The organism is Phenylobacterium sp. VNQ135, assembly GCF_049445735.1.
Taxonomy (GTDB): domain Bacteria; phylum Pseudomonadota; class Alphaproteobacteria; order Caulobacterales; family Caulobacteraceae; genus Phenylobacterium.
Genome location: NZ_JBMSDS010000002.1, coordinates 706,068 through 1,090,980 on the forward strand (window position 1 = coordinate 706,068; position 384,913 = coordinate 1,090,980).

At 69.7% G+C, this 384,913-nt stretch carries 376 protein-coding genes, 2 tRNA genes, 1 other RNA gene and 2 pseudogenes (1 of these 381 running past the window's edge); 188 read left to right on the plus strand and 193 right to left on the minus strand.

Annotated features, from left to right (window positions below; all coding sequences use genetic code 11):
• Positions 1-266: the 3' portion of an FKBP-type peptidyl-prolyl cis-trans isomerase gene (locus ACO2Q0_RS09280; RefSeq protein WP_423351208.1), read on the plus strand. Its footprint begins 226 nt before the window's first position; only the last 266 of its 492 coding nucleotides appear in the window; its start codon lies beyond the left edge, outside the window; it ends in the stop codon at positions 264-266.
• A 33-nt stretch (positions 267-299) separates the two neighbouring features.
• Complete coding sequence (gene argE / locus ACO2Q0_RS09285) at positions 300-1,466, plus strand: acetylornithine deacetylase (RefSeq protein ID WP_423351209.1); 1,167 nt, start codon at positions 300-302, stop codon at positions 1,464-1,466.
• On the opposite strand, the gene ACO2Q0_RS09290 is transcribed toward argE, so the two are convergent.
• The gene (locus tag ACO2Q0_RS09290; RefSeq protein WP_423351210.1) at positions 1,441-2,469 is read right to left on the minus strand and encodes a glycosyltransferase family 2 protein; all 1,029 of its coding nucleotides are present in this window, start codon (positions 2,467-2,469) and stop codon (positions 1,441-1,443) included. The genes argE and ACO2Q0_RS09290 overlap by 26 nt on opposite strands.
• 33 nt (positions 2,470-2,502) lie before the next feature.
• On the opposite strand from ACO2Q0_RS09290, the gene rfbC reads away from it, so the two are divergent.
• Positions 2,503-3,057 carry a dTDP-4-dehydrorhamnose 3,5-epimerase gene (rfbC, locus tag ACO2Q0_RS09295; RefSeq protein WP_423351211.1) on the plus strand — a complete coding sequence of 185 codons (555 nt, stop codon included), beginning with the start codon at positions 2,503-2,505 and terminating at the stop codon, positions 3,055-3,057.
• On the opposite strand, the gene queG is transcribed toward rfbC, so the two are convergent.
• Positions 3,054-4,181, minus strand: a complete 1,128-nt coding sequence (gene queG, locus ACO2Q0_RS09300; protein ID WP_423351212.1) for a tRNA epoxyqueuosine(34) reductase QueG — start codon at positions 4,179-4,181, stop codon at positions 3,054-3,056. The genes rfbC and queG overlap by 4 nt on opposite strands.
• Positions 4,162-4,848: a glutathione S-transferase family protein gene (locus ACO2Q0_RS09305; protein WP_423351213.1), complete on the minus strand. Its 687-nt coding sequence runs from the start codon at positions 4,846-4,848 to the stop codon at positions 4,162-4,164. Before ACO2Q0_RS09305 ends, queG begins: the two co-directional genes overlap by 20 nt.
• 279 nt (positions 4,849-5,127) lie before the next feature.
• Between ACO2Q0_RS09305 and lpdA the strand changes: the two genes are divergently transcribed.
• The 3 genes from lpdA to ACO2Q0_RS09320 all read left to right on the plus strand — a co-directional run bounded on the left by lpdA (position 5,128) and on the right by ACO2Q0_RS09320 (position 7,306).
• On the plus strand, positions 5,128-6,534 hold the full coding sequence (gene lpdA / locus ACO2Q0_RS09310) for a dihydrolipoyl dehydrogenase (RefSeq protein ID WP_423351214.1): 1,407 nt from the start codon (positions 5,128-5,130) through the stop codon (positions 6,532-6,534).
• Positions 6,516-6,944 carry a GNAT family N-acetyltransferase gene (locus ACO2Q0_RS09315; RefSeq protein ID WP_423351215.1) on the plus strand — a complete coding sequence of 143 codons (429 nt, stop codon included), beginning with the start codon at positions 6,516-6,518 and terminating at the stop codon, positions 6,942-6,944. Before lpdA ends, ACO2Q0_RS09315 begins: the two co-directional genes overlap by 19 nt.
• Before the next feature lie 65 nt (positions 6,945-7,009).
• Positions 7,010-7,306 carry a hypothetical protein gene (locus ACO2Q0_RS09320; RefSeq protein WP_423351216.1) on the plus strand — a complete coding sequence of 99 codons (297 nt, stop codon included), beginning with the start codon at positions 7,010-7,012 and terminating at the stop codon, positions 7,304-7,306.
• Here ACO2Q0_RS09320 and ACO2Q0_RS09325 read toward each other — a convergent pair.
• The 3 genes from ACO2Q0_RS09325 to fsa are packed head-to-tail and all read right to left on the minus strand — an operon-like array spanning position 7,303 to position 9,561.
• Positions 7,303-8,229 (minus strand): tyrosine recombinase XerC, encoded by a 927-nt coding sequence (locus ACO2Q0_RS09325; RefSeq protein ID WP_423351217.1) that lies wholly within the window; start codon positions 8,227-8,229, stop codon positions 7,303-7,305. The two genes, ACO2Q0_RS09320 and ACO2Q0_RS09325, sit on opposite strands and share 4 nt — an antisense overlap.
• Positions 8,214-8,897, minus strand: a complete 684-nt coding sequence (locus tag ACO2Q0_RS09330) for a DUF484 family protein (protein ID WP_423351218.1) — start codon at positions 8,895-8,897, stop codon at positions 8,214-8,216. Before ACO2Q0_RS09330 ends, ACO2Q0_RS09325 begins: the two co-directional genes overlap by 16 nt.
• Before the next feature lie 10 nt (positions 8,898-8,907).
• Positions 8,908-9,561, minus strand: a complete 654-nt coding sequence (gene fsa, locus ACO2Q0_RS09335; protein WP_423351219.1) for a fructose-6-phosphate aldolase — start codon at positions 9,559-9,561, stop codon at positions 8,908-8,910.
• 62 nt (positions 9,562-9,623) lie between these two features.
• Between fsa and ACO2Q0_RS09340 the strand changes: the two genes are divergently transcribed.
• Positions 9,624-11,786: a primosomal protein N' gene (locus ACO2Q0_RS09340; RefSeq protein WP_423351220.1), complete on the plus strand. Its 2,163-nt coding sequence runs from the start codon at positions 9,624-9,626 to the stop codon at positions 11,784-11,786.
• Between the two features lie 10 nt (positions 11,787-11,796).
• Here ACO2Q0_RS09340 and ACO2Q0_RS09345 read toward each other — a convergent pair whose 3' ends face one another.
• On the minus strand, positions 11,797-12,594 hold the full coding sequence (locus ACO2Q0_RS09345) for a TerC family protein (protein WP_423351221.1): 798 nt from the start codon (positions 12,592-12,594) through the stop codon (positions 11,797-11,799).
• 500 nt (positions 12,595-13,094) lie between these two features.
• Between ACO2Q0_RS09345 and ACO2Q0_RS09350 the strand changes: the two genes are divergently transcribed.
• The 3 genes from ACO2Q0_RS09350 (at position 13,095) to ACO2Q0_RS09360 (ending at position 16,082) form a co-directional block, all read left to right on the plus strand.
• On the plus strand, positions 13,095-13,769 hold the full coding sequence (locus ACO2Q0_RS09350) for a CHAP domain-containing protein (RefSeq protein ID WP_423351222.1): 675 nt from the start codon (positions 13,095-13,097) through the stop codon (positions 13,767-13,769).
• Positions 13,770-13,847: 78 nt separating this feature from the next.
• The gene (locus ACO2Q0_RS09355; RefSeq protein ID WP_423351223.1) at positions 13,848-14,798 is read left to right on the plus strand and encodes a magnesium transporter CorA family protein; all 951 of its coding nucleotides are present in this window, start codon (positions 13,848-13,850) and stop codon (positions 14,796-14,798) included.
• Positions 14,799-14,846: 48 nt separating this feature from the next.
• A complete protein-coding gene (locus ACO2Q0_RS09360) occupies positions 14,847-16,082 on the plus strand; it encodes a pentapeptide repeat-containing protein (RefSeq protein ID WP_423351224.1) in 1,236 nt (411 codons plus the stop codon).
• 7 nt (positions 16,083-16,089) lie between these two features.
• Here ACO2Q0_RS09360 and ACO2Q0_RS09365 read toward each other — a convergent pair whose 3' ends face one another.
• Positions 16,090-16,536, minus strand: a complete 447-nt coding sequence (locus ACO2Q0_RS09365; protein WP_423351225.1) for a DUF488 family protein — start codon at positions 16,534-16,536, stop codon at positions 16,090-16,092.
• Positions 16,533-17,123: a TetR/AcrR family transcriptional regulator gene (locus ACO2Q0_RS09370; protein WP_423351226.1), complete on the minus strand. Its 591-nt coding sequence runs from the start codon at positions 17,121-17,123 to the stop codon at positions 16,533-16,535. Before ACO2Q0_RS09370 ends, ACO2Q0_RS09365 begins: the two co-directional genes overlap by 4 nt.
• 66 nt (positions 17,124-17,189) lie before the next feature.
• On the opposite strand from ACO2Q0_RS09370, the gene ACO2Q0_RS09375 reads away from it, so the two are divergent.
• Together ACO2Q0_RS09375 and ACO2Q0_RS09380 are read left to right on the plus strand one after the other, a co-directional pair.
• Positions 17,190-18,464: an MFS transporter gene (locus ACO2Q0_RS09375; protein WP_423351227.1), complete on the plus strand. Its 1,275-nt coding sequence runs from the start codon at positions 17,190-17,192 to the stop codon at positions 18,462-18,464.
• A gap of 47 nt (positions 18,465-18,511) precedes the next feature.
• A complete protein-coding gene (locus ACO2Q0_RS09380) occupies positions 18,512-19,390 on the plus strand; it encodes an alpha/beta fold hydrolase (RefSeq protein ID WP_423351228.1) in 879 nt (292 codons plus the stop codon).
• On the opposite strand, the gene ACO2Q0_RS09385 is transcribed toward ACO2Q0_RS09380, so the two are convergent.
• Together ACO2Q0_RS09385 and ACO2Q0_RS09390 are read right to left on the minus strand one after the other, a co-directional pair.
• Entirely contained in the window at positions 19,371-20,288 is a 918-nt protein-coding gene (locus ACO2Q0_RS09385) for a thioesterase family protein (protein WP_423351229.1), read from the minus strand. The two genes, ACO2Q0_RS09380 and ACO2Q0_RS09385, sit on opposite strands and share 20 nt — an antisense overlap.
• Before the next feature lie 57 nt (positions 20,289-20,345).
• Positions 20,346-20,603 (minus strand): hypothetical protein, encoded by a 258-nt coding sequence (locus ACO2Q0_RS09390; RefSeq protein ID WP_423351230.1) that lies wholly within the window; start codon positions 20,601-20,603, stop codon positions 20,346-20,348.
• Between the two features lie 122 nt (positions 20,604-20,725).
• Here ACO2Q0_RS09390 and ACO2Q0_RS09395 point away from each other — a divergent pair, with 122 nt between their 5' ends.
• The 6 genes from ACO2Q0_RS09395 (at position 20,726) to ACO2Q0_RS09420 (ending at position 24,408) form a co-directional block, all read left to right on the plus strand.
• Positions 20,726-21,547 (plus strand): cytochrome b/b6 domain-containing protein, encoded by an 822-nt coding sequence (locus tag ACO2Q0_RS09395; RefSeq protein WP_423351231.1) that lies wholly within the window; start codon positions 20,726-20,728, stop codon positions 21,545-21,547.
• Positions 21,544-22,308: a molybdopterin-binding protein gene (locus tag ACO2Q0_RS09400; RefSeq protein WP_423351232.1), complete on the plus strand. Its 765-nt coding sequence runs from the start codon at positions 21,544-21,546 to the stop codon at positions 22,306-22,308. The genes ACO2Q0_RS09395 and ACO2Q0_RS09400 overlap by 4 nt, the downstream gene beginning before the upstream one ends.
• Before the next feature lie 72 nt (positions 22,309-22,380).
• Positions 22,381-23,214, plus strand: coding sequence for a TIGR00266 family protein (locus ACO2Q0_RS09405; RefSeq protein WP_423351233.1), 834 nt, complete (start codon positions 22,381-22,383; stop codon positions 23,212-23,214).
• A gap of 9 nt (positions 23,215-23,223) precedes the next feature.
• Entirely contained in the window at positions 23,224-23,607 is a 384-nt protein-coding gene (locus ACO2Q0_RS09410) for a VOC family protein (RefSeq protein ID WP_423351234.1), read from the plus strand.
• 3 nt (positions 23,608-23,610) lie between these two features.
• On the plus strand, positions 23,611-24,033 hold the full coding sequence (locus tag ACO2Q0_RS09415) for a VOC family protein (protein WP_423351235.1): 423 nt from the start codon (positions 23,611-23,613) through the stop codon (positions 24,031-24,033).
• Positions 24,034-24,096: 63 nt separating this feature from the next.
• Entirely contained in the window at positions 24,097-24,408 is a 312-nt protein-coding gene (locus ACO2Q0_RS09420; protein ID WP_423351236.1) for an EthD family reductase, read from the plus strand.
• 39 nt (positions 24,409-24,447) lie between these two features.
• Here the strand turns inward: ACO2Q0_RS09420 and ACO2Q0_RS09425 are convergent, their stop codons facing one another.
• Both ACO2Q0_RS09425 and ACO2Q0_RS09430 read right to left on the minus strand, forming a co-directional pair.
• Positions 24,448-25,500, minus strand: coding sequence for a 1,9-bis(guanidino)-5-aza-nonane synthase (locus tag ACO2Q0_RS09425; protein ID WP_423351237.1), 1,053 nt, complete (start codon positions 25,498-25,500; stop codon positions 24,448-24,450).
• Positions 25,501-25,602: 102 nt separating this feature from the next.
• Complete coding sequence (locus ACO2Q0_RS09430; protein WP_423351238.1) at positions 25,603-26,874, minus strand: type III PLP-dependent enzyme; 1,272 nt, start codon at positions 26,872-26,874, stop codon at positions 25,603-25,605.
• Positions 26,875-27,302: 428 nt separating this feature from the next.
• Here ACO2Q0_RS09430 and phnC point away from each other — a divergent pair, with 428 nt between their 5' ends.
• The 3 genes from phnC to phnE are packed head-to-tail and all read left to right on the plus strand — an operon-like array spanning position 27,303 to position 29,909.
• Positions 27,303-28,094, plus strand: coding sequence for a phosphonate ABC transporter ATP-binding protein (gene phnC, locus ACO2Q0_RS09435; protein ID WP_423351239.1), 792 nt, complete (start codon positions 27,303-27,305; stop codon positions 28,092-28,094).
• Entirely contained in the window at positions 28,091-29,104 is a 1,014-nt protein-coding gene (gene phnD, locus ACO2Q0_RS09440; protein WP_423351240.1) for a phosphate/phosphite/phosphonate ABC transporter substrate-binding protein, read from the plus strand. Before phnC ends, phnD begins: the two co-directional genes overlap by 4 nt.
• A gap of 1 nt (position 29,105) precedes the next feature.
• The gene (gene phnE, locus ACO2Q0_RS09445) at positions 29,106-29,909 is read left to right on the plus strand and encodes a phosphonate ABC transporter, permease protein PhnE (RefSeq protein ID WP_423351241.1); all 804 of its coding nucleotides are present in this window, start codon (positions 29,106-29,108) and stop codon (positions 29,907-29,909) included.
• On the opposite strand, the gene ACO2Q0_RS09450 is transcribed toward phnE, so the two are convergent.
• Genes ACO2Q0_RS09450 through ACO2Q0_RS09460 form a run of 3 tightly spaced genes read right to left on the minus strand, consistent with a single transcriptional unit; the run spans position 29,910 to position 32,031 of the window.
• On the minus strand, positions 29,910-30,356 hold the full coding sequence (locus ACO2Q0_RS09450) for an NUDIX hydrolase (protein ID WP_423351242.1): 447 nt from the start codon (positions 30,354-30,356) through the stop codon (positions 29,910-29,912).
• A 1-nt stretch (position 30,357) separates the two neighbouring features.
• Positions 30,358-31,359: an inorganic phosphate transporter gene (locus ACO2Q0_RS09455; RefSeq protein ID WP_423351243.1), complete on the minus strand. Its 1,002-nt coding sequence runs from the start codon at positions 31,357-31,359 to the stop codon at positions 30,358-30,360.
• 27 nt (positions 31,360-31,386) lie between these two features.
• Positions 31,387-32,031: a DUF47 domain-containing protein gene (locus ACO2Q0_RS09460; protein WP_423351244.1), complete on the minus strand. Its 645-nt coding sequence runs from the start codon at positions 32,029-32,031 to the stop codon at positions 31,387-31,389.
• Positions 32,032-32,210: 179 nt separating this feature from the next.
• On the opposite strand from ACO2Q0_RS09460, the gene ACO2Q0_RS09465 reads away from it, so the two are divergent.
• The gene (locus tag ACO2Q0_RS09465; protein WP_423351245.1) at positions 32,211-33,422 is read left to right on the plus strand and encodes an OprO/OprP family phosphate-selective porin; all 1,212 of its coding nucleotides are present in this window, start codon (positions 32,211-32,213) and stop codon (positions 33,420-33,422) included.
• A gap of 1 nt (position 33,423) precedes the next feature.
• On the opposite strand, the gene ACO2Q0_RS09470 is transcribed toward ACO2Q0_RS09465, so the two are convergent.
• The 3 genes and pseudogenes from ACO2Q0_RS09470 to ACO2Q0_RS09480 all read right to left on the minus strand — a co-directional run bounded on the left by ACO2Q0_RS09470 (position 33,424) and on the right by ACO2Q0_RS09480 (position 35,700).
• Positions 33,424-34,521 (minus strand): glycosyltransferase family 4 protein, encoded by a 1,098-nt coding sequence (locus ACO2Q0_RS09470; RefSeq protein ID WP_423351593.1) that lies wholly within the window; start codon positions 34,519-34,521, stop codon positions 33,424-33,426.
• A gap of 126 nt (positions 34,522-34,647) precedes the next feature.
• Positions 34,648-34,830: pseudogene (locus tag ACO2Q0_RS09475) on the minus strand (TetR/AcrR family transcriptional regulator); the annotation flags it as partial.
• Positions 34,831-34,884: 54 nt separating this feature from the next.
• On the minus strand, positions 34,885-35,700 hold the full coding sequence (locus ACO2Q0_RS09480) for a UDP-2,3-diacylglucosamine diphosphatase (RefSeq protein ID WP_423351246.1): 816 nt from the start codon (positions 35,698-35,700) through the stop codon (positions 34,885-34,887).
• 158 nt (positions 35,701-35,858) lie between these two features.
• Here ACO2Q0_RS09480 and ACO2Q0_RS09485 point away from each other — a divergent pair, with 158 nt between their 5' ends.
• On the plus strand, positions 35,859-36,494 hold the full coding sequence (locus ACO2Q0_RS09485; RefSeq protein ID WP_423351247.1) for a TetR/AcrR family transcriptional regulator: 636 nt from the start codon (positions 35,859-35,861) through the stop codon (positions 36,492-36,494).
• A gap of 62 nt (positions 36,495-36,556) precedes the next feature.
• Here the strand turns inward: ACO2Q0_RS09485 and ACO2Q0_RS09490 are convergent, their stop codons facing one another.
• Complete coding sequence (locus ACO2Q0_RS09490; RefSeq protein ID WP_423351248.1) at positions 36,557-38,635, minus strand: redoxin family protein; 2,079 nt, start codon at positions 38,633-38,635, stop codon at positions 36,557-36,559.
• Between the two features lie 317 nt (positions 38,636-38,952).
• On the opposite strand from ACO2Q0_RS09490, the gene ACO2Q0_RS09495 reads away from it, so the two are divergent.
• Entirely contained in the window at positions 38,953-40,365 is a 1,413-nt protein-coding gene (locus tag ACO2Q0_RS09495; protein WP_423351249.1) for an amino acid permease, read from the plus strand.
• Between the two features lie 3 nt (positions 40,366-40,368).
• On the opposite strand, the gene rfbA is transcribed toward ACO2Q0_RS09495, so the two are convergent.
• From rfbA to rfbB, 3 genes are read right to left on the minus strand one after another with little or no spacing between them, the layout of a single operon-like run.
• Entirely contained in the window at positions 40,369-41,259 is an 891-nt protein-coding gene (rfbA, locus tag ACO2Q0_RS09500) for a glucose-1-phosphate thymidylyltransferase RfbA (protein WP_423351250.1), read from the minus strand.
• Positions 41,256-42,158 (minus strand): dTDP-4-dehydrorhamnose reductase, encoded by a 903-nt coding sequence (rfbD, locus tag ACO2Q0_RS09505; RefSeq protein WP_423351251.1) that lies wholly within the window; start codon positions 42,156-42,158, stop codon positions 41,256-41,258. The genes rfbA and rfbD overlap by 4 nt, the downstream gene beginning before the upstream one ends.
• Positions 42,155-43,204 (minus strand): dTDP-glucose 4,6-dehydratase, encoded by a 1,050-nt coding sequence (gene rfbB / locus ACO2Q0_RS09510; protein ID WP_423351252.1) that lies wholly within the window; start codon positions 43,202-43,204, stop codon positions 42,155-42,157. Before rfbB ends, rfbD begins: the two co-directional genes overlap by 4 nt.
• A 247-nt stretch (positions 43,205-43,451) precedes the next feature.
• On the opposite strand from rfbB, the gene ACO2Q0_RS09515 reads away from it, so the two are divergent.
• Positions 43,452-44,891, plus strand: a complete 1,440-nt coding sequence (locus ACO2Q0_RS09515; protein ID WP_423351253.1) for an MATE family efflux transporter — start codon at positions 43,452-43,454, stop codon at positions 44,889-44,891.
• A 7-nt stretch (positions 44,892-44,898) separates the two neighbouring features.
• Here the strand turns inward: ACO2Q0_RS09515 and ACO2Q0_RS09520 are convergent, their stop codons facing one another.
• On the minus strand, positions 44,899-46,125 hold the full coding sequence (locus tag ACO2Q0_RS09520; RefSeq protein WP_423351254.1) for a serine hydrolase domain-containing protein: 1,227 nt from the start codon (positions 46,123-46,125) through the stop codon (positions 44,899-44,901).
• A gap of 68 nt (positions 46,126-46,193) precedes the next feature.
• On the opposite strand from ACO2Q0_RS09520, the gene ACO2Q0_RS09525 reads away from it, so the two are divergent.
• The 4 genes from ACO2Q0_RS09525 to ACO2Q0_RS09540 all read left to right on the plus strand — a co-directional run bounded on the left by ACO2Q0_RS09525 (position 46,194) and on the right by ACO2Q0_RS09540 (position 50,827).
• Positions 46,194-46,961, plus strand: a complete 768-nt coding sequence (locus ACO2Q0_RS09525) for a crotonase/enoyl-CoA hydratase family protein (RefSeq protein ID WP_423351255.1) — start codon at positions 46,194-46,196, stop codon at positions 46,959-46,961.
• 100 nt (positions 46,962-47,061) lie between these two features.
• Complete coding sequence (locus ACO2Q0_RS09530) at positions 47,062-48,393, plus strand: acyl-CoA dehydrogenase family protein (RefSeq protein ID WP_423351256.1); 1,332 nt, start codon at positions 47,062-47,064, stop codon at positions 48,391-48,393.
• 16 nt (positions 48,394-48,409) lie between these two features.
• Positions 48,410-50,173, plus strand: a complete 1,764-nt coding sequence (locus tag ACO2Q0_RS09535) for a class I adenylate-forming enzyme family protein (RefSeq protein ID WP_423351257.1) — start codon at positions 48,410-48,412, stop codon at positions 50,171-50,173.
• Positions 50,174-50,251: 78 nt separating this feature from the next.
• Positions 50,252-50,827 (plus strand): NADPH-dependent FMN reductase, encoded by a 576-nt coding sequence (locus tag ACO2Q0_RS09540; protein ID WP_423351258.1) that lies wholly within the window; start codon positions 50,252-50,254, stop codon positions 50,825-50,827.
• On the opposite strand, the gene ACO2Q0_RS09545 is transcribed toward ACO2Q0_RS09540, so the two are convergent.
• Complete coding sequence (locus ACO2Q0_RS09545; RefSeq protein WP_423351259.1) at positions 50,824-51,522, minus strand: glutathione S-transferase N-terminal domain-containing protein; 699 nt, start codon at positions 51,520-51,522, stop codon at positions 50,824-50,826. The two genes, ACO2Q0_RS09540 and ACO2Q0_RS09545, sit on opposite strands and share 4 nt — an antisense overlap.
• A gap of 99 nt (positions 51,523-51,621) precedes the next feature.
• Here ACO2Q0_RS09545 and ACO2Q0_RS09550 point away from each other — a divergent pair, with 99 nt between their 5' ends.
• The 3 genes from ACO2Q0_RS09550 to ACO2Q0_RS09560 all read left to right on the plus strand — a co-directional run bounded on the left by ACO2Q0_RS09550 (position 51,622) and on the right by ACO2Q0_RS09560 (position 54,926).
• Positions 51,622-52,347: a DUF72 domain-containing protein gene (locus ACO2Q0_RS09550; RefSeq protein ID WP_423351260.1), complete on the plus strand. Its 726-nt coding sequence runs from the start codon at positions 51,622-51,624 to the stop codon at positions 52,345-52,347.
• Positions 52,348-52,477: 130 nt separating this feature from the next.
• Positions 52,478-54,151, plus strand: coding sequence for a M10 family metallopeptidase C-terminal domain-containing protein (locus ACO2Q0_RS09555; protein ID WP_423351261.1), 1,674 nt, complete (start codon positions 52,478-52,480; stop codon positions 54,149-54,151).
• A gap of 103 nt (positions 54,152-54,254) precedes the next feature.
• Positions 54,255-54,926: a DUF1013 domain-containing protein gene (locus ACO2Q0_RS09560; protein WP_423351262.1), complete on the plus strand. Its 672-nt coding sequence runs from the start codon at positions 54,255-54,257 to the stop codon at positions 54,924-54,926.
• A 39-nt stretch (positions 54,927-54,965) separates the two neighbouring features.
• On the opposite strand, the gene ACO2Q0_RS09565 is transcribed toward ACO2Q0_RS09560, so the two are convergent.
• Entirely contained in the window at positions 54,966-55,139 is a 174-nt protein-coding gene (locus tag ACO2Q0_RS09565) for a YdcH family protein (protein WP_423351263.1), read from the minus strand.
• A 130-nt stretch (positions 55,140-55,269) separates the two neighbouring features.
• Between ACO2Q0_RS09565 and ACO2Q0_RS09570 the strand changes: the two genes are divergently transcribed.
• Genes ACO2Q0_RS09570 through ACO2Q0_RS09580 form a run of 3 tightly spaced genes read left to right on the plus strand, consistent with a single transcriptional unit; the run spans position 55,270 to position 56,547 of the window.
• A complete protein-coding gene (locus tag ACO2Q0_RS09570) occupies positions 55,270-55,869 on the plus strand; it encodes a UbiX family flavin prenyltransferase (RefSeq protein ID WP_423351264.1) in 600 nt (199 codons plus the stop codon).
• A 3-nt stretch (positions 55,870-55,872) separates the two neighbouring features.
• Positions 55,873-56,316 (plus strand): TIGR02444 family protein, encoded by a 444-nt coding sequence (locus tag ACO2Q0_RS09575; protein ID WP_423351265.1) that lies wholly within the window; start codon positions 55,873-55,875, stop codon positions 56,314-56,316.
• 15 nt (positions 56,317-56,331) lie between these two features.
• The gene (locus ACO2Q0_RS09580) at positions 56,332-56,547 is read left to right on the plus strand and encodes a YdcH family protein (protein WP_423351266.1); all 216 of its coding nucleotides are present in this window, start codon (positions 56,332-56,334) and stop codon (positions 56,545-56,547) included.
• Here ACO2Q0_RS09580 and ACO2Q0_RS09585 read toward each other — a convergent pair.
• Complete coding sequence (locus tag ACO2Q0_RS09585; RefSeq protein ID WP_423351267.1) at positions 56,544-57,263, minus strand: GGDEF domain-containing protein; 720 nt, start codon at positions 57,261-57,263, stop codon at positions 56,544-56,546. The two genes, ACO2Q0_RS09580 and ACO2Q0_RS09585, sit on opposite strands and share 4 nt — an antisense overlap.
• Before the next feature lie 155 nt (positions 57,264-57,418).
• Between ACO2Q0_RS09585 and purE the strand changes: the two genes are divergently transcribed.
• The 4 genes from purE to ACO2Q0_RS09605 all read left to right on the plus strand — a co-directional run bounded on the left by purE (position 57,419) and on the right by ACO2Q0_RS09605 (position 59,653).
• Positions 57,419-57,910, plus strand: a complete 492-nt coding sequence (purE, locus tag ACO2Q0_RS09590) for a 5-(carboxyamino)imidazole ribonucleotide mutase (protein ID WP_423351268.1) — start codon at positions 57,419-57,421, stop codon at positions 57,908-57,910.
• Positions 57,911-57,918: 8 nt separating this feature from the next.
• A complete protein-coding gene (locus tag ACO2Q0_RS09595) occupies positions 57,919-59,001 on the plus strand; it encodes a 5-(carboxyamino)imidazole ribonucleotide synthase (RefSeq protein WP_423351269.1) in 1,083 nt (360 codons plus the stop codon).
• 62 nt (positions 59,002-59,063) lie between these two features.
• Positions 59,064-59,453, plus strand: a complete 390-nt coding sequence (locus ACO2Q0_RS09600) for a hypothetical protein (RefSeq protein WP_423351270.1) — start codon at positions 59,064-59,066, stop codon at positions 59,451-59,453.
• The gene (locus ACO2Q0_RS09605) at positions 59,450-59,653 is read left to right on the plus strand and encodes a helix-turn-helix transcriptional regulator (protein ID WP_423351271.1); all 204 of its coding nucleotides are present in this window, start codon (positions 59,450-59,452) and stop codon (positions 59,651-59,653) included. Before ACO2Q0_RS09600 ends, ACO2Q0_RS09605 begins: the two co-directional genes overlap by 4 nt.
• On the opposite strand, the gene ACO2Q0_RS09610 is transcribed toward ACO2Q0_RS09605, so the two are convergent.
• Positions 59,638-60,306 (minus strand): COQ9 family protein, encoded by a 669-nt coding sequence (locus ACO2Q0_RS09610; RefSeq protein ID WP_423351272.1) that lies wholly within the window; start codon positions 60,304-60,306, stop codon positions 59,638-59,640. The genes ACO2Q0_RS09605 and ACO2Q0_RS09610 overlap by 16 nt on opposite strands.
• Before the next feature lie 178 nt (positions 60,307-60,484).
• Here ACO2Q0_RS09610 and rpsU point away from each other — a divergent pair, with 178 nt between their 5' ends.
• Positions 60,485-60,718: a 30S ribosomal protein S21 gene (rpsU, locus tag ACO2Q0_RS09615; RefSeq protein WP_297696160.1), complete on the plus strand. Its 234-nt coding sequence runs from the start codon at positions 60,485-60,487 to the stop codon at positions 60,716-60,718.
• A gap of 188 nt (positions 60,719-60,906) precedes the next feature.
• A complete protein-coding gene (gene ftsH / locus ACO2Q0_RS09620) occupies positions 60,907-62,793 on the plus strand; it encodes an ATP-dependent zinc metalloprotease FtsH (RefSeq protein WP_423351273.1) in 1,887 nt (628 codons plus the stop codon).
• A gap of 41 nt (positions 62,794-62,834) precedes the next feature.
• On the opposite strand, the gene ACO2Q0_RS09625 is transcribed toward ftsH, so the two are convergent.
• Complete coding sequence (locus tag ACO2Q0_RS09625; protein WP_423351274.1) at positions 62,835-64,646, minus strand: PQQ-dependent sugar dehydrogenase; 1,812 nt, start codon at positions 64,644-64,646, stop codon at positions 62,835-62,837.
• A 43-nt stretch (positions 64,647-64,689) separates the two neighbouring features.
• Here ACO2Q0_RS09625 and folP point away from each other — a divergent pair, with 43 nt between their 5' ends.
• Positions 64,690-65,514 (plus strand): dihydropteroate synthase, encoded by an 825-nt coding sequence (folP, locus tag ACO2Q0_RS09630; RefSeq protein ID WP_423351275.1) that lies wholly within the window; start codon positions 64,690-64,692, stop codon positions 65,512-65,514.
• Here the strand turns inward: folP and ACO2Q0_RS09635 are convergent.
• Entirely contained in the window at positions 65,511-65,747 is a 237-nt protein-coding gene (locus ACO2Q0_RS09635) for a hypothetical protein (protein WP_423351276.1), read from the minus strand. The genes folP and ACO2Q0_RS09635 overlap by 4 nt on opposite strands.
• A gap of 66 nt (positions 65,748-65,813) precedes the next feature.
• Here ACO2Q0_RS09635 and thiD point away from each other — a divergent pair, with 66 nt between their 5' ends.
• Both thiD and ACO2Q0_RS09645 read left to right on the plus strand, forming a co-directional pair.
• Positions 65,814-66,614 (plus strand): bifunctional hydroxymethylpyrimidine kinase/phosphomethylpyrimidine kinase, encoded by an 801-nt coding sequence (gene thiD / locus ACO2Q0_RS09640; protein WP_423351277.1) that lies wholly within the window; start codon positions 65,814-65,816, stop codon positions 66,612-66,614.
• 47 nt (positions 66,615-66,661) lie between these two features.
• Positions 66,662-67,180 carry a nucleotidyltransferase family protein gene (locus ACO2Q0_RS09645; protein WP_423351594.1) on the plus strand — a complete coding sequence of 173 codons (519 nt, stop codon included), beginning with the start codon at positions 66,662-66,664 and terminating at the stop codon, positions 67,178-67,180.
• Here the strand turns inward: ACO2Q0_RS09645 and ACO2Q0_RS09650 are convergent.
• Positions 67,177-67,620 carry a GNAT family N-acetyltransferase gene (locus tag ACO2Q0_RS09650; protein ID WP_423351278.1) on the minus strand — a complete coding sequence of 148 codons (444 nt, stop codon included), beginning with the start codon at positions 67,618-67,620 and terminating at the stop codon, positions 67,177-67,179. The two genes, ACO2Q0_RS09645 and ACO2Q0_RS09650, sit on opposite strands and share 4 nt — an antisense overlap.
• 74 nt (positions 67,621-67,694) lie before the next feature.
• On the opposite strand from ACO2Q0_RS09650, the gene ACO2Q0_RS09655 reads away from it, so the two are divergent.
• Entirely contained in the window at positions 67,695-68,507 is an 813-nt protein-coding gene (locus ACO2Q0_RS09655) for a PhzF family phenazine biosynthesis protein (protein ID WP_423351279.1), read from the plus strand.
• A 65-nt stretch (positions 68,508-68,572) separates the two neighbouring features.
• Here the strand turns inward: ACO2Q0_RS09655 and ACO2Q0_RS09660 are convergent, their stop codons facing one another.
• Entirely contained in the window at positions 68,573-68,947 is a 375-nt protein-coding gene (locus ACO2Q0_RS09660; protein ID WP_423351280.1) for a hypothetical protein, read from the minus strand.
• 128 nt (positions 68,948-69,075) lie between these two features.
• Positions 69,076-69,414, minus strand: a complete 339-nt coding sequence (locus ACO2Q0_RS09665; protein WP_423351281.1) for a hypothetical protein — start codon at positions 69,412-69,414, stop codon at positions 69,076-69,078.
• Positions 69,415-69,638: 224 nt separating this feature from the next.
• Here ACO2Q0_RS09665 and ACO2Q0_RS09670 point away from each other — a divergent pair, with 224 nt between their 5' ends.
• The gene (locus tag ACO2Q0_RS09670; RefSeq protein WP_423351282.1) at positions 69,639-69,929 is read left to right on the plus strand and encodes a hypothetical protein; all 291 of its coding nucleotides are present in this window, start codon (positions 69,639-69,641) and stop codon (positions 69,927-69,929) included.
• Positions 69,930-70,123: 194 nt separating this feature from the next.
• On the opposite strand, the gene ACO2Q0_RS09675 is transcribed toward ACO2Q0_RS09670, so the two are convergent.
• Both ACO2Q0_RS09675 and ACO2Q0_RS09680 read right to left on the minus strand, forming a co-directional pair.
• Positions 70,124-72,622, minus strand: coding sequence for an ATP-binding protein (locus ACO2Q0_RS09675; protein ID WP_423351283.1), 2,499 nt, complete (start codon positions 72,620-72,622; stop codon positions 70,124-70,126).
• 156 nt (positions 72,623-72,778) lie between these two features.
• A complete protein-coding gene (locus ACO2Q0_RS09680; protein WP_423351284.1) occupies positions 72,779-74,716 on the minus strand; it encodes an ATP-binding protein in 1,938 nt (645 codons plus the stop codon).
• 207 nt (positions 74,717-74,923) lie between these two features.
• Here ACO2Q0_RS09680 and ACO2Q0_RS09685 point away from each other — a divergent pair, with 207 nt between their 5' ends.
• Both ACO2Q0_RS09685 and ACO2Q0_RS09690 read left to right on the plus strand, forming a co-directional pair.
• Positions 74,924-75,253, plus strand: a complete 330-nt coding sequence (locus tag ACO2Q0_RS09685; protein ID WP_423351285.1) for a hypothetical protein — start codon at positions 74,924-74,926, stop codon at positions 75,251-75,253.
• Positions 75,254-75,344: 91 nt separating this feature from the next.
• A complete protein-coding gene (locus ACO2Q0_RS09690; protein ID WP_423351286.1) occupies positions 75,345-75,764 on the plus strand; it encodes a hypothetical protein in 420 nt (139 codons plus the stop codon).
• Here ACO2Q0_RS09690 and ACO2Q0_RS09695 read toward each other — a convergent pair.
• Entirely contained in the window at positions 75,761-76,672 is a 912-nt protein-coding gene (locus tag ACO2Q0_RS09695) for a DMT family transporter (protein WP_423351287.1), read from the minus strand. The two genes, ACO2Q0_RS09690 and ACO2Q0_RS09695, sit on opposite strands and share 4 nt — an antisense overlap.
• Positions 76,673-76,892: 220 nt before the next feature.
• Between ACO2Q0_RS09695 and ACO2Q0_RS09700 the strand changes: the two genes are divergently transcribed.
• From ACO2Q0_RS09700 to ACO2Q0_RS09725, 6 genes are all read left to right on the plus strand, one after another.
• Positions 76,893-78,038 carry a phosphoserine transaminase gene (locus tag ACO2Q0_RS09700; protein WP_423351595.1) on the plus strand — a complete coding sequence of 382 codons (1,146 nt, stop codon included), beginning with the start codon at positions 76,893-76,895 and terminating at the stop codon, positions 78,036-78,038.
• A gap of 69 nt (positions 78,039-78,107) precedes the next feature.
• Positions 78,108-79,682, plus strand: coding sequence for a phosphoglycerate dehydrogenase (gene serA, locus ACO2Q0_RS09705; protein WP_423351288.1), 1,575 nt, complete (start codon positions 78,108-78,110; stop codon positions 79,680-79,682).
• Between the two features lie 62 nt (positions 79,683-79,744).
• Entirely contained in the window at positions 79,745-80,482 is a 738-nt protein-coding gene (locus ACO2Q0_RS09710) for a glutathione S-transferase family protein (protein ID WP_423351289.1), read from the plus strand.
• 138 nt (positions 80,483-80,620) lie between these two features.
• The gene (locus tag ACO2Q0_RS09715) at positions 80,621-81,409 is read left to right on the plus strand and encodes an ImuA family protein (RefSeq protein ID WP_423351290.1); all 789 of its coding nucleotides are present in this window, start codon (positions 80,621-80,623) and stop codon (positions 81,407-81,409) included.
• The gene (locus ACO2Q0_RS09720; RefSeq protein WP_423351291.1) at positions 81,324-82,877 is read left to right on the plus strand and encodes a DUF6504 family protein; all 1,554 of its coding nucleotides are present in this window, start codon (positions 81,324-81,326) and stop codon (positions 82,875-82,877) included. The genes ACO2Q0_RS09715 and ACO2Q0_RS09720 overlap by 86 nt, the downstream gene beginning before the upstream one ends.
• Complete coding sequence (locus ACO2Q0_RS09725; protein WP_423351292.1) at positions 82,850-86,062, plus strand: error-prone DNA polymerase; 3,213 nt, start codon at positions 82,850-82,852, stop codon at positions 86,060-86,062. The genes ACO2Q0_RS09720 and ACO2Q0_RS09725 overlap by 28 nt, the downstream gene beginning before the upstream one ends.
• A gap of 9 nt (positions 86,063-86,071) precedes the next feature.
• Here ACO2Q0_RS09725 and ACO2Q0_RS09730 read toward each other — a convergent pair whose 3' ends face one another.
• On the minus strand, positions 86,072-87,256 hold the full coding sequence (locus tag ACO2Q0_RS09730; RefSeq protein WP_423351293.1) for an aspartyl/asparaginyl beta-hydroxylase domain-containing protein: 1,185 nt from the start codon (positions 87,254-87,256) through the stop codon (positions 86,072-86,074).
• A 36-nt stretch (positions 87,257-87,292) separates the two neighbouring features.
• Positions 87,293-89,512: a TonB-dependent receptor domain-containing protein gene (locus tag ACO2Q0_RS09735; RefSeq protein ID WP_423351294.1), complete on the minus strand. Its 2,220-nt coding sequence runs from the start codon at positions 89,510-89,512 to the stop codon at positions 87,293-87,295.
• A gap of 123 nt (positions 89,513-89,635) precedes the next feature.
• Between ACO2Q0_RS09735 and ACO2Q0_RS09740 the strand changes: the two genes are divergently transcribed.
• The 4 genes from ACO2Q0_RS09740 to ACO2Q0_RS09755 all read left to right on the plus strand — a co-directional run bounded on the left by ACO2Q0_RS09740 (position 89,636) and on the right by ACO2Q0_RS09755 (position 94,407).
• A complete protein-coding gene (locus tag ACO2Q0_RS09740; RefSeq protein ID WP_423351295.1) occupies positions 89,636-91,135 on the plus strand; it encodes a carboxylesterase/lipase family protein in 1,500 nt (499 codons plus the stop codon).
• Between the two features lie 80 nt (positions 91,136-91,215).
• Positions 91,216-92,112, plus strand: coding sequence for a Ku protein (locus ACO2Q0_RS09745; protein ID WP_423351296.1), 897 nt, complete (start codon positions 91,216-91,218; stop codon positions 92,110-92,112).
• Between the two features lie 224 nt (positions 92,113-92,336).
• Positions 92,337-93,962, plus strand: a complete 1,626-nt coding sequence (locus tag ACO2Q0_RS09750) for a M10 family metallopeptidase C-terminal domain-containing protein (RefSeq protein WP_423351297.1) — start codon at positions 92,337-92,339, stop codon at positions 93,960-93,962.
• A gap of 106 nt (positions 93,963-94,068) precedes the next feature.
• Positions 94,069-94,407 carry a hypothetical protein gene (locus ACO2Q0_RS09755; protein ID WP_423351298.1) on the plus strand — a complete coding sequence of 113 codons (339 nt, stop codon included), beginning with the start codon at positions 94,069-94,071 and terminating at the stop codon, positions 94,405-94,407.
• Here the strand turns inward: ACO2Q0_RS09755 and ligD are convergent, their stop codons facing one another.
• From ligD to otsB, 3 genes are all read right to left on the minus strand, one after another.
• Positions 94,408-97,041 carry a DNA ligase D gene (gene ligD, locus ACO2Q0_RS09760; protein WP_423351299.1) on the minus strand — a complete coding sequence of 878 codons (2,634 nt, stop codon included), beginning with the start codon at positions 97,039-97,041 and terminating at the stop codon, positions 94,408-94,410. It lies immediately after the preceding gene.
• A 66-nt stretch (positions 97,042-97,107) separates the two neighbouring features.
• Positions 97,108-98,508: an alpha,alpha-trehalose-phosphate synthase (UDP-forming) gene (locus ACO2Q0_RS09765; RefSeq protein WP_423351596.1), complete on the minus strand. Its 1,401-nt coding sequence runs from the start codon at positions 98,506-98,508 to the stop codon at positions 97,108-97,110.
• Positions 98,505-99,254 (minus strand): trehalose-phosphatase, encoded by a 750-nt coding sequence (otsB, locus tag ACO2Q0_RS09770; protein WP_423351300.1) that lies wholly within the window; start codon positions 99,252-99,254, stop codon positions 98,505-98,507. The genes ACO2Q0_RS09765 and otsB overlap by 4 nt, the downstream gene beginning before the upstream one ends.
• A gap of 157 nt (positions 99,255-99,411) precedes the next feature.
• Here otsB and zwf point away from each other — a divergent pair, with 157 nt between their 5' ends.
• On the plus strand, positions 99,412-100,875 hold the full coding sequence (gene zwf, locus ACO2Q0_RS09775) for a glucose-6-phosphate dehydrogenase (RefSeq protein WP_423351301.1): 1,464 nt from the start codon (positions 99,412-99,414) through the stop codon (positions 100,873-100,875).
• On the opposite strand, the gene ACO2Q0_RS09780 is transcribed toward zwf, so the two are convergent.
• On the minus strand, positions 100,872-101,117 hold the full coding sequence (locus ACO2Q0_RS09780; RefSeq protein ID WP_423351302.1) for a hypothetical protein: 246 nt from the start codon (positions 101,115-101,117) through the stop codon (positions 100,872-100,874). The two genes, zwf and ACO2Q0_RS09780, sit on opposite strands and share 4 nt — an antisense overlap.
• 34 nt (positions 101,118-101,151) lie before the next feature.
• Positions 101,152-103,053: a glycoside hydrolase family 15 protein gene (locus ACO2Q0_RS09785; protein ID WP_423351303.1), complete on the minus strand. Its 1,902-nt coding sequence runs from the start codon at positions 103,051-103,053 to the stop codon at positions 101,152-101,154.
• A gap of 146 nt (positions 103,054-103,199) precedes the next feature.
• Here ACO2Q0_RS09785 and pyk point away from each other — a divergent pair, with 146 nt between their 5' ends.
• The 6 genes from pyk to ACO2Q0_RS09815 all read left to right on the plus strand — a co-directional run bounded on the left by pyk (position 103,200) and on the right by ACO2Q0_RS09815 (position 109,119).
• Entirely contained in the window at positions 103,200-104,612 is a 1,413-nt protein-coding gene (gene pyk / locus ACO2Q0_RS09790; protein ID WP_423351304.1) for a pyruvate kinase, read from the plus strand.
• A 51-nt stretch (positions 104,613-104,663) separates the two neighbouring features.
• Entirely contained in the window at positions 104,664-105,338 is a 675-nt protein-coding gene (gene pgl, locus ACO2Q0_RS09795; protein ID WP_423351305.1) for a 6-phosphogluconolactonase, read from the plus strand.
• 98 nt (positions 105,339-105,436) lie between these two features.
• Complete coding sequence (edd, locus tag ACO2Q0_RS09800) at positions 105,437-107,248, plus strand: phosphogluconate dehydratase (protein WP_423351306.1); 1,812 nt, start codon at positions 105,437-105,439, stop codon at positions 107,246-107,248.
• Positions 107,249-107,252: 4 nt separating this feature from the next.
• The gene (gene glk, locus ACO2Q0_RS09805) at positions 107,253-108,224 is read left to right on the plus strand and encodes a glucokinase (protein ID WP_423351307.1); all 972 of its coding nucleotides are present in this window, start codon (positions 107,253-107,255) and stop codon (positions 108,222-108,224) included.
• Positions 108,221-108,856: a bifunctional 4-hydroxy-2-oxoglutarate aldolase/2-dehydro-3-deoxy-phosphogluconate aldolase gene (eda, locus tag ACO2Q0_RS09810; protein ID WP_423351308.1), complete on the plus strand. Its 636-nt coding sequence runs from the start codon at positions 108,221-108,223 to the stop codon at positions 108,854-108,856. The genes glk and eda overlap by 4 nt, the downstream gene beginning before the upstream one ends.
• 2 nt (positions 108,857-108,858) lie before the next feature.
• Positions 108,859-109,119, plus strand: a complete 261-nt coding sequence (locus ACO2Q0_RS09815; RefSeq protein WP_423351309.1) for a hypothetical protein — start codon at positions 108,859-108,861, stop codon at positions 109,117-109,119.
• Here the strand turns inward: ACO2Q0_RS09815 and ACO2Q0_RS09820 are convergent.
• Complete coding sequence (locus ACO2Q0_RS09820; RefSeq protein WP_423351310.1) at positions 109,116-109,898, minus strand: enoyl-CoA hydratase/isomerase family protein; 783 nt, start codon at positions 109,896-109,898, stop codon at positions 109,116-109,118. The genes ACO2Q0_RS09815 and ACO2Q0_RS09820 overlap by 4 nt on opposite strands.
• Positions 109,895-111,061 (minus strand): acyl-CoA dehydrogenase family protein, encoded by a 1,167-nt coding sequence (locus tag ACO2Q0_RS09825; protein ID WP_423351311.1) that lies wholly within the window; start codon positions 111,059-111,061, stop codon positions 109,895-109,897. Before ACO2Q0_RS09825 ends, ACO2Q0_RS09820 begins: the two co-directional genes overlap by 4 nt.
• Positions 111,062-111,133: 72 nt before the next feature.
• Between ACO2Q0_RS09825 and ACO2Q0_RS09830 the strand changes: the two genes are divergently transcribed.
• The gene (locus tag ACO2Q0_RS09830; RefSeq protein WP_423351312.1) at positions 111,134-112,363 is read left to right on the plus strand and encodes a CaiB/BaiF CoA transferase family protein; all 1,230 of its coding nucleotides are present in this window, start codon (positions 111,134-111,136) and stop codon (positions 112,361-112,363) included.
• Between the two features lie 46 nt (positions 112,364-112,409).
• On the opposite strand, the gene ACO2Q0_RS09835 is transcribed toward ACO2Q0_RS09830, so the two are convergent.
• The 4 genes from ACO2Q0_RS09835 to ACO2Q0_RS09850 all read right to left on the minus strand — a co-directional run bounded on the left by ACO2Q0_RS09835 (position 112,410) and on the right by ACO2Q0_RS09850 (position 114,820).
• The gene (locus tag ACO2Q0_RS09835; protein WP_423351313.1) at positions 112,410-112,772 is read right to left on the minus strand and encodes a hypothetical protein; all 363 of its coding nucleotides are present in this window, start codon (positions 112,770-112,772) and stop codon (positions 112,410-112,412) included.
• A 206-nt stretch (positions 112,773-112,978) separates the two neighbouring features.
• On the minus strand, positions 112,979-113,380 hold the full coding sequence (locus tag ACO2Q0_RS09840) for a Zn-ribbon domain-containing OB-fold protein (protein WP_423351314.1): 402 nt from the start codon (positions 113,378-113,380) through the stop codon (positions 112,979-112,981).
• A gap of 3 nt (positions 113,381-113,383) precedes the next feature.
• Positions 113,384-114,580: a thiolase domain-containing protein gene (locus tag ACO2Q0_RS09845; protein ID WP_423351315.1), complete on the minus strand. Its 1,197-nt coding sequence runs from the start codon at positions 114,578-114,580 to the stop codon at positions 113,384-113,386.
• 150 nt (positions 114,581-114,730) lie between these two features.
• Positions 114,731-114,820 (minus strand) — tRNA-Ser (locus ACO2Q0_RS09850).
• Positions 114,821-115,216: 396 nt separating this feature from the next.
• Between ACO2Q0_RS09850 and ACO2Q0_RS09855 the strand changes: the two genes are divergently transcribed.
• Positions 115,217-115,513, plus strand: a complete 297-nt coding sequence (locus tag ACO2Q0_RS09855) for a glycine zipper 2TM domain-containing protein (RefSeq protein ID WP_423351316.1) — start codon at positions 115,217-115,219, stop codon at positions 115,511-115,513.
• 10 nt (positions 115,514-115,523) lie between these two features.
• On the opposite strand, the gene ACO2Q0_RS09860 is transcribed toward ACO2Q0_RS09855, so the two are convergent.
• From ACO2Q0_RS09860 to ACO2Q0_RS09880, 5 genes are all read right to left on the minus strand, one after another.
• Positions 115,524-117,137 (minus strand): peptide ABC transporter substrate-binding protein, encoded by a 1,614-nt coding sequence (locus ACO2Q0_RS09860; protein WP_423351317.1) that lies wholly within the window; start codon positions 117,135-117,137, stop codon positions 115,524-115,526.
• A gap of 42 nt (positions 117,138-117,179) precedes the next feature.
• A complete protein-coding gene (locus tag ACO2Q0_RS09865; protein WP_423351318.1) occupies positions 117,180-117,452 on the minus strand; it encodes an usg protein in 273 nt (90 codons plus the stop codon).
• A gap of 112 nt (positions 117,453-117,564) precedes the next feature.
• On the minus strand, positions 117,565-117,936 hold the full coding sequence (locus ACO2Q0_RS09870) for a hypothetical protein (RefSeq protein ID WP_423351319.1): 372 nt from the start codon (positions 117,934-117,936) through the stop codon (positions 117,565-117,567).
• A 5-nt stretch (positions 117,937-117,941) separates the two neighbouring features.
• Positions 117,942-119,201 carry a nicotinate phosphoribosyltransferase gene (gene pncB / locus ACO2Q0_RS09875; protein WP_423351320.1) on the minus strand — a complete coding sequence of 420 codons (1,260 nt, stop codon included), beginning with the start codon at positions 119,199-119,201 and terminating at the stop codon, positions 117,942-117,944.
• Positions 119,198-119,767 (minus strand): NUDIX domain-containing protein, encoded by a 570-nt coding sequence (locus ACO2Q0_RS09880; protein ID WP_423351321.1) that lies wholly within the window; start codon positions 119,765-119,767, stop codon positions 119,198-119,200. Before ACO2Q0_RS09880 ends, pncB begins: the two co-directional genes overlap by 4 nt.
• Positions 119,768-119,845: 78 nt before the next feature.
• Between ACO2Q0_RS09880 and ACO2Q0_RS09885 the strand changes: the two genes are divergently transcribed.
• Entirely contained in the window at positions 119,846-121,204 is a 1,359-nt protein-coding gene (locus tag ACO2Q0_RS09885) for an erythromycin esterase family protein (protein ID WP_423351322.1), read from the plus strand.
• 2 nt (positions 121,205-121,206) lie between these two features.
• Here ACO2Q0_RS09885 and ACO2Q0_RS09890 read toward each other — a convergent pair whose 3' ends face one another.
• Complete coding sequence (locus ACO2Q0_RS09890) at positions 121,207-121,632, minus strand: Dps family protein (RefSeq protein WP_423351323.1); 426 nt, start codon at positions 121,630-121,632, stop codon at positions 121,207-121,209.
• A gap of 28 nt (positions 121,633-121,660) precedes the next feature.
• Positions 121,661-121,885 (minus strand): DUF2061 domain-containing protein, encoded by a 225-nt coding sequence (locus ACO2Q0_RS09895; RefSeq protein ID WP_423351324.1) that lies wholly within the window; start codon positions 121,883-121,885, stop codon positions 121,661-121,663.
• 202 nt (positions 121,886-122,087) lie between these two features.
• Here ACO2Q0_RS09895 and ACO2Q0_RS09900 point away from each other — a divergent pair, with 202 nt between their 5' ends.
• The 3 genes from ACO2Q0_RS09900 (at position 122,088) to ACO2Q0_RS09910 (ending at position 123,839) form a co-directional block, all read left to right on the plus strand.
• The gene (locus ACO2Q0_RS09900) at positions 122,088-122,468 is read left to right on the plus strand and encodes a hypothetical protein (protein ID WP_423351325.1); all 381 of its coding nucleotides are present in this window, start codon (positions 122,088-122,090) and stop codon (positions 122,466-122,468) included.
• A 69-nt stretch (positions 122,469-122,537) separates the two neighbouring features.
• Complete coding sequence (locus ACO2Q0_RS09905) at positions 122,538-123,116, plus strand: alpha-ketoglutarate-dependent dioxygenase AlkB (protein ID WP_423351326.1); 579 nt, start codon at positions 122,538-122,540, stop codon at positions 123,114-123,116.
• 102 nt (positions 123,117-123,218) lie between these two features.
• Positions 123,219-123,839 carry a YceI family protein gene (locus ACO2Q0_RS09910; RefSeq protein ID WP_423351327.1) on the plus strand — a complete coding sequence of 207 codons (621 nt, stop codon included), beginning with the start codon at positions 123,219-123,221 and terminating at the stop codon, positions 123,837-123,839.
• 55 nt (positions 123,840-123,894) lie between these two features.
• Here the strand turns inward: ACO2Q0_RS09910 and ACO2Q0_RS09915 are convergent, their stop codons facing one another.
• Entirely contained in the window at positions 123,895-125,100 is a 1,206-nt protein-coding gene (locus tag ACO2Q0_RS09915) for an acetyl-CoA C-acyltransferase (RefSeq protein ID WP_423351328.1), read from the minus strand.
• A 223-nt stretch (positions 125,101-125,323) separates the two neighbouring features.
• Positions 125,324-127,399, minus strand: coding sequence for a 3-hydroxyacyl-CoA dehydrogenase NAD-binding domain-containing protein (locus ACO2Q0_RS09920; protein WP_423351329.1), 2,076 nt, complete (start codon positions 127,397-127,399; stop codon positions 125,324-125,326).
• A gap of 132 nt (positions 127,400-127,531) precedes the next feature.
• Here ACO2Q0_RS09920 and ACO2Q0_RS09925 point away from each other — a divergent pair, with 132 nt between their 5' ends.
• The 5 genes from ACO2Q0_RS09925 (at position 127,532) to ACO2Q0_RS09945 (ending at position 132,975) form a co-directional block, all read left to right on the plus strand.
• A complete protein-coding gene (locus ACO2Q0_RS09925; RefSeq protein WP_423351330.1) occupies positions 127,532-128,320 on the plus strand; it encodes an SDR family oxidoreductase in 789 nt (262 codons plus the stop codon).
• Positions 128,321-128,383: 63 nt separating this feature from the next.
• On the plus strand, positions 128,384-131,368 hold the full coding sequence (locus ACO2Q0_RS09930; RefSeq protein WP_423351331.1) for an intermembrane phospholipid transport protein YdbH family protein: 2,985 nt from the start codon (positions 128,384-128,386) through the stop codon (positions 131,366-131,368).
• A 39-nt stretch (positions 131,369-131,407) separates the two neighbouring features.
• Entirely contained in the window at positions 131,408-131,608 is a 201-nt protein-coding gene (locus ACO2Q0_RS09935; RefSeq protein WP_423351332.1) for a YnbE family lipoprotein, read from the plus strand.
• A 12-nt stretch (positions 131,609-131,620) separates the two neighbouring features.
• A complete protein-coding gene (locus ACO2Q0_RS09940; RefSeq protein WP_423351333.1) occupies positions 131,621-131,995 on the plus strand; it encodes a YdbL family protein in 375 nt (124 codons plus the stop codon).
• A 134-nt stretch (positions 131,996-132,129) separates the two neighbouring features.
• Positions 132,130-132,975 carry a DMT family transporter gene (locus ACO2Q0_RS09945; protein WP_423351334.1) on the plus strand — a complete coding sequence of 282 codons (846 nt, stop codon included), beginning with the start codon at positions 132,130-132,132 and terminating at the stop codon, positions 132,973-132,975.
• Between the two features lie 248 nt (positions 132,976-133,223).
• Here ACO2Q0_RS09945 and aceB read toward each other — a convergent pair whose 3' ends face one another.
• The 3 genes from aceB to ACO2Q0_RS09960 all read right to left on the minus strand — a co-directional run bounded on the left by aceB (position 133,224) and on the right by ACO2Q0_RS09960 (position 136,768).
• A complete protein-coding gene (aceB, locus tag ACO2Q0_RS09950) occupies positions 133,224-134,825 on the minus strand; it encodes a malate synthase A (protein ID WP_423351335.1) in 1,602 nt (533 codons plus the stop codon).
• A 93-nt stretch (positions 134,826-134,918) separates the two neighbouring features.
• The gene (locus ACO2Q0_RS09955; RefSeq protein ID WP_423351336.1) at positions 134,919-135,125 is read right to left on the minus strand and encodes a DUF4170 domain-containing protein; all 207 of its coding nucleotides are present in this window, start codon (positions 135,123-135,125) and stop codon (positions 134,919-134,921) included.
• A gap of 50 nt (positions 135,126-135,175) precedes the next feature.
• Positions 135,176-136,768, minus strand: a complete 1,593-nt coding sequence (locus tag ACO2Q0_RS09960) for an isocitrate lyase (RefSeq protein WP_423351337.1) — start codon at positions 136,766-136,768, stop codon at positions 135,176-135,178.
• Positions 136,769-136,926: 158 nt separating this feature from the next.
• On the opposite strand from ACO2Q0_RS09960, the gene ACO2Q0_RS09965 reads away from it, so the two are divergent.
• Together ACO2Q0_RS09965 and ACO2Q0_RS09970 are read left to right on the plus strand one after the other, a co-directional pair.
• A complete protein-coding gene (locus tag ACO2Q0_RS09965) occupies positions 136,927-138,366 on the plus strand; it encodes a helix-turn-helix domain-containing protein (RefSeq protein WP_423351338.1) in 1,440 nt (479 codons plus the stop codon).
• Between the two features lie 82 nt (positions 138,367-138,448).
• Positions 138,449-139,681, plus strand: a complete 1,233-nt coding sequence (locus ACO2Q0_RS09970) for a TetR/AcrR family transcriptional regulator (protein ID WP_423351339.1) — start codon at positions 138,449-138,451, stop codon at positions 139,679-139,681.
• On the opposite strand, the gene ACO2Q0_RS09975 is transcribed toward ACO2Q0_RS09970, so the two are convergent.
• Positions 139,678-140,016, minus strand: a complete 339-nt coding sequence (locus tag ACO2Q0_RS09975) for a low affinity iron permease family protein (protein WP_423351340.1) — start codon at positions 140,014-140,016, stop codon at positions 139,678-139,680. The two genes, ACO2Q0_RS09970 and ACO2Q0_RS09975, sit on opposite strands and share 4 nt — an antisense overlap.
• 47 nt (positions 140,017-140,063) lie before the next feature.
• Positions 140,064-141,041, minus strand: coding sequence for an NAD(P)H-quinone oxidoreductase (locus ACO2Q0_RS09980; protein WP_423351597.1), 978 nt, complete (start codon positions 141,039-141,041; stop codon positions 140,064-140,066).
• A 97-nt stretch (positions 141,042-141,138) separates the two neighbouring features.
• Between ACO2Q0_RS09980 and ACO2Q0_RS09985 the strand changes: the two genes are divergently transcribed.
• The gene (locus tag ACO2Q0_RS09985) at positions 141,139-141,342 is read left to right on the plus strand and encodes a DUF1192 family protein (protein WP_423351341.1); all 204 of its coding nucleotides are present in this window, start codon (positions 141,139-141,141) and stop codon (positions 141,340-141,342) included.
• A 114-nt stretch (positions 141,343-141,456) separates the two neighbouring features.
• Positions 141,457-141,969, plus strand: coding sequence for a DUF1465 family protein (locus ACO2Q0_RS09990; protein WP_423351342.1), 513 nt, complete (start codon positions 141,457-141,459; stop codon positions 141,967-141,969).
• On the opposite strand, the gene ACO2Q0_RS09995 is transcribed toward ACO2Q0_RS09990, so the two are convergent.
• From ACO2Q0_RS09995 to rpmE, 3 genes are all read right to left on the minus strand, one after another.
• The gene (locus ACO2Q0_RS09995; protein ID WP_423351343.1) at positions 141,966-142,337 is read right to left on the minus strand and encodes a DUF1801 domain-containing protein; all 372 of its coding nucleotides are present in this window, start codon (positions 142,335-142,337) and stop codon (positions 141,966-141,968) included. The genes ACO2Q0_RS09990 and ACO2Q0_RS09995 overlap by 4 nt on opposite strands.
• 74 nt (positions 142,338-142,411) lie before the next feature.
• Positions 142,412-142,930 carry a DUF1003 domain-containing protein gene (locus ACO2Q0_RS10000; protein WP_423351344.1) on the minus strand — a complete coding sequence of 173 codons (519 nt, stop codon included), beginning with the start codon at positions 142,928-142,930 and terminating at the stop codon, positions 142,412-142,414.
• A 154-nt stretch (positions 142,931-143,084) separates the two neighbouring features.
• Entirely contained in the window at positions 143,085-143,309 is a 225-nt protein-coding gene (rpmE, locus tag ACO2Q0_RS10005; protein ID WP_309093237.1) for a 50S ribosomal protein L31, read from the minus strand.
• 142 nt (positions 143,310-143,451) lie between these two features.
• Between rpmE and ACO2Q0_RS10010 the strand changes: the two genes are divergently transcribed.
• Positions 143,452-145,302, plus strand: coding sequence for an ABC transporter transmembrane domain-containing protein (locus ACO2Q0_RS10010; protein WP_423351345.1), 1,851 nt, complete (start codon positions 143,452-143,454; stop codon positions 145,300-145,302).
• Here ACO2Q0_RS10010 and ACO2Q0_RS10015 read toward each other — a convergent pair.
• The gene (locus tag ACO2Q0_RS10015) at positions 145,299-146,300 is read right to left on the minus strand and encodes a glycerophosphodiester phosphodiesterase (protein ID WP_423351346.1); all 1,002 of its coding nucleotides are present in this window, start codon (positions 146,298-146,300) and stop codon (positions 145,299-145,301) included. The two genes, ACO2Q0_RS10010 and ACO2Q0_RS10015, sit on opposite strands and share 4 nt — an antisense overlap.
• Positions 146,301-146,331: 31 nt before the next feature.
• Entirely contained in the window at positions 146,332-147,132 is an 801-nt protein-coding gene (locus ACO2Q0_RS10020) for an inositol monophosphatase family protein (protein WP_423351347.1), read from the minus strand.
• 60 nt (positions 147,133-147,192) lie between these two features.
• Between ACO2Q0_RS10020 and ACO2Q0_RS10025 the strand changes: the two genes are divergently transcribed.
• Positions 147,193-147,603, plus strand: a complete 411-nt coding sequence (locus ACO2Q0_RS10025; RefSeq protein WP_423351348.1) for a GFA family protein — start codon at positions 147,193-147,195, stop codon at positions 147,601-147,603.
• On the opposite strand, the gene thiE is transcribed toward ACO2Q0_RS10025, so the two are convergent.
• Positions 147,600-148,250 (minus strand): thiamine phosphate synthase, encoded by a 651-nt coding sequence (gene thiE, locus ACO2Q0_RS10030; protein ID WP_423351349.1) that lies wholly within the window; start codon positions 148,248-148,250, stop codon positions 147,600-147,602. The two genes, ACO2Q0_RS10025 and thiE, sit on opposite strands and share 4 nt — an antisense overlap.
• A gap of 144 nt (positions 148,251-148,394) precedes the next feature.
• On the opposite strand from thiE, the gene ACO2Q0_RS10035 reads away from it, so the two are divergent.
• The 3 genes from ACO2Q0_RS10035 (at position 148,395) to ACO2Q0_RS10045 (ending at position 150,942) form a co-directional block, all read left to right on the plus strand.
• Complete coding sequence (locus ACO2Q0_RS10035; RefSeq protein ID WP_423351350.1) at positions 148,395-148,580, plus strand: (2Fe-2S)-binding protein; 186 nt, start codon at positions 148,395-148,397, stop codon at positions 148,578-148,580.
• Between the two features lie 152 nt (positions 148,581-148,732).
• Entirely contained in the window at positions 148,733-149,218 is a 486-nt protein-coding gene (gene bfr / locus ACO2Q0_RS10040) for a bacterioferritin (RefSeq protein ID WP_423351598.1), read from the plus strand.
• 74 nt (positions 149,219-149,292) lie between these two features.
• Entirely contained in the window at positions 149,293-150,942 is a 1,650-nt protein-coding gene (locus tag ACO2Q0_RS10045; protein ID WP_423351351.1) for an MFS transporter, read from the plus strand.
• On the opposite strand, the gene ACO2Q0_RS10050 is transcribed toward ACO2Q0_RS10045, so the two are convergent.
• The 5 genes and pseudogenes from ACO2Q0_RS10050 to gap form a co-directional block, all read right to left on the minus strand.
• Complete coding sequence (locus ACO2Q0_RS10050; protein WP_423351352.1) at positions 150,905-151,186, minus strand: hypothetical protein; 282 nt, start codon at positions 151,184-151,186, stop codon at positions 150,905-150,907. The two genes, ACO2Q0_RS10045 and ACO2Q0_RS10050, sit on opposite strands and share 38 nt — an antisense overlap.
• An 81-nt stretch (positions 151,187-151,267) precedes the next feature.
• Positions 151,268-152,353: a class II fructose-bisphosphate aldolase gene (gene fba / locus ACO2Q0_RS10055; RefSeq protein WP_423351353.1), complete on the minus strand. Its 1,086-nt coding sequence runs from the start codon at positions 152,351-152,353 to the stop codon at positions 151,268-151,270.
• Positions 152,354-152,367: 14 nt separating this feature from the next.
• Entirely contained in the window at positions 152,368-153,570 is a 1,203-nt protein-coding gene (locus ACO2Q0_RS10060; RefSeq protein WP_423351354.1) for a phosphoglycerate kinase, read from the minus strand.
• Positions 153,567-153,684, minus strand: a pseudogene (locus ACO2Q0_RS10065) (hypothetical protein); the annotation flags it as partial. The pseudogene ACO2Q0_RS10065 and the gene ACO2Q0_RS10060, both read right to left, overlap by 4 nt.
• A 32-nt stretch (positions 153,685-153,716) precedes the next feature.
• On the minus strand, positions 153,717-154,727 hold the full coding sequence (gene gap, locus ACO2Q0_RS10070) for a type I glyceraldehyde-3-phosphate dehydrogenase (protein ID WP_423351355.1): 1,011 nt from the start codon (positions 154,725-154,727) through the stop codon (positions 153,717-153,719).
• Between the two features lie 216 nt (positions 154,728-154,943).
• Between gap and ACO2Q0_RS10075 the strand changes: the two genes are divergently transcribed.
• Positions 154,944-155,459, plus strand: coding sequence for a hypothetical protein (locus ACO2Q0_RS10075; RefSeq protein ID WP_423351356.1), 516 nt, complete (start codon positions 154,944-154,946; stop codon positions 155,457-155,459).
• A gap of 204 nt (positions 155,460-155,663) precedes the next feature.
• Here ACO2Q0_RS10075 and purT read toward each other — a convergent pair whose 3' ends face one another.
• On the minus strand, positions 155,664-156,860 hold the full coding sequence (purT, locus tag ACO2Q0_RS10080) for a formate-dependent phosphoribosylglycinamide formyltransferase (RefSeq protein ID WP_423351357.1): 1,197 nt from the start codon (positions 156,858-156,860) through the stop codon (positions 155,664-155,666).
• 3 nt (positions 156,861-156,863) lie between these two features.
• On the minus strand, positions 156,864-158,837 hold the full coding sequence (tkt, locus tag ACO2Q0_RS10085) for a transketolase (RefSeq protein ID WP_423351358.1): 1,974 nt from the start codon (positions 158,835-158,837) through the stop codon (positions 156,864-156,866).
• A 136-nt stretch (positions 158,838-158,973) separates the two neighbouring features.
• Here tkt and ACO2Q0_RS10090 point away from each other — a divergent pair, with 136 nt between their 5' ends.
• Together ACO2Q0_RS10090 and ACO2Q0_RS10095 are read left to right on the plus strand one after the other, a co-directional pair.
• The gene (locus tag ACO2Q0_RS10090) at positions 158,974-159,252 is read left to right on the plus strand and encodes a DUF4164 family protein (protein WP_423351359.1); all 279 of its coding nucleotides are present in this window, start codon (positions 158,974-158,976) and stop codon (positions 159,250-159,252) included.
• A 2-nt stretch (positions 159,253-159,254) separates the two neighbouring features.
• Positions 159,255-159,590 (plus strand): cell division protein ZapA, encoded by a 336-nt coding sequence (locus ACO2Q0_RS10095; protein WP_423351360.1) that lies wholly within the window; start codon positions 159,255-159,257, stop codon positions 159,588-159,590.
• On the opposite strand, the gene ACO2Q0_RS10100 is transcribed toward ACO2Q0_RS10095, so the two are convergent.
• Positions 159,587-160,612, minus strand: coding sequence for a fatty acid desaturase family protein (locus ACO2Q0_RS10100; RefSeq protein WP_423351361.1), 1,026 nt, complete (start codon positions 160,610-160,612; stop codon positions 159,587-159,589). The genes ACO2Q0_RS10095 and ACO2Q0_RS10100 overlap by 4 nt on opposite strands.
• Before the next feature lie 111 nt (positions 160,613-160,723).
• Here ACO2Q0_RS10100 and ssrS point away from each other — a divergent pair.
• From ssrS to ACO2Q0_RS10120, 4 genes are all read left to right on the plus strand, one after another.
• Positions 160,724-160,884: non-coding RNA, 6S RNA (ssrS, locus tag ACO2Q0_RS10105), on the plus strand.
• 24 nt (positions 160,885-160,908) lie between these two features.
• Positions 160,909-161,490, plus strand: a complete 582-nt coding sequence (locus tag ACO2Q0_RS10110) for a 5-formyltetrahydrofolate cyclo-ligase (protein ID WP_423351362.1) — start codon at positions 160,909-160,911, stop codon at positions 161,488-161,490.
• Positions 161,487-162,323, plus strand: coding sequence for a TIGR00282 family metallophosphoesterase (locus ACO2Q0_RS10115; RefSeq protein WP_423351363.1), 837 nt, complete (start codon positions 161,487-161,489; stop codon positions 162,321-162,323). Before ACO2Q0_RS10110 ends, ACO2Q0_RS10115 begins: the two co-directional genes overlap by 4 nt.
• Before the next feature lie 64 nt (positions 162,324-162,387).
• Positions 162,388-162,744, plus strand: a complete 357-nt coding sequence (locus ACO2Q0_RS10120; RefSeq protein ID WP_423351364.1) for a phage holin family protein — start codon at positions 162,388-162,390, stop codon at positions 162,742-162,744.
• On the opposite strand, the gene ACO2Q0_RS10125 is transcribed toward ACO2Q0_RS10120, so the two are convergent.
• Positions 162,741-163,550, minus strand: a complete 810-nt coding sequence (locus ACO2Q0_RS10125; RefSeq protein WP_423351365.1) for an enoyl-CoA hydratase/isomerase family protein — start codon at positions 163,548-163,550, stop codon at positions 162,741-162,743. The genes ACO2Q0_RS10120 and ACO2Q0_RS10125 overlap by 4 nt on opposite strands.
• Positions 163,551-163,626: 76 nt before the next feature.
• On the opposite strand from ACO2Q0_RS10125, the gene ACO2Q0_RS10130 reads away from it, so the two are divergent.
• The gene (locus ACO2Q0_RS10130) at positions 163,627-163,803 is read left to right on the plus strand and encodes a hypothetical protein (RefSeq protein WP_423351366.1); all 177 of its coding nucleotides are present in this window, start codon (positions 163,627-163,629) and stop codon (positions 163,801-163,803) included.
• Positions 163,804-163,866: 63 nt separating this feature from the next.
• Here ACO2Q0_RS10130 and groL read toward each other — a convergent pair whose 3' ends face one another.
• Together groL and groES are read right to left on the minus strand one after the other, a co-directional pair.
• Positions 163,867-165,510: a chaperonin GroEL gene (groL, locus tag ACO2Q0_RS10135; RefSeq protein WP_423351367.1), complete on the minus strand. Its 1,644-nt coding sequence runs from the start codon at positions 165,508-165,510 to the stop codon at positions 163,867-163,869.
• A 56-nt stretch (positions 165,511-165,566) separates the two neighbouring features.
• Positions 165,567-165,854 carry a co-chaperone GroES gene (gene groES / locus ACO2Q0_RS10140; protein ID WP_423351368.1) on the minus strand — a complete coding sequence of 96 codons (288 nt, stop codon included), beginning with the start codon at positions 165,852-165,854 and terminating at the stop codon, positions 165,567-165,569.
• Positions 165,855-166,082: 228 nt separating this feature from the next.
• On the opposite strand from groES, the gene ACO2Q0_RS10145 reads away from it, so the two are divergent.
• From ACO2Q0_RS10145 to ACO2Q0_RS10160, 4 genes are all read left to right on the plus strand, one after another.
• A complete protein-coding gene (locus ACO2Q0_RS10145; RefSeq protein ID WP_423351369.1) occupies positions 166,083-167,300 on the plus strand; it encodes a class I SAM-dependent methyltransferase in 1,218 nt (405 codons plus the stop codon).
• A gap of 215 nt (positions 167,301-167,515) precedes the next feature.
• Complete coding sequence (locus tag ACO2Q0_RS10150) at positions 167,516-168,841, plus strand: acyl-CoA dehydrogenase family protein (RefSeq protein ID WP_423351370.1); 1,326 nt, start codon at positions 167,516-167,518, stop codon at positions 168,839-168,841.
• 254 nt (positions 168,842-169,095) lie between these two features.
• Positions 169,096-169,851: a TSUP family transporter gene (locus tag ACO2Q0_RS10155; RefSeq protein WP_423351371.1), complete on the plus strand. Its 756-nt coding sequence runs from the start codon at positions 169,096-169,098 to the stop codon at positions 169,849-169,851.
• Positions 169,852-170,117: 266 nt separating this feature from the next.
• Positions 170,118-170,702, plus strand: coding sequence for a GNAT family N-acetyltransferase (locus tag ACO2Q0_RS10160; protein ID WP_423351372.1), 585 nt, complete (start codon positions 170,118-170,120; stop codon positions 170,700-170,702).
• On the opposite strand, the gene ACO2Q0_RS10165 is transcribed toward ACO2Q0_RS10160, so the two are convergent.
• Entirely contained in the window at positions 170,695-171,123 is a 429-nt protein-coding gene (locus tag ACO2Q0_RS10165) for a DUF6265 family protein (protein WP_423351373.1), read from the minus strand. The two genes, ACO2Q0_RS10160 and ACO2Q0_RS10165, sit on opposite strands and share 8 nt — an antisense overlap.
• Complete coding sequence (gene tadA / locus ACO2Q0_RS10170; protein ID WP_423351599.1) at positions 171,120-171,569, minus strand: tRNA adenosine(34) deaminase TadA; 450 nt, start codon at positions 171,567-171,569, stop codon at positions 171,120-171,122. The genes ACO2Q0_RS10165 and tadA overlap by 4 nt, the downstream gene beginning before the upstream one ends.
• A gap of 12 nt (positions 171,570-171,581) precedes the next feature.
• On the opposite strand from tadA, the gene ACO2Q0_RS10175 reads away from it, so the two are divergent.
• The 3 genes from ACO2Q0_RS10175 (at position 171,582) to ACO2Q0_RS10185 (ending at position 174,953) form a co-directional block, all read left to right on the plus strand.
• Positions 171,582-172,697: a pseudouridine synthase gene (locus ACO2Q0_RS10175; protein ID WP_423351374.1), complete on the plus strand. Its 1,116-nt coding sequence runs from the start codon at positions 171,582-171,584 to the stop codon at positions 172,695-172,697.
• Between the two features lie 5 nt (positions 172,698-172,702).
• A complete protein-coding gene (rsmD, locus tag ACO2Q0_RS10180; protein ID WP_423351375.1) occupies positions 172,703-173,272 on the plus strand; it encodes a 16S rRNA (guanine(966)-N(2))-methyltransferase RsmD in 570 nt (189 codons plus the stop codon).
• Between the two features lie 109 nt (positions 173,273-173,381).
• Entirely contained in the window at positions 173,382-174,953 is a 1,572-nt protein-coding gene (locus tag ACO2Q0_RS10185) for an ATP-binding protein (RefSeq protein WP_423351376.1), read from the plus strand.
• On the opposite strand, the gene ACO2Q0_RS10190 is transcribed toward ACO2Q0_RS10185, so the two are convergent.
• From ACO2Q0_RS10190 to mutL, 3 genes are read right to left on the minus strand one after another with little or no spacing between them, the layout of a single operon-like run.
• The gene (locus ACO2Q0_RS10190) at positions 174,950-175,351 is read right to left on the minus strand and encodes a VOC family protein (RefSeq protein WP_423351377.1); all 402 of its coding nucleotides are present in this window, start codon (positions 175,349-175,351) and stop codon (positions 174,950-174,952) included. The two genes, ACO2Q0_RS10185 and ACO2Q0_RS10190, sit on opposite strands and share 4 nt — an antisense overlap.
• 58 nt (positions 175,352-175,409) lie before the next feature.
• Complete coding sequence (locus tag ACO2Q0_RS10195; RefSeq protein ID WP_423351378.1) at positions 175,410-176,207, minus strand: class I SAM-dependent methyltransferase; 798 nt, start codon at positions 176,205-176,207, stop codon at positions 175,410-175,412.
• Positions 176,204-178,063, minus strand: coding sequence for a DNA mismatch repair endonuclease MutL (gene mutL / locus ACO2Q0_RS10200; RefSeq protein ID WP_423351379.1), 1,860 nt, complete (start codon positions 178,061-178,063; stop codon positions 176,204-176,206). Before mutL ends, ACO2Q0_RS10195 begins: the two co-directional genes overlap by 4 nt.
• 51 nt (positions 178,064-178,114) lie before the next feature.
• Between mutL and ACO2Q0_RS10205 the strand changes: the two genes are divergently transcribed.
• Positions 178,115-179,095 (plus strand): TraB/GumN family protein, encoded by a 981-nt coding sequence (locus ACO2Q0_RS10205; RefSeq protein ID WP_423351380.1) that lies wholly within the window; start codon positions 178,115-178,117, stop codon positions 179,093-179,095.
• A gap of 11 nt (positions 179,096-179,106) precedes the next feature.
• Here ACO2Q0_RS10205 and ACO2Q0_RS10210 read toward each other — a convergent pair whose 3' ends face one another.
• The 13 genes from ACO2Q0_RS10210 to ACO2Q0_RS10270 all read right to left on the minus strand — a co-directional run bounded on the left by ACO2Q0_RS10210 (position 179,107) and on the right by ACO2Q0_RS10270 (position 191,535).
• On the minus strand, positions 179,107-179,661 hold the full coding sequence (locus ACO2Q0_RS10210; RefSeq protein ID WP_423351381.1) for a DUF3035 domain-containing protein: 555 nt from the start codon (positions 179,659-179,661) through the stop codon (positions 179,107-179,109).
• 79 nt (positions 179,662-179,740) lie between these two features.
• Entirely contained in the window at positions 179,741-180,232 is a 492-nt protein-coding gene (gene lspA, locus ACO2Q0_RS10215) for a signal peptidase II (protein ID WP_423351382.1), read from the minus strand.
• A complete protein-coding gene (gene ileS / locus ACO2Q0_RS10220) occupies positions 180,229-183,111 on the minus strand; it encodes an isoleucine--tRNA ligase (RefSeq protein ID WP_423351383.1) in 2,883 nt (960 codons plus the stop codon). Before ileS ends, lspA begins: the two co-directional genes overlap by 4 nt.
• Before the next feature lie 148 nt (positions 183,112-183,259).
• Positions 183,260-184,204 (minus strand): bifunctional riboflavin kinase/FAD synthetase, encoded by a 945-nt coding sequence (locus ACO2Q0_RS10225; protein ID WP_423351384.1) that lies wholly within the window; start codon positions 184,202-184,204, stop codon positions 183,260-183,262.
• Positions 184,201-184,575: a MaoC family dehydratase gene (locus tag ACO2Q0_RS10230; protein ID WP_423351385.1), complete on the minus strand. Its 375-nt coding sequence runs from the start codon at positions 184,573-184,575 to the stop codon at positions 184,201-184,203. The genes ACO2Q0_RS10225 and ACO2Q0_RS10230 overlap by 4 nt, the downstream gene beginning before the upstream one ends.
• A 76-nt stretch (positions 184,576-184,651) precedes the next feature.
• Complete coding sequence (locus ACO2Q0_RS10235) at positions 184,652-185,515, minus strand: TIGR01459 family HAD-type hydrolase (protein WP_423351386.1); 864 nt, start codon at positions 185,513-185,515, stop codon at positions 184,652-184,654.
• A 45-nt stretch (positions 185,516-185,560) separates the two neighbouring features.
• Positions 185,561-186,826, minus strand: coding sequence for an EAL domain-containing protein (locus tag ACO2Q0_RS10240; RefSeq protein WP_423351387.1), 1,266 nt, complete (start codon positions 186,824-186,826; stop codon positions 185,561-185,563).
• A 79-nt stretch (positions 186,827-186,905) separates the two neighbouring features.
• Entirely contained in the window at positions 186,906-187,313 is a 408-nt protein-coding gene (locus tag ACO2Q0_RS10245; protein WP_423351388.1) for a DoxX family protein, read from the minus strand.
• A 74-nt stretch (positions 187,314-187,387) separates the two neighbouring features.
• Positions 187,388-187,810 carry a VOC family protein gene (locus ACO2Q0_RS10250; protein ID WP_423351389.1) on the minus strand — a complete coding sequence of 141 codons (423 nt, stop codon included), beginning with the start codon at positions 187,808-187,810 and terminating at the stop codon, positions 187,388-187,390.
• Positions 187,811-187,891: 81 nt separating this feature from the next.
• Complete coding sequence (locus ACO2Q0_RS10255) at positions 187,892-189,160, minus strand: RNA polymerase sigma factor (RefSeq protein WP_423351390.1); 1,269 nt, start codon at positions 189,158-189,160, stop codon at positions 187,892-187,894.
• 4 nt (positions 189,161-189,164) lie between these two features.
• Positions 189,165-189,557 (minus strand): YciI family protein, encoded by a 393-nt coding sequence (locus tag ACO2Q0_RS10260; RefSeq protein WP_423351600.1) that lies wholly within the window; start codon positions 189,555-189,557, stop codon positions 189,165-189,167.
• Between the two features lie 74 nt (positions 189,558-189,631).
• Positions 189,632-190,510 carry a 3-hydroxybutyryl-CoA dehydrogenase gene (locus tag ACO2Q0_RS10265; protein WP_423351391.1) on the minus strand — a complete coding sequence of 293 codons (879 nt, stop codon included), beginning with the start codon at positions 190,508-190,510 and terminating at the stop codon, positions 189,632-189,634.
• A 122-nt stretch (positions 190,511-190,632) separates the two neighbouring features.
• Positions 190,633-191,535, minus strand: coding sequence for a LysR substrate-binding domain-containing protein (locus tag ACO2Q0_RS10270; protein WP_423351392.1), 903 nt, complete (start codon positions 191,533-191,535; stop codon positions 190,633-190,635).
• Positions 191,536-191,659: 124 nt separating this feature from the next.
• On the opposite strand from ACO2Q0_RS10270, the gene ACO2Q0_RS10275 reads away from it, so the two are divergent.
• Positions 191,660-191,806, plus strand: a complete 147-nt coding sequence (locus ACO2Q0_RS10275) for a hypothetical protein (RefSeq protein ID WP_423351393.1) — start codon at positions 191,660-191,662, stop codon at positions 191,804-191,806.
• Between the two features lie 105 nt (positions 191,807-191,911).
• Here the strand turns inward: ACO2Q0_RS10275 and ACO2Q0_RS10280 are convergent, their stop codons facing one another.
• Together ACO2Q0_RS10280 and ACO2Q0_RS10285 are read right to left on the minus strand one after the other, a co-directional pair.
• Positions 191,912-192,856: an electron transfer flavoprotein subunit alpha/FixB family protein gene (locus tag ACO2Q0_RS10280; protein ID WP_423351394.1), complete on the minus strand. Its 945-nt coding sequence runs from the start codon at positions 192,854-192,856 to the stop codon at positions 191,912-191,914.
• Entirely contained in the window at positions 192,856-193,605 is a 750-nt protein-coding gene (locus ACO2Q0_RS10285; protein ID WP_423351395.1) for an electron transfer flavoprotein subunit beta/FixA family protein, read from the minus strand. Before ACO2Q0_RS10285 ends, ACO2Q0_RS10280 begins: the two co-directional genes overlap by 1 nt.
• A 169-nt stretch (positions 193,606-193,774) precedes the next feature.
• Between ACO2Q0_RS10285 and ACO2Q0_RS10290 the strand changes: the two genes are divergently transcribed.
• Positions 193,775-194,053 (plus strand): hypothetical protein, encoded by a 279-nt coding sequence (locus tag ACO2Q0_RS10290; RefSeq protein ID WP_423351396.1) that lies wholly within the window; start codon positions 193,775-193,777, stop codon positions 194,051-194,053.
• On the opposite strand, the gene ACO2Q0_RS10295 is transcribed toward ACO2Q0_RS10290, so the two are convergent.
• Both ACO2Q0_RS10295 and ACO2Q0_RS10300 read right to left on the minus strand, forming a co-directional pair.
• Complete coding sequence (locus ACO2Q0_RS10295; RefSeq protein ID WP_423351397.1) at positions 194,050-194,622, minus strand: cob(I)yrinic acid a,c-diamide adenosyltransferase; 573 nt, start codon at positions 194,620-194,622, stop codon at positions 194,050-194,052. The two genes, ACO2Q0_RS10290 and ACO2Q0_RS10295, sit on opposite strands and share 4 nt — an antisense overlap.
• 7 nt (positions 194,623-194,629) lie before the next feature.
• Positions 194,630-194,833 carry a twin transmembrane helix small protein gene (locus ACO2Q0_RS10300; protein ID WP_423351398.1) on the minus strand — a complete coding sequence of 68 codons (204 nt, stop codon included), beginning with the start codon at positions 194,831-194,833 and terminating at the stop codon, positions 194,630-194,632.
• Between the two features lie 323 nt (positions 194,834-195,156).
• Between ACO2Q0_RS10300 and ACO2Q0_RS10305 the strand changes: the two genes are divergently transcribed.
• Genes ACO2Q0_RS10305 through ACO2Q0_RS10315 form a run of 3 tightly spaced genes read left to right on the plus strand, consistent with a single transcriptional unit; the run spans position 195,157 to position 197,147 of the window.
• The gene (locus tag ACO2Q0_RS10305) at positions 195,157-195,807 is read left to right on the plus strand and encodes a TetR/AcrR family transcriptional regulator (RefSeq protein ID WP_423351399.1); all 651 of its coding nucleotides are present in this window, start codon (positions 195,157-195,159) and stop codon (positions 195,805-195,807) included.
• A 22-nt stretch (positions 195,808-195,829) separates the two neighbouring features.
• The gene (locus tag ACO2Q0_RS10310; RefSeq protein ID WP_423351400.1) at positions 195,830-196,465 is read left to right on the plus strand and encodes a TetR/AcrR family transcriptional regulator; all 636 of its coding nucleotides are present in this window, start codon (positions 195,830-195,832) and stop codon (positions 196,463-196,465) included.
• Positions 196,466-196,523: 58 nt separating this feature from the next.
• Positions 196,524-197,147: a glutathione S-transferase family protein gene (locus ACO2Q0_RS10315; protein ID WP_423351401.1), complete on the plus strand. Its 624-nt coding sequence runs from the start codon at positions 196,524-196,526 to the stop codon at positions 197,145-197,147.
• On the opposite strand, the gene ACO2Q0_RS10320 is transcribed toward ACO2Q0_RS10315, so the two are convergent.
• Complete coding sequence (locus tag ACO2Q0_RS10320; RefSeq protein WP_423351402.1) at positions 197,144-197,938, minus strand: alpha/beta fold hydrolase; 795 nt, start codon at positions 197,936-197,938, stop codon at positions 197,144-197,146. The genes ACO2Q0_RS10315 and ACO2Q0_RS10320 overlap by 4 nt on opposite strands.
• 57 nt (positions 197,939-197,995) lie before the next feature.
• On the minus strand, positions 197,996-198,916 hold the full coding sequence (locus ACO2Q0_RS10325) for a D-alanyl-D-alanine carboxypeptidase family protein (RefSeq protein WP_423351403.1): 921 nt from the start codon (positions 198,914-198,916) through the stop codon (positions 197,996-197,998).
• Positions 198,917-198,955: 39 nt separating this feature from the next.
• Here ACO2Q0_RS10325 and ACO2Q0_RS10330 point away from each other — a divergent pair, with 39 nt between their 5' ends.
• Complete coding sequence (locus tag ACO2Q0_RS10330) at positions 198,956-200,050, plus strand: L,D-transpeptidase family protein (RefSeq protein WP_423351404.1); 1,095 nt, start codon at positions 198,956-198,958, stop codon at positions 200,048-200,050.
• Between the two features lies 1 nt (position 200,051).
• Here the strand turns inward: ACO2Q0_RS10330 and ACO2Q0_RS10335 are convergent, their stop codons facing one another.
• The 4 genes from ACO2Q0_RS10335 to ACO2Q0_RS10350 all read right to left on the minus strand — a co-directional run bounded on the left by ACO2Q0_RS10335 (position 200,052) and on the right by ACO2Q0_RS10350 (position 204,947).
• The gene (locus ACO2Q0_RS10335; RefSeq protein WP_423351405.1) at positions 200,052-201,131 is read right to left on the minus strand and encodes a Rieske 2Fe-2S domain-containing protein; all 1,080 of its coding nucleotides are present in this window, start codon (positions 201,129-201,131) and stop codon (positions 200,052-200,054) included.
• 17 nt (positions 201,132-201,148) lie between these two features.
• Positions 201,149-202,744: an alpha-glucosidase gene (locus ACO2Q0_RS10340; protein WP_423351406.1), complete on the minus strand. Its 1,596-nt coding sequence runs from the start codon at positions 202,742-202,744 to the stop codon at positions 201,149-201,151.
• 6 nt (positions 202,745-202,750) lie between these two features.
• Positions 202,751-203,362 (minus strand): ATP-dependent Clp protease proteolytic subunit, encoded by a 612-nt coding sequence (locus tag ACO2Q0_RS10345; RefSeq protein WP_423351407.1) that lies wholly within the window; start codon positions 203,360-203,362, stop codon positions 202,751-202,753.
• A gap of 109 nt (positions 203,363-203,471) precedes the next feature.
• Positions 203,472-204,947, minus strand: a complete 1,476-nt coding sequence (locus ACO2Q0_RS10350) for a M20 family peptidase (RefSeq protein WP_423351408.1) — start codon at positions 204,945-204,947, stop codon at positions 203,472-203,474.
• Between the two features lie 74 nt (positions 204,948-205,021).
• Between ACO2Q0_RS10350 and ACO2Q0_RS10355 the strand changes: the two genes are divergently transcribed.
• On the plus strand, positions 205,022-205,768 hold the full coding sequence (locus ACO2Q0_RS10355; protein ID WP_423351409.1) for an extensin family protein: 747 nt from the start codon (positions 205,022-205,024) through the stop codon (positions 205,766-205,768).
• On the opposite strand, the gene ACO2Q0_RS10360 is transcribed toward ACO2Q0_RS10355, so the two are convergent.
• Positions 205,765-207,681, minus strand: a complete 1,917-nt coding sequence (locus tag ACO2Q0_RS10360) for a PQQ-binding-like beta-propeller repeat protein (protein ID WP_423351410.1) — start codon at positions 207,679-207,681, stop codon at positions 205,765-205,767. The genes ACO2Q0_RS10355 and ACO2Q0_RS10360 overlap by 4 nt on opposite strands.
• Before the next feature lie 194 nt (positions 207,682-207,875).
• Here ACO2Q0_RS10360 and ACO2Q0_RS10365 point away from each other — a divergent pair, with 194 nt between their 5' ends.
• Positions 207,876-208,631: an SDR family oxidoreductase gene (locus ACO2Q0_RS10365; protein WP_423351601.1), complete on the plus strand. Its 756-nt coding sequence runs from the start codon at positions 207,876-207,878 to the stop codon at positions 208,629-208,631.
• A 100-nt stretch (positions 208,632-208,731) separates the two neighbouring features.
• Positions 208,732-209,685: an SH3 domain-containing protein gene (locus ACO2Q0_RS10370; RefSeq protein ID WP_423351411.1), complete on the plus strand. Its 954-nt coding sequence runs from the start codon at positions 208,732-208,734 to the stop codon at positions 209,683-209,685.
• On the opposite strand, the gene ACO2Q0_RS10375 is transcribed toward ACO2Q0_RS10370, so the two are convergent.
• A complete protein-coding gene (locus ACO2Q0_RS10375) occupies positions 209,682-210,848 on the minus strand; it encodes an aminotransferase (protein WP_423351412.1) in 1,167 nt (388 codons plus the stop codon). The genes ACO2Q0_RS10370 and ACO2Q0_RS10375 overlap by 4 nt on opposite strands.
• A gap of 53 nt (positions 210,849-210,901) precedes the next feature.
• Between ACO2Q0_RS10375 and ACO2Q0_RS10380 the strand changes: the two genes are divergently transcribed.
• A complete protein-coding gene (locus ACO2Q0_RS10380) occupies positions 210,902-211,354 on the plus strand; it encodes a GNAT family N-acetyltransferase (RefSeq protein WP_423351413.1) in 453 nt (150 codons plus the stop codon).
• Between the two features lie 67 nt (positions 211,355-211,421).
• Positions 211,422-211,937 (plus strand): hypothetical protein, encoded by a 516-nt coding sequence (locus ACO2Q0_RS10385; RefSeq protein ID WP_423351414.1) that lies wholly within the window; start codon positions 211,422-211,424, stop codon positions 211,935-211,937.
• On the opposite strand, the gene trhA is transcribed toward ACO2Q0_RS10385, so the two are convergent.
• From trhA to ACO2Q0_RS10400, 3 genes are all read right to left on the minus strand, one after another.
• Positions 211,820-212,491, minus strand: coding sequence for a PAQR family membrane homeostasis protein TrhA (trhA, locus tag ACO2Q0_RS10390; RefSeq protein ID WP_423351415.1), 672 nt, complete (start codon positions 212,489-212,491; stop codon positions 211,820-211,822). The two genes, ACO2Q0_RS10385 and trhA, sit on opposite strands and share 118 nt — an antisense overlap.
• Before the next feature lie 99 nt (positions 212,492-212,590).
• Positions 212,591-214,423 (minus strand): translational GTPase TypA, encoded by a 1,833-nt coding sequence (typA, locus tag ACO2Q0_RS10395; protein WP_423351416.1) that lies wholly within the window; start codon positions 214,421-214,423, stop codon positions 212,591-212,593.
• A gap of 326 nt (positions 214,424-214,749) precedes the next feature.
• On the minus strand, positions 214,750-215,661 hold the full coding sequence (locus tag ACO2Q0_RS10400; protein WP_423351417.1) for an N-formylglutamate amidohydrolase: 912 nt from the start codon (positions 215,659-215,661) through the stop codon (positions 214,750-214,752).
• A 102-nt stretch (positions 215,662-215,763) separates the two neighbouring features.
• On the opposite strand from ACO2Q0_RS10400, the gene cpdR reads away from it, so the two are divergent.
• Positions 215,764-216,120, plus strand: a complete 357-nt coding sequence (gene cpdR / locus ACO2Q0_RS10405; protein WP_309087360.1) for a cell cycle two-component system response regulator CpdR — start codon at positions 215,764-215,766, stop codon at positions 216,118-216,120.
• A gap of 62 nt (positions 216,121-216,182) precedes the next feature.
• A tRNA-Val gene (locus ACO2Q0_RS10410) sits at positions 216,183-216,257 on the plus strand.
• Between the two features lie 55 nt (positions 216,258-216,312).
• Here ACO2Q0_RS10410 and ACO2Q0_RS10415 read toward each other — a convergent pair.
• Entirely contained in the window at positions 216,313-217,443 is a 1,131-nt protein-coding gene (locus ACO2Q0_RS10415; RefSeq protein ID WP_423351418.1) for a zinc-binding dehydrogenase, read from the minus strand.
• 221 nt (positions 217,444-217,664) lie between these two features.
• On the opposite strand from ACO2Q0_RS10415, the gene ACO2Q0_RS10420 reads away from it, so the two are divergent.
• On the plus strand, positions 217,665-220,118 hold the full coding sequence (locus tag ACO2Q0_RS10420) for a TonB-dependent receptor (protein WP_423351419.1): 2,454 nt from the start codon (positions 217,665-217,667) through the stop codon (positions 220,116-220,118).
• 63 nt (positions 220,119-220,181) lie between these two features.
• Here ACO2Q0_RS10420 and ACO2Q0_RS10425 read toward each other — a convergent pair whose 3' ends face one another.
• The 4 genes from ACO2Q0_RS10425 to motA all read right to left on the minus strand — a co-directional run bounded on the left by ACO2Q0_RS10425 (position 220,182) and on the right by motA (position 223,693).
• Positions 220,182-220,592 (minus strand): DUF6491 family protein, encoded by a 411-nt coding sequence (locus ACO2Q0_RS10425; RefSeq protein ID WP_423351420.1) that lies wholly within the window; start codon positions 220,590-220,592, stop codon positions 220,182-220,184.
• A 58-nt stretch (positions 220,593-220,650) separates the two neighbouring features.
• The gene (mnmD, locus tag ACO2Q0_RS10430) at positions 220,651-222,372 is read right to left on the minus strand and encodes a tRNA (5-methylaminomethyl-2-thiouridine)(34)-methyltransferase MnmD (protein WP_423351421.1); all 1,722 of its coding nucleotides are present in this window, start codon (positions 222,370-222,372) and stop codon (positions 220,651-220,653) included.
• Between the two features lie 77 nt (positions 222,373-222,449).
• Positions 222,450-222,731 carry a hypothetical protein gene (locus tag ACO2Q0_RS10435; protein ID WP_423351422.1) on the minus strand — a complete coding sequence of 94 codons (282 nt, stop codon included), beginning with the start codon at positions 222,729-222,731 and terminating at the stop codon, positions 222,450-222,452.
• Between the two features lie 92 nt (positions 222,732-222,823).
• Complete coding sequence (motA, locus tag ACO2Q0_RS10440) at positions 222,824-223,693, minus strand: flagellar motor stator protein MotA (RefSeq protein WP_423351423.1); 870 nt, start codon at positions 223,691-223,693, stop codon at positions 222,824-222,826.
• Between the two features lie 110 nt (positions 223,694-223,803).
• Here motA and ACO2Q0_RS10445 point away from each other — a divergent pair, with 110 nt between their 5' ends.
• On the plus strand, positions 223,804-225,117 hold the full coding sequence (locus ACO2Q0_RS10445; RefSeq protein ID WP_423351424.1) for an MFS transporter: 1,314 nt from the start codon (positions 223,804-223,806) through the stop codon (positions 225,115-225,117).
• On the opposite strand, the gene ACO2Q0_RS10450 is transcribed toward ACO2Q0_RS10445, so the two are convergent.
• Positions 225,114-226,400 carry a lytic murein transglycosylase gene (locus ACO2Q0_RS10450; protein WP_423351425.1) on the minus strand — a complete coding sequence of 429 codons (1,287 nt, stop codon included), beginning with the start codon at positions 226,398-226,400 and terminating at the stop codon, positions 225,114-225,116. The genes ACO2Q0_RS10445 and ACO2Q0_RS10450 overlap by 4 nt on opposite strands.
• A gap of 134 nt (positions 226,401-226,534) precedes the next feature.
• Here ACO2Q0_RS10450 and ykgO point away from each other — a divergent pair, with 134 nt between their 5' ends.
• Positions 226,535-226,660 (plus strand): type B 50S ribosomal protein L36, encoded by a 126-nt coding sequence (ykgO, locus tag ACO2Q0_RS10455; protein ID WP_111513452.1) that lies wholly within the window; start codon positions 226,535-226,537, stop codon positions 226,658-226,660.
• Positions 226,661-226,841: 181 nt separating this feature from the next.
• Here the strand turns inward: ykgO and ACO2Q0_RS10460 are convergent, their stop codons facing one another.
• A complete protein-coding gene (locus ACO2Q0_RS10460; RefSeq protein ID WP_423351426.1) occupies positions 226,842-227,675 on the minus strand; it encodes an EamA family transporter in 834 nt (277 codons plus the stop codon).
• A gap of 44 nt (positions 227,676-227,719) precedes the next feature.
• On the minus strand, positions 227,720-228,307 hold the full coding sequence (gene folE / locus ACO2Q0_RS10465; protein ID WP_423351427.1) for a GTP cyclohydrolase I FolE: 588 nt from the start codon (positions 228,305-228,307) through the stop codon (positions 227,720-227,722).
• A gap of 133 nt (positions 228,308-228,440) precedes the next feature.
• Here folE and ACO2Q0_RS10470 point away from each other — a divergent pair, with 133 nt between their 5' ends.
• Both ACO2Q0_RS10470 and ACO2Q0_RS10475 read left to right on the plus strand, forming a co-directional pair.
• Complete coding sequence (locus ACO2Q0_RS10470) at positions 228,441-228,710, plus strand: DUF2312 domain-containing protein (protein ID WP_423351428.1); 270 nt, start codon at positions 228,441-228,443, stop codon at positions 228,708-228,710.
• On the plus strand, positions 228,707-229,027 hold the full coding sequence (locus tag ACO2Q0_RS10475) for a hypothetical protein (RefSeq protein WP_423351429.1): 321 nt from the start codon (positions 228,707-228,709) through the stop codon (positions 229,025-229,027). The genes ACO2Q0_RS10470 and ACO2Q0_RS10475 overlap by 4 nt, the downstream gene beginning before the upstream one ends.
• Here ACO2Q0_RS10475 and ACO2Q0_RS10480 read toward each other — a convergent pair.
• Both ACO2Q0_RS10480 and ACO2Q0_RS10485 read right to left on the minus strand, forming a co-directional pair.
• Complete coding sequence (locus ACO2Q0_RS10480) at positions 229,024-230,490, minus strand: sigma-54-dependent transcriptional regulator (protein ID WP_423351430.1); 1,467 nt, start codon at positions 230,488-230,490, stop codon at positions 229,024-229,026. The two genes, ACO2Q0_RS10475 and ACO2Q0_RS10480, sit on opposite strands and share 4 nt — an antisense overlap.
• A gap of 125 nt (positions 230,491-230,615) precedes the next feature.
• Positions 230,616-231,227: a YczE/YyaS/YitT family protein gene (locus ACO2Q0_RS10485; protein ID WP_423351431.1), complete on the minus strand. Its 612-nt coding sequence runs from the start codon at positions 231,225-231,227 to the stop codon at positions 230,616-230,618.
• A gap of 63 nt (positions 231,228-231,290) precedes the next feature.
• On the opposite strand from ACO2Q0_RS10485, the gene ACO2Q0_RS10490 reads away from it, so the two are divergent.
• Positions 231,291-232,733 (plus strand): PLP-dependent aminotransferase family protein, encoded by a 1,443-nt coding sequence (locus ACO2Q0_RS10490; protein WP_423351432.1) that lies wholly within the window; start codon positions 231,291-231,293, stop codon positions 232,731-232,733.
• 102 nt (positions 232,734-232,835) lie between these two features.
• Positions 232,836-234,974, plus strand: coding sequence for a PQQ-dependent dehydrogenase, methanol/ethanol family (locus tag ACO2Q0_RS10495; RefSeq protein WP_423351433.1), 2,139 nt, complete (start codon positions 232,836-232,838; stop codon positions 234,972-234,974).
• Here the strand turns inward: ACO2Q0_RS10495 and rocD are convergent.
• Together rocD and ACO2Q0_RS10505 are read right to left on the minus strand one after the other, a co-directional pair.
• Entirely contained in the window at positions 234,971-236,194 is a 1,224-nt protein-coding gene (rocD, locus tag ACO2Q0_RS10500) for an ornithine--oxo-acid transaminase (RefSeq protein WP_423351434.1), read from the minus strand. The two genes, ACO2Q0_RS10495 and rocD, sit on opposite strands and share 4 nt — an antisense overlap.
• Before the next feature lie 11 nt (positions 236,195-236,205).
• Positions 236,206-237,078 carry a dimethylarginine dimethylaminohydrolase family protein gene (locus ACO2Q0_RS10505; protein ID WP_423351435.1) on the minus strand — a complete coding sequence of 291 codons (873 nt, stop codon included), beginning with the start codon at positions 237,076-237,078 and terminating at the stop codon, positions 236,206-236,208.
• A gap of 118 nt (positions 237,079-237,196) precedes the next feature.
• Between ACO2Q0_RS10505 and ACO2Q0_RS10510 the strand changes: the two genes are divergently transcribed.
• Positions 237,197-237,622 (plus strand): Lrp/AsnC family transcriptional regulator, encoded by a 426-nt coding sequence (locus ACO2Q0_RS10510; RefSeq protein WP_423351436.1) that lies wholly within the window; start codon positions 237,197-237,199, stop codon positions 237,620-237,622.
• Positions 237,623-237,638: 16 nt separating this feature from the next.
• Entirely contained in the window at positions 237,639-239,429 is a 1,791-nt protein-coding gene (locus ACO2Q0_RS10515; RefSeq protein WP_423351437.1) for a M3 family oligoendopeptidase, read from the plus strand.
• On the opposite strand, the gene ACO2Q0_RS10520 is transcribed toward ACO2Q0_RS10515, so the two are convergent.
• Entirely contained in the window at positions 239,426-240,139 is a 714-nt protein-coding gene (locus ACO2Q0_RS10520; RefSeq protein ID WP_423351438.1) for a winged helix-turn-helix transcriptional regulator, read from the minus strand. The genes ACO2Q0_RS10515 and ACO2Q0_RS10520 overlap by 4 nt on opposite strands.
• A gap of 117 nt (positions 240,140-240,256) precedes the next feature.
• Here ACO2Q0_RS10520 and ACO2Q0_RS10525 point away from each other — a divergent pair, with 117 nt between their 5' ends.
• The 7 genes from ACO2Q0_RS10525 to ACO2Q0_RS10555 all read left to right on the plus strand — a co-directional run bounded on the left by ACO2Q0_RS10525 (position 240,257) and on the right by ACO2Q0_RS10555 (position 246,422).
• Positions 240,257-241,396 carry an acyl-CoA dehydrogenase family protein gene (locus tag ACO2Q0_RS10525; protein WP_423351439.1) on the plus strand — a complete coding sequence of 380 codons (1,140 nt, stop codon included), beginning with the start codon at positions 240,257-240,259 and terminating at the stop codon, positions 241,394-241,396.
• Positions 241,397-241,513: 117 nt separating this feature from the next.
• Positions 241,514-241,909, plus strand: coding sequence for an energy transducer TonB (locus ACO2Q0_RS10530; RefSeq protein ID WP_423351440.1), 396 nt, complete (start codon positions 241,514-241,516; stop codon positions 241,907-241,909).
• 120 nt (positions 241,910-242,029) lie between these two features.
• Positions 242,030-243,067, plus strand: coding sequence for an alpha/beta fold hydrolase (locus tag ACO2Q0_RS10535; RefSeq protein WP_423351441.1), 1,038 nt, complete (start codon positions 242,030-242,032; stop codon positions 243,065-243,067).
• 75 nt (positions 243,068-243,142) lie between these two features.
• Positions 243,143-243,385 (plus strand): aa3-type cytochrome c oxidase subunit IV, encoded by a 243-nt coding sequence (locus ACO2Q0_RS10540; protein WP_423351442.1) that lies wholly within the window; start codon positions 243,143-243,145, stop codon positions 243,383-243,385.
• Positions 243,386-243,552: 167 nt separating this feature from the next.
• Positions 243,553-244,683, plus strand: coding sequence for a Re/Si-specific NAD(P)(+) transhydrogenase subunit alpha (locus ACO2Q0_RS10545; RefSeq protein ID WP_423351443.1), 1,131 nt, complete (start codon positions 243,553-243,555; stop codon positions 244,681-244,683).
• Between the two features lie 3 nt (positions 244,684-244,686).
• Entirely contained in the window at positions 244,687-245,010 is a 324-nt protein-coding gene (locus ACO2Q0_RS10550; RefSeq protein WP_423351444.1) for a proton-translocating transhydrogenase family protein, read from the plus strand.
• Positions 245,007-246,422, plus strand: coding sequence for an NAD(P)(+) transhydrogenase (Re/Si-specific) subunit beta (locus ACO2Q0_RS10555; RefSeq protein ID WP_423351445.1), 1,416 nt, complete (start codon positions 245,007-245,009; stop codon positions 246,420-246,422). Before ACO2Q0_RS10550 ends, ACO2Q0_RS10555 begins: the two co-directional genes overlap by 4 nt.
• Before the next feature lie 11 nt (positions 246,423-246,433).
• On the opposite strand, the gene ACO2Q0_RS10560 is transcribed toward ACO2Q0_RS10555, so the two are convergent.
• Together ACO2Q0_RS10560 and ACO2Q0_RS10565 are read right to left on the minus strand one after the other, a co-directional pair.
• Positions 246,434-247,777, minus strand: a complete 1,344-nt coding sequence (locus ACO2Q0_RS10560) for a calcium-binding protein (RefSeq protein WP_423351446.1) — start codon at positions 247,775-247,777, stop codon at positions 246,434-246,436.
• A gap of 29 nt (positions 247,778-247,806) precedes the next feature.
• Positions 247,807-248,133 carry a helix-turn-helix domain-containing protein gene (locus ACO2Q0_RS10565; protein WP_423351447.1) on the minus strand — a complete coding sequence of 109 codons (327 nt, stop codon included), beginning with the start codon at positions 248,131-248,133 and terminating at the stop codon, positions 247,807-247,809.
• A 136-nt stretch (positions 248,134-248,269) separates the two neighbouring features.
• On the opposite strand from ACO2Q0_RS10565, the gene ACO2Q0_RS10570 reads away from it, so the two are divergent.
• The 3 genes from ACO2Q0_RS10570 (at position 248,270) to ACO2Q0_RS10580 (ending at position 253,275) form a co-directional block, all read left to right on the plus strand.
• Positions 248,270-251,269 carry an autotransporter outer membrane beta-barrel domain-containing protein gene (locus tag ACO2Q0_RS10570; RefSeq protein WP_423351448.1) on the plus strand — a complete coding sequence of 1,000 codons (3,000 nt, stop codon included), beginning with the start codon at positions 248,270-248,272 and terminating at the stop codon, positions 251,267-251,269.
• Positions 251,270-251,500: 231 nt separating this feature from the next.
• Entirely contained in the window at positions 251,501-252,388 is an 888-nt protein-coding gene (locus ACO2Q0_RS10575) for a M23 family metallopeptidase (protein ID WP_423351449.1), read from the plus strand.
• Positions 252,389-252,426: 38 nt separating this feature from the next.
• Positions 252,427-253,275: an alpha/beta fold hydrolase gene (locus tag ACO2Q0_RS10580; protein ID WP_423351450.1), complete on the plus strand. Its 849-nt coding sequence runs from the start codon at positions 252,427-252,429 to the stop codon at positions 253,273-253,275.
• Here ACO2Q0_RS10580 and tilS read toward each other — a convergent pair.
• The 12 genes from tilS to ACO2Q0_RS10640 form a co-directional block, all read right to left on the minus strand.
• The gene (gene tilS, locus ACO2Q0_RS10585) at positions 253,256-254,539 is read right to left on the minus strand and encodes a tRNA lysidine(34) synthetase TilS (RefSeq protein ID WP_423351451.1); all 1,284 of its coding nucleotides are present in this window, start codon (positions 254,537-254,539) and stop codon (positions 253,256-253,258) included. The genes ACO2Q0_RS10580 and tilS overlap by 20 nt on opposite strands.
• Positions 254,527-255,375 carry a tol-pal system protein YbgF gene (gene ybgF / locus ACO2Q0_RS10590; protein ID WP_423351452.1) on the minus strand — a complete coding sequence of 283 codons (849 nt, stop codon included), beginning with the start codon at positions 255,373-255,375 and terminating at the stop codon, positions 254,527-254,529. Before ybgF ends, tilS begins: the two co-directional genes overlap by 13 nt.
• Before the next feature lie 10 nt (positions 255,376-255,385).
• On the minus strand, positions 255,386-255,946 hold the full coding sequence (pal, locus tag ACO2Q0_RS10595) for a peptidoglycan-associated lipoprotein Pal (protein WP_423351453.1): 561 nt from the start codon (positions 255,944-255,946) through the stop codon (positions 255,386-255,388).
• 70 nt (positions 255,947-256,016) lie between these two features.
• Positions 256,017-257,303, minus strand: coding sequence for a Tol-Pal system beta propeller repeat protein TolB (gene tolB, locus ACO2Q0_RS10600; protein WP_423351602.1), 1,287 nt, complete (start codon positions 257,301-257,303; stop codon positions 256,017-256,019).
• A gap of 23 nt (positions 257,304-257,326) precedes the next feature.
• Positions 257,327-258,151, minus strand: a complete 825-nt coding sequence (locus ACO2Q0_RS10605) for an energy transducer TonB (RefSeq protein WP_423351603.1) — start codon at positions 258,149-258,151, stop codon at positions 257,327-257,329.
• A gap of 5 nt (positions 258,152-258,156) precedes the next feature.
• The gene (locus tag ACO2Q0_RS10610) at positions 258,157-258,645 is read right to left on the minus strand and encodes an ExbD/TolR family protein (protein ID WP_423351454.1); all 489 of its coding nucleotides are present in this window, start codon (positions 258,643-258,645) and stop codon (positions 258,157-258,159) included.
• A gap of 2 nt (positions 258,646-258,647) precedes the next feature.
• Positions 258,648-259,349 carry a protein TolQ gene (gene tolQ / locus ACO2Q0_RS10615; RefSeq protein ID WP_423351455.1) on the minus strand — a complete coding sequence of 234 codons (702 nt, stop codon included), beginning with the start codon at positions 259,347-259,349 and terminating at the stop codon, positions 258,648-258,650.
• Positions 259,350-259,404: 55 nt separating this feature from the next.
• Positions 259,405-259,863 (minus strand): tol-pal system-associated acyl-CoA thioesterase, encoded by a 459-nt coding sequence (gene ybgC, locus ACO2Q0_RS10620; RefSeq protein WP_423351456.1) that lies wholly within the window; start codon positions 259,861-259,863, stop codon positions 259,405-259,407.
• Positions 259,860-260,885: a Holliday junction branch migration DNA helicase RuvB gene (gene ruvB / locus ACO2Q0_RS10625; RefSeq protein WP_423351457.1), complete on the minus strand. Its 1,026-nt coding sequence runs from the start codon at positions 260,883-260,885 to the stop codon at positions 259,860-259,862. The genes ybgC and ruvB overlap by 4 nt, the downstream gene beginning before the upstream one ends.
• The gene (gene ruvA, locus ACO2Q0_RS10630; RefSeq protein WP_423351458.1) at positions 260,882-261,496 is read right to left on the minus strand and encodes a Holliday junction branch migration protein RuvA; all 615 of its coding nucleotides are present in this window, start codon (positions 261,494-261,496) and stop codon (positions 260,882-260,884) included. The genes ruvB and ruvA overlap by 4 nt, the downstream gene beginning before the upstream one ends.
• Before the next feature lie 95 nt (positions 261,497-261,591).
• Positions 261,592-262,092: a crossover junction endodeoxyribonuclease RuvC gene (ruvC, locus tag ACO2Q0_RS10635; RefSeq protein ID WP_423351459.1), complete on the minus strand. Its 501-nt coding sequence runs from the start codon at positions 262,090-262,092 to the stop codon at positions 261,592-261,594.
• A gap of 51 nt (positions 262,093-262,143) precedes the next feature.
• Positions 262,144-262,905, minus strand: coding sequence for a site-2 protease family protein (locus tag ACO2Q0_RS10640; protein ID WP_423351460.1), 762 nt, complete (start codon positions 262,903-262,905; stop codon positions 262,144-262,146).
• 115 nt (positions 262,906-263,020) lie between these two features.
• On the opposite strand from ACO2Q0_RS10640, the gene ACO2Q0_RS10645 reads away from it, so the two are divergent.
• The gene (locus tag ACO2Q0_RS10645) at positions 263,021-263,668 is read left to right on the plus strand and encodes a hypothetical protein (RefSeq protein WP_423351461.1); all 648 of its coding nucleotides are present in this window, start codon (positions 263,021-263,023) and stop codon (positions 263,666-263,668) included.
• On the opposite strand, the gene ACO2Q0_RS10650 is transcribed toward ACO2Q0_RS10645, so the two are convergent.
• Positions 263,659-263,817 (minus strand): hypothetical protein, encoded by a 159-nt coding sequence (locus tag ACO2Q0_RS10650; RefSeq protein ID WP_423351462.1) that lies wholly within the window; start codon positions 263,815-263,817, stop codon positions 263,659-263,661. The genes ACO2Q0_RS10645 and ACO2Q0_RS10650 overlap by 10 nt on opposite strands.
• A complete protein-coding gene (locus ACO2Q0_RS10655) occupies positions 263,781-264,350 on the minus strand; it encodes a hypothetical protein (RefSeq protein WP_423351463.1) in 570 nt (189 codons plus the stop codon). Before ACO2Q0_RS10655 ends, ACO2Q0_RS10650 begins: the two co-directional genes overlap by 37 nt.
• A gap of 124 nt (positions 264,351-264,474) precedes the next feature.
• Between ACO2Q0_RS10655 and ACO2Q0_RS10660 the strand changes: the two genes are divergently transcribed.
• Together ACO2Q0_RS10660 and ACO2Q0_RS10665 are read left to right on the plus strand one after the other, a co-directional pair.
• Positions 264,475-265,194, plus strand: a complete 720-nt coding sequence (locus ACO2Q0_RS10660; protein WP_423351464.1) for a hypothetical protein — start codon at positions 264,475-264,477, stop codon at positions 265,192-265,194.
• Positions 265,191-265,943 carry a metallophosphoesterase family protein gene (locus ACO2Q0_RS10665; protein WP_423351465.1) on the plus strand — a complete coding sequence of 251 codons (753 nt, stop codon included), beginning with the start codon at positions 265,191-265,193 and terminating at the stop codon, positions 265,941-265,943. Before ACO2Q0_RS10660 ends, ACO2Q0_RS10665 begins: the two co-directional genes overlap by 4 nt.
• Here ACO2Q0_RS10665 and ACO2Q0_RS10670 read toward each other — a convergent pair.
• Complete coding sequence (locus ACO2Q0_RS10670) at positions 265,940-266,152, minus strand: hypothetical protein (protein ID WP_423351466.1); 213 nt, start codon at positions 266,150-266,152, stop codon at positions 265,940-265,942. The genes ACO2Q0_RS10665 and ACO2Q0_RS10670 overlap by 4 nt on opposite strands.
• A gap of 166 nt (positions 266,153-266,318) precedes the next feature.
• Here ACO2Q0_RS10670 and ACO2Q0_RS10675 point away from each other — a divergent pair, with 166 nt between their 5' ends.
• Positions 266,319-267,488 carry a hypothetical protein gene (locus ACO2Q0_RS10675; RefSeq protein ID WP_423351467.1) on the plus strand — a complete coding sequence of 390 codons (1,170 nt, stop codon included), beginning with the start codon at positions 266,319-266,321 and terminating at the stop codon, positions 267,486-267,488.
• Positions 267,489-267,492: 4 nt separating this feature from the next.
• On the opposite strand, the gene ACO2Q0_RS10680 is transcribed toward ACO2Q0_RS10675, so the two are convergent.
• The 4 genes from ACO2Q0_RS10680 to ACO2Q0_RS10695 form a co-directional block, all read right to left on the minus strand.
• Positions 267,493-268,044, minus strand: coding sequence for a hypothetical protein (locus ACO2Q0_RS10680; RefSeq protein WP_423351468.1), 552 nt, complete (start codon positions 268,042-268,044; stop codon positions 267,493-267,495).
• 7 nt (positions 268,045-268,051) lie between these two features.
• The gene (locus ACO2Q0_RS10685) at positions 268,052-268,672 is read right to left on the minus strand and encodes a peptidylprolyl isomerase (RefSeq protein WP_423351469.1); all 621 of its coding nucleotides are present in this window, start codon (positions 268,670-268,672) and stop codon (positions 268,052-268,054) included.
• Positions 268,673-268,681: 9 nt separating this feature from the next.
• The gene (locus tag ACO2Q0_RS10690) at positions 268,682-269,170 is read right to left on the minus strand and encodes a hypothetical protein (protein ID WP_423351470.1); all 489 of its coding nucleotides are present in this window, start codon (positions 269,168-269,170) and stop codon (positions 268,682-268,684) included.
• 71 nt (positions 269,171-269,241) lie between these two features.
• Positions 269,242-269,385, minus strand: a complete 144-nt coding sequence (locus tag ACO2Q0_RS10695; RefSeq protein ID WP_423351471.1) for a hypothetical protein — start codon at positions 269,383-269,385, stop codon at positions 269,242-269,244.
• Positions 269,386-269,494: 109 nt separating this feature from the next.
• Here ACO2Q0_RS10695 and ACO2Q0_RS10700 point away from each other — a divergent pair, with 109 nt between their 5' ends.
• The 5 genes from ACO2Q0_RS10700 (at position 269,495) to ACO2Q0_RS10720 (ending at position 270,976) form a co-directional block, all read left to right on the plus strand.
• On the plus strand, positions 269,495-269,770 hold the full coding sequence (locus tag ACO2Q0_RS10700; RefSeq protein ID WP_423351472.1) for a hypothetical protein: 276 nt from the start codon (positions 269,495-269,497) through the stop codon (positions 269,768-269,770).
• Positions 269,767-269,991 (plus strand): hypothetical protein, encoded by a 225-nt coding sequence (locus ACO2Q0_RS10705; RefSeq protein WP_423351473.1) that lies wholly within the window; start codon positions 269,767-269,769, stop codon positions 269,989-269,991. Before ACO2Q0_RS10700 ends, ACO2Q0_RS10705 begins: the two co-directional genes overlap by 4 nt.
• Before the next feature lie 69 nt (positions 269,992-270,060).
• Entirely contained in the window at positions 270,061-270,432 is a 372-nt protein-coding gene (locus ACO2Q0_RS10710) for a hypothetical protein (protein WP_423351474.1), read from the plus strand.
• The gene (locus ACO2Q0_RS10715; protein ID WP_423351475.1) at positions 270,432-270,704 is read left to right on the plus strand and encodes a DUF5985 family protein; all 273 of its coding nucleotides are present in this window, start codon (positions 270,432-270,434) and stop codon (positions 270,702-270,704) included. Before ACO2Q0_RS10710 ends, ACO2Q0_RS10715 begins: the two co-directional genes overlap by 1 nt.
• Positions 270,701-270,976, plus strand: a complete 276-nt coding sequence (locus ACO2Q0_RS10720; RefSeq protein WP_423351476.1) for a DUF5985 family protein — start codon at positions 270,701-270,703, stop codon at positions 270,974-270,976. The genes ACO2Q0_RS10715 and ACO2Q0_RS10720 overlap by 4 nt, the downstream gene beginning before the upstream one ends.
• A 5-nt stretch (positions 270,977-270,981) precedes the next feature.
• Here ACO2Q0_RS10720 and ACO2Q0_RS10725 read toward each other — a convergent pair whose 3' ends face one another.
• The 7 genes from ACO2Q0_RS10725 to ACO2Q0_RS10755 all read right to left on the minus strand — a co-directional run bounded on the left by ACO2Q0_RS10725 (position 270,982) and on the right by ACO2Q0_RS10755 (position 276,291).
• Positions 270,982-271,452 carry an SRPBCC family protein gene (locus ACO2Q0_RS10725; protein ID WP_423351477.1) on the minus strand — a complete coding sequence of 157 codons (471 nt, stop codon included), beginning with the start codon at positions 271,450-271,452 and terminating at the stop codon, positions 270,982-270,984.
• Between the two features lie 121 nt (positions 271,453-271,573).
• Complete coding sequence (locus ACO2Q0_RS10730; protein ID WP_423351604.1) at positions 271,574-272,614, minus strand: sensor histidine kinase; 1,041 nt, start codon at positions 272,612-272,614, stop codon at positions 271,574-271,576.
• Complete coding sequence (locus ACO2Q0_RS10735) at positions 272,611-273,048, minus strand: response regulator (RefSeq protein ID WP_423351478.1); 438 nt, start codon at positions 273,046-273,048, stop codon at positions 272,611-272,613. Before ACO2Q0_RS10735 ends, ACO2Q0_RS10730 begins: the two co-directional genes overlap by 4 nt.
• Complete coding sequence (locus ACO2Q0_RS10740; RefSeq protein WP_423351479.1) at positions 273,045-274,529, minus strand: sensor histidine kinase; 1,485 nt, start codon at positions 274,527-274,529, stop codon at positions 273,045-273,047. The genes ACO2Q0_RS10735 and ACO2Q0_RS10740 overlap by 4 nt, the downstream gene beginning before the upstream one ends.
• Before the next feature lie 49 nt (positions 274,530-274,578).
• A complete protein-coding gene (locus tag ACO2Q0_RS10745; RefSeq protein ID WP_423351480.1) occupies positions 274,579-275,280 on the minus strand; it encodes an MgtC/SapB family protein in 702 nt (233 codons plus the stop codon).
• A 61-nt stretch (positions 275,281-275,341) separates the two neighbouring features.
• Positions 275,342-275,545, minus strand: coding sequence for a hypothetical protein (locus tag ACO2Q0_RS10750; protein WP_423351481.1), 204 nt, complete (start codon positions 275,543-275,545; stop codon positions 275,342-275,344).
• On the minus strand, positions 275,545-276,291 hold the full coding sequence (locus tag ACO2Q0_RS10755) for a YebC/PmpR family DNA-binding transcriptional regulator (RefSeq protein ID WP_423351482.1): 747 nt from the start codon (positions 276,289-276,291) through the stop codon (positions 275,545-275,547). Before ACO2Q0_RS10755 ends, ACO2Q0_RS10750 begins: the two co-directional genes overlap by 1 nt.
• 135 nt (positions 276,292-276,426) lie before the next feature.
• Here ACO2Q0_RS10755 and ACO2Q0_RS10760 point away from each other — a divergent pair, with 135 nt between their 5' ends.
• On the plus strand, positions 276,427-276,654 hold the full coding sequence (locus ACO2Q0_RS10760; RefSeq protein WP_423351483.1) for a hypothetical protein: 228 nt from the start codon (positions 276,427-276,429) through the stop codon (positions 276,652-276,654).
• Here ACO2Q0_RS10760 and ACO2Q0_RS10765 read toward each other — a convergent pair.
• From ACO2Q0_RS10765 to ACO2Q0_RS10790, 6 genes are all read right to left on the minus strand, one after another.
• Entirely contained in the window at positions 276,651-277,595 is a 945-nt protein-coding gene (locus ACO2Q0_RS10765) for a hypothetical protein (RefSeq protein WP_423351484.1), read from the minus strand. The two genes, ACO2Q0_RS10760 and ACO2Q0_RS10765, sit on opposite strands and share 4 nt — an antisense overlap.
• Before the next feature lie 36 nt (positions 277,596-277,631).
• A complete protein-coding gene (locus tag ACO2Q0_RS10770) occupies positions 277,632-278,417 on the minus strand; it encodes an SDR family NAD(P)-dependent oxidoreductase (RefSeq protein WP_423351485.1) in 786 nt (261 codons plus the stop codon).
• 55 nt (positions 278,418-278,472) lie between these two features.
• Positions 278,473-279,633 (minus strand): DegT/DnrJ/EryC1/StrS family aminotransferase, encoded by a 1,161-nt coding sequence (locus tag ACO2Q0_RS10775; protein WP_423351486.1) that lies wholly within the window; start codon positions 279,631-279,633, stop codon positions 278,473-278,475.
• 63 nt (positions 279,634-279,696) lie between these two features.
• Entirely contained in the window at positions 279,697-280,998 is a 1,302-nt protein-coding gene (locus tag ACO2Q0_RS10780; protein WP_423351487.1) for an amidohydrolase family protein, read from the minus strand.
• 86 nt (positions 280,999-281,084) lie between these two features.
• Positions 281,085-282,668, minus strand: coding sequence for an AMP-binding protein (locus ACO2Q0_RS10785; RefSeq protein ID WP_423351488.1), 1,584 nt, complete (start codon positions 282,666-282,668; stop codon positions 281,085-281,087).
• 115 nt (positions 282,669-282,783) lie between these two features.
• The gene (locus ACO2Q0_RS10790) at positions 282,784-283,551 is read right to left on the minus strand and encodes a class I SAM-dependent methyltransferase (protein ID WP_423351489.1); all 768 of its coding nucleotides are present in this window, start codon (positions 283,549-283,551) and stop codon (positions 282,784-282,786) included.
• Positions 283,552-283,678: 127 nt separating this feature from the next.
• Here ACO2Q0_RS10790 and ACO2Q0_RS10795 point away from each other — a divergent pair, with 127 nt between their 5' ends.
• The 7 genes from ACO2Q0_RS10795 (at position 283,679) to ACO2Q0_RS10825 (ending at position 293,529) form a co-directional block, all read left to right on the plus strand.
• Positions 283,679-284,326: a LemA family protein gene (locus tag ACO2Q0_RS10795; protein ID WP_423351490.1), complete on the plus strand. Its 648-nt coding sequence runs from the start codon at positions 283,679-283,681 to the stop codon at positions 284,324-284,326.
• Entirely contained in the window at positions 284,323-285,141 is an 819-nt protein-coding gene (locus tag ACO2Q0_RS10800; RefSeq protein ID WP_423351491.1) for a TPM domain-containing protein, read from the plus strand. The genes ACO2Q0_RS10795 and ACO2Q0_RS10800 overlap by 4 nt, the downstream gene beginning before the upstream one ends.
• Before the next feature lies 1 nt (position 285,142).
• Positions 285,143-285,847: a TPM domain-containing protein gene (locus ACO2Q0_RS10805; protein ID WP_423351492.1), complete on the plus strand. Its 705-nt coding sequence runs from the start codon at positions 285,143-285,145 to the stop codon at positions 285,845-285,847.
• 136 nt (positions 285,848-285,983) lie between these two features.
• Entirely contained in the window at positions 285,984-287,369 is a 1,386-nt protein-coding gene (locus ACO2Q0_RS10810; RefSeq protein ID WP_423351493.1) for a sensor histidine kinase, read from the plus strand.
• A 107-nt stretch (positions 287,370-287,476) separates the two neighbouring features.
• The gene (locus ACO2Q0_RS10815) at positions 287,477-287,944 is read left to right on the plus strand and encodes a (2Fe-2S)-binding protein (protein ID WP_423351494.1); all 468 of its coding nucleotides are present in this window, start codon (positions 287,477-287,479) and stop codon (positions 287,942-287,944) included.
• A 3-nt stretch (positions 287,945-287,947) separates the two neighbouring features.
• A complete protein-coding gene (locus ACO2Q0_RS10820) occupies positions 287,948-290,161 on the plus strand; it encodes a molybdopterin cofactor-binding domain-containing protein (protein WP_423351495.1) in 2,214 nt (737 codons plus the stop codon).
• An 89-nt stretch (positions 290,162-290,250) separates the two neighbouring features.
• Positions 290,251-293,529 carry a carboxyl transferase domain-containing protein gene (locus ACO2Q0_RS10825; protein WP_423351496.1) on the plus strand — a complete coding sequence of 1,093 codons (3,279 nt, stop codon included), beginning with the start codon at positions 290,251-290,253 and terminating at the stop codon, positions 293,527-293,529.
• Between the two features lies 1 nt (position 293,530).
• Here ACO2Q0_RS10825 and ACO2Q0_RS10830 read toward each other — a convergent pair whose 3' ends face one another.
• The 4 genes from ACO2Q0_RS10830 to ACO2Q0_RS10845 form a co-directional block, all read right to left on the minus strand.
• Positions 293,531-294,880: a vWA domain-containing protein gene (locus tag ACO2Q0_RS10830; protein WP_423351497.1), complete on the minus strand. Its 1,350-nt coding sequence runs from the start codon at positions 294,878-294,880 to the stop codon at positions 293,531-293,533.
• Entirely contained in the window at positions 294,880-295,833 is a 954-nt protein-coding gene (locus tag ACO2Q0_RS10835) for an AAA family ATPase (protein WP_423351498.1), read from the minus strand. The genes ACO2Q0_RS10830 and ACO2Q0_RS10835 overlap by 1 nt, the downstream gene beginning before the upstream one ends.
• A gap of 87 nt (positions 295,834-295,920) precedes the next feature.
• Positions 295,921-297,456, minus strand: coding sequence for an aldehyde dehydrogenase family protein (locus tag ACO2Q0_RS10840; RefSeq protein WP_423351499.1), 1,536 nt, complete (start codon positions 297,454-297,456; stop codon positions 295,921-295,923).
• A gap of 4 nt (positions 297,457-297,460) precedes the next feature.
• Complete coding sequence (locus ACO2Q0_RS10845; RefSeq protein WP_423351500.1) at positions 297,461-298,570, minus strand: saccharopine dehydrogenase family protein; 1,110 nt, start codon at positions 298,568-298,570, stop codon at positions 297,461-297,463.
• 124 nt (positions 298,571-298,694) lie between these two features.
• On the opposite strand from ACO2Q0_RS10845, the gene ACO2Q0_RS10850 reads away from it, so the two are divergent.
• Positions 298,695-299,120, plus strand: a complete 426-nt coding sequence (locus ACO2Q0_RS10850) for an Lrp/AsnC family transcriptional regulator (RefSeq protein ID WP_423351501.1) — start codon at positions 298,695-298,697, stop codon at positions 299,118-299,120.
• Here the strand turns inward: ACO2Q0_RS10850 and ACO2Q0_RS10855 are convergent.
• From ACO2Q0_RS10855 to ACO2Q0_RS10865, 3 genes are read right to left on the minus strand one after another with little or no spacing between them, the layout of a single operon-like run.
• Entirely contained in the window at positions 299,117-300,025 is a 909-nt protein-coding gene (locus ACO2Q0_RS10855) for an NAD(P)/FAD-dependent oxidoreductase (RefSeq protein ID WP_423351502.1), read from the minus strand. The two genes, ACO2Q0_RS10850 and ACO2Q0_RS10855, sit on opposite strands and share 4 nt — an antisense overlap.
• Before the next feature lie 19 nt (positions 300,026-300,044).
• On the minus strand, positions 300,045-301,529 hold the full coding sequence (locus tag ACO2Q0_RS10860; RefSeq protein ID WP_423351503.1) for a CehA/McbA family metallohydrolase: 1,485 nt from the start codon (positions 301,527-301,529) through the stop codon (positions 300,045-300,047).
• 8 nt (positions 301,530-301,537) lie between these two features.
• The gene (locus ACO2Q0_RS10865; protein ID WP_423351504.1) at positions 301,538-304,036 is read right to left on the minus strand and encodes a TonB-dependent receptor; all 2,499 of its coding nucleotides are present in this window, start codon (positions 304,034-304,036) and stop codon (positions 301,538-301,540) included.
• A gap of 117 nt (positions 304,037-304,153) precedes the next feature.
• Between ACO2Q0_RS10865 and ACO2Q0_RS10870 the strand changes: the two genes are divergently transcribed.
• The gene (locus ACO2Q0_RS10870; protein WP_423351505.1) at positions 304,154-304,570 is read left to right on the plus strand and encodes a DUF1810 domain-containing protein; all 417 of its coding nucleotides are present in this window, start codon (positions 304,154-304,156) and stop codon (positions 304,568-304,570) included.
• Here ACO2Q0_RS10870 and ACO2Q0_RS10875 read toward each other — a convergent pair.
• The 3 genes from ACO2Q0_RS10875 to ACO2Q0_RS10885 are packed head-to-tail and all read right to left on the minus strand — an operon-like array spanning position 304,567 to position 307,273.
• On the minus strand, positions 304,567-304,950 hold the full coding sequence (locus ACO2Q0_RS10875; protein WP_423351506.1) for a hypothetical protein: 384 nt from the start codon (positions 304,948-304,950) through the stop codon (positions 304,567-304,569). The two genes, ACO2Q0_RS10870 and ACO2Q0_RS10875, sit on opposite strands and share 4 nt — an antisense overlap.
• The gene (locus ACO2Q0_RS10880) at positions 304,947-305,915 is read right to left on the minus strand and encodes a phosphotransferase family protein (RefSeq protein ID WP_423351507.1); all 969 of its coding nucleotides are present in this window, start codon (positions 305,913-305,915) and stop codon (positions 304,947-304,949) included. The genes ACO2Q0_RS10875 and ACO2Q0_RS10880 overlap by 4 nt, the downstream gene beginning before the upstream one ends.
• A 59-nt stretch (positions 305,916-305,974) precedes the next feature.
• A complete protein-coding gene (locus tag ACO2Q0_RS10885; protein WP_423351508.1) occupies positions 305,975-307,273 on the minus strand; it encodes a cytochrome P450 in 1,299 nt (432 codons plus the stop codon).
• Between the two features lie 139 nt (positions 307,274-307,412).
• On the opposite strand from ACO2Q0_RS10885, the gene ACO2Q0_RS10890 reads away from it, so the two are divergent.
• Positions 307,413-308,486: a hypothetical protein gene (locus ACO2Q0_RS10890; protein ID WP_423351509.1), complete on the plus strand. Its 1,074-nt coding sequence runs from the start codon at positions 307,413-307,415 to the stop codon at positions 308,484-308,486.
• Between the two features lie 3 nt (positions 308,487-308,489).
• Here the strand turns inward: ACO2Q0_RS10890 and ACO2Q0_RS10895 are convergent, their stop codons facing one another.
• Genes ACO2Q0_RS10895 through cpaB form a run of 6 tightly spaced genes read right to left on the minus strand, consistent with a single transcriptional unit; the run spans position 308,490 to position 315,242 of the window.
• Complete coding sequence (locus ACO2Q0_RS10895) at positions 308,490-309,434, minus strand: type II secretion system F family protein (RefSeq protein ID WP_423351510.1); 945 nt, start codon at positions 309,432-309,434, stop codon at positions 308,490-308,492.
• 4 nt (positions 309,435-309,438) lie between these two features.
• Positions 309,439-310,404: a type II secretion system F family protein gene (locus ACO2Q0_RS10900; protein ID WP_423351511.1), complete on the minus strand. Its 966-nt coding sequence runs from the start codon at positions 310,402-310,404 to the stop codon at positions 309,439-309,441.
• Between the two features lie 4 nt (positions 310,405-310,408).
• Positions 310,409-311,821 (minus strand): CpaF family protein, encoded by a 1,413-nt coding sequence (locus tag ACO2Q0_RS10905; RefSeq protein ID WP_423351512.1) that lies wholly within the window; start codon positions 311,819-311,821, stop codon positions 310,409-310,411.
• Positions 311,821-312,990, minus strand: coding sequence for an AAA family ATPase (locus tag ACO2Q0_RS10910; RefSeq protein ID WP_423351513.1), 1,170 nt, complete (start codon positions 312,988-312,990; stop codon positions 311,821-311,823). The genes ACO2Q0_RS10905 and ACO2Q0_RS10910 overlap by 1 nt, the downstream gene beginning before the upstream one ends.
• Positions 312,990-314,303, minus strand: coding sequence for a type II and III secretion system protein family protein (locus ACO2Q0_RS10915; RefSeq protein ID WP_423351514.1), 1,314 nt, complete (start codon positions 314,301-314,303; stop codon positions 312,990-312,992). The genes ACO2Q0_RS10910 and ACO2Q0_RS10915 overlap by 1 nt, the downstream gene beginning before the upstream one ends.
• 21 nt (positions 314,304-314,324) lie before the next feature.
• Positions 314,325-315,242: a Flp pilus assembly protein CpaB gene (cpaB, locus tag ACO2Q0_RS10920; protein ID WP_423351515.1), complete on the minus strand. Its 918-nt coding sequence runs from the start codon at positions 315,240-315,242 to the stop codon at positions 314,325-314,327.
• A gap of 174 nt (positions 315,243-315,416) precedes the next feature.
• On the opposite strand from cpaB, the gene ACO2Q0_RS10925 reads away from it, so the two are divergent.
• From ACO2Q0_RS10925 to ACO2Q0_RS10935, 3 genes are read left to right on the plus strand one after another with little or no spacing between them, the layout of a single operon-like run.
• Positions 315,417-316,352, plus strand: a complete 936-nt coding sequence (locus ACO2Q0_RS10925) for an aldo/keto reductase (protein ID WP_423351516.1) — start codon at positions 315,417-315,419, stop codon at positions 316,350-316,352.
• A 3-nt stretch (positions 316,353-316,355) separates the two neighbouring features.
• Positions 316,356-317,564: a CoA transferase gene (locus tag ACO2Q0_RS10930; RefSeq protein WP_423351517.1), complete on the plus strand. Its 1,209-nt coding sequence runs from the start codon at positions 316,356-316,358 to the stop codon at positions 317,562-317,564.
• Positions 317,565-317,621: 57 nt separating this feature from the next.
• The gene (locus ACO2Q0_RS10935) at positions 317,622-318,914 is read left to right on the plus strand and encodes an acetyl-CoA C-acyltransferase (protein ID WP_423351518.1); all 1,293 of its coding nucleotides are present in this window, start codon (positions 317,622-317,624) and stop codon (positions 318,912-318,914) included.
• On the opposite strand, the gene ACO2Q0_RS10940 is transcribed toward ACO2Q0_RS10935, so the two are convergent.
• Together ACO2Q0_RS10940 and ACO2Q0_RS10945 are read right to left on the minus strand one after the other, a co-directional pair.
• Positions 318,911-320,803 carry an acetyl/propionyl/methylcrotonyl-CoA carboxylase subunit alpha gene (locus ACO2Q0_RS10940; RefSeq protein ID WP_423351519.1) on the minus strand — a complete coding sequence of 631 codons (1,893 nt, stop codon included), beginning with the start codon at positions 320,801-320,803 and terminating at the stop codon, positions 318,911-318,913. The two genes, ACO2Q0_RS10935 and ACO2Q0_RS10940, sit on opposite strands and share 4 nt — an antisense overlap.
• Positions 320,804-320,805: 2 nt before the next feature.
• Positions 320,806-322,398, minus strand: a complete 1,593-nt coding sequence (locus ACO2Q0_RS10945) for a carboxyl transferase domain-containing protein (protein WP_423351520.1) — start codon at positions 322,396-322,398, stop codon at positions 320,806-320,808.
• 218 nt (positions 322,399-322,616) lie between these two features.
• Between ACO2Q0_RS10945 and ACO2Q0_RS10950 the strand changes: the two genes are divergently transcribed.
• The gene (locus ACO2Q0_RS10950) at positions 322,617-323,771 is read left to right on the plus strand and encodes an acyl-CoA dehydrogenase family protein (protein ID WP_423351521.1); all 1,155 of its coding nucleotides are present in this window, start codon (positions 322,617-322,619) and stop codon (positions 323,769-323,771) included.
• Positions 323,771-324,553 carry an enoyl-CoA hydratase/isomerase family protein gene (locus ACO2Q0_RS10955; protein WP_423351522.1) on the plus strand — a complete coding sequence of 261 codons (783 nt, stop codon included), beginning with the start codon at positions 323,771-323,773 and terminating at the stop codon, positions 324,551-324,553. The genes ACO2Q0_RS10950 and ACO2Q0_RS10955 overlap by 1 nt, the downstream gene beginning before the upstream one ends.
• Here the strand turns inward: ACO2Q0_RS10955 and ACO2Q0_RS10960 are convergent.
• Positions 324,550-325,146: a hypothetical protein gene (locus ACO2Q0_RS10960; protein ID WP_423351523.1), complete on the minus strand. Its 597-nt coding sequence runs from the start codon at positions 325,144-325,146 to the stop codon at positions 324,550-324,552. The two genes, ACO2Q0_RS10955 and ACO2Q0_RS10960, sit on opposite strands and share 4 nt — an antisense overlap.
• 96 nt (positions 325,147-325,242) lie before the next feature.
• Between ACO2Q0_RS10960 and ACO2Q0_RS10965 the strand changes: the two genes are divergently transcribed.
• The 3 genes from ACO2Q0_RS10965 to glcF are packed head-to-tail and all read left to right on the plus strand — an operon-like array spanning position 325,243 to position 329,146.
• A complete protein-coding gene (locus ACO2Q0_RS10965) occupies positions 325,243-326,730 on the plus strand; it encodes an FAD-linked oxidase C-terminal domain-containing protein (RefSeq protein WP_423351524.1) in 1,488 nt (495 codons plus the stop codon).
• Complete coding sequence (gene glcE, locus ACO2Q0_RS10970; protein WP_423351525.1) at positions 326,730-327,881, plus strand: glycolate oxidase subunit GlcE; 1,152 nt, start codon at positions 326,730-326,732, stop codon at positions 327,879-327,881. The genes ACO2Q0_RS10965 and glcE overlap by 1 nt, the downstream gene beginning before the upstream one ends.
• A complete protein-coding gene (gene glcF / locus ACO2Q0_RS10975; protein WP_423351526.1) occupies positions 327,878-329,146 on the plus strand; it encodes a glycolate oxidase subunit GlcF in 1,269 nt (422 codons plus the stop codon). Before glcE ends, glcF begins: the two co-directional genes overlap by 4 nt.
• Here the strand turns inward: glcF and ACO2Q0_RS10980 are convergent.
• Positions 329,143-329,277: a hypothetical protein gene (locus ACO2Q0_RS10980; RefSeq protein ID WP_423351527.1), complete on the minus strand. Its 135-nt coding sequence runs from the start codon at positions 329,275-329,277 to the stop codon at positions 329,143-329,145. The two genes, glcF and ACO2Q0_RS10980, sit on opposite strands and share 4 nt — an antisense overlap.
• Before the next feature lie 135 nt (positions 329,278-329,412).
• On the opposite strand from ACO2Q0_RS10980, the gene ACO2Q0_RS10985 reads away from it, so the two are divergent.
• Positions 329,413-330,225 carry a TIGR02587 family membrane protein gene (locus tag ACO2Q0_RS10985; RefSeq protein ID WP_423351528.1) on the plus strand — a complete coding sequence of 271 codons (813 nt, stop codon included), beginning with the start codon at positions 329,413-329,415 and terminating at the stop codon, positions 330,223-330,225.
• The gene (locus ACO2Q0_RS10990; RefSeq protein ID WP_423351529.1) at positions 330,225-330,650 is read left to right on the plus strand and encodes a hypothetical protein; all 426 of its coding nucleotides are present in this window, start codon (positions 330,225-330,227) and stop codon (positions 330,648-330,650) included. Before ACO2Q0_RS10985 ends, ACO2Q0_RS10990 begins: the two co-directional genes overlap by 1 nt.
• Before the next feature lie 8 nt (positions 330,651-330,658).
• Here ACO2Q0_RS10990 and ACO2Q0_RS10995 read toward each other — a convergent pair whose 3' ends face one another.
• The 4 genes from ACO2Q0_RS10995 to ACO2Q0_RS11010 all read right to left on the minus strand — a co-directional run bounded on the left by ACO2Q0_RS10995 (position 330,659) and on the right by ACO2Q0_RS11010 (position 335,206).
• Complete coding sequence (locus ACO2Q0_RS10995; RefSeq protein WP_423351530.1) at positions 330,659-331,732, minus strand: NADH:flavin oxidoreductase; 1,074 nt, start codon at positions 331,730-331,732, stop codon at positions 330,659-330,661.
• 102 nt (positions 331,733-331,834) lie between these two features.
• Positions 331,835-332,887, minus strand: a complete 1,053-nt coding sequence (locus ACO2Q0_RS11000; RefSeq protein WP_423351531.1) for an SO2930 family diheme c-type cytochrome — start codon at positions 332,885-332,887, stop codon at positions 331,835-331,837.
• 2 nt (positions 332,888-332,889) lie between these two features.
• Positions 332,890-334,098 (minus strand): parallel beta-helix domain-containing protein, encoded by a 1,209-nt coding sequence (locus tag ACO2Q0_RS11005; RefSeq protein ID WP_423351532.1) that lies wholly within the window; start codon positions 334,096-334,098, stop codon positions 332,890-332,892.
• Positions 334,099-334,180: 82 nt separating this feature from the next.
• On the minus strand, positions 334,181-335,206 hold the full coding sequence (locus ACO2Q0_RS11010; RefSeq protein ID WP_423351533.1) for an adenosine deaminase: 1,026 nt from the start codon (positions 335,204-335,206) through the stop codon (positions 334,181-334,183).
• 103 nt (positions 335,207-335,309) lie between these two features.
• On the opposite strand from ACO2Q0_RS11010, the gene ACO2Q0_RS11015 reads away from it, so the two are divergent.
• The 6 genes from ACO2Q0_RS11015 to ACO2Q0_RS11040 are packed head-to-tail and all read left to right on the plus strand — an operon-like array spanning position 335,310 to position 341,295.
• Positions 335,310-335,918, plus strand: a complete 609-nt coding sequence (locus ACO2Q0_RS11015; RefSeq protein WP_423351534.1) for a DUF4129 domain-containing protein — start codon at positions 335,310-335,312, stop codon at positions 335,916-335,918.
• Positions 335,915-337,135 carry a hypothetical protein gene (locus ACO2Q0_RS11020; protein ID WP_423351535.1) on the plus strand — a complete coding sequence of 407 codons (1,221 nt, stop codon included), beginning with the start codon at positions 335,915-335,917 and terminating at the stop codon, positions 337,133-337,135. The genes ACO2Q0_RS11015 and ACO2Q0_RS11020 overlap by 4 nt, the downstream gene beginning before the upstream one ends.
• Entirely contained in the window at positions 337,122-338,078 is a 957-nt protein-coding gene (locus tag ACO2Q0_RS11025; protein ID WP_423351536.1) for an AAA family ATPase, read from the plus strand. The genes ACO2Q0_RS11020 and ACO2Q0_RS11025 overlap by 14 nt, the downstream gene beginning before the upstream one ends.
• 6 nt (positions 338,079-338,084) lie before the next feature.
• Positions 338,085-339,398 carry a DUF58 domain-containing protein gene (locus ACO2Q0_RS11030; RefSeq protein WP_423351537.1) on the plus strand — a complete coding sequence of 438 codons (1,314 nt, stop codon included), beginning with the start codon at positions 338,085-338,087 and terminating at the stop codon, positions 339,396-339,398.
• Positions 339,398-340,393 carry a stage II sporulation protein M gene (locus ACO2Q0_RS11035; RefSeq protein ID WP_423351538.1) on the plus strand — a complete coding sequence of 332 codons (996 nt, stop codon included), beginning with the start codon at positions 339,398-339,400 and terminating at the stop codon, positions 340,391-340,393. Before ACO2Q0_RS11030 ends, ACO2Q0_RS11035 begins: the two co-directional genes overlap by 1 nt.
• Positions 340,390-341,295, plus strand: coding sequence for an RDD family protein (locus ACO2Q0_RS11040; RefSeq protein ID WP_423351539.1), 906 nt, complete (start codon positions 340,390-340,392; stop codon positions 341,293-341,295). The genes ACO2Q0_RS11035 and ACO2Q0_RS11040 overlap by 4 nt, the downstream gene beginning before the upstream one ends.
• Before the next feature lie 6 nt (positions 341,296-341,301).
• On the opposite strand, the gene ACO2Q0_RS11045 is transcribed toward ACO2Q0_RS11040, so the two are convergent.
• Complete coding sequence (locus ACO2Q0_RS11045) at positions 341,302-342,102, minus strand: hypothetical protein (protein ID WP_423351540.1); 801 nt, start codon at positions 342,100-342,102, stop codon at positions 341,302-341,304.
• 101 nt (positions 342,103-342,203) lie between these two features.
• Here ACO2Q0_RS11045 and ACO2Q0_RS11050 point away from each other — a divergent pair, with 101 nt between their 5' ends.
• The 4 genes from ACO2Q0_RS11050 (at position 342,204) to ACO2Q0_RS11065 (ending at position 348,553) form a co-directional block, all read left to right on the plus strand.
• Positions 342,204-343,229, plus strand: a complete 1,026-nt coding sequence (locus ACO2Q0_RS11050) for a mechanosensitive ion channel family protein (RefSeq protein WP_423351541.1) — start codon at positions 342,204-342,206, stop codon at positions 343,227-343,229.
• Positions 343,230-343,363: 134 nt separating this feature from the next.
• The gene (gene dgcA / locus ACO2Q0_RS11055) at positions 343,364-344,338 is read left to right on the plus strand and encodes an N-acetyl-D-Glu racemase DgcA (RefSeq protein ID WP_423351542.1); all 975 of its coding nucleotides are present in this window, start codon (positions 343,364-343,366) and stop codon (positions 344,336-344,338) included.
• Positions 344,339-344,395: 57 nt separating this feature from the next.
• Complete coding sequence (locus ACO2Q0_RS11060) at positions 344,396-346,213, plus strand: tetratricopeptide repeat-containing sulfotransferase family protein (RefSeq protein WP_423351543.1); 1,818 nt, start codon at positions 344,396-344,398, stop codon at positions 346,211-346,213.
• 30 nt (positions 346,214-346,243) lie between these two features.
• Complete coding sequence (locus ACO2Q0_RS11065; protein ID WP_423351544.1) at positions 346,244-348,553, plus strand: TonB-dependent receptor; 2,310 nt, start codon at positions 346,244-346,246, stop codon at positions 348,551-348,553.
• 72 nt (positions 348,554-348,625) lie between these two features.
• On the opposite strand, the gene ACO2Q0_RS11070 is transcribed toward ACO2Q0_RS11065, so the two are convergent.
• Entirely contained in the window at positions 348,626-350,038 is a 1,413-nt protein-coding gene (locus tag ACO2Q0_RS11070; RefSeq protein WP_423351545.1) for a helix-turn-helix domain-containing protein, read from the minus strand.
• A gap of 136 nt (positions 350,039-350,174) precedes the next feature.
• Here ACO2Q0_RS11070 and ACO2Q0_RS11075 point away from each other — a divergent pair, with 136 nt between their 5' ends.
• The 4 genes from ACO2Q0_RS11075 (at position 350,175) to ACO2Q0_RS11090 (ending at position 353,673) form a co-directional block, all read left to right on the plus strand.
• Positions 350,175-350,546: a MerR family transcriptional regulator gene (locus ACO2Q0_RS11075; RefSeq protein ID WP_423351546.1), complete on the plus strand. Its 372-nt coding sequence runs from the start codon at positions 350,175-350,177 to the stop codon at positions 350,544-350,546.
• Positions 350,547-350,618: 72 nt separating this feature from the next.
• Entirely contained in the window at positions 350,619-352,331 is a 1,713-nt protein-coding gene (locus ACO2Q0_RS11080) for a GMC family oxidoreductase (RefSeq protein WP_423351547.1), read from the plus strand.
• Positions 352,328-352,960 carry a gluconate 2-dehydrogenase subunit 3 family protein gene (locus ACO2Q0_RS11085; RefSeq protein WP_423351548.1) on the plus strand — a complete coding sequence of 211 codons (633 nt, stop codon included), beginning with the start codon at positions 352,328-352,330 and terminating at the stop codon, positions 352,958-352,960. The genes ACO2Q0_RS11080 and ACO2Q0_RS11085 overlap by 4 nt, the downstream gene beginning before the upstream one ends.
• 14 nt (positions 352,961-352,974) lie before the next feature.
• Positions 352,975-353,673: a 3-keto-disaccharide hydrolase gene (locus ACO2Q0_RS11090; RefSeq protein ID WP_423351549.1), complete on the plus strand. Its 699-nt coding sequence runs from the start codon at positions 352,975-352,977 to the stop codon at positions 353,671-353,673.
• A gap of 85 nt (positions 353,674-353,758) precedes the next feature.
• Here ACO2Q0_RS11090 and ACO2Q0_RS11095 read toward each other — a convergent pair whose 3' ends face one another.
• Both ACO2Q0_RS11095 and ACO2Q0_RS11100 read right to left on the minus strand, forming a co-directional pair.
• A complete protein-coding gene (locus ACO2Q0_RS11095) occupies positions 353,759-355,897 on the minus strand; it encodes a family 16 glycosylhydrolase (protein WP_423351550.1) in 2,139 nt (712 codons plus the stop codon).
• A gap of 386 nt (positions 355,898-356,283) precedes the next feature.
• On the minus strand, positions 356,284-357,288 hold the full coding sequence (locus tag ACO2Q0_RS11100; RefSeq protein WP_423351551.1) for a LacI family DNA-binding transcriptional regulator: 1,005 nt from the start codon (positions 357,286-357,288) through the stop codon (positions 356,284-356,286).
• An 88-nt stretch (positions 357,289-357,376) separates the two neighbouring features.
• Between ACO2Q0_RS11100 and ACO2Q0_RS11105 the strand changes: the two genes are divergently transcribed.
• From ACO2Q0_RS11105 to ACO2Q0_RS11135, 7 genes are read left to right on the plus strand one after another with little or no spacing between them, the layout of a single operon-like run.
• Positions 357,377-358,603 carry an MFS transporter gene (locus ACO2Q0_RS11105; RefSeq protein WP_423351552.1) on the plus strand — a complete coding sequence of 409 codons (1,227 nt, stop codon included), beginning with the start codon at positions 357,377-357,379 and terminating at the stop codon, positions 358,601-358,603.
• A gap of 19 nt (positions 358,604-358,622) precedes the next feature.
• On the plus strand, positions 358,623-359,564 hold the full coding sequence (locus tag ACO2Q0_RS11110; RefSeq protein WP_423351553.1) for a sugar phosphate isomerase/epimerase family protein: 942 nt from the start codon (positions 358,623-358,625) through the stop codon (positions 359,562-359,564).
• The gene (locus ACO2Q0_RS11115) at positions 359,561-360,688 is read left to right on the plus strand and encodes a Gfo/Idh/MocA family protein (RefSeq protein WP_423351554.1); all 1,128 of its coding nucleotides are present in this window, start codon (positions 359,561-359,563) and stop codon (positions 360,686-360,688) included. The genes ACO2Q0_RS11110 and ACO2Q0_RS11115 overlap by 4 nt, the downstream gene beginning before the upstream one ends.
• Positions 360,685-361,737 carry a sugar phosphate isomerase/epimerase family protein gene (locus ACO2Q0_RS11120; RefSeq protein WP_423351555.1) on the plus strand — a complete coding sequence of 351 codons (1,053 nt, stop codon included), beginning with the start codon at positions 360,685-360,687 and terminating at the stop codon, positions 361,735-361,737. The genes ACO2Q0_RS11115 and ACO2Q0_RS11120 overlap by 4 nt, the downstream gene beginning before the upstream one ends.
• A 26-nt stretch (positions 361,738-361,763) precedes the next feature.
• Positions 361,764-363,491: a GMC oxidoreductase gene (locus ACO2Q0_RS11125; RefSeq protein WP_423351556.1), complete on the plus strand. Its 1,728-nt coding sequence runs from the start codon at positions 361,764-361,766 to the stop codon at positions 363,489-363,491.
• Positions 363,491-364,060: a gluconate 2-dehydrogenase subunit 3 family protein gene (locus tag ACO2Q0_RS11130; protein WP_423351557.1), complete on the plus strand. Its 570-nt coding sequence runs from the start codon at positions 363,491-363,493 to the stop codon at positions 364,058-364,060. The genes ACO2Q0_RS11125 and ACO2Q0_RS11130 overlap by 1 nt, the downstream gene beginning before the upstream one ends.
• On the plus strand, positions 364,048-364,836 hold the full coding sequence (locus ACO2Q0_RS11135) for a 3-keto-disaccharide hydrolase (RefSeq protein WP_423351558.1): 789 nt from the start codon (positions 364,048-364,050) through the stop codon (positions 364,834-364,836). Before ACO2Q0_RS11130 ends, ACO2Q0_RS11135 begins: the two co-directional genes overlap by 13 nt.
• Here the strand turns inward: ACO2Q0_RS11135 and ACO2Q0_RS11140 are convergent.
• Positions 364,752-365,567, minus strand: coding sequence for a winged helix-turn-helix transcriptional regulator (locus ACO2Q0_RS11140; protein WP_423351559.1), 816 nt, complete (start codon positions 365,565-365,567; stop codon positions 364,752-364,754). The genes ACO2Q0_RS11135 and ACO2Q0_RS11140 overlap by 85 nt on opposite strands.
• Before the next feature lie 485 nt (positions 365,568-366,052).
• Between ACO2Q0_RS11140 and ACO2Q0_RS11145 the strand changes: the two genes are divergently transcribed.
• The 4 genes from ACO2Q0_RS11145 to ACO2Q0_RS11160 are packed head-to-tail and all read left to right on the plus strand — an operon-like array spanning position 366,053 to position 378,960.
• Complete coding sequence (locus tag ACO2Q0_RS11145; RefSeq protein WP_423351560.1) at positions 366,053-367,756, plus strand: hypothetical protein; 1,704 nt, start codon at positions 366,053-366,055, stop codon at positions 367,754-367,756.
• Positions 367,708-374,550, plus strand: coding sequence for an SdrD B-like domain-containing protein (locus tag ACO2Q0_RS11150; protein ID WP_423351561.1), 6,843 nt, complete (start codon positions 367,708-367,710; stop codon positions 374,548-374,550). The genes ACO2Q0_RS11145 and ACO2Q0_RS11150 overlap by 49 nt, the downstream gene beginning before the upstream one ends.
• Positions 374,547-378,404, plus strand: coding sequence for a hypothetical protein (locus tag ACO2Q0_RS11155; protein WP_423351562.1), 3,858 nt, complete (start codon positions 374,547-374,549; stop codon positions 378,402-378,404). The genes ACO2Q0_RS11150 and ACO2Q0_RS11155 overlap by 4 nt, the downstream gene beginning before the upstream one ends.
• A 31-nt stretch (positions 378,405-378,435) precedes the next feature.
• Entirely contained in the window at positions 378,436-378,960 is a 525-nt protein-coding gene (locus tag ACO2Q0_RS11160) for a hypothetical protein (protein ID WP_423351563.1), read from the plus strand.
• Here the strand turns inward: ACO2Q0_RS11160 and ACO2Q0_RS11165 are convergent.
• The 4 genes from ACO2Q0_RS11165 to ACO2Q0_RS11180 all read right to left on the minus strand — a co-directional run bounded on the left by ACO2Q0_RS11165 (position 378,944) and on the right by ACO2Q0_RS11180 (position 384,718).
• Positions 378,944-381,223, minus strand: a complete 2,280-nt coding sequence (locus ACO2Q0_RS11165; RefSeq protein ID WP_423351564.1) for a CHASE2 domain-containing protein — start codon at positions 381,221-381,223, stop codon at positions 378,944-378,946. The genes ACO2Q0_RS11160 and ACO2Q0_RS11165 overlap by 17 nt on opposite strands.
• A gap of 56 nt (positions 381,224-381,279) precedes the next feature.
• Positions 381,280-382,599 carry a FecR domain-containing protein gene (locus ACO2Q0_RS11170; RefSeq protein ID WP_423351565.1) on the minus strand — a complete coding sequence of 440 codons (1,320 nt, stop codon included), beginning with the start codon at positions 382,597-382,599 and terminating at the stop codon, positions 381,280-381,282.
• A complete protein-coding gene (locus ACO2Q0_RS11175) occupies positions 382,596-383,312 on the minus strand; it encodes a response regulator transcription factor (protein WP_423351566.1) in 717 nt (238 codons plus the stop codon). Before ACO2Q0_RS11175 ends, ACO2Q0_RS11170 begins: the two co-directional genes overlap by 4 nt.
• A gap of 437 nt (positions 383,313-383,749) precedes the next feature.
• Positions 383,750-384,718 (minus strand): hypothetical protein, encoded by a 969-nt coding sequence (locus ACO2Q0_RS11180; RefSeq protein ID WP_423351567.1) that lies wholly within the window; start codon positions 384,716-384,718, stop codon positions 383,750-383,752.
• Between the last annotated feature and the right edge of the window lie 195 nt (positions 384,719-384,913).

Sequence of the window (384,913 nt, forward strand, 5' to 3'; positions counted from 1 at the left end):
GCAAGCTGGTCGACGGCAAGGTGTTCGACAGCTCGTACGAACGCGGCCAGCCGGCGGCCATGCCGCTGCGGGGCCTGATCCCCGCCTGGCAGGAGGCGCTGGTTCAGATGCGTCCCGGCGACGAATGGATCCTCTACGTGCCGCCCGAGCAGGGCTATGGCGCGGAGGGCGCTGGCGGCGGTGAGATTCCGCCCAACGCCGCCCTGATCTTCCGCATCGAGCTGATCGACGTGCTGCCCGGCCCCGGCCGGGTCATGCAGGGGTAGCTATTTCCGGCGGCCAGGGTCTATGGCTGGGCGATGACGGCTGATCTCTATCCGTCCGCCAAGGACCTGCTGGCCACGCTGGTCGGCTTCGACACCACCTCGCGGGGATCGAACCTCGCCCTGATCGAGTGGGTCGAGGCCTATCTGGACAGCCTGGGCGTTCCACACCGGCGCGTGCCGAACGCCGACGGCTCCAAGTCGAACCTGCTGGCGACCATCGGCCCGGCCGACCCGGGCGGCGTCGTGCTGTCGGGCCACACCGACGTGGTGCCGGTCGACGGCCAGCCCTGGAGCACCGACCCCTGGACCGTGGTCGAGCGCGACGGCCGCCTCTACGGCCGCGGGACCTGCGACATGAAGGGGTTCCTGGCCCTGGCGCTCGCCGCCGCGCCCGAGCTGTCGAAGACCGCGCGCAGGCCTGTCCATCTGGCCTTCTCGTTCGACGAGGAGATCGGCTGCCTGGGCGCCCCGCTGATGATCGACGTGATCCGCCGCGAGCTGCCGCCGCCGGCGCTGGTCGTGGTGGGCGAGCCCACGGACATGGTCGCGGTGAACGGGCACAAGGGCATCGCGACCTTCAAGGTGACGGTCACCGGCCGGGAATCGCACTCCAGCCAGACCCAGCAAGGCGTCTCGGCGATCATGGCTGCGGCGCGGTTGATGAATTCGCTGACCGATCTTTCCGAGCGGCTGGAGCGCCAGGCCGATCCGGCTTCGCCGTTCACGCCCAGAGGTCCGACGCTGACCATCGGTCTGGTCGAGGGCGGCACCGCCCACAACATCATCGCCCGCCACTGCGAGTTCGTCTTCGACCTGCGCTGCCCGCCCGGCTTCTCCACGGACCAGGTGCTGAAGGACTTCCGCGCCGAGGTGGCCGCCATGGACGCGGCGCTGAAGGCCCGCGCGCCGGAGGCGGGCGTCGTCCTGGAGAAGCGGACCGACGTGCCGCCGTTCGCGCCCGAACCCGACGGCGCCGCTGAGGCCTTCGCGCGGCGCCTGGCCGGCGACAACGGTCCGCCGCGGGTGGTGGCCTTCGCCGCCGAGGCCGGCCAATTCCAGCAGGCGGGGTTCTCCACCGTGATCTGCGGCCCGGGCTCGATCGCCCAGGCCCATCAGCCGGACGAGTACGTCGAGGTCAGCCAGATGCAGCGCGGCGCCAGCTTCATGCGCCGGCTTATCGAGTGGGCGGCAGAGGCCTGACGACCGCCCGCCGGCCCGACAGGTCGCGGGGGTTCCAGGTCATCGCCCGAGCGATATCGAGCGCCGAGCTCCGCCGCGCCCGCTGCACGACCCGCCGCGCCCTCAGCACCGGTCCGAGCCCCGCCAGCGCCGCGCGGTAGGCCCTGAGCGTCACGCCCAGGTAGCGCCGGTTCGGCTTGCGCGTGGCGATGTAGGCGGCGCTGAGCAGGTGCGCCGGCAGCACGAGCGGCAGCAACAGCGCAGGCGTGTCCTTCACCAAAACCCAGAAGCGGTTGCGATAGCCGTGGAAGAGGGCGAACTCCGACTTCGAACCGCCCGACGACGCCGAGCCGACATGCCGGACGACGGCCGACGGGACCAGCGCCGTGGCCTCGCCGGCGAGCTGCAGCCGGTAGCCCAGGTCGACATCCTCGCAATAGCAGAAGAAGCTCTCGTCGAAGCCGCCCAGCTCCAGGAACAGCGCCCGGTCGATCAGCATCGCCGCGCCACAGGGGCTGAACACCTGGCCCTCCGGCGTATCGCCGGGATCGCGCTGCAGATAGCCTCCGCGGTACGGGATGCACGGCAGGCTCATCACGTCGCCCAGGCCGTCCAGCACGCCCGGATCCTCGTCCATCACCTGGCGCGAGGTGAAGCTCTTCACCTCGGGAAGGCGCTGGGCGGCGGCGATCAGTTCGGCCAGCCAATCGCGCTGGGGATAGGCGTCGGGATTAAGCAGGGCGAGCCAGCGGCCGCGCCCCTCGCGGGCGGCCTGATTGCAGGCGGCGGCAAAGCCCAGGTTCTCGGTGTTCTCGATGAGCCGGGCGCCAGGGACGATGCCGGCGGCGTCCTGCGCCTCCCGGTCGGGCGAGGCGTTGTCGATGAGCACCAGCTCGAAGTCCCGGAATGTCTGCGCCGCCAGGTGCTGCAGGCAGCGGGCCAGGGTCGCGCCGCTGCGATAGGCGACGACCGCGACCGTCACCTTGGGGCTTTGCGGCTTGTTTTCGCCTTGAGGCTGGGCCATGCGGGGGCCTGCTGGAACTCCCTGACAGACGACATGACCGCGATCTCGCCGCTAGCCCTGCCCGACGTCCTGCTTATCACGCCCAAGCGCTTCGGCGATGTCCGCGGATGGTTCTCGGAAACCTGGAGCCGCAAGGCGATGTCCGCGGCCGGCGTCGACACCGAGTTCGTGCAGGACAACCAGGCGCTCAACACGAAGAAGGGCACCCTGCGCGGCCTGCACTTCCAGAAGGCGCCCCACGCCCAGGGCAAGCTGGTGCGGGTGCTTCAGGGCGCGATCTTCGACGTGGCGGTCGACATCCGCCCGGGCTCGCCCACCTACGGCCAGTGGGCCGGCGCGACCCTGACGGCGGAGAAGGGCGAGCAGCTCTGGGTGCCGCGCGGCTTCGCCCACGGCTATGTCACCCTCGTGGACGACACCATGCTCTTCTACAAGGTGGACGGCCTCTATGCGCCGGAGACCGAGGGCGGCCTCATCTGGAACGATCCCGACCTGGGCATCGCCTGGCCCCTCGACGGCGAGCCCGTGCTCTCCGAGAAGGACCAGATCCTGCCGCGCCTGAAGGACCTCGGCGAAGTCGGGTTCTAGCTCGCCAGCCACTCCTCACGCACCTCGGCGTCGGGTTCGGCAGGCAGCCGGGCCGAACGAAGGGCTTCGAAGTCGGGCGGCGCCAGCAGTCGCGACAGGGCCCAGGCCGCCGCGCCGCGCACGACGGGCGCCGGATCGTCCAGCAGCCGCGCCGCCTCCTGCGCGAGCGCCCGGTCGCCCGAATTGCCGATGGCGTAGAGCACGTTGCGGACGAAACGGTCGCGGCCGATACGTTTCACCGGGCTCTTCGTGAAGAGCGCGCGGAAGGCGGCGTCGTCCAGGCGCACGAGCTCGGCGAGGGTGGGCGCCGTCAGCGCTTCGCGAGCGGCCAGTTTCTGTTCGCGAGCGCCTTGGGCGAACTTGTTCCAGGGGCAGACGGCGAGGCAGTCGTCGCAGCCGTAGATCCGATTGCCCAGCGCCTCACGAAATTCGCGCGGGATCGGCCCTTTCAGCTCGATGGTCAGGTATGAGATGCAGCGGCGCGCATCGAGCTGGAACGGCGCCGGGAAGGCGTTGGTGGGGCAGACCTCCAGGCAGGCCTGACAGGATCCGCAATGCACCGGCTCCGGCGCGTCGGGCCGCAGCTCCACCGTCGTCAGCACGGAGCCCAGGAAAAGCCAGGAGCCGAACTCCCGGCTGACGAGATTGGTGTGGCGGCCCTGCCAGCCGACGCCCGCGCGCTCGGCCAGGGGCTTCTCCAGCAAGGGCGCGGTGTCGACGAACACCTTCACCTCGCCGCCGAACCGCTGCTGCATCCAGCTCGCCAGCCGCTTCAGCTTCTTCTTGATCAGCTCGTGGTAGTCGTCGCCCTGGGCATAGACGCTGATGGCGGCCCGGCCCTTCTGCGCCAGCACAGCCAGGGGATCGTGCTCGGGGCCATAGTTGACGCCCAGAACCACGGCCGACCGGGCGTCGGCCCACATCGCCCGGGCATGGCGGCGCCGCTCGCGGGTCTCGGCCATCCAGCCCATCTCGCCGTGCCGCCCGGCGTCCACGTACTCGTAAAGCCTGGCCGCGGCGGGCCAGGCCTCGTCGATGTCGGTGAAGCGGCAGAGGTCGAAGCCGAGCGCGGCGGCCTCGGCGCGGATCAGGTCTTCGGGGCGGTCAGAAGTCGAGATCGTCATAATGCGGCGCGGGCGTCAGGCCCGGCCAGCGGTCCGTGAGCAACGGCCGGAAACACGGCCGGGATTTCAGCTTCATGTACCACGTCTTCACACCGGGGAAGTCCTTCCACGGCACATCGCCGAAGTAGTCGATCACCGACAGGTGGGCGGCGCCGGCGAAATCCGCCAGGGACAGGCGCTTGCCGGCCAACCACTCGCGCGTCTCGAGCAGGCTCTCGATGTAATGCAGGTGGACCTTCAGCCCGTCGCGGCCCTGGCGCAGGTTGGCGAGCTCCGGCGCGCCCAGCCCCAGCAGCCGCTTCTCCATCTTCTCGTGCAGGATGTAGCCGCCGGCTTCGAACTCGAACTTGCGGTCGAACCAGGAGAGCAGCCGCCGCGCCTCGGCGCGCTCGGCCGCCTCGCGGCCCAGCAGCGCGGGCTCGGGCGCGGTCTCTTCCAGGTGGTCCAGGATCGCCCGGCTCTCGCACAGGACGAGGGGCTCGCGGCCCTCGGTCGTCTCGACCATAACCGGCACCAGACCCGACGGATTGAGCTGGGTCAGCTCCTTCGGCCGCTCCCAATAGCGCACCGGCGCCTCAGCGAAGGGCAGCCGCTTCTCGCCCAGGGCCAGGCGCACCTGGCGCGAGGCGGGGTCGAGCGGAAAGTGGTGCAGGGTGCGGTCGACCATGGGCTCTGCGGCGGCGCCTCTTCCTCGCGCGAATCGGGTGTTCGCCTGAACTGCGCCCAACGGCCTTAAGGGGGCGTTTACTGCGTTTGATTTCCGGGGCGGCGCGGACACAATGTCCGTGAGCCGGAACCGCTCCCGGTCCGAGCTTCGGAACCCCATATATCCGGCAGGCCGCGCCTAGGCGCACGAAGGTGGGGTCTGGGTGGTTGACCTTGGGCGTTCGAGGCCTAGGGTGCCCGCCCATTTTCAAGGCCCACTTTCCGGGGACCAGAGCGGACCATGGCTGAGACCACCACCTACGACGTCGTGATCATCGGGGGCGGCCCGGGCGGCTACAACGCCGCGATCCGGGCGGGCCAACTGGGCCTGAAGGCGGCGTGTGTGGAAAGCCGGGCGACCCTGGGCGGCACCTGCCTGAACGTCGGCTGCATGCCGTCGAAGGCGCTGCTGCACGCCTCCGAGCTCTTCGCGGCCGCCGGCGGCGAATTCGCGACCCTGGGGATCGAGGTGAGCCCCAAGCTCAACCTGCCGCAGATGATGAAGCAGAAGGCCGACAGCGTCGGCCAGCTCACCAAGGGCATCGAGTTCCTGTTCAAGAAGAACAAGGCCGACTGGGTGAAGGGCTTCGGCCGCATCGCGGGCCCGGGCAAGGTCGAGGTGAAAGCCGAGGACGGTGCGGTCTCGACGCTGGAGGCGAAGCACATCGTCATCGCGACCGGCTCGGAGCCCTCGAAGCTGCCGGGCGTCGAAGTGGATCAGCAGCGGATCGTGGACTCCACGGGCGCTCTGTCGCTGCCGGAAGTGCCGAAGCATCTGATCGTCATCGGCGCGGGCATCATCGGTCTGGAGCTGGGCTCGGTGTGGCGCCGCCTCGGCGCCCAGGTCACGGTCGTCGAATATCTGGACCGGATCACCCCCGGCATGGACGCCGAGCTGGCCAAGACCTTCCAGCGCTCGCTGAGCAAGCAGGGCATGGAGTTCAAGCTAGGAGCCAAGGTCACCGGCGCCAAGGCCTCGAAGAAGGGCGTCGAGCTCAGTTTCGAACCGGTCGCCGGCGGGGCGGCCGAGACCATCGAGGGCGATTACGTGCTGCTGGCCATCGGCCGCCGGCCCTACACCGAAGGCCTGGGGCTGGAGACCGTCGGGATCACGCCGGACAAGCGCGGCTTCATCGAGACCGACCACTTCAAGACCAGCGCGGCGAACGTCTGGGCGATCGGCGACGTAACCCACGGCCCGATGCTCGCCCACAAGGCGGAGGAAGACGCGGTGGCGGTCATCGAGACCATCGCCCGCGGCTACGGCCACGTGGACTACAATCTGGTCCCCTCGGTGGTCTACACGAGCCCGGAAGTCGCCTGGGTCGGCAAGACTGAGGAGCAGCTGAAGGAAGAAGGGCGCGCCTACAAGGTCGGCAAGTTCCCCTTCAGCGCCAACAGCCGGGCGAAGATCAACCACGAGACCGAAGGCTTCGTGAAGGTGCTGGCCGACGCCGCCACCGACGAGATCCTGGGCGCGCACGCCATCGGTCCGTCGGTCTCGGAAATGATCGGCGAGTACTGCGTGGCGATGGCCTTCCGGGCGGCTTCGGAGGACGTGGCGCGCACCTGCCACCCACACCCGACCCGGTCCGAGGCGCTGCGTCAGGCCGCGATGGGCGTCGAAGGATGGACGATGCAGGCCTGATCGTCCGGCGCGCGCGGCCAGACGAGCTCGCCGCCTGCGCCGAGCTCTACGTCCGCGTGCTCCGCGAGACCTTCACCTGGACGCCGCCCGAGCGGCACCAGGCGGCCGATTTCCTGCGCGCAGCGCGCGTCGAGGAGGTCTATGTGGCGGCCGAGGGCGACCGGATCGTCGGTCTCGCCGCCTTCTACCGGCCGCAGAACTTCCTGCACTCGCTCTACGTGGACGACCGCGGTCGGGGCGTGGGCAAGGTCCTGCTGGACCACATCAGCGCGGTGGCCGACGGGCCCGTGTCGCTCAAGTGCCAGGCGGCCAATCTGAAGGCGCAGGACTTCTACCGGCGCGAGGGCTTCCACTGCACCGAGGCCGGCGCCGACAACGGCGTCGCCTGGCTGCGCTTCGTCCGTGGCTGAAACTTGATTTGCCGACGCGCAGTCGTGGTGGCAGCCTTCGCGACCTTGAGACGAAGGAGGCCAGAATGCTCGCACTTCTTGCCGCCGCGACCACCCTCGCCGCCGCACTGCCGGCGCCGCTGCCGGAGGTGCGGGTCTATCGGGGGCCGCACGCCCGGGCCGCGGCCGAAGCGGACATGCTGTGCAAGTCGCAGGGCACGATCCTGACATTCGCCGACCCGGCGCTGCTCTACCGCAACGACGGAAAGGCCAAGGTCCAGCGGCTAGCCGAGCTGCCGAAGGCCAATCACGAGAAAGCGGTCGCCAGATCGGTCGCCAACTGCGCCAATCCCCTCGTCGTGCAATACGGCGCCGGGCGCTAGGCCCGCGGGTGGGCGCTCGCGTAAGCGCTGAGCAGGGCCGCGGCGTCCACCTCGGTATAGCGCTGGGTCGTCGAGAGCGAGGCGTGCCCCAGCAGTTCCTGGATCGAGCGCAGGTCCGCGCCCGCGCCGAGCAGGTGCGTGGCGAACGAGTGACGCAGCGCATGGGGCGTCGCGCTCGCCGGGAGGCCTAGCCGGCCCCGGAGGTTCTGCACGGTCGCCTGCACATGGCGCGGAGTAAGCGGTCCGCCGCGCTTGGCCCGGAACAACGGCTCGTCGGGAGAAAGGGCAAAGGGCGCGGCCGCGAGGTACTCGTCCACCGCCTGCCGCACCGCCGGGAGCGCGGGCACTATGCGGGTCTTCGAGCCCTTCCCGACGATGCGCAGCTGTTCGGGGATTGGCGCGTCGCACCGCTTGAGCGACAGCGCCTCTGAAATCCGGAGCCCGCAGCCGTATAGCAGGGTCAGCACCGCCTGGTCGCGGGCGACTTCCCAGTCTTCGCGATCCGGATCGAGCGCCGGCTCGGCGATGAGGCCGATCGCCTGGTCTTCGGTGACCGGCCGGGGCGCCCCCGGTTTCGCGCGCGGGCCGCGGACCAGCGCGATGGCGGCGTTGGGGATCTCCAGCCGGCGGTCGAGGAAGCGGTGGAACGTTCGGATGGCCGACAGCGCCTGGCTCAGGGAGCGCGGCGACAGCGGCGTCTCGCCCGAGCGGAGATGCGCCAGCCAGGCGCGGACCTCGCCGGCGGTGATCCCGCCGAGGTCGCGGGCAGACAGGCTCTCGCCGCGGTGCTGCTCCAGGAAGACGATGTAGCGCTGGGCGGCGAAGCCGTAGGCCTCCAGCGTGCGCGGCGAGGCGCGACGCTCGTTCGCCAGGTGCTCGAGCCAAGCGGCCCGGGCCTGGCCGGCGCTCAGAGGAGCGGCCATCGCTCCGCCGTGCGCTCGACCACGCGCGCCAGGAAGGCGACCAGCTCGGATCCCATGTCTGAAGTGAAGCCCTCGGGATCGTGCGAGCCGAAGGCCAGGAGGCCTTGGCGAGACGGTTCCCACATGGCCATTCGGACCATGGCCATCGACCGGACTTCACCGCCGTCTTCGCCGAAGAGGCCGAGCGCCGTCGGCGCAAAGCCCATGCGGGCGAGCCGCTGCGGCCCATCGAGGATCATGTCCACCTGGCCTTCCACCAGATGCTTCCAGCCGGCGGGGGGATGGCCCTCGCTCTCGAGTGCAATGACGCCGGCCGCGAGCCCGAAGCGGGTGCGGGCGAGCTCGTCGACGCGGCGGGCGAGGTCGGAGTGGTTCCGGCTGTCCAGCAGGTCGACGACCGCGCCGTGGGTCTGCGCCTGGGCCGAGAAGTTGGCGCGCGCCGTCTCCTCCAGCAGCTGGCGCATCTCGGCCTCGCGCTGGTGGGCGGCATGCACGCGGGCCAGCGCCGCGGGGCCGAAGTCGACGACGTTGCCGACCGCCACCTTCAGGCCGAGCTCGGCCAGCAGACCGTCGTCCTCACGGATGAAATCGGGATTGTCGGCCAGGAAGCGCCGCACGGCGGACGGCTCCAGGGGCGCTCCGAACATGTCGCCCTGCGTGCCGTCCATGGTTAACCCCTCAGAGAATCGACTGACCCGTCTTGGCCCAGTCCGCGAGGAATTGTTGAAGCCCCTTTTCGGTTAACGGGTGCTTGAAGAGGGCCTGGAAGACGTCGGGCGGGATGGTCGCACAGTCGGCGCCGGCGAGCGCGGCCTCCGTCACGTGCTTGGGCGTGCGGATCGAGGCGGCCAGGATTTCGGTGTCGTAGTCGTAGTTGTCGTAGATCGCCCGGATCTCCGAGATCAGGTCCATGCCCTCGGCGCCGTGGTCATCCAGGCGGCCGATGAAGGGGCTGATGTAGGTCGCGCCCGCCTTGGCGGCGAGCAGGGCCTGAGCGGCCGAGAAGCACAGCGTGACGTTGGTCTGGATACCCTCGGCGCAGAACTCGGCGGTGGCGATCAGGCCCTCCCGGGTCAGCGGCACCTTCACCACCACGTTGGGCGCGACGCCGGCCAGCTTGCGGCCCTCGGCCAGCATGGTCTCAACGTCGACGGCGGCCACCTCGGCGCTGACCGGGCCCTCGACGACGCCGCAGATCTCGGCGATCACCTCCAGCATGTTGCGGCCGGACTTGGCGATGAGCGACGGGTTCGTCGTCACGCCGTCGACCAGGCCGGTCGAGGCCAGATCCTTGAGAAGGGCGACGTCGGTGGTGTCGAGGAAGAGCTGCATCAGGATACCTTGGACTTGTTCGGGCCGCTTGTAGCGGCCAAGAGGGGTTGAGCGAACCCCCGATGAGCCGCATCGCCTCCGTCCTGATCCCCATGCCGTTGCCGGAGGCCTTCGATTACGAAGAGCCGGAGGGCATGGACCTCGGCCTGGGCGACCAGGTGGCGGTGCCGTTGGGACCACGGCTGATCCGGGGCGTCGTCACCGCGCTGCGCGACGGGACCGGCGGCAACCGCCCGCTCAAGTCCGTGGCCGAGCGGCTGGACGAGCCGCGCCTCCCCTACGGAACCGTCGAGTTCGTGCAATGGGCGGCGCGCTATGCCGTCGATGTCCCCGGCGCGCCGCTGGCCATCGCGCTCCGCGGCGCCCGTGCGCCGAAGGCGAAACCCACGCGGGTCCTGGAGGCCACGGGCCTGGCGCCGGGGCGGTCGACGCCGGCGCGGGCCAGGGTGCTCGAGGCCGCGGCCGCGGGGCCGATGTCGGGCCCCGATCTCGCCCGCGCCGCGGGGGTGTCGGCGGGTGTGGTGAAGGGCCTGGTGGACGAGGGCTGCCTGGCCGAGCGGCTGGTGACGCCCGATACGGGCTTCCAGCCGCCGGACGCCAGCCGCAAGGGTTCGCATCTCAACCCGAGCCAGGCCGCCGCCGCCGCCGTCCTGGCGGAGATGGCGCGGGCCGGCAAGTTCGACGTGGCCCTGCTGGACGGCGTGACCGGCTCGGGCAAGACCGAGGTCTATCTGGAGGCCGCCGCGGCCGCGCTGGCGTCCGACCCCGACGCCCAGGTGCTGATCCTGCTGCCCGAGATCGCGCTGACCCAGGCGGTGATCGCAAGGGTGACCCAGCGCTTCGGGGCCCGACCCGGGGAGTGGCACTCCGACGTGGCCCCGCCGGCGCGGCGGCGTGTGTGGGAGGCGGTGGCGGCCGGCGACTGCCGCATCGTGGTCGGCGCCCGCTCGGCCCTGTTCCTGCCGTTCCGCAAGCTGGCCCTGATCGTCGTCGACGAGGAGCACGACAGCTCGTTCAAGCAGGAGGACGGCTTCATCTACCAGGCCCGCGACCTTGCCGTCGCCAGGGGCAAGATCGAGGGCGCGGCGGTGATCCTCGCCTCGGCGACGCCCTCGCTGGAGAGCCTGCGCAATGCCGAGGCCGGCCGCTATCGCTGGCTCCGGCTGTCCGCCCGGCACGGTGCGGCCCAGCTTCCGGACATCGCGCTGATCGATCTGCGCGAGACGCCGCCGGAGGCGGGACGCTGGCTGTCGCCGCCGCTGGTCGCCGCGATGCGCGAAACCTACGGGCGCGGCGAGCAGACGCTGCTGTTCCTGAACCGCCGGGGCTACGCGCCGCTGGTGTTGTGCAAGGCCTGCGGCGAGCGGATGACGGCGCCGGATACGGACTCCTGGCTGGTCGAGCATCGCTACTCCGGACGGCTCGTCTGCCACCTCACCGGCTTCTCCATGCCGAAGCCGGCGGCCTGCCCCCACTGCGGGGCCAAGGACAGCCTGGTCTCGATCGGCCCGGGCGTGGAACGCGTCGAGGAGGAGGCGAGGCATCTCTTTCCGGAAGCACGCATCGCCGTCTTCTCGTCCGACACCGTGTTCGACGCCCGCGAGGCCCGGCGGCTCGTGGAGAGCATGGCCGCAGGCGAGATCGACATCCTGGTCGCCACCCAGGCGGCGGCGAAGGGGCACAACTTCCCCAAGCTCACGCTGGTGGGCGTGGTCGACGCGGATCTCGGCCTGCGCGGCGGGGACCTGCGGGCGGCCGAGCGCACCTACCAGCTTCTGGCCCAGGCGACCGGCCGCGCGGGGCGTAAGGATCGACCGGGCCGCGCCCTGCTGCAGACCTATGCGCCGGACCATCCCGTCATGCAGGCCCTGCAGGCTCAGGATCGGGACGCCTTCGTCGAGGCCGAGATGGCCGAACGCGAACTCGCCGGACTGCCGCCGTTCGGGCGGCTGGCGGCGGTGATCGCCTCGGGCCCGGACGCCGCCCAGCTCGAAGCCTTCATGCAGACCATGGCTCAGGCCGCCCCGAACACGCCGGGCGTGGAAGTGTACGGTCCGGCCGACGCGCCGCTGGGCCTGGTGCGGGGCCGCAGGCGAAAGCGGTTCCTGGTCCGCGCGGACCGCGGGGTGGACCTTTCGGCCTACATGGCCGCGTGGCGAGCCCGCGTCAGGCCACCCGGGCAGATCCGAGTGGCCATCGACATCGATCCGTACAGCTTCCTCTGAGCGCGGGCGCTCAGTGCTTCGTCTCGCCGGGCGGAGCCTTCTTCGCGCCGGCCTTGCGGGCCAGCATGTTCAGGGCCTCCACGCCGGCTGAGAACGCCATGGCCGCGTAGATGTAGCCCTTGGGCACGTGGAAGCCGAAGCCGTCGGCGATCAGCACGGCGCCGATCATCAGCAGGAAGCCCAGCGCGAGCATCACCACGGTCGGGTTGTTGTTGATGAAGTTGGCCAGCGGATTGGCCGCCACCAGCATCAGGGCCACCGTGACGATCACGGCCGTGAACATGATCGGCAGGTGGTCGGTCATGCCGACGGCGGTCAGGATCGAGTCGATCGAGAACACCAGGTCCAGCAGCAGGATCTGGAAGATCGCCGAACCCATGTTCGTGACCACCTTGCCGCCCGTGTCCATCACGCCGTGGCCGTCGCCGGGCTCGACCTTCTCGTGGATCTCGGTGGTCGCCTTCCAGACCAGGAACAGGCCCCCGGCGATCAGGATGAGGTCGCGCCAGGAGAAGTTCAGCTCCCACATCGGCTGACCGTGGCTGTCGAGCGGTCCCTGCCACGGCAACGAGAAGACGGGCTGCACCAGGCCAACGATGAAGGCGAGGGTGGAGAGGAGGGCCAGACGCATCACCAGCGCCAGGGTGATGCCGATGCGCCGCGCCTTGGCGCGCTGGTGCTCTGGCAGCTTGTTCGAGAGGATGGAGATGAAGATCAGGTTGTCGATCCCCAGCACCACTTCCATCACGATGAGGGTGATGAGGGCGGCCCATGCGGCCGGGTCGCTCAGCAGAGCGGCGATGTCCATGAAGCTCTCCCAGTTTCCTGCCAAGCTAGATAGCGCATCGGCGGGCCGCGCCTAGCCCTGCTCATCGCGCGGGCAGGCATGATCGATTTTCTGTCGCCCGACGCCTTTCGGCACGCCTTGGTGAAGTGTCGGCCTCTTCCGCCGGACATTACCGAAAAGCAATGCGCTCGGGGCGACCGAGCTCTTGTTTCGCATTGTTTCAGATCGTCGAGCGATGAATAGCGTCGACAAAGCAAAGACGTCGGAGATGAACCGATCAATGTTCGACAGCTTAAATACGGAGCCGATATCCGATCTGTCGGCATAGCATGCTTAAATTCATGAATATGAATGGCGTGAGAACCCACCATGTCCGGAATGTGGCCGGATCAGCCATCCACCGCGCGCGAACATCCTGTGGATAAAGGCGCGGTGCGCGGCCTTGCACCCGCGTAAACCCTCTTTTCACTCAAGTGCGGATAGGGTTATCCCTTCGCCCAGCGTCGGGGAGTAACCGGAACATGGCTAAACGGACGAGGACCCTCGTGGGTTCCCTGGCCGCCGCGGCCTTCGTGGCCTTCGCGCCCGCCGGGGCTATCGCCGACACCTATTGGCAGTGCGTCCCGTTTGCGCGGCTGATCTCGGGCATCCAGATTTTCGGCGACGCGCGCACCTGGTGGCAGCAGGCGTCCGGCAAGTATGAGACCGGCTTCCAGCCGCGCGCGGGCGCGGTGCTGTGCTTCAAGCCGACCTCGCGAATGCGTCTGGGCCACGTGGCCGTGGTGAGCCAGGTGCTGACCGAGCGGGTCGTCCAGATCACCCACGCCAACTGGTCGCCGATCGAAGGCTCGCGCGGCAAGGTCGAGAAGGACGTCACCGTCGTCGACGTCTCGGCCGACGGCGACTGGAGCCAGGTCAAGGTCTGGTACGATCCGACGAAGGACCTGGGCGGATCGACCTATCCGACCCACGGCTTCATCTATCCCGACGCGACCGCCAGGGTCATGGCGGCGTCTGGCCTTTCGAAGGTGCAGAACGGCATGATCGCTGTCGCCCAGTCGGCGGCCAGCCAGATGGGCGCGGCCGTTCGTCCGGGCGCGGGCCCCATGGGCGTGCTGAGCCAGGCGGCCGACTCCACCGACAAGATCGCCGCCCTCATCGCGGCGGCGACCCGCGGCGACACGCCCGGAAACTGATCCTCCCGGCGGCTTGACCGTTTCACCGCAGCGCCCGCACAAGCGCCTTGCGGCGAAGCGGCGTTCGAAGGAGGCGGCATGCTGAAGGTGTTGCGGCGCGGCGCGCCCGCTTGCGAAGTGCATGTCCTCGACGCCGGCTGGCGGCCACCACCCGACACCGTGTGGATCGACCTCTGCCAGCCGACCCGCGAGGAAGAACTCGCGGTCGAGAGCGCCCTGGGGGTGGACCTGCCGACGCTGGAGGAGATGAAGGCGCTGGAGCCGTCCAGCCGGCTCTATCAGGAAGGCGGAGCCACCTTCATGACCGCCACCCTGCTGGCGAAGAGCACCGAGCTGATGCCCATCGGCACGCCGGTCACCTTCGTGCTGGGCAAGGGCGTTCTGGTCACCATCCGCTACCACACGCTGCGCGCGTTCGAGTTGTTCGGCGAGCATGCGCCGCAGAGCGCCGCCTCGCCGGTCGCCACATTCCTCGGCCTGCTGGACGCGATCGCCGAGCGGCTGAGCGAGATCCTCGGCGAGGCCGGTGCGCAGGTCGAGCTGGGCTCCAAGGCCATCTTCGAGCGGCCCCAGAGCGGCAACTTCCGTCCCCTGATGACCCAGCTCGCGCACGCCCAGTCCGTGACCTCCCTCACGCGCACCAGCCTGGTCAGCCTGGCCCGGCTGCTGAGCTTCGCCATGCTGGCCGGCGAGATCGCCGGCGACCCGGAATGCCGGACGCACCTCGAGTCGCTGCAGCGGGACGTCCAGTCGCTGACCGAGCAGGCCAGCTACCAGTCCAGCCACGTCTCCTTCCTGCTGGACGCGGCCCTGGGCCTGATCAACATCGAGCAGAACGGGATCATCAAGTTCTTCTCCGTCGTCGCCGTGGTGTTCCTGCCGCCCACGCTGGTGGCCTCGATCTATGGGATGAACTTCGATCACATGCCTGAACTGCACTGGCCGTTCGGCTACCCGTTCGCCGTCGTGATGATGGTGCTGTCGGCGGTGTTGCCGATCCTGTGGTTCAAGCGCCGCGGCTGGCTGTAACCGTCCCTTAGGGTTGTCGCGCAACCGTTCCTTAAGCGCGGGGTGAGCATGGTCCTCCCCGAAGGTCCCATGCCGAGCCAAGCGCAACAGCACCATCTGGCGATCGACGCCCAGACGCTGAAGGAGGCGCTGGAGGCGCACCAGCGCTACCTCGCCGGCCGGTCCGGCGGGCGGCGGTTTTCGCTGCCCTATGGCGACCTCTCCAACTGCTCCCTTGAGGGCGTCGACCTGCGCGACGCCGACCTCGCCGGCGCGAAGCTCGAAGGCGCGATGCTGGCGCGCGCGAACATGGCCCGCGCCATCCTGTTCGGCGCCGACCTGCGCGAGGTGGACCTGCGCGGCGCGAACCTCAAGCGGGCCGATCTTCGCGGCGCCTGCCTCCGCGGCGCCAACCTCGCCGGCGCCGAACTGGCCGGCTGCGACCTGCGCGAGGGCCGCATCGCCCTGCAGGACAAGCTCGACGGCTTCCGCATCCTTCGCCACGAGCACCGGCCGGGCGAGCTGAACTATGCGGTTCTCTCGGGCGCCAATCTGGCCGGCGCCCAGATGGCCGGCGCCCTGGCCATCGCCAGCGACTTCACCGACGCGAACCTTGCCGGCGCCGTGCTGGCGGGCGCGCGCCTCACCCGGGCGGTGCTGGACGGCGCCGACCTGTCGGGCGCCGACCTGGGCGGCGCGGATCTCACCGGCGCGTCGATGAAGCGGGCCGTCCTGGCCGGCGTCAATCTCGACCATGCGCGGCTGGACGACGTGGACCTGTCCGAGGTGCTGCGCGCGCCGCCGCCTATCGTGTATGTGGACGACCGCTCGCTGGACGAGGTCCTGGCCGACCACGAGGCCTACTGCGAGAGCGACGGCGCGCGAGGAACCGTGGTGCGGCTCGACCAGGTGGACTTCCGGCCGCTGAAGGCGCTGAAGCGCCGCAAGCTGACGGCGCTGGCGGCGCCGCACTCGATCTTCTTCGGCATGGATCTGGAAGGCGCACAGCTCCAGGGCGCGGACCTCACCGGCTGCGACTTCCGCGGCGCCAACCTGCGGGAGGCGGACCTGCGCGGCGCGAAGTTCACCGACGCGCAGCTCGTCCGCGCCGACCTCCGCGGCGCCAGGATGGGTCCGCTGATGATCGCGCCGGGCCGTTTCGTGCGCACCGACTTCACCCGCGCGGCGCTACGGGCCGTCGACCTGCGCGGCGCATCGGCCCACAAGGCGCGTTTCCTGGAAGCCGACCTGAAGGGCGCGCGCATGGCCGGCTGCGACCTCACCGGAGCGGAGATGGAGGTCTAGGGCGTCCTCAGGGCTTGAGGTCCTCGACCTCGAACTCCACCGCCTCGCACATCCGCTCGGCGACGATGCGCCGGTGGCACCCGCAGGCCTCGGCTTCGTAGCAGAGCAGGGCGGCCTTCCTGCCCGTGGCGATCTCCACCGCCTTAGCCAGCTCCAGCTGCGCCTGCGGCTCCTGCAGATGTTCTTCGAAGATCGCCCGCATCTCGGCTGTGCGGCCCTTGCGCGCGGCGTCTCGGCCAGGCTTGGGCGTGCCCAACGCCCGCAGGTGCACGTACTGGATGCCGGCGTCTTCCAGGCTCGACGACAGCAGTCCCTTGGAGAACCCCGCCCGCCGGGATGCGGCGATGGCGCGGACGTCGATCAGCACTTCGACGCCGGCCTGCTTCAGCGTCTCGATGACGGCGGCCTGCGGCGCGGCCTCGTAGCCGATGGTGGCGAGCGGCTTCCTGGTCATCGGCTCTCCGGAGCATCGGCGTCGAACAGGGCCTCGGCCGCGGCTCGCACCGCCGTCGCGGGGCCGCCGGGACCGAAGAGCTGGCTCGAGACGAAGACCCCCTCGATCAGCAACAGCAAAGCGTCGGCGAGTTCATCCGGTTTCCGCCCGCCGATCTCCCGCGTCATGGCGCGCAGCCGCTCGCGCAGTTCCTGCTTGTGCTCCACCGCCACCTGGCGGCCCGGATGCTCCGGGTCGGGATATTCGACGGCGGCGTTGGTGAGGCCGCATCCGCGGTAGCCTGCGATGTCGGCCCGGCAGGCGAGCGCATCCAGATAGGCCAGCACCTGCGCCCGGGGATCGCCCGGATGCGCCCGGGCGGCGGCGTCGAAATAGCTCCAGAAATGATCGCCCTGGTCGCGCAGGTAGGCGGCGATCAGCTGGTCCTTCGACTCGAAGCGTCGATAGAGGGTCGGCTTCGTGGCGCCGGCGCGGGAGACGATCTCGTCCACCCCGACCGCGCGCGTGCCTTCGCGGTAGAACAGCTCGCGGGCGGTGTCGAAGATCCGATCAGCGGCTCTGGAAGCGGTGTCAGACGATCTGCTCATGGTCCGGCTTGACGATGTTACCGATCGGTACGTACTTTCGAGCGTCGCAACGTACCGGTCAGTAACATGATAGCACTACGACGACCGTTCGGCCAGAACTACGCCTGGGTGGTTGTCGGGGTGACCTTCCTCGCGCTGCTCGCCGCCGCTGGCCTGCGCTCAGCGCCCGGCGTGTTGCTGACACCGCTGCACGAGGGCTTTGGCTGGGAGCGCGGTCAACTCTCCGTCGCCGCAGCGGTCGGCATCTTCCTCTATGGCCTCGTGGGCCCGTTCGCGGCGGCGCTGATGCAGACGCTGGGCGTGAAACGCACGCTGCTCGCTGGCCTCGCCCTGATGAGCGCCTCGACAGGGCTCAGCCTGTTCATGACCGAGCCCTGGCACTTCCTGCTGAGCTGGGGCGTGCTGTCCGGCTTCGGCTCGGGCGCGGTGGCGCTGGTGCTGGGGGCGGCCGTGGTCAATCGATGGTTCGCGACACGGCGAGGCCTGGTCATGGGGTTGCTGTCGGCGAGCACCGCCACGGGTTCGCTGATCTTCCTGCCGGGCATGGCGGCGCTGGCCCAGGCCGGCGGATGGCGCCCGGTGGTGATCGCCGTCTCCCTGGCGTCCGCCGCCCTGATCCCGATCGTCCTCTTCCTGATGCCGGAGAAGCCCGCCGACATCGGCCAGGCGCCCTATGGCGCGCGCGAAGCGCCGCCGGAGGCTCCACGCGGTCGCCCGGCCGACAGCATCAAGCTGGCGCTCTCGGTTCTCGCGCAGGCGGTGCGGACGCCCGCGTTCTGGCTGCTGTTCGCCACCTTCTGGGTCTGCGGCTTCACCACCAACGGCCTCGTCGGCACGCACCTGATCTCGTTCTGCGGCGACAAGGGCCTGGTGCTGGTCCAGGCGGGCATGCTGCTCGCGCTGATGGGCGTGTTCGACATGGTGGGCACCACGGCGTCCGGATGGCTCACCGACCGCTACGACCCGCGCAAGCTGCTGTTCGTCTACTACTCCCTGCGCGGCCTCTCGCTGATGGCCCTGCCGTTCCTGGAGTTCAACGCCGTCAGCCTGTCGATCTTCGCCGTGTTCTACGGGCTCGACTGGCTCGCCACGGTGCCGCCCACGGTGCGGCTGGCCAACGAGAATTTCGGCGAGAAGAACGCGCCGATCGTCTTCGGCTGGGTCGCCGTCGGCCACCAGACGGGCGCGGCCACCGCGGCGTTCCTGGGCGGCTTCCTCCGCGACCTCCAGGGCCGCTACCTGGAGGCTTTCGTGCTGGCCGGCGTCCTCGGCCTCGCCGCGGGCGCCGCAGCCCTGTGGATCGGACGCCGCGCGCCCGAGCCGCAACCGGCGCTGGCCTGACGCTGGGTGACGCTTTGCCCGCGGAACAGGTCGGCTATAGCTCGGTGATGGACGCCAAGGTCGAAAAGCAACCCCGCAAGCGCCGCTGCGCCCTGCCCGCACGGGGCGGGGAGATGGCCTATCTCGACTTCGGTCCGCCGGAACGGCCGGTCGACCTCGTCTTCTCCCATGCCAATGGCTTCAATGGCCTGACCTACCGGACCCTGCTGGCGCCGCTCGCGACCGAGCTGCGGATCCTCGCCGTCGACCTGCGGGGCCACGGCGCGAGCACGCTTCCCGCCGACCCGGCCACGCACGGCGGCTGGAACATGTTCCGCGACGACCTGCTGGCCTTCTTGGACGCGGCGACGGAAGCGCCGGTGGCGCTCGCGGGCCATTCGATGGGCGGAACCTCCAGCCTGCTCGCCGCCGCCCACGCGCCTGATCGTGTGCGGGCGCTGGGCCTGATCGATCCGGTGATCTTCGACGCCGCGCTACGCTCCAGCGGCACGGGGGAGTCGCCGCTGGTGCAGGGCGCCCTGCGGCGCCGCGCCGTGTTCGCGAGCAAGCGCGCGGCCTACGAGGCCTACCTCGGCCGCGGCGCCTTCAGGACCTGGCCGCCCGAGCAGCTCGCCGACTATGTGGAGGCCGGCTTCCGCGAGACGGAGACAGGCGAGGCGACCTTGACCTGCGCGCCGGCCTGGGAGGCGGCCAACTTCGCCACCCACAACTACGACCCCTTCGCCGCCTTCCGCGACAGCCGCTGTCCGATCCGGATCCTGCGGGCCGAGGCGGACTCCACCTGCCGGATCGAGGGTCACGAGGCCGAGATCGCCGCCACCGGCCGGATCGCAATCGAGACGGCGCCCGGGACCACCCACTTCCTCCCCATGGAGCGGCCGGACCTGGCCCGGGATCTGCTGGCCGCTACAGCGAAAGCCCTCTGACGGCGTTCGCCTCCACCCGGGCGAGCTCCTCGTCCGAGAGGGTGATGATCTTGCGGGTCTCGAGGTCGAACGAGACGGCGATCGCCTCGGCGGCGCCCCAGGCGCGCCCCGACGTGGGATCGACCAGCCAGTGCACCAGCCGACGGAAGCGGGCGTCGCCGCCCGCCGAGCCGGAGCGCAGCTCCACCCGGTCCCCCGCGCGCGGCCAGTCCAAGTGGATCAGCCGGTACTCCAGCGCCGCGCCGCCGATCTTGCGGTCGTCTCCGGCGCCCGGGCGCTTGCCTTCGAAGAAGTGCGGGATGCCGTCCGAGATGCGCGCCATCAACAGCTCGGTGCGCATCCGTCCGAAGGCGTCGCAGTCCACGGGGCGTATGGCGCCGAGCGCGGTGCGCTTCACGCCCAGTTCGTCGGCCCGGGCGAGGCTCGCCTGGCTCTCGACGGGGTCCAGGCCGATCGAACGGGGGGCGGCCGCTTCCGGCACGTCCATGCGCAGCGCCTCGAGCCGGGGGCGGACCCGGTCCGGCCACGGAAAGGGACGGCCGTCGTCGGCGGTGGCGTGCGACACCAGCGTCTGGAAGCTGGCGGCGAGCGCGCCGTCGGCATGGTGCAGCAGGAAGGCGAGCCGCGCGTCGTCCTCGCCGACCTCGATCACGCCGCCGGTCATGTGCAGCGCCGCGCCGGGCCGCGCCTCCTTCAGGAAGCGGATGTGCTGGTCCTTGACGATCAGGGTCGCGCCGGCGTCGGGCGCGAAGGCGCGTGGCATGCCGAGCTCGGCCGCCAGTCCGGCCAGCGCCTCGCTGGCCTTGGCGACGTAGAAGCCGACGTTCATGTGGCCCATGTGGTCGCATTCCCATGCGGCCACGCTGCCCCGCCAGACCTCCACGCCGTCCCTGCTCACGCGAACACTCCCCAAGCCCCTCAGGCGGGGAAGCTTAGGAAGCGTCGCGCGTCGCGGCTAGCGCTTGCCTTCGACCGGGTCGGCGCCGGGCCCCAGCCGCCCCTCGTTGGCGGACGGCGGCACGGCGGTGGTGTCGCCCGCGCCCTGGCGCGGCGCGGGATTGCCGCCCTCGAACGTGCGCGGCTCGCCTTCGACGGAGTCGTCCTGGCGGACGGCGGGATAGCGTTCGGGGCCGCCCTTGTTGTCGGCCGCGTCGAGCGGCTGGGCGGCGTTCTCGCGGCGGCCCTCGCTCTGGATGTTGTCGTCGCCGGGCATGGCGGTCTCCTCGATCTGGATGTCAGGGACCAAAGCGCCCGCGCTCGTCCGATGTTCCGGCGTCCGGGCGGGGTTCGCCGCCGTAACTCCGCTGTGGCAGGATGGGGCGGAAGGGAGAGTCGATGGCCAAGGGCAAGCCCATCCTGGTCCGGCGTCACGGGCCGGTCGTCCGCATCACGCACTGGCTCAACGTGCTGGCGGTCAGCCTGCTGCTGATGAGCGGCCTGCAGATCTTCAACGCCCACCCGGCGCTCTACTGGGGCCACAAGTCGACCTTCGCCGAGCCCTGGCTGTCGATCCGGATGGTCGAGACGGCGGAGGGCCCGCGTGGGATCACCACCATCGGCGACCGCTATGCCGACACCACGGGGGTCCTGGGCTGGACCGGCGTGGAGGGCGATCGCCGGAACCAGGCCTTCCCGGGCTGGTCGACCATCCCCAGCTGGCGCGACCTCGCCAGCGGACGGCGCTGGCACTTCTTCTTCGCCTGGCTGTTCGTGATCAACGGCCTCGTCTACCTGCTCGCGGCGGTATTCGGGGGGCATCTGCGCCGCGACCTGCTGCCGACGCGGGAGCAGCTGAAGATTCGCCACATCCTTCACGAGGTGGTCGCCCACGCCCGACTGCGCTTTCCCACGGGCGATGCGGCGAGGACCTACAACGTGCTGCAGAAAGGCTCCTACCTGGCCGTCGCCTTCGTCCTGCTGCCGCTGATGGTGGTGACGGGGCTCTGCATGTCGCCGGGCTTCAACGCCGCGCTTCCGGGGCTGATCGACCTCTTCGGCGGACGGCAGGGCGCACGCAGCGTCCACTTCCTCACGGCCGCCCTGGTGGTGCTGTTCGTCATCTTCCACGTGGCCATGGTCGTGGCCTCGGGGACCTGGAACAACATCCGCTCGATGATCACCGGCCGCTACGCCATCGACGTGGAGGAACGGCCATGAGCGCCAACCGCCGAACCTGGCTGCAGGCCGCGGGCGCGACGCTGGCCGGCCTCTGGCTCAGCGGCTGCGACCGCCTCACGCGCAGCACGAAATTCATGGGCTTCATCGGCAGCGCCGAGAACCTCAACCGGCAGGTCCAACGCGCGGTCGCCGACCGCACCGCGCTGGCGCGCGAATTCCCGGCCTCGATGATCTCGCCCGACTTCCGGGCGAACGGCACGCGCAGCCCCCAGGACGCCGAGTACGTGGCGATGCGGGACGCAGGCTTCGCCGACTACAGACTAGTCATCGATGGGCTGGTGGAGCGGCCGCTCGCGCTGTCCCTGGCCGAGTTGCGCGCCGAGCCCGCGCGCACCCAGATCACCCGCCACGACTGCGTGGAAGGCTGGTCTTCCATCGGCAAATGGACCGGCGCGAAGCTCGGCCCGCTGCTGGACAAGGCCGGGCTGAAGGCTGAAGCCCGCTACCTCGTCTTCCACTGCGCCGACAGTCTCGCGGCCGGGCCGGACGGCCGCTACTACGAGAGCATCGACCTGGTGGACGCCTACCATCCGCAGACGATCCTGGCCTACGAGATGAACGACGCCGCCTTGCCTGTCCCGCATGGCGCGCCCGTGCGTCTCCGGGTCGAGCGCCAGCTGGGCTACAAGCAGGCCAAGTATGTGATGCGGATTGAGGCGGTGGAGGGCTTCGCCCACCTGCACGGCGGCAAGGGCGGGTTCTGGGAGGACCGCGGCTACGAGTGGTACGCCGGGATCTAGGCCGGTTTCCCAAGCCCTCTTCCAGCCGTCGGCGGGCGCCGTAGATTGCCGGCGAACCAAAAGGAGCTCGCCATGACCTCAAGTCCCTGGACCCACCATCGCAGCGCCGGCGTGGCCGACGATGTGGACTTCGAGATCAAGGGCCAGGAGCTGCAGTTCGTCGAGATCGAGCTCGATCCCGGCGAAAGCGCCGTCGCCGAGGCCGGGGCCCTGGTGTGGAAGGACGCGACCGTCGACATGACCACCGTCTTCGGCGACGGCTCGGGCGGCCAGGGCGCGGGCTTCATGGGCAAGCTGCTCGGCGCGGGCAAGCGGCTGATCACCGGCGAGAGCCTCTTCACGACGGTCTTCACCCACCAGGGTCAGGGCAAGGCGCGGGTCGCCTTCGCCTCCCCGACGCCGGGCGCGATCCTGCCCCTGCATCTCGCCGACATCGGCGGCACGCTGATCTGCCAGAAGGACAGCTTCCTGGCCGCCGCCCGGGGGGTCTCCATCGGCGTCCAGTTCCAGCGCCGCGTGATGACCGGCCTGTTCGGCGGCGAAGGCTTCATCATGCAGCGCCTGGAAGGCGACGGCTGGGTCTTCGTGCAGATGGGCGGCACGGTGGTCGAGCGCGAGCTGGCGCCGGGCGAGCAGATCCACGTCGATACCGGCTGCCTCGCCGCCTATACGCCGACCGTCGACTTCGATCTCGTCATGGCCGGCGGGGTGAAGAGCGTGTTCTTCGGCGGCGAGGGGCTCTTCTTCGCGAGGCTCACCGGGCCGGGCAAGGTCTGGGTGCAGTCGCTGCCGTTCTCCAGGCTGGCGGGCCGCATGCTCGCAGCGGCCGGCGGCCAGGGCGGGCAGAACCGGGGCGAAGGCTCGATCCTCGGCGACCTCGGCGATCTCATCGGCGGGAACAGATAGGAGGCTCACATGCTCGGCAGTGAACGGCCGGTCGGCTTCATCGGCGCCGCGGACTACGCCGCGGCGCGTGCGTTCTACGAGGGCGTGCTCGGGCTCGAGTTCGTCCGACAGGACGACTACGCGCTGGTGGTCCGGGCGGACGGCGTGACAGTCCGCATCACCCGCCTGCCCGACGTGCAACCCTCGCAGCACACCGTGTTCGGCTGGGAGGTCGCCGACGTGCGCCGGACTGCGGCGTCGCTGGCCGAGCGCGGCGTCGTCTTTGAATGCTACGACTTCCTGGCGCCGGATCAGGGCGCGGACGGGGTGTGGACTGGACCTGGCGGCGCGCAGGTCGCCTGGTTCCGTGACCCGGACGGCAACCTGCTCTCCATCTCGACGAGCGGGTGCTGAGAATTGCGTCCGCGCGTCACCCTCATCACCCTGGGCGTCGACGACCTGGAAGCCGCCGTCGCCTTCTATCGCGACGGCCTGGGCTTCCCGACCGAGGGCATCGTGGGGGAGGAGCTGGAGAACGGCGCGGTGGCGTTCTTCGATCTGCAGGCGGGTCTGAAGCTGGCGCTCTGGCCCCGCACCTCGCTTGCGGCCGATTCCAGGGTGCAGGTCACGCCCCGCAGTCCGTCCGACTTCATGCTCGCGCACAATGTGCGGAGCGCAGCCGAGGTGGATGAGGTCCTGTCGACCGCCGCTGCGGCCGGCGCGCGCATCACCAAGCCCGGCGAGGCCACCAACTGGGGCGGTTACAGCGGGGTCTTCCAGGATCCCGACGGGCATCTGTGGGAAGTCGCCTACAACCCGCAGATCCTGCCGCAGGACTGAGGCTTTCCTTCCGGAGCGTCAGACGGGCTTAGCTCCGCCTCGCAAACGGGCGGAGGAAGCCAGATGATCGTCGTGAGCGTGATGTATCCCACCACCGAGGGCGGGAAGTTCGACATGGATTATTACAACGCCACCCACATTCCGCTGGTGAAGGAGGCGTTCGGCCCCACCGGCCTCATGTCCGTCCAGGTGTTGCAGGGGCTCCCCGGACCCGACGGCTCGAAGCCGCCCTACGTCGCCATCGCCAACCTGGTTTTCGAGAGCCCCGAAGCGCTGCAGAAGAGCATGGGCGGTCCACGCGCGGCCGAGGTCGTGGGTGACATCGCCAACTTCACGGACATCGCGCCCAGCCGGCAGCTCAGCCTGGCGAGCTGATCCGAAAAAAAGGCCCCGGATCTCTCCGGGGCCTTCGTCTTACTTCGTGAAGAGGTCGTTCCAGCGGCGGCGCTTGCGGGCCTTCCAGGCCCCCAGGTGCCAGGCGTTGGAGGCGATCAGCGGCACCACCGTGGTGGCTTCCGCGAACACCATCTGCTCCCAGGTCACGTCCACCTTGCCCCAGGAGCAGGCCTCCTTGAGCGTCGAGGACGAGCAGGCGCCGTCGCGCACGTCGGCCACCGTGATCTGGATGGCGTACTTGTGCATGTCGACCTCGTGGCCGAGGATCTCGGCGCAGACCACAGTGTCCTGCGCGAAGTTCTTCGGCACGCCGCCGCCCACCATGAAGAGGCCGGTCGCGCCCGCCTTCAGCTTGATGTCGGTCAGCTCGCGGAAGTCGGCGATGGCGTCGATCGTCATGTAGGGCTTGCCGGCCTTCATGCGCTCGACCTGGTGCTTCACCAGCCCGAAGCCCGCCGAGCTGTCGACGAACGCCGGGCAGAAGATCGGCACGCCTTCGCGGTACGCCACCTCGATCAGGCTGTCGGGCTTCTTGGCGTTGCCCGCCGCCAGCCACTTGCCCATCTCGTAGATGAACTCGCGGCTGGAGTAGGGGCGCGGCTCCAGCGACTCGGCGATCTCGTAGATCGTCGCGTCGCAGGCCTGCAGCTCTTCCTCGTCGATGTAGGTGTCGTAGATCCGGTCGATGTAGAGGTCGCGCAGGTCGCGGTCGTCGACGTTGGACTGGGCCTGGTAGTGCTTGAAGCCGAGGGCTTCGAAGAAGTCCATGTCCACGATCGAGGCGCCGGTCGCGACGATCGCATCGATCATCCCGTACTTCACCATGTCGCGGTAGATGTGCATGCAGCCGCCGGCCGAGGTGGAGCCGGCCAGCGTCAGCCAGGTCGAACAGTCCTGATCCTCGAGCGACATCTGCCAGATGTCGGCCGCACGCGCCGTGTCGCGGCTCGTGAAGCTCATCTTGCGCATGGAGTCGATGATCGGACGGGCGTCGTACTGGTCGATCGCCACGTGCTCGACGGTGTTGGCCAGAAGCTCGGCCTTGCGGTTCGAGTTCACGGGAGCGTTCATTCTCAAAGTTCCCTTTGGGTTTGATCGCCCGTCGTCAAAAGGAAAGGCGCGACCGGGACGGAGCGACCGGCCGCGCCTATAACACTTGAACCCTGCGGGTTGTTACCGCTTGCGGCCCTTCTTGCCGGCCGCGCCCTTCGGACGCGACAGGCGGACGACCTTGCGCTCCTCCTCCTGGCGCTCGCGCGGCAGGCGGATGGAACGGCCGGCCAGACCGAACATGGAGGCCATGGGCGCGTCGCCCACCTCGACGGTCTCGGCGTCGCCGAAGCCGTTGAAGCGGGTGTTCATCGCGATCCCGTAGGCGCCCAGCATGCCGATCTCGACGTAATCGCCCTCGCGGATGTCCTCGGGCAGCCAGAACGGACCGGGCATGTGATCGAGGCTGTCGCAGGTCGGGCCGTAGAAGCGGTAGGGCTTCAGCGGGCCTTCGACTTCCTGGGCCTCGTCGCCTTCGCCGCGGAACAGCTTCACCGGAAAGGGCCACTTCACGTGCGCCGCATCGAACAGCGAGCCGTAGCTGCCGTCGTTGAGGTACAGCGCGTCGCCCTTGCGGAGCTCCACCTTGGTCAGGATCGAGGTCGACTCGGCCACCAGGGCCCGGCCGGGCTCGCACCACAGCTCAGTGTCCTCGTGGACGTTCATCTCGGCGAAGCCGCGATGGATCGAGTCGGCGTAGTCGCTCATGTCCGGCGGGATCATCCCCGGATAGACCGACGGGAAGCCGCCGCCCACGTCCACCACGTCGACCATGACGCCCGCGCGCACGATGGCGCGGTTCGCCTGGGCCATCGCCGCCTGGTACGCGGTGGGACGCATGCATTGGCTGCCCACGTGGAAGCTGACGCCCATGCGGTCCTGGGTGGCGCGGCGCGCGGCCAGCAGGAGGCTCGGGGCCTCCCACATGTCGACGCCGAACTTACCCGACAGCGAGTAGGACGCGCCTTCCGCCGACACACCCAGGCGGACGATCAGCGACAGGTCGTCGGCGCCGCCCGTGGCATCGAGGATCTTCTGCAGCTCCTCATGGGTGTCGAGGGCGAAGGTCTTCACGCCGTGGTCGAAGTAGGCCTGGGCGATCGCGCGCCGGCTCTTCACCGGGTGCATGAACGCCATGCGCGAGCCCGGAGCGTGCCGCGACACCAGCTCGATCTCGGGGACCGAGGCCACATCGAACGAATTCACGCCGCTCTGCGCGAGGGTCTCGATGACCCACGGCGAAGGGTTCGCCTTCACTGCGTAAAAAACGTCGCCTTGAAAATTGTCCTGGAACCAGCGCGCCGCTACGGCCACCACGCCCGGTCGCACAAGGGCGACAGGACGCTCCGGGGACCGCTCGCGGACCAGGTCCAGGGGCGTATGGTACGTCTGCACCTCACGCAACCCCCAACGGATTGTTGAACCCAGACCGGCGTTAGCAGCGCTTTTTAGGACTTCGGGTCCGCCGGAAGCCGCGCAAATAGGGTCATCTGACCCCGATGTAAAGTGCGAAGGACGTGCGACGGGCGGTCGCTATACCGAACAACGATATTTAACCTTGGCCCTGTGGCGCGTCAGACCCAGTACAGTCGAAGGTAAAGCGGCGCGCCCTCTCGTCGCTACACGGCGCCGTCGCCGGCCGGCCTCCTGTTTCTGCTGGACTTTTGGGCCGCGAGTTCCTGGAAAGCCTCTGCGGCGACATCGCACGCGTTGCGCGCTAGACCGCGCCCCGGCGGCCATGCCATGAAGCGCCTCGCGAGCCCGCGCGGAACTTCAAGGTTCCCGCCCTCGCGACGACGCCACGGGGAAAGCGCCACCACCTGATGACCGAAGCCGCCGTTCTGTCGATACGGAACGCCTCCAAGACCTTCGGTCAGCGCCGTGCGCTCGACGGGGTTTCTCTGGACGTTCGCAAGGGCGAGATGATCGCGCTGATCGGGCCGTCGGGCTCGGGCAAGTCCACGCTGCTGCGCTCGATCAGCGCTCTCCAGACGCTCGATACGGGCGGCGTCATCACCGCCTTCGATTCCCCCGTGCAGGAAAACGGCCGCGTCGGCGGCGGCGTGCGCAAGGTCCGCACCCGCATCGGCATGATCTTCCAGCAGTTCAACCTGGTGGGCCGCCTCACGCTCTTCACCAACGTCGCGCTGGGCTCGCTGGGGCGCATCGGGGCCATCCAGGGCCTGTTCGGCTTGTGGCCTGCGGAAACCAAGCAGGCGGTGATGGCCGCGCTGCACCGCTTCGGCCTCGCCGACTACGCCGGTCAGCGCGCCAACACCCTCTCGGGCGGCCAGCAGCAGCGGGGCGCCATAGCCCGCGCCCTGGTGCAGAAGGCCAAGATCATCCTCGCCGACGAGCCGGTCGCTTCGCTCGACCCCGTCTCCGCCCGCCGGGTGATGGAGATCCTGCGCGAGCTGAACGCCAGCGACGGCCTGACCGTCATCGTCACCCTGCACCAGGTGGACTACGCCCTGCGCTACTGCGAGCGGGTGGTCGCCCTGAAGGCGGGCAAGGTGGTCTATGACGGCCCGCCCAGCGGCCTCGACAAGCCGCGCCTCATCGAAATCTACGGCCCCGAATTCGAGGACGTCTTCTGGGAAGGAGCGCCCCAATGATCCGCCGCACCCTCATCGGCGCCACGCTCGTAGCCGCCCTGGCCCTCGCCGGCTGTGGCGACAACAAGGACGCCGCCGCGCCCGCGGGCGGCACGCCCAAGGAGCTGACCTTCGCGATCCTGCCCGCTGAGGGCCAGGCGTCCATGGCGCCCCTGTGGCAGCCGCTGCTGGACGACATGTCGGCCCAGATCGGCGTGCCGGTGAAGCCGTTCTTCATCTCCAACTACACGGCCATGGTCGAGGCGATGCGCTTCAACCAGGTGCAGATGGGCTGGTTCTCGGCCGCCCCGGCGCTGCGCGCCACGGAGCGGGCCAACGGCGAGGTGCTGGGCCGCGTGGTCGATGCCGGCGGCGAGGCGACCTACAAGTCGGTCCTCATCGTGCGCAAGGGCAGCGGCATCACCCTGGACAAGGTCCTGCAGTGCGACCGCAGCCTGAACTTCGGCATCGGCGACGCCCAGTCCACCTCGGGCACGCTGGCTCCGATGGCCTACCTCTTCACGCCGCGGGGCGTCGACCCCGCCAAGTGCTTCAAGGCCGTCCGCTCGGCGAGCCATGAGGCCAACGTGCTCTCGGTCGGCACCGGCGTTCTGGACGTGGCCACGAACAACACCGTGGGCCTGCTGTTCAACCGGCGCCAGAAGCCCGAGATCGCCGACCGCATCGAGGTGATCTGGCAGTCGCCGCCGCTGCCCGAAAGCTCCATCGTCGTGCGCAAGGACCTGGATCCGGCGCTGAAGGAGAAGATCCGTCAGTTCTTCCTGACCTATGGCACGGGCGAGGACGCGGTCGGCGAGAAGCAGCGCAAGGTGCTGCAGGGCCTGGCCTACGGCGGCTTCCGCGCCGCCGACGACAGCTACCTCGACCCGGTGCGCGAGATGGAGGCCGCCGAGGGGCTGGCCGAAGCCCGCCGCTCGGGCGACCAGGGCCGTATCGCCAAGGCGCAGGCCGCCTTCGACAAGGTCACGGCCGCCGCCGCGCAGCGCCGCGCCACCTCGCCGGCTCCGTAAGATGACCGCAGCCTCTTCCGCGGTTCCGCCGCCGCCCACCCGCAGCCTCGTCCAGCGTGGTCCGGACCTCCTGGTCTGGGGCGCGGTGATCCTTCTGCTGCTGATCAGCTTCAAGCCGGTCGAGGTGGGCAACTTCACCCGCCTGTTCACCAACTCCGAGAACATGCGTCTCTACGGCGCCGACCTGCTGCGTCCCGACTTCACTGAGTGGCGCACCTACGTCGCCCAGATGTGGCTGACGATCCAGATCGCGCTGTGGGGCACGGCGTTGGCCGTTATCGTGGCGGTGCCGTTCGGCCTCGCCTGCTCGCGCAACATCTCGCCGGTGTGGCTGCAACAGCCGATGCGGCTGATGATGAACTTCCTGCGGTCGATCCCCGACCTCGTGTTGGGGACGCTGTTCCTGGTGGCGGTGGGCCTGGGGCCCTTCGCCGGGGTGATGGCCCTGGCCATCAATACCGGCGCGGTGCTCGCCAAGCTGTTCTCCGAGGCCGTCGAATCCATCGACAAGGGACCGGTCGAAGGCGTCCGGGCCACCGGCGCCGGCAAGCTGCACGAGATCATCTGGGGCGTGATCCCGCAGGTGGCGCCCCTGTGGACCAGCTATGCGCTGTACCGCTTCGAATCGAACTCGCGCTCGGCCACCGTGCTGGGCCTGATCGGCGCGGGCGGGATCGGCCGCCTGCTGTTCGACAGCATCAACGGCTTCGCCTACCACCAGCTCTCGGCGATCGTGATCGTGATCATCGTGGCCGTGTCGCTGATCGACCTGCTGTCGCAGGCGATGCGGAGCCGGCTGCTCTAGCTAGGGCGCGAAGCCGGCGAGGAGCTTCTTCAGCTCCTTCTCGTCGACCAGTCCGGCGGCCTCGGCGGGGGTCGCCCAACGGCGCTCGCGCTGGTGCTGCTCGGGCCAGGCGTCCTTCAGCTCGGCGACTTCCAGGGCGAACACCAGGACGCGGACGTGCTGCGTGCGGCCGCTGCGCAGGCGCTTGTCATAGTGATAGACGCCGATCGCCTTGCGGCTGGTGGGCCCGGCGACGCCGGCCTCCTCCATGGCCTCCTGGGCGGCCGAGGCGGGGGGCTTCAGCTTCTTGATCGGCCACCCCTTGGGGATGACCCACCGCTTCGTCTCCCGCGAGGTGATCAGCAGCACCTCGACGCCGGCCGGCGTCCGGCGCCACGGCAAGGCGGCGTACTGGGTCTTGGGCTCGCGGTCCGGCTCGGGTCTCAGGCGCTCGGCGGTCTTGTCCATGTCACCCGAACGTCCGGTCGAGGAGGCGAGCCAGGAAGTAGAACAGCGCACCGGTCAGGCCCGCCATCGGAATCGTAACGATCCAGGCCCAGACGATGTTCTTGGCCACGCCCCAGCGGACGGCGGACACGCGCCGCGCCGCGCCCACGCCGACGATCGCGCCGGTGATGGTGTGGGTGGTCGAGACCGGGATGCCCAGGTGGGTGAAGAAGAAGAGCGAGATCGCCCCGCCGGTCTCGGCGCAGAAGCCCTGCTGCGGCGTCAGCTTGGTGATCTTCGAGCCCATGGTGTGAACGATGCGCCAGCCGCCGAAGAGGGTGCCCAGGCCCAGGGCCGCCTGGCAGGTGATCACCACCCAGAAGGGCACATGGAATTCGCCGCCCAGATGTCCGTGCGAGTAGAGCAGCACGGCGATGATCCCCATGGTCTTCTGGGCGTCGTTGCCGCCGTGGCCCAGCGAGAACAGGGCGGCGGAGACGAACTGCAGCTTGCGGAAAACGGAGTCCGCAAGGGCGGGCGTCGCCTTCACGAAGGTCCATGAGGCGATCAGGACCAGCACCAGCGCGAGGCCGAAGCCCAGGGCCGGCGAGACGACGATGCCGGAGACGGTCTTCAGCACGCCGCCCCAGACGATGGGGTCGAGGCCCGCTTTGGCGATGCCGGCGCCCAGCAGCCCGCCGATGAGCGCGTGCGAGCTGGACGACGGGATGCCCAGCAGCCACGTCAGCACGTTCCAGAAGATCGCCCCGCCCAGCGCTCCGAAGATCACGGCGTCCGAGATGATCCCCGGCTGCAGGATGCCCTTGCCGATCGTGTTGGCCACATGCAGGCCGAAGAACAGGAAGGCGATGAAATTGAAGAAGGCGGCCCAGACGACCGCCCATCGCGCCGACAGCACGCGCGTGGAGACGATGGTCGCGATGGAATTGGCCGCATCGTGCAGGCCGTTCAGGAAGTCGAACGCCAGCGCGATCCCGATCAGCAGGATCAGGACAAGGCTCATGCCGCCGAAGTCCACGAGCGCGCGCCTCTAGAGGTGTTCGATCAGCACGCCGCTGATCCGGTTGGCCACGTCTTCGAGCCGGTCGACCACCTTCTCCAGGTGGTCGTAGATCTCGCCGCCGACGATGAAGGCCATGGCGTCCTGCCGGGCGGGGCCGCGGTAGAGCGCCTTCATGCCGTCGTCGTAGAGGTGGTCCGACTGCTCCTCCAGCCGCGTGATCTCCTCGGTGATGCCGTTGAGCCGCTGGGCGTTGGACTTCATCTGCCGGAGCAGGGGGACGGCCTCGGCCGTCAGGTCGGCGGTTCGCACGATGATGTCCCCGAGGCGGACCATGTCGGGCTCGAAGGCGCGCACCTCGAACAGCGTCACGGCCTTGGCGGTCTTGTGCATCTGGTCGACGGCGTCATCCATCGAACCGATCAGATTGCGGATGTCGCTTCGGTCGAAGGGGGTGATGAAGGTCCGCCGGACCGCCAGCATCACCTCGCGCGTGACCTCGTCGGCGGCTTCCTCGTGCCGGGCGATCTGGGCGCACAGCTCCGGCACCCGGTCGCCGCCGTCCAGCAGCTCGCGCAAGGCGCCGGCGCCGCCGCAGATGGTGCGCGCGTGGGCTTCGAACAGGTCGAAGAACCCGCCTTCCTTCGGCATGATGGCGTTGAACCAGCTGAGCATCCCTTGGCCCCTCGGATGCGGCGCCTTGGCGCCGTGTACGGACGGACGGCTCTACATCGCCCATGCGGGAGACGCCACCACCACTGTCACAAGAGCTTCATCGAACTGACGCGCTCCCGTCGTTGAATCTTGGTCTTAGCGTCGCATCTTCGCGCGGCACGCAGGGAGCCGAGACGCCTATGATCGCCAAGACCCCTTTGAAAGCCGGCTGCGCCGGTCTCGTGCTGGCCCTGGGCCTCGGCGCCGCCGCGTCGGCGCAGGACGCCTCCAAGACCTACAAGGGCGCGCCGGAGTTCCAGTTCGGCGAACTGAAGATCAAGCCCCGGGGCCGGATCTTCCTGGATCAGGTCTGGCAGGACGTCGACCGCGAGACAGGGGCTGACGAAGACCTCGAGGATGGCCGGGTGCGGATGGCCCGCGTCGGCGTGCAGGGGAGCTACGGCGACCACCTGTCGTTCGTCGTCGAAGGCGATTTCGGCCTGGAGCAGTCCAACTGGGAAGACGTCTACGTGGAGTACAGCCCCGCGAAGGGGGCAACCTTCACCGCGGGCCACTTCAAGACGGTCGGCCTCGAGAACATGACCTCGGACACCTACACGACCTTCATGGAGCGCGGGCCGTTCACCGACGTGCTGGGCGTGGGGCGCACGCTGAACCTGCAGGGGCGGCTGAACGGCAAGACCTGGACGGCCTCGGTCTTTGCGCTGGGCGACAACATCAACAACCCGAGCGTGCCCTCGGACCGCCCGACCGGCTCGCAGGAGCAGTACGGCTTCGGCGGCCGGGTCACCTATGCGCCGATCGTCTCCGGCGACACCCAGGCCCATCTGGGCGCCTGGGTGCGCCGGCGCGATCGGGCGGATCAGTCGAACTACAGCTACGGGGTGCGCAACAACACGAACTTCGGTTCGCGCTATCTGACGACGGGCGGCGTCGGCGTGCGCGACACCCAGGTCGGCCTCGAAGGCGCCCTGGTGCACAAGGCCTGGTCTGTGCAGGGCGAGTGGGCCAACGCGCACGTGGAGCGCATCGCGGACGCCGAGGACGACGTGCAGGTCTGGTATGTCTTCGCGAGCTGGTTTCCCACGGGGGAGTCCCGCCGCTACCAGGCCGATCAGGGCCAGTTCGGCCGCGTGAAGGTCAAGCGACCGGTGACCCAGGGCGGCGCCGGGGCGCTGGAGCTGGCGGTGCGCTACGACAGCGCCGACCTGACCGACGTCGGCACGCCCAACGCCGGCGAGTACTCCGGGTGGACCTTCGGAGCCAACTGGTACCTGCACCCCTACATGCGGGTGATGGCGAACTATTCCATCTCTCAGAACGAGCTACGGGCGCCGGTCTCCGACGTCGATGTGAAGACCTTCCAGCTCCGCGCCCAGTTCGACTGGTGATCTAGGCGATCTCGGGCCTACGGCGTCGGACGCGGGCAAGCCTGCGGAGACGGCGCCAGAACCGGGTCTTCTGCGGCTCGGGATAGGGCTGCAGGTTGCGGACGAAGTCCTCGGCGCACGCCCGCCACGAGAAGCCCTCGGCGAAGCGGCGCACGCCCTTGCGATCGAGCTTCAGCGCTTCGAGGCAGGCGTCCTTGAGGCCCTCGGTGGCGGAGGCTGCGAGCGCGCCCGCGCCCGAGCCCGGGATCAGGTCGATGGGACCCGGCGCGGGATAGGCGGCGACCGGGGTTCCCGAGGCCATCGCTTCCAGGATCACCAGCCCGAAGGTGTCGGTGAGAGATGGGAAGACGAAGACGTCGGCGCAGGCGTAGGCGCTGGCGAGGTCCTGGCCCGACTTGGGCCCGGTGAACACCGCCTTCGGGTATTTCGCCTTCAGTTCTTCGAGCTGGGGACCGGGCCCGACCACGACCTTGGTTCCCGGGAGGTCGAGGCTGAGGAAGGCCTCGATGTTCTTCTCCACGGCGACGCGGCCGACGTAGAGGAAGACCGGGCGAGCCAATCCCTCGAACACGTCCGGCTCATCCGCCTCGCGCGGCCGGAAGGTCTCGGTGTCCACGCCCCGCGACCAGGCCGAGATGTTGCGGAAGCCGTGCCGAGTGAGCTCGTCACGCATGGTGGGCGTCGCCACCATCAGCCGGCCCGACGGCTTGTGGAACCACTTCATGTACGCATAGCCGGCGGCCAGCGGCAGCGGCAGGCGGGCCGACACGTACTCGGGGAAGCGGGTGTGATAGCTGGTCGTGAACGGCAGCTTCCATTCCACGCAAATGCGCCGCGCCGCCAGGCCGATCGGCCCCTCGGTGGCGATGTGGATGGCCTCGGGCTCGAACGCCTTGAAGCGCTCCTGCACCGGCTCGTAGACCCCGATGGCGACCTTGATTTCGGCGTAGGTCGGCAGCGGGAAGGTCTTGAACATGCCCGGGTGGATCACCTCCACCGTGTGGCCCATTTCGCGCAGCTCCTGAACGACCCGGGTCAGGGTGCGGACCACGCCGTTGACCTGCGGCTCCCAGGCGTCGGTGGCGAGAAGGATCCGCATCGGCCGCTGGGCGTCGCGCGGCGCGGTGATCGCCTCGCGCAACCGCCGGTCCGACCGGTCGGGCTTGATCCGCTCGGCCTCGCCCATCGCCTGGGTCTGCATCCAGGCCCAGAAGGCGCCGAGCAGGGCTTCTTTGGTCGGGAAGTGGCGATAGACGGTGCGCTCGCCGACGCCGGCGTCGCGCGCGATCTCGGCGAAGCTCAGGTCTTCCAGCGAGCGGGTCTCGAGCTGGGCGCCCACGGCGCGAAGGATCTGCTCGCGCGTCTCCTCCCGCTGGCGGTCGCGCTGGCTGGCGGAGGGGGTCCTCATGGCAGGGCCACTGTCACGAGTTGCGGCGGCAAGTCAACGTGAGGTGGCGCAGCTTCAGGCGGCCAGCGGCTCGGGGGCCAGATCGGGCAGGGCGGCCCGCCGGTCGATCACGGACCAGGACCGCAGCTTGGCCCATTCCAGGATCTCCAGCCGGCCGTCGGGGTGCTCGACCAGGGCGGTGCAGCTCTCCACCCAGTCGCCGTCGTTGATGTAGGCGACGCCGTCGATGTCGCGCATCTCGGCCTTGTGGATGTGGCCGCAGATCACCCCGTCGACGCCGCGCCGGCGCGCTTCGGCCGCGACGGCCTGCTCGAAGTTCTCGATGAACTGCAGCGAACTCTTCACCCGCTGCTTCAGGAAGGCCGAGAAGCTCCAGTAGCCGAAGCCCAGTCGCCGGCGCACGCGGTTGGTCAGGGTGTTGGCCGCCAGGATGGTCCGGTAGGCCCAGTCGCCCACGAAGGCCAGCCAGCGGGCGTGCTGCACGATCCCGTCGAACTCGTCGCCGTGGGTGACCAGGAACCGGCGCCCATCCGCCGTCTCGTGGATCGCGTCCCTGGCCACCACCACGCCGCCGAAATGCACGCCGCAGAAGTCGCGGATCCGGTCGTCGTGGTTGCCGGGAACGTAGGTGACGGTGACGCCCTTGCGGGCCAGCCGCAGGAACTTCTGCACCACGTCATTGTGGCTCTGCGGCCAGTACCAGCCGCTCTTCATCTTCCAGCCGTCGACGATGTCGCCGACCAGGTAGAGGTGGTCGCACTCCATGTGGCGGATGAAGTCCAGCAACAGCTCGGCCTGACAGCCGCGGGTGCCCAGATGGATGTCGGACAGGAAGACTGTGCGGAAGCGACGGAGACCTGGATCGCTCAACTTGCGCCCCTTGCGGCCGTGGGTTCGCCTAGCCGCTAGGCTGATTGCGTGTCAGTCCCGTGAACCCCCTTGAAACTATGGCGCCGGTTTCCCTTGTGCTGGTAGGGGATACTCCAGAGAGCAGACCCCTCCCCCAGGTCGCCAGAACATTGGGTCCGATGGACGCCCGAACCTATCCCGCGAAGGCGACGCCGAAGTCGCAGCGGACGCGCGCGCGCATTCTCGACGCGGCGATGCGCCTCTTCGCCGAGATCGGCTATGCCGCGGCCACCAACGCCGTGATCGCCGACGCCGCGGGGCTGACGCGGGGCGCCATGCTCTACCATTTCGCGACGCGCGAGGAGCTGGTCGAGGCGGCCATCGCGCACATCGAGCTGAACCGCGCGCGCCTTCTGGAGCAGACGGCCGCCTCCCCGCCGCCCGGCGTCGACGCCGCCGAGCACGCCATCGACAGCTACTGGGCGCTGCTGCACGAGACGCCGTTCATCGCCTTCGCCGAACTGGAGGCGGCGGCCCGCACCGATCCCATGCTGGCCGATCGCCTGCTCACGGCGCAGAGCGCCTTCGACCATGCCCAGCTCGGCGGCGACCGGTTCGGGGCCATGGTGCAGGCCGGCGCCGACCCCCGCTTCCAGACCAGCCGCGACCTCGGTCGCTTCCTCCTGGAGGGCTTGGCCCGCGGCGCGATGACCTATGACCAGGACGCCCGCCGCGAGCGCCTGATCGCCGTGGTGAAGCGCGCCGTGCGCATGCTGAACCGCAAGGGCGACATCCACGACATCTGGATGGAGTAGGCGAAAGAGAAAGGGCCCCGCGGTCGCCCGCGAGGCCCTTGCCTTCATTCGCTGGCTTCAGCCTAGCGGCGGCCGCCGGGGCTCGCCGCCTGCTGTTGCTGCTCGGCCTGGCGCCGGCGCTGGAACAGCATCTGCTGCACCGCCGCCAGCTCGGTCTTCTCGATCGCGCCAGAGGAGTCGCGGTCGATCTGGCCGAAGAAGCCCGCCAGCTGCTTGCCGAACTGACCCTTCAGCTCCGCCTTCTGCAGCTTGCCGTCGAGGTTGTCGTCCAGCATGCCCATCATGCGGGTCTGGTTCATCAGTTCGTCGTAGTTGACCTGGTTCTTCGCGGTCTCGTCCGTCCAGCGGAAGCGAAGCGCGGTGTAGAACATCTCCTCGAAGGACTGGTCGCCCCAGACGACTTCCTTGGTCGCGTCGGGGTTGGCCGGGTTCCGCTTCGAGTTGTCGTACCAGTAATGGGCCACGAGCTTGGAGCCCGCCGGCACCTTCACCGGCTCGGCGAAGGTGTACTCGCGCTGCCAGTTGAAATCGTAGCGCGGCATGGACAGCAGCATCTTCTTCGAGCCGTCCGGATACTCGATCCAGAGGTCCGAGGCGTAGCCGCGGTAGTGGGCGTGCGGGAAGGCCGAATAGAGCAGCGCCTCCTTGGGGAACTCGACGTAGGCCGTTTCCTTGTGGCGCGCCTCGCCCGCCGGAATGACGATGGTGTTGTCGACCACCACCGTGCTCCGCATCATCAGATCGGGAAGCTCGTTGTCCTTGTAGAAGTAGAGCCCGATCTGGGACTTCTCGAGGTCTTCCTTGCCATAGGGCGTATAGTGGGCCTGGAAGGCCACGCCGCCGCCCGGGGGCAGGTAGGTGCCGACGTTGGTCGGCCAGAAGGTGGATTCAGCGCCCACCGCGTAGCCGCCGACGCCCGCGCCCCAGCGCGTCTCGTTGGCCTGCTCGCCCGGCTTCGGCATCTCCTTGATGTAGCCCGACAGATAGTGGTGCACGCCCTGGCGCGAACCGATCTTGTAGGTCGAGGCCTTGATCCACTTGCCTTCCGTCAGCGGGTTGGCCACCGCCGGTCGCTGGTACTCGACCACGCCCGAGGCGGGGATCTTGTAGGACGGGATGTCCAGGATGAGGTCCGGCTTGCCCAGCGGCCAGTCCGACACCGCCTGGCGCTGCTTGGCCAGCGGGTCGGGCCCGTCGCCGCGCGGCGCGCCGGCTTCGATCCAGTGCACCAGGGTCTTGATCTCGGCCTTCGTCAGGCTCTTGTCGTCCTTGAACTGCCCGACGTGCGGGTCGGCGTTCCAGGGCGGCATCCGGTCGGTGCGGATCACCTCGCGGATCATCGGCGAGAAGCCCTTCACCATCTCGTAGCTGGTCATCGAGAACGGCCCGATGGAGCCCGGCTGGTGGCAGCCGACGCACTTGGCCTCGAGGATCGGGGCCACGTCCTTGGCGTAGGAGATCTTCGTGTGCTGAGCCTTCTTCGCCCGCTCGGGGAAGTCGATCAGGCAGCCCGGCGATTGCTTGTTGGAGGCCAGGGCCGGACGGCCGGCGATGGTCGCGTCGATGGCGTCGGCGGTCCAGCTGTGCGTGGCCACGGCCTTCTGCACGCCGTAGTCGCGGCGGTCGTCCAGCGGACCGCGATAGACGACCTTCCAGGTCTTCGGGTCGACGACGAAGAACTCGCCGGTGCGGGTCACGCCGAGCTGTTCGCCCACCAGCTGGTTGGAGTCGAGCAGGACCGGCACGTCGAAATTGAACTCGGCGGCTTCCTTGGCCACCGCCTCGCGGCTGTCCTGCAGGGCCGAGTTCAGCATCAGGAACTCGACGCCCTGGCCCGCGTACTTGGCCTTCAGCTCGCGCACGGCCGGGGCCAGGCTGCGCGAGATCGGGCAGCCGTTGGCCTGGGTGATGATCACGATCGCCTTGGCGTCGGCCAGCCGGTACAGCTCGTGACCCATCAGGGTCTCGTCCGGCAGCATGAAGTTGTCGATCGTCGCCGGCGTCGCGGCCGAAGCGGTTTCCACCGCCGCCACATTCGCCGCATTCGTCAGCGCGCTCGCGGCCTGATCGTCAGTGGCGCAGCCATAGAGCATGCCTGCGCTGGCCAGCAGGCCCAGCACGGAAACGCGTGCTTTCGTCATCCCAATCTCCTCCCAAGGCCGTGGCCCCTTCCTGGGGCTTCGGTCCGGTCCCTGAATTCGCGGTACCCTAACCCAGCAGAACCACGTTGCACGAATATTTCTGAACAGCGTTTAGACACGATCCCTGAACGTTGATCAGGAGCGTTGCTTCTCGGTCACGATCCGTGCGCCGGCGGGGGTCTCCGGCAGGGGGCTGAAATCGACCGACGCCTCGGGACTCCGGCGCAAGATCCGTGCGCCGGAGTCGACGCATCGTGGCGAGGCTTGTCCAGTGCGAGCATGCTCGGCATGGTCCCGTTTCCACCGGGAGGGACCCCATGAGCTTCATCACGCGGCGCAAGCCGATCTCGGCCTCGCAGGTGCAGGAAGGCGGGCATGCGCTCCGCCGCACCTTGAGCTGGCCGCATCTCGTGGCGCTGGGCGTGGGCGCGATCGTCGGCACCGGCATCCTGACGCTCACGGGCGTTGGCGCGGGTCTCGCGGGCCCCGCGGTGATCCTCTCCTTCGTCATCGCCGGCGCGATCTGCGCCTGCGCGGCCCTCGCCTATGCCGAGATGGCCACGATGATGCCGGCGGCCGGCAGCGCCTATACCTATTCGTACACCGTGCTGGGCGAGCTCCTGGCCTGGATCGTCGGCTGGAGCCTGATCCTGGAATACACCGTGGTCTGCAGCGCGGTGTCGGTGGGCTGGAGCGCCTATGCCGTGGGCTTCCTCCAGAACCAGGCCGGCCTCGACCTTCCGCAGGCGCTGATCGCCGGACCGCACGCAGGCGGGCTCGTGAATCTGCCGGCCGTCTTCATCTCCCTGGCGGTCGCCGGCCTGCTGCTGGCGGGCACCCGCGAGAGCGCCAACGTGAACTTCGTGCTGGTGGTGCTGAAGCTGATCGCCCTGGCGGTGTTCGTGGTCATCGCCTTCATGGCGTTCAACGCCGGCAACTACGAACCCTTCATGCCGAACGGCTTCTGGCCGACCACCAACGCCGACGGCACGCGGGTCGGCGTCGCGGCGGCCGCGGCGATCATCTTCTTCGCCTTCTACGGCTTCGACGCGATCTCCACCGCGGCCGAAGAGGCGAAGAACCCGGGCCGGGACCTCACCATCGGCATCGTCGGCTCGATGGCCGCCTGCACGCTCATCTACATGGCGGTGGCCGGGGCGGCCCTGGGCGCGATGCCGGCCGCCGAACTGGCCAAGAGCGAGGAGCCGCTGGCGCTGGTGCTCCGCACCCTGGGCCAGCCTCTGGCCGCCGGCATGATGGCCGCCGCGGCCTTCGTGGCGCTGCCGACGGTGATCATGGCCTTCATGTTCGGCCAGAGCCGGATCTTCTTCGCCATGGCCCGCGACGGCCTGCTGCCCACCGGCCTCGCCAAGGTCAGCGGCCGCGGCGTGCCGGTGTTCGTCACCATCTTCACGGGCGTGGTGGCCGCCGCGATCGCCGGGGCCTTCCCGCTGGACGAGATCGCCGCCCTGGCGAACGCCGGGACCCTGCTGGCCTTCATCGCCACGGCGGCTTGCATGATGATCCTGCGTCGGCGGGCCCCGGAGGCCCAGCGTCCGTTCCGCACGCCGCTGTGGTGGCTGGTGGGCGCCCTGGCCATCGTGGGCTGCATCTGGCTGTTCACTAGCCTGCCGCTGACCACCATGCGCAACTTCCTGATCTGGAATGCGCTCGGGATCGTCGTCTACCTGGTTTACGGGCGAGCCAAGAGCCGCCTCGCCAAGGCCTGACGCCTACTCGGCGGGTTCGCCGGGAGGCTTCTCGGCGAGCTCGCGCAGGTACCGGCCGTATTCGCTCTTGGCCTGGAGGTCGGCGACCTTGATCAGCTCGTCGCGGCCGATCCAGCCCTGCTGATAGGCGATCTCCTCGAGACAGCCGATGCGCAGGCCCTGGCGCTGCTCGAAGGTGCGGATCAGCTCGCCGGCCTGGATCAGGCTGTCGTGGGTGCCTGCGTCCTCCCAGGCGAAGCCACGGCCCAGCAGTTCGACGTGCAGCTTGCCCTCTTCGAGGTAGACCTGGTTGAGGGCGGTGATCTCCAGCTCGCCGCGGGCCGAACGGGTCAGGGTCTTGGCGATCTCGCTGGCGCGGCCGTCGTAGAAGTAGAGGCCGGTCACGGCGTAGTTGGACTTGGGCTTCGCCGGCTTCTCCTCGATGGAGAGGGCCCGGCCGTCCGAGGTGAGCTCGACGACGCCGTATCGCTCCGGGTCGTGCACCGGATAGCCGAAGACCGTCGCGCCTTCGCTGCGCTCGCCGGCCCGGTTGAGCATCTGGCCGAAGTGCTGGCCGAAGAAGATGTTGTCGCCCAGGATCATCACGCTCGGCTCGCCGCCGACGAAGTCCTCGCCCAGCAGATAGGCCTCGGCCAGACCGCCCGGCGTCGGCTGCACCACATATTCGAACCGCACGCCGAACTGGGTCCCCTCGCCCAGCAGGCGCTTGAAGGCCGGCTGGTCCTCGGGCGTGGTGATGATCAGGATCTCGCGCACGCCGGCCAGCATCAGGACCGACAGCGGATAGTAGATCATCGGCTTGTCGTAGACCGGCAGCAGCTGCTTGGAGACCGCCAAGGTCAGCGGATGCAGGCGCGTGCCAGCGCCCCCCGCCAGGATGATGCCGCGCCTCATGCGGGGGTCGCCTCGGTTTGGGACTGCAGGTCCGCGACGATCTCGGCCAGCGCCGCGCGCCATGGACGGATCTGGACGCCGAACACGGCCTCGGTGCGCGTGGTGTCGAGCGTGCCCCGGAGAGGCCGCGTGGCCGGGGAGGGCCGCTCGGCGGTCTTCTGCGCCCCGACCTCAGGGGCGCCCGAGCCCAGGGCCAGGTCGAAGACGCCCTGCGCGAAGCCGCGCCAGGTCGTTTCGCCCGCGTTGGCGAAGTGGTGCAGGCCGAAGGCTGGATCGCCACACGGAGCCTCGGTCCACCGGCGCGCCTGCGAGAGCGTGAAGGCCGCCAGGTCGGCCGCGCTGGTCGGACGGCCGAACTGGTCGTCGACAACCTTCAGCGGCTGTCCTTCGTGGGCGAGCCTCAGCATGGTCTTCACGAAGTTCTTGCCGTGGGCCGAGACCACCCAGGAGGTGCGGATCACGACGGCGCGCGGGCAGGCGTCCAGCACCTTGCGCTCGCCTTCCAACTTGGTCTCGCCGTAGGCGTTCAGCGGGTTCGGGGCGTCCTCGACGCGGTAGGGCGCGCCCTTGGTCCCGTCGAACACATAGTCGGTCGAGAAGTGGACCAGCGCCGCGCCGGCCGAAGCGCAGGCGTGGGCGATGGCGCCGGGCGCTTCTGCGTTCACGCGTCTCGCCAGTACGCCCTCGGTCTCGGCGAGGTCCACAGCGGTATAGGCGGCCGCCAGGATCACCAGGTCGGGCCGGTGCTCGGCGACCCGGCGGGCGCAGGCCTCGGCATCGGCCAGATCGGCCTCGGCCCGCGACAGCGCCGTCACCTTCACCCCGTGCGCCTCGGCCTGGCGAAGGACCTCGCGGGCAAGCTGCCCGGTGGTCCCGAACATCAGGGCGCGGACGCTCACGCCTTCACCAGCCCCAGCCGCTCGGAATGGAAACCGCGCTGGCGGATGCGCTCGACCCAGTCGTAGTTCTCGACGTACCAGCGGACCGTCTCGGCCAGGCCCTGGTCCAGGGTCACCTTCGGCCTCCAGCCGAGCTCGCGCTCGACCTTCGAGGCGTCGATGGCGTAGCGGAAGTCGTGCGCCGGCCGATCGGTGACGAACTCGATCTTCTCGGCGTGGGCGGTGTTGCCGGGGGCGACCTTGTCCAGCTCCGCGCAGATCATCCGCACGACCTCGATGTTGCGGTGGTCGGCGTCGCCGCCGATCGCATAGGTCTCGTGCAGCCGGCCTGTCTTCAGCACCGTCAGCAGGGCGTCGGCGTGGTCGTCCACGTGCAGCCAGTCCCGCACCTGCCGGCCGTCGCCGTAGACCGGGATCGACTTGCCCTCCAGCGCCCGCGTGATCACCGTCGGGATCAGCTTCTCCGGGAATTGGTAGGGGCCGTAGTTGTTCGAGCAGTTGGTGATCACCACGGGCAGGCCGTAGGTCCGGCCCCAGGCGCGCACCAGATGGTCGGCGGCGGCCTTGGACGCCGAATAGGGGGAGGTGGGATCGTAGGGCGTCTCTTCGGTGAACTCGCCGTCCTCGCCCAGCGCCCCGAACACCTCGTCGGTCGAGACGTGGTGGAAGCGGAACGCCGACTTCGCGGGCTCCTCGAGCTTCGCCCAGTAGGCGCGGGCGACCTCCAGCAGCACTGCGGTGCCCATGACGTTCGTCTGCACGAAGTCGATCGGCCCTTCGACCGAGCGGTCCACATGGCTTTCAGCGGCCAGGTGCATCACCGCGTCGGGCCTGTGCCCGGCGAAGATCGCCTCGAGGCGGGCGCGGTCGCAGATGTCGGCCTGCTCGAACGCGTAACCCGGGTGGCCCTCGACCGAGGCGACGTTCTCCAGGTTGGCGGAATAGGTCAGCGCATCGAGGTTCACCACCTCGTGGCCGTCGTGGATAGCCCGGCGGATCACCGCCGACCCGATGAAGCCGGCTCCGCCGGTGATCAGGATCTTCATGCGGCCTTTCTGGTCGTTCGCTTTGCGGCGCCCCCGCCGCGAGTAGAACCGAGTTCACCCCTCGTCGGCCGTACTTACAGCGAAACGCCGGCCGCTCAACCCTGCAGGGTGCGCGCGGTCTTCCGTCGCAGCGCCCGGGGAGGTCGGCCGATTTCCGCAATATCGGTATGGATTCTTCGGACCAGCGGGCTTATGCGCCCGGGTCCAGACCTTGGGGGAGGCGGCGGTGCAGGGACGGACGGGAGCCATGGGCCGGCGCGGTCCGGACCTGACGGCGGGGCCCATCGGCAAGACGCTGATCCTTTTCGCCCTGCCGCTCCTGGGCTCCAACGTCCTGCAGTCCATCAACGGGTCGGCAAACGCCGTCTGGGTCAGCCACACCCTGGGCGAGTCGGCGCTCGCGGCGATCTCCAACGCGAACCAGATCTTCTTCCTCATGCTGGGGGCCATGTTCGGCCTGACCATGGCCGCGAACATCCTGATCGGCCAGGCGGTCGGCGCCCGCGACGAGGCGATGGCCAAGAAGGTGGTCGGCGCCTGCACCCTGTTCTTCGCCGTGGCGTCCAGCCTCGTGGGCCTGGCCGGCGTGCTGCTGACCCCGGCGATCCTCGACGCCATGGGCACGCCCGGGGAGGCTCGCGCCGAAGCCGTCGCCTACCTCAGCGTGATCTTCATCGCCCTGCCGCTCGTCTACTTCACCGCCTTCCTGATGATGGCCCAGCGGGGCACGGGCGACAGCCGCACGCCGTTCCTGTTCTCCATCGTGCTGGTCCTGCTGGACGTCGCGTTCAACCCGCTGCTGATCTTGGGCGTGGGGCCGCTGCCACGGCTCGGCATTGCCGGATCGGCCACCGCGACCCTGATCGCCCAGGCGGTGACGCTCTTGGCGCTGCTGACATACCTCTACCGGAGGAAGTCGATCCTGGTGCTGCGGCCGGGCGAGTTCCACCTGCTGCGCCCGGATCTCACCATCATCCGCACCCTGGTGTTCAAGGGACTGCCGATGGCCTTCCAGATGATGGTCATCAGCCTCGCCGCCGTCACCATGATGAGCCTGGTGAACGGCTTCGGCGCGCATACGGCGGCGGCCTACGGCGCGGCCGTGCAGATCTGGACCTATGTGCAGATGCCCGCCATGGCCCTGGGCGCGGCGGTCTCGACCATGTGCGCCCAGAACGTCGGCGCCGGCCGCATGGACCGGGTGGCCGAGGTTGCCCGCAAGGGGGTGATCTTCGCGGCCATCGGCACGACGGTGCTCGTCATCATCCTCGAGCTTGCCAAGCCGCTGGTGATGCACGCCTTCCTGCCGGCCGGCAGCGAGGCCCTGCCGATCGCCTCGCGGATCAACGCGATTGCGCTGTGGGGCTTCATCCCCTTCGGCGTCGCCTTCATCTTCAACGGCGTGGTGCGGGCCACCGGCGCAGTCTGGCCGCCGCTGCTGGCCATGATCATCGCGCTGTGGGTCGTGCGGGTGCCGTTCGCCACGGCGCTGCAGCCCAGCCTGGGCGCCGACGCGGTCTGGTGGAGCTTCCCGGTCGGCAGCATCGTGATGGTCACGCTCGCCGCCGGCTACTACCGCTGGGGCGGTTGGCGGAAGGCTCGCATGCTGCCCACCGCCGACAAGGTGGAAGGCGAGGCGGCCGACACCGGCCTAGCGCTGCCGATCGAGGAAGGCGAGACCGCCTGATCCTCGTCTACCGGGCGTTGCTCTCCATGAGCGCGGCGTAGGTGAGCGTCCTGAGCTCGCGCCGGATCGCATAGGTGGACGACGGGATGAGCTGGGTCATGAACACCGCCGTGACCTCCTCGACCGGATCGACCCAGAACGCCGTCGAGGCCATGCCGCCCCAGTAGAACTCGCCCTCCGAACAGGGGATCAGGGTCTTCGGCGGGTCGAACACGACGGCGAAGCCCAGGCCGAAGCCGATGCCGGCGTTGGTGCTCTCCGAGAACAGCGAGCGCGAAACCTGGGTGAGGTCGGCGCCGCCCGGAAGATGGTTCGAGGCCATCAGCCGGATGGTCTTCGGCGCAAGGATGCGCGCGCCGTCCAGCTCGCCGCCGTTCAGCAGCATGCGGGCGAAGCGCATGTAGTCGGCGGCCGTCGAGACCAGGCCGCCGCCGCCCGAGACCAGCTTGGGCGCGCCCAGGAACGGGCTGGTCGTGGGGTCGTCCTGCAGCCTCTTGCCGCCGCCGGGCAGCGCCTCGTAGCAGGCGGCGAAGCGGCTCCGCTGGTCCTCGCGGACGGAGAAGCCCGTGTCGACCATCTCCAGGGGATCGAAGATGCGTTCCTTCAGCGCGTCGGCCAGCGGCCGGCCGGTGAGCTTCTGCACCAGGTAGCCGACCACGTCTGTCGAGACCGAATAATTCCAGGCCTCCCCTGGGGAGAACTCCAGCGGCAGCTTGGCCAGCGCCTGGATCATGCCTTCAAGGTCGAGGTCGCCGAAGATCGCGTCGAGGTTCTGCTTGCGGTAGGCCGCATCGATGTTGGTGCGGTTCTGGAAGCCGTAGGTGAGGCCGGACGTGTGCCTGAGCAGGTCCACCACCTGCATCGGCCGCGCGGGCGTCGTCGTCATGTAGGGGCCCGCGCCGGCCTGGAACACGCCGAGGTTGGCCCACTCGGGGATGTGCCTGGCCACCGGATCGTCCAGGGCGACCGCGCCTTCCTCCACGAGCTGCATCAGCGCCACGCTCGTGACCGGCTTGGTCATGGAATAGATGCGGAAGACCGTGTCCTCGGCGAGGCTCACGCCGCGCTCGGGGTCCTGCTGGCCGAGCAAGCTCTGGTGGACGGTCTCTCCCTTCCGCTCCAGCAGGAACTGGGCGCAGGGCAGCCGGCCTGTGGCGATGTACTTCTCCTGCAGGAACCGGTCGATCCGGACGAGACGGTCGGGGCTGAACCCGAGGGACTTGGCCTTGCTCATGACCAGCCTTTTGCCCTTGCCTTCCCCGCGGTCGCAAGACCGACGATGAGGCCTCGGGAGGAGTCGCCATGCAGACCGTCAGTTTCGAACGCGACGGCAGGATCGCCGTCGTCACCATCGAGCGCCCGGAGCGTCGCAACGCGGTGGACGGCGCGACCGCCCGCCAGCTCTACGAAGCCTTCAAGGCCTTCGACGCGGACGAGGGGCTGGACGTCGCCGTGCTCACCGGCCGGGGCGGCTATTTCTGCGCCGGCGCGGATCTGAAGGGCGTCGCGGCCGGCGAGGGCAATCCGGTCGAGAAGGACGGCGACCTCGGGCCCATGGGCTGCACGCGGCTGAAGCTCGCCAAGCCGGTGATCGCCGCCATCGAGGGCCATGCTGTGGCCGGCGGCCTGGAAGTCGCGTGCTGGGCCGACCTGCGCGTCGCCGCCGAAGGGGCGGTGTTCGGCGTCTTCTGCCGCCGGTTCGGCGTGCCGCTGATCGACCTCGGCACGGTCCGCCTGCCGCGCCTCATCGGCCACTCCCGGGCCATGGACCTGATCCTCACCGGCCGGGCGGTGGATGCGAGGGAGGCGTTCGACATCGGCCTCTCGAACCGGCTCGCGCCGAAGGGCCAGGCGCTGGCGGCAGCCCTCGATCTCGCCCGCCAGATCTCGGCCTTCCCGCAGATGTGCCTGCGCGGCGACCGACTCTCGGCGATCGAGCAATGGTCGCTGGACTGGGACGCCGCCACCGCCAACGAGCTGACCCATGGCATGGCCGTGCTGCGCTCCGGTCAATCCCGCGAAGGGGCCAGCCGCTTCGCCGCCGGGGAGGGCCGCGGCGGCACGTTCTGAACGCCGTTGCGCATTGGCTTACGCCGTAGATAATGGCCCCGGGGATACCAATAATTCGAAACGCTGCCGTCAGGGGCAGCCCCCTGGGAGAGAGGCGCGGATGGCGTGGGATTTCGAAACTGATCCCGAGTTCCAGAAGAAGCTGGACTGGATCGAGGACTTCATGCGCGAGGAGGTGGAGCCGCTGTCCCACCTGGGCCTCGCCGCCTGGAGCTCCAAGGGCCGCGAGCTGTTCATCAAGCCGCTGCAGCGCCGCGTGAAGGACCAGGGCCTCTGGGCGTGCCATCTGGGACCTGAGCTCGGAGGCCAGGGGTTCGGCCAGCTCAAACTGGCGTTGATGAACGAGAAGCTGGGTCGCAACAGCCTCGCGCCCACCGTCTTCGGCTGCCAGGCGCCCGACACCGGCAACGCCGAGATCATCGCCCACTACGGCACCGAGGCGCAGAAGGAGCGCTGGCTGAAGCCGCTGCTCGAGGGCGACATCCGCTCGGCCTTCTCGATGAGCGAGCCGACCGGCGGTTCCGACCCGCTGACCTTCCGCACCACCGCGGTGCTGGACGGCGACGAGTGGGTGATCAACGGCGAGAAGTGGTTCTCCACCAACGCGAGCCGCTCCAAGCTGCTGGTGGTCTATGCCGTCACCGATCCCGACGCGAAGGACCCGTACCGGCGCACCTCGATCTTCCTCGTCCCAACCGACACGCCAGGCGTGGAGATCATCCGCAACGTGGCCGTCGGCGCGGGCGGCGAGATCGGCGGAGGCAATGAGGGCTACGTCCGCTACGACAATGTCCGCGTGCCGCACGACGCCCTGCTGGGCGAGCGGGGCGGGGCGTTCGTGATCACCCAGGTGCGGCTGGGCGGGGGCCGCGTCCACCATGCGATGCGCACCGTCGGCGCCTGCAGGCACGCGCTGGACCTGATGTGCCGCCGGGCGGTCTCGCGGATGACGCGCGACGGTCGCCTGGCCGATCTCCAGATGGTGCAGGAGCAGATCGCCGAGAGCTGGATCGCCGTGGAGAGCTTCCGCCTGCTGGTGCTGCGCACCGCCTGGCTGATCGACAGGCACAAGGACTACAACAAGGTCCGCAAGGACATCGCCGCCATCAAGGTGGCCATGCCCAAGGTCTACCATGACGTGGCCACGAAGGCGGCGCACCTGCACGGGGCGCTGGGCGTCTCGAACGAGATGCCCTTCATGCACATGGTCAATTCCAGCCTGGTGATGGGCATCGCCGACGGGCCCACCGAGGTCCACAAGGTGACGCTCGCCAAGCAGATCCTGAAGGACTACGCCCCGGAGAACGACCTCTTCCCGAGCTACCACATCCCGCGCCTGCGGGCGGAGGCCGAGAAGCGGTTCGCCAGCGAACTGGCGGAGATCCGGTCCCACTACGCCGAGCGCCGGCAGGTGCGCGCACCCGCCGAGTAGGAGTTAGAGTGACGGCATGAGCGACAAGACCTCCACGAGCCCCTGGCCCGTCATGAGCATCGCCGAGGCGCACGCCAGGCTGACGGGCCTCGGCGCGCCCTTCGAGATCGAGGAGGCGGTGATCCGCGGCGTGCGCACGCGGACGTGGAAGAACGCGCCGCCGACCCTGCGCGACATCTTCCTCAACGGCCAGCGGTTCAAGGACCGGGAGTTTCTTGTCTACGAGGACGACCGCGCCACCTATGACGCCTACGGCCGCGCCACGATCGCGCTGGCGCATCGGCTGATCGCCGACGGGGTGAAGAAGGGCGACCGCGTCGCCGTCATCATGCGCAACCTGCCCGAATGGCCGGTGGCGTTCTGGGCCGGCCAGCTCTGCGGCGCCATCGTGACGCCGCTGAACGCCTGGTGGACCGGGCCCGAGCTGGAGTACGGCCTGGCCGATTCCGGCGCCAAGGTCGCCATCGTCGACGACGAGCGCCTGGAGCGCGTCGCAGGCTTCCTGGAGAGCCTGCCCGACCTGAAGAAGGTCTATGTCGCCCGCCATCCGGGCGGAGCCCTGCCGCCGCGGACGGAGCGGCTGGAGGACGTGATCGGCAAGGTCAACGACTGGGGCAAGCTGCCGGAACAGGCGCTGCCGGACGTGCCGCTTTCGCCCGACGACGACGCCACCATCCTCTACACCTCGGGCACGACGGGGAAGCCGAAGGGCGCGCTCGGCACCCACCGCAACATGACGTCGAACGTCGGCGCGGGCGGCATCTCGGCGGCGCGGAACTTCCTGCGGGCGGGCGAGCCCCTGCCTGAGCTGGACGCCACCAAGCTGCCCCAGCGGGTGTCGCTGCTGGTGGTTCCGATGTTCCACGCCACCGGCCTGTCCTCGACCATGGGCCCGACCATGAATGCCGGCGGCAAGCTGGTGCTCATGCGCCGCTGGGACGCGGAACCCGCCATGCAGCTCATCGAGCGCGAGAAGGTGACCGCCACCGGCGGCGTGCCCACCATCGCGTGGCAGCTTATCGAGCATCCGGCGCGGGCCAACTACGACCTCTCGTCCCTGCTCAGCGTCACCTACGGCGGGGCGCCGTCGGCGCCCGAACTGGTGCGGAAGATCGCCGAGACCTTCCCAGGCTCCCAGCCCGGCAACGGCTGGGGCATGACCGAGACCACCGCAACCTTCACCTCCCACCTCGGCAAGGACTACGAGGCCCGTCCCGACAGCGCCGGGCCCGCAGCCCCGGTCGGCGAGATGGAGATCCGCGACCCGGCCGACGGCAGGAGCGTCCTCCCGCCGGGCGCGGTGGGCGAGCTCTGGGTGAAGGGGCCGCAGGTCGTGAAGGGCTACTGGAACAAGCCCGACGCCACGGCCGAGACCTTCGTCGATGGCTGGCTGCGCACGGGCGATCTCGCGCGGCTCGACGAGGAGGGCTTCCTGTTCATCATCGACCGGGCCAAGGACATGCTGATCCGCGGCGGCGAGAACATCTACTGCGTCGAGGTGGAGAACGTCCTCTACGAGCACCCCGAGGTGATGGACGCCGCGCTCATCGGCCTGCCGCACAAGACGCTGGGGGAAGAGCCCGCCGCGGTGGTCCACCTGCGGCCAGGCGGCACGGCCACGGAACAGGAGCTGAAGGATCTCGTCCGCTCCAGGCTCGCGGCCTTCAAGGTCCCGGTGAAGGTCGCCTTCTGGCCCGAGACCCTGCCGCGCAACGCCAACGGCAAGATCATGAAGGGCGAGCTGAAGCAGGCCTTCGCCGAGGCGAGCGAGGCCGCCTGATCCAGCCGGTTCAGTCGCAGGACTGGCGCGGGCCGCTCGGTCCGCCTAGACCTTCGGGATGACCATCCGGACGACAGAATGACCCGGCCGCTGATCGTAGGCCTCGGCGGGACGGTCCGGCCCGGCTCGTCCAGCGAGCGGGCGCTGGCGGCCAGCCTGCGGCGCTGCGAGGCGCTGGGCGCCGAGACGCGGCTGCTGGGCGGCGAGTTCATCTCGACCCTGCCGATCTTCGATCCGCGCCCCAGCGAGGTGACCGAAGCCCAGAAGGCCCTGGCCGAGCTGGTCGGCCGCGCCGACGGCGTGATCGTGGCCAGTCCCGGCTACCACGGCTCCATCTCGGGCGTGGTGAAGAACGCCCTGGACACCCTTGAGCTCACCCGCTCCGACGCCGCGCCCTACCTCTCCGGCAAGCCGGTCGGAACGATCATCACCGCCGACGGCTGGCAGGCGGCGGGAACCACGCTGAGCGCGCTTCGGGCCATCATTCATGCCCTGCGTGGCTGGCCTACGCCGTTCGGCGCCGCGCTGAACGCCACCACCGATCTCTTCGAAACGACCGGCGCCCCGAAGGACGCCAAGGACGCCTGGCAGCTCGACACCGTCGCCGAGCAGGTGATGGAGTTCGCGCGGATGCGCGCCGGGGCGCGCCCCTAGGCGGGGATCGTCAGCCCGCGCTGCACCGCGGGACGCGCAAGGCCGCGCTCAAGCCAGGCCGGCAAATTCCTGAGCGTGTCGAACGCGACCAGGTCGCGCGCCTCGTAGAAGCCGATCAGGTTGCGCACCCAGCCCAGCGTGGCGACGTCGGCGATGGTGTAGTCGTCGCCCATGATCCAGTCGCGGCCTTCCAGCCGGCCGTCGAGCACGCCGAGCAGCCGTTTGGACTCCTCGACGTAGCGCTGAAGCGGGCGCTTGTCCTCGTACTCGCGGCCCGCGAACTTGTTGAAGAAGCCCAGCTGGCCGAACATCGGGCCGATCCCGCCCATCTGGAACATCACCCACTGGATCGTCTCCCAGCGGGCCGCCGGGTCCGCCGGGATCAGCTTGCCCGTCTTGTCGGCCAGGTAGAGCAGGATGGCGCCCGACTCGAAGAGGCCGATCGGCTTCCCGCCCGGCCCGTCGGGATCGATGATCGCCGGGATCTTGCCGTTGGGGTTGAGCGACAGGAACTCGGGAGTCTTCTGCTCGTCCTTGCCGAAGTCGATCTTGTGCGGCTCGTAGGCCAGGCCAAGCTCCTCCAGCATGATCGAGACCTTCACGCCGTTCGGCGTCGGCAACGAATAGAGCTGGATCACGCCGGGGACCTTCGGGGCCCAGCGGCGGGTGATCGGGAAGGCGGACAGGTCGGCCATGGTCGCTCCATCGGATGAGCGCCGAAAGATGTGCATGGCCGACGAGCTGCACAATGAGCATCGGCTGAACCCAGGCCGTCCCGGCGCATTCCCAAGCGCATGGGCGAGCTCCGCATCGGCTGCTCGGGCTGGGTCTACAAGGACTGGACCGGCCCCTTTTATCCCGAAGGGACGAAGGACAAGGACCGTCTGGCCTACTACGTCACCCGGTTCGACACCGCCGAGATCAACGCCAGCTTCTATCGCCTGCCGTCCGAGGCGATGGTCGAAGGCTGGCGCGACCGGACGCCGGACGACTTCGTCTTCGCCTGGAAGGTCAGCCGCTTCATCACCCACAACAAGAAGCTGAAGGACTGCGACGACTCCGTAGACCTGGTCTTCGGCCGCATGGCGCCGCTCGGCGGAAAGCTGGGCCCGGCGCTCATACAGCTGCCGCCGATGCTGAAGCGAAACGACGACCGGCTGGCGGGTTTCCTGAAGCTCTTGCCGCCTGGCCGCGCCACCGTCGAGTTCCGCCACCCGTCCTGGTACGACCCGACCGTCTTCCGGATCCTTTCGGACTTCGACGCGGCGCTGTGCGTCTCGGATCATCATCACGCGCCGGCGCCCTGGGAGCTCACCGCGTCCTGGGCCTACGTCCGCGGCCACGGCCCCGGCGGCCGCTACTTCGGCCGCTACTCCGATGAAGAGCTGCAAGGCTGGGCCGAGCGCATCGCCGGCTGGCGGGCCCGGGGGCTCGACGTCTTTGCTTACTTCGACAACGACATCAAAAGCGCCGCCCCCCACGACGCGCTGACGCTGAAGGCCCTTACGGCCAAGCGCTGATCCGTCGCACCCGCCGTCCGGTGCATCGCCGAACGCCGATCACATATCGGGCTGCGCGCATTGGCGCGTTGTGATCGTTCGCCCGATCCCCTAATTTTTTGAAAGGGATGGGTTGGTTAGAGTGCGAGATATGCCGACCGAGACCTATCCTTTCGCCTTCAGCGCCGAGCCGGACTCCACCTTCGGTCCGCAGGCTTTCCTGAACGCCGATCAGCGTGGCGCAACCGCCGGCGGCAAGCCCAGCTACACCATAGACCGGGCGGCCAAGCAGCTCACCGGCTTCGACCCCGTCACAGGGAATCCGTACGGCGGCTGGGGAACGGTGGGCCAGGCGTTCACCGTCACCTACGCCTTTCGCGCCAGCGCGCCGCTCGACATGCCCGGCGACACCGAAGGCTTCTCGCGCTTCAACGCCGCCCAGATCGCCCAGGCCGAGCTCGGCCTGCAGGCCTGGTCGGACGTGGCCAACATCCGCTTCGTCCGGGTGGGTTCGGGCGTGGCCGGCGAGACCGCCTACTCGAACAACGCCGCCATCCTGTTCGGCAACTATTCGTCCGGTGAGGAAGGCTCTGCGGCGTTCGCCAACTTTCCGGGCAACACCAGCGCCAGCTCCACCTCGGGGGACGTCTGGGTCAACAACAGCATCGGCTACAACGCCAATCCGTCCGCGGACAATCGCGGCGCCCACGTGCTGGTGCACGAGATCGGCCACGCCATCGGCCTCGCGCACCCGGGCGAGTACGACGCCGACGCCGACACGACCTTCACCTATGCGCAGCACGCCGAGTACTATGAGGACTCGGGCCAGTACACGGTGATGAGCTACTTCAGCGAGGCCAACACCGGGGGCAATTTCATGGGCCGCTACTCGGCCGCGCCGCTGCTGGACGACATCGCCGCGGCCCAAGTCGAGTACGGGGCGAACATGACCACCCGGACCGGCGACACGGTCTATGGCTTCAATTCGACAGCCGGCCGTGACTGGTACGCGGCGACTTCCTCCTCGAGCCGCGTCGTGTTCGCGGTCTGGGACGCCGGCGGCGCCGACACCCTCGACTTCTCGGGCTACGCGCAGAACCAGGTCATCGACCTGCGGGAAGGCTTCTTCTCGAACGTCGGCGGGCTGACCGGCAACGTCGCGGTTGCCAAGGGGGCCGTGATCGAGAACGCCAAGGGCGGTCTCGGCGCCGACAAGATCAATGGCAACGCCGTGGCCAACGCCATGTTCGGCGGCGCGGGCGGCGACACGCTGGCCGGCGACGGCGGCGCCGACTACCTGCGCGGCGAGGACGGCGACGACTGCCTGATGGGCGGGGCCGGCTTCGACGACCTGCACGGCAACCTCGGCAACGACATCGTCATCGGCGGCGACACTGAAGACTGGGTCGTCGGCGGCCAGGGCAACGACCGTCTTTACGGCGACGAAGGCCACGACGTGGTGCTGGGCAATCTCGGGAACGACAGCCTCGAGGGCGGCGTCGGCAACGACGTAGTCCGCGGCGGCCAGGGCGACGACGTCCTGCTGGGCGGCGACGGCTGGGACTACATGGCCGGCGACCGCGGCTCCGACACCATCACCGGCGGCGCGGGCATGGACACCTTCCACACCTTCTCGGGCGCCGGCCTCGATCGGGTCACCGACTTCAACTACTGGGAAGGCGACCGGGTGAACGTGCTGGCGGGGACAAGCTACACCACCTACCAATCCGGCGCGGACACCATCGTCGACATGGGCGGCGGAGATCGGATGGTGCTGGCGGGCGTGCAGCTCGCGAGCCTGCCGTCGGGCTGGCTCTTTACCTGACGGCTCCGCACAAGACCGTTTTCAGCGGTCGCGTTCCGGCTTATATGACGAAACCTCACCGCCCGGCCGAAAGGCCGGGCGCCTTCGTTTCCGGAATGCCGAAATGACCCAGATCCTGATGCCCAAGGCGACCGCCGTCTGGCTGGTGGACAATACCTCGCTGACGTTCGACCAGATCGCCGACTTCTGCGGCCTGCACCCGCTCGAGGTGAAAGGGATCGCCGACGGCGAGGTGGCGCGCGACATCCGCGGCGCCGACCCGATCGCCAACGGCCAGCTCAGCCGCGACGAGCTCGACAAGGCCGAGAAGAACGACAAGTACCGCATGGTGGCCCAGAAGAGCCGCCACGCCGAGCTGCTGAAGCCGGTCAAGAAGGCGCCGCGCTACACGCCCGTGTCGCGCCGTCAGGATCGCCCGGACGCGATCGCCTGGTTCCTGCGCAACCACCCGGAAGTGCCGGACAGCCAGGTCGCCCGCCTGCTGGGCACCACCAAGGCCACCATCGACCAGGTGCGCAATCGCAGCCACTGGAACTCGGCGAACATCAAGCCCGTCGATCCCGTGACGCTGGGCCTGGCGACCCAGCTCGAGCTGGACGCCGTGGTCCGCAAGGCCGCGGACAAGCGCGCTAAGGAAGCCGCTCGCCGGGGCGAGATCGATCCTGACGGCCCGACGCTGCGTCCGGCGTCCGAAACCGGCGTCGTCGACGACGAAGACCACGCCGAAACCGAAGCGCCGGCGTTCGCCGACGACCTCGACGACGAGGAAGATTGATTGCGGAGTGATCCCTCCCCTCGGGGAGGGATCTGAACCTCAGTGCAGCTGATCGCTGAGGGTTTCGATCTGCTCCTTCAGCCTGAGCTTCTGTCGCTTGAGTTCCTTGAGCCTGAGCTCGTCGGCGTAAGGCCTGCGCATCTCGTCCTGAATGGCCTGTTCGAGAGACTGGTGGCGCGATCCGAGTTCACGGATCCGGGCATCTAACGCCATGGCTGGAGAGCCTCCTCGTTGGTGGACGGCAGACAAGTGAACACCCGCTTCCCGGCGCTGTCAGATCACATATGTTTGCAGCCGGCGGCCTGAAGCTGGGCCGCGCCTCAGGACGTTGGGGACCTTCCGCATGCCGAGTTCCGACCGGCTCATCGTGGGCATAACCGGCGCTTCGGGCGTCGCATACGGCCTGCGGGTGCTCGACGCCTGCCGCGAGCTGGGGGTCGAGAGCCATCTCGTGGTCAGCCGCTCGGCGGCGCTGACGCTCGCCGATGAGACTGGCCTCGCCGTTTCCGACCTCCAGGCCAGGGGCGACGTCGCTTACAAGGTCACGGACGTGGGCGCCGCCATCGCGTCCGGGTCGTTCCGCACCCTGGGCATGATCGTCGCGCCTTGCTCGGTGCGGACGATGAGCGAGATCGCCACCGGCGTGACCTCGTCCCTGCTCACCCGTGCCGCCGACGTAACGCTCAAGGAGCGGCGGCCTCTGGTGCTGATGGTGCGCGAGACGCCGCTGCACCTTGGCCACCTGCGCACCATGGTCCGGCTGGCCGAGATGGGCGCCGTCATCGCCCCGCCCATGCCGGCGTTCTACGCCAAGCCGCAAAGCCTCGCCGAGATGGTGGACCAGTCGGTCGGCCGCGCCCTCGACCTCTTCGGCCTGTCATGGAAGCCTGTCAGGCGCTGGGGCGAGGACGTGGGTCCGATCCGCGGCGCCGTCGAGGACTGAGGCATGGACATCTGGGACTGGGCGCTCGAGGCCTACGCGCAGCCGGGAGCGCCGGAAGCTTGCCTCTCGCTGCAGGACGAGCACGGGCAGAATACCCCGCTCCTCCTGTGGGCGGTCTGGGCGGAAGCGTCCGACCCGGGCCTGCTCGCGCGGGCCGCCGATTGCGCCCGGTCGTGGGACGAGGTCGCCGTCACACCGCTGCGCCGGATACGCCGCACGCTGAAGCCTAGCCATCCGCCGGTGGCCGACGCGGCCCGCGAGGCCTTGCGGGAAGAGGTCAAGGCGGCCGAACTGCGCGCCGAGCGCGTGCTGCTGGAAACCCTCGCCGGCCTCGGGCCATCAGGGGGCGGCGCCTCGACCCTGGAGGCTCTCGAAGGCGCCAGTCGCGCCTGGGGGCCGCCCGCCCCCCGCGAGGCTCTGGCTGTACTGGCCGCGGCGCTCGGGTAGGATCGTCCAACACCCATGATCGACTATTCGACCTTCACGGAAGACGCCCTGCTCGCCCGGCTGCGGGACCTGCAGCAGGACCACGCCGACTTCGATGCCGCGATCCACGCGCTGTCTGCGACGCCGATGCCCGACCTGCTGCTGATCGGCCGCCTGAAGCGGAAGAAGCTGGCGCTGAAGGACGAGATCTCCCGCGTCGAGAGCTATCTCACCCCCGACATCATCGCCTAGGGGGCGGCGCGCCGCGCGCGCTTCTGGGCGAACATCGCCGCGTCCGCTTCGGCCAGCAGCGCCTCGGGCTCCGCCTCGGCGCTGAGCTGGCGCACGCCATAGCTGATGTGCAGCGGCGCCGACCATTCGCCGAACGACAGGGGCTCGCCCTCGATCGCCCGGGCCAGGGCCGCGGCCTTGGTCTGGGCCGTGACATGGTCGGCCTGGACCAGGATGACGCCGAATTCGTCGCCGCCCAGGCGTCCCACCACGTCGCTTTCCCGCACATTGGCCATCAGGCGCTCGGCGACCGCCTGCAGGGCCGCATCGCCCGCGGCATGGCCGAAGCGGTCGTTCACCCGCTTGAAGCCGTCCAGATCGAAGAACACGAGGCTGGCGGGCGAGCCGTAGCGCTGCGCGAAGGTGCGGACGCGCGAGAGCTCCCGCACGAAGGCCCGGCGATTGAGGAGCGGGGTCAGCGCGTCGCGATCGGCCAGGCCCTCCACCTCGGAGAGGCGGGCCTTCAGCCGGCCGACCTCGCCGCGCAGGTCGTCGATCTCGCCGAGCAGCGTCTGCACCGCCGCGCGCACCGGCGGCGTGAGTTCGGCTTCCGTCAGCCCGAGGAACGCTGCGCTGTCCGCCTTGGCCGCCGGGGCAGGACCGCGCGCGCTCGCCTCTGCAAGCGCCCGGCGCCGGATCTGCGAGAACGGCTCGTTGCGCGCGCCCGTGATTTTCATGCCGTGATCTTCATCGAGCGGTCCGGGGATTCCTGCAGGAGAATCAACGCGTGGAAACCGACTTCGGCGAAAGTAGCCCTCCTCGGTTGCCCGCGCAAAGCCGGCGCCTATACTCCGCGCCCTTCCGGGGACGGCTAGCAGGACCTGAGCACGACATGAGCGCAACCGCCGCGCCCGTCGCCATCATCATGGGCAGCCGCTCGGACTGGCCCGTGCTGAAGCACGCCGCCGAGCTGCTGGAGACGCTCGGCGTCGCCTACGAAGCCAAGGTGGTTTCCGCCCACCGGACGCCGGACCGCATGTACGAGTTCGCCAAGGCCGCGAAGGGCCGCGGGGTCAAGGTGATCATCGCCGCCGCCGGCGGCGCCGCCCACCTGCCGGGCATGACCGCCTCCCTCACCGACCTGCCGGTGCTGGGCGTGCCCATCGAGTCCAAGACGCTGAAGGGCATGGATAGCCTGCTCTCCATCGTCCAGATGCCGGCGGGCATCCCCGTGGGCACGCTGGCGATCGGCGAGGCCGGCGCCAAGAACGCGGCCATCCTGGCCGCCAAGATCCTGGCCCTCTCCGACGCCGCGGTGGCGGAGCGGGTGGCCGACTTCACCGCGCGCCAGACCGAGAGCGTCGCCGAAACCGTCGAGGACTGAGCACTCCCATGGCTGCGTTTCCGCTCCCGCCGGGCTCCGTCATCGGCATCCTGGGCGGGGGACAGCTCGGCCGGATGCTGGCCCAGGCCGCCGCGCGCCTGGGCTTCGACGTCGCGATCCTGGACCCGGAGCCGGACGGGCCGGCCGCGCGCGTGGCGGCCCACAGCATCGTCGGAGCCTACGACGATCCCGACGCGCTGAAGGCCCTGGCCGACCTGGCCGACGTGATCACCTATGAGTTCGAGAACGTGCCGGCCGGGGCGGTCGAGCGCCTGCTCTCGATGGGCGTCGAGGTTGCGCCCGGCCTCCAGGCGCTGCAGGTCGCCCAGGATCGCGGCAACGAGAAGAGTTTCCTGAACGGTCACGGCGTGCCGACCGTCGGCTACACCGTCGCGATCGGCCCCGGAGAGGCGGTCGAAAGCGCGCGCCGGGTCGGCGTCCCCTGCCTGATGAAGACCATGCGCGAGGGCTATGACGGTAAGGGCCAGCGCTGGATCGAGCATCCGGACGAGGCCTTCCAGGCGTTCCAGGACCTTGGCGGCGTGCCCGTCATCCTGGAGGAGGCGGCCGACTTCGTGCGCGAGCTGTCGGTCATCGCCGCCCGCGGCCGCGGGGGCGAGATCGCCGTCTATCCGCTGGGCGAGAACCACCACGAGAAGGGCATCCTGCGCCGGACCCTCGCGCCCGCACAGGTTTCGCCCCAGCTGGCCGGCCAGGCCGAGCGGATCGCCATCCGCATCCTGGAGGGCCTGACGTACGTCGGCGTGATCGGCATCGAGCTGTTCGAGATGCGCGACGGCGGCCTGCTCGCCAACGAATTTGCGCCCCGGGTGCACAACACCGGCCACTGGACGCAGGACGGCTGCGAGGTCGACCAGTTCGAGCAGCATATCCGTGCTGTCGCCGGCTGGCCGCTCGGCCCCACCGCGCCCATCGCGCGCGTCGAGATGCTGAACCTGCTCGGCGACGAGGCCGAGGGCTGGAAGAGGTTCGCCGCCGAGCCAGAGACCCGCATACACCTCTACGGGAAGCACAAAGCCAAGCCCGGCCGCAAGATGGGCCACGTGAACAAGGTGAAGCCGCTGCGCTGAATGTCAGGTTGACCTGACATGGCGAAGATGTAAGGTGTTGCTGACATTCTCAGGAGGCCGGCATGTTCGACCGCACGCCCGAGGGCCGCTATCGTCTGCGCACTACGATGTTCTTCCTGGGCTACGGCAGCGTGAACGTCGCAGCCATGCTCGGCGCCTTCGACGACATCGCCCGGCCGGGAGCCTGGCTGCTGGCGCTTGCCGTCGCAGCTCCGGTGGCGGGTCAGATGTGGGCGGCGCTGGAACTCATGCGGCAGAGCGACGAGTACGTGCGCGCGCTCATGGCCAAACGCTTCATCATCGCGGCCGGCCTGGCCATGTCGCTCTTCAGCGCCTGGGGGTTCGCGGAGAGCTACGCACACGCAGCCCACCTGGAAGGTTGGCTGATCTATCCCCTGTTCTGGGCCTGCTATGGCTTCGCCTCCTGCACGGTGAAGACGAGCCGGGTGTGAAGAACCGTCTGCGCGAACTCAGGTCCGCCCGCGGCTGGACGCAGGCCGATCTCGGCGAGCGGCTGGGCGTCTCCCGCCAGGCAGTCATCGCCATCGAGAGCGACAAGCACGATCCTTCGCTGGCGCTGGCCTACAAGATCGCCGCGCTGTTCGGCGAGCCGGTCGAGGCGATCTTCGACAATCCCTATTCGGCCGGCTGACGCCCGTACCGCATCCGGCTCAGCGTTCCGGCCGCCTGGGTCAACCAGTCGCCGGGCTTGAAGCCGCCAGTGGCCTTCCACTTTTCGTAGGCCATGACGTTCTCGATGCGGCGGTCGACGAACTGCAGCGCCGCCTTGCGGCCGGAAGACAGGCGGATGGCGAAGGCGCCCGTGAGGATGCCGGCCAGGATCGCCCGTTTCGAGTAGTGGTTCTCGTCGGTGGCGACGTCGCCGGCCCAGCGCCACAGCACGTCGGCGCTCTCCCAGGCGAGCTTTCCCCCCAGATGCAGGTTCTGCGGCAGGCTGAGCCAGCCCAGCCACCGCCGCAGCGCCGGCTCGTCGGTGGAGGCGGCGTCCAGGCGCGCCTCACAGGCCCGCCGGATGCGCTCGCGGATCTTAAGGCTCGCCGGATCGACGTCGGCCAGCATGGCGAGGGCCCGCTGGTCGTGCCGTCGCGAGAGCAGGGCGGCCAGGTCCGCCGGACCGTTCGGCAGGAGAAGTTCGGTCTCGCCCTCGGTGAGGCCCAGGCGTTTGCCGGCGTGCTTCACCATCAGGCGCGTCCAGCCGTGCGCGGGGCTCAGCTTCAGCGCCTCGTCCAGCAGCTTCTGCTCGGTTGTCTCGGCCCAGCCCTGGGCGTCGGCGGCTTCGGTCATGCTCTTATCCTAGCCCCTTGCGAAAGCGTCGTCTCGGCGTGGACTCGGGCTTTCGCTTCTGCTATCCCGCCGCGCTCAAACCCGAAGGCCCAAAACCTTCGGGCGTAGTGTTTTTGTTTCGCTCGCCGCTCTTACCGGGCCGGGGCGGGCGGTTCGAGCGACAACAGGAGAGAGACCTCTGGTTCAGATTTTCGTCCGCGACAACAACGTCGACCAGGCCCTCAAGGCGCTGAAGAAGAAGATGCAGCGCGAGGGCTCGTTCCGCGAGATGAAGCGGCACGTGCACTATGAAAAGCCGTCCGAGAAGCGCGCCCGCCAGAAGGCGGAAGCCGTGCGCCGGGCGCGCAAGCTGGCCCGCAAGCGCGCTCAGCGCGAAGGCCTGATCGTGGCGCCGAAGAAGCCCAGCCGTTAAGGGCTTCGACGACCCGATCGATGTTTTGCAGAGGCCGCGCCGCCCGGGCGCGGCCTTTCGCATGTCTGGCCCCCCACAGCGAAGCTTTCCGCGGCGCACCGTCGCGTAATCCATGGCCTCGCTGGTGGAACACTGGTCGGACGCCTATCTTTAGGTCCTAAGAGAACCCTCGAAAGCGGTCCGAACGGATGAACCTGCGCAATTTCGTGATCTGGGGCGTCATCGTCGTCGTCCTGATCGGCCTCTACAGCATGATGACGGGCGGCGGCCGCGGCGCGACCGGCGCCGGCGAGCTCAGCTATTCCCAGACGCTGTCGAAGGTGAACAACGGCGAGGTCGCCAAGGCCATCATCCGAGGCGCGGCTGTCGAGATCACCGACAAGTCCGGCAAGACCTTCACGACCATCACGCCGGCCGACCAGGAAGACCTGGTGAAGCGGCTGGAGGCGCAGGGGGCCGACATCGCGGTGAAGCCCGCCGGCGGCTTCACCTTCATGAGCCTGCTGATCAATCTGCTGCCGATCCTGCTGCTGATCGGCGTGTGGATCTTCTTCATGCGCCAGATGCAGGGCGGCGCCCGCGGCGCCATGGGCTTCGGCAAGTCCAAGGCTCGGCTGCTGACCGAGAACAAGAACCGCGTCACTTTCGAGGACGTCGCCGGCGTCGACGAGGCCAAGGAAGAGCTGCAGGAGGTCGTCGACTTCCTGAAGGACCCCCAGAAGTTCCAGCGCCTGGGCGGCAAGATCCCCAAGGGCGCCCTGCTGATCGGTCCGCCGGGCACCGGTAAGACCCTGATCGCGCGCGCCGTCGCGGGCGAGGCGGGCGTGCCGTTCTTCACCATCTCGGGCTCGGACTTCGTGGAGATGTTCGTGGGCGTGGGCGCGAGCCGCGTGCGCGACATGTTCGAACAGGCGAAGAAGAACGCCCCCTGCATCATCTTCATCGACGAAATCGACGCCGTCGGCCGGCACCGCGGCGCGGGCCTCGGCGGCGGCAACGACGAGCGCGAGCAGACGCTGAACCAGCTGCTGGTCGAGATGGACGGCTTCGAGGCGAACGAGGGGATCATCCTGATCGCCGCCACCAACCGCCCCGACGTCCTGGACCCGGCCCTGCTGCGTCCCGGCCGCTTCGACCGCCAGGTCGTGGTGCCGAACCCCGACATCAACGGCCGCGAACGCATCCTGCGCGTCCACATGAAGAACGTGCCCCTGGCCGCCGACGTCGAGGTCAAGGTCATCGCCCGCGGCACGCCGGGCTTCTCGGGCGCCGACCTGGCCAACCTGGTCAACGAGGCCGCCCTGATGGCCGCCCGGAAGAACCGCCGCATGGTCACCATGCGCGACTTCGAGGACGCCAAGGACAAGGTCATGATGGGCGCCGAGCGCCGCTCCATGGTCATGACCGAGGACGAGAAGAAGCTGACCGCCTACCACGAAGGCGGCCACGCCCTGGTGGCGCTGAACGTCCCGGCCACCGACCCGGTGCACAAGGCCACCATCATCCCGCGCGGCCGCGCGCTCGGCATGGTCATGCAGCTGCCCGAGCGGGACAAGTTCTCGATGTCCTACGAGCAGATGACCTCGCGCCTGGCCATCCTGTTCGGCGGCCGCGTCGCCGAGGAGCTGATCTTCGGCAAGGACAAGATCACCTCGGGCGCTTCGTCCGACATCAGCCAGGCGACCAAACTCGCCCGCGCGATGGTCACCAAGTGGGGCTTCTCGGACAAGCTGGGCTCGGTGGAGTACGGCGAGAACCAGGAAGAAGTGTTCCTGGGCCACTCGGTCGCCCGCAACCAGAACGTCTCGGAAGAGACCGCCAAGATCATCGACGAAGAGGTCCGGCGGCTGGTGGAAGGCGGCGAGCAGGAAGCCCGGCGCATCCTCACCGAGAAGATGGACGAGCTGCACACGCTGGCGAAGGCGCTGCTCGAGTACGAAACCCTCACGGGCGAGGAGATCATCAACGCCCTGAAGGGCATCGCGCCCAAGCGGGACGACGCCGAGGCGAAGCGGCCGGCCGGTCCGGCGGTGGCGGTGCCCATCTCGCCCCGGCCCAGCGCGGAGCCGGCGTAAGGATCAAGGCGGCCCTTCCCGGGCCGCCTTTTTCTTGTGAGCTAACCCACGAAGATCCAGTCGCCGGTGAGGCTGGAGGCCTGCACGCCGACCAGCACCACCTGGGCGCCGCCGCTCACCGTCACGATCGTGTCCGCACCGGACTGGGCCACTGTGTAGGTGTTGCCGGGGTCCAGCCGGATGCGGTCGCCTTCGGCGCGGTTGAAGTCGGTCACCCTGTCGAGCCCGGCCTCGCCGAAGCTGTTGAAGATGTCCGCCCCCGCGCCGCCGGTGAGGGTGTCGCTCCCCCGGTCGCCCGAGAGGAAGTCGGCGCCGTCGCCGCCGCGCAGCACGTCGTCGGCCTGGCCCCCGCGCACGACGTCGTTTCCAGCGCCGCCCTCCGCGGTGTCGGCGCCGAGATTGCCCAGCACGACATCCGCGCCGTCGTCGCCGAACAGGCGGTCGCCTCCCTGGCCGCCGACCACCCAGTCGCCGTCCTGACCGCCGTGCACCGTGTCGTCGCCGAGATTGCCGTGCAGGTCGTCGAAGGCGAAGCCGCCGAAGATCAGGTCGTTCCCGTCCTCGCCGCGGATGAAGTCCGAGCCGTCGCCCGCGGTCGCCCCCGGCGTCAGGCGGTGGATGTCTCCGTCCAGCCCGATGGCGTAGAGCCGCCCGCGACCGTCCACCGCGAAGGAGGCGATCTGGTCCAGGTCGCCGCCGGTCACCGTGATCTGGTCGTTGCGGTTCAGGAAGTCCTGCGCCTGCCCACCCGCGCGCGCCACGGTCCACACATTGTTCGACAGGAAGTCGGCGAAGACATAGAGGCCCTGCAGCCCGCCCGGTCCGTCGTAGACATATCCTCCGGTCACCGCCCGACCGCCGAAGTCGGCGTTGCTGCGGTCGTAGTCGAGGAGCGGGGCGACGAAGCCCGAGCCGGGCGTCCCGTTGACGGCGACCGTGCCCTCCATGATCCGCCAGCCGAAGTTCAGGCCGCCCTGGCCCGCGGGGACGACGTCGATCTCCTCACGCTGGCCCTGGCCCACGTCGCCGATCCACAGGTTCCCGGCGGCGTCGAAGCTCGCCCGCCAGGGATTGCGCAGGCCGAGGGCCCAGACCTCGTCCGCGCCGTTCGTGGCGCCCGCGAACGGATTGCCGGCCGGGATCGTGTAGTTGCGGCTGGCGTCCGCGGGAAAGGCGTCGCCGTCGACATCGATGCGCAGAATCTTGCCGAGCAGGGAATTGACGTTCTGGGCGTTGTTCTGCGGGTCGTTGGCCGAGCCGCCATCCCCCGAGGCGATGTAGAGGAAGCCGTCCGGACCGAAGCCCATCCAGCCGCCGTTGTGGTTCTCGAAGGGCTGGTCGAACGTCAGGATCGTCCGCTGCGCAGCGGGATCGGCATGGTTCGCGTCGGCGCGGCGGTATTCGCGGATTTCCGTGTCGCCCGCCGCATTGGTCAGGTTCACGTAGAACAGGCCGTTGGTCGCGTAGTCCGGGTGGAAGGCCAGCCCCAGCAGGCCCTGTTCTCCGCCGGTCGCCAGCGAACCGTCGGGCAGGTCGAGGAAATGGTCGGCGTTCAGCTGCCCGGTGGCCACGTCCAGGATGCGGATGCGGCCGGTATGCTGCTCCACGACGAACAGCCGGTCGGGATCCCCGGGAGGCGAGGCGGCGAACAGCGGACCTGACAGCCCCGAGGCGACCCGCGTCGCGTCGATCAGGTCGGCGCCGGGCTCGGCGTCGGCGGACGAATGGCCGTACAGGGTGTCGTCGCCGGCGCCGCCGAACAGTCGGTCCGAACCGTCTCGTCCTGATAGCGTGTCAGCGCCGGAGGCGCCGTTCAGGGTGTCGCGGGCCGCGCCGCCAACGATGTCCGCCATGACCTCGTCCCTCCGCCCCCAATGCTGCTATCAACGGCGCCCGATGTCTTCCGATCCCGCCAAGCCAGCCGTCCGCGTGATGGGCGTCCTCAACATGACGCCCGACAGCTTTTCCGACGGCGGCGCTCTGGCCGGCGTGGAGGCCGGCCTCGCCCGCGCCCGGGCGATGGTCGCGGCCGGCGCCGACATCCTGGACGTGGGCGGCGAGTCCACGCGGCCCGGCGCAGCCCCGGTTCCGGCCGAGGCAGAGATCGCCCGCGTCGTCCCGCTGATCCAGGCGATCCGCGCTGGAAACCCCGTCCCCATCTCGATCGACACCATGAAGCCGGAGGTGGCTCGCGCCGCCGTCGCGGCCGGAGCCGCCATCTGGAACGACGTGGCCGCGCTCCGCGCCCCCGGCGCTCTCGAGGCCGCCGCCGAGCTCGGCTGCGAGGTCGTGCTGATGCACATGCAGGGCGAGCCCGGGAGCATGCAGCAGGAGCCGCGCTATGGCGACGTGGTGGCCGAGGTCGCCGATTTCCTGGCCGCCCGCGCCCAGGCGGCCATCGCCGCGGGAGTCGCCCGCGAGCGGATATGGCTCGATCCCGGCATCGGCTTCGGCAAGCACATGATCCGCCACAACCTGCCGCTGCTGGCCGGCCTGTCCCGCATCGTCGACCTGGGCTTCCCGGTGCTTCTTGGGGCCAGCCGCAAGAGCTTTATCGGCGCCCTGGACGAGGGCGCGCCGCCCGACGCCCGCCTGGGCGGCTCGATCGCCGCGGCGCTCGCCGGCGCGGCGGCGGGCGTCGCCGCCGTCCGCGTCCACGACGTCCGCGAGACGGTCCAGGCGCTCAGGGTATGGCAGGCGATCGCCGCCGCCGGGACTTAACTCGACGCCTGCCGCACCTGCGGATGCTCGCGCCATGCCGGCATGAGCGCCATGTCGGCCAGGGCGGCGCGTCGGGCGGCCTCGCGGGTCTCCCCGAACGCGCCCATGCGATAGCCGGTCATCCGCTCCAGCCGGGTGTCGAAGTCCTGCAACGCGCCCCTGGCGTCCATGCAATGGCCGCAGTAGCGGGCCCCCTCGACCGGCATGCCGCAGCTTTCACAGTTGGTCCCCATCGAAAATCTCCTGGCCGCCGAAATGGCGATGCATTCTGCCGCGCTGCGGGCTATCGGCTTTGATCCATGACAGTCCGCGGCCGAGTCCTCATCATCGCCGGGTCCGACTCCGGGGGCGGCGCCGGGATCCAGGCCGACATCAAGACCGTCACGGCGCTCGGCGGCTACGCGGCCACCGCGATCACCGCGGTAACGGTCCAGAACACCCTGGGCGTCAGCGGCGTGCATCCGGTTCCCCTCGACGTCGTCGAGGCGCAGGCGCGGGCCGTGCTGGACGACATCGGCGCCGACACCGTCAAGACAGGGATGCTGGGCGACGCCGCCACGGTCGGCCTTGTCGCGCGGCTGATCGCCGAGGCGGGGGTTCCGGCGGTCGTCGATCCGGTGATGGTGGCCAAGGGCGGCGCGGCCCTGCTCGCTGCGGACGCGGTCGCCGCCGTGCGTGAGCAGCTCGTCCCATGTGCGGCCCTGCTGACGCCCAACGCCCCCGAGGCCGAGGCGCTGACCGGCCTCGCGGTCGCCTCCACCGACGACCTCCGCCGCGCCGGCGAGGCGCTGCTCGCGCTGGGGGCCCGCGCCGTGCTGATGAAGGGCGGCCACGTGCCGGGCGAGCGCGTCGTCGACCTGCTGATGACGGGCGCCGGCGAGACCGCCTTCGAGACAGACCGGCTGGAGACCCGCCACACCCACGGCACAGGATGCACCCTGGCCTCGGCCTGCGCCGCCGGTCTCGCCCAGGGCCTGCCGCTCACCGACGCCGTGGCCCGGGCCTGGGCCTATGTGCAGGAAGCGATGCTGCGCGCGCCGGGGCTCGGCCAGGGCCACGGCCCGCTGGATCATGGCTGGCCGCTGCGGGGCCGGGCGTGAAGCATCGGGACGACCTGGAGGCGATCCTGCGCCGCTCCGCGCCGCTGATGCAGGTGATGCGGACGATCCGGGCTCTCGGCCTGCCGGACGGCATCGTCTTTTCGGGCGCCGTCTACCAGCGGGTCCTGAACCACCTGGGCGGTCGCGATCTCGACTATGGGATCAAGGACTATGACGTCGGCTACTTCGACGCGTCCGACATCTCGTACGAGGCCGAGGACCTGGTGATCAGGCAGGTAGCCGCGGCCTTCCAGCCGCCGCTGCGCGACATGGTCGAGGTCCGCAACCAGGCCCGCGTCCATGTGTGGTTCGAGGGCAAGTTCGGGGAACCCTATGCGCCGCTGACGTCGTCTGCCGAAGCGGCGGAACGCTTCGTCAGCCCGATGTTCGCGGTCGGTGCGCGGCTGGACGTGGACGACCGCATGGAGATCGTCGCGCCGTTCGGGCTGGAGGATCTCTTCGCCCGCATCCTGCGCCCCAATCCGAAGCGCCGCGAACGCAGCTTCGCCGGGATCGCCGCCAAGGCCAAGGCGCGTTGGCCCGAGATCGAGGTGTTGGACGCCTAGCGGCGATAGACGTCCGGATCGCGGATCTCCATCCAGCGGTCCACGCCCGTGAGCTCGGTGAAGCCGAACTGGCGATAGAGGCCGTGGGCGTCGGCGGTGGCGAGGTGCAGCCGCCGGAAGCCCTGAAGGTCGGGGTGGCCCTTGAGATAGCCCATCAGCCGCTTGCCCAGGCCGTAGCCGCGCCAGGCCTCGTCCACGAAGACGTCGCAGATCCACCCGAACGTCGCCCGGTCGGTGACCACCCGCGCCATGGCCGCCAGCTCGCCGGAGGCTCCGTAGGCGCCGACGACCAGGCTGTTGGCGCAGGCTCGCCGGAAGGTCTCGAGCGGAATGCCCTTGGCCCAGTAGCTCTGGCCGGCGATCCAGCCGTGTGCCCGCAAGAGGTCGAACCGCGTCGGGTCGTCGCTGAGCGTGAAGTCGCCGCCGCGGATCTCGTACATTGCTTGTCCCCGGAAAGCCGGCCCACTCGAACTGGCTCTTGCCGCTCCGAGCCGCTTGGCGGCAAGAGCCGGTCATGCGCCAGTGGACCGTCGACGCCTTCGCCGCCCAGCCCTTCCGGGGCAATCCCGCCTGCGTGGTCGAGCCGTTCGAGGGCTGGCCCGATGACGCCTGGATGCAGGCCCTGGCGGCCGAGAACAACCAGGCCGAAACCGCCTTCCTGCGCCGCATGGACGATCCGGCCAGGTTCGACCTGCGCTGGTTCACGCCGGCGGTCGAGGTGCCGCTGTGCGGCCACGCCACCCTGGCCGCCGCCCATGTGCTCTATTCGGAACTCGGGCTCGCCGCCGCAAGCGTCGCCTTCGACACGCGCTCGGGTCGGCTCGTCGTGGCGCGCCGGGGCGATGGCTACGAGATGGACTTTCCCAGCCAGCCGCCGACGCGGATCGAGCCGCCCGCAGGCCTGGCCGAGGCCTTGGGGGTGCGGCCGCGCGAGGTCTGGGTCTCCACCTATCTCGTGGCGGTGTTGGACGACGAGGCGACGGTGCGGGCGCTCCGCCCCGACATTCCGGCCCTCGCCAGCGTCGGCGCCGAAGCCAGCGGCGGCCCCGGCAACATCGGCGTCGCCGCGATGGCGGGGCCAGCCAAGCCCTATCAGGTGGTCAGCCGATTCTTCGGCCCCGGCTGCGGCATCCCTGAAGACCCCGCCACCGGTTCGTTGTACTGCATCCTGGCGCCGCTGTTCTCCGACAAGCTGGAGCGCGCCAGCCTGGCCTACCATCAGGCTTTTCCGGGCCGGGGCGGCGACCTGCAGTGCGAGGTTCGCGGCGATCGCGTGCTGATCCGCGGGCGCGCGGTGACGGTCCTCACGTCGCAGCTGCACGCATAGCGAAACGCCCCCGGATCGCTCCGGGGGCGTCGCCCACATTCCACTGGTGGGCCGGGAGGCCGGCCTTAGCGCCAGCGGTTGTTGTAGCTGTAGCGCGGGTAGTTGTTGGTCGCCGCCTCGATGCGGTTCACCGTGCTCGACAGGCGCTGGTATTCGTAGCGGCTGGCCTGGCCGGTTTCGACGCGCCAGGCGAGGGGCTGCACGGCGCGCAGCTCACGCTGCAGCTGGCGGGCCTGACCCCAGGGGATGCGGCCTTCCCGTGCGGCGTTGTTGATCCGCCATTCCAGGCTGTCGACGTACGAGGACGTCAGGTTGCCGCCGCGGTATTCCTCGTGTCGCTCGTAGTCACGCCAGGGTTGAGCTTGAGCGGCTCCAGCAGCAACGCCAGTCACGGCAAGGGTGGCGGCGGCGATGGCGGTGGTGAACTTCAGCTTAGTCATATCCATGATCCTCTGCTCTGGCGGTCCCTCGGCTTCGGAAGTCTTTTGATGGGCGCAGAAACCCGATCCGACGACCTGAGGTTCCGAAGAATGTTGGGGCTTGGACTTTGCCAAGCCCCGCGCGCCGGCTATCGGCGGCTGTACTGGTGGTCCCGCCGCTCGAAGCGGACCTGGGCCTCCAGGCGGTCGAACCGGCGATCGAGGTCCGCGCGCTCCCAGCTCGACAGGCCGTTCACCCGATAGCGGGCCTCCAGGCGGGCGAGCTGACGGAAGTCGTCGCGCAGCCGGTTGGCCTCGCGTCGGGTCAGATCGCCGTGACGGACGCCCTGATCGATGCGCCGCTCGAGGCGGTCCTGCCGGGCGTTGATGTTCTGCCAGCCGTCGTGGCGGTAGCTTTGCGCGGCGGCCGGAGCGGCGACGGCGGCGACCGACGCCAGGGCGGTGAGAGCGATCACTGTCTTCTTCATTTCGGTCCTCCAGAACCATCTTCGCGCCGCCGGAGCGGCTTCGATGGGTGCAGGAAACCACCCCCGGCCTGACCCCAACCTGAGCCCGGCAGTTGTGTGCGGTTCAGCTAGATGACCGGCCTGTCAGGCGGGCCGCGTCGGGGCTTCCATGCGCCTGGGAGTTGACGGCCGGCCCGCACGGGGGAAACCTCGAGGCGCCACGGAACGCGCAGTTGTGAGGCCGGATGAAGATCACCGAGGAGCAGGCGGCCACACAGGCGGTGAACCACGCCATCCTGGCCGCCCACCGGCTGGGAGAGCCCAGGGTGCTCCAACTCTCTTACGAGCAGTTCCGTGCGCTCAAGGTTTGTGGCCTGCCGGCCGACTGGAACGCGGGTCTGCCGATGACCTACCGGGGCCTCCGCCTGGCGCAGGCGGCGGACGGCGCCTGTGGGCGGGTGCTGGTCTGGGACCGCGCCCGGGAAAAGCAGATGGTGCAGCTCATCCGGCGGCTTCCCGAAGATCCGCCCGCCTGAGCGCATTCCTGCCGAAACGGCAGAACAGCTCTGCGGAAATGAACGGATGCGGCGGCGCTTAGGGGCGCCCACATGGGCGGAAGAGAGACGGAGCCCCTCATGAACATCCTGCCCGCCGCCTTGTCCCTGCTCAGCGCCGGCTTCGCCCTGGTCATGGCGATCCCGATCGTGGGACCCTACCTGCTCGCCACGTTCTAGGCCGCGACCACGCCGCCTTCGTGCGGCTGGGCGTCGACGCTTTCCAGCGCGGCCTGCAGCGCGGCGTAGAGATCGGCCACCTGCACCGGCTTGGCCACGAAGCCGTCCATGCCGGCGGCCTGGTAGCTCTGGACCTGGTGGGACATGGCGTTGGCGGTCAGGGCTATGATCGGCGTGCGCCGCCGGCCCGTGGCGGCCTCGCGGGCGCGGATTCGGGCGGTGGCCGTCACCCCGTCCATCTCCGGCATCTGCACGTCCATCAGGATCGCGTCCCAGTCGCCGGTCTCCCAGGCCTCCAGGGCGGCCTTGCCGTCCTCGACGATGTGCGGATCGACGCCGAGCTGGTGCAGCAGGGTCTTCAGCACGAGCTGGTTCACGGCGTTGTCCTCGGCGGCCAGGACCCGCAGCGACAGCCCCTCCGGCTCCGCATGCGCCGGCGGGGCCGGGGCGGGCGCGCTCTCGTCGCCCAGCCGCTCCAGCGGGATCCGCAGTGTGAACCGCGAACCCTCGCCCAGTTCGCTCGCCACGGCCATGTGACCGCCCATCAGCTGCGCCAGCTCGCGGCAGATGGCGAGGCCCAGCCCTGTCCCGCCGAACCGACGGGTGGTGGAGCTGTCGAGCTGGTCGAACTTGGAGAACAGCTTCGGCAGGGCGTCGGGCGCGATGCCGGGCCCGGTGTCCTGCACGGTCAGGGTCAGCGTCCCGTACTTGTGCTCGGCCGTGACCCGCACCTCGCCCGCCTCTGTGAACTTCAGCGCATTGGAGATCAGGTTGTAGAGCACCTGTCGGATCCGGCTCGGGTCGCCCCGGTAGCGCCCGGCGGCGGCGCGGGTGTCCAGAGCAAAGGACAGGCCCTTCTTGTTGGCGATGGCCGTGAAGGCGGAATAGGCGCCCCGCGCCAGTTCGCTGAGGTCGAAATCGACGATCTCGAGCTCCAGGCGGCCCGCCTCGATCTTCGAGAGGTCCAGGATGTCGTTCAGGATCGCCAGCAGGCTTTCCCCCGACTGCCGGATGATGCCCAGGCGCTCCTGCTGGCGACCGGTCAGGCTTTCGCTCGCCATCGCCTGGGCCATGCCCAGCACGCCGTTCAGCGGGGTGCGGATCTCGTGGCTCATGGTCGCCAGGAAGGCGCTCTTCGCCGCGTTGGCGGCCTCGGCCTGGGCCTGTGCCGCCCGCAAACGCCGCGTGGTCCTGATCTGCAGCGCAAACGCGACGCCGGCGCCGGCCACCAGCAGCAGGCCCAGAAGCATGACCCAGCGCTGCGCGCGAACGGCGCGCTCCCGGAGCATGGCCTCGTGCTTGGCGCTGGCAAGCTGGGTCTGCAGGGTCCCGGTGATCTGGCGCACGCCGCCATAGATGTCCTGCGCGTGGGCTGTCCGGCGTTGGCGCTCATAGGCGCGCAGCTTCTCGAACGCCTCGTCGGCGCGCCCCGACCCGGCCAGGATCTCGGCCTCCACCTCGGGCACCCGGACGAAGGCGGTGTCCTTGAACCGACCGGCCTGCCGGATGGCGATCAAGCTGTTCAGGTCCCGGCGCGCCTTGCCCACCTCCTTGGTCCGGGCGTAGGCGATGGCGCGCATGGGCAGGAGCCGGGGGGCCAGGAATTCCGCGCCGCGCAGATCCTCTCCGACAGGCGCCAGGCAGTTCAGGACCTCGCGGGGGCCGCCGAACGACTCTTCGTACAATCCGCAGAAGTAGGCGTCCCAGCCGTGGAGGCTGGGCAGGTCGGGACGCGCTGAGAGCGCATGGTGGACCTGCTTGAACTGCTGCGCGGCCTCCTGGTCGCCCAGGCGGATGGCCAGGACGCCTAGGTTGTAGACCGCGTCGAAGTCGGGCTTGGGGTAGGCTGGGTCGGCATAGTCGAACTGGGCCTTCTTGAAGGCGCGGGCGCTGCCGTCCAGGTCGTTGAGGCTCATCAGCGACAGGCCGATCGCCTCCCAGATGGTGGCGGCGGCGAAGCGGGCGTCGGGGTCGTTCCAGTCGATCAGGTCCTCGGCCTCGTACAGGCGCTTCAGGGCCTGGCCGGTCTCCTGGCGGTCGCGCAGCACCCGCGTCCAGATCGCCTGGGCATGGATGCGGGTGAACCAGTCCTTCTCGTCCCGCAGCCGGGCTTCGAGTTCGGTGACCGCAACGCCATCGCCCTGATCGATCCGCCGGGCCAACACGTTCAGCCGGGCCACGCGCTCGTAACGCTTGTCGCCAATGCGAGCGGCGTTCTCGGCGAGCAGGTCGTTGTAACGCTCGAACAGCTCCAGCTCGAGCTGGTTGCGATAGACGGTCGCCACATAGTTCAGCCGGCGCAGGCCCTCACGGTCGCGCCGCGCCGCCGCGCCGTCGCCGAAGCGGCGAAGCTCCTCGAAGCTGGTCGACAGCGCGCGACCCTCGATCGCCTTGGCCAGGCGAGCGGCGGTGACGCCCTCCGGCTGGGCATTGGCCCCGACGGGCGCGATCGCGGCGATGAACGCGCCGGCCAGCAGGCCCAGAAGACGACGCATGAATACCCCTGGAACTATGGGTCCCCCGACCCGATCCGATGATCAGACCCTCAAGCGTTACCGGACGCTTACCGAGGTGCGACTGTCCGCCGACACCAGGCGCTCGGGCGCGTGTTGCATAAGGTATAGGCCGTGGCGCCGCGCAGGCGGGCAGGTCTAGGCGGCAGCCGAACGCCGCCCCGAGGGCTGCGACGCCGCCGCGTCGTTCAGCGCGCCCGAGATGGCGTCGTACAGCTTGGCGATCTCGATCGGCTTGGCCACATGGGCGTCCATCCCGACCGCCAGGTATTCCTCAACCTGGTGGGTGAGGGCATTGGCCGTCAGCGCCACGATGGGCGTGCGGCGGCGCTTTTCCTTGGCCTCGAGGCTGCGGATCGTCTTGGCGGCCGTGATGCCGTCCATGACGGGCATCTGGATGTCCATCAGGATCAGGTCGTAGGCGCCGGTGCGCCAGGCTTCCACGGCTTCCTTGCCGTCGGGCACGATGTGCACGTCGATCCCGAGCGAACCCAGCACCGCCGCCAGAACCTGCTGGTTGGTCGGGTTGTCCTCCGCCGCCAGCAGCCGCAGGTCGCCGTCCTCATGGGCGGGCGCCGCGCCCGCGGCCTCGGGCGTCGCCGGCTCGCCCCGCCGCAGCGGGAGTTCGACGGTGAAGGTCGAGCCGTGCCCTTCGCGGCTCTGCACGTCGATCGAGCCGCCCATCATCTGTGTCAGCTCGCGGCAGATGGCGAGGCCCAGGCCCGTGCCGCCGAACCGGCGAGTGGCCGAGTTGTCGGCCTGGGTGAACTTCTCGAAGAGGCTGGGCAGCTTCTCGGGCGCGATACCCACGCCGGTGTCGCTGACGACGATGCGCAGCCCACCGGCCTCTGTCGCCTGGACGAGCGCGCGCACCTCGCCCTGGCTGGTGAACTTGACCGCGTTGGACAGCAGGTTGCCGATGATCTGGCGCAGGCGGTCGGCGTCGCCGCGCCACCAGCCGCGGGCCGCCTCGTCCACGTCGACCGAGTAGGCCAGTCCCTTGCCTTCGGCGACGACGCGGAAGTTCTCCCGCGCCTGCGCCAGTTCCGGCTCGAGTTCGAAGTCCTCGTCGATCAGGGTCAGCTTGCCGGCCTCGATCTTCGAGAGGTCCAGCACATCGTTCAGCACCGCCAGCAGCAGGCCGCCCGAACGGCGGATCACGTCCAGGCGATCGCGTTGCACGGGGGCGAGCTCGCCCATGGCCATCACCTCGGCCATGGCCAGCACGCCGTTCAGCGGCGTGCGGATCTCGTGGCTCATATTGGCCAGGAACTGGGTCTTCAGGACGTTCGCGGCGTTGGCGGCGTCCCGCGCGCCCTCCAGTTCGCGCATGGCCCGCTTCAGCTCGTCCTCGCGCTCGCCGAGCTTCGCCAGCAGGTGGTTGAAGCTGTCGGTGAGGCTGTCGAACAGCTCGTCGCCGGCCTCCACCTTCACAGGCGCGAAGCTGCCGCCGGCGGCGACCTCATGCATTGCGTCGGACAGGGCCTCGACGGGCTGGATCACCCGGTGGGCGAGGCTGCGCGACAGGAACAGGGCGACGCCCACGCCGCCGAACAGCAGCACCGCGGTCAGGGCGACGAATTTCGGTAGCATCGGCTGCAGCCGCGGCCGCTCGACCACCATCGTCAGCTGCCCCAGGGTGTCGGATCCCGACACGATGGGCATCTGGAAGGTCTCGACCTCCCGCCCGGCCGCTCCGGGCCGATCGTAGCGGGCCAGCTCGCGGCCCGACGGATCGACGAGGCGTGCGGAGACGACGGCGGAGCTGGCCTTAACCGCCGCCAGGCTCGCGCCGCTGAACGGCCGGTCGTCCATCACGGGCGCGGCCATCTCCGCGGCGATGCCGGCCAGGCCCATGTGCACCTGATGCGACTGCGCGCGGGCCACCGCCCATTGCTGCAGCATGAAGGTCAGGCAGGCCGCCAGCAGCACCACCACCGTGGTGATGACGCCCACGCGCGCGACACGCGCGTGGAAGGTCGCCGACGGCCGCGACGTGCGCGGCGTCCCGGCGGCCATCGCCGGGGAAGCGGCGCTGGCGTGGGCGGGTGATGTGCGGGCCTTGGGCGCGAACATGTCCCGAGTGATAGGCCGATAGTCCTAACGCTTCGCTTCCGCACTCGCCCGGGAGGCGAACCCCTTTCCGAGGCGGGGAACTGTGTTCTTGCGGCCACGCTACAACCGCCGACTGCGAAATTCATGGTTAACAACCCATGAATCGTTTGCGTTAAGCTTCACCATTCCTTTACCTTAACGAGCATCGGGTAACTGGAGGGTGTTCCCATGGAGAAGGTTTTCGTCGCCCAGCGCGTCGCCAAGAAGCTGATCTCGACCGAGCATGCCGTCGATGGCGCGCTTGCGGAGGCGGCCGAGCTGATGAGCGCCATGATCGCGGCCCGGAAGGACGTGAACGCCTCGCTGGTTTTCGCCGACGACGTTCAGGTGAAGCTGATGGACGCCATGAAGGCCCTCAGCGAAGCGCGCACCGCCATGGTGGGCGTGCACCACGAGCTGAACGAGGCCAAGCTGCGCCTCGGCATCCGCGCCAAGATGGGTCTTGAAGACAAGTCGATCGACGTCGCCGAGCCCGTCACCATGCGGCAGGCGGTCTGACCGACAGCTCCGATCGCGGAACTTCGCGATCTAAGAGTTGCAATACTTTAACTGGTGAAGGCGCTCTAATTGGGTTTAGGGCGCTTTCATCATGCCGACATCACCCGTCGTTCAACTTCTGCTGATCCTGGTCCTCGCGGGCTGCGCGTTCGGCGTCTGGAAGGGTGACCTTCCCGAGCGGGTGGGTGCGCTCATCATCCTGCTGAACGCTGCGCTGACGCTTTTCGTCGGCGGGCTGCTGGACGATGGCCCCGGCTATCTCTTCAACATGGTGCTCGACGCCGCCAGCGCGGTGGCCTTCCTGCTGATGACCATGCAATGGGGCAGGGTCTGGCTGGGCGCGGCCATGCTGATCTACGCGGCTCAGTTCGCGCTGCGCTCCTACTACCTCGTCACCGAGCGGCCGCACGACGACCTGCACGCCATCGTCAACAATGCGAACTTCATGGCGCTGATCATCTGCGTGGTGGCCGGCACCGCCGTCGCCTGGCGCCGCCGCGCGCGCGCCTAGCCGCTGTCCGCCGCCTTGGCCGCCGCCTTGGCCCCCGGCGCATAGGTGGTGAGCGCAACGCCGCCCAGGATCAGGGCGAGCGCCGCGAACGCGGGCCAGCCCGGCCGCTCGCCGAGGATCGCGACGCCGACGAGGGTCGCCCAGAGCGGCGCAAGGTAGACCGCCATCGACATGAACACCGGCCCGCGGCGACGCACGAGATAGACGAAGCCGACGCTGGCCAGGGCCGTCGGGAACACGCCGAGCGCCACCACCGCCAGCAGCGCTGGCCAGGGCGGCATCGGGGGAAACGGCTCAGCGGCGAACGCGACAGACGCGCCGGCCGCGCCGGCCGTCAGGCACATCATCAAGGCGCCGACCGACGAGGAGAGCGCCGGCGCGCGCTTCGTCAGCACGTTGGCCACGGCATAGAGGAAAGCGCCGAACAGGGCCGCCGCCAGCGCCTCGGCCTCCACGACAGCGCCCGCCTGCAGCCGCGGCGCGACCAGGGTGGCCAGGCCCAGGAAGCCGACCAGCACGCCAAGGCCCTTCCGCGCGCTGAGCCGCTCGCCCGAGAGGAAGAGGTGGGCGAGGATCGCCGTGAAAATCGGCGAGGCTCCGTTGCAGATGGCGTTCACGGCGCTGGGCAGGCGCTGGGCCGAGAAGGCGAACAGCGCGAAGGGCGCGGCCAGGCCCACGACGCCGATGACGGCATAGATCAGCCAGGCGCGATCGCTCAGGCGCGGCGGTCGCTCGCGCCGGCCGACGACCACCAGGGCCAGCACCGGCGCGGCCACCAGCAGCCGTCCCGCGGTGTTCCAGAACGGCCCCACGTGCTCGGTGGAGATCCGGAGCGCGGCGAAGGCCGAGCCCCAGCAGATCACCAGGAAGGCGAGCACCAGCCAGTCGGAGGCGCGGGACGTGGACATGGGCGCGCTTGGACCATGCGCCGCCCGACGCGCCAAGGGGGGCCGGCCGCCCGCGGCCGAGCGTCGCTCACAGCGGCATCAGAAAAGTTTCTCTTGCACTGCAGCAGGAACGCGGGCTTTTGGACGGCGGGCCACGCCCTCCCAACGGGGCGCTGCCTATCTGCAAGGATAGGAGACATCGCAGGTGACTACGCCTCCCCACACCGGGGCCAAGCCGGCCATGCGCCCGGCTCGTCCCGAGTTCTCTTCCGGCCCGTGCGCCAAGCGCCCCGGCTGGGCCCCCGAAAACCTCAGCAACGCCGTCCTGGGCCGGTCGCACCGTTCCAAGATCGGGAAGTCGCGCCTGAAGGAGGCGATCGACCGCACCCGCGAGGTGCTGGAGGTCCCCGACGACTATCTGATCGGCATCGTGCCGGGCTCGGACACCGGCGCCGTCGAGATGGCCCTGTGGTCGCTGCTGGGCCCGCGCCCCGTCCAGCTGCTGGCCTTCGAAAGCTTCGGCAAGGACTGGGTCACCGACGTCGTGAAGCAGCTCAAGCTGCCGGCGGAAGTGCTGGATGCGCCCTACGGCCAGCTCCCTGACCTGACGAAGGTCCGGCCCGACGCCGACCTCGTGTTCACCTGGAACGGCACCACCTCGGGCGTGCGCGTGCCGAACGCCGACTTCATCGCCGCCGACCGCGAGGGCCTGACGATCTGCGACGCCACCTCGGCCGCCTTCGCCCAGACGCTGGACTGGCCGAAGCTCGATGTGGTCACCTTCTCCTGGCAGAAGGCCCTCGGCGGCGAAGCCGCTCATGGCGTCCTGATCCTGTCGCCCCGCGCCGTGGCGCGGCTGGAGAGCTACACGCCGGCCTGGCCGATGCCGAAGCTCTTCCGCATGACCAAGAACGGCAAGGTCACGCTTGACCTGTTCGAAGGCGCGACCATCAACACGCCCTCGATGCTGGCCGTCGAGGACGCCGTCGATGCGCTGAAGTGGGCGGCCGGCATCGGCGGCCTCGCCGAGATGAAGCGCCGGGCGGACGCCAACCTCGCCATCCTCGCCGACTGGGTCGCCCGGACGGACTGGGTCGACTTCCTGGCCGAGGACGCCTCGATCCGGTCGAACACCTCGGTGTGCCTGAAGGTCGTCGATCCCCGCGTCACGAGCCTCCCCGCCGACGCCCAGGCCGACTTCGCCAAGAAGCTGGCCTCGGCCCTGGAAAAGGAAGGCGTGGCGCTCGACGTCGGCGGCTACCGCGATGCGCCTCCGGGCCTGCGGATCTGGTGCGGCGCCACCGTCGACACCAGCGACCTCGACGCGCTGACGCCCTGGCTCGACTGGGCCTTCGCCACCGTCGCCTCCGAACTCGCCGCGGCCTGAGCCGCCGCGCTTCCTGACATCGACCGCCGGGCGCGTAGACGCCCGGCGGCGCATCATCGGACACTTCCCATGCCCCGCGTTCTCATCGCAGACAAACTGAGCCCCGCCGCCGTCGACATCTTCAAGCAGCGCGGCGTCGACGCCGACGTGAAGACCGGCCTGTCCAAGGACGAGCTCCTGAAGATCGTCGCCGACTACGACGGCATCGCCATCCGCTCGGCCACCAAGGTCGACAAGGCCGTCATCGCCGCCGCCAGGAACCTGAAGGTCGTGGGCCGCGCCGGCATCGGCGTCGACAACGTCGACATTCCCGCGGCCACCGCCGCCGGCGTGGTCGTCATGAACACGCCCTTCGGTAACTCGATCACCACCGCCGAGCACGCCATCGCCATGATGTTCGCGCTCGCCCGCCAGCTCCCCGCCGCCGACGTCTCCACCCAGGCCGGCAAGTGGGAGAAGAACCGGTTCATGGGCGTCGAGCTCTACGCCAAGACCCTGGGCCTGATCGGCGCCGGCAACATCGGCGGCATCGTCGCCGACCGCGCGAACGGCCTGAAGATGAAGGTCGTGGCCTACGACCCGTTCCTTTCCGAGGAGCGCGCCGTCGAACTGGGCGTCGAGAAGGTCGAGCTGGAGGACCTGCTCGCCCGCGCCGACATCATCACCCTGCACACGCCGCTCACCGACAAGACCCGCAACATCCTGTCGGCCGAGAACCTGGCCAAGACGAAGAAGGGCGTCCTGATCGTCAACTGCGCCCGGGGCGGGCTGGTCGACGAAGCCGCGCTGCGCAAGCTGCTGGACGAGGGGCATGTGGGCGGCGCCGCCTTCGACGTCTTCGTCGAAGAGCCGGCCAAGGAAAACGTCCTCTTCGGCGCCGAGAACTTCATCGCCACGCCGCACCTCGGCGCTTCGACGAATGAGGCGCAGGAGAACGTGGCCCTGCAGGTGGCCGAGCAGATGAGCGACTACCTGCTCACCGGCGCGGTGACCAACGCCCTGAACAGCCCCTCGGTCACCGCCGAGGAAGCGCCGCGCCTGAAGCCCTTCGTGGCTCTGGCCGAGAAGCTGGGCGCCTTCGCCGGCCAGATGGTCGACTTCGGGGTCAAGGCCGTGGACATCGCCTTCGAGGGCGAGGTGGCCAAGCTGAACACCAAGCCGCTCAGCGCCGCGGCCCTGGCCGGCGTGCTGCGGCCGATGCTGGCCGAGATCAACATGGTCTCGGCGCCGGCGGTGGCGAAGGAACGTGGCATCACCGTCTCGGAGAGCCGGCAGGAGCAGTCGCCGATCTACGAGAGCCTCATCCGCATTACCGTGACGACCGAGAAGGGCAAGCGTTCGTTCGCCGGCTCCGTGCTCGCCGGCGCGCCGCGGATCATCGAGGTCAAGGGCATGGACCTCGACGCCCCGTTCGCGAACCGCATGCTGTACGTAAACAACCTCGACAAGCCGGGCTTCATCGGCGCGCTGGGCGCCCTGCTGGGCGACGCGGGCGTCAACATTGCGACCTTCAACCTGGGCCGCGTGGACGCCGGCGAGGACGCCATCGCCCTGGTGGGCGTGGACGAGGCGCCCGACGAAGCGCTGCTGGCCAAGATCCAGGCCCTGCCGCACGTGAAGGAAGCGCGGGCCCTGCGCTTCTAACTGGACCTTGTCCGCCCCGGCCCGGCTCCTACCCTTGGAGCCGGGTCGTTGGGAGGACGCTCATGAAGATCATCGGCTCGTACGTCTCGCCGTACGTCCGCAAGGTGCTGGCCTGCCTGGAGCTGAAGGGCCTGGCCTATGAGATCGACCCGATCACGCCCTTCTACGGCGATGACCGCTTCGAGCAGGTCAGCCCGCTTCGTCGGATTCCGGTCCTGATCGACGGCGACCTGACGCTCTGCGACTCCTCGGTGATCTGCGCCTACGTCGACGACGCCTATCCGGATCGGCCGCTGCTGCCGGCCGACGTGAAGGACCGCGCCCGCGCCCGCTGGCTGGAGGAGTTCGCCGACACCCGCCTGGGCGACGTGTTCATCTGGGGTCTGTTCTACCAGAAGGTCGTGCACCCGATCGTCTGGAAGCAGCCGGGCGACACGGCCCGCATCGAAAAGAGCCTGACCTCCGACATCCCCGCCGCGCTGGACTATCTCGAGAGCCAGCTTCCGGCCGACGGCTTCCTGTTCGGCGACATCGGCCTGGCCGACATCGCCGTGGCCAGCTTCTTCCGCAACGCCGCCTACGCCGGCTTCGAGCCCGACGCGGGCCGCTGGCCAAGGACGGCCGCCTTCGTCGCCCGGGCCTTTGCCCATCGGGCGTTCGCGGCGCTGGAGCCGTTCGAGCAGGCGCAGGTCCGCAGCAATCCCGCCGGCCGCCGCGCCGCCCTGCTCGAGGCCGGCGCGCCGCTGGCGGAGGACAGCCTGGGCGCGCCCACGCCGCGTCCCGGCGTGATGACGCTCTAGCCGCCCGAGAGCGCGCCGAAGATCAGCAGTTCCTCGCCCGCGCGAAGCGTTCGGTCGACGTGCATGCGGGGCTTCGCAACCTTGACTCCCCCTGGCCGGTTATGAGAACGAAAATGGAACGAAAGGAGTCCCGATCCCATGTCCGATTTTCGCGGCAAGCAGCTCGCTGCGCTGCAGGCGAAGATCGCCGCGCTGGAGACCAGCGGCCGGCCGGACGTGGGCTGCCTGCCGTTCGGCGCGCCGGAGATCGATCAGGCCTTGCCCGGCGGCGGTCTGCCGCTGGGCCGGTGGCATGAGGTCACGGGGCATGGGATGGAGGCCGAAACGTCGGCCGCCCCCGCCGCCTTCACGGCCCTTGTCGCCTCTCCCCTGGCCCGGCGCGGCGAGGCGGTCTGGATCATGCGCCGGGACGACCTCTGGGCGCCGGGTCTTAACGGCCTGGGTTTCCCCGCCGACCGCCTGATCTGCGTCTGCGCAAGGGACGACGCCGATGTGCTTTCGGTCATGGAGGACGCTCTGGCGACCGCGGGCGTGGCCTGCGTGATTGCCGAGACGGAGGACGTGGACCTCACCGCCGGACGGCGGCTGCAGCTCGCTTGCGAGCGACGCGGGACGACCGGGTTCGTGCTGCGCCGACGACCCTACGGCGGCGGGGCCCGCCGTGAGGCCGCCGGCTCGGCGGCCGCGACCCGCTGGCGGATCGCGGCCGCGCCGTCCGAACCGGCGGAGGATCTCTACCTGGGCGCGCCGCGCTTCCAGGTCGTGCTGGAACGCTGCCGGGGCGGACGAACGGGGGCCTGGATGCTGGAGGCCGAGAAGGCCTATTCAATGGAGGCAGGCGATGTCGCGCATCCTCTGCGCCTGGTCGCCCCTGTGGGCGATCGCGAACTGGCGCCGGCGACACCACGAGTCCGGCGCGCCGCCTGAACAAGCCGGGCCGGAGGCGCCCTTCGCCCTGATCGAGACGGTCGCCGCCGTCCGCCGGTTGTACGCCGTCAACGGCGCGGCGGCCGCGCAGGGGCTGTCCGTCGGCCAGAAGGCGACCGACGCCAAGGCGCTGGTTCCGCACCTGATCACCGCCGAGGCCGAGGCCGAGGCTGACGCTCGGGCGCTGTCCGAGCTCGTCGACTGGTGCGTCCGCTTCTCGCCCGCCGTGGCCGCCGATGGATCGGACGGCCTGTTCCTCGACATCACCGGCGTCTCGCATTTGTGGGGCGGCGAGGCCGAGCTGATGGCCGACCTCCGGGCTCGCCTGAAGGCCAACGGCCTGCCTTTCCGTCTGGCCATCGCCGACACGCCGGGCGCGGCCTGGGCTATCGCTCACTTTGGCAAGGACGGAACGATCGCGCCGTCGGGCGGTCAAGCGACCCTGCTGGCGCCGCTGCCGCCGGCCTCGCTCCGGCTCGAGCCCGAGGCTGTCGCCCAGCTCCAGCGCCTGGGCTTCAAGCGCGTGGGGCAGTTGATGGAGATCCCCCGTGCGCCGCTCGGCCGCCGGTTTGGGGCCCACACTCTGATGCGGCTCGACCAAGCCATGGGGCGCTGGGGCGAGGCGCTGCTCTTCCGCCGCCCGCCGACGCCGTGGGTCTCACGCCTGGCCTTCTTCGAGCCGATCAGCGCGCCCGAAGACATGGCGCGCGTCGCGGCCGATGTCTGCACGCGCCTGTGCGCCAAGCTTGAGACCCATGGCCAGGGCGCCCGCCGTTTCGAGGTCGGCTTCTGCCGAGTGGACGGCAAGATGCTTCCCATCGAAGTCGGCTTGGCCGTTCCGGGACGAGATGCGGCGCGGGTCGCCAAGCTCTTCGCGCCCAAGGTCGAGGCCGTCGATCCGGGCTTCGGGGTGGATGCCGTCCTGGCCTGGGCCCATGAGGTCGAGCCGGTCTCTGGGCGGCAGGGCAATGCGCTGGGCAGCCTGGCGCCGGCGCCCGAGGACGGGCTGATCCCGCTGGTCGACCGGCTGGCCAACCGGCTGGGCCACGACCGCGTCTGGCGCGCGGCTCCCGTTGAGAGCCACGTGCCCGAGCAGGCGGTCCGCCGGGCTCCGGTGCTGGAGAAGGGCAGGCGGGAGGCGGCGGCCTGGGATCCGGAGAGCCCACGACCCCTGCGCCTCTTCCGTCGTCCCGAACCGCTGGATCAGGTGTTCGCCGTCACCCCGGACGAGCCGCCCAGGCAATTCCGCTGGCGGGGGCGGATGCATCAGGTCCGCCGCGCCGAGGGGCCCGAACGCATCGGCGAGGAATGGTGGACGCGGGACATCGGCGACGTCTCCATCGCCCATGTCCGGGACTACTACCGCGTGGAGGACCAGGAGGGCGGCCGTTTCTGGCTGTTCCGCGCCGGCCTCTATGGCGATCCCGACGCCCCGCCCAAATGGTGGCTGCACGGACTGTTCGGATGACCCGCTACGCCGAACTGCAGGCCACCACCAACTTCTCGTTCCTGCGCGGCGCTTCGCATCCGTGGGAGCTGGTCACCGGGGCCGAGGCCCTGGGGCTCGACGCCGTCGGGGTCTGCGACCGCAACAGCCTGGCCGGCGTCGTGAGGGCCTGGCGGCAGGTGCGGGACCTGCGTGAAGGCGGCTCAAGGATCCGGGCCCTCACGGGGTGTCGCCTGGATTTCGCCGACGGGACGCCCAGCCTGCTGGTCTATCCTTCCGATCGGGAGGCCTATGGCCGTCTCACCCGGCTGCTTACGGCCGGTCAGCGCCGCTCGGAGAAGGGGCTGTGTGAACTGCACTGGGAGGACTTCCTCGCTCACGCCGAGGGGCAGCTCGTCCTGGTGGTCCCGCCCGAGCGCCTCGACCAGATGTTCGAGGGGGACCTGCGCCGGCTGCGGGGCGAATTGCCGGACGTGTGGCTGGCGGCGGCCAGGCGTTACGGCGCGCGAGACCTGCATCGCCTTTCACGCCTGGCCGCCCTCGGCGAGGCCGCCGCCATCCCCATCGTGGCCACCAACGATGTGCTCTATCACGGGCCGGAACGCAGGCCGCTGCAGGACGTCCTGACCTGCATCCGCGAGAACTGCACCATCCAGGAGGCGGGTCTGCGCCTCCAGGCCAACGCCGAGCGGCATCTTAAGCCGGCGGAGGAGATGGCCCGGCTGTTCGCCAAGTTTCCCCACGCCGTCGAGCGCACCGTCGAAATCGCTGACCGCATCGGCTTCGATCTGAGCGAGCTGCAGTACGAGTATCCAGACGAGCCTGTGCCGCCGGGCAAGACCGCCATCCAGCGCCTGCGCGACCTCACCTGGAAGGGTGCGGAATGGCGCTTCTCCAAAGGAATGGGCGAGGCCGAACGCCGGACGATCGAGAAGGAGTTGGCCCTTATCGAGAAGCTCGACTACGCCAACTACTTCCTGACCGTGCACGACATCGTGGCATGGGCCCGCAGCCAGAACATCCTCTGCCAGGGCCGGGGGTCGGCGGCCAATTCCTGCGTCTGCTTCTGCCTGGGGGTCACCGCCGTCGATCCGACGAAGGACGATCAGGACCTGCTGTTCTCACGGTTCATCTCCGAGAACCGCAACGAGCCGCCCGACATCGACGTGGATTTCGAGCATTCCCGCCGCGAGGAGGTGATGCAGTACATCTACCGGCGCTACACCCGCGACCGCGCGGCGATCGTGGCGACGGTGATCCACTACCGGCCGCGCATGGCGATCCGCCAGGTCGGCAAGGCGCTGGGTCTGACCGAGGACGTCACCGCGGCGCTCGCGAGCACCGTCTGGGGCAGTTACGGCGACGGTGTTCCCGACGACCATATCCGCCAATGCGGCATCGATCCGGATGCGCCCGAGATCCGGCAGGCGACCACCCTTGCGCAGGAGCTGCTGGCCTTCCCGCGCCACCTCTCCCAGCACGTGGGCGGCTATGTGCTGACCAAGCGCCGCCTGGACGAAACCGTGCCGATCGGCAATGCCGCGATGCCGGACCGCACCTTCATCGAATGGGACAAGGATGACATCGACGCCCTGGGGCTGATGAAGGTCGATATCCTGGCGCTCGGAATGCTGACGGCTCTGCGCAAGAGCCTCGATCTCCTGGGCTACGCCGACATCGCCGAGATCCCGCAGGAGGACGAGGACGTCTATCGCATGCTCACGCGGGCGGACTCCGTGGGGGTCTTCCAGGTCGAGAGCCGCGCGCAGATGTCGATGCTGCCGCGGATGAAGCCCAACAGGTTCTACGACCTCGTCATCGAGGTAGCGATCGTCCGGCCCGGCCCCATCCAGGGCGACATGGTCCATCCCTACCTGCGGCGCCGGGAAGGCCTTGAGCCCAGCGACCTGCCCAGTCCGTCGCCCGAGCACGGGCCTGCCGACGAACTGCACAAGATCCTTGGCAAGACCAAGGGCGTGCCGCTCTTCCAGGAGCAGGCGATGAACGTCGCGATCACGGCGGCCAAGTTCTCGGAAACCGAGGCCGACCGGCTGCGCAAATCGATGGCGACGTTCCGCAACGTGGGCACCATCGGCGAGCACGGCGTGAAGTTCGTCGAGGGCATGATCCGGCGCGGGTACGACCCAGACTTCGCCCATCGCTGTTTCAAGCAGATCGAGGGTTTCGGCTCCTATGGCTTCCCGGAGAGCCACGCGATCAGCTTCGCCCTGCTGGTCTACGCCTCGGCCTGGGTGAAGTGTCACCACCCGGACGTCTTCCTGGTTTCGCTTCTGAACAGCCAGCCGATGGGTTTCTACCAGCCCGCGCAGTTGGTTCGGGACGCTCGGGAGCACGGCGTGGAAGTGCGCCCGCCGGACGTGATGGCCAGCGACTGGGACTGCACGCTCGAGCTCAAGGACGACCCGCGCGAGAAACACCGGCCGGTCCGACTGGGGCTCCGGCAGATCAAGGGGCTGAAGGAGGCCGAGGCCGCCGCATTGGTCGAAGCGCGCGCCTCCGGCGCCGACACCATCCAGGCCTTCGCCCGCTGGCCCGGCGTCACCCGTCGGGCCCTGGAACTGCTGTCCGAAGCCGACGCATTCCACAGCCTGGGCCTGTCCCGGCGCGAGGCGCTGTGGACCGTGAAGGGACTGACCGACGACTTCGCCAGTTCGGCGCCGGCGCCGCTGCTGCGCCGGCAGAAGCTGAAGGAGGCGCAGGTCGAGCTGCCGTTCATGAGCCAGCCGCAGCACGTCGCCGAGGACTATCGGACGACCAGCCTCTCGCTGAAGGCTCATCCCATGAGTTTCTTCCGCGAGGACTTGGCCAGGATGGGCGCCGTACGCTGCGAGACGCTGAAGGATGCTCGCGACCGTCGCCGGCTTTCGGTGGGCGGGCTGGTCCTCGTGCGCCAGCGGCCCGGCACCGCCAAGGGCGTCGTCTTCCTGACGCTGGAGGACGAGACCGGCATCGCCAACATCGTGGTCTGGAGCAAGGCCTTCGAGGCCAACCGCCGCACCGTGATGGGCTCATCCTTCCTGGTCGTGGAGGGTCAGGTCCAGAGCGAGAGCGGCGTCGTCCATGTGGTCGCCGAACGGTTCATCGACCTGTCGCATCGCCTGTCCGAACTGCGCGATGACGAGGCGCCGATCGCCGCGCGCTCGAAGGTCACCGGCCGCCTGATCCGCAGCCGCGACTTCCACTGACCCGAAGCCTCAATCCCCCGTCGGCGGCGCGTCGCCATAGGAGTCGACGGCCTGCAGCGTCGCGCTGATCAGGTCGCGCTCGGCAGGCGACAGCTCGGGCCGCCAGATGTCGAAGATCATCACCACGCGCAGGTGCTCGGGGTTCCGGTTCCAGGCCTCGTGCTCGATGCTGTCGTCGAAGATGCAGGCCTCGCCCACCGTCCACGGCCGGGTCTCCGAGCCCACCCGCATGGCGCAGTCCGACGGCACGATCAGCGGCAGGTGGCAGATGTAGCGGCTATTCATGAAGCCGTGGTGCGGCGGGATGTGCGCGCCGGGCCTGAGCAGCGAGAACAGCACCGAGGGCGTGCGCCCCGGAATCCGGCAGAGCGGAACGTCGGCCAGCGCCTGCATGGTCTTCGGGCAGCGGGCGGCGTTCTCCGCGACGACGTCTCCGTCCTTCCAGAGGTAGAAGGCGCTCCACGCCGGATTGCCCAGCAGGCCCAGGTTGTCGAACGTCGGCCGGCCGTCCACCGCCTCGACGTAGGGCCTGAACGCCGTCTCCTCCTCCAACACCTTGAGCAGTTCGTCGCGGATGTCGTCGGTGGCGGCCTCGACCTTGTCCATCCACGGGAAGTCGGCCCGGTCGGCCCACTCGATGTTCGGCAGCTCGGGATAGTAGAAGTACATCGGCTGCTGCAGGTAGAGCTGGGTCTTGCCCAGCAGCAGGTCCACCGCCTTGCGCGCGCGCCGCGCCTCGGGCCGGTCGATGCCGTGGCCGGCGAGTTCGCCGCGAAGGTGGTCTTCATAGACCTGGCCGTAATGGGCGTGCATGGCGCGCGCCCGCGCGGCCTCGGCCTGGAGCGCCGGCTCCACCTGGCCCATGTCGGCCAGCCGCACCACGGCGTTGTAGTAGGACGAGGCGCTCTTGGCGGCGCCGTCCGCCGCATAGCTGTCGGCCATCATCAGCAGCGCGCGCGCGTTGCGTGGCTCCAGCGCCAGCGCCGCCTCCAGCGCCTTTCGCTCGGCGGGCCGATCGCCCAGCGCCTTGTGCGCCATGGCCACGCCGATCCAGACGGCGGCGTTGGGCTGGCCGCCCTCGGTGATGCGGGTGAAAAGCGCCAGCGCCTCGGCGGCGCGCCCTTCACGCAGCGCCAGGCCGCCGTCGCGCCACGCGGCTTGCAGGGTTGCGGGATCGGCGGCGGTCGAGCTCATGCCGGTTTCAGGCCCGATCCCCGCGTCACGGTCAAGTCAGGTGGCGGGCGGGCCGCCGGCGCCGAAGTCGAAGCCGGGATCCCGCTGCCGCTGGCGTCCGAAGGTGTAGTTGAAGCCCACGAACACGCCGCGCAGGCTGAAGTCCCGCTTGGTGCGGCCCTGCAGGACCGGCGTGTCGATCACCTGGGTCTCCTTGAAGGTCCCCAGCACGTCCTGGGCGGTGAGGGTCCATGAGAGCTGGTCGTTCAGCTTGCGGCGATAGCCGATGTTCAGCATCGAGATGCCGTCCATATGGCCCTGCGCCGTCAACCGGCGGCCGTTTATGAAGCCGTTGAACTGGACGAAGTCCTTGGGCGTCACCTGCCAGTTGATGTTGCCCCGGCCGCTCAGCGTGTAGCCGTCGCGTTTGCCTTCGCCCAGCCGGCTGGCGTCGATCTCGTTCCAGTAGGCGTTGGCGCTGAGATTGTAGGTGATCTTCGGCGTCAGCCGGCCGTTGGCGACCAGCTCCAGGCCGGCCGCCCGGCTTTCGTCCAGGTTCTCCCGCGTGGTCACGAAGACGCCGTTGCCGACGTCGCGCACGACGTCGCTGATGCCCTTGGAATTCTGCCGATAGTACAGCGTGGCGACATAGGTCTGGCCGGCCTTGCGGTGCTGGTAGCCCAGCTCGAACGAGTCGGTCTCCTGCGGCTTCAGCAGAGGGTTGCCGCGCCGGAAGTTGAACGGATCGATCTCGATCAGGAACGGGTTCAGGTCGTCCGCCGTGGGCCGCTGGATGCGCAGGCTGTAGCTGGCGCTCACCTGCCGACCTTCGCCCAGCGCGTACGAGAGGTGCAGGCTGGGATAGAGCCGCGTGTAGTCGTTCTCCGCCTGCACCGGCCCGCCCGTCGTCAGGTTCAGGTCGAGCTTCGTGTCCTCGAGCCTCAGGCCGCCCAGCACCGTCAGGTCGCCGACGGGATGCTGGTAGGTGAGGTAGGCGGCGTTGATCGTCTGTTCGAACAGGAAGCGGTAGGTCAGGCCGGGGTCGACCGGCAGGTCGGCGATGCTCGCCAGGCCCCGGCGGCCGATGTTCTCAAAGGCGTTGTCGTCGTACTGGAAGGCGTAGCCGGCCTTCAGCTTGCCGTTGTCCGGCATCGGCCGGGTGTAGTCGACCTTCACCTCCGTCTGGCGCGTGCTGCTCTCGTAGTCGCCGAGCTCCAGGGTGTCGGCCGCGGCGGGGACCCGGAACGAGGTGAGGGAGCCGCGGTCGCGCCGAATCTCGCCGATCTCATAGCTGCCGTTGACGACGACCTCGTGCTCTTCGCCGTCGAACTTCCGCCGCCACGTCGCGCCCAGGTCCACGTTGTCCCGGCGTTGATCGGCGGTGTTGAAGCGCTCGATCACGCGAGCCGCGCCGCCGCCGGCGCCGTCGTACTGCAGTTGCTCCATACCGTCCGACTGCGGCCGGATCGCGTGAACCATGACGCTCAGGTTCAGGCGGCTCTTCGCGTCCAGATCGTAGTCGACACCGATGCGACCGAGCGCGATGTCGACCTTGTTGCGGATGTCGGCGTACTGCCGGTTCTCCAGAACCTGTCCGGTCGCGCCGTCCAGCCGGCTCCGGCGGTCCTCGATGTCGATCTCCTGCGTATCGCGCCGGTAGCTGAGGTCGCCCGCGACGGTCAGCTTGCCGTCGTTGCGCGAACCCGAGACGCCGACGTTCCAGCGACTGTCCGTGCCGAGGTTCGCGCGCACCGAACCCGAGCTGCCCAGCCGCCGGGTCTTCTTCGTGACCAGGTTGATCACGCCGGCCGCGCCCTCCGGGTTCATCGCCGCCGAGGGGTTGGTGATCACCTCCACCCGCTCGATCTGGTCGGCGGGCAGCGACTGCAGCGCCTGACCCCGGCCTTCGCCCTGGAACATGGTCGAGGGCTTGCCGTCGATCATGATGGTGACGTTGGAATCGCCGCGCAGGCTGACGTTGCCCTGCACGTCCACCTGCACCGACGGCACGTTGCGCAGGGCGTCGCCGATCGAACCCGAGGTGGCCTGCAGGTCGGAGGCGACGCCATAGCTTTTGCGGTCGATGTCCACCCGCATGCCGCTGGACTGGCCCTGGACCACGACGCCTTCCACGGTCGCGGGCGGCTTGCCGGGCGGAGCCTTCGGCGGCGGCTTCTGCGCCGCGCCTTGGCCCGCGGCGGCCGAGGCCATCAGCAGCGACGAGGCCCCGGCCAGCAGGATGGATGTCGCCCGCCGGCGCGCATGCGTATTGGACAAGTGCCGTCCCCCCGAACGATGTTCGTCTTGGCTCGTCATGAAGCTTAGCGGCGACTTTGTGTTGAACAGTTGCAGCGGCGCCATCAGGGCGAGTTAAATCTTCGTCATGAAGGGGAGCAGGTGATGCGCAGACTGGTGATCGGGCTCGCGTCGGCGACGTTGGCCGGAAGCGCCTGGGCTCAGGCGCCCGCGCCCGCCCCGCGCGCGACGGTGGAAACCGGCGTCCTCGTGGGTGAGGCGAACGACCGAGCGAACATCTTCCGCAACATCCCCTATGCCGCGCCGCCGGTCGGCGCCCTGCGCTGGGCTCCGCCGCAGCCGGCGGCGAAGTGGCGCGGCGACCGGGACGCGGCCAAGGCCGGCCCCTCCTGCCCGCAGCCGATGAACCCAAACGGAGCCCCGAACACCGGCGGCGCGAATGGGCCCATCTCCGAGGACTGCCTGCAGCTCAACGTCTTCGCGCCGAAGCAGGCGAAGGCCGCGCCGGTGATGGTCTGGATCCACGGCGGCTCGCATCGGACGGGCGCGGGCTGGATCTACGACGGCTCCAACTTCGCTCGCGACGGCGTGGTGGTGGTCACGATCAACTACCGCCTGGGCGCGCTCGGCTACTTCGCCCACCCGGCGCTCACCGCCGCGGCGGGCTCGCAGCCCGTGGGCAACTACGGGCTGATGGACCAGATCGCCGCCCTGCGGTGGGTGCAGCGGAACATCGCCAAGTTCGGCGGCGATCCGCAGAACGTCACCGTCTTCGGCGAAAGCGCCGGCGGGATGAGCACGCTGGCGATCCTCGCCACGCCCGAAGGCAAGGGCCTCTACCGCAAGGCCATCGTCCAGTCGGGGCTGGGCTGGTTCGAACCGAAGACGCTCGCCGAGCAGGAGAAGGCCGGCGTCGACGCCCTGGCCAAGGCGGGCGTGACCGCCGCCACCGCCGAGGAACTGCGTGCGCTGCCGGTCGAGAAACTGGTCGCCGTCAACGCCCAGTTCGCGCCGTTCACCGACGGCAAGGTCATGACCGAGACGGCGACCCAGGCGCTCGCCGCCGGCCGCTTCGCCGACGTGCCGCTGATCATCGGCTGGAACTCGGGCGAGGACAGCCTGATGGGCCCGGGACCGCTCCCGCCGGCCCAGCTCGCGCAAATCCCGCCCATCGCCCGCGCCGTCTATCGCGAAGAGGCGGCCGAGGGCGACGAGCGCCTGGCCCGGGCGCTCTTCACCGACCGCATCTTCGGCGGGCCGGCGCGCTGGGTCGCCGCGAAGGCCGCGCCCGGCCAGCCGGCCTGGCTCTACCATTTCTCGTATGTCGCCACGCGCATGCGGCCGTCGGTGAACACCTCGGCCCACGCCGCGGAGATCCCCTATGTCTGGGAGTACTGGGGCCGGCGCACGCCGATGAGCGTGGTCAGCGACGAGGACAAGGCCGTCGCGACCCTGATGCACGCCTGCTGGGTGACCTTCGCCAAGGCCGGCAAGCCCCAGTGCGGCAAGGAGGCCTGGCCGGCCTACGACGGCTCCGACCCGCTGATGGAGTTCGGGGCCGACAGCGGGATCCGCACCGGCTTCCGGAAGCCGAAGCTGGACGCCGTCCAGGCCGTGGCGCTGCCGACGCTGGGGCTGAAGTGACCTCGGCGCTAAGTCTCTGATCCGACTCGCGAACTGATTCGCCGAGCTTGGCGTTTCCGGACTCTGATCCGGAGACTTCGATGGCGACCCGTCCGACCTGGCAGGGCTATCTGCGCCTGTCCCTCGTGAGCTGCCCGGTGGCGCTCTACACGGCCACCTCGCGGCAGGGCGAGGTGCATTTCAACATGCTCCACAAGGAGACGATGAACCGGATCAAGATGATCCCGACCGATCCAGAGACGGGTCCGGTCGACCGATCCGAGATCGTCAAGGGATTCGAGATCGAGAAGGGCCGCTACGTCGTGGTGACGCCCGAGGAGATCCAGAACGTGAAGCTGGAGACCACCCGGACGCTGGATATCGAACGCTTCGTCGACCACGACGACATCGATCGTCTTTATTTCAACGACCCCTACTTCCTGGTGCCCGACGGCGACATGGCGGTGGAGGCCTTCACCGTCATCCGCGAGGCCATGGAGAAGGCCGATCGCGTGGCTCTCGGGCGCCTCGTCATGCACCAGCGCGAGCGGCTGATGGCGCTGGAGCCGCGGGACAAGGGCATCCTGGCCTACACCCTGCGCACCAAGCGCGAGGTGCGCGACGCCCAGGAGATCTTCGACCGCATCCCCGACGCCAAGGTGAACGCCCAGATGGTCGACATCGCCTCCCGCATCATCGAACAGCAGGAAGGCGCCTTCGACCCCAGCCAGTTCAACGACCGCTACGAGGACGCGCTGCGGGCCCTGATCAAGGAAAAGGAGAAGGGCCACACGGTCACCGCCCCCGAGCAGCCGAAGGAGGCCGAGGTGATCGACCTGATGGAGGCGCTGAAGCGGAGCCTGGGCCAGGGCGGCGGTGAGCGGCGGAAAGCTGCGCCGAGAGCGGCCGCATCGAGCAAGAAGTCCGCCCCGGCCAAGTCGTCAAGTTCCGCAAAGAAGCCGGCCCCGAAGAAGGCGCCGGCAAAGAAGCGCGCCTGAACAAGCGTTACTGTATCGCATGTACAGTAATTCATTGACTTTTGACTGAAGGCGCGATGTCGAAAACCTGTTGACCCCGTACGAATACGGGTTGCGCGCACTCTACCGGCGGGTGTGATCTGGACTGCAGGAGCGGGGGGCGAGAGCCCATCGCACGCGTGGGGGATGTCGCTGGCCGGCGTCGCCCGCGCCGGAGCAGCTCAAATCCACAAGGTTCATAGGGAATGGAACGACTCTCGATCAGCGGGCTGGGGCTCGCTGCGCCTTCCGACGGCGCCGGGATCCTGCCGATCCGGCTGGACGACCTCGCCGGTCAGGCCACCTGGGCCGGCAAGCCCATCTTCACGCTGGATCAGGTGATCGGTCAGCTCGACAGTGGCGCGACGATCGGCGGCAAGACGATCACCTACACGTTCTTCGACGGGAAGCACCCGATCGGCATCTACCACAACCCGAACAACGGGTTCCCCGAGCCGGCCGGCTTCACGCCGTTCAGCGAGGCGCAGCGGGACGCGGCCCGCCTGGCCATGGAACTGTGGGACGACCTGATCGCCCCCTCCATCACCGAGAAGAACGGAAACGGCGCCGACATCACCCTGGCCAACACCTCGACGGGCCCGGCCCAGGCCTGGGCCTACTACGGCTCGAACAGCGGGCCGAAGTACCAGGGCGACGTGTGGATCGCCGATCCGGCCGAGAACTGGACGAACAACTGGCTGAACTACAACGGCTACGGCTTCACCACCCTGGTGCACGAGATCGGCCACTCGCTGGGGCTCAGCCATCCGGGCGACTACAACTACAGCGACGACAACGACGGCGACGGCCAGCCCGACCCGATCACCTACGAGGAAGACGCCTTCTACGCCCAGGACACGGAGCAGTTCAGCATCATGTCCTACTTCGACCCGCGGAAGTCGGGCGGGTTCCCCGTGGACGTGGAGACGGGCCTGCTGGGCAACGCCCAGACGCCGATGGTGCACGACATCTACGTGATCCAGCAGAAGTACGGCGCCGATCCCACGACGCGGGCGGGCGACACGGTCTACGGCTTCAACTCGAACGCGGGCCGCGACATCTACGACTTCTCGTCGAACCAGACGCCCTATCTCGCCATCTACGACGCCGGCGGAAACGACACGCTGGACCTGTCGGGCGCCGGAGCCGGCGTTTTCATCGACCTGCGGCCCGGCAGCTACTCGTCCATCGCCGTGCGCCCGACGCTCGCCGAAGCCAATGCGGCGACCGGGGTCTTCAACGCCGCCACCGACGAGGTGCAGGGCGACTTCGCCCCCTGGACGGAAGCGGGCCTGAACGGCTTCCTGAACACGATCGCCAACACGGTGGCGGGTCAGATCGCCTCGTTCACGGGCGTGACCGGCGTGGGCGCCCTGTCGTTCGGCAATGTCGGCATCGCCTATGGCACGATCATCGAGAACGCCATCGGCGGCTCCCAGCGCGACTACCTGGTCGGCAACGACGTGGGCAACCGGCTGACCGGCAATGGCGGCAATGACGTGCTGAACGGCCTGGGCGGCAGCGACACGCTTTCGGGCGGCGCGGGCGCCGACGACTTCCGCTTCACGGCCCTGGGCGGGAGCGACCGGATCGTCGACTTCGAACAGGGCGTCGATCGGCTGAACCTCGCCGAGATCGACGCCGACGCCGGCGTGTCGGGCGACCAGGCCTTCACGCTGGTGGCGGGCTTCACTGGCGCGGCGGGCCAGGCGGTGCTCACCTACGCCGGCGGCGCCTCCACGCTGAAACTGGACGTGGACGGCGACGGCCGGTCCGATCTCGACATCGTCATGACGGGCCAGGTGACCAACACCGCCAACTGGCTGCTCTAGCGACGGCGGCTCCGGAGCCCGCGCTCCGGGGCCTCTCCGCGCTTGAGGGGCGGAACCGTCCCGCTTCACCGGTGTTGGCCTCTCGGGAGTTCACTCGGAGGCGTCCATGCGGAGCCTGCTCGTTCTGGTCGGCGCGGGGCTGGTGCTGTCCGCGTGCGCCACCTCACCGCGCGAGACCGTGCTCTCGCTGGACAGCACCGACCGCAAGTGGACCAGCAAGCGCTGCGTCGAGGCGCGCAAGGAGGCCGCCCGGTTCGACGAGAACAAGGAGGGCCACGCGGTCATCAAGATCGTCGGCAACCTCATCGTCCCGTTCGCCGGCACCGCCACCTCGTTCGCCATGAACCGGCTGCGGGACGACGAGCGCGAGGCGCTGAACCAGAAGATGAAGGCGGCCTGCATCTCGGACCCGCTGGGCGCAAAGCGGCGCGTGGCCGCGCGCTAGCTACTTCAGCTTTCTGATGGCGTCCTTCAGCGGCCGCTCGGCCTCGCAGTAGTCCGCCCAGGCCTTGGTCTTCTTCAGCAGCGCCGGAGCGGTGCGGATCGTCCACTTCTTGGGATCGAGCCCGGGCTTCACCTGGTCCCAGGTCAGCGGGAACGACACCGGCGCCAGCGGGCGCCCTCTGGGCGACAGGGGGGCCACCGCCGTCGACATGCGATCGTTGCGCAGATAGTCCAGGAAGATCCGACCCTTACGCTTGGCCTTGGCCATGTTGACCACGTACTTGTCCGGCGCATCGGCCGCGATCGCCAGGCAGACGTCCTGGGCGAATTTCTTGGCCGTCTTCCAGTCCATCTCGCCCTTGCCCGCTTTCAGGGGGGTGACGACGTGCAGCCCCTTGCCGCCGGTGGTCTTGCAGAAGGCCACGAGCCCAAGCGCCTCGAGGCGCGCCTTCACCTCCAGCGCGCCTTCGATCACCCGGGTGAACGGGATGTCCTCGTCGGGGTCGAGGTCGAAGATCAGCCGGCCGGGGACCTCCGGCTGGAAGGGCTGGCAGCCCCACGGGTGGTATTCTACCGCGCCGATCTGGGCCATCGCCGCCAGGGCCTCGATCCGGTCGAGCTGCAGATACGGCTTGTGGTCGCCGAACACCTGAACCTCGGTGATCAGCGCCGAGGAGCCCTTGCCGGCGTGACGCTGGAAGAAGCGCTGGTCGCCGTTGATGCCGTCCGGCATGCGGATGATCGAGCAGGGCCGACCCTTGATGTGCGGCATCATCCAGGGGCCGACCTCCTCGAGGTATCGCGCCAGGTCCAGCTTGGTGACCACGCCGCCCTTGCCGTCGTCGGGCCACAGCGCCTTGTCGGGGTTCGACAGCACGACGCCCATGACCACGTTCGACCCTGGCTTGGGCTTTGACGCGGACCTGGGCTTGGCGGCCGGCTTCGGCTCGGGCTCGGCCAGTTCGGTCCGGGCGGGGACCTCGGCCTCGACCTCGGCCGCCGGCTTGTCCTCGCGCAGGCCCTTGAAGCTGCCCTGACGCACATTGCCGTCGCCGGTGAAGCCCGCGAACTCGATCTCGGCCACCAGGTCGGGCCGCGCCCAGTTGATGTCGCCGGTCTTCTTGGGCGCATTGGGTCCGGTGAACGGGCTCTTCTCCGAGGCGACCTTCTCCAGGCGCGGCAGCACGCGGGCCACCGTGTCGCGGCCGAACCCGGTGCCGACCCGGCCCACATAGACCAGCCGCCCGTCCCGGTTCACGCCCACCAGCAGCGAGCGGAGCTGGCCGCGCTCGCCGGTCCATCCGCCGATCACCACCTCGTGGCCCGCCCGGCACTTGGACTTCTGCCAGGTGTCCGAACGTCCAGAGCGGTAGGGGGCCTCGATCCGCTTGGAGATGATGCCTTCCAGCGACATGCGACAGGCCGACTGCAGCACCGCGTCGCCGGCGGTCTCGAAATGATCGACGTATCGGATGCGCTGCGCGATCGTCTTGCCAGCGCCTTCGACCGCCGCCCGCAGCCGCGCCTTGCGGTCGCGCAGCGGCTGGTTGCGCAGGTCCTCGCCGTCGAGGAACAGGGCGTCGAAGACGAAGAACACCAGGTTCTGAGTCCTGCCGTCGGACAGCGCCGCCTGCAGCGCCGGGAAATCGGGCGAGCCGTTGTGGTCCAGGGCGCAGGCCTCGCCATCGTAGAGCCCCTCGGGCAGGGCGCTGGCGTCGGCGGCGATCTCCTTGAACTTGGTGGTCCAGTCCAGACCCTTGCGGGTCTTGAGCGTCGCCTTGCCGTTCTCGACGCGGAGCTGCAGCCGGTAACCGTCGAACTTGATCTCATGCGCCCAGTCGGCGCCTGGCGGCGGGCGGTCCACGGACTTGGCGAGCTGCGGCTCGACGAAGCCCGGCAGGCCGGCGGCCTTCGGCTTCGGCGCCGACACGCGCTTCGGGGGCGCGGCCTTCTCTGCCGCGGGACGCGGCGGCTCCTTCTCGGCGCGGTTCGACTGCCAGACGTCCTTGCCCGACGCGCGGCCCTTGCCGGTCATGAACTTGGTCGGCCCCTTGCCCTTGCCGGCCTCGATCTCGTCCATGGTGCGCCCCGAAGCGACGGAGGTGAGTTCGCCTTCGACCAGCAGTTCGCCGTGGTCTTCCAACGACCAGCCGTCATGGTGCTTGATGAGCAGCCAGTTGTCGCGCTTCTCGCGTTCCCGCCGCTTCATGCGGACCAGCACCCACGATCCCTTCAGCCGGTCGCCGTCCAGGGTGAACTTCAGGTCCCCCTTCTTCAGCATGGCCCGGGGGTCGCCCTCCGGCTCCCAGTAGCCGCGGTCCCACAGCATCACCGTGCCGCCGCCGTACTGGCCCTTGGGGATCGTGCCTTCGAAGTCCCCGTAGTCCAGAGGATGGTCCTCGGTCTGCACCGCCAGGCGCCGGTCCGCGGGGTTCAGCGACGGCCCCTTGGTCACCGCCCACGACAGGAAGACGCCGTCCAGCTCGAGGCGGAAGTCGTAGTGCAGGCGCGTGGCGGCATGCTTCTGGATGACGAACCGCAGGCGCTTGGACGCCTTCGTCCTATCCGCGCCCGCAGGCTCCGCGGTCTTCGCGAAGTCGCGCATCGAACGGTACTTGGCGAGCTTGTCGGCCAACGGTCACTCCACAGGCTGCGCTGGGTGAACGCGAGGCCGAACCTGCGAGTTGCTGAGCCTTGAGTTTCAGCTCGCGAGCGCCGGCCGGGCTTCCTTCACGCCGGCAAGCGCCTGGACGTAGGCGTCGCGCCAAGCGGTGACGTCCTCACGCTGGACGGTCTCGACGAGCGCGCTCCACCGCCGGATCCGCTCGGCCTTGTCCATGGCCAGCGCCCGCTTCAGCGCATCGGCCAGTTCCTCGGCGCTGTTCGGATTGACCAGCAGCGCCTCCTTCATCTGTCGCGCCGCGCCGGCGAAGCGCGACAGGATCAGGACCCCCGGGTCCTCCGGGTTCTGGGCGGCCACGAACTCCTTGGCGACCAGGTTCATGCCGTCGCGCAGCGGTGTGACCAGGCCCACGCGCGCTGCCCCGTAGATGCCGGCCAGTTCGTCGCGGCGGTAGTTCTTGTTCACATAGCGGATGGGCGCCCAGTCGACGTCGGCGAAGGCGCCGTTGATGCGGCCCGACAGCGAGTCCAGGCGACTGCGGATCTCCTGATAGGCCTCGACGCTCTCGCGGCTCACCGGGGCGATCTGCAGCATCAGCACCTCGCGGCGCATGTCGGGGTTAGCCGTGAGGAACCGCTCGAAGCCGAGGAACCGCTCCTCGAGGCCCTTGGAATAGTCGAGCCGGTCGACGCCCACGATCAGGTGGCGGAACACGGTGCAGGCGGTCATCAGGTCCCGCATCCGCCGCGCCTTGGCGTTCTTCAGGGCCTTGGCGAAGTCCTCGGCGTCGATGCCGATGGGGAACGCGCCGGTGGCGACTGTCCGGCCGAAGGCCTTAAGCAGGCCGGGCTGCGGCTGCACCCCGTCGGCCTCGGCCAGCACGTACTCCTCGAACGCCTGCTGGTAGTCGACGGTCTGGAAGCCCAGCAGGTCGTAGTCGAACATCGCCTCCACGAGCTGCCGGTGGCCGGGCAGGTTGATGAACACCTGATGGGCCGGCCAGGGAACGTGCAGGAAGAAGCCGATCCGGTTTTTGATGCCCCGCTTGCGCAGTTCCCGCGCTAGGGGGATCAGGTGGTAGTCGTGGATCCAGACGAGGTCGTCCGGCTCGATCAGGGGCGCCAGGGTGTCGGCGAACCGGGCGTTCACCCGCGCATAGCCCTGGCCATAGACGCGGTCGTACGCGGCGATGTCGGTGCGATAGTGGAACAGCGGCCACAGCGTCTTGTTGGCGTAGCCGTTGTAGTACTCGTCGAGGTCGGCTTCTTCGAGATCGACGGTCGCCGCCGTCACGCCTCCGACCTTCTCGATCGCGAGCTGGCCGGTGAACTCGGGCGTCGTCTTGCCGCTCCAGCCGAACCACAGGCCGGAGTATTCGCGCAGCGCCGCCGCCAGCGCCATGGCCAGCCCGCCGACGCTCTCGTCGCCCTCGCCCGAAGGCGGATTCACCCGGTTGGAGACGACGATCAGGCGCATCAGCCGGCGGCCTCGAGCCAGGCGATCACCGCGTCGACGCCGGGCAGGCGAAACGATGCGTGGGTTTCCCGCGGCGGGCCGACGAGCACGCCATAGCCGCCCAGCCGCCGCGCCGCCTCGAAGCCGTGCTCGTCGGTGGCGTCGTCTCCCACGAAGATCGGGACCGCGCCCTGGAACTGGGACGCCTGCATGAAGGCGCGGATGGAGTCTCCCTTGGTCGGGCCCGGCGTGCGCAGCTCCTCGACCATGTCGCCTTCCTGCAGCACGAGGCCGGTCTCGGCGGCGATCCTCTGGGCCAGGGCCCGGGCTTCGCCGGCGTAGGCGCGCGCCAGCCGGAAGTGCAGGGCTGCGCTCGCGCCCTTCTCCTCGACCAGCAGGCCGGAATCGCGGCTGGCGAACTCGCGCAGGCGCCGGACGGTCTCGGCCAGGGCGGGGTGCGGCGGCGCCTCGTGCATGTCGCCGTTGCAGTCCCGGCGCACGAGGCCATGCACGGCGGCCACGCAGGACACGCGCCCCTCCAGGATGCGGTCGACATCGGCCAGGGTCCGGCCGCTCACCACCGCGAGACGGCCGTCGAGGCCGCGCTGCAGCGTCTCCAGCAGGCGCGTGCGACGCGCGTCCGGCCGCACGTCCTGCGGGCGCGCGGCGATCGGCGCCAGCGTCCCGTCGAGATCGAGGAACAGCGCCGCGTCCCGCAGCCGCAACGGCTTGGGCGCAGGAAGACCGATTGTGAGAGCTTCTACCGACATGAAGGACCCACCCCTGTCGCTGCTAAACGCCCAGGCGCCTCTTTTGATCCGAACTCGGCTTCAAGCTCGAACACGCAACCCGGTCTTGACGTTCCGGCGGCCATGGCGTGCTTTCGCGCTCCTCCTCTTCGACGCTTCGAACTCCCAAGGACATCCCATGGCCGAAACGGCGCAGGCTGACGCGATCGTGCTGTTCGGCGGCACGGGCGATCTCGCCAGGCGGATGCTGCTGCCGTCGCTCTACTTCCTGGATCAGGACGGCTTCCTGCCCGAGGGGTTCCGGATCATCGCCAGCGCCCGGCAGGACATGAGCCGCGAGGCGTTCGTCGAGGCCACGCGCGAGATCCTGCAGGCGCGTTCCGAAGGCGTCGACGACCAGGCCTGGACGCGCTTCGCGGGGCGGCTGGACTACGTGGCCGCCGACGCCACCACGCCCGAGGGCGCCGCGGGACTGAAGTCTGCGCTGGGCCAGGCGGCCCGTCCGATCTTCTACCTGGCCATCTCGCCCAGCCTCTATGAGCGCGTGACTCTGTCGCTGAGGGACGCGGGCTTGGCCACCGACGCCTCGCGCATCGTGCTGGAGAAGCCGATCGGCCGCGATCTCGAGACCTCCCGCCACATCAACGGCGTGCTGGGCCAGGTTTTCGACGAGGGGCAGGTGTTCCGCATCGACCACTACCTCGGCAAGGAGACGGTGCAGAACCTGATCGCCCTTCGTTTCGCCAACACCCTCTTCGAGCCGCTCTGGAACAGCCTCTCCATCGACCACGTGCAGATCACCGTGGCCGAAACGGAGGGCGTCGGCGCCCGCTGGCCGTACTACGACGAGTACGGGGCGCTTCGCGACATGCTGCAGAACCACATGCTGCAGCTCCTGTGCCTGGTGGCGATGGAGCCGCCCGCCGACATGGAGCCGGACTCGGTCCGAAACGAGAAGGTGAAGGTGCTGCGCTCGCTCCGCCGCTTCACCCGCCTGGACGCCGCCGACAAGTCGGTGCGCGGCCAGTACACGCCGGGCGTCGTCGGCGGGAAGTCGGTCGAGGGCTACGAGACCGAGCGTGGGCAGAAGAGCGGGACCGAGACCTTCGTGGCGCTCCGGGCCGACATCGACAACTGGCGCTGGGCCGGCGTGCCGTTCTTCCTGCGGACCGGCAAGCGCATGCCCGAGAAGCGCACCCAGATCGCCATCCAGTTCAAGCCGGTGCCCCACTCGATCTTCGGCCAGGCCTCGGCGGCGGACCTTTCGCCCAACCGGCTGGTCATCGACCTGCAGCCGGACGAGGACATCTCGCTCACCCTCATGAACAAGGCGCCGGGGCTGTCGTCGGGGGGCATGCGGCTGCAGTCGCTGCCTCTGTCGCTGAGCCTGCTCTCCACCTACGAGGGCAAGGGCGGCCGCCGGCGGATCGCCTACGAGCGCCTGCTGCTGGACGTTCTGCACGGCGACGCCACGCTGTTCGTCCGCCGCGACGAGGTGGAAGAGGCCTGGCGCTGGGTCGACGGGGTCGCCGACGCGTGGGCCGAGGCCAACATCGCGCCCAAGCCCTACGCCGCCGGAAGCTGGGGTCCCTCCGGCGCCTTCGGCCTCATCGAGCGCTTCGGAAAGACCTGGTCGGACTAGCCGGTGTGCCCGGCCCGCGACACGGGCGTCGGCTCGCCGAAGCGGAACGGATCGCGGTCCAACGCCATGCGTACCTTGCCGATCTCGGACGAGGTCTCGAGGATCTCGACGATGTCGTAGAAGGCCCGGGCCTCGTCGAAGGCGCCGGGCTTCGACAGGCGGTCGGCCGCGAGTTCCTGGATGCGGCTGATGACGGCGTCGGCCGCCTCCAGCGCTTCACGCAGCTTAGCTTCGTCGGTCATACCGGCATTACCCCCGAACAGCGGCGAAGGTTCCCTAGCGCACGCTCGTCCAGGGCTTGGACAGCAGGGTCGCGCAGTTGATCAGCCCCACCAGCGAGTAGGTCTGCGGGTAGTTCCCCCAGAGCTCGTCGCCGGTGAACGAGATGTCCTCCGACAGCAGCCCGGCGGCGGTGCGGCGGCCCAGCATCTCCCCGAACAGCTCGCGCGCCTCGGCGGTCCGGCCGGACAGGTGCAGGGCCTCGATCAGCCAAAAGGTGCAGAAGTTGAACGCCGTCTGCGGCAGGCCAAAATCGTCGGGCAGGGCGTAGCGCAGCATGAACGGACCGCGCCGAAGGCCCTCTTCGACCGCGGCCATGGTGGCCTGCATGCGCGGGTCGTCAGGCCGGACGAAGCGAACGTCGATGAGCTGGAGGAGGGAGGCGTCCAGCTCGTCGCCGCCGAAGGTCGCGGCGAAGCGGCCCTCCTTCTCGTTCCAGGCGCGAGTCTCGATGGTCTTGCGGACCGCGGCGGCCTTGTCGTTCCAGTACTTGGCGCGGTCGGCGAGGCCCAGCTTCTCGGCGGCGTTGCCGAGCCGGTCGCAGGCGGCCCAGCACATGACCGAGGAATAGGTGTGCACCGCCTCCCGGCCGCGGAACTCCCAAAGGCTCGCGTCCGGCTTGTCGTGCAGCTCGAACGCCCGCTCGCCGATCGGCTCCAGGGCGCGGAAATCGTCGGCGGTCGCCGGGCGCAGCAGCCGCTCGTCGAAGAACGCCTGCACCGTGGAGAGCACGATCTGGCCATAGACGTCGTGCTGCAGGTGCTCGTGCGCCTGGTTGCCGATCCGCACCGGCCCGATCCCGCGGTAGCCCGCCAGGTGCGGCGCGATCCATTCGGTCAGCACCGGCTCCAGGCCCACCCCATAGACCGGCTGAACGTGGCCGGCCTTGGTGCGGTCGACGATCGTTCCGGGACCGAGGCCGGGGATGGCCTGCTGGCCGGTCGCGCCATAGACGGGCTGCATGTCGCCCCGCCCGGCCTGGTCCACCAAGTTGCGCAGATAGACCAGGTAGTTCTCCAGCATGTCGGCGGCGCCCAGCCGGTTCAGCGCCTGGACCACGTAGTAGGCGTCGCGCAGCCAGCAGTACCGGTAGTCCCAGTTGCGGCCCTGGCCGGGCGCGTCGGGATGCTCCGGGATCGAGGTGGTCAGCGCCGCGACGATCGCGCCGGTCTCCTCGTACTGGCAGAGCTTCAGGGTGATCGCCGCCCGGATCACCGCCTCCTGCCACTCCAGCGGCACGGAGAGCGTGCGCACCCATCCGCGCCAGTAGTCGGTCGTCTCGCGCAGCATGCGGCTGGTCACGCTGTCGACGTCGGCGTCCAGGCCCTCGTCCGGCCCCAGGAAGAACTGCAGCGGCTTCTCCAGCCGGAACGTCCGCTCCTCGGTGATGTGGCTGACTGGGCAGTCGGTGGTGAGCCGCAGCGTGGTCTCCGCCCCCACATAGCGGATGTGGTTGGAGCCGGCGGTCTGGTAGCAGGGCCGCTCGCCGTAGTTCATCATCGGCTTCAGGCGCACGCGGATCCGCGGCGCGCCGGAGATCGGCCGGACCATGCGCACGAAGGCCAGCGGCCGGTACTGCCGGCCGAAGTGGCGGTAGCGCGGGCAGAAGTCGATTATCTCCACCGCCGCCCCGTCGACGTTGCGGATCACGGTCCTCAGGATCGGGGTGTTGCGCAGGTAGGCCTGCTCGATCTCGCTCGCGCCCTCGACGTCGATCGCCCACAGGCCGCCGGCGGTCTCGTCGCCCGGGTCCCGGGGGTCCAGCAGCGCGCAGAACAGGGGGTCGCCGTCCACCCGCGGCGCGCAGGCCCAGACGTAGCGTCCGGCCCGGTCGATCAGGGCGCTGGCCGCGCAGTTGCCGATCGGGAACAGGTCCAGGCTCTGGCTCAAGAGGCGCATCTCCTTGGGCGGGTTTGGCGGGTTGGGCGCTTCGTCCCGGTTTCCGCTCGACGTGAGCTAAACGTGATTGGATAACTTTGGCGCCGGGACCTCGCGAGTCGCTTCGTCAGTTCGTAGGTTCGAGCCCTCAGAAACCGACGGAAATAATGATCCGAGCCCGCCGCGCCCGCATCGTCGCGACCCTTGGCCCCGCGAGCCGCGAACTGGATCAGGTGCGCGCGCTCGCGATGGCGGGCGCCGACGTGTTCCGCGTGAACTTCAGCCACGGCAGCCACGAGGATCACGCCCGCACCATCCGCCACATCCGCGAAGCGGAGAAGACGGTGGGCCGCCCCGTGGCCGTGCTGGCCGACCTGCAGGGGCCGAAGCTGCGGCTGGGCAAGTTCGAAGGCGACTCCGCGCCGCTGCGGGCCGGCCAGGCCTTCCGCATCGATATGGACAAGGCCCTGGGGACCTCCGAGCGGATCGGCGTGCCGCATCCCGAGGTGTTCGCCGCCCTGCGAGAGGGCGCCCTTGTCCTGCTGGACGACGGCAAGGTCCGCCTGCGCGTCACCGCCCACGGCCCCGACTGGGCCGAGACGGTCGTCGAGGCCGGCGAGAAGCTCTCCAACCACAAGGGGCTGAACCTGCCGGGGCTGGCGATCCCGATCCCGGCCCTCACCGAGAAGGATCGCAAGGACCTTGCCTTCGCCCTGAACGAGGGCGTCGACTGGGTGGCGCTGTCGTTCGTGCAGCGCGCCTCCGACATGGCCGAGCTTCGCAAGCTGGTGAACGGCCGCGCCGGCGTGCTGGCCAAGATCGAGAAGCCGGCGGCGCTGGAGGCGCTGGACGAGATCCTCGATCTCTCCGAGGCGATCATGGTGGCCCGCGGCGACCTCGGCGTGGAGCTCAATCCCGAGGACGTCCCCGTCGTCCAGAAGCAGCTCGTCCGCGCCGCCCGCACCCGCGGCATCCCGGTCATCGTCGCCACCCAGATGCTGGAGAGCATGATCCATTCGCCGACGCCGACCCGCGCCGAGGCTTCGGACGTGGCCGGCGCGGTCTACGAGGGCGCGGACGCCGTGATGCTCTCGGCCGAGACGGCGGCGGGCGACTATCCCGTCGAGGCCGTCGGCATCATGGACCGCATCATCACCCGGGTGGAGCAGGACGCCCGCTGGCCCGAGCTCATGCGGGCCGAGCACGACCTGGGCGACGCCGACGCCCTGGTGGCGGCAGCCTTCCACGCCGCGGACGCCGCCGCCGCCGCCTGCGTGGCCGCCTTCACGCTCACGGGCACGACGGCGCTCCGGCTCGGCCGCGAACGACCGGTGCAGCCGACCCTGGCGCTGACGCCCCGCCTCGCCACCGCCCGGCGGCTGGCCCTGGCCTGGGGCGTCGAGGCGCGGGTGGTGCCCGACATCCGCGACCCGGAGGACATCCCCAAGCTCGCCTGCCAGGAGGCCATGGCCTCGGGCCTCGCCGGACCTGCCGAGCGCGTGCTGATCCTGGCGGGCCTGCCGATGGGCAGCCCCGGCGCGGCGAACATTCTCCGGCTGGCGCATACGCCCAGGCGCTGATCCGTCGGCGCCAAGGGCGACGGCGGCGGGCCGGCCCGCTATGAAGGCGCGATGCTGGAAATCTATCCTTCCGCCCAGGCCGTGGGCGAGGCCTGCGCCCATGCGATCGCCGGCTGCCTCAGGGATGGCTTGGCCACGCGCGGCCGGGCCGGCCTGGTCGCGACGGGCGGCCGCTCACCTGGACCGGTGTTCGACGCCCTCGCCGCCGAGCCTCTGGCGACCTCGCTGGACTGGGCGCGCGTGGTGGTCACGTTGTCCGACGAACGCTGCGTCGCGGCCGACGCCCCGGAGTCCAACGCCCGCACCGTCCGGGAGCGGCTGCTGGTCGGGCCGGCGGCCAAGGCCCGCTTCCTGCCGCTCTGGCCGAAGCCGGACCCCGCCGCCCTGGCCGCCCTCATGCCGTTCGACGCGGTCATGCTCGGCATGGGCGAGGACGGCCACGTCGCCTCGCTGATCCCCGGCGACCCCGGGCTCGAAGCGGGGCTCTCCACCGACGAGATCCTGGTCGATGTTCCGGCAGGCGTCGGCAAGCCGCCCCTGCCGCGGGTCAGTCTGAGCCTTTCGGCGGTGGCAGACGCGCGCGCCATCTTCCTCTTGATCGCCGGGGAGGCTAAGCGCGAGGTCCTCGCCCGCGCCCAGGGCGGACAGGACCTGCCGGTCGGCCGGCTGCTCTCCCGGGCGCGCGCGCCGGTTCGTATCTTCTGGTCACCCGAGCACTCGGCCTGAGGGCCGCCGGTGCTCTCTCTTAGGAGTCCGGTCGGTTCCTGCGCCCAGCCTGTGCGTTAGCGCGTAAGAGCCACCCGCCGCTTTGAGGATTGAGGCCCATGCATCCGGTCACGGCCGAGGTCACCCGACGCATCGTCGAGCGCAGCCGCGAGAGCCGCGCGGACTACGTCGCGCGCATGGACGCCGCGCGCGGTCAGTCGCCTGGGCGGGGCAAGCTGTCCTGCGCCAACTGGGCCCATGCCTTCGCCGCCCAGCCCGAGGGCGACAAGGTGCGCATGCGCGATCCGTCCGCGCCCAACGTCGCCATCGTCTCGGCCTACAACGACATGCTCTCGGCCCATCAGCCGTACGAGCGGTTCCCCGACATCATCCGCAAGGCGGCCCGCGAGGCGGGCGCGACGGCCCAGTACGCCGGGGGCGTGCCCGCCATGTGCGACGGGGTCACGCAAGGGCGCCCGGGCATGGAGCTGTCGCTGTTCAGCCGCGACGTCATCGCGATGTCGACGGCGGTCGCCCTGACCCATGACGCCTTCGACGCCGCCCTCATGCTGGGCATCTGCGACAAGATCGTGCCGGGCCTGTTCATCGGCGCCGCCGCCTTCGGCCACCTGCCGGTGATCTTCGTGCCCGGCGGGCCGATGACCTCGGGCATCTCCAATGCAGAGAAGGCCCGCGTCCGCGCGCTCTACGCCGAGGGCAAGGCCACCCGCGACGAGCTGCTGGACTCCGAGATGAAGTCCTACCACGGGCCGGGCACCTGCACCTTCTACGGCACCGCCAACTCCAACCAGATGATGATGGAGATGACCGGCCTGCACCTGCCGGGGGCCGCCTTCGTCACGCCGAACACGCCGCTGCGCGACGCGCTTACCGCCTACGCCCCGAAGCGGGCGGTCGAGATCCGCGACGGCACGAACGGCTATGCGCCCTTCTACCAGGTGATCGACGAGAAGAGCCTGGTGAACGCCATCGCCGGCCTGCTCGCCACCGGCGGCTCGACGAACCACACCCTGCACATCCTGGCCATGGCGCGCGCCGCCGGCGTGCAGATCACCTGGGAGGACATGGACGACCTATCCAAGGTCACGCCGTTGATCGCCCGGGTCTATCCGAACGGCTCGGAAGACGTGAACGCCTTCCACGCGGCCGGCGGCATGGCCTTCGTCACGCGTCAGCTGCTCGACGCCGGCCTGGCGCACGAGGACGTCATGACCGTCGCCGGCCAGGGTCTGCGCCGCTACACGCAGGAGCCGTTCCTGGACGGCGGCAAGCTGGTCTGGCGCGACGGCCCGGCCGCCTCGCTCGACAGGGATATCCTGCGCCCCGTCGACGATCCCTTCCAGCCGAACGGCGGCATGCGCCTGCTCACCGGCCCCCTCGGCCGTGCGGTCCTAAAGACCTCGGCCGTGAAGCCCGAGCACCGCGTGATCGAGGCGCCGGCGCTGGTCTTCGAAGACCAGGACGAGCTGCTCGCCGCCCACAAGCGCGGCGAGCTGAACCGCGACTTCGTGGCCGTGGTCCGCTTCCAGGGCCCCAAGGCCAACGGCATGCCCGAATTGCACTCGTTGACGCCGCCCCTTGGCGTCCAGCTGGACAAGGGCTTCAGGGTGGCGCTGGTCACCGACGGCCGCATGTCGGGCGCGTCGGGCAAGGTGCCGGCCGCGATCCACGTGACGCCCGAGGCCGCCGATGGCGGACCGCTGGCCTATGTCCGGAACGGCGACATCATCCGGCTGGACGCCGAAACCGGTCGACTGGAGATCAAGGTGGACGAGCGCGAACTCATGGCCCGCGAGGCGGCTCGCTGCGCCCCGTCGGGCTTCGGCTACGGGCGGGAGCTGTTCGGCTGGATGCGTCGGGCCGCGGGCCCGGCGGACACGGGCGCCTGCGCCCTCTTCGAGGCGGCCTGAACGCATGAAGCCCCAATACACCGGCCTGGTCGGCGACGTCGGCGGCACCCACGCCCGCTTCGCCCTGGTGGACACGGAGGGCCGCGTCCGCAATCCGCGCACCTTCCAGGCGAAGGACTATCCGAGCCTCACCGCCATCGTTGAGGAGTACCTCGAGACGACCGCGGGCAAGCGCCGGCCGCCGAAGGCGGTGATCGCCGTGGCCGGCCCCGTCCTCGAGGGCGAGATCGAGTTCACCAACCTCGACTGGGTGATCTCGGAAGGCGACCTGCTTGCCCACTTCGAGTTCGAGGCGGTCAGCCTGATCAACGACTTCGCCGCCCAGGCCCTGGCCTGTCCGCGGCTGGACGAGGACGACCTGCGGCGGATCGGCGACGGCGCCGGCCGCGGGGCCTACGGATGTCCGGTGGTCGTGCTGGGCGCGGGCACCGGCTTCGGGGTGGCGGGCCTGGCCCGCAGCGATCGCGGCGACGTGGCGGTGGCCACCGAGGGCGGCCACGGCGGATTCGCGCCGACCGACGAGGTGGAGGTCGAGGTCTGGCGGCGCCTGCGCGAGAAGTACGGCCGCGTCTCCATCGAGCGCCTGCTTTCGGGCGCCGGTCTCTACGACCTCTACGTCTCGCTTTGCGCCATCGAGGGGCGCGACGCCGTCCTCGCCGACCAGACGGCGGTGATGTCCGAAGGCCTCGCGGGCGATCCCATGGCCGGCGCCACCCTCGACCGCTTCTGCGGAATCCTCGGCGACGTGGCGGGCGACCTGGCGCTGAGCTGGGGCGCGCGGGGCGGGGTCTATGTCTCGGGCGGCATCGCGCCGCGGATGGCCGACCGCCTTTCCGACAGCCCTTTCCGCCAGCGGTTCGAGGCCAAGGGCCGGCTCTCGGACTACGTCCGCCGCATCCCGACCTTCCTGGTGACCCACCCCTACCCCGCCATCATCGGGGCGGCGCGCGAACTCGAGCAGATGGAGCGCCTATGACCATCGCCAGCATCCTGACCCGCGCGCCGGTCATTCCGGTCCTGGTGGTCGACGATGTGGAGCACGCCGCGCCGCTCGGCCGGGCCCTCGTGGCCGGCGGCCTGACGGTGCTGGAGGTGACGCTGCGCACGCCGGCGGCCATGGACTGCATCGCCGCCATGAGCGAGATCGAAGGCGCCGTCGTGGGTGCCGGGACCGTTCTGAACCGCCAGATGCGCCGCTCGGCCGCCGACGCCGGCGCGCAGTTCGCCGTCAGCCCCGGCCTGATCGAGGGCGAGGGGCCCGACGGCCCGACGCCCCTGCTGCCGGGCATCGCCACCGCCACCGAGCTGATGGCGGGCCTCGCCGCCGGCTTCACCCACTTCAAGCTCTTTCCGGCCAATGTCGTGGGCGGGGTGGAGGCGCTGAATGCGTTCCAGAGCCCGTTCCCGCAGGCGACCTTCTGCCCGACGGGCGGGGTGAATGCGAAGAACGCCGCCGACTACCTGGCCCTGCCCAATGTGATCTGCGTGGGCGGCAGCTGGGTGGCGCCAGCCGAGGCCGTCCGCGCCGGCGACTGGGACCGGATCACCCAGCTCGCCCGCGAAGCCGCGGCGCTGGCGCCCGCCGCGCCCGCCGCCGTGGAGGGCTAGCCATGGCCGACCGCACCAACGAGCAGCTCCGCTGGGTGGTCACCGCCCGCGCCAAGCCCGGACAGCCGGGCGAGGCGGTGGTCAGCATCCTCGGGCGCAACGCTCTTATCCCCGAGATCAACTTCGACATGGCGGTCGACTGGCACCCGGGCGCCGAGGCGCCCGACGTCGAGGGCCGGGCGCTCGTGATCCTCAGCCTGCTCTTCAAGGAGCTTGCCGCCGAGTGCGAACGCGCCGCCGGCGAGCGCTTCAACCTGGGTTAGCGCCCCACCCAGTTCCCCGGCCGGCGCTCGGCCACCGAGCGAACGCCTTCCTTGAAGTCCTCGGTCACACGCAGCAGGGCCTGTTCGCGGTGCTCGATCACCGTCTGGGCCTTCACCGCCTCGGCGAGGCCGGCGCGCAGGGTCTTGCGGGTCGAAACCGTGGCGAGCGGCGCGTTCTCGGCGATCTCGGCCGCCAGCCGCAGGGCCGCGGCGCGCAGCTCCTCCGCCGGGACGACCTCGTCGCAGAGACCCCATTCCAGCGCCTGCTCGGCCTTGATCCGCCGGCCGGTGAGGAACATCAGGTTCGCCCGCTGCGGCCCGATCAGCCGCGGCAAGGTGTAGGTGAGCCCGAAGCCGGGATGGAAGGCCAGCTTGGTGAAGTTGGCCACGAACCGGGCTTCCGGCGCCGCGACGCGGAAGTCGGCGGTCAGCGCCAGGCCGAGGCCCGCGCCCACCGCCGAGCCCTGCACGGCGGCCACGATAGGCGTCTCCGCGGAGAACAGGCGGATCGCCTGGGCGTAGAGGGCCTGGACGCCGTCCATGCCCGAGGCCACGCGGTCGGTGTCGGACGAGAAGTCGGCGCCGCCGCAGAAGGTCTTGCCCTCGCTCTGCAGCACCACCGCCCGCGCCGCGCCGTGCCCGTCGATGTCGTCCAGGGCGTCGGCCAGGTCGCGCATGAAATCGACCGAGACGAAGTTGTGCGGCGGCCGGTTGAGGGTGACCACCGCCACATTGCCGTCCGTCGCGACCGTGACGTGATCGCCGTAAGCTGACTTCATTTCCGCGTCCCCAGAAGGTTCCTGGCCACCACCCACTTATGGATCTCGGTGGGGCCGTCATAGATGCGCATGGTGCGCAGCTTGGCTTGCATGAGCTGCAGCGGCAGCTCCTTGGTCACGCCCATGGCGCCGAAGGCCTGCATGACCCGGTCGACCGTCTCATAGGCCATTTCGGTGGCGTACCACTTGATCATGCTGATCTCGGAGCGGACGTCGCGGCCGCTGTCCAGCTTCCATGCACAGTCGTAGGTCATCAGCCGGGCGGCGTGGATCTTGGTCGCGGCCTCGGCGACCCAGAACTGGATCGCCTGCCGTTCGGACAGCGGGGCCCCGAAGGTCTTCCGCTGCGGCGCGTACTCGATCAGCATGTCCAGCGCCCGTTGCGCCATGCCGACGGACCAGGCCGCCATCTGGATGCGCCGGGTGCCCAGCCTGGTCTGCATCGGCGCGAAGCCGGCGCCCTCCTGGCCCAGCAGCTTCCATCCCTCGACCCGGCAGCCTTCCAGCGCGATCTCGTAGGTGTACTGCCCCCCGAGCATGGGGATGCGGCGCAGGACGTTGAAACCGGGCGTTCCCTTGTCGACCAGGAAGGCCGAGATCCCGCCGCGAGCGCCCTTCTCGCGATCGGTCACGGCCATCAGGATCGTGAAGTCGGCGTGGTCGGCGCGGCTGATCCAAATCTTGCGGCCATCGATGACCCAGTCGTCCCCGTCCCGCACCGCCCGCGTGGTCATCGCCGCCGGGTCCGAGCCCGCGCCCGGCTCCGAGATGCCGATCGCCGAGACGGTCTTTCCGGCGACGTAGGGCGCCAGGTAGGCGGCCCGCTGGCGCTCGTCCACGGTCGCCATCAGCATGCGCAGGTTCGGGCTGTCGGGCGGCAGGGTGTAGGGCGTGACCGTGCGGCCCATCTCCTCCTCGACGCCCACCATGGCCACCATCGGCAGGTCGACGCCGCCCACGTCCTCGGGCGCATCCAGGCCCCAGAGGCCGAGATCGCGGGAGACCTGGTCCAGGCGGGCGTGCTCGGCGTCGGAAAGGCCCAGCCCCTTGCCCTCGGCCTCGCGGGCCATGACGCCGGCCTCGAGCGGCATGAGCTCGTCGCGGACGAACCGCGCGACCAGATCCTTGAGCATGCGGTGCTCTTCGGAAAGCTCGAAGTCCACTGGCCTCCCCCCACTTCATTTGGTCTTCTGACGGCATCATAACGATGCGTGGCGTAGAGAGGAGGCCTCACCTTGGGGGACGCAAAACAGCGGCCGACGACGTTGGCGGCGAAGGCGACCGGGCCCCTGGCGGGTCTCCGCATCCTGGACCTGACCAGCGTGGTCAACGGCGCCTATGCGACCCAAATCCTCGCCGACCAGGGCGCCGACGTGATCAAGCTGGAGGATCCGGGCTCGGGCCGCGGCGACGGCGGCGACATCATGCGTTGGGCGGGCCACGTACCCGAGGGCGCGCCCCGGGACCTGGGGCCGATCTTCCTGACCATCAACCGCAACAAGCGCTCGATCCTGCTGGACCTGAAGCAGGACAGCGCCAAGCGCGCGCTGAGGCGGCTGATCGCGACCTGCGACGTGTTCGCCGCCTCGATCCGCTACGAGGGTCTGAAGCGGCTGGGCCTCGGCTACGAGGACGTCGCCGCGATCAAGCCCGACATCGTCTATGTCCACGCGGCCGGCTACGGCTCGGACGGGCCCTATGCCGGCGAGCCGGCCTATGACGATCTGATCCAGTCGGCCTCGGGCATGGCCGACATCCTGCCGCGCACGGATGGGAATCCCACGCCGCGTATCCTGCCGACGCTGGTGGCGGACAAGGTCTCGGGCCTCTTCATGAGTCAGGCGATCACCGCGGCCCTGCTGCACCGGGCGCGGACCGGCGTGGGCCAGTTCGTCGAAGTCCCCATGCTGGAGTGCGTGACGAGCTTCCTGCTGGTGGAGCACCTCTACGACCAGGCCTATCAGCCGCCGACCGGCCAGTGGGGCTACCAGCGGGTGATCAATCCGAACCGCAAGCCGTTCCGCACCAAGGATGGCTGGATCGGGCTGCTGCCCTACACCGACCGGCAGTGGGATCAGTTCTTCGATGCGGCGGGCTTCGGCGAGGCCGTGAAGTCAGACCCGCGCTTCGCCGACTACGCCGCGCGCGCCCGGCACACGCGCGAGCTCTATGGCCTGATCGAGCAGGCGGCGGCGACCAAGACCACCCAGGAGTGGCTGGACATCCTGAAGCCCCTGTCGATCCCGGTGGTGAAGACCAACACCCTGGAGGACCTCGAGGCCGATCCGCATCTCGACGCGGTGGGCTTCTTCGAGACCTACGAACACGCCGAGGTCGGCCGCTATCGGACGATCCGCCCGCCGGTGAGATTCTCGAAGACGCCGGCCAACATCCGCCGCCACCCGCCCCGCCTGGGCGAGCATACGGACGAGGTGCTGGGCGAACTGAGCGAGGCTGCGGAATAGGCGAAGCGAAACGGCCGCCCGGGCTCCCGGGCGGCCGCTCGAGGGGCTACTGCGTGGGCGGCGTGCCGGTGGAGCCGGAGTTCGTGCCCGTGCCGGTGGTCCCGGTCGTACCCGTGGTCCCGGTCGTTGCCGTGGAGCCGGTCGTTCCCATGGTTCCGGAGGCGCCGGTCGTGCCGGTGGTCCCCGTCGTGCCGCTCGCGCCCATCGTGCCGCTGGCCGTGGGATCGGTGGTGGCGCCCGTGGTCCCCATCGCCGGATCGGTCGTGGTGGCGCCGCTCATGGCGGAGGTGTCGGCGGCCGTCCCGGTGGTCGCGGCGTCGGTGGCGGCCGGCTCCTCGGTCTTCTGGCCACAGGCGGCAAGGCCGGCGGCCGCGAGGATGGCGGCGGCGGTCATCAGTCGAAGCTTCACGTTGTCAGTCTCCCTGAACCGTAACCCCCGACCGTCTGGCCACCTTATACGGGATTTGGAGATCGCAACATCGTGAATGATGCTTTTGGTCGCATTCTCTATAGTTTCTGTCGGCTCAGCTCAGCGCCTTCTAAGCTTTGCTTTTCAGATATTGCTCTTTTGAAAATCCCACCTCGAAGCTCGGGTTACTCAAATGAGCATCGGGTTCAAAGTGGCGCGAACACGGGGGCGGGCGGTCCGTCGCCCTCGGTGGGCTGGAAACGCACCTTCACCCGCATCCCGATCTTCAGGTCCTCGGGCGTCACGTCCACGAAGTTGGTCAGCATCTTTGGCCCCTCGTCGAGGGTGACGTAGCCGATGGCGTACGGACCGGTCGGCGAGCGCCGCATGACCGAGAAGGTATAGACCTCGCCCTCGCCGGGGCTCTCTTCCCAGACCGTTTCATCGCTGGCGCAGAACGGGCAGATCGTCCGCGGGTACCAATGCGCCCGGGTGCAGGCGGTGCAGCGCTTCACAAGGAAGCGGCCCTCGGCGGCGGCGTCCCAGAAGGGCTTGCTCTCCAGGGTGACGGCGGGCGCCGGAATCGGGCGGCTCATGGGTTCGGACATGGATCAGGCCTCCCGTTCCAGGATCAGGGTCGCGGCGCCGTGGCGGACCCCCAGCGAGCCGCCCGTGCCGTGGGCCACGGCCAGGTCGCAGTTCGGCACCTGCACCTTCGGGTGCGCCTCGCCGCGGAGCTGGCGGACGGCCTCGATGATCTTGGTCATGCCGCCGCGGTTCGTCGGGTGGTTGTTGCAGAGCCCGCCGCCGTCCGTGTTGAACGGAAGCTTGCCGACGCCCGAGATCAGGTTCCCGTCGGCGACGAACTTGCCGCCCTCGCCCTTCTTGCAGAAGCCCAGGTCCTCGAGCTGCATCAGGACGGTGATGGTGAAGCTGTCGTAGATCGAGGCGTACTTGATGTCGGCCGGCGTCACGCCCGCCTCTTCGAACGCCCGCGGCCCGGACCACACCGCGCCGGAATAGGTGAGGTCGATCTCGGCGCCGCCCAGCACGCCCTTCGGCGCCTCGCCCGCGCCCAGCACCCGCACGCGCGGCCGGTTCAGGCTCTTCGCCACCTCGGGGCTGGTGACGACCACCGCCCCGCCGCCGTCGGTCACCACGCAGCAGTCCAGCAGGTGCAGCGGGTCCGAGATCATCCGCGAGTTCACCACGTCCTCCACGGTGACCACGTCCTTGAGGTAGGCGTGCTCGTTCCACTGGGCGTGGTGGCTGGCCGCCACCTTGATCCAGGCCAGCTGCTCCGAGGTGGTGCCGAACTCGTGCATGTGCCGCATGGCCGCCATGCCGTAGGTGTTGTGCGTCGAGCCGCCGTAGATGTGCTCGAAGCCGGCTTCGGGCGGGCCGTCCGACAGGCCGCCGCCCCCGCCGCCGGGGCGCAGGCTTGCGCCCGGCCGGTTGCCCCCGTTGCGCGGCCGTCCGGCCAGGGTGATCAGCGCCACCTGGCACTTACCCGCCGCGATCGCCTGGGCCGCGTGGCCGACGTGGACCAGGTACGACGAGCCGCCGGTCTCGGTGGAGTCCATGTGCCGGACGTTCTTCAGGCCCATGTAGTCGATCATCGACAGGGCGCCGAAGCCGGGCGCGTCGCCCGCGCAGAAGTAGGCGTCGACGTCGGCGAACGAGAGGCCGGCGTCGGAAAGCGCGCCGCGGGCGCACTCCGCGTGGAGCTGCGCCGTCGTCTTGTCGGGTGCGTCGCGGGTGGGGTGCTCGAAGGCGCCCATCACGTACGCCTTGCCTTTGATGCTCATGAGCCTCCCCCAAACCGCGTCTTCGAAGAATGCGCCTCCTGCGGCTTAGCGCGCCGCCCCGCCCGCGCGCAATGCTGACCGAGCGGAAGCCGCGAGCGGCGCGGCCCGACCGGGGCCGGCATGGTTCAAGCGCGGGATGTCTCTGGGAAGTGGCGGAGAGGGTGGGATTCGAACCCACGATACGCTTTCACGTACGCCGCATTTCGAGTGCGGTACATTCAACCACTCTGCCACCTCTCCAACCGGGTGCTTGAGGCCCTTGCGGGACCCCTGCCGAGTGAGCGGCGGAACCTACTCATCTGATCCCCGGTCCGCAAGGGGGTGTGACAGGATGATTCACGCCGCCCTCGGCGACGATCTTCGACAACCTTGGCCTTGGTTCATCCGAGAGTCAGGCGGTGGCTGGCAGAACACGGGTCACGGAGGCCGCTGCGTATCTGCAGCCTCCGGTCCGCGGCGGCTGGTCCTGCCGGGGACGGGCCCCGGTTCTCGGAGACCGGGGCCCACAGTTTCCCCATTCCGACCGCCCCAAATTCGCCGCCGAAACAGCTTGGCTTGTTCGGCGCCGGCGGAAACCGAACGGCCCAGTGAGGGTTCTGGACCGGGCGTGTCCGTGTGGAACTTGGAGAGCTTATGATGAAGACGAAGCTGATCGCGGCCGCGACCCTGGCCTGCGCGACCTTCTCGTTCACCGCCGTGCCGCTGAGCGTCGAGGCGCGTGAGCGGGTGTATGTCTGCGACAAGAACGTGAAGAAGAAGGCCAACAACGGCACCCTGGTCGGCGCTGTCGCCGGCGGCGTGCTGGGCAATGTGGTCGCCGGCAACGGCGCGAAGACCGAAGGCACCGTCCTGGGCGCCGGCGTCGGCGCCGTGGCGGGCCACCAGATCGCCAAGAAGAAGGCCAAGAAGTCCTGCCGCTGGGTCTATCGCTGATCTTTTCGGCCTAGTTCTTCAGGCACAGGTAGCGCGCCCGGTGGAAGTTGGGCGCGTTGTCCTTCCAGCCGGTGATGCGTCGACTGACGAGATTGCGGTTGACCACGAAATACAGCGGCGCGACGCCCTCGTCGTCCAGCATCCGCTGTTCGGCCTGGGCCAGGATCTCGGCCCGGCGCGCCGCGTCCGGCTCGGCGTCGGCCTGAGCCAGCAGGGCGTCATAGGCCGGGTTCTTGTAGTCCCCGTAGTTCTGCGCGCCGGTGTCCGACTTGAGCAGGCCCAGGAAGGTGACGGGGTCGTTGAAGTCCCCGTACCAGCTCATCGAGCCCACCTCGAAGTCGCGGTTGCGGTAGGCGGCGAAGGCCACCCCGCTCTCGGCCTGGCTTATCGAGACGTCGACGCCCACGGCGCGCCAATCGGCCTGGATCGCTTCCATCAGCAGCAGGGTGTCGGTGTTGTTGGGCGTCGTGATCGTGATCTTCAGCGGCCGCCTGGCCGTAAATCCGGCCTCCGCCAGCAGCCGCTTCGCCTCGGTCTGCCGGGCCGCATAGCTCATGCCGGCCCAGCGCAGCTTCGGCAGGACCTTGACGTAGTTCGCCGTCGTCGGCGGCACGAACGAATAGGCCGGCTGCTGGCCCGCCCCCATCAGCTTGCCGGTGATGAATTCCCGGTCGAGCGCCATGGAAAGCGCCCGCCGTACGCGGATGTCCTGGAAGGCCTTCACGTCGCGGGTGTTGAACGCGAGGTAGCCGGTGGCCAGCGACAGGCCCGTGTGCGCCACGCCGGGCATGGTCTTCTGCAGGCGCCTGTAGCGGTTGGACTGGAAGCGGGTGTTGAGGTCCAGTTCGCCGCGCGCCACCCGCCGCTCCGCGCTCACCACGTCCGGCGTCGGGTAGTAGTTGATGCGGTCCAGGCAGACGTTCGCCGCGTCGTAGAAGTGCGGGTTCTTCACCACCGTGACCCGGTCGCCCAGTCGCCACGCGGCCAGTTTGAAGGCCCCGTTCGAGACGTAGCGGCCGGGCTGCACCCAGCCGTCGCCATACTTTTCCACCACGTGCCTCGGCGCCGGGAAGAAGCTCTGGTGCTTGGCGATTTCGGGCAGGTAGGGCGCGGGGTGGATGAGCCGGATCTGCAGCGTCCGCGGATCGAGGGCGCGGACGCCCAGCGCCTCCAGCGGCGCCTTGCCCTCGTTCACCGCCTGCCCGTTCTCGATGACGTAGAGCAGGTAGGCGTAGATCGACGCCGTCTTGGGATCGAGCGTGCGCCGCAGCCCGAAGACGAAGTCGTCGGCCGTCACCGGCCGCCCGTCCGACCACTTCGCCTCGCGCAGGTGGAAGGTCCAGACCAGCCCGTCAGCCGTCGTCTCCCAGTGCGTGGCCATGCCTGGCACGGGCGTGCCGTCGGGCGCGTCGGTGGTCAGCCCCATCATCAGGTCGCCGATGACCGACGCCTCGTCGACCAGGTTGGACTTCTGCGGGTCCAGCGTCGCCGGCTCGGTGTTGTTGCCGTATTCCAGGCAGACCTGACCGGCGGGGCAGGCGGGACGCCGCACCTTGTCCTGGCAGGCGCCCAGGAGGAGGGCGGGGATCACGGTGGCGAGGAGGGCTGGGCGAAGGCGCGGCATCTGCCGCCCCATGAGTCCGCACCCCTCGTGAAATGTCGAGGCCTAGTGGAGCCGGAACTCGGCGCCCACCGCCTTCAGCTCGGCGGGCCGGATCAGCCTGTCATGCCCGATCGTCACCTTGAACAGCGGCCCGTCCAGGGTGCGGCCCCAGAAGTCGAGGAACTTCTTCAGCACGGGAAACTCGGGAAAGATGTCATAGTCCTGCCAGATGTAGCTCTGCAGCAGGGCCGGGTGGTCGGGCATGCGGTAGAGGATCTCCGCCGTCGTGAGCCCATAGCCCTCGAGCTGCTTCCGGAATTCAGGCGACACAAGCATCCGTGACCTCGTCGGTGGTTCCGTTCACAGACGAAGTAGGCCTGATTCGGGAGAAAAGTTCCCGTGTTTTCAGCGGCTTAGCACTCAGACCGACCGCCTGCTGCCAAGCTGCTCAGGGTTTGAACAGCCGAGGCTCAAGGCTGATGGGAATAGGGGCGTCGAACGCGCGCCAGCCGCAGTCCCGGATCACGTCGTTGCTCTCCTTGGCCCGCCGTCCGTCGGCGAGGGACCAGGTGATGTGATAGGTGGAGCCGTCCGGACGGTCGGTGGTCCCGCCGATGCGCACCACCATCGCCTGGACGCCGCGGCCGTCGTCGGCCTCGCCCACGATCTCGCCGGCCGTCGCGCTGGGCAGCTTCGGACGCGCGGGGCGGAACGCCAGCGTCACATGGTCGGCCACGGGGTTGGCGTAGCGGGCGGGGAACAGGTCCAGCAGGGTCTCGCGCTCGGCGCGGTCCAGCGCCCATCCGATGAAGACGTTCATGGCGCTCAAACGCTCGGACGTCGCGCCAGGTGTCCTTCCGTGCCGAACACCCGCTGATAGCGCGCGACTTCGGCGGGATCGCCGGTCGCCTTCTCGGGGTTGTCCGACAGCTTCACCGCCGGCCGACCGGCCGCCTCGGTCACCTTGCAGACGAGGGAGATGGCCTTCAGACCCGGCGCCTCGGCGCAGCCTTCCAGGTCGTTGGTCAGCCGGGTGCCCCAGCCGAAGCTCACGCCCACCCGGCCGTGGAAGCGGTGGTGCAGGTCCTCGATGAGGTCGAGGTCGAGGGCGTCCGAGAAGACGAGCAGCTTCTCCCGGGGATCGCGGCCCGCGGCGCGCCACCAGTCGATCAGCGCCTCGCCGGCCTCGGCCGGCGGCGCCGAGTCCGGCCGCACCCCGCGCCAGTCGGCGACCCAGTCCGGCGCGTCGCGGAAGAAGGCCGCCGAGCCGAAGGTGTCGGGCAGCACGATGCGGAGCGGCTGGGGATAGAGCGCGGCCCATTCCTCCAGCACCCGATAGGGCGCCCGCTTCAGGGCCGCCTCGTCCTCGGCTAGGGCGGCCAGAACCATGGGCAGCTCATGGCCGTTGGTGCCCACCGCCGGCAGGTCCAGCGTCCGGGCCAGCAGCACGTTGCTGGTGCCCTGGAAGGCTCCGCCGAGCCGCTCGCGCATCACCTCCAGGCAGGTGCGCTGCCAGCCGAGGCTATGGCGGCGGCGGGTCCCGAAGTCCGTCAGCGCGAGGCCAGGCAGGGCCCGCAGCCGCTCGGCCTTGGCCTCAAGGCGGCCCAGGGCGCAGCGGTAGAGATGGTCGCGGTCGTCCGGCGACATCGCCCGCGTCACCCGCCGGGCCCGCAGACCGGTGACGATCGTCAGCGCCGGGATCTCCCACAGCGTCGTCTCCGCCCAGCCACCGCGGAAGGAAAGGTCGAGCTGGCCGTCGCGCTGCTCCACCTCGTACGCCGGCAGCCGCAGCGTCGGCAGCCAGGCCACGAAGTCGGCGGCGAACAGGTCGCGACGCCCGTAGAACGCCGTCTCCCCCAGCCACGCGATCTCGTCCGCCGTGAACCGCAGGCTGCGGACGTGGTCCAGCTCGGCCCGAAGCTCGGAAGGATCGACCTCGTCGGCGATGCGGACGCTGCGGGTGCGGTTGACGAGCGAGAACGTCACCGGCGTCGCCGCATGGCTGCGCCAGATGAGCTGGAGCATCAGCAGCTTGTAGAGGTCGGTGTCGAGCAGCGAGCCGACCAGCGGCCGATCCGGGGTCACGGGAGGAACAGCTCAGGTCGGCGGACCTTCAGCGCCAGGACCAGCGCCAGGGTCTTGAGGTCCTCGATCCGCCGCTGCTCGACCCAGGCCCACAGCTGCGCCAGCGGGATCTCTTCCACCGTGATGTGCTCGTTCTCGCCGTCGACGCCGCCGCCGGCGGCGACCCGGTCGGCGGCGCTGTATTCGGCCAGGAACAGGTCGATCTTCTCGGACGAAACCCCTGGGGAGGCGAAGGGCGAACCCAGCGGCTCCAGCCGCGACAGCCTCACACCCGCCTCTTCCAGCGCCTCGCGGATCGCGGTGTCCTCCGGATCCTCGTTGTCGACCATGCCGGCGGGCGCCTCCAGCAGCTCCGGAGGCCCGCCGGCCCAGATCACCGGCGCCCGGGGCAGGTTCACCATCAGGACGCAGCGTCGGCCGGCGTCGTAGGGCAGGACCGCCGCGGCCCGGCCATGGTGCTCGATCTCGCGCCGGAACGTCCCGCCGTCCGCGGTGGAGAGCGTCGCCACCATCAGCGTCGAATAGCCCTGATAGACCGTCTCCAACTTGCGCAATTCGACCGGCATCTCAGCTCCCAGGGGCTCTCAGGTGCGGAACCGCGGGCGCCGCCTGCGGTTGCCTCCTGAACGGAAGGAGACGCCGCCATGCCGGATATCCAGCGCAACGTCGAGGAGCGCCGCGCCGTCCGGGGCGGCGTGGCGGCCCTGGTGGCCGCGCGCGCCGAGCCGCTGCCCGAGATCGATGACCCCGCCTTCGGACGCCTCTTCGATCGCTTCGCGGACGCCCGCGTCGTTCTTCTTGGCGAGGCCAGCCACGGGACGTCCGAATTCTACCGCGCGCGCGCCGCCATCACCCGGCGCCTGATCGAACATCACGGCTTCAATGTCCTGGCGCTGGAGGCGGATTGGCCGGACGCGCGGGTGCTGGACGCCCGCGTCCGCCATCGGCCGCGGCCCCCGGCCGCGGGCGGGGCGTTTACGCGCTTCCCGACCTGGATGTGGCGCAATCGGGAGTTCGACCAGTTCCTCCAGTGGCTCTCGGACCACAACCGGTTCCGGGCGCCTCACCGGCAGGCGGGCCTCTATGGGCTCGATCTCTATAATCTCGCGGGGTCCATGCGGGCCGTCATCGAATACCTGGACCGCGAGGATCCGGATGCGGCCCGGGTGGCGCGCGAGCGCTACGGCTGCCTCACGCCGTGGGCCGAGGAGCCGGCGGCCTACGGCCGCATGACGCTGTCGGGCCGCTACGCGGGCTGCGAAGGCGCGGTGACCGCGATGCTGGGCGAGATGCTGCAGCGGTCGCTGGCCGATGGCCGCGGCGACCCGGAAGAGGCGCTGCTCGACGCCACACAGAGCGCCCGCCTCGTGGCCGACGCCGAGGCCTACTATCGCGCCATGTACTACGGCGGCGCCGAAAGCTGGAATCTGCGCGACAGCCACATGTTCGAGACGCTGCAGGCGATCCTCGAGGCGAAGGGTCCGGAGTCCCGCGCCGTCGTCTGGGCCCACAACTCCCACATCGGCGACGCCCGGGCGACCGAGATGGGCCAGGTCCGCGAGGAGCTGAACATCGGCCAGCTCTGCCGCGAGCGGTGGGGCGAACAGGCCCGCCTGATCGGGTTCGGCACGCACGCCGGGACCGTGGCCTGCGCTTCGGACTGGGACGAGCCGATGGAGGTCAAGGCGGTCCGCCCCTCGCTGCCCGACAGCGCCGAGCGTCTCTCGCACGAGGCGGGCTTGAAGCGGTTCCTGCTCGACCTGCGGGCGGGCGTCCATGACGACGTCCGCGCCGCCCTGGCCGATCCCCGCCTGGAGCGGTTCATCGGAGTGATCTACCGCCCTGAGACCGAGCGGTGGAGCCACTACGCCGAAGCCCGTCTCGCCGAGCAGTTCGACGCCTGGGTCTGGTTCGACGAAACCGCCGCCGTCACCCCGCTGCCGAGCCCGCCCGCGGCGCCCCACGACGCCGCCGCGGACGACACCTGGCCGTTCGGCCTGTAGCGTTAGCCCAGCGAGGCGCGCAGCATCCAGGCGTGCTTCTCGTGCGCCTCGATGCGGGCGTCGATGATCGAGGCGGTGACGTCGTCGGCACCCTCGCGGGCGGCGCGCGCGGTGGCGATCAGCGTCTCATGGTCGGCGACCAGGTCCCGCAGCATGCCGTCGGCGTCCCGTTGGGGGTCGCCGTCCTGGATGCCCGACAGGTTGCCGAAGCTCCGGTAGCCCTGGGGCGCCAGTTCGCCGAGGGCGCGGATGCGCTCGGCGATCGCGTCGATGGCGGTCCACATCTCCGTGTACTGCTCCATGAACATGGCGTGCAGCGCGTGGAAGTTCGGCCCGCGGACGTTCCAGTGGTAGCCGTGGGTCTTCAGATAGACGGCGTAGGTGTCGGCAAGCAGCTTCGACAGCCCGTCGGCGACAGTATCGGCCATGGTGGTCACTCTCCCTCGTTTTTCCAATTCAGGCGCCGGCCGGCGAGGTCATGCGCGGACGGGCGACGGCGCGGGCGGGCGCGAGGCGCATCCAGGCCCGCTCGTGCACTGCAAAGGCGATCGTCTGGAAGATGGGCTCGATGAGGCCCACGGCCAGGGCGGCGCGCCAATTTTGCGTCAGCGCATAGGCCACCGCGATGGCGACCAGCATGTGGACCACGGACCAGCTTGCGGTTTTGACGGCGAGGCGCATCTCGAGAGTTCCTTCCTGAGAACAATTCGCAATATAGACAATGCCAATGGAAGCGCAACAATCGAGAGAAGAAATTGTTTCTTCGCGTGATGGCCTTAAGAGGCCGGCGGGCGACGATCACGGGTTCGTGATCGTCGCTGAACCAAATGCGCATTTGGTGGTTTTGACGGCCAGCCGAGGGATAGACCTGAGGAGAAACCTGATGAAACCGCTTGCTATCGCGCTTGCCGCCGCCACCGCCCTTGCCGCTACCGCGGGCGCCGGCGCCGCATCGGCGCAGGGCTGGTACGGGGGATCCGGCTGGCGCGACGACCGCGGCGAATGGGTCCACATCGAGCGCCGCAAGATGCAGCTCGACCGCCGCATCGACCAGGGCCTGCGCTCGGGCCAGCTGACGAACCGCGAGGCGATGCGCCTGCGGGCCCAGTTCAACGACATCGCGCGGATGGAATACCGCTACGGCCGCAACGGCCTTTCGCCGCGTGAGATGGCTGAGCTCGACCGCCGCTTCGACCGGCTGGCCGCCCAGATCCGCTGGGAACGCCGCGACGACGATCGCCGCTACGGCTACAACCGCTACTAGCGGGCTTCGGACCTGACAGGGCGGCGGCGCTCTTCCGTCGCCGCCCGCAGGTCCCATCTGAAGGGCCGAATGGCCAACCCCGCCCAGCAGAGCCTGTTCGAGCCCGCCGCGCCCCCCGCGCCGGCGGGCTTCGCCTATCGCGCCGACTTCGTGTCGGAGGCCGAGGAGCGGGAGCTGCTCGGGCGTCTGGCCGAGCTGCCGTTCGAGCCCTTTCAGTTCCGCGGCTATGAGGGCCGCCGCCGCGTCCAGTCCTTCGGCTGGAAATACGACTTCACGGGACCTGGCCTGGTGCAGGCCGCGCCGCTTCCCGACTGGCTGCTCGCCGTCCGCGACCGTGCGGCCGCCTTCGCGGGCCTGCCGGCTGAGGCGTTCCAGCACCTGCTGATCAACGAGTACCGCGAAGGCGCCCCCATCGGCTGGCACAAGGACCGGCCGGTCTTCGAGAAGGTGGTGGGGATATCGCTCGGCGCGGAGACCGTCATGCGCTTCCGCCGCCGTCGGGGCGAACGGTTCGAACGCCTGAACGTGCCCCTCGCGCCGCGCTCGGCCTACCTCCTGGACGGCCCGGCCCGCAGCGAGTGGGAACACAGCCTGCCGGAGGCCAAGGCCCTCCGCTATTCGCTCACCTTCCGCAATCTCCGGCCCTGATCATTTCCGATCCGGAAGCAGTCCTTCGCTCCGGCTCCGGTTTATCCGCAAGCCGCCAAGCCCGATCTGTGGGCCCTTGAGTTCGTCAGAGGAAAATCCCCAGTGCAGTTCCAGAAGTTCGCCGCCGGCTTCGCCGTGGCCGCCATCGTCGTGTCCGCCGGCGTGGTCCAGGCGCAGGACGCCTTCACCAAGAAGCCGGCCGAGGTCCGCGCCGGGACCTACACCCTCGACCCCGAGCATTCGAAGATCACCTGGTTCGTGAACCACCTGGGCTTCTCGACCTACGCCGGGCAGTTCGCCGGCGCGACCGGGACGCTGACCCTCGACCCGAAGGCGCCGGCCGCGTCCAAGCTGGACGTGACGGTCAAGGCCGACGACGTCGGCACGCTGAACGCCGCCCTCGACAAGCACCTGAAGTCGCCAGACTTCCTCGACACCGCCAAGTTCCCGACGGCGACCTTCAAGGCCACCCGCATCGTGGTGAAGGACGGCAACGAAGCCGACATCCACGGCGACCTGACCCTGCGCGGCGTGACCAAGCCGATCGTCATCGAGGCCGAGTTCAACCAGGCCGGCGTCAACCCGCTCGACAAGAAATACTCGGTGGGCTTCGACGGCGAGGCCAAGATCCGCCGCTCGGACTTCGGCATCGCCTACGCCCTGCCGGCGGTGGGGGACGAGGTCACCCTGAAGATCGAGGCCGAGTTCAAGGCGGCCTCCTGAAGCAAAAAGGGCCGCCCTCGCGGGCGGCCCTTCCGTTTCCGGCGATGAGCGTCGCTTAGAAGATCTCGAAGAGGCCGGCCGCGCCCATCCCGCCGCCGACGCACATGGTGACGACGCCGTACTTCGCCCCGCGCCGCTTGCCCTCGTAGAGCAGGTGGGCGGTGCAGCGGGCCCCGGTCATGCCGTAGGGGTGGCCGATCGAGATCGAGCCGCCCGAGACGTTCAGCCGCTCGTTCGGGATGCCCAGCTTGTCGCGGCAGTACAGCACCTGCGAGGCGAAGGCCTCGTTCAGCTCCCAGATGCCGATGTCGTCGATCGTCAGGCCGTTGCGCTCCAGCAGCTTCGGGATCGCGAAGACCGGGCCGATGCCCATCTCCTCGGGACCGCAGCCCGCCACCGCCATGCCGCGGTAGGCGCCCAGCGCTTCCAGGCCGCGCTTCTCGGCTTCCTTGCGTTCCATCAGCAGGACGGCGGCCGAGCCGTCGGACAGCTGGCTGGCGTTGCCGGCGGTGACGAACTTGCCCTGCGGCACATAGCGGCCGCCCTTGAACACGGGCTGGAGCTTCTGGAGGTCTTCCAGCGTCGTCTGCGGGCGGTTGCCCTCATCGCGGTCGACGGTGATCTCCTTGTCCGCCGTCTCGCCGGTCTCCTTGTTGACCAGCACCTTCATCGTCGTGGTGACCGGCACGATCTCGTCGGCGAAGCGGCCCTCGGCCTGCGCCTGGGCGGTGCGCTGCTGCGATTGCAGGGCATACTCGTCCTGGGCCTCGCGGCTGACGCCGTAGCGGTCGGCGACGATCTCGGCCGTCTCGATCATCGAGGTCCACAGCTCGGGCACGTTCTGGCTGAGCCACGGATCCAGCGCCATGAAGCGGTTCGACTTGTCGTTCTGCACCAGGCTGATCGACTCGACGCCGCCGCCGATGGCCACCGGCGCGCCGTCGTTGACGATGTACTTGGCGGCGGTCGCCACGCCCATCAGGCCCGACGAACACTGGCGGTCGATGGTCATGCCCGAGACGGTGTTCGGCAGGCCGGCGCGCAGGGCGGCCTGGCGGGCGATGTTGTTGCCGGTCGTGCCCTGCTGCATGGCCGCGCCGAAGGCCACGTCGTCCACTTCGCCCGGGTCGATCCCCGCCTGGGCGACGACGGCGCGGATCGATTCGGCGGCGAGCGTCGCGCCGTAGGTGTTGTTGAACGCGCCGCGGTAGGCCTTGCCGATGGGGGTCCGCTTGGCGGCGACGATGACGGCTTCGCGCATGGGGGAGGTTCCTTCGTTTGGATCTACCGCCCCCGCGGAGCGGGGGAGGGGGACCGTCCGCCGAGCGCAGCGCAGAGCGGATGGTGGAGGGGGCGAGCGGCCGGCAGCGCCGAACGACCAGGCTGTATTCGATGCGGTGCGAGGGGCTTGCCCCCTCCACCGCCCGCTCTTCGGCGGGCAGTCCCCCTCCCCCGTTCGCTGCCGCTCACGGGGGAGGTCAGGATTAAGCCTTCAGGTCCGAGAACTTCTTGCCCTCGGCGACCAGCTTCTCCAGCAGGGCCGACGGCTTGAAATCGTCGCCCATGGAGCCCTGGAACTCCTTCATCTTGGCCAGCACCTTGTCGGGGCCGACCTGGTCTCCGTAGTACATCGGGCCGCCCCGATAGACCGGCCAGCCGTAGCCGTTGACCCACACGACGTCGATGTCCGACGGGCGGATGGCTTTGCCCTCTTCAAGGATCTTCGCGCCCTCGTTGATCATCGGATAGACGCAGCGCTCCAGGATCTCCTCGTCCGAGATCGTGCGGGCGTTGATGCCCTTCTTGGACCGGAAGTCCTGGATGATCTTCTCGGTGACGGGGCTCGGCTTCGCCGTGCGGTTCTCGTCATAGTCGTAGAAGCCCGCGCCCGTCTTCTGGCCTCGACGGTCCATCTCGCAGAGCACGTCGCGCAGGGTCTCGCCCTTCGAGTTCTCCTTCACCCAGCCGATGTCCAGGCCGGCGAGGTCGCTCATGGCGAACGGACCCATGGGGAAGCCGAAGTCGTACAGCACCCGGTCGATGTCCCACGGCATGGCGCCTTCCAGCACCAGCTTGTTGGCCTCGCGCTGGCGCTGGCTCAGGATGCGGTTGCCGATGAAGCCCGGGCAGACGCCGGCCAGGACGGCCACCTTGCCGATCTTCTTGGCCAGCTTCATCGAGGTGGCGATCACGTCCTTGGCCGTGTGGTCGGCGCGGATGATCTCCAGCAGCTTCATGACGTTGGCCGGGGAGAAGAAGTGCAGGCCGATCACGTCCTGCGGCCGCTTCGTGGCCGAGGCGATCTCGTCGATGTTCAGGTAGCTGGTGTTGGTGGCGAGGATCGCGCCCGGCTTGGCGATCTGGTCCAGCTCGGCGAAGACGTCCTTCTTGATGTCCATGCGCTCGAACACGGCCTCGATGATGAGGTCGCAGTCGGCCAGTTCCTTCTTGTCGAGGACGCCGGTCAGCAGGCTCATCCGCTTCTCGGTCTCTTCGGGCTTCGCGCCGCGCGAGCGTTCGTAGTTCTTGCGGATCGTGGCGATGCCGCGGTCCAGCGCTTCCTGCTTCACTTCCACGATGGTCACCGGGATGCCGGCGTTCAGGAAGTTCATGGCGATGCCGCCGCCCATGGTGCCGGCGCCCAGGACGCCGACCTTCTTGATCTCGCGCACGGGGGTGTCGTCCGGCACGTCGGGGATCTTGTTCGCCTGACGCTCGGCGAAGAAGTAGTAGCGCTGGGCGGCCGACTGCGGGCCGGTCATCAGCTCCATGAACAGCTTGCGCTCGACGGCCAGGCCCTCGTCGAACGAGTTCGAGTTCACCGCCGCCTCGATGCAGCGGATGTTGTACTCGGGCGCCAGGAAGCCGCGGAACTTCCGCGCATTGGCCTTGCGGAAGTCGGCGAAGATCTCGGGCTTGCCCTTCGCGGCCTCCAGCTTGGCGTTGTTGTCGCGCACCTTCACCAGCGGCTTGTTCTCGGCCACGACCTTGCGGGCGAAGGCGATGGCGCCGTCCTTCAGCTTGCCTTCCTCGACCAGCTCGTCGACCAGGCCCATCTCGAGGGCTTCCTTGGCCGGGGCGTGCCGGCCCGAGGTGACCATCTCCAGCGCCTTCTCGACGCCGGCGATCCGGGGCAGCCGCTGGGTGCCGCCGGCGCCCGGCAGCAGGCCCAGCGCCACTTCCGGCAGGCCGAGCTTCGCCGACGGGACCGCCACGCGGTAGTGCGCGCACAGCGCCACTTCCAGGCCGCCGCCCAGGGCCGTGCCGTGGATGGCGGCGATCACCGGCTTGGGCGAATTCTCCATGATGCCCTGCACCTCCGGCAGGCTCGCGCCCTTCGGCGCGCCGCCGAACTCGGTGATGTCGGCGCCGGCGATGAAGGTGCGGCCGTCGCAGATCAGCACGATGGCCTTGGCGTCGCTCTCGATCGCCTGCTTGAAGCCCTGGTAGAGCCCGTCCCGCACATTGGCGGACAGCGCGTTCACCGGCGGCGAGTTCAAGGTCACGACCGCCACGTCGCCTTCGTGCGTCAGCGTGGTCACCGAATTGATCTCGGTCATCGAAGAGCGTCCCTCAAAATGGCTGGCGGACCGCCTGTTCAAAGATGCCGCGGCCCGAAATTCAAACGCGTGTTATAGGCCTCGGCGGACACGGCCAAGTCAATCGCGCCGCATAGGAAAAGGGAGGTCGGAATGGCATCGAACCTGTTCTCGCTGGAGGGGCGCACGGCGCTGGTGACCGGCGGCTCGCGCGGCATCGGCAAGATGATCGCCCGCGGCTTCGTCGAGCAGGGGGCGAAGGTCTACATCTCGTCGCGCAAGCCCGACGCCTGCGACGCCACCGCCGAGGAGCTCGGCCCGAACTGCATCTCCCTGCCGCAGGACATCTCGACGATGGAGGGCGTCCAGCGCCTGGCCGGCCTGATTGCAGAGCGGGAGCCCAAGCTCGACATCCTGGTGAACAACGCCGGCGCCGCCTGGGCCGCCGACTTCGACGAATTCCCCGAGAGCGGCTGGGACAAGGTGATGAACCTGAACCTTAAGTCGCCCTTCTTCCTCACCCAGGCCCTGCACGGCGCGCTGAAAGCCGCCGCCAGCGACGAGCAGCCGGCCAAGGTGATCAACATCGCCTCCATCGACGGCATCGCGCTCAACCCGCTGGAGACCTATTCGTACCACGCGTCCAAGTCGGCGCTGATCTACCTGACCCGCCGGATGGCCGCGAAGCTCATCAAGGACCGCATCGTCGTCACCGCCATCGCGCCCGGACCGTTCGCGTCCGAGATGAACCGCGCCGCCAGGGACCACAGCGACGAGGTCGCCCGCCGCGTGCCGCTCGGCCGCATCGGCCGCGACGACGACATGGCAGCCACCGCCATCTTCCTGGCCTCGCGCGCCGGCGATTACGTGGTGGGCGCGACGATCCCGGTCGACGGCGGCGTGGCCCTCGCCACCCTGCCGCGCGAGGCGATCGCGGGCTGATAAGGCACAGTTTGGCCCGGTTGTGCGCTATGTGAGTATCCCGACGCACAGCCGAGCCTGGATTTGACCGAACCTGCCGCCAAGACGACCCGCCCCTTGCGCCTCATCCTGGCGCTCGTGGGCGTGGCGCTGGTCGTCCTGGCGGCGCTCACCTGGCTGAACCGGCGGACGCTGGCGCGCGAGGCGTTGACCGGCTGGCTGCGCTCCAAGGGGATCGCCTCCGAGGCCGAGGTCTATGCCGTCGGCCCCTCCAACTTCTCGGCGCGTCTGCGCATCGGCGACCCCGCGCGGCCCGACTTCCAGGCGGCCCGCGCCGACGTCCGCTACCGCTTCAAGGGCCTGGGCGTCGAGGTGCTGGCCGTCACCTTGCGCCAGCCGGTGCTGCGCGCCTCGCTGCACGACGGCCGTTTCAGCGTCGGCAGCCTGGACCCCCTGATCGAGGCGTTCAGCCGCCGCCCGCCGCGGCCCGACGCGGCCAAGCCGGCGATCGCCATCGACGATGGCGTGCTCTGGCTGGCCACCGACTACGGCCCCGTGAAGCTCACCGCCGACGCCCGCGTCGAGGACAACAGGCTGATGTCCCTGGCCGCCGTCGCCGACCCGGCGCGGCTGCGCGGCAAGGGCCTGTCGGCCGAGACCGGCCGCGCCACCCTCGCCGTGACCACGCGCGGACCGCGCGTGTCGGCGCGGCTGGAGGCGCCGCTGACCGCCGCGCGTTCGGGCGACCTCGCACTGCGCGGCGGCCGCCTCGTGCTCACCGCCGACGCGCCCTATCCCGACATGGTCAGGCGCCGCAGCGACGGCGGTCTGACCCTGAACGCTCGCCTGGTGGCCGACCGCCTCTCGCAAGGCGCTCAAGGCTTCGACGGCGTGGAGGGCGAGGCCGGATTCGTCGGCCAGTCGCGCGGCTGGATCCCGGACCTGTGGGTCGCCGGCCAGGCGACCGCCAGCCTGCGGGCCGGCTCCGGCGCGGTGGGCCCGGCGAAAAGCGGCGGCCTGCGGCTCGCGCTGGCCAGCGACGATGTCCGCTGGACCCGCGCCGGCGGCGACCGTGTGACCGCCACACTCCGCGCCACCGCTGTCCTGGACCGCGGCGAAGCGGCCGACCTCACCCTCACGCGCACCACGCTCACCGCCGCCGGTCCCGTCGCCGCCGCCAAGGACGGCGTCCACGCGGCGCTCTCGGGCAGTCTGGTCGGTCACGGCGCCTATGCGGGGCTGGGGCCCGTGACCGCTGAGGATGTGGGCGACATGGTCGCCATCAAGCGGGCCGCCCGAGGCTTCGGCGTCGCCGCGCCCCGCCTTCGCCTCACCCTTGCGCCGGGCCGGGCGCCGGCCCTGGCCCTGCCGCAGCCGGTGACGCTCAGGCCCGACGCCGGCGGCGCCGTGACCCTGGCCAGCGTCGGCCCGGACGACTGGCGTCTCACGGCGAAGGGGGGCGGCCTGCCCGACGTCGATGCGCTCGCCCAGGACCTGCGCCTTGCGGACGGCGGTGCGACCGCGGGGCTGAACCTGAAGGCCACGCTCTCGCTGGGTCCGTTGCAGCGCGCGCGCATCGACGCCGCGGGGCGGCTGCGCGTCGCGGGCGGCGCCGTGACGGTGCTGGCCAGCCGCTGCGCCAAGCTCGCGGCCGACAGGCTGGAGTTCGGCGAGAACGACGTGGAGACGGTCTCCGGCCGCCTCTGTCCCGGCTCGGAGCCGCTGTTTCGCATGGCCGGCGGCGACTGGCGGATCGCCGGCCGCGCCGAGGCCGTCTCCGCCGACGCGCCCTTCCTCCAGGCGGGCGTGCGCGAGGCCTTCGGTCCCGTGGCGCTCGGCCCGAAGGGTGGCCGCCTCGACGCCGACGCCCGCATCGACCGCGCCCGGCTCGTCGACCGCGCGCCGGAGGCCCGCTTCCACCCCCTGGCGCTCACCGGCACGGCGCGGGCGCGGCGCGACGCCTGGACCGCGGACCTCGACCTTGCCGCCGGCCCGCACCGGGTCGCGCATGCGCGCCTCGTGCATGATGGTCCGAGCGGGCAGGGGAAGGTCGACATCGACACCGGCCTGCTCACCTTCGCCGAGGGCGGGTTGCAGCCGGCGCAGCTCTCGCCGCTGGCCGAAGCCCTGGGCTCCCCGGCCGTCGGCCAGGCCAGCTTCAGCGGCGGCTTCGCCTGGAACCCCGTGGCCGGGATCAGCGCCGGCACGCTGACCGTCCCGCGCCTCGACTTCACCAGCCCCGCCGGTCGCGTCACCGGCCTGTCCGGCACGCTCGTCTTCACCAGCCTGGCGCCGCTGGTCGCCGCCGAGGGCCAGACGGTCAGCGTCGAACGCCTCGAGGCGATCGTCCCCATCACGGGCATGAAGGCGCAGGTGGGCCTGCGCGACGAGGTGCTTCTGATCACCGGCGGCGAGGCGGCGGTGGGCGGGGGCCGCGTGACCATCGAGCGGCTGGAACTGCCCCTCGATCCGGCCGCGACCCGCAAGGGCCTGCTGGCCTTCGAAGGCGTGCAGCTCCACGACCTCGTCGAGGCCTCGCCGTTCGGAGACAAGGTCGAGCTCGACGCCCGTGTTTCCGGCCGGATCCCGTTCGAGGCGACGGGCCAGAGGGTGCGCATCACCGGCGGGGAGCTTAAGGCCATCCAGCCGGGCCGGCTCTCGATCCAGCGCGAGGCGCTGACGGGCGTGCAGGGCGAGCCCCAGCAGGTGATCGCCGGCGGGGAGCCGGTGGCGAACCAGGCCCAGGCCAACGCGGTGGTCACCGACTTCGCCTACCAGGCCATGGAAAACCTGGCCTTCGACGAGCTGGACCTCAGCCTCAACAGTCGCGAGGACGGCCGCATGAACGCGCTGTTCCACATCGTCGGCCGTCACGATCCGCCGAAGAAGCAGGAGATCCGGCTGGGGTTGATGGAGCTGATCAAGCGCCGGTTCCTGGACAAGCCGCTGCCGCTGCCGTCGGGCACAAAGGTGAACCTGACCCTCGACACGACGCTCAACCTCGACGATCTCTTGGCCGACTACGCCGAGTACCAGCGGCTTCGCAGTTCAGGCCCGGTTCAGCCCTGACCCTGCAAGACCAGACGTGATGAAAGGGAGACCGCCGCGATGATCCTTCGCCGACAGGCCTTCGCCCCGGGGGCGATCTGCGCCGGAGCGCTCGCGCTCCTGACGCTGGGCGCCTGCACGCCGACCGTCCGCGTGGAGGTCGCGCCGATCAACATCTACGCCAAGCTGGACGCCGACGTCCGCTTGCGCCTGGACGAGGACGTCAAGAACCTCATCCAGAAGAACCCCGAGCTGTTCTAGGAGGACATGGCTATGAACGGACGTGACCTCATGGGCCTTTCCGCCCCTATCGGCGCCGCGGTGCTGGCCGCCCTCGTCGCCGCGACCCCCGTCGCCGCCCAGGCGATGAACGCCAAGGCCGCCGTCGACGCGGCCAAGGCGCAGGGCGTAGTCGGTGAACAGGCCGACGGCTTCCTGGGCTTCGTGAAGCCCTCGTCGGACCCCGCGCTGAAGGCGGCCGTCGACGAGATCAACGCCGGCCGCGCCCAGCTCTACCGCGAGGCGGCCGCCAAGAACGGCGTCAGCGTCGAGGCGGCGGGCGCCTCGGCCTTCACCACCGTCGTCCAGACGCGGCTGAAGCCCGGCGAATACTACAAGCCGGCGGGCGGCGGCTGGGTCCGCAAGTGAGCGCGCGAAGCGCGACTCATCCCGGTTTCGGCGCAGCCGAAAACCGGGATCCAGCCTAGCTGCCGACGTCTGAGGCACGGGCGTTGGCGGGGGGCTTCCACGGACTGGCCGGCAGGACGCAGGGCGTCCTGCTGATGTCCCTCGCCATGCTGGTGATCCCCGGCGTGGACGGGCTGGCGAAGGCGCTTTCGGCCCACTACTCGCCGCTGATGATCGGCTGGTGCAGCTTCTTCTTCGCCTCGATCCTGGTGACGCCGATCGCGGCGCGGCTGCATGGCCGCAAGCTGTTCCCGCAAGGCCAGCGTGGCCTGCACCTGCTGCGGGTGGCCTTCCTGCTGCTCTCCGCGACGCTCTACTACCTGGCCGTGGCGCGCATCCCGCTGGCCGACGCCGTCAGCGCCTACTTCATCGGCCCGATCGTGGCCTCGGTGCTGGCGGTGGCTGTCCTGGGCGAGCGGTTCACGGCGGCGAAGCTGGTCAGCCTGGCCCTGGGCGTCGCCGGCGCCCTGGTGATCCTGCAGCCCGGCGGCGCGCCGCCCGATCCCGGCCTGCTGCTGGCCTTCGCGTCCGGCGTGGGCTTCGCCTGTTTCCAGGTGACGACGCGAAAGATCGCCGGCGGCGCGGCGCCGTTCCAGACGCTCGCCTTCCAGTACCTGATGGGCGTCGTGCTGCTCGCGCCGCAGGCGGCGCTCAACTGGACCACGCCCGGGCTCGAACACCTGCCGCTGTTCGCCGCCATGGCCGCGATCGGCGTGACCACCCACGTGCTCGCGGTCCTCGCCTACAGGCGCACGGAGGCCTCGACCCTGGCGCCGCTCAGCTATCTGGAGCTGCTCGGCTCGACCCTGATCGGCTGGATTTTCTTCCACGACCTGCCGGGAGGACCCGTGGTCGTGGGCGCCGCGCTCATCGTCGCCGCCGGCCTGATCCTGCTCCGCCGCGCGGCCCCGTCGCCTGAGGCCGTTCCCGCCCGGGACTAGCTCGACACCACAGGTGTCATCCCGGTTTCGGCGCAGCCGAAGACCGGGACCCATAAGCTCCGCGTTGTCGAAGATCGCGCGCAGCCGAGCCGCCGCGCCGTCCGTTCAGCACACGGCGCCGATGGGTCCCGGACAAGCCGCTTCGCGCCTTTCCGGGATGACAGCTGCGTGTGACGGACGAGGGGCTCAGACGGACCTCGGCGAGTTGTCCCTTGCTCGCCGAATCCTGCGAAGCCCCCCGCCCGAACTCAGTCCAGCACCCGGTAGGCCGGGAGCGTCAGGAACTCCTCCAGCGTCTCGCCCAGGCACATGTCGAGGAAGATCTTCTGCGCCTCGGCGAAGCGGCCCTTCTCGAACGCCTCGGCCGGCAGCACCTGGCGCAGGCCCGCCATCTCCTGGTCGGTCAGTTCGCGCAGCAGGGCCGGCGTCACGGCGCGGCCGTCGGCCAGGGTCGCCTCGTGGTGCAGCCACTGCCAGATCTGCGTGCGGCTGATCTCGGCCGTCGCGGCGTCTTCCATCAGGTTGTAGAGCGGCACCGCGCCCTTACCCCGCAGCCAAGCCTCGATGTACTGGACGCCGACGCGGATGTTCTCGCGCAGGCCGGCTTCCGTCCGCTGACCTTCGTGGACGCGCAGCATGTCCTCTCGGGTGACGGTGATGTCCTCGCGCATCTTGTCGAGCTGGTTCGGCCCCGGCATCAGCCGGTCGAAGACCTCCATGGCGACGGGCACCAGGTCGGGGTGCGCCACCCAGGTGCCGTCATGGCCGTTGGTCGCCTCGCGCTCCTTGTCGGCGCGGACCTTGGCGAAGGCCGCCTCGTTGGCGGCCGGGTCGCCCTTCACCGGGATCTGCGCCGCCATGCCGCCCATGGCGAAGGCGCCGCGGCGGTGGCAGGTCTGGATCAGCTTGAAGGAGTAGGCCTGGAGGAAGGCCTGGCCCATGGTCATCACCGCCCGGTCGGGCGTCAGCGCGTCGGGCTGGGTCTTCAAACGCTTGATAAACGAGAAGATGTAGTCCCAGCGGCCGCAGTTCAGGCCCGCCATGTGGTCGCGCAGTTCGTAGAGGATCTCGTCCATCTCGAAGGCGGCCGGCAGGGTCTCGATCAGCACCGTGGCCTTGATCGTGCCGTTGGGGACGCCCAGCGCCGCCTGGGCGTGGACGAACACCTCGTTCCAGAGGCGCGCCTCCAGATGGCTCTCCATCTTCGGCAGGTAGAAGTAGGGGCCCGAGCCCGCCGCCAGCGAGGTCTTGGCGTTGTGGAAGAAGTACAGGCCGAAATCGAACAGGCCGCCGCTCATCTCCTCGCCGTCGACCAGGGCGTGCGCTTCCGGCAGGTGCCAGCCGCGCGGCCGGACGATCAGCGTCGCGACCTTGTCCTTCAGCGCATAGCTCTTGCCGGTCGTGGGATCGGTGAAGCCGATCTTGTTCGCCCAGCGGTCCTTCAGGTTGATCTGTCCGTCGACCATGTTGCGCCAGGTCGGCGAGGAGGCGTCCTCGAAGTCGGCCATGAACACCCGCGCGCCCGAGTTCAGGGCGTTGATGATCATCTTGCGGTCGACCGGGCCGGTGATCTCCACGCGGCGGTCCAGCAGGTCGGCGGGGATCGGCGCGACCTTCCAGTCGCCGTCGCGCACGGCCTGGGTCTCGGCCAGGAAGTCGGGCTTCGCGCCGGCGTCGAACCGGGTCTGCCGCTCCTCGCGGAGCGCCAGCAGCTCCAGCCGGCGGTCGTTGAACTTGCGGTGCAGGCCGGCCAGGAAGTCCAGCGCCTCCGGGGTCAGCACCTCGGCGTCACGGCCCTCGAGAGGGTGGGTCAGCTGCACGGCAGGCCGCGTTTCGAGGTCGAGCGACATCTCAGATGCTCCGGAGTCGAGGGCCGGAAAGAAAGAAGGCTCCCCGCCCGGGCCCTCGGAGAGGAGCGGGGAGCCTCAGGATACTAGCCGAGATCAGTTCGGCAGGACGAGGTGCTCGGTGGCGATCGCGTAACGGGCGGTGGCCAGGCTGCGGGTCTCGTCCGACTTGGCGCGCCAGGCGGCCTTGGCCTCCTCGCGGCTGTCGTAGGGGCCCAGCACCTCGGGGGCGCCGTGCTTCAGGGACTTGAAGGCCGTACAGCTGTACTCGCCGCCGACGACCCAGAAACGTTCCTTGGTCATCATCGTCTCCAAGGCGGCCGGCCTCGTCGGCCGGCGCCTCCTCCTGCGGGTTAGGCGAACTGGTTCATCGTGTTGTGGACGCCGCCGGCCTTCAGGGCCGCTTCGCCCGCGAAGTATTCCTTGTGGTCGTCGCCGATGTCCGAGCCCGACATGTTCTGGTGCTTCACGCACGGGACGCCCTTGCGGATCTCCTCGCGCTGGACGCCCAGGACGTAGCCCAGCATGCCTTGCTCGCCGAAGTACTCCTTGGCCAGGTTGTCGGTGCTGAGCGCCGCCGTGTGGTAGGTCGGCAGGGTGATCAGGTGGTGGAAGATGCCCGCCCGCTTCGCGCCATCGGCCTGGAAGCTGCGGATCTTCTGGTCCGCCTCGATGCCCAGCGGCGTCTGGTCGTACTCGGCGCTCATCAGCTTGGCCTTGTCATAGGCCGAGACGTCCTTGCCCGCCTTCGCCCACTCCTCGAAGACCTGCTCGCGGAACTTCAGCGTCCAGTTGAAGGACGGGCTGTTGTTGTAGGCCAGCTTGGCGTTCGGGACGACTTCCCGGATGCGGTCGACCATCGAGGCGATCTGCTCGACGTGCGGCTTTTCGGTCTCGATCCACAGCAGGTCGGCGCCGTTCTGCAGCGAGGTGATGCAGTCCAGCACGCAACGGTCCTCGCCGGTGCCGGCGCGGAACTGGAACAGGTTCGAGGGCAGGCGCTTCGGGCGCAGCAGCTTGCCGTTGCGGGTGATCACCACGTCGCCGTTGCCGACCTGCGTGGCGTCGATCTCCTCGCAGTCGAGGAAGGCGTTGTACTGGTCGCCCAGGTCGCCCGGCTCCTTCGAGAAGGCGATCTGCTTGGTCAGGCCGGCGCCCAGGCTGTCGGTCCGCGCGACGATGACGCCGTTGTCGACGCCCAGCTCCAGGAAGGCGTAGCGCACGGCGCGCAGCTTCTGGATGAAGTCCTCGTGCGGGACGGTCACCTTGCCGTCCTGGTGGCCGCACTGCTTCTCGTCCGAGACCTGATTCTCGATCTGGATGGCGCAGGCGCCCGCCTCGATCATCTTCTTGGCCAGCAGGTAGGTGGCCTCCGCGTTGCCGAAGCCCGCGTCGATGTCGGCGATGATCGGAACCACGTGGGTTTCGAAGTTGTCGATCTTGTCCTGGACGGCCTGGGCCTTGGCGTCGTCGCCGGCCTTGCGGGCCGCGTCCAGGTCGCGGAACAGGCCGCCGAGCTCACGGGCGTCGGCCTGCTTCAGGAAGGTGTAGATCTCCTCGATCAGGGCGGGGACCGAGGTCTTCTCGTGCATCGACTGGTCCGGCAGCGGGCCGAAGTCCGAGCGCAGAGCCGCGATCATCCAGCCCGACAGGTAGATGTAGCGGCGCTTGGTCGAGCCGAAGTGGCGCTTCACCGCGATCATCTTCTGCTGGGCGACGAAGCCGTGCCAGCAGCCCAGCGACTGGGTGTACTGCGTGGGATCGGCGTCATAGGCCGCCATGTCCTCGCGCATGATGCCGGCGGTGTACTTGGCGATCTCGAGGCCGGTCTTGAACCGGTTCTGCAGGCGCATGCGGGCCACGGCTTCCGGGTCGATCCCGTCCCAGGTGCCGCCCTTGCTCTTCACGAGCTGGCCCATCTCGATGATGTGGTCTTGGTACGCCATGTGCCTCTTCCGCGTGTAAAGCTGTTGGCTCTTTGACAAGCCGTCGGGGGCACTAACGCCTGAATTTCCTCGACGTCGAGGCTCACGGCCGAGGCAAAAGGCTGTGTTGTCACAGCTCAACGTTGTCACACTTGTAAATCTGTGACAAAACGACAGGCATGGCCCTGGGACCCACCGACCGTAAACTGTTCCTCGGCGCGCGGCTGAAGCGGCTGCGGCGCGACCTGGGGCTGACCCAGACGCGCATGGCCGAGGACCTCGGCGTCTCGCCCAGCTATCTGAACCTGCTGGAACGCAACCAGCGCCCCGTCACCGCCCAGGTGCTGCTGCGTCTCGCCGAGGCCTACGACCTCGACCTGAAGACCCTGTCTTCGGACCCCGAGAACACCAGCGCGACGGGCCTTTCCGAGATCTTCTCCGACCAGCTCTTCCGCGACCTGGGCGTCGCCCGCCACGAGATCGCCGAGGTGGCCGACAGCGCCCCCGGCGTCTCCGAGGCCATCGTCCGCCTCTACCGCGCCTATCTCGACCAGCGCCGCCTGGGCGAACTGGGCTACGCGGCGCGGCCGGAGGAGGGCGCCTTCGAGAGCTCCGTGGTCACTCCGTCGGACTGGGTGCGCGACTATATCCAGGCCCAGAAGAACTATTTCGGCGAGCTGGAGGAGGCCGCAGACCGCCTGGTCTCCGAACTGAAGCCCGAGCCGCAGGACTACGCCATCGCCGCCCGCGCCCGGCTGCTGGAGCGCCACAAGGTCCAGGTGCGCGTCGTGCCCGTCGAGGTGCTGCCCGAAAGCGTCCGCCGCTTCGACTACCACCGCAAGCGGCTGTTCCTGTCCGAGGTGCTCACCGGCGCCGGCCGATCGTTCGCGCTCGCCTACCAGCTGGCGGTGCTGGAGAACGGCGAGCTGCTCAACACGCTGGCCGATCGCGCCGGCCCGCCCGACCGGCCCACGCGGGCCCTGGTCAAGGTCAGCCTCGCCAACTACCTCGCCGCCGCCCAGCTCATGCCCTACCAGGCCTTCCACGACGCGGCCGAGCGGACCGGCTACGACCTGGAGCTGATCCGCGCCCGCTTCGGCGTCTCCTACGAACAGGCGTGCCACCGCCTGACGACGCTCGCCCGGCCCGGCGCGCGCGGCGTGCCGTTCTTCATGGTGCGGGTGGATAGCGCCGGCAACATTTCGAAGCGCTTCGCCGGCGGGACCTTCCCGTTCTCGCGGTTCGGCGGCGCCTGCCCGCGCTGGAACATCCACTCCAGCTTCCGCACCCCCGGGCGCATCGTCACCCAGGTGATCGAGACCCCCGACGGCCAGCGCTACTTCACCCTCTCCCGCACCGTCTCGCGCATCGCCACGCCCTATGCCGGCGAGGACTCCGAGCTCGCCGTCGGCATGGGTTGCGAGCTGAAGTACGCTGAGCGGCTGGTCTACTCCCGCGGCCTCGATCTGAAGGAGCCGGTCGCGACCGGCATCGGCCCGGCCTGCCGCATCTGCGAGCGCCCGGCCTGCCCGCAGCGCGCCGCCGAGCCCATCACCCGCACCCTGACCGTGGACGACTTCACGAAGTCGATCTCGCCCTACCCGTTCGCTTCGACATAACGGTATGCTGACGTGAGGTGACCCCTTTGCGCCTTCGCCGTTTCCGGGGCAGAAAGGCGTTTCAGGGGAGTAACATACGTCCATGGCTCAACGCGGCGCAGCGACGCGATCGACGGACCGGTTCGAACGCAAGCGCGAGGCCATCCTGGATGCGGCAACCCGCATCCTGAACCGCAAGGGCGTGAAGGGTCTGACCCTTTCCGACGCGGCTGCGGCGGTCGACCTCTCTACCACCAGCGTCACCTACTACTTCAGGCGCAAGGACGACCTGGCCGCCGCCTGCATCACCCGCGGCATCGAGGCCTATCTCGAGATGGCCGAGCGGGCCCTGGAGCGCGCGACGCCGGCCGAGCGCCTGCACGCCCTGCTCACCCTCTACTTCGAGCGGATGCGCCAGACGGCGGTCGAGGACGCCGCGCCGCTCCCGGTCATCTCGGACATCCGCGCGCTCAACGAGCCCCGGCGCGAGGAGGCCTCACAGGCCTACGGGCGGCTGTTCCGAAAGGTGCGCCAGATCTTCGACGCGCCGGAGCTGGCCTGGATGTCGCGCGGCCGCCGCACGGCGCGCACGCGCATGCTGCTGGAGCAGCTCTTCTGGGCCCACAACTGGCTGTCGAAGTACGATCCCGAGGACTACCTCCGCGTCCGCGACCGGATGTACGACATCCTGATCCACGGCGTCGCCACCGAGGAAGACGCCTGGACGCCCAAGCCCATCCCGATGGAGGCCTTGGCGGCGCGAGAAGGCCCCGAGCTCGCCCGCGAGACCTTCCTGCTCGCGGCCACCAAGCTGATCAACGGGCGCGGCTACCGCGGCGCCTCGGTCGACAAGATCTCGGCCGAGCTCAACGTCACCAAGGGCAGCTTCTACCACCACAATGACGCCAAGGACGACTTGGTGGTCGCCTGCTTCGAGCGCACCTTCGAGGTCATGCGGCGGGGCCAGCGCCTGGCGCAGGAACTGCCCGGCAGCGAGTGGGACCGCCTCTGCGCCTGCGCCGCGGCCCTGTGCGAATTCCAGCTCTCGGACCACGGCCCGCTGCTGCGCACCTCCGCGCTCACCGCACTTCCGGAACAGATGCGCCGGGCCACGGTGGAACATGGCAACCGCGTCTCCGACCGTTTCGCCTCGATGATCTCCGACGGCATCGCCGAAGGCTCGATCCGGCCGGTGGATCCGGTGATCGCCGCCCAGATGCTGAACGCCACCCTGAACGCCTGCGCCGACCTCGGGGCGCTGGTGCCCGACGTCCGGCCGAAGGCGGCGCCTGCGGTCTTCGCCAAGCCCATGATGATGGGCGTCTTCAAGCACTAGCTAGGCGGGTCGCCGCGCCGCTCAGCCTCGCGGTGTTCCTCGATTTCCGAGGCCGTCTTCTCGTCGAGCCTGGTCAACTCGCTGCGCGCCTCGCCGTGGGCGCGGAGAAGCTCGTCGAGCTTGGCCTGCACCGCCTCGGTGTCCCGGTGCTCCGCCCGCTGGATGAACAGCGTCATCAGCCAGGTGATCAGCGTCGCCACCGAGTGGAAGGTCAGCTCGGCCCTGTCGAAGACGAACCAGGCGGCCACGTATGCGCCGAACAGGATGAACGCTGCCGGATGCCCGGTGAGCACGCCCAGGTGCGTGAGGCCTCGCTGGATCGCCTTGCCTGTCATCGTCCGCCAACGTGGGGCGCTGGCGGACGTTCCGGCGTGATAACCGCTCAGCCGGCGATCAGGATCACCTTGCCGACGTGGGCGCCGCCTTCCAGGTGGGCGTGGGCGGCCGCGGCCTCGGCGAGCGGGAAGGTGCGGTCCACCTGCGGCTTGACCTTGCCCGCCGCGATCCACGGCCAGACCACCCGCTCCACCGCCGCCGCCAGCCGCGCCTTCTCGTCGGCGTCGCGGGGCCGGAGCGTCGAGCCGGTGATGACCGCCCGCTTCTGCATGATGCGGAACACCGGCACGGTGATGTCGCCGCCGGCCTGGGCGGCGATGTAGACGATGCGTCCGCCGGTGTTCAGCGCGTCCAGGTTCTTCGCGAAATAGTCGCCGCCGACCATGTCGAGGATGACGTCGGCGCCGCCCGCGGCCGTGGTCGCTTCGCCGAAGTCCTGCGTCGAGGCGTCGATGGCCACGTCGGCCCCGAGCGCCAGCGCCGCCTTCGCCTTGTCGCCCCCGCGAGCCGTGGCGATCACCCGGGCGCCGGCGGCCTTGGCCATCTGGATCGCCGTGGTGCCGATCCCCGAGGTGGCGCCATGCAGCAGCAGGGTCTCGCCGGCGTTCAGCGCCCCGTGCTCGAAGACGTTGGCATAGACGGTGAACACGGTCTCCGGCAGGCCGGCGGCCTCTTCGAACGATAGGCCCTCGGGCAGCGGCAGCGCGTGGCGGGCGTCGCAGACGGCGTACTCCGCGTAGCCCCCGCCGCCCAGGAGCGCGCAGACGCGGTCCCCCGCCTTCCAGCGGCCCCCCATGGTCGTGGCGTCGGCGACCACCTCGCCGGCCACCTCGAGACCCAACGTCTCGGGCGCGCCCGGCGGCGGCGGATAGAAGCCGTTGCGCTGGACGATGTCGGGCCGGTTCACGCCCGCCGCCCGCACGCGGATCAACACCTCGCCGGGCTTCGGTTCCGGCACGGGCGCGCGCACGGCCTTCAGGGCGCTGGCGGGCCCGCGGCCGCCTTCGACGGCGATGGCGGTCATTTCCGTGACGCTCAAATGACGCTCCTGAACTTGCGCGGTGGCCCTTTGCACGATTGGATAGCGCCCATTCTCGGGGGCCGAAAGGGAGAGACAGGCAATGGAAGAGCCTGCAGACGTTCGGATCGGCCGCGGTCAGAGGCTGTTGGAGGCCGTCCGCGAGGACCTGGAGCTGTACGGCGCCGCCGAGCTCGAGGAGCGGATCGAGGTGCTTCAGTCCGAGATCGCCCGCGTGCGGGCGCAACTCGAGAAGAAACGGGCTGGCCGCGCCGCCGCGGACGCGCTCTTCTCGTCCAGGAACTAGCCTGCGGCCGGGCCGCGCGCATCGGTCGCTGGCCCGGGGAGTGGCACGGCCGTTGCACGGAACGGCATTGTACGGATCAAAAGCGGCCAGACCGCGAAGAGAGCTGAAGACCAGATGTCCGAACCCCAAGTCGTCAGCCCCCAGTGGCGCGCCGCGGTCATCCAGGACTTCGCGCGATCCGAGCTGTTCGAGCGGACCTTCCAGGAAGGCATGGAGCTGGTCGAGGAGACCGCCGCCTATCTCGACGGCGTCGGCCGCCAGGAATCCAAGCTGCTGTCGCGCAACGCGGCCTTGGCCTACGCGTCTGAAAGCATGCGGCTGACCACCCGCCTCATGCAGGTGGCCTCGTGGCTGCTGGTGCAGCGCGCCGTGCGCGAAGGCGACATGCCGCCGACCGCCGCGTGCGAGGACCGCTACCGCCTCTCGGAGGACCACGGCCGCGAGGCCGGCGACGGCGCCGAGGACCTGCCCGCGCCGCTGCTCATCCTGCTCGACCGCGCCGAGCGCCTCTACGAGCGGGTCCGCCACCTGGATCGCCGGATGTATGTCGAGAACGCCGACGCCGCGGCCCCCGCCAATGCGGTCCTCAGCCACCTCGACCGGCTCAAGAACGCCTTCGGGGCCTAGGCCTTCGTCTTCGCCCGGTTCAGAGCGGCCGCGGCCTGGATCAGCGCCTTGAACGCGGCCGCATCCACCATCTCGCCCTCAGGGATGTCGATGGCCCGGCGGGTGTTCCCTTCGAGGCTCGAGTTGAACAGTCCGTGCGGGTCCGGCAGCGCCGCGCCCTTGGCGAAGGTCAGCTTGACGGCCTTCTTGTAGGTCTCGCCGGTGCAGAGGATGCCGGCGTCTTCCCAGACGGGAACGCCCCGCCACTTGACCGTCTCGACGACCCCCGGGACCGCCTCGTGGATCAGCTTGCGCACCTTCGCCAGGGTCTCGCCCCGCCAGTCGGCCAGGCCCGCGATCTTGGCGTCGATCTCCTGTGCGGCGTCCATCGGGCTCTCCTCACATCTTCTCGCCGGGCCGGTACGGCCGGACGAACATGTACAGCCCAGCCGGCCTGCGGGCGCTAGTCCTCCTCGACCTGCTCCAGGGTGTCGAGCACGACCTCCGGCGCCACGTCCCGCTCCAGCTCCTCCAGCGCTGGGTCCTGGGCCTCCTGGACGCCCAGCTTCTCGGCGATGCCCTGGGTGAGGGTGATCAGGCGCGTCACCTCGTGCTCGGTCAAAAGGTTGATCTGCAGGTCGAGCGCGGCCCGCCGATCCGCCGCCTGGGCGGCGCGGTTCTGGCTGATCAGGACGAAGGTCGACAGGAAGATCGCCTCGACCGAGGCGGCGGTGGCCAGGATCACGAACGTGGGGTCGAAGCGGGTCACGCCGGGAACGAGGCCGAGGTTCACGCCGACCCAGGCCAGCACGACGGCCAGGTGGACGTAGACGAAGACCATGCTGCCGGTGAACGCCGTCACCGCCCTGGCCAGCCGATCCTGCAGGCTCGCCGTCTCCTCTTCGCGCCGCTGCCGCTCGCGCAGGGCCTGGATGTTGCGCGCGAGGGCCGAGTTCAGCCCGGCCGCGCGGGGCGGGGGCACGGTGGGTGAAGAGGGTCGGTGCTGGTCCATGCGACGGCAGAACGCGCCAACGGGCGCGGAAGGTCACCGGAGGGGAGCAAACGAAAAGCGCCGCAGGAGTCCTGCGGCGCTCGAAACTCTCAGCAGCCCTGGACCCCGCTTGCGCGGGTCCGGCCTACTTGCGCGTGAAGGCGCCGAACTTGGCGTTGAAGCGCGACACGCGGCCGCCGCGGTCCAGAAGCTGGTGACCGCCGCCCGTCCACGCCGGATGGGTCTTCGGGTCGATGTCCAGGTTCAGGGTGTCGCCCTCTTTGCCGAGGGTCGAACGGGTCTTGTAGGTGGTGCCGTCCGTCATCACGACCGTGATGAAGTGGTAGTCGGGGTGGATGTCCTGTTTCATCGCGTCGGCGCCTGACGTAAAGGAGCGGCCACGTCGGAGCGGCCAAATTGAAGCGGCCGCCGGTGAGGGCGGCCAAAAGGAAGCCGGGCGTATAGAGAAAGCCCGCCGGGATTGCAAGGTGTTGCGCGATGAGTAAGCCCCGATGAGTGAGCCGGGGACGTCGGAGGTTTCCGCCCCAGGCCGGCCCAGCGCCGGTCAGGCCCTGGCCCAGAACCTCGCCGAGGCCGCGGACCGCCGCGGACGCAGCCGCAACGTCGGCGCGCTGCGGCGCCTGCTGCCCTACATCGGCGCCCATTGGGGCGACGCCACCTGGGCCGGCGTGTTCCTGGTCGCCGCCACCGCCGCGACCCTCGGCATGTCGGGCGCCATCCGCCTGCTGGTCGACCACCTGACCTCGGCGCGCGCCACTCACGACAGCGTCGATCGCTGGTTCCTGCTGGTGGGCGGCGTGGCCGTCGCCCTCGCGCTCTCCTCGGCGCTCCGCTACTTCTTCGTCACCAAGCTGGGCGAGCGCGCGGTCGCCGACCTGCGCAAGGCGCTCTACGCCCACATCCTCACCCTCGATCAGGCCTTCTTCCTGCGCACCCGCACGGGCGAGGTGCTGTCGCGGCTCACCACCGACATCGCCATCGTCGAGAACCTGCTCGCCACCTCGATCTCGGTCGCCATCCGCAACCTGCTCATGCTCATCGGGGCGCTGGCGATGCTGCTGGTGGTCAGCCCCAAGCTAACCGGCCTGGTGCTGCTGTCCTTCCCCGTGGTGCTGGCGCCGATGTTCCTGTTCGGCCGCCGGGTGCGCAAGCTCACCGCCACCGCCCAGGATCAGTTCGCCGGCGCCGTCGGCCATGCCGGCGAGAGCCTCGATGCGCTGGAAACCGTTCAGGCGTTCGGACGCGAGGCGGCCGCCGCCAACACCTTCGGCGAGGCGGTCGAGCAGTCGTTCCGTCTTTCCGTGCGGCGCATGACCGCGCGCGCCGTGATGACGGCGCTCGTGATCGCGCTGGTCTTCGGGGGCATCGTGGGCGTCTTCCAGCTGGGCGTGCACGCTGGCCTTCGCGGCGAGATGAGCTGGGGCACGCTCTTCCAGTTCGCCTTCCTGTCCGTGATCGCCGCCGGAGCCGTCGGCGCGCTGGGCGAGACCTGGGGCGACGTGCAGAAGGCCGCCGGCGCCATGGAGCGCGTGGGCGAGCTGATGGACGCCAGACCCGGCGTCGCCGCGCCGGTCCAGCCCGTCCCGCTGCCCCAGCCGCCCCGGGGCGAAGTGGCGTTCGAGGGCGTGACCTTCGCCTATCCCGGCCGGCCCGAGCTGCCCGCGCTCAGCGGCTTCTCGCTGCATGTGAAGCCGGGCGAACGGGTCGCCCTCGTCGGCCCGTCCGGCGCGGGCAAGAGCACCGTCTTCCGGCTGCTGCTGCGCTTCTACGATCCGCAGTCCGGACGCATCCTGCTGGACGGCGTCGACCTGCGCGACGCCGATCCCGTGGCCGTGCGCGACCGCATCGCCCTGGTGGCCCAGGAGAGCCCGCTGTTCTCGGGCTCGGCGCGCGAGAACGTCCGCTTCGGCCGCGCCGAGGCCTCGGACGAAGAGGTCGCCGCCGCGGTCCGCGCAGCCCACGCGGATGGCTTCCTCGAAGCCCTGCCCCAGGGCCTGGACACCCCGCTGGGCGAACGGGCCCGCAGCCTTTCGGGCGGCCAGCGCCAGCGCCTGGCCATCGCCCGCGCTCTCGTGCGCGAGGCGCCGGTCCTGCTGCTGGACGAGGCCACCAGCGCCCTCGACGCCGAGAACGAACAGCTGGTCCAGCACGCCCTCGACGTGGCCATGCAGGGCCATACGACCCTGGTCATCGCCCACCGCCTCGCCACCGTGCTCAAGGCGGACCGCATCGTCGTCATGGACGAGGGCCGGGTGGTGGAAGAGGGGACCCACGCCGAACTGGTGGCGAAGAAGGGCCTCTACGCCCGCCTCGCCGCCCTCCAGTTCGGCGCGGCGGCCTAGGCCCTGGCCTTCACCGCCAGCTCGGGGAAGTCGCTGAACACCCCGTCGACGCCGGCTGCGTAGAGCGCCTTCAGCAGCGCCGTCGCGTCGCCATGGGCGGCGGGACCTGCGCCGCGTTGCAGCGTCTTCGGCAGGAAGGCGTTCTCGGCCCGCACCGTCCAGGGATGCACCTGCAGCCCCGCGGCATGGGCCCAGCCGACCAGCGGCGTCGGCGCCGCGAGCGCTCCGTCCTTCACTGGAACGACCAGCGGCCATTCCGGTCCCAGGCCTTCCGCGAAGCCGGCGATGGCCTTGATCCCGGCCTCGCTGGCGACATCCACCGGCGCCGCGCCCTGGCTGACCAGCATCACCCTGCGGGCCTTCGAGAGCCTGCCGAACGTCCTCAGCGGCTCGACCTCGAAGCACTGCACGAAGACCTTGGCCGTGGCGCTGTCCAGGCCGGCCGCCTTCAGCGCGCCGGCCAGCCGCGGCTCGAGGGGCAGGCCCAGGCCCGCGAAATAGGTCGGGTGCTTCATCTCGGGATAGATCCCGACGCCCTTCGCCTTGGCGAGCTTCACCACCTCCTCGAAGGTCGGGATCTCCGCGTGGCCGTCGAACTTCGCGCTCCCGGGGCGAAGCTGCGGCAGCCGCTCGCGGGCGCGCAGCGTCTTCAGCTCGGCCAGGGTGAAATCCTCGGTGAACCAGCCGGTGACGCTTTCGCCGTCGATGGTCTTGGTCGTCTTGCGCGCGGCGAACTCCGGCCGGTTCGCGACATCCGTCGTGCCGCCGATCTCATTCTCGTGCCGCACGACGAGATGGCCGTCCTTGGTGACGACTAGATCGGGCTCGATGAAGTCGGCGCCCTCGGCGATCGCCAGCTCGTAGGCGAGGCGGGTGTGCTCGGGCCGCTCGCCGCTGGCCCCACGATGGGCGATGACGATGGGAAGCTTCGACCGGGCGAGTGTCGGGCCCGCGGCGGCGAGGACGGGAAGGGCGGCGAGCGTGCGGCGCGTGATCATGCCGCCAGCTTAGCCCGTTCTATGACAGTCGCTACTTCGCGGCGATCTGCAGCCGCTCCATCAGGAGCGGATGGATGTCGAGGTTGCCGGCCACGATCGAGCCTGACTTCAGCATGTCTTCGCCGCCGTCGGCGTCGGTCACCTTGCCGCCGGCCTCGGTGACCATCAGGATGCCCGCCGCCAGGTCCCAGGCCTTCAGGTCGCGCTCCCAGTAGCCGTCGTAGCGGCCCGCCGCGACCCAGGCGAGGTCCAGCGCCGCCGAGCCGAAGCGGCGCACGCCCGCCACCCGCTGGCTGATCTGGTGCAGCTCCTTGAGGAACTTCGCGTGCTGGCCGTGGCCCAGGAACGGGATGCCCGTCGCCAGCACCGACTCGTCCAGCCGCTGGCGGGCGGCGACGCGCAGGCGCTTGTCGTTGACGTAGCAGCCCTTGCCCTTCTCGGCCCAGAACAGCTCGTTGGTGATCGGGTTGTAGGTGACCGCCGCCACCACGCCCGCGCCCTCGCGCTCCAGCGCGATGTTGATCGCGAAGTGCGGAATGGCGTGCAGGAAGTTCGTCGTGCCGTCCAGCGGGTCGACGATCCACGTGTGGGTCTTGTCGGTGCCTTCGATCAGGCCGCGCTCTTCGCCCCAGAAGCTGTAGCCGGGGCGCGCCTTGGTCAGCGCCTCGAACAGCACCTGCTCGGCCTTCAGGTCGGCGGCGGAGACGAAGTCGGCGGGCGCCTTCTTGGCCACCTGCAGCTCAGCGAGTTCGCCGAAGTCACGGTTGAGCCCGCGCGCGGCCTTGCGCGCGGCGTCGCTCATCACTTTCAGGAGGGCCGATTGGGCGATCATGGGCGGCGGAACCTAGTTGCGAGGTTGCAGCAAAGCAAGGCGCACGCCCAAACTGCGACCATGGACCCTTTAAACACCCGCGTCGCCGCCTGCCACTGCGGCGACCTGAGAGTGACGATGCAGGGCGAGCCGCTGATGGTTTCCAGCTGCTGCTGCAGCCATTGCCAGCGCCGCACCGGCGGCTTCTTCGGCGTCACCGCCTATTTCCATCCGGACCAGATGATCGCCCAGGAGGGCGCGGTGGCCACCTTCCAGCGGCCGGGCAGCACGACGCTGTTCCACTTCTGCCCGCGCTGCGGCTCGAACATCTGGTGGGGCCCGTTCGACGACGACCAGATCATCGGCCTGGCCGGCGGCGCGTTCGTCGACCCGACGCTGCCGTCGCCCGAGCGCATGGTGTTCACCAAGCGGCGGCATCCCTTCGTCCAGCCGCCGGCCGGCGTGCGCCAGTATGCCGACGGCGCGGACTAGCCGCGCTCGGCGACGCCCGCGGCGATCTCGCGGTTGAAGGCTGCCACGGCGGCGGCGGGACCCTCGCCGTAGCTCCAGACCCCGGCCGAGACGGCCAGGAAGTCCGCGCCGGCCCTCGCCAGTTCCCGGGCGGTATCGACGGTGATCCCCCCGATGGCCACGCAGGGCGTCTCCATGGTCTCCTGCCAGATCGCCAGGATCTCCGGGTCGGCGCGGGTCTTCGCGTCCTTCGTGGCGGTCGGGAAGAAGGCGCCGAAGGCCACATAGTCCGCGCCCGCCTCGGCGGCTTCCATCGCCAGGTGCCGGCTGTCGTGGCAGGTGACGCCGACGATCCGCTCCTTGCCCATCAGCCGGCGCGCCTCGGCGCAGCTCGCGTCCTCCTGGCCGACGTGGACGCCGTCGCAGCCGAGGCGGGCGGCGAGGTCGGGCCGGTCGTTCAGGATGACGGCCACCCCGCGCGCCGCGCAGATCGGCGTCAGCACGTCGACCGCGGCGGCGATGACCTCGTCAGGGACGTCCTTCAAGCGGATCTGCAGGGCGGCCACGTCGCCGGCGTCCAGCGCGTGCGCCAGGCTGTGGCCGAACGCCGCGAGGTCGTCCAGCCGGGGCGGCGTGATCAGGTAGAGGCGGCAGAGCGGTTCGGCCATGCCGCCCTAGAGCCTGTTTCCCGCGGCCTTTCAAGCGCGCCGCCTCGCGCGGATGTGATGACCCGGATCAAATGCGAATGACTTGCAAAGGCGTTATCATGTGGCTAGATCAAGATACGACAGGCAGGAGCTTCGGCGCCCGACATGTACGTCTGCAATTGCAACGGCCTCCGCGAACGTGACGTCCGCGCCGCCATCGCGGCCGGCGCGGCCCGCCCGGCCCAGATCTTCAAGGCCTGCGATTCAGCGCCTCAGTGCGCCCGCTGCGTCTGCGACATGCGCAAGATGCTGGACGAGGATCGCGAGGCGCTCCGCTACGCCGCGGAATAGCGAAAACCTCCGTCTTTTCAGCAAGCGAAAGTCATTCGCAGCCGAGTCCGCGCTTTTCTTGGCGAGCGCAAATCACTTGCAGACATAGGCTTTGACCTGGCGCATCGGCCCAGGCATTCCCGCGTTCAGTGACTGAACGAAAGGCTTCGGCGATGCAGGGCGACAAGGCGATCATCCGACTCTTGAACGCGGTGCTCACCAACGAGCTGACGGCGATCAATCAGTACTATCTGCACGCCCGGATGTACGAGAACTGGGGCTTCGCCCGGATCGGCAAGGTCACCTACGAAGAGTCGATCGGCGAGATGAAGCACGCCGACAAGCTCATCAAGCGCATCCTCTTCCTCGACGGCCTGCCTAACCTGCAGGACCTGCACAAGCTCTCCATCGGCGAGACGGTGGCCGAGTGCCTGGCCGCCGACCTTTCGCTGGAGACCCGCGGCCGGGTCACCCAGATCGAGGGCATCAAGCTGTGCGAGAGCTCCGGCGACTTCGCCTCGCGCGAGGTGCTGGTCGAGATCCTCAAGGACACCGAGGAGCACATCGACTTCCTCGAAACCGAGCTGTCCCTGCTCCGCAGCCTGGGCGAGCAGAACTACCTGCAGCGCGCCACCGGCGAGATCGGCGAAAAGGACTGACCGTCCGGGCGTTGCCAGCCTGACCGTTCCACCCCTACGGTCCTTCCCAAGAACGAGACTGGGGGAGGGCGCGTATGGCGACGGCGGAGGCGGCTCCGGCGCGGGGCGGCAATGCGATGGTGATCGCGGGCGCGTCCGTGGGCACCGTGTTCGAGTGGTACGACTTCTACCTCTACGGCTCGCTCGCCGGCTTCATCACCGCCCACTTCTTCTCCGGCGTGAACGAGGTCACGGGCTACATCTTCGCCCTGCTGGCCTTCGCCGCGGGCTTCGCGGTGCGGCCCTTCGGGGCCATCGTGTTCGGGCGCCTGGGCGACCTCTGGGGGCGTAAGAACACCTTCCTCGTCACCATGCTGCTGATGGGGCTGTCGACCTTCGTCGTGGGCCTGCTGCCCAGCTACGCGACGATCGGCGTCGCCGCGCCCATCCTGCTCATCGTCATGCGCCTGGTTCAGGGCCTGGCGCTCGGCGGCGAGTACGGCGGCGCGGCCACCTACGTCGCCGAGCACGCCCCGCCCGGCAAGCGCGGCCTGTACACCAGCTGGATCCAGATCACCGCCACCGCCGGCCTGTTCCTCAGCCTCGTGGTCATCCTGCTGGTCCGCACCCAGCTCGGCGAGGACGCCTTCAAGGCCTGGGGCTGGCGGATCCCGTTCCTGGTCTCGATCCTGCTGCTCGGCGTCTCGCTCTGGATCCGCCTGCGTCTCAACGAGAGCCCGGTCTTCCAGAAGATGGTGGACGAGGGCAAGACCACGAAGAAGCCGCTCGCCGAGAGCTTCGGCCGCTGGAGCAACCTGAAGCTCATCCTGCTGGCGCTCGTCGGCCTCACCGCCGGCCAGGCGGTGGTCTGGTACACCGGCCAGTTCTACGCCCTGTTCTTCCTGGAGCGGATGCTGAAGGTCGATGGCGCCCAGGCCAACACCCTGGTGGCCATCGCGCTCGCCCTGGCCACGCCCTTCTTCATCGTCTTCGGCTGGTTGTCGGACAAGATCGGCCGCAAGCCGATCATCCTGGCCGGCTGCCTGCTGGCGGCGCTGACCTACTTCCCGATCTTCAAGGCGATCACGGCGGCCGCCAATCCGCAGCTCGCCGCCGCCACCGCCAGCGCGCCGGTGACGGTGGTGGCCGATCCCGCGGACTGCGCCTTCCAGTTCGACCCCGTCGGCAAGACGGCCTTCACCTCGTCCTGCGACGTCGCCAAATCGGCCCTGGCCAACGCCGGCGTCTCGTATGTGAACCAGGCGGCGCCGTCCGGCAGCCTCGCCGCCATCCGCATCGGCGCCGACACCGTGGCCAGCTTCGACGGCCGAGGCCTGCCGAAGGCCGACTTCGACGCCCGCAAGAAGGCCTGGACCGCCACCCTCGCGGAACACCTGAAGGCCGCCGGCTACCCCGCCAAGGCCGATCCCGCCCGGGTGAACACGCCGCTGGTCGTGGCCCTGCTCTGGCTGCTGGTGCTGTACGTGACCATGGTCTACGGGCCGATCGCCGCGGCGCTGGTGGAGATGTTCCCGGCCCGGATCCGCTACACCTCGATGTCGCTGCCCTACCACCTCGGCAACGGCTGGCTGGGCGGCTTCCTGCCCACCACCGCCTTCGCCATGGTGGCGGCGACGGGGAATATCTACTTCGGGCTCTGGTATCCGATCGCCGTGGCGGCGGTGACCTTCGTGGTCGGCCTGCTCTTCATCCGCGAGATGCGGGGCGCCGATATCGAGGCTTGAGCGGCTGGGGCGCGTCGGTGCGCTCCTTCCAGCCGTGGCGGCCGGCGTAGAAGCCCAGGCCCACGAGCGCCGCCGTGAGCACGGCAAGGAGGGCCGCGCCGCCCAGCACATAGGGCCAGAGCGGCCCCAGGGTGCGGCCGCCGTCGCTCGGCTGGGAAACCTGATAGAACCCCCAGCCGGCGAGCACCGCCAGTATCGCCAACCCCAGAAACGCGAGCCCCAGCACGAGAGCGTGCCTGTGCATGCAGGCTCAACCGGCCGCGAGATGTCAGGGTTCCAGGCTCTGGAAATCCCTCCCCATGAAGGGGAGGCCTGGAGCGAATTGCTACTCGGCGGCGACCGCCGTGATGCCGATCTTCGGCGCCAGTTCGCCCGAGGCGTAGCGCTTGGCCATGGCCGAGAGCGGGATCGGCTTGATCTTGCCGGCGTGGCCGGCGGTGCCGAACTCCTCGAACCGCTGGACGCAGACCTTGCGCATGGCTTCCTTGGCCGGCTTCAGGTAGCCGCGCGGGTCGAACTCGCCGGGCTTCTCATGGAACACCTGGCGGATGGCCGCGGTGATGGCCATGCGGTTGTCCGTGTCGATGTTGATCTTGCGCACGCCGTGCTTGATGCCGCGCTGGATCTCTTCCACCGGCACGCCCCAGGTCTGGGGCATCTCGCCGCCGTACTTGTTGATCAGGTCCTGCAGGTCCTGCGGCACCGACGACGAGCCGTGCATCACCAGGTGGGTGTTGGGCAGCCGGCGGTGGATCTCCTCGATCACGTTCATGGCCAGGACGTCGCCGTCCGGCTTGCGCGTGAACTTGTAGGCGCCGTGGCTGGTGCCCATGGCGATGGCCAGCGCGTCGACCTCGGTGGCCTTCACGAACTCGACCGCCTGGTCGGGATCGGTCAGCAGCTGGTCGTGGCCGAGCTTGCCCTCGAAGCCGTGGCCATCCTCCTTTTCACCCATGCCGGTCTCGAGCGAGCCCAGCACGCCGAGCTCGCCCTCCACCGAGGCGCCGACCCAGTGGGCCATGTCCACCACGTTGCGGGTGACGCGGACGTTGTAGTCGTAGTCGGCCGGCGTCTTGCCGTCGGCCATCAGCGAGCCGTCCATCATCACGCTGGTGAAGCCGTACTGGATCGCGGTGGCGCAGGTGGCTTCGTTGTTGCCGTGGTCCTGGTGCATGCAGATCGGGATGTGCGGATACATCTCCGCCATCGCGTCGATCAGGTGCTTCAGCACGATGTCGTTGGCGTACGAGCGCGCGCCGCGCGACGCCTGCATGATCACCGGCGAGTCGGTGGCCTCGGCGGCCTCCATGATCGCCAGCGCCTGTTCCATGTTGTTGATGTTGAACGCCGGCACGCCGTAGCCGTGCTCAGCCGCGTGATCGAGTAGCTGTCGGAGCGTAATCCGGGCCATCGCCTACATTCCCCTTACGAAATGAGGGCCGCCACGCCGGGCAGCTCCTTGCCTTCCATCCATTCCAGAAACGCGCCGCCGGCCGTGGAGACGAAGGTGAAGTCGTCGGCCGCGCGCGCCGCATTCAGGGCCGCAACCGTATCACCACCGCCGGCGACCGCCACCAGCTTGCCGGCCTTCGCCAGCGACGCGGCTTCCTGCGCAGCTTCAACGGTGGCTCTATCAAAGGGTTGCACCTCGAACACCCCGAAAGGACCATTCCAGATCAGGGTGCGGCTTTCGGCCATGGCGGCCTTCACGGCGGCCAGGGTCTTGGGGCCGATATCGAAGATCTTCTCGTCGGCCGAGACCTTGTCTGCCTCCAGGTCGACCGTCCGCGTGGGAACGCCCGCCGCCAGCTCGGTGGCGACGATGACGTCCGACGGCAGGATCACCTTGCACCCGGCTTCCTCGGCCTTGCCCAGGATCTCGCGGGCGGTGTCGGCCATGTCCTTCTCGCAGAGCGAGCCGCCGATCTCGAACCCTTGCGCGAAGCGGAAGGTGTTGGCCATGCCGCCGCCGATGGCCAGGTAGTCCAGCTTGCCGACCAGGTTGTTCAGCAGGTCGAGCTTGGTCGACACCTTGGCGCCGCCGACGATGCCCATCACCGGCCGCTTCGGGTTGCCCAGCGCGGCGTCCAGCGCCTCCAGTTCCTTGCGCATCTGCTCGCCCGCATAGGCCGGCAGCAGGCGCGCCAGGCCCTCGGTGGAGGCGTGCGCCCGGTGGGCGGCCGAGAAGGCGTCGTTGACGTAGAGGTCGCCGTTGGCGGCCAGCGCGGCCGCGAACTCGGGATCGTTCTTCTCCTCGCCGGCGTGGTAGCGGACGTTCTCCAGCAGGGCGACGTCGCCGTTCTGCATGGCGGCCACGACCTTCGCGGCATCCTCGCCCACGCAATCGTCCGCGAAGGCGACCGGCGCGCCGACCAGCTTCGACAGCGGCTCGACCACCGGCTTCAGGCTCATTTCCGGCACGCGCTTGCCCTTCGGCCGGTCGAAGTGGGCCAGCAGCACCACCTTGGCGCCGCCCGCGCGGAGCTTTTCGATGGTCGGCAGGGCGGCGCGCAGGCGGGTGTCGTCGCTCACCCGACCGTCGGCCATCGGCACGTTGAAGTCCACGCGCACCAGGGCGCGCTTGCCCGAGAGGTCCGCGTTGTCGAGGGTCTTGAAGCTCTGGCTCACCGGGTCATCCCACTCACGTCATCCCGGACGGCCGAAGGCCGATCCGGGACCCAGGGCCGGCCGCACGGCCACACTACCTGGGTCCCGGCTCTCCGCTGCGCTCAGGCCGGGATGACGGCTTGGAAGCGCGCAGCGGTCGGCGGGTCCTAGATCAGCTTGCCCAGGGCGACGGCGGTGTCGCTCATCCGGGTCGAGAAGCCCCACTCGTTGTCGTACCAGGACAGGACGCGGGCCAGGCCGCCGTCGATCACCTGGGTCTGCGGCAGGGCCACGGTCGAGGACGCCGGGACGTGGTTGAAGTCCATCGACACCAGCGGCTCCTTGGTGACCGCCAGGATGCCCTTCAGCGGGCCCGAGGCGGCGGCGGCTTCGATGGCGGCGTTGATCTCGTCCTTGGTGACCGTCTTGCCCGGCACGAACTTCAGGTCGACGACCGAGACGTTGGGGGTCGGCACGCGGATCGAGGAGCCGTCCAGCTTGCCGGTCAGTTCGGGGATGACGAGGCCCAGGGCCTTGGCCGCGCCGGTCGAGGTCGGGATCATCGACATGGCCGCGGCGCGGGCGCGGTAGAGGTCCTTGTGCATGGTGTCCAGCGTCGGCTGATCGCCCGTGTACGAGTGGATCGTCGTCATGTAGCCGCGCTCGATGCCGCACAGGTCCTGCAGGACCTTGGCCACGGGGGCCAGGCAGTTCGTCGTGCACGAGGCGTTCGAGATGATCAGGTCGTCCTTGGTCAGCGTGTCGTGGTTCACGCCATAGACGATGGTCTTGTCGACGCCGTCGCCCGGCGCCGAGATGATGACGCGCTTGGCGCCGGCTTCCAGGTGGGCGGCCGCCTTGTCGCGGGCGGTGAACAGGCCGGTGCACTCGAGCGCGATGTCGACGCCCAGGTCCTTGTGCGGCAGCTCGGCCGGGTTGCGGATCGCCGTCACCTTGATGGGGCCCCGGCCCACGTCGATGGTGTCGCCGTTCACCGTCACCTGAGCCGGGAAGCGGCCGTGCACGCTGTCGTAGCGCAGCAGGTGGGCGTTGGTCTCCACCGGGCCCAGGTCGTTGATCGCCACGACCTCGATGTCCGTCCGCGCATGTTCGATGATCGAGCGCAGGACCAGGCGGCCGATGCGACCGAAACCGTTGATGGCGACGCGAACGGGCATGGGCGGAGACCTCCTGGAAATTTCGTGTGGCCGGGTTCTTCAAGGGGAGGCCGGTGAAGTCAACCCCTGGAAGAACACGAATGGCGACAATGGATTGCGGGCGGCGCATGTCCCCTGGCCGGCGCCGCGCCTGCAACGCGCCAAGGTCAAGCCTGTTCCGCAGGACGTCGCAGCTTTTCCTTGACTCAAGGCACCTTTTATGTTCTTCGTTTGTTCATGATCAGCGACGCCGACATGCTGGAAGAGATCGACGCCCGCCTCGCGGCCGTGGCCGACGTCCAGTTCGCGCTGATCCAGAAGATCCAGGGCCGCATCGAGGCCGCCGAGGATGCGGCCGAACTCCAGGCCCTGGCCGAGCCCCTCGACCGCTGCGCCCGCTCCATCCGCCTTACCTATGCGTTGCGCGTGAAGCTGCGGAAGGACATCCGCAGCCTCGACCGTGAGGAGACCCGCCGCGCCGAGGCCGCCCACAGGGAGCGCAGCCAGGATCGCTGGGATGCGGTCCGCCACCGTGTCGAGACCCTCACCTGGCGCGAAGCCGACTGGGAGGACGAGGGCCTCCTGGCCGAGTACGACCGCGTCCTCGACTTCGAAAGCCTCGACGAACGCTTCCTCGACCTCACCGTCGAACAACAGGCCGACCGCCTCATCGCAAAGCTCGACCTCAGGGCCGAGCCGCCGCCCTCATATCCCGGGGCGGATGCCCGCGAGGGCTTCCAAAGCTCCGCCTGATCCCGCCGCTGCAGGATCGACCACGAACGGACACGAACCGACACGAACGGTTCGGTCGTCATTCCTCAGAGTTTGAGACTTGTCGCGCGCCTCGGGCGCGCCTTCCTCCCGAAGCGCATGCGCTTCCGGGCTCGCACCGCATGCGCCGACCCGTTCGTGTGGGTTCGTGTTCGTTCGTGGTTCGAAAAAGCGGCCCCCGCCGCCCTACTCCGAGACCGGCCGCACCTTGGCCGCCGCCTCGCGCGCTCGGGCCCGCGCATCCTCGACGTCGCCGCCGCGCGCCAGCGCGACGCCCATCCGCCGCCGCTCATAGGCTTCCGGCTTGCCGAACAGCCGCAGGTCCGCGCCGGACACGGCCAGCGCCTCGGCCACGCCCTCGAAGGCGATGCCCCGGGCGTCCATCCCGCCGTAGATCACCGCGCTCGCGCCCGGCTCGCGCAGGGCCACGTCCGTCGGCAGGCCGAGGATCGCCCGCGCATGCAGGGCGAATTCGCTGAACGCCTGCGTCGCCAGCGTCACCAGCCCGGTGTCGTGCGGCCGCGGCGAGACCTCCGAGAACCAGACCTCGTCGCCCTTCACGAACAGCTCGACGCCGAAGATGCCGACGCCGCCCAGGGCCTCCGTCACGGCGGCCGAGATCTCGCGGCTGCGGGCCAGCGCCGCCGGGCTCATCGGCTGCGGCTGCCAGCTCTCGACATAGTCGCCCTTCACCTGCCGGTGGCCGATGGGGGCGCAGAAGCTGGTCTGGACCTCGCCGCCCTTCAGGCTGCGGACGGTGAGCTGGGTGATCTCGAAGTCGAAGTCCACGCGGCCCTCGACGATGACCCGCGGCTGCTCCACCCGGCCGCCCTCCAGGGCGTAGCGCCAGGCCGCCGCGATCTGCTCCGGCCCCTCGACGTAGGACTGCCCCTTGCCCGACGAGCTCATCACCGGCTTCACGAAGCAGGGGAAGCCGGTCACCTCGGCGGCCGCCTTGGACAGCTCGTCCTCCGACGAGGCGAAGGCGTACGCGCTGGTCGGCAGGCCCAGCTCTTCGGCCGCCAGACGGCGGATGCCCTCGCGGTTCATGGTGAGCTGGGCGGCGCGCGCCGTCGGGATGACCGTCGCCAGCCCCTCGGCCTCGATGCGCACCAGCTCGTCGGTGGCGATGGCCTCGATCTCCGGCACGATCAGGTGCGGCCGCTCGGCCTCGACGAGCGCCCGCAGGGCGGCCGCGTCGGTCATGGCGATCACGTGGCTGCGGTGCGCCACCTGCATCGCCGGCGCGTCGGGATAGCGGTCGACGGCGATCACCTCGCAGCCCAGCCGCTGCAGCTCGATGGCCACCTCCTTGCCGAGCTCGCCCGAGCCCAGGAGCATGACCCTGACGGCGGTTGGCGAAAGCGGCGTGCCGAGGCGCATCGTCTAGCTCAGGCGCGCCTTGGCCGCGGCCGCAACGCCCTCGGGCGTGATGCCGAAGTGCTGGTAGAGCGCCTTGTCGGTGCCGCTGGCCCCGAAGCCGGTCATGCCGACGAACACGCCGTCGGCGCCGATGAAGCGGTCCCAGCCCATCCGCACGCCGGCCTCCACGGCGACCTTCACCTCGGACTCGCCGATCAGGGTCTCCTGGTAGTCGGTCGGCTGGGTCTCGAAGAGCTCGAAGCTTGGGACCGAGACGACGCGGGCGCCGATGCCCTCGGCCTCCAGCAGGTCCTTGGCGCCCAGGGCCACGGGGACTTCGGTGCCGCTGGCGAAGATCGTCACCTGAGCCGGCAGGCTGGCGGCGGCGAGCTGGTAGGCGCCGCGGGCCGACAGGTTCTCGCCGATCGGCTGGGTGCGGACCGCCGCCGTCTTCTGACGCGACAGGGCGAGCACCGAGGGCTTCGTCTTGGCGTCCAGCGCCAGCTTCCAGCACTCGGCCGTCTCCACCGCGTCGGCCGGACGGAAGACGTTGAGGTTCGGCATCGCCCGCAAGGACGCCAGGTGCTCCACCGGCTGGTGGGTCGGGCCGTCTTCGCCCAGGCCGATGGAGTCGTGGGTGCCGACGTGGATCACGCGGACGCCCATCAGGGCCGCCAGCCGGATCGCCGGCCGGGCGTAGTCGCTGAACACCAGGAAGGTCCCGCCGTAGGGGATGACGCCGCCGTGCAGCGCCATGCCGTTCATGGCCGCGGCCATGCCGAACTCGCGCACGCCGTAGTTCACGTAGCGGCCGGCGTAGTCGGGGGCGTCCAGGATCTTGGTGTTCTTGACGTAGGTGTTGTTCGAGCCCGTCAGGTCGGCCGAGCCGCCCACGAGTTCGGGGATCTCGCCGAAGATCTTCTCCAGCACCGCGCCCGAGTGCTGGCGGGTGGCGGCGGCGGGCGCGCTCGCCTCGGCGTCGGCGATGAACTGGTCCAGGGCGGCGAAGGCGGTCTTCGGCAGCTCGCCGGCCATGGCGCGCTCGAAGTCGCCGCGCACGGTCGAGGCCGCGAGCTTCGCCTCCCAGGCCTTGCGCAGCTTGGCGCCGCGGCGGCCGGCGGCGCGCCAGGGCTTGTAGACCTCGTCCGGCACGACGAACGCCTCGTGCGGCCAGCCGAGGTTCTCGCGGGTCTTGGCGACCTCGTCCTTGCCGAGCGCCTTGCCGTGGACGTCGTGGGTGCCCTGGAAGGTCGGCGAGCCCTTGCCGATGATGGTCTTGCAGGCGATCAGCGTCGGCCGGTCCTGCTTCACCGCCCAGGCCAGGGCCCGGCGGATCTGGCCCTCGTCATGGCCGTCGATGCGCTTGGTCGCCCAGCCGGCGGCCTTGAAGCGGGCGAGCTGGTCCGTGGCGTCCGAGATGCCGACGTGGCCGTCGATGGTGATGTCGTTGTCGTCCCAGAGGACCGTCAGCTTGGCGAGCTTCAGCCGGCCGGCCAGGCTGATCGCCTCGTGGCTGACGCCCTCCATCAGGCAGCCGTCGCCCGCCACGACCCAGGTGCGATGGTCGACCAGGTCGCCGCCGAAGCGGGCGGCCAGGTGGCGCTCGGCGATGGCCATGCCGACGGCGGTGGCCAGGCCCTGGCCCAGCGGGCCGGTGGTCGTCTCGACGCCCGGCGTGTGGCCGAACTCGGGGTGGCCCGGCGTGTTGGAGCCGAGCTGGCGGAAGGCCTTCAGGCTGTCGAGGCTCACCGCCTTCACGCCCGCCAGGTGCAGCAGGCTGTAGAGGAGCATCGAGCCGTGGCCGGCCGACAGCACGAAGCGGTCGCGGTCCGCCCAGTCCGGCCGGGCGGCGTCGTACTTCAGGAACTTGGTCCACAGCACGGTCGCCACGTCGGCCATGCCCATCGGCATGCCGGGGTGGCCGGAGTTGGCCTGCTCGACGGCGTCCATGGAGAGGACACGGATGGCGTCGGCCATGAGCTTCGTCGGCGCGGGCATGGAGGTCTTTCGCGAGTCGTTAACGGCGGATGCGGCGCGGCCTCGCACGTGAGGGCGCGGGGGTCAAGAAACGGGCCGATTCCCAAGGCAAGCGACGCGCTTTAGAAGAGGCCTGTAAGCCTTTGGGGAGTCACGCATGAACCCGGGCGAGAGCGCATTGGACCTGGCCGCCAAACGGCTGGAGCGCGCTGTCCACGTACTGGAGCAACGGCTCTCCGAGAAGCTGCGTCAGGCCGGGGCGGAGGTCGGCGGCCTGTTCGACCAGGATCGCGCCAACCTCGCCGCCGAGCTGGACCGCTCCCGCGCGCGGGAGCGCGAGCTGGAGGAGGCCGGCGCCCAGGCGTCGGTCGCGCTCGGCAAGGCCATCGAAGAGATCCGCGCCGCCCTCGCCGGGCAGGCGCCGGCGGAGCAGTAGCCATGGCCCAGATCACCGTCGACGTGAACGGTCGCCCCTATGTGGTGGGCTGCGAGGACGGCCAGGAGCAGCACCTGCAGGAGCTGGCCCGGATGTTCGACCAGCAGGTCCGCCACGTGTCCCAGGACATGGGCCAGCTCGGCGACACCCGGCTGTTCCTGATGGGCGCCCTGCTGCTGGCCGACGAGCTTGCGGACGCGAAGAACCGCCTGGCGGCGCTCCAGGTCGAGGTCGGCAAGCTCCAGACCGAGCGCGCGCGCATCGAGTCCAAGGCCGTCGCGGCCCTCGAGGCGGCCGCCAAGCGGATCGAGAAGCTGGCGACGGACGAGGCCGCCTAGCGGACCTTGCGGATCAGGCGGCGCAGCGCCGGGACGAGTTCCGGCTGCTCCACCTGGCGATAGGGGTGGTCGGCGGGCACATGGCCCACCAGCCGGGCGTGAGCCCTGCCGAGGTTATGGTAGGGCATCCGCGGCAGCAGGTGGTGGAGGCCGTGGTAGCGCAGGCCCACCGGCGCCCACAGGAACGGCAGGAGAGCCGGCGGCGGAACGTTCACGCTGTCGAGGAACTGGCCCTCGAAGGTCATCATGCTCCCGTCGTTCTCCCAGTAGTGGGCAACGGCGGTGCGGAGCTGGTTCACGAGGGCGAAGACCGCATAGATCGCCACGGCGATCACGATCGCCCGGATCGGGATCACGCCGGCGGCGGCCAGGCCGATCACCGCCCAGCTCCACAGCCAGCAGGCGATCTCCTGGGCCAGCCACGGCGCCTTGCCGGCGCGGTCGAAATCCTCGCGGGAGAACTCGGTGTTGATCGTCATGGCCGAGGTCTTGGCGATCACCCAGCGCCGCAGCGGCGGGATGAGGAACGACACGGGCGCGAGCACGGCGAAACGCAGGATCACGCCCACCGGCGCGAGCAGGGCGACGAGGACGAAGCCCAGGAGGCTGCTCAGCGGCCGCCGCGCCAGCGGCATGTACTCGGGGTCGCGGGCCGTGCCGTAGCGGTCCTTGGCGTGGTGCAGCATGTGGACGCCCTCGTACAGCAGCGAGGGCGTCAGGAAGGGAACCCCGATCAGCAGGTTCCAGCCGAGGTGGAAGCCCGGCAGCTCGTCCCGGCGCTGGTGCGTCAGCTCGTGGATGAAGCTGACCGCGCGATAGAGCGCCAGGACGCAAACCGCTGCGGCGACCAGGGCCCACGCCCCACGCGCCGTCACGGCGACGAAAAGGCTGAGGTAGGTGACTGCGGCCGTGGCGATGAGGTCCGCCCAGTAGATGCGCGGGTTCGGGCGCATCAGGTCGCGCGTCAGGTCGTTGGCCAGGCGGGCCAGCGAGGGGGCGGGAGCGATGGTTTCGGCGGTCACGGGCTGAGACTTAGTGAAGGCGGGGCCCGGCTTGAAGGGAAAATCCGCCGCTGCGCGGACGGGCCGCGCTTGAGACAGGGCCTCAGGCGCACTACCTTGGACGTCCGGCGGGTCCTGCTGCGGCTCTCGTCGAAGGCGACATATCCCAGCGACCTTAATTCACTCGAAGGGAGCTGTCCCTGCCCTTGGCCGTGGCCTTGGGTATACGGCGCCCACCTGGTCTACCAGGTCGAGGGGATGAAACAGTCCTTCACGGCTCTCGCGGCGCCGCCACCTTTCTCCTCTATAAGGGGCGGGTGAGCCTCGCCCTGGACAAGACCTCGCTCCGGCAGGAGCTGCGCCGCCTTCGGCGACGCCTCGCGTCCGACATCGCAGGCGCCGGAGCCCTTGCCGCCGAGCGCCTGCCGCTCGACCAGCTGCCGGCGTTCGACAGCTTCTCCGGCTACGTCGCCCAGGGCTCCGAGATCGATCCCCGGCCGCTGATGCTGCGCCTGGCCGATCTGGGCGCCGTGCCGGCCCTGCCCACGGCCGTCAGCCGCGACGAACCCCTCGAGTTCCGCCTGTGGGACACCCGGACGCCGCTGGAGCCCGACGCCTTCGGCATCCCCGCGCCTCCGCCCTGGACCGACGCCGTGGAGCCCGATCTGGTGATCTGCCCGCTGCTGGCGTTCGACCGCCGCGGCGGCCGCCTCGGGCAGGGCGCCGGGCACTACGACCGCACGCTCTCGAACCTTCGCGCCACCAAGCCGGTTTTCGTTCTGGGCCTGGCCTATGCCGGCCAGGAACTCGACGAGATCCCGATGGAGCCGCACGACCAGCCGCTGGACGCCATTCTGACCGAGACGGAATTCATCGCGGTCGCTAAGGAGGCGCGATGAAACTCGCCTTCTTCGGAGACGTGGTCGGACGCGCCGGCCGCGACGGGCTCGCCACCTTCCTGCCGGGCCTGAAGCGCCAGCTCGGCCTCGATTTCGTGGTGGTCAACGCCGAGAACGCCGCCGCCGGCTTCGGCATCACCGAGGCCACCGCCAACGAGCTCTTCGACGCCGGCGCCGACTGCCTCACCCTGGGCAACCACTCGTGGGACCAGAAGGAGGCCCTGACCTACATCGTCCGCGAGCCCCGGCTGATCCGGCCGCTGAACTATCCGCCGATGGCCCAGGCGCCGGGACGCGGCGCCCAGCTCTTCGACACCGACAGCGGCCGCCGCGTGCTCGTCGTGAACCTGCTCGGTCGGGTCTACATGGATCCGCTGGACGATCCCTTCGCGGCGGTCGACCGCGAGCTGGAGGCCGCGCCCCTGGGCGCCGTGGCGGACGCGGTGATCGTCGACATCCATGCGGAGGTGACGAGCGAGAAGATGGCGATGGGCCACTTCTGCGACGGCCGGGCCAGTCTGGTGGTCGGCACTCATACGCATGTGCCCACGGCCGACGCCCAGATCCTGCCCGGCGGCACGGCCTACCAGACCGACGCCGGCGCCTGCGCCGACTACGACAGCGTGATCGGCAACCAGAAGGAAGAGCCGCTGCGTCGGTTCACCACCAAGATCTCCGGCGGCCGCTACAAGCCCGCGGAGGGTCCGGCCACCGTCTGCGGCGTCTTTCTGGAGACGGACGACAAGACGGGTCTGGCCAAGCGTATCGAGCCGATCCGCGTCGGGGGCCGGCTGGCGCCCCATGTGCCGGTCCTGGAGAGGGCCGAGGCCTAAGCTCCCTTGCGGAACTGCCGGTCCTGCCGCCATCTAGGGCCAGGCTTTCGAAGGAGGCTCGTCGGTGCTCAAGTTCCTTGTCCGAGCGGTGTTCGCCGCTCTGGGGCTTTGGATCGCTTCCGCCATCGTCCCCGGCGTGTCGATCGACAACACCGGCACGCTGGTCGTCGCGGCCGTGTTGCTGGGCGTCGTCAACGCCATCGTCCGGCCGGTGGTCTTCATCCTGACCCTGCCGCTGACAATCGTGACGCTGGGCCTGTTCCTGCTGGTGGTGAACGCCGCCATGATCGGCCTCGTGGCCATGCTTCTGGGCGGCTTCCACGTGGACGGTCTTATCCCGGGCGTGCTGGCTGCCATCGTCACCGGCGTGGTCAGCTGGATCGGCAGCATGATCGCCCGCGACGACCGCGAGCGGCGCTAGCGTCCCTCGAACTTCGCCGGCCGCTTCTCCATGAAGGCGGCAACGGCTTCGCCGAAGTCCTTCGTGCGCACCAGCGGCATCAGCTGCAGGAACACGTGATGCACGTGCTCGTCGAACCCTTCGGACAGTCCCATGCGCATCATCCGTTTGGCCGCCTGTACGGCCAGGGGAGCGTTCGCCGCCACCTCGGCTGCGAGCTGGCGCGCCTCGGCCTGAAGCTGATCGGCGGGCACGACCCGGGAGGCGAGGCCCCAGCTTACGGCTTCTTCGGCGCTCAGGGTTCGCCCGGTGAAGATCAGCTCGGCGGCCTTTGACCAGCCGACCAGCCGCGGCAGCAGCCAGGTGCCGCCGGACTCCGGCACCACGCCGCGCTTGGTGAAGGCCACTGCGAACTTCGCGCCCTCGGCGGCGATCCGCATGTCGCAGCCCAGCGCGGTGTCGAGCCCATAGCCCGCTGCCGAGCCGTTCAGCGCGCAGATGGTGGGCGTATCGAGGTTGAACAGCACCGTCGGCGGCGTCGAGCGCAGGTCGAGGTTGGTCGGCGCGGAAGCGCCTTCCAGGCCGAGCTTGCCTTCGCCTGCGCCTCTCAGATCGAGGCCGGCGCAGAACGCCTTGCCGGAGCCCGTCAGGATGATGGCGCGCACCTCCGGATCGCGGTCGGCCTTGAGCAGCAGCTCCGAGAGCTGGCTCAGCATCGGTCCGGAGATGGTGTTCATCCGGTCGGGCCGGTTGAGCGTGATGGTGGCGATGTGCTCGCGGACCTCGTACAGCACCTCGTCGGCGATTGGGACGTTGGAGTCGGCCATGGCGGATTGTCCTGCGTTTGAAGCGTCAGCCTAGCAGCCGCCGCGCCCGCCGCTACGTCAGCTTCGGAGACTGGAAGTGTCGATCGAGAACCACCCCGGCTACGCCCGCTGGAAGGCGGCGGAGGCCCGCCTGGAGGACGCCAAGCTGCTGCTCGAGCAGGTGACGACCGACGCCGAGCGTGCGGTGGTCCAGCGCGAGGTGGACGACGCTCAGGAAGAATACGACGCCGCCGTCGACGCCATCGTCGGCTGAGGCCCAAGAAAAAGGGCGGAGCCTTGCGGCCCCGCCCTCGATCTTCGCGTCTGAGCGTCGGACTTAGAAGTCCATGTCGCCCATCCCGCCGGGCATGCCGCCCGGGGCGCCGCCAGCGCCGCCCTTCTTGGGGGCTTCGACGATCGCGGCTTCCGTCGTGATCAGCAGGCCGGCCACCGAGGCGGCGTCCTGCAGGGCCGTACGGACCACCTTGGCCGGGTCGATGACGCCGGCCTGCACGAGGTCGACGTACTCTTCCGTCTGGGCGTTGAAGCCGAAGGTGGCCGAGCCGTTCTCCAGCACCTTGCCGACCACGATCGAGCCTTCCACGCCGGCGTTCTCGGCGATCTGACGGATCGGGGCCTGCAGAGCGCGGCGCACGATGGCGACGCCGGCTTCCTGGTCGTCGTTGTCACCCTTGAAGCCGTCGAGAACCTTCGAGGCCTTCAGCAGGGCGACGCCGCCGCCGGGGACGATGCCTTCCTCCACGGCCGCGCGGGTCGCGTTCAGGGCGTCGTCGACGCGGTCCTTCTTTTCCTTCACTTCGACTTCGGTGGCGCCGCCGACGCGGATCACCGCAACGCCGCCGGCGAGCTTCGCCAGACGCTCTTGCAGCTTTTCCTTGTCGTAGTCCGAGGTGGTGTCCTCGATCTGCTTCTTGATCTGCGCCACGCGGCCTTCGATGCCGGCCTTGTCGCCGGCGCCGTCGACGATCGTGGTGTCGTCCTTGGTGATCGACACCTTCTTGGCGCGGCCCAGCATGTCGAGGGTCACGGTCTCGAGCTTGATGCCGAGGTCTTCCGAGATCAGCTGACCGCCCGTCAGGATCGCGATGTCTTCCAGCATGGCCTTGCGGCGGTCGCCGAAGCCCGGAGCCTTGACGGCCGCGACCCGCAGGCCGCCGCGCAGCTTGTTCACCACGAGAGTCGCCAGCGCTTCGCCTTCGACGTCTTCAGCGATGATCAGCAGCGGACGGCCCGACTGCACCACGGCTTCCAGCACCGGCAGCAGGGGCTGCAGCGAGGCGAGCTTCTTCTCGAAGAGCAGGATCAGCGGCTCTTCGAGCTCGGCTTCCATCTTCTCGGCGTTGGTGATGAAGTACGGCGACAGGTAGCCACGGTCGAACTGCATGCCTTCGACGACGTCGAGTTCGGTCTCGGCGGTCTTGGCTTCCTCGACGGTGATGACGCCTTCGTTGCCGACCTTTTCCATGGCGCGGGCGATCATCTCGCCCACTTCCAGGTCGCCGTTGGCGGAGATGGTGCCGACCTGGGCGATCTCGCTGTTGGCCGAGACCTTCTTGGCGTTGGCCTTGATCTCTTCGATGACCTTGGCGACCGCCTTGTCGACGCCGCGCTTCAGGTCCATCGGGTTCATGCCGGCGGCGACCGACTTCAGGCCCTCGACGACGATGGCTTGCGCCAGGACCGTGGCGGTCGTGGTGCCGTCACCGGCCTTGTCGTTGGTCTTCGAAGCGACTTCGCGGATCAGCTGGGCGCCCAGGTTCTCGAACTTGTCGGTCAGCTCGATTTCCTTGGCCACCGACACGCCGTCCTTGGTCGAGCGCGGGGCGCCGAAGGACTTCTCGATGACAACGTTGCGGCCCTTCGGGCCCAGGGTCACCTTCACCGCGTTGGCGAGGATGTTGACGCCGCGCAGCATGCGATCGCGCGCGTCGGAAGCGAAATAGACGTCTTTCGCAGCCATGATGGTTCTCTTTCTCTAAGGGGTGTTCGGAAAGGCGTTCTGGACTCGCGCGCCGCTTAGGCGACGACGCCCAGGATGTCGCTTTCCTTCATGATCAGGAGGTCTTGGCCGTCGAGCTTCACCTCGGTGCCGGACCACTTGCCGAAAAGGATGCGGTCGCCGACCGCCACGTCGAGGGCAACAACCTTGCCGCTGTCGTCGCGGGCGCCGGGGCCGACGGCGATCACTTCGCCTTCCTGCGGCTTTTCCTTGGCCGTGTCAGGGATGATGATCCCGCCCTTGGTCTTCTCTTCTTCCTCGACGCGCTTGACGAGGACGCGGTCTCCCAGAGGACGAAACGCCATGATGATCTTTCTCCGTTCGAGACGGTGTGGTTTGAATTTCCGGTGACGGAAGCGGCCTCGGAGCCTGCTGTTAGCAGTCGCTGCCCCTGAGTGCTAACGTCGGTGGGGAGTTAGGAAAACGGCCTTCCCGAGTCAAGACTTCGCCGTTGCGCAGCTTCAACGGTTCCCCATGTCACAGGGGTGGCCGCACAGCGGCCCTTCGTCGCGTCGAAGAGACAGGGTGAGGTGATGAGCCTGCAGTCCGTCCTCCAGAACACCGTCCGCGAAGGGGACCTGACGCTGAAGCTGCCGGGCAGACGCACCCTCAAGCTCGGAAACGGCGAAGGTCCGCCGCTGGTCGCCCGGATCACCAGCCCCATGTGGGCGGCGCGGATCGCCGCCAAGCCGGGATTGGGCGTCGGCGAAGCCTATATGGACGGCGGCCTCGTGTTGGAGCGCGGCGAGATCGGTCAGTTCATCGACCTCATCGGCGCCAACGCGAAGTTCAAGATGCGGAAGAAGCGCGGGCCGCTCCGGCGCTGGCTGCGCGACCGGAAGCGCGAAGCGAACCATCGGCGCGCGGCGCGCCGAAACGTGTCCCACCATTACGACATCTCGAACGAGCTCTACCGGCGGTTCCTCGACGAGGACATGCAGTACTCCTGCGCCTACTTCGCGCGACCCGACATGACGCTGGAGGAAGCCCAGCTCGCCAAGAAGCGTCACATAGCAGCGAAGCTGGCGTTGAAGCCCGGCCATAAGGTGTTGGACATCGGCTGCGGCTGGGGCGGCATGGCCTTGACGCTGGCCGAGGAGACCGGAGCCGAGGTCGACGGGATCACGCTGTCCACCGAACAACTCGCCCTGGCCCAGGAGCGCGTGCAGGCGAAGGGCCTCGCGGGCCGCGTGAACTTCTCGCTGACGGACTATCGCGACGTGCCCGGGCCTTACGACCGCATCGTCTCGGTCGGCATGTTCGAACATGTGGGTCGGCCGAACTACCAGGCCTATTTCGACGGGGTGGCGCGCCTGCTGAAGGACGACGGCGTGGCCCTGATCCACTCCATCGGCCGGCCCGAGGGTCCAAACGTCACCAACGCCTGGGTCGCCAAGTACATCTTCCCGGGCGGCTACATCCCCGCGCTGTCGGAAGTGCTGCCGGCGATCGAGCGCGCGGGCCTGATGGTCACCGACATCGAGATCCTGCGTCTCCACTACGCCGAGACGCTGAAGGCCTGGCGCCAGAGGTTCGCAGCTCAGCGCGAGGAGATCGCCGGCATGATGGACGAGCGCTTCTGCCGGATGTGGGAGTTCTATCTCGGCATCTCCGAGATGGCCTTCCGCCATCGGGGCCATTTCGTCTTCCAGGTGCAGCTCGCCAAGCGCGTCGACGTGCTGCCCATCACCCGCGACTACATGGGCGAGGCCGAGGCGAAGCTCACCGGGCCGGTCCGCCGGGTGGCCTGAAAGCGGTCCGAAGACTTGACCTGAGACGTAATCGACGGCCCCCGCCCGAAGGCCGCCTAGCGCCGGAGGCCGCGCCGTTCGTCCTCCCCCGGACGGCGCGGTCGCTGCCGCAAGGGCATTGGTCGCACTGAGGCGCATTGAAACAGTTGTTTGAACGTGGTCTGATGCGCTCAATCGCCGGCGGCCGCCGGCCCGCCGATTGGGAGCGACCAGGAATGACCATGCACGCCGCCGAACGTCCGCAGTCGAGCTTCACGCTGAGCCCGCAGGACGAACTCAACGACCTGCGCATGTCAGACAAGGCGCTCCCGCTCTACAACCAGGTGAAGCAGTTCATCAAAGAGGTGGTGGAGCCCGCCTCCGAGGAGTTCCACCGCCTGGGCGAAGGCCGTCCGGACGTATGGGACTACGCCCCCGGCCAGCTCGAGGTGCTGGAAGCCGCGAAGGACAAGGCCAAGGCCCAGGGCCTCTGGAACTTCTTCCTCCCGAACGCCGAAACCGGCGAGGGCCTGTCGAACCTCGACTACGCCTATATCGCCGTGGAGCTGGGAAAGAACCGGCTCGCGTCCGAGATCATGAACTGCGCCGCGCCGGACACCGGCAACATGGAAGTGCTGGAACGGGTGGGTACGCCCGAGCAGAAGGAGAAGTGGCTGAAGCCGCTGCTCGAGGGCAAGATCCGCTCGGCCTACTGCATGACCGAGCTGAACACCGCCAGCTCCGATGCCAAGAACATCGACACCCGCGCCGTGCGTGTTGGCGACGAGTACGTCATCACCGGCGAGAAGCACTACATCTCGGGCGCCGGCGACCCGCGCTGCAAGGTCATGATCACCATGGTCAAGACCGGTGGCGAGAACGACCCGCCGCACCTGCAGCAGTCGCAGATCCTGGTGCCGCTGCCTTGTGAAGGCGTGGAGATCGTGGGCGGCCAACAGGTGTTCGGCGACTACGACGCGCCGCACGGGCACATGCACATCCGCTTCAACAACGCGCGCGTGCCGGCGTCCAACATGCTGCTGGGCGAAGGTCGCGGCTTCGAGATCAGCCAGCTCCGCCTGGGCCCGGGCCGCATCCACCACTGCATGCGCGCCATCGGCTCGGCCGAAAAGGCGCTGGACCTGATGGTGACCCGCGGCATGAGCCGGGTGGCGTTCGGCAAGCCCATCATCCAGCTCGGCGGCAACATCGAGATCGTCAGCCGCGCGCGGATCGAGATCGAGGCCATGCGCCTGATGGTGCTCAAGGCCGCCAAGGCCATGGACGTGCTGGGCAACCGGGAGGCGCGCGTCTGGATCCATATGGTCAAGGCCATGGTGCCCGAGCGGGTCTGCAAGATCATCGACCAGGCGATCCAGATGCATGGCGCGCTCGGCGTCTCGCAGCACACGCCGCTGGCCCGCATGTACGCCAACACCCGCACCCTGCGCCTGGCCGACGGCCCGGACGAGGTCCACCACATGGTGGTCGGCCGCAACGAGCTCCAGCAGTTCCGCGAAGGCCCGCACGACAGCTCCATGTCGGCGGTGTTCCGCAACTAGAGCCCACCGCGCTCAGCAGAACCAAGGCCCCGGCGCTCGCCGGGGCCTTTTTCTTTGGCCAGTCCTAAGCTTGGGTGTAATCGAACGCTGTCAGATGACGGCTTCGTACGCCAGATCCCACCCCTTTATCGACGGCGCTCGCCCCGTGCGGCTCGCAGCGCCTTTTCCGCTCCGCGCACGATGCGCCGGAGGTCCGCGGTCCGCAGGAGCCTGTGCCTCCTGCGCGAGGCGGGCTCCTCGTTCGGAGACCTTCCATGACCTTCCTGACCGGCGCCTTCGTGGTCGCCGCGGCCTTCGTGACGGCCACCCTGTCCGGCGTTTTCGGCATGGCCGGCGGGTTGCTGCTGATGGGCTGCCTGGCCGTCGTGCTCCCCGTACAGGCCGCCTTCGTCACCCATGGCCTGCTCCAGCTCGTGGCCAACGGCTGGCGCGCGATCCTGCATAGACGCCACGTCCGCTGGGACATCGTCGGCTGGTACGCTTTGGCGTCGTTGGTCGCTGCGCTGGCGGTCGCGCTTCTGTCGATCAGCCCTTCGAAGCCGCTGCTGTTCCTGCTGCTCGGCCTCGTGCCGGGGCTCACGTGGCTGCCGCAGCGCTGGGTCAATCTCGACGCCGCCCGACCCCCGCAGGCATTTCTGTCCGGGCTGACCGTCACCGGGCTCAACCTGGCCGCGGGCGTCGCAGGCCCTCTGCTGGACATCTTCTTCGTCCGGACTGAGCTCACGCGGCACGCCATCGTGGCCACCAAGGCCGCGACCCAGGTCTTCGCCCACCTCGCCAAGATCGTCGTCTATGGCGCACCGTTGCTGGGCGCCGCGGGCGCGTCCGGCCTGCCGCCCTGGCCCGTCTTCCTGTTGGCCGTGCCGCTCTCGATGGCCGGCACCTTCACGGGCGGACGGATCCTCGACCGGATGAGCGACGTGAACTTCAAGCGCTGGACCCGCTGGATCGTGACCGCCATCGGCGCCGTCTACCTCGTTCAGGCGGCCCAGCTCTTCCTCCGCGGTTGAGCGAAAAAAAGGCCGGGGCCACGCGGGCCCCGGCCGGGGAAGTTCATAGGGAGGAAACGCCCAGGATGGGCACGCCTTCAGGTATGTCGGCTCTCGAACCTTGCAAGGCGTCGCCCGAAATTTTTTGTGCGCGCTTGCGAAAAACCCCGACTGCGGGATGGGTGGTCTGCCAGTCGCCGTGAAACTGGACCTGTTGCGCAGTCCACTTGCCGTCCTACGAAGCCGCGATGTCCGAAGGCCCCTCGAAGTCGCCGCTTCCGCCCCCGATGCAGCTTGCTCCGCGTCCGCTGGAGAACCGCTTCGTGCGACTGGAGCCGATGTCGGAAGAGCACCGCGAGCCGCTACGGGCGGCAGTGAACGCCGATCAGCGGATCTGGACCGAGCTCTACCCGTACTCCTGGGCCGGCGAGCATTTCGAGCCCACCTGGGCCAAACTCCGCAACGATCAGGCCGAGGGGAACACGCTGCCGTACGCCGTCCTCGTGGATCGAGACGTGGTGGGCCTCTCCACCTTCTACGGCATCGACCCGTCGAACCACGTGCTGGAGATCGGCGGCACCTATTACCGCCCCGACGTCCGGGGCGGGGCGGTGAACCCGTCGGCGAAGCGACTGATGATGGCCGAGGCCTTCGAAGCCGGTGCACGGCGGGTGGTCTATCGCGTGGACGCGCTCAACGCCCGCAGCCGTGCGGCGGTGACCAAGCTGGGCGCCGTGGAGGAGGCCTTGCTGCGTCAGGATCGGCTGACCTGGACCGGCCGCGTCCGCGACACGGTCATCTTCTCGATCCTCGCCCCGGAGTGGCCGGCTGTGCGGGATCGGCTGGACGCGCGGCTAGCGGCGTTCACCTGACGCGGGTGTAGCGCCACTCCTGCCGCTTCAGTTCGCCCTTCACCACGCCTTCGATCCCGGCGCAGAGGTCCTCGCCGCAGCGGCGATAGAAGACCCGCTGCGGAAAGTCGTGCGCCTTGTTCTCGAAGACGAACTCGCCGTCTCCGCCGGGCAGCAGGACGAACGCCGTCGGCGGCTGGTCCTGGATCAGCGCCGTGAACGTGACGCCCGCCGGCTGGGCGCTGATGATCATGTGTTCGACGAAAGGTTTGCGGCCCGGCCTGTTGGTCTGGCTGACGCCGGCCATCACCCCGTCGCGGGGCTGTAGCCACGTTTCCTGCACCACGCCGCCGTCGCGCGCCTGGGTCCAGGCGCCGGCCAGCCACCCAAGCTGGGCGACATCGGCGTTCACGGCGGCTGCCGCCAGCATGGCGAGGATCATGGCCTGGCTCCCCTGCGCCTGGCGCGGAAGAAGGCCTTCAGCATAGCCGAGCTTTCATCCGCCAGCACGCCGCCCTCCACCTCGGGGCGCCAATGGCAGGTGGGCTGCTCGAAGAACCGGGGTCCGTGGACGACCGCGCCGCCCTTCGGGTCATCCGCGCCGAACACCACGCGGCCGATGCGGGCGTGGCTGATCGCGCCGGCGCACATGGCGCAGGGCTCGAGAGTGACGACCAGGGTGAGGCCCGTCAGCCGATAGTTGCCCACCTTCTCGGCGGCGGCGCGCAGGGCCAGCACCTCGGCGTGTGCGGTGGGATCGTGGCGGCTGATCGGGCTGTTGGCGGCGACGGCGATCACCTCGCCGGTGGCCGGATCCACCACGGCGGCGCCCACCGGCGTCTCGCCGGCCAAGGCGGCGGCTTGCGCGGCTTCGAGCGCGATGCGCATGGTGCGGCAGTCATGGTCCACGATCCCCTACGAACCGACCGCGCCGCGTCCGGTCAAGCCTCCGATCCCGACGACGCCGGCGCCGAAGGCCCCGGCGAACGCATCGCCAAGCTGCTCGCCCGCTCGGGCGTCGGGTCCCGGCGGGACGTCGAGCGGCTGATCGAGGAGGGCCGGGTCGCCATCAACGGCCAGGTGCTGACCACGCCTGCGGTGAAGCCCGAGCCGGGCGACATCATCACCGTCGACGGCGTGGTGGTGGCCGAGCCCGAGCCCGTCCGCGTCTTCCGCTATCACAAGCCGGTGGGCCTGGTGACGACGCACAAGGACCCGCAGGGCCGGCCGACGGTGTTCCAGGCGCTGCCGCAGGACCTGCCGCGGCTGATCTCGGTCGGCCGGCTGGACCTCAACTCCGAAGGGCTGCTGCTGCTCACCAACGACGGGGGACTGGCCCGCGCGCTCGAACTGCCCGCGACGGGCATCGTCCGGCGTTACCGGGCCCGCGCCCACGGCCGGATCACCCAGGAGCGGCTCGACAAGCTGAAGGACGGCATCACGGTCGACGGCGTCCGCTACGGCGCGATCGAGGCTCGCCTCGACAAGGCCAAGGAAGGCGGTCAGGGCGCTAACCTCTGGCTCACGGTCACGCTGCACGAGGGCAAGAACCGTGAAGTCCGCCGGGTGCTGGAAGCGCTGGGGCTGAAGGTGAACCGGCTGATCCGCCTCTCCTACGGGCCGTTCGCCCTGGGGACGCTGGGCCTGGGCGAGATCGAGGAGGTCGGTCCGCGGGTGATCCGGGAGCAGCTCGCCGACCACATCCCGCCCGAGAACATGCCCAAGGGCGACCGCCCGCAGTACCGCTCGCCCGCGCGAAAGTCGCGCCGCGAACAAGCTGAGAGCCGGCAGGCCGAATTGGCGCCCACGCCGCAGGAGAAGGCGAAGAAGGCTTACAAGGCCGGCTGGGCGAAGCCGAAAGCCAGGCCCAAGGCGCACGCCAAGGGGAATTCGAAGGGGCCGCCCAAGGCCTTGGCCAAGGCCAAGATCGAAGGCAAGACGATCGGCGCTCCCAGACGGACTTCGGCTAGCCCGAAGCCTGCGGCGCGGCCGGCGCCGTCGCGCCGCCGGGGCTGATCCCCATGCGCATCGTTTCGGGTGACTTCCGCGGAAAGGCCCTGGTCACGCCGCCGGGGCAGGGCACGCGTCCGACCTCCGACCGCGCCCGGCAGGCCCTCTTCAACATCCTGGAGCATGCCGCGTGGTCGGACGGTCTGCGCGACCGGCGCGTCATCGACCTGTTCGCGGGCTCCGGCGCGCTCGGCTTCGAGGCCCTTTCGCGCGGCGCCGCCTTCTGCCTGTTCGTCGAGACCGACGAGGCGGCGCGCGGCGCGATCCGGGAGAATGTCGACTCCATGGGCCTGTTCGGCCGGACCCGCGTCCATCGCCGCGACGCGACACAACTCGGACTGCGGCCTGGAGCTGACGGCCCCGCCTTCGACCTAGCCTTCCTCGACCCGCCTTACGGCAAGGGCCTGGCCGAGGTCGTGCTGGCGAAACTGGCGGAAGGGAACTGGCTGTCTCCCGGGGCGCTGGCCGTCGTCGAACGCGGCGCCGCCGAGCCGCCGCTGGAGGTCCCGGGTTATGAAAACCTCGATGTTCGCACGTACGGCGCCGCCAAGGTCTGGTTCCTGCGTCTGACTGACGGCTGAACGGTGTCATGAAGACTTCGCGAAAGGTTCATCGAAGCGCGCCCGGTCTCTAACCTGCCGTTAGTGTCATCTCTCCTTTCCTCGCGCCCAGATTTGCCCGGGATCGCGTATGACCCTTCTTCTGGATATTGCGCCCTACATCAGGCCCGCCTCGCCGGAGGCGACCGGGGGTGAAATCTACCAGCGCTTCCAGGCCGAACCGGACACCCTCGCCATCGCGGTCGTGGACTCTGACGACCGTCCCGTCGGCCTGATCGAGCGCAACGCCTTCCTGGTCCAGATGGCGGCGCAATATGGGTATGCGCTTTGGGCCAAACGGCCGGTCTCGAACCTGATGAAGACCGACCCGGTAATCGCGGACGGCGACGTCACCGTCGCGGAATTCTGCGGCCAGATCCTGGAAGAGCGGCCCTCCGAGCTGCTGCATGGCTTCATCGTCACCTGCGGCGGCCGCTACGCGGGCGTGGGGACGGCGCTTGCGCTGTTGCAGGCCACCGGCTCCGCAGCCGCGGCCCATGCGCAGGAAATGAGCCGGCTGGCTCAGGAAACCCAGGAGGCCCTGGCCGCCAAGGGCCGGTTCCTGGCGGTCATGAGCCACGAAATCCGAACGCCGCTGAACGGCGTGCTGGCGGTCGCCGAGATCCTGCGACGCAAGGCCAAGGCGCCGGAGCTGGCGCCGTTGGTGGACACCATCCTGGAATCCGGGGGCGTGCTGCTGCGGCTGCTCAACGATGCGCTCGACCTGAGCCGGGCCGAGGCGTCCGGGCTGGCCCTGGACGAGGCGCCGCTCGGCGTCTCGGCCTTGCTAGACGACGCCGCGGGGCTTTGGACCGCCCAGGCCGAACTGAAGGGGCTGACGCTGGAGGCGCGCTACGAAGGACCGACCGGAGTCTGGGCTCTCGCCGACGGCGGCCGCCTGCGGCAGGTGCTGAACAACCTCGTCGGGAACGCCGTGAAGTTCACCGAGGCGGGGTGCGTGGACGTCCGCCTCGGCTGCGTCCTGGAGGACCGCTATATCCGGCTCTGGGGCGAGGTCAGCGACACCGGGCCCGGCATCCCTGCGGAGCGCCTGGACGACATCTTCGAGCCCTTCCACCAGACCGACCAGGGCCTGCGCCTCGGAGGCGCCGGGTTGGGGCTCGCCGTCTGCCGTCAGATCATCGAGCGTATGAACGGGACGATCGCCGCGGGAGCCGCGGAGGGCGGCGGCGCGCGCTTCCGGTTCGAGGTTCCGCTGCATCGGCTGCCGGAGCCGCAGCAGGCGGTGGAGGCGGCGCCGGCCGAAGAGCTGACACACCGCGCCCTGCACATCCTGATCGCCGACGACAACAAAACCAACAGGATGGTCGCGCGCACGCTCTGCGAGATGTTCGGCTGCACCAGCGAGTGCGTCGAGGATGGCGCCCAGGCCGTGGCGGCGGCTGCGACGGGCCGTTTCGACCTGATCCTCATGGACGTGAAGATGCCCGTCATGGACGGCGTCGAGGCCACGCGGCGGATCCGGTCGCGCAGCGGCGCTGTCTCGCAGACACCAATCCTGGCGCTGACCGCGAACGCGGATCCGGCGGACGCCGCCTTCTACCGACGCTGCGGCATGAACGGGGTGGTGGAAAAGCCGGTCAAGCCTGAGCGCCTGCTCGCGGCCATGAACGCCGTGCTGACGCTGGCCGAGGCGGCCTAGACGCTGATCTCCACGCTCGCGGCCGAGCGATGATGGGGCCCGTGGTATACGGCCTCCACGTTGTTGCCGTCGGGGTCGAGCGCGAACGCGGCGTAGTAGCCGGGATGGTACGACCGCTCGCCCGGCGCGCCGTTGTCCCGCCCCCCGGCCGCCAGCACGGCCGCGTGCCAGCGGCGCACGGTCTCCTCGTCCTTGGCCTGGAAGGCGAAGTGCGCGTGGCTGCGGACCTCGTCCGGGCCTTCGTCGATCCATAGCTCATCACAGGAGATGTGGTCGTCGGCGACGTCCAGCGGGATGCCCAGCACATCCATGCAAGCCTGGTAGAAGCGCTTGGACGCTTCGAGGTCCTTCACGCGCAGATGCAGGTGGTCGATCAGACGACCGCGGTGCAGATCCATGGCTGAACTCCGGCGGATGGCTTGGCCGTTGAACAGCCCATGCCCCCACCGGGTTGCGTCAGGGGATGCGGGCCGACTGGAACAGGTGGCGAGCGAAAGCGGGCGGGGTGTTGCGGAAGCCGAAGTGTACGTTGGCGTTCTGCGACACCAGGCGAAGTCCCTGTCGGTCCAGCAGCCGGGTCAGGGCGTCGTGGGTGAAGAGCGTGACGTGGCCGTTGCGGGGGCCGATGTACCACCAGGCGACGCCGATCCTCTCGATGTCGTTCGGCTGGAGAAGCGTGCCGATCATCAGGAGGCCGTCATCGGCCACGAAGCTGGCGAGATCCGCGACGCCCGCGGCCGGGTCGGGCATGTGCTCCACGGTTTCGAAGCAGGTCACGAGGTCGAACCTGCCCTCGGGCCTCGTGCGGAACTCCGGCGTGAACGGGTCGTAGGTCGTGACCGAGGCGAAGCCATGGTCGCGCAGCGCCTGGGCCATTCTGCCGTTGCCGGCGCCATAGTCGAGCACCTGCAGCCTGTCCGCCGAAGCCGCGAACATGGAGGCCAGGCCGCGGCTCAAGCTCAGCGGCCGCGCTTCCGCATACTCCGGGTCCACGTCGATGTAGCGGTCGTTGTAGATATGGGCCTCGAAATCAGCCTGGCCCCAGTCGTCGAATGCGTCCGTGAAGATGAGCCCACAGGCCTCGCACCGGCGGTATTGGACGGCGACGCCGCTGAGCGTCAGGAAGCGGCCGCGCGCCTCCTCGCACGAGCGATTGAAATCCAGCGTCCCGAACGCGGGCGAGGCGGCGCCGCAGACCTTGCAGGCTCTGGCCTCCGAGGACGCCGGACGCAAGCGAAGTTCGGCTTCGGTCATCGCCGGCCGAACAGCCGCTCGATGTCGGCCAGCTTCAGCTCCACGTAGGTGGGGCGCCCGTGGTTGCACTGGCCGGAATGGGGCGTGGCCTCCATCTGGCGGAGCAGGGCGTTCATCTCGGGCGCCGTCAGCCGTCGGCCGGCGCGCACCGAGCCGTGGCAGGCCATCGTCCCGCAGACCTCTTCCAGCCGCTCCTTGAGCGCCAGGGCCTGTCCGTTCTCGGCGAGGTCATCGGCGATGTCGCGGATGAGGCCCGCGGCGTCCGTCTCGCCGAGGAGGGCCGGAACTTCGCGGACCAGGACCGCGCCGGGGCCGAACGCCTCGACGACCAGGCCGAGCGCCTCCAGTTCCTCGGCGCGGGCGACCACACGCTCAGCTTCTGCTGGGTCGAGTTCGACCACTTCCGGCAGCAGCAGGGCCTGACGGGCGACGCCGCCCTCGGCCATCTCCACCTTCATCCGCTCATAGACCAGGCGCTCGTGGGCCGCATGCTGGTCGACGATGACCACGCCGTCGCGGGTCTGGGCGACGATATAGGTCTCGTGCACCTGCGCGCGGGCGGCCCCGAGGGGATAGTCCACCGGATCGAAGACGGGCGCCGCCTGCGTCGGCTCTGCCATGCCTTCCGGCGCATAGGCCGCAGGCTCGGCCCGGGCGGAGAGCTCGTTCAGGCCGGGGATCGCTTGCACGGCGGCCGCGAGGGCCGAGCCCTGCGGCGTGGGCGTCCAGCCGCCCTGCCGCCAGGCGGAGAAGCCCGTGGCCGCGGGCTGGGGCGGGGGCATCGACTGTGGGCGGAAGCCGCCGAGCGCAGCCATGGAGACGGTCGTCGACGCCCGATGGCCCGCCGCGGCGAGGGCATGGCGCAGGCCGCCGACGATGAGCCCTCGGACGAGGCCTGGATCGCGGAAGCGCACCTCGGCCTTGGCGGGGTGCACGTTGACGTCCACGAGACCGGCGTCGAGCTCGATGTAGAGGGCGCAGGCCGGATGCCGATCGCGGGCGAGGAAGTCGGCATAGGCGCCGCGCAACGCGCCCTGGAGCAGCCGGTCCCGCACGGGGCGGCCGTTGACGAACAGGTACTGGTGAGCGGCGTTGCCGCGGTTGTAGGTGGGCAGGCCCGTATAGCCCGACAGGCGCACGCCTTCGCGGTCGTGATCGATCAGCAGGGCATTGTCCGAGAATTCCCGGCCCATCACTGCGCCCAGGCGCGCCAGCCGTCCCTCGACATCGTCGCTCTCGGCGGGCAGGCGCAGCGTCCGGCGGCCGTCGAGGTCGAGCGCGAAGCTGACCGCATGGTGCGCCATGGCCTGGCGCTTCAGCTCCTCGGTGATGGCGAGCGCCTCGGCCCGTTCGGACTTCATGAACTTCAGCCGCGCCGGCGTGGCGTAGAATAGGTCGCGGACCTCGACCCGCGCGCCGTGTGGGCCGGGGAAAGCTGCCGGCGCCACCGCGCCCACCGCGCCGCCTTCGACGAAGATGGCGTAGGCGTCGGCCTGGCCCCTCGCGCGGCTTGCGATCGAAAGCCGCGCGACGGAACCGATCGAGGGCAGGGCTTCGCCGCGGAAACCGAGCGTCCCGATGCGCAGCAGGTCGTACTCGCCGTCGTCGCCCGGGTTCAGCTTGGAGGTGGCGTGGCGCTCGACCGCCACCGGCAGTTCTTCGGGGCCCAGGCCCGATCCGTCGTCGGCCACCAGGATGCGGGTCAGGCCGCCGCCGTCCGCCTGCACCTCGATCCGCGTGGCGCCGGCGTCCAGGGCGTTCTCCACCAGCTCCTTCACCGCGCTCGCAGGCCGCTCCACCACCTCGCCGGCGGCGATGCGGTTGATGAGTTCGGGCGGGAGTCTGCGGATGGGCATGTCGGGATTTCGCCGTGACCGTCCTACATAGTACGATTCCAGAGGCCCCCCATGTCGATCCCTCCTCGCGTGCTGAATCGTCTCGCCTGCCTGGCTGCCCTGGCCGCGGCGCTGGCGCTTCCTGCAAAGGCCCAGGCGCCGCAGGTTCCGGCCGATCCGGACGCGGCGCTCGTGGAGGAGCTGGTGGTGGTGGGCCGCCTTCCCGGGCCGGCCTGGTGGCGCGTCTCGGACGGCGACACCACCGTCTATGTGCTGGGCGTGCCGTCGCTGGCGCCGAAGCGGATGGAGTGGGATCGCGCCATCTTCGAGAACCGGCTCAACGGCGCGAACGCCGTCGTCCTGCCCTTCACCAACATCCGCGCCAAGACCTCGGGCCTATTAGGCTCCGGGCTCAACCTGCTCCGGCTGCGCTCGGGCGGGCCTTTCGAGAACCGACTCGATCCCGCGACCCGAAGCCGGTTCGTCGCGGTGCGCGAGCGGCTGGGCTATCCGGCCAAGCACTACCCGACCGCAAACCCGCTGGCGGCGGGCGTCCAGCTGGCCTCGGACTACCGGGAGAAATCCAACCTCACCACGACCGACCCGGCCAAGCTCGTCGAGCTGCTCGCACGGCAGAAGGGCGTGCCGGTGGTCGAGAAGACCTATGACATCGGGCCTCTGCTCGGTGCGATCATCCGCACTTCGCCGCAGGTCGGCCGGATCTGTTTCGACGAGGTGCTGGCGCAGGCCGAGGCCGGACCGGGCGTCACCCTCCAGGCGGCGCGAGCCTGGGCGGCGGGGAACGTGCCGGGGGCGCTCGAGAACGAGCGCACCTACGAGCGCTGCCTGGCGATGGTTCCTGGCGGCCGCGCGTTCGACGAGCGGATGAAGGCGGACACGGCCGCGGCCATCGCGACGCAACTCAAGACGCCTGGGCACGCCATCGTGCTTGTGCCGCTGCGACCGCTGCTCGCACAGGGCGGCGTGCTCGACCGGCTGCGCACGCAGGGGCTGCAGGTGAAGACGCCGGCCGGAGACCAGCAGGCGTCCTGAACTCGAGAGCCTTAGAGACCCGGCAGCTTGATGCGGCTGGAGCCTTCGCGCTGGATGATGATCGGCTTGTTGCCGGTCAGCTTGGCCAGACGCTCAGCCTCGGCGGCCGGATCGATGGAGTCCGCGGGCGCGTCGGCGGCGGCGGCAGGCGCCGGCGCCGCTTCGCCCTTGCGCCAGAACATCACCTTGTCGGCGAAGCCCTTCTCCTTGTGCGCCACGTCGCCGAACTCGTCGTCGACCACATAGCGGATCAGCGGATCGGCCTTCTCGGCGCCGGCCTTGGCGACGAGCAGCTTCTCGCCGTCGGAGCGCAGCTCGGCCTCGCGCTGCCCCAGGAGGGCGTTGCGCGCGGCGCTCTCGGGCTGCAGCTCCTGCGGGCGCGGCTCGCCGGGCGCAGGCGGGCGAAGCGCGTAGTCGGGCGGCACGACCAGCGGCGCCTTGGTGACGACGCGGAACTCGTCAGGGGTCACCTTGGACATGCCCAGCGCCTTCTGGGTGGACTGGCAGCCAGCCAGACCCAGGGCCGCGAGGGCCGCGGTGGCGACGATCACTCGGTTGACGCTCATGAACTTGAACAAGCTCCTTGGGCCGCCCCCGGCCACGAACGGAAGGGAATAAACCAATCGGAACGGTCCGCCAACGGCGTCACGCAGACGCGGATTCGGCCGGGCGCTCTTTCCGCAGGCTGTCGAGCAGCAACAGGACCACGCCGATCGTGATCCCGCTGTCGGCGATGTTGAAGATCCAGGGGAAGACGCCGATCCGGCTCACGTCGATGAAATCGACGACGGCGCCGAAGCGGGCCCGGTCGATCGCGTTGCCCACGGCCCCGGCCATGACCAGGCTCAGCCCGATGGCCGGGAGCCAGCGGTCGGCGCGGCGGGCCCACAGGGCGAGCAGCACCGCCACGGCGACCGAGAACACCACGAAGCCCCAGCGGACGACGTCCGTGCCGGCCTGGAAGAGGCCGAAGCTGACGCCGTTGTTCCAGATGCGCGTGATCTGGAGGGGCCAGACCACCTCGTGCGGGACCTGCTCCGGCAGGGTCAGGGCCCACAGCTTGGTGAGCTGGTCGAGAACGACCAGGACGGCGGCGAGAGCGTAGGCGATCCAGCCGTGGCGGGTGACGCGGCTCATGCGGAAGCCCCCGCGTGCCCGGCGTCCCAGGCCTCGACGGCGTCGTCGCAGCGCTCGCAGAGGAACTTCGGCGGTCCGACCTCGGGCAGCCGCCGCCAGCAGCGTTCGCACTTGTGGTGGCTGAGCACGGTGACCTGGGCCGTGGTTTCCGGCACGGCCGGCGGCGCGATCTGGGCTGCGCTGGTGCGGAACACCTCGGCAGGATCCAGGCCTTCGAAGGCGGCGAGCTGGTCCTCCGTGACCTGGACGGTCACCTCGGCGTCCAGCGCAGAACCGATGGCCTTCTCGCGTCGCTTGATCTCCAGCTCGCCGGTGACCTGGGCGATAACCGCCTTCACCTTGGTCCAGCGTTCGGCCTCGGCGTCGTTCCGCCACTCGGCCGGCGTCAGCGGGATCACGCGCAGGCAGTTCGAGTGGGCTTCTGGATAGCGGGTGGTCCAGGCCTCTTCCGTGGTGAAGGGGATCAGCGGCGCGAGCCAGGCGGTCAGCCGCTCGAACACGGCGTCCATGACAGTGCGCGCGGCCCGGCGGCGAGCGGCGTCAGGCCGGTCGCAGTACAGGCCGTCCTTGCGGATGTCGAAGAACAACGCCGACAGGTCGTCCTGGCAGAACTCCAGCACCGGGCGGATCACGTCCTGGAAGGCATAGACCTCGTAGGCGGCGCGGACCTGGGCGTCGAGCTCCCACAGCCGATGCAGGATGAAGCGCTCCAGGGGCGGCATCTGGTCGAGCTCGACCGCCTCGTCGGCGGTGTAGTCCGAGAGCGCCCCCAGGAGGTAGCGCACCGTGTTGCGCAGCTTGCGGTAGGCGTCCGACGTGGTCTGCAGGATCGTCTTCCCGATCCGGCAGTCGTCGGAATAGTCGATCATCGCCGTCCACAGCCGGATGATCTCGGCGCCGTTGGCCCCGATCACCTGCACCGGATCGACGACGTTGCCCTTGGACTTCGACATCTTCTCCCCGTTCTCGTCCATGACGAAGCCGTGGGTGAGGATGCTGTCGTACGGCGCGCGGCCGCGCGTGCCGGAGCTCTCCAGCAGGGACGACTGGAACCAGCCGCGGTGCTGGTCCGAACCTTCCAGGTAGAGGTCGGCGGGCCACTTGGTGTGGGCGCGGTTCTCAAGCGTGAAGGCGTGGGTCGAGCCGGAATCGAACCAGACGTCGAGGATGTCCTCGATCTTCTCGTAGCGGTCGGGATCGTGGCTGCCGAGGAAGTCGGCCGCCGGCCGGTTGAACCAGGCGTCCGCGCCTTCGGCCCTGATGGCGTCGATGATGCGCCGGTCGACGTCAGGGTCATGCAGCGGCCGCCCCGTCTCCTTGTCGACGAACATGGCGAGCGGCGCGCCCCAGGCCCGCTGGCGGCTGATCAGCCAGTCCGGGCGGCCTTCCACCATGGAGCGGATGCGGTTCTTGCCTGCGGCCGGATAGAAGGTCGTGGCCTCGATGGCCTCCAGGGCAGTCTCGCGGAGGGTGCGCCCGCCGAGCTCCTTTGTGTCCACCGGCTCGTCCATGCGGATGAACCACTGGGGCGTGTTCCGGAAGATGACGGGCGCCTTGGAGCGCCAGGAGTGCGGATAGCTGTGCTCCAGGCGGCCCCGCGCCAGCAACCGGCCCGCCTCGATCAGCTTGCCGATGACGGCGTCATTGGCCGGACCGAAGCGGCCGGCCTTCTTGCCCTCGGTCTCCAGCACCTTCAGCCCGCCGAACAGGGCGACATGCGGATAGTAGGCGCCGTCGGGATCGACCGTGTCCGGGATCTCGCGATGGCCGTGCGCCAGCCAGACCAGGTAGTCGTCGGCGCCGTGACCCGGGGCGGTATGCACGAAGCCCGTACCCGCGTCGTCGGTCACGTGATCGCCGGCCAGCAGCGGCACGCCGAAACCGTAATGGCGGTCCAGGTTGGCGAGCGGGTGCTCGCACTCCATGCCCTGGCAGTCGACAGCCTCGACCCGCCGGAACTTGGCAACCTTGCCGGCGCCCATAACGTCCGCCGCCAGCTTGTCGGCGAGGATAAGCCGGTCGCCCGGCTTGGCCCAGGGCTCGAAGGTGAGGCCTTCCTCCATCGCCTCGACCTCGAAGACCGAATAGGCGATGTCGGGATTGTAGCTGATCGCCCGGTTGGCCGGGATGGTCCAGGGCGTGGTCGTCCAGATCACGACGCTGGCGCCTCGCGCGGCATCCGAACCCTCGGTGACCGGGAACTTGACCCAGATCGTCGGGCTCACGTGGTCGTGGTACTCGACCTCGGCGTCCGCAAGGGCGGTGCGCTCGACCGGACTCCACATCACCGGCTTGGAGCCGCGGTAGAGCTGACCCGAAGCCACGAATTTGTGGAACTCGGCGACGATGGCGGCTTCCGAGCCGTAGTCCATGGTCGCGTAGCGGTTCTCCCAGTCGCCGATCACGCCAAGGCGCTTGAAGCCCTCTCTCTGGACGTCGATCCAGTGCGCCGCGTATTCGCGGCAGCGCTCACGGAATTCGGCCTTGGAGACCTCGTCCTTGCGGCGGCCCTGGCTGCGCAGCTCCTCCTCGATCTTCCATTCGATCGGCAGGCCGTGGCAGTCCCACCCGGGCACGAAGTCGACGTCGTAGCCCAGCAGGAAGCGCGAGCGGACGACGAAGTCCTTCAGCGTCTTTTGCAGGGCATGGCCGATGTGGATGGCGCCGTTCGCATAGGGCGGACCGTCGTGCAGCACGAACAACGGCGCGCCCGCGCGCTGCCGTTCGGCCCGCATCGCCCGGTAGAGGTCGATCTCGGCCCAGCGGGCCAGGATTTCGGGCTCCTTCTGCGGCAGGCCTGCGCGCATGGGGAAGGGAGTCTCGGGGAGGAACACGGTCTCGCGGTAATCGCGAGCAGGCTTTTCGGCGTCGTCGGCCATAACTCAATCCAGCAGGGTGTCGGTGAAGTGCGGTGAACCCGGCGCGCGCTGGAGCTCGTCCGGCGGCGTCACGCCGGGCGGTTAATTCGCAGGCTCGTCCGACCCGAAGTCATGGGGCGAAGCGTCTAACAGAGGAAGGGAACGGAGGCTAGAACTCCGGCATAAGGAGGGCGCGGGCGGCCTGCGCGTCCCTCATGACCTGTTCCGTCATCGCCTCGAGGCTGGCGAACTTCTCCTCCGGGCGGAGGAAGCGGACGAGGTCCGTCTCGATCACCTGATCGTAGAGGTCTTCGTCGAAGTCGAACAGCCAGACCTCCAGGAGCGGGCGGGTGACGCCTTCGACCGTAGGGTTGACCCCGATGTTGGCGACGCCGGGCACCTCGCGTCCATCGGGCAGGCGGGTGCGGGTCGCATAGACGCCGAAGCGCGGCGTGACGTAGTCGGCCAGGTCGACGTTGGCGGTCGGGAAGCCCAGCTTGCGTCCGAGTTGCCGACCCCGCTGGACGGGCCCCTCGATGGCGAACGGCCGGCCGAGGATGCGGGCGGCCTCTTCGGGCTTGCCGTCACGCAGCGCCTCGCGAACGCTGGTGGAGGAGAACTTCTCCCCCGCGTCGCCCACAGGCTCGGCTACGGAGACGCCGAAACCCATCTCCTCGCCGTAAGCGCGCATTGTCGCCGGGCTGCCGGTGCGCCCCTTGCCGAAAGAGTTGTCGAAGCCGACCGCCACATGGCGCGCGCCAAGACCCTCGTGCAGCACCTGCTGGGCGAACTCACGGTCGGTCATGCCGGCGACCTCGGCGTCCATCGGCAGGACGTAGAGCACGTCGACGCCCAGCGCCTCGAGGGCGCGAGCCTGCTGGTCCGTCTTCATCAGTCGGAAGGCCGGTTCTGTCGGACGGAAGTAGACCCGGGGGTGCGGATCGAAGGTGATCACGCCGAGCGGGGCGTTCAGCGCGCCTGCGGCCTTGGCGGCCAGCGCGATCACCTGCTGATGGCCGCGGTGGACGCCGTCGAAGCTGCCCATCGCCACGGCCGCGCCACGGTCGCCGGGATGCAGGGCCTTCCAGCCCCGGATGACGCGGATGCGCTTCATGCGGGCTTTCGCGGGGCGATGACGAGGGCCTCGCCATCGACGACCGCGCGGCCGTCCACCTCGCAGACGGTCTCCAGCGTGACCCGGCCGCGGCGTTCGTCCAGCGCCTTGACCGTGACGCGGGCGGTCACCGCGTCGCCGATCCGCACGGGCCGGCGGAAGGTGAGCGCCTGCGAGAGATAGATCGCGCCTGGACCCGGCAGCCGCGTACCGAGAACCGCCGAGATGTAGGCGCCCGAGAGCATGCCGTGAGCGATACGCTCGCCGAAGCTCGTGCCCTTGGCGTACTCGGCGTCGAGGTGCACCGGGTTCTCGTCGCCCGACACCTGCGCGAAGGCGACGATGTCGGCCTCGGCGACGACGCGGGTCATCTCCGCCGACCGACCGACGCTCAGGTCTTCGAAATAGAGCCCGTGCAAACTCGTCCCCTCCGCAATCGACGTGTTCTTACCAGACGAGATCCGGCATGGCCCAGGCAGCCTTCAGCCCCTCGATCTCCAGAAGGTGGCCAGCGACCGAGAGGTCCAGGGCGCCGTCGCGGACGGTCTCCTTGCCGTGGATGCCGTTGGCGATGAAGACCACGTCCAGCCCCTGAGCGTTCGCCCCGCGGATATCGGTGCCCAAGCCGTCGCCGATGCACAGCACCCGAGTGCGGTCGAGCGGCCGGCCCAGGCGAGCGGCGGCCTTCTCCAAAGCGAGGTCATAGATCGCAGCGTGCGGTTTGCCGGCCATCAGAACCTGACCTTCGAGAGCCTCGTAAAGCTGGGCGAGGGCGCCGCCGCAGTAGATCAGCTTGTCGCCCCGCTGGACCACGATGTCGGGATTGGCGCAGATCATCGGAAGGCCGCGGGCCACGGCCGTTCTGAAACGCTCGCGATAGTCCTCCGGCGTCTCGTTTTCGTCGTCGAAGGGGCCGGTGCAGGAGATGAACCGGGCCTCCTCCAGGGAAACAAGCTCAACGCCCAGTCCTTCGTAGAGGGGCCAGTCCCGGTCGGGGCCGATCTTCCAGAACGGGCCCGGAGCCCGTTCGGCCAGTAGCGTCCGGGTGGCGTCGCCCGAGGTGACCACTTCGGTGTAGCAGCCGGCGTCGACGCCCAGTTCGGCCAGCTGCTCGATGATCGGCGGGTGCGGTCGGGGCGCGTTGGATATCAACACCACGGGGCCGTGCTCCGCCTTGAAGCGGGTCAGGGCGTCGCGCGCGGCGGGGAAGCTCTCGCGGCCGTTGTGGATCACGCCCCAGATGTCGCAGAGCACGACGTCATAGCGGTCGGCGATCGCGGAGAGGCCGTCGGCGAGCACGGGGGAAGTCATGGGGTCGGCGGTATCGACGCCGTCCAACCCCGTCAATGACGAAGGCTAGCCGAATGCGGCGCGGCGGAGCGGGACGGGCTGCAGCACCCGAGGCGGCGGGCCCGCCTCGGCGAGCACCTGATCCTTGATGGCGCGCGGCTCGCCGAACAGGTGCCCCTGGCCGAAACCGATCTCGAGTTCGAGGATGTCGACGACCTGGCGCTCGGACTCGACCTTCTCGGCGATGAGTTCGATGCCGTAACGCGCGGTGAGCTGGGCGAAATCCTCGGCGGCGAGGTCGGGCAGGGACTTGAGCACGAGCCGGCCGTCGATCTCGACGAGTTCGTCCAGCAGTCCCTGAGCGCCGACCTTCACGAACTTGACGTCGGCGCGGGCGAGGTCCTGCAGGTCGAGGTCGAGATCGACCACCTTGTCCAGGCTGAAGCGGAAGCCGAGTTCCGCCAGCTTGCCCATGTTGCGGGCCTCGACCGCGCCCCGGGCGTCGAAGGAGGCCTGACCGACCTCGAAGATCAGCGCCCCGGCAAGGTCGCGGTTCGCGGACAGCAGCTCCAGGAACTGCGGGAAGAAGCTCTCATCGGCGAGGCTGGCCATCGAGACGTTGCAGAAGATGCCGATGCGGCGATCCTGCTTGGCCAGCCGGCGAACGATCTGCACGCAGCGGAACAGGAGCAGATTGTCGATGGCGGTGACCAGGCCCGCGGGCTCGGCGACGGTCAGGTACTCGGCGGGCATGATCACCCGACCGGTCGGATCGCGCAGGCGCGAGAAGCTCTCGTAGAACACCGTCTTGCGCTGCGGCAGGCCGACGATGGGCTGCAGGTAGAGGTCGACGCGGTTCTCGGCCAGCGCTTCGCGGACCGTTTCGAACAGGTTCTGGGCGCGACGCTGGTCGGCCGCGCCACCCGTCCGGCCGGCGAAGGCGAGCGGCTGGGAGGCCACGCCTTCGTCCACGCGCTGCTGCAGTTTCTGGACGAGGCTCTCCAGCATGTGGACGTCGTCGGAAAGCTCCTCCGAGCGTGAGAGGTCGGTCTCGACCGCTTCGGCCATCTGGCTGATCCGGGCGTCGAGCCGCTCCACCTGGTCGAGGAGGATCCTGTGGGCTTCCCGGACGGCTTCGATCTCGCCCTTGATAGCGCCGGAGTCCATGGCGCGCGCGATCAGGCCGTGAAAGGCGAAGCAGAGGCCCAGGCCTCCCACCAGCGCCGCGACGCCGGCGCCCCAGCCGCCGCCGTTGCGCCACAGCGTGAGCGCGACGATCAGCGAGAGGCAGAGATAGGTCGCGCAGAGGAGCGCTAGCGTCAGCCGCCGCATGGGTCCCATCCGAATCACCTGGGAGTATCCGACGGGGAATCTCAGGAAGTCGAATGGATTAACGACGGCTTGGCCGGTTCTAGCGCCGCAGGGGGAAGATCTCGCGCAGCTTCGGATCGCGCAGCCAAAGTCCGCCCCAGGCGAAAAGCGCCAGATAGACGCCGAACAGCATGTGGCTGAACAGCGGATTGCCCTGCGTCCAGTGGATGGCGAGCGTGCCGCCGAAGAGTGCGGTGAACAGCACGGCGCCCAGCACGGCCGTACGCGGGATCAGGTACAGCGCGAGCAGGATCGCCTCCAGTACGCCGATCCCGAAGCCCGAACCCGGCGGCAGGCCGATCTGCGAACCTGTCTCTTCCACGACGGGGAGGCGGATGAGCTTGATGGCCACGTCGGGGACCATGAAGAGGGTGAATGCGCCGGTCAGCGTCCAGCCGATCCAGCGGCGGGCGTCCCGTGCGGGCGGCGGAAGAGCGCCATCCGTCATCATCGGATTCCTTTTGTCAGGGGAATGGCCCGCGGCGCGTCAGGGAGGAGGCGCCGCGGGCCCGGCCGGCGCGCCTAGTCGCCAGCCTGGTTCATCGCCCAGCGGACACCCCATGGGTCGACCACCTCGGCGTAGTAGTCGCCCCAGAACATCTTCTGCGGCTCGGTCGTCGTCTTTGCGCCGGCGGCGACGGCGCGACCGTGCCAGGCGTGGATATCGTCGACGATCAGCGTGAGACTGAAGGCTTGCGGCTTCTCGAACGCATGGCCGTGCTCGGGATAGAAGTCCGAGAGCATCACCGAGCTGCCGTTCACGTACAGGTGGGCGTGCATGGTGCGACCCTGCTCGTCGGCGGGCATTGCGGCGGCGATCTCGGCGCCGAACGCCTTCACGTAGAACTCCGCGGCCTTGATGGCCCCGTCAACGTTCAGATAGGCGACCACGCCGCCCTTGGTCTCGACCTTGGCGGGAACTTGCGGGTCCAGCGTTTCCGACATCGAAGGGGCTCCTTTACGTCCTCAGCCCCGAGGACGAACGGGACCAAGCCCTCCCGACAGCACCCGTGCATTTTTTCGGTGTCAGGCGGCGCCGGACTGGTCCGCAGGCGGGGCGTGCTCGGCCATCAGGCGGTCGAGGTGCTGGCGGATGTGGGCGGCCTCGGCGGCAGTGTTGGCGAGGGAAATAGCGCGGTTGAACGCCTCCCGGGCCTCGTGGCTGCGGCCGAGTTCGAGGAACAGCGCGCCTCGCAGGCCGTGGAAGTGGAAATAGCCGGCGAGCCGGTCGGCGAGCGGCTCGACCATCGCGAGCGCCGCTTCCGGCCCCTCGACCTTGCTGACCGCCACAGCGCGATTGAGCGTCACCACCGGGGACGGCGTCAGGCGTTCCAAGGTGGCGTAGAGGCGGTCGATCTGCGCCCAATCGGTGTCGGCGGGAGAGCGCGCCCGAACGTGCAGCGCGGCGATCGCAGCCTGCACCTGATAGGCGCCCGGCCGCCGATGGCGCATCGCCTTGTCGATCAACGCAAGGCCTTCGGCGATGGCCTTGCGGTCCCACAGGCCGCGGTCCTGGTCTTCCAACAGGATGATGTGGCCGTCGGCATCGAAGCGCGCCGGACTGCGGGCGTGCTGGATCAGCATCAGGGCCAGCAGGCCCATCACCTCGGGCTCGGTCTGGTAAAGGCGCAGCAGCAGTCGGGTGAGCCGGATCGCCTCCCCGCACAGCTCGGCGCGGGCGGGGTTGTCACCCGCGGAATAGCCCTCGTTGAACACGAGGTAGAGCATGGCCAGCACCGCGGCGACGCGCTGGGCTCGCTCTGCGGCGTCGGGCGTGCCGAACGCCACGCCGGCCGCTCCGACCTGGCGCTTGGCCCGGGTGATCCGCTGCTCCATGGCGGCCTCCGTCACCAGGAAGGCGCGGGCGATCTGCTTCACGGAAAGGCCCGAGACGATGCGCAAGGCGAGCGCGATCTGCTGGGTGGGCGGCAGGTCGGGGTGGCAACAGATGAACAGCAGCCGCAGGACGTCGTCGCGGTAGTCGGCGTGGTCGATCTGATCGACGGCCCGCTCCTCGACGTCGTCCAGATCGGACAGCACCTCTTCGGACGGCAGTTCGGTTTGCCTAGACCGCCGGCGCACGCCGTCGAGGGCGGCGTTGCGACCGACCATGATCAGCCACGCCGCGGGATCGCGCGGCGGTCCGTTCTTGGGCCAGTTCTTCATGGCCCGCAGGCAGGCGTCCTGGAACGCCTCCTCGGCGGTGTCGAGGTCCCGGAAGTAGCGCAGCAGGGCGCCGACGGCCTGGGGCCGGGCCGCCGTGATCGCCGCGTTGATCCAGGCGAGGTCGGTCACGGCGCTACGCGCTCACCTTGTCGACGGCGGAGGCGTCCAGCCCGCCGGGCACGAACAGGCGGATGGGACGGATCTCGTAGGCGCCGCCCGGATTGGCGCGCCCAAGGTCGCGGGCGATCTCGAGCGCCTCGTCCAGGTTTTCGCAGTCGATGACGTAGAAGCCGAGGAGCTGCTCCTTGGTCTCGGCGAACGGGCCGTCGATCACCATCGGCGGATCGCTCTTGCGCACCGTCGTGGCGGCGGTGGTGGGCAGCAGCCGAAGCGACGGGCCGAGCTTGCCGGCCTTCTCCAGCTTGTCGTGGACCACCTGCAGCCGACCCATGACGGCGTCGTCCTCCTCCTTCGTCCAGGAGAACACGACGTCCTCGGCGTTGTAGCACAGCAGGGCGTAGAGCATGGGGGCGTACCTCATCCGGTCTCAGGACGGACGAGCATGCCCCAGGCCGACAGCTGTCGGCAAAATTCCTGGCGTCAGCGGGTTGGGACGGGCTTTTCGCCGCGATAATCGTAGAAGCCGCGGCCGGTCTTGCGGCCCAGCCAGCCCGCTTCGACGTACTTCACGAGCAGCGGGCACGGCCGGTACTTGGAGTCCGACAGTCCCTCGTAGAGCACGTTCATGATCGACAGGACGGTATCGAGGCCGATGAAGTCGCCGAGCTCCAGCGGACCCATAGGGTGGTTGGCGCCCAGCTTCATGGCCGTATCGATGGCGTCGACGGTGCCCACGCCCTCATAGAGGGTGTAGATCGCCTCGTTGATCATCGGCACCAGAATCCGGTTGACGATGAAGGCCGGGAAGTCCTCGGCGTTGGACGTGGTCTTGCCGAGCGACTTGGCGAAGTTGACCGCCGTCTCGTAGGTCTCCGCATCGGTGGCGATCCCGCGGATGATCTCCACGAGGTTCATCAGCGGCACAGGGTTCATGAAGTGCAGGCCGATGAACCGCTCGGGCCGATCGGTGGTGGACGCCAGCCGCGTGATCGAGATCGACGAGGTGTTGGAGGCCAGGATGGTGTTCGCCGCCAGGTGGGGCGAGAGCGCCTTGAAGATGGCCTTCTTGACCTCTTCGTCTTCGGTCGCGGCCTCGATGGCGAGGTCGGCGCGACCGATCGACTGCAGCTCGGGCGCGGCCTTGATCCGGCCCATCGCCGCTTCCATCGCAGCCGGCTCGATGATGCCTCGGGAGACCTGCCGGGTCAGGTTCTTCTCGATCGTCGAGAGGCCCTGCTTCACCCGATCCTCGCTCACATCGTGGAGCAGGACGTCATAGCCGCCCAGCGCGCAAACATGCGCGATGCCGGAACCCATCTGACCGGCGCCGATAACGCCGACCGACCTGATCTGAACCATTCAGCCTAAGCCTCGATACGGCGGTCTTGCGGAGCGCGCCCGATCTTTGTGACGGCTTTCTAACATGGCTTGAGCGCAGTGCGGCAAGGGTTTTGCTGCGCCGCAGCACCGGTTACGCCACGTCAGGCGTCTTCGGTGGCCTCGGATCCCTCGGTTCCGCGGGCGGCTTCGATCAGCCAATCCCGCAGGGCGTGTATCCGCCGCAACTTTCGGCTGTCCGCACGCCAGACCGCCCAGAATCCGAGGTCGGACGCGACGTCCAGCTCGAAGGGGCGCACCAGCCGCCCCGAGCGCAGGTCCTGCTCGATCAGGCCCGAGCGGGCGAGGGCGACGCCCAGCCCCTGCGCCGCGGCCTCCAGCAGCATGACGGAGTCCTCGAAGATCATTCCCTGCTGCTGCGGCGGCTCGAGGCCGAAGTGGCTGAACCAGAGGCTCCAAGGCCGGTGGCTGTGGTGGAGGAGCGGCGCGGTGAGGAGGTCCTGCGGGGCGAAGAGAGGATGCCGTTCGAGCAGCCCGGGGCTGCAGACCGGCAGCAGGCTTTCGCGGAAGAGGCGCACCTTCTCCAGACCGGGCCAGTTCCCGGCGCCGTAGCGCAGGCCCATGTCCATGCCGTCGGTGACGAAATCGGCGAGACGCGAGTCAACCCGCAGCTCCAGGTTCGCGCCGGCGGGGTCGCCGAGCAGTCCGGGCAGCCGGCTGGGCAGCCAGCGGTTGGCGAACTGGGGATCCAGGCTGACCACCAGGGGGTCGCGCTCGGCCGCCTTGGCGAAGCTGGCGACGGCGTTCTTCAGGATGTCGTGGGCGCGACCCACCTCGCCCGCCAGCCGCTCGGCTTCCGCGGTCGGGATCATGGCGTTGCCGCGTCGTTCGAACAGCCGCGCGCCGAGCTCATCTTCGAGCTTGCGGATCTGCTGGCTGACGGCGCCGTGGGTGACCGAAAGCTCCTGGGCCGCACGGCTGTAGCTCTTGTGCCGGGCCGCTGCCTCCAGGGCGCGAAGGGCGAAGAAGGGCGGCAACCGAACCATCTCCGGATGTTAGGCGAGGTAACAACCTTCGGCAAAAACTATCGTTCGCGGAAGCAGGGCGCCGATCCCACCTCCAGCGCAGAAGCACGACGCCGGAACGCCGGCGAGCTGAAGGAGCGGATCAATGCGGGACATCATCGCCATGGCCGTCGCGAGCGGCCTCTTCCTGAGCCTGGCGGGCGCCGCCACCATCTCGCGCAGCCTGCAGGCCTACCTCGACCAGAGCCATGTCGCGCTGTCCGCCTATCCAGCGGCCGCGATCCGGGGCTGAGGGACGCCGTCGATCGTCGCGGGCTCGCAGACGCCGTGGGGACAAATGAAAAGGGCGGCCCCGCGTGGAGCCGCCCTTTCCGACCGTTGGAACGCCTAGGTCGGCTTATTTGCCGACCTTCGACAGTTCGTCCATGAGCTCCGGCACCGCCGACTTGTAGTCGGCGACCAGGCCGTAGTCGGCCACCTGGAAGATCGGCGCGTCCGGATCCTTGTTGATCGCGACGATCACCTTCGAATCCTTCATGCCGGCCAAGTGCTGGATGGCGCCGGAGATGCCGACCGCCACGTACAGTTCAGGGGCGACCACCTTGCCCGTCTGGCCGACCTGGTAGTCGTTCGGAGCGTAACCCGCGTCCACCGCAGCGCGGCTGGCGCCCACGGCGGCGCCCAGCTTGTCGGCGAGCGGTTCGATCACCTTCTGGAACTCCTCGGCCGAGCCGAGGGCGCGACCGCCCGAGACCACGATCTTCGCGCCGCCGAGGTCGGGACGAGCCGACTTGACGATCTCCTGGCCGATGAACTTCGTCTTGGCCGGAGCGGCCGGGGCCGAGATGGTTTCGACCGAAGCCGAGCCGCCTTCCGCCGCCGCCTTGAAGACGGTGGGACGGACGGTGACGACCTTTTTGGCGTCGGACGACTGCACGGTCTCGAGCGCGTTGCCGGCGTAGATCGGCCGCACGAAGGTCGAGGCGTCGACGATGTCGATGACGTCCGAGATCTGCGCCACGTCCAGCTTGGCGGCGATGCGCGGGCTGATGTTCTTGCCTTGCGAGGTCGCAGGCGTCAGCACGGCGTCGTAGTTGGCGGCCAGCGGAACGACGAGGGCTTCGAAGGCTTCGGCGAGGCCCTGGCCCAGCTCGGCGCTCTCGGCGGCCAGCACCTTGCGGACGCCGGCGATCTTGGCGGCTTCCGCGGCGATGGCGCCGGTGTTCGTGCCGGCGACCAGGACGTCGACGTCGCCCGACAGCTTCTGCGCCGCGGTGACCGTCTTGTGGGTGGCGTCCTTCAGGGTCTGGTTGTCGTGGTCGGCGATGACGAGAACGGCCATTAGAGGACCCCCGCTTCGTTCTTCAGCTTCATGACGAGGTCGGCGGCGGTTTCCACCTTGATGCCGCCGGCGCGCTTCGGCGGCTCGGTGACCTTCACGACCTTCAGGCGCGGCGCGGTGTCGACGCCCAGCGAGCCGAGCTCCTTCACGTCGAGCGGCTTCTTCTTCGCCTTCATGATGTTCGGCAGCGAGGCGTACCGCGGCTCGTTGAGGCGCAGGTCGGCGGTCACGATGGCAGGCAGCGTGACCTCGATCGTCTGCAGCCCGCCGTCGACCTCACGCGTCACCTTCGCCGAGCCGCCGGCGATCTCGACGGCGCTGGCGAAGGTCGCCTGCGGCCAGTCCAGGATGGCGGCGAGCATCTGGCCCGTGGCGGCGTTGTCGCCGTCGATGGCCTGCTTGCCCATGACCACCAGTTCCGGGTTCTCCTCGGCGATCAGCGCCTTCAGCACCTTGGCGACGGCCAGCGGCTCGAGGTCCTGATCGGACTGGACGAGGATCGCCCGGTCCGCGCCCATGGCGAGCGCCGTCCGGAGGGTCTCCTGCGCCTGGGTCGGGCCGACGGACACGGCGACCACTTCGGTGGCGGCGCCCTTTTCCTTGAGCCGGACAGCCTCTTCGACGGCGATTTCGTCGAAGGGGTTCATCGACATCTTCACGTTCGCGAGGTCGACACCCGTCTGGTCGGCTTTCACCCGAGCCTTGACGTTGTAGTCGATCACCCGCTTGACCGGGACCAACACCTTCATGGGTCGCTAGCGCCTCAAATTTGCATTGCGAAGAAATGGGACGCCCGGGGCAATAAAGCTTCCGGAGAGGTTTGCAAACCCGGCGCAACGGCAACCGTATTCGCAGGCGCCGCAATTCGGTCCGACCCGGCCGCTAGCCGACGACGCGCAAGTTTTCTAGAAGGGCGGCATGAACCCGACGATCGAGCGCCTCAAGCTGATCTTCCTCGGCGTCTTCGGCCTCGCGGTCGTCGGCGTCGTGGTCTGGACTATGGGCTGGGCCATTCCCGGCAAGAAGTGCGCCGAGGCCAGGAAGTGGTGGGATCCCGGCGAGCGCGTCTGCGCCCAGCCGGTGCTGATCTCCGACATCACCGGGCGCACCATCCAGGACAAACAGGCCGAGGCCGCCGCCCGGGCCGCGATCGGCCGGCCCGCGCCTCAGGCGGCGCCCGCCTCGAAACAGCCCTAGCGGGTCGCGCCCGACCGCCAGAACACCTCGGCCCGTCCCTGGTCGTTGGCGAACCGGGCGGCGACGAACAGCAGGTCGGACAGCCGGTTCAGGTAGCGCATGGCCGGCGCGCTGACCGGCTCGCCGGCTTCCACCAGCCGGACAGCTTCGCGCTCGGCGCGGCGGCAGACGGTGCGCGCTAGGTGCAGGGCCGCGGCCGCCGGCGTGCCGGCCGGGAGGATGAAGGACTGCAGCGCGGGCAGCCGCTCGTTCATGGCGTCGATCTCGCCTTCCAGCCGGGCGACCTGCGCGTCCGACACCCGGAGCGCCTGTCCCTCCGCCTCGTCCGGCTTCGGCGGCGTGGCGAGGTCCGCGCCCAGGTCGAACAGCTCGTTCTGAATCCGCGCCAGCATGGCGTCGAACGCGGGGTCGACTGGATGAGCGCGGGCGAGACCCAGGCATGCGTTGGTCTCGTCGACGGCGCCGTAGGCCTCCACGCGCAAATCGGACTTGCTGACGGACTGGCCGCTCGCCAGGCGCGTCTGCCCGGCGTCGCCGGTGCGGGTATAGATCCGGTTGAGCGTCACCATGTCCGGATCACGCGCCGGCCTGCGAGCGCCACCACAGGACGGCGGCCAGCAACAGTATGGCGATGAACTGGACCAGCACCCGCAGGCGCATCAGCTTATTGGAGTACGAGCGTCCGAAGTCGCCGCCGCGGAACAGGGCGTAGAGGCCCGCGGCCAACACCAGCAGCAAGACGCCCAGCACGGCGAAGATGAGCAGGTTCACGAGATTCATGCCTGCAATCTAGGCGGCCCGGTCCGGCGGGGCCATGGGAAACCCAGAATGGGCGCTCGCAAACTTGACTTGAGGCCCGTCGATCATGTTCAACGATCGTCGATCCCGACCGAACGCGAGATTCGGCGGGCATCCGAATGATAACTCTACATAGGGTTGCGCACGAACCTGCAGCGTCGGGCACGCTTGCAGAAAGCCATGACAAGTATCAAGTTCATGGAAATATAACGAGTTATTTGAACATGTTCACCGAGCGCGCGTCTCCAGCGGGCGCTCATCGAGAAAAGAACCCTCCGGTCCTCCCCGGCCAGCGTAAGAGAACGATGAAGCACATCTCCCCCAACCAGGTCGCCGCCGACTCCCCGGTCCGCGCTCCGACCCGCCGCGCCCTCGCCAAGCAACAGACCCGTACGAAAGTGCTGGCCGCCGCCCGCAAGCTCTTCTCCGAAGAAGGCTATGAGGGCGCCACGATCCGTGACATCGCCGCCGCCGCCGGCATGTCGACCGGCGCGGTGTTCGCCAACTTCACCGACAAGTCCGACCTGTTCCGCGAGATCATGGCGGCGGACACCGAGGCCCTCGTCGAGCAGATGCGCGAAGCCGCCGGCCGCGGCCGCGGCGTCGAGGATGTCCTGCTCAAGGTCTTCATGGCGGGCTACTCCTTCTACAAGAGCCGCCTGCCGCTGGCTCGCGCGGCCTTCGGCGTGTCGTGGACGACCGATGGCGGGCCGACCCTGCGCAGCCTGAGCCCGGTGCACAGCATGCACGAGCTCTTCACCGAGCAACTGAACCTCGCCGTTGAGCGCGGCGAACTGCGCCAGGAAGCGGAAGCCAAGCTCCGCAGCCAGATGCTGTTCGAGGCCTATCTCTCCAACTTCGTGCAGGCGATCTTCGAGGGCTGGAGCCTGGAAGCCCTGCAGGCCCGCGCCCGGGACCAGATCCGGATCCTGCTGGCCGGCGCCCGGCGCGGCTGAGCCTGAACGACCTGGGGGGGTCATGAAGGCTGAGGTTGTTTCCGACACGAAGCGGACCGCTGCGCGGAAGTCGCAGAAGGAAGCGACGCGCCAGAAGGTGCTCGCGGCCGCACGGGAACTCTTCGACACCCACGGCTACCAGGGTGCGACGGTGCGCGACATCGCCCGTCACGCCGGGGTGGCCGTGGGGAGTGTTTTCACCACCTTCGCCTCCAAGGGGGAAATCCTCTCGGAGGTGATGCAGAGCCGGCTCGACGGGCTCTACGGCGAACTGGATCGGGTCATGCCGCACATGCGCGGCTCGACGGCCGATCGCCTGCGGACCATGTTCGCCATCCACTTCAACTTCGAGGCGCAACACGTGCGCCTCTTCCTCTCCCACATCGCCGCGGCCTACGACTGGACCCTGCCGCCCAGCGCCAAGCCCTACGGCCGCACCCCGCGGCTGCAGGAGATCATCCACGAGTGCCTGGCGAAGGGCGTGGAGGAGGGTGACGTCCTGCAGGACGCGGACCTGCAGGAGATCGTCGATCTGCTGATGGCGGCGTACGGCTGGACCTACCGCCTGGTCGTCACCCAGGGCTATGACGCCAAGGCCCTGACCGCGGTGATGGATCGGCAGATCGGGCTGATCGCCGACGGCTTCCGCCCCCGCTGAGCCCGTTGCGCGGCGGCAGAGCCCGGCTTACTCCGTAAATCGGAACGGAGCCCCGCCGATGATCGTCGTCCACCACCTCAACGATTCCCGCTCGCAACGCATCCTCTGGCTGCTGGAGGAGCTGGGGCTGCCCTATGAGATCAAGCGGTACGAACGCGACGCCGTTACGAGGTTGGCGCCGCCTGAGCTGAAGGCCGTACACCCGCTGGGAAAGAGCCCCGTGATCACCGACGAGGGGCGGACGATCCATGAATCCGGGGCCATCATCGACTATCTCGTGCGCCGGCCCGGCGGCGGCCGCCTCGCCCCGCCGGCGGGCGGCGAGGCCTACGAAACCTATGTCCAATGGCTGCACTACGCCGAGGGCTCGGCCATGCTGCCGCTGATGCTACAGCTCTATGTCGGCCGCCTCGGCGACGCGAGCGCGCCGTTGCAGCCGCGGATCGACAGCGAGATCGCCAACCACCTCGACTATATCGAGCAGGCGCTGGCGGGCGGCGACTGGCTGATGGGCGAGTTCAGCGCGGCCGACATCCAGATGAGCTTCGTGGGCGAGGTCGCCCGCGCGTTCGGCCGGCTGCAGGATCGGCCGAACCTGATGGCCTGGGTCGCGCGCTTCCAGGCTCGGCCAGCCTATCGCAAGGCGCTGGAGGCCGGCGGCGCGTACAACCTCGCGGGCTAGGACCACTCAGGGAACGGATCGTCCAGGAGGCCATCCAGGAAGTCGAACACTGCGGCCTTGGTGAGCGCGTGCGGAATGGCCGAGAAGTGGTCGCAGCCGATCACGGTGACGCCGCGCCCGTGGGGGAAGGCGCGAGCGAGGTCCTCCGGATCTCCGGCCGTGTTGTCCCTCTGGCCGGCGACGACCAGCACCGGCATCGGAAGGGCCGCAAGGGTGTCGCGGTCGAAGCCCGGGTTCTGGGTGCGGGCGAAGGCGGCGAGGGCCGCGCGGTCGTCCCCCTGCTCATCGGCGAAGTGCCGAAAGCTTCGCAGCAGGGGATTGGAAATGGCCTGCGGATCGTCGGCCAGCATCGCCTCGGACAACGCCTCGGCCTGGGCCGGGACCCGCGGCTCGAAGAAGCGGCCTCCCACGCCCCCGAGCACCAGCTTGGAGACGCGTTCGGGAGCGGCGAGCGCGACCTGCAGCGCGGTCCGCGCACCCATCGAATAGCCGATCAGATCGAAGCGCTGGACGCCGAGCGCGTCGGCGAGCGCCAGCACGTCGGCAGCTATCGTCTCGCGGGCGTAGGCTTGCGGATCGCGCGGCTTGGCGCTCTCCCCATGACCGCGCTGGTCGAGACCGATGACTCGCGCGCCGCGGCGTTCGAAGGCGCCGTACCAGCCCGTCCGCCGCCAGCCCTCGTTGCGGTTCGAGGCGTAGCCGTGGAGCAGGATCACCGTCCGTTGCGGCGAGCCCGGCGGCGGGATGTCGTCATAGGCGATATCGACGCCATTCACGGTCAAGCTTGGCATGCCGGCGAGCCTAGTGGCGCCACCTGTGCGCGTGCAATACAAGTTTCCCGCGAGGCGTCAGGGCTTCTCGCCCGTCCACTCCCAATGCCACGGCTCGAACGGGTAGTTCACGAAGCCGAAGCGGCCGGCGTTGGCCAGCAGCCAGCGGTAAGTCGCCGTCTTGGTCATGAACAGCCGGTTCGGATCGGCCGAGGAATCGGGCGGATAGCCGGGCGCCTGGCCCACGTAGACGTCCATGGCCAGCCCGGTGCGATGCGGCGAGCAGCGGGCGCGGGCTATGCCGTCGCAGTTGCCTTCGGCCGCGCACCGGGCGGCGTCGGCGGAGGGCGAGCGATAGCCGGAGAAGATGGTGAGGTTGCGCGGGTCGGCGGCGATCTCCGGGACCTGGGCGCGCGCCTCGGCGATCATGCGGCGGTAGGCGGCGAGGGCGCCGGGCCTCAGCCACACCTGCTTGCCCATGTAGCCTTCGTGCGGCCTCGCGGCGGCGATCTCATCGGCAGTGTCCGGGCAGATCCCGTCCGCGGCGAGTTTCACGACGTCGCGGCGCGTCTGGAGCTCGGCCTTCACGAACTGGAAGTCGGCGTCGTCGACGACGCCATCCTTGGGCAGCGCCTTGCGGTCCTGCCAGGCGGCGAAGGCGGCGGCGAAGCCCTCGGAGTCCGGCGGACAGGCGGTTCCGACCTCCTGCTGGATCAGCGGCGCATAGGTCTCCCAGCCGACCTCGGTCCGGCCGAAGGGAGTCCACACCTTCTGGCGGAGGGTGTTGGCGTTCGCCTGGGCGGCCTCGCCCCAGCCGGGGCTGTTGCAGCCCGGCGGATCGGCCCTTCGCTGGACCACCTGGGCCGGAGTCTCTCCAGGCGGCGCGTGAGCCTTCTGGACCGGCGAACAGCTCGTGACCCGCAGCACCAGCAGGAGCAGCAGGACAACGGCCGCCAGCAGGGCGCCCAGGAACCTGAATGCGTCTCGTACCTTCACCATCCGCCGCAGCAAACGCGCGGCGCATCGGAGAGGTCCAGCATGAATTCGGCGAAGGCGCTCATCATGGCGAGCGCGGCGGTGCTGTCGCTCGCGGCCTGTGGAGACCGCGGCGGGCAGGCCGAGGGTCAGCGCGCGCCCGACGTGAATCCGGCGCCGCTGAACGTGCCGGCGGCGGTGACGCCGTCGTCGTCTCCGGTGGCCCAGGCGATCGACAAGGCCCAGTTCCTGCAGGCGGCCGCAGGCCAGCCGATGGCGCCCGACACCCTTCGCGGCATGCTCATCCGCGCCCAGGTGCTGCTGGACCGGGCCCACTTCTCTCCCGGCGTGATCGACGGAACGGACGGCGAGAACCTGAAGAACGCGGTCGCCGCCTTCGAGCGGGCGCGCAACCTTCCCGAGGACGGGATGCTGGACCAGGAGGTCTGGAACTTGCTGGTGAAGGACGACCAGCCGGTGATGACCGACTACGTCGTCACCGAGGCCGATGTCGCGGGCCCGTTCGTCGACAAGATCCCGACCGACTACAAGGAGATGGCCGAGCTGGAGAAGCTAGGCTTCACCAGTCCGCTCGAGGCTCTGGCCGAGAAGTTCCACATGGACGAGGCGCTGCTCACCGCGCTCAATCCGGGCGCGGACTTCGCCAAGGCGGGAACGAAGATCATCGTGGCCGCCCCCGGTCCCGACGTGCTCGTGGCGCCGGTCACGCTCGTCGAGGTCGACAAGGCTCGCAACCAGGTGCGGGCCTATGGCGGAGACGGCAGCCTGTTGGCCTCCTATCCCGCGACGGTCGGCTCGTCCGACATGCCGACGCCCGACGGCGAATGGGCGGTCAACCTGGTCGCGAACGACCCGCACTGGAACTACGACCCAAAGAAGCTGAACTTCGGCGATAAGTCGGCCGGGAAGCTCGACATCAAGCCGGGTCCGAACAATCCCGTCGGGGCGGTCTGGATCGACCTGACCAAGGACACCTACGGCATCCACGGCGCGCCTGAGCCGAAGCTGGTCGGCAAGACCGCGAGCCACGGTTGCGTGCGCCTGACGAATTGGGACGCCCGTCAGCTCGGCTCGGCTGTGAAGAAGGGCACGCGGGTGGTGTTCATGGGCTCGCGGCCTGCGAAGACGAAGGCCTAGCTCAGCTCCGCCACTTCAGGACGGCCGGCTCCACGGGATTGCGGAACGACCGGTTCTCGCGGCGGCTTGCCGCCCATTCCCGCTTGAGCTGCTGGTACCACTTGGCCTGCTTGTCGGCGTCGTCGATCCACAGGAGCGTCGGGTCGTAGCGCAGGCCCTCGTTCTGCAGGTCCACCATCCGGCCGTCCTGGCGCAGGAACGCGCGCGCGCCGGCGGCGATGAAGGGCTTCAGCAGCAGGAAGGCGGGGTGGTCGGACCAGACGATCTGGGTGATCCGCGTCTGGCGTTCGTTCACGGGGGTCAGGCAGGTCAGGGACAGCACCTGGCGCTTGCCGACGGTCACGTGCTCCCAGCGCAGGCCGGGCAGCCGGAAGGTGATCTCGGTCAGCGGCTGGCCGCCGAGGACGGCGTAGGCGCGGCTGTTCTTCGAAGGCTCGTGGCGGACCATGGCGAAGCCGGCTTCGCGCGGCTCGAAACGCTTGGCCTTCTCGTGCTGGGAGTGCTTGGAGCGCCACCACCATTGCTGGTGTACGTAGGGACCGTGCGCCGGATCCATCAGGCCCACGACGGCGTGGTCGATGTGGGCGTCGAAGACCATGCGGTCGACCAGCTTCGGCGCGCCGCCGACCACGCCGGGGAAGACGGGCGGCGGGTGGTCCGGCTCGCTGTTCGCGTCCGAGCCGATCCAGACGAACACCAGGCCTTGGCTCTCGACGGCGGGATAGCGCCGCACGCGGATGCGGCTGATGTCCATCGGCTGGTCGGCGGTCAGCGAGGGGACCGCCGCGCAGGCGCCGTCGGTCCGAAAGCGCCAGCCGTGGTAGGGGCACTCCACGGTGTCCGCGACCACGCGGCCGGCCGACAGCGGCGCGGCGCGGTGGGGGCAGATGTCGCGCAGCGCGAAGAGCTCGCCCGTCCGGCCGCGGCCCAGCAGCACCGGCTCGCCCAGGATCTCGTGGCGAGCGAGCTTGCCCGGCTTCAGGTCGGACGACAGTGCGGCGAAGTACCAGACGTCCGTGAGGAAGCCCTGGCCGAACCTGTTCGTCGGCGCCTTCGCGGTCCTGGTGTCGCCCTCGGCCATGACGGCCTTCTAGCGTCTTACGCGAGTCTGAGGAACGCCGCGGCGTAGGGCGAAAGGCCGATCGAGCCGCCGCGAAGGTCGGCGTCGCCGGCGCGGACGTCCTCGAGCTTCGCGCCCGCGAGCTGCGGCGCCGTCACGAACCGCGGCTCGCCCGAGAAATTGAAGAGGCAGGCGACCGCCTCGCTCCCGTGCCTACGGACGAAAGCCAGGATCGGCCCTTCCAGCTCCAGGAACTCGATCTGCCCCAGACGCATGGCGGCGCTGGACTTGCGGAAGGCCATCATGGCGCGAGCGAACCAGAGCGTGGACTCGACGTCCTTCTCCTGCTCGGCGACGGTCAGGCCGCGATGTTCGTCGGCCGCGGGAAGCCAGGGCTCCCCCGTGGTGAAGCCCAGGGTCTCGCCCGGCTGCCACGGCATCGGCGTTCGGCAGCCGTCGCGGCCGCCGTCGTACGGCCAGTAGAGGTCGCCCACCGGATCGCGCAGCTGGTCCCGGCGAAGCCTGGCCTGCGGCAGGCCCAGCTCCTCGCCCTGGTAGATTAGGGCCGTGCCCTTCAGCGCCAGCAGTAGGGCGAACATCATCTTGGCCAGTTCGGGCGATCCGTCGCCGAACCGGCTCGCCGTGCGCGGCACGTCGTGGTTCGAGAAGCTGATGGTCGGCCAGTGGACGGGATAGTCGGCCAGGGTGCGGTAGTGCTCGCGGACGAACGCCGGGTCGAGCTTGCGGGCCAGCAGCATGACGAAGGTGTAGCCGCTGTGCAGGCCGTCCTCGTGGCTGCAGTAGGCGCCGCAGCGGGCCTCCTCCTCCGAGAACTCGCCGAACACGAACCGGTCTCCGTGCGCCTCTACGCGACGCCGGATGAGATCGAGCATCTCGACGTTCTCGGGCAGGTTGGAGTCGTGCAGGTGCTGCTGGAGGTTCCCGGCGTGGCTCCAGTGCAGGCCGGTGCGCGCGTCCATCGGCACGGCCGGATTGTCGGTCAGCGTCTCGTCGTGGAGGTAGGTCCCGGCGACGTCGAGGCGGAAGCCGTCGACGCCTTTCTCCAGCCAGTAGTCCAGCACCGACAGGGCGGCTTCGCGCGCGTCCGGGTTTCGCCAGTTGAGCTTGGGCTGCTGGCGCAGGAACTTGTGGTGGTAATGCTGCCGCCGCTTGGGCTGGTAGGCCCAGGCCGGACCGCCGAAGACCGAGAGCCAGTTGTTCGGTGCGGTCCCGTCTTCCTTCGGGTCGGCCCAGACATACCAATCGGCCTTGGCGCCGTCGCTGCCGCCGGTCAGGCTGTCCACGAACCAGTGATGCTCGTCCGAGGTATGGCTCAGCACCTCGTCCAGGACGACCTTCAGCCCGCGCCGGTGGGCGGCGTCCAGCAGACGCTGGAAGTCCTCGAGCGTGCCGTAGTCGTGCTGCACGCCCTCGAAGTCGGCGATGTCGTAGCCCCAGTCGCGGTTCGGCGACGGGTGGATCGGCGACAGCCAGATGCCGTCCACGCCGAGGCTTTCAATATAGTCGAGCTTGGCGAGCACGCCGCGCAGGTCGCCGTGCCCGTCGCCGTCGCTATCGAAGAAGCTGCGGACATAGACGTGGTAGAGGACCGCCCCCCGCCACCACGGCGCCATGTCGACTTAAGCCTCGGACGTGTTCGTGATGATCCGGGAGACGATGCCGTACTCGACGGCCTGCTCGGCGCTCATCCAGAGGTTCCGCGTCGTGTCCTTGTCGACCTTCTCATAGGGCTGGCCGGTCTCGCGGGCGATCATCCGATTCACGCGTTCGCGCATCTTGATGATCTCCTCGGCCTCAATCTCGATGTCCGAGGCCTGGCCGCGCACGCCGCCGGACGGCTGGTGCAGCAGGAACCGGGTGTTCGGCAGGCAGAGCCTGTTTTCCTTGCTGGCGCCCAGGTAGATGTGGGCCCCGGCGCTGGCCACCCAGCCGGTGCCGATCACCTTCACCGGCGCGCCGCAGAAGCTGATCATGTCGTGGATGGTGTCGCCGCTTTCGACGTGGCCGCCCGGCGAGTTGATGATCATCCGGATCGGCGCGTCGCTTTCAGAGGCCAGCGCCGTGATCTGCGCGGTCACGCGCTCGGCCAGCCGCATGTCGATCTCGCCGAAGACCAGGACGGTGCGGGACTTGAAGAGAGCGTTCTGAACCGGCCCCGCCGTCATCGGCATGTCGGGCAGGCGGCCCTTTTCGTCCTCGTCTTCGTCCATGTAGGCGGTCCACTTCAGCATGGCGGCTCCTGGCTGGCCGGCGGGCGCTCGCACCCGCGGCGAAATCTGTCTCCCAACGAGTTATTGGTCCGGACGGGTTCCGGCAAGCGGTGGGACAGGCTTTTTCGGCTCAGCTCGCCGCCGTGGCGATCAGCCGGGCGTAGAACTGCACCATCTTCTCGAGGTTCGGCAGGGTCAGGTGCTCGTTGGTGCCGTGGATGAGCTGGACGTCCGACAGGGCCAGCTCGACCGGCTGGAAGCGATAGACGTCGCGGGCGACGGGCTGCAGCCACCGGCTGTCGGTGGCCGCGGTGACCAGGCTGGGCGCGACGGGTGCGCCCGACACTGCGCCGGCCGTGGCGGCCAACGCCCGCCAGCCCCGCGAGTTGGTCGAAGAGACGGCCGAGGGCGCGGCCGGTCTGCCGTTCCAGGCGAGCGTCACCGGCAGGTCGCCCACTGCCGACCTCGCCCGGGCCATGACGCTGTCCGGCGTGTCGCCGGGCGCGATGCGGTAGTTGATCCAGGCCGTTGCGTCCTGCGGCAGGACGTTCTCCTTCGGACTGCCCTTCAGCATCGTCGGCGCGATGGTCGTGTGCAGCAGGGCGGCGCCGGGCGGCGTCGCGCCCACCTGGCTCACCAGGAGCGGGCGGAACAGCCACTCGTTGGCGACCGCCATCTTGACCGGGAAGCCGGCGCTGGGGGCGACGGCCTTCAGCATCTCCGCGCCGGGGCCGCGGAAGGCGAGCGGGAACTGGTCGTCCACGATGGCGGTGACGGCCTTGGCCAGGATCGCGACTCCGCCGGAGTCCTTCGGCGGCGCCGACGAGTGGCCGCCGGTCGCATTGGCGGTCACCTTCAGGGTGGCGTAGCCCTTCTCAGCCGTGCCGATGACGGCCAGCTTGCCGCCGGTGATCGGGTTGTCCTTCAGCACGACGAGGCCTTCGTCGAGGACGAACTCGGCCATCACGCCGCGGGACTTCAGGAGGCGGGCGGCGGCCTGGGCGCCCGAGCCCAGCACCTCTTCGTCGCCGCCGAGCACCAGGATGACGGTCCGTCTCGGCGAAAAGCCCCTGGCCGCCAGGGTTTCGATGGCCTCGAAGAGGCCGATGAGGGATCCCTTGTCGTCGATGGAGCCACGGCCCCATACCGCCCCGTCGGCGATGGCGCCCGAGAACGGCGGATGCTTCCAGGCGCCCTCGGTGCCAGGCGTGACGGGCACGGTGTCCTGGTGCGCCATCAGGATGATGGGCGGCAGCGCCGGGTCGGCTCCCTTCCAGGTGTAGATCAGGGTCTGGGCGTCGATCACCTCGCGGCCCATGGCGGCGTGCGCGGCGGGATAGGTTGTCTGCAGGAACCCGTGGAGCCGGTCCCATTCGGCGAGCTGGTCCTGGGCGCGATCCTGGTGCCGGACGGTCGGGATCTGGATCGCCGCGCTGAGATTGCGGGCGGCGCGATCGAGGTCGACGGCCACCGGCGGAGCGACCTTCACGCCCGACGCGTCCAGACCCGGCGGCGCCTTGTAGGTGAAGGTTCTCACCAGCACGACGGCCACGAGCACGAGCAGCACGGCCAACAGGCCAAGCGCGATCCGACCCGCCAGTTTCATGAGCAATCCTCCCCGAACCCCAAGCTTCGCCGTCCGCGCCCTGAACCGCAAGCCGGGCGGTCCGTTGCAGCCGGGTGGCGCGTCGTTTCCTCCCGTTGAAGCCCGTCTCGGACGGGAGCCTGGCGCTGGCCGGGCTCTGGACGAGCCTTGCCGACGCCGCCATCGCCGGCCTCTTGCTGCTCGTCGCCGTCGACGCGCACGCGCCGCCACAGGATCTTCCCTGGAAGCCGCTCCGCCTGGATGAGCCGGTGGGCCTCGCGACCCGAGCCAAGTTCGCCCGCGCCGCCGCCGACCCGTTGCTCTGTCGCGAGGTGCTGGCAGGCGGCGCGGTCCGCTTCGTGGACGAGCCCGACCGCGACTTCGGCGAATGCGCCACGGAGAATACCGTGCGGATCCGTGATGGCGCGGCCGTGGCGCTCAGTCCGGCGGCGCCGGTGGTGACCTGCCCCGTCGCGCTGGGCTACGCGTTCTGGAGCCGGCACGTGGTGCAGCCCGCCGCGCGGGCCGCGCTGGGCGAGCCGATCTCGCGGGTCGAGCACTATGGCAGCTACGCCTGCCGCAACATCTACGGCCGGGCCGAGGGTCGGCGCAGCGAGCACGCCTTCGCCAACGCGCTGGACGTGGCCGCCTTCCGCACCGCCTCAGGCCGCCGGATCAGCGTCGCGCGCGACTTCCGCGACGAGGGGCCCAGCGGCCTCTTCCTGCGGCAGGTCCGCGACGGCGCCTGCCCTTGGTTTCGGGCGGTGCTGAGCCCCGACTACAACGCCGCCCACAGGGACCACTTCCACCTGGACTTCGGCCGGTACGGCGTCTGCCGCTAGGGCCTCGGCTTGAAGGCCAGCAGCATGTTGCCCGGCGCCTGGCCGAACATGCCGTAACCTGACCCGACGAGAACGAGGCCATTCACGCCGACGATCGACGCCGCGTCGAACGAGCCGCCCCGGCCGGGCACGCCGTTCAGGGCCGGGAAGTCGCGCAAGGTGTCGTAGGTCCACAGCCTTTCGCCGGTCTTCGTGTCGATGACGAACAGGCGCCCGTCCAGGCTGCCGGTGACGGCCGCGCCGTCGATCACGGTCGGGGCTCCCGAGAAGCCGTAGAGCCGGTCGCAGCGGGGCGCCTTCTTTCCCCGCTCGCCATCGCAGGACGGCGTGGCCGAGTAATGCCACTTGATTGCGCCGGTGGCGCCATCCACGCCGTACAGCCCGGGCTGCAGCTTGGGATCGATCGGCTCGCCGCCGGGGACTGGCCGCCCGATGTGGGCGACAGGCACGATCACCGTGTCGTCCTGGAAGGCGATGCCCCAGTGGATGCCGCCGTTCGGGGTGCCGGCGCCGATGTCGCGCCGCCAGACCACCTTACCCGTCTCCGGTTCGAGGGCCCAGACCGTGCCGGACTTCTGGCCGGCGAGCACGAGCTCCTTGCCGCTCTTCAGCCTGGCCAGGATCAGCGAAGCGCCGAAGTCCACGTCGCGGTAGACCGTCTCGTGGCCCTTCACGCAGTTCAGCAGCTCGGGCCGCCCGTTGGGGCCACAGCCCACGTTGAAGATGTCGTTCTCGGTGGCCTGGTGGCTCCAGGCTTCGGTCCCGTCCTTCAGCCGGATGGCGATCAGCGCGTTGGTATTGCGATGCGCCGGCGGCGAGTTGCTCTCGCCGGTGCCGAAATAGATCAGGCCGCGCTTCTCATCGACGACCGGCGAGTTCCAGATCGGCGCGCCCGACGGTCCCAGCAGCGGCTTGCCGTCGCCGCGGTCCCGCACCGGCTGGGCGTCCGGCATGGTGTCGTAGCGCCATTGCTGGGCGCCGGTCTTCGGGTCCAGCGACAGCACGTAGCCGTGGTTGGTGCAGCAGGCGACCTTGTTGTCGTAGGCCTGCATGATCTCGAACTGGCTGACCGGCACGATGATCCGGTCCTTGAGCACCCGGGGCGTGCCCGTGGTCAGCGAGTAGGAATAGACGCCGACCGCCTTCTGCCAGAGGGCCTTGCCGGTGCGTGCGTCCACGACGTGCACCGTCGTGTCGAGGCCGGAGAAGGCCAGGACGGGCGTGCCGTCGGCGATCACGCCATAGGCCGCGCTGGTGCGCAGCGGCGCGCCGTTCGGCGTGTTGTACACCCACTTCACGCACGGCTTGCTCGGATCGGAGACGTCGAAGGCATAGAGCGCCGCGGCCTCGGAGACCGGCAGATAGACCATGTTGCCGACGACGGCGGGCTGGGCCCGCATCATCGTGACCTCCGGGAAGGCGATGCCCCAGGCGAGGTCCAGCTTCCCCAGCTTGGCCTTGGTCAGGCCGGTCTGGGCGGCGGTGAGCGTGCGCGTCTGGCGCGCGTCGAAGCCGAAGGTGGCGACGGCCGGGGCGGCCTTCAGGCTCGGGGCCTTGCCCGCCCCGGGACAGGCCATGGCCTGGCTCCAGGTGTCCCTCGTGGCTTCGGCGCGGCCGGTCAGGAAGCTCACGAGCTGGTTGCGCTCGTCCTCGGACAGGCCGGCCGCCTGGGCCTGCATCTTGCCGTGGGTCATCGCGAAGCTGATGACCTGATTGCTCATGCGCGAGAGCGTCTCGCGGCTCGGAGCCTTGGTCTCGCCGGGATTGTCGTGGCAGGCCGCGCACCGGACGCGATAGGTCGCCTGGCCCGGATGCGGCATCTGACCCGTCGACTGGGCCCTGAGATCCGTGCCCACGGCCCATGCGGCGCCCGCCGCCAGCACGAGGGCGGCAAGCCCTGCGAACACCTTCATACGCGTTTTCCCCGTTTCCCCGCCCGCGGCTCTCGAAGCGGCCGCGTGGATTTTCGAAGATACGGCATCCTCGGCCGGCGTCCACCTTGACCGAGGGGCAAGCCGCGGCGCAAATGCCTCACCGAAGTCAAACAACTGTTTGGGAGAGCGCCGTGAGCGAGGTTGCGGATAAGCTGAAGGTGGGCGCGGGCGGCCTGTTCGACCTGACCGGCAAGGTGGCGGTGATCACCGGCTCCTCGCGCGGGATCGGTCGCGCGATCGCGGAGCGGATGGCCGAGCAGGGCGCGAAGGTGGTGATCTCCTCGCGCAAGGCGGGGCCCTGCGAAGAGGTGGCCGAAGGCATTAACGCCGCGCGGCCGGGCCACGCCATCGCCGTGCCGGCCAACATCTCGTCGAAGGAGGACCTTCAGCGGCTGGTCGACGAGACGCGGAAGGCGTTCGGCAAGATCGACATCCTGGTCTGCAACGCCGCCTCGAACCCCTTCTACGGCAGCCAGCTGGACATCCCGGACGACAGCTTCCGCAAGATCCTGGACAACAACATCGTCGCCAACAACTGGCTGATCCAGATGGTGGCGCCGGAGATGCGCGAGCGTAAAGACGGCTCGATCATCATCGTCTCGTCCATCGGCGGCCTGCGCGGCTCGACGGTGATCGGCGCCTACTGCATCTCCAAGGCCGCCGACATGCAGCTCGCCCGCAACCTCGCCCAGGAGCTGGGTCCCGACAACATCCGGGTGAACTGCATCGCGCCGGGCCTCGTGAAGACCGACTTCGCCCGGGCGCTCTGGGACACGCCGGAAGGCGAGAAGCGCGCGAGCTCCGGCACGCCGCTGCGCCGCCTGGGCGAGCCCGACGATCTCGCGGGCGCCGCCATCTACCTGGCCTCGCGCGCCGGCGCCTGGACCACGGGCCAGACCATCGTGGTGGACGGCGGAACGACCTGCTGAGCCTGTTGGTCGCCGGCTGAGCCCGGTTCGTCGCAAGGCGGCGGAACCGGGCGGCCGCATCACCCTAGCGTCGCCTCCTTTTCGTCGGGGAGAAGATGCGATGCGCAAGACGACTGCGCTGGGCGCCGCTGTGGGCGTCCTGGTTTCGATGCTGGCCGCCCAGCCTGCGGCCGCTCAATACGGCATGGACAAGAAGGCGCCGAAGAACGCGGCGACGCCCGAGCTTCCGAAGTGCGACAAGCCGCTGGGCCGGGTCGCGATCAAGGAGCCGGAGAACGACTGGTGGACGGGCCTTGGCCTCTCCAATCCGGAAGCCGTGATCAAGCTGTTCGCCATGCGCTCGGGCTGCCTGCGGGTGGTCGACCGTAACGCGGGCCTCGCCATGCGGGCGCAGGAAGCCGAACTGGGCGCCGGCGGCGACCTGCGCCGCGGGTCGAACGTCGGCAAGGGGCAGGTGGCCGCCGCCGACTTCTTCATTGTGCCGGATCTGGCCAATTCGAACGGCAACTCCAGCGGCGGCGCCATCGGCGCGGCGGTGGGGGCCTTCGGCGGGCGCCTGGGCATGGCCGGCGCGCTCGCCAGCGGCCTGACCGTGAAAAGCCAGCAGGCCCAGGCGCTGATCACGCTGGTAGACGCGCGGACGACCGAGCAGCTCTACGTGGCCGAGGGCGTGTCCAAGAAGACGGACATCGGGTTCGGCGGCGGCGGCTACTACGATGGCCTGGCCGGCATCGGTGGCGGCTACGGCAACACCGCCATGGGCAAGGTCGTGACCGCCGCCTACTTCAACGCCTTCGTCGATCTGGTGGGTTACCTCCAGCGCAGCGCGCCCACGGGCGACCAGGCCTCCCAGGCCGCGGGCATGCAGGCCCAGAAGGTGAAGCAGGCCGTGGTGATGCGGAAGAGCCCGTCGCCCCAGGCGGCGCAGGTGCGCAGCTTCGCCGTCGGCGACATGGTCTATCCCACCGGCCAGAAGAACGGGATCTGGTGGGAAGTCGACGACGAGAACGGCAACCGCGGCTGGGTCTCGTCGGCGATGATCGGCCCGGCCTAGGCCTTCCGGGACAGGTCGCGCGCTTTCGACAGGCGCGCGACCCCCTCGTCCAGCACGGCGTCCGCCTTCGAGAAGCAGAGGCGGACGATCGTCGTGACCGGCTCCTGCTCGTAGAAGGCCGAGACCGGGATGGCGGCGACGCCAGCCTCCTGCACGGCGCGGAGGCAGAAGGCGCGATCAGCCTCCGTCACGCCCGAGGCCGGCAGGTCGAGATTGAGGAAGTACGTGCCCTGGCTGGGCAGCACGGCGAAGCCCTCGCGGCGCAATCCCTCGGCTAGGCGGTCGCGGGAGGCTTCGAGCTGCCGCGGCATCGACGCGAACCAGTCGCCCGCGTGCTGGAGGCCCCAGGCGACGGCGACCTGCAGGTTGGGCGGCGTCGTGAACGTCAGGAACTGGTGGGCGCGGGCGAGACTGTGGGTCAGTTCCGGGGCGGCGCAGAGGAAGCCCACCTTCCAGCCGGTGAGGCCGAACATCTTGCCGGCCGATCCGATCTTCACCGTACGCTCGCGCATGCCTGGGTAGGCCATCAGCGGCCGGTGCCGCGCGGGCCCGAACACCACCTGCTCCCAGACCTCGTCGCAGATCGCGACCGCATCACGCCGGACGCAGAACTCCGCCAGGAGGGCCAGGTCCTCGTCGGGCAGCACGACGCCGGTGGGATTGGTCGGGTTGTTCAGCACCACGAAGCGCGTGCGTTCGCTGAATGCGGCTTCCAGCATGCCGCGCGTGAAGCGCCAGTGCGGCGGCGACAGTCGTACGAGCCGCGGGACCCCGCCCGCCAGCCGGATCATCGGCGCGTAGCTGTCGTAGAGCGGCTGGAAGAGGACCACCTCGTCGCCCGGCTGGATCAGCGCCAGGAACGAGGCGGTCAGGGCCTCGGTCGCGCCGGAGGTGATGGTGACCTCCTGCTCCCAGTCGAGATCGAGGCCCTGATGTGCGGCATAGTGGGCCGCGACCGCCTGCCTGAGCTCCGGCAGACCCCGCATGGGCGGGTACTGGTTGTAGCCGTTGAGGACGGCGTCGGCGGCCTTGCGGCGGATGGGCTCTGGCCCCAGATCATCGGGGAAGCCCTGGCCGAGGTTGATCCCGCCGAGGCTGCGAGCCAGGCCCGACATCTCCTCGAAGATGGTGGTCGGCAGGTTTGAGAAAATCGGATTGGCCATCGCCCCGGACTTTGGCCCCAGAGTCGGGCGAGCGCCACGGTCGGGAGGTCAGGATGGAGATTGTCGAGTTCGAAGCCGAGCACGCCGAGGCGTTCCGGACGCTGAACGAGGCGTGGATTTCGCGGCACTTCACCCTGGAGCCGAAGGACCGCGAGGTCCTGAACGATCCTCAGGGCAAGATCATCGCCAGGGGCGGGCGCATCTTCATGGCGATGAAGGAGGGCGTGGCCGTCGGCTGCGTCGCCCTCATCAAGATGGCGGACGGCGGCTATGAGGTCGCCAAGATGACCGTGTCGGAAGACCAGCGCGGCTCCGGCCTTGGCCGACGGTTGATGGAGCGCTGCATCGAGGCCGGCCGGGAGGCGGGCGCGCCCAGGCTCTACCTCGAGACCAACTCGAGCCTCGGCCCGGCCCTTCGTCTGTACCGCGCGATGGGGTTCAAGGATCTTGCGCCGAGCGAGACCGAGTACGCGCGTTGCGACGTGTGGATGGAACGTCCCCTCTGACCCTGCGGGTCTTGTTGCGAACGACTCGCAATAGCGTTACGGTCGTGGCCTCAGTGAGGAGTCGGCCATGCTCGATCGCGATCCGCCCCTGCTCCACGGCGAGCGCCTGCTGATCGGCGCCATTCGCCGCTTGACGAGGCAATCCGGGTGTTCGGGCGCACTGGCGCATTTCGAGGACGCCTGCGGCTGGGCCGGGCCGGAAGCCTGCCGGATGCTGGAGGTGTTCCTGCAGCAGCTCGCTTTGTATGGCCGCCGGACGATCGCCGTCTCGCCGCCAGGGGCGGCTGCCCTCACGGGCGACGAGCGCACCATGCTCGATGTGTTCGGCTGCGCTCAGGCCGAGGCCTACGAGGCGATGGATTTGAGGCTGGCCCAGCTGCTGGACGACACCCCGCCGGCCTCGCTGGGCGCCGCTGCCTGCGTCGTCGCTGAGACCCTGGCGGCCAACGGCTGCTTCGTCGAAGCTCAGTGCTGGGAGGCCAGCACCACGCCCAGCAGCACGGCGGCCCAGTGGGCGCCGGCGGCCGCCACCACGTGGCCGTGCCAGATGGCGCGGGCGAACTTCAGGCGCTTGTTCACGTAGAAGATCACGCCCGTCGAGTAGAGCACGCCGCCGGTCACCAGCAGGACGAAGGCGTACCAGGCCAGGCTGTCGATGATCGGCTTCAGGGCGATCACCACGAGCCAGCCCAGAGCCAGATACATGGCCACCCAGAACTTCCGGTCGAGGTTCTTCAGCACCAGCTTTCCGACCGCGCCCGCCGTGGCGATCGACCACACGGCCGCCGTCATGCCCCACCCCCAGGCGCCGGGCAGGCCCAGGGTGAAGGGCGTGTACGACCCGGCGATCATCAGGAAGATGCCGGCGTGGTCCAGCCGGCGCAGCGTCGGCCGATAGCGCGGCTTGGCGAAGTTGTAGGCGGTGGAGAAGGCCAGCATCGCCACGACGCCCGCCGCATAGATCGAAACGCCGACGACCTGGCTGATCGACCCCTGAGTCACCGCGATGGTCAGCAGCACGACGCCGCCGACGAGGGCGAGCGTCAGGCCGACCACATGTACGACGAGATCAGCGCACTTGGCGGCGGGGGTCGGATAGTGGCGCGGCGGGTAGGGCTTGGGGGCGTCTGCGGTCATGGCCTGGACTCCATACGCCTCCCACGTGTCACGCGTGTGGCGGCGGCGTCCAGACCGGAGCGGTAAATTTCCGTTGCGATGTCCTACGGCGCCGCCGGATCAGTCCTCGCGGGCGCGCTTCTTCCGGAAGGACGGATTCAGCACTTCCTTGCGCAGGCGGATCGACTTCGGCGTCACCTCCACCAGCTCGTCCTCCTCGATGTAGGCGATCGCCTGCTCAAGGGTGAGGCGGCGCGGCGGCGTCAGGCGCACGGCTTCGTCCTTGCCGGAGGCGCGGACGTTGGTGAGCTGCTTGCCCTTGATCGGGTTGACGTCGAGGTCGTCGGAGCGGCTGTTCTCGCCGATGATCATGCCCTGGTAGGTCTTCTCGCCGGCGCCCACGAACATCACGCCGCGCTCTTCGAGATTCCAAAGCGCATAGGCCGCGGTCTCGCCGTCGGTGTTCGACACCAGCACGCCCTTCGGGCGGCCTTCGATGGCGCCCTTGTGCGGCTCGTAGTGGCTGAACACGCGGTTCAGCACGCCCGAGCCGCGGGTGTCGGTCAGGAATTCGCCCTGGTAGCCGATCAGCGAGCGGGAGGGGCACATCAGCTGGATGCGAGTCTTGCCGGCGCCCGACGGGCCCATGTCCTTCAGCTCGGCCTTACGGGCCGACAGCTTCTCGATGACGATGCCGGTGTACTCGTCGTCCACGTCGATCACGACGTCTTCGATGGGCTCCAGGCGCTCGCCGTTCTCGCCGGTCTGATAGACCACGCGCGGACGCGAGATGCTGAGCTCGAAGCCCTCCCGGCGCATGTTCTCGATCAGCACGCCCAGCTGCAGTTCGCCGCGGCCGGCGACCTCGTAGGCGTCGGAGCCGGGGGTTTCGGTCACGCGGATGGCTACGTTGGCCTCGGCCTCCTTGAGCAGGCGGTCGCGGATGACCCGCGACTGGACCTTGTCGCCCTCGCGGCCGGCCAGTGGGCTGTCGTTGACGCCCACGGTCATGGAGATGGTCGGCGGGTCGATCGGCTGCGCAGGCAGCGGCTCGGTCACTTCGAGGGCGCTCAGGGTGTCGGCGACGGTCGCCTTCGACATGCCGGCGATTGCGACGATGTCGCCCGCCTCGGCGCCTTCGTCCACCGGCTGGCGCTTCAGGCCGCGGAAGGCCAGCACCTTAGTGATACGGCCCTGCTCGATCTGCTTGCCGTCCCGGTCCAGCGCCTTGATGGCCATGCCGGCCACGGCCTTGCCGCTCTCGATGCGGCCGGTCAGCAGGCGGCCCAGGAACGGGTCGGCCTCGATCAGCACGTTCAGCATGCGGAACGGCTTGTCCTTGTTCGCTTCGACAGCCGGCGGCGGCACGTGGTCGACGATCAGGTCGAACAGCGGGGCCAGGTTGTCGGACGGCTGGTTGAGGTCCAGCGTCGCCCAGCCGTTACGGCCCGAGGCGTAGATGTGCGGGAAATCGAGCTGTTCGTCGGTCGCGCCGATGGCCGAGAACAGGTCGATGGTCTCGAGGTGAACGCGGTCGGGATCGGCGTGGGCGCGGTCGACCTTGTTGATGCAGAGGATGGGCTTCAGGCCCATCTTCAGCGCCTTGGTCAGCACGAACTTGGTCTGCGGCATGACGCCTTCCTCGGCGTCGACCAGCAGGACGCAGCCGTCCACCATGCCGAGGATCCGCTCCACCTCCCCGCCGAAGTCGGCGTGGCCGGGCGTGTCGATGATGTTGATCCGGGTCTCGCCGGCCTTCCCGTTCCACAGCACCGAGGTGCACTTGGCGAGGATGGTGATGCCCCGCTCGCGCTCCTGGTCGTTGGAGTCCATGGCGCGTTCGACCGTCGCCTCGTTGGCGCGGAAGACGCCCGATTGGGCGAGGAGCTGGTCGACGAGCGTGGTCTTGCCGTGGTCGACGTGGGCGATGATGGCGATGTTGCGGAGCGACATGAAACGGGGTTCTGACGGCTGGAGTGGCGCGCCTTCTAGGGGAGAGCGGGCCGCGCCGCCAGCAAGAACTGCCCAGACGCGACGCCATGACGTCCAAAACGATCGTGCGGCGCTGCCCGGCGCGAAGGTGAGACGCCGCTGATCTTGGCCGTGGTAAGGGGCAGGAAATTCGCATTTCCCGCTGAGACGAGCAATCTGATGCTCCGTGCGCTTGCATTTTTGTGCAGTGCAGCGTATGTAGAGCTTGTTAGGCGTCGCTGACGCCTTTGCCCTTCCTGGGCGTTTCCTCCCTATTGAACTGCCGCGCCTTCGGGCGCGGCTTTTTTTTAGGCCGCCTTCAGCGCCGACCAGTCGGCGGCGGCGAGCGTGCGCGTGAGCTGCTCGATATGCGCCTTCAGACCGGCGAAGCCATGGGTTGGGGCGAGCGTGGCCTCGTCGAGGTAGAGAGCGCGGTTCAGTTCGATCTGCAGCGCGTGGGTCCGGCGGGCGGGTCGGCCGTAGTGCTCGGTGGTGTAGCCGCCCGCATAGGGCGTATTGCGCGTCACCCGATAGCCGAAGGTCTCCAGTTCCCGCTCCACCCGGGTCGGCAGCACGCCGGCGCAGGCTGCGCCGAAGCGGTCGCCGAGCACGATGTCGCAGGGCCTATCGCGCCCGCCCGCCTTGGCGGCTGCGGCGGGCATGGAATGCCAGTCGACCAGGATGGCGACCCCGTGAGCCGCCTGCGCTTCCGCAAGCAACGCCTCAAGCGCACGATGATAGGGCTGGTGGGCGTTCTCGATCCGCTGGCGCGCCTCCGCGAAGGTCAGCTTGCGCCGGTAGATCTCCTGGCCTTCGGAAACCACGCGGGCGATGGCGCCCAAGCCGGCGGCCACGCGCGCGGTCCGCGCTCGGGCGAACTCCGGCAACTCGTCGGCGAACATGTTGGGGTCGAGTTCGAAGGGCTCGCGGTTGAGGTCGATGTAGGCCCGCGCATAGCTCGCGGTCAGCACGGCCGCGCCGAACTCAGGGGCCGCGGCGATCAGGTCATCGACCAGGGCGTCCTCTGAACGGCGGATGCTGACCGCGTCCAGGGCGGCGGCCGACATCATGTCTTCAGGGTACAGCCGACCCGAATGGGGCGAGGCGAACACCAGCGGCGTCGGAGGCGGCGCGCCCTCGGGCGCCGCACGGCGCAGCGTATAGGCCGCCGCGGCCGTTGCGGACGGTTCGGCGTCGCCGAGGCGCTCCCAGGCATTCATCGTTCGCATAGAACGCCGAGCGACCGGACGGGTCAAAGGGTTCATCGCGAGTTTACGCTTGAGCGGGTATGGTGGTCGTTCCCAGCCCAGCCGACTGTCCCAATGCCTCGCATCCTCCTTGCTGAAGACGACGACTCCCTGCGCGGCTTCCTCGCGCGCGCGCTCGAGCGCGCCGGTTACGAGGTGACGGCCTGCGCCGACGGAGACGAGGCGGCCACCTATCTCGACGAACCGTGGGACCTGCTGCTCACGGACATCGTCATGCCGGGGCTCGACGGCATCGAGGTTGCGCGTCAGGCGGCGGCCAAGCACCCGGGTCTGCGGATCATGTTCATCACCGGCTTCGCCGCCGTGGCGCTCGCCGCCGGCGAGAAGGCCCCGGCTGGCTCGAAGGTGCTGTCCAAGCCCATCCACCTCCGGGAAATCGTCACGGAAGTGGATCGGATGATCGCGGCCTAAGGGTCGCGCTTGCCAGCGGGCGGGCGCATGGGTATATCCCGCGCCTCCCGACGTACGGATATGGACGCGTAGCTCAGCGGGAGAGCACTACGTTGACATCGTAGGGGTCGCTGGTTCAATCCCAGCCGCGTCCACCATCCCCTCCTGAAAAACCGAAACGTCAGCCGCTCAGGCGCCGCTTAGGGCCGCCGGTCAGGCGAGCCCCTTCTGCGGGTTGATGAGGTACTTCTCGCCCGTGGCGCGACGGGCGTAGGCGCGAAGGACCTCCGGATCCAGCGCCTCGGCCAGGCCGATCTCGGCGGTGTAGTGGCTGGCGAAGGTGGTCTTGAGTTCGGCGGCGACACGCTCGCGCAGCTTCTGCGCCGCCTGCGGCCCGATCTTCGCCAGGAAAGGCGTCAGCAGGAAGCCGTTCACGCCCCAGGAGAAGCCGAAGCTGCGGACCAGCTCGGTCGGCCCGGTGTCGAGCGCGCCATAGATGTAGAGCTGCTTGAAGGTGTTGGAGCCATAGCGGCTGTAGGCGGCGCCGCGGCTGGCGGCCGCCTCCATCGCCGTCAGGATCTGGCTGCCGATACGGCCGCCGCCGATGGCGTCGAAGGCGAGCGTCGCGCCGGTCGCAGCGACCGCCTCCACCAACTTGTCGAAGAAGTCCGGCGCGCTGGAATCCACGACCCACTCCGCGCCCTGGTCACGCAGCAGCTTCTCCTGCTGGGCGCTGCGGACAACGTTCACCAGCGGCACGCCGTCCGCCTTGCAGATCCGCACCAGCATCTGGCCGAGGTTCGAGGCCGCGGCGGTGTGAACCAGGGCCTTGTGACCCTCCATCCGAAGCGTCTCGACCATGGCAAGCGCCGTCAGCGGATTGACGAAGCAGGAGGCGCCTTCGGCCGGTGTGGCGTCGGCCGGCAGCGGCAGGACGTCCGCGGCCTTCAGCAGCCGCAAGCGCGTGTACATGCCCCCGCCGATCATGGCGACCGTCCGGCCGAGCAGCGCCTGGGCCTCGGGCGAGCTGCCGGCCTTCACCACAACGCCGGCGCCCTCGTTGCCGACCGGCATCGACTGGCCCACCCGGGCGGCCAGCATTCGCATGGCGGCTGGAGGGATCGTAGCGGTCAGGATGGGGCGTTCGGCCGAGCCGGAGGCGCTGAGGGTGGACAGATCGGCAGGGCCCGTGAGCAGGCCGAGGTCCGAAGGGTTGATCGGCGAGGCCTCGACCCGCACCACGATCTCGTCGGCGCCCGGGTCCGGCACGGCGGTCTCGACCAGCGAGAGCTCCAGCGTGGCGTCCTCGCGCACCAGGGTGCGCAGTTCCAGTCCTTGATCCATCCGTCCCTCCACGGGCGGCCCCAGCCGCCTTCTGCAACGCCTGATAGGCCCTGGCGCGGCGAAGCTGAAGCCCCTTGCTGGGCAAGGTGTTGCGCGAAAGCCCAGGTGCGGAAACTACGGCTGGCAGAACGCGGAAATTTGTGTGGCGAAGCTGCAATAAATAGTCCTCACTTCCTTCACTCAGGACGCCCGCTTCAGAGGCGCCGAGGGGAGGAAACCAGATGACCAAGAGCAGATACTTCTGCAGCGGCTCCGCCGTGGCCGCAGCCCTGGCCCTGGGCGCCGCGGGGCAGGCCGCGGCCCAGAGTCAGCCGGCGAACGCCGCCCGGACGATCGACGAGGTGGTCGTCACGGCTCAGCTGCGCGAGCAGAGCCTGCAGGACGTTCCCATCGTGGTCACCTCGGTGAATGCGCAGCAGCTGCGCGACGCCGGCATCCGCGACATCAAGGACCTGACGATCGCCGCACCCGGCCTGACCGTCACCTCGACCAGCAGCGCGGCGATCACCACCGCGCGAATCCGCGGCATCGGCACCGTCGGGGACAATCCCGGCCTGGAATCCTCGGTGGGCGTGGTCATCGACGGCGTCTATCGGCCGCGGAACGGCGTCGCCTTCAGCGACCTGGGCGAACCCGAGCGGATCGAAGTGCTGAAGGGCCCGCAAGGCACGCTGTTCGGCAAGAACACGACCGCCGGCGTGATCAACATCATGACCAAGCGGCCCTCGATGACCTTCGAGGCGGATTCCGAAGCGACGATCAGCAACTATGACGGCTTCGGCGCATCCATCGGCGTGACTGGCCCCATCGTCGACGACAAGGTGGCCGCGCGCCTCTTCGTCGCGGCCCGCGAGCGCGACGGCTACTACAAGAACACCGCCCGCCCCGACATCAACGACCAGGACTTCTATACCGGCCGGCTGCAGGTCCTGTTCGAACCCACCGACGCCCTGAGGGTCAATGTGGCGATGGACTACACGCGCCGGGACGAAAGCTGCTGCGGCGCGGTCCAGATCTTCAACGGGGCCACCGCGGCGATCGTGAACGCCCTGGCGCCCGGCGGTCTCGCCAATCCGACGGACATCGACGCGTTCCGCGACTACAGCAACCGCAGCTTCAAGAAGAAGATCACCGACAAGGGCCTCTCGGTTCAGGCGGACTGGGACACGCCCTGGCTGGACGGGGCGCGCCTCACCTCCATCACCGCCTATAGGAAGTGGCGTCAGGCCGGCGGCACGGATGTCGATTGGACGTCGGCCGACATCCTCTACTCCCCCGGCTATGAAGATCCGAACCCGGGCTCGACGGCGTTCAAGACCTTCACCCAGGAAGTCCGCTACGCCGGCTCTACCGATCGGCTGAACTGGCTCGTGGGCGCCTTCTACTCCGAGGAGGACCTCGACCTGCATGTGCGGACGGTCTCCTACGGCACGCAGTTCGAGCCTTACCTGAGCGCTTTGCTCAGCAGCCAGCTCCCGCTGTTCACCGGCAGGCCCGCCAATGGCTCAACCTTCGTCGCCGGCCAGGGCCAGGACGACGACTACCATCAGAAGGAACAGGGCTTCGCGCTGTTCACCAACAACAGCTTCAAGGTGACCGAACAGCTCGAACTGACGGCGGGCCCTCGGTACACGTGGGAGGAAAAGGACCTCGAGACGTTCTGGCGCAACAGCGATGGCGGCGTGGGCTGCGCCACGGCCCTGGCGCGTGCGCAGGCGATCGGCGGGCCGGTCCCCGCCAACGGCGCGTTGATCCGTGCGGGAGGGCTTCTGGGCAGCGGACCGTACCAGCTGATCTGCGCCACGGCGGGCAATCCGCGGTTCGCGCAGGTCGGCCGCAACGTCCAAGGGCTCAAGGAAGAGAAGTTCACCGGGACGGTGAAGGCGGCCTTCCGCTTCAACGAGCAGGTGCTGGCCTATGCTTCGTACGCCCGGGGCTACAAGGCCGGAGGCTTCAACCTCGATCGCATCGCCTCGACGGTGCAGACGGTGCCGGGCCAAGCCACCGCTCCGGTGCTGGACACCAGCTTCGCGCCCGAGCTGGTGGACTCCTATGAGATCGGGGTGAAGAACACGCTCCTGAACAACTCGCTGCTGCTCAACGCGACGGTCTTCTATCAGGACTACAGCGACTTCCAGCTGAACGCCTTCAACGGGCTGGTCTTCACCGTCACGTCGGTGCCCAAGGTCGTCTCCAAGGGCGTCGATATGGATTTCCTCTGGTTCACGCCGGTCCAGGGGCTGACGCTGAACGGCGGCGTCACCTATGCCGAGACCTACTATCCGAAGAGCACGCCTGTGGCCCTCGGCGGCAACCTGCCGGGCGCGCGGCTGTCGCTGGCGCCTCTGTGGTCCGGCTCGCTGGCGGTGAGCTACGAGCGCGATCTGACCGATGACCTGACCGGCCGCATCGCGATCAACGCCAAAAGCGTGTCGTCCTATAACACCGGCTCGGACCTGAACCCGATCAAGAACCAGCCGGGCTTCACGGTGGTGAACGCTCGAGTGGCGATCGGCGCAAAAGACGAGGCCTGGAGCCTGGAGGCCTGGGCGCAGAACCTCTTCGACGAGGTCTACTACCAGGTGGCCTACGACGCGCCGTTCCAGCCTGGCTCGTTCAACGCCTTCCTGGGCCAACCCCGGACCTATGGGCTGACCTTGCGCTTCAGCTACTGACGCGCCCGGTCATTCGTGGAGGCGCCGCCGGACGATCCGGCGGCGCTCTCTTTGGCCGAGCTCCTAGGGCTTGGCCTTGGGCGGCAGGGCCGCGACCTCCTCGGGAGTCAGTTTGCGGATGTTGCGAACGGTGCAGCGCTGCGGCCCAATGGAGGACGGGACGATCAGATCGGCGTCCAGGCCGCTGCAGATCGAAGAGCCGCCGCGTGAGACGATGGCGATCCGCTGCGTCCAGTCGATCTCGGGACACGTGCCGAACAGCTCCATGCGGTAGATGTCCTTCACCCCCACGCGGACGTTGACGACGCGATCGCCCTCGGCGGCGAAGTTGTTGACCTGCCGCGCCCAGAAGCACTGGCGTTTGGGCTTGGCCGCGTCCGCGACGGGGGACTTGGCGACCGCAGCGGGTGCGGTCGTGAGGCTCAGCGCTGCAAGGCCGAGGACGGCGGCGGCGACGTTGACGGCGATCTTCATGTCTCGGTTCCTGGCGGAATGTCCCCCGAGCAGCGGGAGTATAGGCGGCCTGCGACGCCTACGGAACCTCAGGGCTGCGGAAGCGCGCCGGATCGATCAGGACCTGCGCCTCGGCGGTCAGTGGCGAGGGCGCGCCCATCGCGAGCGCCGCCACGTGTTCGGCCAGCAGCGGCGCCATCGAGAACCCCCGCGAGCCGAAGCCGGTCAGGGCGAAGACGCCCGGCGTCGCCGCCGGTCCCGCGATGGGCAGCCGGTCTCGCGTGGCGGCCCGGACGGCCGCGCGACCCTCGAGCGGCGCGTGGGCCAACCGGCCGGCCAGGCCGGGCAGGGCTCGCCCAAGGGTGGCGAGGTTCCGGGCGTGGTCGTCCGGGCGAAGTCCAGTCTCCACGTCATCCCGATCATGCGTCGCGCCGAAGAGCACTCCGTCGCGCGTCGGCACGACATAGCCGCCCCAGGCCGCCGCGGCCGTCCACGGCACGCCGGCGGCCCAGCTGGCCTGGCCTCGGACGGGCTGCAGGGAAAGGCCATCCAAAAGCTCTCGGGCCCCGAGACCGGCAGCGACGATCACGGCGTCGGCGTCCAGGGCCTTCACGTCCGCCACCGCACCGCGCTCCATCGGCCCCAGCCACGCTTCGAGGACGCGGGCCGGCTCCACGACCAGCGCCGAGCGCTGGTCCAGCGCGGATGGAGCCGGCTCCGAGAGGCGGGCGGTGGCCTGTTCCGAGGTGAGCAGATTGAGGCTTCCCGGCTCGAACAGGTCGGAGCTTGCGATCTTGGCGAACCGCGCCGGATCTCTATCCATCATGGCGAGCTGGAGGACGCCGGTCGTCACGATCGCCTCGGGAAGCTCGCCGTAAAGCGCGACGGCCCGCGCGAAGGCCCGGGCGAAGAGCCTGGCCGGAGCGGCGAGGCCTGCGTCGAGCCTCGGTGTGACGAGCGCGGCCGGATTTCCGGAGCCGCCGGAGCCCGGGGCCTCGGCCTCGAGCACCACGGCCTCGCCGCCCAGGGCGCGGACGGCGCGCGCCGCGGCCGCCCCGGCGACGCCGGCGCCGATGATCGCGACGCGGCGGGCGTCGGCCTCTCGGGCCTGCCCCGGCAGCCGCGCTTCCAGTCGCTCGCGCTTTCGGCCGAACCCTGGACGCTTCTCGACCTCGAACCCCGCGGCCGCGAGGCCTCGGCGCACCTGGCCGGCGACGGTGAACGTCGCGGCGCGGGCCCCGGGCGCCGACCGGGCGCCGACGAGCGCCAGCACCTCGTCGGACCACATCTGCGGATTGAGGGCGGGCGAGAAGCCATCGAGGAACCAGGCGTCCGCGCGCCCGGTCCAGCCGGACAGGGCCTCGGTCACGTCGCCCACGGATACATCGACCACCGCGGCGAAGTCCGGCAGCTCCATGCGGTGGATCCCGCCGGCGCGCCCGGGCCAGCGCGAGGCGAGCGCCTTCGCCACGTCCGCCAGTTCGGGCCATCCCGCCAGAGCGCGGGCGGCCTCCTCGGCCGAGATCGGATAGCCCTCGACCGTGAAGACGTGCAGGCGGCCTTCGGCGGGCCGCGTCCGCCGCCAGAGCTCCAGGAGCGCGGCGATGTTGAGCCCCGTGCCAAAGCCGAGCTCGCCCACCACGAACCGGCGGCGACCGGCCCAGCCTCCAGGCAGACCGCAGCCCTCGAGAAACACCGCGCGCGTCTCGGCCAGGCCGTCCTCGGCGGAGAAGTAGACGTCGCCGAACAGCCGCGAGCGGGGCTGGCCTTCGTCCGTCCAGTCGAGCGGGCTACGGGTCATAGGACGCGTCTTCGGGCGTGAAAGAGGGCCGCCGGCCAGCGGCGACCCTCGTTCTCAGGCCAAACGCATGGAGAGGCTTAGTGCTTCTCGGCGGGAGCTTCGGCGGCCGGCGGCGTCGTGGGCGCCTCGCCCGCCGGAACGGCGTCCGTCGGCTCGGTCGTCGACGTGTCGCCCGCCGCCTGGGCGGCGTCGGCCACGGCGGCCTCCATGGCGGCGGTAGCGTCGGCCGGCGTGGCGGCCGCATCGGTGGTCGCAGGCGCCGCCTCGTGCGCCTCTTCCGACTTCGAGCAGGCGGCGACGGCCAGGGCGGCCACGGCGGCGCCGGCCACGATGAGCTTGCGCAGGATTTCGTTGGTCATGGACCTCTTCCTCTCTCGATGCCGAGCGGGCGCGGACCCGCGCGGTGGGGCTTACGAGTAAGCCGCGCCGCCGCTTCGGAGCAAGGCGAGGCCTAGGCTTCGTTCGGGATGTTGGAGAGCGCTTCTTCCAGCTCGAGGAAGCTGGGCTGGGCTCCGGACGGCACGTTGCCGCGGCCGATCTCGACGGAGATCTGGGCGGCGTTGCCGTGCAGATGCGCGACCAGCACCGACTGGATGATCCGGTAGAAGGCGCCTTCTTCCTCGGTGACTTCCTTCATCCGGCTGGCGAACGGGCCCACCAGGCCATAGGCCAGGAACACGCCCATGAAGGTGCCGACGAGCGCCGAGCCGATCATCTCGCCGAGGATCTCCGGCGGCTCGGTGATGGCGCCCATCGTCTTGATGACGCCCAGCACGGCCGCCACGATGCCCAGGGCGGGCAGGGCGTCGGCGAGGTTCTGCAGGGCGTGGCTGGGGGCCAGCGCCTCGTGATGGTGCTTCTCGAGCTGCTTCTCCATCGCGTCCTCGACCTGGTGGGGATCCTCCAGGTTCATGGTCATCATCCGCAGCGTGTCGCAGATGAAGTCGATGGCGAAGTGGTCCTTCATGATCTTCGGGAAGCGGGTGAAGATCGAGCTCTCGGCCGGATTTTCGATGTGGCTCTCGAGGGCGATGACGCCCTTGGACTTCATCGTCTTGGTCAGCAGGAACAGCAGGCTGAGCAGGTCGCGGTAGTCGGCCGCCTTCCACTTCGGCCCGGAGAAGATCTTTCCGAAGCCGCCTGCGGTGCCCTTGATCACCGGCATCGAGTTGGCGATCAGGAAGCTCGCCACGCCCGCGCCGCCGATGGCCATCATCTCGTGCGGGAGCGCATGGAGGATCACCCCCATGTTGCCGCCCGAAATGATGTAGCTGCCGAACACGAGCGCGAACAGCAGCACGATACCGACGATCTGGAACATGGGCTCCCCCGGAAGCAGGCGGAAGCATCGCCATTAATGCTTAATGTGTTGTGAGCGTCCGGCGGCGTTTGGGGTTTGCGGCGGCGGGCTTCGGGCGTAAGCCGGCAGCGATGCCCAGCTCCGCGTCCACGGGAGACGGCCTGTCGCGCCGGCCCTTCACAATCATCTTCTGCGTGTCGTTGGCGACGGCGCTCGGCAACACGGGCCTGATCTCGGTGCTTCCGGCCATCGGCCGCTCGATCGGCATCCCCGATCCGATGGTGGCGGCGATCTTTTCGCTGTCGGCGGTGCTCTGGGCCGTCTCGTCGCCCTGGTGGGCCAGGGCCTCGGATCGCTACGGCCGCAAGCCGCTGATGATGGTCGGCCTGTCGGGCTTCATGGTCTCGATGGCGCTGTGCGGGGTGGTGGTGAGCGCAGGTCTGCGCCACTGGGCCACTCCGATGGTGATCTTCGCCCTCTTCCTGCTGGCGCGGGCGCTGTTCGGGCTGTTCGGTGCGGCGTCGAACCCCGCGACCCAGGCCTACGTCGCCGAGCGGACGCCGCTGGACAAGCGCACCCAGGCGATGGCCAGCCTAGCGGGCGCGTTCGGCCTCGGAACCGTCATCGGGCCCTTCCTCGCGCCGCTCTTCGTGTATCCGGTCGTGGGTCTGGCCGGACCGCTCTTCACCTTCGCCCTGATCGCCGCGGCCATGCTGTTCGTGGTCTGGCGCTACCTGCCCGAAACGCCTGTCGCCGAGGACGCGCGCCGCCCGCGCCGCCCCGTGGTGGCGGGCGCGCGGAAGGAGAAGGCGATGTGGCGCGATCCGCGAATCAAGCCGTTCCTGATCTACGGCTTCATCGTCGCGACCTGCCAGACGGCCCAGGCTCAGACGCTGGGCTTCCTGATCATCGACAAGCTGGGGATGTCGCCCACCGAGGCGCAGTACTTCATCGCCATCGCCATGATGTTCGGCGCCGTGGCCGGGCTGCTCGCCCAGTGGGGCATCATCCGCATGTTCCAGATGACCCCGCGCCAGCTGCTGCGCTGGGGGGTGGCCGTGGCGGCCGCGGGCAACCTCATCGTGGCGCTCTCGCCCGACTACTACGTGGTGGTGGCCGGCTATGCGATCTCCAGCCTGGGGTTCGGCTTCGCCCGGCCGGGCTTCACGGCGGGCTCCTCGATCGCCGTCGGCAACGACGAACAGGCCCGGGTGGCGGGCGCCATCGCCGCGGTGAACGGCATCAACGTGGTGCTCGCGCCGTTGTTCGTCTGGCTCTACGAGCACGTGGGGCCGGCTCCGTTCCTGCTGAACGCAAGCCTGATGGGCGCGATGCTGATCTACGCCTTCCGCAACACCCAGCTTAGGAACGCCGATCCGCAGCCCGCGAGCCGGGAGGCGGCCGCGGCGGCCACGCTCGAGAAGAGCGACGAGGGCGGCGTCTAGCCGGGCCCCGCTTCGGCCTTCAGCTTCTGCACCATCTCTGGCGACAGATAGCCGTCGGCGACCAAACCGCGGGCCTTCTGCCAGTTGCGCAAGGCGGTGCGGGTGTTCATTCCCACGACGCCGTCAGGATTGCCGGCGTTGAAGCCCAGGGCGTTCAAAGCCCGCTGCGCGGTCATGCGGTCAACCAGAGACAGCGGCTGCTCCTGCGGCCAGGGGCGGACCACGCCGTCCAAGCCGGAGAACCGGTCGGCCAGCATGCCGACGCCGAGCGCGTAGGCGAGGCTGTTGTTGTACTTGCGGATCGCGAAATGGTTGGGGAACAGGAGGAATAGCGGCCCGCGCGCGCCGGCCGGCGCGACGAGCTGGGCCTGCGCCGCCAGGTCCGCCTCGGCCCAGGGCAGGCCGTCGGCGCGCCGAACGCCGAGCTCGGCCCACTGGACGGGGGTCAGCCTGGGGCCCTCGGTCTGGCCAAAGTCGAAGCCGGACGGAACCGTCACTTCGCGGGCCCAGCTCTGGCCGCGCACCCAGCCGCCCTTGGCGAGCAGGTTGGCGGCCGAGGCCAGGGCGTCGCCGCGCGAGGCCCAGATGTCGCGCTTGCCGTCGCCGTCGAAATCCACGGCGGTCGTGAGGAAGGTGCTCGGGATGAACTGGGTCTGGCCCATGGCGCCGGCCCAGGAGCCCTTCAGACGCGAGCGCGGATGCTCGCCTGACTGGATGATCTTCAAGGCGGCGATCAGCTCGCCCTCGGCCCAGGCGCGACGGCGGCCCTGGGCGGCCAGGGTGGCCACCGAGCGGATCACGTCCATGTCGCCCTGGATGGCCCCGAAGCCGCTCTCCAGCGCCCAGACGCCCAGCAGGATCTCCCGCGGCACGCCGTAACGCGCCTCGATGGCGTCGAACTCGGTCATCTCGGTCCGGCGCCGCTGACCGATCGCGGCCCGATTGCTGGTGATGACGCCCTTCAGATATTCGCTGACAGGCTTGGAGAACTCGGGCTGACGGCTATCGAGGCCGGCCACGCGGGGATCTGGCGTCAAGCCGGCCATCTCGCGCTGCAGGACGTCAGCGCGGATGCCGGCGGCAAGCGCCCGGCCCTGAAACTCGGCGGCCCAGGCGTCGAAGATCATGTCGCCGGACGCGGTCGGCGGCGTGACAGGCGCGGCTGCCGCCGGCGGCGGCGCTTCCGCGGGCGCCGGCACGGCGGCGACGGGCGGCGGAGCGGGTCTCGGCGGGCTGGCGCATCCGGCGAGGACGTAGAGGGCGAGAAGCAGGCGGCGACGCATCATCCGATATCTATGGCTTGCTGACTCGGGACCCAATCACAACGCCGTCAGGTTGACGAAAGGCGTATGCCCCCGTATATGCGCGCCCTCTTGTCGAAACCGGGGCGACGACGCCCCCACAGCTGTACACGGTCATGAAGGTCAGAAGCTCGCTCAAGTCGCTCAAGACGCGTCACCGCGACTGCAAGCTCGTGCGCCGCAAGGGCCGGGTGTACATCATCAACAAGACCGACCCGCGGTTTAAGGCCAAGCAGGGCTAACGACGCAGACCTGCCGAAGGCGGCGGTTCCGCGACTTCGGCATCCGCGCACGCTTTAACGCGAAGATCTTCCGGGAACCGGCCGAGCTCGACCGGTTCCTTTTGCATGTGCGCGCCATGGAGCGGCGCACGACGCCGGCGTGCCCCCGATGGGCGCCGGCCGCGCTCAGCCCCGCTCTCCTTCAGCAGAAGCCAAGCGCCACGGCGCCGGCCGCGATCATCCCGGCGCCCAGAAGGCCGCGCGGGGTGAACGGCTCGCGCAGGAAGATCGCCCCGATCACGGCGGCGAACAGGATGCTGGTCTCGCGCAGCGCCGAGACCTGTCCCATCGGGCTCAGGCTCATGGCCCAGAGCACGACGCCGTAGGCCAGCACCGAGATCGCCGCGCCGACGGCCACGCGCAGGAGGTTCACGTCGAGCGCCAGGGTGGGCCAACGGCGGCGGAGCAGCAGGTAGACGAACGGCATCGGCGCGCCTTGGGCGACCGCCTGCCACGCCGCATAGCCGATAGGCGAGCCCGACAGCCGAACGCCCAAGCCGTCGATCACCATGTAGCTGGCGATCGCCGCGCCGGTGGCGACGGCGGAGGCGGCGGTGCGAAGGTCCGGCCGGCCCTTGCCGAAGGTGAGGGTGGTGATGCCGGTGGAAACGAGGCCGACGCCGGCCAGGCCCAGCGGGGTCAGGCGCTCGCCGGCGAACAGCGCAGCGCCCAAGGTGACCAGCAGCGGGGCCGTGCCGCGCGCGATCGGATAGACCTGCGCCAGGTGACCGTCGCGGTAGGATCTCACCAGCAGCAGGCAGTAGGCGATCTGCACCGCCCCCGAGGCCGCCACGTAGGGCCAGCTCTCCGGCGAAGGCCTCGGCGCGAGCAGCGCCACCGGCAGGGCGATGAGCGCGCAGAGGCTGCTCATCACGGCGATGAACTTCAGGCGGTCGGCGTCCGAGCGCAGCAGGGCGTTCCACGACGCGTGCAGCAGCGCCGAGCCCAGCACCAAGGCGATCACGAGCGTCGACATGGCTCCCCCCGAGGCTGAGCCGCATCAGGCGTCGCGGCCGCGCGTCACCCGCCGTTGCGGACCAGTTCGAAGAACTCCTGGCGGGTGCGCGGATCGTCGCGGACTTCGCCCAGGAGGTGGCTTGTGGTGAGCCTGGAGCCTGGGGTGTTCACGCCGCGCATGGTCATGCACGAGTGCTCGGAAACGATGACCACGCCGACGCCCTTCGGATCGAGGATGTCCTGGATCGCCTCGGCGATCTCGGCTGTCAGCTTCTCCTGGATCTGCAGGCGGCGGGCGAAGCCGTGGACGACGCGGGCCAGCTTGGAGATGCCGACCACGCGGTTACGCGGAAGATAGCCGACATGGGCCTTGCCGAGGAACGGCAGCATGTGGTGCTCGCAGAAGCTCACAACGCGGATGTCCTTCAGGACCACCAGCTCGTCATAGCCCCCGACCTCGTCGAAGGTGCGCTCGAGATACTCGCGTGGGTCGCTCTCATAGCCCGAGAACAGCTCCTTGTAGGACTTCACCACGCGCTTGGGCGTATCCAGCAGGCCCTCGCGGTCGGGATCGTCGCCCGCCCATTCGATGAGCGTGCGCACCGCGGCCAGCGCTTCCTCTTCGCTGGGCCGGCGTTTGCCGTCGGACATGTCAGATCCCTCCGCGTCGATGCGTCTCAACGGCTAGCTTCTAGTCGAGGTTCATGGCCGCATGACAGTCCCTTCGCGGGCCGCTAAACACCGCGCCTTCCCTGTCGCCACCCACTTGAGATAGAGCTTTGCCATGGCCGACGACGCTTCCGCTCACTCCGACATCCTGAACGCCACGGCGCAGGGGCAGCTGAAGAGCATCATCGAGCGCGTCGAGCGCCTCGAGCAGGAGAAGGCCGAGATCGCCGAGCAGGTGAAGGAAGTCCTGGCCGAGGCCAAGGGCAACGGCTTCGACGTCAAGATCATCCGCAAGGTGATCCGCATCCGGAAGCAGGACCGCGCCAAGCGCCAGGAGGAAGAAGCGATCCTCGACCTTTATCTCTCCGCGATCGGAGAGATTTGAAGCGCAAGGCGCCCCTCTCGCCCTTCGAGGCCCAGAGGGCCGCCGCCAAGCGCGCCGCCCTGAACGCGCTGAAACGCGCCCGCCGGACCGCGGAAAAGGCGGGCGTGGAGCTCTCCGACTGGGAGGGCGAATTCCTGGGCAGCGTCGTCGACCGGGTGAAGACCTACGGCCGCGCCTTCGGCGACCCGGAGAAGGGCGCGCCGGGCCAGGCGCTCTCCGTCATGCAGACCGCCAAGCTCAAGGAGATCGCCGCCAAGGCGAAGGGCGAGAAGAAGGGCCTCCAGAGGAAGCCCTTCAGGCGGAAATCGGACGACTAGGCCGCGGCTTCGTCGCTTTCGGCGCTGTTGATCAGGCCTTCCAGTCCGTTTTCGCGGACCTTGCGGTAGAGCGTCGAGCGGCCGATGCCGAGCCTGCGGGCCACTTCACTCATGTGGCCGGCATAGACCTCGATGGCGTGCTGGATGAGGTCGCGCTCGATCTCGTCCAACGGACGGATGTGCCCCTTATGGTCGAGGATGCGGACCGGGCTTTCCGGCATCGGCAGGGCGGCGGCCAGTTCGGCGGCCGATGGCACCGGCAGCGGGGCCGCGTCGGGCGCAGGCGCGGCGATGCCCGAGATGGCCGGAAAGTCGTGCGGCTGCAGATAGGGCGCGTCGGCGAGCACGATGGCCCGATAGACGGCGTTCTCCAGCTGGCGGACGTTGCCCGGCCAGTCGAAGGCGGTCAGGCAGGCCAGGGTGTCGGGCGAGGCGCCGACCACGGCCTTGCCTTCCTCGACGTTGAAGCGGCGGACGAAGCAATCGACGAGGGCGGGAATGTCCTCCTTCCGCTCGCGCAGGGACGGCGCCTCGATCGGGAAGACGTTCAGCCGATAGTAGAGGTCCTCGCGGAAGCGGCCTTCGGTGACCGCGTTCGACAGGTCGCGGTTGGTGGCCGAGACGATGCGGACGTCCACCTTGATCGAGCGTTTCGAGCCGATCGGATCGATCTCGCTCTCCTGCAAGGCGCGCAGCAGCTTGACCTGCACGTCGAGGGGCAGCTCGCCGACCTCATCGAGGAACAGCGTGCCGCCGTTGGCCTCCTGAAACTTGCCCAGGTGCTTGTCGGTGGCGCCCGTGAAGCTGCCCTTCTCGTGGCCGAACAGGATCGACTCCACGAGGTTCTCGGGAATGGCGCCGCAGTTCACGGCGACGAAGGGCTTGCCGGCGCGGTCGGACGAGCCGTGCACGGCGCGGGCTATGACCTCCTTACCGACGCCGCTTTCGCCGGTGATCAGGATCGGGATGCCCGACTTCGCCGCCCGTTCGCCCAGTCGCTTGACCATGGTCATAGCCGGCGAGGCGCCGATCAGGTCGTCGAAGGTGGTGCGGCCGCTGGTGTGCTTCTTCAGGCGATCGACCTCGCCCTTCAGCGCGCCCATCGAGAGCGCGTTGCGGATCGAGACGATGATGCGCTCGGGCGCGGCCGGCTTGACGAAGAAGTCGGTGGCGCCGGCCTGCATGGCCTGGACGACGGTGTCGATGCCGCCGGTCGCGGTGACCACGATCACCGGCTGGTTGAAGCCGCGGGCGCGCATCTCGGCCAGGGTGTCCTGGCCCGAGATGCCCGGCATCACGAGGTCCAGCAGCACCACGTCCGCGGCGCCGCCGGCCGCCAGCCGCGCGATCGCCTGGTCGCCGGACTCGGCGTGGGCGACGGCGAAGCCTTCGCGCTCCAGGACCGCCTGGATCAGGCGCCGTTGTGTCGGGTCGTCGTCGACGACCAGGACCGTTTTGGCCATTTGAAAACACCCACCGAATTGACCGGACCGCCTCGTTGGACAGCCCTCGTTGTTGTCCCTGATTGATACATCCCAGGGGTAAAGGCGGGGTTTCGGAGACCTGAGTCGGAGGTTAACGGCGGCCGCTATTCCGCAGGCGCCAGCGCAGGCGTCTTCAGGGCCATTGGCGGCAGCGCGAGCCTGGGCAGGAAGAACTGCACCAGCGGGCCGATCGCCAGGGCGTAGAGCACCGTGCCCACGCCGACCGTGCCGCCCAGCAGCCAGCCGACCGCCAGGACCGTGAGCTCGATGCCGGTCCGCACGCGGCGCAACGGCCATCCCGTGCGCCGGGCGATGCCGGTCATCAGCCCGTCGCGCGGGCCGGGGCCCAGCCCCGCGCCGATGTAGAGACCGCCGGCGAGCCCGTTCAGGAAGATGCCCAAGCCAAGGAACAGCGCCCGCAGCGGATCGCCCTCGATGTCGGGGACGATGGGCGCGGCAGCGTCCACCGCCAGCCCGATGACGATGACGTTGGCCACCGTGCCGATGCCCGGCTTCTGCTTCAGCGGGATCCACAGCAGCAGGACGAGGGCGCCAATCAGGCAGACCACGAGGCCGAACGACAGCGGCGTCTGTTCGGTGACGCCTTCGTTCAGGACGCCCCACGGTTCGAGGCCCAGGCCGGCCTCCAGCATCACGGCGATCGAAAAGCCGTAAAGCACGAGGCCGGCGAACAGCTGGGCGAGGCGGCGGGTCATCATGCGGCGAAGGTGGTTGCAACTGGCCTTTGAAAAAATAGCCAGTGGATGTAGCCTGGCCTCATGAGCCCTCGTCGCATCCGGGCCGCCTCGCTCATGCGCCTCCTTGGCGCGTGGCGCGGGGACCAAGTCGGTCCCGCCTATCGCCAGCTGGCCGACGGCCTGCGCCTGCTGATCCTGGACGGACGGCTGCCGCTGGACGTGGTGCTGCCGGGGGAGCGCGAACTGGCCCACGCGCTGGAGGTCAGCCGCACGACCGTGACGGGCGCCTTCACTCGCCTGCGCGAGCAGGGCTTCCTGCAGAGCCGCCAGGGCGCGGGCGCGCGGACCCGGCTGCCGACAGGTCCGGGTCACCGCGATTCCGGTCCGCTGATCCGGCCGAGTGAGCCGGGGGTCCTCGATCTGACGGCTGCGGCCCTTCCGGCCGGGGATTTCGTTCACCAGGCCTACGCCAAGGCCATAGAGGCGCTTCCGGCCCATCTGCCGCACCACGGCTACGAGCCCGTGGGCCTGCCCGTGCTGCGCGAGGCCATCGCCGCCCGCTATAGCCGCCGCGGCCTGCCGACGAGGCCCGATCAGGTTCTGGTCACCCACGGCGCCCAGCATGCCTGGGCGCTGATGCTGCGCCTGCTGGCCGGGCCGGGCGACCGGGTCGTCATCGACCACCCGACCTATCCGAACGCCATCGACGCCATCTTGCGCTCGTCGTGCCGGCCGGTGCCGGTGAGCCTGCCGCAGGACGGCTGGGACGCAGAAGGCGTGGTGGCCGCCTTCCAGCAGAGCGCGCCCCGGCTCGCGCACCTGGTGCCCGACTTCCACAATCCCACCGGCCGCTGGATGGACTTCGCCGGGCGCGAGGCCATCGCCGCCGCCGGCGTGCGCACGCGCACCGTGGTGGTCTTCGATGAGACCATGCTGGACCTGTCGCTCGACGAGCCGCGCGCGTCCTACGGCTTCGACGAGCCGCCGGGCGCGATCGTCCGCCTGGGGTCGACCGGCAAGAGCTTCTGGGGCGGCCTCCGCATTGGCTGGATCCGCGCCGAGCCCGAGATGATCGCGGCCCTGGGCCGGATGCGAGCCTCGATCGACCTGGGAACGCCCGTGCTGGAACAACTCGCCGCCGCCGCCCTGTTGCAGGACGACGAGGCGGCGCTGGCGGCTCGCCGGGCCGAGCTGCGCGAGCGCCGCGACCTGCTGGTTGCGCTGGCGGCGGAACGCCTGCCCGACTGGCGCGTGAGCCCGCCCCCCGGCGGCCTGTCGGTCTGGGCCGAATTGCCGGCCCCAGTGTCCAACGCCCTGGCCGCAACCTGCGAGCGGGACGGCGTGCGCATCGCCGCCGGCCCGAGGTTCGGCGTCGACGGCGCTTTCGAGCGGTTCGTGCGCCTGCCCTTCACCCTGCCGGCTGAGCCGATGACAGAGGCGATCGACCGCTTGGCTGCCGCGTATGGCCGCCTGCGCCCCCAGGCGGCGAACACCTCGGAGACGGCGACCCGCGCCGTAGTATGAACGCCGGCGGTGACGCGGCGGCATGCTTGCCGCCTGCGCCGACACGCGCATAGTTCTGCTCAAGGCCGAGCCAGGGAATGAGCCGGCCGTCGGGAGGGCGAGATGAAGATCATCCGGTTCGGACTGGTTGCGGCCGCGGTGCTGTCGCTGGCGGCCTGCCAGAAGGCGGGTACGGCCAATGTCGACGGCAAGCGCATTGCCGAGGCGGACGCCAACGCCGAATGGGTCTCCTACGGCAAGGGCTATTCAGAGCAGCGCTTCTCGCCCCTGGACAAGGTCAACGCCGGCAACGTGGGCCAGCTGGGCCTTGCCTGGTACGCCGAGTTCGACACCGATCGCGGCCAGGAGGCGACGCCGCTGGTCGTCGACGGGGTGCTCTACACCTCGACCGCCTGGTCCAAGGTCTTCGCCTTCAACGCCAAGACCGGCGAACTGCTCTGGAAGTTCGATCCGAAGGTGGAGGGCGCCAAGGGGTTTAACGCCTGCTGCGACGTGGTCAATCGCGGGGTCGCGGTCTGGAAGGGCAAGGTCTACGTCGGCACGATCGACGGGCGCCTGATCGCGCTCGACGCCAAGACGGGCGACCAGGTCTGGTCCGTCCAGACCACCGACACCTCCAAGCCCTACACCATCACCGGCGCGCCGCGCGTGGTGAAGGACAAGGTGCTGATCGGCAACGGCGGCGCCGAATACGGCGTTCGCGGCTACATCACGGCTTACGACGCGGCCACCGGCAAGCAGGCCTGGCGCTTCTACACCGTGCCCAATCCGACGGGCGCGCCGGACGGCGCGGCCTCGGACAAGGTGATGCGTGAGAAGGTCAACGCCACCTGGTCGGAAGGCGAATGGAAGAAGACCGGCGGCGGCGGCACGGCCTGGGATTCCATGGCCTACGACCCCGAGCTGGACCTCATCTATTTCGGCATCGGCAACGGCAATCCGTGGAACCACAAGCTGCGGTCGGGCGGCCAGGGCGACAACCTGTTCGTCTCGTCGATCCTGGCGCTGAAGCCCGACACGGGCGAGTACGTCTGGCACTATCAGACGACGCCGGGCGAGAGCTGGGACTACACCGCCACCCAGCACATCATCCTGGCCGATCTGAACATCGGCGGTCAGCCGCGTAAGGTGCTGATGCAGGCGCCGAAGAACGGCTTCTTCTACGTGATCGACCGCGCCAGCGGGAAACTGATCTCGGCCAAGAACTACACCAACATCACCTGGGCGAGCGGCGTCGACCCGAAGACCGGCCGTCCGATCGAGAACCCGGCCGCGCGCTATCAGCAGTCCTCCACCGTGCTGCAGATCCCCGGTCCGCTCGGGGCGCACAACTGGCAGCCCATGGCGTTCAACCCGAAGACGGGTCTGGTCTACATCCCCACCAACGTGACCCCGTTCGGCTATACCGACGACAAGGGTTTCGGCGTCCGGCCGGGCGCCTGGAACACGGGCGTCGATTTCCTGACCAATGCGCTGCCGACCGACGAGGCGACGCTCAAGGCCCTGACCGCCATGATCAAGGGCCAACTCGTCGCCTGGGACCCCGTGAACCAGAAGCCGGTCTGGACCGTGGATCACCCGTACTTCTGGAACGCCGGCGTGCTGTCGACGGGCGGAGGCCTGGTCTTCCAGGGCGCGGCCGAGGGCCAGTTCAGCGCCTATGACGCCGCCAACGGCAGTAAGCTGTGGAGCTATCCCACCGGCAACGGGATCATCGCCGCGCCGATGACCTACGAGCAGGACGGCGAGCAGTACGTGGCGATCATGGTGGGCGTCGGCGGCGGCGGCCAGATCTCGGCGCCGGCCTCGATGCCCCAGCGCCCGCGGCTGCCCGGTCGGCTGCTCGTGTTCAAGCTGGGCGGCAAGGCTCAGGCTCCTGCGTTCCCGACCCCACCGCAAGCGGCGCCCATCGACGTCGCGGCGATCCAGCCGTCCACGGGCGACGTGCAGCACGGCTTCGCGCTGTTCCATCAGAACTGCCAGGTCTGCCACGGGCCGAATGCCTCGGGGGCCTGGCTCCCCGACCTCAAGCGCTCGCCCATGCTGACCACGGCCGAGAACTGGAAGGGCGTGGTGATCGACGGCCTGAGCGCCCCGCGCGGCATGGCCAGCTTCGCGCGCTTCATGACGCCGAAGGACGCCGAGGACATCCGCGCCTACGTGATCAAGGAGGCGCGGACCGCCGCTGCGGCGCCGGCCACGCCCCAGGGATCGAGGGTGGCTCCCGCGCCGATCGGCTAGTTCGGCAGAACTGCCGCGAACTGCTCGGCGATCCAATCGGCCTGGGCGTCGGTCAGGATCAGCGGCGGGGCGATCCGGATGGTGTGCTCGTGGGTCTCCTTGGCGAGGAGCCCGCGGGCCTGCAGCGCCTCGCACACGCGCCGCGCGCCGCCGGCTTCCGCGTGCAGCTCGACGGCGAGCATCAGGCCGCGGCCGCGGACGTCCTTGACGCTGCCCGCCTTGATCCCGGCGAGATGGCCTTGGAGCCGTGCGCCGACCCGGGCCGCGTTCTCGACCATGCCCTCCTCGGTGAGGACCCGCAGGGCGGCGCGGGCGACCGCGCAGGCGAGTGGATTGCCGCCGAAGGTGGAGCCGTGCTCGCCCGGATGCAGCACGCCCATGACCTCGGAGTTCGAGAGCACGGCCGAGACCGGATAGAAGCCGCCGGAGAGCGCCTTGCCGATCAGGGTGAGATCGGCCTCGACGCCCTCGTGCTCCTCGGCCAGCAGCTTGCCGGTGCGGCCAAGGCCGGTCTGGATCTCGTCGAGGATCAGAATGACGTTCTGCCGCGTGCAGAGCTCTCGTGCCGCCTTCAGATAGCCGGCCGGCGGGATGATGACCCCGGCCTCGCCCTGGATCGGCTCCAGCAGCACGGCCACCGTGTTCGGCGTCACCGCCGCTTCGAGCGCCTTGGCGTCGCCGTAGGGCACGACCTTGAAGCCTGGCGCGAAGGGGCCGAAGCCGCCCCGCGACTGCGGGTCGGTGGAGAATCCGACGATGCTGATGGTGCGGCCGTGGAAGTTCTCGGACGCGACGATGATCTCGGCCTGCCCGTCGGGGACGCCCTTGACCTCATAGCCCCACTTGCGGGCCACCTTCAGCGCGCTCTCCACCGCCTCGGCGCCCGAGTTCATCGGCAGCACCTTGTGCGAGTTGGTGAGCTGGCAGAGCTCCTCGTAGAAGGCGGCGAGCTGGTCGTTGCGGAAGGCCCGCGAGGTCAGCGTCAGGCGCTGGGCCTGCTCCATCATGGCTGCGAGGATCTTCGGATGACAGTGGCCCTGGTTCACCGCCGAGTAGGCGGAAAGGCAGTCCATGTACCGGCGGCCTTCGACGTCCCAGACATGGACGCCTTCGCCGCGGGTCAGCACCACGTCCAGCGGCTTGTAGTTCTTCGCGCCGTAGAGCGCCTCAATGGCGATGTAGCTCTGGGTCAGCGTGTTCTGCAGGGCGATGTCGTTCATCGGACGAACCCCTATTCGGCGGCGAGGATGGAGGCGGCGGGGAGGCTGGTGCGGTCCAGCCGCAGCGTCATGCAGTAGGCGGCGCCGCCCGAGCGGATGAACGGCGCGAGATCCACCTCGATCAGTTCGTAGCCTCGCGAGTTCAGTTTCTGGCGCAGGGTGTCCGGGGCGCGCGCCATGATCACCGTCGATCCGAGATTGACCGCGTTGACGCACAGGGCCGCGGCCTCGTCGCTCGTGGCTTCGATGCGCTGATGCTCGGGCACGCGCTCGTGGATCGTCGCAAGCGCGTCCGCCGTGAACGCCGCCGGGTAGTAGAGCAGCTGACCGCCCGCCAGCGGGCAGAAGCAGGTGTCGAGGTGGTAGAAGGCTTCGGTGGCGAGCTGCAGCGGGACCACCTCACGGCCGAAGGTCTTGCGCACGACCGACAGGGCGCCGCGGCTGGATCGCGGGCCGTATCCGCCCCAGAAGAACCCGCGATCATGGTCCCAGATCGCATCGCCTGCGCCCTCGTGGAACAGGCCGTCGGACAGGTCGACGATCTCCCGGACATAGCCGCGGGCCTTGAGCCGCTGGAAGACGGACCGGAAGATCGCCTCCTCGCCCTGACGTTCGGGGTGGCGGAAGCGCGCGAGCAGCACCTTGCCGTTGAGCACGACAGCCGCGTTGGCGGGGAACACCAGGTCGGGCAGGCCCCTGACCGCGCCGATCACCTCGACACGGGCGCCGGCGACCTCCAGGGCCTGACGCAGCTTGGCCGAGCCGGCGCATGCGGCTGCGGCGTCGTCGGGCGTCCAGGCGTCAGGGTCCATCCACGGGTTGATGCGATAGCTGACATCGAAGCAGCCCGGGTCGGTCATGACGAAGAACGGCCGGCCATCCATGTGGAACTCCCTGCGAAGCTGGTCAGAGGAGCGTCGCTTACGGCGGCGTTAGCGAAAAGCGTCAGCTTGCATACAGATTGCTGTTCAGTTTGCGGAAACGGCAAGATAGCCTGGCGATATGATCGATGAACTCGACCGACGGCTGATCGCACTGCTGCGATCCGATTCCCGCATGCCGGCGGCGTCGCTGGCCCAGGCGCTGAAGGTGTCGCGGGGAACGGTGCAGAACCGCATCGACCGGTTGATGGCGCGCGGCGTGATCCAGGGGTTCACAATCCGAACCAAGCCGGAGCTGGAGGCCAACCGCGTCCGCGCCATGATGTGCATCGAGATCGAGGGCGAGCGGGCCGGCGCGGTGGTGAAGGCGCTGCGGGGCTTTCCCGAGGTGGACAAGGTGCACTCGACCAACGGCCGTTGGGACCTCGTCGCCGAGCTGGACGTCGAGACGCTGGCCGAATTCAGCCGGGCGCTGGACCACATCCGCGAGATCGAGGGCATAGCCTCCACCGAGACTTCGATCCTGCTGGCGACCCAGAAGGCTTGAGCCTATCTGTCGGGGCATGAACGCCCCCTTCAAGACCGAGACGCTGCCCGAGTGGCGGCTGGACGACCTGTACACCGGCCGGGACGATCCCAGGATCGCGGCGGACCTGCAGGCGGCGAGCGAGACCAACGCCAAGCTGGTGGCGATGAAGGGTCAGTTCGCGGCCGCCCGCGCCGAGCCGCGGCTGCTGGGCGAGCGGCTGGACCAGGGCGTGCAGCTCTACGAGGCGGCGACCAACGCGCTGTGGAGCGTCGGCGCCTACGCCTCGCTGGCGGCGTCCACCGCGCGCAACGATCCCGCCTGGTCGAAGTTCGAGGCCGACCTGCGCGCCAAGTCGGCCCAGATCGGCGCCGAGAGCCTGTTCTTCACGCTGGAGATCAACGAACTGGAGGACGCCGAGCTGGAGGCGGCGCTGGCGGCGCATCCGCCAGCCGGGCGTTGGCGTCCTTGGCTGCGGCGGGTGCGCTTGAGCCGTCCGCACGAGCTCTCGCCCGACCTGGAGCGGTTGCTCGTGGACCGCGGGCCGGCGGTGGCCAACTGGGTCCGGCTGTCCGACGAGACGCTGGCCGGGCTGACGGCCAAGGTCGGGCCTGAGACCCTGACCCTGTCCGAGATCCTGAACCGCATGTCCGATCCGGATGCGGCGCGGCGGAAGCAGGCCGCGCAGGCGCTGACCAAAGCGCTCGAGCAGCGGAGCGGCACGCTGGCCCTTTGCCTGAACACGCTCGCCTTCGAGAAGCAGGTGGAGGACCGCTGGCGCAAGTATCCGACCCCGGCCGCCGCGCGGCACCTGGCCAACGAGGTGGACGCCGACGCCGTGGAGGCGCTGGAAGCCGCGGTCGTCGAAGCCTACGAGGCCGTCAGCCATCGCTACTACCGGCTGAAGGCCAAGGTCCTGGGCAAGGCTGCGCTGGATCAATGGGACCGCAACGCGCCGCTGGAAGCGGGCCCGCCGAAGACCTACGCCTGGGACGAGGCGCGCGGCATGGTCCTCGAGAGCTTCGAGGCGCTGGCGCCGAAGTTCGCGGACACCGCACGGATCTTCTTCGCCCAGCCCTGGATCGACGCGCGACCGCGCGCAGGCAAGCAGTCGGGCGCCTACTCGCATCCGGTCACCGCCAACCGGCACCCGTATGTCTTCATGAACTACATGGGTGAGCGGCGAGACGTGCTGACCCTGGCGCACGAGCTGGGCCATGCCGTCCACCAGACGCTGTGCGCGCCGCTGGGCACGCTGCTGGCCGATACGCCGCTCACGCTCGCCGAGACCGCCTCGATCTTCGGCGAGGGCCTGGTGTTCGAGCGCCTGCTCGCGGAGGCGACGCCCGAGGAACGCCGTGGGCTTCTGGCCGGGAAGATCGAGGACGGGATCAACACGGTGGTCCGGCAGATCGCCTTCCACCGCTTCGAGACCCGCTTCCACGCCGCCCGCCTGCAGGGCGAGCTGTCGCCGGAGGAGATCGGCGGCCTCTGGCTGGAGGTGATGGGCGAGAGCCTGGGGCCCGCGGTGAAGCTCAACAAGGGCTACGAGCACTACTGGGCCTATGTCAGCCACTTCGTGCATGCCCCGTTCTACGTCTATGCTTACGCCTTCGGGGATCTCCTGGTGCGCGGCCTGATGGAGAAGCGCCGAGAGGATCCCCGCGCCTTCGCGCCGCTATACGAACAGCTCCTCGCCGCAGGAGGGACCAAGACGTACGTGGAGGCGCTCGCCGCCTTCGGCCTGAACCCCCGCGAAAAGGCGTTCTGGGCGGCCGGCATGAAGCAGCTCGAACGCCTGGTCGACGAGTTCGAGGCGCTCGTCTAGGCAGCCTGCTCGAAGGGCGCGAAGACGATCGGCCGCTCGTACGGCTGGTCGGCGACCTTGAGGATCTGCTTCAGCGTCCGCACGCTGATGGCGTCACCACTCATCGAGACGGCGCCGCGCTCGACGGCTTCGGCATAGCCCTCGTAGCCCATCCAGACGCGGATGAAGGTCTCGAGTTCGGCCGCGATCACCGCGTCCACGTCCTTGCCCTCGGGCGCCTTGAAGCAGACTTCCACGTCATCGGGGCGCAGGATGATCCACCAGTAGCGCCGGGTGGCGTGGGCCTTGGGCACGCCGCGGAACTCAAGCCGGACCACGATCTCGCGGTCGGGCAGGTCGCGGGGGTCGATCTGCCGCTTCATGCTCCAGACCAGCATGGTCGGGTCCATGTCCGCCGGACCGAGCCGGCCCTGGCCGTAGCGCTGTCCCCAGATCGACATCATCACGATGATGTCGCGGAACGACTCTCCCGCCCGGGTGAGGCGGTAGAGCTTGCCCTGCGCAAGCGGCTCGGTCGCCACCACGCCGGCCTCTTCCAGCTCCGTGAGCCGCTGGACCAGCAGGGCGCGCGACATCGTGCCCATGCCGAAATGGATTTCGGAGAAGCGCTTCGGTCCGAAGCACAGCTCGCGAACGATCAGCGGGGTCCACCGCTGGGCGAAGATCTCGGCCGTCTTTGCGACCGGGCAGAATTGTCCATAGCCCTTCATGCGTAAATCGTCGCTAGATGAACGTCGTTCGACAAGTTCATTCTTCGAACTGGAGCGAACTTCGCCGTTCGGGAGATAGGGGCGCCTCAAATTCGAGGACCCGACATGACAATCGCCATGACAAAGCAACCTACAGCCCCCGCCGCCTCACACGTCGACTTCGAGCGCCTGGCGCACGAGGTGGGTCCGCAACTGGCCGCCCGCGCCGCCGAATTCGACGCCGAAGACGGCTTCGTGGGCGAGAACCTGGAGGTGCTGAAGGCGCGGGGCTTCCACACCGCCGGCGTGCCGGCCGAGCTGGGCGGCGGCGGCTCGAGCCATGCCGAACTCGCCCACATGCTCCGGACCCTGGCCCGCTATTGCGGCTCCACGGCCCTGGCCCTGTCGATGCACACCCATCAGGTGGCCGTTCCGGCCTGGCGTTGGCGCCGCACGCCGGAGGCGGTCGAAGGCCTGCTGAAGCGTATCGTCGCCGAGAAGCTCACGCTGGTGTCCAGCGGCGGCTCGGACTGGCTGGACGGCTCCTGCAAGGCCGTGCCGGTGGAGGGCGGTTTCCGCATTTCCGGCCGCAAGGTCTTCGCCAGCGGCGCGCCGGACGGCGACCTGCTGATGACCATGGCCGTGCTCGACACGCCGGAAGGTCCCACGGTCCTGCACCTGCCGATCCCGCTGAAGGCCGACGGCGTCCGGATCCTCGACACCTGGCGCACGCTGGGCATGCGCGGCACCGGTTCGCACGATGTCGAGCTGGACGGCGTGTTCGTGCCCGAGGCTGCGGTGGCTGTTCGGCGGGCGGCGGGCAAGTGGCACCCGGTGATGCATACCGTCAGCCTCCTGGCTTTCCCGCTGATCTACGCCGTCTATGTGGGCCTGGCCGAGGCCGCTCGCGACAAGGCCCTGGACCTGGCCGTGGCGCGCAAGTCCTCGCCGGACGTGGAGCTGGTGATCGGCGAGATGGAGACCGAACTCGCCGCCGCGCGCCTGGCGCTCACCGACATGCTGGCCACCGCCGCCGCTGAGGAGCCCGGGCCCATCGCCACCAGCCGGATCATGATCGGGCGCACCCTCGTCGGCCGGGCGGCGATCCGCACCGTCGAAAAGGCCATGGAAGCGGCTGGCGGCGCGGGCTTCTATCGCAAGACCGGCCTTGAGCGGATCTTCCGCGACGTTCAGGCCGCCCGTTACCACCCGTTGCAGGAAAAGGCCCAGAGCCGCCTGGCCGCCCGTGTGGCGCTGGGCCTCGACATCGACGGCTGACGCGGCGCCCGGGCGCCGACCGCTTCCCTCCCGAACACCCGCCGGCGTCCGCGTACCGGGCCGTGGACGCCGCGCGTATTCCTGCGCCCGAATTCCAACCAGAAGGACCATCGAGAAATGCGAGCAGTCGTCTTCACCACCCTGGCCGCGGTCGCCGTGTTCGGCGCCGCCGCGGCCGCCGCCGACGTACCCGATCCGCGCCTGCCCATGTGGAGCGGAAGCGAAAGCGCTTGGATGCGCGCCGTCCAGCGGCGATTGGAAGGCGAGGTGGATCACAGCCGCGGCGTGGGCCAGGCGGCCACGGCCGAGGTGCGTTTCCAGCTCGGGCCGGACGGCCGGATCGCCGAGGCCGACCTCGTGACGCCGAGCGGGTCCGAGGTGCTGGACGAGCTGGCCCTTCAGGCGGTGCGGCGCACCCGCAGCCTGCCCCTCCCGCCGGAGGGCCTGACCGGCCGGCCGGTGCGGTTCCGCCTGCAGGTCACGAAGCCGGTGTCCCTGCCGCTCACCTGGTAGGCTCATGCATCCCGAGTCCCGTGGGGTGGTTGCCCCGTGCCGACGCCTCACGGGCCGCCCCGACGCCTGCCTTTCGAGATCGCTTGCCATCTTTCAAACGCTCGTTAGACCTGAGCGCACATGGCGAACGACCTGACCGAGAAGCCGAAGAGCGAGTCCTACGACGATCGTCCGTTCCATACCGACGGGCTGCCGCCGGAGGTGCGGGCGCCCCTCGCGCCGTTCAACGGCGCCGAGCCGCCGGCGCCCCGCTGGTTCAAGGACGCCATCGCCGACGAGCCCGAGCGCAGCTTCGTCGTCTCACACGGGACGAAACTCGAGCTGCTCACCTGGGGCGAGCTCGGAAAGCCTGGCCTGCTGCTGGTGCACGGCAACAGCGCGCACGCCGACTGGTGGAGCTTCATCGCCCCTTTCCTGGCCAAGGATTACCGCGTCGCCGCCTTCTCGCTGGCGGGCATGGGCGAGTCGGAATGGCGCGCGCGCTACGCCTTCGCCGACTTCGCCGGCGACGCCGAAGCCTGCGCCCGGGCGGCGGGCCTCTATGAAAGCGGCTCGAAGCCGATCTACATCGGCCACTCCTTCGGCGGCGCGCAGGTGTTCTTCGCTTCGGTTCAGAATCCGGACCAGATGCAGGCCGCCATCCTGGTGGACACCGGCTTCGGCGGTCCCCCGCCCGAGGTCCTGGAGGAGCGGAAGAAGCGGGCCGAGCAGGTCCGGAACATCCCGACTGCCGATCGACCCAGCCGCGTTTACGCCACGCTGGAGCAGGCGCTGGGGCGGTTCCGGCTGATGCCACCGCAGCCGGCGGGCAATCTGTTCGTGGCCGACTTCATTGCGCGCCGCTCCTTGAAGCGGGCGCCGCTGCCCGACGGCTCCGGCGATGGCTGGACCTGGAAGTTCGATCCGACGATGTGGGAGAAGCTCGACCGGACGAATGCGCCGTCGCACGAGCCGCCGCCGCCGATCAACGTGCCGATGGTGCACATCTATGGCGCGCAAAGCCGGATCATCGAGCGCCGCAAAGCGGGCGAGCGGAGCTTCTTCGGGGATCGCGTGCGCGAGATCGAGATCCCGGAGTCCGAGCACCACATCATGATCGACCAGCCGCTGGCCCTGGTCGCCTCGCTCCGTACGCTGCTGGCGACCTGGCCGGACTGACGGCTGGGCCGCTTGAGCCGGGCGGGCGCATCGTGTAGCACCCGGCGCGAAGACTTCTTGGAGAGCGTGCTTCCGATGGCCGGACCGGCTTCCGACTACCACCGCGGCGACATGGACATCGCCGAGCAGAACGCCACCTACAAGCTCGTCATGGGCATCACGAAGTGGGGTTCGCTGTACCTCGCTGCGGCGCTGCTCGCGCTGACCCTGTGGTTCTGCACCGAAGCCGGCTTCATGAGCGGCCTGATCGCCGCCGTCGTGGTCATCGCGCTGGGCACGCTGGTTCTGCGCGACAAGAAGGGCGGCGCGGCGCACTGACGCCGACGCCCTGCGGCAGAGCGGGCGCGATCCTTCGGACCGCCCGCCGCTCGCGCCGCCTATAGCTCACCTTAAAACGATCGTTTGAATTCTGCTGTTCGGCGGCTGGACAAGCCCCGGAACGCACCCCTATGGTCCCGCCCTACAAACAGGGGGGACATCGCGGCATGCCGGTCATCGCCGTCACCAAGGAGCGCCGCTCGGGCGAGACCCGCGTGGCTGCCGTTCCCGAGACGGTGAAGAAGCTGACCGCGGCGGGGTTCTCCGTCGTCGTCGAGGCCGGAGCCGGGCTCAGCGCATCGTTCCAGGACGCCGACTACGAGGCCGCCGGAGCGAGCCTGGCCAAGAGCGCGGCCGACGCGCTCGGCAAGGCGGACATCGTCTTCAAGGTGCGCGCGCCCGAGGCCGACGAGATCAAGGCCCTCAAGAAGGGCGCGCTCGTCGTGGCCCTGCTGAACCCCTACCAGGACAAACCGACGCTGAATGCGCTGGCCGCCCAGGGCGCCACGGCCTTCGCCATGGAGTTCGTGCCGCGGATCACCCGCGCCCAGGTGATGGACGCGCTATCGTCCCAGGCCAACCTCGCCGGATATCGCGCCGTGATCGAGGCCGCCGAGGCTTATGGCCGGGCGCTGCCGATGATGATGACGCCGGCTGGCACCATCGCGCCGGCCAAGGTCTTCGTGATGGGCGTGGGCGTCGCCGGGCTGCAGGCGATCGCCACGGCCCGGCGCCTGGGCGCGGTCGTGACCGCCACCGACGTCCGTCCCGCGACCAAGGAGCAGGTCGAGAGCCTGGGCGGCAAGTTCGTCGCCGTCGAGGACGAGGAGTTCAAGGCGGCCGAGACGTCCGGCGGCTACGCCAAGGAGATGAGCGCCGAGTACCAGGCCAAACAGGCGGCGCTGATCACCGAGCACATCAAGAAGCAGGACATCGTCATCACCACCGCGCTGATCCCGGGCCGGCCGGCGCCGAAGCTGGTCAACGCCGCCCAGGTCGCCTCGATGAAGCCCGGCTCGGTGCTCGTCGACCTGGCGGTGGAGCAGGGCGGCAACGTCGAGGGCTCCAAGGCCGGCGAGGTCGTCGAAACCGGCGGCGTCAAGATCGTCGGCTTCGCCAACCTGCCGGGCCGGATCGCCGCGGATTCCTCGGTGCTCTACGCCCGCAACCTGACTGCCTTCGCCGAGCTGCTGAAGGACAAGGAAGGCGGCTTCGTCCCCGATTACGAGGACGAGATCCTCAAGGCCGCGCTGGTCACGAAAGACGGCGCCATCGTCCACCCCGCGCTGAAGGGCTGATCCATGGAAGCCGTCGATCCGACCGTCTTTCGCCTGGCGATCTTCGTGCTCGCCATCTTCGTCGGCTACTACGTGGTCTGGAGCGTGACGCCGGCGCTGCACACGCCGCTGATGGCCGTCACCAACGCCATCTCCTCGGTGATCATCGTGGGCGCCCTGCTGGCCGCAGCGGCCTCGGGCCAGGGCGGCGAGCTCACCCAGAACGTCCTGATCTCCAAGGGCGCCGGCGCTGTCGCCGCGGCCTTCGCGGCGGTCAACATCTTCGGCGGCTTCCTCGTCACCCAGCGCATGCTGGCCATGTACAAGAAGAAGGATCGTTCGAAGTGAACGCCAACGTCGCTGCGATCCTCTACCTCGTCTCCGGCGTCCTCTTCATCCTGGCGCTGCGGGGGCTGTCCTCGCCGACCTCAAGCCAGGCGGGCAACCGCAACGGCATGATCGGCATGGCGATCGCGGTCGGAACCGCGCTCGCCACCTTGTGGACGCAAGGCGCGCTCGACGCCTTCACCCTCGCGCTGATCGTCGGCGGCGTCGCCATCGGCGGCGTCATCGGCGCGGTGATCGCCAAGCGCGTCGCCATGACCTCGATGCCGCAGCTCGTTGCGGCCTTCCACTCGCTCGTCGGCATGGCTGCCTGCCTCGTCGCGGTCGCCGCCATCCACACGCCTGAGGCCTACGGCATCGGCGAGGCGGGCCACGTGCACCTGAACTCGCTGATCGAGCTCTCGCTTGGCCTGGCCATCGGCGCCGTCACCTTCACCGGCTCGGTGATCGCCTTCGCCAAACTGAACGGCAACATGAGCGGCGCGCCGATCCTGCTGCCGGCCCGCCACCTGCTGAACATCCTGATCGCCGTGGCCATCGTGGCGCTGGTCGTCGTCCTGGTGATGAGCGGCGGCACGGCGCTGTGGGCGTTCTGGGGTATCTTCGCGCTCTCGCTGCTGATCGGCGTGACGCTGATCATCCCGATCGGCGGCGCGGACATGCCCGTGGTGGTGTCGATGCTGAACAGCTACTCGGGCTGGGCGGCGGCGGCGCTGGGCTTCACGCTCGAAAACACCACCCTGATCATCACCGGTGCGCTGGTGGGCAGCTCGGGCGCCATCCTCAGTTACATCATGTGCAAGGGGATGAACCGCAGCTTCGTCTCGGTGATCCTCGGCGGCTTCGGCACCGACGACAGCGCGGCGGCGGCCGGCGGAAAGGTCGAGACCCGGCCCGTGAAGCAGGGCTCCGCCGACGACGCGGCCTTCATCATGAAGAACGCCTCGAAGGTGATCATTGTCCCCGGCTACGGCATGGCGGTCAGCCAGGCGCAGCACGCGCTGCGCGAGATGGCCGACAAGCTGAAGGAAGAGGGCGTCGAGGTGAAGTACGCCATCCACCCGGTCGCCGGCCGCATGCCCGGGCACATGAACGTGCTGCTCGCCGAGGCCAACGTGCCCTACGACGAGGTCTTCGAGCTGGAGGACATCAACTCTGAGTTCTCGACGGCGGACGTGGCCTTCGTGATCGGCGCCAATGACGTGACCAACCCGGCCGCCAAGACCGATCCGCAGTCGCCGATCTTCGGCATGCCGATCCTGGATGTGGAAAAGGCGCGCACGGTGCTGTTCGTGAAGCGCGGCATGGCCTCTGGCTACGCCGGCGTCGAGAACGAACTCTTCTTTCGCGACAACACCATGATGCTGTTCGCCGACGCCAAGAAGATGGTCGAGGGGATCCTGAAGGGCCTCTGAGCCCGCGTGCGTCAGGCGAAGGGGTCGTCCCAGCCGAAACCCCGGCTCGCGGCCGGAATGTCGTAGACGGCGGTGTCGGGCGCGATCGTCACCAGCACGTAGCCGTCCATGACGCCGTCGCCGTCGATATCCACTTCGATGCGGACCTGCGGGCCGACCGTCGAGGGGCCGAAGCCGTTGACGTCGGGGCCGCCCGCGTCTGTAGGCGGGCTGGTCCCGCCGGCGCCGCGATCCGAGCCGCCGCCGCCGGCGGCGGGCGGAGCGAGGTTAGGCGGTTCGCTGGCCGGCGGCTCGTGACCTTCTGGCGGCGGGGGCGCGCTCAGGGGCCGACCGCTGAGCACCAGCTGGTCGCCCTCCGCGAAGCTGAAGTCCGTCACCACGCCCAGGAGCGTGTCGGCATGCCCCAGCGTCTGGGGTGCGACGATCACGAAGGTGTCGGCTCCCGCGCCACCGGTGGCCGTTACGCCCACGCCGAGCTGCAGCTGGTCCTGACCGGCCCCGCCTTCGAGGGTGTCGGCGCCGCCGCCGCCGATCAGGGTGTCGTTCCCGTCGCCGCCGACGATGCGCTCGTCGGCCGCAGACCCGGTCAGCCGGTCGTCCCCGGCCCCGCCCACGATGACCGGAACCGGCGGGCTCTCCGCCTCGGGCTGCGCCGGACGTGCGACCGCGGGCTGTTCCAGCGGCGCCTCGAGCTTCGGCGTTTCGACCGGCGCGAGCGCGGCCACGGTCTGGCCGGACGCGCCGCCTGCGGCCACCACCTCGGCGGCCATGGCGATCAGCATGGCGGCCTTCGGCTGCGCAGGATCGGAGAGCACCGCGCCCTGAATGGCGAGCTCGCGCTCCTGGGTCGGGGCCTTGATGTCGGGCGGGGGCGGCGGTGGATCGACGGCCGGCAGTTCGGGGGCGGCCGGGGTGGCCGCCTCGGCGGCGTCAGCGAATTCCACCGTCTCGTAGAAGAAGGCGGTGGCGATCACGAGCGCCAGGAAGGTCTGCGCCTGGCGGCCGCCGAGGCCGAACGGCACGACGACGGCGGAGTCGGCCTCCGCCTCGGCCTGGCTGTGCAGGCGTTCGCGCAGCGCGGCGTGCAGGTCCGCGCCCTCGCTCAGGGTGTCGTCGACGGCGGAGTGGACCACGAACTTGCCGTCGATGCGGGCGACATGGATCAGCACGTCGCCGTTCTCGTCGGTGACGACACACCACGGATCGCCGGAGTCGGTGGCGCCGAACACGGTCTCGACCCGAGGGCCGCCGGCAGCGGACAGGCGCTCGGCCAGCTCTTCCAGGCGCGCGCGTTCGGCGGCCGTCCAGTCGCCGTTGGAGCGCACTCGGGCGATGAAGGGAACGACGTCACCCATCGGGGCGGGAAGTCTCCTGGTAGGGCCGGTCAGGCGGTGGCGCGACCCTGCGCCGCCTCAGCCTCGAACAGCAGCCGGAAGAGCTCGGGTTCGTAGTAGCGGAGCAGGGTCTTGGCGAACTCGCTGGGATCAAGTCCCAGGGCCACGGCCCACGCCGCCTGCGTCTCGATGGGGAGCCGGCCCAACCCACTCTCCACCTGCGACACGAAGGTGTAGTAGCGCAGCCCCACCTTCTCCGCCAGTTCAGCCTGTGTTAGCCCGGCGGTCTCACGCGCCGCCTTCAACCAGCGGCCGGCCTGCTGACGCAGGACCTTGATCTGGGCGGCCTTGACAGGGTCGGTTGCGGGTCTCGGCATCAGGGGTCCCTTGCGGCCCTCACGGCCCTTGCAGGCGGCGCGGGAGCGGACTACTACAGTTTTTCCGAAACAAATTAGTACACAATGTATAGCCGCTCGTCACCCGGCTATCACAGCGCTCGAAAACGGGGAAGCGATGAAGCGTTTGTTCGTGTCCGCGGCGGTGCTGCCGCTGCTCCATGCTGCGGGCGCCCACGCCGAGACCAAGATCTCGACGGCGACCACCGCACCGGTCCGGACGTCCACCCTGGCAAACGGCCAGCCGGACTCCCTGCTGATCGAAGCCAATGGGTCCATCAAGCCGACCGCCTCAGGCGCTGCCGTGACGATGGACTCCGCCCATGACGTCAAGAACTCGGGCGTGATCGGCTTCACCGGCGTGAACAACGCCACGGGCGTGCTGCTGGTGGGGGGCAAGTCGGGCAACCTGACCAACGCGGCCACGATCGACCTGTCGGAAGACTACAACCCCACCGACACCGACAACGACGGCGACATCGACGGCCCGTTCGCGCAGGGCTCAGGCCGCTTCGGCATCCGGGCCACCGGGCCCGGCGTCTTTACGGGCAACGTGATCAATCAGGGCTCGATCAACATCGAGGGCAACGATTCGGCGGGCATCTCGCTGGAGACGGGCCTCACGGGATCGCTGACCAGCTCGGGCTCGATCTCGGTCGTGGGCGACCGGAGCACGGGCGTGGCCGCCACCTCGGTCAGTGGAGACGTGCGGATCACCGGAGCCGTCGCCGTGAAGGGCGAGGGCTCGACCGCCATCTCGCTGGGCGACGTGGGCGGCGGCATCGTGCTGCAGAACGGCGTCAGCGCCACCGGCTACCGTTCCACGATCCGCGTCAACGACGACGCGACGCGCGCCAAGCTGGACGCCGACGATCTGAAACAGGGCGGGGCGGCGGTCCGCATCACCGGCAGCGTCGCCAAGGGTCTGCTGCTGGACCGTCCGCCGACGGATGCGAGCGCCGACGACAAGGATGAGGACGACGACGGCGTCGAGGATTCGCTGGAGGCCACGGCGCAGATCGCCTCGTCCGGCTCTGCGCCCGCGCTGGATATCGGGGGCGCCACGGCCACAACCTTCGGCCGCGTCGGGACCGGCGAGCTCGGCTACGGCATCGTGAACCGGGGTCAGGTCGTCGCCGACGGCGTGAACGATGGGGTTTCGGCCACGGCCGTCCGCATCGGCCAGGCCGGCGGTGGGACCACGACCATCCAAGGCGGCCTCTACAACGCCAAGGCCGCCATTACGGCGAAGGCCTACGGCGCTCAGGTCACCGGCGTGCTGATGAACGCTGGCGCCTCGGTCCCCACCATTCGGAACACCGGCACGATCGCCGCCGACCAGGTGGGCGGCAAGCAGGATGCGCGGGCGATCGTCGACCTGTCCGGCAACCTCGCCTTCGTCGAGAACTCAGGCGTGATCCGCGCGACGGTCACGCCCAAGACGGGCGAGACGGCAACCGGACGCACCATCGCCATGGACCTCTCGGCGAACGCCCTGGGCTCCGTGGTGCGGCAGGCCAAGGTCGCGACCGAGGACGCGCCGCAGATCGTCGGCGACGTGCTGTTCGGCTCGGGCGCCGACCGGCTGGAGGTTCTCGGCGGCACGCTGACGGGCGCGATGAGCTTCGGCGCAGGCGCCGACACGCTGATCATCGACGGCGGGGCCACCGCTGCCGGCCGCCTGACCGACGCCGACGGCCAGCTCGCCCTCGACGTCCGGAACGGTCGCCTGACGGTCAGCAACACCGAGGCCATCTCGCTGACCGCGCTCAACGTCGGCGCCAAGGGCGTGCTGGCGGTGAGCATCGACGAGCAGGCCGGACAGGCGACGCGCTTCAACGTCGCCGGCGCGGCGGCCTTCGCCTCGGGGGCGCAGGTCGACGTGCAGCTGAAGTCGCTGGTGCGCGGCTCGCACTCGTACCAGATCCTGCAGGCCCAGAGTCTGCAGGTGGCCCAGACCGGCACGAGCCTCGCGGGCGCGCCCTACCTCTACCAGGCGGCGCTGCGCAGCGATCCGTCGGCCGGCGCGCTTTACATGGACATCCGTCCCAAGACGGCCGCCGAACTCGGCCTGAACCGCTCCGGCGGCCAGGCCTATGCCGCGGTGTTCGACTCGCTCGACACCAACGACGCCATCGAGCAGGCCTTCCTGGCCCAGACCACCCAGGCCGGTTTCCTGGACCTGTACGATCAGATGCTGCCCGACCACTCGGGGGGATCGATCATGTCGGCGGCGGCGATTTCGTCGGCGATCTCGTCGGCGACGGCGCAGCCGATGGTGATCGACCGGACGTCCGGCATGGGCGTCTGGGCGCAGGAGATCCTGTTCGAGATCCGCCGCGACCGCACCGACGCGAACGGCTTCAAGTCCCAGGGCTTCGGCCTGGCGGGCGGCGTCGACCTGCTGGGCGAGGTGAACGCGCTGGGCCTCACCGGCGCCTTCGTGGCCACCGAATACCGCGACCGCGGCGCGGCGGCCGGCGAGCAGGTCTCGATGAACGTCCTGAACGGCGGCGGCTACTGGCGCTTCGACACCGGAGGCCTGCACGCCGACGCCCGCCTGGGCCTCGGCTATGTCTGGTTCGACGGCGACCGGCGGCTGGTGGGCTCGGGCCTCGACCTGCGCAGTGAAGCGGACTGGACCGGCTGGATCGTCGACGCCCATGCCGGCGCCTCCTACACGGTGGAGATGGGCGCCTTCTACGCCCGTCCGGAACTCGCGCTCGACTACCTGCGCCTGAGCGAGAAGGGCTACACCGAAAGCGGCGGCGGCGCGGGCTTTGACCTGACCGTCGACGACCGCAAGGGCGACCTGCTCACCGGCCAGGCGGCGCTGGCCGTCGGCTTCAAGTTCGGCGACGAGGTCTACTGGGCGCCGGAACTGAAGGTGGGTTGGCGTCAGCGCCTGGCCGGCAATCCGGGCGAGACGACCGCCCGCTTCGGCGCGGACGCGCCGTTCGTGCTCGACGCGGAGCAGGTGTTCGACGGCGGCCTCGTGGCGCGTCTTGGCATTCGCGGTGGCTCGGAGAAGGTGCTCTTCGCCCTCGACGGCGGCGGCACCTTCGAAAGCGACTACAAGGAATACGACGTCAGGGCGACGGTCCGCTTCCAGTTCTAGGAGGCGCGACGCGGGTGGACTCGACTGTCGCATGACAGTCGGGTTCCGCCGCCCCCTCAACTCACCGGGCATGGTCGGCAGGCTGACGAAGATCGGTTTGTGGGACGCCCTGTTTTTGCCTAGAAGGCCCGCCAGTTAACCACGCCTTTCGCGGTTGGGTTCTGCCGAAGCTTGGCTGTCCGGGTCGGGGCGGTCCTGTCGAGATCCTCGGCGCTAGGTGGAGTTGACGTATTGACGGACCTGAGCTTGGCCCAGGACGGGCGCGCGCGGCATTGGCTGCTGGACGCCGCTCTGGGCGGGATCGCGGCGCTGGGCGCGATCACCTTGGCGCATGCGGCGCGGCCCGAAGCGCCGGCGCCGGTGCGGACGGCGATCCCCGTTTCAGCCCCCATCCCGGCGCAGCCGGAACAACCGCCGGTGCTTATCGCCTTCCGCGATCCGGTGCCGGGCCGCGTCGTCGTTTCTCCCTTCGGGCTGCGGCAGCTTCCCTGGGAGGAGGGCGGCCGGCTGCATGCCGGCGTCGACATCCAGGCCGACTTCGGAGAAGCCGTGCGCGCTGCGGCGGACGGAGTGGTGGTCGAGGCGGGCCAGAGCTCGACCTATGGCCGCTACGTCGCGCTGAAGCACGCGGAAGGCCTGACCAGCTTCTATGCGCACATGGGCGGCGTGGCGGATCACATCCGGCCCGGACTGGCGCTGAAGGCCGGCGATCCCGTAGGCAAGATCGGCTCGTCCGGGACTTCGACGGGGCCGCACCTGCACTTCGAGATCCGGGACCGTCGCGACCGGCCGCTCAATCCGACCCTGTTCCTGGGACGGGAGTTTGCCGAGGCTGACGATCTGCCGCTGCGCAAGGCGCAGCGTTTCGGCCGGACCGTCCGGGTCGCGCACGTCTCGATGATCCCCAAGAGTAAGCGGGCGCTGATGCAAGCCAAGCTCGAGCGCGAGGAAATGGCCAAGGCCGTCCGCCTCGCCGAGAAGACCGGCAATGCGCCGGCCGCCGTGGCGCTGGACGCGGCGAGCGCCGCCCGCAACGCCGTGGCCGTCGAGCGCTTCGAAGGCCTGAAGGTGCTGCCCACGAGCGAGGATGGCCGCCCGCGGGCCCAGATCTCCTCCTGATGCTCGACGCGGGGCCTGCGGGGTCGCATAGGTCGGGCATGCGGGGAGATCTCATCGACATCGGCGGCCGCCGCCTTCGCGCCGTGCGGACGGGGCCGTCCGGCGGCCCCCTCGTCGTCTGCGAGCACGGAGCCTTCGGCTGTGCGGCGGACTGGGCGGTGGTGCAGGACAAGCTGGCGGCCAAGGGCCTGCGCAGTCTGGCCTACGACCGCGCCGGCATGGGGCACTCCGAGGCGGGACCAGAGCCGCGGGACGGTCGCGCCGCCAACGCCGACCTTGCCGCGCTGCTGGACGCGGTCGGCGAGACGGCGCCCTTCGTGCTCGTCGGCCACTCGATGGGCGGACTGAGTTCGCGGCTGTTCGCCCTCAGCCGACCGGGCCGGGTTTCCGGCCTGGTGCTCGTGGACGCGGTGACGCCGGACGCCCTGGAGCTTCCCGGTGCGCCCGTCGCCGTCGCCGCCTTCGGCCAGCTCCTGCGGCTGGCCGGGTTGGCCGGAAAGTTCGGCCTCATGCGGCCGGTCTCCCTCGTCAGCGGCAACCTGATCGGACTCACCGGCGAGGCCGCGCCCGAGAAGCGGCGCATCCACGCCTCGGCAGGTCACGCCCGTTGGGCGGCGGCGGAGGTGCTGCAGTGGCCGGCGACTTCGGCGCTCGCCGGCGCGGGCGAGCTGTCAGAGGATCTGCCGGTGGCCGTCGTGACGGCCGGCGCGGCTCACACGCGCAAACCGCTCAAGGCGATACAGGAGACACCGGCTAGGCGCTCCCGGTTCGGCCACATCGACCACGTGGCGCGCTGCAACCATGCCAACCTGCTGGGCCCCCGTTACGCCGACGCCATTGTGCGCGGCGTCGAGCACGTGTTGGCGGCTAGTCGGGCTCGCGGCTGACGAGTCCCGCCGCAGCGCGCAGCCGCTTGCGGACGAGCGGCTTGATCTTCACGCCAGGGACCTCTTCCAGAACCGGGCAGGCGACGCCGCCGTCCGGGGCGACGATGACCGGCAACCCGGCGCGAACCGCTGGCGGCAGCGCCAGCAGGGCCGCCTGCTGGGCGGGCGGGAGCCGCCGCGACAGTCCGGCCAGCCGGCGCACAGCGAGGCCCTCGGAGATCGCCTTGAGCTGGAAGCGGCCATCCCAGACGATCGGCGCCCCCGGCGGCAGGGGCTGGGCGCCTAGGCCGCCGCGTGCGGCCTCGCCCGGTTCGCGGCAGATCAGCACTCGGTCCGCCGAAACCTCTACGCGCGCGCCGGCAAGGGTCGCGACCGACGCCGCGTCGCCCATTACTCGATCAGCCAAGGCCCGCACCCTGGCGGCCGTTGGGAGCCGGGATCGGCCGCCTGCGCACACGCACGTCAGGGCGAGCAGGCGCTCGACCTCGGCGCGCGAGGCCGCGCGCAAGGCCGCGGCCGGGATGCTGAAGGCCCCCGCCTCCTCCACCGCAGTTTCGGCAAGGGCCAGGGCGGGGGGCTGAGATTGCGGCTCAGCCGCTCGCGACGCAGCCAGGGCGCGCACCCGCGGACGGGCGAAGCGCGCATCCGCATTGGCGGGATCGTCGATCCAGCTCTCGCCGCGGCGTGCGAGCCAGGTGCGGATGGCTGCACGGCGGGCCGTCAGCAGCGGCCGCAGGAGGAACAAGCCTCGCCCGTCCGGCCACGCGGGCGAGGGCGCCCACTCGAACGGAGTGGGCGTCGAGGCACCGGCCTCACGCATCAGCCGCGCCTCCAGCACGTCGTCGGCGGTGTGGCCCATCAGGATGACGCGCGCGCCGAGCTGGCGGGCGGCCTCGGCGAGGAGCTTATGACGGGCGGCGCGCGCGGCCGCCGGCAGCCCGACTGCCGGCTTCGCACCCTCCCAGACGAGCGCCCGGAAGCCTACGTCCAGGCGCCCTGCCGCGCGGGCGCACGCATCGACCCATCGCTCGCTCTCCGCACTGAGGCCATGGTCGACGGTCAGCGCCATCAGCGGCCGCCGGGTGCGGGCCGCCCAGACCTGGGCGATCAGAAGCAGGGCGAGGGAATCTCCGCCGCCGGAGAACGCCACGACGATGGGGCGGCCGCCCTTTGGGCGCAGTCGGCGGTCCATGACCTCGCGGGCGGCGTCGCCGAGATCCCGCAGGCTCGCGGTTTCGAGCCCCTGGAGGCCTAGGCCGCGCACTTCGCCTGGGTTCGGGTCGAGGCGGCGCGGCTGGTGATGTTGGCCGGCGCCTTCGGGTAGCGCTTGGGCAGCTCGGCCAGCGTGCGACAGGCGTCCTGGGGCTTCTTCAGGGCGACGAGGGAGCGGGCGAGTTCGACCACCGCGTCGGGAGCCCAGCTGGTCTGCGGCCAGCCCTTGACCGAGGTGAGATAGGCCGAGGCGGCGTCGGCGTGGGCGCCGCGGACCGACAGGGTCTTGCCCCACCAGTAGCGCGCCTCCGGCGTCCGCTGGTGCTCAGGGTAGGCTTCGACGAAGCCGGCGAAGGCCTGTTCGGCGCCGTCGTAATCGCCCGCGAGCATCAGCTGGCGCGCCTTGGCGAACGCTTCGGTGGGATTGCCCGTCGGGGCGGCAGGCGCGCCCGCGGCCGTGTCCGCCGGAGCGGCGGGTGGCGCCGCCTGCTCCAGGGCGGTGAGCTTGTCGGACAGCCCCTGCACCTGGGTCTTCAGCGTGGCGTTCTCGCGCTTGGACTGCTCGAGCTCGAAGGTGGCGGTCTCCAGCGAGCCGTTCAGCCGCCGCAGCGTCTGCTCCAGATCGGCGATGCGGCTGGAGAGCTCCTCCATCCGGGCGTCGGTGTCGGCCGGCTGCACGACCACGGGTTTGCCCGTGTCGCGCATCTGGAAGACGATGCCGCGCAGCTCGCGGACGACCTTCTCCATCCGCTCCACCCGCTTGGCGTCGCGGGCGTCCAGCGGGTCCGCTTCCGGCGTGGCCGGAAGAGGTGTCTGGGCGATCGCTGGAGCCGTCGTCGAGAGGACGGCGAACGCCAGCAGGGGAAGGACGAAACGGCTACGCGGCATCGGGCGGTCCTTAGCGCGCGCCGCTCACGATGGCGGTGCGGGCGTTGCGGTTCTTCTGATAGGCCTCCTCGCTGGCGCCCGGGTCGAGGGGCTGTTCCTTGCCGAAGGAGATGGTCGAGATGCGGTCGCTGGTGACGCCGCGCGAGACCAGGTAGTCGCGGACGGCGTTGGCCCGCCGGGCGCCCAGGGCCAGGTTGTACTCGCGCGTGCCGCGTTCGTCGGCGTTGCCTTCGATGCGGACCCGGACGCTGTTGTAGCGGCGGAGCCAGTCGGCTTGAGCATCGAGCAGCGCACGGGCGTCGTCACGGACATCGTGGCTGTCGAGATCGAAGTAGACGCGGTCGCCGACGTTGACGACGAAGTCCTGGGCCGAGCCCGGAGTGGCGGCCAGCGGGCCTTGCGAGACCGGCGGCGGCGTATCGGCGCCTTGCGAGGCCGGCGGAGGCGTCGTGGCGGGCGGCGTCGTGTTGAACTGCGGCTTCGGCCGGCTCGAGCAGGCGGCCATGGAGACGGCGGCCACGCCGATGAGCGCCAGGCGAACCGCCGTGCTCCTGTTCACGCTTCCCAGCATCCTTAGGTCTCCTCGTGTCTTGTGTTCGGGTTTCATAGTCAGCGTCTATCGGGCGGGATTTGGGCGCAAGCTAGTTCAGCAGCGGCGACCAGGCCGGGTCGGACCCGGATCCGGGATAGGGCATGGGCTGCAGCACCCGGCCCGTCACATCGACGCTCCACAGCCGGGGCGCCCCGCCCGCCGTTTCGCGCGAGAACATCAGCACACGCCCATTGGGCGCCCAGGTGGGCCCCTCGTCCAGATAGCTGGAGGTGAGCAGGCGCTCGTCCGAGCCGTCGGGGCGCATGACGCCGATGTGGAACTGGCCGCCCGCCTGCTTGGTGAAGGCGATGAACTCGCCGGTCGGGCTCCAGACGGGGGTGGTGTAGCGGCCCTGACCGAACGAAATCCGGCGCGGGTTCGCCCCATCGGACCCCATCACATAGAGCTGCGGCGAGCCTGACCGGTCGGAGTTAAAGACGATGCGGGCGCCGTCGGGCGAGAAGGACGGCGAGGTGTCGATGGATGGGTCGGACGTCAACCGGGTCGAGGCGCGGTTCGCAAGGCTCATGACGTAGATGTCGCTGTTGCCGCCGCGCTCGACCGAGAACGCCACACGCCCGCCATCGGGGGAGAAGCGCGGCGCGAACACCATGCCCTGGAAGCTGCCAAGGCTCTCGCGCCGGCCGCTGTCCAGGTTGAACAGGTAGATCGCCGAGCCTTCGGGGCGCAGCGACATGTAGGTGATCTCCTGGCTGTTCGAGGAGAAGCGCGGCGTCATCACGATGTACGAGCCGTCGGTGAGGTAGCTGGGGTTGGCGCCGTCCTGGTCCATGATCGCCAGCCGCTTGACCCTCTTGGCGCGCGGGCCGCTTTCGGCGACGAACACGACCCGGGTGTCGAAATAGCCCTTCTCGCCGGTCAGCCGTTCATAGACCGCGTCCGAGATCTTATGGGCGACGCGCCGCCAGTTCTCGGGGCTGGAGGTGAACTGCAGTCCGAGGAGCTGCTGCTCGGCATAGACGTCCCACAGGCGGAAGTCGACGCGCAGGCGGCCGCCTTCCACCGTCACCTGACCGTTCACCAGCGCCTGGGCGCTGATCTGCTTCCAGGAGGCGAACTGCGGCTGTACCGCGATGTTGATGTCGCGCTCGACGAACCCGGCCGGGTCCAGCGGCCGGAACAGGCCCGAGCGCTGCAGGTTCGCGCTGATCACCTGGGCGATATCGGCGCCCTGCTGGCCGCCGAACGCCGGCACCGCGATCGGCAGCGGCTGGACGTCGCCGCGGTTGACGTTGACCTCGATCTCGGCCCGCGCGGCCGGCGCGGCCAGGCTGACGGCGAAGAGACAGGCCAACAACATCATCAAGGGGCGCATGGCGAGGTTCCGGACGGTTCTGGTCATCGTGAGGCGCAGGCTTCCCGGGCGTTGAAGTTCACGGCGATGCGCTGACCATAGTAGTCGCGCGACAGGCCGCGGAAGGGCGAAGCGGCATAGACGGCGCGCTCGGCGCGCTCGGCGGAGGCCTGGGCGACGGGCGTTCGCGGTCCGCGGATCTCGGACGCGACCTGGCCGACGAGCTGGCCGCCCGAGCCGATGTTGAAGACGACGCGGACGACGACGTCGCGGCCGCCTTCCACCTCGCAGTTGGGATTCCAGCGGCGCTGGAGCTCCTGCACCAGGCCCTGCATGTCGGCGCCGGCCGCGAGGCCCGAGCCCGCCGTGTTGCGCGGCGTGGTCGAAGTCTCGGCCCGGTTCTGCCCCTTGGGGGCCGGCGAGGGGCGGCCGCCCGCGGGGCGCGACTTCGAGAGGGTCTGCTCCAGGCTCGCGAAGAAGTCCTGGCTGGCGTCGGCCGCCTTCGAGGAGGGCTTTGGAGGCGGCTTGGGCGTGGGCGCAGCCTTCGGTGCCGGCGTCGGCGGGGCGGCCTTGGGCGTCGGGGTAGTCCTGGGCGTCGGCTGCGGCGGGGTGGGCGGCGCGGGCTGGGGCTGCGGGACAGGGACCTCCGGCGTGGCCGGGGCGTCCGGGACCGGCGTTTCGGCAAGCGCCGTCTGTTCGGTCGGGCCCTCGATCGCCGGCCGGGTGTCGAAATCGGGGGCGCTGGAGACGATGGTCACCGGCGTGACCGCGCCGACTTTCAGGTCCCGGGCGCCCCAGGAGATCATCAGCGCGGCGGCCACGCCCGCGTGCAACGCGAGCGAGCCGATGGCCGCCGGAGAGACCTCCATACGCCTCACGGGTTCGCGGGCTCCTCGATGCCGGAGGAGGGGCCGCCCGTGTCGGTGATCAGATTGATGGTGGAGAAGCCCGAGGTGGAGAGCGAGGCCATGACCTGGGCCACGATGGCGTAGGTCGCGCGGCCGTCGGCGCGGACGTAGATCGGCCGCTTGGTGTCGCCCTCTGTCATCGCCTGGAGGCGGGGCGCCAGGGTGGCGAGCGGGACCGGGTCCTCGCCGATGTAGATGCCGCCGTCGGCGCGGATGGAGATGGTGACCGGCTCGGGCTGGTCCTGCATGGCGCCCGCCTCGGTCTTCGGCAGTTCGACGGGGACGCCGGCGGTGAGTAGCGGGGCGGAGATCATGAAGACGATCAGCAGCACCAGCATCACGTCGACGAGGGGCGTGACGTTGATCTCCGACAGCGCACCGCGGCGGCCGCGGCCGTAGCGGCGGCGGCGCTTGGCCCCGCCCGCGGCGAAGGCGTCGTTGGCCGACAGCGCCATTTCTACGCCCGCTCCGCCAGGCGGCGCTGGATGGCGGTGGAGAGGTCGTCGGCGAAGCCTTCCAGCCGCGCCGTATATTTACCCGCGGAAGTAGAGAAGGCATTAAATGCAATGTAAGCGGGAATCGCGGCCGCGAGGCCGATGGCGGTGGCGAACAGCGCCTCGGCGATCGAAGGCGCGACGATCGCCAGGGAGGTGTTCTTCTGGATGGCGATGGCCTGGAAGGAGTTCATGATCCCCCAGACGGTGCCGAACAGGCCGACGAACGGCGAGGCGGTGGCGACGATGGCGAGCGCGCCGAGGCCGCTTTCGACGCGGGCGCTTTCGCGGGCGATGGTGGCGTCCAGGTGGCGGTCGATGCGCTGGATGAGGAAGGCCACCTGGCCCTCGCTGATCTGGCCCTTCTGGCGGGCGTCGCGCCATTCCTTCAGGGCGCCCTGGAGCATGCGCGGCAGGGCGTGGCGGGGCCGCTCGCCGGCCTCGGCGGCGACGTCCTCCAGGCTGCGGCCGGAGGCGACCTGGTCCTCGAACTTCGTCGCCTCGCGGTTCAGGGCCGAGAAGCGGAACAGCTTGTCGAGGATGATGGTCCAGGACCACAGCGAGGCCGCGGCGAGGCCGATCATGACCAGCTTCACGACCCAGTCGGCCTGCATGAACAGGTGGACGGCGTTGAAGCTTTCGGGAGTGACGGCGGCCGGGTCCATCGCGGTCCTTCTCTTGGGGTCGAACGAGGGTGCTTGGCGGGGTTCGGTGGCGAACTTATGGCGCTGAAAACAGCGGCTTGAGCCGGTCGACGAGACCGGGCGGCGGACGCCGCGCGCGGCCGGCCAGATCGATGCAGGCGGCCTCGACCCGGGCCTCGGCGATGAGCTCCTCGCCTCGCAGGATCCGCTGGCTGACGAAGAGCCTCGGGCCCTTTACCGCGTCGTAGGTGGTGCGGACGGTGAGCGCGTCATCGATCCGCGCGGCGCGCTTGAAGTCGATGGCCATGTGGGTGACCGCGAATGCGGCCGGCTCGGGCAACTCGGCGAGCGCCTTGTGGCCGATGCCGCACACCCGCAGGAAATCGCTCCGGCCGCGTTCGAAATAGCGCAGGTAGTTGGCGTGATAGACCACGCCGGTGAAGTCGGTGTCCTCGTAGTAGATGCGGACCGGCAGGACGTGTTCGCGGCCTTCCAGCCAGCCGGCGGACGGTTCCGTCTCGACCCTCGCGCTCATTTGTCGAACAGGTCGGCCGGCGGGGCCGCTCCTCTGGGGGCCTGGAGGCCCAGGTGCTCGTAAGCCTTGGCGCAGGCGACGCGGCCGCGCGGCGTGCGCTGGATGAAGCCCTGCTGCAGCAGGAACGGCTCGATGACGTCCTCGACGGCGTCGCGCGCCTCGGCGATGGCGTAGGCGAGCGTCTCCACCCCAGCCGGGCCGCCGGCGTAGTTCTCGATCAGGGCGCGCAGGTAGCGGCGGTCCAGCGCATCCAGCCCGAACTCGTCGACGTCCAGGCGCGCGAGCGCGGCGGCGGCGGCCTTGCGATCGATCACCGCCGCACCGTCGGCCGAGGCGAAGTCGCGGACCCGGCGCAGCAGCCGGCCGGCGACGCGCGGCGTGCCGCGGGCCCGGGCGGCGATCTCGCGAGCGCCGCTCTCGTCCAGAGGCGCTCCCATCTTGCGGGCGGCGCCCAGCAGCACGTGGGTGAGCTCGTCGTGGGTATAGAACTCCAACCGGATCGGGATGCCGAAACGGTCGCGCAGCGGGGTGGCCAGCAGGCCGGCGCGGGTGGTCGCGGCCACCAGGGTGAAGGGCGCGAGGTCGATGCGCACTGACCGCGCCGACGGGCCCTCGCCGATCACCAGATCCAGGACGTGGTCCTCCATCGCCGGATACAGGATCTCCTCCACATTGGCCGCGAGGCGGTGGATCTCGTCGATGAAGAGGACATCGCGCGGTTCGAGGTTGGTCAGGATGGCGGCGAGGTCTCCGGCCTTGGCCAGGACCGGGCCGGAGGTGGCGCGGAAGTTCACGCCCAGCTCGCGGGCGACGATCTGGGCGAGCGTGGTCTTGCCGAGGCCGGGCGGCCCGAACAGCAGCACGTGGTCCAGCGCCTCGCCGCGGTTGCGGGCGGCGTCGATGAAGACCGAGAGGTTGGCCTTGGCCTGCTGCTGCCCGACGAATTCGGCGAGCGTCTGGGGGCGCAGGGCGCGGTCGGCCGGCTCGAACGTCCCGGGTTCGCCGGACACGAGCCGCGTCATCGGCCGAGCTCCTGCAGGGCGGCCTTGATCAGGGCCGGCGGCTCGGCGTCTTCCCCGAGGCGGAGCGCGGCGCCTTCGACCACCCGGCGCGCCTGCGGCTCGGCGATGCCCAGGCCCATTAGCGCGGCGACGGCTTCACCGGCCGCCGAGGGCTGGGCGGGCTGGGCCGGCGAGATCTGGGCATGGAAGGCGGCGACGGGGCCGTCGGAGATCGGCTTGTCCTTCAGCTCGACGACGATCCGCTGGGCGAGCTTGGGTCCCACGCCGTTGGCGCGGGCGACGGCGGCCTTGTCCTCGCGGGCGACCGCGGCGGCGAGCTCCGGCGGCGACAGCACGTCCAGCACCGACAGCGCCGCCTTCGGGCCCACGCCCTGGATGGTGCGCAGGATGACGAAGGCTCTACGTTCGTCGCGGCCCAGGAAGCCGTAGAGGGTGACGCCGGTCTGCTCGCCGAACACGCTCTCCACGTGCACGACGGTTTCCTCGCCGATCGCCGGCAGGCGCGACAGCGTGCGCGAGCCGCAGCGCACCACATAGCCCACGCCCATGACGTCGATCAGGGCCTCTTCCTCGCCGACCTCGGCGACGATGCCGCGCAGGCGTCCGATCACGGCGTGCGCTCCAGTTCAGAGAGGGGGCGAATCACGTTCGGCATGCGTTCCCGCTGAAGTAACGCGCAGGCGTGCGGAGGGGAATCGTCGAAGCGTCAGGCGACGCGCCGTGTGGTGCGGGCGTGAGCATGGGCGATGGCGACGGCGAGCGCGTCGGCGGCGTCTGCGGTGGTCTTGCCGGCGGTTGGCAGCAGGCGCGCGATCATCCAGCCGACCTGGGACTTGTCGGCCCCGCCCGTGCCGACCACGGCCTTCTTCACCACGGTGGCCGCGTACTCCGCCACGGGCAGACCGGCGCGGGCCGGCGCCACCAGCGCCATCGCCCGGGCGTGGCCGAGCTTCAGGGCCGAGCGCGCATTGTCGTTCATGAATGTCTCCTCGACCGCCGCCTCGTCGGGCCCGTGTTCGGCGATCACCGCCTCGATGCCGGAGAGCAGGCAGAGCAGCCGCTCGGCGAAGGGGAGGGTGTCCTTCGGGGCGATGACCCCGTGGGCGACGTGGATCAGGCGCGCGCCCTCGCAGGCCACGACGCCCCAGCCGGTGCGGCGGAGGCCCGGGTCGAGGCCCAAGATGCGGACGGGTCGAATCGCGTTCATCGTCTGTTCCAGCATGCCGCAGCTAACCGGCGAATGCTTGCCGAAAGATGATCAGCGCCAGAACTGGAAGCTGTCGAAGCCGCGGACGATGTCGATGCGCGAGACGCCGAATGCTGCGGCGATGTCGGCCGCGAAGCCGAAGAACGCGCCGCCGACGCCCGGCAGCAGCAGGAGGGCGACGATCAGCAGGATCATCGACACGCCCTCGGCCTTGCGCAGCGCCGGGTCCCAGCGCCCCGGCAGGAAGGGCCGGATGGCGTTGAAGCCGTCGAGGCCGGGGATCGGCAGCAGGTTCAGGATCAGGGCCGTGGCCTGCAGGAAGGCGAGCAGCGCCAGCGCCTCCGCCAGCGGCGCGGGCCAGGCGGCCCGCGAGACCAGCGCCAGCAGGACCAGCATGACCAGCGTCGCGGCCGGGCCGGCCAGCGAGGCCGCCGCTCGCCAGGCGGGGCTGCGCATCAGGTCATGGCGCAGATAGACCGCCCCGCCGGGGAAGCCGATGCCGCCCAACGCCAAGGCGATCAGGGGGATCACCAAGCTGGTCCCGAGGTCGCCGTAGCGGCGCGGATCGAAGGCGAGATAGCCTTTGTCGCGAACCGTGGTGTCGCCGGCGAGATACGCGACGGCGGCGTGGCCGAACTCGTGCGCCATAACCGCCAGGACCCAGCCCAGCATCACGAAGCCGAACGTGAGCGGCCCGAGCGTTGCGGCCGATCCGGTGGTGACGAGCCCCACGCCGAGCGCCAGGAAGCCCAACAGGATGGCGACGCCGATCAGGTTGTTGGGGCGCGGAGCTGCGCCAGAGAGATCCGACATGCTGGCCATGAACCCAACAGCTACTGACATTCGATCGGAAGAGCACGCTCTTCCAAGCCCGAGATAGAGATGTTCTTAATTTGTTCTCAACGATCCGATGCGCTACTCTGCTGACATGGCTCATACGGATCGCCCCCAGGCCGTGCGCACCCTGGCCCCGCAAGCGGCGCCGCCCGGCATCTACGCCTCGAAGTTCGACTGGGACGTGGCCGCCCGTATCGTCGAGCGGGTCGCGGCGGGCGAAAGCCTGCGGTCGCTTTGTCGAAGCGACCCGGCCATGCCCACGGAAAAGACCGTCTGGAACTGGCGCAGGGCGCGACCGGAGTTCGACGAACTGATGGACGTCGCCAATCGGGTGGCGCGCGCCAGAAGCCTGGCGGTGCAGGCCCGCCGGGACGAAGCCAAGCGGGCGGCGAAGGCCGAGGCGCGGCGGGCGCGCGGCTTCAAGCCCATTCCGCCATGGCCGGACGGCTATTCGCAGACGATGGTGGATGCGATCTGCGACCGGCTGGTCATGGCCGAAAGCCTGCAGTCGATCTGCCGCGACCCCGCGATGCCTAGCGTGGGGACGGTGTACAACTGGCTGCGCCGCTATCCCGAGTTCGTAAAGCAGTACCGGCTCGCCAAATCGCTCAGCCGAGACGTGCTCGTCGACCAGGCCGTGCATCGGGCTTCGGCGACAGGCGGGCTGCGCGCGGCGCGCAAGGTGCTGAAGGCGTGTGAACGGCGGATCGGCCACCTCGCCCCGACGCGCTACGGCTGAGCCGGCGGCTCGAAAGCCTCGGCGGGGACGTCGCGGTGCTCGACGGCTTCGACGACGCCGTTGTCCACCACCGCCCCGTCGGGCGTCTTCACGACCGCCCGGAAGGCGACCTTCACCGGGCCGACCTGCCGATAGTCGGAGAGCTCCACCGTGACCGGCTGGGCGCCGCGGTCGACGATCCGCGCGGCAAGGCGGTCTTGCGATCGAACCACAGCTCGAAGGCGCGACCGCCGGCGGGTTCGATCTCCACGACGTCGAAGGCGGGGTCGACCCCGATCCTCAGCACGGCGCGCGAGGGAAAGCGCTGCGGAAAGAAGTGGCCGTTGTTGCTGACGTAGGCGGTGGTGATCGCCTCACGCACCGCCTCCGGATCTCGGGAGACCTTCGGCGCCTGGCCGGGTGCGGCGTCCCAGACCTGTTCGCCGTCGAAAGCATGCACCCGCACCTGGCCAGCCACCGTGTTCTCGAAACGAAACGCGAGGCGTCGGAAGTCGAGGGCGGTCTCGTACCGCACAGGCCCGTGCGTCCCGCGCTCCCACGATCCGGTCAGGCGGTCCCAGGCGGCGCCGCCGCTCGCCGACCTGGCCTGCGCGAGCACGCGGGCGGCGTCCGGCGACACCTGGCCTAGGGCGGCGGCTGGCGCCAACAGGCTCAGGGCGGCGGCAAGGGCCATCGGCGTCATGGCGATCTCCAGTCCCGGCTACACGCCACGCTCAAGCTTCGACGGAATTGTGGCGCGGCGGGATCGAACCTTCGCTGAAGTCATTCCTCTGTCCGGAGTAATTCGACATGCGGATGGAGCACGCATGAACGACAACGCGGCCTGGCCCGATCCAGGACGTCCACGCAGCGTCTCGGGCGACCTGGAGGAGATCTTCCGATCCGCCCCGCAGGGTGGAGGCGGGCGCGCGGGCGGCCGCGTGCGCAGCATCGCCGCCGCGGGAGAAGGCGCGCGCGAGCGGCGGCCGGCGCGCATCGGGGCGCTTGCGGCCACGGCCCTGGTCGGGCTGGCGCTGGGCGCCGCGATCGCGCGGCCCGGGAAGCTCGCGCCCGAAGCCGAGGCCAAGCTTGCCGCCGCGCCTGCTCCGCAGCAGGTCGCCAGGATCGACGTGCCGCCCGTGACGCCGCCGCCGTCCGTCACCGCGCCCGCGCCTCAGCCCGTCGCGACGGCGGAGCCGAAAGCTGCCGCGGTCGCCGACCCCGAACCCCGACCGACGCGACGCGCGGCGGCGAAGGCCGAGCGCCGGGAGACCACCCGGGCCAGCTCCGGCCGCTACCCTTGCAACGGACTGACCCGTTCGGCCGAGGCGCGCTGCGCCTATCCGGCCGTGATGGCGGCCGACCGAAACCTCCGCGCCGCCTACAGCCGCGCCGTGCGCGCCGGCGTGCCGCGCAGCACCCTGGTGGACTACCGCAGCCGCTGGGCCAGCCTGCGCTACCGCGCCGACGACCAACCGGCCAAGGTGATCTACGGCTATCGCGCCATGGCCCGCGACCTCGATCGTCTTTCGGGGGCGCGCACGTGAAGCCCGGCACGGACGGCGAGCTGGTCTATGCCGTGGGCGATGTCCACGGCTGCTACGACCTGATGAAGACCCTGCTGGCGAAGATCGCCGCGGACTCCGCCGCAAGGGCGCGAGGGCGGCGGCCGATCCTGATCTTCCTCGGCGACTACGTGGACCGCGGTCCGGAGTCGGCGAAGGTGCTGGAGGCGCTGATCTGGCTGAGGCGTCGGCCGGACCTTGAGGTGCGGCTGCTCAAGGGCAACCACGAACAGGCCATGCTGGCCTTCCTGGACGCGCCCGAGGCGAACGCGGCGTGGCTGCGCTGGGGCGGGGCCGAGACGCTGCAGGCCTACGGGGTCGCGCCACCGACAGGCGAGGAAGGACCGCTCGCCGTCCTGCGCGCCCGCGACGAGCTCCTGCAACGGATGCCGGCGGGACACCTGCTGCTGCTGCAGCGCCTGGAGCTGATGGTGGCGGTGGGCGACTACGCCTTCGTCCATGCCGGCGTGCGCCCTGGCGCGGCCTTGGCCCAGCAGACGGAACAGGACCTGCTCTGGATCCGCGAAGGCTTCCTCGACGCCGTCGGCCCGCATGAGAAGGTGATCGTCCACGGCCATACCTGGCTGGACGAGCGGCCGCGGCTCGGCGAACACCGCCTGGGCGTCGATACCGGCGCCTACCGGACCGGCGTGCTCACCGCCGTCCGCCTGGACGGCGTGGAATGCGAGGCGCTGCAGGCGGGCGAGGCCTGGGCGCGATCCGAAGCCTAGTCGTTCCGGAAGTAGCCGTTCCAGTCCGGTTCGCCCCGCAGGCGACGAATGACGCGCTGCATCCGCGGGCGGGTCAGCAGCCAGGCCAGCCAGCCGGCGGCGAGCGCCAGGCTGATCAGGGCGCTCTGCAACAGCACATAGGACCCGATCAGCAGGATCAGGGTCGTGACGGCGCAGAATAGGATGGCCCTGACGTCGCGTGCGCGCATGCGGCTTCTCGATCCCCCTGCGGAGCCGGTCCCTCGCCGTCATAACGTCGGAACCCCGACAGTTGCTCCCGTGAAACACTCTTGAGATTGCGAGCAACGTTCCGGAATCGTAAGTTCGGTATGAACGAAGCCGCGACATGCGGAAAAGACATCGGGGAGCTGAAACGTGAAACGCGCCGCCATCCTGTTCCTGGGCACCGCCCTCTGTGTGGCGCCGTTGGCGCTGACGGCGACCGCCGCCTCGGCGGCCGAGCCGGCGAAGGCTGCGAAGGCCGCTTACAAGGCGCCGCGCAATGCGTTCGGCCAGCCGGACATCGCCGGCTTCTGGACCAACAACACCATGACGCCGATGACGCGGCGCGCGCAGTACGGCGACCGGCTCGTCTTCACCCCGGAAGAGGTGAAGAAGATGGAGGCTCAGGCCGAGCAGGAGGTGGAGGAGGGCAACCAGCCGACCGATCCGAACGCCCCGGCCGAAGCCCGCCGCGAGAGCTCGAACCTGCGTCCCGAATTCGCCGCCGCCGGGGGCGACGTGGGCGGCTACGACCGGGGTTGGCTGGATCCGGGCCACAGCGTCATGCGGGTGAACGGCGAGCCGAGGACCTCGCTGCTGACGACGCCGAACGGACAGTTCCCGCCGCGCAAGCAGGGCGCCCCGCCCGTGCCGGGCTTCGGCGGCGGCCGTGGCGGGATGGGCTCGTTTGACAGCTATGAGACCCGCTCCATGGGCGAGCGCTGCATCATCGGCTTCGGTCGGAACGGCGGCCCGCCGATGTTCCCGAACGGCTTCTACAACAACAACTACGAGTTCATCCAAACCCCGGACACCGTCGTGATCCAGGTCGAGATGAACCACGACCTGCGGGTCATCCGACTGAACGCCAAGCACCGGACGGACGGCGTGCGGCCCTACTTCGGCGACTCCATCGGCTGGTGGGAGGGCGACACCCTGGTCGTCGAGACCACCAACATCCCGAAGAGCCAGCAGTTCGCCGGATCGTGGGAGAACCTGAAGGTCACCGAGCGCTTCACCCGCGTGGGCAAGAGCCGCCTGCACTACCAGTTCACGGTCGACGACCCGACGATCTGGGAGAAGCCGTGGGGCGGCGAGTACGAGTTCGCGCCGCTGGCCGGGCGGATCTTCGAATACGCCTGCCACGAGGGGAACTACGCCCTCCCGGGCATCCTGGGCGGCGCCCGGGCCGAGGAGCAGGCGGCCGCCGAAGCCGCCGCCGAGAAGGCCAAGGCCGAAGCCGGCGCGGCCAAGGCCGGCGGCAAAGCCAAGGGCAAGAAGGCCGAGGCCGCTCCCGCCAAGGCGCCGGCCGCCGGCGAATAGAGCCTCAGCCCAGGCCCACAAGCTGAAGGAAACTGACGACGCTTACGGCCAGGCCGTGGGCGTCGTTTTCCGTTGGGCGGGCCGCGATCATCAGCGGGAGCACGATCCACGATCCGGGGAACGCGAGCGGCCGGGCCTCGGGCAGGCCCGCCAGATGCGGGCACAGGCGGTGCGAGCGCTCGGCGCAGGCCCGGTGCAGCGGCGCGATGGCGCCGGCGTCGAGCAGGCGGCTGGCGTCGTCCAGTCCCGGCGGCAGCAGCGCGCCGAGGCCGCGGGCCCGCAGGGCGCCGGCGGTGGTGCGCCTGCCCGTCAGGGTGACGCGGTCGGCGCCCCTGGTCGGCTTGCCGCACATCGGGCAGAGCATCTCGGCCACCGAGCGGCGCTGGCGGACCAGGTGGTTGCGAGAATAGAGCGGGCGGCCCTCGCCTGGCCGCTCGGCCTGATCCACCGCCAGCCGGCCGCCGACCGAGGGGCAGCGATGGACGCCGAGGTGCTCCTCGCCGCTCCAGGCGGTCACCCAGGGAACGTCGCGGCCGACGACCAGGCGGCTGGGCATGACCGCCTCAGCCCACCCGGCGTACGCTGCGGATGCGCACCGGTTTCACCAGCATCTCGCCCTTCATGGCGCCGACGCCGGCCTTCGGATCGACCGGAAGGCCGAGGATCTTCTGGGCCACGTCCAGGCCCTCGACCACACGGCCGAAGGCGGCGAAGCCAGGAGTCTTCTTCGGATCCTTGGGATCGGCGTCGAGGTAATCCTGGTCGCCGATGACGATGAACCAGTCGGCCTGGGCCGTGCCCGGCGCGTGCCGGCCCATGGAGATCACGCCGTTGGTATGCTTGATCCCGGTCTGGGTAGTGGGCTCGTGGGCGACGGGCGGCAGCACCTTCTTGGGATCATTCTGCAGGCCGCCCTGGATCACGCCGTAGTCGTTGGCGGCGTAGCCCGGCGGCTTCGAAGCCCGGTAGAAGCTCGCCCCGTCGAACAGGCTGCGGTCGACGTACTTCAGGTAGTTGGCGACGGTCTTGGGCGCCTTGTCGGCATAGAGCTCGAGGACGATCGCGCCCTCCGCGGTGTCGATGCGGACCTTGGGATTGGGCTTGGGCGCAGCGTCCTGGGCCGTGCTGGCGGCGGAGACGGCGAGGGCGGCGGCGAGGCCCAGCAGGGCGCGGCGGATCATCATGGCCGAAGCTTATGCGGGCCGGCGGCAGCGGACCAGGGTGTCGGTCTGGGCGAGGACGCGAAGGCCGCCGCCGATCCGCGCGAAGGTGGACAGCCGCTCGGCGCAGCTCTCGCGTATGCGGCCTGCGGTGGTCACGCGGGTGCGGACGAAGGCCTGGAGCGCACCGCCGCGGCCGGCGGCGCCGATCGCCACCTTGCGCACCTCCACCGCCTCGCGGACCTGCGACTTCGCGAGCGTCCGGCCGAGCTGGTCCCGCGCCTGACGCACGGTCGCCTGGCCGTAGGGGATCAGCTGGTTGTTCGACCCGAGCGCCTGCTGGGTGAAGACGGCGCTGGGCGCGAAGGTGGCCAAGTAGCCGTCGAGGTCGCCGGCGTTCAGGCGCGCGGCCTGCCGGGCGACCAGCGCCCGGGCGTCCGCCTCGGTGAGCGGAGCGTCGGCCCGAGCGGGAAGAGCCAGGACGGCGGCGAGGATCAAGGCTGAGGCGGCGGGCTTCGGCATGCTGTCCTTGCGTAGAGTCCTCCGCTCGCGCCGACGTTCCGATGCTCCGCGGTCCTGGCGCTGACGGCGCGTCAGGTCAGCGACTGGAGCAGCCAGGCGGCGAGGGCGGTGACGACGCTGCCCACGAGGGCGCCGCGGACGAACGCGCCGTTTCGCTCCCACCAGATCCTGCGGGCGCGCATGCGCTGCGCGCGGTCGACCTTGCGTCTCTGCATCTTCCCTCCCGAGGCGGCCTTTTCTAACCCGGCGGGCGCGGCGAGGGGAACCTTGGCCTTGGCTCAGGTGTTGGGGACTGAAGGGAAATTCCGAAGCCAGGAGAAGTTCATGCGGATGGCGCTCATCCTCGCCGCGGCCGGTCTCGTCAGCCTCGCCGCCTGCGACCGCTCTCCCCAGAATGCGGACGGCGCGACGGCGGCGGGCGACGCCGGGACTGCGGCGGCGACCGCGAACGGGACGGTCGCCGACACCGGCAACGACAACGCCGGCGCCGACATCGGCGGCGCGGGCCAGCTCGCCGAGCCCGGCGGCGCGACCGACGCGGGCGACGCCACCTCGCCGAAGACCGACGCGGGCGACGCGAACGCGCCGAAGAGCCAGTGAGCCTGCGCCTGCTGATCGCCACGGGCGTGGCGCTGGGCGGTCCGCTGGCCATCGGCGCCTGCGCGGGCTCCCAGGCCGCCGCGCCCGCCGAGGTGAAGTCGGTGGTCCTCGACGAGGGATCGCGCCAGGCCGCCCAGGCGGTGGCCGCGCGCGAGGGCGACAGCAAGGATGCGCTGGACGCCGCGCCCGCCGCGGCGACGACGGAATCTCCGCGCCGCTGACATCTTGGGGTTGATCGACGGGCTTCAGACCTTAGGGTCCGTGGCCTTCCGGTCGGGGGGAACTGAGACTTGTCCGACAAACCCGAGCTGGCCGCCTTCGTGCGCGAGCACATGCGCTCCGTCTGGGCCGTCGAGCTCCTGCTGCTGTTGAAACGGGATCCCGACCGCCGCTGGGCGGCGGCCGATCTCGTGCGCGAGCTGCGCGCCTCGACCCCCTTGGTCAGCGACAACCTGCAGCGCTTCGAGCGCAGCGGCCTCGCGGTCCGGGAAGACGGAGATCTTTGGCGCTATGCGCCCGCGCTGCCAATGCTGGACGACCTGGCAGGACAGCTGGAGCTGGCCTATCGCGAACGCCCGGTGAGCATCATCAACATCATCGCGACGCCGCCGGACCCGGTGCAAGGTCTCGCCGACGCGTTCAAGTTCCGGGGGGACAAGTGATGACGGAGATGGGCGGAGCCCTCGTCTATTCGCTGTGCCTGCTGGCCAGCGCGCTCTGCGCCGGCCTGCTGCTCCGGGCCTGGCGCCAGAGCCGGTCGCGGCTGCTGTTGTGGACCGCGATCGCGTTCGTGTGCCTGGCGCTGAACAACCTGTTCCTGGTGCTGGACATGGTGATCTTCCCGGAGGTGTTCCTCTGGCCCTGGCGGCAGGTCACGTCGCTGGCGGCGGTGGCGGTGCTGCTCTACGGGTTCATCTGGGAGGCCGAGCAATGAACCTCGATCCGGCCCTGCGCGGCTTCTTCGCCGGCTCCGTGACCCTCGGCTTCCTGATCGCGGTGGTGTTCTTCCTGAAGTTCTGGCGCCGCACGCGCGATCCGCTGTTCCTGACCTTCGCCGCGGCCTTCGGCCTGCTGGCGGTGAACCAGGCGGCGCCGCTGGTGTTCGACATCCCGCGCGAAGACCAGGCGCCGGTCTATCTCCTGCGCCTGGCCGCGTTCGGACTGATCATCTGGGCGATCCTGCGGAAGAACCTCAGCCGGAGCTGAGGCCGTCAGGGCGCTTCGGCGATGCCGACCATGGTCTTGAGCCAGCCGCCGGACATCGCCGCGCGGCGCGTCTTGTTGGCCTCGCGCTGCTCGGCCGGGATCGAGGCCTGATCGAAGAACAGCGTGTAGACGATCTTCGAGGTCTTGGCGTCGACGGGGCGGACCTCGACCGTACCGTGGTACAGGATCTTCGGGTCGATATCGGCGTAGGTGTAGGAGAGCGGCGTCGTGGCGACGATCACCTCCTCGACCCGCCCGGCGATCTTGCGCAGCGCCCCGACCTCGCGGTCCGTCCCCTGGGTGATCTCGCAGGTGGTCTTCAGCCACGCGCCGATGTCGCAATAGCCGCCGACCTTCTTCCAGACCACGGCGGCCGGCGCCTTCACCGGAGCCTCCTGGACGATGGAGACATAGTCGCCGGCGTTAGCGGCGACCGGCGCGGCGAGCAGGGCCGCGGCCAGGATGACGGCTTTCATTTGGTATCCCCCCGTTTCGAAACTCTGGTTCGGATTACTCTGAGCCATGGCCACGCCGCCGCCAAGGGGGACGCGAGGTCAACCTGGAGCGCGGGTCAGCCCGGCCCCCGGGGGCCGGGGATCAGGCCGGGACGCGGACGACGGCGCGCACGCCGCGGTGGCCGGGATCGTAGGTGAGGTCGGCGCGAAGGCTCTTGGCCATGGCGGCGATCAGCCGCCCGCCAAGGCCCGTCCCCATCGGCGCCGCGCCCGGCGTCATGCCGCGGCCCTGGTCCTCGACGGTCAGGACGACGGCGCCCGGAGCCTCGGTCAGGCCGACCCGGACCTCGCCCGCTTCGGAGGGGCCATAGGCGTATTTGCAGGCGTTGCTGACCAGCTCGTTGACGATCACGCCCAGGGAAATCGCGCGGTCGGTCTGAAGCTGGACGGGGTCGACGCCAAGGACCAGCCGCCGCGGCGCGCCCGGCGCGGAGAACGTCTCCTCCAGCTCGCGGACCATGGCCTCGAGGTAGGGCTGCATGTCGACCGCCTCGACGTTGTCGGCGGTGTAGAGCCGCCGGTGCACTTGGCCGATGGCGGCGATGCGGCGCTTGGTGTCCTCCAGGGCCGCGCGGGCGGCGGGATCGGCCACATGCGAGGCCTGCATGTGGACCATGCCCATGACGAGCTGCAGGCTGTTGGCGACGCGGTGGTTCACCTCGCGCAGCATCACCTCCAGCCGCTGATGACCGGCGCGAAGCGCGGCCTCGGCCTCGGCATGCTCGCGACGCAGCCGGACCTGCTCCATGGCGTGGGCGAAGGCGTTCTCCAGGAGATCGAAGAAGTCCTCGCCGACCGTCTTCACGACATAGTCGGCGGCGCCGGCCTTGAGGGCGTCCACCGCGACGCGCGTCTCTTCCGAGCCGGTCACATAGACGATCGGCGGCGGGTCCTGGATGGTGGTCAGGATGGCCTGCAGGGTGGTGAAGCCGCCCTGCCCGGGCATGTAGTGGTCGAGGGCGATGACGTCGAAGTCGCCGCTGCGCGCGAGCTCCAGGCCCTGCTCGCCGTCGGACGCCAGGGTGACGTCGTAGCCGCGACGGTCCAGCGCCTTGCCGACGAGGCGGCGCAGGCCCTCGTCGTCGTCGACGTAGAGGACGCGGCAGCGGCGACCGGTCGTCAGTTTTCGATCTCCGGCACCTGGATAACCGACAGGAAGAGGCCGAGTTGGCGGATCGCCTCTGCGAAGGCTTCGTAGGCCACCGGCTTGGTGATGTAGACGTTGCAGCCCAGGTCGTAGCAGCGCTGGATCTCGACCTTGTCGTCGGTGGTGGTCAGCACCACGACCGGCGTGCGTTTCAGCCGGTCGTCCGACTTGATGCGGGCCAGGATGTCGGTGCCGCTCATGTCCGGCAGGTTCAGGTCGAGCAACACCAGGGCGGGGCCCTCGACGTAGTCGTTGGCCTGCTCGCCCAGGTAGGCCAAGGCCGATGTGCCGTCTGCGAAGTGCCGGATCGCATTGGCGATGCCGGCGCGGCGGATGTTCTTCTCGATCAGGCGCGCATGGCCTTCGTCGTCCTCGACCATGACGATCGTGACGTGACGTTGTTCGCTCATGCCGCAGCCCCCTCGAGCGTCAAGATGAGCGGCAGAGAAACCCGGAACGTCGCCCCTTGGTCAAGGGCGGAGTCGACAGTGACCAGTCCGCCCAGCCGATAGGCCAGCGCGCGGACATGGGCGAGGCCGATTCCTTCGCCCGGCTGGTCCTGGGTCCCGGAGCGCCGGAAGAGTTCGAAGATCCGCTCGTGGTCCTTGGGATCGACGCCGCGCCCGTTGTCCCGAATCTCGAAGATCGCGCGCCCGTGCTGGACCTGGCCGCGCACGACGATGCGCCCGGGACGACCGGGCTTGAGGTACTTCAGGGCGTTCTCGACCAGGTTGGAGAAGATCTGCTCCAGCGCCAGCCGGTCCGTCAGCACCGGCGGCAGGCCGGGACTGACGACGATCTCGGCGCCCAGTTCGTCGCTGCGGTGCTTCAAGCTGTCGGCGATGCCGTTCAGCACCGCCTGGGTGTCGACGCGTTCCGGCGTCAGCACGCGTCGGCCCTCGCGTGAGAGGCGCAGGATGGCGTTGATCAGCCGGTCCATCTTCTGGGTCGAGGTGCGGATGAAGCCGATCGCCTCGGGCAGGTCCTCGCGTACGGCGAGCCTGGCGTCGGGGGTCACGAGGTCCGGCGCCTGAGCCTCCGCGCGCTCGATCATCTGGGCAAGCGGCTTGGTCGCCGCCTCCAGCTCGCTGGTGAAGCCCATCACATTGACCAGCGGCGAGCGCAGGTCGTGCGAGACGATGTAGGCGAAGCGCTGGATCTCGTCATTGGCGCGCTGGAGGTCCGCGGTGCGCGCGGTCACCTCCTCCTCCAGCCCTTCGTTCAGCCGCCGGAGCTGGTCGCGTGAGGTGGCCAGGTCGCGGGTGAAGCGGACGATCGTCCAGACCGAGCCTGCGCCGACGACCGCCAGCAGCACGCCGGCGGCCATCAGCATCCGGAACAGGGTCCGCAGGGCTGCGCGGCGGTCGGCGTCGCGCTCGTCGAGGAGGCGCTGCTCCTCCTGGGTCATCATTTCGGTCAGGTCGCGGATTTCGCGGGTGGCGAGCACCGCCTGGTCCAGTTCGAAGTCGTCGGGCGCGCCACCGCCGGCCCGGGTGCGCGCCAGGGATTCGCGGATGGCGCCGAGCTGGCGGGCCATCAGGTTCTCCAGCCGCAGGACGTTCGTCCGCTGCCGCGGGTTGTCCGCCGTCAGTTCGCGGATGCGGTCGAGCTGGCGCGGCAGCGCCCGGGCGGTGACGTTGTAGGTCTGCTCGAAGCTGCGCTCGCCCGCCAGCATGTAGCCACGCCGGGCGGTTTCGACCCGCTCCGTCAGGATGTCGAAGTCGGCGATGGCGTCCTGCACCTGATAGGTGTGCGAGACGAGTTCGGTGTAGGCGACGTTCCGCTGCAGCACGAGGGCGGCGGCGATCCCCACCGCGACGAGCGTCGCGAAGCCGAGCAGGAAGGCGGCGACGACCAGCCGGTTGACCAGTCTTTGGGAAAGCGCGGGCATTGCGGCATCTGCAAAGCCAGCCTGGGCGCCGTCAAGCGGCTCGTCGACGTCAGTCGTTGCGAGGCACGATCTCGAAGCGCAGCACGCGCGCGTCGTCGCACAACGCCTCGGCGAGGGCGCGCGTCTGGACGTTGCTCGGACCGCGCAGGGTGGCGCCCAGTTCGATCGCGCCGCCCGCGCCCACCAGCTTGTGGCGAACCGACCGCGGCTTCAGCTTCAGTCGGGTCATCAAGGCCTGGAAGTCGTCCTCGGGAAAGACGCCATCGCGGCGGTAGCGAACCGTCACATCGATGATGTTGCTGGCGGGCATGTGCTCGTCGATCCAGCGGAAGCCCACGAGGACGACGACGGTGGCGACGGTGCCGCCCAGCGCCAGGCCGTAGGAGGAGACCCCGTAGAGCGTGCCGAGCGCCGAGGTGACCCACAGCGAAGCCGCCGTCGTCAGCCCGTGGACGGAGAGACCCTGCCGGAAGATGACGCCGCCGCAGAGAAAGCCGATCCCCGTGAGGATGCCGTGCGCCATCCGCACGGGATCGATGCGGATGACCTCCATCGGCGTCGTGCGGACCCATTCGGTCTGGTGGACAGCCGCGAGCATCAGCAGGGCCGAGGCCAGGCAGACGAGGGTGTGTGTCCGAAGCCCCGCCGGGTGGCCGCGCGCTTCGCGCTCCAGGCCGATCAGGCTTCCGGCCAAGGCGGCGCTGAGAAGCGGCAGGACGTACCGGGTCAGGGTCTCCGAGGTGAGCTCCATGCGCGAACTACTCCGATGGCGGAGCAGAATAGCGCAAAGCGGGCGATCGCGTTTCCGGTCCTCAAAGGAACATCGGCACGACGTAGAGCGCCGCAACGATGGCCGCGACGGCGGCCAGGATCAGGCCGGCGCGCGGGTTGGAGCCGAGGAAGCCCTCGGCCGGACGCTTCGGCTTCGGCGGCGGCCGGCGCCTGGCCTGCTCCCGCGCCTTCTTGTAGCGGCGCAGGTCTGTGATCCGGGGATCGTCCTCCGGGCGCCTGGCCATCAGCCCGCCAGCTTCTCGAGCTCGTCGGCCGCGATGTCGGCGTTGAAGTAGACGTTCTGCACGTCGTCCTCGTCCTCCAGAGCGTCGACCAGCTTCATGAGCGTGGCCACGGCTTCGCCGGTCACCGGCGTCAGGGTCTTCGGCCGCCAGGCGATGCTGGTGGACTTGGCGGGGCCGAGCGCCGCTTCCAGGGCCTGGGCCACTTCGTTCAGGGCGTCGAAGGCGGTCCAGACGGTGTGGCCGTCCTCGTCGGACTCGACGTCGTCGGCGCCGGCCTCGATGGCGGCTTCCATCACCTTGTCTTCCGAGCCCGCCTCGGCGCCGTAGACGATCTGGCCGACGCGATCCCACATGAACGCGACCGAGTTGGTCTCGCCGAGGTTGCCGCCGTTCTTGGTGAAGATCGCCCGCACGTTGGCCGCCGCGCGGTTGCGGTTGTCGGTCAGCGCCTCGACGATCACGCCGACGCCGCCGGGACCGAAGCCCTCGTAGCGGATCGCCTCGTAGGTCTCGGCGTCGCCGCCCATCGCCTTCTTGATGGCGCGATCGATGTTGTCCTTCGGCATGGACTCAGCCTTGGCGTTGTTCACGGCCAGGCGCAGGCGCGGATTCATGTCGGGATCGGGCATGCCGCTCTTGGCGGCCACGGTGATCTCGCGGGAGAGCTTGGAGAACAGCTTGGAGCGGGCGGCGTCGGCGCGCCCCTTCCGGTGCATGATGTTCTTGAACTTTGAGTGTCCGGCCATCGTCCGTCAGGTCAGCTTGAGAAAAGGAGGTCGGCCCGGCTTCTACCCCGAAGGCGGGTGATGGCGGAACCCCTCCTTGGGGAACCTGGGCCGGGCGGACGGGTTAGGCGAGACAGCGCAGCCGGAGGTGCCGCCATGAGCCTGCCGATCGACGACATTCTGCCGGAAGAGCCGAACGGCGAGATCGTTCACTGGATGGACGCCGGACCGCAGAGGGCGGTGAGCGGCGGCGCGCCCACGGCGGCGACCGCATTCCTGCTGGGGATCGCCGCCGCCGCGGGCGGCTACTTCCTGTGGCGCTACCTCGCGCCGCGCCGCGAGGGCCTGCCGCCCTGGCGTTGGGGCCGCGGCCCGGCGCACTAGAGTCCCGCCATCGCCTTGCCGCAGGCGGCGGTGTCCGCCTCGGTCATCCCCTGGCGCAGCTGCAGCCGGCGGATTTCGCGATCCTCATCGGCATAGGGCCAGTAGCGGATGGTCCGCTTGCGGCCGCGCGCGTCGATGGTGACCGCCACCACCTCGTGGGTGGTGTCGCCGGGCGTCAGCATCAGGCTCTCCAGCTTCATGCCGTTGCGCAGGCCGCTGACCCAGGCGGGCCCGCCCCGGCGCACGCCGCGCACCGTCTTGGCCGCCTGTGAGCCCGCGGGGTCGAAGCCGGTGTCGAAACCGTGGGTGAGCGTCGTCGTCGAGATGAGGCAGCCGCCGAACATCGTCTCGGGCGGCGTCATCCGCTCGCGTCCGGCGATGTAGCGGGCGACATCGCTGCGCAGGTTGAGCTGGGCGCCGCCCCAGGCTGCGTTCAGCAGCCGGTCGAGGAAGCCGGTGGTCTCGGCGGGGACCTGGGCCCGACGGTCATGGGCGGCCTTCATGACATCGTCCAAGTCCTGGCCCGAGCCCTTCTGGCGGATGTCCTCGTCCCACTTCAGCGCCAGCAGCATGGCGCGGGCGGCGCTCGGCTGGGAGGGCGCGGCGTCGTAGGCCTTGAGCGCGGCGTCGAATTCTTGGGCGGCGTCCTCGGGCGTGGCGAGGCCCGCGCGCAGGCGGGCGCGAACGGCGAGGAAGTCTCCCACACCCTCGGCGATCCAGCCGTTCTGTGGCTCGGGCGTCGACGGCGGAGCGGCCAGGCTCCAGACCCAGCCGCGCATCCGCTCACGGGCGACACCGGCACGCGCCTCGGGCGCGGCGTCCTTCGCCGCCGGCAGGATCACCGCCAGGTACGGATCGACGGGCGGAGGCGGCGGCTTGATCTCGGGCGCGGATGCGCAGGCGGACGCGAGCAGGACGAAGGCGAGGGCGACACGACGCATGACCCCGAGCTTAGCCTGCGTCGCGGCGGAATTGCGTCAGCGCTTCTTGCGGACCACCGGGTGCGAGGTGGAGAGGCCGCCGTCCACCGCGATGGTCTGGCCGTTGACGTAGGAGGACTCGTCCGACGCCAGGAAAAGGGCCGCGTTGGCGATCTCGATCGGCACGCCGTAGCGGGTGAGCGGATTGAGCTGGCCGATCTTGTCCTCGTTGCCGCGCGCGCGGGCGCCGTCGAAGATCGGCTTGGTCATGCCCGTCTCGATCAGGCCCGGCGCGATGGCGTTGACCCGCACGCCGGTGCCGTAAAGCTCGTTGCAGGCGGTCTGCACCAGGCTGATCACGCCGGCCTTCGACGCGGAATAGGCCGCGCCGCCCGCGCCCGAGCGGATCCCGGCCACCGAGGCCGTGCAGATGATCGAACCCTTGCCGTTCGGGATCATCGCCGCCGAGGCGTGCTTCACGCCCAGGAACGCGCCGATCAGGTTCACCCGCAGGATTTCGGCCCAGTAGTCGGGCGTGGCCTCGTGCAGGGGCGTGAAGCCGCCGGAGATGCCGGCATTGGCCCAGAAGACGTCAAGCCCGCCGAACTCGGACTGCGCCCTGGCCACCAGGCTCTGGACGAAGGCTTCGTCGCCGGCGTCGCCGCTGAGGGCTACGACCTTCCCGCCGGCCTTGGCGACCTCGTCCGCGGTGTCGGCGAGCGCCTCGGCGCGGTCCGCGATGACCAGGCTGGCGCCCTCGGCGGCGAAGAGGTTCGCCGCAGCGCGGCCGATGCCGCTGGCGGCCCCGGTGATGACGGCGGTGCGGCCTTGCAGGCGAGCCATGGATCCTCCTTCAAACAAGTGTTTGACGAGGCATCGCACGGCGAAGCCGGAGCGTCTAGCCGTTGCGCTTCACGTGGTTGCGGATGGCGGCGACGATGCGGTCCTGGACGTCGGGCTCGAGGTAGGCATGCATCGGCAGGCTGATCACCTTGCCGGCCTTGGCCTCGGTCACCGGCAGGCCGCCGGGCTGCGGATAGCCGGCGTAGGGCGGCTGGCGGTGCAAGGGCAGCGGGTAATAGACGGCGGTCGGGATCCCCTGTTCGCGGAGCGCGGCTCCCAGGCCGTCCCGGTCCTCGGTCTCGATCGTGTACTGGGCCCAGACGCTGACGCCGCCGTCGATCACCTTGGGGGTCGTGACCACGTCGGCGAGGCCCTCGGCGTAGCGGGCGGCGACCCGGTTCCGGGCCTCGATCTCGTCGGCGAAGATGGTCAGCTTCTGCAGCAGGACGGCGGCCTGGACCGTATCCATCCGGCTGTTCGTGCCCACGCGCATGTTCATGTACTTGGGGTCGTGGTCGAAGGTCCTGCCCTCGAGGTCCGACTTCACCGCCTGGCCATGGACGCGGAGGCTGACCAGCAGGTCGTGGAAGCGGGCGTCCTTCGACAGGATGGCGCCGCCGTCGCCGTAGCAGCCGAGCGGCTTGGCCGGGAAGAAGCTGGTGGTGGTGACGTCGGCCCAGTGGATCGGGTGATGGCCGTTGAGCGTGCAGCCGAACCCCTGGGCGCTGTCGGCGATCAGCTTCAGGCCGTGGCGCTGGGCGATCTCGAAGATCGCCGGATAGTCGGCAGGCTGGCCGAACAGATCGACGGCGATGATCGCCCGCGGCGTCAGTTTGCCCTCGACCTTCACGGCCTGGATGGCGGCTTCGAGCTTGGCCGGGTCGAGGTTGTAGGTGTCCGGGACGATGTCGACGAACACCGGCGAGGCGCCGACCAGCGGCATGGCCTCGGCCGTCGCAGCGAAGGTGAAGGCGGGGCAGAAGACCGCGTCGCCGGGGCCGATCCCCCAGGCCATCAGCGGCAGGACGAGGGCGTCGGTGCCCGAGGCGCACGACAGCGCGTGCGGCGCCTGGCCGAAGGCCGAGAGCTCGGCCTCGAGCTGCGCGATCTCGGGGCCCATGACGTAGGCGCCTGAGCGCACCACCTTGAGGATGGCGTCCTCCAGCGGCTGGCCGAGGCGCGCGCGCTGGGCCTGCAGGTCGATGAACGGAATCATGGCCGGGCTCATGCCACGCAGGGCATGGCCCGCCAAAACACGGTTGGTGACGCTGTGTTGCGCCTACTCCTTGGCGACCTGGCCGCCCTTCATCACGAAGGACACCTGGCGCAGCGTGTTCACGTCCGCGAGCGGGTCGCCCTTGACCGCGATGATGTCGGCGGCCTTGCCGGGGGCGAGCGAGCCGATCTCGTTCGACAGGTCGAAGTGGGCCGCGGCGTTGACCGTGGCGGCCTGGATGGCCTCCAGCGGCGTCAGCCCCGCCTGGACCAGCAGCGCGAACTCGCCGGCGTTGTCGCCGTGGGCCGAGACGCCGGTGTCGGTGCCGAAGGCGATCTTCACGCCGGCCTTGTGGGCGCGCCGGGTCATGTCCAGCATCATCGGACCGGCCTGCAGGGCCTTGGCGGTCTGGGCCGGGGTGAAGAAGTTGTTCGGGCCCTTGGCGATGCCGACCACGAAGTCGCCGGCCATCAGGGTGGGCACCAGATAGGCGCCGTTCTTCTTCATCAGCTGGATGCCCTCAGCGTCGAGCCAGGTGCCGTGCTCGATGGAATCGCCGCCGGCTTTCAGGAAGCTGTTGATGCCGTCGCCGCCGTGGGCGTGGGCGGTCACCTTGCGGCCCATGCGGTGGGCGGCGTCGACGATCGCGTCCAGCTCGGCCTGGGAGAACTGCTGGCCCAGGCCTGCGGCGGTGTTGGAGAGCACCCCGCCGGTGGCGGTGATCTTGATGATGTCGGCGCCCTTCCAGACCTGCTCCCGCACGGCCCGGCGGCAGTCGTCGGCGCCCGAGCAGACCGAGCCCGGGCGCAGCACGTGCATCACGTCCTCGCTGTAGCCGTTCACGTCGCCGTGGCCGCCATGCACCGAGATCGCCGAGCCGGCGGCGATGATCCGCGGGCCGGGCACGTCGCCGGCGGCGATGGCGCGGCGGAGCGCGAAGATGGCCTGGTTCTCGGCGCCGAGGTCGGCGACGGTGGTGAAGCCGGCCATCAGGGTGCGTTTGGCGTAGCGGGCGCCGATCATGGCCTGGTCGGCGGACGACTGGGTCACCTCGTCCAGACGCGCGCTGGGGCCCTGCTGGCCGGTGATGTGGACGTGGCTGTCGATGAAGCCCGGCAGGACGAAGCTGTCCTTCAGATCCACCACCCTGGCGCCGGCCTCGGCGGCGTAGCCGTCGACGACGCGGACGATCCTGCCGTTCTGGACGACGAGGGTCTTCTCGCGTTCGACCTTGCCGCTGGCGGGATCGAGCAAGACGCGGCCGGCCTGGACGAAGGTGAGCGGCGCCGGCTGGGCCAGGGTCGTCTGCGGCGCGGACGAGGCGAGCAGGGCTGCGGCCAGCGCGCCCAGGACGAAATGCTTCACGGAAGAACCCCCACGGTTGAGGCGGGGATTTAAGGTCCGGAATTCGCCAGGGCACAAGCGGGCTTTGGCGAAGCGCCGTTCGCCGGTCAGATCTGGCGGGCGCGGCCTTCCCAGTAGGGCGCGCGGACCTTGCCCCGCTGGATCTTGCCGGCCTCGGAGCGGGGCAGGTCGGTCGCGAAGTCCAGGCTGCGCGGAACCTTGAACGAGGGCAGGCTGGCGCGCGCGAACGCCAGGATCTCCTCGGCCAGTTCGCCCGAGGGCGCGTAGCCGGGCTTCAGCAGGATGACCGCCTTCACCTGCTCGCCCCACTCTTCGTGCGGCACGCCGACGGTGGCGCTGTCGGCCACGGCCTCGTGCTTGATGAGCTCGTTGTCGATCTCCTGCGGGTAGATGTTCACCCCGCCCGAGATGATGGTCTCGGCGCTGCGTCCGGTGAGGAACAGGTAGCCGTCCTCGTCGAAGTAGCCGACGTCGCCCATGGTGAAGTAGTCGCCGACGCGGGACGCCTCGGTCTTCTTGTCGTCCTTGTAGTAGGTGAACGCGCCGCCCGGCGGGAGCTGGTGGTAGATGGTCCCGGCGACGTTCGGCGGGCATTCGGCCCCCTGCTCGTCCAGGATTTTGGAGCCCAGCAGCGCCGGGCGCTTGCCGACCGAGCCGGGCTTCTTCAGCCACTCGTGGCTGTCGATCATGAAGCCCGCGCCGCCTTCGGAGCCCGCGTAGTACTCGTTCAGCACCGGGCCGAACCACTCGATCATCGCGAGCTTCACCTCGGGCGGGCAGGGCGCCGCGCCGTGGACGACGTACTTCACCGAGGAGAGGTCGTAGCGGGCCTTGACCGCCTCGGGCAGGGCCAGCAGCCGCTGGAACATGATCGGCACCAGGTGCAGGTGGGTGACCCGGCGGTCCTGGATGGTCTTCAGGGTGGTCTCCGAATCCCACTTGTCGAGGAAGACCAGCGTCGCGCCGGCCCCGAGCGCGGCGCGGATGTCGAAGGCCAGGGGGGCGGCATGGTAGGCCGGCCCGGCGCAGAGCTGGACTGAGGCCTCGTCGTAGCCGCGCAGCGCATAGGTCGCCTGGGGGACGATCACCGGATTGGGCCGGAAGACGCCCTTGGGCCGGCCCGTCGTGCCGGACGTGTAGAGCATCTGGTTGCCGAGCACGGGATCGTCGATGTCGGACGGATCGATCCCCGCCAGCGCCTCGTCGTAGTCGAGGAACCCCTCGATGTCGCCGCCGACGGCGATCTTCAGGACGAGGCCGGGCGCCAGTTCGGCCGCGGCGGCCGACGCCTTGATCCGCGCCTCGCAGAACACCGCCTTGGCCTCGCAGTCGTTGAGGATGTAGGCGATCTCGTCGGCCGTCAGGTGCCAGTTCACCGGCGTGATGCGGAAGCCGCCGCGCTGGCAGGCGACCAGCACCTCGACGAACTCCGCACGGTTGGTGGTGACCAGCGCCACGGCGTCGCCGGCCGCGAGCCCCGCGCCGCGCAGCAGCCGGACGAGGCGGTTGGCGTGCGCGTTGACCTCGGCGAAGGTGCGGACGCGGCCGTTGGGATCCACGACGCAGGCCTTGTCGGGCTGGGTCCCGGCCCAGACGGCCAGCGTCATGCCGGCGAGGGCCGCGTGCTCCAGCCGCTGGTCCAGCCCTGCCCGTTCCTTCACGGCATCCATCACGAATCCTCCGCGGCGGTCCTGGCGTCCGCTTATCGTTGAGGAAACCATGCCACGCGGAGGCGGGGGCGGACAATCGCCCGCGTCTGAAGATCGGGTATGCCGCGCGCGGCGGTCAGGCCTTGCGGAAGATCCAGATGTCGCCGGCGCCGCCGAGTTCGCGCGGCGGCCGGTCCAGCGTCAGGCCGGCGGCGGCGGCGAGCGGCTCCGGCTCGGTCATCCAGTAGGTAAGCCGCTCGGGCGAACGCTGGACGGCGCGGCCGGCGGTGTCGACGACCACGTACTCCAGCACCTGGTCCAGCTTGGCGGGCGGATCGCGGAACGTGCGCTCGGCGACGAACAGCACCAGCCGGCGGCCGTCCGCCAAGGTCCGATCGAACACCGGCGCCTGCGGATTGGCGGGCGGCAGGTTCCGCATGATCTCGAGCCGGGGCAGGTGAAAGGCCGCCAGGCCACCCGGCGCAAGGTGACGTGCGGCGGTGGCGAAGGTGTTCTTCCAGGCGGCGCCCGCCGGCACGTGGGCCAGGGTGAAGAAGGGGCAGACCACCGCATCGAAGGTGCGCTTGAGGTCGAGCGCGGTCATGTCGCCGCGACGCAGTTCGATGCGGTTTGCGACCTCGGGCGGCAGACCTTTCCGCCGCGCCTCGGCCCGCGCCAGCATGGCGGCGGAGAGATCCACGCCGGTGACGGAGACCCCACGCTCGGCAAGCGCCTGGGTCACCCGACCGGAACCGGCGCCCAGCTCCAGAACCGAGCCGCCCTCGGCCGCGAGTTCCGCATAGACGTCCACGTCGCCGGCCAGTGATGCGTCCGCCGCCGTTATCTCGTCGTAGAAGGCGGCGCTCAGGCCGCCGTCGGCGTAGTAGGGGCGGACCTTGGCCACGTTCAGGAACCTCCGGCGCGCGATGGCGCTTGAGACGCCTGTGTCGCCGGTCCGTTGCGCAAGATCAACGACGGGGCCACATACTGCGTGGCCAAGCTTTGGCAGCCTGGTCCTCATGGGGAGCCCGATGAACCGCTTTTTCCGCCGTATCGCGCGAGCCGCGCTGATCGTCGCCGCTCCGCTGGCGCTGGCCGCCTGCGGGATCAACACCATCCCGACCAAGGAAGAGACCGCCAAGGCGCGCTGGGCCGACGTCCAGAGCCAGTACCAGCGCCGGGCCGACCTGATCCCGAACCTGGTGGCGACGGTGAAGGGCTATGCGGCCCAGGAGAGCAACGTCCTGATCGCCGTGACCCAGGCGCGGGCCGGCGCGGTGAGCGTGCCGTCGGGTGCGAACATCACTCAGGACCCCGCGGCGTTCCAGCGTTACGCCCAGGCGCAGGGCCAGCTCTCGCTGGCGCTGGCGCCCTTCCGCGTCCTGCAGGAGCAGTATCCGGACTTGAAGTCGAACACGAACTTCATGGCCCTGCAGAGCCAGCTCGAAGGCACGGAGAACCGCATCGCGGTGGCGCGCCGCGACTACAACGAGGCCGTCCGCGACTACAACACCAGCCTTCGGACGTTCCCGACGGTGCTGTGGGCCAAGACCATGTACGGCAGCTCCAAGCCGATGCAGCTGTTCGAGGCGACGGCGGCCGCGCAGTCGGCGCCCACGGTGGACTTCTCGGCCCCGCCCGCGCCGGCGGTGACGCCGGGTTCGGCCCCTCCGCAATGATCCGCCTTTCGGGAGCGCGGGGGCTCGTCCTCGCGCTCCTGGCCCTTCTGCTGATCCCGGCCTTCGCGTTCGCGGCGCCCAAGTTCCCGGCGCTCACGGGGCGGGTGGTCGACGACGCCAACCTCCTGTCGCCGCAGGCGGAGCAGAAGCTCGACCAGGAACTCGCCGGCCTCGAGGCCTCGACCGGCCGCCAGGTGGTGGTGGCCACACTGCCCGACCTGCAGGGCTACGAAATCGAGGAGTACGGCTACCAGCTCGGCCGCGCCTGGGGCATCGGCTCCAAGGCGCGCAACGACGGCGCCCTGCTGATCGTCGCCCCGAACGAACGCAAGGTGCGCATCGAGGTGGGTTATGGCCTGGAGGGCGTGCTCACCGACGCGCTCTCCAGCGTGATCATCCAGACCGCCATCCTGCCGCAGTTCCGGCAGGGCAATTTCGAGCAGGGCATCCTCGACGGGACCGATCAGCTCGTCCGTCAGCTGTCGCTGCCCGACGAGGAAGCCCGGGCCAAGGTCGCCGAGGCCCAGCAGGCCCAGGCGGCGCGCAGCAGCGACCGCGGCGGCTCGGCCATCCCGGTCATCTTCGTGATGATCGTCATCTTCTGGATCCTCAGCGGCATCCTGGGCGTCTTCGGCCGGCGCGGGCGGCGGGGCCGCCGGGGCGGCGGCATGTGGTGGCTGCTGCCCCTGATCCTCTCCAGCAGCGGTCGCGACCGTGGCGGCTGGGGTGGCGGAGGCGGCGGCGGCTGGGGCGGCGGCGGCTTCTCGGGCGGCGGCGGGTCGTTCGGCGGCGGCGGATCGTCCGGGAGCTGGTGAGATGGACAAGCCCCTTCTGAGTCCCTCCGACCTCTCGGCCATCCAGGACGCTGTCCGCGAGGCCGAGACCCGCACGACGGGCGAGATCTATTGCGTCGTGGCCGAAGAGAGCTCCGGCTACCGCGAGACGCCGTTGGCCTGGGCGGCCGGCGTGGCCCTGCTGGGACCGGCGCTGTTGCTGCTGGCCGGCGTGCATGTCGAGGCGCCCGACCTCCTGGGCGGCTGGACCGCCGCGCAGGTGTCGAGCGTGGCCGAGGCCGCCGCCCGGCGCGCCCTGATCGGAGCGGTGCTGCTGCAGGGCGTGCTGTTCGCCCTCACCCTGGCGATCACGTCCATCCCGGCGGTGCGGCGGGCGCTGACGCCGCGCGGCCTGAAGCGCGATCGCGTCCGCCGGCGCGCCCAGGAGCAGTTCGTCGCGAAGAACCTGCACGCGACCCGCGAGCGAACCGGCGTCCTGATCTATGTCTCCTTCGCAGAGCACATGGCCGAGCTGATCGCCGACGAGGGCATCGCCAGCCATGTCGACCCGCAGGTCTGGGAGCGCGCCATGGCTGCCCTGACCGAAGGCCTGAAGCGCCGCGAGCCGGCCGCCGGTTTCGCATCCGCCATCGGTCTGTGCGCCGACGTGCTGGCGGAGCGTTTCCCTCCGCGTGCGGACAATCCGAACGAGCTGCCGGACGCGGTCGTGATCCTGCCCAACCTTTAGAAGTTGAAAAGGCGTCGGATTCTACGGGGATTGCAGCCGCGCTCCGCATCAGCGAACGATGTGATGTTTGAAGTTGCGACGTCAGACGTCGGCGCACAAAGCTGCTCCCGCGCATGGGAGCGTTGAGGACACCTTCTTGGACGAGGACGGGCCGAGGCCGGTGAACCCTGCGCCTTCGTTCACGGAGGTGGCGGACCTCCTGCATCTCGGCATGGCCTATCAGGTGGTCTCCTGGCCCGACGGACGGCGGGAGTTCAGGTCCGTAGGCCAGCGTTCGCGGCAGCTCCTCGGCCTTGAGCCGGAGGAGGCGATGGCCGATCCCTCGCGACTCTACGAACGCGTCCTTCCCGAACACCGCGCGGCGCTGGCGCGCGCCGAAGAGCTGGCCATCGCCAGCGTCTCGCGCTTCGACATCGAAGTCCGGATGCGAGGCCTCGACGATCAGGTGTGCTGGCGCAGGATCACCTCCACCCCGACGCCGCAGCCCGACGGGTCCGTGCTCTGGAACGGCATCGTCATGGACGTTTCGGATGCCCGCCGCGCGGCGGAGCGGCTGGAGGAACAGCGCCGCCGGCTCGAAGCCGCCGTGGAAGCCACCGGGCTCGGCTTCTGGGAGTGGGACGTGCGCAATGACCGGGTGACCTGGTCCGAGCGGAACTGCGAAATGTTCGGCCTGCCGCCGAAGCGCACGGTCATGACCATCGAGCGCTACATCGCGCTGATCCACCCCGACGACCTGCCGCTGGTGCAGGAGGCCTACGTGAAGACCCGCGAGGGCGGCGGCGGCGACTTCGTGGTCGAGCATCGCACGCGCCACCAGCCGGGCGGCCTCACTCGCTGGGTGCAGGCGCGCGGCCGTACCGTCGCCGACGCCGAGGGCCCCGCCCTGGTGGTCGGCACGACGCTGGACATCAGCGAGCGCAAGGCCGTCGAGGACCGAAGGGCCCTCCTGCTGGGCGAACTGGCCCACCGGGCGAAGAACGGCATTCAGGTGATGATGGGCATCGTCAACCAGACGGCGCGCGGCGTCCGCACGGTGCAGGAGTTCCGCGACGTTCTGGTCGCCCGCCTGAGCGCTCTGGCCGACAGCCAGGACCTGGTGATGGCCTCGGGCGGTCGGCCGGTGCCGCTGCAGGACGTGGTGGCCAAGACATTGAGTCCGTTCGGGACGACGCGGTTCGAACTGGACGATCTCGGCGGCGTCACGATCGCCGGGGAGGTCGCCGTGGCCCTCGCCCTGCTGCTCCACGAGCTCTCGACCAATGCGGTGAAGTACGGCGCGCTTTCGCAGTCGTCGGGCCGCGTGGCCCTGCGCCGTGGAGAGGACGCGGCGGGCGACGTGGTGCTCTGCTGGGAAGAACGCGACGGTCCTCCGGTGAGGCCGGCCAAGCGGAAGGGCTTCGGATCGCGACTGCTCGAGGTCGGTCTCAGCGCCTATGGCGGCAAGGTGGAGGCCCGGTTCGATCCGGCCGGCTTCACCGCGAACATCCATTTCCCGGTCGCCGCACCGCCTCGGCCCTGAGGCGTCGTACGGCCTCGCCGTCGCGGCCTCTCCGCAATCGCTCGACGCCGCCTTGCGGGCGCCCCGGCATGAGCCTTAGCATCGCAGGCTCGCGGGAGGATGCGTCGATGGCTTTCACGGTCAACGTCAACGGCAAGGCTTTAAAGGCGGACGTCGATCCGGACACGCCGCTGCTCTGGGTGCTGCGGGACAGCCTGGGCATCGTCGGGCCGAAGTTCGGCTGCGGCGTCGGCGCGTGCGGCGCCTGCACGGTGCATGTCGACGGCCAGCCGATGCGATCGTGCCAGATCCCCGTCGAAAGCGTCGGCAAGGCCAAGGTGACCACCATCGAAGGCGTCGGCGCGAGCGCCGTCGGCAAGAAGGTGCAGGCGGCGTGGAGCGAGCTGGACGTCGCTCAGTGCGGCTACTGCCAGCCGGGCCAGATCATGTCGGCCACCGCCCTCTTGGCCAGCAACCCGAAGCCCACCGACGCCGACATCGACGCCGCCATGGCCGGGAACATCTGCCGCTGCGCCACCTACACGCGCATCCGCGCGGCGATCAAACACGCGTCCGGCCAGAAGACGGAGGCCTAACCGATGACCGCTGAGATGACCGGCGCCTCCCGGCGCGAGATCCTCAAGACGGCGACCGCCAGCGGGCTGGTCCTGTCGTTCGCCGTCGTCGGCAAGGGCCAGGCGCAGACCGCCGGGGGCGCAGCGCAGCCGATCAACGCCTACGTCCGCGTGGCGCCCGACGGGATCGTCACCATCGTCAACAAGAACCCCGAGATCGGCCAGGGCATCAAGACGATGCTGCCCATGCTGATCGCCGAGGAGCTCGACGTCTCCTGGGACCAGGTCCGCATCGAGCAGGCCGACAACGATCCCAAGGCCTATGGCCGCCAATTCGCGGGCGGCTCGATGGCTACGCCGCTACACTGGGAGGAGCTGCGGCGCGTCGGCGCCGTGGCGCGGGCCATGCTGGTCCAGGCGGCGGCCACGGCCTGGAACTGCCCGGCGGGCGAATGCTCGACCACGCCGGGCGTGGTGGTGCACGCCAGCACCGGGCGGAAGGCGACCTACGCCTCGCTCGCCACGCAGTGCGCGAACGTTTCGGTGCCAGACCCCAAGACGCTGCCGCTGAAAGATCCCAAGGACTACAAGATCATCGGCCGGGCCATCGCCCAGTACGACACGCCCAAGATCGTGACCGGGCAGCCGCTGTTCGGCATCGATGTGCGCCGCCCGGGCATGTTGTACGCCACCTATGAGAAGGCCCCGGTCTTCGCCGCGAAGGTGGCGGGCGCGGACCTCGCCGCGGCTCAGGCCGTGAAGGGCGTGCGCAAGGCGTTCGTGGTCGCCGGCGACTCCAACGCCCTGCAGCCCGCGGCCGGCCAGATTGGCGCGGGCCTGCTGCCGGGCGTGGCCGTTGTGGCCGACACTTGGTGGGCCGCCAAGAAGGGCCGCGACAAACTGAACGTGAAGTGGGAGGACCATCCCACCTCCAAGCAGTCCAGCGAGGGCTTCGCCGCCACGGCCAGGGAGCTCGCCGCAGGAAAGCCTCAGCGGACGCCGCGCAACGACGGCGACGTCGACGCCGCCCTGAAGTCGGCGGCCAAGACGGTCGAAGCCTCCTACTCGTACCCGTTCCTGGCGCACGCGCCGATGGAGCCGCAGAACTGCACGGCCGAGTGGAAGGACGGCAAGCTGGAGATCTGGGCGCCGACCCAGAACCCCGAGCCGGGTCGCCAACTCTGCGCCAAGACGCTCGGGATCAAGCCCGAGGACATCACCATCCACATGACGCGGTGCGGCGGCGGCTTCGGCCGACGGCTGGCCAACGACTACATGGTCGAGGCCGCTTGGATCGCCCGCGAGGCGGGCGCGCCGGTGAAGCTGGTCTGGACGCGTGAAGACGACATGCGCCACGACATCTACCGGCCGGCGGGCTTCCACTTCCTGCGCGGCGGCGTGGATGCGCAGGGCAATCTCGTGGCCTTCCACGACCACTTCGTCTCGTTCGGCGAGGGAGCCAACTTCGCCCCCAGCGCCGGGATGGGGCCGACCGAGTTCCCGGCGCGCTTCGTGCCGAACTGCAGGATCGACGTCAGCGTCATGCCGCTTGGCGTGCCGACCGGGCCGCTGCGGGCGCCGGGCTCGAACGCCCTGGCCTTCGTCATGCAATCGTTCATCGACGAGCTGGCGCATGCCGCGAACGCCGACCCGCTGGCCTTCCAGATCAAGCTGCTGGGCGACAAGCCCGTGGTCGGCGAGGCGCCCGCAGCCTACGCCGCCGGCCGGATGGTCGGCGTGCTGAAGGCGGTGGGCGAGATGTCCGGCTGGGCCAACCGAACCAAGCTGCCGAAGGGCGAGGGCCTGGGCGTCGCCTGCTACTACAGCCATCTCGGCTATTTCGCCGAAGTCGCCCATGTGGCGGTTTCGCCCGCGGGCGAGGTGAAGGTGAAGAAGGTCTGGGTGGCCGCCGACGTGGGTCGCCAGATCATCAACCCGCATGGCGCGCTCAACCAGGTGCAGGGCTCGGTGCTGGACGGCCTGTCCGAGGCGCTGCACCAGCAGATCACCATCGTCGGCGGGGCGGCGCAGCAGTCGAACTTCCACGACTATCCGCTGATGCGCATCAACGAGGCGTGCCCGGTGGAGGTGAAGTTCCTGAAGACGGACTTCCCGCCGACGGGCCTGGGCGAGCCAGCCCTGCCGCCGGCGATCCCGGCCCTGACCAACGCCATCTTCGCGGCCACCGGCAAGCGCGTCCGCAGCCTGCCGATCACGCCGGAGATGCTGAAGGCGTAAGGGCCGTCGCGAAGGCGGAACGTCTTTGGGGTTGGCGCGACGGCCAGCCTGCGCATGATGCGTCCCAACAAGTGTTTGAGGGGGCGCGCGTGAAGAAGCTGCTCATCGCCAACCGGGGCGAGATCGCCGTGCGCATCGCGCGCACGGCCGCGGAGATGGGCATCGAGAGCGTCGCCGTCTTTTCCGAAGACGACGCGGCGTCCCTGCACGTGAAGCGGGCCGACGCGGCCGTGGCGCTGAAGGGGTCTGGTCCCGCGGCGTACCTCGACATCGGTCAGATCGTGGCGGCGGCGGAGGCGCAGGGCTGCGAAGCGGTCCACCCCGGCTACGGCTTCCTGTCGGAGAACGCCGCCTTCGCGCGCGCCTGCGAGGCGGCGGGGGTGGTGTTCGTCGGACCTGGGCCGGACACGCTGGAGCTGTTCGGCGACAAGGCCCGGGCGCGGGGCCTGGCGCAGGGCTGCGGCGTGCCCGTGCTGGCGGGAACGGAGGGGCCGGCGACGCTGGAGGAGGCGCAGGCCTTCCTGCACGCCCACGGGCCGGTGATGGTCAAGGCGGTGGCCGGCGGCGGCGGGCGGGGCATGCGGCCGGCGAGCACCGCCGACGCGCTCGCCGAGGCGTTCGAACGCTGCGCCTCCGAGGCCAAGGCGGCGTTCGGCGACGGCCGGCTGTACGTGGAGCGCTTCCTGCCGCACGCGCGGCACATCGAGGTCCAGGTCGTCGGCGACGGGCGCGAGGCGATACACCTTTGGGACCGCGAATGCTCGTTGCAGCGCCAGCGGCAGAAGCTGGTGGAGATCGCGCCGGCCGACATGCTGCCCGAGGCCGTGCGGGAGAAGCTGTTCCAAGGGGCGCTGAGGCTCGCGAAGGCCGCCCACTATCGCGGGGTCGGCACCATCGAGTTCCTGGTGGAGGGCGGCGAGGCGGTGTTCATCGAGGCCAACGCCCGGCTGCAGGTGGAGCACACGGTGACCGAGGCGGTCACCGGGCTCGACCTCGTGTGGCTGCAGCTCGAGATCGCGGCGGGGCGAAGCCTGAAGGAGCTGGGACTGAGCCAGGAGGCCGTGCCCGCCCCGCGCGGCCACGCCGTGCAGGCGCGGGTCAACCTCGAGACCATGTCGGCGGACGGGTCGGCGCGACCGGCGGGCGGGACGCTGGCCGTGTTCGAGCCGCCGTCGGGGCCCGGCGTGCGCGTCGACGGTTTCGGCTACGCGGGCTATGCGACGAGCGCCCGGTTCGACAGCCTGCTGGCCAAGGTGATCGTGCATGCCGGGACGGGCGGCCTCTCGCGCGCCGCCGCGAAGGCCTACCGCGCCCTGTCGGAGTTCCGCATCGAAGGGGCCGAGACCAACATCGCCTTCCTGCAGGGCCTGCTGGCCCATCCGGCGGTGGCGGCGGGCGACGTGCACACCCGCTTCATCGAAGAGCACATGGGCGAGCTCTTCCAGGCGCCGGAGCCGCATCCGAAGCTCTACTTCGACGCTGCCTCGCGGGGCGCGGACACGGCGCGCCGGACGCTGGAGGTAGACGCGCCCGCCGGGACGACCCCGCTGAAGGCGCCGCTGCAAGGGACGGTCATCGGCCTCCAGGCGCAGGTCGGCGAGACCGTGCGGCCCGGCCAGCCGCTGCTGATCCTCGAAGCGATGAAGATGGAGCACGTCGTGGCGGCGGAAAGCGCGGGCGTGTTGCGCGCGCTCGCGGTGCAGGCTGGCGAGACCGTCTTCGAGGGCGACGTCGTGGCCTTCCTTGAGCCGATAGAGGGCGGCGACGCCGCCCATGCCGCCGAACAGGCCATCGATCTCGACGCCATCCGGCCCGACCTCGCCGAGGTGATCGAACGCCACCGCCTGACGCTGGACGAGGCGCGGCCCGATGCGGTGGCCCGCCGCCGCAAGACCGGCCAGCGGACGGCGCGGGAGAACCTCGCCGACCTCTTCGATCCCGGCAGCTTCAGCGAGTACGGAGCCATGGCGGTGGCGGCCCAGCGACGGCGCCGCACGCTGGACGACCTGCGCGCGAACACCCCGGCCGACGGCATCGTCACCGGCGTGGGCGCGGTGAACGGTCACCTGTTCGACGAGGACCGCGCCCGCTGCGTGGGCCTGGCCTACGACTTCACCGTGCTGGCCGGCACGCAGGGCCACTTCAACCACAAGAAGACCGACCGCATCCTGGAATTCGCCGAGCACTGGAAGGCGCCGATCGTCTGGTTCACCGAGGGCGGCGGGGGCCGGCCCGGCGACGTGGACGGCGGCCAGCTCTCGGCCTCGTCGCTGGATACGACGAGCTTCACCACCTTCGCGCGGCTGTCGGGCCTCGCGCCCCGCATCGCCATCAACTCGGGCCGCTGCTTCGCCGGCAACGCCATCTTCTTCGGCTGCGCGGACATCACCATCGCCACCCGATATTCGAACATCGGCCTGGGCGGTCCGGCGATGATCGAGGGCGGCGGCCTTGGCGTCTTCACGCCGGACGAGATCGGCCCTTCGGGCGTGCTGTACGCCAACGGCGCCATCGACCTGCTGGTCGAGGATGAGGCCGAGGCGACCACCGCGGCGAAGCAGCTGCTCGGCGTGTTCCAGGGGGCGGTTCCGGACTGGACCTGCGCCGACCAGCGCCGGCTGCGCCACCTGATCCCCGAGAACCGCGTGCGGGCCTACGACATCCGCGAGGTGATCCGCACGCTGGCCGACGACGGCTCCTGGCTCGAGCTGCGCGGCGGCTACGGACGCGGGATGATCACGGGCTTCCTGCGGATCGAAGGCCGGCCGATGGGCGTGATCGCCAACGATCCGCGCCATCTGGGCGGCGCCATCGATTCCGAAGGCGCCGAGAAGGCGGGCCGGTTCCTGCAGCTCTGCGACGCCTTCGATGTGCCGGTGCTTTCGCTGTGCGACACGCCGGGCTTCATGGTGGGGCCCCAGAGCGAGGCGACGGCGGCGGTGCGGCGCGGCTCCCGGATGATGGTGGCGGCGACCAGCATCTCCGTCCCGCTGTTCACCGTGGTGCTGCGCAAGGGTTACGGCCTGGGCGCCCAGGCCATGGCCGGCGGCGACTTCTCGGCGCCCGCGATGACGATCGCCTGGCCCACCGCCGAGTTCGGTCCGATGGGGCTCGAAGGCGCCGTGCGGCTCGGCTACCGCAAGGAGCTGGAGGCCGAACAGGATCCCGCCGCCCGCCAGGCGCTGTTCGAGAAGCTGGTCGGCAAGATGTACGAGAACGGCAAGGCGCTTTCGGTGGCCTCGGTCGTCGAGATCGACGCCGTCATCGACCCGATGGAGACCCGCGCCTGGCTGGTGCGGGGGCTGAAGGCCTGCCCCGTGCCGCCGAAGCGTCCCGGCAAGAAGCGGCCGTTCGTGGATACGTGGTGAGCTAGTGCGGGACGTATGAGCGCAGCACGTCCTCGATGACGCGCTCGAGCTGCTCCAGGGTGCCGCACTGCTTGGCGACGTGGCAGAAGCGGGCGTAGCGGTTCATGACGCTGTCGCCCTGGCCCCAGTAGCTCTCGGGCTCGGGGTTCAGCCAGATGACCGCACGGCTGCGGTCGTGGATCTGCTTCATCAGGTCGAGGCGCGGCTCGGCGTGGTTCGAGCGGCCGTCGCCCAGGATGATCACCGTCGTCTTGCGGTCCAGGCTGTCCAGGTGGTTCTCGGCGAAGTCGGCGAGGGCCTGCCCGTAGTCGGTGGACTGGAAGCCGATCTCCTGCAGCACCTTGAAGATCGCCTGGTCGACGGCGTGGTCGTCGAGGATGTCGCCGACCGGGATCAGGCGGCCGGAGAAGGCGAAGGCGTCCAGCCGCTCCACCACCTCGTTCAGCGAATAGAGGAAGGTCAGGAGGAACTGGGCGAAGGCGGCGACAGACTTCGAGACATCGCAGATCACGACGATCGACGGGCGGTCGACCTTCTTCACCTTCCAGGCGATCTCGAACGGCACGCCGCCGTGGGCGGTGGAGCGCCGCAGCGTCTTGCGGATGTCGAGGTGGCCCCGCTGCGCGGCCCGCCGCCGGCGGGCGTACTTCGTGGCGAGCCGCCGGGCCATCTTGCGCACGAGCTGCTGCATCAGCGCGTAGTCGACGGGATCGACGCCGCCGTCGGCGTTGAGCTGCTTGCGCACCAGCCGCTCTTCCCGGAGCTCGCGGGCGGACGTTGCGGCATAGAGGTCGTGCTGGCGCTGGACGTAGGCCTGCGCCTGCTCGAACAGCCGGCCGCGCGCCGCCTCCAAGCGATCGGCCAGACCCTGACCTTCCCCGTCGGGCAGGCGTCGGGCGCGGGCGATGATGGCCTCGATCTGATCGAGGCCCATCTCCTCCAGCAGGCGTCGGGTCATGCGGCTGCGTTGGGTGGTGAGCCGGATCTCGGTGACGCCCGCCTCGCGGGCGGCCTCCTCCATGGCCTGCTGGACCGCCGCGGCGTCGCCCTGCAGCACGGCCTGGGCGAGCGGAGACTCCGCCACCTGCTCGGCCTCGCGCTCGCTAAGCGGCGCGGGCGGCGGCTCGGCGGCCACCGGGTCTCTCGCGAAGAAGGCTTCGAACGTCGCCTCGAAGCGGTCGACCTCATCCGCCGACTTGGCGAGCGTGGCGCAGAGCGCGTCCTTGAACAGCGTCCGATCGGCGAAGCCGGTCACCGCCACTGCGCGCGTCGCGTCGATCGCCTCGGCCGGGGAGACCCGGACGTCGGCGGCGCGCAGGGCGCGGAAGAACTGTTCGAGCGTGCCCTGCATCAGCGCCGGTGGATCAGCTCCACCACCTGCGGCTCGACGGCGGCGATGTCCTGCTCGAACTTCAGGATCACGTTCAACGTGTCGCGCACGACCTCGGCGTCGAGGCTATCGGCGTGCAGCAGGACAAGCGCGCGGGCCCAGTCCACCGTCTCGGAGATCGACGGCGCCTTCCGCAGGTCGAGGGTGCGCAGCGACTGGACGAAGGCCACCAGCTCGCGGGTCAGCCTGGCCTCGATGCCCGGCACGCGGCTGGCGACGATCTTCTCCTCCAGCGCCGCTTCCGGCAGCGGGATGTGCAGGTGCAGGCAGCGGCGCTTCAGCGCGTCGCCCAGGTCGCGGACGTTGTTGGAGGTGAGGAACACCAGCGGCGGGGTCTTGGCCTTGAGCACGCCCAGCTCCGGCACCGAGACCTGGTAGGCCGACAGCACCTCCAGCAGGAACGCCTCGAAGGCCTCGTCCGACTTGTCGACCTCGTCGATCAGCAGCACGCAGCCGTCGTCCTGCTGCAGGGCCTTCATCAGCGGCCGCGGCTCCAGGAAGGGCTCGGAGAAGAACAGGTCGCCCATGCCGTGCAGGCGGTCCATGGCCGCGTCCATGGACTTGGCGTCGGCGAGGGCCTCGCCCATCCGGTCCTTGAGGATCTGGGTGTAGAGGAGCTGCTTGCCGTACTTCCACTCGTACAGCGCCTTGGACTCGTCGAGGCCCTCGTAGCACTGCATGCGGATCAGCGGCTGACCCAGCATGGTCGCGGTCGAGAGCGCGAGCTCGGTCTTGCCGACGCCGGCCGAGCCCTCGACCAGGATCGGCTTCTGGAGATTCACGGCCATGTAGAGCGCCGTCGCGATCCGGCGCGAGGCGATGTAGCCCACCCCAGCCAGGCCCTGGATCAGGGCGTCGACGGAGGCGAACGGATCGGCGCCGCTATTGGCGGCCGAGGGCGTGGAAACGGTCAAAGGAGAACGGCTTTCGAAATCGCGGGAAAGAACGCCGGCGATTGTGCCAGCGCTCTTCCACGACGCAAACAGCCGTTTGAGGCGGCCTTAGGGGGCCGGCTTGATCTCGAAGCTGACGCCTTGGGCCAGCGGCAGGGTCTTGCCGTAGTTCAGGGTGTTGGTGGCGCGGCGCATGTAGGCCTTCCAGCTGTCCGAGCCCGCCTCGCGGCCGCCGCCGGTCTCCTTCTCGCCGCCGAACGCCCCGCCGATCTCGGCGCCCGAGGGGCCGATATTGACGTTGGCGATGCCACAGTCCGAGCCGCGCGCCGAGATGAAGAGCTCGGCCTCGCGCATGTCGTTGGTGAAGATCGAGGACGACAGGCCCTGCGGCACGTCGTTCTGCAGCGCGATGGCCTCGTCCAGGTCGCGGTACTTCATGACGTAGAGGATCGGCGCAAAGGTCTCGCGCTTCACGACGTCGGTCTGGGCGTCCATCTCGACCAGCGCGGGGCGGACGTAGAACGCCTCGCCGGCCTCGACGCGCTCGCCGCCGTGGACCCTGCCGCCGGCCGCGCGGGCGTCGGCCAGGGCCTTCTGCATGCCGTTGAAGCTGGCCTCGTCGATCAGCGGGCCGACGAGCGTGCCGGCCTCGCGCGGGTCGCCCACCGGCACCGAGGCGTAGGCCGCCTTCAGGTTGGCGACGAAGCCGTCGTAGTGGCTCTCGTGCACGAACAGGCGGCGCAGCGTGGTGCACCGCTGGCCGGCGGTGCCCATGGCGGCGAACGCCACGCCGCGGATGGCGAGGTCGAGGTCGGCGGTGGGCGCGATGATCGCGGCGTTGTTGCCGCCCAGCTCCAGCAGGGCGCGGGCGAAGCGTTGCGCGAGGCGCGGACCCACCGCGCGGCCCATGGCCGTGGAGCCGGTGGCCGAGACCAGCGGCACCTTCGGGTGGTCGACCAGGGCCTCGCCCACCTCGCGGCCGCCGATGATCACCGCCGAAATGCCTTCCGGCGCGTCGCCGAACTTGGCCAGCGCGCGCTCGAACAGAGCCTGGACAGCGAGCGCGGTCAGCGGCGTCTTCTCAGACGGCTTCCAGACGCAGGCGTCGCCGCAGACGAAGGCCAGCGCCGAGTTCCACGACCAGACGGCGACGGGGAAGTTGAAGGCCGAGATGATGCCCACGACGCCCAGCGGGTGCCAGGTCTCCATCATCCGGTGGTCCGGCCGCTCCGTGGCCAGCGTCAGGCCGAAGAGCTGGCGCGACAGGCCGACGGCGTAGTCGCAAATGTCGATCATCTCCTGCACTTCGCCGAGCGCTTCCGAGACGATCTTGCCGGCTTCCAGGGTCACGACCTTGGCGAGGTCGGCCTTGGCGGCGCGCAGCTCCTCGCCGAACAGGCGGACCAGTTCGCCCCGGCGCGGGGCCGGCACGTTGCGCCACTTCAGGAACGCCTCGTGGGCGCGCTCGACGGCGGCGTTCACCTCGGCGACCGGGGTGTCGTGGACCTCGGCCATCACCTCGCCGGTGACCGGCGAGCGGACAGCGCGGCCGCCGCCGGTCCAGAGGGTTTCGGCGACCCCAAGGCGCTTGAGGACGTCGGCGGCTTCCGTCTTGGCGGAGGCGATCTTGGCGGGGGCGTTCATGAGCTTACTCGGCGGCGGCGCGCAGGAGGGTGGCGTCTTGCGGCGCGTAATAGCGGCCGAAGCGGTTGGCGAGAAAGTCCGGAAGCGCGATGTCCTCCTGGCGGATGAAGCCGGTCGAGGGCAGCGTGCCGTCCGCCAGCATGTCGAGCACCGCGCAGATGGCGCCGGCCGTGGTGATCTGGATGGCGCTCTTCAGCTCGCCGTAGATCTCCTGGGCGTAGACCTTATTGACGTAGGTCTCCTGCATCAGCCGGCCGGCCTTCATCCCCGAGACGGTGACGAAGACGATCACGACGTCCTGCATGGTCGCCGGCACGGCGTTTTCCAGGATGTCCTTCAGGACGTCGCGGCGATTGCGCAGGTTCAGGTCGTTGAGCAGCGCCTTGAAGATCGCCGCGTGCCCCGGGTAGCGGATGGTCTTGTAGTTGAGGTTCCGCACCTTGCCGTCGAGGGTGTGGCACAGCGTGCCCAGGCCGCCCGAGGTGTTGAAGGCCTCGTAGGTGACGCCGTCGAGGGCGAACTCCTCGCGCTCCTCCATGGCCGGCGTTTCGCGCAGCTTGCCGTTCACGATGGCCTCGCACGGCTCGCAGTACTCGTTGATGACGCCGTCGGTGGACCAGGTGAGGTTGTAGTTCAGGGCGTTCGACGGATAACGGGGCAGGGCGCCCACCCGCAGCCGCACGTCGTGCAGTTCGTCGAAGTGCTTGGCGAGGTCCCAGGCGGCGATGGTGATGAAGCCGGGCGCGAGGCCGCACTGCGGGATGAAGGCGGTCTTGGAGTCCTTGGCCAGCTCGCGAACGACGCGGCTGGACGCCACGTCCTCGGTCAGGTCGAGGTAGTGGGCTTCGGCGGCCTTGGCGGCGCGGGCCACCGCGGTCGTCAGGTGATAGGGGGCGCAGTTCACGACCGCGAAGCAGCCCTTGATGCGCTCGGCGACCGCTTCCGGATTGTCGATAGCCATGGCCAGGGTCTCGACGCGGTGGCGGCCCTCCAGGGCCTTCAGCGCCGACGCCGACTGGTCGAGGACCAGGACCTCATAGCTTCCCGAGCCGGTGAGCAGGTCGACGACCGTCGATCCGATCTTGCCTGCACCGATGACGGCGACCTTGCGCATGTGACTGCCTCCCTGACTGGTCGGAAGTCAGGCTCGGCCACGGCCCAGCCATTTACAATTGGCGCCCCGGCGAATCGTGCGGCTATTCTGGGCGTATCGCCGACCCTGATGGACATAGCGACGAATGGACGATCTCGACGAGCATCTGCTGGCCCGACTGCGCGAGAACGCCCGAGCGCCGGTCGCCGAACTCGCCCGGGCGCTCGGCCTGTCGCGGACGACCGTGCAGAGCCGGCTGGCGCGCCTGGAGCGCAGCGGCGTCGTCGCCGGCTACTCGGTCAAGCTCGCGCCGACCTATGCCGCAGGGCGGGTGCACGCCTTCATCATGCTGACCGTGGAGCCGAAGCAAGCCGCCGCCGTGACGTCCGCGCTGAAGCGGATGCCCGGCGTCACACGCCTGCAGTCGGTGAGCGGGCCGTTCGACATGATCGCCACGGCCGAGGCGGCGGGCGTCGCCGAGATGGACGCCATCATCGACGAGATCGGCGCCGTGAAGGGCGTCGAGCGGACCAACACCTCGCTGGTGCTGTCGACCAAGTTCGACCGCTAGGCGAAGTTCCGGGTGAGCCGGTTGTGGACGTCGGTGGCGGCCACGGCGCCTTCGCCCTCGGCCGTCGAAATCTGGTTCAGGCCGCGCACCACGTCGCCGGCGGCGTAGAGGCCTGGAACCGAGGTCTCCTGATGGTCGCCGACCACCAGCCGCCCGCTGTCGTCCAGCATCGCGCCGGCCTGGACGGCGAGCTGCGCCCGCGGCGTGACGCCCAGAGCCGAATAGACCACGTCGAAGCTACGCTTCTTGTCCTCGCCGAAGTCGAAGGCGGTGATCTTCCGGCGCTTGATCTCCACCGCCTGGACCGCGCTCTCGACGATTCCGACGCCGGCCTTCGTCAGGTCGGTGGTGAGGCTCTTCGGCAGCGGCTCGGCGCCCACGTGGATGAAGGTCACGTCGTCCGACCACGTGCGGATGAAGATCGCCTCGCGGGCGCAGTGGTCTTCACGGCCGATGACGCCGACGCTGCAGTCCTGCACCTCGTAGCCGTCGCAGATCGGGCAGATGCGCACGAGGCCCTTCTCCACGCCGCGCTCCAGGCCCGGGATGTCGGGGGCGTTGTCGATCACGCCGGTGGCCAGGATGACCGTCTTCGCACGCAGGGTCTCGCCCTCGGTCTCGATGCGGAAGCCCGACTTGAGCGGCGTCAGGGTCTCGACACGGCCGGCGCGGATCTCGGCCCCATAGGTCTCGGCCTGCCTCCGCATCCGCGACAGCAGCACCTTGCCGTTCACGCCGTCCGGAAAACCCGGATGGTTGCGGCTGCGCGGGATCCAGGCGGCGCGGCTGCCGCCGGATTCGATGACGACGAAGCGGCGTTTGAAACGGGCGAGGTAGATGGCGGCGGTCAGGCCCGCGGGGCCTGCGCCGATCACCACGCAGTCGAGGATTTCGTTGTCACCCATGGCAGGTGAGCCAACGCGCTTACGGGGCCGCCGGCTCCAGGTAGATCGGATTGCCGAGGATCCACAGCTTGCCGTCTGGCCCGCGCACGTCGACCCGCAGCCAGCCCTTGGCGCCGTCGGCGCGCAGCTCCAGCACCCGCGTCTCGCCGTCCTTGAAAGGCGGGTTGTCGGTGCGCATCAGACCCTTGCCGGGACCCGCGAAGGTCATATGGCCGCCGGCGAGGCCCGCGGTCTTCACCTCGATGCGAGCGATATCGCCGGCCTTCAGCTTCAGCACGTCCCCCATGTGCGCGGTCTGACCGCCGAGGGTCGCGGTCACGTCCAGCAGTCGGTCGCGCGTGCCCTCGACGTCGATGAAGACGCGGCCGGAACGGATGCCGGCGAGCAGCGCCGGCTGGGACAGGTTCTCGGCATAGACGACGGTCGTCGGCGAGCCTACGGACTGGGTGGCGGTGAGCGGCGTTGCGCCGTCGTGGTTGTCCGAGCCGCCGACGCCGGTGAGGCGGAAGCCCTCGTCGAGCCGCGCCTCCCAGAAGGGGATGCCCGCGCCGGGGCCTTCGGCTCCGAACTTCAAGCCGCCGCCGTTGATCGCCTCGATGGCCGCCACGCGGCGCCAGTCGGTCTCGGCGGTCCAGCCGCAGCCCATGCAGGCCTCGCCCGACGGCAGGCCGGGATGGTTCACCGAGATGATCCCGCCGGCCTTCTCGAGCTGGTCGAGTATGGTCCCGAGCTTGGGCGCGCGCGGGCCGCCGAGCTGGAAGTCCAGCGGGGCGGTGGTCCCGAAGACATTGGCGTGGCCCTGGAAGGTCGTGATCTCGCGGCCGGGGATCAGCAGCATCCGGTCGTAGTAGGGCTGCATCTCGGCGAGGGCGCCGAAGTGGGCGCTGGTGTTGTGATCGGTGACCGCGATGAAGTCCAAGCCCCGGGCCGCGGCGGCCTCGGTCGTCTTGAACAGCGGGCAGGGGACACGCGCCCCGCTCTGGGCCGCGCAGCTCCCATCGGAATGGGCGGTGTGCAGGTGGAGGTCGCCCCGGTACCAGCCCGGCGCATCGTTCAGCGGCCGCGGCGCAAAGCCCTGGAAGTCGGCCGGCTTCCGCTCGAACCAGATCCTGGCGGCGTAGGGCGCTTTCGACGTCTTGCGGATCGCCGGCACGCCCAGGATCAGCTTCCACTCTCCGGACGGGATGGGGCCCGGCAGGTACGAGGGCGTGGCGTAGGTTTCGGCCACCACGAAGCGGCTCTTGTTGCCGCCGCTCCAACCGCGAAAGCGCAGGGGATCCCGGACGCCCAGGTCGATGACCGAGCGCTCTTCCTTGCCCTGGTAGGCGAACTCCACGGTCACGGCGGTGACCCCCGCCGGGACCTTGAACGGGACCTCACGATAGGTCGTCAGATCGGCGTGGGTCATGACGCCGGTGAGCGTCACGTCCTGGGCCTGAGCCGCCGGAGCAAGGAGAAGCGCGGCGACCATCGCCGCCGCGCTCCATTGGAATAGCTTGGCCATACCGCGCATCAGAAGCGGTATAGCACGGCCGCCTTGAACGTCCGGCCGAGCTCGGGTCGGGCCAGGTAGTACCGGGCCCCCGCCTCGCCGGAGATGAACTGGCCGGCTCGCGGATTGCCCTCGGTCAGACCGATCTCGTTCGTCAGGTTCGTGCCGTAGGCGTAGAGGCTGACCTGGTCGGTCACGTTCCAGCGCACCGAGGCGTTGATGATCTCGTAGGCCGGGATCGTCAGGGTGTTGGCGATGTCGGAGTAGCGCTTGCCGTAGAACTGGAAGTCCACCTCGGCGCGCAGGCGGCCGTCCAGCAGGTTCACCCCCGGCGTGAAGCGGGCGGACACCTTGGGCGACCGAATGATCCGGTTGTCGGTGAAGTCGCGGGCCCGCAGGCAGTCCGCCCCGGCGGTCGGCGTGTCGGACGGCAGCGGGCACGCGCCGCCGACCTTGGCCACGCGCTCGTTGAAGATGAAGTCGCCGTAGGTCGGCTCCTGCAGGGTCACGGTCCCGCTCATGTCGAACCATTCCGTCGGACGCACCGTGCCTTCCAGCTCGACGCCCCAGGAGGTCGTCGAGGCGAACTCGGTCTGGCTGATGTAGCTGTTGGTGGTGGCGTCGTAGCGGGTCTCGGTCAGGCTCTGGCTGTCGAAGTGGGTGTAGAAGGCGGTGGCGTAGGCGGTGAAGAACTCGCGGTCGATCTTCACGCCGGCCTCGGCCAGGTTGATGCCCTGGGCCCGCGGATCGGTCCGCGTCGGGTTGGTGATGAAGTCGCCGAGCGACGGCAGGCGGAAGCCCTTGGTGTAGCGGGCGAAGACGCCCAGGTTCGGGTCGACCTGGTAGTTCACGCCGATGGTCGCGCCCCAGTCGTCGAAGCTGCGGTCCAGCGGATCGAACACGCCCGTGCCGCTGATCGCCTGATCGTCGGCGGTGTTGTTGGCGAGCTGGTTCAGGTTGATCGTCGCCCGGCGCTCGTTGCGGCCGGTGAGTTCGATCCGCTCCCACCGGGCCCCGAAATCGAGCCGCAGCTTGTCGGTGATGCTCCATTCGTCGGCGGCGTAGATCGCCCAGGTCTCGCTCTCGCCCTCGGCGTTGTCGAACTGGCTGCCATAGCGGGAGACGCCGTTGTCCGTGCCGCGCGCGACCACGACGCCGGCGGCGTTGACGTAGTCGATGTTCAGCAGCCGGGCGTTCTCGCGCACGTCGATCAGCACGGCCGCGCCCTGCTGCAGGAAGGTCTCCTCGGCCTTGGCGTAATAGACGCCCAGCGCCAGGTCGTGGATCTGGCCGCCGACGTCGAAGGCGCGGGTGATGCGCAGGTCGTTGATGGTCTCGTCCAGGGTGATGTCCTGGGCGCGGACGAAGGCGTCCATGACCAGGCCTGTGCCGTTCTGGCCGGCGAGGTCGAAGGCCTGGCCGCCGTTCACGTAGGTCAGGCGCGGGGTCGTGCCGGCCGGCGCGCCGCGGGCGATCCGGGCGGCCGCCGCTTCCGGCGTGTTGGGGAAGAGGCCCTGGCGGAGCAGGTCGCTGGTCCGGTAGCGGAAGCCTTCCTTGAGGGTCCAACCGGCGACCTCGAACGTACCCTGCAGGGTGTACTGGGTGAGCTTGAGGTCGGCGCCCTTGGTCTGATCGAAGGCGTAGGGGCCGTTGCTGGTGCGCAGCACCAGCTTGCCGGTCTCCGGACCCGCCAGCGTGCCGTAGTTGGCGTCGAAGCCCGGGATCTCGGCCGTGTCGCCGTCCTGGTCGAAGGTCAGCGGGACCGGCAGGTAGAAGATCGTATTGTCGTCGATGTGCTTGACGTTGAAGTCGATCGAGCCGCCCTCGAAGTCGCGGCCGACCTGGAAGCGGACCTGGCCGCCCTTGTTGGCGTCGAAGCCCGGATCGCGGACGCCGTCGTCCTGCCGATAGAACCCGCCCAGGCCCAGGCGGAAGCCGCCGACCGTGCCGCCCATCCAGGCGTCGCCGCGCCAGTAGCCCCAGTCGCCCACCTCGGCCTTGGCCAAGCCTTCGAAGGCCTCCGTCGGCTTGCGGGTCAGGAAGTTGATCGTGCCGCCCGGCGCATAGGAGGCGAAGATCGACGACGGGCCGCCGCGCACCACTTCGACGCGGTCCACCGTCTCGTCCATGCGGAACGAGAAGTCGGTGTTGAGGAACCCCAGGCCGCCGTCGCTCTGCACCGGCAGGCCGTCTTCCTGCAGGGCGATGGCCGCGAAGCCCTCGATCGGGATGCCGCGGGCGCGGATGTTGGCCCCGCCGACGCCGCCCGAGGCCTCGACCCACAGGCCCGGCACGTTCTTCAGCACCTCGGCGACGCTGGGCGAGGCCTGGAGACGCAGCTTCTCCTCGGACACCGTGGTGATGGCGTAGCTCGCCTCGACCTTGCGCTGGGCCTCCGAGCCCGCGCGACCGGTAACGACCAGCTCCTCGACGTCGGTGGGCGCGGCGTCGTCGGCCAGGGCGGGCGCGGCGAACGCGAGCGCGGAAGCCGCGGCGGCGGCGAAGAGCATGGCTTTCATGGAAGGACCCCCTCTCGATTTGAGGGTCCGCCCATAGCGCCGCTCCTTATCGGTTCGGCGACGGCCATATGTCAGTTCGACTGCGATGCAGGCGGGCCACACCTGCTAGGGTGGGGCATGTCCGACCCCTTCGACCTGCGGCGGTTCGTCGACGCACAGGCGCCGGTCTATGACCGCGCGCTGGCGGAGATCCGCGCCGGCGCCAAGCGCAGCCACTGGATGTGGTTCGTCTTCCCGCAGATCGCAGGCCTGGGCTCCAGCCCGACGGCGCGGGCCTATGCGATCTCCGGCCTGCCCGAGGCCCAGGCTTACCTCGCCCATCCGGTGCTCGGGCCGCGATTGATCGAGTGCGCCGCGGCGGCGCACGCGGTGCAGGGACGGAGCGCGCGCGAGATCTTCGGCAGTCCGGACGATATGAAGTTCCGCTCGTCCATGACCCTCTTCGCCCACGCCTCGGACAACCCGGTCTTCCGGGGCGCGCTGGCGAGATACTTCGACGGCGTCGAGGATCCCCTGACGGTGGCGCGGCTCTAGACCGGCGCCGTGGAGATCCGCCGGCGTTCGGTGGAGCGCACGAGTTCGGCCCAGATCGCTTCACAGGTGGCGACATCGCCCGCGGCCTCGGCGGCGGCGTGACGCTCGATCAGCGCCGCACGCAGGCGGCGGTTCTCGGCGGAGAGGGCGGTGAGGCGCAGATCGCAGTCCTCGCCGGTCTCGCCCAGTAGGGCTCGCACCGCGCGATTCTCCTCCACCAGATTGTGGGCGGCGCCGTCCCAGGCCTCAGCCGCAAGGCCCAGCAGCATGGCCGACAGCGTGAGGTCGCTGGCGCGCTCGGCCGGCGGTGCGGCCGGGTCGGCATTCTTCAGGAGCAGGCCCGCGAGCTCGGCCAGGACGGCGGGAACTTCTGGCGTCATAGCCGCTCCATCACCTTCAGCATGGCGCGGTCCTGGGCGTTGATCAGCCACCACGCCGGGTAGACCATGATCGGCGACCTGTTGCCGCCCGAGGTGAAGGCCTTGGCGCTGCCCACCCAGATGCCCTGGCCCTTCACGCAGTTGAACAGGATCCACCACGTCAAGGCCGCCGGGTCGGCCTTCATGCCGCTGGCGCGCTCCCAAGCGGCGATCGCCTCATCCTGCGGGACCAAGCCCCCGGCCAGGCCCTCGCGGCCGAAGCTCCACACGGGCTGAAGGCTCCATCCCAGGTCCTCCAGCGGATCGCCCAGGTGCGCCATCTCCCAGTCCAGCACGCCGTGGATCTCGCCGGCCTCGTCGAACAGGTAGTTGCCGGTGCGATAGTCGCCGTGCACGACCGACAGCTTCTGGGCCGGGGGCGGCGGATTGGCGCGCAGCCAGCGGATGGCCGCCCGGGTGATCGGCAGGGGCTCGACGGCGTCGCGGTCGATCAGCGCCTCCCAGTGGTCGAGCTCGCGGCGCCAGCAGGCGTCCAGCGGCGGAGCCGGCATGACGGCGGTCAACCCGAGCGCTGCAGGGTCGGCCTTGGCGATCTCGCCGAGGATCATCCACTTGCGCTCCGCCAATCTGGGTATGACCCGGTCATACGCGCCCGACAGCAGCACCTGCGGCGACGCCTGGTGGCCGCAGAGTTCCTCGGCGACGAAGAACGGGTGGTCGAGGGCGTCGTCTTCCTCCTCCAGCCACAGCATCTCGGGAACCGGCACGGCCGATCCGTGGAAGGCGCGATAGGCCTCGAACTCCACGCGCCGTTCGGTCTCGATCAGACTGGCCGGCGGATCGCGCCGGAGGATTAGCGGACGCTCGCCGCCGTCCCAGCTCAGCCGGAAACGGTAGGTCTCGCGGCTCGCGCCGCCCGAGATGCGCTCAAGCCCCGACACGGCGAGGCCGCGCGCGTCCGGCATCTTCCGCGCGATATAGGCCGCGAGGCGTTCTTCCAGCGGATGCGACACGGGCTGTCTGCTTAGGCCATCTCGAACCGGATCGGCAGGCGCTTGGGCCCGTTGACGAACACCGCCTCGCTCAGGGCGGGCTCACCGGCCAGTTCCACCGACTTCAGGCGCGGGATCATCTCTTCCCACAGGATCCGCATCTCCATCTTCGCCAGGTGCTGGCCCAGGCACAGGTGGGCGCCGTATCCGAAGGCCAGGTGCCTGTTGGGCTTGCGGTCGACTCGGAAGGCGAAGGGATCGTCGAAGACCTCCTCGTCCCGGTTGCCCGAGGCGTAGCAGAGCATCAGCCAGTCGTCCTTCTTGAGCTGGCGACCGGCGAACTCGGTGTCTTCGGTCACGGTGCGCATGAAGGTCTTCACCGGCGTGGTCCAGCGGATCGACTCGTCGACGAGCCCCGGGATCAGCGACGGGTCGGCGTGCAGCTTGGCGAGTTCGCCGGGATGCTCCGCCAGCGCCCACAGCGCTCCACCCGTCGAGGACGATGTGGTGTCGTGCCCCGCCGTGGCGACTATGATGTAATAGCTCAGCGCCTCGAAGTCGGAGATCGGCTGGCCGTCGATCATGCTGTTGGCGATCACCGAGCCCAGGTCGTCGGATGGGTTCGCGCGCTTCCGCTCCGAGAGGGCCCGGAAATACTCGAAGAAGTCGGTGATGACGCTGATGTCGATCTTCTGCGGCGCGGCGGCGGCGGACATGTCGGTGTCCTTGTGCCGCGACAGCTCGGGGTCGGCCGCGCCGAAGATCTCCTGGGTGAGCTGCAGCATCCGCGGCTCGTCCTCTTCGGGCACGCCCAGGATGCTCATGATCACGTGCAGCGGGTAGTGCAGGGCGACCTGCTTGACGAAATCGCACTCGCCTCCGGTGGCCGCCATCTTCTCGACCGTGGCCCTGGCGATCACCCGGATCCGGTCCTCCATCTTGCGGAGGTTCGGCGGCATGAACCAGGCCTGGGTGAGCGTCCGGTACTTCAGGTGGTCGGGCGCATCCATGTGGATCAGCGTGCGCAGGAGGTGCGGGCTGCCGCCCATCATCGCCCGGACCTGCTCGTCGATCGCCTTGGTGGTCAGGACGGGATTGCGGTCGCCGTTGTGGAACAGGTCGTTCTGGCGGCTGATCTCAAGAATGTCGGCGTGCTTCGTCGCGACCCAGAAGGGATCGAAGCCGTCGATCACCGCCTGGCCGAACGGCTGGTTCCGGCGCAGCCAGCGGTAGGTCTCGTGGATCTGGCCATTCGCGTAGGCCCAGGGCTGCACCAGGGTGTCGGCGTACTGCGCCGGGATGCGGTGGTCTTCGCGCGTCATGACGCTCATCGCGATATCCGTCCCCGGCTGACGCGAGGTCAGCGCAGACGACGCCTCCCAATTGTTCTTATCTTGGCCGCAGTTGATACCCGTGTGTGGCGACCGGCAAGACTGACGGCGCGTCAACCGCGGGACGGGAGGGACGGGCATGCTGACGCGCGGCGACGACTATCCGATCCACCAGACGCCGGAGCCGATCGCCTACGCAGGCTCCGACCGGAATTTCTACGACCGCTACTTCTTCAACGCCTATTCCCCGGACGGCGCGCGGTTCGTGGCGGTGGCCTTCGGGGTCTATCCGGCCCTGAACGTCGCCGACGCCCACGTCTCTGTGCTGGAGGGCGAGGTCCAGCGCTGCCTGCATGCCTCGCGCATCCTCAACCTTGAGCGCATGGATCTGAGCGTGGGGCCGATCCGCATCGAGGTGCTGGAGCCGCTGCAGCGCCTGAAGGTGACGGTGGAGAAGGCCGAGGGCATCGCGTGCGAACTCGTCTTCGAGGGCCGCGCCTTCCCCATCGAGGAACCGCGCTTCGTCAAGCGCAACGGCCCGCGCCTGTTCATGGACTACACGCGCCTGACCCAGAACTGCTTCGTCTCAGGGTGGGTCGAGGTGGACGGCGAACGCTGGGACGCCTCGGGCTGGCTCGGCACCCGCGACCGTTCCTGGGGTATCCGGCCGGTGGGCGCGCCCGATCCGCAGCCGACGCCGGGCGGCCAGATTCCCGGCTTCTTCTGGCAGTGGACGCCGGTGAACTTCGACGACCGCTCGGTCTTCTTCCACGTCAACGCCGACCCGAACGGCAAGCCCTGGAACACGCGCGCGGTGGTGCTGCCGGACGGGGCCGGCCCGGAGGGCGGCGAGCACGCCGAAGGTGCGGCCATGGATGTCACCCTTCGCCAGGGGCTGCGCCACGCCGAGAGGGGAACGCTGAGGATTCCGCTGGCTTCGGGCGAGGCCACCGTCAGCTTCGAACCCCTCGCCACCTTCCTGATGCGCGGCATCGGTTATGGCGGCGAGTGGCGGCACGGCGCGCTGCAGGGCGAGCTGCGGGTGGCGCGCGAGGACATCGACGTGGGCGCGGCCGACATGGCGGCTATGGAGAACCTGCACATCCAGGCGATCTCAAAGGCCGTGCTGAGCGCCCCCGGCGAACCCGAACGACAGGGCGTCGGCGTGTTCGAGCAGCTGATCCTCGGGCCCTACAAGCCGTATGGCCTGTAGACCCTAGCCCAGCACACGCATCACCCGCGCCGCCGCCGGAAGCATCAGCGCCACGAGCAGCGTCGGGAAGATGAAGAGGATCAGCGGCACGGTCAGCTTCGCCGACAGCGCCAGCGCCTTCTCCTCGGCCCGCAGCATCCGCTTCTGGCGCATGTCCTGGGAGAAGACGGCGAGCGTCTCGCCGAGGCTCGTGCCCATCTCCTCGGCCTGACGCAGCATGGTGGCCAGCGCGCGGGCGTCCTCGATGCCAAGGCGGTCGGCGAAGGCGGCCCAGGCGTCCTTCCGCGCGCGGCCGGCGCGCAGCTCCAGGACGAGGAAGCGCAGGTGGACGGTCAGGTGCGGATAGCGCCGCTCCAGTTCTTCGGTGACGCGGCTGACCGCGGCGTCCAGGGACAGGCCGGCTTCCACCGAGGCGACCAGCAGGTCCAGCAGGTCGGGGAAGCCGTCGAGGTATTCCCGCTCGCGCCGGCTCTTGCGGCTCTTGAGCACCTGGTCGGGCCCATAGAGCGCGGCCAGCGACAGCACCACCGCCGTGGACAAGCCTCCCAGGTTGCCGCCCTTGGCGCCCATCATCATCGGCAGGGTCATCAGCACGCCTATCGTGGCCGCCACCATCAAGGCCGCCTTGACGCCCAGGAAGATGACCGGCGCCTCGCGGCTGTAGAATCCCGCCTGCATCAGCCGCGAGCGCAGCAGCGAGACCTTGGCCGGGTCGCGCACCGCGCTCTGCTGGCCCAGCCGTCGCACCGTCGAGAGCAGTTGATCGGGCAGCACGCCCGTGGGTCTTTCGACCGTCGTGTTGCGAACGCCGCCGGCCAGCGCGCCGGCGAGCCGGTTGCGCCGGAGCGCGCGCACACGCAGTTCGGCGACACCGAAGAAGGCCAGGCCGGCGACCGCGCCGCCCACCAGCAGCAGGCCGATGCCGTAGATGATGGTCTCGAGGGTCATGCCTCTACAGCCTCATGTTGATCATGCGGCGCATGACGAGGTTGCCGATGCCGATCCAGCAGACGAGGCCGATCATGGTGTACTTCACCATCGGCTCGTTGATGACGTCGCCATAGAACTTCGGCGAGATCAGCATGATCATGCCGACCGCGACGAACGGCGCGGCCGTCAGGATCGCCGCGGAGGCGCGTCCCTCGGACGAGGCGGCCTTGATCTTCAGCCGCATCTTGTGCCGCTCGCGGATCGTCGAGGCGTTCAGCTTCAGGAGACCCGTGAGGTTGCCGCCTGTCCGCTCCTGGAGCCGGACCGTCGCGGCGAAGAGGTCCACGTCGGGATGCTGGCAGCGTTCGGACATGCGCTCGATCGCCTGTTCCAGCGTGGCGCCGAAGGAGATCTCGTCCGCCGCCATGCCGAACTCGGTGCCGACGGGATCCGCCATCTCGCGGCCCACCAGGGCGATGGCGGTCGGCACCGGGTGGCCGGCCTCCAGGCTGCGGACGATGATCTCCAGCGCCTGGGGCAGCTGAAAGCCCAGCGCATTGGAACGTCGCCCGGCGATGAATTTCAGCACCAGGATCGGCAGCCCGACTCCGGTGACCAGCGCACCCACCGGCGCCAACAGCAGGTTGCGGCTCATGAACGCCAGGCCCGCGCCGCCGACGAGGGCGGCCAGCGCCACATAGCTCAGCCACTTGCGCTGATCGTAGGGCAGGCCCGAGGCGACGATGAGGTCCGACAGCTTGCGGAGCATGCCGCCCTTGCGCTTGCCGGCGGCGGTCAGGCCCCGCTGCTTGCGCAGCTCGACCACCAGCCCCTGGATGCCGCCGTCGACCTTCTCGGCCACCTTCAGCCGGCGGTTCACGACGCGCTTCTGGGCGGCGTTCGAGAAGATGCCGATCAGGGCCTGCGCGCCGGCGAACACGGCGGCGAAGACCATCACCAGGAAGATGGTGCGGACGTCGATCGTCATGGCGTCAGGCGAGCGGCTTGGAGGGGTCGAAGTTGGCGGTGTCGTACGGGATGCCCCGCCGCAGCATCTCGTCGAGGCAGCGCGGGCGCAGGCCGCTCGCCCGGAACTCGCCATGCACGGTCCCGTCGGCCGCCGTGTGCGTGCGGTTGAAGGTGAAGATGTCCTGCATCTGGACGACGTTGCCTTCCATGCCGACGATCTCGGTGACGTGGGTCACCTTCCGCTTGCCGTCGGCCAGGCGCATGACCTGCACCACCATGCCCACGGCCGAAGCGATCTGGGCCCGCATCGCCTCGGGGCTGATGTTGATGCCCCCCATGGCGACCATCTGCTCGAGGCGGCCGATCGCCTCGCGCGGGTTGTTGGAGTGGATGGTGGCCATCGAGCCCTCGTGGCCCGTGTTCATGGCCTGCAGCATGTCGAAGGCCTCTTCCGAACGCACTTCCCCCAGGATCACGCGGTCGGGACGCATCCGCAGGGCGTTCTTGACCAGCTCCCGCTGACGGATTTCGCCCTTGCCTTCGATGTTCGGCGGCCGGGTCTCCATGCGCACCACATGAGGCTGCTGGAGCTGCAACTCGGCGGCGTCCTCGATGGTGATCAGGCGCTCGCCGTGGCTGATCGCCGCCGACAGGGCGTTGAGCAGCGTCGTCTTGCCCGAACCCGTGCCGCCCGAGATCACCGTCGAGACCCGCGCGCGGACCGCGCCGTACAGGAAGTCGGCGACGGCCTGCGGCATGGCGTTGAATTCGACCAGCTTCTCCAGCGTCAGCGGCTTCTTGGAGAACTTCCGGATCGAGACCGAGGCGCCGTCGATGGCGATCGGAGGGATGGCGGCGTTCACCCGGCTGCCGTCCGGCAGGCGGGCGTCCACCATCGGCTGGCTCTCGTCGATGCGGCGGCCGACGCCGGCGACGATCCGCTGGACGATGCGCAGCAGGTGGTCGTTGTCGCGGAAGTGGACGGGGGTCAGCTCCAGCTCGCCGCGCCGCTCCACATAGACCTGGTAGGGGCCGTTGATCAGGATGTCGTTGATCGACTCGTCCTTCAGCAGCGGCTCGATGGGACCCAGCCCCACCATCTCGTCGTAGATCGAGGCGCCCAGCTCCTCGAGCTCGGCGGTGTTCAGCGCCATGCGTTCGGCGCGGGCGAATTCGACCACCTGGCCCATGACCTGACGGCGCAGCTCGCCCTCGTCGAGCTTGTCCAGCTTGGCGAGGTCCAGTTCGTCGATCAGCCTGGAGTGCAGCCGCAGGCGCAGGTCCAGCCGCTTGGCGTCGGCGGCCGGCGGGGCGGGCCGGGGCGGCTCCTTCGGCGCCTCCGTCGGCGGCGGCGCGGCGCTGGCGGCGGGGGCCGCAGCGGGGGCCGGTTCAGGCGCGGGGGCGACGGGCGCGCGGGCGAGGCTGAAGCGGGCCATCAGGCGGCCTTCGACTTGCGCGCCGGCGCGGCGCCGGCCAGGCGTTCGACCAGCAGCTGGACGTCCTTGACGATCTTCGACTTCGGCCGGTGCTGGGCGATCGGTCCGCCGAGGTTGGCGGACGCCGCGGCGGCCTCCCAGTCGGAACTGACGCCGGCCTCGGCCTTGCGCTGCAGGGCGCGTTCGGCCTCGGCCATCGACGGCGCAGGCCCAAACATCCGGCTGGCCAGTCGGTTCAGCACGATGCGCGGCTTCAGCCCCGTGCCGAGGGCGTGCTCGATCTCGTCGGAGTAGGCGCGCGCGGCCAGCAGGGCCGGCACGGTCAGCTCGGAGATGACCAGCACCTCGTCACACCCGGCCAGCGCCTCCAGGGTCCAGGGCCGGCGGTGGCGCGGCACGTCGAGGATCACCCAGTCGTAGCACTCGCAGGCCACCTCCAGCATGCGCAGCACCGCCTCGCGCGAGACGGCGTCGAAGGCGCCCGGATCGCGGACGCCGGCCAGCAGGTCGAGGTGCTTGGAGACCGGCGTGATGAAGGCCTGCAGCATGGCCGCGTCCAGCCGTTCGGCCGCCTGGCCGAAATCGGCGAGGCGCATGGCCGCCTGGGCGCCGAGATAGGCGGCGGCCGCGCCGTCGGCGAGGTTCAGGTCCACGAGGCAGACGCTGCGTTCGCCCCGGACGTGCGCGCCGAGCGCGGTTGCGATCTCGATGGCCAGCGTTGTGGCGCCCGCGCCGCCCACGGCGCCGGTGACGGCCCAGCAGCGGGTCTCGCCGGAAGCCTGGGGCGCAGCGGCGGCTGGCCCTGCGGCGGCCAGCAGGCCCTGCACAGCGCCCGTGAGCTGGTCGGCCGTGAACGGCGCCTCCAGCACGTCTGAATTCTCGAGGCGCAGCAGGTTGCGCACGAGGCCGGTCGGGAGGCTCTCGCCGACCAGAAGCACGGGCGGGCAGGCCTTCAACGCCGACAGCGTCTTCACGGCGGCGGCCAGCTCGGGCGCCTGCCAGGCGTCGGCGTCGATGATCACGAGGTCGCGGGGGCGGACGCCCAGTTCGGCAAGTTCGCCGATGCCGCCCAGCTCCATGTCGGCGCCGGCCAGAGGGCCCTTGGCGTGCGGGGCGAGGCTCTGGCCGAGGGCCAGGATGCGGCGGCCGTGCAGCGAAGCGCCGGCCATCAGCGGCCCCCCTCGTCGGCGGACGGCTTGCCCGTGATCTCGCCGTTGAAGAGCAACCGGCCCGCGCTCGGCTCGGCGCCGGGGGGCGCCTGGGTGGCGGCCGCCACCTTCAGGTCCTCGCGGGTGGCGAACCGCGGCGTGACGATCACGACGAGCTCGGTCTCGGCCTTCTTCCAGCGGGTGGAGCGGAACAGCGCGCCCAGCACCGGCACGTTGCCGACGCCGGGGATCTGGCGCAGGGCGTTGGTGTACTCGCTCTGCAGCAGGCCGCCGATGGCCAGCGACTCGCCGCCCTTCAGCTCGACGGTGGTCTTGGTCTCGCGGATGATGAGACCCGGCACGGTCAGGCCCAGGATGCGCAGCGAGTTGGTGAAGTCGAGCTGGCTGACCTTCGGCTCGACCTCCAGCCGGATCAGGCCGTTGTCTTGTACGACGGGCGTGAAGGCGAGTTCGACGCCGTATTTGCGGAACTCGAGGCTGAGGGTGTCCCGGTCCTGCGGGACCGGATACGGGAACTCGCCGCCGGCGTGGAACGTCGCCTTCTGCCCCGGAATGGCCACGAGGTTCGGACGCGCGAGGGTGCGGACCACGCCCTTCTCCTCGAGCGCGGCGATGTCGATGTCGATGGACGTGTCGCCCGAGCCGCCGCTCAGCCGCAGCAGGCCATTGGGCGTGCTGCCGCCGATCAGGCCCGTCCCCCACATGAAGCTGAAGGAGTTGTTCTGGATCGTGCCGGCGATGCCTGCGTCCTGCAGCGCGGAGCGGCTGGCCTCGAGAACGCGGACCTCCAGCACGACCTGCTGTGAGGCGCGGACGCTGATCCGCGAGATCAGGCCGTCCGGCGCATAGCGCTGGGCGATGGCCTCGGCCTTGTACTGCACGCCGGTGTCCGAGACCTCGCCGGTCAGCATCAGGGTCTCGCCAAGGTTGCGGACGCGGAGCGGCTCGTTGGGGAAGGCGGCGGCGAGGTCCTGCTGGAGGCCTTCGGCGTCGTAGCCGACGCGGATGTCCAGCACCTCCTGCAGTCGGCCGCCGGGGCCGTAGACCAGCATGTTGGTCGAGCCGAACTCCATGCCCTGGACGTAGAAGCTGCGATCGCCGGTCGCCGTCACCTTGGCGATCTCGGGCTGGGCGACGACGATCCGCGACGCCGGGTCGGTCAGGCGGAACGACAGCGACTTGTCGCGCGGAACGTGGATCGAGCGCCGCAGCGCCTGCTCGCTGCGCAGCTCCTGGGCGGGCGCCGGGCTGGGCGCCGCCGCCGCGGCGAGGGCGAAGGCGCAGGCCACGGCGCTGAGGAGGGTTCGGGTCATAAGCATGGGGTTACTCAGGGCTCAGCTCGCGGCCGGGCCGGCGGCCGCGGCCGTGACCGCCGGCTGGCCGGCGGATTGGATCTTGCGCGGACTGCGATCGCGCTTCACGGCCTCGCCCTCGACGACCATGATGCCGTAGGAGGCCGGTCGGCCGCTCGACCGTCGCGGCGCGACGGCGGGACCGGGGCTGCGGACGCCGCCGCCCAGCAGGAAGTCGCTCGTCCGCAGGGGCCCGGCGTCGGCCACCTCGGCCTCGCCCGAGCGGCGGAGCGCCAGCGACAGGGTGCCAAGCGTCGAGGCGATGGAAAGCTTCTGGGCCTCTTCCACCGACACTTCGATGGTGGCGGTCGTCGGGTTGGCGGGCTTTTCGGACGTGATGTCGGCGTTCAGGTCGATGCCCAGCACGCGCACGTTCTGGACGACGATGTAGGAGATGTAGTTGCGGTCGGGGCCCGATGGCGTGAGGTCGCGCAGCAGCACCACGTCCACCCGGTCGCCAGGCAGGGCGTGGCCGCCGACGCCGGTGGAGTCGCTGACCTTCAGCGTGTAGGCGCGCATGCCTTCGGCGATTTCGGCGGCCACCGTCGGCCGCGCGCCGGGGCCCGAAATCTTGCTGGGCAGGATCGGTTCGCGGGCGGCCATGGGGAACAGCGCCACGGGCGCGCCGCCCTTGTCGGCGGCCAGCACCTGCTCGACGGTCGTGAACGCGCCCTCCGGCGCGGCGTTGGCCGGCGCCTTGACGATGGTCAGCATGCCCGGCTGCAGCTTGTCTCCGTACTTGATCTCGCGGGAGGCCACGACGATCGGCACGCCCTCCTGGACGGGGGACACGGCGCTCTGCGCCGCGCCCTGGCCCGGCAGCACGGTCTTGGCGACCACCAGGGCGCCCAGGCCGAGCACGGCCGAAGCCGCAAGGCTCACGATGGTGACGACGCGCATCCGCTTCCGCTCACGACTCTCGAAAATTTCTTCTTTCGGTTCGTGAGGTTAACGGCGGCGGACTTGCGATATCGCCAACAAACGCGGTGAACGCCCGCTAAGCATTTTGAACAACGTCGCTAGCCCGACCCAAGGGGAGGCGGCTACGGTCCGCCGCGACCTGGAGGACGATCGATGCAACTGCGACGGCTGGGGAATTCGGGCCTGAAGGTCAGCGCGGTGGGCCTGGGCTGCAACAACTTCGGCATGCGCATCGACGAAGCGCAGACCCAGGCGGTCGTAGACGCCGCGATCGGCGCCGGCATCAACTTCTTCGACACGGCGGACATCTACGGCGGCGCGCAGTCCGAGGTGTTCCTCGGCAAGGCGCTGGGCAAGCGCCGCAAGGACGTGGTGGTGGCCACCAAGTTCGGCATGGCCGTGAAGGGCGACCCGGCGAAGAGCGGCGGCTCGCGGCGCTGGATCATGCAGGCGGTGGAAGACAGCCTCACCCGGCTAGGCACCGACTACATCGACCTCTACCAGTTCCACACGCCGGATGCGGACACGCCCGTGGAGGAGACGCTCAGGGCGTTGGACGACCTCGTGCGTCAGGGCAAGGTCCGCTACCTCGGCAATTCCAACTTCGCCGGCTGGCAGATCGCCGACGCCGACTGGATCAGCCGCACGGGACACCTGAACCGCTTCGTCTCGGCCCAGAACGAACTGTCGCTGCTGAACCGCAGGTCGCTTTTCGAGGTGCTGCCGGCCTGCGAGCGCTTCGGCCTCGGCTTCCTGCCCTACTTCCCACTGGCCTCGGGCCTGCTCTCGGGCAAGTACCGGCGCGGTGAGGCGCCGCCGCAGGACACCCGCCTGGCCGCCTGGGGAGAACGTGGCCAGCGGGCGCTGACCGACGAAAACTTCGACAAAGTCGAGGCGTTGACGGCCTGGGCCGAGGCGCGGGGCAGGACGATCCTGGACCTCGCTTTCGCCTGGCTGCTGGCGCAGCCGGCCGTCTCCTCCGTCATCGCCGGCGCCACGCAGGCCGAACAGATCGCCGCCAACGCCGCGGCGGCCGACTGGGCGCTCGGCCCTGACGAGGCCGCCGAAGTCAGCAAACTGGTTTCCTGACCCATGTACGACCTGCTCAAGGGCCTGCGCGTGGTGGAAGGGGCGGCCTTCGTCGCCGCGCCCACCTGCGCCCTCTATCTCGCCCAGTTCGGGGCCGAGGTGATCCGCTTCGACAACATCGGCGGCGGGCCGGACTTCCGCCGCTGGCCGCTCGCCGACAATGGCGCGAGCCTCTACTGGGAAGGCCTGAACAAGGGGAAGAAGTCGATCGCCATCGACCTCGCCCGACCGGAAGGCCGTGAGATCGCCCAACGGCTGGCGGCGGCTCCGGGTGAGGACGGCGGCCTTTTCGTCACCAACTTCCCCGTCGATGGCTTCCTCTCGTACGAGACGCTGGCCAAGCTGCGCGCCGACCTGATCTGCGTCCGGGTCATGGGCTGGGGCGACGGCTCCCAGGGCATGGACTACACGATCAATGCGGCGCTGGGCCTGCCGCAGATGACGGGGCCGGCCGACGACCCACGGCCCGTGAACCATGTGCTGGCCGCCTGGGACCTGCTCACCGGCGCCTACTGCGCCTTCAGCCTGGTCTCGGCCCTGCTCGCCCGCCACCGCACGGGCCAGGGACGCGAGATCCGCGCGCCGCTCTCCGACATTGCCGCCGCCACCATGGCCAACCTCGGCTTCACGGCCGAGACGAAGCTGCAGGGCCATCAGCGGCCCCGCATGGGCAACGATATCTTCGGCGCCTTCGGCCGCGACTTCCGCACGGCCGACGGCAAGACCCTGATGCTGCTGGCCATCACGCCGAAGCAGTGGTCGAAGGCTTTGGATGTCCTGGGCCTGAAGGGCGACGTGGCGGCGCTCGAAGCCGAGCTGGGGGTCTCGTTCGCGACGGATGAGGGCCTGCGCTTCACCCATCGCGCCCGGCTGTATCCGCTGTTCGAGCAGGCCTTCGCGCGCAAGACCCTGGCCGAGCTCGCCCCGGCGTTCGACGCCGGCGGCGTCACCTGGGGGACCTACCAGCCGCTGGAGGCGGCGCTGGACGATCCGCGCCTCTTCAAAGGCAACCCGCTGTTCGAGGACGTCGCGCAGCCCAGCGGGCTGACCTATCCCGTCCCCGGCGCGCCGGCGACCATCCCGCAGGACCAGCGCCTGCCGGTCACACCGGCGCCCAGGCTGGGGCAACACACCGACGAGGTGCTGGCGGAGGTGCTCAAACTCTCCTCGTCCGAGATCGCCCGCCTGCACGACGCGGGCGTGGTCGCCTAGCAAGCTTCGCCGGAAAGCCCCATCTCTAGGCCCTCAAATAGGCGAGGGTTCTCGAGCATGGCGCGGGCGGCGACGAAACAGGCGGCGGAGACCCAGGGCATCTGGCTGGCGGCCGGCCAGCGGACGCCCTTCGCCCGGGTGAACGGCGCGCTGGCGCGCTACGACGCTCTGGAACTCTCCGTGCCGGTGGTGAAGGCGATGAGCGCCCAGGCCACGCCCGACCTCGCCATCTGGGGCGCGGTGATCCCCAGCCTGATGTGGAGCAACATCGCCCGCGAAGTGCTGCTGGACGCCGGGGCCGACCCGTCGATCCCGGCCTTCTCCACCGTGATGGCGTGCTCCACCAGCATGGCCGCGGCCTTCCAGGCGGCCGGCATGCTGGACGGGCGCGGCCGCGACCTGGCGCTCGTCGGCGGCGCCGAGAGCATGAGCCGGGTGCAGGTGGGCCTCACCCCCGGCCTTTCCGACGACCTGCGGGCGATCATGGCGGCCAGGAGCTGGAAGGAACGTCTCGCCGCCATCGGGGCCACGAAGCCCAAGGACGTGCGCCTGCACATCCCGCGCGTCGCCAATCGCGTGACCGGCAAGAGCATGGGCGAACACACCGAGGAGATGGCCAAGGGCTGGCAGATCACCCGCGCCGAGCAGGACGAGCTGGCGCTCGCCAGCCACCATCGCGCCGACGCGGCGTGGAAGCGCGGCTTCTTCGACGACCTCGTCCTGCGCCTGCCGGAGACCGGACGGGACACGACGGTGCGGGGCGACACCAGCCTGGAGAAGCTTGGCAAGCTCGCGCCGTCCTTCGACCGCACCAGCGGCCAGGGCACGCTGACCGCCGGCAACTCCAGCCCGCTGACCGACGGCGCGGCCGGGCTCTGGGTCGCCACGGAGAAAGGCCTATCGCGACTGCCGTCCGAACTGCCGCGGGTGCGCCTCGTCGATTACGAGATCAACGCCGTCGACCTGCACAACGAGTACCTGCTGATGGCGCCGGCCTACGGCATCCCGCGGCTGCTGGCTCGCCACGGCCTGACCTATGAGGACATCGGTCTGTGGGAGATCCACGAGGCCTTCACCGCCCAGGTGGCCACCCACATCAAGGCGCTCCAGGACGAGACGTTCCTGCGGGAGAAGGCTCGGGTGACCGAGGCCTTCGGCCGCTTCCCGGTCGAGCGGATGAACCCCAACGGCGGCTCGACGGCGCTCGGCCATCCCTTCGGCGCCACCGGCGCGCGGATCCTGTCCCAGGCGGTGAAGGAGCTCGCCGCCATGCCGGCGGGGACTTGGGCGTTGGTGTCGATCTGCGCGGACGGGGGCCAGGGCACGATGGCCCTGCTGCGCAACGGCTAGGCCGCCGAGAGCTTCACCAGCACCGTGCCTTCGGTCACCTGACCGCCGACGCTCGCCGCCACCTCCTCGACCTTGCCGTCGAAAGGCGCCTGCAGGGCGTGCTCCATCTTCATCGCTTCGAGGACCACGAGGGGCTGCCCCTTGGCGACCTGATCGCCGGCCTTCACCGAAACCTGGGTGACCTTGCCGGGCATCGGCGCGCGGATCGCGCCGTCGCCGCCGCCGTCCTCGGCATCCGCCGTGGGCGGATGATCCTTGAAGACGTAAGCCTCGCCGCATTCGAAGACGACGATGTCGCCGTCGTCGGTGACCAGCACCGAGCGGTCCGGCGCGTCGGGCCGGCTCTCGCAGACCACAGCCTTGCCGTTCGCGAACAGGCGCACGCCGGCCTCCGGCGCGCGGTTCAGCCGGAAGCCGAACAGGCCCTTCCATGGGTCGTCCGCCTCGCCCTCTTCCAGCGTCAGGGTGGCGGCGTCGGCCGCCGCCGAGCGGGCGGCGGGCGAAGGCTCGCCGGGCCTGGTGAGCTCGTCCAGCCGGCGCTCGATGAAGCCCGTATCCACGTCGCCGGCGATGAAGTCCGGCTCCTCCAGGCAGCGCACCAGGAAGCCGGCGTTGGTCTTCACCGGCCAGACCTCCACGCCGTCGCAGGCGTCGGCCAAGTCGGCGATCGCCTGCTCGCGGGTGTCGGCGTGGGCGATCAGCTTGGCGACCATCGGATCGTAGAAGGGCGTCACCTCGCCGCCGTCCTCGACACCCGCGTCGACGCGCACGCTCTCGGGCAGGCGGAAATGGTCCAGCCGTCCCGTCGACGGAAGGAAGCCCGAGGCCGGGTTCTCGGCGTAAAGGCGGGCCTCGACGGCATGGCCGGTGAGGGTAATCTCGTCCTGCTTCAGCGGCAGCGGCTCGCCCTGGGCGACGCGGATCTGCCATTCCACGAGGTCGAGACCGGTGACCATCTCGGTTACGGGGTGCTCCACCTGCAGGCGGGTGTTCATCTCCATGAACCAGATGCGGTCGGGTCTCAGGCCTTCCGACGCGTCTGCGATGAACTCCACGGTGCCGGCGCCGACATAGCCCACCGCCTGGGCGGCGCGCACGGCGGCGGCGGTCACGGCGGCGCGGGCCTCGTCCGACATGCCGGGGGCCGGGGCCTCCTCGATCACCTTCTGATGGCGGCGCTGCAGCGAGCAGTCGCGCTCGTAGAGGTGGACGACGTTGCCGTGGCTGTCGCCAAACACCTGCACCTCGATGTGGCGCGGCCGGGTGACGTAGGTCTCCAGCAGCACCCGGTCGTCGCCGAAGCTGGCGGCGGCCTCGCGCTTGGCCGCGCCGAGCGCCGCGGCGAAATCCTCGGCCCGCTCGACCTTGCGCATGCCCTTGCCGCCGCCGCCGGCCACGGCCTTAATCAGCACGGGATAACCGATGCGGTCGGCTTCGGCCTTCAGGGTCGCTTCCGACTGGTCCTCGCCCAGGTAGCCCGGCGTCACCGGTACGCCGGCCTTGGCCATCAGCGCCTTGGCGGCGTCCTTCAGGCCCATGGCGCGGATCGCGGACGGCGGCGGGCCAATCCAGGTCAGGCCCGCCTTGGCCACCGCCTCGGCGAACTCGGCGTTCTCGGACAGGAAGCCGTAGCCCGGGTGGATGGCGTCGGCGCCGGCCTCCTTGGCCGCGCGGATGATCTTGTCCGGCACGAGATAGCTCTCGCGCGCGGCGGCGGGGCCGATGTGGACGGCAAGGTCGGCGTCGTGGACGTGGGCCGCGTCGGCGTCGGCGTCCGAGAAGACGGCGACGGTCTCGATGCCCATCTGCCGGGCCGTGCCGAAGACCCGCCGGGCGATCTCGCCGCGGTTGGCCACCAGGATGGATCTGATCTCTTTCCGCTTGGCCATCATTACATCCGGAAGACGCCGAAGCGGGTTTCGGGGATCGGGGCGTTCAGCGCCGCCGAGATCGACAGGCCCAGCACGTCGCGGGTCTGGGCCGGGTCGATGACGCCGTCGTCCCACAGCCGGGCGGTGGCGAAGTAGGGATTGCCCTCGTCCTCGTACTTCTGGCGGATCGGGGCCTTGAAGGCCTCTTCCTCGTCCGGGCTCCACTTGTCGGCGTCGCGGTGGACGGTGGCCAGCACGCTGGCGGCCTGTTCGCCGCCCATCACCGAGATGCGGCTGTTGGGCCAGGTCCACAGGAAGCGCGGGGAATAGGCCCGGCCGCACATGCCGTAGTTGCCGGCCCCGAACGAGCCGCCGATCAGGACGGTGAACTTCGGGACCTCGACGGAGGCGACGGCGGTCACCAGCTTGGCGCCGTCCTTGGCGATGCCGCCGGCCTCGTAGCGGCCGCCGACCATGAAGCCCGAGATGTTCTGCAGGAAGACGAGCGGGATCTTCCGCTTCGCCGCCAGCTCGATGAAGTGGGCGCCCTTCAGCGCGCTCTCCGAGAACAGCACGCCGTTGTTGGCCAGGATCGCGACCGGGAAGCCCCAGATGCGGGCGAAGCCGCAGACCAGCGTCGTGCCGTAGAGGGCCTTGAACTCGTCGAACTTCGAGCCGTCGACGATGCGGGCGATCACCTCGCGCACGTCGTAGGGCGCACGCACGTCGGGCGGGATGATCCCGTACAGCTCCTCCGGGTCGTAGGCCGGCGGCTCGGGGTCGGCGAGGGTCGCGTCGACCGTCTTCGTGGTGTTCAGGTTGGCCACGATGTTGCGGACGATGGAGAGCGCATGCTCATCGTCCTGGGCGACGTGGTCGACCACGCCCGAGCGGCGGCCGTGGGTGTCGGCGCCGCCCAGCTCCTCGGCCGTGATCACCTCGCCGGTGGCGGCCTTCACCAGCGGCGGGCCGCCTAGGAAGATGGTGCCCTGGTTGCGGACGATGACGGTCTCGTCGCTCATCGCCGGGACGTAGGCGCCGCCGGCGGTGCACGAACCCATGACGCAGGCGATCTGGGCGATGCCCTCGGCGCTCATGCGGGCCTGATTGAAGAAGATGCGGCCGAAGTGGTCCCGGTCCGGGAAGACCTCGGCCTGGTGCGGCAGGTTCGCGCCGCCGCTATCCACCAGATAGACGCAGGGCAGGCGGTTCTGGAGGGCGATCTCCTGCGCGCGCAGGTGCTTCTTCACCGTGATGGGGAAGTAGGCGCCGCCCTTCACCGTGGCGTCGTTGGCCACGATCATCACCTCGCGGCCCGAGACGCGGCCAATGCCGGTGATGACGCCGGCCGCCGGCGCCTCGTCCCCGTACATGCCGCCCGCGGCGAGCCCGCCCACTTCCAGGAACGGCGAGCCGGGGTCCAGCAGCCGCATCACCCGGTCTCGGGGCAGCAGCTTGCCGCGGCTGACGTGGCGCTTGCGGCTGTCCTCCGGGCCGCCCAGCGCAGCCTTGGCGGACCGCTCGCGCAGGTCCTCGACGAGGCCCTGGTTCACCCGGGCGTTGGCGGCGAACGCCTCGGACGCCGGATCGACGGCGGTGGAAAGCTTCCTCATGCGGAGGTCTTGTGGTCCCTCTTGCTTGGCTCGTGTTGTCGGGCGCCGGGCGAAGTTCTGCAAGCACGGCGTCGCTTGCGGCGAACTCTTTCGGCGAAGCTGCGAACGCCGGCAGGATCGTTCCAAGGTTCAAGCTCGAGGGCGCAATGTTGTTGTCGTCCTGGCCCCTCGACCACGGCCGCTAGGCTGACGCAGGGTTTGCGTGGCAGAGAAGCGCCGTGACTGAGGAAACCTTCCCCGAGATCCGCGAGGCGGTGCGCAAGCTGTGCGCCCGTTTCCCCGGCAGCTACTGGCGCGAACTGGACCGCGACCGGGCCTATCCGACCGAGTTCGTCGGCGCGCTCACTGAGGCCGGCTTCCTGTCGGTGCTGATCCCTGAGGAATACGGCGGCTCGGGCCTGGGGCTGAAGGCGGCCGTCGCCATCCTGGAGGAAGTCCATCGCTCGGGGTGCAACGGCGCGGCCTGCCACGCGCAGATGTACACCATGGGCACGGTGCTGAAGCACGGCAGCGAGGCTCAGAAGCAGGCCTACCTGCCGGGCATCGCGTCGGGCGAGCTGCGTCTGCAGGCCTTCGGCGTCACCGAGCCGGACGCCGGCACGGACACCACCCGCATCACCACCTTCGCCAGGAAGGTCGGCGACAAGTACGTCGTGAATGGCCGGAAGATCTGGATCAGCCGCGCCGAGCACTCGGACCTGATGGTCCTGCTCTGCCGGACGACGCCCAGGGACGAGGCGAAGAAGCCGTCCGACGGCATGAGCGTGCTGCTGGTCGACCTGCGCCAGGCGGTGGGGAATGGCCTGACCATCCGGCCTGTGCGAACCATGCTGAACCACGCCACCACCGAGCTCTTCTTCGAGGACCTGGAGGTGCCCGCGGAGAACCTGATCGGCCAGGAAGGGCAGGGCTTCCGCTACATCCTGGACGGCATGAACGCCGAGCGCATCCTGATCGCATCGGAATGCCTGGGCGACGCGCGCTTCTTCATCGACCGGGCCAGCCACTACGCCAAGGAGCGGACGGTCTTCGGCCGCCCCATCGGCGAGAACCAGGGCGTGCAGTTCCCGCTGGCCCGCGCCTATGTCCAGATGACCCAGGCCAGCCTGATGGTCGACCATGCCGCAAGCCTCTTCGAGGCGGGGCAGCCGTGCGGCACGGAGGCCAACATGGCCAAGCTGGTCGCCTCCGAGGCCTCCTGGTACGCCGCCGACATGTGCCTGCAGACCCACGGCGGCTTCGGCTTCGCCGAGGAGTACGACATCGAGCGGAAGTTCCGCGAAACGCGTCTGTATCAGGTGGCGCCGATCTCCACGAACCTCATCCTCAGCCACGTGGCGACCCACGTGCTGGGCCAACCGAAGAGCTTCTGATGGCTTACGAAACGATCAAGGTCGAAGAGGCTGCGCCGGGCGTCCGAGTCATCGCCTTCAACCGCCCCGAGGTCGCCAATGCGCTCTCCAGCCAGATGGGCCGCGAGCTGCTGGACGCCTGGAGCGGCCTGGCCAACGACGCCTCGCTGCGCTGCGTGATCCTCCGGGGCGAGGGCAAGCACTTCCAGGCCGGCGCCGATCTCAAGGAACGCAACGGCATGACGGACGAGGCCTGGGCCGAGCAGCACCGGCTGTTCGAAGCCATGATCCGCGCCCAGCTCGCCTGTCCTGTTCCGGTGATCGCCGCGGTGCATGGTGCGGCCATGGGGGGCGGCTGCGAGATGACGCTGGCCTGCGACTTCGCCTATGCCGCGGAGGGCGCGCGCTTCGGCCTGCCCGAGGCCAATCTCGGCATCCTGCCCGGCCTGGGCGGCGGGCCGCTGCTGGTCCGCGCGGTCGGGCCCCGCCGCGCGCTGGAGCTGATCACCACCGCCCAGCCGTTCAGCGCCGAACAGGCGGCCGAGTGGGGCATCGTCAACGGCGTGGTCGCCGGACCGGAGCTGCTGCCGCGCGTGCTGGAGGTGGCCAGGACCATCGCCGCCCGCGCCCCGCTGTCGGTGCGCGGCGCCAAGCAGATCGTCCACAAGGGCCAGGACCTGGACCTGCCGCAGGCGATGAACTTCGAGCTCGAGATCTACAACAAGCTGTTTACCAGCCAGGATCGGCGCGAGGGTGTCGCGGCCTTCAACGAGAAGCGCAGTCCGAACTTCGAAGGCCGCTAGAACGGCATCGCACAGGCGATCCCCGTCGCCGGGCCCTGTTTGCCCATCGGGTCTCGGGTCGCGCCGGCGCGCGCCTTGCAGCCCTTCTTCGGGCGGCGCGCCAGATAGGGCTGCTCCTCCTGCACGTAGCGGCCGGACGGGTCGAGGTTGAGCCCTGGGCCCGACGCGCTTTTCAGCGCCGGATCGCCGGCCAGGCGCCGTTCACAGCGTTCGCGGGCCTCGGGCGACAGGCGGTCCAGGTTGGCCGGCCGGCAGTCCATTAGCCCGCGCAGGACCTGACCGCCCGGGTCGTCGCGCGTCTCGAAGGGCGCCGGCGTGGGCGGCGCGATCCCGGTCGGCGGCGGCAGGCTGGGGCGGGCCGTGACCTGGCGCCGGTCGCGCTCGGCAGGCTCCTCCCGGCGCGGCGCCGTGCGCGCAGCCTGAGGCGCCCGCTTCGGCAACGGCGTGAGCTCCACGATCATCACCGGCGGCTCGGGGCGCTCGGGCGTCTCGCCCAGCCGCCAGGCGAACAGCAGAAAGAGGCCCGCGTGCGCGGCGGCCGACAGCGCAATGGCCAAGGTGCGGCCGCTCGGAACCACGAACGCGTGCGCCAACGGTGAAGCTCTCCCGGCGGGATGACGCCGTTCGCCGGGTGGCGAAAAGAAGGCGGCCCCTGGCGTTCGCCCTGAGTCTCCGCGTACCGTCGGCGCATGAGGATGCCCGCGCCGGAGCCTGCGCTTCTCGCCCGCAAGGCCGAGATCGTCCGCGCTTTGAAGCGCATCGTGCCGGGCGAGGGCGTCGTCTCCGAGCCGGAAGCCCTTACGCCGTTCGAATCCGACGGCCTCTCGGCCTATCGCCAGACGCCGCTCGCCGTCGTCCTTCCCGCGACCACGGCTCAGGTCTCCGAGATCCTCAAGTGGTGCTCGGCGGAGGGTGTGAAGGTGGTGCCGAGAGGCGCGGGCACCTCGCTGTCCGGCGGCGCGCTGCCATTGGCGGACGGCGTGGTCGTGGGCCTGTCGAAGTTCAACCGCATCCTCGAAGTGGACTACGAGAACCGCTGCGCCGTCGTCCAGCCGGGCGTCACCAACCTGGCCGTCACCCAGGCGGTCGAGGCGGACGGCTTCTATTATGCGCCCGACCCCTCCAGCCAGATCGCCTGCACCATCGGCGGCAACGTGGCCGAGAACTCGGGCGGGGTGCACTGCCTGAAGTACGGCCTGACGACCAACAACCTGCTGGGCTGCGAGCTCGTGCTCATGAACGGCGAGGTGGTGCGCCTCGGCGGCAAGGGCTTCGACGCGGCGGGTTACGACCTGCTGGGCGTGGTCACCGGCTCGGAAGGCCTGCTGGGGATCGTCACCGAGGTGACCGTCCGGATCCTGCCGAGGCCCGAGACCGCTGCGGCCCTGTTGCTGGGCTTCCCGTCCGTAGAGGCCGCTGCGGCCACGGTCGGCGATATCATCGCCGCCGGCGTCATCCCGGCGGGTCTGGAGATGATGGACAATCCGGCGATCCGCGCCGCGGAGGCGTTCGTCCACGCCGGCTACCCGGTTGAGGCCGCGGCCCTGCTGATCTGCGAGCTGGACGGCCCCGAGGCCGAGTGCGCCGAGCTCGTCGGCCATGTGAGGGCGCTCGCCACCGCGCGCGGCGCCGACTTCGTCCGCATCTCGCGCTCCGAAGCCGAGCGGCTGGCCTTCTGGGCGGGGCGCAAGGCGGCCTTCCCGGCGGTGGGCCGCATCGCGCCCGACTACTTCTGCATGGACGGCACCATCCCGCGCCGCCAACTCCCCAAGGTGCTGACCGCGATCCACCAGATGGCGCAGAGCTTCGGCCTGGGGGTCGCCAACGTCTTCCACGCCGGGGACGGCAACCTGCACCCGTTGATCCTCTACGACGCCGACCAGCCGGGCCAGCTCGAGAAGGCCGAGGCCTTCGGCGCCGAGATCCTGAAGCTGTGCGTCGCCGTCGGCGGCGTGCTTACCGGCGAACACGGCGTGGGCGTCGAGAAGCGCGATCTTATGGGCGTGATGTTCGATCCTACCGATCTCGCCTGCCAGCAGCGGGTGAAGTGCGCCTTCGATCCCGGCCTGCTGCTCAACCCCGGCAAGGTGTTCCCGACCCTGCACCGCTGCGCCGAGCTCGGCCGCATGCACGTGCACAAGGGCAAGGTCGCCTTTCCCGATCTGCCGAGGTTCTGATGCTGGCCGCCGCCATCCCCGCCCGGCTTCCGGCCAGCGTCGAGGAAGTCCAGGCGCTTGTCGCCGAGACCGCCGCTCACGGCCGCCGCATCGAGGTGATCGGCGGCGGCACCAAGCGCGCCGTCGCCCCGGTGACCGCCGACGTGACCCTGTCGCTGGCGGGCCTCGACAGGGTGATCGACTATGCTCCCGACGAGCTGGTGCTGACCGCCCAGGCCGGCGCGCGCCTCGCGGACCTGGAACGGCTGGTCGCGTCGGAAGGCCAAATGCTGGCGTTCGAGCCGCCGCGCTGGACGGATCTGCTTCGCAGCGCCGGCGAGCCGACCATCGGCGGGGCGCTGGCCGCCAACCTCTCGGGGCCGCGCCGCATCCGCGCCGGCGCCGCCCGCGACCACTTCTTGGGCTTCTCGGCGGTGTCGGGCCGTGGCGAGGTGTTCAAGGCCGGCGGCAAGGTGGTGAAGAACGTCACCGGCTACGACCTGATGAAGCTGATGGCCGGCTCCTGGGGCACGCTGGCGGTGCTCACCGAAGTGACGATCAAGGTCCTGCCCGCGCCGCGCACGGCCACGACGCTCCTGCTGTTCGGCCTGCCGGACGCCCGCGCCGTCCAGGCCATGAGTCAGGCGCTGAACGGGCCGTTCGAGGTCTCGGCCGCCGCCCACCTGCCGCCCGTCGCGGCCGGCGCCGAGATGTCGGTGACGGCGCTCCGTCTGGAGGGCTTCGAGGCTTCGGTCGCCGCCCGCGCCGAAAAGCTGGCCACAGCCCTGCGCTCGTTCGGCCACGTCCAGACCCTGGATACCGACCACACCCGCGAGTTCTGGGCCGAAGTCCGGGAGGTGAAGGCCTTCGCCCGCGACCCGCGCCCGCTGTGGCGTCTCTCGGTCGCGCCGTCCGCCGGCTGCCAGGTCGTCGCCGCCCTGGAGGGCGATGCGCTCTACGACTGGGCGGGCGGGCTCGTCTGGCTGCTGACCGAGGCTGAGGGGCCGGCGGTCCATGCCGCCGCGGAGCGGGCCGGCGGCCATGCGCTCCGGCTGCGTGGGTCCGGACCGGCCTTTGCGCCGCTTTCGAGCGGGCTCGCGACCCTGAACGCGCGGGTGAAAGCCGCCTTCGACCCGCTCGAAGTGCTCAACCCCGGACGGATGGCGCCATGAACGCGGTCACCCCTCCCGAAGCCGCCGCCGAGATCCGCCGCTGCGTCCACTGCGGCTTCTGCACCGCGACCTGTCCGACCTACGTGCTTCTCGGCGACGAGCGCGACAGCCCGCGGGGCCGCATCGAACTGATCAAGGCCATGCTGGCCAGCGACGAGCCTCCGACGAAGGCCACGGTCACCCACATCGACCGCTGCCTCTCGTGCCTGTCCTGCGTCTCGACCTGCCCCTCGGGCGTCGATTACGGCAAGCTGATCGACCATGCCCGGGCCCATGTGGAGGCGACCTACCGCCGCCCCTGGCCCGAGCGGCTGCTGCGGGCGGCGATCCCCGCGGTGCTGACCAAGCCTCGTCGGCTCTCCCTGGCGCTTCTGCTGGGCCGCATGGCCGCGCCGCTGGAGCGCTTCCTGCCGACCGAGCTCAAGGCCATGCGCCGCCTCGCGCCCGCGAAGGCCGGCCGACGGGCGAAGCCGGGCGTCGTTCCGGCGCAAGGCCAGACGCGCGGCCGCGTCGTCCTGCTGCAAGGCTGCGTCGAGCCCGCCCTCGCGCCGCGAACCCGCGAGGCCGCCGTCCGCCTGCTGACACGCGCGGGCTTTGAGGTGGTGTTCGCCGAAGGGGAGGGCTGCTGTGGGGCGCTCTCGCAGCACATGGGCCGCGTCGAGGAGGCCCGCGCGCTGGCTCGCGCCAACGTGGAGGCCTGGAGCCGGGCGGGCGAACTCACCGCCATCGTCACCACGGCCGCCGGCTGCGGGACCATGCTGAAGGCCTATGGCGAAACCCTGGGCGCGAAGGGCGAACCCGTGGCCGGTCGGGCGCGGGACATCCTGGAGTTCCTCGCCGAGGTCGGCCTGCCGCCAGCGGCCAAGGCGCCAGGCCTCAAGGTCGCCTATCATGCCGCCTGCTCGCTGCAGCACGGTCAGCAGATCAAGGCCGCACCGCCGGCGCTGCTCGCCGAGGCCGGCTTCGACGTACGGCCGATCGCCGAGGGCCACCTCTGTTGCGGCTCGGCGGGGACCTACAACATCCTTCAGCCAGAGCTCGCCGGCCGGTTGCGCGACCGGAAGGCGGCGAACATCGGGCGCACGGGCGCCGACGTGCTGGCCGCCGGCAACGTCGGCTGCATGGCCCAGCTGGCGCCGGTCCTGGACATGCCTGTCGTCCATCCGGTCGAGCTGCTCGACTGGGCGACGGGCGGACCCCGGCCTGCGGCCATGACGCCCGACGCGCCGTTCCGGCCGCGCGCGGCGGCGGTGCAGCCCGACTAGAGCTGGCCGTACAGGATCAGGCCGCTGAGGTCCGGAAGCCGGACGTCACGGTAGAGGCGTTGGTTGAGGGGGCGGTCCTTCCGGCTGACCCGCCGGATCGGCCGCCGCGTGGTCTTGCGGAAGCTGCGCATTCGTCGCTCCGAGTTCTGACGACGCCGCACAATGGGCCTGCCGGCCCGCAGGTTCCGGCCCTTCGCTCACGTTGCCGCGAGCGCACGCTGCGGAGCCCGTTGAACAAGCTTTGCCTTTCGAGCGTTTCGTCCGGGATGGCCGTGCAGATCGCCCAGGAGGAGAGCTACGCCCGAGCGTTGGCGCGCGCGGCGGCGGGAGCCGTCATCTTCGGCCTGCCGCTGATGATGACGATGGAGATGTGGCAGTTCGGCTTCCACATGGATCGCCTGAAGCTGGCGCTGTTCCTGGCCGTGGTGGCCCTCACCGTTTTCGGTCTCGCGCGCTTCGCGGGCTTCCGCGACGACACCGACTTCGCCGACGACCTGCTGGACGCGCTGGCCGCCATGGCCGTGGGTTTCGTCGTCTCGGCCGCCATGCTCGCGCTCTTCGGCCTGCTCACCACCGCCACGGGCCTGCGCGAAGCGGTGGGCATGATTTCGGTTCAGGCCGCGCCCGCCAGCTTCGGGGCGATCCTCGCGAACCGCCAGCTCCAGGGCGGGACCGAGGGCCAGGAGAAGGAGGACCGCGCCGGCTACCTCGGTCAGCTGTTCCTCATGGCGGCCGGCGCGCTGTTCTTCGCCTTCAACGTCGCGCCCACGGAGGAGATGATCCTGATCGGCTTCAAGATGACGCCCTGGCACGCTCTCCTCATGGTGGCGGTCTCGCTGGTGGCCTTGCACGCCCTTGTGTTCGCGGTCGGCTTCGCGGGCCAGGAGGCGCACGAGCGCCAGGCGCTCGCCTTCTTCCATTTCACGCTCGCCGGATACGGGATCGCCGTGCTGGTGAGCCTCTACATCCTCTGGACGTTCGGCCGCCTGGACGCGCCGCTCAGCGACGCCGTCCGCTCGGTCGTGGTGCTGAGCTTCCCGGCGGCCCTCGGCGCCGCGGCCGCGAGGCTCGTCGTCTGATGGCCGCTCGCAAGCCTGCCGCCAAGACGCCGGTCCGTCCCGCGCTCAAGGATCGCACCCCGCTCGCCGAGTGGACGGCGGCCGCCTTGGGCGCCGTGCTCACGATCGGCGTCATCGGCTACTCGATCTGGGAGGTCGTTTCGGGCGATCGCGGGCCGCCGGTGCTGCAGATCGAGACGAAGCCCGCAGAGGCGGTGGCCGGCGGTCACGTCGTGCCGCTGATCGTCCGCAACGACAGCCACGCGACAGCCGCCGAGGTGGAGGTCCGCGGCGTGCTGGAACAGGCTGGACGGCCGGTCGAGGAGCGCCGGGCGGTGTTCGCCTATGTTCCGGGCGGCGGCGAGGCCCGCGGCGGCCTCGTCTTCGAGCGCGATCCCGCGGCCTTCACCCTCCGCGTCTCCGCGGAGGGCTACGAGGAGCCCTGAGCGGGCGCCTAGGCCACCATCTTGAAGGTGTTGCGCAGGTACTCGACGAAGGTCGGGCTGACGCCTTCCTTGGCCAGGTATTCGGCGCTGACCGGCGTCGGAATCTGGGTGAAGGCTGGATCGCGCGCCTTCTCCGGGAAGTCGTGGTGCACGATGGCGGCGCGGCCGATCAGGACGTAGTCGGCGCCCCGGTCCAACATCTCCTGGGCGATCGCCGCCGTGGTGATCTTGCCCGCCACGCCCAGCTTCACCTCGCCACGATCCAGCTCCGTGAAGAAGCTCATCAGCGAGCGGCCCTTATGGGCTTCCTCGGTCGGCTCCTTGAAGACGTCCCACAGCGACATGTCGAGGTAGTCGATACGGCCGTCGCGGAGGATCTGCTGGGCCACCTCGACGATCTCGGAGAGGCGCAGGCCGAACCGCTCGGGCGACAGGCGCAGGCCCAGTTGGAAGTCCGGACCGGTCGCCCGCCGCACGCCGTCGATCAGTTCGAAGAGGATGCGCGAGCGGTTCTCCAGGCTGCCGCCGTAGCGGTCGTCGCGGCGGTTGATCTCGGGCGAGAGGAACTGGGCCAGGATGTAGCCGTGGGCGCCGTGCAGCTCGACGCCGTCGAAGCCGGCCTTCTCGGCCCGGACGGCGGCGGCCACGAAATCCTCGACGAGCTGCTCGACTTCCGCCGTCGTGAGGCCCCGGGCGCCCGTCTCGGGATCGTCCGAAGCGCTGACCGGTTGCGGCACGAGATCCTTGGGCGAGCGGTTGCCGGCGTGGTGCAGCTGCACCGCCGACCGGCTGCCCGTGGCGTTGATGGCGGTCGCCAGGCGCGTCAGGCCCTCCAGGTGTTCGTCGCCGAACACCCCGAGCTGCCCGGGGAAGCCCTGGCCCTGCCGCTGGACGTGGGCCGCGCAGGTCATGGTCAGGCCGAAGCCGCCTTGGGCGCGCATGGTCAGCCAATGGAACTCGTCGTCCGAGAGCGTCCCATCGGCGTGGCTCTGGGAATTGGTCAGGGGAGCCAGCATGAAGCGGTTTTTCAGCGGCTTGCCGTGCTTGAGCGGCAGCGGGTCGAACAGGCTCTTCTCGGCCAAGGTCAGTCTCCGTGAGGTCGCCCGCACCTAGCCCCCTGACGCGGGGTCCGCGCAAGCCAGGGAATCTGTCGGGGCTTTCAGCCGCGCACCCTGCTGGCGGGCTCAGCGCATCTGCGCAATCCACTGGCGCACCAGCGCCAGGCCCTCGTGGTGCGTCACCGACCGGCCGAGCTCGGGCATCATCACGCCCGGTTCGTCCGAGGCCATGCGGTGCACCAGGATCGAGGCCTCGGGATGGCCCGGCGCGATCGCCACCTCCAGGCCGCCCGAGCCGCGGCCCGCCGCCACCGGCCGCTTGCCGATGCCCAGCGCCGGTCCCTCCGCCTGCTCCCACTGCAGGAAGAGGCCGCTGTTGGAGGCGATGGCGTTCGGGTGGTGGCAGTGGGCGCAGTTGGCGTCGAGATAGGCGCGGGCCCGGGCCGCCAGCGGCTCGGTCGGATCGTCCCAGCGTGCGGTGCGGGGCGCCTTGGCCGGCGCCGGCCCGCCCGAGAGCAGCCCGACCCTCGTCCAGTGGGCGAGCTGGTTCTCGCGCCCCGAGGCAAAGGCGAAGTCCCCGTTGAGGTTGCGCGCTTTCGGCCCCAGCGGGCTGATCGCCTTGTCGAGCTGGTGGCACTCCTTGCACTGGTTCTGGTTCGGCACGGCGTAGTCGATGCGCAGCGGCTTGCCGCCGGCGTCGACCACTTCCAAGGGAATGCGCGCGCCGGCCCGCTTGAGCACCGCATCAGACTGATCAGCGTTCCAGACATAGGCCTGGGCGGTCCAGCCGGCGGGCTTGCGGATCAACAGCCGCGTCTCCAGCGAGCGCACCTTCTCGTTCGGCCGGCGCAGGTCCGCAGGATAGGCGAAGGTCTTCACCAGCACCGTGCCGACGGGGAAGTCCAGGGCGCCCTCCGGCCGGTAGCCGGCCTTTGTCCCGGGCGGCAGGGCCACGAACCGGTATTTCTCGGCGTAGTCGCTGAAGAGAGGCGTGTTCAGGGCATAGGGCGTCAGGCCGGAACCCGCGGCGCGGCCGGCGTCGTCCAGCGGCAGTCGGTAGTCCGAAAGCTTCGGGGCCGGCGCCTCGGCCTTCAGCAGGTCGAAGTCCGGCCCCGCCGGCGCCGGCGCGGCCCCCAGGCACAGGAACGCGGCCGCACTCGCCGCCAGACGCCGGATCATCGTCAGTCGCCCAGTTGCGCCTGGCGCTTCGGCAGGACCACGGCGGCGGGCTCGGGCAGGGCCGCGTCGCCGACCGTCGGCAGCACCTTGGGCTTGGCCTTCTCGAGTTCGCCCGGCGCCGGAAGGTTCAGGTTCATCACCGGACCGTCGACGAGGCGCACGCGCGCCGCCTCGCCGCCGTTGTAGGTGACCACGCCGTCCCAGAGCACCGGGGGGATCGAGCCGCCGCCGACCAGCGCCAGAAGCTTGCCGCCGTCGAACGCCGGCTCCCAGCCGTTCTTGCCGATCTTGTTGTCCCGGACGACGACGTCCCGCGGCAGCGGGTTATAGGTCTTGTCGTCGAACTTCTGGACGTAGGACACCAGCATCACCGCCGCCGACTGGTTGGCGTCGATCTCGTTCTCAAAGACATGGACGTTCCGGTTGGCCATCACCATCACGCCGGTGCCGGTGGGCACGCTGGCGACGATGTTGCCCTTGGGCGCGAAGTTCTTGGTGTCGTTCTGCACGACCTTGTTGCGGAACACGCGGGTGGAATGACCGCCCATCTGCGGCAGGTTCGGCAGGTCGAAGACCAGGATGCCGCCGGCGTTGCGCGTGGCGACGTTGTCGAAGACATCGGCGTTGTAGGAGTTCTCGATCTCGATGCCGGCGACGTTGAATTCGGCCCGGCTGCGCTTGACCACGATGTTCTTCGACTGGCCGACGTAGATGCCGGCGTCGGATGCTCCCTTCACCACCACCCGGTCGATCAGCACGTTGGTCGAGCTGACGGGATAGACGCCGTAGGCGCCGTTCTTCTCGTCGGGTCCGCCGGTCCATTCGACGCGAACGTTGACGAAGCTGATCTCGTCGGCGCCCTTGGCCTTGATGCCGTCGCCGCGGGTGTCCTCGACGCCGAAGTCGCGCACGGTGACCTTGTCCGACGTGATCAGCAGGCCTTCGCCGGCGCCCTTCTGGCCTTTGAAGGAGAGCACCGTGGCGTCCGGGCCCGCGCCCTTCACGGTCACGTGGTCCACGTCGAGCGACAGGCCGTCGGTCAGTTCGAACCGGCCGGCGCCCAGCTCCACCACGTCGCCAGGCTTGGCGTCGAGGAGAGCGGTCTGCAGGCGCTCCTGGGCGTCGGCCCCGGCCGCCACCTGGATGGTCTTGGCGTGGGCTGTCCCCGCCAAAAGCGCAACCGCCGCCGCAGCGGTCATCAGCCGGATCATGTCAGCTCCCTCCGTCTTGCCGGCGTCATGACGCGCCGTTCAACTTTGGAAGTGACGACGTTCGGCAAGCCGATGCAAGCCCTCAGGCCGGCGCTGCGCTCTTCGCGACGTAGGCGTCGATCTCGGCGACGTGCCGCGCCACCGCCTCGGGGCCGAGGAAGGCGCCGGTGAAGCTGTTCTTCGCCAGGGTCACCAGCTCATCGCGCGTCAGGCCCAAGGCGTCGGCGGTCTCGGTCCAGTTCTGCGCCAGGTACCCGCCGAAGTAGGCGGGATCATCCGAGTTGATGGTGGCCTTCAGGCCCAGGGCCAGCATGCGCTTCAGCGGATGCTGCTTGAGGTCGTCGACCACACAGAGCTTGAGATTCGAAAGCGGGCAGACAGTCAGCGTCATGCCCTCGGCGACCAGCCGGCGCACCAGCGCCTCGTCCTCGAGGGCGCGGTTGCCGTGGTCGATGCGGTCGACGGCCAGCACGTCCAGCGCCTCCCAGACGTAGTCGGGCGGGCCTTCCTCGCCCGCGTGGGCCACCAGCTTCAGCCCCCGCTCACGCGCCGCCTTGAACACGCCGGCGAACTTCGACGGCGGATGGCCCACCTCGGAGGAATCCAGGCCGACCCCGACAATCCGGTCGAGGTATGGCTCGGCCGCGTCCAGGGTCGCGAACGCCGCGTCCTCGTCCAGGTGGCGCAGGAAGCAGAGGATCAGGCTGGAGCTGACGCCCAGCGTCTTCTCGGCCTCCGCCATGCCAGCCAGAAGTCCGTCCGCCGCGACCCGGAAGGGCAGGCCGCGGTCGGTGTGGGTCTGCGGATCGAAGAACAGCTCGACGTGGCGGGCCCCGTCGGCGGCGACGCGCCGGAAGTAGGCCAGCGCCAAGTCGCGGAAGTCTTCCTCGGTCTGCAGCACGCCCGCGCCCTGATAATAGATGTCGAGGAAGTCCTGCAGATTGGAGAAGGCGTAGGCGGCGCGCACCTCCTCCACCGTCTTGAAGGGCAGGTCCACGCGGTTGCGCTTCGCGAACTCGAACATCTGCTCGGGCTCGAGGCTGCCCTCGATGTGCAGGTGGAGCTCGGCCTTGGGCAGGCCGCGGATGAAGTCGGCGAGGGTGCTCATGGCGGAAGCATCCTCGCTTCCCCCGCGGGGTCAAGGGCTGCGGCCGGTCGGGCCTTCCCACGCCGGGGCGTTGCGCACTAGGGTCGCGCGACGGGGGAGCGCGGTGGCGTCAGGGTCGCAGACTTGGGAGGCGAAGGTCGAGGCCGCGCACAGGACGCTGCGCGCGTCGCGCGACATCCAGTTCGACTTCCAGCCCGTGGTCGCGCCGAAGCCGCCAGGCTGGGCGAAGGCCCTGGTCGAATTCCTGCAAGCGGTCGCGCGGGCGCTGCCCTACGTCTTCTGGGGCGGGGTGATCGTAGGCGCGCTCGTCATCGTCTGGTTCGTCGTCCAGGAGCTGGCGGCGGTCCGCCGAGGTCCCCGGACCGAGGTCCCGCTCACCGACTGGCGGCCGGAACCGGAGAAGGCCCGCGTGCTGCTGGAGCACGCCGACCGGCTGGCCGCGGAGGGTCGTCACGCCGAAGCGATCCGGCTCCTGCTCTTCCGCAGCATCGACGACCTCGCCGGCCGTCGTCCAGGCCTCGTGAGGCCGGCGCTGACCAGCCGTGACATCGCCGCCCTGGACGCCCTGCCGGAGGCGCCCCGCGGCGCCTTCACCCGCCTGGCCCAGGCGGTGGAGCGCACGGTCTTCGGCGGCCGCCCGGCCGACGCCGACGACTTTGCCCGCGCGCGCGGCGACTACGAGGCCTTCGCCTTCACCGAGGGCTGGCGGTGAGCGACGCCGCTGCGCCCGCCGTCCAGCCGTTCTCGCCGCGGGCCGTGCTGATCCTCGTGGTGGTCGGCATCGTGGCCTTCGCGGGCCTCGGCGTCCTGTCGGCCTATGCGCCCGAGCTCCGCGGGGGCGAAGACGGCCAGGCGCATGCGCTCTCCCGTTCCGCCGTGGGTTACGCCGGCGCCGTCATCCTGCTCCGCGAACTGGACGTGCCGGTCACCGTCAGCCGAGTGCGGCCCCCGCGGCCGACGGAAGCCGTGACGGTCCTGACGCCCGACTTCGACGAGAAGCCCGCCGACATCCGCGCCTATCCCAAGGGCGCGCTCACGCTGATCGTGCTGCCCAAATGGGCGCCTGCGCCGGACCCGCTACGCCGAGGTCTCGTGCGCAAGGGCGGACTGGTCACCGGCGGCGAGGCCTACCATCCGCAGCTCGCCTCGTACGCCGCAAAGACGGTCGCCGCCCGCCGCCAGGGCGTATCGCGGCCCACGCTGCGCGGCGCGAACGGCTTCCTGGGCGGCGAGGTCCTGCCGCTTGGCCCCATCGACCAGCTCCAGACCCTCTCCGGCGATGGATGGGAGCCGCTGCTGACCGACGAGCGGGGGCAGGCCGTCCTCGTTCGTTCGCGGAAGAGCCCGGGCGTCTGGGTGCTGGCCGATCCCGACCTGCTGAACAACCAGGGTCTCGCACATCTGCCGACCGCCCGCGCCGCCGTGGCCATGCTGCAGGCGGCCCGCGGAACGGACCGTGCGGTGGTCTTCGACGTCACGCTGAATGGTTTCGAGCACACGCCGGGCCTCGGTCGCCTCGCGCTGACCCCGCCGTGGCTCGCGGCCACGCTCTGCGCGGTGGCCGCAGCGGTGCTGATGGGCCTGCATGCGCTTGCGCGCTTCGGCGCCCCCGAGCGGAAGGCGCGCGCGATCGCGCTGGGCTCCACGGCGCTCGTGGACAACACCGCAGGCCTCGTGCGCATGGCGAAGAAGGAGGCCGAGCTCGCCTCCGCCTACGCCGCCATGTCCCGTTCGCGCGTGGCCCATGCCGCCGCCGGCCACGGCGTGCCCGACGACATGGCCCTGGAGGAGCTGGCGCGGCGTCGCGGCGCCGCTTCGCCGGGGCAGCTCTCGGCCGAAGCCGAGGCGGCGGCCACGCCGCACGCCGCGCTGGAGGCGGCGCGCAGACTGTATCAATGGCGCAAGGAGATGACGCGTGGACGTGGCTGAAGTGAAGGCGCTGGCCGACAAGGTCCGCGCCGAGGTGGGCAAGGCCATCGTCGGCCAGGCCGAGACGATCGACCTGATGCTGGTGGCGCTGTTCGCCCGCGGCCACGTGCTGCTGGAAGGGCCGCCCGGCGTCGCCAAGACCTTCTTGGCCCAGTGCTTCGCCACCACCCTCGCGCTGGATTTCGGCCGCATCCAGTTCACGCCCGACCTGATGCCGGCCGACATCATCGGGACCAATGTCTTCAATTTCCAGACCAGCAGCTTCTCGCTGAACGAGGGGCCGATCTTCTGCGAGCTGCTGCTGGCCGACGAGATCAACCGCACGCCGCCCAAGACCCAGGCCGCGCTGCTGGAGGCCATGCAGGAGCGCCGCGTCACCATCGACGGCCAGGCCCGCCCGCTCAGCGACCGGTTCATGGTCGTGGCCACGCAGAACCCGCTGGAGCAGCAGGGCACCTATCCGCTGCCGGAGGCGCAGCTCGACCGCTTCCTGTTCAAGCAGGTGCTGGCCTACCCCAGCCGCGAGGAGGAGCGCCGCATCGTCCAGGCGTACGGCGCCCAGAGCGGACAGGCCGAGCCCGCGGCCCTCGGCGTTCAGCGCGTGGTCACCGCCGAGATGCTCGCCGCCGCCGTCGCCGCGGTCGCCGAGGTTCGTCTGGCGGACGAGATCGTGGACTATGTGCTGGAGCTCGTGCGCTCGACCCGCGAAACCGCCGATCTTCAGAGCGGCGCCTCGCCGCGCAGCGCCGCCCAGCTCGCGCTCGCCGCCCGCGCCCGCGCCGCCCTCGACGGCCGCGACTACGCGATCCCCGACGACGTGAAGGCCCTGGCGCTGCCGGCGCTGCAGCACCGGGTGATCCTCTCCCCCGCCGCCGAGATCGACGGCCGCCGGGCCGAGCAGGTGATCGCCGACCTCGTCGAACGCGCCGCGGCGCCCCGGTAGCGCGGCTTGAACGTCTATCCCACCCGTCGCGCCGTCGTGCTGATGGCGCTGGGCGCCCCGCTGGCCCTGGCCGTGGCGGTGGCCGCGCCTGGCCTGTGGATCGCCGCGGCGGCGTGGATCGTGCTCACCGTCGGGCTCATGGTCGCCGACGTCGTGCTGGCGCCGCCGCCGCGGCGGCTCGCCCTGAGGGCGGACCTGCCTGCTACGATGGGCGCAGGCCGTAGCGGCTCAGCCCGCGTCCGGCTGGCCTTCGAAGGCGCGGCGCCCCGCCGGGTCGAGCTGGCCGTCGGCGAGGACGAGCGCCTCGCAGTCTCGCCGCGGCGCCAGGACGTGACGCTCTCCGCCGGACGGGCCGAAGCCGAGCTCACCCTGTCGCCGAGACGCCGCGGTCGTGGCCGCCTCGAGGGCCTGTGGGCGCGCTGGCGGGGGCCCCTGGGGCTGGTCTGGCTGCAGCGTCACGAGACGCCCGAACAGGCGATCGCCGTCACGCCGGACGTCGAGGGCGTCAAGCAGCAGGCCCTGCAGCTCTTCGCCCGCAATGCGCCGATCGGCTCCAAGGTGCTGCGCGAGAGCGGCGAAGGCTCGGACTTCCATGCGTTGAAGGAATTCCAGACGGGCATGGACCTCGGCGACGTCGACTGGAAGTCGAGCGCGCGTCGCCAGAAGCTGGTCGGCCGCGAGTACCGGACCGAGCGCAACCACCATGTCGTCCTCGCCATCGACACCGGCCGGCTGATGTCGTCTCCCGCCGCCGGCCTGCCGCGCCTCGACCGGGCGATCAACGCCGCCCTGCTGCTGGCCTTCGTCAGCCTGAAGATGGGTGACCGGGCGGGCCTCTTCGCCTTCGATTCCCGACCGCGGCTGGCCAGCGGCATGGCCTCGGGGCCGCAGGCCTTCCCGCTGCTGCAGAAACTGGCCGCCGGTCTCGACTACACGACCGAGGAGACCAACTTCACGCTGGGGCTCACCGCGCTCTCCGGCGGCCTCGATCGCCGCGCCATGGTCGTCGTCTTCACCGACTTCGTGGACTCCACCAGCGCCGAACTCATGATCGAGAACCTCAGCCGCCTGATGCGCACGCACCTGGTGCTGTTCGTGGTGTTCCGCGACGAGGAGCTGGAGCGGCTGGCGGAGGCCGAGCCCAACGTGGTGGAGGACATGTCCCGCGCCGTCATCGCCGATGGCCTGCTCCGGCAGCGCGAGGCGGTGGTCACGCGGCTGCGCCGGCTGGGCGCGCAGATCGTGGACGCGCCCGCCGAGGGCCTGGGGCCGGCCCTGCTCAACGCCTATCTCGACGTGAAGCGCCGGGGGCTCGTCTGATGGCCGAACTGAGGCTCAAGAGCCACCGCTTCCGGGCCGAGCGCGAGGCCGACTGGCGCAAGCTGGAGCGCCTGCTGGACAAGGCCGAGAAGGGCGGCGCGGCCAAGCTCCGCCGCGACGAGCTGCTGGAGATCCCGCTGCTCTACCGCCAGGCGCTGTCGTCGCTCTCGGTCGCCCGCTCGATCTCCCTGGACCGGAGCCTCGTCGACTATCTCGAGAGCCTCTGCACGCGCGCCTACTTCTTCGTCTATGGCGCGCGCGCCACCCTGCCCGAACGGATCGCCGCCTTCTTCCTGCGCGACTGGCCCCTGGCGGTGCAGGCGCTCTGGCGTGAGACCCTGGTCGCCGGCGGGCTGATGCTGATGGGGACCATCGTCGCCTTCCTGCTGGTCCAGGCCGATCCGAGCTGGTTCCACGGTTTCGTGCCGGGCGAGGTGGGCCAGGGTCGCGACCCGACGGCCTCCACCGAGGCGCTGCGCGGGACACTCTATTCCGCGGGGCCGCGCAGCGAGGGGCTTGGGGCCTTCGCCGCCTTCCTCTTCACGCACAACGCACAGGTGGCGCTGTTCGCCTTCGCGCTCGGCTTCGCGTTGTGCCTGCCGACGGCGGGCCTGATGGTCTTCAACGGGTGCATGCTGGGCGCGTTCCTGGCGCTCTTCGCCTCCCGCGGTCTGCTGTTCGGGGCCGGCGGCTGGCTGATGATCCATGGGGTGACCGAGCTCTTCGCCGTGACCCTGGCCGGCGCGGCCGGATTCTCCATCGGCTGGGCCGTCGCCTTCCCCGGCGCCCGCTCGCGGGTCGACGCGGCGGGAGAGGCTGGCCGCCGGGCCGCCACAGCCATGGCGGGGGTCGTCGTGATGCTGTGTGTGGCGGGCCTCCTGGAAGGGTTCGGCCGGCAGCTTATCCAGGCCGACCTCGCTCGCTACGGCGTCGCGGCCGGATCGGGCGTCGCCTGGCTCGCCTACTTCTACTGGCCTCGACGGAGGCCCGGGTGACCGCCGTCCGCGAGATCGCCCGCAAGGCCCGCGCCCAGGTGGCGTTCGATGAGGGCTGGCGCGAGTTCGTCACGCCCGAGGGAGTCGACCTGCGCCTGAAGGTCGGCTCATACGCCGAGCGGTTCGCCGCCTTCGCCGTCGACATGCTGATCCTGCTCGGGACGCTGATCGGCTTCACCCTGATGGTGATCTTGGTCGCCTGGGTCACCAAGCTCCGGTGGCTGATGGAAGCCCTGGTCGTGGTCTGGCTGCTGGGCTCGTTCGCGCTCCGGAACTTCTACTTCATGTGGTTCGAGGGACGGGCGCGTGCGTCCACGCCGGGCAAGCGGGTGATGGGACTGCGCGTTATCGCCGCCGATGGCGGCCGGCTCACCGCCGACGCCGTCTTCGCCCGCAGCGCCATGCGGGAGCTGGAGGTGTTCCTGCCGCTGACGTTCTTCGCCGCCCAGGGACAGATCGGCGTGGACGCCGCGCTCGTGGGACTTGGTGCGATCTGGAGCGGCGTGTTCGTGGTCTTCCCGCTGTTCAACCGCGACCGCCGGCGGCTCGGGGACCTGGCGGCGGGCACGCTGGTGGTGAAGGCGCCCAAGAAGGTGTTGGAGGCCGACCTTTCGGACGACCGCTTCGCGCTGGGTTCCGGCCTGACGTTCACCCCCGCCCAACTCGACGCCTACGGGGAGAAGGAGCTGCACGTGCTGGAGCAGGTGCTCCGCGCCGGCAACCGCCGCGCCCAGGCCGAGGTCGCCGACCGCATCCGCGCCAAGATCGGTTGGGAGGGCCCGACGGACCTGCCCGACCGGACCTTCCTCAACGCCTACTACGCCGGCCTTCGGGGCCGCCTGGAAAGCGGCCTCCTGTTCGGCAAGCGCCGCCGGGACAAGCACGACCGCCCCGGCGGCTAGGTCGGCCTAGCTGAAGATCTCCGAAAGCCACTGCGGACCCAGGCCGTCGCGCGCCTTGCGGAGCTCGACGTACAGCACCGCGATGCCGGTCGATGTGACCATGTAGGTCAGGGTCTGGCTCAGCACGTTGATGGCGATGTTGAGCGGGCTGAAGGCGGCGCGCTGGATGGCGTCGGCGTCGGTCCCCGCCGTCAGCAGGTTCACGCCCGCTATGGCCCCGAAGATCAGGCCGAACAGCATGGCGGCGATCCAGGTGATGAGCAGCAGGCCGAAGATCCGCCAGCGGTTGCCGCGGGTCAGCTCGGCGCTGCGACCGAAGGCACCGAAGATCCCGGTGCGGTCGGCGATCAGGGCCGGAAGCACGACCGACCACGCCACGAGCAGCATGACGCCTGGCACGATCAGCAGCATGAAGCCGAGGACCATGCCGAGAGCGGCAAGGATGCTCACGACGATCAGCGGCAGGAAGTTCCGCAGGCCTGTGGCCAGACTTTCGCCGATCGACGGCTTTGCCCCGTTCATATCCTGCACGGTGGCGTAGATCAGCGAGCCCTGCAGGATGCCGGTGGTCGCCAGCGTGACCAGGCCGCCCAGCATGCTCCACAGGATCATGTCCGGATCGAAGGTCACCCCTTCGGCGGGCTGGTAGAGTGCGCCTTGCAGGGCGGTGAACACGCCCGTCGGCAGGCCCGTCAGCACCAGCGACAGGACGAAGAACGTCACGAAATTGCGGCCCAGCACCTTGAAGGTGTCGCCGATCACGCGGCCGATATCGATCTTGCCCGTCTCTACGGAGGCGGCGGTCATTTGGCTGGCTCCCTTCGATTCCCCGGCTCAGCTAAACACGCCAAGGTAGAGCTGTCGAACCGGACCGGAACGCCGGCCGCGGGGGCCGCGTTCGCCCAGCCATGGACCTCGACCGTCTTCCCGGCTTCGTGCTCTTCGCCATCGGCCGTACGCCGGTGACGGTGGGCGGCGTCGTGGCAGGCGTCGCCGTGATCGCGGTCGGGATGCTGATCGCGCGGCTCGCCGGCGCCGGCCTGCGCCGCCTGCGCGGCCGCGCCCGTCATGGCGCCGCGGCGCTCTACATCGTGGAGAAGCTGGTCACCTACGGGGTGGTGCTGATCGCGCTCGTCGCCGGTCTGTCGACGATCGGCCTGAACCTGTCGTCGCTGGCCGTGTTCGCGGGCGCCGTCGGCGTGGGCCTCGGCCTCGGGCTGCAGGGCGTCGTGAAGGAGTTCGTCTCGGGCCTGGTCCTGATCTTCGACCGCTCCCTCAGCGTCGGCGACTTCGTCGAACTGGAGGACGGCAAGCGGGGCGTGGTCCAGGAGGTTGGCCCCCGCGCGGTGCGGATCCGCACGAACGACAATATCGATCTGGTCATCCCGAACTCGAAGTTCATCGAAGGCCCGGTGGTGAACTGGACGCTGCGCGGCCACACGCGCCGCATCCACATACCCTTCACGGTCGGCTACGGCTGCGACAGGGAGAAGGTCCGCGAAGTGGTGCTGGAGGCGGCGCGAAGCGTGCCCTTCACCCTGCCCGAAACCGACGCCCAGAAGAGCCAGGTCTGGCTGACCGGCTTCGGGGACTCGGCCCTCAAGTTCGAGCTGGTGGTCTGGCCGTCGCTCGACGCCGTCAAGCGTCCCGGCGCGGTGCAGGCCGCCTACACCTGGGCCATCGCCGAGGCTCTGGATCGCGCCGGGATCGAGATTCCGTTCCCCCAGATGGAGGTGCGGCTCCGCAGCCTGTTCGGGCAGGAAGGCGAAGCCGCCCGGCGTGCCTTGCGGCTGGCCGAGCCTGAAGGCCACGACCATCCAGCCCAGCCCGCGCCGCGCACCGTGAACGACGCCGCCGAGGACCTGGCCCGGCCCTTCGCCGGATCGGATCGCGAGGACGGGCCGCTGTACGACGATCCGCATCCGCCGCCGTGAGCCCTCGCCTGGGTCCCCGCTGGCGGCAGGCGGCGCATGGCCTCCTGGCCTTGCTGGGCGGGCTCCTGGTGTTCGCCATCTTCGCGGCATCCTGAGGTCGACGCCGCGGCCGCAATCGGCAAGAACGGGCGGCGATGGCCCTGTCCTTGAGCGTCCGCTTCGAGCGCCTGCCGCTCCGCGCCCCGTTCCGCATCTCACGGGGGGTGAAGACCCACGCCGAGGTGGTGGTGGTCGAGCTCTCCGACGGGGTGCGCACCGGTCGCGGCGAATGCGTGCCGTACGCCCGCTACGACGAAACCGCCGGCAAGGTGATGGCCGCGCTGCGCGGCGATCCCGAGCGGCTGCTGGACAGTCTGCCGGCCGGGGCGGCGCGCAATGCCCTGGACTGCGCGTTCTGGGACCTGCTCGCCAAACGCGACGGCGAGGCCGTGTTCGACATGCTGGGCCGGATGCCGCCCGAGGCCGTGCCATCGGCGGTCACCATCAGCCTGGACGCCCCGGCGGGGATGGCCGAGGCCGCGGCGCTGGCCCGTGACGCTCCGCTCCTGAAGGTGAAGCTCTCCGCCGATCGCCCGGCCGAGCGCCTGCTGGCCGTCGCCGAGGCCGCACCCTCCGCCCGGTTGATCGTCGATCCGAACGAAGGCTGGACGCTCGCGATCCTGCAGGCGATGGCCGAACCCATCGCCCGCTGCAAGGTGGTGCTGGTGGAGCAGCCGCTGCCCGCCGGTGAAGACGCCGCGCTCGAGGGCCTGAGCTATCCGGCCCCGATCTGCGCCGACGAGAGCCTGCACACCCGCGTGGATCTTCCCGTCGTCGCGCGCCGCTATCAGGCCGTGAACGTGAAGCTGGACAAGGCCGGCGGCCTCACCGAAGCGGTCGCCCTGGCGCAGGCCGCGCGCGCGGAGGGTCTGTCCCTCATGGTGGGCTGCATGGTGGCGAGCTCGCTTGCCATCGCCCCCGCGTTCGTCCTGGCGGGCGAGGCCGACTTCGTCGACCTGGACGGGCCGTGGTGGCTGTCCAGGGACCGGCCGGGCGGCTGCCGCTTCGAACGCGGCGTGCTCCATCCGCCACAGCCGGGGTTCTGGGGCGATCCCGAGCACCTCGGTTGAGTTGACAGCGTCAGCGCATCGGCCGCTTCATCCGCTCACGACGTTCGGGGAGTTCGGGTGACAGGGGCGGCGGCACAGCCGACGGGAACGATCGAGGTGGCGCTGGCCCATGCCGCCCACCTCCTGGCCCGCGATCCGATGCTGGCCGAACGTCAGGCCCGGGAGATCCTGGCCGTCTCGCCCGAGCATCCCCACGCCTTGCGCCTGCTGGGCGCGGCCCTGCGCCGCCAGGGCGAAACCGAAGCCGCCGAGGACGCCTATCTCCGCTCCGTCAAAGGCTCGGTGAAGGACCCGCAGATGATCGCGGCGGCCAACGCGCTGGTGGAGAACCGGCTGGCCTACGCCGAACAGCTCCTGCGCGAACGCCTGAAGGCGCAGCCCACCGACGTCGCCGCCATCCGCATGCTCGCCGAAACCGGCATGCGGCTCGGTCGCTACGAGGACGCCGAGAACCTGCTCGCCCGCTGCGTGGAGCTCGCTCCGAGCTTCACCCCTGCGCGGCACAACTACGCCACCGTCCTGTACCGCCATAACAAGCCGGTGGAGGCGATCGCCCAGCTCGACGTCCTGCTGGCGGGCGACGCCGAGAACCCCGCCTACCTGAACCTGAAGGCCGCGGCGCTGGGTCGGATCGGCGAGTACGAGGAGGCGATCGTCCACTACGCCAAGGTGCTGGGCAGCCACCCCAAGCACCCGAAGACCTGGATGAGCTACGGCCACGCGCTGAAGACCGTGGGCCGCCAGGCGGACGCCGTCGAGGCCTACCGCCGCAGCCTGGCGCTGGCGCCGAACCTCGGGGAGGCCTGGTGGAGCCTGGCCAATCTCAAGACGGTGAGGTTCACCGACGAGGACGTGGCGGCCATGGAGGCCCAGCTGCGGAAGGAGGAGCTCGTCGAAGACGACCGCTTCCACCTGCACTTCGCCCTCGGCAAGGCCTACGAGGACCGGCAGGCGTATGCCGACTCGTTCCGCCACTATGCCCAGGGCAACACGCTCCGGAAGTACGAGCTGTCGTACGATCCGGAGGAGACCAGCATCCACGTCCGCCGCTCGAAGGTGCTGTTCACGGCCGAGTTCCTGAAGGCCCGGGCGGGGCAGGGCTCATCCGCCCCCGACCCGATCTTCATCGTAGGCCTGCCGCGTGCGGGCTCGACGCTGGTGGAGCAGATTCTCTCCAGCCACAGCCAGGTGGAGGGCACCCAGGAGCTGCCCGACATCATCGCCATGGCCCGCAGGCTTGGCGGCCTCGCCAAGAAGTCGTCCGCCGGCCGCTATCCCGATATTCTCGCCGAGCTGTCGCCGCAGCAGCTCTACGCGCTCGGCGAGGAGTACCTCTCGCGGGCCGAGGTCCATCGCAAGCTCGGGCGGCCGTTCTTCATCGACAAGATGCCGAACAACTGGGCGCACCTCGGCTTCATCCACCTGATCCTGCCGAACGCCAAGGTGATCGACGCGCGTCGCCACCCGCTGGGCTGCGGCTTCTCCGGCTTCAAGCAGCACTTCGCCCGCGGTCAGGGATTCACCTACGATCTCACCGACATCGGCCGCTATTACGCCGACTACGTGGAGCTCATGGCGCACTTCGATCAGGTGCTGCCAGGCCGCGTCCATCGCGTGATCTATGAGCAGATGGTGACCGATCCGGAGGCGGAAGTCCGTCGCCTGCTCGAATACTGCGGCCTTCCCTTCGAAGACGCCTGCCTGAGGTTCTACGAAAACGATCGGGCCGTGCGGACCGCGAGCTCCGAACAGGTCCGTAAGCCAATCTTTACCGACGCCGCGGACCACTGGCGTAACTACGATATCTGGCTCGGCCCGCTCAAGGCGGCGCTGGGCCCTGTTCTGGACGCGTACCCGGAGGCGCCTGCGTATTAGGTCCGTCTCGGCTCTCAATTGGGGGGATGCATGAAGGCGAGTCGAAACAAGTCGAAGTGGTCCGTGGGCCTCATGGCCTCGACCATGCTGACGGCCGTGGCCGCGCCCGCCGCCGCGCAACAGGCCGGCGGCGCGACGCTGGAGGAGGTGGTGATCACCGCCCAAAAGCGGTCGGAAAACCTGCAGGACGTGCCGGTCAGCGTGCAGGCGCTGGGCACCGAGCGGCTGGACCAGCTCCAGGTCTCCGACATGGCCGACTACGTGAAGTTCCTGCCGAACGTCACCGTCCAGGCCAGCGCGCCCGGCTATAACACCATCTACATGCGCGGCGTCGCCTCGGGCGAGAACAGCAACCACTCCGGCCCGCTGCCGAGCGTCGCCGTCTACCTCGACGAGCAGCCCGTCACGACGATCACCGGCCCGCTGGACATCCACGTCTACGACATCGAGCGGGTCGAAGTCCTCGCCGGTCCCCAGGGGACGCTGTACGGCGCCAGCGCCCAGGCCGGCACGATCCGGATCATCACCAACAAGCCGAGCACCTCGGGCTTTGAGGCCGGCTACGACCTCGAGCTCAACCGCGTCAGCCACGGCGGCATCGGCTATGGCGTCGAAGGCTTCGTGAACCAGCCGCTAAGCGACCGCGCCGCGGTCCGCCTAGTCGGCTGGGCGCTGCACGACGCGGGCTACATCGACAACGAAGAGGCCACCCAGACCTATCCAACGGGTCCGGTGACCATCAACAACGCCGCCCTGGCCGACGACGACTTCAACGAGAGCGACACCTACGGCGCGCGCGCCGCGCTGAAGATCGACCTCGACGACACCTGGTCCGTCACGCCGACCCTGAACGCCCAACGCACCGAGAGCGACGGGGATTACAGGTTCGATCCGGGTCGCGGCCGGCTGAAGACCGCCCGCTTCCGCCCGGATCGCGGCGACGACAAGTGGTACCAGGCGGCGATGACGGTCGAGGGCGCGGTGTCGAACCTCGATGTGGTCTACGCCGGCGCCTACATGAAGCGCTGGCTGGAGGGCGAGTCCGACTACTCCGACTACGCCTACTTCTACGACACGCTCTACGGCTACGGCGCCTACTGGTACGACGACGCCGGCGACAACATCGATATCAGCCAGTACATCAAGGCCAAGGACGTCTTCACCAAGCAGTCCCACGAGCTTCGCGTGGCGACGCCGGCGGACTATCGCTTCCGGGTGACGGCCGGTCTGTTCTACCAGAAGCAGACCCACAACATTCAGCAGCGCTACATGATCGACGACCTCGCCTCGTCGATCTCGGTGACGGGCTGGCCCGACACCATCTGGCTGACCAAGCAACTGCGCGTCGACCGCGACTACGCGGCCTTCGCCGACGCCAGCTTCGACGTCACCGACCAGCTCACGATCAACGGCGGCATCCGCTTCTTCAAGGCGAAGAACGGCCTGGAGGGCTTCTTCGGCTATGGGCCGGGCTACAGCTCCAGGACCGGCGAGGCGGTCTGCTTCGGCCCGCCGATCGTCGACGGGAGCCCATGTACGAACCTAGACCGAGTCACCTCGGACAAGGGCAAGACCTACCGGATCAACGCCCAGTTCAAGTTCGACGCCGACCGCATGGTCTACGCCACCTATTCGACCGGCTACCGGCCGGGCGGCGTCAATCGGCGCGGCGGCGATCCCTACGACCCGGACTACCTGAAGAACCTGGAGTTCGGCTGGAAGACCACCTGGATGGACAATCGCCTCCGGTGGAACGGCGCCCTCTTCCGCGAGAAGTGGAACGACTATCAGTTCTCGTTCCTCGGACAGAACGGCCTGACGATCATCGCCAACGGCGGCAAGGCCAAGATGAAGGGCGTCGAGACCGACCTCACGTGGGTTCTCGCCGAAGGCCTGACGCTGAACGGCGCCGCCAGCTACATCGACGCCGAACTCGCCCAGGACTACCGCTCCAGCCCCACGGGGCCGGTGCTCGCGCCCAAGGGCCAATCCCTGCCGGTGACGCCCAAATTCAAGGGCAGCATGTACGTCCGGTACGAGTGGGAGATGATGGCCGGCATGGACGCCCACGTGCAGGGCGCGGTGGTCCACAACGGGTCGGCCTATCCCGACCTGCGCTCGGCCGATCGTGCGCTGATCGGCAAGACGCCGGCCTATACCACCTTCGACCTCACCGCCGGCCTGACCAACGGCTCCTGGCGCGTCGAAGCCTTCGCCAAGAACCTCTTCGACGAGGACGGGCAGGTGGACCGAGGCGTCGCATGCGTGGTCTGCACCCGGGTGTGGGTGACGCCGATCCGCCCACGGATCATCGGCCTGCGCTTCGGCCAGTCGTTCTAGGCAGAAGCCTCGGCGAGGCGGCGGGCTCAGCCCCGCCGCCCGCACGCGGGGCGTCGCCGTCGGCGCAGGCGGCTAGTCGAGGCGGAACGGCACCGCGCGGCGTTCGTGCGGCGGCACGCGCAGGGGCCGGTCCACCGGCGGGAAGGCCCGCTGTGGGCAGTCGTTGCGCTCGCAGATCCGGCAGCTCACCCCGATCCGCGCGGCGGGGCCGGAAAGGTCTATCCCTTCGGAATAGACGAACTGGTGCGCGTGGCCGATCTCGCAGCCGAAGCCCAGCACGAAGTGCCGGTCCGGTTCGAGGTAGCGTCCTGACGGCTTGGCGACGCTGCGGGCCACCGACAGGTAGCGCGCCCCGTCCGGCATTTCCGCCACCTGCACCAGGAACCGGTCTGGGGCGCCCACAGCCTGATGCACGTTCCAAAGCGGACAGGCGCCGCCGAACCTCGCGAACCGCAGGCGGGTCGCGGAGTGGCGCTTGGTGATGTTGCCCGCGTAGTCCATCCGCACGAAGAAGATCGGCGCGCCGCGCAGCCCCGGCCGCTGCAGGTTCGACAGCCGGTGGCACACCTGCTCCAGGCTCGTGTGGAAGGTGAGGCTCAGCGCCTCGATATCGTGGCGAAGCGCCTGCGCCGTGGCCTGGAAGCGCCGATAGGGCATCAGCAGCGCGCCGGCCGCATAGTTGCCGAGGCCGACACGGCAGACGTCCACCGCCTCGGGCGTGCGGAACCGCGCCTGGGCGAGTTCGGCCTCGATCACCTCCGACAGCTCCGCGGCGGCCAGGTGGTAGGCGAGCTGGAAGGTCTGGGTCTCGGCGGGCTGACGGGGATTGACCCACAGGGTCCTGGTCTCGGGATCATAGCGCCGCATCAGCTCGCCGTCGGCGGCCCGCACGACGCTCACGCCCTGCCGCGCCTTCAGCCAGCCGATGATCTTCGCGTCCGGCGGCTCGCCGTTCTCCAGTCCGATGGCGTCCGACAGCGCCTCGGAGGCGCGGTCCAGCGCGTCCACGTAGTTGTCGATGTCGTGGAAGAACTCGCGGACCTCCTCGTAGGGCAGCAGCGAACTGGCCGCCGTCGCCTCGTCCAGGGCCACAGCCTCCTCGGTCAGGTTCAGCCGCTCGGCCAGCCGCTGGTTCGCCCGGTGCAGGTCCAGGAAGCGCCTGGCGAACCCCGGCGCCTGCAGCGCCACCCGCCGGATCTCCGACAGCGCCACCGGCGCCCCCGGATGGGCGCTCTCGGCCACCGCCTCCTTGAGGTCGGCGATCAGCCGCTCGTCCTCACGGGCCTCGAACACCTCGGGGGGCACGCCGAACGCCTCGGCGATGGACACCAGCACCCGCGAGGTGACGGGCCGCTGGTTGGCCTCGATCTGCGAAAGGTAGCTGACCGAAATGCCCAGCCGCGCGGCGCAGGCCTGCAGCTTCAGCCCCTGCTCCTGGCGCAGGTGGCGCACCTGGGGTCCGACGAAGAGCTTGGCGGCCGGCATTTCACAAGTTCACAAAACTGGTCCCGCGAGGCGCCAAGTCTTCGCACGTTCTCGTTTGAAAACCAAAGCAAAAGGGCGCTTGCTCCCTCACCGAACGTGACCCTCAGTTTCGCAAAAGCACAGGAAGAGGATGGATATGCTCGGCCGTCGCTCCGACAACCTGCACCACCTGCCGCGGCTGGGCTTCGCCGACGCCTGCCGCCTGTTCGGCATGACGCCCCGGGCGCTCCGCTTCTATGAGGAGAAGGGGCTGATCGAGGCCCGCCGCGATCGCCTCAACCATCGATTCTACGACGGCTGGACCCGCCAGAAGCTGGCCTGGATCTCCCGGCTGCGCTCGGTCAGCCTGCCGTTGCGCGACATCCGGCAGGTGCTGGACGCCGAGCAACGCTCGGGCGCCGGCTCGCAGGTCGCGCTCCGCAAGCTGCTCAGCCGCCGCGAGGAGCTGGCGCGTGAACTCGCCGCCGTCGAAGCCTTGCTGCCCACTCTGCAGGAAGAGGCCGCCTAAAGGGGCCCTTGGCCGCAGCCGCGGTCTAGGCCAACCTCCCGCCGGGAAGTCTCGGTTCGGGGGAGCGCAGACGTGGCCGCGGCGGAGCCTTATGACGTGATCGTGGTCGGCTCCGGAGCCGGCGGCGGGATGAGCGCCTACCACCTGACGAGGTCGGGCCTGAAGGTGCTGATGCTGGAGGCCGGCCGGGACTACGATCCCGTCGCCGAGACCCCGATGTACAACACCAACGCCGAGGCGCCCCTGCGCGGGGCCTCGACGCCGGACAAGCCCTTCGGCTTCTACGACGCCACCGTCGACGGCGGCTGGGAGGTGCCGAACGAGCCCTACACGGTCGCCGAGGGCTCCGAGCCGTTCATCTGGTGGCGGCCCCGCATGCTGGGCGGACGGACCAACCACTGGGGGCGCATCTCGCTCCGCTTCGGCCCGCTCGACTTCAAGCCCCGGAGCCGCGACGGCCTGGGCTACGACTGGCCGATCACCTACGACGATCTCGCGCCCTGGTACGACCGCACGGAGCGGCTGATCGGCGTCACCGGCGCGGCGGCGCCCCGCAACCTCCTCAACACGCCGGACTCGCCGCCCGGCTGCCTGCTGGAGAGCCCGCCGCCGCGCGCGTTCGAGATCTTCTACGCCCGCGCCTTCGAGGCCATGGGCATCCCGGTCGTGCCGATGCACGGGGCGGTGCTGACCGGCTCCGTCGAGGAGATGAACGGCCGCAACACCTGCGTCTTCGCCACGCCCTGCGGCCGGGGCTGCGCCATCGGCGCGAACTTCCAGTCGACGACGGTGCTGATCCCGCCCGCGCTGGCGACCAAGAACCTGACCATCCGCACCAACGCCCTGGTCTATCAGGTCGACCTCGATGCCGCCGGCAAGGCCGAGGGCGTCACCTTCGTCGACCGCGTCACCGGCGAGCACCACTCGGTCACAGCCCGGGCCGTGGTGCTGGCGGCGGGTTCGGGCGAGACGGCCCGCATCCTCCTCAACTCCAAGAGCGCCAAGTTCCCCGACGGTCTCTGCAACGGCCACGGCATGGTCGGCCGCTATCTGATGGACAGCACCGGCCTCAACGTCACCGGCCAGTTCCCGGCGCTGGAAGGCCTGCCGCCGACCAACGACGACGGCATGAGCGTCTCCCACACCTATGTGCCCTGGTGGGGCTACGACAAGCACGCCGAGCTGGGGTTCCCGCGCGGCTACCACATCGAGATCGGCGGCGGCCGCCAGATGCCGGCCCTGAGCCTGGCCCGGCTCGTGGGCGAGGACGAGACGAGCGTCGGTGAGGACCTGCGCGAGACCCTGCGCCGCCGCTACGGCAGCGTCATCAGCTTCAACGGCCGGGGCGAGATGATCCCGAACGACGACTGCTACTGCGAGCTGGATCCCAAGGTGAAGGACAAGTGGGGCATTCCCGTCCTGCGCTTCCACTGGAAGTGGGGCGAGTCGGAGACGCGCCAGGCCTCGCACATGGTGACGACCTTCCTGGAGGTGATCGACCGCCTGGGGGGCAAGCCCCTCGGCAAGATCGAGCGCGACGGCCGCAAGGCGATCTCGAAGGGCGGCGAGATGATCCACGAGGTCGGCACCGTCCGCATGGGCGCGTCCGAGACGGATTCGGTGGTGAACCAGTACGGCCAGGCCTGGGCGGTCCCGAACCTGTTCGTCACCGACGGCGCCGTGCTGGTCTCCAGTCCGGACAAGAATCCGACGCTGTCGATCCTGGCGCTCGCCTGGCGCTCCAGCGACCACCTGGCGCAACTGGCCAAGCGGGGTGAGCTGTGAGCGACGAGACCAGGCCCTACCAGCCCAAGATCGACCGCCGGACCGCCCTGATCTGGGTGGGGGCGGTCGGCGCGGCCGCGGCTGGCGGCGCAGGCGTCGTGCTCTACCGCGACGCCATCTTTCCGCACGCGGCGGCGGAAGGCTACGGCACGGACCCGAAGCTCAACCCGCCGGTCAAGGCGCCCTGGCCACGCCTGCTCTCCGACGACGAACTGCAGGCGGCCGCCGTGCTGGCCGATTTCATCCTGCCCGCCAGCGCCGCGGCGCCGGCCGCCAGCACGCTTGGCGTGCCGGACTTCATCGACGAGTGGGTCAGCGCGCCCTATCCCGATCAGATCGAGGATCGCCCCGTGATCCGCGACGGGTTGAAGGCGCTGATCCCGAACGTGGTGCGCGGCGACGCGGCCCGGCGGAAGGCGGCGCTCGACGCGTTGCCGAGGTCGACGGATGCGGAGACGCGCGCCTTCTTCCAGCGCTTCCGGGCGCTGACCATCGGCGCCTATTACACGACCGAAGCCGGCTTCAAGGACATCGGCTACATCGGCAACGAGCCGCGCGCCGCCGACCCCGGTCCCTCGGCCGAGGTCAAGGCGGTGATCGAAGAGCGGCTGAAGGCCCTGGGTCTCTAAGGAGTGAGAAGGCAATGAAGTCTGCGATGCTTGCTGTCGCCGCGGCGCTCGCGATGGGGGCGGCCGCGATCGGCGGCTCCGCCTTGGCCGCCGACAACACCCTGACCGCAGCCGAGAAGGCTGCGGGCTGGAAGCTGCTGTTCGACGGCAAGTCCACGGACGGCTGGCGCGGCTTCAAGACGCCCGCGCCGGACGCCGGCTGGACCGTCGAGGACGGGACGCTCGGTCCCGACCCGAAGACGTCGAAGGACATCATGACCAAGGAGACCTTCGGCGACTTCGAGCTGGTCTTCGACTGGAAGATCACGCCGAAGGGCAACTCCGGCGTCATGTTCCACGTCACCGAGACCGGCGAGCAGACCTATCAGAGCGGGCCGGAGTACCAGGTGGTGGACAACGCCCGGGGCGAGCCGCTGAACGAGCGGGCCGGCGCACTCTACGGCCTCTACGCGCCCGAGGCGGACGCGACGAAGCCCGTGGGTGAGTTCAACCACAGCCGCCTGGTGCTGAAGGGCGGCAAGGGCGAGCACTGGCTGAACGGGGTGAAGGTCGCCGCCTACGACCTCAACTCGCCCGAGTTCAGGGCCAAGGTGGCGGCGACCAAGTTCAAGGCCTGGCCGCAGTTCGCCGCCTCGCCGACGGGCCACATCGCCATCCAGAACCACGGCGACCACGTCTGGTATCGCAACATCAAGATCCGTCCGCTGAAGTAGCCCGGGCGATAGAGCGCGCCCGGAGCCGGACGGGGTTCCGGGCGCGCGTGTCGCGCGCGGCCGATGGACGGACCGGCCGCGGCGACTAGCCGACGATCCAGCCCTCCCCAAGGCCGGACAGTTGGACGTTCTGCAGCGTCAGGCTCGCGCCCGCACCCATGTCGATCACCACGTCGGCGCCGACCTGGGCGTAGCTGTACTGCGTGCCGGCGAGCAGGCTCACCCGATCGCCCTCGGCGAAATTGAAGTCGGTCACGACATCGACGCCCGCTTCCGAGAAGCTGTGGAACGTGTCCGCGCCCGATCCGCCGGAAATGGTGTCGCTGCCGCGGTCGCCGGACAGCCAGTCGTCGCCGCCCCAGCCAAAGAGCTGATCGTCGCCCTGACCGCCGCGGACCACGTCGGCCCCGGCGCCGCCGTCAACGACGTCGTCGCCCAGGTTGCCCAGGACCACGTCGTCGCCCTCGTCGCCGTAGAGGCGATCCGAGCCCTGGCCGCCGACCACCCAGTCGCCGCCGTCGTTGCCGGCCATGACGTCGTCGCCCAGGTTGCCGTGCATGTCGTCGAAGGCGTCGCCGCCCGACATCACGTCATTGCCGCCGCCGCCGCGCATGAAGTCCTGACCTGCGCCGCCGTTCATGCTGTCGCCGCCGGCTCCGCCCATCAGGGTATCGCCGCCAACGGTTCCCTCCAGGGCCTGGCCCCCGTCGCCCGCGGTCTGCGACACGCCGCCGACCGGGACCGGGTTCGCCGTGCCGACCGGCGCGGGAACGGGCGCCGCGACCGGACCGGGCGTGACGAGCGGCTGACCCGTCCCACCGCCGAGGGAGTAGGCGCGGATGTAGTCGATCTTGAATTCGGCCGGCAGGTCTGCGCCGTCGATGGCGCCGCCCCAGCCGCCGAGGGCGAGGTTGGCGATCATGAACATGGGCTTGTTCATGTCGGCGGGGGTGGCGGTGCGGAAGACCTCGACGTTGTCGACGTACCAGACGATCTCGGTGGCCGACCACAGGGCGCCGTAGGTGTGCATGCCGTCGGCGGTGTCGGGGACGTAGGAGAGCTGGCCGTTGGAGGAGTGGCCGCCTTCGCCCAGGCCCGAGTGCTCGGTGGTCCAGAGCGCGTTGGGGTCGTAGGTGAGGGTCTCCATGATGTCGAGTTCCGGCGGCCAGGAGCCGTCGGCGGGGATCAGCCAGAAGGCGGGCCAGGCGCCGACCGCGTCGGGGATGTCGGCGCGCATCTCGAAGTAGCCGTAGGTCTGGCTGAAGCTCTCCTTGGTGGTGATCATCCCCGAGGTGTAGCCGTAGCCGAAGATCTCGCCGTTGGCGCTGGGCCTGGCGACGATGGACAGCGTGCCGTCGGGGTTGGTGACGAAGGGGCTCTCCGAGAAGTCGCCGTTGTGCCCGCGGAAGTAGGGCGAGGTGTAGATCTGCTTCTCGTTGTTGCTCATCAGGGTGTAGGAGCCCGTGCCCTGCTCGCCCTGGTAGCCGAAGTCCGGCCGCCACGTGCCGGTGGGGTTGGACTGGGCGTCCCACAGCGACAGCGGGCCTGAGAAGTCGTCGCCGAAGGTCTGGGCGCCGAGGGTGGCGTGGTTGAGCTCGAGCTGGAAGTTCGAGGCCTGGAACTGGTCGATGGTGATGTTGCGGAAGATCAGGCCGTCGCCGTCGCCGAGGTCGAGCTTCACGTCGGCGCCGTCCTGGGTCATGCGCGCCTTGACCTGGTCGAATGAGGTGAGGCCGGCCTTCAGGCGCAGCTTGTCGTCGGCGACGCTGAAGTCCTGGATGACGTCGTTGTCTTCGCCCTTCACCACGACGAACACGTCGCGGCCGGCGCCGCCGACCAGCACGTCCTGGCCCTTGCCGCCGTACAGCTGCTGGGCGCCGGCCTGGCCTTCCACGACGTTGTCGAAGGCGTTGCCCGCCGCATAGGTCCCGTCGTTGCCGACCGAGACGTTCTCGATGTTGGAATACTTCGACAGGTCGACGTTCGACCAGGCGACGATCTTGTCGACGCCCGCGCCCGCGGCCTCCACGAGCGTCGTGTTGTGGCCCTGCAGGTAATAGGTGTCGTCGCCCGCGCCGCCGACGCCGGTGTCGCGCTCGCCCAGCCACAGCGATTCATGCGCGCTCGTGCCCGTCAGGGTCTCGACAAGGTCCGTGCCGAACTTGTCCGAAACAGGCGCAGTGGTCTGAACGGCGGCCGAGCCGTCGTACTTCCGATAAGACATCAGTTCTTCCCGTCCGAAGATGCAGGCGGCCCCCAAGCCGCCTTGCTGTCCACCGCGACACCCGTCCGTCCCGCGACGAGACAAAGGTGACCGGTTCGACGCCCTTCCGCGTGGCGCCGCGTGTCGCACCCCCGCACGGCTTGACCGGTCATTTCCGCCGCAGGAGTCGCAGCCCGTCGCGCAGGGCCGATCGACGGCAATCCAGGCATCTTCCCTCGGAAATCGCGGCGCGCGCCGGCCCCACGGCGCGCCCTGGTCAGGTCCCCCTGCGAAGGTCTAGCTGGCTATGGGACAAGCTTCGCCGAGGCGGCGTGTCGCAGGCGCTCTGCGACGGCCTGCCGCGCGCGACGGCTGCGACCTGTGCGACACGCCGTCGCTTGAACAGCTCATTTCGGCGGCGCGCCGGTGCTCGCGCGCACCACCAGGCAGTGGGCGAGGGTGACGTGGCGCACCGTGTCGGCCCGTCCCGACAGCACGTCCAGCAGCAGCCGGACCACCTCGTGGCCGATGGCCTCCTTGGGCTGGCTGACGGTCGTCAGCGGCGGGTCCAGGTGGCGCGCATAGCGGATGTCGTCGAAGCCGACGAGCGACACGTCGGCGGGGCAGGCCAGCCCGCGGCGGCGCAGCGCCTCCAGCGCGCCCATCGCCATCTCGTCCGAGAAGCAGAAGATCGCGCTCGGCCTCGGGTCGGCGTCCAGCAGCGCCAGCGCCTGGGTCAGCCCCGACTCGATCGAGAAGTCGCCCTGGGCCACGTTGAGGCCCCAGGCGCCGCGGCGGGCCGCCGCCGCCTGCACGCCGGTCAGCCGGTCGCGGCTGAGCGGGCTGGCCAGCGGGCCGGTGATCACGCCCACCCGCCGGTGTCCTAAGGCATAGAGGTGCTCCATCGCCTCGGCGGCGGCCCGGGCATTGTCGATGTGGGCGCTGGGCACGCCGAGCTCCGGCGTGAACTCGCAGCCATTGACGACCGGCGCCTTGGCGCCCTGCGCCGCCACCAGTTCGGCCAACGCCGGCGGCAGTCGGTGGCCCAGGAAGATGATCCCGTCCGCCTCGCGCCGGCGCAGCAGCAGGGCGTATTGATCCTCGCGCTCCTCCTCGTGCCGGGTGTCGCCCAGCAGCACCGCGTAGCCGGCCGCCGTCGCCGCCTCCTCCACGCCGCGGATCACCTGGGCGAAGAATGGGTTCGAGATGTCGGGGACCGTCACCAGGATCTTGCCGGTCCTCAAGGTGCGCAGGCTCTTGGCCGCCACGTTCGGCGCGTAGCCCAGCCGCTCCACGGAGGTCAGCACCCGCGCGCGGGTCGCCTCCGACACCCGCTCGGGCGCGCTCAGGACGCGGGAGACGGTGGCGGTCGACACCCCCGCATCCCGCGCGACGTCCTGGATCGTGGCCACCGTCTTGCACCCGCCCTTTGATCGTGTAATCGATTACATCGCGCCGGCGCGGCCGCAAGAGCCGTCGCCGACGGGGGAGGCGGAAGTCATGGGCGTCAAGGCGCGTCTGTTCCTGATGATGGTGCTCCAGCTCGCGGTCTGGGGCGCCTGGGCGCCGAAGCTGTTCCCCTACATGGGCATGCTGGGGTTTATGCCGTGGCAGCAGGCCCTGGTGGGCTCCTCGTGGGGCGTCGCCTCGCTGCTCGGGATCTTCTTCTCAAACCAGTTCGCCGACCGGAACTTCGCCGCCGAACGGTTCATGGCCGCGAGCCACCTCTTGAGCGGCGGCGCCCTGCTGTTCACCGCCTTCCAGACCGAGTTCTGGCCGTTCTTTGGCGGCTATCTGGTCTACAGCCTGCTCTATGTGCCGACGCTGTCGGTCTCCAACTCCATCGCCTTCGCCAGCCTGAAGGACCCGGCGAAGGACTTCGGCGCCGTCCGCATGGGCGGAACGGTGGGCTGGATGCTGGTGAGCTGGCCCTTCGTCTTCCTGCTGGGCGCCCAGGCCGAGCCCGCCCAGGTGCGCTCGATCTTCATCGTCGCCGCGGTCGTCTCCTTCGCGCTCGCCGCCTACAGCCTGACCCTGCCACACACGCCGCCCAAGCGCGGCGCCGAGGCGGCCGATCCGCTGGCCTGGCGCGAGGCCTTCAAGCTGCTGCGCGTGCCGTTCGTCGCCGTGCTCTTCGTCGTGACCTTCATCGATAGCGTCATCCACAACGGCTACTTCGTGATGGCCGACGCCTTCCTGACCCAGCGCGTCGGCATCGCCGGCAACCTCTCGATGGTCGTGCTCTCCCTGGGCCAGCTCGCCGAGATCGTCACCATGTTCGTGCTGGGCGGCGTGCTGATCCGCCTCGGCTGGAAGGCGACCATGATCGTCGGCGTCCTGGGTCACGCGGCGCGCTTCCTGGTCTTCGCCTTCCTGCCCGACAGCGTGCCCGCGATCATCGCCGTGCAGCTCCTGCACGGGATCGCCTACGCCTTCTTCTTCGCCACGGTTTACATCTTCGTCGACGCGGCCTTCCCGAAGGACGTGCGCTCCAGCGCCCAAGGCCTGTTCAACCTGCTGATCCTCGGGATCGGCAGCGTGGTGGCGAGCTTCCTCTTCCCAAACCTGATGGGCCGCCTGTCGAGCCCTGGTCCGGACGGCGCGCCGGCCGTCGACTGGCAGGCGCTGTTCCTGGCCCCGACCGGCATGGCGGTCGTCGCCGTGATCCTGCTCGCCCTCTTCTTCCGCCCGCCCGAGAAGGGCCCGTCCGGCCCGGTTGCGCCGTGATCCTCCCGGGAGACGCACGATGCCCACTAGAGATCTCAGCCGGCGTGGCGTCCTGGCGGCCGGTGCCGCCGCCCTGGGGCTAAGCGTGGCCGGGGAGGCCGCGGCGGCGGGCTTCTTCGCCCGCACGAAGCTGCCGATCGGCATCCAGCTTTATTCCCTCGGGCCCGAGGGCATGAAGGACCTCGACGCCTCGCTCGCGATGCTCCGGAAGATCGGCTACCGCACGGTCGAGGTCCCCGGCTTCATGGGCCGTTCGGCCGCCGAGCTGAAGGCGTCGCTGGACCGTGCGGGCCTGTCCTGTCCCAGCGCCCACATCCAGGCGCGCGGCGGCTTCGACGGCGACCTCGGCAAGCTCGCCGCCGACCTCAACGCGATCGGGGTCAAGCACGCCGTCATGCCGAGCCCCTATGTGCCGGATCACGCACTGAAGGCCGCCGCCGGAGCCAGCGGGGCCGACAGCTACCGGAAGATGATGGGCGCGCTCACTGCCGACGACTGGAAGATGAACGCCGACTTCCTCAACAAGAAGGGCGCGGCGCTGAAGAAGGCCGGCATCGCCGTCGGCTATCACAACCACAACTTCGAGTTCGCCCCGCAAGGCAAGACCACCGGCCTCGACATCCTCCTGGCCGAAACCGACCCGGCGCTGGTCACCTTCGAGGCCGACGTAGGCTGGATGGCCGCCGCCGGCGTCGATCCGGCGAGCTTCATCCAGAAGCATAAGGGCCGCTTCACGCTGATGCATGTGAAGGACGTGAAGGCCTCCACCAAGCCGAACTTCGAGCTGCGGATGGATCCGACCGAGGTGGGTTCCGGCCGCCTCGACTGGAAGCGCCTGCTGCCCGCCGCGCATGCCGCGGGCGTCCGCGGCTTCTACGTCGAGCAGGAGCCGCCGTTCGAACGGCCCCGGATCGAAGCCGCCCGCATCTGCCACGACTACCTCGCGGCCCTGCAGGCATGACGCCCATCCGGCTCGCCATGGTGGGCGGCGGCCCGGGCGCCTTCATCGGCCCGGTGCATCGGATGGCCGCCGAACTGGACGGCCGCATCCGCCTGGTGGCCGGTGCCTTCAGCCGCGATCCGGACAAGAGCGCCGCGGCCGCCGAGGCCTGGGGTGCGCGCGGCTATGCGGACTGGCGCGAGATGCTGGCGGTCGAGGCGGCGCGTCCCGACGGCGCCCAGGCCGTGGCGGTCGTGACGCCCAACCACCTGCACTTCCCCGTGTGTCGCGCTGCGCTCGAAGCCGGCCTGCACGTGATGAGCGACAAGCCCGCCACCCTGAACCTTGCCGAGGCGCGCGAGCTGGCGGGCGTGGTGGAAAAGTCGGGCCGGCTCTACGGCCTCACCTACACCTATACGGGCTATCCGATGATCCGCGAGGCGCGCGAGATCGTCCGCCGCGGCGACCTCGGCCAGGTCCGCAAGATCGTCGTTGAATACCCGCAGGGATGGCTCTCCCGCGCGATCGAGCGCGAAGGCGCCAAGCAGGCCGAGTGGCGGCTCGATCCGGCGCTGGCGGGCGCCGGCTGCATCGGCGACATCGGCGTCCATGCCTTCAACCTCGCCGAGTTCGTGGGCGGCGTCCGCGTCGAGCGCCTCTGCGCCGACGTCTCCACCGTGGTGCCCGGCCGCCCGCTGGACGACGACTGCAATGTCCTGCTGCGGTTCGAGAACGGCGCCCGGGGCGTGCTGATCGCCTCGCAGATCTCGGCCGGCGCCCGCAACGGCCTGAAGCTCCAGGTCTATGGCGAGACAGGCGGCCTCACCTGGTCGCACGAGCGGCCATCCGAACTCACGCTCGACTGGTTGGACGGCCCGACCCACGTGCTGCACGCCGCCTCCGGCTATCTGAGCGGTCCGGCCCAGGCGGCCTCGCGCATTCCGACGGGACATCCCGAAGGCTTCATCGAGGCCTTCGCCAACCTCTACCGCGACTTCGCCGCCGCCATCGCCGAGGGCCGCCCCGACGCCGGGCTCGTCCCCGGCATCGGAGAGGGCGTCCGCAGCATGGCCTTCGTCGAGACCGCGGTCGCCGCCAGCCGCGACGGCCAGGGCTGGGTCACGCTCGAAGGAGCCCTGCCATGAAGACGCTCAAGGGGCCCGGCATCTTCCTCGCCCAGTTCCAGGGGTCGGAGCCGCCGTTCGACAGGCTGGAGACCCTCGCCGACTGGGCTGCGGGTCTCGGTTACGTCGGCCTTCAGATCCCCACCGGCGTCGGAGGCCTGTTCGACGTCGCGAAGGGCGCCGAGAGCCAGGCCTACTGCGACGACGTCAAGGGCATGCTGGCGGACAAGGGCTTGGCCATCACGGAGCTCTCGACCCATCTCCAGGGCCAGCTCGTCGCCGTCCATCCAGCCTATGACGCGCTGTTCGACGGGTTCGCGCCTCCGGAGGTCCGGGGGCGCCCGGCCGAGCGTCAGGCCTGGGCCGTCGGCCAGGTGAAGGCCGCCGCGAAGGCCAGCCAGCGCCTCGGCCTCACGGCGCACGCCACCTTCTCCGGGGCGCTCGCCTGGCCCTATGTCTATCCCTGGCCCCAGCGGCCCGTCGGCCTGATCGAGGAGGCCTTCGCCGAGCTCGGTCGCCGCTGGAAGCCGATCCTCGACGTCTTCGACGACTGCGGCGTCGACGCCTGCTACGAGATTCATCCGGGCGAGGACCTGCACGACGGCGCCACCTACGAGCGCTTCCTGGACGAGGTAGGCGGCCACCCGCGGGCCTGCCTGCTGTTCGATCCCAGCCACTTCGTGCTGCAGCAGCTCGACTATCTCGACTACATCGACCGCTATCACGAGCGGATCCGCGCCTTCCACGTGAAGGACGCCGAATTCCGGCCGACCGGCCGCTCGGGCGTCTATGGCGGCTACCAGGACTGGGTCGATCGGCCGGGCCGCTTCCGCTCGCTGGGCGACGGGCAGGTCGACTTCGGCGCCATCTTCTCCAAGCTCGCCGCCTACGACTATCCGGGCTGGGCGGTGCTGGAGTGGGAATGCGCGCTGAAGCACCCCGAGGACGGCGCCCGCGAAGGCGCGCCCTTCATCCGCGACCACATCATTCGTGTCACGGAACGGGCGTTCGATGACTTCGCCAGTTCCGGCGTCGACGCCGCCGCCAATCGCCGCCTGTTGGGCCTTTGAGTGATGCTTCGGGGGGATAAGTAAGCATGGCCAACCTCAACAACCGCGCCCGTGCGGAGCGGACCTACGACGCCATCGTCGTGGGCAGCGGCATCGCCGGCGGCTGGGCGGCCAAGGAGCTGACCGAACGGGGCCTGAAGACCCTGGTGCTGGAGCGCGGCGGGCCGGTGCGCCACATCCTCGACTACCCGACCGCCAACACCGATCCCTGGCAGACGAAGTACCCGCGCGGGCGGCTGCCGGCGGCCGAGATGCGCGCCAAGTACCCGGTGCAGCAGCGCACCGGCTATGCGCTGACCGAACTCACCCAGCACTTCTTCGTCCGCGACGACGAGAACCCCTACGCCGAGACCAAGCGCTTCGACTGGATCCGCGGCTACCACGTGGGCGGCCGCTCCCTGATCTGGGGCCGCCAGAGCTATCGCTGGTCCGACCTGGACTTCGAGGCCAACGCCCGCGACGGGATCGCCGTCGACTGGCCGATCCGCTACGCCGACCTCGCCCCCTGGTACGACCACGTCGAGCGCTTCATCGGCGTCTCCGGCCAGGCCGAGGGCCTGCCGCAGCTGCCCGACGGCGTCTTCCAGCCGCCGATGGAGATGAACTGCGTCGAGAAGGCCTTCAAACAGAAGTCCGAGGCGCGCTTCCCGGACCGCCGCATCACCATCGGCCGCGCCGCGCACCTGACCGCGCCCACCGAGGAGCAGCTGGCGCTGGGCCGCGGCAAGTGCCAGCACCGCAACCTGTGCATCCGCGGCTGTCCGTTCGGCGCCTACTTCAGCTCCAACGCGGCGACGCTGGTGGCGGCCGAGCGCACCGGCAACCTGCAGGTCCGCCCGAACGCCATCGTCACCACCCTGATCTACGACGAGGCGAAGGGCCGCGCGTCGGGCGTGCGCATCCTCGACGCGGAGACGGGCCAGGAGGAGGAGTTCTATGCGAACGTCGTCTTCCTCTGCGCCTCGGCCATCGCGACGGCCTGGATCCTGCTGAACTCGGCCAGCAGCCGGTTCCCGAACGGCTTCGGCAACGGCTCGGACCAGGTCGGCCGCAACCTCATGGACCACCACCTGGGCGTCGGCGCCGGCGCAGAGGTCGAGGGCTTTGAGGACATGTACTATTCGGGCCGCCGCCCGAACGGCCTCTATGTGCCGCGCTTCCGCAACCTAGGCGATGCGGCCAGCCGGCGCACCGACTACATCCGCGGCTTCGGCTACCAGGGCGGTGCCGGCCGCCAGGGCTGGGACCGGCCGATGGAAGGCTTCGGCGCGGCGCGGAAACAGGCGCTGACCCAGCCCGGCCCATGGTTGGTCCGGCTGGGCGGCTTCGGCGAGATCCTGCCCTACGCCGACAACCGCATGACGCTGAACACCGCCGTGAAGGACAAGCACGGCCTGCCGACGCTGACGTTCGACGCCACGATCCGGGACAACGAGCGCGCGATGCGCAAGGACATGGCCGCCGCCGCCGTCGAGATGCTGCAGGCCGCCGGCTTCAAGAACGTGCAGCCCTACGACGGCGACTATGCGCTGGGCCTCGGCATCCACGAGATGGGCACGGCGCGCATGGGCCGCGACCCGAAGACCTCGGTGCTCAACGCCAACAACCAGCTGCACGAGTGCAAGAACGTCTTCGTGACCGACGGCGCGGCGATGACCTCGGCCGCCTGCGTGAACCCCTCGCTCACCTACATGGCGCTCACCGCCAGGGCGGCGGCCTTCGCGGCCGAGGCCGGCCGGAAGGGAGACCTCTGATGGCGCCCATCTCGCTCTCCCGCCGCGAAGCCTTCGCCGGCGCTCTGGCCAGCCTGTGGGTGGTCCCGGCGATCGCCCACGCCCAGGCCGCGCAGGCCGTGCCCGCCTGGACGCCCAAGGCGCTCACCCTGGACGAGGCCCGCATTCTCGCGGCCGCCTGCGAACGCATCGTACCGGCGACCGACACGCCGGGCGCAGGCGCCGTGGGCGTGCCGCAGTTCGTCGACCGGGCCATGGCCGGCTGGGCCGAGCCGGACGAAGCCCAGCGCCTCCGCGCCGGCCTCGCCGCCCTGGACGCCCAGGCGAAAGCCCAGTTCAAATCGCCGTTCGCTGCGCTGCCGACAGAGGCCCAGGACGCCCTTCTGACCGCCGTCCAAGCCGAGGGCTCGCGGTTTGCGAACGGCCAGCCGCCGCAGCCGCACTGGTTCCTGGCGCTGCGCGAGCTCGCAACCGTCGGCTACTTCACCTCCGAGGCCGGAGCGACCAAGGCGCTGCGCTACGATCCCGTGCCCGGCGACTATCGCGGCTGCGTGCCGCTGAAGGAGATCGGCCGGGCATGGGCCACCTGATGCGCGGATGGCGGCTCGGCCTGGCGCTCGCGGCGCTCGCCGCGCCCGCCGCCGCCGAAAGCTGGCGGCCGATCTTCAACGGTCGCGACCTCTCGGGCTGGGTCCCGAAGGTCAACCATCATCCGCTGGGCGAGAACTGGCGCGACACGTTCCGCGTCGCGGACGGCGTGCTGAAGGTCTCCTACGACAAGTACGACGTCTTCAAGGACGAGTTCGCGCATCTGATCTACCGCACGCCGCTCGCCAACTACCGGCTCCGGCTCGAGTACCGCTTCATAGGCCCCCAGACCCCGGGCGCGCCCGCGTGGGCGGTGCGCAACAGCGGCGTCATGCTGCACGGCCAGGCGCCAGAAACCATGGCGCTGGACCAGAGCTTCCCGATCTCGGTGGAGGCCCAGTTCCTCGGCGGCGGGCCGGGCGAGACCCGGCCCACGGGGGCTGTCTGCACGCCGGGCGTCACCATCGTCGTCGACGGCGTCCGCCGGACTGAGCATTGCCTGAGTTCCAGGGCCAAGACCTACCCCGAAGGCGAGTGGGTCCGCTTCGAGGCCGAGGTCCGCGGCGGGCGCGTCATCCGCCATATCGTCAACGGCGAGACCGTGATGACGTACACGGACGTTCGCTTCGCGCCTGCCGAGTACGCCGGCCTCCACGCCGCTGGCCCGAGCCAAGCCGTCCCGCTGGAGCGCGGCTACGTCTCGCTACAGGGCGAAGGCCATCCCGTGGAGTTCCGCAACATCGAGGTCCTGGCGCTGCCGGAGCCCCCGGGGCGCTGACGCTCGCCGGAGCCGACCGGTCGGCCTAGCGATTGCGGCGCAGGACGCCCTTGTCCCTCAGCCGGTCCGACGCTGGTGTCACGTACGAGTTCGTACCCGTGGCCATACACCGAACGCAGGGTCAGTCGATGGGCCGTCGAGAGCGCCAAGACCCGCCGGACCTGGGAGACGTGGGCGTCGAGCGTGCGTGAGTTCAGGTCGGGCCGGACGCCCCATACGGCCTTGAGAATTTCGGCGCGGCTGAGCCGCCGCCCGATGTTGCGCAGGAACAGGATGGCGAGGGCATAGGTCTTGGTGGTGAGGCGCAGGTGTTGATCCCCCACGACGACGGTCTGCGCGGCGCCGTCGAAGACGAACCCTTCCAGCTCAAGCCGTCGCTGACGCGGAAGCCCGGCCTGCACAGCCGCGAGGCGGCGGACACGTGCGATCGCCTGCGCCGCCTCGACAGGCCAGACGATGAAATCGTGGGCTCCGCTCTGCAACGCGGCCACGCCCGCGGACGGATCGTGGACCAGGGCGAGAACCGCGACGGCGTTCGACGGCGTCCAGGCATCGCGAGCCAGACGCCCCGCCATCCCAGCTTGGCTGCAATCGACGATCGCGACCTGGCAGCGTGAGGCGATCAATTCGGCCGGCGCATGGCGGTCCTCGATCGCGATGCCCGCAGGCTCGAACCAGCTCCGCAGGATGTCCGCTACCTTGGGTCGAAGCCCGATAAGCACGATGCGCACGGTACGCCCCTCTCCGTGCAGACTACATCACGGTCTTTGGCGATGTTGAAGCACCATGATGACGCACAAACCTCTACGGCGATTGAATACCGTCGGTATCCAGAGGGCCGTGTAAGGGCCGCAGATGAATTGCGAAAATCACTTTACAATCTTCATCTCTAAGTTGAGCGGCCCTGGAGCGTGAGAGCGCGCGCTCTTGCTGTTCGCCCGACGATGGCGTCACCTCCGCGCGCAGGCGAAGTCAGACGCTCGGCGTCGCTGGAAGATCATGTTCCGGGCACATGAGCATCAGCCCAACTTTTTCACTCATGAGGCGAGTAACTACAGTCAGCAGTATTCAATCGGCGCGACTGTCCGCCCCGGCCCAATTGTAAAATGTCGTAAAGGCGACCGGTTGTCCTACTGGCGCCGCTTCGGAATTGTGCCAAAGCCGGCCTCGCTACGCGCGGCCCTCGTGCCGCGCCCTAGGGGTTGGGGCACTGCTCATGCGTTTCTTCGGGACTCTTGCCGCGCGCAAGATCGCGTCGGCTCGTCGGCCGTTCGGCGTCGTCGCTTTCCTGATGTCTCTGTTCGTCGCCACGGGCGCGATGGCGGCGGACCTGCAGGTCTCCGAGTACACCCAAGACCCTGACCCGGTGGCCAACGGTGGCGTCACCGACTTCAGCATCCGCCTGACCAACAATGAATCGGCGGTCACCAACGCCACCCTGACCATTCAGGTGAGCCCCGGCTTCGAAGTGACCGCCGGCCAAGTTCCGGCGGGCTGCTCGGTCGCGGGCGCGGTCGGATCGCAGACGATCACCTGCAACATCGCCAACTTCCCCAACGGCGACCTGAATCTGACCTATTCGGCGACCGCCCGGCAGCTCGGCGCGGCCCAGACTACGGCCACCATCGCAACTCCGGTCGGCGTGACCGACACCAACGCCGCCAACGACAGCCTGCCGCTGACCCCCAATGTGGTGTCCGGCGCGGACCTGACGATCACCAAGACGGACAATCAGCCGGACCACGCCGTGGCCGGCGGCGAGACCCTGACCTACACGCTGACCGTCACGAACAACGGACCCGACGCGACGGCGGCTGTGCGGATCACCGACAGCCTTCCCGCGAGTTCGGACTTCCAGTTCGCCTCGGCGAGCGGCACGAACTGGACCTGCAACCACGCCAGCGGCGTGGTCACCTGCAATTTCGGCGGCACGGCGCGGACCGGCGCCTATCCCTCGGTGAACATCGTGGGCACGGTGGTGAAGGCCATCGCCGGCACCATCACCAACAATGCCGCGGCCTCGCTGACCGACCCGCTCGTCGCCGACCCGAACCCCAACAACAACACCGTCAGCCCGCCCGTGGTGACCAACGTCGAACCCGGCGCCGACCTGCTGGCGCAGAAGTCGATGCCGGCCACGATTCTTGAGGGCTCCACGGCCAACGTGACCCTGCGCATTGTCAACGACGGGCCGTTCGCGGTCAGCGCCGGCGCGACGATCGTGGATACGTTCCACGCCAACTTCACGCTGGGCACGCTGCCCGCCGGGTGCTCGGCCGTCGGCCAGACCGTCACCTGCACGGCCGGCGCGCTGGCGGACGGCGCAACGGCGACCTTCGTGATCCCCGTGACCGGGACGACCGCGACCAGCGGCAGCTTCCTGAACCAGGCGGTGGCGGCGGCGCCCGGCGGGTTCACGGACCCGAACCCGGCCAACAACCAGGCCAGCGCCAACTTCCAGATCGCCGCCCCGAGCGCCGACCTGCGCGTCACCAAGACCAAGGGGCCGAACCCGGTCGACGAGGGTCAGCAGATGACCAGCGCCATCCGGGTGACCAACCTCGGCCCGGCGACGCTGAGCTACACGCCCTCGACGCCGATCCGGGTCACCGACACCGTCGACGCGTCGAAGGAGAACTACGTCTCCGCCGGCGCGGGCTGGCCTGCAGCCAGGCGGCGAACGTCATCACGTGCAGCACCACGGGCACGGGCACGCTTGCGGTCGGGGCGCACATCGACCTTTCCCTCGTCACCGTCGCCGGCACCGGCATCGACGGGACGGTCTCCAACACCGCGTGCACGGGCGGAACGGCCGGGTCGCTCGCCACGCCGCTCGACGAGAACGCGTCGAACGACTGCCAAGGCGCCGGCGTGTTCGCCACGCCGGACACAACGGACCTGTCGGTCCTCAAGGACGTGAGCCTGGACGCGGCCGGGTGGGTGACATCCGGCCTCGTCGTCGACGAGACCGACGATCACTTCTTCATCCGCCTGCGGGCGGCGAACGCGGTCGGCGGCGAGATCGCCGACACCGTGATCGTCACCGACGACGTTCCGAACGCGCTGAACCTGGCCGCCGGATCGGGGATCCCCGCCGCGCTGACCACCTTCGCGACCGACAGCGTCACCAAGGGAACGCTCAGCTACAACAGCAACGGCCAGATCTCCTGGACCATCCCGAACATGGCGCCGGGGGACAGCGAGACGGCGGTGATCCGCGTCAACCGGCCGATGGGGTCGGGCGCGTACACGAACACCGCCACCGTCACCTCGCCGGACACCACCGAGTCCAACACGGCCAACAACAACGCCTCGGCGAGCTACACCGTCGATCCCCTCGCGGACATCACCGTCAACAGCAAGACGGTCACGCCGAACCCGGCGCGCGTCGGCGTGCTCGGCAACTACACGATCAGCGTGCGCAACAACGGCCCCAATCCTGCGGCCGGCGTGCAGCTGAGCGACACCATCGACCCGACGCGGTTCGAGCTGGTGGGCAACCCCACCACGACCAAGCCCAGCGCCTCGTGCTCCAAGAACGACGGCACGGGGGAGGTGACCTGCACGCTGGGCGCCTTCAATCGCGGCGACGTCTTCCAGGTCGTGCAGCAGATCCGGCCGCGCTATCCGTTCGGCGGGGCGACTTCCGGCTTCCCGATCGGCCATACGAACACCGCCTCGGTGACGACGACGACCACCCAGGTGGCCGGCCACCAGACCGACAGCAACAACGTCACGCACGACGTGAACGCGCCGCAGTACGATCTGCAGATCACCAAGGCCGAGCCGGGCCCGGCGTTCGACCCGATCGAGTTCGGCGGCCAGCTCGTCTACAACATCCGCGTCTCGAACGTGTCGCCCTCGCGCGCCACCAATGTGGTCGTCACCGACCTGCCGTCGCCGCCGGCGGGCGGCTACACGATGGTGTTCGACAGCTTCACCGTGAACCCGGTGGCGGCGAACGGCGGCTTCACCCTCTACACCCCGCCAGCTCCTAACTGTGCGGTCGTCGGGTCGAACGTCGAGTGCCGGCTCCATGGGTCGGATGCGAGCCTGAACTACCTCGATCCCGGCCGGCAGGTGATCTTCCAGCTGAAGTTCAACACCGGAGGCTCCGCGCCCTCGACGACGCTGACCTTCACCAACAACGCCAACGTCACCGCCGCCGAGCAGCCGACCACAGGCACGCCGCAGGCTGACGCCAACCTCGCGAACAACGTCGCCACCCAGACGACCACGGTCCTGCCGCGCACCGACCTCGAGGTGGTCTCGAAGACGCTCGTGACGGCCGAGCCGGCGAACGTGAACCAGCCCCTGCAGTATGACGTCGTCATCCGCAACAACGGCCCGTCCGACACGACACAGGTCCGCCTGACCGACACCCTGCCGTCCGGCTTCCAGGTGATGACGCCGGCTCCGGTGGTCACGGGCGTGACGGGCGGCCTCACGGTCGGAACGATCAGCTGCACCGGCACGACGACGGTCGTCTGCGTACTCGACGGCGCGTTCCCCGGCGACGGCAGCACGGCGACGGTCCGCTTCACCGTGCGTGCGGTCTATCCGTTCACCCAGTCGATCGCGACGCCGCATCAGAACACCGCCGCGATCGCGCCTGGCCAGGACGGCACGGGCAATCCGATCAGCCGCGACACCGTCTCGAGCAACAACAGCAAGACCGAGACCGTGCAGCTGCAGGAGTCGAGCCTCGCGGGCGTCGTCTACAACGACATCGACCGCGACAATGTGATGGACGCGGGCGAGGCGCTGTCGGGTGTGACCGTCCAGCTCAACGGCGTCGACGATTACGGCAATACCCTGCCGGTGCGCACGGCCACGACCAATGCTTCGGGCGCCTACAGCTTCGACAAGCTGCCCGGCGGGACCTACTCCGCCGTCGAGACCCAGCCGGCCGACTACTTCGACTGGACCGAGACCGCCGGCACGTCCGCCGGGACGGTCAACAACGCCGCGTTCACGAGCGCGGCGGCCAACAACACGATCAGCGCCATCGCCCTGGCGCCGAACACGGCCGCCACGGGCTACATCTTCCGCGAAGTGCGGGAAGCGAGCCTCTCGGGCTACATCTACCGCGACCTCGACAAGGACGGCACCCGCGACGGCGGCGAGGCGGGCTACGCTCCGGCCGCGTTCGCCAGCGCCCCGCATGTGCGGCTGACGGGCAACGACTACTCCGGCGCGGCGGTCAACCTGACCGCGCTGGTCGACAACAACGGCCAGTACAGCTTCGCCGACCTGCCGCCCTCCGACGCGGCGGGCTACACCGTGACGGAGCTCGTCCAGCCGACGGCGGCCGCCGATGGCCTCGAGACGAACGGCGTCGGTGCGGTGGTCGCCAACTCCGACAACCGGCCGGCTCCCGAAAACCTCGTCGTGGGCGACGTCGCCCCCGGCCAGGCCCTGACGGAGCGCAACTTTGGCGAACTGCCGAGCGCGACTCTCAGCGGGTTCGTCTTCTTCGACATCAACCAGAACGCCGTGCGCGATCCGGCCGACACGGCCGGTGTCGCGGGCGCCACCCTGACGCTCACCGGCGTCGACGACCTTGGCGCTGCGGTGAACTGCACCGTCAGCTCCAGCGGCTCGGGCGCTTACAGCTTCCCGAACGCCAGCGACCCGTCTCCCGCCTGCCAGCTGCTGCGGGCCGGAACCTACACGGTGACGGTGACGCCGCCCGCCGGCCTCGACCATGTGGGCGCCTACGTGGGCTCGCTTGGCGGCCAGTCGGGCGCGGCTTCAGGCGCCAACACGCCGTCGGTGGGTGCCGCCAACCTGGCGATCAGCAACATCGTGCTGAATCCGGGCTCAACCGCCGTGAACTACAACTTCGCCGAAAGCGGCGAGGCGCTGACCGGCTACGTCTACGTGGACCGCAACAACAACGGCGTCCGCGACGGCGGCGAGATCGGCATCGCGGGCGTCAACGTCACGCTCTCGGGAACGACGGCGAACGGCGACAATGTCTGCACCCTGCTTGTCAGCTGCGTGCGGACGACCGATGCGACCGGCGCCTTCACGTTCCTGAACCTCCCGACCGCGAACGGGGCCGGCTACACCCTCACCGAACAGTCCCAGGCGTCCGCGCCGCTCTCGCAATACGGCGACGGGCTCGACGCGGCCGGCACGGTCGGCGGCGTCACCATCGGCACGGCCGGCAACGACGTGATCTCCAGCATCCAGGTTGGGACGGGTCAGCTCGGCGTCGACTATCGCTTCGGCGAACGTCCGGCGGCTCTCGCGGGCTCCGTCTACCGAGACGACAACGACAACGGCGTCCGCGACGCCGGCGAGGTCGGCATCGCCAGCGTGCTCGTCACCCTCTCGGGCACGACGGCGCTTGGGGCGGACATCTGCACTCAGCGCGCCGCGCTGCCGACGCCGCTGAGCTGCGTCGTCACCACCCCTGCGGACGGCAGCTACAGCTTCGGCGACCTGCCGGCCGGGACCTACGATCTCGTGGAGACCCATCCGAATGCGTATGTCGACGGTCGGGAGACCGCCGGCGCCTCGGGCGGCGCGGTGAACAACGCCATCTTCGACGCCACGCCGGCCGCGAACCGCATCACCGGCATCGCCCTGGCGGCGGGCGCCGAGGTGACGGGCTATCTCTTCGGCGAGCGCAGCCCGCCGACGCAGCCGGTCGACACCTCCCTGACCGGCCGGGTCTTCCTCGACCCGCAACGTGACGGCGTGGACGACAACGAGCGGGGCATCAGCGGCGTCATCGTGCGGCTGCTGCAGAACGGCTCGGTGGTCCAGGTGGTCACCACCGACGCCGACGGCGGCTTCAGCTTCCCCGGCGTGGGGCCGGGGGCCTACACCGTCGAGGAACTGCAGCCCGCCGGCTACGGCTCTTCGACGCCCAACAGTGTCGCAGTGGTCGTGACCACCGGGACCCCTGCCTTCGTCCGCTTCGGCGAAACCGTCAGCACCCTGTCGGGCGCGGTCTATGTGGACGCCAACAACGACAACGTCCGCCAGGCCGACGAAGCCGGCATCGCGGGTGTGGAACTGCGACTGACCGGGACCGCCGAGGGCGGCGCACCGGTGAGCCTCACGGCGACGACCGGCCCGGACGGCGCCTATCGCTTCACCGAGGTGCTCGGCGGAAACTACATCCTGACCGAGACGCAGCCGGCCGGCTTCGACGACCGCGGCGAAACCGCCGGCACCGCCGGCGGCACGGTGGAGAACGACCGCATCAGCGGCATCGTCCTGCCCGTGGGCTCGGACGCGACCGGCTACCTGTTCGGCGAGAACGGCACGGGCCTGCAGGGCTCCGTCTATCTCGACCTCAACGACAACGGCGCGCGCGACGCCGACGAGCCCGGCATCGACGGCGTCACCGTCCGCCTGCTGGACCAGGCCGGCGCGGTCATCCGCACGACGACGACCGGCGCTTCGGGCAGCTTCAACTTCCCGGGCGTGGCGCCGGGGACCTACACGATCGAGGAGGTGCAGCCCGCCGGCTACGGCGACGGCCGCGAGAACCCGAACCCGCGCGTGCCGGTCACCGTCACCGCGACCGCGACGCCGGTGACGAACTACGGAGAAAAGGCGGGCTCGATCTCGGGCGCCGTCTACGTCGACCAGGACGGCAACGGCCAGCGGGGCCCGTCCGAACCGGCCATCGGCGGCGTCACCGTCACCCTCACGGGCACGGACGCGCGCGGCCGGGCGGTGACCCAGACCACCACCACGGCGGCCGACGGCAGCTATCGGTTCGTCGGCGTCGTGGGCGGAACCTACACCGTCACCGAGACCCAGCCGGCCGACTATACGGACGGCGCCGAGACGGTGGGGTCGGTCGGGGGCGCGCTGTCGCCGCCTGACGCCATCGGCGGCATCGTGCTCGGCCCGGCGCAGGACGCTACCGGCTACCTGTTCGGCGAGCGCGGCGCCCGCGCCCAGCTCTCCGGCTCGGTGTGGCTCGACCTCGACCACGACCGCGCCCGGGATCCGAACGAGCCGCCGAAGGCGGACTGGACCGTCGAGCTGCGGCTGGGCGACGCCCTGATCGGCACGGCCAAGACGAACGCCAACGGCGACTACCAGTTCGTCGACCTGGCGCCGGGCTCCGGCTATCGCCTCCGGTTCATCAGCCCGGAAGGGCACCGCTGGGGCGGAGCGCGGCCGAACGAGGACGGCCAGACGCCGCCTGCGGGCCAAGTCGGTCCCGAGAACCCCGGCGGGGCGCGCTTCGAGGACGGCGAGCTGGTCGACATCAAGCTGGCGCCCGGCGCCAACGTGACCGAGCAGTCCCTGCCGCTCGATCCGGCCGGCGTGGTCTACGACGCCGTCCGCCGCACGCCGGTGCCGGGCGCGGTGGTGAAGTTCACCGGGCCGGCCGGGTTCGATCCCGCGCAGCATCTGCTGGGCGGCGCGGCCAACGTCAGCCAGACGACGGGCGCGGACGGCATCTATCAGTTCCTGCTGCTGCAGGGCGCGCCGGCCGGGACCTACAGCCTGCAGGTGACGCCGCCGGCCGGCTATAATCCGGTGACGCCTTCGGCGCTGATCCCGCCGTGCCCGGGCGCGCTGACGGTCGGCGCCACGCCGAGCCCGATGCTCGTCTCGACCATCACGGGCGCGCCTCCCACCAGCGCAGTGCAGACCTGCGCCACGGGGGCGGGAAGCACCGCCTACTTCCTCAGCTTCGTGCTGACGGTGGGCGTCTCGGCCGACGTGCTGAACAACAACCTGCCGATCGATCCGCTGTCGGCCGACGGCCTGGTGGTCACCAAGACGACGCCGATGGTGAACGTCACCCGCGGCGGGCTGGTCCCCTATACGATCACCGTCCGCAACGCGACGGCGGGCGCGATGACGGGGGTCACGCTCAACGACCGCACGCCCGCCGGCTTCCGCTACCGCAAGGACAGCGCGCGGATCGACGGCGTCGCCGCCGAGCCGGTGGAGCAGGGTCGTCTGCTGAGCTGGTCGGGCCTGAACTTCGCGCCGAACGAAGAGAAGAAGATCGATCTGATCCTCACCGTCGGTGCGGGCGTCGGCAGCGGCGAGCACGTGAACCAGGCGTTCGCCACCAGCGGCGCCACCGGCACGGTGATCTCGAACCTGGCGGACGCCACCGTCCGGCTCGGGGCCGATCCCGACTTCGACTGCACCGACGTGCTGGGCAAGGTCTTCGACGACCGCAACGCCAACGGCGTGCAGGACGAGGGCGAGCCGGGTCTCGGCGGGGTGCGACTGGCCACCACTGACGGCCTGCTGGTCACCACCGATGCGGAAGGGCGGTACCACATCACCTGCCCGATGGTGCCGAACGAGGCCCGCGGCTCGAACTTCATCCTGAAGCTCGACGAGCGGACGCTGCCCACTGGCTACCGGATGGTCACCGGCAACCCCGAGACCGTGCGGCTGACCCGCGGCAAGTTCGCCAAGCTGAACTTCGGCGCGAGCCTGCACCGCGTGGTCCGCCTGGATGTCGCCTCGATCGCCTTCGAGGGCGAGCAGGTCGCCGACGCCTTCCGGCCCAAGGTCGGGGCGCTGGTGCAGACCCTCGCCGAGCGGCCGGCGGTCCTGCGCGTGGCCTATCACGCCCAGGACGAGGACGCGGACCTCGTGAAGCGCCGCGTGGCCAACCTGCGCGAGGCGATCGAACGGGAGTGGAGGCGCGATCGAGACCGATACCGACTTGTCATCGAACTGGAGACCGCCGTGGGGGGCGTCCAATGACCCAGCCGCGTCACACCCTGATCGCGCTCCTGATCAGCGCCTCGGCGATCGCCCTCAACGCGGGCGCGGCTCGGGCTGAGACAGGCGATACGCGAGCGGCTCCCGACGACGGTCCGATCGCCACGGCTCCGCGGATCTACGCATCCAACGCGCTCGATGCAGGCTACGGCTTCACGGCGGCGACCGCTCCGCGGGCGTTCAGCGTCGGGCTCGCTGCGGTCGACACGGCCGCCGCCGCGGCGGCCGAGCCCGTCCGCGAACCGCAGGACTACTGCGGCGACGAAGTCCGGCCCTGCGGCCCGCTAGCGGACAACGGCGTGGTGGAAGTCCGGCGCGTCGCTCCCAACCTCGAGCGTGATGCGCCGATCGCCGAGGACGGCTTCCGCGTCAGCGTCGATGGCGAGCCGGTCAGCGAGAGCTCGCGCCTGCGCGCCGACTTCATCGACAAGTACGTCGCTCCCAAGGCCGACGCGCAGCGGAAGGCCGACCTGGCGCTCGACGCTCACGACGTGCGGGTGCAGGTCTCGGCGCCGGACGCCACGCCGGTGCTCAGCGTCGTTCCGGCCAAGCCCGTGGTCAGCGCAGGCGAGACGGCGGTCTTCTTCCCGTTCATCAACTACGCCGCCTGGATCGACCGGGCGGAATTGCGCGTGTTCGAGGCCGACGACCTGATCGACGGCCAGCCGGCCACGGTGGCCTCCGTGCAGCTCGGGCAGCCGATCCGTTGGACCCCGCCGACCGGGCCCGCGCGCAGCCTGCGCTACGTCCTGCGCGTCTACGACAAGGACGGCCGGTTCGACGAGACCGAGCCCCAGACGCTCAACCTGCTCGATCGCCCGAGCACCGATCCTTCCGCGCTCAAGGGCTTGGTCGACGGCAAGGGCGGCCCTCGACAGGGACCGTTGTTCGAGAACCAGCGCCGCATCGCCAACATCCCGGTCAAGGGTCCGCAGGTGACGGTGAGCGGCGCGGCCGCGCCCGGCGCCAAGGTGGAGGGTCTCGGCGAGGTCGCCCCGCTCGATCGCCAGGGCCGTTTCGTCCTGCAGCAGATCCTGCCGCCGGATGCGGACGAGGTGGTGGTGCGCGTGGCCGAACCCGGCAGGCCGCCGGAGGAGATCCGCCGCAAGATCGATCGTCCGAAGCACGACCGCTTCTTCGTCGGCATCGTCGATCTCACGGCGGGGCATCGCCTGAAGCGCGGCGGCGACAGCGAGATGCTGGCCGACGACGCGGACTCCCGCCGCGACTTCGTCGATGGCCGCCTGGCGTTCTACTACAAGGGCCAGGTCACGGACGACTGGCGCGTTACGGCTTCGGCCGACACCGGCGAGCAGCGCCTGGCCGATCTCTTCGATCAGTTCGATGAAAAGGACCCGCGGGCGCTCCTGCGGCGCCTCGACCCCGATCGGCACTATCCGGTATACGGCGACGACTCCATCACCGTGGAGGACGCGCCCACCTCCGGCCGCTTCTACGTGCGGGCGGAAAGCGACACCACGCGCCTCATGTGGGGCAACTTCCACACGGAAATGGGCGACACCGAGCTGCTGCGCTATCAGCGCGGGCTCTACGGCGGCCAGGCGGAGTGGCGGGGTCTCGCGACCACGGCTCAGGGTGAGCGCCGGACGGAAGCGACCGTCTTCGCGGCCGATCCCGGCGCCATCGGGAGCCGCGAAGACTTCGCCTCGACCGGCGGCTCGGCCTACTACCTGCGCCACCAGGACGTGTCCCAGGGCTCGGAGCGCCTGTTCGTCGAAGTGCGGGACCGCGACAGCGGCCTGGTGCTGCAGCGGACCGAACTCGTGCCCTTCCGCGACTACGAGGTGAACTACATCCAGGGCCGCGTCCTGCTGCGGCAGGCGCTGCCGATGACCGCGGACGCCGACGAGTTCGTCCAGCAGGGCGGTCTCGGCGGCAATCCGGTCTGGCTGGTCGCCACCTACGAATACGTGCCGGGTTTCGCGCGTCCCGACGCCATGACGGCCGGCGGCCGCGTCCAGCACTGGCTGACCGACGGCGTCCGCGTGGGCGCCAGCGCCTTCCGACAGGGCGAGGACGACGGCCGCCAGGAGCTGCAGGGCGCGGACCTGCTGCTGCGCTACCGTCCGGGCACCTTCCTGCGGGCCGAGGTCGCCCGTTCGGACGGTGCGGCAGGCGAGAGCCTCGTGTCCTCGTACGGCGGCTACGACTTCACCCACCTGCAGACCCGCGCCGACAATGCGATGGCCTATCTGCTGGAAGGGGAGTCCGACCTTTCGGACCTGAACACGGCCCTGCAAGGCCGGATCCGGGCCTACTACCGCAACCGGGAAGCCGGCTTCTCGGCGCCGGGCGAGCTGACCTTCGGCGAAAGCCTGGAGCAGTACGGCGGCAAGCTCGACGTGCGCCTCGCCGAGGGCGTGACCTTGAGCGCCAAGGCGGACGTCACCCACGGCGGCTTCACCGAGCGCAGCGCCATCGAGGCCGGCGTCCGGAAGGAGACGGTCCATGGCTGGTTCGGATCCGTCGGCGTCCGCGCCGAGGACCAGAAGGGGCAGGCGACGCCCTATTCTCCCGTGTACGCCACGGGCGACGCGCTCGGCGGCCGCACCGATGCGGCCGTGCAGCTCGGCTTCCGGCATTCCGCCAAGGCGGATGTCCCGTCGCAGGATCGCGACCGGCCATGGGCGGCCTACGTCTTCGGCCAGAAGACGCTGGATCGCGATGGCGGCCGCCTGGAGAACGACCGCTTCGGGGTGGGCGGCGAGGCGCAGATCAATGATCGTCTGACCCTGAAGGGAACGGTCTCGGAAGGCGACCTCGGGTTCGGCGCCGACCTGCGGACCGACCTCGTGCTCGACAACCGCGGCTCGCTTTATCTCAGCTATGCGCTGGCCGGCGAGAACCCGGATGCGCTCTACAATGGACGCCAGGGCCGCCTGGGCGCCGGGGCCCGTTACCGCGTCACCGACCGCGTGTCGGTCTTCGGCGAGGAGCGATACGAGCACGGCGACGGCCCGACGGGCCTTACCCAGTCGTACGGCGTCGACTTCAATCCCATCCAATCCTGGACCTTCGGGCTGAAGTTCGAAACCGGCGACCTGAAGAACGCCCTGGGCGGCGGGATCGATCGCGAGGTGATCGCCGGCAGCGTCGACTACGGCGACGAGCGCCTGCGCTGGAGCTCCTCGCTCGAGCACCGGCGCGAGCAGGCCGATGGCCAGGCCGAACGCCGCAGCTGGCTGACGCGCAATTCCATCAGCTGGAAGGTGGATCCGTCGTTCCGCGTCTATGCCAAGGGGAACGTCTCGATCTCCGAGGCGGACGACCCGACGCAGGTGCTGGACGCCGACTTCTACGAGCTGGCCCTGGCCGGCGCGTACCGTCCGGTCACGAACGACAGGCTGAACCTGCTCGCCAAGGTCACCTACCTGCACGACCTGCCGTCGCCGGCGCAGGTCGACGCCCTTGGCCTGAACCTCGACTTCGCCCAGCGCAGCACCATCGTGGCTGTGGACGGGACCTATCAGGTCACGCCGCGCCTGGAGCTGGGCGCCAAGGTGGCCTACCGCCTCGGCGAGCTGCGGCCCTCGCGCGACAGCTCGGCGCCCTGGTTCGACAGCCAGGCGCTGTTCCTGGCCGCCCGGGCCGACTATCGGGTGGTCAAGGAATGGGACGTGGTGGTCGAGGCCCGCCGCCTGAGCGTCAAGGAGTCGGACGATGTCCGCACCGGCGGCCTGGTCGCGGTCTATCGCCACCTCGGAGACCACGTGAAGATCGGCGCCGGATTCAACTTCACCGACTTCTCCGACGACCTGTCCGACCTCAGCTACGACGATCGCGGCTTCTTCCTGAACGTGATCGGCAAGTTCTGATGGCGGCGGTCGCCGCTGTACACCAAGGGGCATGGGCGGGATGATCCCGTCCATGCGACTCGCCTCGACCTTCTGCGCCGCGCTGTTGCTGGCCGGGTGCCTCCATGCACCGGTCCCGCACGTGGTGGCCACCGCCGGCGCAGGCGCGCCGGCGCCTGCCACCTTCCGGGTCGCGGGTCGGCCCGAGGCGCCGGACAGCCTGGGCGAAGCCGTGAGCGCGGCCCTGGCGACCCAGGGCTGGCGCCCGGCCGCGGCAGGGGCCCCGGCCGAGTACCTCGTCGTCGCCAGCTACGGCGACCGGCCGGCGCGTGTGGGCGCCTTCGTGCCAGGCCCCGACGGCGGCGACCCGCAGTGGATGGCGGAACGCATACCGCCTCGCCCCTGGAACGTCTTCAAGCGGGGGCGGCGCGCGCTCAGCCTCGTGGTCCTCGACGCCGCCACAGGCCGCGAGCTCCGACGGACGACGGCGACGCTGGACTACTGGCGGGGATCGGATCCGGAGGCGCTGCGCCGCCTGGCCGGCAGCGCGGCGGCGAGCCTCAGCGCGCCTGACTGACGGCCGACGCGGGAGGGAAGGCGAGGGTGAAGGTGGCGCCTTCGCCCGGCGCGCTGCGGCACTCGATCGTGGCTCCATGTCGGGCCATCACCTGCGCCACCAGGGAGAGGCCGAGACCCGTGCCATCCGATGCCGAACCGGACGCGAACCTCTGGAAGGGTGTGAAGAGCCGCCCGAGCTGCTCGGCGCTCATCCCCACGCCCTGATCGACGATGGTGACGAGGAAGGCGCCGTTCCGGCTCTCGGCGAGACGACAGGTCACGACCGTTCCAGCCGCGCTGTATTTGATCGCATTGTCGAGGAGGTTGATGAAGGCCCGGGTCAGCAGATCGCGCTCGCCCGCGATCAGATGTTCGCCTTCGCTTAGCACGTCGATCCGCACGCCGGCCTGGCGTGCGAGCGGCCACAGCTCGTCGGCCGCTTCCACGAGGATGTCGCCCAGGTCGACGAGTTCGAAGGCGAGGGCGCTAGACCTGGCGCGCGCGAGTTGCACGAAGTTCCCGGCGAGCGCGAGGGTGCGCCGCGCGTAGCCGGCCAGCCGCTGCTTCAGGTCCGGCGGCACGGCTTCGGGCGGAGCGGTCTCCAGCAGCGCCAGGATGGAGCTCTGCGGCGCGCGCATGTCATGACTGAGCAACTGGATGATCTGTTCGCGCTGCGCGGCCGCGGCCTTCAGCTCGCCGATGTCGGTGAGCCGCAGGATCCAGGCCTCGGCAAAGGCTGCGTCGCCGTGGGGCGCGAGGGCGGCGAGGTAGGGCTGCCCCTCCGGGGAGAGGACCTCCTGCGCCCAGCCGGCCGCGCCTGAGGCCGCAGAACCGATCGGAAGTCGAAGAGGGGCGCCCTCAAGGTCTGTCCAGCCCTGGGCGAGGTCCGCCAGCCGCCGTCGACGTCGCGAGAAGCCGGCGCTCCGCGCCAGGCGCCGCGCGGCCCGATTGCCGAACAGGATCTCGCCGTCTCGGTTCAGCACCACGGTCGGGTCCGGCAGGCTCCTCAAGGTGTCGGCCGCGAACCGGCGTAGATCGCGCACGCGGGCGATCGTCTGGTGCATCAGCTGGATCTGCTGGGCCACGGCGTCTCCGCCGGCGGGCTTGTAGCGCCGCAGTCTCAGCAGGTCCGGCTCGGCCGCGAAGCGCTGCAGCTCGGCGACCATGTAGCCGGTGGCGGCCTCGAGGCGACGCCATCCCCAGACCGGGAACAGCACCAGCACGGTGAGGATCAAGGCGAACGGCGGCAGCCAGACCTGCCCGACGATCAGCGTCAGCCCGCTTGTCGCCACCGCGGCCACGATCACGCCGAACCCGAGCGGCAGCGCTCGGCGGGGCGGCAGCACCGCCAGGGCCAGCATCATCAACGCCACGCCTGCCAAGGTGAACGCCAGCCGCAGCGGCTGACCCGCCGCGTCGACGACGTCGCCCGAGAGGCGCGCATTGAGGAGATTGGCCTCGATCTCGACGCCCGGCAGGGAGTGGCCGCGGGTGCTGAGCGGGGTGGAATGCCTGTCATCGAGCCCTGCGGCGGTCGCGCCGACCAGCACGAGCTTGCCCCGCAGGAAGCCGTCCGGCACTTCGCCCGCGATGACGCTGGCCGCGGAGACCGTGCGGAATCCACCGGCGGCAGCGAAGGGGATCAGCATCGTTCCTTCCCGTACGAACGCCGCCGCCGTCGCACCGTCGGGGAGCGGCGAGCGGCCGGGGGGCGCGCCGGTCCCCGCCAGACGCAGGCATTCGACGAGGTGCGGCAGACGCCGGACCCCGTCGCCCTCGTAGAGCACCGCCCGACGCGAAAGGCCGTCGGCGTCGAACACCATATCGACGTGGCCCAGCCGCGCGTGACGCCGCAGCTCGGGAGGCGGCGCCCGCGTGGCGAAGGCCTGGCCGTTCGGCCCCGGCAGATCGAACATCACCGGAAGGCAGACGCGGCCGGTACGCGCCAGCGACCGGGCGAGCGCGGCGTCGTCCGCGGGGTCGGGCGCCGGCTCCAGGAACAGCACATCGTAGCCGACCGCCTTCACGCCACTGTCGGCCAGGCGGTCGAGCAGGCGGGCGTGCACCGCCCGCGGCCACGGCCAGGGCCCGAGGGCTTGGAGGCTGGCGTCGTCGATGGCGACGATCAGGATGTCGTCCGCGGCGGGCCGCTCAAGGCGGCGCACGAAGGCGTCGTAGAGGACATTGTCGAGCCGGACTGTGGCGTCGGTGATCACCAGGCCCACGGCGAGAGCGGCGCCGAGCACGAAGACGGCGATCCACTCGACGAGCATCTGCCGCATCTGGCGCGGCCGCCGGCGCCAGGCGCGGAAGAAGCGGCGGACCGGACCACCCCGGGCTATCGCGCCACCTCGAACCTTTGTGGGGCGGACCACTTCTCCGCCGCCTTGCCGTCTTCGAAACGCACGACGAGGACGCGCCACTCGTAGGCGCCGGGCGGCAGGTCGGTGACGACGAACTCGCCGGACGTCAGGCCCGACTGGTCGATCACCGGGGCGGCGCCGGCGCGGCTGGGCGTCAGCACGAAGCGGTAGCTGGCCGTGCCTTCCCCGGCGGTGGTCCACTTGAACAGGTAGCGCCGCTTGGCGCCGGCGAGGGCCCTGGGCTCCTCCAGGCTCAAGCTGTTGAGCCGCCGTTCGAAGGCGAAGGTGGAAGGCCGGCCTTCCAGACCGTCGGCCGCGAGCGCCGTGAAGCGGGCGAAATAGGTGCCGTTCGGGATGCTGGCGAAACGCAGCTGCGGCGACGGAGCTTCGGTTTCGGCGACGATGTCGACGAAGCCCGCATCCATGGCGATCTGCGCCCGGTAGCGGCCGGCGCCGTCCAGCGGCTCGAGACGGAAGCTCAGCTCGGGCTCGTCCTGCAGCAGCGCGCCCCGCACGGGCTTTGGCTCGGGCAGCAGCGGGGCGGGCGCGCCGGCCCCCTGTGGCGTGGTCTGCACGCCGAAGCCGGCCGTGACGGGCTGCTCGGAGGCATCGGCGGACCGCACATTGGTCACCGTTCCCTCGATCACTTCGAGGGTGGCCTGGCCCCGCTCGGGATCGAAGTTGGTGCGGAACTCGGTGCCGCGAACGGCCGACACCGTCAGGGGCGTCTGGAGGAGGAAGCGGTCGCGCGGGTTGCGCGCCGGGGTCACGACGGCATTGCTCCGTCCGGCGTCGATCGCGAAGTCACGTTGCAAGGCGCCCGTCATCACGACCCGCCGAAGCCGCTGCACCCGCAGCCTGCTGTTGGACGGCAGGGTGACCCTCGATCCGTCGGGCAGCTCCACTGTCAGGAAGGCGTTGGGCCCGGTGGCCAGGGCGTGGCCCTCGCGGATCGGCATGCCGCGCGCCACGGGCAGCTCCGCGGCGCCCTGCGAAACGGTGATCGCCCCTCGGAAAGCCACCAGCTGCGCGGCGATCGGCTCCGTGCGCAGGAGCTCTGGGGCGATCTGGAGCTCGCCGCCGAGCGGGAGACGGCGGGGATTGGCGACCCGGTTGGCGCGCTGGACCCGTCGATAGTCGCCGAGGCGGTTCAGATATTTCCCGGCCAGGTCGTAGAGCGTGTCGCCGCGCTGGATCTGGTAGCGTTCAGGCGGTTCGGTCGGCTTCGCCGGTTCGGTTGCGGCCGCGGCGCCCGCCGAAAGGATCAGGACGCCTGCCGCAAGGACCCATTTCATACCGTCTCAGACCCGCCCGACTCGTCGCTCACCCGCTCGAGACGGTAACCGTAGCTGTAGACGGGGGCCAGCTTGAAGCCGCGGTCGGGCCGCAGGCCAAGCTTGGCGCGGATCTTCGAGACGTGGGCGTCGAGGGTGCGGGTGGCCAGGTCGGGGTTGCGGCCCCAGACCGTCTCCAGGAGATAAGAGCGGCCGAGCGCCCGGTGCATGTTGCGGAACAGGACGAGCGCCAGGTCGAACTCCTTGGCGGTCAGCTGCACCTCCTCGCCGTCCACCGAGACGACACGGCTCAGCGGATCGAAAACGACGCCGCCAAACGCTTCCGGCCGGCTCTCCAGCTCGGGCGGATAGGCCCGCCGCAGCACGGCATGCACCCGCGCCAGCAGCACCGAAGGATCGATCGGCTTGACGAGGAAGTCGTCGGCGCCGGCGTTGAGGCCGGCCACGATGTCCTCGGCGTCGGACCGGGCCGTGACCATCAGGATCGGCGGCGGCGGGGAGAGATGGGCGCGCGCCCACGTCGCCACGTCCAGGCCGGAGAGTCCGCCCGGCACGTTCCAGTCCAGGATCAGCAGGTCGAAGGTCTCCTGACGGAGCTTCGCCATGATCGCCGGTCCGGTGGTGAACGGGACGCAGTTGTGCCCGGCGAGAGTCAGCGTGCGGACCACCAGGTCGGCCTGCGCGCCCTCATCCTCCAGTACGGCCACTCGCATCCGAACTCGCTTCCAGGACTGGGCCGCCGCAAGGCGCCGGGGTTGAAGGGCGGGTAGGTCGCCGATCGCGGGCAGGGCCGGCGAAGGGGATCGACCCATTCGGTCCACGCCGCGTCGCTCGCAGGAGAATCATGCTCGCAGTTTGGGCGCGGATCCCGAGCGGATAAGCATCAGCTGTAAAGCTGTGGTGCACTGCACGGCGGTCAAGGGCCGTTCGCGCGCTGGAGGTCGGGGCCGCGCTGCATCGGCCGGCCGCCGGCCCTCGGGGCCCATCATGAACACGCCATCCGTCAACGCTCCCGCCTATCCGGCCGCGGCCGTCCCCTTGTTCTTGTCTTTCACGATCCTGGGTTGTTCTGCGCCACGTGGCGAGAGAACGGCGACCGAACGGAATGCAATGAATCGTAAACAGCAGGCGGCGGGCCGATCGCCTGCGGCTAGGCGCCGACCCCGGCTCTTCGCCAGACGTCGAGCACGCCCAGCGTCGACAGCGCGGCGAACATCCGACGGGCGTCGCGGAGGTTGTCCAGGCAAAAGCGCGCTACGGCCGGCGACGCCAACTGATGCGCCGGGACGATGAGGCCGCCCCTGACCCGCTGCAGCACCCCGGCCTCGGTGAGGGCCAGGACGTGGCGGCGTGTCGTCTCGGCGGCGAAGCCCAGCCGTCGGGCCAGCCCGGCAATCGTCACCGGCCTGCGGTGGCTGTCGCTCAACATGCCGGGCTCCAGCCCGACGCCTTCCTCGGCGTCCAGGTGTTCGGTGTTCCAACGGACGATTTCGAACAGGATCAGGCAGGTCACGACGTCGCCGAAGCCCGCCCGCGCGGCGTCGGACACCCGCAGAAGATAGGCCAACCCGATCCGCAGGGCCGCCCGCACGGGCGCGACGTCGTCCTCGATCCATGCGGTCGACGCAGGAAGGTCGTCGAGCACGCCTAGCCGCTTCAGGGCCGCATAGCAGGCCTGCAGGCGCGTGTAGGCTTCCCCCGCGGCGGCCTGGAACGGCGGAGAGGCGACCACCTCGGCGGGAACGGTGAGGCCGGCCGGGCTCAGGACGCAAGCGCCCCGCTCCACGAGGCCGTGCACCCGCCGTCGCACGCTCTCGAAGGAAAGACCGAGCGAAACGGCCACGGCGTGGATCGTGATCGGCCGCCGCAAGGCGTCGGGCGCGGGTTCGGCGAGAGTGGCGTAGCGCAACTGCAGGTCGGCCTGCGCCGCGATCGGCGCGTTGTTGGCCTGCAGGATGACGGCGAGGATCATCCGATCGAGCGGGTCGCCCAGCGGTCGACCCAGCGCCATCGCTTCGACGAAGAGACTGATGGTCGCCCTCTGTGCATCGGGCCGCTCCAGGGAAGGCGCCCTCTCGGGCTCCCGCGAAGGTGCGTGATGGGCGACGTCCGCGACCATGGGCCGACGTCAGCCTGTGTCGGAACCGCCGGTCAATCCGTCGTCGACCGATGTTCTTCAAAATTGACTGTCAAACGGCGTTGAAAATTGACCCCCTATCGGCGTCCAAAATTGACCCCTCTGTTGGTTGTCCTGGGCTGGCGGCGAGGCGCGTAGCCATCAGCTAGCGCAGCGCGTCGCCGCCGGGTGAGCTGC

Excerpts from the sequence above, each read along its gene's own strand:
- ACO2Q0_RS09715 (WP_423351290.1), top strand. The coding sequence starts at position 80,621 with ATGTCCGATTTTCGCGGCAAGCAGCTCGCTGCGCTGCAGGCGAAGATC.
- ACO2Q0_RS10945 (WP_423351520.1), bottom strand. The coding sequence starts at position 322,398 with ATGAGGAAGCTTTCCACCGCCGTCGATCCGGCGTCCGAGGCGTTCGCC.
- ACO2Q0_RS11045 (WP_423351540.1), bottom strand. The coding sequence starts at position 342,102 with ATGACCGCCGCCTCCGTAGAGACGGGCAAGATCGATATCGGCCGCGTG.
- ACO2Q0_RS09455 (WP_423351243.1), bottom strand. The coding sequence starts at position 31,359 with ATGAGCCTTGTCCTGATCCTGCTGATCGGGATCGCGCTGGCGTTCGAC.
- ACO2Q0_RS09675 (WP_423351283.1), bottom strand. The coding sequence starts at position 72,622 with ATGCGTCGTCTTCTGGGCCTGCTGGCCGGCGCGTTCATCGCCGCGATC.
- purE (WP_423351268.1), top strand. The coding sequence starts at position 57,419 with ATGAGCGCAACCGCCGCGCCCGTCGCCATCATCATGGGCAGCCGCTCG.
- ACO2Q0_RS10570 (WP_423351448.1), top strand. The coding sequence starts at position 248,270 with ATGAAGCGTTTGTTCGTGTCCGCGGCGGTGCTGCCGCTGCTCCATGCT.
- ACO2Q0_RS09695 (WP_423351287.1), bottom strand. The coding sequence starts at position 76,672 with ATGTCCACGTCCCGCGCCTCCGACTGGCTGGTGCTCGCCTTCCTGGTG.
- otsB (WP_423351300.1), bottom strand. The coding sequence starts at position 99,254 with ATGTCGGTAGAAGCTCTCACAATCGGTCTTCCTGCGCCCAAGCCGTTG.
- ACO2Q0_RS10230 (WP_423351385.1), bottom strand. The coding sequence starts at position 184,575 with ATGACCCGCGTCGTCGCCGAGGCCGACATCGTCGCCTTCGCGCAGGTG.
- ACO2Q0_RS09690 (WP_423351286.1), top strand. The coding sequence starts at position 75,345 with ATGCCGACATCACCCGTCGTTCAACTTCTGCTGATCCTGGTCCTCGCG.
- ACO2Q0_RS10155 (WP_423351371.1), top strand. The coding sequence starts at position 169,096 with ATGACCTTCCTGACCGGCGCCTTCGTGGTCGCCGCGGCCTTCGTGACG.
- ACO2Q0_RS09970 (WP_423351339.1), top strand. The coding sequence starts at position 138,449 with ATGGCTCAACGCGGCGCAGCGACGCGATCGACGGACCGGTTCGAACGC.
- ACO2Q0_RS10340 (WP_423351406.1), bottom strand. The coding sequence starts at position 202,744 with ATGGCGCCGTGGTGGCGGGGGGCGGTCCTCTACCACGTCTATGTCCGC.
- ACO2Q0_RS10165 (WP_423351373.1), bottom strand. The coding sequence starts at position 171,123 with ATGATCCTCGCCATGCTGGCGGCAGCCGCCGTGAACGCCGATGTCGCC.
- ybgF (WP_423351452.1), bottom strand. The coding sequence starts at position 255,375 with ATGCCGCGTAGCCGTTTCGTCCTTCCCCTGCTGGCGTTCGCCGTCCTC.
- ACO2Q0_RS10325 (WP_423351403.1), bottom strand. The coding sequence starts at position 198,916 with ATGGTGAAGGTACGAGACGCATTCAGGTTCCTGGGCGCCCTGCTGGCG.
- ACO2Q0_RS10540 (WP_423351442.1), top strand. The coding sequence starts at position 243,143 with ATGGCCGGACCGGCTTCCGACTACCACCGCGGCGACATGGACATCGCC.
- ACO2Q0_RS09655 (WP_423351279.1), top strand. The coding sequence starts at position 67,695 with ATGCGCCAGTGGACCGTCGACGCCTTCGCCGCCCAGCCCTTCCGGGGC.
- ACO2Q0_RS10485 (WP_423351431.1), bottom strand. The coding sequence starts at position 231,227 with ATGACCCGCCGCCTCGCCCAGCTGTTCGCCGGCCTCGTGCTTTACGGC.
- ACO2Q0_RS11090 (WP_423351549.1), top strand. The coding sequence starts at position 352,975 with ATGAAGTCTGCGATGCTTGCTGTCGCCGCGGCGCTCGCGATGGGGGCG.
- ACO2Q0_RS10785 (WP_423351488.1), bottom strand. The coding sequence starts at position 282,668 with ATGGATGCCGTGAAGGAACGGGCAGGGCTGGACCAGCGGCTGGAGCAC.
- ACO2Q0_RS09925 (WP_423351330.1), top strand. The coding sequence starts at position 127,532 with ATGGCATCGAACCTGTTCTCGCTGGAGGGGCGCACGGCGCTGGTGACC.
- ACO2Q0_RS10560 (WP_423351446.1), bottom strand. The coding sequence starts at position 247,777 with ATGGGTGACGTCGTTCCCTTCATCGCCCGAGTGCGCTCCAACGGCGAC.
- ACO2Q0_RS10735 (WP_423351478.1), bottom strand. The coding sequence starts at position 273,048 with ATGAGCGAACAACGTCACGTCACGATCGTCATGGTCGAGGACGACGAA.
- ACO2Q0_RS09355 (WP_423351223.1), top strand. The coding sequence starts at position 13,848 with ATGCTGAAGGTGTTGCGGCGCGGCGCGCCCGCTTGCGAAGTGCATGTC.
- ACO2Q0_RS11155 (WP_423351562.1), top strand. The coding sequence starts at position 374,547 with ATGACCCAGCCGCGTCACACCCTGATCGCGCTCCTGATCAGCGCCTCG.
- ACO2Q0_RS09585 (WP_423351267.1), bottom strand. The coding sequence starts at position 57,263 with ATGAAAATCACGGGCGCGCGCAACGAGCCGTTCTCGCAGATCCGGCGC.
- ACO2Q0_RS10700 (WP_423351472.1), top strand. The coding sequence starts at position 269,495 with ATGCGGATGGCGCTCATCCTCGCCGCGGCCGGTCTCGTCAGCCTCGCC.
- ACO2Q0_RS09915 (WP_423351328.1), bottom strand. The coding sequence starts at position 125,100 with ATGCGCGAAGCCGTCATCGTCGCCGCCAAGCGGACCCCCATCGGCAAG.
- ACO2Q0_RS09460 (WP_423351244.1), bottom strand. The coding sequence starts at position 32,031 with ATGCTCAGCTGGTTCAACGCCATCATGCCGAAGGAAGGCGGGTTCTTC.
- ACO2Q0_RS10210 (WP_423351381.1), bottom strand. The coding sequence starts at position 179,661 with ATGAGCGTCAACCGAGTGATCGTCGCCACCGCGGCCCTCGCGGCCCTG.
- lspA (WP_423351382.1), bottom strand. The coding sequence starts at position 180,232 with ATGAGCCGCGTCACCCGCCACGGCTGGATCGCCTACGCTCTCGCCGCC.
- ACO2Q0_RS11115 (WP_423351554.1), top strand. The coding sequence starts at position 359,561 with ATGACGCCCATCCGGCTCGCCATGGTGGGCGGCGGCCCGGGCGCCTTC.
- ACO2Q0_RS09600 (WP_423351270.1), top strand. The coding sequence starts at position 59,064 with ATGTTCGACCGCACGCCCGAGGGCCGCTATCGTCTGCGCACTACGATG.
- ruvC (WP_423351459.1), bottom strand. The coding sequence starts at position 262,092 with ATGAACGCGATTCGACCCGTCCGCATCTTGGGCCTCGACCCGGGCCTC.
- ACO2Q0_RS10160 (WP_423351372.1), top strand. The coding sequence starts at position 170,118 with ATGCAGCTTGCTCCGCGTCCGCTGGAGAACCGCTTCGTGCGACTGGAG.
- ACO2Q0_RS10095 (WP_423351360.1), top strand. The coding sequence starts at position 159,255 with ATGGCCCAGATCACCGTCGACGTGAACGGTCGCCCCTATGTGGTGGGC.
- ACO2Q0_RS09290 (WP_423351210.1), bottom strand. The coding sequence starts at position 2,469 with ATGGCCCAGCCTCAAGGCGAAAACAAGCCGCAAAGCCCCAAGGTGACG.
- ACO2Q0_RS11170 (WP_423351565.1), bottom strand. The coding sequence starts at position 382,599 with ATGAAATGGGTCCTTGCGGCAGGCGTCCTGATCCTTTCGGCGGGCGCC.
- ACO2Q0_RS10450 (WP_423351425.1), bottom strand. The coding sequence starts at position 226,400 with ATGCGTCGCCGCCTGCTTCTCGCCCTCTACGTCCTCGCCGGATGCGCC.
- ACO2Q0_RS10795 (WP_423351490.1), top strand. The coding sequence starts at position 283,679 with ATGAACCGCTTTTTCCGCCGTATCGCGCGAGCCGCGCTGATCGTCGCC.
- ACO2Q0_RS10350 (WP_423351408.1), bottom strand. The coding sequence starts at position 204,947 with ATGAAACTGGCGGGTCGGATCGCGCTTGGCCTGTTGGCCGTGCTGCTC.
- ACO2Q0_RS10420 (WP_423351419.1), top strand. The coding sequence starts at position 217,665 with ATGACCAAGAGCAGATACTTCTGCAGCGGCTCCGCCGTGGCCGCAGCC.
- ACO2Q0_RS10195 (WP_423351378.1), bottom strand. The coding sequence starts at position 176,207 with ATGACCGAAGCCGAACTTCGCTTGCGTCCGGCGTCCTCGGAGGCCAGA.
- ACO2Q0_RS10265 (WP_423351391.1), bottom strand. The coding sequence starts at position 190,510 with ATGGTTCAGATCAGGTCGGTCGGCGTTATCGGCGCCGGTCAGATGGGT.
- ACO2Q0_RS10285 (WP_423351395.1), bottom strand. The coding sequence starts at position 193,605 with ATGAAGGTGTTGGTCCCGGTCAAGCGGGTGATCGACTACAACGTCAAG.
- ykgO (WP_111513452.1), top strand. The coding sequence starts at position 226,535 with ATGAAGGTCAGAAGCTCGCTCAAGTCGCTCAAGACGCGTCACCGCGAC.
- ACO2Q0_RS11165 (WP_423351564.1), bottom strand. The coding sequence starts at position 381,223 with ATGCGGCAGATGCTCGTCGAGTGGATCGCCGTCTTCGTGCTCGGCGCC.
- ACO2Q0_RS11035 (WP_423351538.1), top strand. The coding sequence starts at position 339,398 with ATGGCCGAACTGAGGCTCAAGAGCCACCGCTTCCGGGCCGAGCGCGAG.
- argE (WP_423351209.1), top strand. The coding sequence starts at position 300 with ATGACGGCTGATCTCTATCCGTCCGCCAAGGACCTGCTGGCCACGCTG.
- bfr (WP_423351598.1), top strand. The coding sequence starts at position 148,733 with ATGCAGGGCGACAAGGCGATCATCCGACTCTTGAACGCGGTGCTCACC.
- ACO2Q0_RS10860 (WP_423351503.1), bottom strand. The coding sequence starts at position 301,529 with ATGGCCAAGCTATTCCAATGGAGCGCGGCGGCGATGGTCGCCGCGCTT.
- ACO2Q0_RS11110 (WP_423351553.1), top strand. The coding sequence starts at position 358,623 with ATGCCCACTAGAGATCTCAGCCGGCGTGGCGTCCTGGCGGCCGGTGCC.
- ACO2Q0_RS10550 (WP_423351444.1), top strand. The coding sequence starts at position 244,687 with ATGGAAGCCGTCGATCCGACCGTCTTTCGCCTGGCGATCTTCGTGCTC.
- cpaB (WP_423351515.1), bottom strand. The coding sequence starts at position 315,242 with ATGCGCGTCGTCACCATCGTGAGCCTTGCGGCTTCGGCCGTGCTCGGC.
- ACO2Q0_RS10300 (WP_423351398.1), bottom strand. The coding sequence starts at position 194,833 with ATGAATCTCGTGAACCTGCTCATCTTCGCCGTGCTGGGCGTCTTGCTG.
- ACO2Q0_RS09720 (WP_423351291.1), top strand. The coding sequence starts at position 81,324 with ATGTCGCGCATCCTCTGCGCCTGGTCGCCCCTGTGGGCGATCGCGAAC.
- ACO2Q0_RS09390 (WP_423351230.1), bottom strand. The coding sequence starts at position 20,603 with ATGCCCGGCGACGACAACATCCAGAGCGAGGGCCGCCGCGAGAACGCC.
- ACO2Q0_RS10535 (WP_423351441.1), top strand. The coding sequence starts at position 242,030 with ATGGCGAACGACCTGACCGAGAAGCCGAAGAGCGAGTCCTACGACGAT.
- ACO2Q0_RS10075 (WP_423351356.1), top strand. The coding sequence starts at position 154,944 with ATGATCAGCGACGCCGACATGCTGGAAGAGATCGACGCCCGCCTCGCG.
- ACO2Q0_RS10190 (WP_423351377.1), bottom strand. The coding sequence starts at position 175,351 with ATGGATCTGCACCGCGGTCGTCTGATCGACCACCTGCATCTGCGCGTG.
- ACO2Q0_RS09490 (WP_423351248.1), bottom strand. The coding sequence starts at position 38,635 with ATGACGAAAGCACGCGTTTCCGTGCTGGGCCTGCTGGCCAGCGCAGGC.
- ACO2Q0_RS10855 (WP_423351502.1), bottom strand. The coding sequence starts at position 300,025 with ATGGGTGACAACGAAATCCTCGACTGCGTGGTGATCGGCGCAGGCCCC.
- ftsH (WP_423351273.1), top strand. The coding sequence starts at position 60,907 with ATGAACCTGCGCAATTTCGTGATCTGGGGCGTCATCGTCGTCGTCCTG.
- ACO2Q0_RS11120 (WP_423351555.1), top strand. The coding sequence starts at position 360,685 with ATGAAGACGCTCAAGGGGCCCGGCATCTTCCTCGCCCAGTTCCAGGGG.
- ACO2Q0_RS09330 (WP_423351218.1), bottom strand. The coding sequence starts at position 8,897 with ATGGACGGCACGCAGGGCGACATGTTCGGAGCGCCCCTGGAGCCGTCC.
- ACO2Q0_RS11130 (WP_423351557.1), top strand. The coding sequence starts at position 363,491 with ATGGCGCCCATCTCGCTCTCCCGCCGCGAAGCCTTCGCCGGCGCTCTG.
- ACO2Q0_RS10935 (WP_423351518.1), top strand. The coding sequence starts at position 317,622 with ATGGCGCGGGCGGCGACGAAACAGGCGGCGGAGACCCAGGGCATCTGG.
- ACO2Q0_RS09365 (WP_423351225.1), bottom strand. The coding sequence starts at position 16,536 with ATGACCAGGAAGCCGCTCGCCACCATCGGCTACGAGGCCGCGCCGCAG.
- ACO2Q0_RS09870 (WP_423351319.1), bottom strand. The coding sequence starts at position 117,936 with ATGAACGTCTTCATCGGATGGGCGCTGGACCGCGCCGAGCGCGAGACC.
- ACO2Q0_RS09755 (WP_423351298.1), top strand. The coding sequence starts at position 94,069 with ATGCGGAGCCTGCTCGTTCTGGTCGGCGCGGGGCTGGTGCTGTCCGCG.
- ACO2Q0_RS10890 (WP_423351509.1), top strand. The coding sequence starts at position 307,413 with ATGCTGACGCGCGGCGACGACTATCCGATCCACCAGACGCCGGAGCCG.
- ACO2Q0_RS10280 (WP_423351394.1), bottom strand. The coding sequence starts at position 192,856 with ATGGCCGTTCTCGTCATCGCCGACCACGACAACCAGACCCTGAAGGAC.
- ACO2Q0_RS10725 (WP_423351477.1), bottom strand. The coding sequence starts at position 271,452 with ATGAAAGCCGTCATCCTGGCCGCGGCCCTGCTCGCCGCGCCGGTCGCC.
- ACO2Q0_RS10755 (WP_423351482.1), bottom strand. The coding sequence starts at position 276,291 with ATGGCCGGACACTCAAAGTTCAAGAACATCATGCACCGGAAGGGGCGC.
- thiE (WP_423351349.1), bottom strand. The coding sequence starts at position 148,250 with ATGGCCGAACCGCTCTGCCGCCTCTACCTGATCACGCCGCCCCGGCTG.
- ACO2Q0_RS10695 (WP_423351471.1), bottom strand. The coding sequence starts at position 269,385 with ATGCAGAGACGCAAGGTCGACCGCGCGCAGCGCATGCGCGCCCGCAGG.
- ACO2Q0_RS10505 (WP_423351435.1), bottom strand. The coding sequence starts at position 237,078 with ATGGATGGCCGGCCGTTCTTCGTCATGACCGACCCGGGCTGCTTCGAT.
- ileS (WP_423351383.1), bottom strand. The coding sequence starts at position 183,111 with ATGGCCGACGACGCCGAAAAGCCTGCTCGCGATTACCGCGAGACCGTG.
- ACO2Q0_RS11070 (WP_423351545.1), bottom strand. The coding sequence starts at position 350,038 with ATGCCGGCCGCCAAGCTCTTCGTCGGACCCCAGGTGCGCCACCTGCGC.
- ACO2Q0_RS10955 (WP_423351522.1), top strand. The coding sequence starts at position 323,771 with ATGGCTTACGAAACGATCAAGGTCGAAGAGGCTGCGCCGGGCGTCCGA.
- ACO2Q0_RS10985 (WP_423351528.1), top strand. The coding sequence starts at position 329,413 with ATGGCCGTGCAGATCGCCCAGGAGGAGAGCTACGCCCGAGCGTTGGCG.
- motA (WP_423351423.1), bottom strand. The coding sequence starts at position 223,693 with ATGTTCCAGATCGTCGGTATCGTGCTGCTGTTCGCGCTCGTGTTCGGC.
- ACO2Q0_RS09485 (WP_423351247.1), top strand. The coding sequence starts at position 35,859 with ATGGACGCCCGAACCTATCCCGCGAAGGCGACGCCGAAGTCGCAGCGG.
- ACO2Q0_RS10385 (WP_423351414.1), top strand. The coding sequence starts at position 211,422 with ATGCTCGATCGCGATCCGCCCCTGCTCCACGGCGAGCGCCTGCTGATC.
- ACO2Q0_RS09815 (WP_423351309.1), top strand. The coding sequence starts at position 108,859 with ATGGCCGACCGCACCAACGAGCAGCTCCGCTGGGTGGTCACCGCCCGC.
- rpmE (WP_309093237.1), bottom strand. The coding sequence starts at position 143,309 with ATGAAACAGGACATCCACCCCGACTACCACTTCATCACGGTCGTGATG.
- ACO2Q0_RS09665 (WP_423351281.1), bottom strand. The coding sequence starts at position 69,414 with ATGAAGAAGACAGTGATCGCTCTCACCGCCCTGGCGTCGGTCGCCGCC.
- folP (WP_423351275.1), top strand. The coding sequence starts at position 64,690 with ATGTCTTCCGATCCCGCCAAGCCAGCCGTCCGCGTGATGGGCGTCCTC.
- ACO2Q0_RS09890 (WP_423351323.1), bottom strand. The coding sequence starts at position 121,632 with ATGGCCGATACTGTCGCCGACGGGCTGTCGAAGCTGCTTGCCGACACC.
- fsa (WP_423351219.1), bottom strand. The coding sequence starts at position 9,561 with ATGCAGCTCTTCCTCGACACCACCGACGTCGCCCTTCTCAAGGATCTG.
- ACO2Q0_RS11125 (WP_423351556.1), top strand. The coding sequence starts at position 361,764 with ATGGCCAACCTCAACAACCGCGCCCGTGCGGAGCGGACCTACGACGCC.
- ACO2Q0_RS10025 (WP_423351348.1), top strand. The coding sequence starts at position 147,193 with ATGGACCCTTTAAACACCCGCGTCGCCGCCTGCCACTGCGGCGACCTG.
- ACO2Q0_RS09345 (WP_423351221.1), bottom strand. The coding sequence starts at position 12,594 with ATGGACATCGCCGCTCTGCTGAGCGACCCGGCCGCATGGGCCGCCCTC.
- ACO2Q0_RS10915 (WP_423351514.1), bottom strand. The coding sequence starts at position 314,303 with ATGACCCGAACCCTCCTCAGCGCCGTGGCCTGCGCCTTCGCCCTCGCC.
- ACO2Q0_RS10610 (WP_423351454.1), bottom strand. The coding sequence starts at position 258,645 with ATGGCGCTGTCGGCCAACGACGCCTTCGCCGCGGGCGGGGCCAAGCGC.
- ACO2Q0_RS09575 (WP_423351265.1), top strand. The coding sequence starts at position 55,873 with ATGGACATCTGGGACTGGGCGCTCGAGGCCTACGCGCAGCCGGGAGCG.
- pgl (WP_423351305.1), top strand. The coding sequence starts at position 104,664 with ATGCTGGAAATCTATCCTTCCGCCCAGGCCGTGGGCGAGGCCTGCGCC.
- ACO2Q0_RS10525 (WP_423351439.1), top strand. The coding sequence starts at position 240,257 with ATGACAAAGCAACCTACAGCCCCCGCCGCCTCACACGTCGACTTCGAG.
- ACO2Q0_RS10545 (WP_423351443.1), top strand. The coding sequence starts at position 243,553 with ATGCCGGTCATCGCCGTCACCAAGGAGCGCCGCTCGGGCGAGACCCGC.
- ACO2Q0_RS09865 (WP_423351318.1), bottom strand. The coding sequence starts at position 117,452 with ATGCTTGTGTCGCCTGAATTCCGGAAGCAGCTCGAGGGCTATGGGCTC.
- eda (WP_423351308.1), top strand. The coding sequence starts at position 108,221 with ATGACCATCGCCAGCATCCTGACCCGCGCGCCGGTCATTCCGGTCCTG.
- ACO2Q0_RS10880 (WP_423351507.1), bottom strand. The coding sequence starts at position 305,915 with ATGCCGGACGCGCGCGGCCTCGCCGTGTCGGGGCTTGAGCGCATCTCG.
- ACO2Q0_RS09375 (WP_423351227.1), top strand. The coding sequence starts at position 17,190 with ATGATAGCACTACGACGACCGTTCGGCCAGAACTACGCCTGGGTGGTT.
- ACO2Q0_RS09595 (WP_423351269.1), top strand. The coding sequence starts at position 57,919 with ATGGCTGCGTTTCCGCTCCCGCCGGGCTCCGTCATCGGCATCCTGGGC.
- ACO2Q0_RS10090 (WP_423351359.1), top strand. The coding sequence starts at position 158,974 with ATGAACCCGGGCGAGAGCGCATTGGACCTGGCCGCCAAACGGCTGGAG.
- ACO2Q0_RS10965 (WP_423351524.1), top strand. The coding sequence starts at position 325,243 with ATGAGGATGCCCGCGCCGGAGCCTGCGCTTCTCGCCCGCAAGGCCGAG.
- ACO2Q0_RS10460 (WP_423351426.1), bottom strand. The coding sequence starts at position 227,675 with ATGTCGACGCTCGTGATCGCCTTGGTGCTGGGCTCGGCGCTGCTGCAC.
- ACO2Q0_RS09555 (WP_423351261.1), top strand. The coding sequence starts at position 52,478 with ATGCCGACCGAGACCTATCCTTTCGCCTTCAGCGCCGAGCCGGACTCC.
- ACO2Q0_RS09525 (WP_423351255.1), top strand. The coding sequence starts at position 46,194 with ATGCAGACCGTCAGTTTCGAACGCGACGGCAGGATCGCCGTCGTCACC.
- dgcA (WP_423351542.1), top strand. The coding sequence starts at position 343,364 with ATGGCCCTGTCCTTGAGCGTCCGCTTCGAGCGCCTGCCGCTCCGCGCC.
- groL (WP_423351367.1), bottom strand. The coding sequence starts at position 165,510 with ATGGCTGCGAAAGACGTCTATTTCGCTTCCGACGCGCGCGATCGCATG.
- ACO2Q0_RS10035 (WP_423351350.1), top strand. The coding sequence starts at position 148,395 with ATGTACGTCTGCAATTGCAACGGCCTCCGCGAACGTGACGTCCGCGCC.
- ACO2Q0_RS10980 (WP_423351527.1), bottom strand. The coding sequence starts at position 329,277 with ATGCGCAGCTTCCGCAAGACCACGCGGCGGCCGATCCGGCGGGTCAGC.
- ACO2Q0_RS10815 (WP_423351494.1), top strand. The coding sequence starts at position 287,477 with ATGGCTTTCACGGTCAACGTCAACGGCAAGGCTTTAAAGGCGGACGTC.
- ACO2Q0_RS09495 (WP_423351249.1), top strand. The coding sequence starts at position 38,953 with ATGAGCTTCATCACGCGGCGCAAGCCGATCTCGGCCTCGCAGGTGCAG.
- ACO2Q0_RS10020 (WP_423351347.1), bottom strand. The coding sequence starts at position 147,132 with ATGATCGCCCAATCGGCCCTCCTGAAAGTGATGAGCGACGCCGCGCGC.
- ACO2Q0_RS09680 (WP_423351284.1), bottom strand. The coding sequence starts at position 74,716 with ATGTTCGCGCCCAAGGCCCGCACATCACCCGCCCACGCCAGCGCCGCT.
- purT (WP_423351357.1), bottom strand. The coding sequence starts at position 156,860 with ATGCGCCTCGGCACGCCGCTTTCGCCAACCGCCGTCAGGGTCATGCTC.
- ACO2Q0_RS11050 (WP_423351541.1), top strand. The coding sequence starts at position 342,204 with ATGGACCTCGACCGTCTTCCCGGCTTCGTGCTCTTCGCCATCGGCCGT.
- tkt (WP_423351358.1), bottom strand. The coding sequence starts at position 158,837 with ATGCCCGCGCCGACGAAGCTCATGGCCGACGCCATCCGTGTCCTCTCC.
- ACO2Q0_RS09660 (WP_423351280.1), bottom strand. The coding sequence starts at position 68,947 with ATGACTAAGCTGAAGTTCACCACCGCCATCGCCGCCGCCACCCTTGCC.
- ACO2Q0_RS10865 (WP_423351504.1), bottom strand. The coding sequence starts at position 304,036 with ATGAAAGCCATGCTCTTCGCCGCCGCCGCGGCTTCCGCGCTCGCGTTC.
- groES (WP_423351368.1), bottom strand. The coding sequence starts at position 165,854 with ATGGCGTTTCGTCCTCTGGGAGACCGCGTCCTCGTCAAGCGCGTCGAG.
- ACO2Q0_RS09730 (WP_423351293.1), bottom strand. The coding sequence starts at position 87,256 with ATGAGCTCGACCGCCGCCGATCCCGCAACCCTGCAAGCCGCGTGGCGC.
- ACO2Q0_RS09845 (WP_423351315.1), bottom strand. The coding sequence starts at position 114,580 with ATGAGCATCAAAGGCAAGGCGTACGTGATGGGCGCCTTCGAGCACCCC.
- lpdA (WP_423351214.1), top strand. The coding sequence starts at position 5,128 with ATGGCTGAGACCACCACCTACGACGTCGTGATCATCGGGGGCGGCCCG.
- ACO2Q0_RS10305 (WP_423351399.1), top strand. The coding sequence starts at position 195,157 with ATGAAGCACATCTCCCCCAACCAGGTCGCCGCCGACTCCCCGGTCCGC.
- ACO2Q0_RS10495 (WP_423351433.1), top strand. The coding sequence starts at position 232,836 with ATGAAGATCATCCGGTTCGGACTGGTTGCGGCCGCGGTGCTGTCGCTG.
- glk (WP_423351307.1), top strand. The coding sequence starts at position 107,253 with ATGAAGCCCCAATACACCGGCCTGGTCGGCGACGTCGGCGGCACCCAC.
- ACO2Q0_RS09785 (WP_423351303.1), bottom strand. The coding sequence starts at position 103,053 with ATGCGCCTCTTGAGCCAGAGCCTGGACCTGTTCCCGATCGGCAACTGC.
- ACO2Q0_RS09645 (WP_423351594.1), top strand. The coding sequence starts at position 66,662 with ATGCAGGTGATGCGGACGATCCGGGCTCTCGGCCTGCCGGACGGCATC.
- ACO2Q0_RS10905 (WP_423351512.1), bottom strand. The coding sequence starts at position 311,821 with ATGGCCCGCTTCAGCCTCGCCCGCGCGCCCGTCGCCCCCGCGCCTGAA.
- ACO2Q0_RS09895 (WP_423351324.1), bottom strand. The coding sequence starts at position 121,885 with ATGCGCCTCGCCGTCAAAACCGCAAGCTGGTCCGTGGTCCACATGCTG.
- ACO2Q0_RS09840 (WP_423351314.1), bottom strand. The coding sequence starts at position 113,380 with ATGTCCGAACCCATGAGCCGCCCGATTCCGGCGCCCGCCGTCACCCTG.
- ACO2Q0_RS09905 (WP_423351326.1), top strand. The coding sequence starts at position 122,538 with ATGGCCAACCCCGCCCAGCAGAGCCTGTTCGAGCCCGCCGCGCCCCCC.
- mutL (WP_423351379.1), bottom strand. The coding sequence starts at position 178,063 with ATGCCCATCCGCAGACTCCCGCCCGAACTCATCAACCGCATCGCCGCC.
- ACO2Q0_RS09395 (WP_423351231.1), top strand. The coding sequence starts at position 20,726 with ATGGCCAAGGGCAAGCCCATCCTGGTCCGGCGTCACGGGCCGGTCGTC.
- ACO2Q0_RS09965 (WP_423351338.1), top strand. The coding sequence starts at position 136,927 with ATGGCCCTGGGACCCACCGACCGTAAACTGTTCCTCGGCGCGCGGCTG.
- ACO2Q0_RS10685 (WP_423351469.1), bottom strand. The coding sequence starts at position 268,672 with ATGATGATCCGCCGCGCCCTGCTGGGCCTCGCCGCCGCCCTCGCCGTC.
- ACO2Q0_RS09410 (WP_423351234.1), top strand. The coding sequence starts at position 23,224 with ATGCTCGGCAGTGAACGGCCGGTCGGCTTCATCGGCGCCGCGGACTAC.
- ACO2Q0_RS09420 (WP_423351236.1), top strand. The coding sequence starts at position 24,097 with ATGATCGTCGTGAGCGTGATGTATCCCACCACCGAGGGCGGGAAGTTC.
- ACO2Q0_RS10345 (WP_423351407.1), bottom strand. The coding sequence starts at position 203,362 with ATGCTGAAGTGGACCGCCTACATGGACGAAGACGAGGACGAAAAGGGC.
- ACO2Q0_RS10360 (WP_423351410.1), bottom strand. The coding sequence starts at position 207,681 with ATGAAGGTGTTCGCAGGGCTTGCCGCCCTCGTGCTGGCGGCGGGCGCC.
- ACO2Q0_RS10445 (WP_423351424.1), top strand. The coding sequence starts at position 223,804 with ATGCCCAGCTCCGCGTCCACGGGAGACGGCCTGTCGCGCCGGCCCTTC.
- pal (WP_423351453.1), bottom strand. The coding sequence starts at position 255,946 with ATGCTGGGAAGCGTGAACAGGAGCACGGCGGTTCGCCTGGCGCTCATC.
- ACO2Q0_RS09750 (WP_423351297.1), top strand. The coding sequence starts at position 92,337 with ATGGAACGACTCTCGATCAGCGGGCTGGGGCTCGCTGCGCCTTCCGAC.
- ACO2Q0_RS10655 (WP_423351463.1), bottom strand. The coding sequence starts at position 264,350 with ATGACGCCGATGGCCCTTGCCGCCGCCCTGAGCCTGTTGGCGCCAGCC.
- ACO2Q0_RS10900 (WP_423351511.1), bottom strand. The coding sequence starts at position 310,404 with ATGACGATCGACGTCCGCACCATCTTCCTGGTGATGGTCTTCGCCGCC.
- ACO2Q0_RS10520 (WP_423351438.1), bottom strand. The coding sequence starts at position 240,139 with ATGAAGGGCTATGGACAATTCTGCCCGGTCGCAAAGACGGCCGAGATC.
- ACO2Q0_RS10250 (WP_423351389.1), bottom strand. The coding sequence starts at position 187,810 with ATGTCGGAAACGCTGGACCCGCAAGTTCCCGCCAAGGTCGAGACCAAG.
- ACO2Q0_RS09935 (WP_423351332.1), top strand. The coding sequence starts at position 131,408 with ATGATCCTTCGCCGACAGGCCTTCGCCCCGGGGGCGATCTGCGCCGGA.
- folE (WP_423351427.1), bottom strand. The coding sequence starts at position 228,307 with ATGTCCGACGGCAAACGCCGGCCCAGCGAAGAGGAAGCGCTGGCCGCG.
- tolB (WP_423351602.1), bottom strand. The coding sequence starts at position 257,303 with ATGCGCCCCTTGATGATGTTGTTGGCCTGTCTCTTCGCCGTCAGCCTG.
- ACO2Q0_RS10010 (WP_423351345.1), top strand. The coding sequence starts at position 143,452 with ATGAGTGAGCCGGGGACGTCGGAGGTTTCCGCCCCAGGCCGGCCCAGC.
- ACO2Q0_RS10290 (WP_423351396.1), top strand. The coding sequence starts at position 193,775 with ATGAACCCGACGATCGAGCGCCTCAAGCTGATCTTCCTCGGCGTCTTC.
- ACO2Q0_RS11175 (WP_423351566.1), bottom strand. The coding sequence starts at position 383,312 with ATGCGAGTGGCCGTACTGGAGGATGAGGGCGCGCAGGCCGACCTGGTG.
- pyk (WP_423351304.1), top strand. The coding sequence starts at position 103,200 with ATGATCCGAGCCCGCCGCGCCCGCATCGTCGCGACCCTTGGCCCCGCG.
- ACO2Q0_RS11180 (WP_423351567.1), bottom strand. The coding sequence starts at position 384,718 with ATGGTCGCGGACGTCGCCCATCACGCACCTTCGCGGGAGCCCGAGAGG.
- ACO2Q0_RS11005 (WP_423351532.1), bottom strand. The coding sequence starts at position 334,098 with ATGATCCGGCTGATGACCGCTGCGGCGGCGGTTGCGCTTTTGGCGGGG.
- tadA (WP_423351599.1), bottom strand. The coding sequence starts at position 171,569 with ATGCGCATCGCGCTCGAAGCCGCGCAAGCCGCCGCCTTGGCCGGCGAG.
- edd (WP_423351306.1), top strand. The coding sequence starts at position 105,437 with ATGCATCCGGTCACGGCCGAGGTCACCCGACGCATCGTCGAGCGCAGC.
- rfbC (WP_423351211.1), top strand. The coding sequence starts at position 2,503 with ATGACCGCGATCTCGCCGCTAGCCCTGCCCGACGTCCTGCTTATCACG.
- ACO2Q0_RS09360 (WP_423351224.1), top strand. The coding sequence starts at position 14,847 with ATGGTCCTCCCCGAAGGTCCCATGCCGAGCCAAGCGCAACAGCACCAT.
- rocD (WP_423351434.1), bottom strand. The coding sequence starts at position 236,194 with ATGAACGACATCGCCCTGCAGAACACGCTGACCCAGAGCTACATCGCC.
- ACO2Q0_RS10315 (WP_423351401.1), top strand. The coding sequence starts at position 196,524 with ATGATCGTCGTCCACCACCTCAACGATTCCCGCTCGCAACGCATCCTC.
- aceB (WP_423351335.1), bottom strand. The coding sequence starts at position 134,825 with ATGTCGCTCGACCTCGAAACGCGGCCTGCCGTGCAGCTGACCCACCCT.
- ACO2Q0_RS09570 (WP_423351264.1), top strand. The coding sequence starts at position 55,270 with ATGCCGAGTTCCGACCGGCTCATCGTGGGCATAACCGGCGCTTCGGGC.
- ACO2Q0_RS10175 (WP_423351374.1), top strand. The coding sequence starts at position 171,582 with ATGGTCCACGATCCCCTACGAACCGACCGCGCCGCGTCCGGTCAAGCC.
- ACO2Q0_RS09670 (WP_423351282.1), top strand. The coding sequence starts at position 69,639 with ATGAAGATCACCGAGGAGCAGGCGGCCACACAGGCGGTGAACCACGCC.
- ACO2Q0_RS10775 (WP_423351486.1), bottom strand. The coding sequence starts at position 279,633 with ATGATTCCGTTCATCGACCTGCAGGCCCAGCGCGCGCGCCTCGGCCAG.
- zwf (WP_423351301.1), top strand. The coding sequence starts at position 99,412 with ATGGCCGAAACGGCGCAGGCTGACGCGATCGTGCTGTTCGGCGGCACG.
- ACO2Q0_RS10380 (WP_423351413.1), top strand. The coding sequence starts at position 210,902 with ATGGAGATTGTCGAGTTCGAAGCCGAGCACGCCGAGGCGTTCCGGACG.
- ACO2Q0_RS10050 (WP_423351352.1), bottom strand. The coding sequence starts at position 151,186 with ATGCACAGGCACGCTCTCGTGCTGGGGCTCGCGTTTCTGGGGTTGGCG.
- ACO2Q0_RS11145 (WP_423351560.1), top strand. The coding sequence starts at position 366,053 with ATGCGTTTCTTCGGGACTCTTGCCGCGCGCAAGATCGCGTCGGCTCGT.
- ACO2Q0_RS09780 (WP_423351302.1), bottom strand. The coding sequence starts at position 101,117 with ATGACCGACGAAGCTAAGCTGCGTGAAGCGCTGGAGGCGGCCGACGCC.
- serA (WP_423351288.1), top strand. The coding sequence starts at position 78,108 with ATGCCCCGCGTTCTCATCGCAGACAAACTGAGCCCCGCCGCCGTCGAC.
- fba (WP_423351353.1), bottom strand. The coding sequence starts at position 152,353 with ATGGCCCGGATTACGCTCCGACAGCTACTCGATCACGCGGCTGAGCAC.
- ACO2Q0_RS10425 (WP_423351420.1), bottom strand. The coding sequence starts at position 220,592 with ATGAAGATCGCCGTCAACGTCGCCGCCGCCGTCCTCGGCCTTGCAGCG.
- ACO2Q0_RS10645 (WP_423351461.1), top strand. The coding sequence starts at position 263,021 with ATGGCTCATACGGATCGCCCCCAGGCCGTGCGCACCCTGGCCCCGCAA.
- ACO2Q0_RS09725 (WP_423351292.1), top strand. The coding sequence starts at position 82,850 with ATGGTGGCTGCACGGACTGTTCGGATGACCCGCTACGCCGAACTGCAG.
- ACO2Q0_RS09650 (WP_423351278.1), bottom strand. The coding sequence starts at position 67,620 with ATGTACGAGATCCGCGGCGGCGACTTCACGCTCAGCGACGACCCGACG.
- gap (WP_423351355.1), bottom strand. The coding sequence starts at position 154,727 with ATGCCCGTTCGCGTCGCCATCAACGGTTTCGGTCGCATCGGCCGCCTG.
- ACO2Q0_RS09960 (WP_423351337.1), bottom strand. The coding sequence starts at position 136,768 with ATGGCGTACCAAGACCACATCATCGAGATGGGCCAGCTCGTGAAGAGC.
- ACO2Q0_RS09320 (WP_423351216.1), top strand. The coding sequence starts at position 7,010 with ATGCTCGCACTTCTTGCCGCCGCGACCACCCTCGCCGCCGCACTGCCG.
- ACO2Q0_RS10770 (WP_423351485.1), bottom strand. The coding sequence starts at position 278,417 with ATGGCTCGCCTGCAAGGCCGCACCGCCGTCATCACCGGGGCCGCCAGC.
- ACO2Q0_RS10690 (WP_423351470.1), bottom strand. The coding sequence starts at position 269,170 with ATGCCGAAGCCCGCCGCCTCAGCCTTGATCCTCGCCGCCGTCCTGGCT.
- ACO2Q0_RS09955 (WP_423351336.1), bottom strand. The coding sequence starts at position 135,125 with ATGACCAAGGAACGTTTCTGGGTCGTCGGCGGCGAGTACAGCTGTACG.
- ACO2Q0_RS09710 (WP_423351289.1), top strand. The coding sequence starts at position 79,745 with ATGAAGATCATCGGCTCGTACGTCTCGCCGTACGTCCGCAAGGTGCTG.
- ACO2Q0_RS10225 (WP_423351384.1), bottom strand. The coding sequence starts at position 184,204 with ATGAAGCGCATCCGCGTCATCCGGGGCTGGAAGGCCCTGCATCCCGGC.
- ACO2Q0_RS10320 (WP_423351402.1), bottom strand. The coding sequence starts at position 197,938 with ATGCCAAGCTTGACCGTGAATGGCGTCGATATCGCCTATGACGACATC.
- ACO2Q0_RS09315 (WP_423351215.1), top strand. The coding sequence starts at position 6,516 with ATGGACGATGCAGGCCTGATCGTCCGGCGCGCGCGGCCAGACGAGCTC.
- ACO2Q0_RS09350 (WP_423351222.1), top strand. The coding sequence starts at position 13,095 with ATGGCTAAACGGACGAGGACCCTCGTGGGTTCCCTGGCCGCCGCGGCC.
- ACO2Q0_RS10760 (WP_423351483.1), top strand. The coding sequence starts at position 276,427 with ATGAGCCTGCCGATCGACGACATTCTGCCGGAAGAGCCGAACGGCGAG.
- ACO2Q0_RS09520 (WP_423351254.1), bottom strand. The coding sequence starts at position 46,125 with ATGAGCAAGGCCAAGTCCCTCGGGTTCAGCCCCGACCGTCTCGTCCGG.
- ACO2Q0_RS10370 (WP_423351411.1), top strand. The coding sequence starts at position 208,732 with ATGCGCAAGACGACTGCGCTGGGCGCCGCTGTGGGCGTCCTGGTTTCG.
- ACO2Q0_RS09990 (WP_423351342.1), top strand. The coding sequence starts at position 141,457 with ATGTCCGAACCCCAAGTCGTCAGCCCCCAGTGGCGCGCCGCGGTCATC.
- ACO2Q0_RS10480 (WP_423351430.1), bottom strand. The coding sequence starts at position 230,490 with ATGGCCAAAACGGTCCTGGTCGTCGACGACGACCCGACACAACGGCGC.
- ACO2Q0_RS09635 (WP_423351276.1), bottom strand. The coding sequence starts at position 65,747 with ATGGGGACCAACTGTGAAAGCTGCGGCATGCCGGTCGAGGGGGCCCGC.
- thiD (WP_423351277.1), top strand. The coding sequence starts at position 65,814 with ATGACAGTCCGCGGCCGAGTCCTCATCATCGCCGGGTCCGACTCCGGG.
- ACO2Q0_RS09470 (WP_423351593.1), bottom strand. The coding sequence starts at position 34,521 with ATGCGGATCCTTCTCGCCACCGACGCCTGGGAGCCGCAGGTCAACGGC.
- ACO2Q0_RS09745 (WP_423351296.1), top strand. The coding sequence starts at position 91,216 with ATGGCGACCCGTCCGACCTGGCAGGGCTATCTGCGCCTGTCCCTCGTG.
- ACO2Q0_RS09325 (WP_423351217.1), bottom strand. The coding sequence starts at position 8,229 with ATGGCCGCTCCTCTGAGCGCCGGCCAGGCCCGGGCCGCTTGGCTCGAG.
- ACO2Q0_RS10275 (WP_423351393.1), top strand. The coding sequence starts at position 191,660 with ATGCGGGACATCATCGCCATGGCCGTCGCGAGCGGCCTCTTCCTGAGC.
- mnmD (WP_423351421.1), bottom strand. The coding sequence starts at position 222,372 with ATGACCCGTAGCCCGCTCGACTGGACGGACGAAGGCCAGCCCCGCTCG.
- ACO2Q0_RS09625 (WP_423351274.1), bottom strand. The coding sequence starts at position 64,646 with ATGGCGGACATCGTTGGCGGCGCGGCCCGCGACACCCTGAACGGCGCC.
- ACO2Q0_RS09975 (WP_423351340.1), bottom strand. The coding sequence starts at position 140,016 with ATGACAGGCAAGGCGATCCAGCGAGGCCTCACGCACCTGGGCGTGCTC.
- ACO2Q0_RS10885 (WP_423351508.1), bottom strand. The coding sequence starts at position 307,273 with ATGAGCGTCATGACGCGCGAAGACCACCGCATCCCGGCGCAGTACGCC.
- ACO2Q0_RS09945 (WP_423351334.1), top strand. The coding sequence starts at position 132,130 with ATGTCCCTCGCCATGCTGGTGATCCCCGGCGTGGACGGGCTGGCGAAG.
- ACO2Q0_RS10800 (WP_423351491.1), top strand. The coding sequence starts at position 284,323 with ATGATCCGCCTTTCGGGAGCGCGGGGGCTCGTCCTCGCGCTCCTGGCC.
- ACO2Q0_RS10260 (WP_423351600.1), bottom strand. The coding sequence starts at position 189,557 with ATGCTCTACGCCCTGCTGTGCTACAACGCCGAGGACGTCGTGTTCTCC.
- ACO2Q0_RS10750 (WP_423351481.1), bottom strand. The coding sequence starts at position 275,545 with ATGGCCAGGCGCCCGGAGGACGATCCCCGGATCACAGACCTGCGCCGC.
- ACO2Q0_RS09740 (WP_423351295.1), top strand. The coding sequence starts at position 89,636 with ATGCGCAGACTGGTGATCGGGCTCGCGTCGGCGACGTTGGCCGGAAGC.
- ACO2Q0_RS10185 (WP_423351376.1), top strand. The coding sequence starts at position 173,382 with ATGACCCTTCTTCTGGATATTGCGCCCTACATCAGGCCCGCCTCGCCG.
- phnD (WP_423351240.1), top strand. The coding sequence starts at position 28,091 with ATGATCCGCCGCACCCTCATCGGCGCCACGCTCGTAGCCGCCCTGGCC.
- ACO2Q0_RS10335 (WP_423351405.1), bottom strand. The coding sequence starts at position 201,131 with ATGGCCGAGGGCGACACCAGGACCGCGAAGGCGCCGACGAACAGGTTC.
- ACO2Q0_RS09995 (WP_423351343.1), bottom strand. The coding sequence starts at position 142,337 with ATGGACGCCGCACAGGAGATCGACGCCAAGATCGCGGGCCTGGCCGAC.
- ACO2Q0_RS11160 (WP_423351563.1), top strand. The coding sequence starts at position 378,436 with ATGGGCGGGATGATCCCGTCCATGCGACTCGCCTCGACCTTCTGCGCC.
- ACO2Q0_RS10940 (WP_423351519.1), bottom strand. The coding sequence starts at position 320,803 with ATGGCCAAGCGGAAAGAGATCAGATCCATCCTGGTGGCCAACCGCGGC.
- ACO2Q0_RS09610 (WP_423351272.1), bottom strand. The coding sequence starts at position 60,306 with ATGACCGAAGCCGCCGACGCCCAGGGCTGGGCCGAGACAACCGAGCAG.
- ACO2Q0_RS10565 (WP_423351447.1), bottom strand. The coding sequence starts at position 248,133 with ATGCCGAGACCCGCAACCGACCCTGTCAAGGCCGCCCAGATCAAGGTC.
- ACO2Q0_RS09405 (WP_423351233.1), top strand. The coding sequence starts at position 22,381 with ATGACCTCAAGTCCCTGGACCCACCATCGCAGCGCCGGCGTGGCCGAC.
- ACO2Q0_RS10910 (WP_423351513.1), bottom strand. The coding sequence starts at position 312,990 with ATGGCCGGCGCTTCGCTGCACGGCCGCCGCATCCTGGCCCTCGGCCAG.
- ybgC (WP_423351456.1), bottom strand. The coding sequence starts at position 259,863 with ATGAGCGCGAGGGTCGAGACGGAACCGTCCGCCGGCTGGCTGGAAGGC.
- trhA (WP_423351415.1), bottom strand. The coding sequence starts at position 212,491 with ATGACCGCAGACGCCCCCAAGCCCTACCCGCCGCGCCACTATCCGACC.
- ACO2Q0_RS10830 (WP_423351497.1), bottom strand. The coding sequence starts at position 294,880 with ATGCAGGGCACGCTCGAACAGTTCTTCCGCGCCCTGCGCGCCGCCGAC.
- ACO2Q0_RS10740 (WP_423351479.1), bottom strand. The coding sequence starts at position 274,529 with ATGCCCGCGCTTTCCCAAAGACTGGTCAACCGGCTGGTCGTCGCCGCC.
- ACO2Q0_RS10680 (WP_423351468.1), bottom strand. The coding sequence starts at position 268,044 with ATGCCCAGCCGCCTGGTCGTCGGCCGCGACGTTCCCTGGGTGACCGCC.
- ACO2Q0_RS10435 (WP_423351422.1), bottom strand. The coding sequence starts at position 222,731 with ATGACCAACGAAATCCTGCGCAAGCTCATCGTGGCCGGCGCCGCCGTG.
- ACO2Q0_RS10765 (WP_423351484.1), bottom strand. The coding sequence starts at position 277,595 with ATGCGTCGTGTCGCCCTCGCCTTCGTCCTGCTCGCGTCCGCCTGCGCA.
- ACO2Q0_RS09985 (WP_423351341.1), top strand. The coding sequence starts at position 141,139 with ATGGAAGAGCCTGCAGACGTTCGGATCGGCCGCGGTCAGAGGCTGTTG.
- phnC (WP_423351239.1), top strand. The coding sequence starts at position 27,303 with ATGACCGAAGCCGCCGTTCTGTCGATACGGAACGCCTCCAAGACCTTC.
- ACO2Q0_RS10205 (WP_423351380.1), top strand. The coding sequence starts at position 178,115 with ATGTCGATCCCTCCTCGCGTGCTGAATCGTCTCGCCTGCCTGGCTGCC.
- ACO2Q0_RS09380 (WP_423351228.1), top strand. The coding sequence starts at position 18,512 with ATGGACGCCAAGGTCGAAAAGCAACCCCGCAAGCGCCGCTGCGCCCTG.
- ACO2Q0_RS10580 (WP_423351450.1), top strand. The coding sequence starts at position 252,427 with ATGCGGGGAGATCTCATCGACATCGGCGGCCGCCGCCTTCGCGCCGTG.
- ACO2Q0_RS09550 (WP_423351260.1), top strand. The coding sequence starts at position 51,622 with ATGGGCGAGCTCCGCATCGGCTGCTCGGGCTGGGTCTACAAGGACTGG.
- ACO2Q0_RS11135 (WP_423351558.1), top strand. The coding sequence starts at position 364,048 with ATGGGCCACCTGATGCGCGGATGGCGGCTCGGCCTGGCGCTCGCGGCG.
- ACO2Q0_RS10530 (WP_423351440.1), top strand. The coding sequence starts at position 241,514 with ATGCGAGCAGTCGTCTTCACCACCCTGGCCGCGGTCGCCGTGTTCGGC.
- glcF (WP_423351526.1), top strand. The coding sequence starts at position 327,878 with ATGAACGCGGTCACCCCTCCCGAAGCCGCCGCCGAGATCCGCCGCTGC.
- ACO2Q0_RS10845 (WP_423351500.1), bottom strand. The coding sequence starts at position 298,570 with ATGCGCAAGGTCGCCGTCATCGGTGCAGGCAAGATCGGATCGACGGTC.
- ACO2Q0_RS10045 (WP_423351351.1), top strand. The coding sequence starts at position 149,293 with ATGGCGACGGCGGAGGCGGCTCCGGCGCGGGGCGGCAATGCGATGGTG.
- ACO2Q0_RS10870 (WP_423351505.1), top strand. The coding sequence starts at position 304,154 with ATGTCCGACCCCTTCGACCTGCGGCGGTTCGTCGACGCACAGGCGCCG.
- ACO2Q0_RS10270 (WP_423351392.1), bottom strand. The coding sequence starts at position 191,535 with ATGGTTCGGTTGCCGCCCTTCTTCGCCCTTCGCGCCCTGGAGGCAGCG.
- phnE (WP_423351241.1), top strand. The coding sequence starts at position 29,106 with ATGACCGCAGCCTCTTCCGCGGTTCCGCCGCCGCCCACCCGCAGCCTC.
- ACO2Q0_RS10415 (WP_423351418.1), bottom strand. The coding sequence starts at position 217,443 with ATGGATCAAGGACTGGAACTGCGCACCCTGGTGCGCGAGGACGCCACG.
- typA (WP_423351416.1), bottom strand. The coding sequence starts at position 214,423 with ATGTCGCTCCGCAACATCGCCATCATCGCCCACGTCGACCACGGCAAG.
- ACO2Q0_RS09400 (WP_423351232.1), top strand. The coding sequence starts at position 21,544 with ATGAGCGCCAACCGCCGAACCTGGCTGCAGGCCGCGGGCGCGACGCTG.
- ACO2Q0_RS09920 (WP_423351329.1), bottom strand. The coding sequence starts at position 127,399 with ATGACCGAGATCAATTCGGTGACCACGCTGACGCACGAAGGCGACGTG.
- ACO2Q0_RS10375 (WP_423351412.1), bottom strand. The coding sequence starts at position 210,848 with ATGGCCAATCCGATTTTCTCAAACCTGCCGACCACCATCTTCGAGGAG.
- ACO2Q0_RS10245 (WP_423351388.1), bottom strand. The coding sequence starts at position 187,313 with ATGACGGATGGCGCTCTTCCGCCGCCCGCACGGGACGCCCGCCGCTGG.
- ACO2Q0_RS10805 (WP_423351492.1), top strand. The coding sequence starts at position 285,143 with ATGGACAAGCCCCTTCTGAGTCCCTCCGACCTCTCGGCCATCCAGGAC.
- ACO2Q0_RS10660 (WP_423351464.1), top strand. The coding sequence starts at position 264,475 with ATGAACGACAACGCGGCCTGGCCCGATCCAGGACGTCCACGCAGCGTC.
- ACO2Q0_RS10150 (WP_423351370.1), top strand. The coding sequence starts at position 167,516 with ATGACCATGCACGCCGCCGAACGTCCGCAGTCGAGCTTCACGCTGAGC.
- ACO2Q0_RS09565 (WP_423351263.1), bottom strand. The coding sequence starts at position 55,139 with ATGGCGTTAGATGCCCGGATCCGTGAACTCGGATCGCGCCACCAGTCT.
- ACO2Q0_RS10115 (WP_423351363.1), top strand. The coding sequence starts at position 161,487 with ATGAAACTCGCCTTCTTCGGAGACGTGGTCGGACGCGCCGGCCGCGAC.
- ACO2Q0_RS10820 (WP_423351495.1), top strand. The coding sequence starts at position 287,948 with ATGACCGCTGAGATGACCGGCGCCTCCCGGCGCGAGATCCTCAAGACG.
- ACO2Q0_RS10490 (WP_423351432.1), top strand. The coding sequence starts at position 231,291 with ATGAGCCCTCGTCGCATCCGGGCCGCCTCGCTCATGCGCCTCCTTGGC.
- ACO2Q0_RS10125 (WP_423351365.1), bottom strand. The coding sequence starts at position 163,550 with ATGGCCGACTCCAACGTCCCAATCGCCGACGAGGTGCTGTACGAGGTC.
- ACO2Q0_RS10330 (WP_423351404.1), top strand. The coding sequence starts at position 198,956 with ATGAATTCGGCGAAGGCGCTCATCATGGCGAGCGCGGCGGTGCTGTCG.
- ACO2Q0_RS11065 (WP_423351544.1), top strand. The coding sequence starts at position 346,244 with ATGAAGGCGAGTCGAAACAAGTCGAAGTGGTCCGTGGGCCTCATGGCC.
- ACO2Q0_RS09540 (WP_423351258.1), top strand. The coding sequence starts at position 50,252 with ATGACCCGGCCGCTGATCGTAGGCCTCGGCGGGACGGTCCGGCCCGGC.
- ACO2Q0_RS10640 (WP_423351460.1), bottom strand. The coding sequence starts at position 262,905 with ATGTCGGATCTCTCTGGCGCAGCTCCGCGCCCCAACAACCTGATCGGC.
- ACO2Q0_RS10470 (WP_423351428.1), top strand. The coding sequence starts at position 228,441 with ATGGCCGACGACGCTTCCGCTCACTCCGACATCCTGAACGCCACGGCG.
- tolQ (WP_423351455.1), bottom strand. The coding sequence starts at position 259,349 with ATGGACCCGGCCGCCGTCACTCCCGAAAGCTTCAACGCCGTCCACCTG.
- rfbA (WP_423351250.1), bottom strand. The coding sequence starts at position 41,259 with ATGAGGCGCGGCATCATCCTGGCGGGGGGCGCTGGCACGCGCCTGCAT.
- ACO2Q0_RS10295 (WP_423351397.1), bottom strand. The coding sequence starts at position 194,622 with ATGGTGACGCTCAACCGGATCTATACCCGCACCGGCGACGCCGGGCAG.
- ACO2Q0_RS10240 (WP_423351387.1), bottom strand. The coding sequence starts at position 186,826 with ATGCGGCGGCTGACGCTAGCGCTCCTCTGCGCGACCTATCTCTGCCTC.
- ACO2Q0_RS11095 (WP_423351550.1), bottom strand. The coding sequence starts at position 355,897 with ATGTCTTATCGGAAGTACGACGGCTCGGCCGCCGTTCAGACCACTGCG.
- ACO2Q0_RS09305 (WP_423351213.1), bottom strand. The coding sequence starts at position 4,848 with ATGGTCGACCGCACCCTGCACCACTTTCCGCTCGACCCCGCCTCGCGC.
- ACO2Q0_RS09700 (WP_423351595.1), top strand. The coding sequence starts at position 76,893 with ATGCGCCCGGCTCGTCCCGAGTTCTCTTCCGGCCCGTGCGCCAAGCGC.
- ACO2Q0_RS09580 (WP_423351266.1), top strand. The coding sequence starts at position 56,332 with ATGATCGACTATTCGACCTTCACGGAAGACGCCCTGCTCGCCCGGCTG.
- ACO2Q0_RS09465 (WP_423351245.1), top strand. The coding sequence starts at position 32,211 with ATGATCGCCAAGACCCCTTTGAAAGCCGGCTGCGCCGGTCTCGTGCTG.
- ACO2Q0_RS10400 (WP_423351417.1), bottom strand. The coding sequence starts at position 215,661 with ATGAATGCCTGGGAGCGCCTCGGCGACGCCGAACCGTCCGCAACGGCC.
- queG (WP_423351212.1), bottom strand. The coding sequence starts at position 4,181 with ATGACGATCTCGACTTCTGACCGCCCCGAAGACCTGATCCGCGCCGAG.
- ACO2Q0_RS09885 (WP_423351322.1), top strand. The coding sequence starts at position 119,846 with ATGCCGGATATCCAGCGCAACGTCGAGGAGCGCCGCGCCGTCCGGGGC.
- ACO2Q0_RS10720 (WP_423351476.1), top strand. The coding sequence starts at position 270,701 with ATGAACCTCGATCCGGCCCTGCGCGGCTTCTTCGCCGGCTCCGTGACC.
- ACO2Q0_RS09425 (WP_423351237.1), bottom strand. The coding sequence starts at position 25,500 with ATGAACGCTCCCGTGAACTCGAACCGCAAGGCCGAGCTTCTGGCCAAC.
- ACO2Q0_RS09900 (WP_423351325.1), top strand. The coding sequence starts at position 122,088 with ATGAAACCGCTTGCTATCGCGCTTGCCGCCGCCACCGCCCTTGCCGCT.
- ACO2Q0_RS11010 (WP_423351533.1), bottom strand. The coding sequence starts at position 335,206 with ATGAGCACCCTCGCCGACTTCATCCGCGGCCTGCCCAAGGCCGAGCTC.
- ACO2Q0_RS11075 (WP_423351546.1), top strand. The coding sequence starts at position 350,175 with ATGCTCGGCCGTCGCTCCGACAACCTGCACCACCTGCCGCGGCTGGGC.
- glcE (WP_423351525.1), top strand. The coding sequence starts at position 326,730 with ATGCTGGCCGCCGCCATCCCCGCCCGGCTTCCGGCCAGCGTCGAGGAA.
- ACO2Q0_RS10840 (WP_423351499.1), bottom strand. The coding sequence starts at position 297,456 with ATGAACGCCCCCGCCAAGATCGCCTCCGCCAAGACGGAAGCCGCCGAC.
- cpdR (WP_309087360.1), top strand. The coding sequence starts at position 215,764 with ATGCCTCGCATCCTCCTTGCTGAAGACGACGACTCCCTGCGCGGCTTC.
- ACO2Q0_RS10930 (WP_423351517.1), top strand. The coding sequence starts at position 316,356 with ATGTACGACCTGCTCAAGGGCCTGCGCGTGGTGGAAGGGGCGGCCTTC.
- ACO2Q0_RS09685 (WP_423351285.1), top strand. The coding sequence starts at position 74,924 with ATGGAGAAGGTTTTCGTCGCCCAGCGCGTCGCCAAGAAGCTGATCTCG.
- ACO2Q0_RS10145 (WP_423351369.1), top strand. The coding sequence starts at position 166,083 with ATGAGCCTGCAGTCCGTCCTCCAGAACACCGTCCGCGAAGGGGACCTG.
- ACO2Q0_RS10875 (WP_423351506.1), bottom strand. The coding sequence starts at position 304,950 with ATGACGCCAGAAGTTCCCGCCGTCCTGGCCGAGCTCGCGGGCCTGCTC.
- ACO2Q0_RS10515 (WP_423351437.1), top strand. The coding sequence starts at position 237,639 with ATGAACGCCCCCTTCAAGACCGAGACGCTGCCCGAGTGGCGGCTGGAC.
- ACO2Q0_RS10715 (WP_423351475.1), top strand. The coding sequence starts at position 270,432 with ATGACGGAGATGGGCGGAGCCCTCGTCTATTCGCTGTGCCTGCTGGCC.
- ACO2Q0_RS10510 (WP_423351436.1), top strand. The coding sequence starts at position 237,197 with ATGATCGATGAACTCGACCGACGGCTGATCGCACTGCTGCGATCCGAT.
- ACO2Q0_RS09530 (WP_423351256.1), top strand. The coding sequence starts at position 47,062 with ATGGCGTGGGATTTCGAAACTGATCCCGAGTTCCAGAAGAAGCTGGAC.
- ACO2Q0_RS09370 (WP_423351226.1), bottom strand. The coding sequence starts at position 17,123 with ATGAGCAGATCGTCTGACACCGCTTCCAGAGCCGCTGATCGGATCTTC.
- ACO2Q0_RS10310 (WP_423351400.1), top strand. The coding sequence starts at position 195,830 with ATGAAGGCTGAGGTTGTTTCCGACACGAAGCGGACCGCTGCGCGGAAG.
- ACO2Q0_RS09450 (WP_423351242.1), bottom strand. The coding sequence starts at position 30,356 with ATGGACAAGACCGCCGAGCGCCTGAGACCCGAGCCGGACCGCGAGCCC.
- ACO2Q0_RS10895 (WP_423351510.1), bottom strand. The coding sequence starts at position 309,434 with ATGACCCTCGAGACCATCATCTACGGCATCGGCCTGCTGCTGGTGGGC.
- ACO2Q0_RS10605 (WP_423351603.1), bottom strand. The coding sequence starts at position 258,151 with ATGGAGGTCTCTCCGGCGGCCATCGGCTCGCTCGCGTTGCACGCGGGC.
- ACO2Q0_RS09340 (WP_423351220.1), top strand. The coding sequence starts at position 9,624 with ATGAGCCGCATCGCCTCCGTCCTGATCCCCATGCCGTTGCCGGAGGCC.
- ACO2Q0_RS10925 (WP_423351516.1), top strand. The coding sequence starts at position 315,417 with ATGCAACTGCGACGGCTGGGGAATTCGGGCCTGAAGGTCAGCGCGGTG.
- ACO2Q0_RS10015 (WP_423351346.1), bottom strand. The coding sequence starts at position 146,300 with ATGATCACGCGCCGCACGCTCGCCGCCCTTCCCGTCCTCGCCGCCGCG.
- ACO2Q0_RS09860 (WP_423351317.1), bottom strand. The coding sequence starts at position 117,137 with ATGCCGCGCCTTCGCCCAGCCCTCCTCGCCACCGTGATCCCCGCCCTC.
- rfbB (WP_423351252.1), bottom strand. The coding sequence starts at position 43,204 with ATGAAGATCCTGATCACCGGCGGAGCCGGCTTCATCGGGTCGGCGGTG.
- ACO2Q0_RS09535 (WP_423351257.1), top strand. The coding sequence starts at position 48,410 with ATGAGCGACAAGACCTCCACGAGCCCCTGGCCCGTCATGAGCATCGCC.
- ACO2Q0_RS10850 (WP_423351501.1), top strand. The coding sequence starts at position 298,695 with ATGGACGATCTCGACGAGCATCTGCTGGCCCGACTGCGCGAGAACGCC.
- ACO2Q0_RS09980 (WP_423351597.1), bottom strand. The coding sequence starts at position 141,041 with ATGACCGCCATCGCCGTCGAAGGCGGCCGCGGGCCCGCCAGCGCCCTG.
- ACO2Q0_RS09545 (WP_423351259.1), bottom strand. The coding sequence starts at position 51,522 with ATGGCCGACCTGTCCGCCTTCCCGATCACCCGCCGCTGGGCCCCGAAG.
- ACO2Q0_RS10990 (WP_423351529.1), top strand. The coding sequence starts at position 330,225 with ATGGCCGCTCGCAAGCCTGCCGCCAAGACGCCGGTCCGTCCCGCGCTC.
- ACO2Q0_RS09820 (WP_423351310.1), bottom strand. The coding sequence starts at position 109,898 with ATGAAGTCAGCTTACGGCGATCACGTCACGGTCGCGACGGACGGCAAT.
- ACO2Q0_RS09560 (WP_423351262.1), top strand. The coding sequence starts at position 54,255 with ATGACCCAGATCCTGATGCCCAAGGCGACCGCCGTCTGGCTGGTGGAC.
- ruvB (WP_423351457.1), bottom strand. The coding sequence starts at position 260,885 with ATGACGCGGCTCGTGTCCGGCGAACCCGGGACGTTCGAGCCGGCCGAC.
- ACO2Q0_RS09855 (WP_423351316.1), top strand. The coding sequence starts at position 115,217 with ATGAAGACGAAGCTGATCGCGGCCGCGACCCTGGCCTGCGCGACCTTC.
- ACO2Q0_RS10745 (WP_423351480.1), bottom strand. The coding sequence starts at position 275,280 with ATGGAGCTCACCTCGGAGACCCTGACCCGGTACGTCCTGCCGCTTCTC.
- rsmD (WP_423351375.1), top strand. The coding sequence starts at position 172,703 with ATGCGCATCGTTTCGGGTGACTTCCGCGGAAAGGCCCTGGTCACGCCG.
- ACO2Q0_RS11000 (WP_423351531.1), bottom strand. The coding sequence starts at position 332,887 with ATGATCCGGCGTCTGGCGGCGAGTGCGGCCGCGTTCCTGTGCCTGGGG.
- ACO2Q0_RS09940 (WP_423351333.1), top strand. The coding sequence starts at position 131,621 with ATGAACGGACGTGACCTCATGGGCCTTTCCGCCCCTATCGGCGCCGCG.
- ACO2Q0_RS09515 (WP_423351253.1), top strand. The coding sequence starts at position 43,452 with ATGGGCCGGCGCGGTCCGGACCTGACGGCGGGGCCCATCGGCAAGACG.
- ACO2Q0_RS11105 (WP_423351552.1), top strand. The coding sequence starts at position 357,377 with ATGGGCGTCAAGGCGCGTCTGTTCCTGATGATGGTGCTCCAGCTCGCG.
- ACO2Q0_RS10670 (WP_423351466.1), bottom strand. The coding sequence starts at position 266,152 with ATGCGCGCACGCGACGTCAGGGCCATCCTATTCTGCGCCGTCACGACC.
- ACO2Q0_RS09880 (WP_423351321.1), bottom strand. The coding sequence starts at position 119,767 with ATGCCGGTCGAATTGCGCAAGTTGGAGACGGTCTATCAGGGCTATTCG.
- ACO2Q0_RS10235 (WP_423351386.1), bottom strand. The coding sequence starts at position 185,515 with ATGACTTCCCCCGTGCTCGCCGACGGCCTCTCCGCGATCGCCGACCGC.